The organism is Bacillus sp. AR2-1, assembly GCF_008368755.1.
Classification (GTDB): domain Bacteria; phylum Bacillota; class Bacilli; order Bacillales; family Bacillaceae_G; genus Bacillus_A; species Bacillus_A wiedmannii.
The window spans coordinates 1-461,373 of the sequence record NZ_QORY01000008.1 but is presented as its reverse complement, the minus strand read 5'-3'; the positions used below and the strand labels follow the sequence as shown (position 1 = coordinate 461,373).

At 35.9% G+C, this 461,373-nt stretch carries 510 protein-coding genes, 1 tRNA gene, 8 pseudogenes, 6 riboswitches and 5 other annotated features (1 of these 530 only partly in view); of the genes and pseudogenes, 134 read left to right on the top strand and 385 right to left on the bottom strand.

Translation table 11 applies throughout. The features are described from left to right. From DT250_RS12220 to panE, 6 genes are all read right to left on the bottom strand, one after another. Positions 1 to 652, bottom strand: partial view of a stage V sporulation protein D gene (locus DT250_RS12220; protein ID WP_001266227.1) — the 5' end (the start) only. The gene continues 1,265 nt to the left of window position 1, outside the view; 652 of the gene's 1,917 nt are visible here — the first part of the coding sequence; the start codon lies at positions 650 to 652; its stop codon lies beyond the left edge, outside the window. 81 nt (positions 653 to 733) lie between these two features. Further along, positions 734 to 2,881 (bottom strand): penicillin-binding protein, encoded by a 2,148-nt coding sequence (locus DT250_RS12215; protein WP_079998456.1) that lies wholly within the window; start codon positions 2,879 to 2,881, stop codon positions 734 to 736. Between the two features lie 21 nt (positions 2,882 to 2,902). Next, positions 2,903 to 3,265, bottom strand: a complete 363-nt coding sequence (ftsL, locus tag DT250_RS12210; RefSeq protein ID WP_000067078.1) for a cell division protein FtsL — start codon at positions 3,263 to 3,265, stop codon at positions 2,903 to 2,905. A gap of 15 nt (positions 3,266 to 3,280) precedes the next feature. Further along, a complete protein-coding gene (rsmH, locus tag DT250_RS12205; RefSeq protein ID WP_000472512.1) occupies positions 3,281 to 4,213 on the bottom strand; it encodes a 16S rRNA (cytosine(1402)-N(4))-methyltransferase RsmH in 933 nt (310 codons plus the stop codon). 368 nt (positions 4,214 to 4,581) lie between these two features. Further along, complete coding sequence (gene bshC, locus DT250_RS12200) at positions 4,582 to 6,198, bottom strand: bacillithiol biosynthesis cysteine-adding enzyme BshC (RefSeq protein WP_088064311.1); 1,617 nt, start codon at positions 6,196 to 6,198, stop codon at positions 4,582 to 4,584. Between the two features lie 79 nt (positions 6,199 to 6,277). Then, a complete protein-coding gene (gene panE, locus DT250_RS12195; protein WP_149213084.1) occupies positions 6,278 to 7,168 on the bottom strand; it encodes a 2-dehydropantoate 2-reductase in 891 nt (296 codons plus the stop codon). Between the two features lie 375 nt (positions 7,169 to 7,543). Between panE and DT250_RS12190 the strand changes: the two genes are divergently transcribed. Next, positions 7,544 to 8,017 (top strand): N-acetyltransferase, encoded by a 474-nt coding sequence (locus tag DT250_RS12190; RefSeq protein WP_000506704.1) that lies wholly within the window; start codon positions 7,544 to 7,546, stop codon positions 8,015 to 8,017. Between the two features lie 34 nt (positions 8,018 to 8,051). Here DT250_RS12190 and DT250_RS12185 read toward each other — a convergent pair whose 3' ends face one another. From DT250_RS12185 to DT250_RS12175, 3 genes are all read right to left on the bottom strand, one after another. Further along, complete coding sequence (locus DT250_RS12185) at positions 8,052 to 8,558, bottom strand: RsfA family transcriptional regulator (RefSeq protein ID WP_000246481.1); 507 nt, start codon at positions 8,556 to 8,558, stop codon at positions 8,052 to 8,054. A 129-nt stretch (positions 8,559 to 8,687) separates the two neighbouring features. Then, positions 8,688 to 8,861: a 50S ribosomal protein L32 gene (gene rpmF / locus DT250_RS12180; RefSeq protein ID WP_001984764.1), complete on the bottom strand. Its 174-nt coding sequence runs from the start codon at positions 8,859 to 8,861 to the stop codon at positions 8,688 to 8,690. Positions 8,862 to 8,922: 61 nt separating this feature from the next. Further along, positions 8,923 to 9,423, bottom strand: coding sequence for a YceD family protein (locus DT250_RS12175; RefSeq protein WP_000872150.1), 501 nt, complete (start codon positions 9,421 to 9,423; stop codon positions 8,923 to 8,925). Positions 9,424 to 9,576: 153 nt separating this feature from the next. Here DT250_RS12175 and DT250_RS12170 point away from each other — a divergent pair, with 153 nt between their 5' ends. Beyond that, a complete protein-coding gene (locus DT250_RS12170; protein WP_176546123.1) occupies positions 9,577 to 10,818 on the top strand; it encodes a nucleotidyltransferase in 1,242 nt (413 codons plus the stop codon). Positions 10,819 to 10,842: 24 nt separating this feature from the next. Here DT250_RS12170 and DT250_RS12165 read toward each other — a convergent pair whose 3' ends face one another. Both DT250_RS12165 and DT250_RS12160 read right to left on the bottom strand, forming a co-directional pair. Continuing rightward, complete coding sequence (locus tag DT250_RS12165; RefSeq protein ID WP_000476311.1) at positions 10,843 to 11,868, bottom strand: SepM family pheromone-processing serine protease; 1,026 nt, start codon at positions 11,866 to 11,868, stop codon at positions 10,843 to 10,845. After that, positions 11,861 to 12,652 (bottom strand): patatin-like phospholipase family protein, encoded by a 792-nt coding sequence (locus tag DT250_RS12160; RefSeq protein WP_000662602.1) that lies wholly within the window; start codon positions 12,650 to 12,652, stop codon positions 11,861 to 11,863. The genes DT250_RS12165 and DT250_RS12160 overlap by 8 nt, the downstream gene beginning before the upstream one ends. A 113-nt stretch (positions 12,653 to 12,765) precedes the next feature. Between DT250_RS12160 and ylbJ the strand changes: the two genes are divergently transcribed. After that, the gene (gene ylbJ, locus DT250_RS12155) at positions 12,766 to 13,995 is read left to right on the top strand and encodes a sporulation integral membrane protein YlbJ (protein WP_088064314.1); all 1,230 of its coding nucleotides are present in this window, start codon (positions 12,766 to 12,768) and stop codon (positions 13,993 to 13,995) included. Here the strand turns inward: ylbJ and coaD are convergent. Both coaD and rsmD read right to left on the bottom strand, forming a co-directional pair. After that, the gene (gene coaD / locus DT250_RS12150) at positions 13,987 to 14,478 is read right to left on the bottom strand and encodes a pantetheine-phosphate adenylyltransferase (RefSeq protein WP_000200598.1); all 492 of its coding nucleotides are present in this window, start codon (positions 14,476 to 14,478) and stop codon (positions 13,987 to 13,989) included. The two genes, ylbJ and coaD, sit on opposite strands and share 9 nt — an antisense overlap. After that, positions 14,475 to 15,041 (bottom strand): 16S rRNA (guanine(966)-N(2))-methyltransferase RsmD, encoded by a 567-nt coding sequence (rsmD, locus tag DT250_RS12145; RefSeq protein WP_001266975.1) that lies wholly within the window; start codon positions 15,039 to 15,041, stop codon positions 14,475 to 14,477. Before rsmD ends, coaD begins: the two co-directional genes overlap by 4 nt. 530 nt (positions 15,042 to 15,571) lie before the next feature. Between rsmD and DT250_RS12140 the strand changes: the two genes are divergently transcribed. Continuing rightward, a complete protein-coding gene (locus tag DT250_RS12140; RefSeq protein ID WP_000616012.1) occupies positions 15,572 to 15,961 on the top strand; it encodes a DUF7147 family protein in 390 nt (129 codons plus the stop codon). A 55-nt stretch (positions 15,962 to 16,016) separates the two neighbouring features. Here DT250_RS12140 and DT250_RS12135 read toward each other — a convergent pair whose 3' ends face one another. The 6 genes from DT250_RS12135 to DT250_RS12110 form a co-directional block, all read right to left on the bottom strand. Further along, positions 16,017 to 16,283: a YlbG family protein gene (locus tag DT250_RS12135; RefSeq protein ID WP_002080814.1), complete on the bottom strand. Its 267-nt coding sequence runs from the start codon at positions 16,281 to 16,283 to the stop codon at positions 16,017 to 16,019. Between the two features lie 126 nt (positions 16,284 to 16,409). Further along, positions 16,410 to 16,859, bottom strand: coding sequence for a YlbF/YmcA family competence regulator (locus tag DT250_RS12130; RefSeq protein ID WP_000634355.1), 450 nt, complete (start codon positions 16,857 to 16,859; stop codon positions 16,410 to 16,412). A 116-nt stretch (positions 16,860 to 16,975) separates the two neighbouring features. Next, positions 16,976 to 17,548, bottom strand: coding sequence for a histidine phosphatase family protein (locus tag DT250_RS12125; RefSeq protein ID WP_033657734.1), 573 nt, complete (start codon positions 17,546 to 17,548; stop codon positions 16,976 to 16,978). An 82-nt stretch (positions 17,549 to 17,630) separates the two neighbouring features. Then, positions 17,631 to 17,876, bottom strand: coding sequence for a YlbE-like family protein (locus tag DT250_RS12120; protein WP_001200991.1), 246 nt, complete (start codon positions 17,874 to 17,876; stop codon positions 17,631 to 17,633). 11 nt (positions 17,877 to 17,887) lie between these two features. Continuing rightward, on the bottom strand, positions 17,888 to 18,349 hold the full coding sequence (gene ylbD, locus DT250_RS12115) for a YlbD family protein (protein WP_098115132.1): 462 nt from the start codon (positions 18,347 to 18,349) through the stop codon (positions 17,888 to 17,890). A 186-nt stretch (positions 18,350 to 18,535) separates the two neighbouring features. Beyond that, positions 18,536 to 19,570 carry a CAP domain-containing protein gene (locus tag DT250_RS12110; RefSeq protein WP_000735384.1) on the bottom strand — a complete coding sequence of 345 codons (1,035 nt, stop codon included), beginning with the start codon at positions 19,568 to 19,570 and terminating at the stop codon, positions 18,536 to 18,538. Between the two features lie 206 nt (positions 19,571 to 19,776). Between DT250_RS12110 and DT250_RS12105 the strand changes: the two genes are divergently transcribed. Then, positions 19,777 to 20,142 (top strand): YugN family protein, encoded by a 366-nt coding sequence (locus DT250_RS12105; protein ID WP_001160938.1) that lies wholly within the window; start codon positions 19,777 to 19,779, stop codon positions 20,140 to 20,142. Positions 20,143 to 20,188: 46 nt separating this feature from the next. On the opposite strand, the gene DT250_RS12100 is transcribed toward DT250_RS12105, so the two are convergent. The 7 genes from DT250_RS12100 to ctaB all read right to left on the bottom strand — a co-directional run bounded on the left by DT250_RS12100 (position 20,189) and on the right by ctaB (position 27,327). Continuing rightward, positions 20,189 to 21,187: a formamidase gene (locus DT250_RS12100; RefSeq protein WP_000535797.1), complete on the bottom strand. Its 999-nt coding sequence runs from the start codon at positions 21,185 to 21,187 to the stop codon at positions 20,189 to 20,191. Between the two features lie 227 nt (positions 21,188 to 21,414). Further along, complete coding sequence (gene ctaG, locus DT250_RS12095) at positions 21,415 to 22,320, bottom strand: cytochrome c oxidase assembly factor CtaG (protein ID WP_000069010.1); 906 nt, start codon at positions 22,318 to 22,320, stop codon at positions 21,415 to 21,417. 85 nt (positions 22,321 to 22,405) lie between these two features. Beyond that, complete coding sequence (ctaF, locus tag DT250_RS12090; RefSeq protein WP_000985692.1) at positions 22,406 to 22,738, bottom strand: cytochrome c oxidase subunit IVB; 333 nt, start codon at positions 22,736 to 22,738, stop codon at positions 22,406 to 22,408. A 3-nt stretch (positions 22,739 to 22,741) separates the two neighbouring features. Continuing rightward, positions 22,742 to 23,365 carry a cytochrome c oxidase subunit III gene (ctaE, locus tag DT250_RS12085; RefSeq protein ID WP_000557858.1) on the bottom strand — a complete coding sequence of 208 codons (624 nt, stop codon included), beginning with the start codon at positions 23,363 to 23,365 and terminating at the stop codon, positions 22,742 to 22,744. Then, positions 23,365 to 25,200 (bottom strand): cytochrome c oxidase subunit I, encoded by a 1,836-nt coding sequence (gene ctaD, locus DT250_RS12080; RefSeq protein WP_170956742.1) that lies wholly within the window; start codon positions 25,198 to 25,200, stop codon positions 23,365 to 23,367. Before ctaD ends, ctaE begins: the two co-directional genes overlap by 1 nt. Positions 25,201 to 25,260: 60 nt before the next feature. Beyond that, the gene (gene coxB, locus DT250_RS12075) at positions 25,261 to 26,310 is read right to left on the bottom strand and encodes a cytochrome c oxidase subunit II (protein WP_149213083.1); all 1,050 of its coding nucleotides are present in this window, start codon (positions 26,308 to 26,310) and stop codon (positions 25,261 to 25,263) included. 93 nt (positions 26,311 to 26,403) lie between these two features. Next, positions 26,404 to 27,327, bottom strand: a complete 924-nt coding sequence (gene ctaB / locus DT250_RS12070) for a protoheme IX farnesyltransferase (protein ID WP_000017546.1) — start codon at positions 27,325 to 27,327, stop codon at positions 26,404 to 26,406. A 496-nt stretch (positions 27,328 to 27,823) separates the two neighbouring features. Between ctaB and ctaA the strand changes: the two genes are divergently transcribed. Further along, positions 27,824 to 28,759, top strand: a complete 936-nt coding sequence (ctaA, locus tag DT250_RS12065; protein WP_001188735.1) for a heme A synthase — start codon at positions 27,824 to 27,826, stop codon at positions 28,757 to 28,759. A 238-nt stretch (positions 28,760 to 28,997) separates the two neighbouring features. On the opposite strand, the gene pyc is transcribed toward ctaA, so the two are convergent. From pyc to DT250_RS12045, 3 genes are all read right to left on the bottom strand, one after another. Beyond that, positions 28,998 to 32,444, bottom strand: a complete 3,447-nt coding sequence (gene pyc / locus DT250_RS12060; RefSeq protein WP_149213082.1) for a pyruvate carboxylase — start codon at positions 32,442 to 32,444, stop codon at positions 28,998 to 29,000. Positions 32,445 to 32,777: 333 nt separating this feature from the next. Continuing rightward, positions 32,778 to 33,956 carry an FtsW/RodA/SpoVE family cell cycle protein gene (locus DT250_RS12050; protein ID WP_088064316.1) on the bottom strand — a complete coding sequence of 393 codons (1,179 nt, stop codon included), beginning with the start codon at positions 33,954 to 33,956 and terminating at the stop codon, positions 32,778 to 32,780. 125 nt (positions 33,957 to 34,081) lie between these two features. Continuing rightward, positions 34,082 to 34,369 (bottom strand): Fpa/YlaN family protein, encoded by a 288-nt coding sequence (locus tag DT250_RS12045; RefSeq protein ID WP_000135698.1) that lies wholly within the window; start codon positions 34,367 to 34,369, stop codon positions 34,082 to 34,084. A gap of 150 nt (positions 34,370 to 34,519) precedes the next feature. Here DT250_RS12045 and DT250_RS12040 point away from each other — a divergent pair, with 150 nt between their 5' ends. Further along, entirely contained in the window at positions 34,520 to 35,017 is a 498-nt protein-coding gene (locus DT250_RS12040; RefSeq protein WP_088123318.1) for a molybdopterin-binding protein, read from the top strand. A gap of 45 nt (positions 35,018 to 35,062) precedes the next feature. Here DT250_RS12040 and DT250_RS12035 read toward each other — a convergent pair whose 3' ends face one another. Continuing rightward, a complete protein-coding gene (locus DT250_RS12035; RefSeq protein WP_000358079.1) occupies positions 35,063 to 36,391 on the bottom strand; it encodes a PhoH family protein in 1,329 nt (442 codons plus the stop codon). A 246-nt stretch (positions 36,392 to 36,637) separates the two neighbouring features. Then, complete coding sequence (locus DT250_RS12030) at positions 36,638 to 37,093, bottom strand: PNPOx family protein (protein WP_000024571.1); 456 nt, start codon at positions 37,091 to 37,093, stop codon at positions 36,638 to 36,640. Between the two features lie 145 nt (positions 37,094 to 37,238). Here DT250_RS12030 and DT250_RS12025 point away from each other — a divergent pair, with 145 nt between their 5' ends. Next, positions 37,239 to 37,439: a YlaI family protein gene (locus tag DT250_RS12025; RefSeq protein WP_002093346.1), complete on the top strand. Its 201-nt coding sequence runs from the start codon at positions 37,239 to 37,241 to the stop codon at positions 37,437 to 37,439. Between the two features lie 35 nt (positions 37,440 to 37,474). Here the strand turns inward: DT250_RS12025 and DT250_RS12020 are convergent, their stop codons facing one another. The 3 genes from DT250_RS12020 to typA all read right to left on the bottom strand — a co-directional run bounded on the left by DT250_RS12020 (position 37,475) and on the right by typA (position 40,067). After that, complete coding sequence (locus tag DT250_RS12020; protein ID WP_088064318.1) at positions 37,475 to 37,750, bottom strand: hypothetical protein; 276 nt, start codon at positions 37,748 to 37,750, stop codon at positions 37,475 to 37,477. A gap of 14 nt (positions 37,751 to 37,764) precedes the next feature. After that, the gene (locus DT250_RS12015) at positions 37,765 to 38,067 is read right to left on the bottom strand and encodes a YlaH-like family protein (RefSeq protein WP_000893656.1); all 303 of its coding nucleotides are present in this window, start codon (positions 38,065 to 38,067) and stop codon (positions 37,765 to 37,767) included. A gap of 155 nt (positions 38,068 to 38,222) precedes the next feature. Beyond that, positions 38,223 to 40,067, bottom strand: coding sequence for a translational GTPase TypA (typA, locus tag DT250_RS12010; protein ID WP_000914755.1), 1,845 nt, complete (start codon positions 40,065 to 40,067; stop codon positions 38,223 to 38,225). 140 nt (positions 40,068 to 40,207) lie between these two features. Between typA and DT250_RS12005 the strand changes: the two genes are divergently transcribed. Next, a complete protein-coding gene (locus DT250_RS12005; RefSeq protein ID WP_000400128.1) occupies positions 40,208 to 40,387 on the top strand; it encodes a DUF5325 family protein in 180 nt (59 codons plus the stop codon). 44 nt (positions 40,388 to 40,431) lie between these two features. Here DT250_RS12005 and DT250_RS12000 read toward each other — a convergent pair whose 3' ends face one another. Next, entirely contained in the window at positions 40,432 to 41,223 is a 792-nt protein-coding gene (locus DT250_RS12000) for an inositol monophosphatase family protein (RefSeq protein ID WP_048546124.1), read from the bottom strand. 88 nt (positions 41,224 to 41,311) lie between these two features. Then, positions 41,312 to 41,500, bottom strand: coding sequence for a hypothetical protein (locus tag DT250_RS11995; RefSeq protein ID WP_001250166.1), 189 nt, complete (start codon positions 41,498 to 41,500; stop codon positions 41,312 to 41,314). Between the two features lie 206 nt (positions 41,501 to 41,706). Between DT250_RS11995 and DT250_RS11990 the strand changes: the two genes are divergently transcribed. Then, positions 41,707 to 42,333: a YktB family protein gene (locus tag DT250_RS11990; protein ID WP_000175087.1), complete on the top strand. Its 627-nt coding sequence runs from the start codon at positions 41,707 to 41,709 to the stop codon at positions 42,331 to 42,333. A gap of 80 nt (positions 42,334 to 42,413) precedes the next feature. On the opposite strand, the gene DT250_RS11985 is transcribed toward DT250_RS11990, so the two are convergent. Beyond that, positions 42,414 to 42,683: a UPF0223 family protein gene (locus DT250_RS11985; protein WP_000456567.1), complete on the bottom strand. Its 270-nt coding sequence runs from the start codon at positions 42,681 to 42,683 to the stop codon at positions 42,414 to 42,416. A gap of 367 nt (positions 42,684 to 43,050) precedes the next feature. Here DT250_RS11985 and speA point away from each other — a divergent pair, with 367 nt between their 5' ends. Further along, the gene (speA, locus tag DT250_RS11980) at positions 43,051 to 44,523 is read left to right on the top strand and encodes an arginine decarboxylase (protein ID WP_000084901.1); all 1,473 of its coding nucleotides are present in this window, start codon (positions 43,051 to 43,053) and stop codon (positions 44,521 to 44,523) included. Positions 44,524 to 44,598: 75 nt separating this feature from the next. Continuing rightward, a complete protein-coding gene (locus DT250_RS11975; RefSeq protein WP_000635322.1) occupies positions 44,599 to 45,429 on the top strand; it encodes a protein-glutamine gamma-glutamyltransferase in 831 nt (276 codons plus the stop codon). 35 nt (positions 45,430 to 45,464) lie between these two features. Here DT250_RS11975 and DT250_RS11970 read toward each other — a convergent pair whose 3' ends face one another. The 4 genes from DT250_RS11970 to DT250_RS11955 form a co-directional block, all read right to left on the bottom strand. Further along, positions 45,465 to 45,593, bottom strand: a complete 129-nt coding sequence (locus tag DT250_RS11970; RefSeq protein WP_000536796.1) for a GapA-binding peptide SR1P — start codon at positions 45,591 to 45,593, stop codon at positions 45,465 to 45,467. A gap of 45 nt (positions 45,594 to 45,638) precedes the next feature. After that, complete coding sequence (locus tag DT250_RS11965) at positions 45,639 to 45,767, bottom strand: GapA-binding peptide SR1P (protein WP_000536801.1); 129 nt, start codon at positions 45,765 to 45,767, stop codon at positions 45,639 to 45,641. Between the two features lie 59 nt (positions 45,768 to 45,826). Next, positions 45,827 to 45,955, bottom strand: a complete 129-nt coding sequence (locus DT250_RS11960; protein ID WP_000536778.1) for a GapA-binding peptide SR1P — start codon at positions 45,953 to 45,955, stop codon at positions 45,827 to 45,829. A 194-nt stretch (positions 45,956 to 46,149) separates the two neighbouring features. Then, entirely contained in the window at positions 46,150 to 46,446 is a 297-nt protein-coding gene (locus DT250_RS11955) for a DUF3055 domain-containing protein (protein WP_088064496.1), read from the bottom strand. 127 nt (positions 46,447 to 46,573) lie between these two features. Here DT250_RS11955 and DT250_RS11950 point away from each other — a divergent pair, with 127 nt between their 5' ends. Then, complete coding sequence (locus tag DT250_RS11950; RefSeq protein ID WP_149213081.1) at positions 46,574 to 46,966, top strand: DUF1885 family protein; 393 nt, start codon at positions 46,574 to 46,576, stop codon at positions 46,964 to 46,966. A 1-nt stretch (position 46,967) separates the two neighbouring features. Here DT250_RS11950 and DT250_RS11945 read toward each other — a convergent pair whose 3' ends face one another. Then, entirely contained in the window at positions 46,968 to 47,195 is a 228-nt protein-coding gene (locus DT250_RS11945; protein ID WP_048546134.1) for a hypothetical protein, read from the bottom strand. Positions 47,196 to 47,441: 246 nt separating this feature from the next. Between DT250_RS11945 and DT250_RS11940 the strand changes: the two are divergent. Then, positions 47,442 to 48,836 (top strand): annotated as a pseudogene (locus DT250_RS11940) (MBOAT family O-acyltransferase). Between the two features lie 29 nt (positions 48,837 to 48,865). After that, a pseudogene (locus tag DT250_RS11935) lies at positions 48,866 to 49,521 on the top strand (DHHW family protein); the annotation flags it as partial. 39 nt (positions 49,522 to 49,560) lie between these two features. Here DT250_RS11935 and lpdA (DT250_RS11930) read toward each other — a convergent pair. The 4 genes from lpdA (DT250_RS11930) to pdhA form a co-directional block, all read right to left on the bottom strand. Continuing rightward, positions 49,561 to 50,973 carry a dihydrolipoyl dehydrogenase gene (gene lpdA / locus DT250_RS11930; RefSeq protein ID WP_000260106.1) on the bottom strand — a complete coding sequence of 471 codons (1,413 nt, stop codon included), beginning with the start codon at positions 50,971 to 50,973 and terminating at the stop codon, positions 49,561 to 49,563. A gap of 5 nt (positions 50,974 to 50,978) precedes the next feature. Then, on the bottom strand, positions 50,979 to 52,268 hold the full coding sequence (pdhC, locus tag DT250_RS11925; RefSeq protein WP_000863412.1) for a pyruvate dehydrogenase complex dihydrolipoyllysine-residue acetyltransferase: 1,290 nt from the start codon (positions 52,266 to 52,268) through the stop codon (positions 50,979 to 50,981). Positions 52,269 to 52,361: 93 nt separating this feature from the next. Then, positions 52,362 to 53,339 carry a pyruvate dehydrogenase complex E1 component subunit beta gene (pdhB, locus tag DT250_RS11920; protein ID WP_000068162.1) on the bottom strand — a complete coding sequence of 326 codons (978 nt, stop codon included), beginning with the start codon at positions 53,337 to 53,339 and terminating at the stop codon, positions 52,362 to 52,364. A 3-nt stretch (positions 53,340 to 53,342) separates the two neighbouring features. Further along, positions 53,343 to 54,458: a pyruvate dehydrogenase E1 component subunit alpha gene (gene pdhA, locus DT250_RS11915; protein ID WP_000536893.1), complete on the bottom strand. Its 1,116-nt coding sequence runs from the start codon at positions 54,456 to 54,458 to the stop codon at positions 53,343 to 53,345. A 513-nt stretch (positions 54,459 to 54,971) separates the two neighbouring features. Here pdhA and DT250_RS11910 point away from each other — a divergent pair. Together DT250_RS11910 and def are read left to right on the top strand one after the other, a co-directional pair. Continuing rightward, on the top strand, positions 54,972 to 55,118 hold the full coding sequence (locus DT250_RS11910) for a YjcZ family sporulation protein (RefSeq protein WP_000274561.1): 147 nt from the start codon (positions 54,972 to 54,974) through the stop codon (positions 55,116 to 55,118). A gap of 165 nt (positions 55,119 to 55,283) precedes the next feature. Further along, positions 55,284 to 55,838 (top strand): peptide deformylase, encoded by a 555-nt coding sequence (gene def, locus DT250_RS11905; protein WP_149213080.1) that lies wholly within the window; start codon positions 55,284 to 55,286, stop codon positions 55,836 to 55,838. 60 nt (positions 55,839 to 55,898) lie between these two features. Here def and DT250_RS11900 read toward each other — a convergent pair whose 3' ends face one another. After that, complete coding sequence (locus DT250_RS11900) at positions 55,899 to 56,672, bottom strand: Cof-type HAD-IIB family hydrolase (RefSeq protein ID WP_000998280.1); 774 nt, start codon at positions 56,670 to 56,672, stop codon at positions 55,899 to 55,901. A gap of 547 nt (positions 56,673 to 57,219) precedes the next feature. On the opposite strand from DT250_RS11900, the gene DT250_RS11890 reads away from it, so the two are divergent. Both DT250_RS11890 and rnjA read left to right on the top strand, forming a co-directional pair. After that, entirely contained in the window at positions 57,220 to 57,432 is a 213-nt protein-coding gene (locus tag DT250_RS11890; protein WP_048546139.1) for a DNA-dependent RNA polymerase subunit epsilon, read from the top strand. Positions 57,433 to 57,436: 4 nt separating this feature from the next. Next, entirely contained in the window at positions 57,437 to 59,104 is a 1,668-nt protein-coding gene (gene rnjA / locus DT250_RS11885; RefSeq protein ID WP_000670370.1) for a ribonuclease J1, read from the top strand. A gap of 38 nt (positions 59,105 to 59,142) precedes the next feature. Here the strand turns inward: rnjA and DT250_RS11880 are convergent, their stop codons facing one another. The 10 genes from DT250_RS11880 to DT250_RS11840 form a co-directional block, all read right to left on the bottom strand. Continuing rightward, positions 59,143 to 59,808, bottom strand: coding sequence for a potassium channel family protein (locus DT250_RS11880; RefSeq protein ID WP_000504032.1), 666 nt, complete (start codon positions 59,806 to 59,808; stop codon positions 59,143 to 59,145). A gap of 83 nt (positions 59,809 to 59,891) precedes the next feature. After that, positions 59,892 to 60,758 (bottom strand): hypothetical protein, encoded by an 867-nt coding sequence (locus tag DT250_RS11875; protein ID WP_046956446.1) that lies wholly within the window; start codon positions 60,756 to 60,758, stop codon positions 59,892 to 59,894. A gap of 254 nt (positions 60,759 to 61,012) precedes the next feature. Further along, on the bottom strand, positions 61,013 to 62,143 hold the full coding sequence (locus DT250_RS11870) for an N-acetyldiaminopimelate deacetylase (RefSeq protein ID WP_000301171.1): 1,131 nt from the start codon (positions 62,141 to 62,143) through the stop codon (positions 61,013 to 61,015). A gap of 61 nt (positions 62,144 to 62,204) precedes the next feature. Further along, positions 62,205 to 62,927, bottom strand: a complete 723-nt coding sequence (dapD, locus tag DT250_RS11865) for a 2,3,4,5-tetrahydropyridine-2,6-dicarboxylate N-acetyltransferase (protein WP_000783245.1) — start codon at positions 62,925 to 62,927, stop codon at positions 62,205 to 62,207. Between the two features lie 71 nt (positions 62,928 to 62,998). Then, positions 62,999 to 63,883 (bottom strand): LysR family transcriptional regulator, encoded by an 885-nt coding sequence (locus DT250_RS11860; RefSeq protein WP_002008407.1) that lies wholly within the window; start codon positions 63,881 to 63,883, stop codon positions 62,999 to 63,001. A 141-nt stretch (positions 63,884 to 64,024) separates the two neighbouring features. Beyond that, the gene (gene cbpB / locus DT250_RS11855; protein WP_000623572.1) at positions 64,025 to 64,468 is read right to left on the bottom strand and encodes a cyclic-di-AMP-binding protein CbpB; all 444 of its coding nucleotides are present in this window, start codon (positions 64,466 to 64,468) and stop codon (positions 64,025 to 64,027) included. 161 nt (positions 64,469 to 64,629) lie between these two features. Beyond that, positions 64,630 to 64,821 carry an antirepressor AbbA gene (abbA, locus tag DT250_RS11850; protein WP_048546142.1) on the bottom strand — a complete coding sequence of 64 codons (192 nt, stop codon included), beginning with the start codon at positions 64,819 to 64,821 and terminating at the stop codon, positions 64,630 to 64,632. A 108-nt stretch (positions 64,822 to 64,929) separates the two neighbouring features. Continuing rightward, positions 64,930 to 65,448: a ribonuclease H-like YkuK family protein gene (locus DT250_RS11845; protein ID WP_000896655.1), complete on the bottom strand. Its 519-nt coding sequence runs from the start codon at positions 65,446 to 65,448 to the stop codon at positions 64,930 to 64,932. Positions 65,449 to 65,522: 74 nt separating this feature from the next. Beyond that, on the bottom strand, positions 65,523 to 65,672 hold the full coding sequence (locus DT250_RS31645) for a hypothetical protein (RefSeq protein ID WP_087985092.1): 150 nt from the start codon (positions 65,670 to 65,672) through the stop codon (positions 65,523 to 65,525). A gap of 215 nt (positions 65,673 to 65,887) precedes the next feature. Further along, a complete protein-coding gene (locus DT250_RS11840) occupies positions 65,888 to 66,124 on the bottom strand; it encodes a YkuJ family protein (RefSeq protein ID WP_000055151.1) in 237 nt (78 codons plus the stop codon). A gap of 233 nt (positions 66,125 to 66,357) precedes the next feature. Here DT250_RS11840 and DT250_RS11835 point away from each other — a divergent pair, with 233 nt between their 5' ends. Continuing rightward, complete coding sequence (locus DT250_RS11835; protein ID WP_001225788.1) at positions 66,358 to 66,594, top strand: glutaredoxin family protein; 237 nt, start codon at positions 66,358 to 66,360, stop codon at positions 66,592 to 66,594. Positions 66,595 to 66,711: 117 nt separating this feature from the next. Here the strand turns inward: DT250_RS11835 and DT250_RS11830 are convergent, their stop codons facing one another. The 3 genes from DT250_RS11830 to fadH form a co-directional block, all read right to left on the bottom strand. Then, positions 66,712 to 67,200, bottom strand: a complete 489-nt coding sequence (locus DT250_RS11830; RefSeq protein WP_001233813.1) for a DUF3993 domain-containing protein — start codon at positions 67,198 to 67,200, stop codon at positions 66,712 to 66,714. Positions 67,201 to 67,382: 182 nt separating this feature from the next. Then, positions 67,383 to 68,600 (bottom strand): EAL domain-containing protein, encoded by a 1,218-nt coding sequence (locus DT250_RS11825; RefSeq protein WP_000564300.1) that lies wholly within the window; start codon positions 68,598 to 68,600, stop codon positions 67,383 to 67,385. Between the two features lie 255 nt (positions 68,601 to 68,855). Next, positions 68,856 to 69,620: a 2,4-dienoyl-CoA reductase gene (gene fadH / locus DT250_RS11820; protein ID WP_000660912.1), complete on the bottom strand. Its 765-nt coding sequence runs from the start codon at positions 69,618 to 69,620 to the stop codon at positions 68,856 to 68,858. A 244-nt stretch (positions 69,621 to 69,864) separates the two neighbouring features. Between fadH and DT250_RS11815 the strand changes: the two genes are divergently transcribed. Next, positions 69,865 to 70,722: a metallophosphoesterase gene (locus DT250_RS11815; RefSeq protein ID WP_048546146.1), complete on the top strand. Its 858-nt coding sequence runs from the start codon at positions 69,865 to 69,867 to the stop codon at positions 70,720 to 70,722. Between the two features lie 97 nt (positions 70,723 to 70,819). Beyond that, the gene (locus DT250_RS11805; RefSeq protein WP_149213079.1) at positions 70,820 to 71,044 is read left to right on the top strand and encodes a hypothetical protein; all 225 of its coding nucleotides are present in this window, start codon (positions 70,820 to 70,822) and stop codon (positions 71,042 to 71,044) included. 316 nt (positions 71,045 to 71,360) lie between these two features. Here the strand turns inward: DT250_RS11805 and DT250_RS11795 are convergent, their stop codons facing one another. Next, positions 71,361 to 73,469: a polyphosphate kinase gene (locus tag DT250_RS11795; RefSeq protein WP_000425559.1), complete on the bottom strand. Its 2,109-nt coding sequence runs from the start codon at positions 73,467 to 73,469 to the stop codon at positions 71,361 to 71,363. 107 nt (positions 73,470 to 73,576) lie between these two features. Continuing rightward, positions 73,577 to 75,115, bottom strand: coding sequence for an exopolyphosphatase (gene ppx, locus DT250_RS11790; RefSeq protein WP_149213078.1), 1,539 nt, complete (start codon positions 75,113 to 75,115; stop codon positions 73,577 to 73,579). A gap of 177 nt (positions 75,116 to 75,292) precedes the next feature. Here ppx and DT250_RS11785 point away from each other — a divergent pair, with 177 nt between their 5' ends. After that, positions 75,293 to 75,751, top strand: a complete 459-nt coding sequence (locus tag DT250_RS11785; RefSeq protein WP_000804864.1) for a YkyB family protein — start codon at positions 75,293 to 75,295, stop codon at positions 75,749 to 75,751. A gap of 31 nt (positions 75,752 to 75,782) precedes the next feature. Here the strand turns inward: DT250_RS11785 and DT250_RS11780 are convergent, their stop codons facing one another. Further along, positions 75,783 to 76,445, bottom strand: coding sequence for a YkyA family protein (locus DT250_RS11780; protein ID WP_088608085.1), 663 nt, complete (start codon positions 76,443 to 76,445; stop codon positions 75,783 to 75,785). A 659-nt stretch (positions 76,446 to 77,104) separates the two neighbouring features. After that, the gene (locus tag DT250_RS11775; RefSeq protein WP_087985096.1) at positions 77,105 to 77,746 is read right to left on the bottom strand and encodes a diguanylate cyclase domain-containing protein; all 642 of its coding nucleotides are present in this window, start codon (positions 77,744 to 77,746) and stop codon (positions 77,105 to 77,107) included. Positions 77,747 to 77,909: 163 nt separating this feature from the next. Here DT250_RS11775 and DT250_RS11770 point away from each other — a divergent pair, with 163 nt between their 5' ends. Then, the gene (locus tag DT250_RS11770) at positions 77,910 to 78,143 is read left to right on the top strand and encodes an SPP1 phage holin family protein (RefSeq protein WP_000939452.1); all 234 of its coding nucleotides are present in this window, start codon (positions 77,910 to 77,912) and stop codon (positions 78,141 to 78,143) included. A 31-nt stretch (positions 78,144 to 78,174) separates the two neighbouring features. Here the strand turns inward: DT250_RS11770 and DT250_RS11765 are convergent, their stop codons facing one another. Then, the gene (locus tag DT250_RS11765; RefSeq protein ID WP_000708184.1) at positions 78,175 to 78,675 is read right to left on the bottom strand and encodes a hypothetical protein; all 501 of its coding nucleotides are present in this window, start codon (positions 78,673 to 78,675) and stop codon (positions 78,175 to 78,177) included. Between the two features lie 425 nt (positions 78,676 to 79,100). On the opposite strand from DT250_RS11765, the gene DT250_RS11760 reads away from it, so the two are divergent. Together DT250_RS11760 and DT250_RS11755 are read left to right on the top strand one after the other, a co-directional pair. Next, the gene (locus DT250_RS11760; protein WP_088064325.1) at positions 79,101 to 80,642 is read left to right on the top strand and encodes an MDR family MFS transporter; all 1,542 of its coding nucleotides are present in this window, start codon (positions 79,101 to 79,103) and stop codon (positions 80,640 to 80,642) included. A 91-nt stretch (positions 80,643 to 80,733) separates the two neighbouring features. Then, complete coding sequence (locus tag DT250_RS11755) at positions 80,734 to 81,291, top strand: PadR family transcriptional regulator (protein WP_060488391.1); 558 nt, start codon at positions 80,734 to 80,736, stop codon at positions 81,289 to 81,291. A 190-nt stretch (positions 81,292 to 81,481) separates the two neighbouring features. On the opposite strand, the gene DT250_RS11750 is transcribed toward DT250_RS11755, so the two are convergent. Further along, on the bottom strand, positions 81,482 to 81,913 hold the full coding sequence (locus DT250_RS11750; RefSeq protein WP_046957439.1) for an NUDIX hydrolase: 432 nt from the start codon (positions 81,911 to 81,913) through the stop codon (positions 81,482 to 81,484). A gap of 354 nt (positions 81,914 to 82,267) precedes the next feature. Next, positions 82,268 to 82,455: riboswitch (cobalamin riboswitch) on the top strand. Between the two features lie 128 nt (positions 82,456 to 82,583). On the opposite strand from DT250_RS11750, the gene metE reads away from it, so the two are divergent. Beyond that, complete coding sequence (gene metE / locus DT250_RS11745) at positions 82,584 to 84,872, top strand: 5-methyltetrahydropteroyltriglutamate--homocysteine S-methyltransferase (RefSeq protein ID WP_088064326.1); 2,289 nt, start codon at positions 82,584 to 82,586, stop codon at positions 84,870 to 84,872. A 37-nt stretch (positions 84,873 to 84,909) separates the two neighbouring features. On the opposite strand, the gene comJ is transcribed toward metE, so the two are convergent. Further along, complete coding sequence (gene comJ / locus DT250_RS11740) at positions 84,910 to 85,299, bottom strand: competence protein ComJ (RefSeq protein ID WP_149213077.1); 390 nt, start codon at positions 85,297 to 85,299, stop codon at positions 84,910 to 84,912. A gap of 36 nt (positions 85,300 to 85,335) precedes the next feature. After that, entirely contained in the window at positions 85,336 to 85,770 is a 435-nt protein-coding gene (gene nucA, locus DT250_RS11735; RefSeq protein WP_000811502.1) for a DNA-entry nuclease, read from the bottom strand. 236 nt (positions 85,771 to 86,006) lie between these two features. On the opposite strand from nucA, the gene DT250_RS11730 reads away from it, so the two are divergent. Next, positions 86,007 to 86,756 (top strand): DUF3967 domain-containing protein, encoded by a 750-nt coding sequence (locus DT250_RS11730; protein WP_000387495.1) that lies wholly within the window; start codon positions 86,007 to 86,009, stop codon positions 86,754 to 86,756. 52 nt (positions 86,757 to 86,808) lie between these two features. On the opposite strand, the gene kinB is transcribed toward DT250_RS11730, so the two are convergent. After that, positions 86,809 to 88,083, bottom strand: a complete 1,275-nt coding sequence (kinB, locus tag DT250_RS11725; protein ID WP_000420378.1) for a sporulation sensor histidine kinase KinB — start codon at positions 88,081 to 88,083, stop codon at positions 86,809 to 86,811. Positions 88,084 to 88,392: 309 nt separating this feature from the next. Between kinB and DT250_RS11720 the strand changes: the two genes are divergently transcribed. Both DT250_RS11720 and DT250_RS11715 read left to right on the top strand, forming a co-directional pair. Beyond that, positions 88,393 to 88,593 (top strand): hypothetical protein, encoded by a 201-nt coding sequence (locus DT250_RS11720; RefSeq protein WP_000929285.1) that lies wholly within the window; start codon positions 88,393 to 88,395, stop codon positions 88,591 to 88,593. A gap of 123 nt (positions 88,594 to 88,716) precedes the next feature. Then, positions 88,717 to 89,880, top strand: coding sequence for an aminotransferase A (locus DT250_RS11715; protein WP_088608087.1), 1,164 nt, complete (start codon positions 88,717 to 88,719; stop codon positions 89,878 to 89,880). A 4-nt stretch (positions 89,881 to 89,884) separates the two neighbouring features. Here DT250_RS11715 and malR read toward each other — a convergent pair whose 3' ends face one another. From malR to DT250_RS11695, 4 genes are all read right to left on the bottom strand, one after another. Then, the gene (gene malR, locus DT250_RS11710; protein ID WP_048546170.1) at positions 89,885 to 90,916 is read right to left on the bottom strand and encodes a maltose operon transcriptional repressor MalR; all 1,032 of its coding nucleotides are present in this window, start codon (positions 90,914 to 90,916) and stop codon (positions 89,885 to 89,887) included. Positions 90,917 to 91,199: 283 nt separating this feature from the next. Beyond that, on the bottom strand, positions 91,200 to 92,042 hold the full coding sequence (gene malD, locus DT250_RS11705; protein ID WP_001022607.1) for a maltosaccharide ABC transporter permease MalD: 843 nt from the start codon (positions 92,040 to 92,042) through the stop codon (positions 91,200 to 91,202). Then, complete coding sequence (gene malC, locus DT250_RS11700) at positions 92,043 to 93,344, bottom strand: maltosaccharide ABC transporter permease MalC (protein ID WP_001194989.1); 1,302 nt, start codon at positions 93,342 to 93,344, stop codon at positions 92,043 to 92,045. Positions 93,345 to 93,408: 64 nt separating this feature from the next. Beyond that, positions 93,409 to 94,668, bottom strand: coding sequence for an extracellular solute-binding protein (locus DT250_RS11695; protein WP_000709925.1), 1,260 nt, complete (start codon positions 94,666 to 94,668; stop codon positions 93,409 to 93,411). Positions 94,669 to 94,991: 323 nt separating this feature from the next. Between DT250_RS11695 and DT250_RS11690 the strand changes: the two genes are divergently transcribed. Further along, the gene (locus tag DT250_RS11690; RefSeq protein ID WP_088064328.1) at positions 94,992 to 96,752 is read left to right on the top strand and encodes an alpha-glycosidase; all 1,761 of its coding nucleotides are present in this window, start codon (positions 94,992 to 94,994) and stop codon (positions 96,750 to 96,752) included. A gap of 40 nt (positions 96,753 to 96,792) precedes the next feature. Here DT250_RS11690 and malL read toward each other — a convergent pair whose 3' ends face one another. Continuing rightward, the gene (gene malL, locus DT250_RS11685; protein ID WP_149213076.1) at positions 96,793 to 98,469 is read right to left on the bottom strand and encodes an oligo-1,6-glucosidase; all 1,677 of its coding nucleotides are present in this window, start codon (positions 98,467 to 98,469) and stop codon (positions 96,793 to 96,795) included. A gap of 262 nt (positions 98,470 to 98,731) precedes the next feature. On the opposite strand from malL, the gene DT250_RS11680 reads away from it, so the two are divergent. Further along, the gene (locus DT250_RS11680; RefSeq protein WP_000818929.1) at positions 98,732 to 99,832 is read left to right on the top strand and encodes an ABC transporter ATP-binding protein; all 1,101 of its coding nucleotides are present in this window, start codon (positions 98,732 to 98,734) and stop codon (positions 99,830 to 99,832) included. Between the two features lie 66 nt (positions 99,833 to 99,898). Here the strand turns inward: DT250_RS11680 and DT250_RS11675 are convergent, their stop codons facing one another. The 3 genes from DT250_RS11675 to DT250_RS11665 form a co-directional block, all read right to left on the bottom strand. Next, positions 99,899 to 100,408, bottom strand: coding sequence for an SDR family NAD(P)-dependent oxidoreductase (locus tag DT250_RS11675; RefSeq protein ID WP_000218424.1), 510 nt, complete (start codon positions 100,406 to 100,408; stop codon positions 99,899 to 99,901). Between the two features lie 64 nt (positions 100,409 to 100,472). Next, the gene (locus tag DT250_RS11670; protein WP_000145657.1) at positions 100,473 to 100,571 is read right to left on the bottom strand and encodes a hypothetical protein; all 99 of its coding nucleotides are present in this window, start codon (positions 100,569 to 100,571) and stop codon (positions 100,473 to 100,475) included. Between the two features lie 181 nt (positions 100,572 to 100,752). Then, on the bottom strand, positions 100,753 to 101,208 hold the full coding sequence (locus DT250_RS11665; RefSeq protein ID WP_000769076.1) for an RDD family protein: 456 nt from the start codon (positions 101,206 to 101,208) through the stop codon (positions 100,753 to 100,755). Between the two features lie 131 nt (positions 101,209 to 101,339). On the opposite strand from DT250_RS11665, the gene DT250_RS11660 reads away from it, so the two are divergent. Further along, positions 101,340 to 101,771, top strand: coding sequence for a DUF3997 domain-containing protein (locus DT250_RS11660; protein ID WP_000758773.1), 432 nt, complete (start codon positions 101,340 to 101,342; stop codon positions 101,769 to 101,771). Positions 101,772 to 101,817: 46 nt separating this feature from the next. Here the strand turns inward: DT250_RS11660 and DT250_RS11655 are convergent, their stop codons facing one another. Next, the gene (locus DT250_RS11655) at positions 101,818 to 102,582 is read right to left on the bottom strand and encodes a CREC-EF hand family protein (protein WP_048546181.1); all 765 of its coding nucleotides are present in this window, start codon (positions 102,580 to 102,582) and stop codon (positions 101,818 to 101,820) included. A 36-nt stretch (positions 102,583 to 102,618) separates the two neighbouring features. After that, positions 102,619 to 103,347 (bottom strand): DUF4184 family protein, encoded by a 729-nt coding sequence (locus DT250_RS11650; protein ID WP_149213075.1) that lies wholly within the window; start codon positions 103,345 to 103,347, stop codon positions 102,619 to 102,621. 148 nt (positions 103,348 to 103,495) lie between these two features. Here DT250_RS11650 and DT250_RS11645 point away from each other — a divergent pair, with 148 nt between their 5' ends. Together DT250_RS11645 and DT250_RS11640 are read left to right on the top strand one after the other, a co-directional pair. After that, on the top strand, positions 103,496 to 103,765 hold the full coding sequence (locus DT250_RS11645) for a hypothetical protein (protein WP_000059857.1): 270 nt from the start codon (positions 103,496 to 103,498) through the stop codon (positions 103,763 to 103,765). 10 nt (positions 103,766 to 103,775) lie between these two features. Then, positions 103,776 to 104,501, top strand: coding sequence for an AAA family ATPase (locus tag DT250_RS11640; RefSeq protein ID WP_000567976.1), 726 nt, complete (start codon positions 103,776 to 103,778; stop codon positions 104,499 to 104,501). A 31-nt stretch (positions 104,502 to 104,532) separates the two neighbouring features. Here DT250_RS11640 and DT250_RS11635 read toward each other — a convergent pair whose 3' ends face one another. From DT250_RS11635 to DT250_RS11625, 3 genes are all read right to left on the bottom strand, one after another. After that, positions 104,533 to 105,708, bottom strand: coding sequence for an acetyl-CoA C-acetyltransferase (locus DT250_RS11635; RefSeq protein ID WP_000552069.1), 1,176 nt, complete (start codon positions 105,706 to 105,708; stop codon positions 104,533 to 104,535). 139 nt (positions 105,709 to 105,847) lie between these two features. After that, positions 105,848 to 106,297: an NUDIX hydrolase gene (locus tag DT250_RS11630; protein WP_000540530.1), complete on the bottom strand. Its 450-nt coding sequence runs from the start codon at positions 106,295 to 106,297 to the stop codon at positions 105,848 to 105,850. A 110-nt stretch (positions 106,298 to 106,407) separates the two neighbouring features. Continuing rightward, positions 106,408 to 106,701: a DUF3928 family protein gene (locus DT250_RS11625; RefSeq protein ID WP_000288327.1), complete on the bottom strand. Its 294-nt coding sequence runs from the start codon at positions 106,699 to 106,701 to the stop codon at positions 106,408 to 106,410. 160 nt (positions 106,702 to 106,861) lie between these two features. Between DT250_RS11625 and DT250_RS11620 the strand changes: the two genes are divergently transcribed. Further along, the gene (locus tag DT250_RS11620) at positions 106,862 to 107,479 is read left to right on the top strand and encodes a DUF955 domain-containing protein (RefSeq protein WP_087985107.1); all 618 of its coding nucleotides are present in this window, start codon (positions 106,862 to 106,864) and stop codon (positions 107,477 to 107,479) included. Between the two features lie 15 nt (positions 107,480 to 107,494). On the opposite strand, the pseudogene DT250_RS32675 reads toward DT250_RS11620, so the two are convergent. From DT250_RS32675 to DT250_RS11600, 4 genes and pseudogenes are all read right to left on the bottom strand, one after another. Next, positions 107,495 to 107,699, bottom strand: a pseudogene (locus tag DT250_RS32675) (DNA-binding protein). Positions 107,700 to 107,773: 74 nt separating this feature from the next. Next, a complete protein-coding gene (locus DT250_RS11610; protein WP_149213074.1) occupies positions 107,774 to 108,532 on the bottom strand; it encodes a DUF1129 domain-containing protein in 759 nt (252 codons plus the stop codon). Positions 108,533 to 108,545: 13 nt separating this feature from the next. Further along, positions 108,546 to 109,313 (bottom strand): DUF1129 domain-containing protein, encoded by a 768-nt coding sequence (locus DT250_RS11605; RefSeq protein ID WP_149213073.1) that lies wholly within the window; start codon positions 109,311 to 109,313, stop codon positions 108,546 to 108,548. Continuing rightward, the gene (locus DT250_RS11600) at positions 109,313 to 109,645 is read right to left on the bottom strand and encodes a PadR family transcriptional regulator (RefSeq protein ID WP_149213072.1); all 333 of its coding nucleotides are present in this window, start codon (positions 109,643 to 109,645) and stop codon (positions 109,313 to 109,315) included. Before DT250_RS11600 ends, DT250_RS11605 begins: the two co-directional genes overlap by 1 nt. 195 nt (positions 109,646 to 109,840) lie before the next feature. Between DT250_RS11600 and DT250_RS11595 the strand changes: the two genes are divergently transcribed. After that, on the top strand, positions 109,841 to 110,617 hold the full coding sequence (locus DT250_RS11595) for a 3-hydroxybutyrate dehydrogenase (protein ID WP_149213071.1): 777 nt from the start codon (positions 109,841 to 109,843) through the stop codon (positions 110,615 to 110,617). 94 nt (positions 110,618 to 110,711) lie between these two features. On the opposite strand, the gene DT250_RS11590 is transcribed toward DT250_RS11595, so the two are convergent. From DT250_RS11590 to DT250_RS11575, 4 genes are all read right to left on the bottom strand, one after another. Further along, positions 110,712 to 110,849: a YvrJ family protein gene (locus DT250_RS11590; RefSeq protein WP_000393345.1), complete on the bottom strand. Its 138-nt coding sequence runs from the start codon at positions 110,847 to 110,849 to the stop codon at positions 110,712 to 110,714. 68 nt (positions 110,850 to 110,917) lie between these two features. After that, entirely contained in the window at positions 110,918 to 111,979 is a 1,062-nt protein-coding gene (gene mtnA / locus DT250_RS11585) for an S-methyl-5-thioribose-1-phosphate isomerase (RefSeq protein WP_097889644.1), read from the bottom strand. Then, entirely contained in the window at positions 111,976 to 113,157 is a 1,182-nt protein-coding gene (mtnK, locus tag DT250_RS11580) for an S-methyl-5-thioribose kinase (RefSeq protein WP_149213070.1), read from the bottom strand. The genes mtnA and mtnK overlap by 4 nt, the downstream gene beginning before the upstream one ends. Before the next feature lie 90 nt (positions 113,158 to 113,247). Next, a riboswitch (SAM riboswitch) is annotated at positions 113,248 to 113,390 on the bottom strand. 71 nt (positions 113,391 to 113,461) lie between these two features. Next, positions 113,462 to 114,325 (bottom strand): carbon-nitrogen family hydrolase, encoded by an 864-nt coding sequence (locus DT250_RS11575; RefSeq protein WP_002107779.1) that lies wholly within the window; start codon positions 114,323 to 114,325, stop codon positions 113,462 to 113,464. 14 nt (positions 114,326 to 114,339) lie between these two features. Here DT250_RS11575 and DT250_RS11570 point away from each other — a divergent pair, with 14 nt between their 5' ends. The 6 genes from DT250_RS11570 to DT250_RS11545 all read left to right on the top strand — a co-directional run bounded on the left by DT250_RS11570 (position 114,340) and on the right by DT250_RS11545 (position 119,364). Next, the gene (locus DT250_RS11570) at positions 114,340 to 115,518 is read left to right on the top strand and encodes a pyridoxal phosphate-dependent aminotransferase (RefSeq protein WP_149213069.1); all 1,179 of its coding nucleotides are present in this window, start codon (positions 114,340 to 114,342) and stop codon (positions 115,516 to 115,518) included. A 64-nt stretch (positions 115,519 to 115,582) separates the two neighbouring features. Further along, positions 115,583 to 115,688: riboswitch (SAM riboswitch) on the top strand. Positions 115,689 to 115,752: 64 nt separating this feature from the next. Then, positions 115,753 to 116,997: a 2,3-diketo-5-methylthiopentyl-1-phosphate enolase gene (gene mtnW / locus DT250_RS11565; RefSeq protein ID WP_087985114.1), complete on the top strand. Its 1,245-nt coding sequence runs from the start codon at positions 115,753 to 115,755 to the stop codon at positions 116,995 to 116,997. After that, the gene (locus DT250_RS11560; RefSeq protein WP_088064336.1) at positions 116,994 to 117,653 is read left to right on the top strand and encodes a 2-hydroxy-3-keto-5-methylthiopentenyl-1-phosphate phosphatase; all 660 of its coding nucleotides are present in this window, start codon (positions 116,994 to 116,996) and stop codon (positions 117,651 to 117,653) included. Before mtnW ends, DT250_RS11560 begins: the two co-directional genes overlap by 4 nt. Then, complete coding sequence (locus DT250_RS11555) at positions 117,650 to 118,288, top strand: methylthioribulose 1-phosphate dehydratase (protein WP_000811328.1); 639 nt, start codon at positions 117,650 to 117,652, stop codon at positions 118,286 to 118,288. Before DT250_RS11560 ends, DT250_RS11555 begins: the two co-directional genes overlap by 4 nt. Beyond that, positions 118,266 to 118,778 (top strand): 1,2-dihydroxy-3-keto-5-methylthiopentene dioxygenase, encoded by a 513-nt coding sequence (locus tag DT250_RS11550; RefSeq protein ID WP_000057324.1) that lies wholly within the window; start codon positions 118,266 to 118,268, stop codon positions 118,776 to 118,778. The genes DT250_RS11555 and DT250_RS11550 overlap by 23 nt, the downstream gene beginning before the upstream one ends. A gap of 310 nt (positions 118,779 to 119,088) precedes the next feature. Next, positions 119,089 to 119,364 carry a hypothetical protein gene (locus DT250_RS11545; RefSeq protein ID WP_000054671.1) on the top strand — a complete coding sequence of 92 codons (276 nt, stop codon included), beginning with the start codon at positions 119,089 to 119,091 and terminating at the stop codon, positions 119,362 to 119,364. 51 nt (positions 119,365 to 119,415) lie between these two features. Here DT250_RS11545 and DT250_RS11540 read toward each other — a convergent pair whose 3' ends face one another. From DT250_RS11540 to DT250_RS11525, 4 genes are all read right to left on the bottom strand, one after another. Continuing rightward, entirely contained in the window at positions 119,416 to 119,748 is a 333-nt protein-coding gene (locus tag DT250_RS11540; RefSeq protein WP_087985115.1) for a DUF3909 family protein, read from the bottom strand. Positions 119,749 to 119,754: 6 nt separating this feature from the next. Further along, entirely contained in the window at positions 119,755 to 120,633 is an 879-nt protein-coding gene (locus DT250_RS11535) for an NAD(P)-dependent oxidoreductase (protein ID WP_149213068.1), read from the bottom strand. Positions 120,634 to 120,637: 4 nt separating this feature from the next. Continuing rightward, entirely contained in the window at positions 120,638 to 121,774 is a 1,137-nt protein-coding gene (locus DT250_RS11530) for a serine hydrolase domain-containing protein (RefSeq protein ID WP_141522803.1), read from the bottom strand. Positions 121,775 to 121,864: 90 nt separating this feature from the next. After that, on the bottom strand, positions 121,865 to 123,157 hold the full coding sequence (locus DT250_RS11525; protein ID WP_149213067.1) for a GGDEF domain-containing protein: 1,293 nt from the start codon (positions 123,155 to 123,157) through the stop codon (positions 121,865 to 121,867). 330 nt (positions 123,158 to 123,487) lie between these two features. Between DT250_RS11525 and DT250_RS11520 the strand changes: the two genes are divergently transcribed. From DT250_RS11520 to DT250_RS11510, 3 genes are all read left to right on the top strand, one after another. After that, positions 123,488 to 124,105, top strand: coding sequence for a nitroreductase family protein (locus DT250_RS11520; protein ID WP_000180385.1), 618 nt, complete (start codon positions 123,488 to 123,490; stop codon positions 124,103 to 124,105). Positions 124,106 to 124,450: 345 nt separating this feature from the next. Beyond that, a complete protein-coding gene (locus DT250_RS11515; protein ID WP_098857187.1) occupies positions 124,451 to 124,669 on the top strand; it encodes a hypothetical protein in 219 nt (72 codons plus the stop codon). A gap of 196 nt (positions 124,670 to 124,865) precedes the next feature. Continuing rightward, entirely contained in the window at positions 124,866 to 125,234 is a 369-nt protein-coding gene (locus DT250_RS11510) for a DUF3915 domain-containing protein (RefSeq protein WP_088064341.1), read from the top strand. A gap of 97 nt (positions 125,235 to 125,331) precedes the next feature. Here the strand turns inward: DT250_RS11510 and ptsP are convergent, their stop codons facing one another. From ptsP to glcT, 4 genes are all read right to left on the bottom strand, one after another. Further along, positions 125,332 to 127,044 (bottom strand): phosphoenolpyruvate--protein phosphotransferase, encoded by a 1,713-nt coding sequence (ptsP, locus tag DT250_RS11505; protein ID WP_000174214.1) that lies wholly within the window; start codon positions 127,042 to 127,044, stop codon positions 125,332 to 125,334. Further along, positions 127,044 to 127,307 (bottom strand): phosphocarrier protein HPr, encoded by a 264-nt coding sequence (ptsH, locus tag DT250_RS11500; protein WP_000411080.1) that lies wholly within the window; start codon positions 127,305 to 127,307, stop codon positions 127,044 to 127,046. Before ptsH ends, ptsP begins: the two co-directional genes overlap by 1 nt. Positions 127,308 to 127,443: 136 nt before the next feature. After that, positions 127,444 to 129,507, bottom strand: coding sequence for a PTS glucose transporter subunit IIABC (ptsG, locus tag DT250_RS11495; RefSeq protein ID WP_000473194.1), 2,064 nt, complete (start codon positions 129,505 to 129,507; stop codon positions 127,444 to 127,446). A gap of 339 nt (positions 129,508 to 129,846) precedes the next feature. Beyond that, on the bottom strand, positions 129,847 to 130,695 hold the full coding sequence (gene glcT, locus DT250_RS11490) for a glucose PTS transporter transcription antiterminator GlcT (RefSeq protein WP_001067321.1): 849 nt from the start codon (positions 130,693 to 130,695) through the stop codon (positions 129,847 to 129,849). Positions 130,696 to 130,860: 165 nt separating this feature from the next. Here glcT and DT250_RS11485 point away from each other — a divergent pair, with 165 nt between their 5' ends. Continuing rightward, positions 130,861 to 131,667 carry a Cof-type HAD-IIB family hydrolase gene (locus tag DT250_RS11485; RefSeq protein ID WP_046956417.1) on the top strand — a complete coding sequence of 269 codons (807 nt, stop codon included), beginning with the start codon at positions 130,861 to 130,863 and terminating at the stop codon, positions 131,665 to 131,667. A 70-nt stretch (positions 131,668 to 131,737) separates the two neighbouring features. Here DT250_RS11485 and phnF read toward each other — a convergent pair whose 3' ends face one another. The 6 genes from phnF to scpA form a co-directional block, all read right to left on the bottom strand. Beyond that, complete coding sequence (gene phnF, locus DT250_RS11480) at positions 131,738 to 132,469, bottom strand: phosphonate metabolism transcriptional regulator PhnF (RefSeq protein WP_002194085.1); 732 nt, start codon at positions 132,467 to 132,469, stop codon at positions 131,738 to 131,740. Next, positions 132,399 to 133,187, bottom strand: coding sequence for a glucosamine-6-phosphate deaminase (gene nagB, locus DT250_RS11475; RefSeq protein WP_001024205.1), 789 nt, complete (start codon positions 133,185 to 133,187; stop codon positions 132,399 to 132,401). Before nagB ends, phnF begins: the two co-directional genes overlap by 71 nt. Positions 133,188 to 133,191: 4 nt before the next feature. Continuing rightward, the gene (gene nagA, locus DT250_RS11470) at positions 133,192 to 134,334 is read right to left on the bottom strand and encodes an N-acetylglucosamine-6-phosphate deacetylase (protein WP_002107769.1); all 1,143 of its coding nucleotides are present in this window, start codon (positions 134,332 to 134,334) and stop codon (positions 133,192 to 133,194) included. A gap of 207 nt (positions 134,335 to 134,541) precedes the next feature. Further along, positions 134,542 to 135,444 (bottom strand): ComEC/Rec2 family competence protein, encoded by a 903-nt coding sequence (locus DT250_RS11465; RefSeq protein WP_001257286.1) that lies wholly within the window; start codon positions 135,442 to 135,444, stop codon positions 134,542 to 134,544. A 78-nt stretch (positions 135,445 to 135,522) separates the two neighbouring features. After that, positions 135,523 to 136,095 carry a segregation/condensation protein ScpB gene (gene scpB / locus DT250_RS11460; protein WP_149213066.1) on the bottom strand — a complete coding sequence of 191 codons (573 nt, stop codon included), beginning with the start codon at positions 136,093 to 136,095 and terminating at the stop codon, positions 135,523 to 135,525. Positions 136,096 to 136,253: 158 nt separating this feature from the next. Then, complete coding sequence (gene scpA / locus DT250_RS11450; protein ID WP_001199757.1) at positions 136,254 to 136,997, bottom strand: segregation/condensation protein A; 744 nt, start codon at positions 136,995 to 136,997, stop codon at positions 136,254 to 136,256. 169 nt (positions 136,998 to 137,166) lie between these two features. Here scpA and DT250_RS11445 point away from each other — a divergent pair, with 169 nt between their 5' ends. Both DT250_RS11445 and DT250_RS11440 read left to right on the top strand, forming a co-directional pair. Further along, a complete protein-coding gene (locus tag DT250_RS11445) occupies positions 137,167 to 137,262 on the top strand; it encodes a YjcZ family sporulation protein (RefSeq protein ID WP_000510194.1) in 96 nt (31 codons plus the stop codon). A 97-nt stretch (positions 137,263 to 137,359) separates the two neighbouring features. After that, positions 137,360 to 137,878, top strand: coding sequence for a DUF309 domain-containing protein (locus DT250_RS11440; protein WP_088064344.1), 519 nt, complete (start codon positions 137,360 to 137,362; stop codon positions 137,876 to 137,878). A 20-nt stretch (positions 137,879 to 137,898) separates the two neighbouring features. On the opposite strand, the gene ribT is transcribed toward DT250_RS11440, so the two are convergent. The 3 genes from ribT to DT250_RS11425 all read right to left on the bottom strand — a co-directional run bounded on the left by ribT (position 137,899) and on the right by DT250_RS11425 (position 139,173). Further along, positions 137,899 to 138,267, bottom strand: a complete 369-nt coding sequence (gene ribT / locus DT250_RS11435; RefSeq protein WP_149213065.1) for a GNAT family N-acetyltransferase RibT — start codon at positions 138,265 to 138,267, stop codon at positions 137,899 to 137,901. Positions 138,268 to 138,334: 67 nt separating this feature from the next. Further along, positions 138,335 to 138,517 (bottom strand): hypothetical protein, encoded by a 183-nt coding sequence (locus tag DT250_RS32225; RefSeq protein WP_002008447.1) that lies wholly within the window; start codon positions 138,515 to 138,517, stop codon positions 138,335 to 138,337. 218 nt (positions 138,518 to 138,735) lie between these two features. Beyond that, entirely contained in the window at positions 138,736 to 139,173 is a 438-nt protein-coding gene (locus DT250_RS11425; protein ID WP_000853789.1) for a peptidylprolyl isomerase, read from the bottom strand. Positions 139,174 to 139,360: 187 nt separating this feature from the next. Here DT250_RS11425 and DT250_RS11420 point away from each other — a divergent pair, with 187 nt between their 5' ends. Then, a complete protein-coding gene (locus DT250_RS11420; protein WP_000850509.1) occupies positions 139,361 to 140,227 on the top strand; it encodes a DUF1002 domain-containing protein in 867 nt (288 codons plus the stop codon). Between the two features lie 31 nt (positions 140,228 to 140,258). Here DT250_RS11420 and DT250_RS11415 read toward each other — a convergent pair whose 3' ends face one another. The 14 genes from DT250_RS11415 to dacF all read right to left on the bottom strand — a co-directional run bounded on the left by DT250_RS11415 (position 140,259) and on the right by dacF (position 150,881). Next, entirely contained in the window at positions 140,259 to 141,062 is an 804-nt protein-coding gene (locus tag DT250_RS11415) for a Cof-type HAD-IIB family hydrolase (RefSeq protein WP_002008448.1), read from the bottom strand. A gap of 96 nt (positions 141,063 to 141,158) precedes the next feature. After that, positions 141,159 to 142,631, bottom strand: a complete 1,473-nt coding sequence (spoVAF, locus tag DT250_RS11410; protein ID WP_048546238.1) for a spore germination protein SpoVAF — start codon at positions 142,629 to 142,631, stop codon at positions 141,159 to 141,161. Beyond that, positions 142,618 to 143,187 (bottom strand): stage V sporulation protein SpoVABEA, encoded by a 570-nt coding sequence (spoVAEA, locus tag DT250_RS11405; RefSeq protein WP_001254416.1) that lies wholly within the window; start codon positions 143,185 to 143,187, stop codon positions 142,618 to 142,620. The genes spoVAF and spoVAEA overlap by 14 nt, the downstream gene beginning before the upstream one ends. Positions 143,188 to 143,192: 5 nt before the next feature. Then, positions 143,193 to 143,543 (bottom strand): stage V sporulation protein AE, encoded by a 351-nt coding sequence (gene spoVAE / locus DT250_RS11400; protein ID WP_000345909.1) that lies wholly within the window; start codon positions 143,541 to 143,543, stop codon positions 143,193 to 143,195. Between the two features lie 3 nt (positions 143,544 to 143,546). After that, complete coding sequence (gene spoVAD / locus DT250_RS11395; RefSeq protein WP_088123347.1) at positions 143,547 to 144,563, bottom strand: stage V sporulation protein AD; 1,017 nt, start codon at positions 144,561 to 144,563, stop codon at positions 143,547 to 143,549. Positions 144,564 to 144,576: 13 nt separating this feature from the next. Beyond that, positions 144,577 to 145,035 carry a stage V sporulation protein AC gene (spoVAC, locus tag DT250_RS11390; RefSeq protein WP_000147730.1) on the bottom strand — a complete coding sequence of 153 codons (459 nt, stop codon included), beginning with the start codon at positions 145,033 to 145,035 and terminating at the stop codon, positions 144,577 to 144,579. Between the two features lie 14 nt (positions 145,036 to 145,049). Then, entirely contained in the window at positions 145,050 to 145,466 is a 417-nt protein-coding gene (gene spoVAB, locus DT250_RS11385) for a stage V sporulation protein SpoVAB (RefSeq protein ID WP_000572948.1), read from the bottom strand. After that, positions 145,459 to 146,079 (bottom strand): stage V sporulation protein SpoVAA, encoded by a 621-nt coding sequence (spoVAA, locus tag DT250_RS11380; protein ID WP_087985124.1) that lies wholly within the window; start codon positions 146,077 to 146,079, stop codon positions 145,459 to 145,461. The genes spoVAB and spoVAA overlap by 8 nt, the downstream gene beginning before the upstream one ends. A gap of 116 nt (positions 146,080 to 146,195) precedes the next feature. Next, positions 146,196 to 146,294, bottom strand: coding sequence for a methionine/alanine import family NSS transporter small subunit (locus DT250_RS11375; RefSeq protein WP_000016829.1), 99 nt, complete (start codon positions 146,292 to 146,294; stop codon positions 146,196 to 146,198). Beyond that, positions 146,294 to 147,820, bottom strand: a complete 1,527-nt coding sequence (locus DT250_RS11370; protein ID WP_000450092.1) for a sodium-dependent transporter — start codon at positions 147,818 to 147,820, stop codon at positions 146,294 to 146,296. Before DT250_RS11370 ends, DT250_RS11375 begins: the two co-directional genes overlap by 1 nt. A gap of 137 nt (positions 147,821 to 147,957) precedes the next feature. Next, a complete protein-coding gene (gene sigF, locus DT250_RS11365; RefSeq protein WP_000350733.1) occupies positions 147,958 to 148,716 on the bottom strand; it encodes an RNA polymerase sporulation sigma factor SigF in 759 nt (252 codons plus the stop codon). 12 nt (positions 148,717 to 148,728) lie between these two features. Then, positions 148,729 to 149,169 carry an anti-sigma F factor gene (gene spoIIAB / locus DT250_RS11360; protein WP_048546248.1) on the bottom strand — a complete coding sequence of 147 codons (441 nt, stop codon included), beginning with the start codon at positions 149,167 to 149,169 and terminating at the stop codon, positions 148,729 to 148,731. Next, on the bottom strand, positions 149,170 to 149,520 hold the full coding sequence (gene spoIIAA, locus DT250_RS11355; protein ID WP_000059133.1) for an anti-sigma F factor antagonist: 351 nt from the start codon (positions 149,518 to 149,520) through the stop codon (positions 149,170 to 149,172). Between the two features lie 170 nt (positions 149,521 to 149,690). Further along, entirely contained in the window at positions 149,691 to 150,881 is a 1,191-nt protein-coding gene (dacF, locus tag DT250_RS11350) for a serine-type D-Ala-D-Ala carboxypeptidase DacF (protein WP_000831992.1), read from the bottom strand. Between the two features lie 166 nt (positions 150,882 to 151,047). On the opposite strand from dacF, the gene DT250_RS11340 reads away from it, so the two are divergent. The 4 genes from DT250_RS11340 to DT250_RS11325 are packed head-to-tail and all read left to right on the top strand — an operon-like array spanning position 151,048 to position 154,430. Further along, a complete protein-coding gene (locus tag DT250_RS11340; RefSeq protein ID WP_149213064.1) occupies positions 151,048 to 151,467 on the top strand; it encodes a GntR family transcriptional regulator in 420 nt (139 codons plus the stop codon). Next, positions 151,433 to 152,314, top strand: coding sequence for an ABC transporter ATP-binding protein (locus tag DT250_RS11335; RefSeq protein ID WP_149213063.1), 882 nt, complete (start codon positions 151,433 to 151,435; stop codon positions 152,312 to 152,314). The genes DT250_RS11340 and DT250_RS11335 overlap by 35 nt, the downstream gene beginning before the upstream one ends. Beyond that, the gene (locus tag DT250_RS11330; RefSeq protein WP_149213062.1) at positions 152,304 to 153,353 is read left to right on the top strand and encodes an ABC transporter permease; all 1,050 of its coding nucleotides are present in this window, start codon (positions 152,304 to 152,306) and stop codon (positions 153,351 to 153,353) included. The genes DT250_RS11335 and DT250_RS11330 overlap by 11 nt, the downstream gene beginning before the upstream one ends. Before the next feature lie 12 nt (positions 153,354 to 153,365). After that, the gene (locus DT250_RS11325; protein WP_149213061.1) at positions 153,366 to 154,430 is read left to right on the top strand and encodes an ABC transporter permease subunit; all 1,065 of its coding nucleotides are present in this window, start codon (positions 153,366 to 153,368) and stop codon (positions 154,428 to 154,430) included. 24 nt (positions 154,431 to 154,454) lie between these two features. Here the strand turns inward: DT250_RS11325 and DT250_RS11320 are convergent, their stop codons facing one another. Then, complete coding sequence (locus DT250_RS11320) at positions 154,455 to 155,000, bottom strand: hypothetical protein (RefSeq protein WP_000820916.1); 546 nt, start codon at positions 154,998 to 155,000, stop codon at positions 154,455 to 154,457. 102 nt (positions 155,001 to 155,102) lie between these two features. Further along, positions 155,103 to 155,522 (bottom strand): MarR family winged helix-turn-helix transcriptional regulator, encoded by a 420-nt coding sequence (locus DT250_RS11315; protein ID WP_001003308.1) that lies wholly within the window; start codon positions 155,520 to 155,522, stop codon positions 155,103 to 155,105. 159 nt (positions 155,523 to 155,681) lie between these two features. On the opposite strand from DT250_RS11315, the gene DT250_RS11310 reads away from it, so the two are divergent. Both DT250_RS11310 and DT250_RS11305 read left to right on the top strand, forming a co-directional pair. Continuing rightward, on the top strand, positions 155,682 to 156,353 hold the full coding sequence (locus DT250_RS11310) for an SIMPL domain-containing protein (RefSeq protein WP_001161447.1): 672 nt from the start codon (positions 155,682 to 155,684) through the stop codon (positions 156,351 to 156,353). 134 nt (positions 156,354 to 156,487) lie between these two features. Beyond that, the gene (locus tag DT250_RS11305) at positions 156,488 to 157,777 is read left to right on the top strand and encodes an NCS2 family permease (protein WP_060488352.1); all 1,290 of its coding nucleotides are present in this window, start codon (positions 156,488 to 156,490) and stop codon (positions 157,775 to 157,777) included. Between the two features lie 34 nt (positions 157,778 to 157,811). On the opposite strand, the gene corA is transcribed toward DT250_RS11305, so the two are convergent. From corA to spoIIM, 9 genes are all read right to left on the bottom strand, one after another. Beyond that, complete coding sequence (corA, locus tag DT250_RS11300) at positions 157,812 to 158,774, bottom strand: magnesium/cobalt transporter CorA (RefSeq protein WP_060488448.1); 963 nt, start codon at positions 158,772 to 158,774, stop codon at positions 157,812 to 157,814. A 62-nt stretch (positions 158,775 to 158,836) separates the two neighbouring features. Beyond that, on the bottom strand, positions 158,837 to 160,141 hold the full coding sequence (locus DT250_RS11295) for a pyrimidine-nucleoside phosphorylase (RefSeq protein WP_149213060.1): 1,305 nt from the start codon (positions 160,139 to 160,141) through the stop codon (positions 158,837 to 158,839). Positions 160,142 to 160,148: 7 nt separating this feature from the next. Further along, complete coding sequence (locus DT250_RS11290) at positions 160,149 to 160,970, bottom strand: purine-nucleoside phosphorylase (protein WP_001078444.1); 822 nt, start codon at positions 160,968 to 160,970, stop codon at positions 160,149 to 160,151. A gap of 12 nt (positions 160,971 to 160,982) precedes the next feature. Next, positions 160,983 to 162,167, bottom strand: coding sequence for a phosphopentomutase (gene deoB, locus DT250_RS11285; protein WP_048546267.1), 1,185 nt, complete (start codon positions 162,165 to 162,167; stop codon positions 160,983 to 160,985). Between the two features lie 442 nt (positions 162,168 to 162,609). Continuing rightward, positions 162,610 to 163,353, bottom strand: coding sequence for a FixH family protein (locus DT250_RS11280; RefSeq protein WP_137013664.1), 744 nt, complete (start codon positions 163,351 to 163,353; stop codon positions 162,610 to 162,612). Between the two features lie 143 nt (positions 163,354 to 163,496). Continuing rightward, the gene (xerD, locus tag DT250_RS11275; RefSeq protein ID WP_000390083.1) at positions 163,497 to 164,387 is read right to left on the bottom strand and encodes a site-specific tyrosine recombinase XerD; all 891 of its coding nucleotides are present in this window, start codon (positions 164,385 to 164,387) and stop codon (positions 163,497 to 163,499) included. Between the two features lie 6 nt (positions 164,388 to 164,393). After that, a complete protein-coding gene (locus DT250_RS11270) occupies positions 164,394 to 164,624 on the bottom strand; it encodes a YqzK family protein (protein ID WP_001250432.1) in 231 nt (76 codons plus the stop codon). Positions 164,625 to 164,727: 103 nt separating this feature from the next. Beyond that, positions 164,728 to 165,183, bottom strand: coding sequence for a ferric iron uptake transcriptional regulator (fur, locus tag DT250_RS11265; RefSeq protein ID WP_000392655.1), 456 nt, complete (start codon positions 165,181 to 165,183; stop codon positions 164,728 to 164,730). Positions 165,184 to 165,289: 106 nt separating this feature from the next. Beyond that, positions 165,290 to 165,907, bottom strand: coding sequence for a stage II sporulation protein M (spoIIM, locus tag DT250_RS11260; RefSeq protein WP_223261357.1), 618 nt, complete (start codon positions 165,905 to 165,907; stop codon positions 165,290 to 165,292). A 155-nt stretch (positions 165,908 to 166,062) separates the two neighbouring features. Between spoIIM and DT250_RS11255 the strand changes: the two genes are divergently transcribed. Next, positions 166,063 to 166,614, top strand: coding sequence for a GNAT family N-acetyltransferase (locus DT250_RS11255; RefSeq protein WP_000803489.1), 552 nt, complete (start codon positions 166,063 to 166,065; stop codon positions 166,612 to 166,614). 24 nt (positions 166,615 to 166,638) lie between these two features. Here DT250_RS11255 and DT250_RS11250 read toward each other — a convergent pair whose 3' ends face one another. Beyond that, positions 166,639 to 167,178: an NUDIX domain-containing protein gene (locus tag DT250_RS11250; RefSeq protein ID WP_000067040.1), complete on the bottom strand. Its 540-nt coding sequence runs from the start codon at positions 167,176 to 167,178 to the stop codon at positions 166,639 to 166,641. A 74-nt stretch (positions 167,179 to 167,252) separates the two neighbouring features. Here DT250_RS11250 and mciZ point away from each other — a divergent pair, with 74 nt between their 5' ends. Further along, on the top strand, positions 167,253 to 167,381 hold the full coding sequence (gene mciZ / locus DT250_RS11245) for a Z-ring formation inhibitor MciZ (RefSeq protein ID WP_000870295.1): 129 nt from the start codon (positions 167,253 to 167,255) through the stop codon (positions 167,379 to 167,381). Positions 167,382 to 167,434: 53 nt separating this feature from the next. Then, complete coding sequence (lolS, locus tag DT250_RS11240; RefSeq protein ID WP_149213059.1) at positions 167,435 to 168,349, top strand: aldo/keto reductase; 915 nt, start codon at positions 167,435 to 167,437, stop codon at positions 168,347 to 168,349. Positions 168,350 to 168,378: 29 nt separating this feature from the next. On the opposite strand, the gene DT250_RS11235 is transcribed toward lolS, so the two are convergent. The 3 genes from DT250_RS11235 to DT250_RS11225 all read right to left on the bottom strand — a co-directional run bounded on the left by DT250_RS11235 (position 168,379) and on the right by DT250_RS11225 (position 170,184). Continuing rightward, the gene (locus DT250_RS11235; RefSeq protein WP_048546278.1) at positions 168,379 to 169,206 is read right to left on the bottom strand and encodes an aldo/keto reductase; all 828 of its coding nucleotides are present in this window, start codon (positions 169,204 to 169,206) and stop codon (positions 168,379 to 168,381) included. A gap of 121 nt (positions 169,207 to 169,327) precedes the next feature. Then, positions 169,328 to 169,852, bottom strand: a complete 525-nt coding sequence (locus DT250_RS11230) for a GrpB family protein (RefSeq protein WP_088064353.1) — start codon at positions 169,850 to 169,852, stop codon at positions 169,328 to 169,330. A gap of 68 nt (positions 169,853 to 169,920) precedes the next feature. Further along, complete coding sequence (locus DT250_RS11225) at positions 169,921 to 170,184, bottom strand: YqkE family protein (RefSeq protein ID WP_000727564.1); 264 nt, start codon at positions 170,182 to 170,184, stop codon at positions 169,921 to 169,923. Positions 170,185 to 170,384: 200 nt separating this feature from the next. Between DT250_RS11225 and DT250_RS11220 the strand changes: the two genes are divergently transcribed. After that, positions 170,385 to 171,974 (top strand): bifunctional metallophosphatase/5'-nucleotidase, encoded by a 1,590-nt coding sequence (locus DT250_RS11220; RefSeq protein ID WP_149213058.1) that lies wholly within the window; start codon positions 170,385 to 170,387, stop codon positions 171,972 to 171,974. Positions 171,975 to 172,096: 122 nt separating this feature from the next. Here the strand turns inward: DT250_RS11220 and DT250_RS11215 are convergent, their stop codons facing one another. Next, positions 172,097 to 172,573 (bottom strand): ribbon-helix-helix domain-containing protein, encoded by a 477-nt coding sequence (locus DT250_RS11215; RefSeq protein WP_088123357.1) that lies wholly within the window; start codon positions 172,571 to 172,573, stop codon positions 172,097 to 172,099. A 121-nt stretch (positions 172,574 to 172,694) separates the two neighbouring features. Between DT250_RS11215 and DT250_RS11210 the strand changes: the two genes are divergently transcribed. Both DT250_RS11210 and DT250_RS11205 read left to right on the top strand, forming a co-directional pair. Continuing rightward, positions 172,695 to 173,693 carry an alpha/beta fold hydrolase gene (locus tag DT250_RS11210; RefSeq protein WP_048546285.1) on the top strand — a complete coding sequence of 333 codons (999 nt, stop codon included), beginning with the start codon at positions 172,695 to 172,697 and terminating at the stop codon, positions 173,691 to 173,693. 131 nt (positions 173,694 to 173,824) lie between these two features. Beyond that, the gene (locus DT250_RS11205; protein ID WP_098091977.1) at positions 173,825 to 175,144 is read left to right on the top strand and encodes a Na+/H+ antiporter family protein; all 1,320 of its coding nucleotides are present in this window, start codon (positions 173,825 to 173,827) and stop codon (positions 175,142 to 175,144) included. Between the two features lie 23 nt (positions 175,145 to 175,167). Here the strand turns inward: DT250_RS11205 and DT250_RS11200 are convergent, their stop codons facing one another. Both DT250_RS11200 and DT250_RS11195 read right to left on the bottom strand, forming a co-directional pair. After that, a complete protein-coding gene (locus DT250_RS11200) occupies positions 175,168 to 176,031 on the bottom strand; it encodes a LacI family DNA-binding transcriptional regulator (protein WP_149213057.1) in 864 nt (287 codons plus the stop codon). A gap of 99 nt (positions 176,032 to 176,130) precedes the next feature. Further along, complete coding sequence (locus DT250_RS11195; RefSeq protein WP_060488342.1) at positions 176,131 to 176,613, bottom strand: GNAT family N-acetyltransferase; 483 nt, start codon at positions 176,611 to 176,613, stop codon at positions 176,131 to 176,133. 81 nt (positions 176,614 to 176,694) lie between these two features. On the opposite strand from DT250_RS11195, the gene DT250_RS11190 reads away from it, so the two are divergent. Further along, positions 176,695 to 177,618 carry an alpha/beta hydrolase gene (locus DT250_RS11190; RefSeq protein ID WP_000819238.1) on the top strand — a complete coding sequence of 308 codons (924 nt, stop codon included), beginning with the start codon at positions 176,695 to 176,697 and terminating at the stop codon, positions 177,616 to 177,618. A 10-nt stretch (positions 177,619 to 177,628) separates the two neighbouring features. On the opposite strand, the gene DT250_RS11185 is transcribed toward DT250_RS11190, so the two are convergent. Beyond that, positions 177,629 to 177,874: a DUF2552 family protein gene (locus DT250_RS11185; protein WP_000360794.1), complete on the bottom strand. Its 246-nt coding sequence runs from the start codon at positions 177,872 to 177,874 to the stop codon at positions 177,629 to 177,631. 139 nt (positions 177,875 to 178,013) lie between these two features. Between DT250_RS11185 and DT250_RS11180 the strand changes: the two genes are divergently transcribed. The 5 genes from DT250_RS11180 to ribH all read left to right on the top strand — a co-directional run bounded on the left by DT250_RS11180 (position 178,014) and on the right by ribH (position 182,287). After that, complete coding sequence (locus tag DT250_RS11180) at positions 178,014 to 178,220, top strand: CDGSH iron-sulfur domain-containing protein (RefSeq protein WP_001151582.1); 207 nt, start codon at positions 178,014 to 178,016, stop codon at positions 178,218 to 178,220. A 188-nt stretch (positions 178,221 to 178,408) separates the two neighbouring features. Next, a riboswitch (FMN riboswitch) is annotated at positions 178,409 to 178,552 on the top strand. A gap of 310 nt (positions 178,553 to 178,862) precedes the next feature. Next, positions 178,863 to 179,975: a bifunctional diaminohydroxyphosphoribosylaminopyrimidine deaminase/5-amino-6-(5-phosphoribosylamino)uracil reductase RibD gene (ribD, locus tag DT250_RS11175; protein ID WP_000131998.1), complete on the top strand. Its 1,113-nt coding sequence runs from the start codon at positions 178,863 to 178,865 to the stop codon at positions 179,973 to 179,975. Further along, positions 179,957 to 180,601 carry a riboflavin synthase gene (ribE, locus tag DT250_RS11170; RefSeq protein WP_149213056.1) on the top strand — a complete coding sequence of 215 codons (645 nt, stop codon included), beginning with the start codon at positions 179,957 to 179,959 and terminating at the stop codon, positions 180,599 to 180,601. Before ribD ends, ribE begins: the two co-directional genes overlap by 19 nt. Positions 180,602 to 180,613: 12 nt before the next feature. Next, the gene (ribBA, locus tag DT250_RS11165) at positions 180,614 to 181,807 is read left to right on the top strand and encodes a bifunctional 3,4-dihydroxy-2-butanone 4-phosphate synthase/GTP cyclohydrolase II (protein ID WP_060488339.1); all 1,194 of its coding nucleotides are present in this window, start codon (positions 180,614 to 180,616) and stop codon (positions 181,805 to 181,807) included. An 18-nt stretch (positions 181,808 to 181,825) separates the two neighbouring features. Then, positions 181,826 to 182,287: a 6,7-dimethyl-8-ribityllumazine synthase gene (gene ribH, locus DT250_RS11160; protein WP_000230900.1), complete on the top strand. Its 462-nt coding sequence runs from the start codon at positions 181,826 to 181,828 to the stop codon at positions 182,285 to 182,287. Positions 182,288 to 182,316: 29 nt separating this feature from the next. Here ribH and DT250_RS11155 read toward each other — a convergent pair whose 3' ends face one another. From DT250_RS11155 to DT250_RS11120, 8 genes are all read right to left on the bottom strand, one after another. Beyond that, positions 182,317 to 182,637: a hypothetical protein gene (locus DT250_RS11155; protein WP_000549778.1), complete on the bottom strand. Its 321-nt coding sequence runs from the start codon at positions 182,635 to 182,637 to the stop codon at positions 182,317 to 182,319. Between the two features lie 182 nt (positions 182,638 to 182,819). After that, a complete protein-coding gene (gene bioB / locus DT250_RS11150; RefSeq protein ID WP_000815838.1) occupies positions 182,820 to 183,818 on the bottom strand; it encodes a biotin synthase in 999 nt (332 codons plus the stop codon). 1 nt (position 183,819) lies between these two features. Next, entirely contained in the window at positions 183,820 to 184,629 is an 810-nt protein-coding gene (gene bioC / locus DT250_RS11145; RefSeq protein ID WP_149213055.1) for a malonyl-ACP O-methyltransferase BioC, read from the bottom strand. Beyond that, the gene (locus DT250_RS11140) at positions 184,595 to 185,335 is read right to left on the bottom strand and encodes an alpha/beta fold hydrolase (RefSeq protein ID WP_087985143.1); all 741 of its coding nucleotides are present in this window, start codon (positions 185,333 to 185,335) and stop codon (positions 184,595 to 184,597) included. The genes bioC and DT250_RS11140 overlap by 35 nt, the downstream gene beginning before the upstream one ends. Further along, complete coding sequence (gene bioF, locus DT250_RS11135) at positions 185,332 to 186,519, bottom strand: 8-amino-7-oxononanoate synthase (RefSeq protein ID WP_149213054.1); 1,188 nt, start codon at positions 186,517 to 186,519, stop codon at positions 185,332 to 185,334. Before bioF ends, DT250_RS11140 begins: the two co-directional genes overlap by 4 nt. After that, positions 186,485 to 187,213, bottom strand: coding sequence for an ATP-dependent dethiobiotin synthetase BioD (bioD, locus tag DT250_RS11130; RefSeq protein WP_097889632.1), 729 nt, complete (start codon positions 187,211 to 187,213; stop codon positions 186,485 to 186,487). Before bioD ends, bioF begins: the two co-directional genes overlap by 35 nt. Continuing rightward, positions 187,213 to 188,601: an adenosylmethionine--8-amino-7-oxononanoate transaminase gene (gene bioA / locus DT250_RS11125; protein WP_000217828.1), complete on the bottom strand. Its 1,389-nt coding sequence runs from the start codon at positions 188,599 to 188,601 to the stop codon at positions 187,213 to 187,215. The genes bioD and bioA overlap by 1 nt, the downstream gene beginning before the upstream one ends. Before the next feature lie 122 nt (positions 188,602 to 188,723). After that, complete coding sequence (locus tag DT250_RS11120) at positions 188,724 to 189,080, bottom strand: hypothetical protein (protein ID WP_137011333.1); 357 nt, start codon at positions 189,078 to 189,080, stop codon at positions 188,724 to 188,726. A 142-nt stretch (positions 189,081 to 189,222) separates the two neighbouring features. Next, positions 189,223 to 189,443 (top strand) — a binding site (T-box leader). 277 nt (positions 189,444 to 189,720) lie between these two features. Between DT250_RS11120 and nhaC the strand changes: the two genes are divergently transcribed. Next, positions 189,721 to 191,094, top strand: coding sequence for a Na+/H+ antiporter NhaC (gene nhaC, locus DT250_RS11115; RefSeq protein ID WP_000253742.1), 1,374 nt, complete (start codon positions 189,721 to 189,723; stop codon positions 191,092 to 191,094). 49 nt (positions 191,095 to 191,143) lie between these two features. Here the strand turns inward: nhaC and cpdB are convergent, their stop codons facing one another. Then, positions 191,144 to 193,528 (bottom strand): bifunctional 2',3'-cyclic-nucleotide 2'-phosphodiesterase/3'-nucleotidase, encoded by a 2,385-nt coding sequence (gene cpdB / locus DT250_RS11110; RefSeq protein ID WP_149213053.1) that lies wholly within the window; start codon positions 193,526 to 193,528, stop codon positions 191,144 to 191,146. A gap of 362 nt (positions 193,529 to 193,890) precedes the next feature. On the opposite strand from cpdB, the gene DT250_RS11105 reads away from it, so the two are divergent. Both DT250_RS11105 and DT250_RS11100 read left to right on the top strand, forming a co-directional pair. Further along, the gene (locus DT250_RS11105; RefSeq protein WP_147786700.1) at positions 193,891 to 194,670 is read left to right on the top strand and encodes a GDSL-type esterase/lipase family protein; all 780 of its coding nucleotides are present in this window, start codon (positions 193,891 to 193,893) and stop codon (positions 194,668 to 194,670) included. A 72-nt stretch (positions 194,671 to 194,742) separates the two neighbouring features. Further along, positions 194,743 to 195,189 carry a MarR family winged helix-turn-helix transcriptional regulator gene (locus DT250_RS11100; protein ID WP_000445817.1) on the top strand — a complete coding sequence of 149 codons (447 nt, stop codon included), beginning with the start codon at positions 194,743 to 194,745 and terminating at the stop codon, positions 195,187 to 195,189. Positions 195,190 to 195,213: 24 nt separating this feature from the next. On the opposite strand, the gene DT250_RS11095 is transcribed toward DT250_RS11100, so the two are convergent. From DT250_RS11095 to argC, 7 genes are all read right to left on the bottom strand, one after another. Then, positions 195,214 to 195,417, bottom strand: a complete 204-nt coding sequence (locus tag DT250_RS11095; RefSeq protein WP_149213052.1) for a hypothetical protein — start codon at positions 195,415 to 195,417, stop codon at positions 195,214 to 195,216. A gap of 58 nt (positions 195,418 to 195,475) precedes the next feature. Beyond that, complete coding sequence (locus DT250_RS11090; RefSeq protein WP_149213110.1) at positions 195,476 to 196,036, bottom strand: DUF2062 domain-containing protein; 561 nt, start codon at positions 196,034 to 196,036, stop codon at positions 195,476 to 195,478. Between the two features lie 180 nt (positions 196,037 to 196,216). Continuing rightward, positions 196,217 to 197,167: an ornithine carbamoyltransferase gene (gene argF / locus DT250_RS11085; RefSeq protein ID WP_097857875.1), complete on the bottom strand. Its 951-nt coding sequence runs from the start codon at positions 197,165 to 197,167 to the stop codon at positions 196,217 to 196,219. 12 nt (positions 197,168 to 197,179) lie between these two features. Continuing rightward, positions 197,180 to 198,340 (bottom strand): acetylornithine transaminase, encoded by a 1,161-nt coding sequence (locus tag DT250_RS11080; RefSeq protein WP_149213051.1) that lies wholly within the window; start codon positions 198,338 to 198,340, stop codon positions 197,180 to 197,182. Then, positions 198,337 to 199,104, bottom strand: a complete 768-nt coding sequence (argB, locus tag DT250_RS11075; protein ID WP_088064373.1) for an acetylglutamate kinase — start codon at positions 199,102 to 199,104, stop codon at positions 198,337 to 198,339. Before argB ends, DT250_RS11080 begins: the two co-directional genes overlap by 4 nt. A gap of 11 nt (positions 199,105 to 199,115) precedes the next feature. Next, positions 199,116 to 200,339, bottom strand: a complete 1,224-nt coding sequence (argJ, locus tag DT250_RS11070; RefSeq protein ID WP_149213050.1) for a bifunctional glutamate N-acetyltransferase/amino-acid acetyltransferase ArgJ — start codon at positions 200,337 to 200,339, stop codon at positions 199,116 to 199,118. 10 nt (positions 200,340 to 200,349) lie between these two features. Beyond that, the gene (gene argC / locus DT250_RS11065; protein ID WP_149213049.1) at positions 200,350 to 201,387 is read right to left on the bottom strand and encodes an N-acetyl-gamma-glutamyl-phosphate reductase; all 1,038 of its coding nucleotides are present in this window, start codon (positions 201,385 to 201,387) and stop codon (positions 200,350 to 200,352) included. A gap of 375 nt (positions 201,388 to 201,762) precedes the next feature. Between argC and DT250_RS11060 the strand changes: the two genes are divergently transcribed. Beyond that, positions 201,763 to 201,948: a YqzH family protein gene (locus DT250_RS11060; protein ID WP_001003210.1), complete on the top strand. Its 186-nt coding sequence runs from the start codon at positions 201,763 to 201,765 to the stop codon at positions 201,946 to 201,948. Positions 201,949 to 201,977: 29 nt separating this feature from the next. Here the strand turns inward: DT250_RS11060 and DT250_RS11055 are convergent, their stop codons facing one another. After that, positions 201,978 to 202,772: an SDR family oxidoreductase gene (locus tag DT250_RS11055; protein WP_075308096.1), complete on the bottom strand. Its 795-nt coding sequence runs from the start codon at positions 202,770 to 202,772 to the stop codon at positions 201,978 to 201,980. A gap of 9 nt (positions 202,773 to 202,781) precedes the next feature. Continuing rightward, the gene (locus DT250_RS11050; protein WP_064474854.1) at positions 202,782 to 203,735 is read right to left on the bottom strand and encodes an MBL fold metallo-hydrolase; all 954 of its coding nucleotides are present in this window, start codon (positions 203,733 to 203,735) and stop codon (positions 202,782 to 202,784) included. Positions 203,736 to 203,900: 165 nt separating this feature from the next. Between DT250_RS11050 and proI the strand changes: the two genes are divergently transcribed. Continuing rightward, positions 203,901 to 204,740, top strand: a complete 840-nt coding sequence (gene proI / locus DT250_RS11045) for a pyrroline-5-carboxylate reductase ProI (RefSeq protein ID WP_000027261.1) — start codon at positions 203,901 to 203,903, stop codon at positions 204,738 to 204,740. A 51-nt stretch (positions 204,741 to 204,791) separates the two neighbouring features. Here proI and sdaAA read toward each other — a convergent pair whose 3' ends face one another. From sdaAA to rnz, 4 genes are all read right to left on the bottom strand, one after another. Next, positions 204,792 to 205,670 (bottom strand): L-serine ammonia-lyase, iron-sulfur-dependent, subunit alpha, encoded by an 879-nt coding sequence (gene sdaAA / locus DT250_RS11040; RefSeq protein ID WP_000489470.1) that lies wholly within the window; start codon positions 205,668 to 205,670, stop codon positions 204,792 to 204,794. 18 nt (positions 205,671 to 205,688) lie between these two features. After that, the gene (sdaAB, locus tag DT250_RS11035; protein WP_000877441.1) at positions 205,689 to 206,348 is read right to left on the bottom strand and encodes an L-serine ammonia-lyase, iron-sulfur-dependent subunit beta; all 660 of its coding nucleotides are present in this window, start codon (positions 206,346 to 206,348) and stop codon (positions 205,689 to 205,691) included. A gap of 45 nt (positions 206,349 to 206,393) precedes the next feature. Continuing rightward, a complete protein-coding gene (locus tag DT250_RS32220) occupies positions 206,394 to 206,540 on the bottom strand; it encodes a hypothetical protein (RefSeq protein WP_179194447.1) in 147 nt (48 codons plus the stop codon). 553 nt (positions 206,541 to 207,093) lie between these two features. After that, positions 207,094 to 208,017 (bottom strand): ribonuclease Z, encoded by a 924-nt coding sequence (gene rnz, locus DT250_RS11025; protein WP_088064377.1) that lies wholly within the window; start codon positions 208,015 to 208,017, stop codon positions 207,094 to 207,096. 189 nt (positions 208,018 to 208,206) lie between these two features. On the opposite strand from rnz, the gene DT250_RS11020 reads away from it, so the two are divergent. Further along, the gene (locus DT250_RS11020) at positions 208,207 to 208,458 is read left to right on the top strand and encodes a DUF3932 family protein (RefSeq protein ID WP_000656495.1); all 252 of its coding nucleotides are present in this window, start codon (positions 208,207 to 208,209) and stop codon (positions 208,456 to 208,458) included. A 34-nt stretch (positions 208,459 to 208,492) separates the two neighbouring features. On the opposite strand, the pseudogene DT250_RS11015 reads toward DT250_RS11020, so the two are convergent. Continuing rightward, positions 208,493 to 208,627, bottom strand: a pseudogene (locus tag DT250_RS11015) (DNA polymerase IV); the annotation flags it as partial. 90 nt (positions 208,628 to 208,717) lie between these two features. Then, complete coding sequence (locus DT250_RS11010) at positions 208,718 to 209,956, bottom strand: DNA polymerase IV (protein WP_149213048.1); 1,239 nt, start codon at positions 209,954 to 209,956, stop codon at positions 208,718 to 208,720. 144 nt (positions 209,957 to 210,100) lie between these two features. Between DT250_RS11010 and DT250_RS11005 the strand changes: the two genes are divergently transcribed. Next, positions 210,101 to 210,301, top strand: coding sequence for a hypothetical protein (locus tag DT250_RS11005; RefSeq protein WP_046956380.1), 201 nt, complete (start codon positions 210,101 to 210,103; stop codon positions 210,299 to 210,301). Between the two features lie 44 nt (positions 210,302 to 210,345). Here the strand turns inward: DT250_RS11005 and DT250_RS11000 are convergent, their stop codons facing one another. Both DT250_RS11000 and DT250_RS10995 read right to left on the bottom strand, forming a co-directional pair. Further along, complete coding sequence (locus DT250_RS11000; RefSeq protein WP_048546358.1) at positions 210,346 to 211,464, bottom strand: tripeptidase T; 1,119 nt, start codon at positions 211,462 to 211,464, stop codon at positions 210,346 to 210,348. 127 nt (positions 211,465 to 211,591) lie between these two features. Then, positions 211,592 to 212,137 (bottom strand): GNAT family N-acetyltransferase, encoded by a 546-nt coding sequence (locus tag DT250_RS10995; protein WP_002008488.1) that lies wholly within the window; start codon positions 212,135 to 212,137, stop codon positions 211,592 to 211,594. 190 nt (positions 212,138 to 212,327) lie between these two features. Here DT250_RS10995 and prli42 point away from each other — a divergent pair, with 190 nt between their 5' ends. Further along, a complete protein-coding gene (gene prli42, locus DT250_RS10990) occupies positions 212,328 to 212,420 on the top strand; it encodes a stressosome-associated protein Prli42 (RefSeq protein ID WP_000549038.1) in 93 nt (30 codons plus the stop codon). Between the two features lie 77 nt (positions 212,421 to 212,497). Here the strand turns inward: prli42 and DT250_RS10985 are convergent, their stop codons facing one another. The 19 genes from DT250_RS10985 to DT250_RS10880 form a co-directional block, all read right to left on the bottom strand. Further along, entirely contained in the window at positions 212,498 to 212,737 is a 240-nt protein-coding gene (locus DT250_RS10985) for a DUF3894 domain-containing protein (RefSeq protein WP_000281162.1), read from the bottom strand. A gap of 147 nt (positions 212,738 to 212,884) precedes the next feature. Next, positions 212,885 to 213,430 carry a L,D-transpeptidase gene (locus DT250_RS10980; protein WP_106382652.1) on the bottom strand — a complete coding sequence of 182 codons (546 nt, stop codon included), beginning with the start codon at positions 213,428 to 213,430 and terminating at the stop codon, positions 212,885 to 212,887. A gap of 15 nt (positions 213,431 to 213,445) precedes the next feature. Beyond that, positions 213,446 to 214,414: an aromatic acid exporter family protein gene (locus tag DT250_RS10975; RefSeq protein WP_000472675.1), complete on the bottom strand. Its 969-nt coding sequence runs from the start codon at positions 214,412 to 214,414 to the stop codon at positions 213,446 to 213,448. 100 nt (positions 214,415 to 214,514) lie between these two features. After that, a complete protein-coding gene (locus tag DT250_RS10970; protein WP_087985156.1) occupies positions 214,515 to 215,237 on the bottom strand; it encodes an amino acid ABC transporter ATP-binding protein in 723 nt (240 codons plus the stop codon). After that, positions 215,230 to 215,889: an amino acid ABC transporter permease gene (locus DT250_RS10965; RefSeq protein ID WP_001046922.1), complete on the bottom strand. Its 660-nt coding sequence runs from the start codon at positions 215,887 to 215,889 to the stop codon at positions 215,230 to 215,232. Before DT250_RS10965 ends, DT250_RS10970 begins: the two co-directional genes overlap by 8 nt. Positions 215,890 to 215,925: 36 nt before the next feature. After that, positions 215,926 to 216,705, bottom strand: coding sequence for a transporter substrate-binding domain-containing protein (locus DT250_RS10960; RefSeq protein WP_149213047.1), 780 nt, complete (start codon positions 216,703 to 216,705; stop codon positions 215,926 to 215,928). A gap of 252 nt (positions 216,706 to 216,957) precedes the next feature. Beyond that, positions 216,958 to 217,371 (bottom strand): BrxA/BrxB family bacilliredoxin, encoded by a 414-nt coding sequence (locus DT250_RS10950; protein ID WP_162862814.1) that lies wholly within the window; start codon positions 217,369 to 217,371, stop codon positions 216,958 to 216,960. 144 nt (positions 217,372 to 217,515) lie between these two features. Further along, positions 217,516 to 217,923, bottom strand: coding sequence for a YjdF family protein (locus tag DT250_RS10945; protein WP_073516449.1), 408 nt, complete (start codon positions 217,921 to 217,923; stop codon positions 217,516 to 217,518). A gap of 122 nt (positions 217,924 to 218,045) precedes the next feature. Next, positions 218,046 to 218,510 carry an NUDIX hydrolase gene (locus DT250_RS10940; RefSeq protein WP_087985159.1) on the bottom strand — a complete coding sequence of 155 codons (465 nt, stop codon included), beginning with the start codon at positions 218,508 to 218,510 and terminating at the stop codon, positions 218,046 to 218,048. Between the two features lie 70 nt (positions 218,511 to 218,580). Next, positions 218,581 to 219,285: a DUF421 domain-containing protein gene (locus tag DT250_RS10935; RefSeq protein ID WP_149213046.1), complete on the bottom strand. Its 705-nt coding sequence runs from the start codon at positions 219,283 to 219,285 to the stop codon at positions 218,581 to 218,583. Positions 219,286 to 219,391: 106 nt separating this feature from the next. After that, on the bottom strand, positions 219,392 to 220,570 hold the full coding sequence (locus DT250_RS10930) for an FtsW/RodA/SpoVE family cell cycle protein (protein ID WP_088123370.1): 1,179 nt from the start codon (positions 220,568 to 220,570) through the stop codon (positions 219,392 to 219,394). A 340-nt stretch (positions 220,571 to 220,910) separates the two neighbouring features. Then, positions 220,911 to 222,227 (bottom strand): dihydrolipoamide acetyltransferase family protein, encoded by a 1,317-nt coding sequence (locus tag DT250_RS10920; RefSeq protein ID WP_149213045.1) that lies wholly within the window; start codon positions 222,225 to 222,227, stop codon positions 220,911 to 220,913. Positions 222,228 to 222,242: 15 nt separating this feature from the next. Beyond that, on the bottom strand, positions 222,243 to 223,226 hold the full coding sequence (bfmBAB, locus tag DT250_RS10915; RefSeq protein ID WP_000290073.1) for a 3-methyl-2-oxobutanoate dehydrogenase subunit beta: 984 nt from the start codon (positions 223,224 to 223,226) through the stop codon (positions 222,243 to 222,245). A gap of 13 nt (positions 223,227 to 223,239) precedes the next feature. Continuing rightward, positions 223,240 to 224,241 (bottom strand): 3-methyl-2-oxobutanoate dehydrogenase subunit alpha, encoded by a 1,002-nt coding sequence (bfmBAA, locus tag DT250_RS10910; protein ID WP_000852549.1) that lies wholly within the window; start codon positions 224,239 to 224,241, stop codon positions 223,240 to 223,242. Positions 224,242 to 224,268: 27 nt separating this feature from the next. Then, positions 224,269 to 225,690 carry a dihydrolipoyl dehydrogenase gene (lpdA, locus tag DT250_RS10905; RefSeq protein ID WP_149213044.1) on the bottom strand — a complete coding sequence of 474 codons (1,422 nt, stop codon included), beginning with the start codon at positions 225,688 to 225,690 and terminating at the stop codon, positions 224,269 to 224,271. Between the two features lie 4 nt (positions 225,691 to 225,694). Then, a complete protein-coding gene (gene buk, locus DT250_RS10900) occupies positions 225,695 to 226,798 on the bottom strand; it encodes a butyrate kinase (protein ID WP_000056197.1) in 1,104 nt (367 codons plus the stop codon). 87 nt (positions 226,799 to 226,885) lie between these two features. After that, positions 226,886 to 227,986 carry a leucine dehydrogenase gene (locus DT250_RS10895; protein ID WP_000171359.1) on the bottom strand — a complete coding sequence of 367 codons (1,101 nt, stop codon included), beginning with the start codon at positions 227,984 to 227,986 and terminating at the stop codon, positions 226,886 to 226,888. Positions 227,987 to 228,020: 34 nt separating this feature from the next. Then, positions 228,021 to 228,920, bottom strand: a complete 900-nt coding sequence (yqiS, locus tag DT250_RS10890) for a phosphate butyryltransferase (RefSeq protein WP_000763066.1) — start codon at positions 228,918 to 228,920, stop codon at positions 228,021 to 228,023. Positions 228,921 to 229,115: 195 nt separating this feature from the next. Further along, positions 229,116 to 231,188 (bottom strand): sigma-54 interaction domain-containing protein, encoded by a 2,073-nt coding sequence (locus DT250_RS10880; protein ID WP_048546377.1) that lies wholly within the window; start codon positions 231,186 to 231,188, stop codon positions 229,116 to 229,118. Positions 231,189 to 231,324: 136 nt separating this feature from the next. Between DT250_RS10880 and DT250_RS10875 the strand changes: the two genes are divergently transcribed. Further along, a complete protein-coding gene (locus DT250_RS10875) occupies positions 231,325 to 231,558 on the top strand; it encodes a DUF2627 domain-containing protein (protein ID WP_001190198.1) in 234 nt (77 codons plus the stop codon). A gap of 48 nt (positions 231,559 to 231,606) precedes the next feature. On the opposite strand, the gene DT250_RS10870 is transcribed toward DT250_RS10875, so the two are convergent. Next, a complete protein-coding gene (locus DT250_RS10870; protein ID WP_048546379.1) occupies positions 231,607 to 232,335 on the bottom strand; it encodes a glycerophosphodiester phosphodiesterase in 729 nt (242 codons plus the stop codon). Positions 232,336 to 232,385: 50 nt separating this feature from the next. Here DT250_RS10870 and DT250_RS10865 point away from each other — a divergent pair, with 50 nt between their 5' ends. After that, positions 232,386 to 232,532, top strand: coding sequence for a YycC family protein (locus DT250_RS10865; RefSeq protein WP_001247671.1), 147 nt, complete (start codon positions 232,386 to 232,388; stop codon positions 232,530 to 232,532). A gap of 186 nt (positions 232,533 to 232,718) precedes the next feature. Here DT250_RS10865 and DT250_RS10860 read toward each other — a convergent pair whose 3' ends face one another. The 16 genes from DT250_RS10860 to accB all read right to left on the bottom strand — a co-directional run bounded on the left by DT250_RS10860 (position 232,719) and on the right by accB (position 249,882). After that, entirely contained in the window at positions 232,719 to 234,245 is a 1,527-nt protein-coding gene (locus DT250_RS10860; RefSeq protein ID WP_149213043.1) for a glycosyltransferase family protein, read from the bottom strand. A gap of 292 nt (positions 234,246 to 234,537) precedes the next feature. Continuing rightward, positions 234,538 to 235,101, bottom strand: coding sequence for a PRK06770 family protein (locus DT250_RS10855; protein ID WP_149213042.1), 564 nt, complete (start codon positions 235,099 to 235,101; stop codon positions 234,538 to 234,540). 253 nt (positions 235,102 to 235,354) lie between these two features. Continuing rightward, entirely contained in the window at positions 235,355 to 236,149 is a 795-nt protein-coding gene (gene spo0A, locus DT250_RS10850; protein ID WP_033658812.1) for a sporulation transcription factor Spo0A, read from the bottom strand. A gap of 287 nt (positions 236,150 to 236,436) precedes the next feature. After that, the gene (gene spoIVB / locus DT250_RS10840) at positions 236,437 to 237,735 is read right to left on the bottom strand and encodes a SpoIVB peptidase (RefSeq protein WP_048546381.1); all 1,299 of its coding nucleotides are present in this window, start codon (positions 237,733 to 237,735) and stop codon (positions 236,437 to 236,439) included. 118 nt (positions 237,736 to 237,853) lie between these two features. After that, a complete protein-coding gene (recN, locus tag DT250_RS10835; RefSeq protein ID WP_000947743.1) occupies positions 237,854 to 239,593 on the bottom strand; it encodes a DNA repair protein RecN in 1,740 nt (579 codons plus the stop codon). A gap of 266 nt (positions 239,594 to 239,859) precedes the next feature. Beyond that, positions 239,860 to 240,309 carry an arginine repressor ArgR gene (gene argR, locus DT250_RS10830; protein WP_001032581.1) on the bottom strand — a complete coding sequence of 150 codons (450 nt, stop codon included), beginning with the start codon at positions 240,307 to 240,309 and terminating at the stop codon, positions 239,860 to 239,862. A 142-nt stretch (positions 240,310 to 240,451) separates the two neighbouring features. Then, positions 240,452 to 241,291: a TlyA family RNA methyltransferase gene (locus DT250_RS10825; protein ID WP_149213041.1), complete on the bottom strand. Its 840-nt coding sequence runs from the start codon at positions 241,289 to 241,291 to the stop codon at positions 240,452 to 240,454. A 3-nt stretch (positions 241,292 to 241,294) separates the two neighbouring features. Next, the gene (gene dxs / locus DT250_RS10820; protein WP_046956368.1) at positions 241,295 to 243,187 is read right to left on the bottom strand and encodes a 1-deoxy-D-xylulose-5-phosphate synthase; all 1,893 of its coding nucleotides are present in this window, start codon (positions 243,185 to 243,187) and stop codon (positions 241,295 to 241,297) included. Positions 243,188 to 243,489: 302 nt separating this feature from the next. After that, a complete protein-coding gene (ispA, locus tag DT250_RS10815) occupies positions 243,490 to 244,380 on the bottom strand; it encodes a (2E,6E)-farnesyl diphosphate synthase (protein ID WP_000150365.1) in 891 nt (296 codons plus the stop codon). After that, entirely contained in the window at positions 244,380 to 244,610 is a 231-nt protein-coding gene (gene xseB, locus DT250_RS10810; RefSeq protein ID WP_000428423.1) for an exodeoxyribonuclease VII small subunit, read from the bottom strand. The genes ispA and xseB overlap by 1 nt, the downstream gene beginning before the upstream one ends. Continuing rightward, positions 244,600 to 245,958, bottom strand: coding sequence for an exodeoxyribonuclease VII large subunit (gene xseA, locus DT250_RS10805; protein WP_078182749.1), 1,359 nt, complete (start codon positions 245,956 to 245,958; stop codon positions 244,600 to 244,602). Before xseA ends, xseB begins: the two co-directional genes overlap by 11 nt. Before the next feature lie 26 nt (positions 245,959 to 245,984). Beyond that, complete coding sequence (gene folD / locus DT250_RS10800; RefSeq protein WP_000226735.1) at positions 245,985 to 246,845, bottom strand: bifunctional methylenetetrahydrofolate dehydrogenase/methenyltetrahydrofolate cyclohydrolase FolD; 861 nt, start codon at positions 246,843 to 246,845, stop codon at positions 245,985 to 245,987. Positions 246,846 to 246,868: 23 nt separating this feature from the next. Next, on the bottom strand, positions 246,869 to 247,261 hold the full coding sequence (nusB, locus tag DT250_RS10795; RefSeq protein ID WP_000830244.1) for a N utilization substance protein NusB: 393 nt from the start codon (positions 247,259 to 247,261) through the stop codon (positions 246,869 to 246,871). A 347-nt stretch (positions 247,262 to 247,608) separates the two neighbouring features. Beyond that, positions 247,609 to 248,001, bottom strand: coding sequence for an Asp23/Gls24 family envelope stress response protein (locus DT250_RS10790; protein ID WP_000807630.1), 393 nt, complete (start codon positions 247,999 to 248,001; stop codon positions 247,609 to 247,611). Between the two features lie 23 nt (positions 248,002 to 248,024). Then, on the bottom strand, positions 248,025 to 249,377 hold the full coding sequence (gene accC, locus DT250_RS10785) for an acetyl-CoA carboxylase biotin carboxylase subunit (protein WP_000592872.1): 1,353 nt from the start codon (positions 249,375 to 249,377) through the stop codon (positions 248,025 to 248,027). 16 nt (positions 249,378 to 249,393) lie between these two features. Continuing rightward, complete coding sequence (gene accB / locus DT250_RS10780; protein WP_000472875.1) at positions 249,394 to 249,882, bottom strand: acetyl-CoA carboxylase biotin carboxyl carrier protein; 489 nt, start codon at positions 249,880 to 249,882, stop codon at positions 249,394 to 249,396. Positions 249,883 to 250,352: 470 nt separating this feature from the next. On the opposite strand from accB, the gene DT250_RS10775 reads away from it, so the two are divergent. Then, positions 250,353 to 250,547, top strand: coding sequence for a hypothetical protein (locus DT250_RS10775; protein WP_002107729.1), 195 nt, complete (start codon positions 250,353 to 250,355; stop codon positions 250,545 to 250,547). A gap of 86 nt (positions 250,548 to 250,633) precedes the next feature. Here DT250_RS10775 and DT250_RS10770 read toward each other — a convergent pair whose 3' ends face one another. From DT250_RS10770 to DT250_RS10730, 9 genes are read right to left on the bottom strand one after another with little or no spacing between them, the layout of a single operon-like run. Next, the gene (locus DT250_RS10770; protein WP_088064389.1) at positions 250,634 to 251,290 is read right to left on the bottom strand and encodes a SpoIIIAH-like family protein; all 657 of its coding nucleotides are present in this window, start codon (positions 251,288 to 251,290) and stop codon (positions 250,634 to 250,636) included. Between the two features lie 15 nt (positions 251,291 to 251,305). Further along, positions 251,306 to 251,968: a stage III sporulation protein AG gene (spoIIIAG, locus tag DT250_RS10765; RefSeq protein ID WP_087985167.1), complete on the bottom strand. Its 663-nt coding sequence runs from the start codon at positions 251,966 to 251,968 to the stop codon at positions 251,306 to 251,308. Beyond that, a complete protein-coding gene (gene spoIIIAF / locus DT250_RS10760; RefSeq protein ID WP_001161039.1) occupies positions 251,958 to 252,590 on the bottom strand; it encodes a stage III sporulation protein AF in 633 nt (210 codons plus the stop codon). The genes spoIIIAG and spoIIIAF overlap by 11 nt, the downstream gene beginning before the upstream one ends. A gap of 12 nt (positions 252,591 to 252,602) precedes the next feature. Further along, positions 252,603 to 253,775 (bottom strand): stage III sporulation protein AE, encoded by a 1,173-nt coding sequence (gene spoIIIAE / locus DT250_RS10755; protein WP_000943696.1) that lies wholly within the window; start codon positions 253,773 to 253,775, stop codon positions 252,603 to 252,605. 10 nt (positions 253,776 to 253,785) lie between these two features. Continuing rightward, positions 253,786 to 254,169 (bottom strand): stage III sporulation protein AD, encoded by a 384-nt coding sequence (gene spoIIIAD / locus DT250_RS10750; RefSeq protein WP_079998460.1) that lies wholly within the window; start codon positions 254,167 to 254,169, stop codon positions 253,786 to 253,788. Between the two features lie 23 nt (positions 254,170 to 254,192). Next, positions 254,193 to 254,396 (bottom strand): stage III sporulation protein AC, encoded by a 204-nt coding sequence (gene spoIIIAC / locus DT250_RS10745; protein WP_000020914.1) that lies wholly within the window; start codon positions 254,394 to 254,396, stop codon positions 254,193 to 254,195. Positions 254,397 to 254,410: 14 nt separating this feature from the next. After that, complete coding sequence (spoIIIAB, locus tag DT250_RS10740; RefSeq protein ID WP_000238693.1) at positions 254,411 to 254,926, bottom strand: stage III sporulation protein SpoIIIAB; 516 nt, start codon at positions 254,924 to 254,926, stop codon at positions 254,411 to 254,413. Continuing rightward, on the bottom strand, positions 254,920 to 255,846 hold the full coding sequence (spoIIIAA, locus tag DT250_RS10735; RefSeq protein WP_088064391.1) for a stage III sporulation protein AA: 927 nt from the start codon (positions 255,844 to 255,846) through the stop codon (positions 254,920 to 254,922). Before spoIIIAA ends, spoIIIAB begins: the two co-directional genes overlap by 7 nt. Before the next feature lie 27 nt (positions 255,847 to 255,873). Continuing rightward, positions 255,874 to 256,155, bottom strand: coding sequence for a YqhV family protein (locus DT250_RS10730; RefSeq protein WP_000816054.1), 282 nt, complete (start codon positions 256,153 to 256,155; stop codon positions 255,874 to 255,876). A gap of 180 nt (positions 256,156 to 256,335) precedes the next feature. Between DT250_RS10730 and DT250_RS10725 the strand changes: the two genes are divergently transcribed. Further along, complete coding sequence (locus DT250_RS10725; RefSeq protein ID WP_147786714.1) at positions 256,336 to 256,914, top strand: GNAT family N-acetyltransferase; 579 nt, start codon at positions 256,336 to 256,338, stop codon at positions 256,912 to 256,914. Further along, positions 256,895 to 257,216, top strand: a pseudogene (locus DT250_RS32215) (hypothetical protein). Before DT250_RS10725 ends, DT250_RS32215 begins: the two are co-directional and overlap by 20 nt. A 20-nt stretch (positions 257,217 to 257,236) precedes the next feature. Here the strand turns inward: DT250_RS32215 and efp are convergent. The 4 genes from efp to DT250_RS10700 are packed head-to-tail and all read right to left on the bottom strand — an operon-like array spanning position 257,237 to position 259,863. Then, positions 257,237 to 257,794, bottom strand: a complete 558-nt coding sequence (gene efp, locus DT250_RS10715) for an elongation factor P (protein ID WP_000626521.1) — start codon at positions 257,792 to 257,794, stop codon at positions 257,237 to 257,239. Positions 257,795 to 257,815: 21 nt separating this feature from the next. After that, positions 257,816 to 258,877, bottom strand: coding sequence for a Xaa-Pro dipeptidase (gene pepQ / locus DT250_RS10710; protein ID WP_149213039.1), 1,062 nt, complete (start codon positions 258,875 to 258,877; stop codon positions 257,816 to 257,818). A gap of 4 nt (positions 258,878 to 258,881) precedes the next feature. Next, positions 258,882 to 259,322, bottom strand: a complete 441-nt coding sequence (aroQ, locus tag DT250_RS10705) for a type II 3-dehydroquinate dehydratase (protein WP_000757087.1) — start codon at positions 259,320 to 259,322, stop codon at positions 258,882 to 258,884. A 52-nt stretch (positions 259,323 to 259,374) separates the two neighbouring features. Next, entirely contained in the window at positions 259,375 to 259,863 is a 489-nt protein-coding gene (locus DT250_RS10700) for a YqhR family membrane protein (protein ID WP_000076890.1), read from the bottom strand. A gap of 244 nt (positions 259,864 to 260,107) precedes the next feature. On the opposite strand from DT250_RS10700, the gene DT250_RS10695 reads away from it, so the two are divergent. Then, positions 260,108 to 261,028: a DUF1385 domain-containing protein gene (locus DT250_RS10695; protein WP_000807116.1), complete on the top strand. Its 921-nt coding sequence runs from the start codon at positions 260,108 to 260,110 to the stop codon at positions 261,026 to 261,028. 78 nt (positions 261,029 to 261,106) lie between these two features. Further along, entirely contained in the window at positions 261,107 to 261,508 is a 402-nt protein-coding gene (locus DT250_RS10690; protein WP_001014467.1) for an SA1362 family protein, read from the top strand. Here DT250_RS10690 and DT250_RS10685 read toward each other — a convergent pair. The 3 genes from DT250_RS10685 to splB all read right to left on the bottom strand — a co-directional run bounded on the left by DT250_RS10685 (position 261,505) and on the right by splB (position 263,820). After that, positions 261,505 to 262,167: an HAD family hydrolase gene (locus DT250_RS10685; protein ID WP_048546402.1), complete on the bottom strand. Its 663-nt coding sequence runs from the start codon at positions 262,165 to 262,167 to the stop codon at positions 261,505 to 261,507. The two genes, DT250_RS10690 and DT250_RS10685, sit on opposite strands and share 4 nt — an antisense overlap. 54 nt (positions 262,168 to 262,221) lie before the next feature. Then, positions 262,222 to 262,650 carry a transcriptional regulator MntR gene (mntR, locus tag DT250_RS10680; protein ID WP_001143070.1) on the bottom strand — a complete coding sequence of 143 codons (429 nt, stop codon included), beginning with the start codon at positions 262,648 to 262,650 and terminating at the stop codon, positions 262,222 to 262,224. A gap of 144 nt (positions 262,651 to 262,794) precedes the next feature. Beyond that, positions 262,795 to 263,820, bottom strand: coding sequence for a spore photoproduct lyase (gene splB, locus DT250_RS10675; RefSeq protein WP_000802100.1), 1,026 nt, complete (start codon positions 263,818 to 263,820; stop codon positions 262,795 to 262,797). 156 nt (positions 263,821 to 263,976) lie between these two features. Between splB and DT250_RS10670 the strand changes: the two genes are divergently transcribed. From DT250_RS10670 to DT250_RS10660, 3 genes are all read left to right on the top strand, one after another. Continuing rightward, on the top strand, positions 263,977 to 264,294 hold the full coding sequence (locus DT250_RS10670; protein WP_000556083.1) for a PadR family transcriptional regulator: 318 nt from the start codon (positions 263,977 to 263,979) through the stop codon (positions 264,292 to 264,294). A gap of 5 nt (positions 264,295 to 264,299) precedes the next feature. Continuing rightward, positions 264,300 to 264,971 (top strand): DUF1129 domain-containing protein, encoded by a 672-nt coding sequence (locus tag DT250_RS10665; protein WP_149213038.1) that lies wholly within the window; start codon positions 264,300 to 264,302, stop codon positions 264,969 to 264,971. A gap of 200 nt (positions 264,972 to 265,171) precedes the next feature. Further along, the gene (locus tag DT250_RS10660; protein ID WP_000111931.1) at positions 265,172 to 266,011 is read left to right on the top strand and encodes a hypothetical protein; all 840 of its coding nucleotides are present in this window, start codon (positions 265,172 to 265,174) and stop codon (positions 266,009 to 266,011) included. Positions 266,012 to 266,039: 28 nt separating this feature from the next. On the opposite strand, the gene DT250_RS10655 is transcribed toward DT250_RS10660, so the two are convergent. Next, a complete protein-coding gene (locus DT250_RS10655; protein ID WP_000514071.1) occupies positions 266,040 to 266,876 on the bottom strand; it encodes a lipoate--protein ligase family protein in 837 nt (278 codons plus the stop codon). Between the two features lie 170 nt (positions 266,877 to 267,046). Between DT250_RS10655 and DT250_RS10650 the strand changes: the two genes are divergently transcribed. Beyond that, positions 267,047 to 267,430, top strand: coding sequence for a rhodanese-like domain-containing protein (locus DT250_RS10650; protein ID WP_000108656.1), 384 nt, complete (start codon positions 267,047 to 267,049; stop codon positions 267,428 to 267,430). Between the two features lie 39 nt (positions 267,431 to 267,469). On the opposite strand, the gene DT250_RS10645 is transcribed toward DT250_RS10650, so the two are convergent. Continuing rightward, on the bottom strand, positions 267,470 to 268,006 hold the full coding sequence (locus DT250_RS10645; RefSeq protein ID WP_149213109.1) for a DNA polymerase III subunit delta: 537 nt from the start codon (positions 268,004 to 268,006) through the stop codon (positions 267,470 to 267,472). A 314-nt stretch (positions 268,007 to 268,320) separates the two neighbouring features. Between DT250_RS10645 and DT250_RS10640 the strand changes: the two genes are divergently transcribed. The 5 genes from DT250_RS10640 to DT250_RS10620 all read left to right on the top strand — a co-directional run bounded on the left by DT250_RS10640 (position 268,321) and on the right by DT250_RS10620 (position 270,971). Then, positions 268,321 to 269,298, top strand: a complete 978-nt coding sequence (locus DT250_RS10640; protein ID WP_001273975.1) for a LacI family DNA-binding transcriptional regulator — start codon at positions 268,321 to 268,323, stop codon at positions 269,296 to 269,298. A 98-nt stretch (positions 269,299 to 269,396) separates the two neighbouring features. Beyond that, the gene (locus DT250_RS10635; protein WP_141474868.1) at positions 269,397 to 269,978 is read left to right on the top strand and encodes a TetR/AcrR family transcriptional regulator; all 582 of its coding nucleotides are present in this window, start codon (positions 269,397 to 269,399) and stop codon (positions 269,976 to 269,978) included. A gap of 71 nt (positions 269,979 to 270,049) precedes the next feature. Continuing rightward, positions 270,050 to 270,382, top strand: a complete 333-nt coding sequence (locus DT250_RS10630) for a DMT family transporter (RefSeq protein WP_000312344.1) — start codon at positions 270,050 to 270,052, stop codon at positions 270,380 to 270,382. Position 270,383: 1 nt separating this feature from the next. Further along, entirely contained in the window at positions 270,384 to 270,698 is a 315-nt protein-coding gene (locus DT250_RS10625) for a DMT family transporter (RefSeq protein WP_000312623.1), read from the top strand. A gap of 15 nt (positions 270,699 to 270,713) precedes the next feature. Next, positions 270,714 to 270,971 (top strand): DUF3975 family protein, encoded by a 258-nt coding sequence (locus tag DT250_RS10620; RefSeq protein ID WP_087985176.1) that lies wholly within the window; start codon positions 270,714 to 270,716, stop codon positions 270,969 to 270,971. A gap of 16 nt (positions 270,972 to 270,987) precedes the next feature. Here the strand turns inward: DT250_RS10620 and DT250_RS10615 are convergent, their stop codons facing one another. The 12 genes and pseudogenes from DT250_RS10615 to gcvT form a co-directional block, all read right to left on the bottom strand. Next, positions 270,988 to 271,173, bottom strand: a complete 186-nt coding sequence (locus DT250_RS10615) for a hypothetical protein (protein WP_141542702.1) — start codon at positions 271,171 to 271,173, stop codon at positions 270,988 to 270,990. Positions 271,174 to 271,422: 249 nt separating this feature from the next. Beyond that, on the bottom strand, positions 271,423 to 272,016 hold the full coding sequence (locus DT250_RS10610) for an ABC-2 transporter permease (protein WP_000811455.1): 594 nt from the start codon (positions 272,014 to 272,016) through the stop codon (positions 271,423 to 271,425). Positions 272,017 to 272,028: 12 nt separating this feature from the next. Then, positions 272,029 to 272,652: an ABC-2 transporter permease gene (locus DT250_RS10605; protein ID WP_000595368.1), complete on the bottom strand. Its 624-nt coding sequence runs from the start codon at positions 272,650 to 272,652 to the stop codon at positions 272,029 to 272,031. Between the two features lie 31 nt (positions 272,653 to 272,683). Beyond that, on the bottom strand, positions 272,684 to 273,316 hold the full coding sequence (locus DT250_RS10600; RefSeq protein WP_149213037.1) for an ABC-2 transporter permease: 633 nt from the start codon (positions 273,314 to 273,316) through the stop codon (positions 272,684 to 272,686). 14 nt (positions 273,317 to 273,330) lie between these two features. Next, positions 273,331 to 274,000: pseudogene (locus tag DT250_RS10595) on the bottom strand (ABC-2 transporter permease). After that, the gene (locus DT250_RS10590; protein WP_149213035.1) at positions 273,981 to 274,853 is read right to left on the bottom strand and encodes an ABC transporter ATP-binding protein; all 873 of its coding nucleotides are present in this window, start codon (positions 274,851 to 274,853) and stop codon (positions 273,981 to 273,983) included. The pseudogene DT250_RS10595 and the gene DT250_RS10590 overlap by 20 nt, the downstream one beginning before the upstream one ends. Positions 274,854 to 274,856: 3 nt before the next feature. After that, positions 274,857 to 275,231: a GntR family transcriptional regulator gene (locus DT250_RS10585; RefSeq protein ID WP_001021351.1), complete on the bottom strand. Its 375-nt coding sequence runs from the start codon at positions 275,229 to 275,231 to the stop codon at positions 274,857 to 274,859. Between the two features lie 116 nt (positions 275,232 to 275,347). Continuing rightward, complete coding sequence (locus DT250_RS10580; protein ID WP_000535935.1) at positions 275,348 to 275,539, bottom strand: hypothetical protein; 192 nt, start codon at positions 275,537 to 275,539, stop codon at positions 275,348 to 275,350. A gap of 70 nt (positions 275,540 to 275,609) precedes the next feature. Then, the gene (locus DT250_RS10575) at positions 275,610 to 275,813 is read right to left on the bottom strand and encodes a DUF3929 family protein (protein ID WP_000639158.1); all 204 of its coding nucleotides are present in this window, start codon (positions 275,811 to 275,813) and stop codon (positions 275,610 to 275,612) included. 362 nt (positions 275,814 to 276,175) lie between these two features. Beyond that, positions 276,176 to 277,651 (bottom strand): aminomethyl-transferring glycine dehydrogenase subunit 2, encoded by a 1,476-nt coding sequence (gene gcvPB, locus DT250_RS10570; protein ID WP_000795689.1) that lies wholly within the window; start codon positions 277,649 to 277,651, stop codon positions 276,176 to 276,178. After that, positions 277,648 to 278,991, bottom strand: a complete 1,344-nt coding sequence (gene gcvPA, locus DT250_RS10565; RefSeq protein WP_000903246.1) for an aminomethyl-transferring glycine dehydrogenase subunit 1 — start codon at positions 278,989 to 278,991, stop codon at positions 277,648 to 277,650. The genes gcvPB and gcvPA overlap by 4 nt, the downstream gene beginning before the upstream one ends. Positions 278,992 to 279,011: 20 nt before the next feature. Next, a complete protein-coding gene (gene gcvT, locus DT250_RS10560; protein WP_046956348.1) occupies positions 279,012 to 280,112 on the bottom strand; it encodes a glycine cleavage system aminomethyltransferase GcvT in 1,101 nt (366 codons plus the stop codon). 392 nt (positions 280,113 to 280,504) lie between these two features. Between gcvT and DT250_RS10555 the strand changes: the two genes are divergently transcribed. Together DT250_RS10555 and DT250_RS10550 are read left to right on the top strand one after the other, a co-directional pair. Next, the gene (locus tag DT250_RS10555) at positions 280,505 to 282,187 is read left to right on the top strand and encodes a DEAD/DEAH box helicase (RefSeq protein ID WP_046956347.1); all 1,683 of its coding nucleotides are present in this window, start codon (positions 280,505 to 280,507) and stop codon (positions 282,185 to 282,187) included. Next, positions 282,174 to 282,968 (top strand): YqhG family protein, encoded by a 795-nt coding sequence (locus DT250_RS10550; protein ID WP_001183978.1) that lies wholly within the window; start codon positions 282,174 to 282,176, stop codon positions 282,966 to 282,968. Before DT250_RS10555 ends, DT250_RS10550 begins: the two co-directional genes overlap by 14 nt. 36 nt (positions 282,969 to 283,004) lie before the next feature. Here the strand turns inward: DT250_RS10550 and DT250_RS32210 are convergent, their stop codons facing one another. Further along, positions 283,005 to 283,136 carry a hypothetical protein gene (locus DT250_RS32210; protein WP_000064661.1) on the bottom strand — a complete coding sequence of 44 codons (132 nt, stop codon included), beginning with the start codon at positions 283,134 to 283,136 and terminating at the stop codon, positions 283,005 to 283,007. A gap of 97 nt (positions 283,137 to 283,233) precedes the next feature. Further along, positions 283,234 to 283,461 (bottom strand): hypothetical protein, encoded by a 228-nt coding sequence (locus DT250_RS10545; protein WP_000032702.1) that lies wholly within the window; start codon positions 283,459 to 283,461, stop codon positions 283,234 to 283,236. A 73-nt stretch (positions 283,462 to 283,534) separates the two neighbouring features. Here DT250_RS10545 and DT250_RS10540 point away from each other — a divergent pair. Both DT250_RS10540 and DT250_RS10535 read left to right on the top strand, forming a co-directional pair. Further along, a pseudogene (locus DT250_RS10540) lies at positions 283,535 to 283,652 on the top strand (GTP pyrophosphokinase). A gap of 140 nt (positions 283,653 to 283,792) precedes the next feature. Continuing rightward, positions 283,793 to 284,425: a VC0807 family protein gene (locus DT250_RS10535; RefSeq protein ID WP_088064402.1), complete on the top strand. Its 633-nt coding sequence runs from the start codon at positions 283,793 to 283,795 to the stop codon at positions 284,423 to 284,425. A gap of 67 nt (positions 284,426 to 284,492) precedes the next feature. Here DT250_RS10535 and DT250_RS10530 read toward each other — a convergent pair whose 3' ends face one another. The 10 genes from DT250_RS10530 to comGA all read right to left on the bottom strand — a co-directional run bounded on the left by DT250_RS10530 (position 284,493) and on the right by comGA (position 290,106). After that, the gene (locus DT250_RS10530) at positions 284,493 to 284,693 is read right to left on the bottom strand and encodes a YqzE family protein (protein WP_000106081.1); all 201 of its coding nucleotides are present in this window, start codon (positions 284,691 to 284,693) and stop codon (positions 284,493 to 284,495) included. Between the two features lie 38 nt (positions 284,694 to 284,731). Beyond that, the gene (locus DT250_RS10525) at positions 284,732 to 285,229 is read right to left on the bottom strand and encodes a shikimate kinase (RefSeq protein WP_149213034.1); all 498 of its coding nucleotides are present in this window, start codon (positions 285,227 to 285,229) and stop codon (positions 284,732 to 284,734) included. 118 nt (positions 285,230 to 285,347) lie between these two features. Continuing rightward, positions 285,348 to 285,998 (bottom strand): 2OG-Fe(II) oxygenase, encoded by a 651-nt coding sequence (locus DT250_RS10520; protein ID WP_046957539.1) that lies wholly within the window; start codon positions 285,996 to 285,998, stop codon positions 285,348 to 285,350. A gap of 174 nt (positions 285,999 to 286,172) precedes the next feature. After that, positions 286,173 to 286,544: a competence type IV pilus minor pilin ComGG gene (gene comGG, locus DT250_RS10515; protein ID WP_046956345.1), complete on the bottom strand. Its 372-nt coding sequence runs from the start codon at positions 286,542 to 286,544 to the stop codon at positions 286,173 to 286,175. Continuing rightward, a complete protein-coding gene (gene comGF, locus DT250_RS10510; RefSeq protein ID WP_097907746.1) occupies positions 286,541 to 287,011 on the bottom strand; it encodes a competence type IV pilus minor pilin ComGF in 471 nt (156 codons plus the stop codon). Before comGF ends, comGG begins: the two co-directional genes overlap by 4 nt. Further along, complete coding sequence (locus tag DT250_RS10505) at positions 286,981 to 287,283, bottom strand: competence protein ComG (protein WP_149213108.1); 303 nt, start codon at positions 287,281 to 287,283, stop codon at positions 286,981 to 286,983. The genes comGF and DT250_RS10505 overlap by 31 nt, the downstream gene beginning before the upstream one ends. Next, complete coding sequence (gene comGD, locus DT250_RS10500) at positions 287,276 to 287,731, bottom strand: comG operon protein ComGD (protein WP_000810391.1); 456 nt, start codon at positions 287,729 to 287,731, stop codon at positions 287,276 to 287,278. Before comGD ends, DT250_RS10505 begins: the two co-directional genes overlap by 8 nt. Continuing rightward, a complete protein-coding gene (comGC, locus tag DT250_RS10495; protein ID WP_088064405.1) occupies positions 287,728 to 288,027 on the bottom strand; it encodes a competence type IV pilus major pilin ComGC in 300 nt (99 codons plus the stop codon). The genes comGD and comGC overlap by 4 nt, the downstream gene beginning before the upstream one ends. Before the next feature lie 11 nt (positions 288,028 to 288,038). Next, positions 288,039 to 289,070 (bottom strand): competence type IV pilus assembly protein ComGB, encoded by a 1,032-nt coding sequence (gene comGB / locus DT250_RS10490; RefSeq protein ID WP_137010973.1) that lies wholly within the window; start codon positions 289,068 to 289,070, stop codon positions 288,039 to 288,041. Continuing rightward, entirely contained in the window at positions 289,063 to 290,106 is a 1,044-nt protein-coding gene (comGA, locus tag DT250_RS10485) for a competence protein ComGA (RefSeq protein WP_149213033.1), read from the bottom strand. The genes comGB and comGA overlap by 8 nt, the downstream gene beginning before the upstream one ends. A gap of 205 nt (positions 290,107 to 290,311) precedes the next feature. Between comGA and DT250_RS10480 the strand changes: the two genes are divergently transcribed. The 3 genes from DT250_RS10480 to DT250_RS10470 all read left to right on the top strand — a co-directional run bounded on the left by DT250_RS10480 (position 290,312) and on the right by DT250_RS10470 (position 292,876). Next, positions 290,312 to 291,007, top strand: a complete 696-nt coding sequence (locus DT250_RS10480) for a helix-turn-helix transcriptional regulator (protein WP_000434122.1) — start codon at positions 290,312 to 290,314, stop codon at positions 291,005 to 291,007. Between the two features lie 125 nt (positions 291,008 to 291,132). Further along, positions 291,133 to 291,375, top strand: a complete 243-nt coding sequence (locus DT250_RS10475; protein WP_149213032.1) for a DUF2626 domain-containing protein — start codon at positions 291,133 to 291,135, stop codon at positions 291,373 to 291,375. Positions 291,376 to 291,481: 106 nt separating this feature from the next. Beyond that, the gene (locus DT250_RS10470; protein WP_048562307.1) at positions 291,482 to 292,876 is read left to right on the top strand and encodes an L-cystine transporter; all 1,395 of its coding nucleotides are present in this window, start codon (positions 291,482 to 291,484) and stop codon (positions 292,874 to 292,876) included. Positions 292,877 to 293,092: 216 nt separating this feature from the next. Here DT250_RS10470 and DT250_RS10465 read toward each other — a convergent pair whose 3' ends face one another. After that, on the bottom strand, positions 293,093 to 293,308 hold the full coding sequence (locus tag DT250_RS10465; protein ID WP_001008334.1) for a DUF3912 family protein: 216 nt from the start codon (positions 293,306 to 293,308) through the stop codon (positions 293,093 to 293,095). Positions 293,309 to 293,561: 253 nt separating this feature from the next. Here DT250_RS10465 and DT250_RS10460 point away from each other — a divergent pair, with 253 nt between their 5' ends. Next, complete coding sequence (locus tag DT250_RS10460) at positions 293,562 to 293,873, top strand: hypothetical protein (protein WP_001093232.1); 312 nt, start codon at positions 293,562 to 293,564, stop codon at positions 293,871 to 293,873. A 98-nt stretch (positions 293,874 to 293,971) separates the two neighbouring features. Here the strand turns inward: DT250_RS10460 and DT250_RS10455 are convergent, their stop codons facing one another. The 6 genes from DT250_RS10455 to DT250_RS10430 form a co-directional block, all read right to left on the bottom strand. Then, entirely contained in the window at positions 293,972 to 294,460 is a 489-nt protein-coding gene (locus DT250_RS10455) for a hypothetical protein (protein ID WP_000764275.1), read from the bottom strand. A 79-nt stretch (positions 294,461 to 294,539) separates the two neighbouring features. Next, entirely contained in the window at positions 294,540 to 294,914 is a 375-nt protein-coding gene (locus DT250_RS10450) for a nucleoside 2-deoxyribosyltransferase (RefSeq protein WP_001012499.1), read from the bottom strand. Positions 294,915 to 295,008: 94 nt separating this feature from the next. Then, positions 295,009 to 295,269: a DUF3966 domain-containing protein gene (locus DT250_RS10445; RefSeq protein ID WP_000817963.1), complete on the bottom strand. Its 261-nt coding sequence runs from the start codon at positions 295,267 to 295,269 to the stop codon at positions 295,009 to 295,011. A gap of 96 nt (positions 295,270 to 295,365) precedes the next feature. Further along, positions 295,366 to 296,424 (bottom strand): undecaprenyldiphospho-muramoylpentapeptide beta-N-acetylglucosaminyltransferase, encoded by a 1,059-nt coding sequence (gene murG / locus DT250_RS10440; RefSeq protein WP_088064408.1) that lies wholly within the window; start codon positions 296,422 to 296,424, stop codon positions 295,366 to 295,368. An 18-nt stretch (positions 296,425 to 296,442) separates the two neighbouring features. After that, positions 296,443 to 299,841 carry a methionine synthase gene (gene metH / locus DT250_RS10435; protein WP_149213031.1) on the bottom strand — a complete coding sequence of 1,133 codons (3,399 nt, stop codon included), beginning with the start codon at positions 299,839 to 299,841 and terminating at the stop codon, positions 296,443 to 296,445. Next, complete coding sequence (locus DT250_RS10430) at positions 299,841 to 301,673, bottom strand: bifunctional homocysteine S-methyltransferase/methylenetetrahydrofolate reductase (RefSeq protein WP_149213030.1); 1,833 nt, start codon at positions 301,671 to 301,673, stop codon at positions 299,841 to 299,843. The genes metH and DT250_RS10430 overlap by 1 nt, the downstream gene beginning before the upstream one ends. Positions 301,674 to 301,743: 70 nt before the next feature. After that, positions 301,744 to 301,853: riboswitch (SAM riboswitch) on the bottom strand. Between the two features lie 204 nt (positions 301,854 to 302,057). After that, positions 302,058 to 302,167, top strand: a riboswitch (SAM riboswitch). A gap of 243 nt (positions 302,168 to 302,410) precedes the next feature. On the opposite strand from DT250_RS10430, the gene metI reads away from it, so the two are divergent. The 4 genes from metI (at position 302,411) to DT250_RS10410 (ending at position 306,081) form a co-directional block, all read left to right on the top strand. Next, the gene (metI, locus tag DT250_RS10425) at positions 302,411 to 303,523 is read left to right on the top strand and encodes a cystathionine gamma-synthase/O-acetylhomoserine thiolyase (protein WP_088064411.1); all 1,113 of its coding nucleotides are present in this window, start codon (positions 302,411 to 302,413) and stop codon (positions 303,521 to 303,523) included. Then, positions 303,520 to 304,683, top strand: coding sequence for a cystathionine beta-lyase (gene metC / locus DT250_RS10420; RefSeq protein ID WP_149213029.1), 1,164 nt, complete (start codon positions 303,520 to 303,522; stop codon positions 304,681 to 304,683). The genes metI and metC overlap by 4 nt, the downstream gene beginning before the upstream one ends. Positions 304,684 to 304,844: 161 nt before the next feature. Continuing rightward, the gene (locus DT250_RS10415) at positions 304,845 to 305,357 is read left to right on the top strand and encodes a cysteine hydrolase family protein (RefSeq protein WP_149213028.1); all 513 of its coding nucleotides are present in this window, start codon (positions 304,845 to 304,847) and stop codon (positions 305,355 to 305,357) included. A 433-nt stretch (positions 305,358 to 305,790) separates the two neighbouring features. Further along, positions 305,791 to 306,081, top strand: coding sequence for an ArsR/SmtB family transcription factor (locus tag DT250_RS10410; protein WP_000894375.1), 291 nt, complete (start codon positions 305,791 to 305,793; stop codon positions 306,079 to 306,081). A 151-nt stretch (positions 306,082 to 306,232) separates the two neighbouring features. Here the strand turns inward: DT250_RS10410 and DT250_RS10405 are convergent, their stop codons facing one another. Continuing rightward, positions 306,233 to 307,345 (bottom strand): class I SAM-dependent methyltransferase, encoded by a 1,113-nt coding sequence (locus tag DT250_RS10405; protein ID WP_149213027.1) that lies wholly within the window; start codon positions 307,343 to 307,345, stop codon positions 306,233 to 306,235. 9 nt (positions 307,346 to 307,354) lie between these two features. Next, positions 307,355 to 307,984: an MBL fold metallo-hydrolase gene (locus DT250_RS10400; RefSeq protein WP_000871244.1), complete on the bottom strand. Its 630-nt coding sequence runs from the start codon at positions 307,982 to 307,984 to the stop codon at positions 307,355 to 307,357. 170 nt (positions 307,985 to 308,154) lie between these two features. Here DT250_RS10400 and DT250_RS10395 point away from each other — a divergent pair, with 170 nt between their 5' ends. Further along, entirely contained in the window at positions 308,155 to 308,328 is a 174-nt protein-coding gene (locus tag DT250_RS10395; protein WP_000524847.1) for a DUF2759 domain-containing protein, read from the top strand. 80 nt (positions 308,329 to 308,408) lie between these two features. On the opposite strand, the gene glcK is transcribed toward DT250_RS10395, so the two are convergent. The 14 genes from glcK to DT250_RS10325 all read right to left on the bottom strand — a co-directional run bounded on the left by glcK (position 308,409) and on the right by DT250_RS10325 (position 322,656). Continuing rightward, positions 308,409 to 309,392 (bottom strand): glucokinase, encoded by a 984-nt coding sequence (gene glcK, locus DT250_RS10390; protein WP_000391711.1) that lies wholly within the window; start codon positions 309,390 to 309,392, stop codon positions 308,409 to 308,411. A 19-nt stretch (positions 309,393 to 309,411) separates the two neighbouring features. Beyond that, positions 309,412 to 309,612: a YqgQ family protein gene (locus DT250_RS10385; protein ID WP_000253699.1), complete on the bottom strand. Its 201-nt coding sequence runs from the start codon at positions 309,610 to 309,612 to the stop codon at positions 309,412 to 309,414. A 103-nt stretch (positions 309,613 to 309,715) separates the two neighbouring features. Next, on the bottom strand, positions 309,716 to 310,294 hold the full coding sequence (locus tag DT250_RS10380) for a 5-formyltetrahydrofolate cyclo-ligase (RefSeq protein ID WP_088064416.1): 579 nt from the start codon (positions 310,292 to 310,294) through the stop codon (positions 309,716 to 309,718). 104 nt (positions 310,295 to 310,398) lie between these two features. After that, positions 310,399 to 310,548 (bottom strand): 50S ribosomal protein L33, encoded by a 150-nt coding sequence (rpmG, locus tag DT250_RS10375; RefSeq protein ID WP_001265616.1) that lies wholly within the window; start codon positions 310,546 to 310,548, stop codon positions 310,399 to 310,401. Between the two features lie 68 nt (positions 310,549 to 310,616). Continuing rightward, on the bottom strand, positions 310,617 to 312,971 hold the full coding sequence (locus DT250_RS10370) for a sugar phosphate nucleotidyltransferase (RefSeq protein WP_087985250.1): 2,355 nt from the start codon (positions 312,969 to 312,971) through the stop codon (positions 310,617 to 310,619). 384 nt (positions 312,972 to 313,355) lie between these two features. Continuing rightward, the gene (phoU, locus tag DT250_RS10365) at positions 313,356 to 314,012 is read right to left on the bottom strand and encodes a phosphate signaling complex protein PhoU (protein WP_033657724.1); all 657 of its coding nucleotides are present in this window, start codon (positions 314,010 to 314,012) and stop codon (positions 313,356 to 313,358) included. A gap of 165 nt (positions 314,013 to 314,177) precedes the next feature. Beyond that, positions 314,178 to 314,993, bottom strand: a complete 816-nt coding sequence (gene pstB / locus DT250_RS10360) for a phosphate ABC transporter ATP-binding protein (RefSeq protein ID WP_000226689.1) — start codon at positions 314,991 to 314,993, stop codon at positions 314,178 to 314,180. Between the two features lie 28 nt (positions 314,994 to 315,021). Then, a complete protein-coding gene (gene pstA / locus DT250_RS10355; protein ID WP_001242549.1) occupies positions 315,022 to 315,888 on the bottom strand; it encodes a phosphate ABC transporter permease PstA in 867 nt (288 codons plus the stop codon). 1 nt (position 315,889) lies between these two features. After that, entirely contained in the window at positions 315,890 to 316,840 is a 951-nt protein-coding gene (pstC, locus tag DT250_RS10350) for a phosphate ABC transporter permease subunit PstC (protein WP_088064418.1), read from the bottom strand. A gap of 27 nt (positions 316,841 to 316,867) precedes the next feature. Beyond that, complete coding sequence (phoX, locus tag DT250_RS10345) at positions 316,868 to 317,785, bottom strand: phosphate ABC transporter substrate-binding protein PhoX (protein WP_088064419.1); 918 nt, start codon at positions 317,783 to 317,785, stop codon at positions 316,868 to 316,870. Positions 317,786 to 318,116: 331 nt separating this feature from the next. Further along, positions 318,117 to 320,246: a peptidoglycan D,D-transpeptidase FtsI family protein gene (locus DT250_RS10340; protein WP_149213026.1), complete on the bottom strand. Its 2,130-nt coding sequence runs from the start codon at positions 320,244 to 320,246 to the stop codon at positions 318,117 to 318,119. Between the two features lie 109 nt (positions 320,247 to 320,355). Then, on the bottom strand, positions 320,356 to 321,633 hold the full coding sequence (locus DT250_RS10335) for an MFS transporter (RefSeq protein WP_149213025.1): 1,278 nt from the start codon (positions 321,631 to 321,633) through the stop codon (positions 320,356 to 320,358). Positions 321,634 to 321,749: 116 nt separating this feature from the next. After that, positions 321,750 to 322,361 (bottom strand): superoxide dismutase [Mn], encoded by a 612-nt coding sequence (gene sodA, locus DT250_RS10330; RefSeq protein ID WP_001052034.1) that lies wholly within the window; start codon positions 322,359 to 322,361, stop codon positions 321,750 to 321,752. Positions 322,362 to 322,582: 221 nt separating this feature from the next. Then, positions 322,583 to 322,656: transfer RNA gene (locus DT250_RS10325), tRNA-Ile, on the bottom strand. A 242-nt stretch (positions 322,657 to 322,898) separates the two neighbouring features. Here DT250_RS10325 and DT250_RS10320 point away from each other — a divergent pair. The 3 genes from DT250_RS10320 (at position 322,899) to ispG (ending at position 325,362) form a co-directional block, all read left to right on the top strand. Beyond that, positions 322,899 to 323,657, top strand: a complete 759-nt coding sequence (locus DT250_RS10320) for a DUF1189 domain-containing protein (RefSeq protein ID WP_149213024.1) — start codon at positions 322,899 to 322,901, stop codon at positions 323,655 to 323,657. Between the two features lie 71 nt (positions 323,658 to 323,728). Beyond that, positions 323,729 to 324,094: a protein YqfZ gene (yqfZ, locus tag DT250_RS10315; protein ID WP_048541536.1), complete on the top strand. Its 366-nt coding sequence runs from the start codon at positions 323,729 to 323,731 to the stop codon at positions 324,092 to 324,094. A gap of 164 nt (positions 324,095 to 324,258) precedes the next feature. Then, entirely contained in the window at positions 324,259 to 325,362 is a 1,104-nt protein-coding gene (ispG, locus tag DT250_RS10310; RefSeq protein WP_075308387.1) for a flavodoxin-dependent (E)-4-hydroxy-3-methylbut-2-enyl-diphosphate synthase, read from the top strand. 79 nt (positions 325,363 to 325,441) lie between these two features. Here ispG and DT250_RS10305 read toward each other — a convergent pair whose 3' ends face one another. The 4 genes from DT250_RS10305 to DT250_RS10290 form a co-directional block, all read right to left on the bottom strand. Further along, the gene (locus tag DT250_RS10305; RefSeq protein WP_001054512.1) at positions 325,442 to 325,855 is read right to left on the bottom strand and encodes a Fur family transcriptional regulator; all 414 of its coding nucleotides are present in this window, start codon (positions 325,853 to 325,855) and stop codon (positions 325,442 to 325,444) included. Positions 325,856 to 325,868: 13 nt separating this feature from the next. After that, positions 325,869 to 326,702 carry a metal ABC transporter permease gene (locus DT250_RS10300; protein WP_000613823.1) on the bottom strand — a complete coding sequence of 278 codons (834 nt, stop codon included), beginning with the start codon at positions 326,700 to 326,702 and terminating at the stop codon, positions 325,869 to 325,871. Then, a complete protein-coding gene (locus tag DT250_RS10295) occupies positions 326,702 to 327,472 on the bottom strand; it encodes a metal ABC transporter ATP-binding protein (protein ID WP_001059648.1) in 771 nt (256 codons plus the stop codon). Before DT250_RS10295 ends, DT250_RS10300 begins: the two co-directional genes overlap by 1 nt. Before the next feature lie 241 nt (positions 327,473 to 327,713). Continuing rightward, positions 327,714 to 328,592 (bottom strand): YitT family protein, encoded by an 879-nt coding sequence (locus DT250_RS10290; RefSeq protein ID WP_000435955.1) that lies wholly within the window; start codon positions 328,590 to 328,592, stop codon positions 327,714 to 327,716. A gap of 149 nt (positions 328,593 to 328,741) precedes the next feature. Between DT250_RS10290 and DT250_RS10285 the strand changes: the two genes are divergently transcribed. Beyond that, positions 328,742 to 328,996 (top strand): DUF2624 domain-containing protein, encoded by a 255-nt coding sequence (locus DT250_RS10285; RefSeq protein WP_001048965.1) that lies wholly within the window; start codon positions 328,742 to 328,744, stop codon positions 328,994 to 328,996. Positions 328,997 to 329,022: 26 nt separating this feature from the next. Here the strand turns inward: DT250_RS10285 and DT250_RS10280 are convergent, their stop codons facing one another. Then, on the bottom strand, positions 329,023 to 329,919 hold the full coding sequence (locus DT250_RS10280) for a deoxyribonuclease IV (RefSeq protein ID WP_149213023.1): 897 nt from the start codon (positions 329,917 to 329,919) through the stop codon (positions 329,023 to 329,025). Between the two features lie 190 nt (positions 329,920 to 330,109). Next, positions 330,110 to 331,420, bottom strand: a complete 1,311-nt coding sequence (locus DT250_RS10275; protein WP_000194012.1) for a DEAD/DEAH box helicase — start codon at positions 331,418 to 331,420, stop codon at positions 330,110 to 330,112. A gap of 180 nt (positions 331,421 to 331,600) precedes the next feature. Between DT250_RS10275 and vrrA the strand changes: the two genes are divergently transcribed. Together vrrA and DT250_RS10265 are read left to right on the top strand one after the other, a co-directional pair. Next, on the top strand, positions 331,601 to 332,329 hold the full coding sequence (gene vrrA / locus DT250_RS10270) for a VrrA/YqfQ family protein (RefSeq protein WP_149213022.1): 729 nt from the start codon (positions 331,601 to 331,603) through the stop codon (positions 332,327 to 332,329). A gap of 89 nt (positions 332,330 to 332,418) precedes the next feature. Further along, positions 332,419 to 333,369, top strand: coding sequence for a 4-hydroxy-3-methylbut-2-enyl diphosphate reductase (locus DT250_RS10265; RefSeq protein ID WP_087985254.1), 951 nt, complete (start codon positions 332,419 to 332,421; stop codon positions 333,367 to 333,369). 38 nt (positions 333,370 to 333,407) lie between these two features. Here DT250_RS10265 and DT250_RS10260 read toward each other — a convergent pair whose 3' ends face one another. The 32 genes from DT250_RS10260 to gpr form a co-directional block, all read right to left on the bottom strand. Continuing rightward, entirely contained in the window at positions 333,408 to 334,529 is a 1,122-nt protein-coding gene (locus DT250_RS10260; protein WP_149213021.1) for a Nif3-like dinuclear metal center hexameric protein, read from the bottom strand. Then, entirely contained in the window at positions 334,526 to 335,233 is a 708-nt protein-coding gene (locus tag DT250_RS10255) for a tRNA (adenine(22)-N(1))-methyltransferase (RefSeq protein ID WP_098199630.1), read from the bottom strand. The genes DT250_RS10260 and DT250_RS10255 overlap by 4 nt, the downstream gene beginning before the upstream one ends. A gap of 165 nt (positions 335,234 to 335,398) precedes the next feature. After that, positions 335,399 to 335,755: a cytochrome c550 gene (cccA, locus tag DT250_RS10250; protein WP_000828145.1), complete on the bottom strand. Its 357-nt coding sequence runs from the start codon at positions 335,753 to 335,755 to the stop codon at positions 335,399 to 335,401. Positions 335,756 to 336,140: 385 nt separating this feature from the next. Then, entirely contained in the window at positions 336,141 to 337,268 is a 1,128-nt protein-coding gene (gene rpoD, locus DT250_RS10245; protein ID WP_000764061.1) for an RNA polymerase sigma factor RpoD, read from the bottom strand. 59 nt (positions 337,269 to 337,327) lie between these two features. Further along, on the bottom strand, positions 337,328 to 339,124 hold the full coding sequence (gene dnaG, locus DT250_RS10240) for a DNA primase (RefSeq protein WP_000528234.1): 1,797 nt from the start codon (positions 339,122 to 339,124) through the stop codon (positions 337,328 to 337,330). Between the two features lie 82 nt (positions 339,125 to 339,206). Continuing rightward, positions 339,207 to 339,377, bottom strand: coding sequence for a DUF188 domain-containing protein (locus DT250_RS32205; protein ID WP_179862445.1), 171 nt, complete (start codon positions 339,375 to 339,377; stop codon positions 339,207 to 339,209). A 600-nt stretch (positions 339,378 to 339,977) separates the two neighbouring features. Continuing rightward, positions 339,978 to 340,790: a pyruvate, water dikinase regulatory protein gene (locus tag DT250_RS10235; protein WP_000368941.1), complete on the bottom strand. Its 813-nt coding sequence runs from the start codon at positions 340,788 to 340,790 to the stop codon at positions 339,978 to 339,980. Between the two features lie 29 nt (positions 340,791 to 340,819). After that, positions 340,820 to 341,452, bottom strand: coding sequence for a transcriptional regulator CcpN (locus DT250_RS10230; protein ID WP_000583754.1), 633 nt, complete (start codon positions 341,450 to 341,452; stop codon positions 340,820 to 340,822). A 107-nt stretch (positions 341,453 to 341,559) separates the two neighbouring features. After that, positions 341,560 to 342,306 carry a DNA repair protein RecO gene (gene recO, locus DT250_RS10225; protein WP_000487012.1) on the bottom strand — a complete coding sequence of 249 codons (747 nt, stop codon included), beginning with the start codon at positions 342,304 to 342,306 and terminating at the stop codon, positions 341,560 to 341,562. A gap of 33 nt (positions 342,307 to 342,339) precedes the next feature. Next, positions 342,340 to 342,483: a YqzL family protein gene (locus DT250_RS10220; protein WP_000883924.1), complete on the bottom strand. Its 144-nt coding sequence runs from the start codon at positions 342,481 to 342,483 to the stop codon at positions 342,340 to 342,342. A 176-nt stretch (positions 342,484 to 342,659) separates the two neighbouring features. Then, positions 342,660 to 343,565: a GTPase Era gene (gene era, locus DT250_RS10215; RefSeq protein ID WP_001080239.1), complete on the bottom strand. Its 906-nt coding sequence runs from the start codon at positions 343,563 to 343,565 to the stop codon at positions 342,660 to 342,662. Then, on the bottom strand, positions 343,558 to 343,956 hold the full coding sequence (locus DT250_RS10210) for a cytidine deaminase (RefSeq protein ID WP_001086294.1): 399 nt from the start codon (positions 343,954 to 343,956) through the stop codon (positions 343,558 to 343,560). The genes era and DT250_RS10210 overlap by 8 nt, the downstream gene beginning before the upstream one ends. 99 nt (positions 343,957 to 344,055) lie before the next feature. Further along, complete coding sequence (locus DT250_RS10205) at positions 344,056 to 344,409, bottom strand: diacylglycerol kinase family protein (protein WP_149213020.1); 354 nt, start codon at positions 344,407 to 344,409, stop codon at positions 344,056 to 344,058. Then, positions 344,406 to 344,876 carry an rRNA maturation RNase YbeY gene (gene ybeY, locus DT250_RS10200; protein WP_000054689.1) on the bottom strand — a complete coding sequence of 157 codons (471 nt, stop codon included), beginning with the start codon at positions 344,874 to 344,876 and terminating at the stop codon, positions 344,406 to 344,408. Before ybeY ends, DT250_RS10205 begins: the two co-directional genes overlap by 4 nt. Continuing rightward, the gene (locus DT250_RS10195; protein WP_149213019.1) at positions 344,873 to 347,017 is read right to left on the bottom strand and encodes an HD family phosphohydrolase; all 2,145 of its coding nucleotides are present in this window, start codon (positions 347,015 to 347,017) and stop codon (positions 344,873 to 344,875) included. Before DT250_RS10195 ends, ybeY begins: the two co-directional genes overlap by 4 nt. A gap of 193 nt (positions 347,018 to 347,210) precedes the next feature. After that, positions 347,211 to 348,170: a PhoH family protein gene (locus tag DT250_RS10190; RefSeq protein ID WP_000840500.1), complete on the bottom strand. Its 960-nt coding sequence runs from the start codon at positions 348,168 to 348,170 to the stop codon at positions 347,211 to 347,213. A 3-nt stretch (positions 348,171 to 348,173) separates the two neighbouring features. Continuing rightward, a complete protein-coding gene (gene yqfD / locus DT250_RS10185; protein WP_000792473.1) occupies positions 348,174 to 349,373 on the bottom strand; it encodes a sporulation protein YqfD in 1,200 nt (399 codons plus the stop codon). Between the two features lie 178 nt (positions 349,374 to 349,551). Continuing rightward, positions 349,552 to 349,845, bottom strand: a complete 294-nt coding sequence (gene yqfC / locus DT250_RS10180) for a sporulation protein YqfC (RefSeq protein ID WP_000732264.1) — start codon at positions 349,843 to 349,845, stop codon at positions 349,552 to 349,554. 108 nt (positions 349,846 to 349,953) lie between these two features. Further along, a complete protein-coding gene (locus DT250_RS10175) occupies positions 349,954 to 350,397 on the bottom strand; it encodes a GatB/YqeY domain-containing protein (protein ID WP_000054579.1) in 444 nt (147 codons plus the stop codon). Positions 350,398 to 350,412: 15 nt separating this feature from the next. Beyond that, positions 350,413 to 350,586, bottom strand: a complete 174-nt coding sequence (rpsU, locus tag DT250_RS10170; protein WP_000048061.1) for a 30S ribosomal protein S21 — start codon at positions 350,584 to 350,586, stop codon at positions 350,413 to 350,415. 466 nt (positions 350,587 to 351,052) lie between these two features. Beyond that, positions 351,053 to 352,405: a tRNA (N(6)-L-threonylcarbamoyladenosine(37)-C(2))-methylthiotransferase MtaB gene (mtaB, locus tag DT250_RS10165; RefSeq protein ID WP_000108688.1), complete on the bottom strand. Its 1,353-nt coding sequence runs from the start codon at positions 352,403 to 352,405 to the stop codon at positions 351,053 to 351,055. Between the two features lie 6 nt (positions 352,406 to 352,411). Continuing rightward, positions 352,412 to 353,161: a 16S rRNA (uracil(1498)-N(3))-methyltransferase gene (locus tag DT250_RS10160; protein ID WP_064474770.1), complete on the bottom strand. Its 750-nt coding sequence runs from the start codon at positions 353,159 to 353,161 to the stop codon at positions 352,412 to 352,414. 145 nt (positions 353,162 to 353,306) lie between these two features. After that, positions 353,307 to 354,245: a 50S ribosomal protein L11 methyltransferase gene (gene prmA, locus DT250_RS10155; protein ID WP_000872122.1), complete on the bottom strand. Its 939-nt coding sequence runs from the start codon at positions 354,243 to 354,245 to the stop codon at positions 353,307 to 353,309. Positions 354,246 to 354,273: 28 nt separating this feature from the next. Further along, on the bottom strand, positions 354,274 to 355,389 hold the full coding sequence (gene dnaJ / locus DT250_RS10150) for a chaperone protein DnaJ (RefSeq protein ID WP_000043954.1): 1,116 nt from the start codon (positions 355,387 to 355,389) through the stop codon (positions 354,274 to 354,276). Positions 355,390 to 355,582: 193 nt separating this feature from the next. Beyond that, positions 355,583 to 357,418: a chaperone protein DnaK gene (gene dnaK / locus DT250_RS10145; protein ID WP_000034697.1), complete on the bottom strand. Its 1,836-nt coding sequence runs from the start codon at positions 357,416 to 357,418 to the stop codon at positions 355,583 to 355,585. Between the two features lie 26 nt (positions 357,419 to 357,444). After that, complete coding sequence (gene grpE / locus DT250_RS10140; protein ID WP_000392716.1) at positions 357,445 to 358,011, bottom strand: nucleotide exchange factor GrpE; 567 nt, start codon at positions 358,009 to 358,011, stop codon at positions 357,445 to 357,447. A 114-nt stretch (positions 358,012 to 358,125) separates the two neighbouring features. Further along, positions 358,126 to 359,142: a heat-inducible transcriptional repressor HrcA gene (hrcA, locus tag DT250_RS10135; RefSeq protein WP_000954947.1), complete on the bottom strand. Its 1,017-nt coding sequence runs from the start codon at positions 359,140 to 359,142 to the stop codon at positions 358,126 to 358,128. A gap of 133 nt (positions 359,143 to 359,275) precedes the next feature. After that, positions 359,276 to 360,415, bottom strand: coding sequence for a radical SAM family heme chaperone HemW (gene hemW, locus DT250_RS10130; protein ID WP_000249446.1), 1,140 nt, complete (start codon positions 360,413 to 360,415; stop codon positions 359,276 to 359,278). Between the two features lie 51 nt (positions 360,416 to 360,466). After that, positions 360,467 to 360,841 carry a winged helix-turn-helix transcriptional regulator gene (locus tag DT250_RS10125; RefSeq protein WP_001293536.1) on the bottom strand — a complete coding sequence of 125 codons (375 nt, stop codon included), beginning with the start codon at positions 360,839 to 360,841 and terminating at the stop codon, positions 360,467 to 360,469. A gap of 160 nt (positions 360,842 to 361,001) precedes the next feature. Continuing rightward, the gene (gene lepA / locus DT250_RS10120; RefSeq protein ID WP_001030960.1) at positions 361,002 to 362,825 is read right to left on the bottom strand and encodes an elongation factor 4; all 1,824 of its coding nucleotides are present in this window, start codon (positions 362,823 to 362,825) and stop codon (positions 361,002 to 361,004) included. Between the two features lie 210 nt (positions 362,826 to 363,035). Further along, on the bottom strand, positions 363,036 to 363,401 hold the full coding sequence (locus tag DT250_RS10115) for a YqxA family protein (protein WP_149213018.1): 366 nt from the start codon (positions 363,399 to 363,401) through the stop codon (positions 363,036 to 363,038). Next, a complete protein-coding gene (gene gpr, locus DT250_RS10110) occupies positions 363,398 to 364,501 on the bottom strand; it encodes a GPR endopeptidase (RefSeq protein WP_000662625.1) in 1,104 nt (367 codons plus the stop codon). The genes DT250_RS10115 and gpr overlap by 4 nt, the downstream gene beginning before the upstream one ends. Positions 364,502 to 364,682: 181 nt before the next feature. On the opposite strand from gpr, the gene rpsT reads away from it, so the two are divergent. Further along, a complete protein-coding gene (rpsT, locus tag DT250_RS10105; RefSeq protein WP_001274014.1) occupies positions 364,683 to 364,940 on the top strand; it encodes a 30S ribosomal protein S20 in 258 nt (85 codons plus the stop codon). An 81-nt stretch (positions 364,941 to 365,021) separates the two neighbouring features. Here rpsT and holA read toward each other — a convergent pair whose 3' ends face one another. Beyond that, a complete protein-coding gene (gene holA / locus DT250_RS10100) occupies positions 365,022 to 366,032 on the bottom strand; it encodes a DNA polymerase III subunit delta (RefSeq protein WP_001279932.1) in 1,011 nt (336 codons plus the stop codon). Between the two features lie 345 nt (positions 366,033 to 366,377). Between holA and DT250_RS10095 the strand changes: the two genes are divergently transcribed. Next, on the top strand, positions 366,378 to 366,512 hold the full coding sequence (locus DT250_RS10095) for a YqzM family protein (RefSeq protein ID WP_000997609.1): 135 nt from the start codon (positions 366,378 to 366,380) through the stop codon (positions 366,510 to 366,512). Between the two features lie 29 nt (positions 366,513 to 366,541). Here DT250_RS10095 and DT250_RS10090 read toward each other — a convergent pair whose 3' ends face one another. The 3 genes from DT250_RS10090 to DT250_RS10080 all read right to left on the bottom strand — a co-directional run bounded on the left by DT250_RS10090 (position 366,542) and on the right by DT250_RS10080 (position 370,097). Then, the gene (locus DT250_RS10090; RefSeq protein ID WP_149213017.1) at positions 366,542 to 368,863 is read right to left on the bottom strand and encodes a DNA internalization-related competence protein ComEC/Rec2; all 2,322 of its coding nucleotides are present in this window, start codon (positions 368,861 to 368,863) and stop codon (positions 366,542 to 366,544) included. Positions 368,864 to 368,876: 13 nt separating this feature from the next. Beyond that, a complete protein-coding gene (locus tag DT250_RS10085; protein ID WP_000439786.1) occupies positions 368,877 to 369,434 on the bottom strand; it encodes a ComE operon protein 2 in 558 nt (185 codons plus the stop codon). Positions 369,435 to 369,497: 63 nt separating this feature from the next. Next, complete coding sequence (locus tag DT250_RS10080) at positions 369,498 to 370,097, bottom strand: helix-hairpin-helix domain-containing protein (RefSeq protein WP_060488256.1); 600 nt, start codon at positions 370,095 to 370,097, stop codon at positions 369,498 to 369,500. Between the two features lie 77 nt (positions 370,098 to 370,174). Here DT250_RS10080 and comER point away from each other — a divergent pair, with 77 nt between their 5' ends. Then, entirely contained in the window at positions 370,175 to 371,002 is an 828-nt protein-coding gene (gene comER / locus DT250_RS10075) for a late competence protein ComER (RefSeq protein ID WP_087985265.1), read from the top strand. A 171-nt stretch (positions 371,003 to 371,173) separates the two neighbouring features. Here the strand turns inward: comER and DT250_RS10070 are convergent, their stop codons facing one another. From DT250_RS10070 to DT250_RS10035, 8 genes are all read right to left on the bottom strand, one after another. Further along, positions 371,174 to 371,923 carry a class I SAM-dependent methyltransferase gene (locus tag DT250_RS10070; protein WP_000873069.1) on the bottom strand — a complete coding sequence of 250 codons (750 nt, stop codon included), beginning with the start codon at positions 371,921 to 371,923 and terminating at the stop codon, positions 371,174 to 371,176. After that, the gene (gene rsfS, locus DT250_RS10065) at positions 371,920 to 372,276 is read right to left on the bottom strand and encodes a ribosome silencing factor (protein WP_149213016.1); all 357 of its coding nucleotides are present in this window, start codon (positions 372,274 to 372,276) and stop codon (positions 371,920 to 371,922) included. Before rsfS ends, DT250_RS10070 begins: the two co-directional genes overlap by 4 nt. Next, positions 372,273 to 372,842 (bottom strand): bis(5'-nucleosyl)-tetraphosphatase (symmetrical) YqeK, encoded by a 570-nt coding sequence (gene yqeK / locus DT250_RS10060; protein ID WP_001078363.1) that lies wholly within the window; start codon positions 372,840 to 372,842, stop codon positions 372,273 to 372,275. Before yqeK ends, rsfS begins: the two co-directional genes overlap by 4 nt. Next, complete coding sequence (gene nadD / locus DT250_RS10055; protein WP_149213015.1) at positions 372,832 to 373,401, bottom strand: nicotinate-nucleotide adenylyltransferase; 570 nt, start codon at positions 373,399 to 373,401, stop codon at positions 372,832 to 372,834. The genes yqeK and nadD overlap by 11 nt, the downstream gene beginning before the upstream one ends. Positions 373,402 to 373,531: 130 nt before the next feature. Continuing rightward, the gene (gene yhbY / locus DT250_RS10050) at positions 373,532 to 373,834 is read right to left on the bottom strand and encodes a ribosome assembly RNA-binding protein YhbY (RefSeq protein ID WP_000955225.1); all 303 of its coding nucleotides are present in this window, start codon (positions 373,832 to 373,834) and stop codon (positions 373,532 to 373,534) included. Positions 373,835 to 373,839: 5 nt separating this feature from the next. Continuing rightward, the gene (gene aroE, locus DT250_RS10045; protein ID WP_087985266.1) at positions 373,840 to 374,673 is read right to left on the bottom strand and encodes a shikimate dehydrogenase; all 834 of its coding nucleotides are present in this window, start codon (positions 374,671 to 374,673) and stop codon (positions 373,840 to 373,842) included. A 15-nt stretch (positions 374,674 to 374,688) separates the two neighbouring features. Then, positions 374,689 to 375,795, bottom strand: coding sequence for a ribosome biogenesis GTPase YqeH (yqeH, locus tag DT250_RS10040; protein ID WP_087985267.1), 1,107 nt, complete (start codon positions 375,793 to 375,795; stop codon positions 374,689 to 374,691). A 3-nt stretch (positions 375,796 to 375,798) separates the two neighbouring features. Beyond that, positions 375,799 to 376,311 (bottom strand): YqeG family HAD IIIA-type phosphatase, encoded by a 513-nt coding sequence (locus DT250_RS10035; protein ID WP_000765310.1) that lies wholly within the window; start codon positions 376,309 to 376,311, stop codon positions 375,799 to 375,801. Between the two features lie 247 nt (positions 376,312 to 376,558). Between DT250_RS10035 and sda the strand changes: the two genes are divergently transcribed. Continuing rightward, complete coding sequence (gene sda, locus DT250_RS10030; protein WP_000853283.1) at positions 376,559 to 376,714, top strand: sporulation histidine kinase inhibitor Sda; 156 nt, start codon at positions 376,559 to 376,561, stop codon at positions 376,712 to 376,714. Between the two features lie 148 nt (positions 376,715 to 376,862). On the opposite strand, the gene DT250_RS10025 is transcribed toward sda, so the two are convergent. Then, positions 376,863 to 377,651, bottom strand: coding sequence for a phosphatidylserine decarboxylase (locus DT250_RS10025; RefSeq protein ID WP_001255007.1), 789 nt, complete (start codon positions 377,649 to 377,651; stop codon positions 376,863 to 376,865). Between the two features lie 290 nt (positions 377,652 to 377,941). Further along, positions 377,942 to 378,655, bottom strand: coding sequence for an RNA polymerase sporulation sigma factor SigK (gene sigK / locus DT250_RS10020; RefSeq protein ID WP_000051382.1), 714 nt, complete (start codon positions 378,653 to 378,655; stop codon positions 377,942 to 377,944). A 185-nt stretch (positions 378,656 to 378,840) separates the two neighbouring features. Between sigK and DT250_RS10015 the strand changes: the two genes are divergently transcribed. After that, complete coding sequence (locus tag DT250_RS10015; RefSeq protein WP_149213014.1) at positions 378,841 to 379,707, top strand: hypothetical protein; 867 nt, start codon at positions 378,841 to 378,843, stop codon at positions 379,705 to 379,707. A gap of 58 nt (positions 379,708 to 379,765) precedes the next feature. Here DT250_RS10015 and DT250_RS10010 read toward each other — a convergent pair whose 3' ends face one another. Both DT250_RS10010 and rpmG (DT250_RS10005) read right to left on the bottom strand, forming a co-directional pair. Then, positions 379,766 to 381,265, bottom strand: a complete 1,500-nt coding sequence (locus DT250_RS10010) for a YcdB/YcdC domain-containing protein (protein ID WP_149213013.1) — start codon at positions 381,263 to 381,265, stop codon at positions 379,766 to 379,768. 90 nt (positions 381,266 to 381,355) lie between these two features. Beyond that, on the bottom strand, positions 381,356 to 381,505 hold the full coding sequence (rpmG, locus tag DT250_RS10005) for a 50S ribosomal protein L33 (RefSeq protein ID WP_001265617.1): 150 nt from the start codon (positions 381,503 to 381,505) through the stop codon (positions 381,356 to 381,358). Between the two features lie 337 nt (positions 381,506 to 381,842). On the opposite strand from rpmG (DT250_RS10005), the gene DT250_RS10000 reads away from it, so the two are divergent. After that, positions 381,843 to 382,493: a GTP pyrophosphokinase gene (locus DT250_RS10000; protein ID WP_000456212.1), complete on the top strand. Its 651-nt coding sequence runs from the start codon at positions 381,843 to 381,845 to the stop codon at positions 382,491 to 382,493. Between the two features lie 75 nt (positions 382,494 to 382,568). On the opposite strand, the gene DT250_RS09995 is transcribed toward DT250_RS10000, so the two are convergent. Together DT250_RS09995 and DT250_RS09990 are read right to left on the bottom strand one after the other, a co-directional pair. After that, on the bottom strand, positions 382,569 to 383,036 hold the full coding sequence (locus DT250_RS09995; protein WP_088123422.1) for a hypothetical protein: 468 nt from the start codon (positions 383,034 to 383,036) through the stop codon (positions 382,569 to 382,571). A 55-nt stretch (positions 383,037 to 383,091) separates the two neighbouring features. Further along, the gene (locus DT250_RS09990) at positions 383,092 to 384,477 is read right to left on the bottom strand and encodes an alkaline phosphatase (protein ID WP_088123423.1); all 1,386 of its coding nucleotides are present in this window, start codon (positions 384,475 to 384,477) and stop codon (positions 383,092 to 383,094) included. Positions 384,478 to 384,738: 261 nt separating this feature from the next. Between DT250_RS09990 and DT250_RS09985 the strand changes: the two genes are divergently transcribed. Together DT250_RS09985 and DT250_RS09980 are read left to right on the top strand one after the other, a co-directional pair. Next, positions 384,739 to 385,572, top strand: coding sequence for a GNAT family N-acetyltransferase (locus DT250_RS09985; RefSeq protein WP_087985273.1), 834 nt, complete (start codon positions 384,739 to 384,741; stop codon positions 385,570 to 385,572). Between the two features lie 15 nt (positions 385,573 to 385,587). Beyond that, positions 385,588 to 386,466: an alpha/beta fold hydrolase gene (locus DT250_RS09980; RefSeq protein WP_088064441.1), complete on the top strand. Its 879-nt coding sequence runs from the start codon at positions 385,588 to 385,590 to the stop codon at positions 386,464 to 386,466. A 41-nt stretch (positions 386,467 to 386,507) separates the two neighbouring features. Here DT250_RS09980 and DT250_RS09975 read toward each other — a convergent pair whose 3' ends face one another. The 3 genes from DT250_RS09975 to DT250_RS09965 all read right to left on the bottom strand — a co-directional run bounded on the left by DT250_RS09975 (position 386,508) and on the right by DT250_RS09965 (position 388,425). Next, positions 386,508 to 387,008: a DoxX family protein gene (locus DT250_RS09975; RefSeq protein ID WP_000236605.1), complete on the bottom strand. Its 501-nt coding sequence runs from the start codon at positions 387,006 to 387,008 to the stop codon at positions 386,508 to 386,510. Between the two features lie 259 nt (positions 387,009 to 387,267). Next, entirely contained in the window at positions 387,268 to 387,804 is a 537-nt protein-coding gene (locus tag DT250_RS09970) for a delta-aminolevulinic acid dehydratase (RefSeq protein WP_088608163.1), read from the bottom strand. Positions 387,805 to 387,822: 18 nt separating this feature from the next. Further along, positions 387,823 to 388,425, bottom strand: coding sequence for a histidine phosphatase family protein (locus DT250_RS09965; RefSeq protein ID WP_088123427.1), 603 nt, complete (start codon positions 388,423 to 388,425; stop codon positions 387,823 to 387,825). A gap of 198 nt (positions 388,426 to 388,623) precedes the next feature. Between DT250_RS09965 and DT250_RS09960 the strand changes: the two genes are divergently transcribed. Both DT250_RS09960 and DT250_RS09955 read left to right on the top strand, forming a co-directional pair. Beyond that, positions 388,624 to 388,935, top strand: a complete 312-nt coding sequence (locus DT250_RS09960) for a phosphoglycerate mutase (RefSeq protein WP_088608164.1) — start codon at positions 388,624 to 388,626, stop codon at positions 388,933 to 388,935. A gap of 69 nt (positions 388,936 to 389,004) precedes the next feature. After that, positions 389,005 to 389,127, top strand: a complete 123-nt coding sequence (locus tag DT250_RS09955) for a DUF4023 domain-containing protein (protein ID WP_000071861.1) — start codon at positions 389,005 to 389,007, stop codon at positions 389,125 to 389,127. A 42-nt stretch (positions 389,128 to 389,169) separates the two neighbouring features. On the opposite strand, the gene DT250_RS09950 is transcribed toward DT250_RS09955, so the two are convergent. Continuing rightward, the gene (locus DT250_RS09950; RefSeq protein ID WP_149213012.1) at positions 389,170 to 390,408 is read right to left on the bottom strand and encodes a TolB family protein; all 1,239 of its coding nucleotides are present in this window, start codon (positions 390,406 to 390,408) and stop codon (positions 389,170 to 389,172) included. Positions 390,409 to 390,706: 298 nt separating this feature from the next. Between DT250_RS09950 and DT250_RS09945 the strand changes: the two genes are divergently transcribed. From DT250_RS09945 to DT250_RS09935, 3 genes are all read left to right on the top strand, one after another. Beyond that, positions 390,707 to 393,454 carry a S8 family serine peptidase gene (locus tag DT250_RS09945; protein WP_149213011.1) on the top strand — a complete coding sequence of 916 codons (2,748 nt, stop codon included), beginning with the start codon at positions 390,707 to 390,709 and terminating at the stop codon, positions 393,452 to 393,454. 188 nt (positions 393,455 to 393,642) lie between these two features. Continuing rightward, positions 393,643 to 393,872 (top strand) — a binding site (T-box leader). Positions 393,873 to 393,923: 51 nt separating this feature from the next. Then, positions 393,924 to 394,151, top strand: a binding site (T-box leader). 162 nt (positions 394,152 to 394,313) lie between these two features. Continuing rightward, positions 394,314 to 396,068, top strand: coding sequence for an aromatic amino acid hydroxylase (locus DT250_RS09940; RefSeq protein ID WP_088064447.1), 1,755 nt, complete (start codon positions 394,314 to 394,316; stop codon positions 396,066 to 396,068). Further along, a complete protein-coding gene (locus DT250_RS09935; RefSeq protein ID WP_087985280.1) occupies positions 396,049 to 396,363 on the top strand; it encodes a 4a-hydroxytetrahydrobiopterin dehydratase in 315 nt (104 codons plus the stop codon). Before DT250_RS09940 ends, DT250_RS09935 begins: the two co-directional genes overlap by 20 nt. Positions 396,364 to 396,381: 18 nt before the next feature. Here the strand turns inward: DT250_RS09935 and DT250_RS09930 are convergent, their stop codons facing one another. Then, the gene (locus tag DT250_RS09930; RefSeq protein ID WP_149213010.1) at positions 396,382 to 397,239 is read right to left on the bottom strand and encodes a VOC family protein; all 858 of its coding nucleotides are present in this window, start codon (positions 397,237 to 397,239) and stop codon (positions 396,382 to 396,384) included. A gap of 21 nt (positions 397,240 to 397,260) precedes the next feature. Next, positions 397,261 to 397,665: a DoxX family protein gene (locus DT250_RS09925; RefSeq protein ID WP_001071550.1), complete on the bottom strand. Its 405-nt coding sequence runs from the start codon at positions 397,663 to 397,665 to the stop codon at positions 397,261 to 397,263. Between the two features lie 156 nt (positions 397,666 to 397,821). On the opposite strand from DT250_RS09925, the gene DT250_RS09920 reads away from it, so the two are divergent. Further along, a complete protein-coding gene (locus DT250_RS09920; RefSeq protein WP_001020697.1) occupies positions 397,822 to 398,367 on the top strand; it encodes a helix-turn-helix domain-containing protein in 546 nt (181 codons plus the stop codon). A 33-nt stretch (positions 398,368 to 398,400) separates the two neighbouring features. Here DT250_RS09920 and DT250_RS09915 read toward each other — a convergent pair whose 3' ends face one another. From DT250_RS09915 to DT250_RS09850, 13 genes are all read right to left on the bottom strand, one after another. Continuing rightward, a complete protein-coding gene (locus DT250_RS09915) occupies positions 398,401 to 398,778 on the bottom strand; it encodes a hotdog family protein (RefSeq protein ID WP_001101451.1) in 378 nt (125 codons plus the stop codon). A gap of 107 nt (positions 398,779 to 398,885) precedes the next feature. Continuing rightward, the gene (locus DT250_RS09910; RefSeq protein ID WP_087985282.1) at positions 398,886 to 399,344 is read right to left on the bottom strand and encodes a GNAT family N-acetyltransferase; all 459 of its coding nucleotides are present in this window, start codon (positions 399,342 to 399,344) and stop codon (positions 398,886 to 398,888) included. Between the two features lie 56 nt (positions 399,345 to 399,400). Then, positions 399,401 to 399,979, bottom strand: a complete 579-nt coding sequence (locus DT250_RS09905) for a GNAT family N-acetyltransferase (RefSeq protein WP_223270625.1) — start codon at positions 399,977 to 399,979, stop codon at positions 399,401 to 399,403. Positions 399,980 to 400,216: 237 nt separating this feature from the next. Beyond that, complete coding sequence (locus tag DT250_RS09900) at positions 400,217 to 400,612, bottom strand: ankyrin repeat domain-containing protein (protein WP_087985284.1); 396 nt, start codon at positions 400,610 to 400,612, stop codon at positions 400,217 to 400,219. Next, positions 400,579 to 401,397, bottom strand: coding sequence for an ABC transporter ATP-binding protein (locus DT250_RS09895; RefSeq protein ID WP_088064451.1), 819 nt, complete (start codon positions 401,395 to 401,397; stop codon positions 400,579 to 400,581). Before DT250_RS09895 ends, DT250_RS09900 begins: the two co-directional genes overlap by 34 nt. Next, the gene (locus DT250_RS09890; RefSeq protein ID WP_137034970.1) at positions 401,384 to 402,412 is read right to left on the bottom strand and encodes a FecCD family ABC transporter permease; all 1,029 of its coding nucleotides are present in this window, start codon (positions 402,410 to 402,412) and stop codon (positions 401,384 to 401,386) included. The genes DT250_RS09895 and DT250_RS09890 overlap by 14 nt, the downstream gene beginning before the upstream one ends. Positions 402,413 to 402,417: 5 nt before the next feature. Next, a complete protein-coding gene (locus DT250_RS09885; RefSeq protein WP_048541454.1) occupies positions 402,418 to 403,365 on the bottom strand; it encodes an ABC transporter substrate-binding protein in 948 nt (315 codons plus the stop codon). Positions 403,366 to 403,520: 155 nt separating this feature from the next. Then, a complete protein-coding gene (locus DT250_RS09875) occupies positions 403,521 to 403,748 on the bottom strand; it encodes a YrhC family protein (RefSeq protein ID WP_048541451.1) in 228 nt (75 codons plus the stop codon). Positions 403,749 to 403,874: 126 nt separating this feature from the next. Further along, complete coding sequence (gene adhE, locus DT250_RS09870) at positions 403,875 to 406,478, bottom strand: bifunctional acetaldehyde-CoA/alcohol dehydrogenase (protein WP_088064453.1); 2,604 nt, start codon at positions 406,476 to 406,478, stop codon at positions 403,875 to 403,877. Between the two features lie 259 nt (positions 406,479 to 406,737). Further along, positions 406,738 to 407,871, bottom strand: coding sequence for a bifunctional cystathionine gamma-lyase/homocysteine desulfhydrase (locus DT250_RS09865; RefSeq protein WP_046956311.1), 1,134 nt, complete (start codon positions 407,869 to 407,871; stop codon positions 406,738 to 406,740). Positions 407,872 to 407,874: 3 nt separating this feature from the next. After that, positions 407,875 to 408,798 (bottom strand): O-acetylserine dependent cystathionine beta-synthase, encoded by a 924-nt coding sequence (locus DT250_RS09860; protein ID WP_088608170.1) that lies wholly within the window; start codon positions 408,796 to 408,798, stop codon positions 407,875 to 407,877. Positions 408,799 to 408,880: 82 nt separating this feature from the next. Beyond that, a complete protein-coding gene (gene mtnN / locus DT250_RS09855; RefSeq protein WP_048531328.1) occupies positions 408,881 to 409,576 on the bottom strand; it encodes a 5'-methylthioadenosine/S-adenosylhomocysteine nucleosidase in 696 nt (231 codons plus the stop codon). Positions 409,577 to 409,590: 14 nt separating this feature from the next. After that, positions 409,591 to 410,229, bottom strand: coding sequence for a class I SAM-dependent DNA methyltransferase (locus DT250_RS09850; RefSeq protein WP_088064455.1), 639 nt, complete (start codon positions 410,227 to 410,229; stop codon positions 409,591 to 409,593). A 136-nt stretch (positions 410,230 to 410,365) separates the two neighbouring features. On the opposite strand from DT250_RS09850, the gene DT250_RS09845 reads away from it, so the two are divergent. Beyond that, on the top strand, positions 410,366 to 410,581 hold the full coding sequence (locus DT250_RS09845; RefSeq protein ID WP_000010984.1) for a YrzA family protein: 216 nt from the start codon (positions 410,366 to 410,368) through the stop codon (positions 410,579 to 410,581). Positions 410,582 to 410,615: 34 nt separating this feature from the next. Here the strand turns inward: DT250_RS09845 and DT250_RS09840 are convergent, their stop codons facing one another. From DT250_RS09840 to alaS, 12 genes are all read right to left on the bottom strand, one after another. Beyond that, a complete protein-coding gene (locus tag DT250_RS09840; protein WP_060488236.1) occupies positions 410,616 to 411,263 on the bottom strand; it encodes a YrrS family protein in 648 nt (215 codons plus the stop codon). A 116-nt stretch (positions 411,264 to 411,379) separates the two neighbouring features. Then, positions 411,380 to 413,134, bottom strand: a complete 1,755-nt coding sequence (locus tag DT250_RS09835; RefSeq protein WP_088064456.1) for a peptidoglycan D,D-transpeptidase FtsI family protein — start codon at positions 413,132 to 413,134, stop codon at positions 411,380 to 411,382. A gap of 92 nt (positions 413,135 to 413,226) precedes the next feature. Then, positions 413,227 to 413,703 (bottom strand): transcription elongation factor GreA, encoded by a 477-nt coding sequence (gene greA / locus DT250_RS09830; protein ID WP_000179964.1) that lies wholly within the window; start codon positions 413,701 to 413,703, stop codon positions 413,227 to 413,229. A 279-nt stretch (positions 413,704 to 413,982) separates the two neighbouring features. Continuing rightward, entirely contained in the window at positions 413,983 to 414,621 is a 639-nt protein-coding gene (gene udk, locus DT250_RS09825; RefSeq protein WP_000537082.1) for a uridine kinase, read from the bottom strand. An 18-nt stretch (positions 414,622 to 414,639) separates the two neighbouring features. Beyond that, positions 414,640 to 415,920 (bottom strand): peptidase U32 family protein, encoded by a 1,281-nt coding sequence (locus DT250_RS09820; protein ID WP_000217969.1) that lies wholly within the window; start codon positions 415,918 to 415,920, stop codon positions 414,640 to 414,642. Positions 415,921 to 415,938: 18 nt separating this feature from the next. After that, positions 415,939 to 416,868, bottom strand: a complete 930-nt coding sequence (locus DT250_RS09815) for a peptidase U32 family protein (protein ID WP_149213009.1) — start codon at positions 416,866 to 416,868, stop codon at positions 415,939 to 415,941. A 7-nt stretch (positions 416,869 to 416,875) separates the two neighbouring features. Beyond that, positions 416,876 to 417,517, bottom strand: coding sequence for an O-methyltransferase (locus tag DT250_RS09810; RefSeq protein WP_046956307.1), 642 nt, complete (start codon positions 417,515 to 417,517; stop codon positions 416,876 to 416,878). A 202-nt stretch (positions 417,518 to 417,719) separates the two neighbouring features. Continuing rightward, positions 417,720 to 418,790, bottom strand: coding sequence for an endolytic transglycosylase MltG (mltG, locus tag DT250_RS09805; protein WP_087985288.1), 1,071 nt, complete (start codon positions 418,788 to 418,790; stop codon positions 417,720 to 417,722). Between the two features lie 220 nt (positions 418,791 to 419,010). Next, on the bottom strand, positions 419,011 to 419,289 hold the full coding sequence (locus tag DT250_RS09800) for a DUF1292 domain-containing protein (RefSeq protein WP_000392245.1): 279 nt from the start codon (positions 419,287 to 419,289) through the stop codon (positions 419,011 to 419,013). Positions 419,290 to 419,301: 12 nt separating this feature from the next. After that, a complete protein-coding gene (gene ruvX / locus DT250_RS09795) occupies positions 419,302 to 419,715 on the bottom strand; it encodes a Holliday junction resolvase RuvX (protein ID WP_001221204.1) in 414 nt (137 codons plus the stop codon). Between the two features lie 3 nt (positions 419,716 to 419,718). After that, on the bottom strand, positions 419,719 to 419,985 hold the full coding sequence (locus tag DT250_RS09790; RefSeq protein ID WP_000348590.1) for an IreB family regulatory phosphoprotein: 267 nt from the start codon (positions 419,983 to 419,985) through the stop codon (positions 419,719 to 419,721). Between the two features lie 76 nt (positions 419,986 to 420,061). Then, complete coding sequence (alaS, locus tag DT250_RS09785; RefSeq protein ID WP_000811817.1) at positions 420,062 to 422,704, bottom strand: alanine--tRNA ligase; 2,643 nt, start codon at positions 422,702 to 422,704, stop codon at positions 420,062 to 420,064. 40 nt (positions 422,705 to 422,744) lie between these two features. Further along, positions 422,745 to 422,964 (bottom strand) — a binding site (T-box leader). A gap of 211 nt (positions 422,965 to 423,175) precedes the next feature. Here alaS and DT250_RS09780 point away from each other — a divergent pair. Continuing rightward, positions 423,176 to 423,520 carry a PH domain-containing protein gene (locus DT250_RS09780; RefSeq protein ID WP_060488234.1) on the top strand — a complete coding sequence of 115 codons (345 nt, stop codon included), beginning with the start codon at positions 423,176 to 423,178 and terminating at the stop codon, positions 423,518 to 423,520. 38 nt (positions 423,521 to 423,558) lie between these two features. Here the strand turns inward: DT250_RS09780 and DT250_RS09775 are convergent, their stop codons facing one another. Continuing rightward, on the bottom strand, positions 423,559 to 424,626 hold the full coding sequence (locus DT250_RS09775; protein ID WP_048541428.1) for an AI-2E family transporter: 1,068 nt from the start codon (positions 424,624 to 424,626) through the stop codon (positions 423,559 to 423,561). 176 nt (positions 424,627 to 424,802) lie between these two features. Here DT250_RS09775 and DT250_RS09770 point away from each other — a divergent pair, with 176 nt between their 5' ends. After that, positions 424,803 to 425,015, top strand: coding sequence for a hypothetical protein (locus DT250_RS09770; RefSeq protein ID WP_000242555.1), 213 nt, complete (start codon positions 424,803 to 424,805; stop codon positions 425,013 to 425,015). Positions 425,016 to 425,050: 35 nt separating this feature from the next. On the opposite strand, the gene DT250_RS09765 is transcribed toward DT250_RS09770, so the two are convergent. The 7 genes from DT250_RS09765 to cymR form a co-directional block, all read right to left on the bottom strand. After that, positions 425,051 to 425,179 (bottom strand): YrzQ family protein, encoded by a 129-nt coding sequence (locus DT250_RS09765; RefSeq protein ID WP_001053553.1) that lies wholly within the window; start codon positions 425,177 to 425,179, stop codon positions 425,051 to 425,053. A gap of 18 nt (positions 425,180 to 425,197) precedes the next feature. Beyond that, a complete protein-coding gene (locus DT250_RS09760; RefSeq protein ID WP_000469281.1) occupies positions 425,198 to 425,386 on the bottom strand; it encodes a hypothetical protein in 189 nt (62 codons plus the stop codon). A 127-nt stretch (positions 425,387 to 425,513) separates the two neighbouring features. Continuing rightward, complete coding sequence (recD2, locus tag DT250_RS09755) at positions 425,514 to 427,850, bottom strand: SF1B family DNA helicase RecD2 (protein WP_046958828.1); 2,337 nt, start codon at positions 427,848 to 427,850, stop codon at positions 425,514 to 425,516. A 96-nt stretch (positions 427,851 to 427,946) separates the two neighbouring features. Then, the gene (locus tag DT250_RS09750) at positions 427,947 to 428,606 is read right to left on the bottom strand and encodes a tetratricopeptide repeat protein (RefSeq protein ID WP_000066396.1); all 660 of its coding nucleotides are present in this window, start codon (positions 428,604 to 428,606) and stop codon (positions 427,947 to 427,949) included. A 110-nt stretch (positions 428,607 to 428,716) separates the two neighbouring features. After that, entirely contained in the window at positions 428,717 to 429,832 is a 1,116-nt protein-coding gene (mnmA, locus tag DT250_RS09745; RefSeq protein ID WP_088093515.1) for a tRNA 2-thiouridine(34) synthase MnmA, read from the bottom strand. A gap of 16 nt (positions 429,833 to 429,848) precedes the next feature. Beyond that, a complete protein-coding gene (locus DT250_RS09740) occupies positions 429,849 to 430,994 on the bottom strand; it encodes a cysteine desulfurase family protein (RefSeq protein WP_000439914.1) in 1,146 nt (381 codons plus the stop codon). A 35-nt stretch (positions 430,995 to 431,029) separates the two neighbouring features. Next, positions 431,030 to 431,446: a cysteine metabolism transcriptional regulator CymR gene (cymR, locus tag DT250_RS09735; RefSeq protein WP_000704116.1), complete on the bottom strand. Its 417-nt coding sequence runs from the start codon at positions 431,444 to 431,446 to the stop codon at positions 431,030 to 431,032. A 292-nt stretch (positions 431,447 to 431,738) separates the two neighbouring features. Between cymR and DT250_RS09730 the strand changes: the two genes are divergently transcribed. Both DT250_RS09730 and DT250_RS09725 read left to right on the top strand, forming a co-directional pair. After that, positions 431,739 to 433,025, top strand: coding sequence for a replication-associated recombination protein A (locus DT250_RS09730; protein ID WP_000812941.1), 1,287 nt, complete (start codon positions 431,739 to 431,741; stop codon positions 433,023 to 433,025). 37 nt (positions 433,026 to 433,062) lie between these two features. Beyond that, on the top strand, positions 433,063 to 433,704 hold the full coding sequence (locus DT250_RS09725; protein ID WP_149213008.1) for an RsfA family transcriptional regulator: 642 nt from the start codon (positions 433,063 to 433,065) through the stop codon (positions 433,702 to 433,704). 429 nt (positions 433,705 to 434,133) lie between these two features. Here DT250_RS09725 and DT250_RS09715 read toward each other — a convergent pair whose 3' ends face one another. From DT250_RS09715 to DT250_RS09670, 11 genes are all read right to left on the bottom strand, one after another. Further along, positions 434,134 to 434,901, bottom strand: a complete 768-nt coding sequence (locus tag DT250_RS09715) for a tRNA threonylcarbamoyladenosine dehydratase (RefSeq protein ID WP_000903181.1) — start codon at positions 434,899 to 434,901, stop codon at positions 434,134 to 434,136. A 350-nt stretch (positions 434,902 to 435,251) separates the two neighbouring features. Beyond that, positions 435,252 to 437,027: an aspartate--tRNA ligase gene (gene aspS, locus DT250_RS09710; protein ID WP_046958824.1), complete on the bottom strand. Its 1,776-nt coding sequence runs from the start codon at positions 437,025 to 437,027 to the stop codon at positions 435,252 to 435,254. Between the two features lie 12 nt (positions 437,028 to 437,039). Next, on the bottom strand, positions 437,040 to 438,311 hold the full coding sequence (gene hisS / locus DT250_RS09705) for a histidine--tRNA ligase (RefSeq protein ID WP_000027073.1): 1,272 nt from the start codon (positions 438,309 to 438,311) through the stop codon (positions 437,040 to 437,042). A 69-nt stretch (positions 438,312 to 438,380) separates the two neighbouring features. Next, positions 438,381 to 438,611, bottom strand: a binding site (T-box leader). Positions 438,612 to 438,665: 54 nt separating this feature from the next. Further along, a complete protein-coding gene (locus DT250_RS31640; RefSeq protein ID WP_001242605.1) occupies positions 438,666 to 438,842 on the bottom strand; it encodes a hypothetical protein in 177 nt (58 codons plus the stop codon). Between the two features lie 269 nt (positions 438,843 to 439,111). Next, the gene (locus tag DT250_RS09700) at positions 439,112 to 439,552 is read right to left on the bottom strand and encodes a D-tyrosyl-tRNA(Tyr) deacylase (protein ID WP_001266955.1); all 441 of its coding nucleotides are present in this window, start codon (positions 439,550 to 439,552) and stop codon (positions 439,112 to 439,114) included. A 17-nt stretch (positions 439,553 to 439,569) separates the two neighbouring features. Next, on the bottom strand, positions 439,570 to 441,753 hold the full coding sequence (relA, locus tag DT250_RS09695) for a GTP diphosphokinase (RefSeq protein ID WP_001262796.1): 2,184 nt from the start codon (positions 441,751 to 441,753) through the stop codon (positions 439,570 to 439,572). A gap of 210 nt (positions 441,754 to 441,963) precedes the next feature. After that, a complete protein-coding gene (locus tag DT250_RS09690; RefSeq protein WP_000346221.1) occupies positions 441,964 to 442,476 on the bottom strand; it encodes an adenine phosphoribosyltransferase in 513 nt (170 codons plus the stop codon). 47 nt (positions 442,477 to 442,523) lie between these two features. Beyond that, entirely contained in the window at positions 442,524 to 444,863 is a 2,340-nt protein-coding gene (recJ, locus tag DT250_RS09685; protein ID WP_149213007.1) for a single-stranded-DNA-specific exonuclease RecJ, read from the bottom strand. A 101-nt stretch (positions 444,864 to 444,964) separates the two neighbouring features. Next, a complete protein-coding gene (locus DT250_RS09680) occupies positions 444,965 to 445,858 on the bottom strand; it encodes a cation diffusion facilitator family transporter (protein ID WP_000409733.1) in 894 nt (297 codons plus the stop codon). Positions 445,859 to 446,014: 156 nt separating this feature from the next. Then, entirely contained in the window at positions 446,015 to 448,279 is a 2,265-nt protein-coding gene (gene secDF / locus DT250_RS09675) for a protein translocase subunit SecDF (protein ID WP_088064462.1), read from the bottom strand. 270 nt (positions 448,280 to 448,549) lie between these two features. Continuing rightward, positions 448,550 to 448,834, bottom strand: coding sequence for a post-transcriptional regulator (locus DT250_RS09670; protein ID WP_000890214.1), 285 nt, complete (start codon positions 448,832 to 448,834; stop codon positions 448,550 to 448,552). Positions 448,835 to 449,020: 186 nt separating this feature from the next. On the opposite strand from DT250_RS09670, the gene spoVB reads away from it, so the two are divergent. Further along, complete coding sequence (gene spoVB / locus DT250_RS09665; RefSeq protein WP_149213006.1) at positions 449,021 to 450,580, top strand: stage V sporulation protein B; 1,560 nt, start codon at positions 449,021 to 449,023, stop codon at positions 450,578 to 450,580. 29 nt (positions 450,581 to 450,609) lie between these two features. Here spoVB and DT250_RS09660 read toward each other — a convergent pair whose 3' ends face one another. Beyond that, entirely contained in the window at positions 450,610 to 451,257 is a 648-nt protein-coding gene (locus DT250_RS09660) for a DUF421 domain-containing protein (RefSeq protein ID WP_000455380.1), read from the bottom strand. 103 nt (positions 451,258 to 451,360) lie between these two features. On the opposite strand from DT250_RS09660, the gene DT250_RS09655 reads away from it, so the two are divergent. Further along, positions 451,361 to 451,744, top strand: a complete 384-nt coding sequence (locus DT250_RS09655) for a TIGR04086 family membrane protein (protein WP_000349129.1) — start codon at positions 451,361 to 451,363, stop codon at positions 451,742 to 451,744. A gap of 36 nt (positions 451,745 to 451,780) precedes the next feature. Here the strand turns inward: DT250_RS09655 and yajC are convergent, their stop codons facing one another. From yajC to ruvA, 6 genes are read right to left on the bottom strand one after another with little or no spacing between them, the layout of a single operon-like run. Next, the gene (yajC, locus tag DT250_RS09650; RefSeq protein ID WP_001068064.1) at positions 451,781 to 452,041 is read right to left on the bottom strand and encodes a preprotein translocase subunit YajC; all 261 of its coding nucleotides are present in this window, start codon (positions 452,039 to 452,041) and stop codon (positions 451,781 to 451,783) included. 27 nt (positions 452,042 to 452,068) lie between these two features. Next, the gene (tgt, locus tag DT250_RS09645; RefSeq protein WP_000125362.1) at positions 452,069 to 453,208 is read right to left on the bottom strand and encodes a tRNA guanosine(34) transglycosylase Tgt; all 1,140 of its coding nucleotides are present in this window, start codon (positions 453,206 to 453,208) and stop codon (positions 452,069 to 452,071) included. 12 nt (positions 453,209 to 453,220) lie between these two features. After that, positions 453,221 to 454,273 (bottom strand): tRNA preQ1(34) S-adenosylmethionine ribosyltransferase-isomerase QueA, encoded by a 1,053-nt coding sequence (gene queA / locus DT250_RS09640; protein WP_048541404.1) that lies wholly within the window; start codon positions 454,271 to 454,273, stop codon positions 453,221 to 453,223. 19 nt (positions 454,274 to 454,292) lie between these two features. Further along, positions 454,293 to 454,493: a DUF2905 domain-containing protein gene (locus DT250_RS09635; protein WP_000138162.1), complete on the bottom strand. Its 201-nt coding sequence runs from the start codon at positions 454,491 to 454,493 to the stop codon at positions 454,293 to 454,295. Beyond that, positions 454,490 to 455,491: a Holliday junction branch migration DNA helicase RuvB gene (ruvB, locus tag DT250_RS09630; protein WP_149213005.1), complete on the bottom strand. Its 1,002-nt coding sequence runs from the start codon at positions 455,489 to 455,491 to the stop codon at positions 454,490 to 454,492. Before ruvB ends, DT250_RS09635 begins: the two co-directional genes overlap by 4 nt. Before the next feature lie 5 nt (positions 455,492 to 455,496). Continuing rightward, positions 455,497 to 456,114, bottom strand: coding sequence for a Holliday junction DNA helicase RuvA (gene ruvA / locus DT250_RS09625; RefSeq protein WP_088064464.1), 618 nt, complete (start codon positions 456,112 to 456,114; stop codon positions 455,497 to 455,499). Between the two features lie 188 nt (positions 456,115 to 456,302). On the opposite strand from ruvA, the gene DT250_RS09620 reads away from it, so the two are divergent. Continuing rightward, positions 456,303 to 457,247 (top strand): iron-hydroxamate ABC transporter substrate-binding protein, encoded by a 945-nt coding sequence (locus tag DT250_RS09620; RefSeq protein WP_149213004.1) that lies wholly within the window; start codon positions 456,303 to 456,305, stop codon positions 457,245 to 457,247. 10 nt (positions 457,248 to 457,257) lie between these two features. Here the strand turns inward: DT250_RS09620 and DT250_RS09615 are convergent, their stop codons facing one another. The 3 genes from DT250_RS09615 to DT250_RS09605 all read right to left on the bottom strand — a co-directional run bounded on the left by DT250_RS09615 (position 457,258) and on the right by DT250_RS09605 (position 459,226). Next, entirely contained in the window at positions 457,258 to 457,788 is a 531-nt protein-coding gene (locus tag DT250_RS09615) for a BofC C-terminal domain-containing protein (protein ID WP_087985316.1), read from the bottom strand. A gap of 120 nt (positions 457,789 to 457,908) precedes the next feature. Continuing rightward, entirely contained in the window at positions 457,909 to 458,838 is a 930-nt protein-coding gene (locus DT250_RS09610) for a DMT family transporter (protein ID WP_149213003.1), read from the bottom strand. Positions 458,839 to 458,905: 67 nt separating this feature from the next. Next, positions 458,906 to 459,226, bottom strand: a complete 321-nt coding sequence (locus DT250_RS09605) for an ArsR/SmtB family transcription factor (protein ID WP_149213002.1) — start codon at positions 459,224 to 459,226, stop codon at positions 458,906 to 458,908. A 436-nt stretch (positions 459,227 to 459,662) separates the two neighbouring features. Between DT250_RS09605 and DT250_RS09600 the strand changes: the two genes are divergently transcribed. After that, positions 459,663 to 460,106, top strand: a complete 444-nt coding sequence (locus DT250_RS09600) for a branched-chain amino acid ABC transporter substrate-binding protein (protein WP_149213001.1) — start codon at positions 459,663 to 459,665, stop codon at positions 460,104 to 460,106. Between the two features lie 33 nt (positions 460,107 to 460,139). Here the strand turns inward: DT250_RS09600 and DT250_RS09595 are convergent, their stop codons facing one another. After that, positions 460,140 to 460,787 carry a YhcN/YlaJ family sporulation lipoprotein gene (locus tag DT250_RS09595; protein WP_001093539.1) on the bottom strand — a complete coding sequence of 216 codons (648 nt, stop codon included), beginning with the start codon at positions 460,785 to 460,787 and terminating at the stop codon, positions 460,140 to 460,142. 179 nt (positions 460,788 to 460,966) lie between these two features. After that, positions 460,967 to 461,373 (bottom strand): annotated as a pseudogene (locus DT250_RS09590) (peptigoglycan-binding protein LysM); the annotation flags it as partial.

Sequence of the window (461,373 nt, the reverse complement as noted above, 5' to 3'; positions counted from 1 at the left end):
AATTCAAACCAGCTTCTGGTTTTTTGAAATCATCGCCAACATTAGGCATCCTTTGTCCTTTTGCATCTGCAAAAAAACGCACATGACCTTCATCACCATTTAGCTCTTTATCATAATATTTTTCCAGTCCCATAAGACCTTGGTTATCACTACCTGCAAACCCTAATACGTGTGATAAAAAGTTGCCAAATGGATAGTACCGGATAGAGTCCTCTGCGATATAAACACCTTTCAAACTTAATCCTCGTACCTCTTTCGCTTTATCATGTGATATTTTCCTTCCGCCTTTATCTAACCTTACAATTGATTCTTTTTTTGTAATTCTCTTATAAATCTCATCTTTTTCCACACCTAATACTGCAGCTAACTTCTCTGCAGTCTCTGCTGGTTTTTCAATTTGCCTCGGTACAACAAAGACAGTTGGGGCACTTTTATTCGTAGCAAGTTCCACACCATTCCGGTCTAAAATTTTCCCACGTTCAGGTTCAAAAGTAATATTTCGACTCCATGAATCCTTCGCACGATCCGTTAACATATTGCCAAGAAAAAATTGCACATATCCAAGACGAATATCGATGATAGTGAAAATAAGTATACCTGATATGAGTATAAAAATAAGTCGTTTTCTAACCGTTACATTTGATACACGCATATTGGAACAAGCCTCCCTTACGCCTAGCTTGTTCCAATATATGCTTGTACTTATTTAATTAGAACTTCTTCTCTTTTACCATTACTGTTCTTCTGCTTCTTGTTGTGGTTCAAGTGGCGGTACAAGCGTTACACCTAACTCTGTACCAGGTTGTAACAATGTTCCTTCTGCCACACTTTGTTCGGTTACGTATCCGGTACCAGTAGGTTTTAGGTTAAGCTTTAATGTTTTTGCTAAATTCATAACATCACGAAGCGCCCAGCCTTGTATATTTGGCATTGTAGGTTTATCTCCCACTAAGAAGACTCGGTCACCCTTCAATGTTTGTTCAGTCGCTTTCGGTACTTGCTGCTGTACTTTCCCTTCACCTAATACGATTGGACGAAGTTTTGCTTTATCAATAGCTTTTTTCGCTTCTTCCATCGTTTTTCCGGTTACATCTGGAACAGCAGTTTGCTGCTCTTTCACATATTTCTTCGGATCTTTCACTTCATTAGGCTTAATCTTTAAATACTCTAAACTATTCTTCGTTACATATTTAAAAATATCAGCTAAAGGTTGTGCGCCACTCTCATCATCTTTCAATTTCGGTTGTTTAACAGCTACATATACAACAAGTTGCGGATCATCCATAGGTGCCATACCTAAGAACGAGAATATATAATTCTCTCTCCCTGTCATATAGCCACCTTTTCCATCCGGAATTTGGGCTGTTCCTGTTTTACCACCAACTGAATAACCATCGACTTTATAAGCGGTTCCTGTTCCTTTCGGCGATGTAACAACACGTTCTAATAACTGTCTTACTTGCGCTGCTGTTTCTTTTGTAACAGGTTTTCCCACTTCTTCTGGCTTATGTTCTAATTTTACTTCCCCTGTTATTGGATTTACAATTTTATCAACTGTATAAGGCTTCATCATTTTTCCGTCATTTGCAATAGCAGTTGCAGCTTGCACAAGCTGAATTGGTGTTACAGTAGAACCTTGTCCAAAAGCTGTTGTTACTTGCTGTATTTGCTGATCGAATATAATTGTATTTGAACCTTCACCAGGTAAATCAATCTTCGTTTTTTCATCTAATCCAAAACTATGAATATATTTTCGGAATCGTTCTGGTCCAAGTTTTTGATCCCCTAAAATTGCAAACGCTACGTTGGAAGAGCGCTCTACCCCTTCATCAAATGTGATAGATCCCCATCCAGCGCCACCGTTATGATCTTTTATTTTTCGGTTTCCGACTTGATATGTACCAGACTGATAATAATCTTGTCCTTTGTACACACCTTCATTAATAGCTGCTGCTAGCGTGAAAATTTTCATTGTTGATCCAGGTTCAAATGCATTTGCAATTGCGTCATTATAAAAATATTTAATATCCTCTCGGTTCGGATCATAACTAGGTTTAGTAGACATTCCTAATATTTTCCCTGTTTTTGGATCCGCAACAATCCCTATTAAGCTTTCTGGTTCATAATGTTTACTCGCTTCTTTCATTGCGTCTTCTAAAAAACTTTGAATACGCTGGTCAAGCGTTAAATATACATTATCTCCATTTTTAGGTGCCTTTACATTCACTTTTCCGCCGTCAAGAGATACGCCTCTACGATCGCCTGTATAAGCTACTTCTCCGTTAGAAGCTCCTAAATACTTATCCAAACTCTTTTCTAAACCAAATTGTCCTATAGCAATCCCCTTATCATCAGGTCTCGCATGACCTACGACATAAGATGCGAAATCACCGTTTGGATATACTCTGGCATTTTCAGTAATAAAAGATATACCTGGCAATTTTAATGCTTCTATTTGATCTTTCTGTTCTTTCGTCAAGCCCTTACCTAATTTCCCGAATTCCACTTGACTTTTATCTTTATTTAACGCAGCTAAAATATCCTCTTCGCCTTTTCCAAGTACTCCTGCAATTTTCTTTGCAGTGTCCTCTTTATTCTCAACCGGCTTCGCACCTTTTAATTCCGCTACAAGTTTATAAGAGTTTGCATCTTGCGCTAATACATGACCATTTTGGTCATAAATCGTTCCTCGATTTGCTTCGAGAACTCCTGCTTTACTATGTTTTTGCTGAGCGAGTTTATCCAAATCTTGATTATGCACTGTTCCTGTTGCTTGTATGTAAAAAAATCGGGCTAATAATAGCAAAAAGAGCAGGAGGAATAAAATCATAAAATACCCTGCTCCCTTATTGGTATGAAATTTAGTCATATTTCTCTTCATTTTCCCTTCACACCTATTGCCTTATTTGAGGCCCTTCACATTATTCGCATTAATTTCTAGCCCGTGTTTTTTTGCAACTTCAGCGATTCGTTCATAGCGACTTAACTTCTCTACTTCAGCCTGTAACTCTTGATTTTCTTTTTGCTTCTGTACAATTTTTTGTTCTATCGTCGCTGCTTCTACATTAACTTGATAAAGGCCTGCTTTATTTCCAATAAACGCTACACAGGCATACAATAAAAAGCCAATAAATGCTACATACAACAGTTTTTCGATTCTTGTAATCTTCGCTTTAGCTTTTGGCTGAACCATCTGCTGTGGGGGCGTTTGAATCTGTATCTCTTCTTGCGCTTGTTGTTTGTACTTTACAGCTAAGTTACTCATACCTCTCTCCCCTTTTTATCGTTTTTCAGCGATTCTCAATTTCGCAGAACGCGCTCGATTATTTTCTTCTAACTCTATATCAGAAGGTAAAATCGGTTTTCTCGTAATAAGCTTTAATTTTGGCTTAAATTCATCAGGAATAATCGGTAATCCTGGTGGCAATTGTGGCGTTGTGCTATTTCGTTTAAACGTCGTTTTACAAATACGGTCTTCTAAAGAATGGAATGTTATAACACTAACTCTTCCGCCCGGCTTGACCATCTCAATTGCAGATTCCAACGCTTCTTCAAATACTTTCAATTCATCATTTACCGCAATACGGATTGCTTGGAACACTCGCTTCGCAGGGTGTCCACCCGTTCTACGAGCAGGAGCTGGAATACCCTCTTTAATTAGTTCTACTAATTCTCCTGTCGTTTCAATAGCTTTATTCTCACGATACGCTTCAATTTTCCTTACTATTTGTTTTGAAAATTTCTCTTCACCATACTGGAAGAAAATTCTTACAAGTTGCTCATATGACCAGCTATTTACAACATCATATGCTGTTAATGGGGCATCTTGATCCATCCGCATATCTAACGGTGCATCATGATGATAACTAAAGCCACGCTCTGGTGTATCTAATTGTGGGGATGAAACACCTAAATCAAATAAAATACCATCTACTTCTGTTATACCTAATTCCTGTAGTTTTTCAGATAAATAACGGAAATTACTTTTTACTGTTATGAACTGCTCACCGTATGAAGAGAATCTTTCTTTCGCATTTTGAATCGCTATCTCATCTTGATCAAACGCGATTAATCTTCCACCTTCAGTTAATTGGGATAATAAATAAGAACTATGTCCTCCTCCCCCCAGTGTACAATCTACATATGTACCACCTGGCTTTATATCTAAGCCGTCTACTGTTTCCTTCAAAAGCACTGTTACGTGTTTAAACATTGTTGCACCTACTCTTTTTCCAATTAATTATGTTGAATGCATCTCCTCCTCCAAACGCATATTTCACGATTAGAGAACGAAATACTATGAAAGAACGACTCATTTAACTTGCCTACAAAGGCAGCATACTATACAAATCGCTATTTTCTTTTATTATATACTAAATTTTATCATCTTTTGCGGGAATTTAAATAAAAAACTGTCGAAAAAGATGATAATACGTTTACATTTTGTGCTATTTTGTCATATATTTAAGTATCCTGCATAATTACGATATTCACTTTTTTAAAATTGATAATTCAGAAAAATTTCACTTCACAGTAAATTCAACAAGACAAAAATAAAATCCTGCTCCTAAGAGCAAGATTCTATAGTTTTATGACATGATGTTTTCCGTCCCAAGAAAACGATTTTTCCATTACACGATCAACGAAATCCAAACCAAACTGATTTAAATAGTAACATACATTCCACACACGCTCTTGCGGCGCCCCTAATGGACGAAGTGCAAATTGTATACGACGGAATTTATTTAGCTGTACTTCATGTTTTTTCTCAACATTTCTTTTCAACATTCTTTCCAACAGTTCAATTTGTTCATTAATTTTGAATTCATTTTTCCCTGCAAACGCACTTAATCCAGGATCTATTTTCTTCACAAACTGTTGTAATGACGTATGGATATCAATTATTTCTTTTTTCGCCTCTACAAATCGATCATCTATCGGTTCCTCTATTTGATTAGATAACCAGTTTTCACGCAACTTATCTACGTTATTTAAAAAAGGATCACTGTCTTGCAATTGCAAATCGTATAAATCTGTCGCTATATCCCTCTCTACATAAGTGATTGTAATACGCGGAACGACAGGCGGCATTTGGAAACCAATCGTATGGAAAACTTGTTGCAATTCACTCCAGTAAGCTAATTCCCCTGGTCCTCCAATAAACGCGAGCGTAGGAAATAGATACTCTTGCATAAGAGGGCGCGTTACAACATTATTACTAAAGCGTTCCGGACTTCTTTCCATCTCTTCCATCAATTCCTCATATGAAAAGGAATACGCTCCATCCTTCCCTACAAACTTCCCTTGATCGTCTTCAAGTAATACTCGCTCATTATCAATTTCCATGAATATATGTACTGCATTATACTTTGTTTCAATAATCGGTTTATATCCTAATTCTTTAATTATTTCCTGTTGGTTATGAAGCCCCTCTTGCACTTCTTTATACTTACCTATAATTTGCTTAAAAAACGGCACTTCTAATTTTCTTAATTCAGGATGATGCGAATCAACAAGAATTAAACCAGAATTAACGAACATTTTCATAATAAGATGGGCAAAGAAATCTACATACGTATTCGATTTCCCCAAAGAATCATCAATAAATTGCAGTACATCCTTTGTAAAATTCGTTTCAGGGTATGTTTTGAAAATTTCTTCAATCCACTTTCTACAGTCTTCCAAAGAAAGCTCGGACTCTGAAGCACTCGCCACTTTCGGATTACGGTCATGAAAAATAGTCTTTTTTATTTTTTTATTCTTCGTTACAAAAGTATGATTAATTTCATCCATATCATGGTCTTCACCAGCAATCCAGAAAACAGGAACGACTTTAACACCTAAACTTTCTTCCTTTTCCCTCGCAAGCTGTAAAACTGAAATAATTTTATGAATTGTATAAAGTGGTCCAGTTAATAACCCAGCTTGTTGTCCAGCTATAACAACATATGTATTTTCATCTCCAAGCGCTTTTACATTTTGAATCGTAGCTTCTCCCGCTTGTAATTTTGTATTATATTCTAATAAATGCGCTACTAAACCTTGGCGGAAAAACTCCCTCTCACGCAAATCATGTACACGCTGTTTAAAAGCATCTTCTGTTAACATATAGTCAAAACACGACTGTATCTCTTTTTTACCGTTCATATAGTCCGCTACAACACCTTGTTGCGGAACAGAGATTTCTTTTATCTCCATATAATTCTTCCTTTCGTATCCTGTTCTCTCACCAATCCACATTGTAGTCAATGTTGCACGTAAAAGCAAAGAATTACACTTATTCTTTTACTTCTAATCCTTTTATTGCATCGAACAAAAATTGCAGTGTCGGAACAGATCGTTGCTGTTTCTTAGCTTCTTCTAATACATATCCAACAATCGCACCGATTTCCGTTTGTCTATTTGCCCTTACATCTGCCAGCATAGATGATGTATTACGAGACGTTCTTTCACATACGTGACGTACCATTTTCCATACCATTTCTTTTTCTTCTTTAACAAGAAAAACGACTTCCTGAAAAACTCGCTCCATCAATCGATAAAAAAACGGGTTCGTAATCAACTCTCCGTTCTGGACTTGTAATAATGCTGTCAATGGATTGATACATACATTAACTACTAATTTTTTGTGCATGACATCCTTCCAATCATCTTCTATTTGAATCGGAAAATGAGGAAATGGAAAGCAATTAAATATTTTTTCAAAATGTATAGACTGGCCGTGCACGATTCCAAACTTCGTTACACCTATCCCCGTATGATAAACGATATGTCTTTCTTCTTTTTTTGCACCATGCTCTACAATCCCAACCGCAATATTTTCATTCCTTATTTGCTGCATAGCATGAAGGTGCGACATTCCGTTTTGCAAAAAGATTAATGAGGATTCCCCTCGCACAAAAGGTAGTATGTCAGTTATATGATATTGCTTAACAGCAATAAATATATAGTCTAGCTTCTGGTCTAGCATACTTTCTATTGGTAAAGCAGGTGGGAATACGGTTTCACGTTTTTCCTCCCTCATACAAGTTACACCCGTTCTATTCAATTCCTCAGCCTGTTTAGCTGTCCTTGTAAACAACGTAACATCTTGATTACTTTTTTGTAAATAAAATGCATATAACAGACCGATAGCTCCTGGTCCCACAACTCCGATTTTCATTTTCACACAAGGAACTCATATAAATACGTTACACAAGTCCCTTTTCCCTCCCCCTTTTTATCCTGCAAACGCCTGATTGGTGCGGAATCATAATTAACTAAAGGTGAACAAATCCCACTGATTACAGTTTCACTTTACCTTTCTCAATTCCATGAACATAGTTTACAATTTCATTACTCTTTAACAAACAAATGCAACCTCTACTTTCAATATGTATATACTACCTATTAATATGTTTCTACTCTTAGTTTAGCAAATCCTCAAAAAAATAATAAAAGAAATATACTATCTTCTTCATAAAAATAAAGAAATGAGTTATAATATTATTGTAAATATTTTTACTTTTCTGCATTCAACGAGACAAGAAAAGGATGTGATGTTATGGGATTCCCAAAAGTTGAGCGCTTGCTCATCAATTATAAAACATTAGACGAATTTAAAAAATTTAAAGGTTGCGGAGCTCAAGAACTATCCATGTTAGAAGAATTACAGGCAAACATTATTGAAAACGATAGTGAATCTCCATTTTACGGTATTTATTATGGCGGATCACTAATTGCACGTATGAGTCTATATATGAAAAGGAACGGCGGAGAACCATTCGAAATTACAGGTACTTACCTAGAACTCTATAAACTTGAAGTGTTACCAACTTTCCAAAAACAAGGATTCGGAGAAATGCTTGTAAATTATGCGAAGGGGCTACAGTTCCCAATTAAAACGATCGCACGTATCCATTCAGCTGGTTTTTGGGATAAATTAAATTTCCAGCCTGTATCAGTACCTGATGGTGATTTTTATGTTTGGAACCCAGAAACAAATTTGAATACGGTTACAAACGAAGAGTCTGCATAAGAAATAAAAAAACAGCTACATAGCAGCTGTTTTTTTATTTCTTTAACTTTTCTAATTTCCCATTCGAACGAGCGCTATTTCTTTCCGCTACCATTACACTTCTTTTTTGATCGATATAATCAAGCAATGTTCTATACTCTTCCTCATATACTGATAATCGCTCCAAAAGACTCTCTCTCTCTGTTTGTAACGATTCAATTTGCTGTTGCAACACCATTAAAGAGTTTTCATCTTTATAATTTTGCAAGAAATCAATAACATCATTCAATGTAATTGACGTAGGCTCTACTACCTTTGTCTCTTTTACTTCATAATTTTCTACTTTACGTAGTTGCTTCGCTTCTTCAATACGTTCTTTGTATTGCTTTCTAACGTAAGAATTCCATCTAAAGCCACATGCTGCTGGTGTACGAGATAAATGTCTTCCCACTTCTTTAAAGGCAGATAATTGCGTTCCACCTTCTCGAATATGCCGGAGTACTACTTCTGCCAGAAGCAAATCTTCATCATCAGTCCAAGCATCTTGTCTTGTTGTCGCCATCTCTCTAGTCCTCCCTATGCATTTTTTATTAAGCATATGCAGTTACTAGAAAAGATAGAATACAACAAATAAAGAATAAGACAAAAAAAATAAACGCAGAAGATATCTTCTACGTTTATTTTCCCGCAATTACTTGCTGATTACTTCTTTACCTTTGTAAGTACCGCATGCTTTACATACACGGTGAGCTAATTTCGCTTCACCACAGCTTGGGCACTCTACCATACCAGGTACTGATAATTTGAAATGCGTACGACGCTTTCTTTTTACTGTTTTAGAAGTTCTTCTAAAAGGTACAGCCATTCTTCCCACCTCCTTAAAAGAAATAGTTATTTTCATATGAAGGCCTAAACCAGTCTTCCGATTATTTGTCAAAAAACTTTGCAAGTCCTGCTAATCGTGGATCAACAGTCTTTTCTTTGTTTTCTTCCGAAATCACTTGCCAGTCTTGACCTTGCATCGGTGCTCCACCAGAAACATCATCACTGAAAATTTGCATTGGAATCTCCAAAAGTATATTTTCCTTGATTACGGGCAGTAAGTCAAGTACTTCTCCTTCTAAACAATGAATTTCAGCTTCAGTTTCAAATTCTTCTTGTGAAGTTTGGAACACCTCAGTTGTTTTAATGTCAAATGGTAATGTCACATCTACTAAAGAGCGAGAACATGGTAAAACCATGCTTCCAGTTATATGTAGATGGAACGTAAACTTACCGGAGCCAAAATCAACTCTTCCTGTTACATGAGCAGGATTAATTTCACGAATATCTTTCTCGACCTCTTGTAGCTCACTTACATCTACCATCTCATCCAATGTCAATCCTTTATTTCTCAATTTATTCAATTGATGGATGGACCATTTCATATCATATCACCTCAAGGCAACAAACAAAATTATAGCTAGCCATTTTATATTTGTCAATGTTTTTTCTTTACACTATAATGAAGTCATCATAGTAAATAATATATAGAGTATCACGTTTTTGAAAAAGATGCTACATCGAAAGGAGAGATTACCATAAAAGCCAGTGGTATTGTTGTTGAATATAACCCTTTTCATAACGGTCATGATTATCATGTGCAACAAACAAAAAAGTTAACACACGCCGATATTACAATCGCTGTTATGAGTGGCCCTTTTTTACAGCGTGGTGAGCCAGCACTCATATCCAAATGGTATCGTACCAAAATGGCCTTATCATGCGGTGTAGACCTTGTTGTAGAGCTTCCATACGCCTTCTCAACACAAAAGGCTGAAACCTTTGCAAATGGCGCTATTTCTATTTTAAACGCCCTGCGTGTTTCTGAAATTTGTTTCGGTAGTGAAGATGGGCAGATTGAAAATTTTCATAACACCATCTCTGTGCAAAAAAATGAAGAAGATACTTTTAATCGTCTTGTAAAGCAATTTATGAATGCAGGTAACAGTTACGCAAAAGCTACATCTGAAGCCTTCCTACACATTTTACCATCCGAAAAAAACATAGACATGTCACAACCGAATAACATATTAGGATTCCAATACATGAAATCAATTTTCTTACAAAATAGTTCTATGCAAGCACAAACGATAAAAAGATTCGCATCTCATTATCATGATGAAACATTTAGCGACCAACATATTGCAAGCGCAACTAGTATTCGTAAAAAACTTTTTAGCGAAAATAGTTCTTTTACAGAAATTGAGCCTTTTATCCCAAAAGCGACTGCTTCTCTTTTAGCAAGTTACAAACAAAACTACGGGATATTACATAATTGGGAACAATACTTTTCATTTTTCAAATACAAACTCATGACGATGTCTCCAGAAGACTTACGACATATATATGAAATAGAAGAAGGTTTAGAGCATCGTATTTTATCAAAAATACAAAACAGTTCCTCCTTCCATTCATTCATGGAAGCATTAAAAACGAAGCGTTATACATGGACTAGATTACAAAGAGCTTGTACACACATTTTAACAAATACAACAAAACAAGAAATACATAGCGCAAATATAGAGCAGCATGCACCGTACATTCGTCTACTAGGCATGTCACAAAAAGGACAAACTTACCTTTCAAAAAACAAGAAAAAAATAGAGCTTCCCATCCTTACCCATACAAAAACATTTGACCATCCTACTTTACATATAGAGCGAAAAGCCAATTCTGTATATTTCTCCATCATGCAAGAACCATTACGAACACAACTACTAAAACAAGATGCAACACACCATCCAATTCGTTATGATGAAACAACTGCAAAATTTCTATAAAAAACCTCTCTTTTTCAGAGAGGTTTATTTTTTCTCGCCCATTTTTTCCAAATACAGCAATGCATCATCCAGCGTATCAACTGGTACAACTTTCATTTTTGTTTTAATATCTTTCGCAGCCTCAAGCGCATCTTTATAATTCGATTTCTCCGCACCTTTTTCATTTGGCGCAAAGAACACTTCAGCACCAGCATCACTTGCAGCAACCACTTTTTGCTGAATACCACCAATCGGACCAATTTCTCCCTTTTCATTTATCGTCCCTGTTCCAGCTATTTCATGCCCTCTTGTTAAATCATCTTCCACAAGTTGATTATATATTTCTAATGTAAACATTAGGCCTGCCGATGGTCCGCCTATTTCATGAGAATCAATTTTCACTTTCGGATCTACCATTAATTCTCTTTCAGTAACGATAGAAACCCCTATACCAACACGCCCATTTCCATTCGGAATGGTCTTTACATTTAAATTTTCTTTTAACTGTTTTCCATTTCTCTTGTACTCAATATTTACTGCTTCCCCTTCTTTTTTCCCTGTCATATATTCAATAAATTGCTCCGTCTTTTCAAATGTTTTTCCGTCGACAGCTATGATGACATCTCCAAGCTTAAGCTTTCCTTCTGACGGCATCCCTTTCGCTACTCCTGCAACCAATACACCTTTATTTTCAAAAGAAACAGTACGGTTTGCACGTTTATACGCATTATAGATTGCTGCATTTTGCGAATCTTTCATCGCATAATTTTGGCGAAATTGATATTCTTCATCACTCTCACCTTTTTGCAATATTTCTTCCGCTTTCGAAATATGTGTATATTTATTAAACTGTGCCGCTATTAAATTCACCACATTTGCTGGTCCCATTGAAACCGTAACAAGCATAAAATCACCGGATTCTTTCGTTCCACCCTCAACTTGAACGTAAGGCTCTAATTTGGCCGCCATTCCTGGTTTTGTTACATAATACGGTAAACGTACGTAAACAAGTAACATCGCCAATATAACCCCTATTAAAATTGCATATATAAACCGAAAACGCTTAAACATTATGTTTCTCCTTCCACTGCTCAATTAATAAATAAATATTTGCAACATGTTTTTCCGCCTCTACTTCTCCAACTCGAATAATGTCTTCAATGTTTGTAAAAGCACGTGAACTAAATTGTTCTACAGCTGGTCGCATCATTAAATCCGATGCAATTTGTCGATTCATCACCAGCTCATGTTGCATAATTTCAATACTCTGCATAATTACATCATAAATAGACGTAACCTCTCCATTCACTTTAATCGGCGATACATCAACAGCAATAACAATATCGGCACCTAACTCTTTCACAACCGATACTGGAATGCGATCAATCACTCCGCCATCCACCAATAATCGTCCATCTATCTTTTCTGGTACAAACACTCCAGGTACAGATATGCTAGCTCTCACAGCCTCTGCAACAGGACCACTTGTAAAAACTACTTTTTCCCCCTTCAAGATGTCAGTAGCCACAACAGCCGTCGGGATATCTAACTCTTCTAAATTTTTATTATATGTAAACATTTTAATCATATCTTTGACACGTTTTCCAGCAATAAATCCCATTTTCGGAACTGTAAAATCTAAATAATATTTCCTCTTAAAAACATTTGCCAGTTTATACAACCTTTCAACGTTTGAGCTAGCTGCATAAAACGTACCTACTAAAGCCCCCATACTACTTCCTGCAATCATATGAATCGGTATACCATTTTCTCTTAAAACTTTTATAACACCAATATGCGCAAACCCTTTTGCGCCCCCAGATCCAAGAGCTAAACCAATTTTCGGTTCTTTCATTTTTCTCACCCTTTAATTTTTTTCATTCCTTTTTCATACTTATGGTCTAAATGCACTACGTATCCACGTATACTGAAATGAACGTTTTTTGGGACAAAGGGGGATTTACTTACATGTATGAAAAATGGAAAACGGCTTTTCTTACCCTATCAACACTATTTTTAACCTTTTCTCTTGTACTTCACCCCCAAGCTGCTTTGCAAGCTTCCATTCGAGGGTTAAATATATGGTGGGAAGTTGTATTCCCTTCACTTTTACCGTTTTTCATCATTGCGGAACTTCTAATTAGTATTGGTGTTGTAAAATTTATAGGTGTTATATTAGAACCACTCATGCGACCACTTTTTCGCGTTCCAGGGATAGGCGGATTTGTTTGGGCAATGGGAATGGCTTCTGGATTCCCTGCTGGCGCCAAATTAAGCGCTAGACTACGTAAAAGTAATCAGCTAACACAAATCGAAGCAGAACGCCTCGTATCTTTTACAAACTCATCTAATCCACTTTTTATTTTTGGAGCTGTTTCTATCGGTTTTTTCAATAATCCGAAATTAGGAATCGTATTAGCTGCTGCACATTATTTAAGTAACTTTGCCGTCGGGTTATTGATGCGTTTTTACGGCAATAACAATATTTCCACGAAGGATCAACATCCTACTAAAAAACGTCCTTTTCAAAACCCTTTTTCAGTCCTACACGAGACGCGCATGCAAGAAAAAAGACCATTAGGAAAATTACTTGGGGACGCTATCGTTTCTTCTATTCAAACGTTACTTATGATTGGTGGATTTATTATTTTATTCTCTGTTTTAAATAAAATGATTACTGTATTTCATATTACAGCAGCACTTTCTTTTATTATGCAACATATTTTATCATTCTTCCAACTAACTACAGAATTTAGTATTCCAATCTTATCAGGCATTTTTGAAATGACACTCGGTAGCCAAATGATTAGTCAAATAAATGAAACACCCCTCCTGCAGCAAGCTATGGTAACAAGCTTTATTTTAGCGTTTAGCGGCCTTTCTATTCAGGCACAAGTTGCTAGCATATTAGCTGAAACAGACATCCGATTTAAGCCCTATTTTTTCGCACGAATTATCCAAAGTATTCTGGCTCCTATTTTTACTTTTATATTTTGGAAACCATTTTATGAAAAAGTAAGCTCTTTTTCACCTATGCAAAAAGATATCCCCGTATTTTTATCGAATCATTCTTCTATACTGCAAGAAATTTGGACATCTTTTGTACACTATGGACCGATCTTTACTTTATTTTGTTTATATGTATATGTTATCTTATTATTTTTTCGTAGCAACAAAGAAAAACCCCGTTCACTTTAACGGGGTTTGAAACTTTTCTTTTAAAGCACGTTCTACAACAGGAGGTACAAGATCTACTACGCTTCCTCCATATCTCGCAACTTCTTTTACAATGCTCGAGCTTAAAAATGAATATTGGTTATTTGTCATAATAAAAAAGGTTTCAATATTTTCATCTAATTTTCGATTCATAGAAGTAATTTGCATCTCATATTCAAAATCAGAAACCGCTCGTAACCCACGCAAAATCGCGTTTGCATTACGCATTTTCGCATACTCCACTAGTAGTCCACTATGTGAATCTACTTTTACATTCGGGATATCCTTTGTTGCTTCTCGAATTAAATCTAAGCGCTCTTCAACTGAAAAGAACGGTTTTTTTGACGAGTTGTTTAAAACTACTACGTATACCTCATCAAATACTTTTGCTCCCCTTTTAATAATATCCAGATGCCCAAGGGTAATTGGATCAAAACTTCCCGAAGAAATAGCTATACTAGTCATTCCGTCCCCTCACCTTCATACTTATAAATCGATATTGCTGTAATCCCATAATTTTCAGCTCTTACTTTTACAAGACTCCCTATAGAATCAGGTAAAACCACATCATTACCATGCTCTGACATAATTAATCCATCTCTATGTAGCAATCCATGTTGATCCATCACACTAATTAAAGATACAATTTTTTGATCTTTATATGGAGGATCAATTAATATAAGATCGAATGATATTTCACGTTTTATAAGAGCCTTTACCGCACGTTCTGCATCATTTCGATATACTTCAGCTTGTTCCTGTATTCGACAACTTTCTAAATTTTGATGGATTACTTTTATCGCTTTATTATCTCGATCAACAAAAATTGCTTTATCAATCCCTCTACTTATAGCCTCGATTCCAAGACCACCACTACCGCCAAATAAATCAAGAGCGATACCACCATCAAAATAAGGACCTATCATATTAAAGATTGATTCTTTTACTTTATCTGTCGTTGGACGTGTTGTATTACCTGGCACCGCTTTTAGTGGATGCCCTTTACATTTTCCTGAAACTACTCTCATCTGTTGTCACTACCTTTATTTCAATCTATCGAGCAATTATAGAAAACCTTTCTCCATTCGGTAACCGCTACCAAACTATACTATTCCATGAAATTTTCCATTCATTTCTCAACGAACAATAGGAGAACTTTGGCTTAAAATAACCGCTCTGCATTTTTATGTATTCATCTCACCATGCGCTAACACGAACCCAATATGTATATTCGTTTCACTTTATCTTTTTTATCCTATCATAAAATAAAAAAAAGAAAAATAAAAAGCCAAACATAAAATTTAATTTCATGATGTATATCTTCATTTAGATTGGACATAAATAATTATAACAACATCACCTTCGATGTTGTTGCCAACCGCGGAGAAGACTTACGTTTCCCCATAAGTTCTTCCTCCGGTTTCTCCTCTCCCTTTGCCTTCTTACTAGTACATGCTAGTATAAGAAGGGCCCTGCTTTGCAGGGTTTTTTTTCTTTGTCTACTTTTCATTTAAAAAGTGAGATGGTACAGTAAGTAAAAGAAAGAGGAGGAAAAAATATGATTCAACGCTTTATAGAACTCGGAGAAGGCTACTCTGATTTATATGAATTACTTGAAATTGCCAAAGCAAATCAAGAACGTATAACACATATGTTACAATTTGAAACGATTAAAAATGAAAAAAAAGTGTGCTCACTTGTTGTAATATTAAAACCAACTACTACTGGTGATTTCCAACCATTATACATATGTCGTGAAGGCATTCCTGTACTTGAAAATAAAAAAAGTAAACGCGTCATTTTATTTGAAGAAACGGCAGAACAACTAGGAAGAAAAGTGACTACCTTTACGGTAAAACCATCCACAACTTTCCCAGAAAAAGAACTGTTTTTCAATCATTTAATTGGTATTTTACGAATGAATAATTTCATTCCTCCAATGAAATAAAGTGTTATTTCAAGTAAAAAAATCCCCTACTAAAATTAGCAGGGGATTTTTTCTATTAACTATAATCGTATTCTTTTGCCCGATCAGGACGTGAATTTTCAAATTCCGTTTTTAAATACGGGCGGTACGACTGTTCTATCTTCTTCACAAAAGGAAGTTTGTTCAACTTTTGCATCATATGCTCAATTTGTTCCATATCACAATATACTACTGCGTATTTTAAGCGTTTTGATATGTAATGTATGTTACCATATTTCCTTAAAATCTTGGCATGTTTCAATGAATGTAAATAAACAATCATACTTTGTCGTTGCCCGAACATAATCTTCTCCATCTTCTCCTTTTAAAAACATATATTTTATATTTTATGAAAACCAATCAGAAATTTATGACATTACAGGACAAACTCTGTATACGTTTTCTTCTATCTTCTAAAAAACGGGGTAATTTACCCCGTTTTACAGCCACAACCTCCGCCGGTACCACAACCGCCACCACAGCCACCAGCATCAAAAAATGGATTTCCTGTTGGAACTTTGATGGAAGAAGACACCTCAGAACCGATTGCTACACTAACTTCATCTAACAACTTTTGCAAAGCTGTTTCTACTCGTTTAAAAGCTGCAACCTTATCATGTAAGTCTACAGAACGCTTTAACTCCCTCATTTTCGTCGAAACGAAAGTATAATCAGGATGGTATTTACCGAAACGTTGCACTTCTTCATATCGTTCTTTCATCGCTGTAAATTGCTGAATTAACGTCTGAACTTCCATATCTTCATGCAATTCTTTATAACACTTACGATAGTCTTCTGCTATATCTGAACAGATAATCGCTTTTGCAAGCTGCTCTGCCTTATCTAATATCAATACGCTTTCCAGCGTCGCTACAATCATGAGAGACACCTCCGAGTATTCATCATACCACATTTAGAATAGAACTACTAATTGAAGTGTCTCACTAAACAGAAAGATATCACTCTAACTATTTTCCGTATAATCCCAGCACATACTTATACATTAATATGTTCCGCAATATTATATTTCAGAACATCCCATTTCCCACTATTTTCTTTCACATAACTAATACATGCATTTTTTAATGGTGTCTTAAACGAAATATCTTCCGGTGCAATTGCATGTAAAATTGCTTTTATCGCATGTGAATGAGCTACAATGATAATACGTTTGCCAGAATGGGTTTCTGCAACATCTTTTATAGCAGCAAAGCAACGGGTTACAATCTCTTCATCTTGCTCCATACCTTCTACTTTACCTTCTGCAATTAGCTCCCTAACAGTCGCAACCGGCTTCCCAGAAGCTTCACCAAAATTACGTTCAACAAATCGCTCATCTAATAAAATCGATTGCAATCCTGCAGCCCCTGCAATTTCCTTAGCTGTTTCGTGCGCTCTAATTAATGGGCTACTTATAATTACATCCCATGCTTCCGCTTGCAAAGCAACTGCACTTTGACTTGCTTGCTTCTTTCCCACTTCATTAAGTGGAATATCTTCACGTCCCTGAATAATCTCTTGAAAATTCCAATCAGTTTGTCCATGTCGTACTAAACAAATTTCCGTCATGCTCATGCTGCAACTCCTTTTTAAATAATCCGCTTCTATTGTATCAAAAGTTCTGCATGACGGACATAGTTTTCCCTTCCAATTATGTTGTATTTTGCTGCTTCATATACTGAAACATATCGATCATAATGGAGGCAACTGCCAATTGGTTTTGAAATTTCTCAACTTTATCTGGTATCGTTTTTTTGAAATGCTGCATAGCCGCTAACTCAAATGCCTCTTTTTCTTCAGGGTTTCGCGTTAGTTTTCTATACCAGTACGGTTGCTCCCTAATATAGCGAGATAAATCCTCATCAGCCTTTATAAACTCCATAATTTCTGCTCTCATCCGCTTTCCCCCTAATCCTTCTGAAAGAAAAATGGATTATTTTCGGAAGTACTTTCTTCTTGCCGCGCGGGCTTCCCTTGAAATTGTTGAAAAACTTGTTGCACACTACCAATAGCACTCGTCACATTAGCTAAATGGTGTTGCATCTGTTCCACATCTAGCTTTTTAAAGAAAGAAAGCATTTGTCCCATCACATCAGCAGTTTTTTCCTCTTCAGTTCGATTATCTTTTTCTTTTTCTTTTTCTTTTTCTTTTTCTTGTTTATTTTCTTTTACCGAAGAAAAAGCTGGCGCTCCATCAGGCCTAAAAGTTGCCCATATCGGATCTTCTTCACCAAGTAAGTACCATTCTTCATAAAACTGTTGCCAAGTTTTGTGACCACTTCTAACCTCATGAACCATTTTAGGGTGATGGTTTACAAACTCTTTAAACTGTTGAACCGATGGATGTAACGGTCCTTTTGTTGTTGGCATAATCCTCACCTCTTCATGTATATCTACTATATAGTAAGAAAAAAAAGGCACATGGTTCGCCTATTTTTAGACGATTCATGCACCTTTTTATCCTGCTATTTGCATACGGTAAGATTCCGACCTACACTTCAGTGAATACGAAGTACTTAAACGTGAGGTTTCCCCTACACAACTTAAAATTTCACTTTATTTTCGAATAAAGTTTTGTGTATAAAACTTATCGTATACCCCAACACCTAATCCTGTAAATTGTTCATTTAATACATTCTTTCTATGCCCTTCACTATTTAACCAACCTTGCACCGCCGCAATTCCATCACTATGTTGCGCCGCTATGTTCTCACCAGCAAGTTGAAACCCTACTTTCCCGCGCTGTAAACGATCTCCTAACGTACCTAGTGTAGGTGAATCGTGTGAAAAGTAATTATTATCCTTCATATCTTTACTATGCCCTATAGCCACCTCTGCTGTTTGTTGATCCCAAGCTAACAGCGGTAACTTATGGCGACTTCGAATAATATTTGTTAAATCAAAAATTTGTTGCATATTCCCATTCTCTATTTGTTTCATTTTATCTGGAGTCAATGGTTGTTCAGCTAGTAATTCACCCGAATAAACAAGCTGATACGGTCTTTGGCGTAATAACGTTTCATCATCCATATAACGAACACCAACAAGCTCATGTGTAAAATGATCAAAATATAATTGTGCCCAGCCATCTTCTACAGGTATTAATGGTTGTTCCATCACTTCCGTGTCAGATAACTCAAATTGATAACTATTTTTCCCTCTTTTTAACGAAATCTCATGCGAGAGTGGATTCTTTTTATACACTTCTTCATACTTTTCATTTATATAATAAGGCGGCACCTTAACCTGCTCACCAGCAACATACGCCGTTACAACTTTTCGTTCTGCAACTCCAAATTGAACATACTTAGTTAAATCTTGATTATATACCCACCATTCATATCCGTAAGCAGATGGCTCTATTCGAGATGGTTCGCCCCATTTTGCTAATAAATTTTCAGAGTCCCCACCAATCATATTTAAAACAGTATCGGAAGAGTCTTCATTTACTTGTTTTTTCTTTTTCACAATTTTATTTTCTTGCTTTGATTGAGATGGGGTTAATATATATTGTGAAACGAGTAATTTCCCGTATAAATCAACAGCTAAAATTAAAAATGTAATCATTACGATACGCAATAATTTCTTCAATCGATATACCTCCTGCACAAAACATAAAATTGAGATATACACAAATCCTTTTCTTTCCTTTTTTGTGTGTACCGTACTCTTTTCACTATATCATATTTTCGCAAAAAAAGTCTGGATTCTACCTTTTCTCTCAATATGAATTGCACTTTCTTATTATTCATACTATTATAAAAATAATGATGTAACATGAAAAGAGGAGGTATTATATGCAATTTACAAATACGAAATTTAATGGGGCAGTCGTTGATTTAACACTATTAACAGAGATTATGGAAAAGAACCATTTTGTACTTGCTGGACAGTGGGATTATGAACGAGTTACATACGATTATAAATTTGAAATATTAAATGATATTTATTATTTGCGCGTACAAGGTTTGGCTGTTGAAGGTGATGTTGGTAGCAGACACGCTGAAATAAAGCTACTTCCTCCCTTATTAGGAAAACATTATTATCCTCACGGCGTTGAATATGGTGATGGTGAAACTTTCCCAACGAATGTACTTCAAAAAAGCGAACAACTCCTACAAAATATCGAAAAAGAGTTAAAAGAGTTCCAAATCATTGAGTAAATAGAAAAAGCGCATCATATTGATGCGCTTTTTCTATTTATCTTACTTAAGAATGAATCGTCTTTTTGACTGGATACCCATAAATAGTTCCATCCTTTACTTTAATCTCATCTTCCCAAGGAACCTTATATTTACCTTCAGCTAAATCTTTTACAAACGTATACGGGTTTTCTTTCACCCCTCCAGGAGTCGCTACATATCCCCTTGAACCTAAATTATATATATTATTTTCGAGACCCCATCCTAATCTAGCCTGATCTGCTAGCTCTGGATATACTTCGGCAGTAACAATCTCCCAAGGATTTCGGTGTCCCTGCACTAAAGTAGTCCCATCAAAATTACAAACTTGTCCTTCACCAAAGTAATAAAATACCCCATCATAACCCGCTAAGTTCACTGACAATGTATACATTAAGTTTTGCCATGCATTCGAACGATTAGTTAACATCCATTGTTCACTAACTTGTGTGCTATATCCAGAAATACGAATCAAGACATTTGCACCTTTATAAGCTGCTTCACGAGCTACTTCAGGAAACATACCATCATGACAAATACAAACAGCTAATTTACTTCCTCCAGGTCCATCACAAACAGGTAAGCCTAAATCTCCAGCTTTCCAAGGTTCGACTGGCACCCAAGGATTTAGCTTACGATACTTCAAAATCATTTCACCTTGTGGATCAATAATTATTGCTGTATTATACGGTTCTCCACCATCAGGGTTTCTTTCCATTATAGAAAAAACACCATATACCTCAGACTCTTTACATGCCTCAGCAAACAAGTCTGTTTCTGGCCCAGGAACTGTACATAAAAACTCTTCTGTAGTCCATTTTTTTGTATTAAGCCCTTGTGTACTATATTCTGGAAATACTATCAATTCCAATCCAGGATACCCTGATTTAGTTGAATGAATTGTTTTTATGATCTGTTTAATTTGTTTATCAATGTCTGCACGTGACTCTACTACCGGTACTGGATATTGTATTAATGCTGTTAAAAAACCACTAATTGGCTTTACCATACTTCCACTACTACCCATTTAAATTCCCCCTTAAAATAGTTCTTGTTTATTAAAGATAACAATATAAATTTGTAACTCTCTAAAAAACTTGCACTACACATGGAATCATTACGTATTAAAGCTAGTAGTAAATCTTATATCCACTTTTAGTACATGCCTACACTAACTTAACATGAATAAATTGAAAATTCAATCTTTTATAGTTTACTAAAACTATAAAAGTGTATGGAAACCCATACACTTTTTTACTTAGTCTGTAAATATGGCGGTAATTGTTGCAACTGCTCTTTATCTTTTTCACGCTCTCTACGTGCCCACCTAAAAAATACATAACCAATAATCGTACCGTACACTATTTCCTGGACAATTTTCATAATGATGCCACCTGTTTGTTGATCTTGTACGACTGGCATCCAGTGTAAAAATTCTGGTCCAGTTATATTTAAATCCGATAAAGTTCCCGCTGGTACACATAGTTCCATCGCCTTCATCCAAGCAGCCGGATCCGTATACGTTGCAAATAATGGCGCCGTCGCAAAAATGATTAACGCGCAAGCTGGCGTTAATAATATACCGTTAGCAAACATATAACCCAGTTTCTTTATATCACTTAACGTTTGATATTCTGGTAATGGATTTAGCATCGGCCACCACATCATGATTGCCGTAAAGAACAATATAGCGAGACAAATAGGATGAGCAATTTGACTTTGTTTTACTGTATCAAAAACAACTGGTAAATGATAAAAAGAAAACAGGCCATTAAATACAAACAATGCAATAAGTGGCTTAGCAAATATCTTCAATATAATTTGAACGAACTTAAAAGAAGTAATATAACGATATAACCAAACTGGTATACCAAGCAACAATAACGGTGGAACTGCAATATACATAACTGCCATTTCAAACATATGTGCACTAAATATAATATGACCGATTAAATCAATAGGCCCTCCCTTTACAAAATACAAAAGAACAATCCCGGTCGTAAAATAAAAAACTTGCTTCTTACTTACCTTTTTCGCATGTTCAAATCGCATTCTATATGGCCCAATAATTAAAAAGTACCCGATAAGGATCGAAAGCATAAATAGTAAAAAGATTGGACTCCATAGAGCTTGAAAACCAAATATCCACAAGTTACTCATTGTCACACCTACCTTCTTAAGGTTATCCTTTCACATAACATGAAGAGGGAGCTGTGACGACACAAGCTCCCTTATTCTTCACTTTTCAAATCCACACAATTGTCATAAAAGCTAAAATTGTAATTAACCCGATCAACAGACCAGAATAAAGAAAGAAACTTGCCGCTTCATGTCCTTTATGACTCATATGCATAAAATAATACAATTGAAAAATTACTTGTACCACTGCTAATAGTAAAATAAATGGTACTGAGAAAGTCGGACTAAAAGTTTTCGGATATGCGACTGCTGCAAATGCAACTAATGTTAAAAAAATCATTAATGCAAATGTAATAACTTGATGCTTCATTTCCTCCGCACTTTTTCTCTTCCGATAAACAAGATCAACTTTAGGATTATTCATTTGCTTTATCGCCATTGTTTATCCCACCATTCCCATCAAATATACTACAGTGAAAATAAACACCCAAACTACGTCAATAAAGTGCCAATAAATCGATGCAACATAAAACTTCGGTGCATTGTATAAATTTAGACCTCTCTTCGCATTTCTAAAGATTAATGTTAAAATCCAACATAATCCAAACAATACGTGGAGACCATGTGTACCAACAAGAGCATAAAACGCGGAACCAAATGCACTACTTCTCATAGTATGCTTAAATTCATGCGTATAATGATAAAACTCATATATCTCAAATGCTAAAAACCCTAAACCTAGCAACACTGTTACTAATAGCCAAAGTTGCATTTTCTTAAAGTTAAAGTTTTTCATATGATACATCGCATATACGCTCGTTAAGCTACTCGTTAATAAAAGCATCGTCATAATGAAAACGAGTGGCATCTGGAACATCTCTTGAGATGTTGGTCCACCATTTGTAGAATTCTTTAACGCTAAATATGTGCCAAACAAGGAAGCGAACAATACTGTTTCGCCTCCAAGAAATAACCAAAAACCGACGAACTTATTTTTTCCCTCAAGGGTTGCTTTTTCAGGCTCTGCTGGAAATGTTTCATTCGTTAATTTTTCATCTACATGCATTATGCCTTGCCCCCCTTATCTTCTAAATCTTCCTTATGAATATGATATCCATGATCATCGATTACTGAACGTAGGAACATTGTACCAAATGTAATGATTAAACCGATAATTGCTACTAATAACCAAAACTTATCTTTTCCACCCTGCATATACATTGCACCGAATGCCGCTATAAACAATCCTAAAGAAATGATAAATGGTGAAAACGATGGATTTGGCATATGAATATCACCAATTGGTTCCGCCGCTGTCATCTCTTTATTCCCTTCACGTTTTTCAATCCAAAACGGATCTAACCCGCGAACAAATGGTAATTGTTTAAAGTTATATTCTGGTGTTGGTGCTGGCATTGTCCATTCTAATGTACGTGCATCCCATGGATCACGACCAGCCTTTTCTTTTGAAACTGTCGTTTTAATTACATTGAATAGAAGAACAATCGTTCCAAGAGCCATAAATACCGCTCCAATAGAACTAATCATATTCCCCATTTCCAACCCTTGGCCTTCAAGATATGTGTAGTAACGACGTGGCATACCAATTAAACCAAGGAAATGCTGTATGAAGAACGTTAAATGGAAACCGATAAAGAATAGCCAAAATGTTATCTTTCCTAACGTTTCATTCAATACTTTATTAAACATCAGTGGCCAATAATAATGAGCTCCTGCAAGTAAACCAAATACAACACCGCCGACAATTACATAATGAAAGTGAGCTACTACGAAATAGTTATCATGAAATTGATAATCCGCTGGTGCAGATGCTAGCATAACACCTGTAACTCCACCCATTACGAATGATGGAATGAAAGCTACTGCCCACATCATCGGTGTCGTAAAACGAATACTTCCTCCCCACATCGTAAAGAGCCAGTTGAATATTTTAATACCGGTCGGTACTGCAATCGCCATTGTTGCAACTGAGAAAATAGCATTTGCAACTGGACCAAGTCCAACAGTAAACATATGATGCGCCCATACCATAAATCCTAAGAATCCAATTAATACTGTCGCGAACACCATCGACGAATAACCAAATAATCGTTTTTTCGAAAATGTCGCGAAGATTTCTGAGAATATTCCGAAAGCTGGGAGTATAAGAATGTATACTTCTGGATGACCGAAAATCCAGAATAAATGCTCCCATATAATCGTATTCCCGCCCAATGCTGGATTAAAGAAACTTGTTCCAAATAAACGATCTAACATTAAAAGTCCTAATCCTACAGTTAACGGCGGAAAAGCGAATAATATTAGAGAAGATGTTACAAATGTCGTCCATGTAAACATCGGCATACGCATATACGTCATTCCTGGCGCACGCATATTAATAATGGTTACAAGGAAGTTAATACCTCCAATTAATGTACCAATACCGGAGATTTGCAAGCCGAGTACATAAAAATCAACACCATGGCCTTTAGAGGCTAAAGCTAAAGATGCATAAGATGTCCAGCCTGCATCAGGTGCTCCACCTAAAAACCAACTTAAATTTAAAAATACTCCACCAAAGAAAAACAACCAAAATCCGAGTGAATTCAAAAACGGGAACGCTACATCACGTGCACCAATTTGAAGTGGTACAGCGGCGTTCATAAATGCAAACACGAGTGGCATAGCTGCGAGGAAAATCATTGTTGTACCGTGCATCGTTAATACTTGATTATAAGCATCCCCAACAAGAAAAGCGTTGTTAGGAATCGCTAATTGAAGGCGAATAAATAGAGCTTCTATTCCGCCTATTATAAAAAACAATCCACCTGCAATTAAATAGAGAATGGCAATCTTTTTATGGTCTACTGTCGTTAAATAATCCCATATGACAGCACCCATCCCCTGTTTTTTTGCTACAGAACTCACGTTTTCAACCTCCCCTTCGCGAATAATCCCTCTTTACTTTTCAACTTTTAACGTTTGTAAGTATGCATTTAATGCATTAATTTGATCATCCGTTAAGTTGCCATATTTACCAGTCATTTTATTTCCTGGTTTCATATTTTCAGGATCTTTCAGCCATTTTTTTAAGTTTTCTTCATTGTTTTCGGCAATACCGGCAACCATATCGCGATCCGCAAAGTTTGCTAAGTTTGGTGCGATACGAGCGGAAGGTGGTCTACTATCATTAGATCCAACTGCGTGACAACCAATACAGCTTTTATTAAATATTTCTTGGCCCTCTTGCGCCTTTGTTGAAGCTACTTCTTTCTTCCCATCAATCTTCTTCATATCAGCAAGCCACTTTTTGTACTCGCTTTCATCTAAAGCTTTCACTTTGAATTGCATTAAAGAATGTGATGGGCCGCAAAATTCTGTACAAAAACCATTATAAGTGCCCGATTTATCTGCCTTTAACCACATTTTGTTCACATTGTCTGTATTTGTATCCATTTTCCCAGCTAAAGATGGAACCCAAAACGAATGTTTAATATCGGCACCCTTCAAATTCAAATACACTTTCTTACCTGTGGGGATGACTAAATCTTGAGAAGTTACTATTTTTTCTGATTTATAAGAAAATTCCCACCAATAAAGATTCGCTGTTACATCAACAACGATAGTATCTTTATCAATATTCTTTTTCTCCATCGCACTTACATCAGCAAGTTTGAATGTATATGTAACCGTCGGAACAGCTAAGATTAACAAAAGAATAATCGGAATAACTGTCCAAATAATTTCTAGTTTGTGATTCCCTTCAACTTGCTCTGGAATATAATCTTCCTGGCCTTTCTTTTGTCGGAAACGCACAATTACATATAAGAAAATAATAGTAACTACTAGTACTACTCCTACCATAATCGCAGTTGCTAGTAAGAGCAAATCATATTGCATTTTTGCTACTTCTCCTTGCGGAATTAAAGTAGATTGAAAGGCTTTACCGCATCCCCCTAACAGTAAAGCCAGCAGTGAAACGAACGAAAGCAGTCGCCACTGTTTCTTCATACAAACAACCCCCACTTTCCTTGTGAATTAGATTGTACTTTATAGTTAAGTAAAGTAAATCTCAACGTAAAGAAATCCAATTATGTCGTTGTCTTAGAAGAATGTAACTACAATCATTGATACAAATAAGATTGTTAAATAATTTAGGGAATAAACAAACATTTGTACGGACCATTTGATGTCATCTTGCTTACGGAAGCCATAAAATCCTAAAACGATCCATCCGATGTTTAACAATGTTGCAATTACCATAAATGTTATCCCTAGTCCACTCATATAAAATGGTAGTGGTAATAAACATACTGTCCAAATCATAATTTGGCGTTTCGTAATTTCAAATCCATGAACTACAGGAAGCATTGGAATTCCTGCATTTCGATATTCATCAACACGTTTCATCGCTAATGCGAGGAAATGTGGGATTTGCCAAATAAACATAATTAAAAATAACATCCAAGCAATTGGATGGCCTAAAGATGGATCGATTGCTGCCCATCCAATTAAAGGTGGAACTGCTCCAGATATACTACCTACAACAGTATTTAGTGTATACTTTCTCTTTGTCCATAACGTATATAAGACAACATATGTGAAAGCACCAATAAATCCCATTAATACTGCCATTGGTGTTGTTAATAATAAAAATACAAATCCAAGAAGTAATATAACTAGTCCAAATGTAAGTGCAAATCCCGGTTTATACTTCCCAGTAACTGTTGGACGGGTTTTTGTTCTTTCCATTAACGGGTCGATGTCTCGATCAATGTAGTTATTTAAACAACATACCCCTGCCATAATTAATCCAGAACCAACGATTGTAAAGAATAACTTATCCAGATTGTCCATCACACTTAATCCATTAAAATGTAATGCCAACCAAAATCCTGTAAATACAGTAAGTGTATTTGAGTTTACAATCCCCATTTTAACGAGCGCTGATAAATCTTGTAGCCGAGTTGTTTCCGGTACACTTGTAACAGCTGACTCATCATGCAGCTCACTTGTTGCATGGCTCATCACTTTAACCCCCTCTTAAAACTTTCATCTTTCTTTTTGCGCCTATTTCGAATGAAATATTTCGCTTCTATATAGCAATATTATTACAGTAGAAATATTGTTAATCCATTCTACTACTAATCTACGCCCATACTCCAATATATTAAATCATATTTCCCGAACATTTTGTGAAGAAAACATGAACTTTTTGTGTCGAATATAAAAACTTAATTCTTACTTGTCCTTATCATAACATGATGTTACCTTCTATAATAAACTTTTTTGTCATATTTAACACGTATTCTCCCCATATCTTTTCAAAATAGCCTGTTTTTCACCTAAAAATTCCCTTATATATCCTATTTCCACACCCATTTTCTCTCCCCTGTCTGCCCCCGCCATTTCTTTGCTATTTTATTATTTTTTATATATCATAGGAACTAGCGCTTTTTATTCTATACATAATGGAATGAAAATATTTCGCAATAACTTCATAGCAGAAAGATGGTGAAATAGATTGCAACGCTTTATTAAATGGTTAGCAGTCATTACGAGTCTTGATTTATTAATAGTTTTACTAGGAGGCGCCTTAGTTACAAAAACAGGTTCTGGCCAAGGGTGCGGTAAATCATGGCCACTTTGTAACGGTGAATTTGTTCCATCTAATTTATCAATGGAAACTATTATTGAACTAAGTCACCGCCTTACATCAGGATCAGCAGGAATTCTTGTCACTCTCCTTTGTATTTTGTCCTGGAAATATTATAAACATGTGCGCGAAACAAAAACGTTAGCAATTTTATCCTTCGTATTTTTAGTTGCGCAAGCATTAATGGGAGCGGCAGCAGTTGTTTGGGGACAAATGCCAGCTGTACTTGCTATCCATTTCGGTATTTCCTTAATTTCATTTGCTTCTGTCATTTTATTAACGTGTCTTATCTTTGAAATTGATCAGAAATTTGATGCACGTTCACTTATTATGGACAAAAAAATGAAATTTCATATTTATGGTGTAACAATTTACAGTTATATTGTCGTCTACACAGGTGCTTTAGTACGTCACGAACGAGCTAGCTTAGCCTGTCCAGACTTTCCTTTATGTAGCAAAAATAGACCTATGCCAACTCAACTACATGAATGGGTTCAAATGGGACATAGAGTTGCAGCGATGTTAATTTTCGCTTGGATACTATACGCGATGATTCTCGCTATTCGCCATTACAAGCAGCAGCCTGTCGTATACTGGGGATGGATCATTTCATTTATCCTTGTTACACTTCAAGCTATCGTAGGAATTTTAGTCGTATTTACAAATGCTAATTTAGTAATGGCATTATTACATTCACTATTCATTTCTTGCTTGTTTGCTGTACTATGCTATTTAGTTATGTTAGGTACACGAAGTAAAGTGAATGCAAAAGAAGCTGAATCAACTTCTAAACAAACAAAATAAATTTAAATTAAAATACCTTGCTGAATTGGCAAGGTATTTTTTGCAATAAAGTGAAACTTTAATCAGTGGGGGTCTTCATCCCCCCACTGATTATTAGCCCGCACCAATCAAGCTTTTATGGGCAGTTGATCCCCCATCTAACTTCTTTGTTTTCGCTGAATTTTGAGGCGGGTGTCTTACTGCCCGGCGAATAGCGGGATAAAAAAAAGAGCTGCATTTACACAGCTCTTTTTCTTTTTTAGTGATCTAATTCAATGAGTAAGTCACCCGTCTGAATTGCATCTCCATCGCTAACATATACTTTTTTCACTTTCCCATTGAACGGCGCTTGAACTGTCGTTTCCATTTTCATCGCTTCTGTAATTGCCATAGAATCGCCTTTTTTCACTTCATCGCCTTCTTTAACAACTACTTTAATAACCGTTCCTGGCATTGTTGCACTAATGTGGTTTGGGTTTTCACGGTTTCCTTTCACACGTTGTGCCACTGTTGCTTTCACACTTTCGTCTTTCACAACTATCTCACGTGGTTGACCGTTAAACTCCAAGTAAAGAACACGATTTCCATCTGGCTGAGGCTCTCCGATTGATACTAGTTTAACCATCAATGTTTTACCTTGTTCGATTTCCACATTGATTTCTTCACCAAGTCTCATACCATAGAAGAATGTCGGTGTATCAAGCACAGATACACTTCCATAAAGCTCAGCAACTTTTTCGTAATCCATAAATACTTTTGGATATAATGCATATGCAACTACATCAAAAATCGTCACTTCGCGTCCAAGCTTATGGAATAGCTCTTCTTTTAACGCATCGAAATCTACTGGCTCTAATAATTCACCCGGTCTTACTGTTAATGGCTCTTTCCCTTTTAAAATAATTTCTTGCAACTTTTTCGGGAAACCACCATATGGCTGTCCTAAATCTCCTGAGAACATTTCAACAACAGATCCTGGGAAGTCCATAGAATGCCCACGCTCTAAAACATCTTGTTCTGTTAAGTGATTTTGAACCATAAATAATGCCATATCACCGACAACTTTAGATGATGGCGTTACTTTAACAATATCGCCAAACATGTCATTCACACGGCGGTACATTACTTTCACTTCATCGAAGCGATCTCCTAAACCAACCGCTTTCGCTTGTTGTTGTAGATTACTATACTGTCCGCCTGGCATTTCGTGCATATATACCTCTGTATGAGGTGCATTCATACCACTTTCAAACGGTGCGTAGTATTTACGCACATCTTCCCAATAATGAGATAGTTTTTCTAATGAATCTATATTAACGTCTGGCTGTCTTTCGTTTCCACCTAATGCATAGTATAGCGTGTTCGCACTTGGTTGTGACGTTTGACCAGCCATAGAACTTACTGCTACATCGACAATGTCAACACCTGCTTCAATTGCCTTTGTATACGTTAATATACCATTTCCACTCGTATCGTGTGTATGCAAGTGAATCGGAATCGATACCGTCTCTTTTAATGCAGAAACTAAATCATATGCCGCATTAGGTTTTAATAAGCCTGCCATATCTTTAATTCCTAATATATGTGCTCCTGATGCTTCTAACTCTTTTGCTAAGTTTTTATAGTAATTTAAATCATATTTACTACGTAACGGATCATGAATATCTCCTGTGTAGCACATTGTTGCTTCTGCAATTTTACCAGTATCTCGTACAGCATCAATCGCAACTCTCATACCTTCTACCCAGTTTAAGCTATCAAAAATACGGAACACATCAATTCCAGCTTGAGCAGAACATTCCACAAATTTTTGAATTAAATTATCCGGATAGTTTTTGTAACCAACTGCGTTTGAAGAACGAAGTAACATTTGGAATAAAACGTTTGGCATTTTTTCACGAAGATCTAGTAATCGTTCCCATGGATCTTCCTTTAAGAAACGATATGCAACATCAAACGTTGCACCACCCCACATTTCCGCTGAGAATAGGTTCGGTAACATTCTCGCTGTCGGCTCTGCAATTTGATGTAAATCTTTTGTACGAATACGCGTCGCCAGTAATGACTGATGCGCATCACGGAATGTTGTATCCGTTAAAAGTACACGCTTTTGATCTTGTACCCATTTTACTAATCCGTCCGCTCCACGCTCATCCAAAATTTGTTTCGTTCCATTTTGAACCGGCTCTGAGTGTAATACATTCGGTATACGAGCATCCGGGAAAATTGGTTTCTCTTTTTTCCCTACTCCTGGGAAGCCATTTACTGTTACTGACCCAATGTAATTTAACATTTTTGTTCCGCGGTCTTTACGTTTCGGGAACAGGAATAGTTCAGGTGACGCATCAATAAATGAAGTGTCATATTCTCCTGATAAGAAGTTTTTATGTTTTACTACATTCTCTAGGAATGGAATATTTGTTTTAATACCACGAATACGGAATTCTTTTAAGTTACGTTCCATTTTCGCAGCAGCTTGTTCAAAAGTAAGTGCCCATGTTGTAACTTTTACGAGTAAAGAATCATAGTACGGTGTAATAACAGCACCTTGGAAACTATTACCTGTATCAAGACGAACACCGAAACCACCGCCTGATCGGTATGCCATAATTTTCCCTGTATCCGGCATGAAATTATTTAGTGGGTCCTCAGTCGTTACACGAGATTGGATCGCAAATCCATGAACAACTACTTCCTCTTGCTTCGGAACACCTACCATTTTACTATGTAATGCATGTCCATCAGCTATTAAAATTTGCGATTGAACGATATCTACCCCTGTGATCATTTCTGTAATTGTATGTTCAACTTGAACACGCGGATTTACTTCAATAAAGTAAAACTCATCACCTTTTACAAGAAATTCTACTGTTCCTGCGTTTAAATAATTTACATTTTTCGTTAATTTCACAGCAGCATCACAAATACGCTGACGCAAATCATCTGAAAGCGACACACTAGGTGCGATTTCTACCACTTTTTGGTGACGACGTTGTACAGAACAGTCACGCTCGTATAAATGAACAACATTGCCCTCTTCATCTGCTAAAATTTGAACTTCTATATGTTTAGGTTTTTCAACGAATTTTTCAACGTATACTTCATCATTACCAAAGGCTGCTTTCGCTTCTGACTTCGCTCGATTATACGATTCTCTTAATTCTTCACTACTACGTACAATACGCATACCACGACCACCACCGCCAAGGGAAGCTTTAATAATAATCGGGTAATCATACTTTTCAGCAAATTCTCCAACTTCTTCTACTGAATTTACCGGCCCATCACTACCAGGAATAACTGGAATTTGTGCTAGCTGCGCTTGTGTTCTTGCTTTCACTTTATCTCCAAACATATCTAAATGCTTACTCTTTGGACCAATAAAGATAATCCCTTCTTCTTCACAACGTTTTGCGAATTGAATATTTTCTGACAAGAAACCATATCCAGGGTGGATTGCATCTACATGATTACTTTTCGCAATCTCAATAATGCCCTCAATATCTAGATAAGCATCAATTGGCTTTTTCCCTTCCCCAACTAAATAGGACTCATCGGCTTTATAACGATGATAAGAACCACTATCCTCTTTAGAATAGATTGCAACTGTTTTTAATCCAAGTTCCGAACAAGCTCGAAACACACGAATTGCAATCTCTCCACGGTTAGCTACCAATACTTTTTGAATACGTTGCAGCTTTGTCATGATTTTCCCCCTCTACTTTCCTACCACTCTAGAGATAAAATATATACACACCTTAAAAAGCGTGAAGTTCTTCACTTTCCACATTATATTATACTTAGAAAGCTTCACTTTATTTTTATCCATCATACCTTATTTTTTAACAAATGATAAGTTTTCTGTGCAATTTGTTTCACAAAAATAGTATAGCATACCTCTTCCTTTTCTAACAACTTAATTGTATATCACATTTGAGTTAATGTGATATATCTTTTAACTGAAAGAGAAATTAATACATCCTATTTAAAACAACTAAAAAATAAAAAAACACATCATGCTCTAAAGCATAATGTGTTTTTATTTTACAACTACAAGATGTGGTCCATTTTGTTCTCTTTCTTTCATTAGACCATTCTGTTGTTTCTCTTGTCGTTTCACGTGACTAGCAATATTGAGTAGTATTCCCATTGCAAGTAGATTAGCTAATAAAGAACTTCCGCCGTAACTAACAAACGGTAATGGTACCCCTGTTAGCGGTATTACTCCAGACATACCACCGACATTGATAAACGTTTGAACTCCAAACAAGCTTGCAATTCCGATAGCTATTAAACTTCCAAATGGATCTGTACACTTTTGTGCAACTCTAAATGACCGAATAATAATAAGTAATAAACAGATTAAAATGATAGCTACACCTATAAAACCAAGTTCTTCAGATATAATTGCCATTATAAAATCCGTTTGCGGTTCTGGTAAATAACCATATTTTTGTACACTATTCCCTAAACCTCTACCATTAAGCCCTCCAGAAGCAATTCCAATAAATGAATTCACTAATTGAAATCCATCCTTTTGAGGATCATTAAACGGATCAAGGAAAACAGAAAAACGTGCCTTTTGATATGGATTTAATGCATAATTACCAAGAAGATATAGTGCCGGAATCCATACTATAGAAGTTAAACCAATTCGTTTAATCCATAAGTTAACCTGTACTCCCGAACAAAGAAACATAATTCCTACTGTTCCTGCAATTAACAAATCAGTACCTAAATCATTTTGCTTTAATATTAAAAACATGATTATACCAACACCAATAAGTACTGGACCTGACCCTTTAAAAACAGGTGTATTCGTTTCTTGTCTTTTCGCAAAAAAATGAGCTAAGACGAGGATAACCGTTATCTTTACAAATTCCGCAGGCTGTATTCCAAATATCCATCCGTTTGCACCATTTACTGACTTAGTGAAAAAGGCAGCTGCAGCTAATAAGGCAACACTAGCACCGTAACTCCCCAACAAAAAAATTCGTTTTCTCCAAACTTTATATGGGATAGTAGCAATAATTATTAATACTATTGTCCCAACAACTAAAGTAATTAATTGTCTTTTAAAAAAGAAATTTGCTGGTTTATCAAATCGTGAAATCGCGACAATGGAACTAGAACTATATACCATTATAACTCCCAACACACATAAGATAACAAGAGGAAGTAATAATGAATAATCCATTGATTTCCATACTCTTTTCATTTCATTTCCTCTTTCTGTTTCAATTTAATTATTGTTGTATTCCATATGTACATTGATTCTTCCTGCTTTATTATACAAATAAAAAGCCCAAACTATTTCAGTTTGAGCCCCCCTATTTGAACCCGTTATTGTTGTTTGTTCGTAAATGCTTCATGAAGTGCAGATAACTCACGTTCAAGCTCTCCTAACATTGCTTTCCCTTGTTCTTCTGCAATAAGACCAAGGCGAACTGCAAAATCGACCTCGCGGGATAGTCCAAACATTTGTGTGTCTAACACTTCTTCATATAATGGACATTGCGGCATTGTAAGATTGTCCATTTGCACCTTAATAAGTCTTAAAATCTTCTCCGCATCCGCTTGTAGAAGGGCTAGTGCCTTTTCCTGATGATTTGATACTGTCTCAGACGCCAAATTGATTCCCTCCGTTTCCGTCCTACTCTCTCCTATCTATTAATATTAGCGATAGTTTTAGTAAATTGCAATAGAAACATTTTTTGTGACAACCGTGTCTAATGCTATTATACTGAAAAGTGGGAGTATAACACAAATGGGGGAACAACAATGAGCGAAATTTTATTTATCAATGGAAAAGTTCGTTTTCCAATCACTATCGATCCAACTGTTTGGATCTTTGATGATCGAAAAGTAGATTTGACAACTTACTTTGATGAAACAAGAGAAAACACTTCAGAACTAGAAGCTTATTTAAAAAACACTTCAGAGCATTGGGATCGCGAAATCCGTGATGGTGCTGCGTTTCCACCGATACAACAAAGTGTAAAGAAATATAAAAAAGAACAACTAATTACTGGAACGTTCGGTATACCATTTCATCCATTTCTTGCTAACGCCGAAATTTCAGAGGACGCTACGCAAGTCGAAATTGAAACAGTAGATCAAACAATAATACTTCCATTAGAAACTGTAGAAAATGCTATTCTTGGTTTTTCAAAAGAAGGAAAGCCATTAAAAGAGGATGGACCTGTTCATCTATATTACAATGATGGATCTAATAGACAAAATCCAATCCGTAACATCCGTAAATTTACAATTATTTAAAGTGTATACTTGGAAGAAAAAGGAGTGAGCCTCAGCTCACTCCTTTTATAATAAATCCGCTGCAAGTTGAGCTAAATTAGACCGCTCCCCTTTAACAAACTTTACATGACCACTAATACGTTGCTCTTTAAACTTCTCTACAACATATGTTAAACCATTATTATATTCATCCAAATACGGGTGATCAATTTGCTGAGGATCCCCCATTAATACAATTTTACTTTTTTCTCCTACCCTTGTTAATATCGTTTTCACTTCATGCTTCGTTAAATTTTGTGCTTCATCAATTATAATGAACTGATCTGGAATACTTCTCCCACGTATATAGGTAAGGGCCTCTACTTCAATCGAACCCATTCCAGCTAAAATAGCATCTAACTCTCCTGGCTTTTTCGTATTAAATAAGTACTCTAGATTATCAAAAATCGGTTGCATCCATGGTCTTAACTTTTCTTCTTTTTCTCCTGGTAAATAACCGATATCTTTTCCGACTGGAACAATTGGCCTTGCAACGAGTAGTTTTTTATATAGTCCTAAATCTTCCGTTTGCATGAGTCCTGAAGCCAACGCGAGTAATGTTTTTCCTGTACCAGCTTTCCCCGTTAACGTTACTAGCGGAATATCTTCACGAAGCAACAATTCTAACCCCATAATTTGCTGCACATTTCGTGGTCGTATCCCCCATACTTGTTCATTGTGAAAAATAAGTTTCTTTACCTTCTTACCTAAATGATCCACAATGCCAAGTGCTGAACTAGATCCCCCTAATGCATCTTTCATTACTACAAACTGATTTGGATAAAAAGGGTGATTTGCAATTTCGGATAAAGGCAATTCACCTTTTTCATAAAAATAATCTAATTGCTCTTTTGATATATACCCTTCTAAAAATCCTGAATATATATTATCTACTTCAATTACACGATCACTTAAATAATCTTCCGCCTTCAAACCAATTGCATCAGCTTTTACCCTTACGAGCACGTCTTTACTTACTAAAATAACAGACTTCCCGTCCTCTTTTTCTTGTTCTTCTAAAGATAGATTTTTTGCTACAGCTAAAATTCGATTATCATTTGTTTTTTCTACAAAAATATCTTGTAGTTGAACAAATGAACGATGATTTAATTCAATACGAAATGTACCGCCGTTTTCTAACGGAATACTTTCATGCAGCTTTCCTATTTCACGAAATTTGTCTATTAACTTAGATACATAACGAGCGTTTCGTCCTACTTCATCCATATAACGTTTTTTCGAATCAACCTCTTCTAATACAACTGCTGGAATCACTACTTCATTTGTTTCAAATGAAAAAATAGATAAAGGATCCTGCAAAAGTACATTCGTATCTAACACATAAATTTTATCCAACCTGTTACCCCCTGACTCCACTTTTAAATTTGTAGAACAAGGGTTTCATCCATAAAATATGGACGAACCATTGTTATAATTATATGTACCGTATAAACGAGGTAGAATCGAAATTCATAACCATGAAACCTTTTATTTATTTTTTATTCATTTCTATTCAATATATTACTTTTAATTATAATTATTAACATAAAATCACAATAACTGATTACAAAAGTTAATAACTTATTTTCTTATTTATCACATTTATAATTCTTTTATTCCTACTAACACTTGGTTATCCAGCTTTTTCGCTGCGCGAATATCATATGTTTTTTCATAGGTTGGCTCAGTTGCAAGCTTCGCTCCATAAAACATAACATCACGTACTTCTTGTACATTTACTTCTATTACAGTTAATTTTAGAGGAATGCCTTCCATTCTATCAGTCAAAATTTCACCTGCACCACTTATGGAAAATACGGATTCATTCGCCATTATAGTCAATACTAGCCCAGTACTATGCCGTATATTTTCCACAATACGTGAACGTTGATCTACTGCAAATCGAATACTAGTTTTACTCACTGCATACACCCAAGAAATAGCACTTACGTTAGGAACTTGTTTTTCGAAGTCTGTTGTTGCTACCATAACAATACATTCTTTACGTAACGTTTGTACTAAATCATCTGTTAATGTAGGATCTACTACATTCGCCATATTTCCACCTCCAAATATACTTACTATATCCTTATCATAACTTATTTTTCGAATTGCGAAAATATTATTTTTTCCCGCTATTATTCAAAAATATTACACTTCCATGATATACTTATACTGATAGAATTCGTATTGAGGTGACGAAATGAGAGTCAAGTGTATGATTTGTGATAAAAAAGATATGTTAGATGATGAAAATCCTACGGCAAAAAAACTACGTAACCGCCCTATTCATACATATATGTGCATGGAATGTTCGGAACGAATTGCAGAACGTACGATGGAACGTCATGCAAGTGGTAATTTCCGATTATACCGTGATAAAAAAGTCGAAGACGATTGGTAAAATGTAAATAAGTCCTTAATCATATAGATAAGGACTTATTTATATTTTTCAGGTTCACGATTCATTTGATCCACAAAACAATCAATAGCTTCTAACGGAAACCTTGCAGATTTTCTTTCTCCATTCATTTCATATGTAATCAAATACATTTCTTCATTCTTTTTAACTTCCACATTCTTTAATTTATGTTCTTCATATATCATATTTTCAAATAACAAATACGTTTCTTGTGCAGCACGATCATCTGGACGTGCTTCGGCAACTGTTTTAATTGTTAACCAATTATATAACGCATCTTGTACTGAACGCATAAAAATTTGCCCCCTCACCCTGCTTTTTGTTGTCTCGCTTGACGTAAACGCAACCTATAAATCCCAAGTACAATTGCCGCTACAACAAGGCCCTCTCCAACAGGTAAAAAAACTGCAAAGAAAGTTAAAACTGTACATCCAATCGCTAACGATATATATATCACTATATTTTTTATTATTGATAGTTTTCTTGCAAAACCTAAATTATACACAAGTGCACTTAATATAATAATGATGCCATACAGCAACCACATCCCTAGTTCCGGATTTTCATCAACTTTACATAATTTCGCAAAAAACGACATTCTTTCTAACATCATTCATCCCCCTTTCTCACAAGAAACAAATTTTATTTATGTACTTAATACAAGAGTAACCCGCAAAAAAAATACTGTCCACAAAAAAGAGTAAATATTCCAAAAATAAATACAATAAAAAACAGCCACCCCTCAAAGGTAGCTGTTCTATTATTTTACGCTTCTACAGATTTCTTTTTCTTAGCAGCTCTTTCGCGCTCGCTCTTATCAAGAATCTTTTTACGTAGACGAATTGATTCTGGAGTTACTTCACAGAACTCGTCATCGTTTAAGTACTCTAATGACTCTTCTAAAGTCATTAAGCGTGGTTTTTTCATTGTTGAAGTTTGATCTTTCGTCGCAGAACGAATATTAGTTTGTTGTTTCATTTTTACAACGTTAACTGTTAAGTCATTCTCACGAGTATGTTCTCCAACAATCATACCAGCATATACTTCTGTACCTGGTTCAACGAAGATTACACCACGGTCTTCAACTTGCATAATACCGTATTGTGATGCTTTTCCTGTTTCAAGTGAAACTAGAACACCTTGGCGACGTCCACCAACTTGTCCAGCGTGTACTGGTTGGTAGCAATCGAATGTATGGTTTAAAATACCGTAACCACGAGTTAATGTTAAGAATTCTGTTGTGTAACCAATTAAACCACGTGCTGGAACCATGAAAGTAAGGCGAACTTGACCGTTTCCGTTATTCACCATATCTAACATTTCACCTTTACGTGCACCCATAGATTCCATAATAGAACCAGTGTATTCTTCAGGTACATCGATTTGCACGCGCTCTACAGGCTCACATCTTACGCCATCAACTTCTTTAATAATTACTTCAGGCTTAGATACTTGTAGTTCATAACCTTCACGACGCATGTTTTCAATTAGGATAGATAAATGTAATTCCCCGCGTCCAGATACGATCCACGCATCAGGAGAATCTGTATTATCTACACGTAAACTTACATCTGTTTCTAATTGTGAACGAAGACGCTCTTCAATTTTACGAGATGTAATGAATTTACCTTCACGACCTGCAAATGGGCTGTTATTTACAAGGAATGTCATTTGTAGTGTTGGCTCATCAATACGTAATAATGGTAAAGCCTCTTCATGCTCAACCGGACATACCGTTTCACCTACGTTAATGTCTTCCATACCCGAAACAGCTACTAAATCTCCAGCTTTTGCTTCTTCAATTTCTTGACGTTTTAATCCAATGTAACCAAATAATTTCGTTACACGGAATTGTTTTACAGTTCCATCAACTTTCATTAATGCAACTTGTTGTCCTACTTTCATTGTACCACGGAATACGCGTCCAACCCCGATACGACCAACATAGTCATTGTAATCAAGAAGTGCTACTTGGAATTGAAGTGGCTCTTCGCTGTTATCAACTGGTGCTGGAATATGTTCAATAATTGTGTCAAACAATGATTTCATATTCTCTTCTTGATTTGCTGGATTTGAATCTAAGCTTGCTGTTCCGTTCATTGCTGATGCAAATACAACTGGGAACTCTAATTGATCTTCGTTTGCACCAAGTTCGATGAATAAGTCAACTACTTCATCAACTACTTCATCAGGGCGAGCGAAGTCACGGTCAATTTTGTTTACAACAACGATTGGAGTTAAGTTTTGCTCAAGAGCTTTCTTTAAAACAAATCGTGTTTGTGGCATACAACCTTCATATGCATCAACAACAAGTAGAACACCATCAACCATTTTCATGATACGTTCTACTTCTCCACCGAAGTCAGCGTGACCAGGTGTATCTAAAATGTTAATTCTTTTATCTTCATAGTGAATCGCAGTATTCTTCGCTAAAATTGTAATACCACGTTCTCTTTCTAGATCGTTTGAGTCCATTGCGCGTTCTTCAATATGTTCATTCGCACGGAACGTCCCCGCTTGACGTAATAACTGGTCAACAAGTGTTGTTTTACCATGGTCAACGTGGGCAATAATTGCTATATTTCGTAAATCTTGTCGTTTTTTCAACATGTCCAACTCCTAATGTCTTTTTAATCCTTCTCTATTATAAGAGCGAAGGGGATACAATGGCAATCAAAATAAAATCAAGAATGAAAATATAGTTGTATTCTTACTTTTGTGAAAGTAAAATGAGATTGGAGGGTGAAGAAATGGAACACATTCAATATCGCTTTTTATTAACTGCAATTATCGGTGTTATTTTCTTAATCGGTATCGGCATTATGGTTGCTGAAAATAGTCCCATCGGTATTATTATTTGCATTATCGGCACATTTGTTACAGTTGGATACGGTTTTGTAACAAAAAGAAAAATGCGTAAATCGAAATAACGTCAAAAAGTAAGAAGCGCTTATACAGCCTCTTACTTTTTTTGTTACTCCGCTATAAATCGTAACAACTCTTCATACACTCCTGGTTTTGCAACTAATACGCTGCTCTTCTCTACGATAGAAAGCGGGGATCCAGAAAAAGTTGTCACCTTGCCTCCAACTTCCTCTACAATTATCTGTCCCCCACCAAAATCCCATGGTGATAATCTCGGCGTTACATATGCATCTATTCTTCCTGTTGCAACGTATACCATCTCTAACGCTGCACAGCCATATGATCTCGTGCCTCTTGCTTTCTTAACCAGTGCCATCATACTTTCCTTATTAAGCATTGGATTGTCGGTAAGCCATATCGCATTTAAAGCTACAATACCTTGCTCTACAGTTCCTTTTTCCAATAAAGGTATTGGTACTTCATTACAAAATGCTCCAGCTCCCTTTACCGCATGGTATAATTCATCATGAACTGGATCATAAATGAGTCCAACCTTTCCGATACCGTTCTCATAAATTCCAATTGAAATTGCGAAATTTCTTTTTTGATGAACAAAGTTCATCGTGCCATCAATTGGATCAATTAACCAAACAACCCCATCAGAAGAAGTTACCTCATCTCCATAACCTTCTTCTCCTAAAATATTATGGTTCGGGAATGTTTCTTTAATTTTCCCAATTAAAAACTGTTCTATTTCTCGGTCCATATTTGTTACTAAATCAGCTGCATTGGATTTCGTTTCTATAATAAGTGCTTTTTCCATTGATGCCATTAAAAACTCTCCTGCATCTCGAATCCACTGTTTGGCGTGTGCATCGATGTCTTTCCATACTTCTTGCATGTTTAAACACTCCGATCTATACTGTTCACAGAAAAAACGAACCCTTTATAAGGTTCGCACCAACTAATTTTTTATACATATACTATTATTACGCTTCTAAACGAATCATTTCAAGTCTTAACACTTCTAACTTTTGTACACACTCTTCTTTTTTCAGTTTATCATTTTCCATCATCGCATCATATAAAGTTGCTAATTCATAATCTAGCTCCAAACGTAGCACCGGTATTCTCTTTTCAGCATCTGTTCTCTTTAACGCATTAATCACCTGTCTCATATTATTTGCCTCCTCCCAATATTCGTCTGCCCTCGGACTAGAATTGATTCAATTTTCTGATTTTTTGTTTTATACTATACTATGTTGGATAAATCATCTATGCAACAAAATTATATTTTTTTATTTAAATTTTTTTGTGCTGTTTTTTTTATGAATAGTACAAGCTATGCTAAAATAAAAGCAAAATAGGAGTTGGAGGAACAATCATGACACTACAAACATTCAAGTCAACTGATTTTGAGGTCTTTACAGTTGATGGTCTCGAAGAACGAATGAGTGCAATTAAAACGAACATTCATCCTAAGCTTGAAGCTTTAGGGGAACAGTTTGCAACGTATTTATCCAAACAAACTGATGAGAACTTTTTTTATCATGTAGCAAAACATGCACGCCGCAAAGTCAATCCACCAAACGATACTTGGGTTGCTTTTTCAACAAATAAACGCGGTTATAAAATGCTGCCACATTTCCAAATTGGATTATGGGGTACTCATGCCTTCATATACTTTGGTTTAATCTATGAGTGTCCACAAAAAGTGGAGACGGCTCACGCCTTCTTAGAACATTTAAATGATTTAAAAACAAATATTCCAAATGACTTCGTTTGGTCCATTGACCATACTAAACCAAGTGTAAAATTACATAAAACACTTGAAACAGAAGACTTACAAAAGATGATTGAACGTCTAGCTACTGTGAAAAAAGCAGAATTATTAGTTGGTATTCATATATCACCAGAGGAGTTTTCAGCAATGACCAACGAACAATTCCTTGCTAAGATTGAATCTACGATGCAATCACTCCTTCCTTTATATGCACTTTGTAATCGATAGTAGAAAACGGACAATTTATATTGTCCGTTTTTAGTTGTTATCACATTATATCACTTCAGTTTTCATTTTTCAAAATTTTTTTACATTTTCACAAGCTTTTGTTCTTCAGTTTCTTTCGCCCTTTGAATCGCACGGTATATAGAATATCCACTTACTTCTTGAAACTCTTTATCAATTTTCTTCTCTTCTGCTTTAGATGGAACAATCTCTTTAAAACGACGATATAATCCCATTAATTCTTCTCTTATAATTCCTTTTTCATATGCTTTCTCAATTGCTTCATAAAACTTCACAATTACAACCATTTCCTCATTTGACCAATTATAATCTAACGGATATTGATATTCCATTTCGCACCTCATTTATCATTTCTTCTTATTTCAATATGCTATCTTAAAGGGATTTTTTTCTTCTTCACTATAGCCACTTTGCATTATACACTATTTATTCATTGTGATGGAATTGTCTTCCTCTATAAGTTAATTGGAAATAACTATTTAACATACTCACTGTAAAAATATTTTTTTCTATACATCTATAATTATTGGTGATATAATGCTTTTGTTTTATAGAAAATAAAGTGAACCTACCATCTCAAAAATGCTTTTGTGATTGGCAGAAAAACAAGTCTCATTCTAAAAAGCACTTAACTTTTTTAGAACAAGATTATATAAAACAAACTCTAATAAATATTATGAAAAAGAAGGGGTGTATAGATTGTCCCAATACGAAACACCATTGTTTACCGCTTTAGTTGAGCACAGTAAGCGAAATCCAATTCAATTCCATATTCCTGGTCACAAAAAAGGACAGGGCATGGATCCTACATTTCGCGAATTTATTGGGCATAATGCATTAGCAATTGATTTAATTAATATTGCGCCGCTCGATGATTTACATCATCCAAAAGGTATGATTAAAGAAGCACAAGATTTAGCAGCCGCTGCATTTGGTGCAGATCATACTTTCTTTTCTATTCAAGGTACAAGTGGTGCAATAATGACAATGGTGATGAGCGTGTGCGGTCCTGGTGACAAAATCCTAGTGCCACGAAACGTGCATAAATCAGTAATGTCAGCTATTATTTTCTCAGGTGCAAAACCGATTTTCATGCATCCTGAAATCGATCCAAAACTTGGTATTTCACACGGAATCACAATTCAATCTGTCAAAAAGGCACTTGAAGAGCATTCAGATGCGAAAGGCTTACTTGTTATTAATCCAACATACTTTGGCTTTGCTGCGGACTTAGAACAGATTGTCCAATTAGCCCATTCTTATGATATCCCTGTACTAGTTGATGAGGCTCATGGTGTTCATATTCATTTTCACGATGAATTGCCGATGTCAGCGATGCAAGCCGGTGCAGATATGGCAGCAACAAGTGTTCACAAATTAGGAGGATCTTTAACGCAAAGTTCTATTCTTAACGTGAAGGAAGGCCTTGTGAACGTTAAACATGTTCAATCTATTATTAGCATGCTTACGACTACATCAACTTCTTACATCTTGTTAGCATCCCTAGATGTTGCTAGAAAACGTCTTGCTACAGAAGGAACAGCACTCATAGAACAAACAATTCAATTAGCGGAACAAGTTCGTGATGCTATTAATGCTGTTGAGGATCTTTACTGTCCTGGGAAAGAAATGCTAGGTACAGATGCTACTTTTAACTACGATCCTACAAAGATAATTGTATCTGTAAAAGATTTAGGTATTACAGGCCATCAGGCTGAAGTATGGCTTAGAGAGCAATATAACATTGAAGTAGAACTCTCGGATTTATACAACATACTATGTCTTGTCACTTTTGGGGATACAGAAAGTGAGACAAATACACTTATTGCAGCATTACAAGATTTAGCAGCAACATTTAGAAATAAAGCCGATAAAGGTGTTCAAATACAAGTAGAAATTCCAGAAATACCAGTGCTAGCACTTTCTCCTCGAGATGCTTTTTATTCGGAAACAGAAGTCATTCCGTTTGAAAATGCAGCAGGTCGTATTATAGCTGATTTCGTTATGGTTTATCCGCCAGGGATTCCAATCTTTACTCCGGGGGAAATTATTACACAAGATAACTTAGAGTATATTCGTAAAAACTTAGAAGCGGGTTTACCTGTACAAGGTCCTGAAGATATGACATTACAAACATTACGTGTGATTAAAGAGTACAAGCCTATCAGTTGATAGGCTTTTCTTTCACCTTTTTTCTCTTTTCCCATACGATATTAAGTAATGTAACGTATAGGTGGGGATACTATTATGATTGTAATAGGCCGTTCTATTGTACATCCTTATATCACAAATGAATATGAGCCATTTGCAGCTGAGAAACAACAAATTTTATCGATAATGGCAGGAAATCAAGAAATTTATTCCTTCCGAACATCTGATGAACTCAGCTTTGATCTAAATTTGCGAGTGAATATTATTACTTCTGCATTAGAACTTTTTCAAAGTGGATTTCAGTTTCGCACATTTCAACAATCCTTTTGCAACCCCCAGTATTGGAAAAGAACACCACTTGGAGGATTCGAGCTACTACCAAACATACCCCCTTCCATTGCCATACAAGATATTTTCAAAAACGGAAAACTATATGGAACTGAATGCGCCACCGCTATGATCATTATTTTTTACAAAGCTTTACTATCATTATATGAGGAAGAAACTTTCAACCGTCTCTTTGCAAACCTTTTACTTTATACGTGGGACTACGATCAAGATTTAAAGCTCATAACAAAAACGGGTGGCGATCTTGTTCCAGGTGATCTCGTTTATTTTAAAAATCCACAAGTGAATCCAGCTACGATCGAGTGGCAAGGAGAAAATACAATCTATCTAGGAAATTTCTTTTTTTACGGACATGGCGTAGGTGTAAAAACAAAAGAGGAAATTATATACTCATTAAATGAACGACGAGTCCCTTACGCTTTTATTTCAGCTTTCTTGACCGATACTATTACCCGTATTGATAGCCGTCTCATGAGCCACTACGCCTCTCCTAGCACTCCACAGACATCGATAGGATTTATTCCGATTAGAGATGATGCAATCGTTGCAACAGTTGGCCATACAACTACAATTTATTAAAAAAAGCGCCTACATATGTAGGCGCTTCTTCTTATTTAAGCTTTTGTATGTTCTTTATGGTCACATTCGCAATGAGATCCACATTTTCCGTATAGTACTGTTGATTTTTCATCTTCAAAATGTCCGATTGTTCCTTCACATACTTGGCATACGATTGTTCCCACTTTTCATTTCCCCCTGAGTTTTAATAATAATCTACTTATTTATAATTAAGCTTTCGCCTTGTCTCTATTAGCACAGTCACAATTTGTACCACATTTTCCGTAAAGCACTGTCGTTTTTTCATCTTCAAAATGTCCGATTGTTCCTTCACATACTTGGCATACGATTGTTCCCATTTTTCATTTCCCCCTAAGTTTATGGTCCTAAAAACTTTTAGCTGTCCATTTCCTATCAATTATTGGGCTTTTGTATGCTCTGTGTGATCACATCCGCAAGATCCACATTTCCCGTAAAGTACCGTTACTTTCTCATCCTCGAAGTGTGCAATTGTACCTTCACAATCTTGACATACGATCGTTCCCATTTTTCATTTCCCCCTAAGTTTATAATCCCAAAAACTTTTGTAACCGCTTAACTTTCTGTCTTTATTTTAATATGTTATACTTTTTACGTCAATAGGTTTTTAGTATAACACATTAAATATTTTTAATTTAAATTAGTATGCGATATTCGAACAAAAAAACAGCCATATTTATACGTACGACTGTTTTACATTAATTATTCTTCATATTCCGCATGCAAAGAAGTAGATGGGACTAAAAATTTAAAAAACTGAGCTAACTCTGCTGCTTCCTCTTCTGACCCTAATTTAAAAACTTCCTGTATATGTTGCACATTCTCTACATCATCTCTTCCAAGTAAAGTAGACCTTCCTGTTTGCATACAAACAATGAGCAGCTTTCCAAAAAACATATTTGTATAAATAACACCAAAATCATAACGAGTATCATGTGTCATAAACCCCAAAAATCGTACCTTCACACTTTCATGCTCATCATACAATTTTTCAAACATCGGTTTCCACCTTTCTACATCACCTTTCATTAGTATATTAAACAAAAAAAGGAATACTCCTTTTAATTGTCAAAAAATTCAGTAGGATGTAGAATGATAGTATTCTACTAAGTTAGGAGGAACTTATATGCAACATGCCTTTATTACGCTTGTACCTAAATCCAATCAACAAACTGTTTCAACAGATGATATAAAACAACTTTTTCAGTACTATAAAACAGTTACTTCCAAAACTGGTGTTCAAATTAATTACGCTTATACAAATACCGCTTTTCCTTATGAAATTTTAGATACATCAGCAACAACATTAAAACTACAAGCTACTCACGATCGATATGACTCCATATATGTTGGTGTTGGTATAGAAAAGGAACAATATTTTATTCAGATTTCTTTACCACCTAATGCAACATTCGGTGATAAAGGAAAAGCAAATGAATTTTGCCGTTTTCTAGCGAAGAAATTAGAAGGAGAATTACAATTATTTAATGGAAGAACAATGTATTTCTATAAACGTTAATTTAAAAACAAAAATAAATGATTAGAAAGATCATACTATTTGTGCAAGTAAGAAGCATCGCTTTTCTCCTTGCACTTAGTATGACATACGCTATTACATACGCTAAGTACAAAAATATAAGAAAAAGAAAAATTTTATAATGAAGTTTATCACGACTTGACAATAATAACACTACTGAAAATCCACTCCATAAAACTAGATGAAAAAATGAAGCTAGTGTAATTTTCATAGCGTTACCTCCTTTTTCTTCCTATTATATGCTTCAGCTCTTCCCTCTTAACATTTTGAAGGTAGAATTTTCCAAATCCCACCTAATTCATCGTTGTATTTTTCTTTTTCAAATTCTCCAACTATTCTAATGCGAATATTCCTCGTTTTTAACAATACATTCTCTCATATCTCCTATAAGATAGATTATTCATTCATCGCATGGCATACTCCTTAAAGAGAAAAGATAGAAAGGATTTAATGATACATGTTATTTAGCAATTTGTTTTTCTTATGCCTTTTTTTACCTGCAATTCTTTTCGTGTACTACTCAGTACGGAAAGAATTACAAAACATAGTTCTTCTATTATTTAGTTTATTATTTTATGCTTGGGGAGAACCAATATATGTCTTCCTAATGCTTTTTTCTATTTTCATCAACTATTGGTTCGAAATATGGCTTAATAAAGACCGACTGTCTAGTACAAATAGAACAGTTATTCTGACTATAGCAATCGTTGTCAATACTGCTATACTCGGATATTTTAAATACGCTAATTTCTTAGTAGATAATATAAATGACATTTTTCATACAAACATTGTACTAGAAAAAATCCCCTTACAATTGGGATTTCATTTTTCACTTTCCATGCAATAAGTTATATTATTGACATATATAAGAAAAAAGTAGAAGCTCAGCGAAATCTATTTGACCTTGCACTATACTTTACTATTTTCCCACAATTAGTAGCAGGACCCATTGTTCGATATAATACAATCGCTTTTCAATTACATGTTAGAACAGTTACTGCTGATAAGTTTTCAGAAGGAATTCGTCATTTTATCATTGGATTAGGAAAGAAGGTTTTAATTGCGAATCAATTAGGAGCTATTGCCGATGAAATATTTGCGATGGATCCAGCAACAATGAGCGTATCTACCGCTTGGATTGGTGCGATCGCTTACACATTACAAATTTATTTCGATTTTTCAGATTACAGTGATATAGCAATCGGATTAGGAAAAATGTTCGGATTTGATTTCTTAAAAAATTTCAATTACCCATATATTTCAAAATCCATCTCTGAATTTTGGTGTCATTGGCACATTTCACTTCGTTCTTGGTTCCGTGATTATGTTTATATTCCATTAGGTTGGAATCGCGTATCCACTTGGAAAATCTATCGTAATCTCTTCATTGTATGGGCGTTAACCGGATTTTGGCATGGAGCTAGTTGGACATTTATGATTTGGGGTATTTATTACGGATGTTTAATCGCTTTAGAAAAGGCTGGTTTCGAAAAATTATTACAAAAATTATGTTGGCCGATTCAACACGTATACGTTATGTTTTTAGTGATTATTGGTTGGATGTTCTTCCACGCTGATAATTTTAGCTACTGTTCTAAATTTTCACAAGCAATGTTCGGATTAAATAGATCGTTGACTGACATTACGAGTTATTTCTATGTGATGAATTATTGGGGAATCTTTAATACTTGCTATTATTACATCCGCTCCATTTTTCTCTTGGATCAAGAATCAATTAGCAAATAAAAAGGTAGTCATTTTATCTCCACTTTATTACTTGAGTGTCTTAATCATAACTATGATGTATTTAACGAATGCAACTTACAATCCATTTATTTACTTCCGCTTCTAAAGGAGGGCTAACTATGAAAAATTTCACTAAAGGAATTTACTCATGAACAATTAGAAGATCTATACTTTAAGACCGATCATCATTGGAATATGAAAGGTGCATTTTATGCATACGAGCAAACAATGAAGCACATTGCTAATGAATCTAAAACATTTAAAGGTAATGCTGTTAATCGAGATGATTATAAAATAACTATAGAAAAACCGAATGGACACTTTATCGGTAGTTGGAATAAACAACTGTATAATTTAATAGAAACACCTGAAACAATCCCATATGTACAATTAAAGCAAAACCCAAATATGTGGGATAATTACACTGTATATCTCGGTCCAAAATCAGAAGAATCGATGAAAATGCCGATGAAGGAATTCTTTGCAGTGGACAAAAATAAGCTTTCACCAGACTATAGTTCCGTTTACAAAACAGACTATGCACAGATAAATATTTTAAATCCAGATGCAAAAACCAAACTACATGCTGTCATTATTAAAGATTCTTATGCAGATGCAACTTATCCTTTATTTGCACAAGAGTTTGAACAAACAACATTTATTGATCCACGATTTGCGGCAAGCAAAAATGTAAAACAAAAACTCGAAAAACTAAATGCTGATATCGTGTTATTCCTTTATAATGACACTAGTACAAATAAAAAATGTATCAATTTGAAAATAAAGAATAAAAAAAACGTCTTCTAAATTTAGAAGACGTTTTTTTATAATTATTTTACAATGTGAATTGGCATTCCAAGAGCAACTTCAGCTGCTTCCATTGTGATCTCACCTAATGTTGGGTGAGCGTGGATTGTTTGAGCGATATCTTCTGCTGTCATTCCAGCTTCGATAGCTAAACCAATCTCAGAGATAATATCAGAAGCGCCTGCACCTGCAACTTGAGCACCTACAAGAAGACCATCTTCTTTACGTGTTACAAGTTGTAGGAAACCGTCAGTGCTGTTTAATGATAATGCACGACCGTTAGCAGCGAATGGGAACTTAGATACAGCTACTGTCATTCCTGCTTCTTCAGCTTGTTTCTTAGTGTAACCAACAGATGCTAATTCAGGATCAGTGAAGCATACTGCAGGAATTCCGATATAATCGATTGCTGATGCATGGCCACTAATTGCTTCAACAGCTACTTTACCTTCGTAAGAAGCTTTGTGAGCTAATGGTGGTCCAGGAACGATATCACCGATTGCATAGATGTTTGATACGTTTGTACGACATTGCTCATCGATTTCGATGATGCCGCGGTCAGTCATTTTAACTCCAACTTGCTCAAGACCAATTTCTTGAGTGTTTGGACGACGACCTACAGTTACTAATACGTAATCTGCTTCTACAGTTTGGATTTCACCTTTAACTTCAAAGCTAACTTTTACGCCAGTTTCTGTTTCTTCAACGCCTTTAGCCATAGCTTTTGTATGGATATTTACGTTACCTTTCTTTTGAAGAGCACGTTTAACAACAGAGCTCATAGCTTTTTCGAAACCAGCTAAGATTTCGTCGCCAGCTTCTACTACAGTAACTTCTGTACCGAAGTTAGCATATGCAGTTCCTAATTCCATACCGATGTAACCGCCGCCGATTACAACAAGTTTTTTAGGAATTTCAGGTAAGCTTAAAGCACCTGTAGAGTTGATAACACGTTTAGAGTATTTGAATCCTGGAATTTCGATTGGTGTAGAACCAGTTGCAAGAACAGCATTTTTAAACGTATACGTTTGTGCTGCATCTTCAGTCATTACGCGTAATGTGTTAGCATCTACGAAGTAAGCTTCACCGCGAATGATTTCAACTTTGTTACCTTTAAGAAGGCCTTCAACACCGCCAGTTAATTTCTTAACTACGCCGTTTTTCCATTCTTGAACTTTTGTAAAGTCAACTTTTACGTTCTCTGCAGTGATACCCATGTCATCAGAATGCATTGCATTCTCATAACGATGACCTGCATTGATTAACGCTTTTGAAGGAATACATCCAACGTTTAAGCATACGCCACCAAGGTTAGCTTTTTCGATAATTGCTACCTTTTGACCTAATTGTGCTGCACGAATTGCCGCAACGTATCCACCAGGACCTGCACCAACAACGACTGTATCTAATTCAATTGGGAAATCTCCTACTACCATTGTTATTACGCCTCCATTACTAATAATTGTGGGTCATTCAATAGACGTTTAATTTGGTTTAATGCTTTTTGAGCAGTTGCGCCGTCAATTAAACGATGGTCAAAGCTTAGAGATAATGCTAATACTGGAGCTGCAACGATTTCACCGTTTTTCACAACTGGCTTCTCAGCGATACGGCCGATACCAAGGATTGCTACTTCTGGGTGATTGATAACTGGAGTGAACCATTGTCCACCTGCAGAACCAATGTTTGTGATTGTGCAAGAAGCACCTTTCATTTCAGCCGGAGCTAAACGACCATCACGTGCTTTACCAGCAAGATCATTGATCTCGTTAGAAATAGTGAAGATAGACTTGCGATCTGTATCTTTAACAACTGGTACTAATAGACCTTTGTCTGTATCAGCTGCGATACCGATGTTGAAGTAATGTTTATGAACTACTTCTTGAGAAGCATCATCTAAAGAAGTGTTTAACATTGGGTATTCACGTAATGCAGATGTTAAAGCTTTAACAACGTATGGAAGGTAAGTTAATTTAATACCTTTGTCAGCTGCAACAGCTTTGAACTTCTTACGGTGAGCAACAAGTTCTGTTACATCTACTTCATCCATTAATGTTACGTGAGGAGCTGTATGCTTAGAGTTAACCATTGCTTTAGCAATCGCTTTACGGATACCACTCATTTTCTCACGAGTTTCTGGATATTCACCAGCTGGGATTGGTTGTGCTTTTGGTGCTTCTTCTTTCGCTGCTGCTGGAGTAGCTTCTACTGCTGCTGGAGCCTCAGTTGCTGCTACTGCTTGTCCACCATTTGCAAATGCATCGATGTCAGCTTTTACGATACGGCCGTTCTTACCAGAACCAGCTACTTTATGAATGTCTACGCCGTTCTCACGAGCATATTTACGAACAGATGGCATAGCGATTACGCGCTCATTTACTACTTCTGCAGTTGCTGCTGGAGTAGCTTCCGCTGCTGGAGCTTCTACTGCTGCTTCTTCAGCTTTTGGAGCTGCATCATGATCGTCACCTTTAAATTTAAGGTTTTCGTATCCAGGAGCATCAAATTTAATTAATGTATCTCCTACAATTGCAACTGTTCCTTCTTCTACAAGTACTTCAAGTACTTTACCTTTAACAGGAGAAGGGATTTCTACTACTGCTTTATCATTTTGTACTTCAAGAAGTACATCGTCTTCGTTTACTTCATCGCCTGGTTTAATAAACCATTTTACGATTTCACCTTCGTGGATACCTTCACCGATATCTGGTAGTTTAAATTCAAATGCCACGGAATTCAGCCCCCTGATTCATTTCATTATTATGGAATATGTACAAAAGAAACCAGCATGTGCTGATTTCTTTTGCACATGAAAAGCTAAAAATTAGAAGTTCATTACTTTGTTAACAGCTTCAACAATATCTTTATGGTTTGGTAACCATACGCTCTCAGCTTGAGAGAATGGGAATACTGTATCAGCAGCTGCAACACGTACAACTGGAGCTTCTAAGTTTAAGATTGCACGGTCGTTAATTTCCGCTACAACGTTAGCTGCAATACCAGCTTGTTTTTGTGCTTCTTGAACTACAACTACGCGGCCTGTTTTTTCAACAGAAGCGATGATTGTTTCGATATCTAATGGTTGAACTGTACGTAAGTCAACTACCTCTAAAGAGATACCTTCTTTTTCAAGTTCTTCAGCAGCTTTTAATGCAGCATGAACCATAGCACCGTAAGCGATAACAGATACATCTGTACCTTCACGTTTGATATCAGCTTTACCTAAATCAATTGTGTAATCGCCTTCTGGTACATCTTGACGGAATGAACGGTACAATTTCATATGCTCTAAGTAGATAACTGGATCGTTGTCACGAATCGCAGAGATTAAAAGACCTTTTGCATCGTATGGAGTAGATGGAATAACAACTTTTAGACCAGGTTGTTGAGCCACTAATCCTTCTAAGCTATCAGCATGTAGTTCAGGAGTATGAACACCGCCACCGAATGGAGAACGAATTGTTACTGGAGCAGTCCAACGTCCACCAGAACGGTAACGCATACGAGCTAATTGACCAGAAACTGAATCCATTACTTCATAAATGAAACCGAAGAATTGGATTTCTGGAACTGGACGGAAGCCTTCTAATGCAAGTCCAACTGCAAGTCCACCAATACCAGACTCTGCAAGTGGAGTATCCATTACACGATCTTCACCGAATTCAGCTTGTAAACCTTCAGTAGCACGGAATACACCGCCGTTTACACCAACGTCTTCACCAAACACAAGTACGTTAGGGTCATTTTTCATTTCAACGCGTAAAGCATCAGTGATTGCTTGAATCATTGTCATTTGAGCCATGGCTTACTTCGACTCCTTTTCTTTGTAAATTTCATATTGTTCAGCTAAGTTGTAAGGCATTTTTTCGTACATGATTTCCATTAAATCAGTAACTTTTTGTTTTGGAGCTTGGTCAGCCTTAGCAATTGCTTGTTTGATATCTTCTTTTGCTTCTTCGATTACTTTCTCTTCAACTTCTTGAGACCATAGGCCTTTGTTTTCTAAGAATGCACGGAAGCGTACGATTGGATCTTTTTGTTCCCATTCGTTCTCGATATCTTTTGTACGGTAACGAGTTGGGTCATCACCAGCCATTGTATGTGGACCGTAACGGAATGTTAAAGTCTCGATTAAAGTAGGGCCTTCTCCGTTTACTGCACGCTCACGAGCGAAAGCAGTTGCTGCGTATACAGCTAATGGATCCATACCGTCTACTTGAATTCCGTAAATACCTGCTGCTACTGCTTTTTGTGCTACAGTTTTAGCTGCAGATTGCTTTTCTACTGGAGTAGAGATTGCATAACGGTTGTTTTGTACAACGAAGATTGCTGGAGCTTTGAATGCACCCGCAAAGTTCATACCTTCGTAGAAGTCACCTTGTGAAGCACCACCGTCACCAGTGTAAGTAATTGCAACAGATTTTTTCCCACGTAGTTTCATACCTAACGCAACACCAGCAGTTTGGATGATTTGCGCACCGATAATGATTTGTGGAGCAAGTGCATTTACATTCTCAGGCATTTGGTTACCCATGAAATGTCCACGAGAGAATAAGAATGCTTGGTATAATGGTAAACCGTGCCATACTAATTGTGGCACATCACGATATCCTGGTAAGATGAAATCTTCTGCTTCAAGTGCGAAATGACTTGCTAATTGAGAAGCCTCTTGTCCAGCTGTTGGTGCGTAGAAACCTAAACGTCCTTGACGGTTTAAAGAAATAGAACGTTGATCTAGTACGCGAGTATACACCATACGGCGCATTAATTCTTTTAATTGATCATCAGATAATTCAGGCATAGCCGCTTCATTCACAACTTCGCCTTTTTCATTTAAAATTTGTAATGTCTCAAATTGAGCTGCGATAGCTTTCATTTGCTCATCAACATTAAATAGGGTCTTTTTTGTTTTAGTACCCATTCCGTTCACCTCTTCCTCTCTTGAACCATATTCTGAAACGCTTTCACTATCTATTAGCTAGACTGAAAACGCAACAATGTAAACCAACAAATTTATCTGTCGGTTGAGAATAATTTTGTGTACCTAACAATCTGTACTAATGTTTTTTCAGAAACATATTAATACAATCTTGATCACGTTTTTTAGTTTACAACTATTCTAATTACGATGTCAATTACTTTGGATACGTTTTTTTATAAATAATCTGCAGGTTTCTTCTACACAAACGTGTTTTTATTTTTCACATCTGTATTAGTAAGCATTAACCTACTGTTATATTATTCCCTTTTCAACTTATTTTTTCTCTTAGAATAATATGTAAACGATTTAATTCTCTTTAGTTTTTCTCTCTTCTTAGCAAAAATATACAAACTCTTCTTCCTTTTATAGGTAATTACCCATACATTTCTATCCTTCCCTCCATACATTATAGTAACCGCAGTGTTAGCGGGAAATGATAAAGGAGGTCATCTCATGTACGGATACTCATATTGCTATCCAACTTGTTCAAATCCATCCTACGGTTATGGCGGTTCTTGTGGCGGGTCTGGACGCGGCTTCGCCTTAATCGTTGTGTTGTTTATTCTTTTAATTATCGTTGGTGCTGCTTGCATTCGCTAATGTAAAATGAAACAACTATGGAAAGAAACAGACGGCTTTGCCGTCTTTTCTTTTTATTACATACATAAATATTCTATAGTAAAACACTTTCCAAAGTGCTTCCCTACTTGTCGATGACTTTTTCCACCTCCTTTGGTAGACTAAAGAAGAAAGGAGAGATTACATATGCTTACAATGAAAGATGTAATTCGCGAAGGAGATTCTATTTTGCGAAACGTTGCAGAAGAGGTATCAATGCCGGCGAGCGAAGAAGATACAACTACCCTTAAAGAAATGATTGAATTTGTAATAAATAGCCAAGATCCTGAAATGGCTGAAAAATATAGTTTGCGCCCTGGAATCGGATTAGCGGCTCCACAAATCGGTATTTCGAAGAAAATGATTGCGGTTCATGTAACTGATACGAACGGTACGTTATATAGTCATGCATTATTCAACCCAAAAATCATTAGTCATTCTGTTGAACGTACATATTTACAAAGCGGAGAAGGCTGTCTATCAGTAGACCGCGAAGTACCTGGTTATGTCCCTCGTTACACAAGAATTACAGTGAAAGCAACATCTATCAACGGCGAAGAAGTAAAATTACGTTTAAAAGGTTTACCAGCAATCGTATTTCAGCATGAGATTGACCATTTAAATGGTGTTATGTTCTATGATCACATTAATAAAGAAAATCCATTTGCTGCTCCTGACGATTCAAAACCTTTAGAGCGATAATAAAAAAAGGCGGAAGTTAATCTTCCGCCTTTTTTTATATGAAATGGGTTCCATATTCACTTATAGCAATCCAGCCCATTTTAATCCATGATATATGCCGTCTTCACTAACATCCTTTGTCACGTGATTTGCAAGTTTTTTCAAGTCTTCATGACCATTACCCATCACAATACCTGTCCCAACTGCTTCGATCATTTCTAAATCATTTAAACCATCTCCAAATGCATACACTTGTTCACGGTTAAATCCTAATTTTTCAATGAATTTCTCAATTCCTTTTGCCTTCGAACCACCATTCGGAATAATATCCATTGAATATGCATGCCAGCGAATAAAATGAAAGTCTGGATAATGATTAATAAACTTTTCTTCTTCATTCACTTCACAGAAAAGAAGTGTTTGATAAATATTACGTTTCTCATAGAAATCAGGTTCATATGCCGGATGCTCAAAATTTAAGCTTCCAAAACCTTCCTTCACATAATCATGATATTCCACCGATGCTCTCATTTCTTGATGATCAAGATATACAAGTGGATATCCTTCTTGTTTTGCAAACTGAGTAAACTTATGTAAGGCAGCTGGATGTAACGGGTTATTAAATATTACCTCATCTTCAAATACAACGTACTGTCCATTAAAGCTAACATAATTATGTATATTGAGTTCCTCACGAATATCTTCAAACATAAATGGCGCACGTCCTGTCGCAATTGCTACATGCACACCTTTCTCTTGTAAATGTCTTACTGCATCTCGTGTAGATTGCGGAATCTTCTTATCATGATCTAATAATGTTCCATCAATATCAAAAAAGACAATTTTATCATTCATTTGTCAAAATCCTTTCTGTTACTCTATATTCCTATTTTGATTATCGCTTTTCAAATTCTAAAAAAAAGTATAACATATTAAACATCTGTGAAGAAAGCGTTCACTTTCTGACCTTATTTATGAAACCTGCATATATATATTAGTAAAAAATGTGGATACTTGTTCGTATGAATTTTCTTTTCTATTCTTTCTCATACTATACCTATAACTAACGGCTACTAATCGTTACTATAGAATAACTTTCCCTGTATGAGAAAGGACAAGATTCAACATTCACTTTTGTCTTCTTTCTTATATCAGAGACGGAGTTTTCACTAGTAATATGCATGTTTTAAATAAGGAAAGGAAGGAGTAATCATGCTGAAGAAGCTGAAGAAAAAGCTCAAGCGTTATTTAAAAGATCTAGTCCGTAAAAAGACAATCGCTTAAATTGTGCCCATTTCGGGCTTTTTCTTCATTCTCATTCGAAAAAACATGAAAATCGTGACTGTTTGCTTTATAATAAGTAACAGATAATGCAAAACATAGACAAGGAGAGGTTTTCCAAATGATTTTTAAAGTATTTTATCAAGTAAAATTGACTGAGGTTCCAGTACGTGAAAATACAAAAGTTTTATATTTAGAGGCTACGTCTGAAAAGGATGTTCGTAAGAAATTAAATAAGTTCGCATATAATATCGAGTTCGTTCAGTCTGTTACTGGTGCTCATCTTGAATATGAAAAAGAAAACGCTGATTTAATATTAGCGGAAATCGTATAGTCATATGAAATTTCTAAAGAATGATCAAGCTGCCGTTTTTGCTTTAGGTGGACTTGGTGAAATCGGTAAAAATACATATGCTGTTCAATTTCAAGATGAAATTATTATTATTGATGCTGGAATTAAATTTCCAGAAGACGAACTCCTCGGAATCGATTATGTAATACCAGATTACACTTATTTTGTGCGAAACGAAGATAAAATTAAAGGATTATTCATTACACATGGTCACGAAGATCATATCGGTGGAATTCCTTACTTATTACGTCAAGTAAACATCCCGATTTATGGCGGAAAATTAGCAATTGCACTAATCAAAAACAAATTAGAAGAGCACGGATTACTTCGTAAAGCAAAACTTTATGAAATTCAAGAAGATGATGTTATTAAATTTAAAAAGACATCTGTTTCCTTCTTCCGTACAACTCACAGTATCCCAGATTCATACGGAGTTGTTGTGAAAACACCTCAAGGACAAGTTGTTCATACTGGCGATTTCAAATTTGATTTCACACCAGTCGGTGAACCAGCGGACTTAACAAAAATGGCTGAAATCGGAAAAGACGGCGTACTTTGTCTCTTATCTGACAGTACAAACAGTGAAGTTCCAAACTTTACAATGTCTGAGCGCCGTGTTGGTGATAGTATTCAAGATATTTTCCGCAAAGTAGAAGGTCGTATTATCTTTGCAACCTTTGCATCAAATATCCATCGTCTACAACAAGTTGTTGAAGCGGCTGTTGAAAACAATCGTAAAGTGGCTGTGTTCGGTCGCAGTATGGAAGCGGCGATTGAAATCGGACAAAACCTTGGTTATATTCGCTGTCCGAAGGATACATTCATAGATACAGCTCAACTAAACCGCCTACCGGCTAATAAAGTTGTTATTTTATGTACAGGTAGTCAAGGTGAGCCAATGGCAGCACTTTCACGTATTGCTAATGGTACTCATCGTCAAATTCAAATCATTCCTGGCGACACAGTTGTTTTCTCTTCTTCACCAATCCCTGGTAATACAATTAGTGTAAGCCGTACAATTAACATGTTGTATCGTGCTGGTGCTGATGTAATCCACGGAAAACTGTCAAACATTCATACGAGTGGACACGGTGGACAAGAAGAACAAAAACTAATGCTTCGTCTAATTAAACCGAAGTATTTCATGCCAATTCATGGTGAATACCGCATGCAACGTATGCATATGAAGTTAGCAAACGATTGTGGTATTCCAGAAGAAAACTGTTTCATCATGGATAATGGAGATGTTCTTGCTCTTCGTTCTGATGAAGCAAGCGTAGCTGGTAAAATACCATCTGGATCTGTCTATATTGACGGAAATGGTATTGGAGATATCGGTAATATCGTGTTACGCGATCGTCGTATTCTTTCTGAAGAAGGACTTGTTATTGTAGTTGTAAGCATTGATATGAAAGAATTTAAAGTTGCAGCAGGACCTGATATTATCTCACGTGGTTTTGTGTATATGCGCGAAAGTAGTGATTTAATTAATGATGCTCAAACATTAATTACAACTCATTTAGAAAAAGTAATGGAGCGTAAAACAACACAATGGTCTGAAATTAAAAATGAAATTACAGACACATTAGCACCATTCCTATATGAGAAAACGAAACGTCGCCCAATGATTTTACCAATCATTATGGAAATATAAGAAAAAGGACAATACCTTCATGGTATTGTCCTTTTCTCTTATCTTAAAAAGTGTTTAAAACGATCTACTTCATCGTCATGACCAATTACAATTAATATATCTCCCGCTTGAATATTTTCCGTAGCTCGAGGAGATACAATAACTTCTTTACCACGTTTAATCGCTACAATATTCAATCCAAACTTCGCACGAATATCTAATTCGATTAAAGAATGACCATCAATTTTTTTATTTGCAATAATCTCTACAATACTATGCTCATCTGAAAGCTCAAGATAGTCTAATACATTACTTGATGCAATATTATTAGCAATCCTTTTTCCCATATCACGCTCGGGGTGCACAATGTGATCTGCCCCTATTTTACTTAACACTTTTTCATGGTAATCATTTTGAGCTTTTACAGTAATATTTTTTACACCTAACTCTTTTAAAATTAATGTTGTTAAAATACTTGAATTTAAATTGTCTCCAATAGCAACGACTACATGATCAAAATTACGAATACCAAGACTTTTTAATACCATCTCATCTGTTGAATCTGCAATTACAGCATGTGAAGCTATATTTGCAAACTCATTAATTTTATCTTCATCTGAATCAATTGCCATTACTTCCATACCTAATTGAGCGAGTTCTCGGCAAATGCTTCCACCAAAACGTCCAAGGCCAATGACAGCAAATTCTTTCTCTTTTTCACCCACAGGAATTCCTCCAATAACATCGAATACTATGTATTTTTATTGTAACATACTTTAGATTTGCTACAAAAACCTGTATATCATTCTTATTTTTGTTTTTGCATATAAAAATACTGTTGTAAATAAAATGCGATACTGAAAATTAACATACCAAATACAAATATATTTCCAAATGAACTAAATGTTTCAAAAACGAATAATAACGTTTCTTGTCCGAAGAAAGCAAATAATAGTTGTGTAAATGCGAATAGCAATGCCAATATATAATGATGTTGATGGAATAAATAATGTGTTGCACCTAAAAAAGCGATAAACGAAATAATGAAAATCCACCAATTTTCTAAAAACAGTTGCCAATTAGTAAATTGATATCCATTTACTAATATCGCAATAATTCCTATAACAGCCATCGTTGGCACACTCCAAAATAATGCTCGCCCTCTAAAGAAGCGTGTTCCTTTAACATCACCTTTTTCATGTGCAATGTATGTGAGTACTACCGTACTTATGTACAAAACTGAAAGAATTGTTAAAACGATAATAAGCCAAAAATGTAATTGATAATACTCATGCTCTATGTTTGTCACGATAGCCGCTAACATACACGGGATTAACATTCCAGTCCAACCATCTACTTTTCTTTCATTCCAAAACACTGTGTTACCAATCCGTATCCCTAACAACATAAAAATAATGATACCTAGTACAAATAATGTCGTTTTATTCCCTACTAAACTCGTCGAGAAAGCAATTAATCCAATAAATAAAAAGAGCACAAACCCATTCATAATTTCTAATACAGGTGATAAATATCTTTTCACCCATTTATATGTTTCGTCATATTCGTGATTATCTACTAAACGGTAGGCATAAAAACTTATCCCAAAATACACCGCCGCAATAATAACATACGCATATAAGACGAAACACAACATTGCACTGCTAATTTGCACGTAATTCCCCACCCTTTTTTCTATGTTTCACCTTGATTTTACACACTTTCTACACGAAATGTAAACATATATAAGCTAGTTAACTAATCATCTTCTCAATAAGCGATAATGAATAATGAGCAGCGGCTCAAAACCGCTGCTCATTACTTTATCCATTTGTATGCCCATGTGTATCCAAAACAAATATGAAAGATGTTTTCGTCTTGGAACTAACAAGTACCCACTGTAAGTTTTTTCAAAGTTGGCGAGCGAGTTTACTTTCTAGTTCCTTTCCACTTTACATATTGATCTAAAAATGCGATAGCTTTCTCAATAACCTCTTCATCTGGTTTTAATTTTGCATGGTGTAAACCATATTCTGAATTTACCCCAAGCCAAAACATAAATCCAGGAATCTCTTGAAGCATATAACCAAAATCTTCCCCTGTCATTGCCTCAGTACATGTAATTACATTCATATCAGTTTGTTCACTTACAAACTGCATAAACTCTCTCGTTAATACTTCATGGTTATATACTTGATGATACATCGCCCCATAGTCAATAACAGCTTCACATTGGAAGGAAGCTTCTATACCTGCAACAATTGCCTCAATCCTACTTTTAACACGCCTCATTGATTCCACTGATAAAGTTCGAATCGTTCCTTCTAACCGAGACTTTTCTGCTATGATATTTTGAACTGTACCACCTGTTATTTTTCCGATTGTAATCACTGCACTATCAAGAGGATTCACATTACGACTAATAACGGATTGAAGTTGTGTAACAAGGTGACTTGCCGCTACAATCATATCATTTGCAGTATGCGGGTAGGCTGCATGTCCACCTTTCCCTTTCAAATCAACATATAACTCTGATGTATTTGCAAATAATAGCCCCTCTTTTGTGGCAATTGTTCCTACAGCGTATTCAGGTGCAATATGAAGACCAAGAATTATATTCGGCTTCCATTCTTTTAACTCTTCACTCTCTAACATAGGAAGAGCCCCTCCTGGCCCTTCTTCAGCTGGTTGGAATAGAAACACAAGGTCATCATCTATTCTTTCTGTTACAGCTGCTGTTAGAAGGCCTAAACCGATTGTTGTATGCAAATCGTGTCCACATGCATGCATCATTCCTTCATGAATAGAAGCAAACTCATATCCAGTTTCTTCGGTAATTGGTAAACCGTCTATATCTGCGCGATAACCGATAATTTTTTCTGGATTTTTTCCATTTACTTTAACAATGACACCCGTTTTCCATACTTTCACTTCCACATATTCATTCGAAAGCGTTCCTATGTAATCTAAAATATACTGTTGTGTTTTCCACTCTTTAAATCCAATTTCCGGTATTTTGTGTAAGTCTCTACGAATTTGAACGAATTTGCTTACTGCCATTTTTGCACCTCTATCTATAAAAAGCGCAAGAGCCTGTTATGCTCTTACGCTTTTTTTGTGTTTATTTCTCTGGGTTTAATTGACGAAGCTCTTGTTTAATTTCAGTTTTTGCTTTTGTCTTCTCATCAATCTCTTTAATTACACGTGCTGGAGTACCGGCAACAACTGTATATGGAGGTACATCTTCTGTTACAACAGCTCCTGCTGCTACAACTGCACCCTTACCTACTGTAACTCCCTCTAACACAACTACGTTTGCACCAATTACAACATCATCTTCAACGATAACTGGTTTTGCTGAAGGCGGCTCAATAACACCTGCAAGTACTGCACCTGCACCTACGTGACAGTTCTTACCAACAGTTGCACGTCCACCAAGTACCGCGTTCATGTCAATCATAGTACCTTCACCAATTACAGCACCGATATTAATTGTTGCATTCATCATAATAACAGCGTTGTCGCCGATTTCAACGTGATCACGAATAATCGCGCCTGGCTCAATACGAGCTTTAATACCTTTTAAATCAAGCATTGGAATTGCAGAATTACGACGGTCATTTTCAACAACGTAATCAACGATGTGCTTGCTATTTTCATCAAGAATTGTCTTAATTTCAGACCATTCTCCAAATAATACACCAGACTTTTTATTTACAAATGCTTGTACCGTTTCAGGGAATGTTACTTCTTTTAAATCCCCTTTTATGTATACCTTTACAGGAGTTTTCTTTTCACTTTTTTGAATAAACGAAATAATTTCGTTAGCGTCCATCATTTTCATTCTTGTTGCCTCCTAAATCCATTTATAATGTTACTCTACCAAACGATAGAGCGAGTAGCAAGATAATAATCCTATTTTTCCATTTGAATTTCTTCTATAATTTCTAAAAATGCCCTTACTTGCTTCAATTGTCTGGCCGATTCACTCGTCAATAACCATGTTTCTCTCGTTAATTGAACAGGTGTTTTATACATATTTTCCTGTACTTCTTTTAAAACAGTAGAAGGTAAAAGAGCATAACCTATACCATTTAAAACGAGTTGTTTGCAAGTCTCAATTTGATCAACCACAATTGTTCTCTTAGGTGGATTAGAAAATAAACCATACCACCAATTTTGTATTTGTCCATAATAAGTCGAATCACTTTTAAATTGAATAAATGGTCTATTTGTTTCTTTTAACATCGTAATATCTTTTATTTCTTTATCCACTAAATAAAGTTCATCTTCAAATAATTGTTGCTTCTGACCTTTATATTCTTGTGTTCCTCTCAATATAGCAACATGAACGTCCCCTTCATAAAATTGCTTTTGTACTTCACTACTCCAGCCAGTAAACAGCGATATTTTCACAGAAGGGTATTTATGTACAAACTTCTTCAAAACAGGAGGAAGCCAATATTGACCAATAACTGATGCAACAGCTATTTTTAACGTTCCGTGAGTTTCTGTTCTAAAAACAGCTAGCTCACTTTTAATATCCTCTTCCTTTTGCAGCATTTCTTTTGCATAATTTGCGACTTTTTCCCCTTCAGGTGTAATTGTCAATCCTTTTTGTGAGCGAATAAAAAACTTCATTCCCCATTGTTTCTCCATAGATTGTAATCGTTGACTAAGCGCAGGTTGTGAAACAAATAAACGTTCCGCCGCTTTTCTCATATTTGATTCCTGAGCTAACACAACCATCATTTGAAAATCATCAATTTGCAACTTTCTCCCTCTTTCCTTAGCTTCCATACACCTTATCTCAATAAGCTTTTCATCCTTAATTTAACTATATACTCTTATATTTTTTATCTTTTTAAATATAATACATACACAACTGATATGCACGAAAAAAAGTGACTTCTCCGCTTCTATGAAGTCACTTTTCTCACATTATCGATTATGTTGCCTTACTTTTTTATTCAACAATTTTAAAATAGCCCGACGTGTTAAAATCCCCTCAAAATACCCATCTTCATTGACAGCGCAAATAAAAGGATGATCAATTGTCATTTCTAAAGCTTTTGCAAACGAATCTTCTAACTTAAGAACCGGAATGTCTTCCTTCATCACCTGTTCTACTTTCATTTCGTCAAGTCTTTCAAACTCAATACGTTCTAACCCTAACATACCATCTAAAATCATAGCAGTACTAATTAACCCATGCAATTTATACATCGGGTCCAAAACAGGTATCGCCGAATATCCAGATTTCACAAGAACGAGTAAAGCATGCTCTAAACCATTCCCCATTTGGACATGTGCTACTTTTTCTGATGAAATCATTAAATCTTTCACAAAAATTTGTTGAAACTCGTCTTTCGGAATACTAATCATATTACATCCCCCATTTTCCTACTTTTAATCACCGAATCTATTCATATTTTATGACAGCGTTTTCATATTATTATTTTGTCCTTACTTTATTTCAATAAAAACAAAATTACACAGCTATTTTAGCATACAACACAAAAAAAAGACTACCATCCCGGTAGCGCTTAATACCCCTTATTTTTTAATCTGTAAAATAACCTTGTGATTTTTTTATATTGTGTCACATCTGTCTGTTTTAAACCATTCTCAATATCTGTAATTTCCACAGCTAAAATTTCACTCGCATAATTTTGCTGAAATAGAATATCTAGTAACAAACTCTCTTCTTCTTCTGTTAAAACAAATTCCCTTTTCATATACCCCTCTCCTTATACTCGCATCGTTACTCTTATTATATATAATTTCCAACCCATTTAATAGATGTAATATTCAGTTTTTAGCAAAGGATATATAAAAATTGTTTTTTATTTCGTATATCGATTTGCATAACTAAACGCCGCATAAGCATCTGGCTTAATTTTTGCAGTTAATCCCATCGCTTGAATTTTCGCTGTCATATCTAGAATAAATTCTTTTGTTAAACCATCATTTCCGATATCCAAGTGAATTTCCATTATAAATCCAGCTCCCTCTTGAGCATATGGATGCAATAAATCCCATATTGTTTGTATATGATTTGGAGTAAATAGGCATGCGATCTCTTGGCTAAACTGCGTTTCTAAATATATTTTCTCACGTAAAGTTGCTGGCTTATCTTTCACTGATTTATGGTGTAAACACCCCCAGGCACCTTTTCCAACGCGATGAATATGAATTGCCGTAATAAACCTCGTATCCTTTTGATGTGCTTGTGAGTCTGTCCCAATGGATAAGCGATATAAATTTCGTGGATCCTTTTCAATGAAACTACAAATACGGCTAAAGACCATATCAAAATTTAAATGTCTCTCTGAAACATTATAAAATGTATGTTCACCGGCCACATAGTCACGTCCTTTCAATTAGACAGACTTTTCGTATTCTCATTGTATGGGACAAAAATAAAAATTATAACTTCCTATCCTTTATTCGTTTCAATATTTCGAATTACATAATGGCAAACTTGGCACGTATAAATTACATTTTGATTCGATTGAGCTGTTAATACATGAATAATCTCAGCAGAATTGTGACATTTAGGACAAAGCACAACTGGTAAACGTTCCATACAACACACCTCCTCGTTATTTTTATCTCGCTTTTGCTATCTGTAAACAACCAATTGGTGATGACTAATATTCAGTATAGGACGAAGAAGCCCCACTGATTACAATTTCACTTTATTACCATTGTAGGAAAAATGAAAACTCCCTATACATATATGCTAAAAAGTAATAGAACTAAAAAAGGTGTTGCCATATGGCAACACCTTTTTTATATGTATCAAGAAATGATATCGTAAATCTCAATTGCAACCATATCGATATTATCGAATTGATACACTTGAGGTTTTTCACCTTGTTGATACACTTCTAACTCATACATTTCACTTTTATCGAAAAATTTCACGCTACATTTGCGCTCACCGTTCACTTCAAAATAGCGTTGTGCTACTTCACCGCTTTCAGCTTGTTCTTGTAGACTAACAAGTCGAGTTAAAATTCCTTGGAGTAGAGACATGAAATCTCTCCTTTCTCTGATCTTCCTACCAATAGGTTTTACAGCTATACTCATTCTATCCGTCATAACAGAAAAAATGTTCCACAGTCTAGGATAAAGGTTATTGGCCAGAAACTCAACTAAAAATTTGTCGAAATGCGAAGGAAAAAACAGAAAGAACATCTTTTCCCTTCTTTATTGCGATTTTTATACTGGAAGAATATAATAAAAAACAGAAAAAAGGAGGAATTACAATGAGAAAAATTGAGGTTTACACACAACCTGATTGTCCGCCATGTGTCATTGTGAAAGAATTTTTAAAGCATAATAACGTTGTATATGAAGAATTTGACGTAAAAAAAGACGCTGCTGCACGCAATCGTCTTTTATACGACTATGATTCGTATTCAACTCCAACAGTTGTAATTGATGGAGAAGTTGTTGCTGGTTTTCAAATTGAAAAATTACAACAGCTACTCAATATTGAATAAGAATAGGTAAAGACCTATTCTTATTTTTATCCCACTATTTGTGGGCAGTAATAGCCCGATTGGTGCGAGCTATTACTCAGTGAGAGATGAACATCCCCCACCAATTACAGTTTCACTTTATAATTGTTGTAATCGTTTTATTTCAGTTAAAAGTTCTTGGCTTTCATGATATCCGGCCAATTTCCATTTCCCTTGATCTCTTTGCAATGTTACAATTTGATATTGTCCACTTTTCGCCCGCTCATATACATATAAAATTTTATGCTCTTCATCATATGACATTTTCGTTTCTGAATGAAAAGAAAACGGCGCTTCTTTTGCTGGAAGTAAATATTCACCACTTTGTTTATCACTTCTACTATTTTCATCTGTAAATACTTGAAGGAAATTCTCTGTAAAATATGGTGATAACGTTTCTATCATCTTATTCATCGGCAAATGCTTCCCACGAATTGAAAATTGGGTTTCATAGCCCTTTTGTATCGTTGTAAACACTTCTTCCCGATCGACTTTCACTTCCTCTTTTCCTAAAACAGTTGTGACACTATAACCAACTAGAAAGGCAACGCATACAAATAGAACTAACCATATTCCATATTTCCTCATTTTTTCACCTTCCTTTTAAGAAAACTTGTCTTTGTAGTATTCATTGTAACAATGATTATGCAAAGACAGGGGTGGTTTCGTTCGTAAAATCTTTACAACGATAGACAGCATTTTCATCACCATTTTCACTATTACCAATTTATGATAAAAACAAACAAAAAATGCACGAATCTCTTCGTGCATTAAAATAAAACATCTTCTTCATATAAATATTCATACGATAAATCTATAAATAAAAAGTTTTCATCATCAATTGGGAAGGAAAATGTTCGTACCATCTCACCGGTTTCAATATCAGCATATAAATCTGAAAGTCTTGCCTTATTCTCAAAACGCATTTTCATAATATTTTCTAGAAAATACGGACGCCAACTCCAGTTCTTCATATAATACTCAGGCATCACAATCCATTCCCCATCTTTTTTCATAACGTTTCCTGATTGTTGGAAACCATCTTCGTTACAAATAAATATGCGGAAACTACACTGTGATACACTTTGGCTAAATTGTAATAACCAATCATTTATATCTTCATTCTTTTTCTGTTTGGCTAGAACATCACCAATTCGATCACGTAACATTTCTGTTAAATTATAAATTTTTTGTAATTTCTTCTTCTCATGTTGAATAAATTGATGACACTCATTACCAAGTCGTTCTTTCAAAACATTCGTTTCAATAAAATCAGGTAAGCACTCTTTCAAATAATTCCCTTGATAATATCTACCACCGTTTTTCCAAGCATATTGTAGTTGATAAAAAGCATCTATTTCTTCATATAACAATGTTGCACCAATTCTTCTAGCAAGTAATGATAAAGAATATAAAATATCTTGATAAGATTGTAAAAGTGCAGTTTGCCTTAAGTTTGTTAAATCTACTTTTAAAATATCCGGTGCTAACACGCTAATACGTTCTAAATTACTTGTACCCGTTCCGACTTTATTAATCGAAATTTGAATACCATATGTACGATAATACATAAGCAAATGATTAAATTGCTCTATATCTTCTTTACATTCATGTTCTGTAATTTCTAAAACAATGTGTTTCAAATTTAAACCTTGCTCTTCATACATCAATAAAAGTTGAAGTAAACTTTCATCATCATCGTTCATTAATACGTTAGCATTCCGATGTATAAATAATAATAGTTTTTGATCACTTTCTAAATAACGATTTAAAGCTTTTTCTACTATAATGTTATCCGCTTCCAGTTGAAACTCACTCGGAATAGAATCATCATGAAAGAAAGAAGCTAAACTTTGTATGCCCTCTTCTGTTTGAATACGTCCTACTACCTCATATCCAATTACAGTATGCTCATCAGCACTAAAAATAGCTTGATAATAAGGAAGGACTTTATCCAAGTTACTCATTACATCTAATGCATCTATCAATGTGCTTCCCTCCCTTTACTTTTCAAAAATTATAACATGATATTTACGGAAAAATAATAAAAAATCCCTTCAGTTTTCCTGAAGGGATTAGAGGGGTAAAATGCTAAGGGGAATTAGCAATTCTACTATGAAGAAAAAAGAGGTCTTAAATATAACGTATATATGACCTCTTGTAAACACTTTTCTTTCACATGTCACAATTCCGTCACATTTAACCGTGAGAATATGAATCAAACATTCATTTTCTTATCCCTTTTAAAATGGATATTGATGTAAATGTTGTCCTCCATCCATTGTCATGCAAGTTCCATTTATGTACGCAGCTTCATCTGAACATAAATAATAAGCTAGACCTGCAATTTCTTCTGGCGTGCCCAGTCTTCCAAGCGGAACACTTTGTATCGTACGCTTAGCCATTTCTTCTGAAATCCATAATTTATCAGCACCGCCCGTACGTTCAATTGGTCCTGGCGCGATAGCGTTAACTCGTATTCCATATTTACGGCCCCACTCAACAGCGAGTGTCTTCGTCATTGCTAATACTCCAGCCTTCGCAGCAGCCGAATGAATAACTCCCGGACCTGCATCCCATGCATATGTTGCTACCATGTTAATGATATTCCCTTTTATGCCTTTTTCAATCCAATATTTTCCGACAGCATGGCTGCAGTAAAATGTACCGTTTAATACAATATTAATGACTGAATTCCAGCCATTCACGGATAAATCTTCTGCTGGACAAATAAAGTTTCCAGCTGCATTGTTTATTAAAACATCAATTCGACCAAACTTCTCATCAATCTCTTCAATCATTTTCTGAATGTCATCAGTATTTCTTACATCCATTTGTACGGGTAATACTTGCCCCGGAAATTGTTCAATTTCCAACTTTGTTTCCTCTAGTTTTTCCTTTGTACGTCCTGTAATAACAACTCGTGCCCCTTCTTTTGCAAAACGGGTCGCCATTCCTTTCCCCATTCCGCTCGATCCACCTGTTATAATAACTACCTTTTCTTTCACATACATCCCCTCCCAAAAATGAATACACATTCATTTTATCATTTTATTTAATAGAAATCTTTATATTTTTAAACTTTTCTGATATTTTAACGTAAAGAGGTTTCTTTTTATTCGTTTTTTTCGTAATCTATACTACTTTTTTATTATTTAAAATATATTTTAAATAAACTGAAAGGAGATTTGAGTAACCTATAAATGTAACGAAAACATGTGATATAAGTTAAATAGGTATACTCATATTTTTATGAAGAAAATTACAAGAAGAGATTTTTTTAAAGCTGGAATGCGCACTTGTCTATATTCATTTATAACCACTAGCATCGGATACTATTACGCTAAATATATTGAGCCTCATTTACTCTCTTTTACAGAGCATACACTTAAATCACAACTCATACCCAAAAGTTTTCATGGTATGAAGATTCTTCAATTTAGCGATTTACATCTCGGATACTATTTCTCTCTCCAACATTTATCTCAAATCGTTTCTAAAATTAATGCTGTAAAACCTGACATTGTTCTTTTCACTGGTGATCTCATTGATAATTATCAAACATATACTGACACTCCTTTCGTTCCATCTATTTTAAAAAATATACAAGCACCCTTCGGTAAATTTTCTATTTATGGTAACCATGATCACGGCGGATATGGAACGGAATACTACGAGCACATCATGCGTGAATCTGGATTTGAACTACTACTAAATAGCGAAAAGAGAATTCGTCTACTGGATAATAGTGAAATTTCAATTTTCGGTCTTGATGATATACTACTAGGCAAACCCAAAATAGAGAAAACACTACAGCACGCGAGGCAAAACACTTATAACATTGTTCTTGTTCACGAGCCAGATATTGCACCACAAATCGCTAAATATCCAGTTAACTTACAACTTTCTGGTCATAGCCATGGCGGACAAGTACAAATTCCCTTTTTAGGTGCTATTATTACCCCATCACTTGCTAAAAACTATGTTGAAGGTTTCTATACGATTCAAGATTTAGCTCTCTATGTCAATCGAGGTCTTGGCAGAACACGCGTCCCATTCCGATTTATGGCAAAACCTGAAATTACAATTTTTACGCTCCAACATTCGTAATAATTCGCCTATTTTCTTATATATCCTTTCTTGTACGCGCTCATCCACGTTTCATTTACCATATGATAAAAATGAGTCCAATAAAGGAGGTTTGTTCATGTATCCATATTATCAACCAATCCCAGTCCGTTCAGCACCTATTGGTCCAGTAGGCGACTCACGCTTCTTTCCGTTTTTTGGTGTTCCATTTCTAGCTGGGATTGCTGGTGGACTGCTCGGTGGAGCATTAGCTTTCGGTCCTAGACCGTATTACCCACCATATCCACCACCAACACCTTATCCTTGTTATGGCGGACCTTGTCAACAACCATTCTATTATTAATGTACTCCAACAATTCTACCAATGTTATTCCCTCTCTTAACTGATCCATTAACATGCTTACAATAAAAACTATTCTCTCTACGCATCCTTCTATTTAGAGAATGTATAATAAGTAGAGAACAAAGTAAAAAAACCTCTTAAAAAAAGAGGTTTTTTTACTTTGTTCTCATTATTCAGCATCCGTGTTTTGATACGCCATCTTAAACAACTTCACTTGGCTATCAATTTCTCTCTACGCATCCTTCTATTTAGAGAATGTATAATAAGTAGAGAACAAAGTAAAAAAACCTCTTAAAAATTTTTTACTTTGTTCTCATTATTCAGCATCCGTGTTTTGATACGCCATCTTAAACAACTTCACTTGGCTATCAATTTCTTCTGTACTACTATTAATAACATAGTAGTACTCACCAGATTTATTCTGTTCACGTGTTTTCACATTATCAGCTAATATAAGTTGTAAAATCGCCTTAATTCTCGCCTTCATTTCAATATCTAATATCGGGAAAGATATTTCTACTCTCTTCTCCATATTCCGCGTCATCCAGTCAGCTGAAGATAAGTATATTTTCTCTTCTCCATTATGATGGAAATAATAAATTCGGCTATGTTCTAAATATCTCCCGACAACACTAACTACCCGAATATTTTCACTTACATTTGGAATACCAGGCCTTAAACAACACGTTCCTCGAACGATGAGCTCTACCTTTACTCCAGCTTGTGATGCTTCATACATTTTTTTGATTAATGGTTTATCTGTTAATGAATTCATCTTAGCGATAATATATCCATTTCCATATTGCCTATGATAACGGATTTCTTCATCTATTAAATCCATAAATTGCTCTCTTATATCAAATGGTGCAACCGATAAATGATGAAAATGTGGCTTGGTTGTATAACCACTCAAATAATTAAAGAAATTTGTTGCATCGACCCCAAAGTCTTTTCGTGATGTAATATACCCAAAATCAGTATATAACTTTGCTGTTGCGTCATTATAATTTCCAGTCCCAAGATGTACGAACCTTTCGATTTTTCCGTTTTTTCTTCTTACAACTAGCGTAATTTTACTATGTGTTTTCAAATGACTTACACCGTAAATAACGTGACAGCCTGCCTTTTCTAATTCTTTAGCCCAATGCACATTATTTTCTTCATCAAATCTTGCCTTCAATTCAACTAATACCGTAACTTGCTTCCCTTTTTCAGCTGCTACCTTTAGCGCCTGAATAATCGGCGAATCCCCACTTACTCGATATAATGTTTGTTTGATTGCAAGTACATTCGGATCGTCTGCCGCATCACGGACAAAATCAACTACTGGCTGAAATGATTCAAAAGGATGATGTAATAAAATATCATGCTCAATTGCTTTTTCGAATACATCTTCCGCATCCCCCAAGTCTTGAGGCCGTTGCGGAATAAGAGCCGGATATACTAGATGTTCATATAAAGGAGCTAGTTTTTTATATAAAGAAAATAGACATGTTAAATCTAATGGTCCATCCATTATATACACATCTTCATCTTTTACTTCCAACACCTCATATAATAATGCTAATACTCTTTCATCAATATGCTCTTTGCCAACTTCTAAACGTACAGCAGCTCCCCACTTACGCTTTTTTAATTCTTTTTCAATTACCTTTAATAAATCCCTCGCACCTTCTTCATGAATCGTTAAATCCGCATTGCGTGTAATACGGAAACGAGTAACAGACGATACTTTATATCCTGTAAATAATTTATGAGTAAAACCACTAATTACATCTTCTAATAAAATAAATTTATGCTTTTGCCCCTCACTCGGTAAAAATATGAAACGTTCAAGTAATGAAGGAACTTGTACAATTCCTAACTTCGTGCGGTTTTCTTCCTCCACTTGTTTCTCATCATATAAAAGAGTAGCTAAATTCAAACTTTTATTTAATAACATCGGAAATGGACGATATGCATCAATAGCTACAGGTGTTAAGACTGGAAAAATCTGCTCATCAAAATACTCTTCTATAAATTCCCTCTGTTCTTTCGTCAAATCGTGGAATGTTAAACGTTCAATCCCCTCTAACTCCAGCGCTGGCAACACATAATTTTTAAACGTATCATATTGTACAGTCATTAATTCATGGGCCTTTATCGCAATTTTATTTAATTGCTTTTTTGGTGTTAAGCCAGCCTTATTTTCTGGTTGGTTAAACCCAGCACTCACTTGATCCTTCAATCCTGCTACGCGTACCATAAAGAATTCATCTAAATTGGAACTGAAAATGCTAATAAACTTTAATCTTTCCAAGAGCGGATTTGTTTCATCCTGCGCTTCTTGTAGTACACGTTCATTAAATGCTAACCAACTTAATTCTCGATTATTGTAATAAGCTGTATCATTTAAATTCACTATATTCCCCATCAACATTTCCATCCTCTTCACACTTCCCCTGAAACTTTTTTACTATAATTTAGTTACTTTTATTTTAGCAAATTACAATATTCCAAGGTGTTAATTTTTTGTAAAGACATCCGTACAACTTAACGTTTTGATTCGAAGGATAAATTAATAGTCGTTTTCAACACTCTTTCCAGCTGCTTTTTTTGTTTTTCAGCTTGCACTTTTTCCGCTAATGCCGATTGCTCACATACAATTTTAAATGTTAAACCTTCTTTACTTTCTGTTATAGATATCGATTCAACAAGTGATCTTTGTCTTATATTCAGAGCTGCTGAAAACTGTAAAACAGCCCCTAATAGGCGGATTTTTTTTTGTTCATTTTTATCAAACCATCCTTCAAATGGGGACAAATGTTGTTTGAATAACATTTTTGATTTATAAGACGCAATAAGCGCTAATCTAACTCGCTCTTTATGCATCATCCCATCAATTGTTTTATTCGCTAATAAATAAAACGTATGTAAGCGGCTCGCTTCTTCGTCTATATATTTACCTATATTAAATACTTTCGCTGCTTGATGAAATACTTCCCAGTCTTTTACTGACATAGAAATCAGCCCTGTTTCTTCAAGTTGTTGACAAATGAGTCTTCCATGTTTAATAAGCTGCATTACAAATTCCATATCCATTTCATATTCATGTGATAATAAATACAAACTTTCTTCGACTACGTTCGGATAATATGAAATCCCCAAATCTTTTGTCAACTCTTCATAGAAAACACCTTCTCGTAACCCTTTTCTACTTAACACAAATGCTGGTGCCTCTATAACATTAACAAGCGTATGAAAAACTTCGACTGCTGGAATAATTGTATCTGCTCGATCTTTTGCCAATCCTTCCAATTTTTGAAGTTCTATGAACGACAATGCTTCCAATTCTTCTTTCACATTTTTAATATCTTCTTCTTTCATTTTATATAAATGTACCCCTGCTATAGGATAACAAATTAAATTTTGATGGATTTTCACTAAGTTCCTCGCACTACCACCAATTGCAATAAGAGGCAATTTATTATCAATTAACCATGGTAATGTTCGAAATTGATATTCTAAGTACGTTTGAATCTTTTCCAACTCGTCTTCAGTAGGTATATCCTCTTTAATAAATTGTTGCTTTAAAGAAAGTGCTCCAAAGGGAAAGCTATGGTACTCTAGAATCTCTCTATTTCGAAAATATGTAACTTCTGTACTTCCTCCACCAATATCTACTGTAATTCCTTCAGAGAACGAAGTTGAATTCATAACCGCTAAATAGCCGTAACGTGCTTCTTCATATTCTGATAAGACTCTAAGAGTAAAGTCTGTTTGTCCTTCAACCAGTTTTTTAATTGCCTCTTGATTCTCAGCCTGTCTAATTGTTGCTGTTGCAACACAAAGTACATGATGCAACTGGTGGAATCGTGTACTTTCTTGAAATTGAAATAACGTTTGTAACAATACCTCTATTCCTTCTTCATTTAACACACCATCAATTAAGTAATTCCTTAGCCGAGCAACCACTTTCGTATTTTCAATCTCCTTATAAAAACCTCCGTTTTGCTTTTCATAAATAACTAAACGCATTGTATTAGATCCAATATCTATAATGGCATATTGCTGTTTTAATATTTCTTTCAAACTTCTCACTCTTTCATTATCAAATTTCTAAAACACGTTCTATTACTATTATACAAAATAGTTGTTTTTTGTAACAATATTGCTTTAATATTGAAAATATATACAATCACTTTTTGCATATAATAAAAACCTCTTTTATTTATGTTATAATAATGAAAAATTGAAAGGAGATTCAATATGAAGCCTTCACAACCACAATCTCAATTACAAAACCAACATTCTATTAATCGACTAGCTCAATCTATTTTCGTTGTGAATCGTCATGCTAAAGCTGCAACTAATCCGAAGTATTTATACTGGTTAAAAAAGACGGCTTTAGAACGCTTAATTGCTGAGAAAAAAGCTATTAAAGAAGGATTACATTTTTCTAGAAATCCACGTTTTAGCCAACAACAATCTGATGTTCTTATACGTTTAGGTGATTATTTTTTCCATATTCCTCCTACCAAAGAAGATTTTCGAATCCTACCACATCTTGGTCATCTTGAATCCTCCTATCGAAATCCGAAAACAACCTTATCTTTAACAGTAGCAAAAAAAACACTTCAAGATTATATTGGTCCTGAAGCATTGAAACAAGAAAAAAAATTAAGTGAACCTGTTCCATGGTATAGTCGTACTTATACAAAAAAATAAAACAGTTTGGCCAATTGTAGGCCAAACTGTTTTATTTTTTCTCTTCTTTAATTTTAATATTTGCTTGTTTATAAAAAGCTATTTTTTCTGTATTATAAGATTTCGTAAATTCATTAAACTTGTCTTTTTCTGATTCAATATCCTTATAAGATTGATTTACTACTTTTACCTTTTCACTAATATCTTTTAATTTTGTACCTTTATCTTGTAACATTGTATATAATTCTTTTTCTTGTTTTAACGATTTATTATAGCTATCATACATCTTGTTAAATGAATCTTGTCGTTTCTCATATGTGCTTTTCACTTTACCTGCTTGATCTTTCAATTTCTTATCTTCAATTTTCTTCACATATTTATCTACTGATTTCACTTCTTCTTGTGCCTTATTTAAAGATTCTTTTTCTTTTTTTAGCACTTTTTCTCGTTCATCTGTATTTTTCACTGCTTGGTTCAGTTTTTCCTTAACAGTTTGATTATTATCTTTTCCTTCTTGAACAATCTGGTTATATAATTCTTGTCCTTCTTTCTCTAAAGTTTCAAGTTTCTTTGCATCTTCAAACATTGTTTTTTCTTGCTTTGCAGCATTTTCAAACGCAACATATAATTCCTCTTCTGGTTTCGGCCCGAAACAACCGGCTAATAAAGTCATTGATAATGCAGTTACAATTGCTAATTTACTATACTTCAACATCTTTTTCCTCCTACTTATATACGATCATCGTGTAAAAAGCTATGAAAATTATATACCCTTCTATAAACTCCACACTCGCACCTTTTTTACGAAAATCATTGATATTATTTATTATACTTGTCAAATTGTATTACTTGAAATTACATTTTACGTCTTTGAACTCAATAGCAGTTTCGTATCCATCTTTACATATACTTTTACTTGGTACTTTTTAAAACTTGTTCATACTATGTATTACATAAAAGTACAACGGAATTCATCACAGCCATAATAATTTGAAGAACAACAGTAATAATTCACCTGATAAAGGATGTTCGTTGTTCTCTCACGTCTATCATTCTATCATTCCCTTTCCGCTTTCCATCAAATAATTTCTTTGTTCATTTTACACAGTTTAAATGCTAACTTGCAACAACTTACAATTATTCTTGTCATTCCCTAAAAAGGAAAAGTGTAGAGCATGCTTCCCTCTACACTTTTAAAATGAAACACATTGTGCAAAATGCATTGACACATCCATCATAATTATATGCTTATTCCATATATTTTTAAAGACTTTTATTACAATAAAAGTTCTTTTTGTAATAAAAGTCAAAAAAATGTTACATTAAAAACTTCTTCATATCATATTTCTTTAAATCAAAGTTTCACTCATTTTCTTACAAATCCCTATGCTGGTACAATTGATTTTGTGCCTTTCTTAACAATTCTTCAAAAGTTTTTCCTCCTATTGGATAACTAGCAGCTCCAAATAATAGCGTCATACTTAACAAACCATTTTCTATTTCACTTTCAATATTTTTCATTAATCGATTTGTTATTGTCGACTTTTCATGTCCGTTATCAATCGCCACAATAACATACTTATTTTCATCCCACCTAGTAACGACATCTCCTTTACGAATTGTCTTTACAATCGTACTCTCCAATTTTTGTACTAACACCTCCAATTTTTTTTCTTGCACTGTTTCTTTTAGTTCTTTCCATTCTTTCACAGAAAGAATGTACACTGTAATATTATGAGAATCCCGTTCTGACAAAGCAGCTACTTTCTCAAAGAAATCAACTACAAAATCATTACTTGCCATTCCCCCTACTTCCGTATCCATACGCCCACTCGCTCTTTTATCATACCAATGTCCAAAATAATAGCTGAGTATCATTTGCAATATATAAATAATAAAGACGGTATAAAATGATCGCGAATCCAGTTTTGTAATTACATCCTGAAGCGCAATCCATTCTGTAACTGCCACTGTATTCCCAAGTAATAACCCACTAATTTTCCCTTTATGTTTCATACTTCTCCTCCTTTCTATACCAATATATGTTTCTATAACAATTATGTTTTTCTACAAAATAAAAAATGTACATATTGAGTGTACATTTCCGCTTAAGCTTGTCTACCATTTCTATTCTATTTCATATATATACTATATATCGTTTTAGAAAGAGGTGACTTATATGCTACAAAAAGAGAATCTATCAGATATTATACGTTTACTAGCAGGTTTTCTATTATCATTAAAATTACTGTTTAATTCTTTCGGAGTGAACTTTATTACAAACGATCAAATTGATGCTATTGTAAATGTTGCTTCCTTTCTTTTCATTTTATATTTTGGTTATAAAAATAATTATGTAGGAAAAAAAGGAATCGAGCAAAAAAAAGTACTCAAAAAACACAATCTTCATTAAAAAAGGAACCTTTCTTACAGGTTCCTTTTTATCATTGCCGCACAACAACTTCATTTGTTTGCAGTGGACCATATGATACTCCTTTATATTGAAATGTATATGTAGCCTGAAATAATGCGTTTTTAAGTGCTTTATCTTTATTTGCTTTTATTTTACAAATTAGTTCTACCTTCTCATTCGGTAATAAATTATCAATCCGCCACCTTACAAGCTGGAACAGGAACTCACTCATCCCCTTATCAGCCTTTAATGAGTTTGGAATATAGGCAAAATAATCTCGAATCATATGACTTACTACAACTCGTGAAATCATTTCCATTCCTTTATTTTCAACTTCAATTCGAATAATAAGTATGTCATTTACATCATAGGTCAGTTCATATGAAAATTTTTCTTTATACATACTACGGATTTGCAATGTAACTGCTACATTAGGACATTCATTTTCTTTTTTTGAGCCATCAATCCATAACACCGGTTGTAGCGGCATTGAACGCCTACCTTGATCTGAAATTCGTTTCCATATTTTCATAATAATATTCACCCCATTTCAGATGCATCATATCCATACGACCTTATTCTGCCTCTCCACACAATATTAATAAAGCTTGTTACAAACGATATATAGTTATTACTCTTTCTTTTATCCTATTCGACAATATAAAGAAAAAACCATTTTTCCTCTGTTAACAGAAGGTATTCTTACTGAAATATTTTTTTACAATTTCCTTCATTGACTTTACACCAATACTAAGTATTGCTCACTCTTTCTCTGTCCATACAACAGAATATTTTGGCGGAAGAAAAAGTTTGCCTTTTAGTCAAATTTGACTATAATATTCTTTATGGCTTTGTCAGTGCACTTATGTAAATTAATTTAAAAAACTATATTTCAAATTTTTATGCGCTGCACTCAAAACTTCATATAATTTACTTATTATTAAAGGAGGGTTATATTTGGAATCTCAATTATCAAAAAAAGACTCCAACAATACAAAATTTGTTGTTGCAGGTTTATTACTTGGTATTTTAATGGCGGCAATGGATAATACAATCGTTGCAACAGCAATGGCAACGATTGTTGGAGACCTAGGAGGATTTGACAAGTTTGTTTGGGTCACGTCTGCATATATGGTAGCAACAATGGCAGGGATGCCTATCTTCGGAAAACTTTCTGATATGTACGGACGGAAACGCTTTTATATTGGTGGTCTCATTCTTTTCTTATTCGGTTCTGCACTTTGCGGGACAGCATCTAGTATTGAGCAACTAAGTATTTATAGAGCAATTCAAGGGATCGGTGGCGGTGCTCTTATGCCTATCGCCTTCACGATTATGTACGATATATTCCCACCAGAAAAGCGAGGAAAAATGACAGGGCTATTTGGTGCGGTTTTCGGGACATCTAGTGTATTTGGCCCTTTATTAGGTGCTTATATTACAGACTATATAAGTTGGCATTGGGTCTTCTATATTAATATTCCATTAGGAATTATCTCCTTCTTCTTCATTACTAAATACTACAGTGAATCTCTAGAATTTAGAAAACAAAAAATTGATTGGGCTGGCGCTATTACACTTGTTATTAGTATCGTTTGCTTAATGTTCGCCTTAGAACTTGGTGGTAAAGAATACGCATGGAATTCCACTGTAATTATCGGTTTATTTACAACAGTTGTTATTATGCTTATTATTTTCTTCTTCGTAGAACGAAAAGCAACTGAGCCTATCATTTCTTTCCATCTATTTAAAAAACCTTTATTCGCAGCTAGCCAAGGCGTTGCCTTTTTCTATGGTGCCGCTTTTATTATCTGTACAGTTTATATCCCAATCTTCGTTCAAGGTGTTCTCGGTGGTTCAGCCTCCAATGCTGGATTAATTTTAACACCTATGATGGTTGGCTCTGTAATTGGAAGTCAAACAGGTGGACAGTTAGCTTCTCGAACAAGCTATCGTAACATCATGATGGTATCTGGCATTTTCTTCGTAATTGGTATTTATTTACTAAGCACTTTAACAATGGATACACCTCGTCTACTTGTAACGCTATTTATGGTTCTCACTGGACTTGGAGTTGGTTTCTCGTTCTCAGTTTTAAGTATGTCTTCTATCCACAAGTTAGAAATGCGAGACCGTGGTTCTGCTACATCAACAAACTCATTCTTCCGTTCACTCGGTATGACTCTTGGTGTAACGATTTTTGGTACAATTCAAAACCATATTTTTACTACTAAATTAAACACTGTGTTCCCTCCAGAACTAGCTAAATTAGCTCCAAAAGGCGGAGACACAAGTTTCTTATTATCACAAGGTGCTACCGAGAAGATTCCAGCTGAAATATTAACTGGTATTAAAGATGCTCTCGCTACCTCTATTGCCAGTACATTCTTCTGGGCACTGATCCCGGCTGTACTAAGTGTTATTTGTATTTTACTTATGGGAAATGAACGCCTCTTTACAGGTCCAAAAACGAAACAAAAACAAAAGCAAGTAAGTTAATATAGAGAAAAGAAACGGCATATCCCTTTATGAAAACGGATATGCCGTTTATACTATGTATAAAGTTTTTATTTATAGGAGTTGAGACAGCATGAGCATGAAACTAGTCATTCTCGGCTTGCTACTCGAAGGGGATAAACATCCATATGAAGTGCAGCACATCATGAAAGAACGACAAATGGATTGTTATATTAAATATGCAAAAGGATCACTTTACTACGCCTTCGAGCAATTAGAAAAGCAGGGTGCAATTCGTATTACCACGATTGTTCGAGATACGAATAGACCCGATAAAACAATCTTTCATATAACAGAAGAAGGTAAACGGTTATTTCACACGTTACTATTAAAACAATTCGAGGCAAAAAATCAAATATATAAACCAATTTATTCAGCACTCTCTTTCGCTCATTTTGGTGATGATCAAGAGTTAATTCCTATTTTAGAAAAAAAGAAAAATGATACCGTTCAATATTTACATAAAATGCAAACTATATATGATTGTAGTAAAGGACAAATTCCACGTGCACAACTATATATTTTACAAAGCGTTATTGAACATATTACAGTTGAATTGCAATGGTTAAACACCCTCCTTACAGATGCAGTTGCAGGGCGACTGTCGGAAATTGATATAGATACAAATTAAACTTATAAAGAAGAAACTGTAAAAAGACAATAAAGTTATTTCTTTTTACACCCTAAAACAAGCATAGCCCCGTTCTAATTTAGGACGGGGATGCTTGTTTTATTTTCGCTATAAGATACTTATTTCACTGCACTCAAAAATATAACAAAGATTTATTTATCACCGGCATCCCATAATAGAAGATTATTTCTTAAAATTCTATATAAAAAGGTTGTTGATTTTCATCCAAACTGTATTCAATTCTTTGTCTGAAATTCATAAAATTCACCATCTCTAACGCCTGCTCAATAGGATAGAACCCTACTTCCAAACTTTCTGGTGTAGTCGTTAATTTACCTCCAACTGGTCTAGCTAAAAACAACGTATTACATATTGAATGGTTTACATTTTGGAATACTCCACAAAATTTTAAAACTTCAATATCAACACCTGTCTCCTCTTTAGTCTCCCTTATTGCAGCATCCTTCAAAGACTCTCCTTCTTCAACTTGTCCACCTGGCATTTCCCATCCTCTTCTAGGTCCCTTAATTAATAAGATTTCTTTTTGTTCATTAATTACAATTGTCGCTGCTGAAACTATATGTTTTGGTGGTGAATAAATATTTTGTGTACTTTGTTCCAATTGAAATTCCCCATTTCTATAAACTTAGTATATGTATCTTTATACAGAAACCTTTTTCTTTCTTGTGATAACTTACTATTTCAAAATGAACCATTCAATCCCCTTCCTCATTCCAGAATATGGATTAATTTTCAAATAACATAACTAGCATCTTAGCTCTGTACAAGTACATACTTTTTTGTATGTTTAATCGTACTTACTTTCAATTCCTCTTACTTTTCTTCGCCTTATAAAAACCAGAATAATCCGAATAATAAAAATAAAAAACTTTAGAATTTTCTTATTTTAAAACAGTAGACAAAATTCCAAAAATTGTGTTAGAATTTGTTTCAATATCATATCGCTTGTTAACTTCCTTTCAAAAGGAAAATAGGTACACGAAAATTTCTTTTCGTGTTTAAAAGGGAAGCTTGGTGAAACTCCAACACGGTCCCGCCACTGTAAATGCTGAGATTTCTTTTCTATGCCACTGTGAAAACGGGAAGGTAAAAGAGATTATATGAAGCATAAGTCAGGAGACCTGCCTGTTTTAACAACACTGATAGATTCACGGATGATGATGAGGTGTTAAAACAAAAAGGAAGGCTTATTTTCTATGCCTTTATGCTTTTTGTTATAGGTATTTCCTAGTAAACGGAAATGCTTACTTTCAATTAGGGAGGAATTTAAAATGGCAATTCAAACAAGTAACTTAGGTTATCCACGTATCGGACTACAACGAGAGTGGAAAAAGACATTGGAAGCTTTTTGGTCCAATAAAATCGATGAAGAACAATTTTTAACAAAGATGAAAACAATTCGCCTTCAACACGTAAAAGTACAGCAAGAAAAAGGGATTGAACTCATTCCAATTGGCGACTTTACATATTATGATCACGTTTTGGATACTGCTTATATGCTAGGATTTATCCCATCACGTTTTTCTGAGTTTACATCTTACCTTGATGTATATTTCGCAATGGCGCGTGGCTCTAAAGATCACGTAGCTTCTGAAATGACAAAATGGTTTAACACAAACTATCATTATATCGTTCCTGAATATGAAGAGGGATTACAAATCTCTTTAAAAGATAATCGTCCACTTCGCTTATACGAAGAGGCAAAACAAGAATTAGGAGTAGATGGAAAACCTGTTATTTTAGGACCATATACTTTCTTAAAATTAGCTAAAGGCTACACACAAGAGCAATTTGCTACGATTTTAAAACAGTTAGTTGCACCTTACGTACAACTGATTTCAGAACTACATGCAGCTGGTGCACAAGTCATTCAAGTTGATGAACCGATTTTTGCTTCTTTAACGAAAGAAGAAGTTCAACAAGCAAAAGAAATTTATGAAGCTATTCGTAAAGAAGTTCCAAATGCGAATCTTCTTTTACAAACATATTTTGATAGTGTAGAAGAAAACTATGAAGAAATTATTACATTCCCTGTATCCGGTATTGGATTAGATTTCGTTCATGGTAAAGAAGGTAATCTAAATGCTATTTCAAAATATGGATTCCCAGCTGATAAAACTTTAGCTGTCGGTTGTATAGATGGCCGTAACATTTGGAGAGCTGACCTTGATGAAGTTCTTACGTTATTTACAACGTTACAAAAACAAGTCCAAACGAAAGATTTCATCGTTCAGCCTTCTTGTAGCTTATTGCATACGCCAATTGATAAAACAGAAGAAACTCACTTATCAACTGAGCTATTCGATGCGTTAGCATTTGCAAATCAAAAATTAGAAGAGTTAGTTCTTATTCATTCCGCTCTTACTCAAGGTACAGAAAGCATTAGTAATGAGCTGGAAACATACCGAAATGTACATCATACAATTCGTTCATCTGCTGCACGTAACCGAGAAGATGTTAAAGCAGCACGAACAGCACTAAAAGAAGAAGATTTTTCACGTCCTCTTCCATTTGAAAAACGATACGAATTACAACAAGTTGCCCTGGAGTTACCGTTATTACCAACAACGACTATTGGTAGCTTCCCGCAAACAACTGAAGTTCGTCAAACTCGAAAAGAATGGCGTAACGGTGTTATTTCAAATGAACAATATGAACAATTTATTGAAAAAGAGACAGAAAAATGGATTCGTTACCAAGAAGAAATTGGTCTTGATGTTCTTGTACATGGTGAATTCGAAAGAACTGACATGGTCGAATATTTTGGTGAGCGCCTTGCTGGTTTCTCATTCACTAAAAACGGTTGGGTACAATCATACGGTTCTCGCTGCGTAAAACCACCTGTTATTTATGGCGATGTTGCCTTTATTAACGGAATGACTATTAAGGAAACAGTTTATGCACAAAGCTTAACAGAGAAAGTTGTAAAAGGAATGTTAACTGGACCTGTTACGATTTTAAATTGGTCCTTCGTTCGAAATGACATTCCAAGAAAAGAAGTTTCGTATCAAATTGCATTAGCTCTTCGTCACGAAATTGAACTACTTGAATCTTCCGGAATTCGAGTAATCCAAGTCGATGAGCCAGCACTTCGTGAAGGAATGCCACTAAAAGAAAAAGATTGGGATGCTTATATTACATGGGCAGTACAATCCTTCCTTTTAGCAACTTCTTCTGTAGCAAATGAAACACAAATTCATACGCATATGTGTTACAGTAACTTCGAAGATATTGTTGATGCGATTCGCGCATTAGATGCAGATGTGATTTCTATCGAAACATCAAGAAGTCACGGTGAATTTATTGACACATTAAAACATACAACATACGAAAAAGGCATCGGTCTAGGTGTATATGATATTCATAGCCCACGTGTACCGAGTAAAGATGAAATGTATAAAATCGTAGAACAATCTTTAGAAGTATGTGATCCTAAATATTTCTGGATTAATCCTGATTGTGGTTTAAAAACGAGAAGAACGGAAGAAGTTATCCCGGCTTTAGAACACATGGTGCAAGCAGCAAAAGATGCTCGTTCCCTGCTAAAAACAAACGCATAACAAAAATGGGTTATCCTTTTTGAGGATAACCCATTTTTTATTCTTTACTTTCAAAAAAGAATTCGTATTGTATTTTATATAATTCATCATCCGTTGGTTCTTCAAGAGGAGTTGCCTGTAATACAACCGTATACTCACCATTCGGAATAGGGATTTGGAATTTATTCGAAAGAATACTTGTTACAACGATACATTCATTTTTAACTGTAAAAGGAACTGTAACCGTTCTAATCACCTCTTCTTTCTCAATATGTTTCCCAGGGGTCACTTTTACTTCACAAGTATAATCAGAGAGTGCTTCAAAAATAACAGTTCCATCCACCTTCGCATAACCTCTTTCAAAATCTTCATCCGTCCAGTCTACGTAAGGATGATCACCGTCATAGTTCATCAACATTAATTGCGAATAAGAAATTGTTAACTCCATCGTTCCCCTTCTCCTTCATTATGAAATATGCAACTACTACTTTACGTCAAATTTCACACGCGTACCATCTGGGTATTTATCTAACTTATTTCCTACCCAAGACCCTGCTCCGCGGTTATCTGCTGGACTTATATATTCAATATGTGCTCCTTTTCCGCCTTCTTTACACATCGCCATTGGCCATTCATCACGATCATACCCTTTTTTTGATGGGTATGGAGCTAACGATAATTTTCTTCTATCCGCAGCACCACCACGGTCGATTGTACAAACTTCTGAATGTCCTTCTTTTATAGCATCCGTAATATGTTTCCCTGTCTCTGGATATCGCTCTTTCGGAAATTCTAGAACTTGATCATATGCATTCGTTTTTTTGATACTTGTTTCCTCTGGAACAAGTACTTCATAAACCGCTACTACAATAGAAAGAATTGCAATAATTGAAATGATAATACCTTTTAATTGCTTCATGTATACCTCCATGCTTCTACCAGTTTCTTTTCCTCAGTTATTATAACAAACTTCTCCTGTATATGTTTTCAGACATTATTTTAGCTCTTCTTCGCCATTCCGCCAAAAACTCTCATTTTTCTTCATCTTTTCACTAATGCTGTAGAAAACTAATAACCTTCCGACATTCTTTTTTAAAGGAAGTCCTCATAAAAGATTGAAATGATATATACGATACTTTTTGGGGAGGAAATAACATGGAAGCTATCTATAAAACGAAAGATGTCACGAATAAAACAGGCATCCCAAAACATATAGTCCGTAAATATAGCCAACTGTTAGAGGAACATGGTTATATCATTTCAAAAACAGCTGATGCTCGTATTTATAAACTGGATGATTTAAAACTATTGAAATCTATACATGAAAGAGCTGCTAAACTGCAAGAAGATATTTCAGAAACGATACCTATTATTTTAAAAGAAAAAGAGGCCCCGCCTGTACCCGCTATACAAGATAAGCAAGAAATACAAACGAAAGAAAAAGAAGATGGGCGTAACTTTGAGGAGTTCATGTTAAAACTTGAAATGCTCGCTCAATTAAATGAAGCAATTATTCATCAAAATTCTACCCTTATTACCCAAAATCGTTTAAAAGATGAAAAGCTAGATGAATTGATGCAACAAGTTTATGTAAAAGAAGGCTCTCAAGAAAAAATGCTACAAGAGTTAGTAGATCATGCCGCTCAAACAGATGCCCTGCAAAAAGAAAAGATGGACTTATTAATGAATCATATGTATAAACGAGAATCCAAGCAAGAGGAAAAAATGAATAAACTCGTAAATCAAATTTATAATAAAGACAGCAACCGGGATGCACAACTTATGCAAGTGATTCGCGAAATTCAAGAAACAAAAAGATTAGTCGCAGCTTCGAAAGAACAAAGTTTTTTTCAATCATTTAGAAGTTTATTTAGCCGATCAAAACAAGAAAAAACATCTGAATAAAATAATATTTTTTTCCTATATAAAATAAAAAGTTACCTTCCATCGGTAACTTTTATTCCTTATTTCTTACAGCTGGCAATATAATAATCGCTTCAGTTCCTTTCCCACTTTCGCTTTTATATTCCAGCGTACCATTATGCGCTTGTAAAATACTAAATGTTACCATAAGTCCTAATCCTGTCCCTTTTTCTTTTAAAGAATAATACGGTTGTCCCAGTCTTACTAACTGTTCTTTCGTCATTCCAACACCACTATCTTTAACTCTTATTACTATCGTTTCATCTTTTTGCATAGCCGTTACTTTTAAATATCCTTTATTTCCTTGGATTGCTTCAATACCATTTTTAACAACATTCATAATAGCTTGCTTCAATTTCGTCTTATCACCGATCGTATAAAGACTTTCAGAAATCTCAACTTGCAAATATACACCTTGCATCGCTGCAAATGATGACATAAGAGTTGTCATTTCAATTAATTGAGCGGATAAGCAAATGTGTTCTTTTTTCTCAATTTGCGGCCTTGCTAAATTCAAATAATCTGAAATAATTTGTTCTGCCCGATCCAATTCGGCTAATACGAGACGCATATAATCCTTATTCTTCACATCTTCCGTACTTTCTAACAATTGAATAAAACCACGAACAACAGTGAGCGGATTTCGAACCTCATGTGCAACACTTGCTGCCAACTCACTTACAATATTAAGCTTTTCTGACTTTTGCATCTCTGTACGTAATATTGCATTTTCGTTTAAATATTCTGTTAAGTACACTTGAAATACCATAGTCATAACCATAATAAGCGAAGCAAATATATATCCGCTATATAAGTGTGAAATGTGTGGTGTAAACCCCGTTTCTAACAGAACGTTAATCATACCAATCACTAAAGAAACAAGTACGTACAATGATGAAATCATAAATGCTAAAATTAGCTTCTTATCCCTTGAAAATAGAGACCATTTCTTTGATAAAAATAATGGAACTATCAATAGAAATATTACTTCTATGACCGGAAGAAGGCTCATTCCCTTTAGCGCCCATTCATATGCAACAAAAATAACGGCCGGGATTAAACCAACAATCCCACCATATAAAAAACCACTAACAATCGGGATTGGGTGAAAATTATACCCACAAATGTCACCAAAACAAATAGAGTATGTCATGGAGAGAATGAGTGTAATGCTGGATAAAAACATAATAAAGTAGCGGTTCGGCTTCGGAGGCATTTCTTGATAACGATTTAAACGAATCGCTTCATATAAAAATAGTGGCAAAATAATGATGGCAATTTGGATCATTAAATCACGGATCAGCTCCATAGCCTCTCATCCCCTATATGTATTTTGATATGATTATATCATTTTACGGGTTTATTTGTTTTAAAATTTTGATTTTTCTTAACATATTTGTTAATTCTTTGTTAACAGCACATAATAATTGTTACAGATTTTCGAAATGAATGTAAACCCTGTACCAAATTTCTGCCTGACAGTATACAATGAATACGGATTACAAAGAAAATAAAAAATACTTCATGAGACGGACAACTATAGCAAAATACAGCATATAATCCATACTATCTATGTTTACAAATAAGTGATCATTATTTTAGTAGGAGGAAGATAAATATGGCGGGTACTACGCTTGTTTTAAAAGAAGAAAATTTGGTCGTTCTAGAAAATGTTGAAAAATCAGTATATGAAGAGTTACAGCATAAAACCGGAGAAGAAAATTGCACATGTGCTGTGAATGAATCAGTTGTTCACCTTGGCAAAGTATCCTCTGTACTTTGGAATGAAGATGAAATAGATTGGGAGTACGGATATTAAAAAGTCGCTTACAGCGGCTTTTTTTCTATTATCCCTCTCTTTCTACATAACATATACGCAAGCGAAATCATAGAAAATATGTTAAAATGAACTTAATTTTCAAACGGAAGAAAGGGAGATACAATGGAACAATTCATTAATCCTAGAGTGAAAGACATCCAAATTTCTGGAATCCGTCAATTCTCTAACATGATTCAAAACTATGATAATCTTATCTCTTTAACAATTGGACAACCCGATTTCCCTACGCCTTCTCTCGTAAAAGAAGCGGCAAAACGGGCTATTACAGAAAATTATACAAGCTATACACATAACGCTGGTTTACTAGAATTACGCAAGGCAGCTTGTAACTTTGTAAAAGATAACTACGATTTACAGTATTCACCTGAAAACGAAACCATCGTTACAATCGGTGCTAGTGAAGCAATTGATATTGCATTCCGAACGATTTTAGAGCCAGGAACAGAAGTTATTTTACCTGCCCCTATTTATCCAGGATACGAACCAATTATTCGATTATGCGGTGCTACACCTATTTTTATCGATGTTCGTGAAACTGGCTTCCGTTTAACAGCCGAAGCGCTAGAAAATGCTATTACAGAAAAAACAAGATGCGTCGTACTGCCATATCCTTCTAATCCAACTGGTGTAACTTTATCAAAAGAAGAATTACAGGGTATTGTAACTGTTTTAAAAGATAAAAATATTTTCGTCCTTTCTGATGAAATTTATAGCGAACTTGTATATGAACAAAAGCATACATCTATCGCTCATTTCCCAGAAATGCGTGAAAAGACTATCGTCATTAACGGTTTATCAAAATCTCATTCTATGACTGGCTGGCGTATCGGTCTATTATTCGCACCAAGCTATTTAGCAGGACATATACTAAAAGTTCATCAATACAACGTAACGTGTGCTACTTCAATCGCTCAATATGCTGCAATTGAAGCATTAACAGCTGCTAAAGATGCACCAAAAATGATGCGTCATCAATACAAGAAACGCCGCGATTATGTATATAATCGACTCATTCAAATGGGCTTAACAGTTGAAAAGCCAACAGGTGCATTTTACTTATTCCCATATGTTGGTCATTTAACATCTTCATCATTTGATTTTGCACTTGACCTTGTCAAAGAAGCTGGACTAGCTGTCGTTCCTGGAACTGCATTTTCTGAATATGGTGAAGGCTATCTTCGCTTGTCCTATGCGTATAGTATTGAAACTTTAAAAGAAGGCTGTGATCGATTAGAGGCCTTTCTACAACAAAAAGCTAAGAGTTAAACTCTCAGCTTTTTGTTGCATAATGATCGCAAGTTTGGCGCTTTAGTAATTTATGAGGAATAATAATACACTTTGCAGTAGACTCTGCATTCTCTACTTTATCCACTAAAGCTTTTGCTGCCTCATATCCTAGTTGATAAATATTCACATCAACTGTCGAAAGTGGCGGACTCGCAATTTCTGATAATAAAGCATTGTTAAAGCTTATAATGGAAACATCCTTTGGTACAACGAATCCTTTTTTAGAAAGAGCACTTAACACACCAAGTCCAATTAAATCATCCGTTGCCACAATTGCTGTCGGTGGTTGCTGTAGTCCCATTAACTCCTCAACGGCTTGTTGACCACTTTCCCTCGAAAAATCAAAATGTAAAATATACTCTTTTGGTAATACAATGTCCGCTAATTTTAAAGCATCACTCATACCAGCCAAACGATCTCTCGTTACAAGTAAATCTGATCCACCGCCGATGAACGCGATTTGTTTATGACCTAATGAAATCAAATATTCTGCTACTTCTCTTGCAGCTGTATAATTGTCATTATCTACATATGTAATTTCATCTTTTCGATCATACGGTTTCCCAATTAAAACAAACGGGAAATTTTGTTTATGCAAATATTGAATAATCCGATCATTCTCTCTTGAATATAAAAGAATAATGCCACCAATTTGGCGCCCCTGTACCATCTTTACAACACCATTAAAAATTTCATCTTCCGTCTCACCTGTCGACATATAAAGCGCATACCCTTCCACATGTGCAAATGAACTAATCCCTCTTATAACTTCTGGGAAAAACGGATTTTGAAAAGCTTTACTTGCAGAACTTGGCATAACAAGACCAAGTGTTTTTGTTGTTTGGTTAGCTAGGTTTCTTGCGTTTAAATTGGGATGATACCCTAGTTCACTCATTACTTTCCGAACACGACGCTTTGTTTTTTCACTTATACTTGGATTATCAGCAATTACACGAGAAACGGTAGATGGTGCTACATTCGCCTTCTTCGCCACATCTTTAATTGTAACTGTCATAAAAATCCCCCTCCTCTCACTTCTCTGCCATTTTGTTATATATTTTAATCTTGCACCCGTTGCAAGTAATAGGAGCAATCATAAACTTTCATTGATTCTATCTTGTAATACCTATCATATTCTCCCTCTCCATGTATTGTAAGGGATATAGCTCTTTTTTCCTATACTATAATATACTATTTATTTCACTTCTTTTCATATGTGATGTCAAATCTCTTTTCATCTCCCTATAAAGCTTTTTATAGGGAGATGAAAAGAGAAATGGGACATAATGTCCCATTTTTCATCCTTTCGTACCTCCAGCAGTTAAACCAGAGATAAAGTATTTTTGTAGTGATAGGAATAAAATTGAAATTGGGATTGCAATCAATACTGAACCCGCTGCGAACGTTGTGAATTCATTACCAAATTTCTTCGCTACCATTTCATATAACCCAACTGCTAACGTATAATTTTCTGGTGTGCGCAAAATAACACTCGCTAAAATGAAATCTGTAAATGGACCGATGAAAGTGAATAACGCCACAACCGCTACGATTGGCTTTGCAAGTGGCATAATGATTTGCCAAAAAATACGGAAATGTCCTGCCCCATCCATACGAGCTGACTCATCCAATTCTTTCGGAATCGTATCAAAATATCCTTTCATAAGCCATGTATTCATTGGAATTGCTCCGCCTACATAAATTAAAATTAATGCAAGGTGCGTATCGATTAACCCTGTTAACTGTGCTAATACGTATAGAGCGATTAGCGCCGCAAAGTTTGGAATCATTTGCAGAATTAAAAATGTTAATAAACCATTTTTTCTTCCAACAAAACGGTATCTTGAAAATGCATAAGCAGTAAAACTAATTGCTAACACTGAGAAAATCATTGTTATAACACTTACTTTTAATGTGTTTTTATACCATAGTAAATAATTACTATTCTCTAAATCTAATAACTTACGATAATGATCTAACGTTGCATTTTGCGGAATAATACTTGATCCAGATAAACTATCACCCGGATTAAACGATGAGCCAATAATCCATAATAATGGATAGAAAATGATGGCACACATTACGAAAATAACGAGATAACTTAATGAGAGACGTAACATCTTTTGTCTTTTAATATTCATTTACATCATATCCTCTTCTTGGAATGATTTTGTTCTCTTAAATTGCCATAACGCAACTGTAATAACGATTAACGATAAGATCATTGTAAGAGCTGCCGCTTTCCCGTACTGCGCCGAAGTCATCGTTAACTTATAAATCCATGAAATTAAAATATCTGTTCCACCTGCGTCTTGTCCAGCTACAGCAGGACCTCCGCCGTTAAATAGATAGATGATACTAAAGTTATTAAAGTTAAACGTATATTGCGTAATTAATATTGGTGCTGTTGCATATAGAACAAGTGGCAATGTAATTTTACGAAACTGTTGCCAAGCTGTAGCTCCATCTACTGTAGCAGCTTCATATAACTCCCCTGGAATCGATTGCAGTATACCTGTTGTCATTGCAAAGACGAACGGGAATCCAAGCCACGTTTGAATCATAATTAAAGCAATTTTTGCCCAAAATGGATCTGTCATCCAAGCAATCTTTTCGATTCCAAATAAAGCTAATACTTGATTGTTAATTGCTCCAAATGTCTCATTAAACATACCAGAGAAAACAAGAATAGATACGAATGCTGGAACCGCCCACGGTAAAATGAAGATTGTTCGAATAATTGCCTTCCCTTTAATACCAGGCTGATTTACGATAATCGCTAAGAAAATACCAAGCGCAACTTGTAATGTCGTTGCAACGAATGTCCAAATGACAGTCCAAGAAAATACGCTTAAAAATGTCTCTCTCCACATCGGTAATGTAAAGATATCAATAAAGTTTTTGAAGCCCACCCAATCTACTAATTTAGCTGGAGGAGAGTGGTATAAATCATAATTCGTAAATCCAATTAAAATTACGAAGATGATTGGAAATACAACTACAAAGATAAGTAATAGAAAACCTGGTGAAACCATTAAATATGGAAAACCTTGATCTAGTAAATTACGGTATTGCTCTTTTACAGAGTTTAAAGGTGTTCCTATATCACGTTTCTTCCCGTTTTGGTATGCATCATATAAATTAAATGCATATATTCCGAGTCCAAAAACGATGACGATGAGTGCCAAGATTCCTTCTACTAATAGAAAGACAGAATGATCACGTGGAACTTCTGTACCTAGCGTTACAATTCCCCATAATCCCATATTTAATAAATCAGCAAAGGCTACAATAAATGAACCTGTTAATACTAGAAAAATAAGCCCTTTTACAAATTGCTTATTATACATTTGGCCCACGCCTGGAATGATAGATAACATGGTTGCCATTTTCCTATGCTTTGAACCGTTTAAACCGTTTGCTGGTTCCATAGATGTTTGCATGTTCCTTCCCCCTTTTTTCTGGGAGAGAATTCATGCCCCTCATATGAGAGGCACGAATTTCACCTTATTTTTTCTTACTATGATTTGCCTCAATATTACCTTTAATTTGCTTCACTGCATTGTCAAGTGCTGCTTTTGGTGCCTCTTTTTCCGTAACAACTAATTGAAGCGCATCTCCAGCTGGTTTCCATACTTCTTGCATTTCTGGAATGTTCGGCATTGGAATTCCATTTTCAGATTGTGTTGCAACTGCTTTTGCAGCTTCATTATCTTTAATGATTGGATCTTCCATTACTGCTTTTACTGGAGGAATTTCTTTTGTTTTCTCAAATCGAATTTTTGCGTTCTCTTCATTTGTTACCCATTCAGTGAACTTTGTAGCTAAATCATTTTGTTTAGAGAAACTTGTTACATGCCACCCTTTAACCCCAACAAATGTTTTCATTGGTTGACCGTTTGGTAATTTCGGCATTGGAGCAACGCCATAATCAATTCCGTTCTTTTCCATTGCTTGGAACGCCCATGGACCATTCATGATAGATGCTGCTTTTCCTTCGTTAAATAGTCCATCAGCAGCAGGTCCACCAGATTCACCGATAATACCTTTCGGGAATAACTTTTCTTTGTACCATTTTTGAAGATATTCAGCACCTTGTACTGCCCCACTATTATTTAATCCAACATCACTTGCATTTGGCTTTCCATCTTTTTCACCAAACACATAACCACCCATACCTGCCATGAATGCATTAGCAAAGTAGAAGTTATCTCCTAGTGTTAAAAACCCATACTTGCCATCCTTCGTAAATTCTTTTGAGAAGTTAAACAGCTCGTCCATCGTTTCTGGTGCTTTTGGCATTAATTTTTTATTATAAATAAAGACTGGTGTCTCAATTGCTTTTGGTAAACCATATAATTTCCCGTTATATGTCTGTGCTTCTATTGATGATTCAGTAAATCTACTCTTCACAGCATCATCAGCTTTCACTTCAGAAAGTAAACCTTCTGTTACTGCATTTCCAATTTGATCATGTGGCAATGTTACAACATCTGGTCCCGTCCCCGCTGGTCCATCAAGGCGTAACTTCTTCACTTGATCTGTCATTTGCATTTCAACGACTTTTACTTTTACTTTATATTTTTCCTCAAAACTTTTCACTGCTGGTTCTAAACCAACACCTTTTTTATCATCTTCCCAAACGAGAAGATCGTAATCTTTCTTCGCTTTACTTTCTTCTTTCTTCCCTGAATCTTTCGGTCCACATGCAGATAACATACCAATTGATAATGCTGAAACCGTTAATAATGATAATGCTTTCTTCATCCCAAAAACCTCCCTAAATTGTATATGTACCTTACTAATTGAAAACGTTTGCATTAAATGGTTTAATAGAAGCACAAACAATATCTCAATCTATGAAAACGTTTGCGCTATTTGTCTCTCATTATACATTCTTTTATTCATTTTGCAAATATTAATTTTAAAATATTATTACCACACTCCTTATACATTGACTTTATATGAAATGAATACTACTCTTATAAGCAATATTAAAGCTATGCAAAAAGCAATCGTTTGCAACATATACTTTATTATTATACTTAAGGGAACAATATGCATGGAGATATTAAAGGGGGATTTTCTATATGCTTAAAGAAGCTATTTATCATAGGCCAAAAGATAATTACGCATACGCTTATGATGAAAAAACGATTCATATCCGAATACGTACTAAAAGAGAAGATGTTCAAAGCGCCACTCTTATTTACGGTGATCCTTATGAATGGAAAGACGGGAAATGGATTACATCAAGCACACCGATGAAAAAAACTGGTTCTACTGCATTGTTTGATTATTGGTCCATTTCCATCGAGCCTAAATTTAAGCGCTTACGTTATGGATTCGAATTAAAAAATGATACAGAAACGCTTATTTATGCAGAGCGAGGATTTTTTTCCAGTATTCCAAATGATGACGTTGGTAACTTTTTCTGTTTGCCATTTATTCATGCAAATGATGTGTTTCAAGCACCTTCTTGGATTAAAGACACCGTTTGGTATCAAATTTTCCCAGAACGGTTCGCTAATGGAGATCGTGCACTAAATCCAGAAAACACTCTTCCTTGGGGAAGCGCTGAGCCAACTCCAACTAATTTTTTCGGCGGAGATTTTGCTGGTATTATTCAAAACCTCGATTACCTTGTTAAGCTTGGAATTTCGGGAATATACTTCACACCTATTTTCAAAGCACATTCAAACCATAAATATGACACAATTGACTACATGGAAATCGATCCGCAATTCGGGACGAAAGAAACGTTCAAAGAACTCGTTCAGGCATGTCATACACACGGTATAAAAGTAATGCTCGATGCCGTGTTTAATCATAGTGGATACTTTTTCGATAAATTCCAAGACGTACTAGAAAACGGTGAGAAGTCTGCTTATAAAGAGTGGTTCCATATTCATGAATTTCCAATTGTAACGGAGCCACTCCCGAATTATGATACTTTCGCGTTTACACCGTATATGCCTAAATTAAATACAGCACACCCAGATGTAAAAGAATACTTACTTGAAGTAGGGCGTTATTGGGTAAGAGAATTCAATATAGACGGTTGGCGCCTTGATGTAGCAAATGAAGTAGACCACAGCTTTTGGAGAGAATTCCGAAGTGAGATAAAGGCATTAAATCCTGAAGTATATATTTTAGGAGAAATTTGGCACGATGCACTTCCATGGCTACAAGGAGATCAATTTGATGCTGTAATGAGCTACCCTGTTACAAACGCTCTACTGTCTTACTTTGCTAATGATTCCATTAAAGCAAATGAATTTATGAAACAAATTACAGAATCTCTACATTCCTACTCTATGAATGTAAATGAAGCAGCGTTTCATTTATTAGACAGTCATGATACACCAAGAATATTGACAACATGTAACGGAGATAAAAATAAGTTACAGTTACTTTATGTATTCCATCTTTCCTTCATCGGCTCTCCTTGTATTTATTATGGAGACGAAATTGGTATGGACGGTGGTATGGACCCAGATTGTCGCAAATGTATGGTTTGGGATACGAAAGAACAAGATCATCTATTATTTACACATATACAAACATTAATTTCATTACGAAAGCAATATAAAGCATTTGGAGGACATGGTACTTTCCAATTCATCGAAGCAAATGATGAACATAATTATATTTCTTATACGAAAACATATGAAGATGAAACTATCTTTTTCGTTTTAAATCCGACTAATAGTGATGTTACAGCTTCACTCCCTCTCCATGTTACTGGAAAGAAAATTATTAACATTTATACAAACGAAGAATTTTCAGCGGAAGCAAGTGTATTACAAGTTACACTTCCTCCATACGGATTCTCAATCTTAAAATGGTAATAAAAAATCCTTATGCCAAGGTGTGGCATAAGGATTTTTCTTATTTTAATTTAAATACCATCGCTTCATATGGACGTAATACAATGTTATCTATCGATCCACTCTCTACGTCGTAATTGTGTATTAATAACTCTGATTCACTATAACTAATGTCCTTAGGCAATTCAAATACACATTCTTCCGCCGTAAAGTTTGCAATAACAAGAAGTTTTTCTTCTTCATATGTTCTTACGTATGCAAAAATAGAAGGATTATTATCTAATATTAAATCATATGATCCGTACACAACTATTTCATTATTTTTGCGTAGGTCAATTAATTTTTTATAGTAATAAAAAATTGAATCTTTATTTTGGATCGCTTGTTTCACATTGATTTCTTTGTAGTTAGGGTTTACCGTAATCCAAGGCTCACCTGTTGTGAATCCAGCATGATCTTTATCATTCCACTGCATCGGTGTTCTAGCATTATCTCGGCCTTTTACATAGATAGACTGCATCACTTTATCTATATCTTCACCGCACTCTATCACTTTTTCCTTATACATATTTAACGTTTCAATATCTCGATATTCATCAATCGACTCAAATCGAACGTTCGTCATTCCGATTTCTTCTCCTTGATAAATATACGGTGTTCCTTTCATCATATGAAGCACCGTCGCTAACATTTTCGCAGATTCAATGCGATACATTCCATCATTACCAAAACGAGATACAACGCGTGGCTGATCATGGTTATTCCAATACAGGCTATTCCACCCTGTATGCTCTAATGCTTTTTGCCACTTCGTTAAATTCTCTTTTAAAGTAAGAAGTGAGCATGGTTTTACATCCCATTTTCCGCCTTCTCCCGAATCTAAATCCATATGTTCAAATTGGAATACCATCTGCAGTTCTTTTCGTTCTTCTCCAGTATACATTTTCGCTTCTTCTGTCGTTACACCAGGCATTTCACCAACCGTCATAATATCATAATGAGACAATACTTCTTCATTCATTTCATGTAAATATTTATGAATGTTTGGACCGTTCATAAAATGCTTATGACCTGAAACATACCCCTCTTCTTCGGTTTCAACAGCTGGTAATCCCTCTTCTTTAGAAATAAAATTAATAACATCCATACGGAAGCCATCAATTCCTTTTTCTAACCAAAACTTCATCATTTCATAAACATCTTGTCTTACCTTTTCATTATCCCAATTTAAATCCGGCTGTTTTTTAGAAAACAGATGTAAATAATATTCATCTGTCATTTCATCATACTTCCATGCAGATCCACTAAAAGCTGCTCCCCAGTTGTTCGGCTCTTTTCCTTCTTTTCCAGGACGCCATATATAGTAGTCTCTATATTTATTATCTTTTGATTTACGTGATTCAATAAACCAATTATGTTCATCAGAAGTATGGTTAACAACTAAGTCCATCATAAGTTTCATATTACGTTCATGCATTTCATGTAATAGCTCATCCCAATCTTCCATTGTTCCGAACTCATTCATAATTTTACAATAATCACTTATATCATAACCATTATCATCATTTGGAGATTCATAGACCGGTGATAACCAAATGACATCAATCCCTAATTCTTTTAAGTAATCTAGCTTTGAAATAATCCCACGAAGATCCCCAATACCATCACCGTTACTATCCATAAAGCTACGAGGATAAATTTGATATACTACACTTTCTTTCCACCACTGTTTTTCCATTATGCTACCCCATTTCATTAATAATTCGATTTTCTCTATTTTAAGGCGCAAACGTTTTCATTAATGAATGATAACAGATTCTATCTTAATTTAAAATAGCGCTTACAACTTTTATTCTTATTTTTCTAAGAAAACATACGCAAATTACTAATATTCCTCTAATAAATGAAAACGTTTTATTTTTTTGTTTATTTTTTGAATCTATTAGTTTATAATGAACTCAAAGAAAACGTTTGCATAATTTTTTCTAGGGGGCAATACCATGGCAGAATTGAAATTAGAAAACATTTATAAAATATATGATAATAATGTAACAGCTGTAACAGATTTTAATTTACACATTCAAGATAAAGAGTTTATCGTATTTGTCGGTCCTTCTGGATGCGGAAAATCTACAACATTACGAATGGTCGCTGGACTTGAAGATATTTCAAAAGGAGAGTTTTCAATTGATGGTAAGCTAATGAATGATGTCCCTCCAAAAGATCGCGATATCGCAATGGTCTTCCAAAACTATGCTTTATATCCACATATGAGCGTGTATGATAATATGGCATTTGGATTAAAACTTAGAAAAATACCAAAAGATGAAATCGATCGTCGTGTGAAAGATGCAGCAAAAATTTTAGGACTGGAACAATATTTAGATAGAAAACCGAAAGCGTTATCTGGTGGACAACGTCAACGTGTTGCGTTAGGGAGAGCGATTGTTCGAGACGCGAAAGTATTCTTAATGGATGAGCCTTTATCCAACTTAGACGCTAAATTACGTGTTGCAATGCGCTCAGAAATTTCTAAATTACATCACCGTCTTGGAACGACAACAATTTACGTAACACATGATCAAACAGAAGCAATGACAATGGCTTCACGTCTCGTTGTTATGAAAGACGGAAAGATTCAACAAATCGGAACTCCAAAAGAAGTATATGAAACACCTGAAAATATTTTCGTTGGTGGATTTATTGGCTCTCCAGCAATGAATTTCTTCCGTGGTAAATTGACTGAAACCGATTTCGTTATAGATAATTCATTAAAAGTCAAAGTAACTGAAGGAAAAATGAAGATGTTACGTGAACAAGGCTATGTAAATAAGGAAATTGTTTTAGGTATTCGTCCTGAAGACATTCATGATGAACTATTATTTTTAGAAGCTTCACAATCTACTGCCTTCACAACAAAAATCGAAGTTGCTGAGTTACTAGGTGCTGAATCTATTTTATATATGAAACTTGGAGATCAAGATTTTGCAGCACGTGTTGATGCAAGACATACATTTTCACCTGGAGATCAAATTAAACTAGCATTTGATATGAATAAAGCGCATTTCTTTGATAGTCAAACTGAACAACGTATTCGTTAAAAAATAATTTTCCTCTGTATAACATACAAAAAAACCGTCCACATACTTTGAGGGCGGTTTTCATTATTATACGAGGGCTTCTACTGTATGAAATGATTGTCCTTTCGTGCCAATAATACCGAAAATCGGTAAGTCACTCAGCACCACTTCTTCTTGCTGTTTCATAAAAGATGACGTTAATTGTTTTATCTCTATCCAAACGTCATTAATACAAAGTACATTGGAATCGTTCTCTTGTTGGCGAGAAAAAATAGAATCTATTTTATATAAACCAGCATTTTGAAAAAGCATATCAATGCGACTAAATGCATTCAAAGTAATACTGATAACGCGTTGCCAATCTCCTTGCTTTCCCATATCATAGGATACAAAAAGTGCTTCTCCGCCTAGATTCGTAATTTCCTCCACTGTTGCTTGTCCACTTTCTTGATCAATGTCCGTCACAATTACTTTTGCGCCTTGTTTAGCCAACAAAAGAGCTGTATTACGTCCAATACCGATGCCACCGCCAGTTACGATAGCAACTTTTCCTGCAAGCTTCATTTTCATTACCCCTTCTATAAGTCTTACCGTCATTCAGTATACTCCTTTATGAGATTAGTCTGCAAGCAAGAAAAGTTGCTTATTAATTTGTAAGCGATTACTTTTTTACTCCTTCTTTTTTCTTACTATTACGCTGATCGAAAACTAAACCGATGAAAATTAAAATCCCCCAAAAGATTACGCTACCCCCAGTCATTTCAATTTCCCCCTTATTATATAAAGATATTATTTTAATCATTATAACATTTTCTTAATTTTCAATCTATTGAAATCAAAAATGATATGGATTAACTTTTTCTTATTATATATCCTTTAAAATATATTTATATAATTAAAAAAGACCTTCTTATTTTATGTATAAAAAGGTCTCTGTTTTATTATACAAGACTTATCACTTTTGTTTTTGTAATTAAATCTTGAAAACCACAATTATCTTTGCGGAATAACATCATATATACGTTACATAATATCGGAATTCCAAGTAGCAATATGTTCGGTAATAACAATACAAAAAATCTTATAATTAATGTTTGTAATGTTAACTTTTCACTCTTCAATGAAATTAATTTTATTCTCGTTACCTTTTTACCAAGTGTAACACCGTTCCAAATAAAGGGTACCAAAATAAAATATATCGCCATTAATATAAAAACTACTGCGAGATCATATCTATAATCACCAAAACTAATATTAAAGCGATTAAAAATAGCACTATAATTTCCGGTCATAATAGCTACTACTGCACCATACATAACCGAGATTAAAAACATGTCAATTAGGGAAGCACCTATGCGATTCATTACAAGCGCTGGACGATGCATCTTTAACTTCATTTTATGTCGACTCCTTCATATCCTTCTTTACCCGTCTCATCGTACCACTTCTAAAAAACATTGTAAACTAGCGTTTCTCTTACTTTTCTTGTACAATGTGTTACAACAGCATTGTAAAGGAGGTTCCCATATTGAAAAAATGGATAATCCTATTCGTCGCATTCCTATTAGCCGGTTGTGCTGGAAATACAAATCATATAACTTATACGATTAACGATGAATACGAACTCATACGTACTTCTGGGAATGCATTTGAACTTTTCCCATCGCAAGATGCTGTATATGCCACACAATACATTCCTGCAAAAATTACAGACATAGCTTGGGATGATAAATACATTATTGCAAAACAAATTGAGGAAAAGTCAGATCCGAATAACCCTGACGGAGCAATTGCAAATAAAAAAAGTGAGCATTATTGGATTATTGACGTAAAGCATAATAAACGTTTTGGTCCTTATAATGAAAAGCAATTTAATGAACAAAAAGATGCATTTAAAATTAAGGTACCTTTTCAAAATGTAGATTCATACATAAAAGAAAAGAAAAAACAGTCAGCATAATATTTTTAACGCTGACTGTTTTTTCTTTTATGTTTTTAAAAATCCCCTACTCAGAAAGTGAGATATTAAAAGTTTGTGCCTCTTTTACAACATCTTGCGTTTCTGTATCTGCTGCGACTACATTATCTGTTGTAAACTTAATATCCTTTACCTTTTCTTTTCCATCATCAAGTATTAAGCCGATAATACCATCTCTTGTTTCACCAGGCTTATAGTCTTCCCTTGATACATTTTTTGTACCAACGAGCGTATCTTCATCATATAAAAAGTTTTGAGTTGCTACTTTAAAATGTTGCTTATCATTAATCGTAACATCATTCATAGAGAAAAATTGCATATTTTTATTCCCGCTATTTTCCACCTTATATGTAATTTCAACGTAACGAATCGTATCACTAATCTCTGTACCACTTATCGATGCATATAACTCCGCATCTTCTTGACTTACTTTATCTCCTAATCTACGCTTTACTTCTTCAGGAGTTAATGCCGTAAATACTTTTAATGCATTTTTTGCATCTTTACTCATCTGCGATAAAGAGATTACTTTTACATCTTGTATGTGAATTTTCATTGGTGCTACTTCAAATGTTTGATTTACAGATTGAATCTGTTCTAACTTAAAAGTACCCCACCCTGTTTCTTTCACTTTTTGTCCTACTTTTTTCAGCTCACGCCCACCATATTCTTTTGTTTCAGGAATAGATTCTTTCTTCTTCGGTTCAACTTTCTTTTCTTCTTGATGGAAGCAACCACTTAACATAAGAAGAAAACTACATAAAACAAAAATATTTTTCCATGCTTTCATCATATAATTTCTCCTAACACTATCATTCATTAATATAAATTAGTCCTTTGCTTTGTAGACTATAGAAACAATGAGAATTCCACAAAAGGAACTTGTCAGTCCAGATACTATTATACCCCCTATTTGGAAAATATGAAAATAGGGATCTACTAATGCGTGAACGATAAATACTAGAGCTGCGAAAATGATTGCCGAAACCCAATACTTCCTTTTTTCTGAAGCTATCATAACATCTTTCCCTGTTTCATCTTTATACTTCCATAGTACGTATAATAGTAATAAGAAACCAACACATGTACTCCCGTGTTGCATATATTTATACACCGGGATACTATGTAATCCTCTTTGTAACAATGGTATCTTCGTAACAAAATAGCCTGTATTATGAGTAAATGCATCCCAAACGACATGCGTGAGCATACCAAATAAAGCAGAATAGCAAAATACAAAAAAATCCTTCCATGTATGAAGCCCCCACCTCTCATCTACTCCATATGCAAAATAGCCAGCAAATGGTTTAGGTAAATGTGTTATAAACGGCTTTTTTAAAATGTAATGATACATATATGCTAACAGAAATACAAGTGGTAAATTTAAATATAAGAATCCAAGCCATGTATGACCAATAACACCATACGGTCTAAAGTGTAAAAAATATTCAAAATCAGGCGCCATACTGCCTAATATAAGAGCCGTTACTGAAATATATTGAGAACGCTTTTTCACAAAAGGAAGAACTGCTGCTGGATGCGCAAATGTAAACGGCATGTTTTAACTCCTTTTCATATCTTCAATAGAATACCATCTATCATAACGAGAGAATTGATCTTGATGCAATATTTATTTTCACATTGGAATATGATAGTTTACATGTTATAATCCACATAAAATATTCAGAAAATAAGGAGAGGTTCACGTGTCATTAACACTTGCCTTTTTTCTCATTCTGCTTATCTTCTTTGTACTTACATACATCGGCTTTTTTCTGTGGAAGCACTTAAAAATTATAAAATATATGCCTGCTCTCGTTGGTTTTATAAGCGTTCTTTTTATTTTCATATGGAAGAGAATGACTTTAGGCTGGGAAGGTCTTGGCTTTGGCGCACTTCAATATACAATACTATTTGCAAGCTGTCTTACCCTTGTATTTGCTGCTTTTTTAGAATCAAAATCCGTTATGAATTGAGGTTTATATATTGATTGACGTACCCTTTTTAAAAAATGTCACATTAAAAAAAGAAAATATCCCTAGTTTTTCCGCATATCCTTACTGTCTACCCGCTATCCGAACTTTACAATCACTTGCCTTCCATCCAAATGTAACATTCATTATTGGAGAAAACGGAACGGGAAAATCAACATTACTCGAAGCAATTGCAATCGCTTTAGGATTTAATGCAGAAGGTGGAACGAAGAATTTCCGCTTTAGCACAAACGATTCACATTCATCTTTACATGAATACCTTCGAATTTCTAAAAGTTTCAATACACCAAACGACGGTTTCTTTCTTCGTGCTGAATCATTTTATAACGTTGCTTCTTATATTGATGAGATAGACGCTATAAAATCTTATGGCGGTGTTTCACTTCACGAACAATCCCATGGTGAATCATTCTTTTCCTTATTTATGAACCGTTTTTCAGGACAAGGTTTATACATTTTAGATGAGCCTGAGGCCGCTCTATCACCAATGAGGCAACTTTCCATGCTTATTCGAATGCACGAACTAGCGGAACAAGGTTCACAATTTGTTATCGCGACGCACTCTCCTATTTTAATGGCTTATCCTGAATCCACTATATATTCTTTAACACAAGAAGGGATTCATGAATCCACATTAGAAGAAACCGAGCATTACCAAACGACAAAACTTTTCTTTGAAAATCGTGATCGATTATTTCATCATTTATTTGATTCTTAATAAAAAAGAAGCAGCGATTGCTGCTTCTTTTTTATAGTGCTTCTATAAATAATGCTACCCCAATACCGCCACCGACGCATAGAGAAGCAATTCCTTTTTCTAAACCGCGTCTCTTCAATTCATGAATTAAACTTACAGTAATACGAGCTCCTGTACAACCGATTGGATGTCCAAGTCCTACACCGCTACCGTTTACATTCACTTTTTCACGGTCTAAACCTAATTCTTTCTCTACAGCTAGGTATTGAGCCGCGAAAGCTTCATTAATTTCCAGTAAATCAGCATCTTCTAATGACCAATCTACTTTTTCTAACCCTTTACGAATTGCTGGTGCTGGTCCAATACCCATAATTTTCGGATCTACTCCAGCTACTGAATATCCAACAATTCTAGCTAACGGTTGTAAGCCTTTTTCTTTCGCTTTTTCTTCGCTCATTAATACTAGAACCGCACTTCCATCATTAAGGCCAGATGCATTCCCTGCCGTTACAGATCCATCTTTACGGAAAGCTGGTTTTAATCCTGCTAATTTTTCCGCTGTAATATCTGCACGTGGATGTTCATCCTTCGAAAATACTATTTCTTTTCTACGTTCTTTTATCGTAATAGGAACAATTTGCTCGTCAAAATATCCAGACTCGATGGCTTGCAGTGCCAATGTATGACTACGAAGCGCAACTTCATCTTGTTCCTCTCTTGTAATTTCATATTGGTCAACTAAATTTTCAGCCGTTTCACCCATCATAATATGATGAATCGGATCTTCTAGTACTTCCCACACCGTATCACGAATTTCTCCGTGCTGTAGACGTTGTCCCCAGCGGTGCTGTTTTAATGCATAAGGGCTTGAACTCATTGCTTCTACTCCACCTGCAATAACAACATCACTTACACCTAATTGAATTTGCATTGCAGCTGACATAATTGCTTGCATACCTGAAGAACATTGGCGTTGGATTGTATAACCCGTAACTGTGTCAGGAAATCCTGCCGCTAATGCAGCTGTTCTTGCAGTATTTGCTTCATCAGTTCTTTGAATACAATGACCTAAAATTACTTCATCAACTTCGTGTGGTTCTACCCCGCCTCGTTTTACAGCTTCCTGAAGTACAGGAACCGCTAATTCTACTGGCGTTACATTTTTTAGCGCTCCTCCAAAAGTTCCAATTGGCGAACGAACTGCAGCTGTAATAACAACATTATGCATTTTGCACTTGCCCCTCTCTTATGTACCCTAGTCAGTTTTTAGGTGAAATTCCATAAGATGTATGTCTACATCTATCATACTATAAACATACTAAAAAATCAAAATATTTAATATAATAAAAATAGAAGGAATTAACCTTCTATTCTGTTAATGCATATAAAAATTTTTGTAAAATTTTCTCTGTCGTTTCATTCAATTTTGGTAACTTATCTACCGGAAAATATTGAAGCTTCAATCCCTCATGATCAAGCCTTAATTCTCCACTCACATGATGCCCCTGATACAGATGAATAACATTAAAGATTTCATCCCCATTAGGATAACGGAAATATACTTCTTTTCCTGATAAGACACCTAGAAATTGCATTATTTTTGCAGTTAATCCCGTCTCCTCGAATAATTCTCGGCGAGCAGTTTCTTCCGTCGTTTCTCCTAGTTCCATCGCGCCGCCAGGTACCCCCCAATCATATGTATCTGAACGATATTGAAGCAATACTTCCTGATTATCATTTAGTATAATTATTGCTGATCCAACGAGAATAAGTGGTCTTGTCCCAACAACTTTGCGTAACTCTTCAATATACCCCATTATGTAAATTCTCCTTTCCTCACCCTCCCTTATCATAACAAAATTCTTCTCCTTTTGTTGATGTAATTTCCAAGAAAAAAAAGGAAGCTTTCGCTTCCTTTTTTCCATTTTTATTTCTTAAAACTTTCATATTTTACAGCTTCAAAAGCTTCTTCAATTTCATCATTACGATAATGAACGTATGTAAAACGCCCTAATTCTACTAATCTTGCTATTTCTTGTAACGCTTTATGTTGCTCATATGTTTCCTCCAGCTTAATATGTACATAAAACTTCATTAATGGATGTTCATATAAAGGTTCTCCCACCTCTACATATACATCTTCAACCCCTTGTACAACTCTTACATAACTCGCAAATTGATAAAGTGCTTCTCTGTCTGAAACGATTTTTAATGTATACATATATTCTCCCCCTTTTCTTTACTATATCAAAAAGATGACCACACCATGTTGTAGAACTATGAAATTTTTTCGACTTGTAATAAACAAGGCTTTTATCCATACATAGGGTCTTTTCCCAACATATATTATAGAAAGAATTTTTTCAGTTGAGGTGTTCCTTATGGATCCATACGTCAATATATGTATTTGCATTACTCCAGGCGCCGATATTTCTGATGACCGTATTGCAAAAGATTTAGCAGTTGCAGAATCAATTTGGCACCCCATTACATTTCAAATTAAAGACGTAATTATTTTAAATGAACTTTTTCGTTTTTCTGACCGTGAAATTAGTTATAAAAATTCTATTCAAAGTCAGGAAAAATTAGCATCCTTTTTCCAAACATGTGTAAATGAAGCTCCTGAATGCGACCTTTACATTTGTTATATTGGCAGTGATTATTTCAAAGAAACAGCCGTAATTGCCTGCGCGTACTCTTTAGCCAAACAACAGCAACTTACTGGTTATATCGTTTTAACAAATTCGGCTGCTCCCATGAAAAATATATATACGCTCGCTCACGAAGTCGGTCATATTTTATTTACAAGACGTGTTCATGGAAAACTTACTCACGCAGATCCTCATTCCCCAACTGGCTCGGAGCACCATCCTTCTCCAACAAATCTTATGTACCCTATCGTACCTCGTCCTGAAAACGTCCATATTCAATCCCTATTAACAAACGAACAAAAAGCACTCTCTTTACAAAGTTCTTTATTACAAAGAAAAAAACAGTAACTGTCATGTTACTGTTTAAAACAATTTATTCCAATTAATAAACGATATACCGGCTGCAAAGGATACACTATACACCTAAAACGAATCCCTCTAAAAATCAAAATATAGTATTTCTTTGGAAATAATTTTTTGTATATCCAGAGCAGCCACTCTCCTATTAATTTTAAAAGATACATTCAGACTTATCCCCTAATAAAATATTAAAATAGTCATCATGTATTTTTTCCTGAAAACAGTATAGTTGATCCTAGAAATCAAATCCCTCATATACATATAAATAACTGTCCCTCTTGTTTATTCGTATACTTCTTTTTTTTCTAATTTTATATGAATTTTTAAAAGCATATAAATAACAATGAAAAGAATTATTTGTTGTACATACATTCCAATAATACTCGATAGATCTATCATTACAAATACATATTCTAATACAATTGGAACTAGTAAATACGACAAAGTAAACCAACCACCAAATTTTATATTTGTAACAGCCGCTAAAAGAACTACTATACCAACCAGAATGAAGCTTTCTGTACTAGTAAACTTAATAAATGTTGTACCATAAAACTTATTTAATAATGCAATACTAAAAATTAATAAAAACCATATCGCACCGCTTATATACATAATTAAAAATTCAGTTCTTTTACGCTTAAATGATGCTGTTCTCATCCCCCATATTAATACAGTAATTCCTGCAAAAATCATAATCGGATAGCCAATTAACTCAATTAAAGAATAAGACAAACGATGGTCGGCTGCACTAAAGAATACGCTCTTCATCATCGTGAAAGCCAATAAATTTACAATAAAGTAAAGTAATAATTTATAATTACCTTTTCTATCTATATCCATCTCTTTCGCAAGTTGATTAGCATATTCTTTTGGAGCATGACCGAATATATCACTCACCGTCTTACCTTTCTTCTCACCTTCTATTAGGTGTAGTTTCGCATCTTCTATAAAGGAAATAATATCAGTTTCTCTAATGCCCTTGATTCGTAAATAGCCTTGGGTATCATCTAAAAATTTTTGTCCTTCATTCGATAACACTTTTATCCCTCCCTTATTTAACCACTTCTCTTCTATTCGTCTTCATCATAATTTCAAGGAAAATTAAAATAAACAAACTTCCGTATAAACATATAACTTGAAATAACATTGGCACGAGATCTTCTGATGTAAATGTTTTAAACAGTAACATAATCGAAAATGGAATAATTAAATATAAGTTTTTAAACCATCCTTCAAAATATATATTTATCGCTACTGTGATCATAAAAATAGCTCCAGCTAATATATAACTTTGCGTTTGGGTGAATGTAAACGTTTTGGTAGGATAGATTACATCTAATATCGTAACAGCCCCCATTAAAAACATTGGCGCTACCATAACTAAAAACCACATAGAAAACCACGTTTTTGTAAAGCTTGTTACGAAGGTCATTTTGCGAAGTAAAAAATTAGGACCTATAACAACTAAAATCAATGACAAACTATACCCAACGCACTGAATAAGTGAGATCTGTAATAATCCGTTATTCACTATTAGGATAGAAGCAATAATCCAAAACGATACGATATTCATTACTGTAAAACCAATTTGTCTCCACGTTTCCTGTTTATCTCTTTCCATTACTTTTACAAGTTCATTTGCATATTCTTTCGGTGAGCTTCCGAAAATATCTTCTACACTTTTCCCATCACTCTCACCCTCGATTAAATGAAGTTCTGCATCTTCTATAAAATTTTCAATATCGCTTTCTTTCACACCCTTTGCTACTAAAAATAATCTCATATCTAATAAAAACTTTCGTGCTTCACTTGATAACATTATTTTTTTCTCCCCTTCCCCTCAAGTAGACGCTCTACACTACTTTGCATCGTTTCCCAGCGATCCATAAATTCATTAAGTGCTTTCTCGCCTTTTTCTGTTAATGTATAATATTTCCGCTTTGGACCAGATGGAGATTCCTTCATTACACTTGTTATTAATCCTTCCTTTTGCATTCGTATTAATAGCGGATAAATACTTCCCTCACTCGCCATAGTAAAGCCATACTTCGCTAGCTTTTCACTCATTTCATAACCGTATATTTCACCTTCAGAAATAATAGCAAGTAAGCATCCTTCTAAAATCCCTTTCAGCATTTGACTTGTCGACATAATTCAAATCCTCCCACTATCTTGTTTTACAAGATAGATAAGCGTAAGTATCTTGCTTTACAAAATAGTATAGCAGAGGCTATTTTGCAAAACAAGATAGCTAACAATATTTTTCCAAATCTTTGCAGGATTTTTATTATCTACTCTCTAAATAGAGCAATATGAGAATTTTATTACGAAGGGATGTTTTTCACCATGGTTACAAATCGAGTTGTCTTTTTAACAGGTGCTGCAAGCGGTATTGGTTATGAAATGGGAAACGCTTTCGCAAAAGAAGGTGCAAAAGTTGTGATTACCGATCGTCTTGAAAAACGTGCAAAAGAAGCTGCTGAACAATTACAAAAAGAAGGCTATCAAGCTATCGGTTTAAAATGTGATGTTACATCTGAAGAAGAAATTACCGCTGCAATTTCTCAAACCGTTACTCATTTCGGTTCATTACATATATTAATTAACAACGCAGGAATGCAGCACGTTTCACCAATTGAAGATTTTCCAACTGAAAAGTTTGAACTACTTATTAAAATTATGCAAATCGCTCCTTTTATCGCAATTAAGCATGCCTTCCCAATCATGAAAAAACAAAAGTATGGCCGAATTATTAATGTAGCCTCCATTAATGGCCTCGTTGGATTTGCAGGAAAATCCGCCTACAATAGCGCGAAGCATGGCGTAATCGGATTAACAAAAGTTGCCGCTTTAGAAGGCGCTACTCACGGAATTACCGTTAATGCGCTTTGTCCTGGTTATGTCGATACCCCACTTGTACGTAATCAACTACAAGATTTAGCTACTACACGAAATGTACCACTTGAAAATGTTTTAGAAGATGTTATTTATCCACTTGTACCACAAAAACGCTTATTGCAAGTACAAGAAATCTCTGATTATGCTATGTTTTTAGCGAGTGAAAAAGCAAGAGGTATAACTGGACAAGCCGTTGTTATCGATGGTGGTTATACTGCTCAATAAAGTGAAGGCTTTTACTGCCCATTAATGCGGGGTAAAAAATAAAGTTTGCTCACGAAGAGCAAACTTTATTTTACTTTCTATCGCGAGGACCTTCCTACTTTAGTAATTGTTTAGGGAGTTTCTCGATTGCAACAATTACCCCATCTAATTTACTTTCAATACGATGGAGTAAATATAATGTTACAACAATCGGAAACCCTACATTACCTACCATCCTGATCCACTCTTCCATCTTTTCCGCCTCCTTCCATTATATAAATAAGAGAAAAGAAAACATTTAGGCATAAAAAAAACAAGCTATTATGTATTAGCTTGTCTTTCAAATAATGATGCAATTTCCCGTTTATAATCTCCGTATATGATGCCTTTTTCAGTAATAATACCTGTAATTAATTCATTCGGTGTTACGTCAAATGCAGGATTATAAACATCAGTTCCAATTGGCGCCACTTGTTTTCCAAAAATTTTCGTAACTTCGGTTTCATCTCTTTCTTCAATAACAATTTCTGTACCTGTTTGTTTCGTAATATCAAACGTAGATAACGGAGCTGCAACGTAAAATGGAATATCGAAATAATTTGCTAATATAGCTAAATTCATTGTTCCGATTTTATTTGCTGTATCTCCATTTGCGACAATTCGGTCCGCTCCTACAATAATCGCGTTTATTTCTTTCGTTTGAATAGCATGAGCTGCCGTATTATCGGTAATAAGTGTTACATCAATATTTGCCTGTTTTAATTCCCAGGTCGTTAAACGCCCGCCTTGTAAAACCGGTCTCGTTTCACACGCATACGCATGTAAACGTACACCTTTTTCTTTCCCAATATAAAACGGTGCTAATGCAGTACCATATCTAGCAGTTGCAATGCTTCCAGCGTTACAAATTGTTAAAATGTGATCACCATCTTTAAAACATGTTAATGCATGTTCTCCAATACTCCGGCATACTGCTTCATCTTCTTGCTGAATGAGAAGCGCTTCTTCTTCTAATTTTTTTTGTGCTTCTTTTATTGTAGTAATTTCTCGAATTGATTCTCTCATATGATCGATTGCCCAAAATAAATTGACTGCTGTTGGGCGTGACGTTCCTAAATAATTACAATCTCTATTAAACTTCTTTTGAAATTCTTCCATATGTACAGTATTATATTTTTTTGATGCAAGTGCCAAGCCAAATGCAGCTACAATTCCAATTGCAGGTGCTCCTCGTACTTCTAGCATGACAATACTTTTCCATACCTCTTCAATCGTCGTTAATGTTTTGTATTCTGTACTATGCGGCAACTTTGTTTGATTTAATACTGCAATGGCATCACCTTTCCAACTGACAGATCTCGGAACAGTAACAATTGTACTCATGCTTTTATCCCTCCAGAAACTGTCTGTTGAAATAATGTTCGGAACAGTTGAATATCAGCACTCTTAGATTCATATTTTATTAGTTCTTTACCTAAGGATAACGCTTGTTTCTTAGCTTGAATTCTCGTTTCTTTATTTGCTATTCCATCTAAATCAGCTACATGCGCTAAGCCAATTGTTCTACGGATAAGCTCACATCCGGCAAATCCAACGGCATCTGTAAAAATATTTTGCAAAATAATTGGCAACCATTGTTTCTCTTTCGTATATGCTTCTACACCTTCTCCAATCCATAACTTCGTAAAAGCTTCTACAAAATAACTCCATGTTTTCTCAATATGGAAAAATAGCACACTTCTTTTTTCCTCTTCACGGGATAGTGCATTTAATAATAAATTTGCAATAAATTGGCCAAGATCAAATCCACATGGACCATATGTTGCAAATTCTGGATCAATTACTTTCGTTTCAGCAGGAGATGAAAAAATACTACCAGTATGTAAATCACCATGAATAAGCGCTTCTTTTCTCGTTAAAAATTTATATTTATACTGTGCTACTTTTAATTTTAAATTTTTGTCACTCCATAGTTCATCCACCGCTAGTTGTAACTCTGGTTCATAATCATTCGTATCATAATGACTAAACGGATCTGTAAACACTAAATCTTCCGTGATTTTACTAAGATCTGGGTTTACAAATGTACCTTCTAGTACCCTTTTCTCTTCTGATTGTAAACCGAAATCTGAAGTATAAAACAACACATGTGCTAGAAAGCGACCAATATGTTGGGATAAAAGCGGGTACTCCTCTCCATCTATTAATCCTTTTCTTGCAATTGTTAGCCTTGATAGATCTTCTATGACTGTTACTGCTAACTCTTCATCATGACTGTACACTACCGGCACATATTCCGGCACATACTTCGCAAAAATTTGTAATGCTTTACTTTCAATCGTCGCTCTTTTTATAGACAGTGGCCAGCTCTCACCAACTACTTTCGCATATGGCAGTGCTTGTTTTATTATAATAGACTTCTCTCCATCATCTAATTTGAACACGTAATTTAAATTTCCATCTCCAATTTCATGACAAACTACATTTGCTTTCTTTTCAAAATAACCGTGTTCTTTCGCATATTGTATAGCTGTCGTTTCAGTTAATGAATAATATCCCATCGTCTTCTCCCCCTTTTTTAATTCAGAGGTTTTTCTGACGTAGAAAAACCTCTTTCCACAAAGAAAGAGGTTTGAAGTTTATCTTCTCCCCTCTTATCTGCCAGAAAGGTTTACTTTCTGCTGGAATTAGCACCGTGCCTTTTGGCGTAAATAAACGCCCCATTTCACAATGGTATTACGGTCGGTTGCTGGGCTTCATCGGGCCAAATCCCTCCACCTGCTCTTGATAAGAGTTGTATAATTTTTTGAATTTTTAACTTTATGTTGAAGACTATACCAAGAATAAAAATCACTTGTCAACATTTTATTTGTATAATTCTGGACGACGATCTGCAAAAACTGGAATTCCTTTGCGTACTTCTTTAATTTTCTCAAAATGAAGCTCTCCAAATAAAATTGATTCTTCTTCATTCGCTTCTACAACAACTTCGCCCCAAGGATCGACAATTAAAGAATGACCGGCAAACTCATTATTCGGATCCTTTCCTGCCCTATTACATGCAACAACATAACACTGATTTTCAACTGCTCTTGCTTGCAATAACAAACGCCAATGCGCTAAACGAACCAATGGCCATTCTGCTACAACAAATAAAACTTTTGCACCTTTCGCAGTATGAACGCGCATCCACTCTGGAAAACGAATATCATAACAAATTGTGCCGGCGCACTCTACATCATCTAGCCTAAATTCACCTGTACTATTTCCAGCGATTAAATATTTATGTTCATCCATAAGCTGAAATAAGTGCACTTTACTATATTCATTGACTAGTTCTCCTTCCTTGTTTACCACATACATTGTATTTGTAACACCTTGTTCTGTTTGCTTCGCTATAGACCCACCGACAATATGTACACCATATTGCTTCGACCATTCTTTCAGCTTTTCTTTCGTTTGCAATCCATCCCTATCTGCAATTTCAGTAAGCCTCGTTAAATCATATCCCGTTGTCCATAGTTCTGGTAAGACAATCACATCTGGTCTTTCCTTCATCGCTTCGCTTATTTTATTTTTAGCATTCTCAATATTTTTTTCTACATCTCCAAAGACAATATCCATTTGAATACATGCGACTTTCATTTTGTCAGCCCCATTCTTAATTTTTTCTTTACAAAATACTGGAAAGATTATATCATTTGTCACTAGAATTGTAACAACTTTCAAAAGAGGTGGAAAGTATGAAATTATTTCAACCTTCTGAGATAGTAACATCATTGCCTACACAATTTTTTGCTTCACTTGTTGCAAAAGTTAACAAAGTCGTTGCAGATGGTCACGATGTTATTAATCTAGGTCAAGGTAATCCAGATCAACCAACACCGCAGCATATCGTAAAAGCTTTACAAGATGCTGCTGAAAAGACCATTCATCATAAATACCCACCATTTCGCGGACACGAAAGTTTAAAAGAAGCCGTGGCAACATTCTATCAACGCGAATATGATGTAGTAGTAAATCCAAAAACAGAAGTTGCTATTTTGTTTGGTGGAAAAGCTGGATTAGTAGAATTATCACTTTGTTTTACAAACCCTGGTGATACTATTCTCGTTCCAGATCCAGGCTATCCAGATTATTTATCAGGAGTTGCTTTAGCAAAAGCACAATTTGAAACAATGCCGCTTATTGCAGAAAATAATTTTTTACCAGATTATACAAAAATTGATGCCGCTACCGCTAAGCGTGCAAAGTTAATGTTTTTAAACTATCCAAATAATCCTACCGGTGCTACTGCATCAAAAGGTTTCTTTGATGAAACCATTCATTTTGCTAATGAACATAATATATTAGTCGTTCATGATTTTGCTTACGGTGCTATTGGATTCGATGGTCAAAAACCTGTTAGTTTCTTGCAAGCAGACGGTGCTAAAAATACAGGTATTGAAATTTACACTCTATCGAAAACTTTCAATATGGCTGGATGGCGCATCGCTTTTGCTGTGGGGAATGAAAGTGTGATTGAGACAATTAACTTATTACAAGATCATATGTATGTTAGTATTTTTGGTGCAGTTCAAGATGCTGCCCGCGAAGCACTATTAAGTTCACAGTCTTGCGTAATAGACCTTGTAAATAGTTACGAATCTCGAAGAAACGCTCTTGTTTCAGCTTGTCACTCAATTGGTTGGAATGTAGACATTCCAACAGGCTCATTCTTTGCATGGCTTCCTGTTCCGAAAGGATATACATCTGAGCAATTTTCTAATATTTTACTAGAAAAAGCACACGTTGCAGTTGCTCCTGGTGTTGGATTTGGTGAACATGGCGAAGGGTATGTCCGTGTTGGTCTCTTGCATACAGAAGATAGATTAAGAGAAGCCATTAATCGAATTGATAAATTAAATTTTTTCAAAAAGTAATTGACAACATGAAAAATATCTGACAAAATTCAGTTATCTTAAAAATTTAAACATTTCTAAATACTTCTTATCAAGAGCAGGTGGAGGGACGAGCCCGACGAAACCCGGCAACCGATCTACAATTGTAGACACGGTGCTAATTCTCGCAGCATTATGCTGACAGATAAGGAGCTGGTTGTAAAAAAACCTCTCCTTAGCTGAGAGGTTTTTTTATTTAACTAGGAGGTTTTAACAATGAGCGGAATTATAGCAACGTATTTAATCCATGATGATTCACATAACTTAGAAAAAAAAGCCGAGCAAATTGCACTCGGTTTAACAATTGGCTCTTGGACTCATTTGCCACACTTATTGCAAGAACAATTAAAACAGCATAAAGGCAACGTCATTCATGTTGAGGAACTAGCTGAACAAGAACATACCAATTCGTATTTACGTAAAAAAGTTAAACGCGGGATTATTAAAATCGAATATCCGTTATTAAACTTCAGTCCGGACTTACCAGCAATTTTAACAACTACATTCGGAAAGCTATCACTTGATGGTGAAGTGAAATTAATCGACTTAACATTTTCAGACGAGTTAAAACAATATTTCCCTGGTCCAAAATTCGGGATAGATGGTATTCGAAATCTTTTACAAGTGCATGAGCGTCCCCTTTTAATGAGTATTTTTAAAGGAATGATTGGACGAAATATTGGGTATTTAAAAACGCAATTACGCGATCAAGCAATTGGTGGTGTAGATATAGTAAAAGATGATGAAATATTATTTGAGAATACATTAACACCACTTACGAAACGCATTGTATCTGGAAAAGAAGTTTTACAATCCGTATATGAAACATACGGACATAAAACGTTATATGCCGTAAATTTAACAGGACGAACTTTTGATTTAAAAGAAAATGCGAAACGCGCAGTGCAAGCTGGGGCAGATATTCTATTATTTAATGTATTTGCTTACGGACTAGATGTACTACAATCACTTGCAGAAGATGATGAAATCCCAGTTCCTATTATGGCACACCCTGCTGTAAGTGGTGCTTATTCATCATCCAAGTTATATGGAGTTTCCTCTCCATTATTACTAGGAAAGCTACTACGTTATGCTGGGGCTGACTTTTCATTATTCCCATCTCCATACGGAAGTGTTGCACTAGAAAAAGAGGAGGCTCTTGCCATCTCAAAACATTTAACTGAAGACGATGCATTTTTCAAGAAGAGTTTTTCTGTTCCGTCTGCTGGTATTCACCCTGGTTTCGTTCCCTTTATTGTACGAGATTTCGGTAAAGATGTTGTTATTAATGCTGGCGGCGGGATACATGGACATCCGAGTGGGGCGCAAGGGGGCGGTAAAGCTTTCCGTACTGCAATTAATGCTACTTTGCAAAATACACCACTCCATGAAGTAGATGACATAAATTTGCATAGTGCACTACAAATATGGGGAAATCCCTCTCATGGGGTGAAATTATGAGTATTCAAGTATTTTGTGATTTCGATGGCACGATTACAAATAATGATAACATTATGTCCATTATGGAAAAATTCGCACCACCAGAAGCCGAAGGAGTAAAGAATAAAATTTTATCACAAGAGCTGTCTATTCAAGAAGGTGTTTCTCAATTATTTCAATTAATACCTACTAGTCTACACGATGATATGATTCAATTTTTAATAAAAACTGCTGAAATCCGTAGTGGTTTTTATGAATTTATACAATTTGTAAATGAAAATAACATTTCTTTTTACGTTATATCAGGTGGAATGGATTTCTTCGTCTATCCACTCTTACAAGGAATCATTCCAAAAGAGCAAATTTACTGTAATGAAACAGACTTTTCAAGTGAATTCATTACAGTTAAGTGGCCTCATCCTTGTGATCATCATTGTCAAAATCATTGCGGATTATGCAAATCATCTTTAATCCGTAAATTAAGTGATACGAATGACTTCCATATTGTGATTGGAGATTCAATTACTGATTTACAAGCTGCGAAACAAGCAGATAAAGTATTCGCTCGTGACTTCCTTATTACAAAGTGTGAAGAGAATTATATTGCTTATACACCGTTTGAAACATTTCACGATGTTCAAACCCAATTAAAACATTTGTTGGAGGTGAAATCATGAAACAACTTTTTCGTCAATGGTATGACTTAAGCGAGATAAAAAAAGAATTAACAACACGAAATTGGTTTCCAGCAACGAGTGGTAATATTTCTATAAAGGTTAGTCATGAGCCACTTACTTTTCTTATTACAGCAAGTGGTAAAGATAAAACAAAAACTACTCCAGATGATTTTCTATTAGTAGATCATCTAGGGGTTCCCGTATTAGAGACTGAATTACGCCCTTCAGCAGAAACAATATTGCATACACATATTTATAACAATACGAATGCTGGGTGCGTACTTCATGTTCATACAACTGATAATAATGTCATCACAAATTTATATAGTGATGCAGTCACCCTTCAAAATCAAGAAATTATTAAAGCTCTCGATATTTGGGAAGAAGGTGCAACAATTCACATTCCTATTATCGAAAACCATGCCCATATCCCAACGCTTGGAGAAAACTTCCGAAAGCACATACAAGGAGATTCGGGAGCAGTATTAATTCGTAACCACGGTATTACCGTATGGGGCCGAGATAGCTTTGATGCAAAGAAAAGATTAGAAGCTTATGAGTTTTTATTCCAATTTCATATAAAACTATTATCAATTCAAGGAGGCGTTTCTAATGGCGCAAATTCGTATTCATGAAGTAAATACTCGCATAGAAAATGAAGTAGAAGTATCTAAATTTCTACAAGAGGAAGGCGTTTTATATGAGAAATGGAACATCTCTAAACTTCCTACTTATTTAAATGAAAATTATTCGTTAACAGATGAAAACAAGGCTGAAATATTAGCTGTGTTTTCAAAAGAAATCGCTGATGTTTCAGCGCGCCGAGGTTATAAAGCACATGATGTAATTTCACTTTCAAATAGCACACCTAACCTTGACGAATTATTAATTAATTTCCAAAAAGAACACCATCATACCGATGATGAAGTTCGCTTTATTGTTAGTGGACATGGCATCTTTGCCATTGAAGGAAAAGATGGCAAATTCTTTGACGTTGAACTTGAGCCAGGCGATCTCATATCTGTTCCAGAAAATGCAAGACACTATTTTACCTTGCAAGATGATCGTCAAGTTGTAGCTATTCGTATTTTTGTTACAACTGAAGGCTGGGTTCCAATTTATTAAGGTAGTTAGTTGAATAAAAGGACTTGGATCCCCTTTTCCAACCTTTTATTCACTCTACATATATACATCCTCCTATGGAACAGGCTTATTTCAAAAAATGAAATAAGCCTGATTTTTTATGTACCTAACCATACGATTCCTTTCGTTCAAAAAAAACAACCTCCCCCTTCTATTTTTTAAGTGTATTTCTGAACACTTTTTGAACATTTATTGAACTTTTTTTGAATTTTTTCTGAAAATTCTGTTTTACGTATGGTATACTACTATTAAACAAAAAGGAACAGAATATCGCAAACAGAGGGGGATAATCATGAGTTTACTTATCGCACTTATACTAGGGGTTACGTGTGGAGCACTTCCTGTTATTCTAGGAGCTATTATGGAAGAGTTAGAAGTTGGTGTTTTAGGTTTTGTCGCATCTTGTGTAAGCGCTTTATTTTTCGGTTTATTCGGCGCTATTCCTGTTTCAATTCTGTGTGCATTTTATATAGTACGCCATGCTCGTGCAAAACAATTTGGTCCTAATCACATCGCGCAAGTTATTCCATTCCCAATTGAACGATGCCGCCGAGCTTCTAGCTTATAATTATAAAAATTAAATATACCTAAATAAATAAAAGTCCTCAAATGAGGACTTTTATTTATTTTCTTCTAGAAATTGAAACAATTCTTGTAAATGTAGGACATCTTCACTATAGCTAACAGATACGTGACATATACCGTCAATCTCTGCTTGCATATAAAGATCAACCCCATCTCGATCATATTTCAATGCCAAATAAAAATCCATTTCTTCTAACATCTTTTTTGAAGCTCGAATAACATAATGCCCCTTCTCATCTCTTCCATATTCGAATTCCGGCTCAAAATCATATTTTTGTTTAAAAGCTTCTTTTTGTTTTGCACTAATTTGTATACAAGTTGTTCGCTGAACAGTATCAATCATCTCATCAAATTTTTGAAGATCCATCTCATTTTACCCCCTTATGTATTTTTTGTATAAAACTTGTGTTCCACTATTCTCTTCCCCATCTTTCATTAACTCTTCATACAATTCCTTCGCCAAACTTAAACCTGGCACTGGCAATTGCAATTTTTCAGCCTCATCTAAAGCTATCTTCATATCTTTCATAAAATGCTTTACATAAAACCCTGGTTCAAAATCTCCCTTTAACATTCGGGGAGCTAAGTTACTCAATGACCAGCTACCTGCTGCTCCCGTTGAAATACTCTCTAATACTTTATCTGGGTCTAGTCCAGCTTTTTTCGCATAAGCAACAGCTTCACATACTCCAATCATGTTAGAAGCAATCGCAATTTGATTGCACATTTTTGTATGTTGTCCACTTCCAGCTGGTCCTTGCAACTGAATATTTGTCCCTAGTTTTTCAAATAACGGTAAACATTTTTCATATATTTCTTTTTCGCCACCGACCATAATTGCTAGCCTTGCTTCTTTCGCACCAACGTCTCCTCCAGATACAGGCGCATCTAACGTATATACATCCTTACTTTTACCGGTTTCGTTAATACGTTTTGCCAATGTTGGTGTAGATGTCGTGAAATCAATTGCTATCGTACCTTCATTTGCATTCTCCAAAATTCCATCTATCCCAAAATACACTTCTTCTACATCATGTGGATATCCAACCATAGTCATTACAACATCAACTTGCTTCACTAACTCTTTCGGTGTATCACACCAATTCGCACCATCTTGCACTAAAGAGTCTGTCTTCGTTTTCGTTCTATTATATACATATACTTTATAGCCGTCTTGCATTAAATGACGCACCATACTTTTTCCCATTACACCAATACCGATGAAACCTATTGATACATTTTTACGTTCCATTTTCTCATCCCCTTTGTTCTAATAAATCACTTACCATCTTTCGAAACTCATTATTAAAATCATCATCTATACTATTTTTCACATTTGAAAATAATATAACAAAAGTGCCTTTTTCTTTATTAAAATTATTGAAAGTGTTCCAACCAGATAGTACACCATGATTATGAAAATAATCCGGATATATGTAAAAACTATATGCATATTTTCGTTCTGTTGAAGGTGAAAACATCGCTTGTCTACTTTGTTCAGAAAGAAGTTTCCCATTTATAATCGCTTCGTCTAACTTCTTCATATCACCAACTGTCGTATACATCTCACCGCACCCGTATAACCACTCCATTAACAATTTTTGTGCAGGTTCAAGTACATTCTCTTTCTTTACATATCCTTTAGTAAAATGCTGATCTCCCTGAACCATATTTCCCATACCAGATTCATGCATTTCTGCTTTAGTAAATATATTTTCTTTTATGTAATCTCCTAAAGGTTTTTTTGATATACTTTCTATAATATAGGCAAGCACCATATAATTATAATCTGTATATCTCCAACCTGAGCCTGGTGGAAATTCTAATTTTTGACTTCCAATCCAATTTACTAAATTTATACGAGAAGCGGCATTCACTTTCCCTTTTCCACTTTCCGGTAAACCTGATGTATGTGTTAACAAATGATATAAAGTAATATTTTTATCTACTGGAAAAGAGGGAATATATTTATTTACATTATCTTGAATATTTAACTTCCCTTGTTCCTGCAGCTGTAAAATAGATGTTGCCACAACGGTTTTCGTAATAGAACCGACACGATATTTTGTTTGAGGCGTATTCTCTATCTTATATTGAACATCAGCATATCCATATCCTTTATTCAATATAACATGCTCTTTATCTGTTACTAAAACTGTCCCATTAAATTGCTTTCCTATTAAATATTGATCTAACTTTTGAGATATACTAGCATAATCAATTTGTTGTTCTTTTTTTTCCTCTATATTCTCCTGTACTTCTGATTCAATAGTAGGATTTACCTTAGTTGTCAATACAGTGCTTCCCTTTATATTGGGGTTATAGAAAAAATAGTATACTCCACCACAAACTACAGCAGACAGCGAAGCCATCGTCATTATTTTTTTTATCATGTTGTTCCTCCATAGTTCCTTCGTTCAAAATCCCCCCTACATTCTATTATCAAACAATAAAAAAAAATCGCAACAATTTGTTGCGAAAAATCACTTTTTTTCTTTTCTATATACACACACTTGATTTTTTCCATTTTTTTTCGCTTCATATAATGCAATATCCGCTCGTTGCATTAATTCTTCTCTTGTAATCCCTTGTTCATATAACGCGACTCCAAAACTCGCTGTTAATTTCGAAATTCCGGAGAACTGCTTTGTTTCAATGAAAAATCGTAATGATTCCGCAACCTGAAATGCTTCTTTTTCTACTGTGTTAGTTACTAATATAATAAATTCTTCTCCTCCCCACCTTGCAAATACATGTTCGTGCTCCACTTTAGATTTCATAAGCTCTGCAAGCTGAATTAATGCTAAGTCACCAAAATCATGGCCATACGTGTCATTTACTGTTTTAAAATTATCTATGTCAAATAAAATAAGTGCTATTTTTTCATCGTTACGCATTGCATTATCCCATTCTGCCTCTAGTATTTGTTGGAACTTCAAACGATTATAAATCTCTGTTAACGAATCTATCATAGCAAGCCTTTCTTGTTCTTGATAGATTTCATCTAATTCTGTAATCTCTGTACACTTCACAATAAATCTTGATAAATCTTCTGGCAGTGGTGTCGCGCGCAATAAAAAAGTTGACACTTCCCCTTCATAATTGGACATCTTAATTCTTCTATCATATGATAATGTATCATCTAACCATGTTATATCGTGAGTTGTTGAATAGTATCCGTTTTCTCTAATAAAATGTTCAGCAAATACTAAATGTTGCTCACGATAGGCAAATAAATTTTCATATCCGAAAAACTCTAAAAAATTTGTATTACAATCAACAATCTCATCGTCTTCTACTATAAATAATAGATCATTTTGAAAATCAAACATCGTTTGAAGTAATTCTTGTTGCAAACTTACTTGCCGCACTAAAGAAAGCTGATACAAACTCTTATTCACTTCCTCTAACACCATTTGTGGAGTCACAGGAGCTATCACAATATTACGTATTCCTAACGTAAGCACCTCTGCAAACTCGCTTGTTATCTGTTGATCCCAAATGACAATAAATGTACTCTGTGGATTATACATATTCTTTATATATTTTATTTGAGAAAAATCTGTTACATACATAATTACAATATGTGGTTTTGTTCTCTGAAACAATAATTCTCCTTCTTCAAAACTATTTGCTATAAACATACATTTTGGATGAATATTTTCTATCGTTTGTTGATGTGTACATCCATTTTCTATATAAAGGACATTTAACTGAAGATCTTGTAATACATTTTGGAAAACCGTATTCTCTAATAAAAAATGTAGTATGTTCATCACTAGTCTTCACTCACTTCATATATCTTGTTCTACTGCATTCCTCACAAACATTTTATAAAAAGACTGTTCTCTATATACTTTAATGAGTGAGGGATACATATTAACAAGCTAATTGAGAATGCTCTCTTCGCTTTTTCTCTATAAATTCCTTTTCTAGTGTATGATTATAGGAATTGTATCGTTTGTATGAATGCCCTAGCTTCCTCTTTAAAACTTGACAATTAAAATAAAGATATTATATTCTTAAATTCGACAACTTACAAAATGTAAGTAGAATATATTACATGTATTTTTTTATAATTTGATATGTTACTTGGAGGATATATAATGACAAACGACAACTTTTTTAATGTTCTATACGAACGCACATCTACACGTGCATTCAACCCAGAGAAAGAAATTTCATCTACAGAGTTACACGAGATTTTAAAGGGAGCTGCTCAAGCACCTTCTGCTTGGAACTTGCAGCACTGGAAATTCCTTGTATTCCAAGGTGAAGATGTACAGAAACGATTGCATCCAATTGCTTATAACCAGCAACAAATACTTGATGCTTCTGCTGTAGTCGCTATTTTAGGTGATTTAGAAGCTTATAAAAACGTTGAACCAGTTTATGGTCCAATTGTAGAACAAGGATTTATGAAAGAAGAAGCAAAAGAACGCTTAGCTAAAAATATTGAGTCTGCATATGCTCGTGAGCAATTTCCAAGAGATGCAGCCTTTTCAAATGCATCTTTAGCAGCAATGCAACTTATGCTTGCGGCTAAAGCAACTGGCTGGGATACTTGTGCTATTGGTGGTTTCAACCCACAAGCACTTACAGAAGAATTCAATGTTTCATCTCGTTACGTACCAATTATGCTTATTACAATTGGTGAATCAACTTTAAAAGGTCATCCTGCACCACGAATGAGCGTAGAACAAGTGAGTGAATGGGCAAAATAATAAAGTGAAACTATAATCGGTTTTTATGGACAGTTAATCCTCCGCCTAACTTCTTTGCTTTCGCTGAATTTTGAGGTGGGGGGCTTACTGCTCTTTAATACAGAATAAAAAAGAAACGAAGGTAATTTCATTACCTTCGTTTCTTTTTTATTCTGTCACACATCCGTAATATTACAATGTATTATTCGACATCTATACATAAAAAAACAGTAAACTTCATGCTATTCCCATACACATAAATGGCGTTTTGTGTCGAATTTTGTTAAAGTATCGAAATATAACCGTGTGTTTTTGTTACAATTATGATACAATGATAACAAATAGATAACAAGAGAGGGATTTTCATTGAGTTCATACGGAAGCTTTATCGCACTTTTAAGTTACATAGTAACTGTACTGCTGTTATATTTTATTGGCGATGCTACAAACATATCAGTGTTACAATTCCCAAAAGAAGAAGCGTTCAAATTAGACGCAGAAAAATATACTGCAAGATCCATTGCACCACTACTCTTAGCTCTCCCTGTATATATCATCGTTTTATATAAAAGTAAAAAAGTGTAAAGCCTACCTATTTCATTCATTTCGGTGGTCTTTACACTTTTTTGTGATATTTCCCCTATTTTAAACATCATTCCGTACTAAACACCCAGCTAGTCTTTTAAAATGAGAAAATCCCCCAGAAAAAATTCCACTCTCTGTCCAGTCACTCACTACCGAACTTACATAGATTATAAGTGTGAAGGGGGTGATGAGGATTATGTTTGGATCATTTGGATGCTGTGATAACTTTAGAGACTGTCATCATCGTGAAAGAGAGTGCGACCATCGTGACCATCGCGAGAAAGAGAGAGAGGAAGTTAGACCACAACGACCTGCTGTATGTAACGTGCTTGCTAACATTTCAGTTGGAACAGAACTTTCTCTTTTAAGCATTAGAGGTAACGGAACATTCAACAATGTAATTTTTGAAGGTTTCGCTAACGGCGTTGCTCTTTTCTCTGCTTTAGCTCGTAATAACAAAGACGATAAAGATAATAATAAAGACGATAAGAACAATCAAAATCGAAATACTTTTACTGGTATTTTACGTGTATGCCCAACTGATATCGTTGCTATCGCTATCTAATTCCGTTCCTTATCCTCTATAGTAAGAAAATAAGATTTACTTTTCTCATAGAAAAAACCTGAGACCGATTTCAAATCGACTCAGGTTTTTTTATTGATTATATGCTTTTAACTAGTTCAACAACTTCTTCTGCAGTTGACATCATTAATGCTTTTTCTGCTAATGTTTCCATTTCTGCTTTTGACAACTTGCTTAGTTGTGTTCTTGCAGGAAGAATAGATGTTGCACTCATACTGAACTCATCTAAACCTAATCCTAATAATAATGGGATAGCAAGTGAATCTCCCGCCATCTCACCACACATACCAGCCCATTTGCCTTCTTTATGAGCCGCATCGATAACCATTTTTACAAGACGTAAAATAGATGGGTTATATGGTTGGTATAAGTAAGCTACTTGTTCGTTCATACGGTCTGCAGCCATTGTGTATTGGATTAAGTCATTTGTTCCGATAGAGAAGAAATCAACTTCTTTTGCGAATTGATCTGCTAATACTGCTGAAGCTGGGATTTCAACCATCATACCGACTTCAATAGAATCAGAAACAGTTGTACCCGCTTCTACAAGTTTCGCTTTCTCTTCTAATAAGATTGCTTTCGCTTGACGGAACTCATCAAGAGTTGCAATCATTGGGAACATAATTTTTAAGTTACCGTATACGCTAGCACGAAGTAATGCACGAAGTTGTGTGCGGAACACATCTTGCTCATCAAGACATAAGCGAATTGCACGGTATCCTAAGAATGGGTTCATTTCTTTTGGTAAATGTAAGTATGGAAGCTCTTTATCTCCACCGATGTCAAGTGTACGAACAACAACAGGTTGACCTTCTTTTACACCTTCAAGAACTGCTTTATACGCTTCGAACTGCTCTTCTTCTGTTGGAAGATTGTCACGGCCCATGTATAAGAATTCTGTACGGTATAAACCAACGCCTTCTCCGCCATTATCGATAATACCTTGTACATCATTTGGTGTTCCGATATTTGCAACAAGCTCAACGTGATGTCCATCACTTGTTACAGTAGCTTGGTCTTTTAATTTTGCCCATTCAGTTTTTTGCTCTTCAAATTTCGCTTTCTTTTCTTCAAAAGAACGAAGAGTTTCTTCTGATGGATTTACAATTACTTCTCCATCTAAACCGTCGATGATTACGATATCGCCGTTTTGGATTTTCTCCATAACAACTTTCGTACCAACAACTGCAGGAATTTCCATAGAACGAGCCATAATTGCAGAGTGAGATGTACGTCCACCGATATCAGTTGTAAAACCTTTTGCATACTTACGGTTTAACTGAGCTGTATCAGATGGTGTTAAATCTTCAGCAATGATGATTACTTCTTCAGAAATTGTACCAGGGTTTGAGAAGTTAATTCCTAGTAAATGTGCAAGAACGCGTTTTGTTACGTCACGAATGTCCGCAGCACGTTCTTTCATATATTCGTTATCCATGTTTTCAAACATAGAAATAAACATTGATGCAACTTCATCCATTGCAAATTCAGCATTTACTTTTTCACTATTTACTTTATCTTTTACTGGGTTTACTAGTTCTGGATCATTTAACACTAATAAATGTGCTTCAAAGATCGCAGCTTTATCGGCACCCAGCTCAGCAAAAGCATGGTCCTTAATTGCTTCTAATTCAGTTTTTGCTTTCTCAAGCGCAGCGTCTAAGCGTGCAATTTCAGCAGCTTCGTTTGTAATTGATTTCTTTTCGATGTTAAATTCAGGATTCTCAAGTCTGAAAGCCTTTGCAATAGCAATCCCACTTGATGCAGCGATCCCTTGAATGTTAAGAGTCATTATTCTCCTAATCCTTCGTTTTTCATAGTTTCTTCGATAGCTGCTAGTGCTTGAGCTGCATCATCACCATTTGCAGTGATTTTAATTTCTGCGTTTTGTTGAATGCCTAAAGACATAACGCCCATGATTGATTTTAAGTTAACGTTTTTTCCGTTATACTCTAAGTTAATGTCAGAACCAAATTTGCTTGCAGTGTTTACAAGTAGAGTTGCTGGACGAGCATGAATTCCTGAGTCGCTAGTTACTTTAAAGATTTTTTCCATGATAATTTATCTCCTTTAAATTACAGTATTTTTTTAGTTGTATAGACGTGAGTACTACATCATCTATTGTATATAATAGGCGATGTTCGGTCAACCACATCGCCTATTATAATTATAAACATTTTGCGTCAAATTCCTACTGAATGTCAATAATAGCGTTTTCGCCCTTCTTAACATTTCCATCTTTTTTCAATTCGACTTGTTGTCCTTGTTGTAAATTCGTAAAGACAATTGGTGTAATGATAGATGGTGCATTTTCTTTTACAAATGCAAGATCTACTTTTAATAATGGTTGTCCTTGTTTCACTTTGTCGCCTTGTGCTACAAGTGCTTCAAAACCTTCACCATTTAATTTTACAGTATCAATACCGAAGTGGATTAAAATTTCTTTTCCGCCTTCAGATTGAATACCAATCGCATGCTTTGTAGGGAATACGTTGACGATTTCACCGTTAACTGGAGAAACTACTGTTCCTTCTGTTGGCTCGATTGCAAATCCGTCTCCCATCATTTTTCCTGAGAATACTTGATCAGGTACTTCTGTAATCGGTAAGATTTTCCCTTCAATTGGTGATACGATTGTTTCGTTTTCATCAACTTGTTTAGGAGTTTCTTCTACCTTTACAGGCTCTTCTTTTTCAACATGAGGTGTACGACCTGACATAATATCATGAATTTGTGATTTTAATGTGTCAGATTTCGGTCCAAAAATAGCTTGAATGTTATTTCCAACTTCAAGTACACCAGCTGCTCCAAGCTCTTTTAAGCGATCTTTGTTTACATTCTTTTGTTCGTTAACTTGAACACGTAAACGAGTAATACAAGCGTCTAAAGAAGCAATGTTTTCTTTACCACCAAGTGCTACTAATACTTCACGTGGAAGTTCTCCTGCTTCTGTTTTACCTGCGCCGTCATTTGCATTTGCTACTTCACGACCAGGTGTTTTTAAATCCCATTTACGGATTGCAAAGCGGAATCCGAAGTAGTAAATAACTGCTAGTACAAGACCAACAATAATTACCCACCACCATGCTGTACGGCCTGGCAGTACACCGAATAACATAAAGTCGATTAAACCACCAGAGAATGTCATACCAATTTTAACACCTAAAATTTGCATTGTCATAAATGATAGACCAGCGAATACTGCGTGAATTCCGAATAGTACTGGTGCTACGAATAAGAATGAAAATTCAAGTGGTTCTGTAATACCTGTTAAGAAAGATGTTAATGCAGCAGAACCTAAAATACCAGCTGCTAATTTTTTATTTTCTGGACGTGCTTCATGGTACATTGCTAATGCTGCTGCTGGAAGACCGAACATCATGAACGGATACTTACCAGTTGTAAATGTACCTGCTGTTAATTCTACACCGTCTTTTAACTGTGCCATAAAGATTTTTTGGTCACCACGGATTAATTCGCCAGCTGCATTTGTATACTGACCGAATTCGAACCAGAACGGTGAATAGAAAATATGATGTAATCCAAATGGAATTAATGAACGTTCAATTAAACCGAATATGAATGCTGCTAATGTTCTATTTGCATCAATCATTTGATGTGAGAACGTATTTAAGCCACCTTGAATGTATGGCCAAATGAAACACATGATTATACCTACTACTAAAGAGAATGTTGCAGTTGCGATCGGTACGAAACGCTTACCTGCGAAGAAACCTAAGTATGATGGTAATTCAATGTTGAAATATTTATTGTAGCAATATGCCGCTACTATACCGACGATAATACCACCAAACACTCCCGTTTGTAGCGTTGGAATTCCTAATACATTTGCATATGCTGGATCTGTAAATCCAATTTTTACTGGGTCTGCTCCAGAACTTGTTACTTTCACTAGCTTATCTACTTCTAAGAACACACTCATCGTTTTGTTCATAATTAAGTAGCCGACGAACGCTGCTAATCCAGCTACTCCGTCTCCACCAGCTAAACCAATTGCTACCCCAACTGCGAATAATAATGCAAGGTTAGCGAAAATAATATCACCAGATTGTTCCATAATTTTTGCTACCATTACGAACCAATCTGCTTTTAAAGCAGGAATAACATTTGTTAACTGTGGATTTTGAAATGCATTACCAAATCCAAGTAAAATACCTGCTGCCGGTAAAATCGCTACTGGAAGCATTAACGCTTTTCCGACTTTTTGAAGAACACCAAAGATCTTCTTAAACATGGAAACCCTTCCTCTCTTATCTATATTGATACCTTCCGACAAACGCCAAAAAGACATGAGGAAAAAAAGATAGAACGATAGCTATACAAAGGGTAGTATATCCCTTTCTCAAGCTTACATTCCTTGCTTTTCTCCACTCATGCCTGATCGAATCAGTAACACGTGTCAAAAATAGGTTTACGTATAAGTTCACTATAATTAAGGCAAACGTTTTCGTTACTTACCTTAATGTGTTTGTCGAAATTTGTATAACTTTGCAATAGTTATTATACATAACTATTGTAAGCGATTCAATGATTTTTTTTAACGTTTTCATTTTAGACAAAAATATATGTCTTTTTACACATGCTCTGCTTTCACTAAGCGCTGCAGGTGCATCGTTAAATATATGCTCTCTGCTTCATACACAGGAAGTTGCAATTCTTTTTGCATGACCTTAACTAGCTTCCAAGCTAAATTATAACAGACAGGATATTCTGCCTTTAATAAATCAGCAAAACTTTGTGATTCCTCTACTTTTTCCCCTTTTTTTACCCGTTCAATTGCGTATTGTAAATGGCGGATAAGGCGTAAATAGTGGATACTTTCTTGGTCTAATGTAATTTGTAAGTTTGTCTCAATTAAAGATACGAGCTGTGCAATGAGACGGGAGTTTTGATTAACTGAAGATAAATCTGAATTTGTAAGCGAACTGTAAATATGGAGTGCAATAAAACCAATTTCTCCTTCTGGCAATGTAATTTGTAAACGAGAATTTAAAAGGTCTACAACACCTTCAGCAATTTCATATTCCTCTGGATAGAGCATTTTCGTTTCAACTAAAAAAGGATTATCAATTGTAAGTCCTTGTTTTAAACGCTTAATCGCAAAAGAAATATGATCTGTTAAAGCGATATGAATATGTTCATTCAATGGTGATTTTGCTTTTTCTTGAATGTAGAACATAATATCATTCATTAATTCAATTAGTTTTTCACTCACATGCGGCACTAACAGTTTGTATTGTTCACGATCACGTTCATTTTTTAAAACAAACATTTTTTCAATTTGTTCTTGCTCCAATACATCTTTCGCTTTTTTCCCAAATCCAATCCCTTTACCAATCACTACTACTTCCTCATGTTCAGGATGGCTAGCAATGATGACATTATTATTTAAAACTTTTTTAATTTCTAGATAATTATTCATATAACACCACCCTCGTACTTAAATAGCCTGCTTTTATGTTACAGAACATTCTTCTTTGTCGTCAATGTAAAACATCTACCATTTCATAAAAATTCATTTTTTAGACATGTTTATATATGATGCGTATAATGTAAGAGCAACTGTACATAGAAAGGAGATAACAACATGATTAAAATGTTTGTAAGTGATATCGATGGTACAATGATGCAACACGGAGGGCTAATTGACGAACAAGATATTGTAGCACTTCGTAGTCTTGCTGAGCAAAATGTTATTCTTTGTTTCGCTTCTGGCCGATTGGATAATGAAATTGCAGACTTAATGAAAGCTGTAAATACAAATTTCCATCGTATTAGTGTAAATGGTGTTTTCGTGTACACACATGAAAACAAGCAACTATTATCCGCAACATTTGATTCGAGTATTCTACCTGATCTGTTAGCAATGACAAATGAAGATCCTTATTTTCGTTATGTAAGTGATGAGCATAATTATTACATTGAAGAGAAAACACCGTTCATTCATGAGCTTGAACAACAAGTAACGATGACTTCTGTTGAAGAACCGCATCTATTACAGAAAATTGATGATACAATTTTCCCAAATAAAATCTCTGTCGGTGGAACAAAGGAAAGCTTACAACTCCTTCAGAAAAAAATTGATGAAAAATTCCACGGAAAAGTTAGTACATTCATTTCAGCAGAACAATGTTTAGATGTAATGCCACCTAATATTAGTAAAGGGGCTGCTATTTCTGTTTTATTAAAAGAGTTTCAACTACAACCAGAGGAAGTTGCTTGCATAGGGGATTCTTATAATGATATCCCGATGTTTTCTTTAACTCCTCACAGTTTTGCTATGTCTCAAGCAGATGAAGCAGTAAAAGAACACGCTCACTATGTAGTAAATACAGTTAAAGATGCTGTTAACCACGTAATTACTCATAATAAAAATACGACTCACTCCTTGTAAGGATGAGTCGTATTTTTTCTTTACATGTTAAACAATTTGACATTAACTGTACTTCACGAACTGAAATATATTATTTGTTACGTGCGATGTTTGTAATAAACTTATAACGATCCCCACGATAAATACATTTCACATACTCTAACGGTACTTCACCTTCTGAATATGACCATTGACGCATTACAAGCACTGGCGCCTTTTTAGGAATATGCAGATGTTCAGCTTCATTATCCGTTGCAATTGAAGCTTCAATTGATTGAGTAGCGCTAACAAGTTTAAAGCCCAGTTTTTTCTCTAAATGTTCATATAAAGATTGTTGCAATATTTCTTCGTTAATATCTTTTACAAGAGCTGGCGACAAATATGTCGTCTCAAAAGCAATCGGTTCATCATCAGCTAAACGTATACGCCTCACTTCATAAACCGACTCTCCCTCCTGTATTCTCAACCGGTCTGCTATTTTCGCAGTAGCTGGAACTAGGCGGAAACTAAGTAATTGACTACTTGGGTTCATCCCACGAGAAATCATATCTTCTGTGAATCCCGTCATTCCTTGCAATTTTTGTTCCACTTTCGGAAGTTGGACAAACGTACCGATTCCACGTTTCCGATATAAATAACCTTGTTCCACTAAATTATTAATCGCCTGTCTGATTGTCATACGACTCACTTCGAACTTATCGCAAAGTTCATTCTCAGATGGGATTTTATCTCCCGGCTTCCATTCGCCGTCCTCAATTAGCTGTTTCACCCACTCTTGAATCTGATAATAGATCGGAAATGGTGAATACTTGTCGATGTTCATCAGCAATCGCCTCACTGCATAAAGATAGAGCTTCTTGATCAGCGATTACGGTTACATTCGGATGACGTTGTAAAACTGTAGCAGGACACGCTTCGCTATATTCACCTTGCAATAATTCTTTCACAGCTTCCGCCTTTTTAGAACCCATAGCAACCAGTAGAATTTGTTTCGCTTTCATAATGCTTCCAATTCCCATTGTAATCGCATGCGTTGGCACATCTTCTTCTTTTTCGAAGAAGCGAAGGTTTGCTTGGCGTGTAGATTCTGTTAATTCAACAATGTTTGTTGGAGAATTAAACAGTGTTCCTGGTTCGTTAAATCCGATGTGACCGTTTTCACCGATTCCAAGAATCTGTAGGTCAACTGGGTTAGCAGCTAGAATGCCCTCGTAACGTTTGCACTCTTCCTCTAAATCACTTGCCATCCCGTTTGGTACATAAGTTTGTTTAAATGGAAGATGATCAAACAACTGTTCTTGCATGAAATAGTGATAGCTGTTTTTATCTTCATGTGGTAAATTTACGTACTCATCTAAGTTTACAGTGGTTACACGGCTTGTATCAAGTTTATTTTTTCGCATTTCTGCATAAATACCTAATGGAGAGCTTCCTGTAGCCATTCCTAATGTTGGATTTTCTTTTGTTTTTACAACTTCTTCAATTAATTTATATCCTGCTTCTGCTAGTTCTTCTGGAGTTTTTACAACAAGAATATTCATTTAATTACTTCCCTTCCTTCATATGAATTCCTAAACGAACCGTATCATATACATGTAAATCTTCATTCATCACAACAAAGTCTGCATCTTTTCCTACCGCTAATGCACCTTTATGATTTAATCCAAACTCTTCTGCTTGGTTAACTGATGTCATCAGTACTGCATCTTCGATTGAACAACCTGTAAATTCAATTACATTTCGGAAAGCTTGATCCATTTTTAGAATACTACCAGCTAACGTTCCATCTTCTAATCGAGCACTACCATCTTTTACATGTACTGGCTGTCCGCCAAGCTCATATAATCCATCTTCAAGACCTTTTGCACGCATTGCGTCAGTAATAACACTTACTTTTTTCGGTCCTTTTAATTTATATGCTAATTTCACCATATCAGGGTGAATATGAATACCATCTGTAATTACTTCAACCATTACATCTGGATTTAATAACACATGACCAACAACTCCTGGTTCTCGGTGATGTAATCCACGCATTTGATTGTATAAATGCGTTGCATGTGTAATGTTTCTATTTTTTAGTTGCGCATCAATTGCATCTGTATGCCCCATTGTGCCAACAACACCAGTTTCAGCAAGATACTGCTCAAACTCTAATGCACCTTCTTCTTCAGGTGCATATGTTACTAATTTAATTAGATTCCCGCTTGCTTCCTGCCATTGTTTAAATTGTTCAATATTCGCAGGAACAATATGTTCAAGTGGTTGTGCACCTGCACGTTTTTTTGAAACATACGGTCCTTCTAAGTGAATATATTCGAAATGTGCTCCTTTTTCTTTCGCTTCCTTCGCAGCATGTAGTGCCGCTTCGATTGCTTCTGGAGCTTGTGTCATTGTTGTTGGAAAGTAAGTTGTAACTCCTTCTTTTAACATTTCTTTACCTAGAGTTACTAATCCATCGCTATTTGCATCCATCGCATCAATATCGTATCCACCATGAATATGAACATCAATCATACCTGGAATCACAATCTTCCCTGCTGCATCTAAAACCGCTTCATTTTCTTGTGATACATATTGAGCCATCAAACCAATTTCTTTAATTGTTTCTGCGTAACGAATAAATCCGTTTTCCACTACTTCTTGACCTGTATAAATTTTGGCATTGATGACAACTTGCGTTTTCATTTTCATCGATCCTTTCCCATGAAATACCTACTTGTTATTATTACCTTATTCGCCTAATTCCATCTTAATATATGCACGAGTAGTTGTCTAGACATTCGAATGAAATTTCCTCTTTGTTTAACAAAAAGGAAACTTAGTACGTCTCTTGCAATTATAATATATGTTATTCAGTTTTCCAAAAAGGGAGAATATCCCCTATCATATTACTCACTTAAGTAATGGCATTAATCCACTAGAGCCTATTGTAATATGCTCGCCGTCTGTTTCCATTTCTACTGTACGTTTATTTGTTCCATATATCATTATACCATGCTGTTTTAAGCGTCTCACTACACTTTGATGCGGATGTCCATACGGATTTCTGCTTCCATATGAAAGAATCGCAAACTGTGGTTCTACTTTTTTTATAAACATTTCACTTGTTGAAGTATAGGAGCCATGATGTCCCACCTTTAACACATCTGCATGTACATCAAATTGCTTTAATATTTCAGTTTCCGTCCGCACATCAGCATCACCCATTAGTAAAAAATCCGCTTTTCCGTATCGTACCTTCAACACAATTGAAGATTCATTATTTTCATCTTTTGATTTCCCATTGTTTAATACTTGTATGGAAACATGCGGATCTAGCGGTATGTATTGTCCCTCTTTTACTGAAACGAAAGGAATTCCTCTTTTTTTAATATGATTCCGGTATGTGTGATACGTAAAAGAACTATATGTTTTTCCACTATCTAATATAAGCGATACCGGCATTTGCTCTACAATCGGAATAAGTCCTCCAATGTGATCCATATCAGGATGAGTACTGACGATAGCATCTAAATGGTTAATCCCTTTTTCGATTAGTTTTTGAATGATAACCTCTCCGGCTTCATAAGGTCCCCCGTCAATTAACATCGTTTGTCCATTTGGCAATGTGATAAGTGTCGCATCACCTTGTCCAACTTTTAAAAAACTCACTTTCATTTTACCAAAATGTTGCCGCTGCATATGTAAAGGAGACGCGGTATGAATAGACATCATATATCTTTTAGCCGATGCACTATTTAAAGAAAAGCATAACAAAACAGAAACTAACAATAAAATACCTCGCATACTTCTCATAACTCGTCTCCTTTTTTCAATTAGTATGGCACGGTATATAATTGATATACAAAAAAAGCTTAGCAAAATGCTAAGCTTTTATTTCGATATCTCCTGTAAAGAACCAAAGAATAAATCTGCTTCATTCATTTGTTCATTCTCTTCAGAAAGTGCCGGTAAATCATCTAATGTTTTCAATCCAAATGTATCCAAAAATTCTTTCGTTGTTCCATATAAAATAGGACGCCCTGGCCCTTCTGCTCTTCCCATTTCTTTTATAAGTAAGTGTGAAACTAACGTTTGTAACGCCTTATCGGTTTTCACCCCTCTAATCTCTTCCATTTCAGTCCTTGTAATAGGTTGACGATATGCCACAATCGCTAACGTTTCTAAAGCAGCCTGAGAAAGTGAAGCAGCTGTTGGGATATCTATTAATTTTTGATAGTACGAAGCATGTTCTTTCTTTGTAGCAAAACGATATACTTTTGCATACTGTACAATTTGCAAACCGCGGTGTGCACCTTCACATTCTTTTTGCATTTCTTCTAAAATATCGATTACTTCATTTCCTTCAATCTCAAGCACTTTCGCTATTTGTTCTGGATAAATCCCTTCATCACCAGAAACAAATAAAAGCCCTTCAATGACTGATTTCTGTTCTTTTCTATCCATTTTACGAGCTCCTTCCTCCAATTTTCTCCATAAAAATACACATCAAAAAACCGAATCACAATCAATGCGTTCGGTTCAATATTTTTTCTCTTGTTCCAAACGATACATTCAAACCTAGCATGAGATATATTATTCCCATCCCATTTTCCATACTAAATCTATGCAGATTTAGTAGAGCTTGATACGAAAATTTCATCAAAATTATGTTCTTGTTCAATTATGATTTGTTGATTTTTCATAAGCTCAAGAACCGCTAAAAATGTTACAACCATTATTTCCCGTTCATCATCAACAAACAAATCATAAAAACTTTGACGACCACCTTGTATTTCTAACTGTTTTAAAATATCAATCATGCGCTTTTCAATTGGTATTTCTTGACGAGTAATACGTGTTGTTACAGGTTTCTTTGCTTTTTTACGGCGCATTAATTTTTGAAATGCCGCTAGCATATCATATAACGTAACATCAAGAGGCAAGTTTGTCTCCTCTTCTTGTTGTAACGATGTAAAATCAATTGGCGGACGTGTATATAGCTGTGCTCTTTCTTGTTCTCTTTCTTTTAGCTCAGTAGCAACTTGCTTATATTTCTTATATTCAATTAACCTCTCCATCAATTCTTGACGAGGATCATCTATAAAGTCATCACCGTTATCAAGTACATCTTCTTCATGTTTCGGCAACAACATTTTACTTTTAATTTGTAATAAAGTCGCAGCCATTACTAAATACTCACTTGCAACATCTAACTGTAGTTCTTTCATCGTATGAACATAAGATAAATATTGCTCTGTAATTTCCGCTACAGGAATATTATATATGTCAATTTCATAACGATGTATTAAATGTAACAATAAATCTAAAGGCCCTTCAAAAGCCTCTACTTTAAAATTATACTGCACAAAGCATCCCACCACATTTTTTCTATAACAACATAAGTATAGAGCATACTCATGTTCTATCCAACCTTTTTAAGAAATTTAATTAAAAATAGACCTATGCCTATATCATCATGCCCACCGCTTCATATGATAACAGTGTAGTAAGAACAATGTAGGAGGTCAAAAAACTATGGGGCACGTTGATTGCGGTTTTAGCGGTGGGTTCGCATTACTTGTTGTATTGTTTATTTTACTAATTATTGTAGGGGCAGCTTGCTTCTGCTAATATGAACAATAACGACTAGGGACAATTCCCTAGTCGTTTATTGTTTATATTTCTATGATACACTTGTATTTATAACCGTTAAACAGGGGTGAAGAAAATGTATCCTACCGAATACATACAATTTTTAATTCATTTTCACGGAGATTATGATTATTTTGAATGCCACGAAACACTGGAAGAATATTGGAAAACAAAACCGAGAGGAAATCGTGATAATTATTTAGTCGGTCTTATTCAAATTGCAGTTTCTTTATACCATCAAAGACGCTCTAACTGGAATGGCTCAGAAAAGATGATGAAAAGCGCCATAACGATTTTAGAAAAAAACAGTGCACCTTTACTACGTTTAGGAATAAATCAGACACAACTTCTATGCTTACTCCAGGATAGATTGCAATCTATACAGAAAGAAGAGAGTTTTACACCGTTATTTTTACCGTTATCGGATACAGCATTAGAAAAGCACTGCATGGAATTATGTCAGAAACAAAACCTTCCTTGGAAAGACGTGAATGCTACTTCTAATGAATATATAATACATAAGCACACATTACGTGATCGAACAGAGGTCATCGCTGAACGAAACGAACAATTACAAAAAAGAAAGCAGAGATAATAAACCACTTATCTCTGCTTTTACGAATGTATATTTTGTTCTAGCCCTTTACACTTTTTGCAAAAACTTGCTGTTTGCTCATTTCCGCAAATTGTAAACTCAAGAAATTTACTCTTTAACTCTTGAACCATCTTCGTCCCAAAACCCATATGACGATGAGACGGGTTCACACTCAAATGCTGAATTTCCAACACTTGATTCTCTTTTTTTACAATCCCCATTATCCCAACAAAATCTTCGTTTTGTTTCCACAAATACAATTGCCAATCATCCTTTGCTTCATAATCTTTCATAGTCAATTGTAATGTTTTCACATCTTTTTCAGTTGGCATAAATGAAAGAAGCCCCATTGCAATCTTTTCATAACTTTTTTTAAAACGAATTAACATAACCCTTATCCCTTCTTACAAAAGTTACAAACTATTAATCCCCTCAACCACTCTTTTCATATCACATTCATTTTACAATATTTTCAACAGAGTGAGAAGGGCCTAAAACAACTTGATAATCATACAAAGCGAAAAGAAGAAAGTCAAATATATGTTTCAGTACTATTTTTTCTAAGTAGATTAACAAAGAAACGCTGTTATATGAAAGTAAAAAGAAACATCCACCGCTCATTACCACTTCAATATTCATCACCTGAGAGCAAATGAATTCTAGCAAAATTAATGTAATAAAAATATTTATTGAAACATGAAATCTAATGTATTCTATGTAATTTGTCAAAATTTTGTTCTTATAAGCGCCATATTTTCGCTACAATAACAGTACTACTTGTATCATGTACTGCAAACGAAATACCCATTCCTATTAAAAAACAAAAAAGAGAGCAATAGCTCTCTTTTCCCATTAACTTATTCTTCCCAAACTTTAACTTCTTTCATTACATCGCCTTGACGCATGTTTAATACTGTTTCAATACCGCTTGTTGCTTTACCGAATACAGTATGTACACCATCTAAATGCGGTTGTGGCTCATGAACAACAAAGAATTGGCTACCGCCTGTATTACGGCCAGCATGAGCCATAGAAAGTGAACCTACAAGGTGTCTATGAGGATTTCCATCAGTTTCACATGGGATAGAGTAACCTGGGCCACCTGCACCTGTTCCTGTTGGATCTCCACCTTGGCTTACGAAGCCAGGAATAACGCGGTGGAATGTCACACCATCATAAAATCCTTGCTCTGCTAGTTTTTTAAAGTTTTCTACTGTTTTTGGTGCCTCTTCTGGGAAAAATTCTAACTCGATTTTTTCACCATTTTCCATTAATATGTATCCTAAAGTTTTCATACGTATATGTCTCCTTTCAACTATCTCAGCACTATATTACCACATTCATGACTAGAAACAAAAAGAATCCGACAATCTAGATACTTCTTTTTCGAAATGTGGAAAAAGCTAGGTGACAAATAAGAAATATATACTATAATAACTGTGTTGCCCGAAAATTTTAGAAAGAGAAAGGGAGCGATTTTTCGTGAAAACGAAATTACTAGCTCTGCTATTGGCTGTAACGGTATTTATGATGCCAACAGCTTCGTTTGCAGACATCATCGAAGGAGAATCAATTGTTACACTAGGAGAAAACTTGTCTGAACAACAAAAACAAGATCTGTTAAAAGAAATGAAAGCACCAAAAGATGCTACAATCATTACTGTGTCTAATGCGGAAGAACATAAATTTCTAGAAGGGATTGTTCCAAAAGCCCAAATTGGTACGAGAGCAATTTCCTCTTCTATGATTACATACACAAAGCCAGGTTCTGGTCTCATTGTACGTTCAAAAAACATTAATTCGATAACAGATGCAATGTACACAAACGCACTTATTACAGCAGGTGTGAAAGATGCAGAAATTCAAATTACTGCACCATTTAAAGTTTCAGGAACTGCTGCTTTAACCGGTTTAATGAAAGCCTATGAAACAACATCGAACAAAGCAATTCCTGAGGAAGTAAAAAAAGTAGCCAATGAAGAAATGGTGCAAACAGCCCAGCTCGGCGATAAAATTGGTGAAGAAAAAGCAGTTCAACTTGTTGCAAAAATTAAAGAAGAAATTGCCAAAGAACAGCCAAAAACGACTGAAGATTTACGTTCATTAATTAAAAAAATTGCGGATCAACTTGGTATTACATTAACGGATGAACAGTTAGATAACTTAGTTGCGCTATTTGATAAAATGAAAAATCTTAATATCGATTGGAATCAAGTTGGCAGTCAGTTAAATAAAGCAAAAGAACACGTTTCTGCCTTTTTAGGATCTGAAGAAGGGCAAGGTTTCCTAGATAAAGTTAAAGATTTCTTCTCAAGTATCATTGATTTTGTTAAATCGTTATTCAAGTAAAAAGAAGCTCGTCAGTGACGAGCTTCTTTTTTTATACAAGTAATGGCAATTTCATAACAGCTTCTTCGACCGAACGAACAATATGATTTGCCTTATTCTTCACATATGGATGAGCATGATGTAGAGTAAATGAATGCGGAGTTACTTCAAACATAGAAATATCATTGAAAGAATCTCCAATGCATGCAACTTCATTTGCTTCAATTTGTAAATGTTCCATTAGTCGCCTTAAAGCACTCCCTTTACTTACTCCCCTTGGCATAATGTCAACATAGCGTTTACCAGACATAAAAACTTCCGCTTCGCTCTGAAATGTATCTCGTAACTCTTGATCTAATGCTGCAATTGTCTCTTCTTCCCCAAAAACAAACAATTTCGCAGGATGTACAGTCTTACCAAATTCCTCTTCTAATGCTTCTATCTCAGCAATATGCACGCCCATATACGTTTCAAAAGTATGATGATGTTCATTCTTTCTTTTTGTATACCGTTGCTCATTTGCACAAACAATATCTGCTAGTCCCTTTTTATGGATATATCGATATATTTCCTGGGCAATCCCATCTTCAAAACTTGATTCATGAAATATTTTTCCATCCGGCAGTAACATCGTTGCTCCATTTAAACTAGTTGTGTAATACGGGAATGCAAACCTATTTACGACTTCATCAATTCGATGAGTAAAGCGGCCAGAGGCAAAACAAATATTTGTCCCTTTTTCAGCTAACCAACAAAGTGCACGTTCATCTTCTTTTTGCATATGATTCACATTGTAAACGAGCGTATCATCTAAATCACTTACAAATAATTTAATCATGTCCTCTTCCCCTTCCATACACAATATCTACTCTAAGTGTACACAAAAAATGTTTGATTTTTGTTAAAAAACAATAAATTTTTGCTAAAAAAATAAACGGGTGTATAATCCCGTTTATTTTTGTCTTTTTACATTTTGAGGTCTTACAATACTTGGTCGTACTTTTAAACTAGACATCGTCGGGCGAAGTAGAATTTTTGTTAATGCACCCCAATCAAATGGTAAAAACGGCCATAAATAAGGTGTTTGTAAACTTTTTATAGACGTTAAAAATAAAATCAATATCGTCATACCAATTACAAATCCCATCTCATGGAAGAGACCTGTTAAAATAATAACAAACAATTTTCCAACTTTATTTCCTAATCCTAATTCATAACTCGGTGTTGCATATGCACCGATCATAGAAACTGCTACATACAAAATAACTTCTGGTACAAACAAACCTACATCGATTGCTATTTGACCAATTAATATGGCGGAAATTAACCCTGCTGCAGAAGATAACGGCGTTGGCGTATGAATGGCTGCCATCCTTAAAAACTCAAGTCCGATTTCGGCCATCAACACCTGTAATAGAATTGGTAAATGTGTCATCTTAGTCGGTCCAATGAATGCAAGGTTTTCTGGTAAAAGAGTTGGATCAAATACAAACACTAACCAAAATGGTAGTAAAAATAAGGAGAATAAGACACCTAAAAAGCGTACCCAACGTAAAAATGTACCGACAGCTGGATTTTGTCTAAACTCTTCCGCATGCTGTAAATGGTGGAAATATGTTGTTGGAGTAATCATAGCACTCGGTGATGTATCAACTAGTACTAACACATGTCCTTCTAATAAATGATTCGCCGCTACATCCGGTCTTTCTGTATATCGAATAAGCGGGAATGGATTATAGCTTTGCTTTACAACAAATTCTTCCACTGTTTTATCCGCCATCGTAATTCCATCGACATCAATGTTATTTAATTCTTGCTTTATAATCTTTACTAAATCTGGATTTGCAACATCTTGAACATATGTAATACAAATATCAGTTTGGGATCTATCTCCTACTCGAATCATTTCATTTCGGAGACGTGGATCTCGAATTCTCCTACGAATTAACGCTGTATTTACAACGATATTTTCAACAAATCCATCCCTCGCACCGCGTACTACTTTTTCAGTATCAGGTTCTGTCGGTGTTCGTCCTGGATAGCTGCGAACATCTATTGCGAACGCTTCCGTTTCACCTTCCACAAATATAACGATAAGTCCTGATAATACTTGGAGCATTACCTCATCCATCGTTTTCACTTTGCTTACTTGTTGATGGATTAAACGATTCTCTAAAAGCTTCACTGTATCTTCTTCTACATCCCTTATCTCATTTGTATCCACCGCTTCTTCTAAAATAGGGATAATATAATTTGTATCACAAAGTCCGTTTACAAATAACACACCAATTTCTTTATTTAAAATTTGAAATTTACGAATGCCAACGTCGTATGTAACACCCAGTCCAGCTGTTTGCTTTAAGTAATTTTCATTATCACTTATGAAAGATGAAATAGGGATATCCACTTTTTTAGGCTTCGTCATAAAAACCACTCCTTTCCAAAATTAATTGAATCGCTTTTCTAGTAATAGGTGATCCTCTCTCCCATTCATCGTTTCCACACATCTTACCAATATCACCAACTCCCACAATGACAGGAACATTCAGATCATCTAGACAATAAATTGTATCTCCGCTAATTCTGCCAATTTCACCATCTGGAAGTCCAAATTTATCAACACCGTATTCGGTTAAATTCCCGTTTCGATCTACACTGACATCTACACGTGCCCATTCCCAATGATGTGTATTAGACGCTACTGCCAAAATCCCCAGTACATCAATTTGTTTATGTGTGGCTACATATTTTAAAGCCTTTTCACCAGATCCTTCTCCAATAAATCCACTGTCATCAAACATGACAAATACAGGGTCATATGGCGTTTGCATAATAAGCTCAACAACTTTCTTCCCTGTCAATTTGGTTGGATTACTTTGTGATGCTGAAATACACCTTCCCCCAAATTCCTTCGTTAAAAGCTCAATCGTTCGCTTTGCATATTCATCTCCATCTGTGACCAAAACAACCCTTCGTCTCATTTGATTTATCCTTTCGGTTTACATATAAGTGCTACAAAAAATGAAAATAATATCGCTGCAGAAATGCCTGCAGACGTTAAACTAAACATACCCATACCAATCCCAATATATCCGTGTTTTTCTGCCGCATGCATTGCCCCATGTAATAGTGAATGTCCAAAACTTGTAATAGGAACTGTCGCCCCAGCACCAGCAAACTTTATAAGCTTATCGTACAATCCGAATCCATCTAAAACTGCTCCTATAACTACAAAGGTAGCCATTAAATGGGCTGGTGTTAACTTTGCGAAATCTAACAATACCTGTCCAATTACACAAATGGCGCCTCCTACAAGAAATGCATATATAAAATCCACAATTCACTCTCCCTTCACTCTCTCAAATACGACACCATGTGCAATTGTTGGAATGGTTTCTTTCTGCTGCATCATCATCGGACTTAATAACGCACCAGTAGCAACGACAAAAATTCGTTGTAAATTCCCTTTTTGCATCTCGCTTAATAAATGACCATATGTGACAACAGCTGAACAAGCACAACCACTACCACCGGCAAATACTTCTTCTTGACCGGGATCATAAATCATTAATCCGCAATCATTATATATATGCCCAAGATCATAACCTTCTTCCAGTAACAGTTGTTTTGCTATTGGTGTCCCAATAGCTGATAAATCACCGGTAACAATCAAATCATAATCTGCTGCACTTCTCTTCAAATCTTCAAAGTGTTGTTGAATTGTATGAGCAGCAGCAGGTGCCATCGCCGACCCCATATCTAAAGGATTCGCAATCCCTAAATCTTGCACTTTTCCAATCGTAGCTGCCGTAATTTTAATAGCACTTTTTTCTTTACTAATTAATATGGATCCCGCACCTGTAACAGTGGAATTTGCTGTTCCTGGTTTTTGTCCCCCATACTCTGTTGGATAACGGAACTGTCTTTCAGCCGTTGCATTATGACTACTTACCGTCGCTAAAACACGATTTGCGAATCCACCATCTATAAAGGCTGATCCAACCGCTAAAGTCTCCATCGAGGTTGCACAAGCGCTAAACATCCCTAAAAAGGGAATCCCCCACTTACGCGCAACATAATTTGCTGTCACTGTTTGATTTAATAAATCACCCGCTAAAAAGAAATCAATTTGTGATGTTTTTACATTTCCTTTTTGCAAGACTTGTTGAATTGAATCTGACATTAACCTTCGTTCAGCAAGTTCCCAGTTTTCCTCTCCGCAATGTAAATCATCATATGAAATATCAAAATCCTTCCAAAGAGGGCCCTCAGCTTCTTTTGGACCGACAGCAGTACCGGTTGCATTCACATAAATATCATTTTGAAATACCCACGTTTGTTTTCCGGTCAACCTCATACTAGCCCCTCCTTTAAGACATAAAAATGTTAAAAGTATATCTTATTAATCCAATAACGTATGCACCAACGACCCCAAAAACGATAACACTTCCCGCTAGCTTAAACATATTTGTAGCAACCCCAAGCACAATTCCTTCACTCTTATGTTCTAGCGCAGCGCTCGCCATAGAATTCGCAAATCCCGTAACAGGTACGGCCGATCCCGCTCCAGCAAATTGACCGATTTTATCATATACACCACAACCTGTTAAAATCGCCGATAATAATACAAGCGTTGCAACTGTCGGATTTCCTGCCTCTTGTTCACTGAAATGAAAATAATGTATATAAAATTTCATCAATACTTCTCCGACAGTACAAATGAATCCACCTACAAGAAATGCCTTGACACAATTTAGGAAATAGTTTGGTTTTGGATGGTACTCCTTCACTTTATTTATGTAATCATCCTTTAGTTTTCGCCCTGTCATTTATATACTGCCTCCTACTTTACGAAATAAATCCAGTGAAACAATGAGCCTATTACTTTGCCAAGTACAAGAGCAACGAGTAAAACAACGATTTTCCCTTCTACCCCTACTCGTTTCGCTAAAATAGGTAAAACATTTAACACTTCTGTTAATGCGGCTGCAAGCATTCCAATGAATGTGCCACAAAATATTCCTAATATAACAAGCCAATATTGCGACGTTTGAAATGTAATGTTTTTCAAACTACACCAAGCTCCTGTTAACGTACCTGCAATAACTGCCCACTCAAAATATTGAATGTGCTTTCCACTTCTCGTTAATTGAGCTAGACGGGGGATTATACCAAGTACAGCTAAAAATGCGACATATCCGCTACCCACTGCAATTCCTCCCGCTAAACCAATTAAAATAACAAGCCCAGACTCAATCATCGGCAAGTTGTTTCATATTGTCCTTGTTTTCATGAACAATTACATATTGGTCAAGTGACTGCTGATATTGGAACATCTCCACTTCTAACGGACTCGGTTCTTCATTAATTCGCTTTTGAAATACATGATTAAAAAATAAGACCATACCTAACCCAAGACCTACTGAATAAGGAATTTGAAATAGCAGTGGCTGCGCCTTAAATTCTCCCGTAATCATGTAATATAACCGCTGGTGCACTTGTTGCATGCTTACATCTTCATGGAAATAAATGATCGCAAGAGCAGCTCCAATAAAAAGTAACAACCATACAAGTCCGAAGAAAACCGGATGTACTTTCTTTTTTTCATATATAATTTCAACAAGAGTTTGTCCAGAACCGAGTAAATTAATTTGTATATGAGCCGCTTTTCGCCTAATAATCTCAATAATTTTCATAACATCAATTACAACATGTGTCTTATCATGCGCTGTTATTTTGTAAACTACCTCATCCTGTAACGACTCAACTACCTCAGTATCTCCGGCAAGTTGAGCGACATCACGTAGTTTCACTTCATACGTAGGAGAAACTTTTAATCGATTACGCATTTTAATATAAATTGTTTGTTCCAATTTCTATTCACCTCTTCACTCTTCCTCGTAGTTGTAGTATGGTTATTGAATTTTTTTCTAATACAATTTTTTCATAAAAAAACATCTGTACCGTTTCGGTACAGATGTTTTTTAGTTTATGCCTTTTTCTTAAATAAATTTGCAATACTTAATGCGAGTCCTCCCCAAATGACTACCATACCAATCACCATCATCATAATCGCTGATCCGCTCATTATGAAACACCCCGATCTTTCCATTCTTTTTCAAGCTTAGCAGAATCTGAATGTATTTGTGCATTCCATTTCTTTATACTAATGATTAGTGCAACGATAAGGAAGGCTGCTGCAATTGACCAACCATATGTTACGACAAACTCCGTTGGATAATCTCCGTAGTTCTTTTTAATATTTTGGATTGTGCCATCAATTAACATGTACCCTAACATAAGCGGGGTAATAACGAGTAAACTTACTCTCCAAAACGTCCCTAACTTAATATCAGATACGAAGTTTGCATGATTTTGGTAAACTGGTAAACGACGTAGAATGAGCCCTATCGTAACCACTTCCGCTAATGCAATTGAAATTAATCCGAAGTTATTAGCGAAATAATCAACAACATCTAGGAACATAAGCCCGCCACGTGTTGCAAAAACAAGAGAAACTAGTACGAGAAGCGTCCCCATAATTCCAATTGTTTTTTGGCGACTTAAGCTGAACTTTTCAGATACGGCAGCAAAACATACTTCCGCAAGTGAAATGAGGGATGTAATTCCAGCAACCGTTAATGATAAGAAAAATAATACGCCAAATAACGGTGACATCGGTAACTCATTAATGATTTGCGGGAATACTACGAACGCAAGTCCTACACCAGCACTTGCTACTTTATCAACTGGTACTCCCATATTATTTGCCATAAATCCAAGAGCTGCAAAGACCCCAATCCCAGCTAACAATTCAAATCCTGAGTTTGCAAAGCCAGTAATAAAGGCATTATTTGTTGTATCTGAGTTTTTCGGTAAATAACTAGAATACGTAATCATAATTCCAAATGCTAAAGATAAGCTAAAGAAAATTTGACCATAAGCAGCAAGCCATACTTTCCCATCAAAAATACGACTCCAATCTGGTTTGAAGAATGCATCCAACCCTTGCATTGCACCTTCCATCGTCACTGCACGAACTACGATAATAAGGAACATAACAACTAATAAAGGGATGAAAATACGATTAACAACTTCGATTCCTTTTTTAACTCCTTTGAATGCTACACCGAGCACGATAATCCAAACGAGAGCTAATGGAATTAATACTTCCGGTACGAGCCCTCCAAACTGTCCAGGCTTATCTGCAACATGCAAATACTCTTTAAATAAAAATGATTGCGTGTCTTTCCCCCACGCTCCAGTAATTGCAAAGTACGTATAGGAAATAGACCAAGCAATAATTACTGCATAATATGTTGAAACGATAAACGTTACACACATTTGCCACCATCCGATAAATTCAGCACGGGGACTAATACGGAAGAACGTAAGTGGCGCTGAACCACGATGACGATGCCCAAGAGCAAATTCAAACGCCAATAATGAAATACCAGTCGTTAATAATGCGAATAAGTACGGTAAAAAGAATGCGCCTCCCCCATTTTCATACGCTGTATAAGGAAAACGCCATATGTTTCCTAATCCAACGGCAGAGCCGACCGCTGCGAAAATGAATCCGGCCCTCGTTCCCCATTGTTGCCTCGTTTCCATATTCCCTTCCCCCTTTGTGACAAGTTCATACTTGGATTATATTTTAAATTTACTAAATTATCAATAAATTCTGTTAATTTTTACGAAAGTTTACAATCCCTACTAAATTAAAGTCATAAAAAAAATCGAATAGATAGCTACTCATCTATTCGATCTTTCATCTGTTTTAATATTTTCTTTTCAAGTCTTGAAACTTGTACTTGCGAAATACCTATGCGCTCCGCTACTTCAGATTGGGTTTGGTCTTTATAGTAGCGTAAATATACAATTAAACGTTCTCGATCATCTAATTCTCTAATTGCTTCTTTTAAAGCAATTTTATCAAACCATTTCGTTTCAGATTGATCAGCAATTTGATCTAAAATAGTGATTGGATCTCCATCGTTTTCATACACCGTTTCATGTATGGATGAAGGAGCACGACTCGCTTCTTGCGCCAGAACCACTTCTTCTGGCGTTAGTTCTAACGCTTCGGCTACTTCGTTAATCGTTGGTGCCCTTCCGAATTCTTTCGAAAGCTCGTCTCTCATCTTTCGAATTTTATTTCCTGTTTCTTTTAAAGATCTACTTACTTTCACTGATCCATCATCACGTAAAAATCGTTGTATTTCTCCAATAATCATTGGAACTGCATATGTTGAAAATTTCACGTCGAAAGATAAATCAAATTTATCTACCGATTTTAAGAGCCCAATACATCCAATTTGAAATAAATCGTCTGGTTCGTATCCTCGATTAAGAAAACGCTGCACAACCGACCATACGAGACGCATATTACTTTGAACGATTGTATCTCTCGCTTGTTGATCTCCATCTTGACTTTGTTGAATTAACGCTTTTAGCTCGTGGTCCTTTAACTGAGGTTTCTTCTTCTCATTTTTGACCTCTATGTCCATAGGCTATTCTCCTTAATTGCATAGAGCGTTACTATTTGATAAGTATTTTGTCAAATGGATTGTTGTCCCGAAAGATTCGTTTGAAATAACTTCTACTTCATCCATAAAATTTTCCATGATAGTAAATCCCATTCCGGAACGCTCTAATTCAGGTTTAGTTGTAAAAAGGGGTTGTCTTGCTTCATCTAAATCAAAGATGCCAATCCCTTCATCTCGAATCGTGAGTTTCACCATTGCTTCTTCCAAAATTACAGAAATATAAACAACACCTTCTGCATTTCCATCGTATCCATGAATAATTGCATTCGTAACTGCTTCTGACACAACTGTTTTAATCTCCGTAAGTTCTTCCATCGTTGGATCTAGTTGCGCAATGAAAGCAGCTACTGTAACGCGAGCGAATGATTCATTTTGACTTAATGCTGAAAATTGAAGGTTCATCTCATTTCTCATTTATGCCACCCCCAACGTCGCGAGCGCATGCGCTTCACTTTCTTCTAAGCGAACAATTTTAAATAAGCCCGACATTTCAAATAAACGCTTAACAGGCGGTGAAATTGCACAAACAACCATTTCTCCACCTAATCCCTTTACATGCTTATATCGGCCTAATATAACACCTAAACCAGAACTATCCATAAACGATAAGTTCTCTAGGCTCAAAACAATATGATGAACACCATGTGTCTCAATCATATCTGTTACTTTCGTTCGCAACTCTTCAGCAGTATGATGATCTAATTCACCCGCTAGTCTCACACATAGGACGTCACGCTTTACTTCTAATTGCATGGAAAGACTCACACGATTTCCTCCTTATGCTCAAACTTTACTCATTTACATACATAAAGATTTTCGTGATACAACATAAGAATCCTTCCTGCTGACAAAAGAAGAACTATTTCGCCATAAAGTGAAAACATTCGGCAATTATTTACTTTCATACGAATAGAAAAGCGGCAAAATGTTTGCCGCTATTTTGATGTTGAAAACATCCCAAAACTTCTTTTAAATAACTCCCACCAGCTCGCTGCAGCAACATCTTCTTTTGCTACAATTGTTTGTTTTAATAAAACATCTTTATCTTTTTTAATAACAAGTGTACCAAGCGCGTCACCTTTTTTAATCGGCGCTTTCACTTTCTTTTCAGCAATTACTTCTTGCTTTACTTTGTCCATATTTTCGCCCTTCTTCATAAGAAGAGACACATTGTCTGACGCAACTAAATCTACTTTTTCTTTTTTCCCTTTTCCTACTTGTACAGTCTTAATTTTTTCGCCACGTGTATACAATTTCTTTGTCATATATTGTCCAAATGCATAGTCAAGAAGCTTTGTTACTTGATTATTCCGTTCTTTCGATGTAGGTGCTCCCATAACAACTGAAATAACACGCATGCCATTTTTTTCAGCCGATGCTGTTAAACAATATTTTGCTTCTGTCGTAAAGCCCGTTTTCACACCATCTACTCCAGGATAAAAACGTACTAACTTATTCGTATTCACGAGCCAAAACTTCTTATCCGTATCTTCTCGTAAATAGTCTTCGTATTTACCTGTATATTTGCGAATAAGTGGGTATTTCATCAATTCTTTTGCCATTATAGCCATATCATTTGCTGTGGAATAATGGTCTTTAGCCGGAAGACCTGTTGGATTTTGAAAATGAGTATTTTTCAGTCCTAAATCTTTCGCTTTTTTGTTCATCATATTTACAAAACCTTCTTCTGAACCCGCGATATGCTCCGCTACTGCAACAGACGCATCATTTCCAGATGCAATAGCAATACCTTTTAGCATTTCATTTACAGTCATCTCTTCTCCAGGCTCTAAAAAGATTTGTGATCCACCCATTGAAGCTGCATGCTCACTTGCTCTAACTTTATCGGTCAGTTTTAGTTTTCCTTTTTCAACTTGTTCCATAATTAATAGCATTGTCATAATCTTCGTCATACTAGCAGGTGGTAACTTCTCATTTGGATTTTTATCAAACAAAACTTTACCTGTATCTTGTTCAATTACAATTGCTGATGACGCTTGTTCCGCTAACTTCGGCGTTGTTTCTTCTGTTTTTTCCTGCTTCGTCTTCTCAGATTGTGCGAAACTAACTGAAGTACCAGAAAGCAATAACATGAAACAAACAAGTATTCCAAAAACTCGCTTCATGACTAACCCTCCATTCTATATCAAACCTATTTTTTCCAATTTATTATTTTTTAATACCATATTTTTCTAATATTTTCAGTTGACAAATATATTCATCACCTATATTGTATTAAGTGTATTACATGCAGTAGTACACTTAATACAAGTCAGAAAGGAGACATTGCTCTTGCATATTCAACTTGATCCAAGAAGCAACACTCCGATATGGGAACAAATTGTTCAAAATATAAAAGAACTCGTATTGAAAAACATGTTAGCTCCAAGTGATAAACTTCCTTCTGTACGCGAACTCGCTTCTTTACTCGTTATAAATCCAAATACAGTAAGTAAAGCGTATCAAGAGTTAGAGCGACAAGGAATTATTGAAACATTACGAGGAAAAGGAACATTTGTATCCCAATCGATTACCCCAACATTAGACGAAAGGAAAATCGCTATGGTTCAAAAGCAATTTCATCAATTACTATTAGAAGCCTCTTATCTTGGTGTTACGAAAGATAAAATTCATGATTGGATAGATTCATACTATAAAGAGATTGGAGGAAATGCGGATGCTGAGAGTGACAAGCCTCAAGAAAACAATTGATAATCAAACAATTTTAGACGATGTTTCTTTCACATTACAAAAAGGAAGTATCATCGGATTACTTGGAAGAAACGGTGCGGGGAAAACAACTTTATTACGAACGATGGTCGGCATTTTAGACCCTGATGCAGGGACTGTTACATATGAGGATACAAACATTCATCAGTGTCCTGAAATAAAGCAAAAAATCGTATATGTTCCGGATTCTACTAACATACTGAACGGATATACGGTAAAAGAAATTGTAAAGTTTTATAAAGAAGTTTATACCGCATTCGATGAAGCATATTTCTATGAACTGTTAGAACGTTTTAACTTACCAAACAAACGAATTCGTAGTTATTCAAAAGGGATGAAAGCATTACTTGCCATCATTTTAGCCGTTTCTACAAAAGCAGAATATATCATTTTGGATGAACCGACAAACGGACTTGATCCTATCGTTAAAAGGCAGATTTTGCAGTTTCTCGTTGGAGAAGTTGCAGAAAAAGAGATTACCATTTTCATCTCAACTCACCATTTAGATGAAGTGGAACAAATTGCAGATACAATTATTATATTAAAAGGCCATACTATATCTTCTATTACATCACTAGACGATGCCAAATCACGATTTGCAAAAATACAAGTAGCTTACGAACGTTCATTACCTCAAAAACTAGAAAACTTAAGCAATATTAAAATATTAAATCAAACAGGAAAAGTATATACAATCTTAATTGAGGGAAATGTGGCTGCAACACTGGAGAAGTTTTATAAAGAACAACCTATACTCATTGAAGAATTAACAATGTCACTTGAAGATGTCTTCGTTACGACACTAGAGGAGGATGGGTATGTTTCATAAGGCGTTGTGGATGTGGAATTGGAAGCGCGGGAAATATGCTGTGTTGCTATTCTTCTTTAGTTCGCTTTACCTTTTATCTTTCGGATACTATAGAAGCGCTCAGATGGAACTCGATAAATATTACGAATTACAAGAAAAAGGGAAACAGTATTATTATTTTTATACCTTTTCTTCAGGAGAAGGTAATAGTTTTTGGTTAACTGTTCTTATCATTGCTTTAGCCTGCTTATTGATAGGATGGGAACGTAGCAACCAATCTAATACACTACTTATGACGATACCGATTAAAAGAAAACATGTTTTCTTATCTAAATGGGCTTTCGGTTCCTTTTGTATTGTAAGCTCGTTACTTATAAATTGGATTCTTATGTATGTTATTTATAGAACAACCATTCATTTTGATTACCAATCATTCAGTCCGTTTCATCGATACTTTCTTTATGCAATTGTTTCTTATGTTGCAGTCTATACAGCTGCACTATGCATCGGTACTTTTACTGGAAGCATTGTTTCGCAGGTCATTTTTTGTATTCCATGGCTACTAATGGGACTTACATTTATTCCACTAGTGTACACTTTTACGCTAAATCATTTAGAGGCTACCAATACTAAAAGTAATAAATTAGGTCAACAACTTTATGAATTCAATCAAAAAACAAATATAGTTGCACCAATATATCGTTTTTCTATTGATTATAACTATCATCCAGACAACGATTCAACTACTTTAAGAAATCCAGTATCTCATAAATATTATTCAGCCAAATCAATGTTAGTCCCTATTTTCTATACAATATTTTATTTACTACTTGGGACATATTTATATATGCGTTCACCAAATGAAAATAGTCAAAAGATATTTATTTTCCAAAAACATTTAAAAATATGTATATGGGGGACAACCATCTACTTTTCATTACTAGGTGGCTATAAAATGAATCAATTTTATTTCTTACCTAACTACTATATCAGTTTGTTTCTCGCTGGAATCATTACTTATGTTGTATTATCACGCCTAACAAATTATAAAGTTTTTTAAAGGAGAGATCCTATGTTTCAAAAAGCACTATGGCTAAGAACATATCAACAAAGTAAATATGTTGTATGGTTATTTTGGCTCGTCAGCTTCTATACTTTGTCATATAAATACTATATGACTTCTATTCAACAGCAACACTTTCTAAATGACAATAAAAAATGGAACTATGTATATCATTATCACTTTGATTTAAAACTTCTAGATTCTGTCATGCTGTTAGGTAGCGTACTGATCGTTCTAGCTTGTACGTTAATTGGATGGGAAAGACAAAATAACGCTAGCGACTTGTTATGGTCTATGCCCTTTAAACGTTCACAACTTTATATAACAAAGTGGTTGTTTGGAATCTGTAATATCGCCGCTGTTGTCGTTTTAAACTGGGGGCTATTTGCTATTATGAAAAAGTTAACTTTTCATAATAAATATCAAGTATTTTCCCCTTTTCATAGTTACTTTATATACATGTTAATTGTATTAATCGCTATTTATACACTTACCTTATGTGTAGGTACAATTGCAGGGAATATTATATCGCAAGGATTTCTTACTGCAGCTATATTAATCTTCCCAGTGTTACTTCCATCTCTAATATCAGGAGTCATTGCTGTTCACTCGAATGCCGACTTTCATGAGAACAATGGCAGTATACATGATATTATGGAAAACATACGTATTTCTGGTCCAGCAGAAGAGTTTACTATTAGCTTTAATTACGATCCTCAAAACGCTTATACTGATAAGGATGGAGTACGTCATAATGAACCAAACTTTACAACAATCCCGCCGGCAAAAACATTGATTGCACCTATTGCACATATTATTATTTTATTATCACTCGGTATATATTTATATGCCCGTTCAGTCAATGAGCGAAATGGTAACTACTTATTGTATCCGAAACTACAAAAAGTAGTTATGGCTTGTGCGATTTTCTTTGGTGGAATCGTTGGAGGCTTAATGCTAAGTCGCGCGCATTCATTGCCTAGCTTTTACATCGGATTTTTAGTTACTAGTTTCATTACGTATTTCTTCCTGCCTAAAATATTAAAATGGAAAGTCTCTTGGAATTTTAAATAAAATAACCTCCTCTTCATGAGGAGGTTATTTCACATTCTCTCTTCTTTTCCCATACTCTTTTTCTTGCTTCGTTCCAAAGCCGTCACCATTTGCCACGATTTGATCTGTTGGAGCAACTATGCTTTCAGCAATTCTCCATTCTCCTCCTTGTTGGATAAACACTTGCATAAAATAATTCATGCCATTTAACTGATACGGATTTTCTTTTTTCACTTCATAACGAGCTGCAACATAATACACTTGCACATTCTCAGCTTCAAACTTAGAAATATATTGCGATAATCTCGGGATGTACTGTGATGCTTTCTGAAGTGGAAGTTGTTTTACTTTTATAAGAGAAGACTTTGTCACATTGCTTATCGTATCTTCATGCCGAATGTTATCACTATGATGAAATAAAATAGCATTCTGCATAGAACGAATCCATAGTTTTGAATATAAAACAGGTTGCTTATTTGAAATATGTTGTAATTCTTTCTGAACGACCTGAAGAGGCGTTGCAGCGTCCACGAATTGATTAAAGCAGAAAAAACTTCCAATCATAATGAAAAGCATACAAATACGTTTCATAATTTTTCACTCCGATTCTTTTTAATTAAAGTATTGGAGTTTCAAAATGTTTTTATTCAAAAGAAAAAGGATAGGAAAGCTTTCGCTTCCTATCCTCATTTATTATAATACGCGGCCAAATAGCTCTAACACCATTTCGATTTCTTGGTCGCTCCAACCTTTAAATTTCTCTTTATAATATTCTTTACGCACAGCTTCAAGTTTTTCAGTTACTTCTCTTCCGTGTTCTGTAATTTCTAGGTACACGATACGACGGTCTGAATTTGAACGCTTTCTTTCTACAAACCCTTTTCGTACGAGACGATCAGTAACAGCTGTAATATGACTAGAGGTTACGTTTACTTCACTCGCAATTTGCGAAGCCATCTGTGGACTCTTTAAAAATAACGCGCGTAATACAGAAAATTCATTGTATGGCATATGTTCTGCAAAACGTGTATTAATATCATTTTGTAATAAACGTATCATCTTTCGAAATGATCCGGATAACTCTAAAATCAGTGTTTCTCTTTTTTCGTTCACTAGCCTCGTCCCTTTTTTATCATATTTACACATATTATAATCTATAAATACCCTTATTGTATATGCTTTCTTCCTTTAACATTCTCATTTATGTAACTTTTTCATACAAATTTCTTTTTTGTTCACACATATACATATAAATAAGGATGGTGATGGAAGATGCAAGGTGGAATGAATCCTTATTTACACAACGTACGTACAGCTAATACTGGTAAAGAAGCTACCATTACGGTGCAAGGTGAAGGCGTTGTAAAAGCAAAACCAAATGTTGTTATATTAACGATTGGTATTCGTACAGATCATAAAAATGTAAAACAGGCACAAGAAGAGAATGCAGTGCAATCAAAACAATTATTGGATGCACTAAAACAACTAGGTATTGCCGAAAAAAATATAGAAACCATTTCATATACGATTACGCCCCAGTACGAATATGTAAATGATAAAGCATTACTACAAGGATATCGTGTGGAACATTTGTATGAAATTACCGTTTTAAATGTACAAAAAGCAGGGGAAGTATATGATATAGCCGTTTCAAATGGAGCAAACTTAGCAAAAGGGTTACGTTTTCGAATATCTCATCCAAATAAATATTATGAGCAAGCTCTTATTCAAGCTCTGCAACAAGCGGTAGAAAAAGCTCGTGCTATTGCGAGTACATACAATTTAAACATTAATCCAGTTCCACTCTCATTCGTTGAAGAATCCGCCCAATTACCACGGGAAGTGACGTCCTATGCTACTTTACATGCGCAAGCAGCTCCGCCCATTCAATCAGGAGAATTAGAAATCATTTCAACAATACGAGCCATTTTTACGTATTTATAAATAATTTCTTTTATAAGTAAACGTTATCATTTTCCTTGTTGTAAAAACATGATGTTCTGATATAATAAAGGACGGTGAGCTCTTACAAAAGAGATATCACGGGTGGGAGAGGGATATGAAAAAGAAGGTTTAACATGAAAGGAATACTTGAAAGAACATTTAAATTAGGTTTACACGAAACATCACCAAAACAAGAAGTTTTAGCTGGAGTTACGTCATTTTTCACAATCGTATATATTATGATTGTAAATGCATCAATTTTATCGGATGCTGGCATTCCTCTTGAAGCTGGAATTTTAGCAACTGTTTTCAGTTCATTTGTCGGATGTCTGCTCATGGCATTTTGGGCAAATGCACCTGCTATTCTTGTCCCTGGTATGGGCGTAAATGCATTCTTCACGTACACTGCTGTGCATACGCTCGGATTAGCTTGGCAGGAAGCATTAGCAGCTGTCTTCATCTCTGGTATTATTTTTGCAATTGCTGCGTTTACACCAATCGCTCGCTTGCTTTCAGTATCGATTCCAAAGTCATTAAAGGAAGCTATTACTGTCGGCATCGGATTATTTTTAGCATTTATCGGATTGCAAAAAGGTGGTTTAGTCGTTTCGAATCCAAATACTGCTGTTGCAATGGGTAAATTAAGTAACCCTGTCGTTCTTGCGACACTACTTACTCTTATCGTTGCACTTGTACTATTTATTCGTAACGTACGTGGAAGCTTTTTATGGACGATTGCAATAGGAACTGGTATTGCATGGCTATTTGGTCTTGTTGATACAAGTCAAATCGGAAATAGTTCATTCTCATTCGCTAATTACGGCGATGTGTTTGGAGCTATGTCATTTGGCAAACTTTCTTCCTTACCGTTTTGGATTGCAACATTCTCCTTAAGCATGGTGCTTATTTTTGAGAACATGGGACTTCTGCACGGTTTATTAGAAGATGACCGTAAATTCCCACGTGCTTACCAAGCCAATGCAATTTCAGCAATGACATGTGGTCTATTTGGCACAAGCCCTACCGTATCAACAGTAGAGAGTGCTGCAGGTATTACTGCAGGCGGAAAGACAGGTCTGACGTCTATCGTTACAGGGTTGTTATTCTTCGCATCACTGTTTGCACTTCCGTTTGTGAAACTAATTCCTGATAGTGCCATTGCACCAATCTTAATTATTATTGGCGGCCTGATGATTACAAGCATTCAGCAAATTCCTCTGAACGATTTTTCAGAAGGATTTCCAGCGTTCTTAATTATCGTCATGATCCCGCTCACATATAGTATCGCTGATGGCATTGCGTTCGGATTTATTGCTTATCCTATCTTAAAAGTTGCTCTTGGAAAGCGTAAAGAAGTCGCACCGTCTATGTATATCGTTACATGCTTATTCTTAGCCATGTTCGTATTACATGCTATTGGTTAAGTAAAAACACCGAGGAATTTTCCTCGGTGTTTTTTTACTTAAACCATCCTTTTTTATAAAACCAAGCCATCATCCCACCGCCAATTAGCGCCATTAGAAGTAGACAAATAAAATAACTATATTGTCCACCAAGCTCTGGCATATGCGTAAAGTTCATTCCGTATACTCCCGCAATAAATGTTAATGGCATGAAAATAGTCGAGAATACAGTTAATGTTTTCATAATGTTATTCATATGATGTGAGTTTAATGAAAAATAGCTATCCCGAATATCTGCCGTTAACTCGCGGCTTGCTTCAATCATTTCTGTCAGTTTAAGCAAATGGTCATGTATATCTTTAAAATAAATCTCATGATCACTTATACCGTAAAAACGAGTCGAATTTAAAATACGATACAATAAATCACGCATCGGAATGATTGTGCGCCTTAGCTTCGATAAATCTGTACGTATATCAAATACTTCTTCTAATACACTTCCTGCTGTCTCACCCGTTAAATTATCATCAATTGCATTTAAATGATCCTCAATGTAATATACAGGCGCAAAATAGTCATCTACAATTTGGTCGATAATTGTATGCGCTACGTGTAAAGGACTATTTTTAATACGCTTCTTTTCTCCAAGTGTTTTCCATACTCTTTCGATTGCATTGTTATGAGAAAAGTGGAAAGAAACAATAAAACGATCACTAATAAATAAATCAATCTCGTGCGGTTCTAATCCATCCTCACCAAATGCATGAAGAACTAAAAAGTTATATCCATCATAAAAATCAACTTTTGGTCTCTGTACATATTCTATACAGTCTTCAATTGCAAGGGGATGGAACTTAAAATGATCTTGCAAAATGTATGTATACTCTTCTTTCGTTGGCTTATATAAATCTAGCCAATACCATACAATATGGTCTTTCGTTGTTTCTTCTAGCGAAACATCATATAATACTTCATCTGTTTTTGTTATTGCACAAATTCTAATCATAATTTCACCCATTATTATTATAAACAAAAAATAGCAAAAAAAGCCAAGGAGAAATACTCCTTGGCCCTTTTTTATTATTCGGTAACGATGCCGTGCACTAACGTTGGTGCATCTACATGTTCGTTAGCAATCTTCATGTTCTCATAAATTTTTACTTTTACATCGTCCACATTTTCACGGTTTGCGTAAATTGTAACGAGGGATTCACCTTTTTTCACGCTGTCCCCTACTTTTTTGCGAAGCATTAAGCCAACTGCTAAATCAATTTCAGATTCCTTCGTCGCACGTCCTGCTCCTAAAAGCATTGCTGCTGTTCCGATTTCATCTGCAACGATTTCTGATACATAACCGTCTTCCTTCGCTTCTACTTCAATTTTAAATTGTGCTTGTGGTAATTTAGAAGGATCATCAACAACAGAAGCATCGCCGCCTTGCGCTGATAAGAACGTTTTAAATGATTCTAGCGCTTTACCGTTGTTCATTACTTCAATTAATTTCTCACGTGCATCTTCTAAAGATGAAGCTTGTCCAGCAAGGTATACCATTTGACTTCCAAGCGTTAAACATAACTCTTCTAAATCTTTCGGTCCTTTACCTTGTAATGTATCAATTGCTTCTTGTACTTCAAGTGCGTTACCAATCGCCTCACCAAGTGGTTGACTCATATCAGAAATAACAGCCATCGTATTACGACCAACGTTATTACCAATGCGCACCATTGCTTCTGCTAAACGTTTTGCATCTTCATCTGTTTTCATAAATGCACCTGCTCCAGTTTTTACATCAAGAACAATTGCATCTGCACCAGCAGCAATTTTTTTACTCATAATCGAACTTGCAATAAGCGGAATTGAGTTTACTGTTGCCGTTACATCACGAAGTGCATATAACTTTTTATCCGCAGGTGTTAAGTTTCCACTTTGACCAATAACTGCGATTTTGTTTTCATTTACAAGTCGCATGAATTCATCATTTTCGATTTCAACATGGAATCCTGGAACTGCTTCTAATTTATCAATTGTACCACCAGTATGTCCTAACCCACGTCCAGACATTTTTGCAACCGGTACACCTAAAGCGGCTACTAATGGACCTAACACAAGTGTTGTTGTATCACCAACACCACCTGTTGAGTGCTTATCTACTTTTACCCCTTCAATAGCTGATAAGTCGATTGTATCACCGCTATTTACCATTGCCATAGTTAAATCAGCACGTTCTTGATCGTTCATATCTTGGAAGAAAATTGCCATTGCAAGTGAACTTACTTGGTAATCAGGAATATCACCATTCGTATATCCTTCAACAATAAAGTTAATTTCTTCTGTCGTTAATGCATGTCCGTCACGTTTTTTTGCAATTAGGTCCACCATTCTCATTGTGAGGTCACCCCTTCATTTGTTTTACGATTGCTTTTACTAATGCTAAGAAGTTAGCTTTAACACGTTCTGTCGTTTCGATTACTTCATCGTGATGAAGTGGCTGATCTAAAATACCAGCTGCCATATTTGAAATACAAGAAATACCAAGTACTTTCATACCAGCATGACGCGCTACAATTACTTCAGGTACTGTTGACATACCAACTGCATCTCCGCCAAGTGTACGAAGCATACGAATTTCAGCAGGTGTTTCATATACAGGACCTGTCATTCCAACGTATACACCTTCTTGTACTTTAATATTTAAGTCCGCTGCAACTTGTTTCGCCATTTCACGAAGTTCTGTCGTATATGATGTAGACATATCAGGGAAACGTACGCCCATTTCAGAATCATTCGGTCCGATTAATGGATTTGTACCCATGAAGTTAATGTGGTCTGAAATTAACATAAGATCGCCTGGCTCAAATGATGTATTTACACCACCAGCTGCATTTGTTACAACAACTGTTTCTACACCTAGTTCTTTCATAACACGAACTGGGAATGTTACTTTTTGCATGTCGTATCCTTCATAGAAGTGGAAACGTCCTTGCATTGCTACTACTGTTACACCTTGAAGTGTACCGAATACTAGTTGACCTGCATGACCTTCTACAGTTGATACTGGGAATTCAGGGATTTCACTGTAAGGTACTGTTACTGCGTTCTCGATTTCATCTGCTAATACACCTAGTCCAGATCCAAGGATTAGTCCTACTTGTGGCGTTTCTTGAAATTTCTCTTTTAAGTATGAAGCTGATTTTGTAATAAGTTCACGATTCATTTGTTTATCCCCCTATTTCTTTAGCTCGTTTAAGAAGCTTGTTCCGTGTTCTGGCATTTTCACGCCGAAGTTTTCTGCTACCGTTGCACCAATATCAGCAAATGTTTGACGAATTGATAATTCTTGTCCGCCATCTTTCATGCTTGGGCTATATGCTAATAACGGTACATATTCACGTGTATGATCAGTACCGTGGTGAACTGGATCATTACCGTGGTCTGCTGTAATTAATAATAAATCATCTTCTTTTAGTTTTTCGAATACTTCTGGAAGACGAGCATCATACTCTTGCAGAGCTTCTCCGTATCCCTGTGGATCACGGCGGTGTCCAAATAATGCATCAAAGTCAACTAAGTTCAAGAAGCTAAGACCTGTAAAATCCATATTTAATGTATCTACAAGCTTATCCATTCCATCCATATTAGACTTCGTACGAAGTGACTCAGTTACACCTTCACCATCATATATGTCAGAGATTTTACCGATAGCAATAACATCGTAGTCACTATCTTTTAATTCATTCATTACCGTACGGCCGAATGGTTTTAATGCATAATCATGACGGTTTGGTGTACGTGTAAAGTTTCCAGGCTCACCAACGAATGGTCGAGCGATAACGCGACCTACCATGTACTTCTCATCTAACGTTAATTCACGTGCAATTTTACAAATTTTATATAACTCATCAAGCGGCACTACCTCTTCGTGTGCTGCGATTTGTAATACGCTATCAGCAGAAGTGTAAACGATTAAAGATCCTGTTTCCATTTGCTCTTGACCAAGCTCATCAAGAATCTCAGTTCCAGAAGCTGGTTTATTACCGATGATTTTACGACCTGTTTTTTCTTCTAATTCATCAAGTAATTCTTTCGGGAAGCCTTCAGGGAAAACTTGGAATGGTGTATCAATGTAAAGGCCCATAATTTCCCAGTGGCCTGTCATTGTATCTTTACCAGTAGATTTCTCTTCCATTTTTGTATAATATCCAAGTGGTTTTTCTACTTTAGAGATACCTTTCATTTCACGAATGTTACCAAGACCTAATTTCACCATGTTAGGCATTTGTAACCCATTCATATGTTCAGCAATGTGACCAATTGTGTCAGATCCTAAATCACCAAATTGCTCAGCATCTGGTGCTTCACCGATTCCAACAGAATCCATTACGACTAGGAATATACGTTTATATTTATTCATAACTGCGACCTCCTATAAGTTCAGTTCTACTTCTTGTAGTATGTTCAAAACGCTATAAAGTGAAACTGTTCTCCATAAGAATTCTCTTTCGTTCTCATTGTCAAACAGTACTTCTTTAATTGATTCTCTAACCTATTTCGTTTACTTCGAAACGACTCAAAAACATTTCTAGTTTTTTCTAAGTCAGATGTCAGACATCTGATACAGATATCATAACATGTTTACGCTTTCTTTTTAATACATTTTCGTAGAATTTCTCATTTTCTTCACACTTCTATTGTAATCCATTATGCAAATAAGTGCTAATTATTTTATGATTTATTTCTTCATATAAAGTGAAACTTTGATTAGTGGGAGTTTAGTTCTTCTCCACTGATTATAAGCCCTCATCAATTGGACGTTTACGGAATAAAAATAAAAAGCAGCTCTAAAGAGCTGCTTTTTATTTTACTTCTACTGTTTCTTCTTTATGTTCATGTAGTTCGCCTTTTTTAACATGAACTTTCACTTTGTAAGAACCATTTTCTTTGAAAGTATGTTTCGTTTCATACTCTCCTTTATTTCCTTCTTTCGCTGGAATAAATTCGTGTTTTTCAACACCATCTTTCCAAATCTCAAGTTGTACTTCAGCACCAGTTAACGCTTCTTCTTTTTGTTTTAAATGAACTTTCATAGTCGATTCAGCATTTGCTTTTATATCACCAGCCATAAGATGGATCATTGTATCGCTTTTATGATCGCCATGCCCTGCACCGTGATGACTATTTTCTTTTTTCGCATCTTCTACTTTCGCATTTCCTACAGCCACTTTTACTTCTGGCATAACATGCATTTCACGTGCATTTGTGTGAGCGATAATATGGTATACTCCATCCGTCTCGAACGTTTTCTCTACTGCATAAACACCTTTTCCTTTATGCTTACCATCTAACATCTCGTGCTTTTCGTCGCCAGCTTTCCAAATTTCAAACTTTACATCATCAGCATCTGTTACTTTTTCTTTTCCTTGTGTAACAAGTGCTTGTACTTCTGTTTTTTCACCAGGTTTAATTTCTTTCGGATTTGTTTGAACTGCTACTTTTACAGCTTCTAGTTTCTGTTCTTTTTTCGGTTCTTCTTTGTTTGTATTACAGCCAGCCAATGCTAGCATCGCGATAAATAAAGTCATAATAAGTTTTTTCATCATCATTTCCTCCTTCATACCTTATTTAGTATAGAGGAAATACATTGTAATATTCTAGTCTTCTGCTGAAAACAATGTACGAAATGTTTGTGAAGTTTTTGTGAAGTACTGTAGCCTTTTGAATCTATGAAAAAAGAGCATAGTAACTATGCTCTCGGATGAAACTGTTTATATACATCTTTTAATCTAGCTTTTGAAACATGCGTATAAATTTGCGTCGTTGAAATATCTGCATGTCCAAGCATTTCTTGCACAGCACGCAAGTCTGCTCCATTTTCTAATAAATGCGTAGCAAAAGAATGGCGCAACGTATGCGGTGTAAGCTCTTTTTCAATATTTGCTTCTTTCGCCAATCGTTTTAAAATTTTCCAAAATCCTTGTCTTGATAATCGATTCCCATGATGGTTTAAAAAGAGTGCATCTACTACTTTTTTACCCATCAATTCTCTTCTTCCCTTTTCAATATACTTTTGAATCGCTTCCGTCGCTAAACTTCCTAGTGGAATAATTCTTTCTTTATTCCCTTTCCCTATGCAACGAACAAATCCCATCGTTAAATGTACATCTTCTAAATTTAAGGCAATTAATTCCGAAACACGAAGTCCTGTTGCATACAATAACTCTAGCATCGCTTTGTCACGAACCCCAAAAGCACTCGTCATTTTCGGTGTCTGAAGTAACGCCTCTACTTCATCGATTGATAGTACTTTCGGTAATTTCCGTTCTCCTTGCGGCGTTTCAATATGTACGGATGGGTCGTGCTCTACCGCCCGTTCACGAAGTAAAAATTGGTGAAACGAACGAATCGATGCAATATGACGTGCTAATGTTTTCGAAGATTTTCCGTTTTCTTTTAAGTGCTGCAGAAAATTAACAATGTGCAAGCGTGTTACTTCATGAAAGCTTTTCGCCTGTTCTACATTTTGCAAATACTTTACATAACTTTTTAAATCACGTTCATAAGATACTACTGTATTTTTCGCTAGCCCTTTTTCGACAACCATATAATGAATAAAATCTTTTAATTGATCTTCCAATCTACACTACTCCCCATTTTCATAGAAAAACATCATTCTATTTACGAAAGCATCCTTTGCCGGCTCTTCATTCCCTGATACTTTTTCTACAGTCTCTTCTTTTGGCTTTTCATAACGATGATAGCTTTCATATTCTTCATTTATCCATAGTATAGCGAAATAAAACAAAATCGTACAACTTGTAAATAATAAAAATACTTTTATCCCATCAAAAGTTAATTTTAAAGCTCGGCGCATTGTAAATTCCTCCAAAATATAAGTTATTACAACATATGCCAAGCTTTCACCAATTTATACCTTATTCAAATAAAAAACCTCTTCCTAGTTAAATAGGAAAAGGTTATTTTTCATCCGTTTCATTTTCTTGACAATTTTTACAAATCCCATGGAATGTTAAACGATGATCCTTCACCTTAAAGCTCCAGTCATGTTCTACTTTCCTTTCCACTTCACCAAGTAAATCTTCTTGTATTTCTTGTACAGCACCACATTGTGTACAAATCAAATGATGGTGGAAACGCTGCGCACCTTCTTGGCGTAAGTCATAGCGTGAAACACCGTCTCCGAAGTTAATCTTATCGACAACTTTTAACTCAGATAATAGTTCTAAAGTTCGATAGACGGTTGCTAATCCGATCTCTGGCGACTTTTCTTTTACAAGGAGGTAAACATCTTCTGCGCTTAAATGATCTTCTTCATTTTCTAGCAGCACACGAACTGTTGCTTCACGTTGCGGTGTTAATTTGTAGCTCGCTGCATGTAATTGCTTCTTAATTCGTTCAATTCTTTCTTCCATTCGGTACTACTCCCTCCTCGCCACTCTTACACCATTATATCAGAAGAAGGGCTTCTGTCAAAAGAAAAACAATAAAAACAAATTGATAATTATTCTCAAAAAGTATTTATTGTTTATTAATAGCCTCAACGACTTCTTTCATTAAAACTGGTGATGCATAAGCTTCTACACTAGAAGCAAGAGCTAACACTACTCCGATTACAAGAAAGAAGCATGTATAACGAATTAATAATGGTAATAGCGGTTCGGTTATTTTCCGAATAAATTGATGTCTAATCATGCGTAAGGAAAAGCTTGCAGCAATTGTTGTCATAACGAGAAATACTGGAATAATAATGAGATTTTGTGGCAATACAGAAACGAATGCTAATAATAATCCATTCCATCCATGCTGGCTTACTAAAAAACCTACTGTAAATCCGACAACTACTCCTTTTACAAATAATAAAATAAAAATAAGTGGCAATCCAATAATTGAAATCCCCAAAATCCAAATAAATCCAATGTATTTTAATTGCGAAAAGTAACTTTCTCGAAACATTTCGCTCGCAACAGCAAATTCTCCTTTAGAAACTTGTCCAAAAAAACGTTGTAAATAAAATGATAAATCTTGTTTTTGATTTAATTGTAAACTATTTACAAGAATGGCCCCAAATATTACTCCCATCAATAATAAAACAGCGTTAAATATATATAATGAAGAGTTTTCCTGTATGTGAGACATTACACGGTCTTGCCAAGTTTTTCTCCACATTTTTCTTCCCTCCGTTCACACTCTTATTAAAAATGTATGAAAGAAAGAAAAAAGTATGACGAATTAACATTGAAATTCCGCTCTACTTTGCTAAACTAAAAAGTAGAGAATAGGAGGGATTTCTCTTGAAACCATTATTATTAGATTTTCCAACATTATTTCAAACTGAACGCTTACAAGTTCGTAAGCCATTTCCAGGTGATGGTGCAGAAGTGTATGAAGCAATCCAAGCTTCTCTAGAAGACTTAGTACCGTGGATGCCAATTAACGCTGAAACAGAAGAAAGTGCTGAAGAAATCGTTCGTAACGCTCACGGGCAGTTTTTACTTCGTGAAACACTTGATTTTCACTTATACGATAAAGTATCTGGTACATTCATCGGAGCTATAACGCTCAAGCCTGAAAACTGGGATATTCCAAAGTTTTCACTTCACTTCTGGCTGCATAGTGCTTATACAAAACAAGGCTATATGACTGAAGCCATTAAAGGTGCCATTCAATTTGCCTTTGATAAGCTAAGTGCTAGAAGAATTGAAATTCGTACTGATGCAACAAATGCAAATGCATGTAACCTAGCAGAACGTTTAGAATTTATTCTAGAAGGTACAATGGAAAATGATTTCATAGCACCAGATGGTAGCTTACGTGATGCACGCGTATACGCAAAAATCAATTAAAAAACACTCGCCTTTGGCGAGTGTTTATTTTTGTAGTTGTAAATATTGTACTGCAAACATCGTCTTCGCATCATGAATACGAAGATCTTTCATAAGAATAATCGCTTCTTCTAACGATACTTCCATCAATTCCACGAATTCATCTTCATCTAACTCGGCTTTATTTTCTTTTTTCGTCAAACCTGTCGCTTTATATACATATAAAATTTCATCTGCAAATCCTGGAGATGTATAGAAAGAAGTAATAAGCTCCATATTTTCACATACATATCCTGTTTCCTCTTCTAATTCACGAACTGCTGTCACCTCAGGTTTTTCACCAGGTTCTAACTTGCCGGCCGGAATTTCTATAATCGCCTTTTCAAGCGCTTTACGATACTGCTCGACAAGCACAATTTTCCCCTCATCAGTAATAGCAATAATAGCAACTGCACCAGGGTGATTTACAATTTCACGTTTACTCATTGCTCCATTTGGTAATACTACATCATCAACACGAACTTTTATAACTCTACCATCAAAAATCGGTTCAGTTTTTACTGTTCTCTCTGCAAGATTACTCATACTACTTCATCTCCCTGTTCTATTTCCTATTCTTTCCTCATACATTTTACCACATTGAAAGGAGCGTGATAGAAATGAAAGTTTATATTTTACCAAATCGCGTCACTTTAGTCGGAAAAGCATGGCAAATTCGCCATAAACTAAAACAATATGGAAAAGAGTATACAACTGTACAAGAGTGGATTACAGCAAATAAAAAGTAAACGTTTGTCAACCTCTTTTCCCTTGCGTACAATAAAGGTAAGGAGGTTGACCTATGAAAAAACGTCAATTAGGAAACTCAGATTTGTTTGTGACAGAAATGGGACTTGGCTGTATGTCTCTCGGTACATCTGAAACAGAAGCTATGCGTATTATCGATGAAGCAATCGATTTAGGAATCAATTTTTTTGATACAGCGGATTTATATGATTATGGATTAAACGAAGAATTTGTTGGAAAAGCCTTAAAAGGGAAACGAGACCAAATTGTTCTTACAACAAAAGTTGGAAATCGATGGACAGAAGAAAAAAACGGGTGGTCTTGGGATCCTTCTAAAAATTACATAAAGGCTGAAGTGAAAGAAAGTTTACGTAGACTTCAAACTGATTATATTGATCTTTATCAACTTCACGGCGGGACGATTGAAGATCCGATAGATGAAACAATTGAAGCCTTTGAAGAATTAAAAAAAGAAGGTATTATTCGTCATTACGGTATTTCTTCTATACGTCCAAATGTTATCCGTGAATATGCTAAACGTTCCAATATCGTTAGTGTGCTAATGGAATATAGCCTTTTAAATCGTCGCCCTGAAGAATGGTTCCCACTTCTAAGTGAACATCAAATTAGCATTATTGCTCGTGGGCCACTTGCAAAAGGAATTTTAACTGATAATAATGCAAGAAAGATAGAAAGAGTAAAAGAAAAGAATTATCTTTCTTATTCTTACGATGAATTATATGCGACACTTGCGAATGTAAAAGAAATAATCGGAGAAAGCTCTTTAACAGGAACAGCTATTCAATATTGCTTACATAACGAAACTGTTGCAGCTGTTATACCTGGCGCAAGCTCTATTGGGCAATTGAGAGAAAATGGCCAGGCTAGTAAACAAACAAAGTTAACAACAGCTCAATATATACAACTTCAGCAAATTGCTAAATGTGATACTTACGCTTTACATCGTTAAAAAGACGCTACCATACTGGTAGCGTCTTTTTATAGCGTATCATATTTATCCGGATTCGTTCCTACATGTAAATTACGATTTAACGTATTAATTTGAGTCATCTCTTCTTCCGTTAATGAAAAATCAAAGATAGAAAAATTCTCCTTAATGCGAGATGGTGTAACAGATTTAGGAATCGTCACTACCCCGCTCTGAATATCCCATCTTAATATAACTTGCGCAGGTGTTTTTTCATATTTCGTAGCAATGGCCTGAATAATCGGGTTCTCGAATACTTCCCCGCCTCTCATTAATGGGCTCCATGCTTCCATTTGAATTTGCTCACCTTGACAGAAATTACGCAATTCAAATTGCGCTAACATCGGATGAAGTTCCACTTGGTTGACCATCGGCTTCACTTTACAATTTGGTAATAACAGTTCTAAATGATGTTTATGAAAATTTGAAACACCAATTGCGCGCACTTTACCTTCTTCATACAGTTTTTCTAGCGCTCGGTACGTATCGACATACTTCCCTCTTATTGGCCAATGTATTAAATATAAATCTACATAGTCCATTTGTAATTTCTTTAAGCTTTTTTCAAACGCCTCAAGTGTTTCCTCGTATCCTTGATCGTCGTTCCAAACTTTTGTTGTAATAAATATGTCTTCTCTCGGAATCCCTGATTCACGAACCGCTTCTCCGACACCGCTTTCATTTTCATATACAGTTGCTGTATCAATCGAACGATATCCAACTTCTAACGCTGTTTTTACTGCTTGTTTTACTTCATCGCCTTCTTTCGCTTTATAAACGCCTAGACCAATCATCGGCATTTTTACGCCATTATGAAGTGTAGTTGTTGGAATGTGCACAGTCGTCTCCCTTTCATTCTTACATTTTTTATAAGCTACCACTTTATTTCAACAAGATTCAACCAAAAAGTCAAAACATATGTACAGTTTACATAATAATTTTATACACTAAAACGCAAACTCAATTATTCATATTTCCTTCTCTCCATTCTTTCGCTTTTTCATCAACACTACGCACAAACTCATTTTTTCCTTCCGTATATAACGTGCCATCATATGTATATTTTTCGGCTAATTCTTTCTTTAAGGTTGCATATGCCTCTGCTTCTTCACAATGAGCCATCATATAATCACGAAACGCTAAATGCCTTACTATCTCAGGATTTCCTTTTTCAAAAACGTGTAAGTGATACGAGCGTTTTTCCTCAGTTCCATGAATAAAATAACGACGTCTTGAAATACCATTTTCCCCTTTTACGATATAACCAAGCTCTTCAAAACGTTCATTCCAATGATCTACTCTGTCGATACACTCTACTTCCATAATCATATCTATAATTGGTTTAGCTGCCAGTCCTGGCACTGATGTACTTCCAATATGATGGACTTTCACCCTTTCTGGCATCGCCGATTTTAATCGTTCGGCCTCTATTTGAAATTTTTCATTCCAATGATTTTCATGCGGAACGACTACAATTTTTCTCATTAAAACTCCCCTTTTCTTACAAGCTCGTCAAAAAAATGATCAGCGGTATGCACTGATCATTTTTTATATTATTTAAAGTCTTTCCAAGTAAGGCTACTTTCACTTAACAGTTCTTCAAATGATTTATTTTTTTCACGTTCTTTTTGTTCTCGGCGCTTTCTTTCCAGTTCAGCTGCCTCTTTTTCTTCTTCTCTCACTTGCAATTCTTTCTTCTTATTCTTTAATTGCTGCATGAGTGAATCATTTAATTGATCGCCTAATGTAAGCGACTCTTTCTCTGGTCTATTCACTTGCGATTGTCTTTGCATTTGTCTTTGTTTCTTTTTCTTCATGCTACTCACCTTTTACTTTTTTCTCCATTATAGTAGATACACAATGAACTCGACAATAAAAAAGGTTCGTTACTCTATTATTCACTTTTTGTAAATATGTTAATTTTTCGAAAAAACTAAATTTTTATATAGATATAATCCTATGAATCTATTAAAATTATGTCGTATGATGTCAGATTATAAAAAAGGAGAATTAAATTATGTGGAAAAAAATCATTCCTGCTGTTGCCGTTTTAAGCACCATTACTTTTTCAAGCGTATTTGCCGCTCCCCCATCCCAGACTCCAGCTGAACAAAACCGCTACGTAGACGTACAAATGCTTGGTATTAATGATTTCCATGGACAACTAGATACTGTTAAAAAAATTAATAACAAAGAAGCTGGTGGCGCTGAGTACTTAGCTACTTATTTAAAAGAACGTAAAAAACAAAACCCTAATACACTTCTCGTACATGCTGGAGATATCGTCGGAGCTAGTCCACCAGTTTCAGCGTTGTTACAAGATGAACCAACAATTGAATTTTTAAATGACTTAAAATTCGATGTTGGTACAATCGGAAACCATGAATTTGATGAAGGTATCGATGAAATGAAACGCCTCATTTACGGTGGATATCACGAGAAAACAGGTAATTTCAAAGGTGCTAACTTCCCTTATGTCGCTGCTAACTTCTATAACAAATCAACTGGTCGCTTATTTTTACCACCATTTACTGTAAAAATGGTAGATGGTGTTCCTGTAGGATTCATTGGCGTTGTTACAACCGATACGCCAAATGTCGTGATGCCTACTATGCTTAAAAATGTACAGATCACTGACGAAGTAGAAGCAATTAATAAATCAGCGCAACAATTAAAGCGTCTCGGTGTTAAATCCATCGTCGTCCTTGCCCATGTCGGCGGAACAACTGATGAGTCTGGCGTGACAAATGGAGACCTTACTCGAATTGCAAATGAAACAGACTCGGAAGTTGATGTTATTTTCGGTGGACATAGTCACACGTATGTAAATGGTACTGTAAATAATAAACTAATCGTCCAAGCGAACTCTTATGGAACAGCTTTCTCAGACGTAGATGTAACAATTGATCGTAAAACAAAAGATATTGTAAAGAAAAAAGCTGAAGTGATTACAACATATCATGAAGGTGTGGAACCTGATAAACAAGTAAAACAAAAAATAGATCAATATAAAGAAACAATCGCACCACTTGTAAATGAAGTTGTAGGAAAATCTACAGCACCTATCGACCGTAAACAAAATGATGCTGGTGAATCTACTCTTGGGAATGTAATTGCCGACGCACAGCGTCAAACGATGCAAGCTCAAATCGCACTTATGAATCCTGGTGGCATTCGTAATGACTTAGATGCTGGCGATATTACTTGGGGCGAATTATATGGCATTCAGCCTTTTGGAAACCAATTGATTAAAGTAGATTTAACAGGTCAAGATATTCACGACATTTTAAATCAACAATGGCAAAAAGGAACAACAAGAATGCTTCAAATTTCAGGTATTCAATATACGTGGGATGCAAATAAACCAAGCGGTGAAAAGGTTACGAATATACGCTTAACAAATGGCGAAGAGTTATCTCCATCTAAAACGTATAACGTAGTTGCGAATGCTTTCTTAGCTTCTGGCGGTGACGGATTCGTATCATTTAAAAATGGGAAGAATTCAGAAACTGGTCCAAACGACTTTGAAGCGCTAGTCGATTATGTAAAACAATTGAAAGAACCAATTCAGCCAGTTATTGATGGAAGAATTCAAAAGATAAATTAAGTATTTCCCTCATATGCGATCCAGATTTTTATTGTAAAGGATACGCACTTATACTTAATCCACAATATTAGTAAAACCTAAAAAGGATACTCGTTCTTACAATGAACATAGTATCCTTTTCTTTAGTTATCAAAATGTGATGTTTTGTTAAAATCATATTGTTGTAAAAATTGTTGTAACGCCTCTTCTACAAGTTTAGATTTTTGAATTCCTTTCGCTTCTGATATAACGTCTAGTTTTGCTAATATTTCTTTATTAATAGTAAAGGTACGTTTCTTTTTCTCTGTACTTATACTCATAATGGGCACAATTACTTCTTCTCTCTTTCTTAATAAATCATAAATACTTTGTAATTGCTCATAAATTAATAATTGATAATCCGTTTTCGCATATTGAAGGGCTGTCGCTTCTTGGAGTTGTAAGTGACGCGGTTCTTCTCCATCTCCTACAAAAATACGTTTCTTCTGTTCTCCATCATATTCGTATCCAATCAATCTTAATTTCTTTGATAATGTATATGGGCTTATTTCAAGACGTTTTGCTATAATAGCGATGGATTCACGTCTATTTAAGCAATCTATAATTTCTCCAATCGTCACAATTTCCCTCCTCCCGTGTTGAAATAACACTAGTATGGTATGTTACAATGATTTTCTAACAGTATATGCAAAACGAATAGCCTGTGCGATTCATACGATTTCAGAAAAGGAGGATTTCCATATGCTTTTTCGTAGCTATACCCCACAGTTTTATAATGAAAATAAACAACTCATTCCTAATAGTATTGCTACAATGGAAAGCGTTATGATTCATAATCGAAAACAAACTCTCCTTATGCGCGGGCAAAACATAGAGCAGCCAATTTTATTATGTTGTCATGGCGGACCTGGCATGGCACAAATTGGATTTATTCGTCATTTTCAAAAAGAATTGGAGAAACACTTCATCGTTATTAATTGGGATCAGCGCGGGGCAGGTAAATCCTTTTCAATGAAAGATTTCGGAGCAAATTTTACAATCGAACAATTCGTTTCCGATGCAAAAGAAGTGATTCAATATGTACTTAAAAAGTTCAATAAACAGAAACTATTTCTCGCTGGTCATTCTTGGGGAAGCATTATTGGGCTTAACATAGCACATCAATATCCACAGTATATCGAGGCTTACATCGGTATTGGGCAGATTGTACATATGAAACAAAACGAAGAATTGCTATATCAGCATTTAATTCGTTCTGCAAAAAAACATGATCATAAAAAAGCATTAGCGTCCCTTTTGAAATTAGGCAAACCACCATTTTTAGATACGAGACGCCTTATTATTCAAAGAAAGTGGCTTGGCACATTCGGCGGAGCAATCCAAAACGGATCTTCCTTTTCTTTCATACGAAAAGGCTTCTTTTCCCCTGAATATACGCTATTAGATTGGTTCAAGTTTCTCGCAGGAAATTTAAAATCTGGCGTTTTATGGGAAGAAATGTTGACAATCGATTTCTTTTCTTCTATTTCAAGCTTATCTATTCCGGTTTATTTTTGTTCTGGTCGCTATGATTATCAAACTCCTTATGCTCTCGTTCAGGAATATTGTGATGTGATAGAAGCCCCCATAAAAAAAATGATTTGGTTCCCAAATTCAGCACATTCTCCTGATTTAGAAGAACCAGAATTATTCGCCAATTCTTTACAATCAATTAAACAAGAGCTAGCTTTTCAACATTAGTAACAAAAGGCTCTTTTACATTTCATAGAAAACAATTTATAATAATATGTCGCAACTATGTATAAATCTAGCAAAGTGCTTCATATTTACTTGCCTTAACACAATAAAATTTTAGGGAGATTACATTTATTATGAATGCTGTACTCGTCGCAGTAGCAGTTATGCTATTGCTTAGTTTGTTACGTGTCCAGGTCATTGTCGCCATCATTGTTGGAGCTTTAACAGGCGGAATTATCGGTGGACTCGGTATTTCAGAAACTATTAACACTTTTACAACTGGCCTTGGAAACAGTGCTCCAATCGCTTTAAGTTATGCAATGCTTGGCGGTTTCGCTATTTCCCTTTCCAAAACAGGACTTCCAGATGCCATGATTCAAACTGCACTAAAATGGATTGGCAATGAACAAGACACGAAAAAACAAGTTTATTCTAAAATACTTATTTTATTCATCATTTTAACGATGGCTTGTTTCTCACAAAATGTGATTCCTGTTCATATCGCTTTCATCCCTATCTTAATTCCAGCACTTTTAAAAGTATTAAATGAGCTGAAAGTGGATCGCCGACTTGTTACATGTATTATTACATTCGGATTGATTACTCCTTATATGTGGATTCCAGCAGGGTTCGGAAAAATTTATCATGACGTATTGCAAACAAATGCTGCGCAAAGTGGTCTTACATTTGATGTCGCACTTATTCCAAAAGCAATGACTATTCCAGCAATCGGTATGATTATTGGATTATGTGTAGCGGTATTCATTACGTACCGGAAACCTCGTACGTATGAAACAGAACAAGTTCATACTACCGCAAATGAAATCGTTCCCTATACAAAACGTAGCATTATTTTCGGATTGTTATCTATCATAGCCACATTAACTGTTCAATTAGCAACGGAATCAATGATTTTCGGTGCTTTAGCGGGGATTATCGTCTTATCAGTAAGTGGTAGTCTACCTCTTAAAGAAGCAGATGCGATATTAACAAGCGGAATGCGCATGATGTCCTTTATCGGTTTTGTTATGATCGCTGCCGCTGGATTTGGCGCTGTTCTTCGAAAAACAGGACATGTTGAATCTCTTGTGCAAACGAGTGCACATATAATTGGAAATAACAAACCACTCGCTGCATTTCTTATGCTTGTGATTGGACTTCTCGTTACGATGGGAATTGGTTCATCCTTTTCAACCATCCCTATTTTAACAACAATTTTTGTGCCTCTTTGCATGCAGCTTGGATTTAGTCCAATGGCCACAATTGCAATTATCGGTACAGCTGGAGCGCTAGGCGATGCGGGATCTCCAGCATCAGATAGTACACTTGGGCCAACATCCGGTTTAAATGCTGATGGTCAACACCATCATATATGGGATACATGTGTACCAACTTTTCTGCATTATAATATACCGTTACTTATATTCGGCTTTATTGCCGCAATTACATTATAAAAGGTGCGTTTTATACGCACCTTTTACTTTTTTATTTTTTCTTTTAATTGTTGTAAAGCTATTTTCCCATTTTCTTCGGCGCAACTTTCAATTTTCATGAGTGACGGGCCTATCCATTCACTGTCTATGCTCCCGTTCGGTCCAATAATTTTCAACTTATCCGGTATACGGATATTGAAATTTTTCGCTGCTTGAATTAACTCAAAAGTAACCTTTTCACTTGAAGTTACAATTCCATCTATATACGGGTAAGTTTGTAAGAATGTAATAAACTGTTTATTCGTATACCCTTGTACACATACTTCTCGATAAGAGATCCCTTCCTCCCAAACAGCGTCTAAAAATCCTGATATGCGCTCTTCCATTTCTTCACTATCTTCTCCCTCATCGAAATAAGCAAGAAATTGACAGCCTTTTTCTTTTAATAAAGAAACCGTTCTTTGTCCACTTTCATAATAATTTGCATGGGATTTTTGTTCATCAATCACAACAAACGGAAGTGGAATTTCTCCTATACTTTTAAAAACGGATCTTGTTAAAATAACACCTGCAACGTTATTTTCCTTCAACATATATATGTATCTATCTTTATTCTCTATATTACAAACAATGATTTGATATCCTTCTTTATATGCTATTTCCTCAATACAATGTAGCAAAGGGATGTTTGATAGGTCATATAGATTATCTACAAGTAATGCAATTATCGTTGAATTCTCTTTAAATAATGGCTTTGCTGCATTATTTGGCCTATAACGTAATTCCCCAATTGCTTCCTTTACTTGTTTTACTGTGTCCTCATGAACGTATCCTTTTTCATTAATAACTCGTGAAACGGTTGCGACTGAAACACCTGCCAATTTTGCAACATCACGTATAGTTGCCACATCGTCACCCCTTAATATGGTAATAGATTACAATTTTACGGTAACCTAAATTACAATATTCGTCAAGGTTAATAACTTATATTTCTGAAAATTGTTACATCAATTTATTAAACGATACTCCAACTGTATTTCATGTAAAATTGGGATGTTATCATATCCGATACGCGGAATTTCTTTCTTTATTTTTCGTGCCTCTTCCACTGCATTCACATATAAATTAGTCATCACAAAATTACGTTTTTGGTAAAAACGTAACGCATTCATATTATCATTTGTTGTTATGAGCCAAACCCGCCCGCACCGTTCTTCTTCTGCAAATTGTAATACACAATCTACAAGTTTCGTCCCTATTCCTTTTCTTTCTTCAAAGCTATCTAACGATACAATTTCACAAATATTTCCGGTCACTTCATACGTTATAATTCCGATTATTCTGTCATCCAAGAGCGCAACAAATCCTGGCAACTCTTCTAACTGATGCCCCTTACCACGTGAAACCATCAATGAACTCCCCCAGTTCTCACACATGAACATTCGGATTGTTTCTTTCATCGCTGGCGTAATTTTTTGTATATACACCATTTCCTATTTCTCCCCTTTTCTATCATTGTGATACAATGTAAGTGTATCACATGTAACGGTATTTGGAGGATGAGGTAAAGTATGAAACGTTTTTTTGCAGCATTGTTTACTATACTAGGTGCGATAACTGCCCTTGGGATTTTCTTTACAAATAAAGTGATGTACTTAAAGAAAAAAACAGAGGAAGAAGTACTCGAAAGAGAAACGAAAAAACATTTTCGTTTAGAGGATTTTGATGCTCTTCATAAAGAAGAAATTCATATTCCTTCGCAATTCGGATATGATCTTCACGGATATTACATTCCTGCTGGTCATTCCAATAAGTTTATGATTTTTTGTCACGGCGTAACTGTAAATAAAATGAACTCTGTAAAATATGCAAGGTTATTTTTAAACAGAGGGTATAATGTCGTTATTTATGACCATCGTCGTCATGGTAAAACTGGCGGAAAAACAACAAGCTATGGATACTATGAAAAACATGATTTAAAATCTGTAGTTGACTGGCTAAAAAGTCGCTTTGGAACAAATATAACACTCGGTATTCATGGTGAATCTATGGGAGCTGCAACACTTCTTCAATACGCAGGACTTGTAGAAGATGGTGCTGATTTCTATATTGCAGATTGTCCTTTTTCTGATTTCTACGGGCAATTACAACACCGTTTAAAGGTTGAATTCCATTTACCTAAATGGCCTTTATTACCTTTAGCAAATGCTTTTTTAAAAGTACGTGACGGTTATACGATTCGCGAAGTTTCACCAATCGATTGTATAAAAAATATTAATAATCCCGTCCTCTTTATTCATAGTAAAGATGATGATTATATTTTAGCTGATATGACGAAATCACTATATGAAGCAAAAGAAAACAATAAACAACTTTATATTGCAGAACGCGGTGCACACGCTTGCTCTTATAACGAAAATAAAGAAGAGTATGAAGCAGCCGTTGATCAATTTTTAAACTCATATGTAAAAGAAACAAAAAACAGGCTTGCATAAGCCTGTTTTTTTATTGCGCTAAAACGTCTGTAACTTGTTCCATATTTACAGAAATCCATTGCATTGCATCATCTAACGTTGGAAATTCTGTCGTTTGAAATGTTACTTCATCTTGAAGTAACCAAACATCCTTTGCCTCTTGCCCTACACCTGCAATGGACCAATGTAACAAACTATATGGATGATTATCATTCAAAAATGATGCCCACGTGCGCTCATTTGCAATGTTTCGTAATGTATGTAATTGTTTATCCATCTCTCGTCACCTTACTCTAGTCAGTTATAAAAAACATTATAACACTCTCTTCTCTCCCAAAGAAAGTGCTCATTTTATATTGTCAAGTACTTCTCTTAATTATATGATGAAATTAAGCGTTTGGGAAGGAGGGATAGCGTTGGCGAAAGTACAAATTAAAGTAAATGATAATGGCTCTTTTCGCGTTACAGGGGACGTGGAATTAGTCGATTCACAAGGGAATGTATTCCCAGCAAAACCGGCATTTTCTTTATGCCGTTGTGGTTTATCAAAAAATATGCCTTATTGCGATGCTTCGCATAAAGGGAAATTCGAGTCTGTCGTTAGAGCACCAGAGGCAGAATAATTTCACATGTGACATGCACATTTTTTTGTGCATGTTTTTTCTTTTCATTAACTCTCGTCCCCCTTTTCCTTACAACATTCCTCGTACTTTTGTCCTCATTCCAACTTACATATATTTTCACACAATTCTTCACATTCGAATATTTTTTTCTAGCCTTTTATTTTTTTTGTGCTATAATTTGAGCAAACAACATCCTTCGGGGTCGGGTGAAATTCCCAACCGGCGGTGATGAAGTGCAAACTTCTAAGTCCGTGACCCGTTTTCAACTCGAAAACGGTGGATCTAGTGAAACTCTAGGGCCGACAGTATAGTCTGGATGGGAGAAGGATATGTTTTCTAGTAATTTTATATAGCGAATACACTTTTATTTCAGTATGCATATTTTTAAAGTTTCGTTTTGAATCTTTATATATGTTTTATTTTGTATACTTATGTTTCTATACTGAAATAAAAAGATACGACTAGCGTTTGAAAAATTCGATATTTTTGCTAGGTTTTTTCCTTATGCAAAAATACCAATCATCGTTAGGTTTCTTTCCTGTACTTTCGTATTCGAACTATATTTCTAGAAATCACGTCTCCCAAACCCCAAGGATATAAAATCCTTGGGGTTTTTTGATTTTTTCAGGAGAGGTGAAGAGAATGACAGATCAAGAATATATGAGGATTGCCCTACAGTTAGCAGAAGGGACATCTGGACAAACAAGTCCAAACCCTATGGTTGGTGCTGTTGTTGTAAAAGAAGGAAACATCGTCGGTATTGGCGCTCATTTACGTGCTGGTGAAGAACACGCAGAAGTTCACGCGCTTCATATGGCTGGTGAAAAAGCAAAAGGAGCTACCGTTTATGTAACACTTGAACCGTGTAGCCATTTTGGAAAAACACCACCTTGCTGTGAATTGCTCATCAAAAAAGGAGTCAAACGGGTTGTAATTGCTACTCTTGATTGCAATCCTCTCGTTTCTGGTACTGGAAAAAGGAGATTAGAAGAAGCTGGCATCGAAGTAGCTACCGGTGTTCTTGAAACAGAAGCCACCTTATTAAATCGTTTCTTTTTTCACTACATGAAAACGAAGCGTCCATTTGTAACAATAAAAACAGCGATGAGCTTAGATGGAAAAACAGCAACTGTCACGGGGGAAAGTAAGTGGATTACAGGTGAAGAAGCACGAGCTGATGTTCACCAATATCGTCATACACATGATGCGATTCTCGTTGGAGTGAATACAGTTATAGCTGATAATCCGCATTTAACGACAAGAATTCCTAACGGGGGTAAAAATCCTATTCGTGTTATTTTAGATACCCATTTACGAACGCCACCATCTTCTCATGTCATAACAGATGGTTTAGCACCGACATGGATTATTGTCGGTAAGGATGTAAATAAAGAGAAAATAGCTTCTTATGAATCTGAAAATATAGCTATATTCCAAATGAAAACAAAACATATAGAAATCAAGGACCTCCTTTTCTTTCTTGGAGAGAAGCAAATTCTTTCTCTATTCGTTGAAGGTGGTCAAACAGTTCACGCAAGCTTCTTACAAACAAAGCATCTCAATGAAATTGTAACTTATATAAGCCCCAAATTAATTGGCGGGAAAGATGCCCCTACTTTATTTGGGGGAAATGGTTTCGCAGCATTACATGATGCACTTTCCTTGGAAATTCAAGAGATGAAACAAGTTGGTGATGATATAAAAATCGTTGCGAATGCCCGAAGTGAGGTGACGGAATGTTTACAGGAATTGTAGAAGAATTAGGAACGATTGCAAACATGCAACAAAGCGGAGAAGCGATGAAGTTAACGATCCATGCAAATAATATTTTATCAGATGTTCACTTAGGTGATAGTATCGCGGTTAACGGTATTTGCTTAACTGTAACGAGTTTCACAACAACTTCATTCACAGTGGACGCAATGCCTGAAACGATGCAATCAACATCACTTCGCATGCTTAAACAAAACTCTAAAGTAAATTTAGAGCGGGCGATAGCTGCAAACGGACGATTCGGTGGACATTTCGTTTCAGGACATATTGATGGCATCGGAACGATATTAAACAAAAAACAACACTATAATGCCGTCTATTACAAAATAGCTATTGCTGATGAATTGCTACGCTATTGTTTGCATAAAGGTTCCGTTGCTATTGATGGAACGAGTTTAACGATATTTGATATAGATGAATCTTCCATTACAATCTCACTCATCCCGCACACAGTAAGTGAATCTGTTATCGGAGAAAAGAATGCCGGTGACATCGTAAACATCGAGTGTGACATGATCGGTAAATATATCGAACGCTTTATTTCTAAACCTGTAAAACGAACAGGTTCAATGAGCGAAAACTTTTTACAAGAAAACGGATTTCTATAAGGGGGAAGCATTATGTTTCATCGTATTGAAGAAGCTCTAGAAGATTTAAAACAAGGAAAAGTCGTTATCGTATGCGATGATGAAAACCGTGAAAATGAAGGCGACTTTATCGCTTTAGCAGAGTATATTACGCCAGAAACGATTAACTTTATGATTACACATGGGCGTGGTCTCGTTTGTGTACCGATTACGGAAGAATACGCAGAACGTCTACAATTAGAACCAATGGTAGCTCATAATACAGATTCGCATCATACTGCATTTACAGTGAGTATTGATCATGTTTCTACAACAACAGGGATTAGCGCTCACGAACGGGCAACTACGATACAAGAATTATTAAACCCTGCATCAAAAGGTGCTGATTTCAATCGTCCTGGACATATCTTTCCATTAATCGCGAAAGAAGGCGGTGTCCTACGCCGAGCTGGTCATACAGAAGCTGCTGTCGATTTAGCCAGACTTTGCGGAGCAGAACCAGCTGGAGTCATTTGCGAGATTATTAATGAGGACGGTACGATGGCACGCGTACCTGATTTATTACAGTGTGCAAAACAATTTGATATAAAAATGATTACAATAGAAGATTTAATTGCTTACCGCCGCCACCATGAAACACTAGTGACGCGAGAAGTGGAAATTACATTACCTACAGATTTCGGTACTTTCCATGCAATTGGCTATTCTAATTCATTAGATACGAAAGAACATATCGCACTCGTAAAAGGTGATATTTCAACAGGAGAGCCTGTACTTGTACGCGTTCATTCAGAGTGCTTAACAGGAGATGTATTTGGCTCGTGCCGCTGTGATTGCGGACCACAACTCCATGCTGCACTTGCTCAAATTGAGCGTGAAGGAAAAGGCGTTCTTCTCTATATGAGACAAGAAGGACGAGGCATTGGCCTTCTTAATAAGCTTCGCGCTTATAAGTTACAAGAAGAAGGATTCGATACTGTAGAAGCAAACGAAAAACTTGGGTTCCCAGCTGATTTGCGTGATTACGGTATTGGCGCTCAAATTTTAAAAGATTTAGGTTTACAACATTTACGATTATTAACGAATAATCCACGAAAAATTGCTGGCTTACAAGGTTACGATTTAGAAGTAATCGAGCGTGTACCATTGCAAATGCCAACAAAAGAAGAGAATAAAACGTATTTACAAACGAAAGTAAACAAATTAGGACATTTACTAAACTTATAATTAAGGGAGAGGTTTATTATGGTATTCGAAGGTCATTTAGTTGGTACAGGATTAAAAGTTGGGGTTGTTGTTGGACGTTTTAATGAATTTATTACAAGTAAGTTACTCGGCGGAGCTTTAGATGGATTAAAGCGTCACGGTGTAGAAGAAACTGATATCGATGTTGCTTGGGTTCCTGGCGCATTCGAAATTCCTTTAATCGCTAAAAAGATGGCTAATAGCGGAAAGTATGATGCTGTAATTACGTTAGGTACTGTAATTCGTGGTGCTACAACACATTACGATTACGTTTGTAATGAAGTAGCAAAAGGAGTTGCATCTTTATCACTACAAACAGACATCCCAGTTATTTTCGGTGTATTAACGACTGAAACGATCGAGCAAGCGATTGAACGCGCGGGCACGAAAGCAGGTAATAAAGGCTATGAATCCGCCGTTGCTGCGATTGAAATGGCTCATTTATCAAAACAATGGGCATAAAAAATAAAAAAGAGGCTGCGGCCTCTTTTTTATTTTTTTACTTTTTTCCGTACATCTTTTATTAATTCATCCATTGTTTTTCCTTCTGTTTGTATACGAAGCGTTTGTGCTGTTCTCCATACATTCTCTCTTTTCTTCGCTTCTTCTATAATAGTAATTTCTTTTCGCACTTCCTTTAAATCTTTCCCTTCTGTTTTCAATCCAAAATGTTCAGCTTTCGTTCGAAAATGTTGTTCAATTCGTTGTTGCATTTCTTTTTGTTCAGGATTTTCGGCAGCCTTAACTGGATCAGCACTTATTGCTTTTAGTAAAATTAGACAAGTCATAATCGCTAATATATATTTGTGCATGTAAAATCCTCCAACCCAATATAAATTACATATTTACTATGTACAATTGGGGCTTGGAAAATTCGTCCACCAAAATTCTTTTTTCCGCTCAAAAACCAATAGTATCAAGCTTTCACAACTATTTATTACATTTTATTTACAAAAAAAAGCAAACTCTTTTACTAGTTTGCTTTTTATCTATCTTATAATGCACATTCTTCAATCTCAAACCCTAAATCTTCAATCATACCCCAGTCTGCAGTCGGTTCTTGTCCAGCTGTCGTTAAGTAATCTCCAACAAAAATAGAATTTGCTGCAAATAAACCGATTGGCTGCACAGAGCGTAAATTGATTTCACGTCCTCCTGAAATACGAATTTCTTTCGTTGGGTTTACAAAACGCATCATCGCCAGTACTTTTAAACATTCTATCGGCGTTAATTCTTTTTGTCCTTCAAGCGGCGTACCCTTTACAGCAACAAGGAAATTACATGGAATTGAATCTGCATCTATACGTTGTAATTCAAATGCAATTTCAGCACGTTCTTCTATTGTCTCCCCCATTCCAAAAATTGCCCCAGAGCATGGTGAAATGCCTGCTTGTTTCGCTTTTTGAACTGTATCAACACGATCGTCATACGTATGAGTGGAGCAAATACTTTCGTAATTATTTGCATGTGTATTTAAGTTGTGGTTATAACGATGTACACCCGCTTCTGCTAAACGTCCTGCTTGATCTTCGTTTAAGAAACCTAAACAACAACAAATCTTCAAATCTGTCGTTTCACGAATCTCCTTAACTGCTCCAATTACGTGATTCACCTCTTTATCCGTCGGGCGACGACCAGATGCTACAATACAATATGTACCCGCTTTACGGCGAATTGCTTCGTGTGCTCCTTCTACAATCTTTTCCTGCGTTAGCCATGCATATTTATCAATCGGCGCCTCTGAAATAATAGACTGTGAACAATATCCGCAATCTTCAGGACATAATCCAGATTTCGTATTAATAATCATATTCAATTTTACTTTCTTACCAAAGTGATGATGGCGAATGATGTAAGCTGCATTCATAATTTCTAACACTTCTGTATCATCAGCTTCTAATATTGCAATTGCATCCTCTTTCGTAATCATTTTCTCTTCTACTACGTCATGTGCAAGTTTTTTCCAATCCCTTTTTGTTTGTACTTGTTTCATTTCATCTCTTCCCCTCTTTTGTTATATGCATAAATAAAGCATGATACGTCGCCATTATCCCTTCATTTTCCGTGAAGTCTCTTTCGTATATGCGAAGCATCGCACGAAAGAGTGAGGGACTTTGACAATATGATTCTTCATTACTATTGGTCGCTCCTACTTTTCGAATAGAGTGTAGAAACTCCCTAACTTCTATAAATCTCTCTATGTAACATGTTTCAGAAACATGCACATCCCCTGTTTCTATTTCACACATATGGCGCAACTGATTTTTCGAATAAAAAAGTTGCCCAATCGATGTTTCATTTTGTATATTTTTTTCTTCTTTCGCCCGCTGGAACGAAGCATGCAATTCTTGAAATGTTTCATGTCCAAACGTTGAAAAGAGTAATATCCCATCTATAGACAAATGATGAAATAAATTTCTTATCACTTGTTTTAAATCATTTAGCCATTGAAATGTGGCATTTGAAATAATGACATCATATGTTTCTTCTAGTCGTAATCTTTCGATATCCTCACAGTAAAACGTTACATTTTTCACATTTTGCCTAGTTTTCGCAACTGCAATCATACTTTCAGCAAAATCAATGGCTGTAATATGTGCTTTCGGAAATAAGTTTGATAATTGCTCTGTAACATATCCTGTTCCGCATCCAAGTTCTAAAATACGTATCGATGAATTTGCACTATATCGCCGATTCAATGTAGAAAGTAATGAATGTGCCATCTTTTTTTGTACATTTGCATATTGATCGTAGGATACAGATGCCGCGTTAAACCGTTTTTGAAGTAACGTTTTGTTGATCATGTCGTATCCCCTCTACAAATTGAATTATCTCATTTCCGCAATATTCGAAATTCGTTACGCATAATGCGTGTCCAGCCTCACTTACTACCTTGAGCGTGGCAGTCTCATTCTCAGCCATACTACGCGCTGCAGACAATGGACAAATTACATCCTGCTCTCCGTGAATAAGTAGTATAGGGACTTTAATTTCTTTCAGTTCTTCTCTCATATCTGCTTCTATTAAATACTCCAAACCTAATTGCAAAGACTGAATAGAATCACCTTTAAAGCGTTTTATCATATCTTCAAACCTTTTATTCTCTTTCAGCTCATCTTTTGTAAACATATTTTCATAAAACCGCTTGAGCGTATCTTCTTTCTTTCTCGCTAAATTCTTTTTCAGCCGTTCTACATGCAGAGTATTCCATCCACTCGTATAATCGCTCGTATTTGTAAATTTGGCAGTACCACCAATTAGTACGATACCTTTTGCCTTAACCTTTTTATGAGCTTGAACTGCTGCTAACGCTCCTAGTGACCATCCAACTAAAATTACATTTTCATCTTTTGCTACATCTATTATTCGCCCCGCAAATTCACTTTGTTCTTTCACATTACGCCAATTGATACATTGAACAGAATATCCTTTAAAATACGGCAGAACTAAAGTCCAAACACCTTCTTCCATTCCCCATCCAGGAATAAAAATAACCTTTAGCTCTTTCATACGAAAAACCCCTCTTCTTTACCAATGCGTATAATATGCTGAATAGCCCATTTCAAATCAGCTATTGTATGTTGGGACGTAACTGCAAAACGGACCCGTGAACTATTAACTGGAACCGTTGGTGGACGAATTGCAATTGCTGCAATACCTACCTCTTGCAGCCTTCTACTAAACCGTAAAGCTGCTTCATTTGAACCGACTACAATCGGTACAATATGAGTTGAGCTATTCCCAATATCAAAACCAGCTTCTTGCAAATGTGTCCTAAAATATGCTCCATTCTCTATAAGCCTCTCTCTTCTTTCATTATCTTCTTTCACAATTTCAATTGCTTTTTGCACTGCTCCTAACGTTCCTGGTGGTAAAGCTGTTGTAAAAATAAAGCTTCTCATCATATTTTGTAAATACTCTATATACATTGCATCACCTGTCAAATACGCGCCATAACACCCTAGAGCTTTGCTAAACGTCCCCATATGTATATCAATTTTTTGAGCAATATCTTTTTCTATATGAGACAACCCTGCTCCATCAATTCCATATATTCCACTCGCATGTGCTTCATCGACTATAATGATTGCCCCGTATTTCTCTTTCAGCTCCACTAACTCTCTCAAATACGCAGTATCACCATCCATACTAAAAACAGTATCCGTTATGATTAATTTCTTCTTTTTGGGCGGCGCTACTTGCAGCAGCTTCTCTAAATGATCTAAATCATTATGACGATATCTTTTATGCTCTGCTCCGCTTAATATAATCCCATCAACGATGCTTGCGTGATTTAATTTGTCACTAAACACAATATCGTGACGACAGGCTAATGAAGAAATCACTCCAACATTTGCGGTATATCCACTATTTACAACTAAGGCTTTTTCAGTGCCTTTCCATTCGCATATACTTCTCTCAACCTCTTCATACAGTGAATAATTTCCTACAACGAGCCTTGATGCTGTCGCTCCAGTTCCATATTTTCTTGTGCATGCAATAGCAGCTTCTTTTAACCTCTCATCTCCAGCTAACCCTAAATAATTATTTGACGCTAAATTTAGCATCCTTTTTTCATCTCGAATAAGCCATGTCTCTTCTGCTTGTTCTGTTACATGCAAATTGCGATACTGTCCTTGTTCATTTAATTGTTGCAATTTAGATTGAAGATGTGTGCGCCACGTTTGATTCATTTCGGATGAACTCCTCTAATTTTGAAATCATTATATACTCTTTTGCAGATTCCAAGACTTCTTCTTTTGTAAACGCACCTTCAAAGAATGGTAATAAACCTAAAACCGGTACCCCACTTAGCTCTTCAATCATTTCTTTATTTTCTTGTACTCTTTCCATTTCACATTCTTTGCAGCCGGATAAAATTACACCTGCTACTGTTAAGCCCTGTGCCTTTGCATAAGCAATTGTTAAAACTGTATGATTTACTGTTCCTAATGTAGGGCGTGCGACTATAATAAGAGGAAGCTGTAATTCCTTTGCGAAATCAATTACTAAAGCGTCTTCTGTATATGGAACAGCCAGTCCACCTGCCCCTTCTACAAATAGGCTATTAAACTCTTTCAATCGTTCATTATAATGATCCATAATGTCTTTTAAATGTACTACTCTTCCAGCTCTTTTCATGGCAAGTCTCGGAGCAAGAGGTTCTTCAATAGAATAAGGGCAAATTTCATCTTCTTTTGTTGGTACACCCGATAATGCTTTTAACCTTGCTGCATCTCCCTCTGGATTTGATGCAACATGTCCACTTTGCAACGGTTTATATACCCCGATGTTATATCCCAATTCTCTAAATACACCTGCTAATGCACCCGCAACTACAGTTTTCCCCACTTCAGTATCCGTTGCTGTAACAAAAAAACCGCCCATTATTCTCCCTCCGTAACATCCGAGATTGCTTTATACAAAATACGTAACATATCATCAATCTCATCAATTGTAGAAGCAAGAGGAGGCATAAATACAATCGTATTACCGAGTGGTCGCAAAATCATGCCCAGCTCTCTTGAACGTTTACATACTTGAACACCGACTCTCTCTGTCCATTCAAACGCTTCTTTCGTTTCTTTATTCTTCACAAGTTCAATTCCAACCATTAACCCGCACTGACGAATATCCCCTACATGTTTATACGCAAAGAGCGATTCTAATTGCGTCGCTACATATTCTGTCTTACTTGCCACTTCTTCTATTAAATTTGTTTTCTCGTATAGCTCTAGATTCGCAATGGCTACCGCACACCCTAACGGATTCCCTGTATAACTATGACCGTGGAAAAATGTTTTTTGTTCTTCATAGTCTCCTAAAAAGGCATTATAAATTTCATCTGTCGTTACGGTGATTGCAACTGGTAAATATCCACCTGTTAAACCTTTTCCGGCTGTTAAAATGTCCGGCGTTACATTTTCATGTTCACATGCAAACATTTTCCCGGTACGCCCAAATCCAGTCGCTACCTCATCTGTAATAAATAAAACATTATATTTTGTACATAAATTACGGAGCCCTCTTAAGTATCCTTTTGGCATTGTAATCATACCGCCAGCACCTTGCATTAAAGGCTCTACAATAATCGCCGCAATTTCTTCATGCTTTTCTTTCAGCAGCTCTTCCATTTCTTCTAAATGTTTTTTCACAATTTCCTCCTTATTATTTCCATAAGGAGAACGATATGTATATGGATACGGCATTTTAATTGCCTCAAATAAAAGTGAACTATACACTTGGTGAAACAAGTCTATCGCTCCTACTGAAACAGCTCCAATTGTATCACCATGATACGCTTCTTTTAATGTAACAAATCTTTGTTTCTTCGGTTTTCCTTTATGCTGCCAATATTGAAAGGCCATCTTAATTGCAATTTCAACGGCGCTAGAACCGGAGTCTGAATAGAATACTTTCTTCAAACCTTCTGGCACAACTTCAATTATTTTTTCTGCTAATAAAATAGATGGAACGTTAGCAAGTCCTAACATAGTAGAATGGGCAATTTTATTTAATTGCTCACGAATTGCTTCATCTAATTCTGGTACTTGATGTCCGTGAACATTTAACCAAATAGATGAAACACCATCCCAATATTCATTTCCATTTACATCGTATAGCTTTCTTCCCTCTCCACGTTCAATAATGACAGGGTCTTCTTCTAAATAATCTTTCATTTGTGTAAACGGATGCCATACATAAGCTTTATTTTTCTCCGATAATTCTTCATATGTATAAGACGATTTTTCAGTCGTATTACTATTAACAGTCACAATTGTCACCCCTAATGTTAACTAATTTATAAATAAAGTTAACATTAAATTTAAATGACTGTCAATTATTTTTAAATCAAATAGTTCTTAAAAAAGAACAACTTATCATACGATAAGTTGTTCTACTTTCCGTGTTGTACCTTTCCGATTTCTAAAATAATCTCTTCATCTTTTTTTCCTTCTGTATCAATTCCAAGTTGTTTTGCATGTTCAATTAATAAATCATGGCGCTTCTCAAATCTTGCGGTATTTACTTCTTTCGTAACCTCTTCTTTTGTTTTCCCTTCAGTAGAAACTCCTAGTTTCTCAGCTGCTTTTTCCATCGACTTCTTCTCTTCCGTTTCTTTCGCTTTCTTCACTTCTAACTGCTGTATTTGCTTTTGTTTCGCCTGCTCTGATTCAGCTGCAAAAGCTGTGTAAATTCCAGCACTTCCGCCAATGACTAGTAAGGTGGTAAAAAGAATTATTTTTTTCTTCACTCTTTCCTCCCCTTTCAAATTCATTATAACGTACAAATTTAGAACATTAAAAACATTTAACCCTTATTTCCCTAAAAAAATATTGAACATTTTTATTGACATATAAGATGAAAATGTGATAAAAATTTAACTAACATCATATGAATCGGCATTGATAGGATTTAGTAGTATTTCGATTTCTGATTTCAGAGAGCTGGTGGTCGGTGCGAACCAGTACAGAGCGAATTATGAATTACCCCCTGGAGCTTCTTTTGCGAAACGTAAGGAGTAGTGAAAGACGGTTATAGACCGTTATATCTAAAGAGTGGTGAAACGAAACTGTTTCACAATTTAGGGTGGTACCGCGAATTTTTCGTCCCTGCATATATTGCAGGGGCGTTTTTATTTTATTAGCGCATATCATACGACCCTTTATTTTGTGATACATTCATTTCACAAGCTAGGGTGGTACCGCGATATCTTCGTCCCTGCATAATTATATGCAGGGACGTTTTTTTATCCAATCATTTCCGTATCATATTGAAGGACCAACAATTACCGATAATTTGTCACAAAATTCTAAATTTTAGAAGGAAATACACAATATTGGCGAATTTTATATAAAAAAGAGCTATTTTAAATTACTTAGGAGGGGAAAACAATGGTTTCAAAAATTGAATCTGTTCTTTTAACATTATTTATCTTTTTCTGTATTGGCTTTAGTGTTATTCAATTAGAAGTTTCACCACACATCCCAATTTTATTTGGTATCGTTCTTTTATTAGCATTTGGATTTATGAAAAAAATCTCTTGGTCTACTATGGAAAAAGGGATGATCAGTAGTATTTCAGCTGGTATTCCATCTATTTTTATTTTCTTGCTTGTAGGCGTATTAATTAGTGTTTGGATCGCTGCTGGAACAATTCCAACTTTAATGGTATACGGCTTCCAGCTTGTATCTCCAAAGATTTTCGTTCCAACTGTTTTTGTTGTTTGTGCAATTGTTGGAACAAGTATCGGTAGTGCCTTTACAACTGCCGCAACTGTAGGACTTGCCTTTATGGGTATGGGTAGTGCTCTCGGATACGATCCAGCTTTAATCGCTGGTGCAATTATTTCTGGTGCATTCTTTGGAGATAAAATGTCTCCTTTATCTGATACAACAAACTTAGCTCCTGCTGTAACGGGTGTAGATTTATTTGAGCATATTCGTAACATGCTTTGGACAACAGTTCCAGCTTTCATTATTGCTTTTATCGCATTTTTCATTTTAGGAGGCGGTACTAGCGGAGACGTTGACTTCACAAACTTTATTAGCACTTTAGAGAAAAATACGACGATTTCTATCGTTACACTAATTCCAATTTTATTACTGTTCCTATTCGCATTTAAAAAAGTTCCAGCAGTTCCAACATTACTTGCAGGAATTGTGGTAGGAATTATTATTCTCTTTATTTTTAAACCTAGCACTTCTTTAGCTGATTTAATGAAAATTATGCAAGACGGATACGTTTCTAAAACTGGTATTAAAGACATTGATAGCTTACTATCTCGCGGTGGTCTACAAAGTATGATGATGTCGATTGCACTTATTTTCCTGGCTCTTTGTATGGGAGGATTATTACAAGGAATGGGTATTATTACGCAGCTCATGAATATCATCTCTAGCTTCGTAAAAAATAGCACACGTTTAATTATTTCTACTGCTTCAACTGCAATTGGTGTAAACTTCTTACTTGGTGAGCAGTACTTATCCATCGTTTTAACAGGACAAGCATTTGCTAATAAATACGATGAAGTCGGTTTAGAACGTCGGAATTTATCACGAGTACTAGAAGATGCAGGTACAGTTATTAACCCTCTCGTACCATGGGGAGTAAGTGGTGTATTCTTATCGAACGTCCTTGGCGTTCCGACATTTGATTACCTTCCATTCGCAATTTTCTGTTTAGCTTGCCCAGTCTTAACAATTATTGTTGGTTTCACTGGATTTGGCCTTTCATGGAAGAAAGAAAAAGCTGTAACACTTTCATAATATATTAAAAAGGATTACCTGAATCGGTAATCCTTTTTATATTTCTCCACTATCTATTTGCTTTCTTTCTTCTAAATAACAGAAGTAATCCCGCTCCAACAAACGCCAAGCCTGCTCCAATTGTAGAAGCAACACTTGTACCTGTTTTCGGTAAATCACGGTCTTCTTTATTTTCACTTACAGTTGTTGTTTCTTTTGAGTTTTGATTATCCGTTGTAGTTTGTCCAGATCCTGCATTATTTGCTTCATTTGTTGGTGGTGTCGTTGGATTTTTTCCATTACTACCTTCATCTGTTTGTGGTGTCGTTGGATTTCCTCCATTATTTCCTTCACCTGTTGGTGGTGTCGTTGGATTTCCTCCATTATTCCCTTCACCTGTTGGTGGTGTCGTTGGATTTCCTCCATTATTCCCTTCACCTGTTGGCGGTGTCGTTGGATTCTCTCCACCAGTTTCCTTATCATCATCGTTCTTCTTCGTTATATCAATTGCATATTTAGCAAATTCATTTTCAGATGGTCCAACATATGATATTTTCCCATCTTTCTTTATATACTTTTGTGCATTTGGTGAAGAATCGAATGTTGTATGTAATTTATCTGCAACAATCGGTTTAAACGTCCAATTTTTATCTGCTGCTGGATTAATAACTGGTGTTTCTTGCATATACTTCACAATGATTTGACGTGTTTCATCTTGTGATTGGTATACAACTTCGCCTTTACTTACACCTGGGAACGTTTGGCTACTTCCGCGATAGTTATTTGTAGCGACGATGAACTCTTGATTGTCAGCTACTGGCTTACCTTCATATGTCATATTTATAATACGATTCGTATTTGCATTTACAACTTTTCCATCTTTATCGTATTTCGTTGGTTGTGTTACATCAATTTCGTATTTTAAGCCATCTAAAATATCGAAGTTATATGTAGGATAGCTTATATTTACTAACGGCTGTTCTTCTGTTTTCTTTGGATCAATTTGGTTAAACTGACCTGCAGACATTTCAAGCCATTCTTTCACTTGTGCCCCATTTACTTTTACAGCATATAACGTATTTGGATATACGTATAAATCTGCAACGTTTTTAATCGCTAACGTTCCAGCTGGAATATCCGTATAATATGTAGCACCGTTTCGGCCACCTGCTTTAAATGGTGCGCCTGCAGATAAAACTGGAATTCCTTTATATTTGCTATACTGTCCATTTTCAGCAAATAACTTTTCTACATACCATTTTTGTGCATTTGTCACAAGTTGTACAGAAGGATCATCTTGTACTAATGAGAAATAACTATTAATTGGCGCTGTCGTTTTTCCTACAGCTGTATTCACATAATCAATTGTCGCTTGATGATCATCTTTAATTTCATTAACTAATTCTTGATCAGATTGTACTAATGGGTTCCCTTTACTATCAGCAATCGGACGAAGTTGCGGCTTCGATTGCTCTTTTTGTATTTCCCATTTTCCGTTTACCTTTTTCAATTGCATATCAATAATACCTAAGTTACTTCCAAAGACACCAGGCATTACAACTGGAACACCATTAAATACATCCTTCACTTCAGTATGTGAATGTCCCATTAATACTGCATCTACACCAGGAACTTCTGTTAAATAATACGAAGCGTTTTCCATACCAACGTTGTATCCACTCTTATCAACGCCCGAATGCGCTAGTGCAACGATAACATCTGCACCTTCTGCTTTCATTTTTGGCACCATTTTCTTCGCTGTTTCAACTATATCTTTCGCTTTCACTTTTCCTTCTAAATTTGCTTTATCCCAGTTCATAACTTGAGGTGGAACAAATCCCATTACGCCAATTTTCACTTTTTGTTTTTGTCCTGATTCATCTTCTACTTCTTTTTCAAAAACATGATATGGTTTAAAGTAATTTTGGTCGTTCTCTTCATTAGTATCTTTATCATCTTTATAGACGTTGGAGTTAATAACCGGGAACTCTGTTTTACTAATTACTTTGTTTAAATAGTCTAAACCGTAGTTAAATTCATGATTCCCAAGAGAGATGACGTCATACTTCATTAAATTCATTAAACGATATAATGGATGTGTATAACTAGGATCCACAGGCTTCTTCGGATCATTTATTTTATTCGCTACATAATCTCCAAGTGGTGTCCCTTGCAATGCATCCCCATCATCAAATAGGACAGAGTTCTTCGCTTCTTCACGTGCTTTATTAACAAGTGTTGCCGTTTGCACGAGACCTACTTTATTATCTGTTTTCGTTTGATAATAATCGTAATTCATTAAGTTAACGTGAATATCTGATGTTTCTAGAATTCGTAAGTTAACCGTACTCTCCCCGTTGTTCTCATCCGCATGAGCTGTTGCTGGCAATACTTGAGGCGCTATTACACCTATAGCAAGAGTTGCTCCAGCTAGCATTTTTTTTGACTTTTTCACAAAAAATCCCCCTTATACAATTACCAAAAATAATGAAATAAACTTCTATTTGCCTCTAACCACATACCTTTTTTCTTCTATTAGAGACAAGATTTTCATTTCATCCTGCGCTAATGAGTAGTCCCCTTAAACGCCTGATTAGTGAAACTTTAATTAGTGGGAAATAAAGCCCTACTCATTAAAATTTCACCTTATCTGACATTATCATATATAATGTACTTTCATATCGTCAATATTTTTTGACATACTTCTACAAATTTTCTGTAAAGTTGTTGTAAACTTTTCATAAACATATAATATGCCCTTACATTGTTAATACTGCTGAATATGATACAATTACCAATTACAAGGAGGATGAATATATGAAAAAAGTCATCTTAACAATTGTTTGTCTCCTCCTTCTAATCATTTCTTATTCTTATTTTGAAAAGAACGATGAGACAAAACAAAATGGACCGGAAGAAAACACAGAAAAAACATCTACTCCAAGTTGGATTGATAAGCAAACAAACGATTCCTTTTATCATCTCGTACTAGGTGATTCACTCGCCAAAGGATATGGCTCGACACAAGGGGGATTTGCTGAATTAGCTTCTAGACAAATAGAAGCACAAATTCATAAACCAATTACAGTAGAAAACCTTGGGATAAACGGTCTTACAACAGATCGTCTCGCTAAAAAAGTGCAATCAGAAGATGTAAAGCAAAAAGTTAGAGCAGCAAATATCATTACAATTAATATTGGAGGAAATAATTTATTCCGTTTAAATCGTGATGTCGGTGTTATAGATGGTATTAAAATGTTAAATAAAGAAAAAGCTCATTTTGAAGCGGATATAAAAAATATTGTAAAGACAGTTCGAGATCAAAATCCGAACGCTTTACTCATTCTCTCAGAACTCTATAATCCGTTACAACTCGATGACTCCATCGCCAGTTATGCAGATATGTTTTTAGATGGATGGAATGAATCCGTTTATTCCATTTCAAAAGCAAATCAACCATCTATCGTTTTACCAATTCGTAAATTAATATCAAATGATAAAAAAGATTTACTCTTTGACCAAGTGCATCCAAATGATAATGGCTACGCGATTATTGCCGATTCATTTACAAAAAAAGTGTTGGCCTACAAATATTAAAATTTCCATGAAACAATTCTATTTTTATAACATGTCTTTTTTGTTACAATGATAGTGGAAGGGGGCCTTTATATGGAATCACGCGAGTGGGAACGTATTGTTGATCATCTTCTTTCGCTAGTGCCTCTTTTTTATCGCAAATTTATGCTTCCTGGAGAATTTTCTTCTCAAAGACATATGCCGCCATCACATACACAAGTATTGCTACTTCTGCATGAAAATGGTACATTAGCAGTTTCCGAAATCGGCAAGCGGCTAGCGATTTCACGGCCTAACATGACACCTCTATTAAACAAACTGATTCAAGAAGAACTAATAGAGCGTCATTATAGCGAAAAAGATCGACGGGTCATTTTAATTTCCCTAACAGCTGAAGGGAAATTGTTAGTAAATCAGTATCAACAATTCATTTTAGACAAATTAAAAGAAAATTTCCAAACATTATCTGAGGAAGAGCGCGAAAAGCTCATTCACTCTCTTCAAACCATTCAAAATTTAATTTTGAAAACAAACGCATAAAGCTGCTTCTACATAGAAGCAGCTTTATGATTCGTAATAATTACCATAGTATACATTTGAATATGGCCATGTCGTTAAATATGGTTTTTGTTCTTGCGTAGGCTGTTGTTGTGGTATTTGTGGTATTTGTGGTAATTGCTGCTGATACACTCCAAATTGCTGCCTCATATCATTTACCGGATAATAATTTACATATGGATATACTTGCGGTACGTAATAATAATACATTCATTCTCTCCTCCTTTTTCTTAAACATATTCCAAGGAGAAAATGAATGTGACACTCTTTATATTTGCACGAGTGGTTCTCTCACTCGTTTCTTTCTGTTCTTCAAACGTAGCTTACGGTTCTTTTCATATAAATAATGCACAACGAAATATGAAACTCCCCCAAACACCACTCCTAAAATCGTCATTCCAATTAATACATAAACTTCACTCTGCACTAAACCCTTTAATATCGTAAAAATATGACTCGAAAACAAGTCAGATATCGTAAATGGTTCATGATGTATTTTTTGTACATGAAATGGGTATATCATTTTTCCTAACGCATAAGCAAATGGAAATAAAAATATCGGTAGAAACGATATTTTCCCAATAATATTGCCAATAACCGCAGCAGGAAAAGATCCCTTTGCTAATCGGACGATCGGATAAAATATTACGTATACGAGCGATGCCGTATATATAACCAACATCTCTAAACCAAAACCAATCGCAAAACCTAATGATACTTTCTTTGCTCCTTCTGGTGATCGAAGCAACTTATAATATTGAAACTTTAATATTCTCCACATCCGCTGAAAAAACGAATATGTTTTCTTAGTTGTTTTCAAATTCATCATCTCTTTAACTATATTTTTTCTATCTAGTATGTCCTTACATGATATGAAAAATAAATGTAGTTTACTCCTTTTATTATAAATGATATAGAGATGATTAACCAAATATACATACGACATTTCAACATAAAAAAGTACACCTCCAATTGTTATTCATGTCTAACAACTGGAGATGCACATCATTTAGGAAAGTTCTTCTACATTTTTAAATAAACTTACTAATAATGCTTTTTGCGCGTGCAATCGATTACCAGCTTGCTCAAAGACGATAGACTGTGGTCCATCTATAATTTCTCCTGTTACTTCTTCTTCACGATGGGCAGGTAAACAGTGTAAGAAACGATATGTTTGCTTCGCATGCATAACAAGTTCTTTATTGATTTGGTAAGGTTGAAATAAAGTATATTTCTCTTCTTCTCCTTCTTGCCCCATGCTCATCCAAACGTCAGTATAAATGAAATTTGCTTCACTCGCCGCTAATTCAGGATTATGCAAAATTTCAATTACAGCCCCTGTTTCTTCAGCAATCATTAACGCTTTTTTTACAATTTCCTCATTCGGTTCATATCCTACAGGCGTCGCAACAGTCATATTCATTCCAACTTTCGCACTCGCTAACAACAATGAATGACATACGTTATTCCCATCACCTACATAAGCTAATTTAATTCCTTTAAATGTCTTTACTTCTTCATAAATCGTCATTAAATCTGCCAACGCTTGACAAGGGTGGTGATCGTCCGTTAATCCATTAATAACAGGTATGCTCGATTCTTTTGCAAGCTCTTCTACATCGGCATGTGAGAATGTACGTATCATAATCCCGTCAATATAATGAGATAATACTTTCGCAGTATCTGAAACGCTCTCCCCTCTTCCAATTTGCATCTCTTTCCCACTTAAAAACATGCCATGTCCTCCGAGCTGTACCATTCCCGCTTCAAAAGATACGCGAGTACGAGTCGAATGTTTATCAAAGATAAGCCCTAATATTTTTCCTTGTAATAAAGGCTCTTGCTTATTCTTTTTTAAATATATAGCGAACTCAATTAAAGAAATGATTTCTTCTTGTGTCAGTTCTTCTAATGTTAAAAAATCTTTCGTATTTAATTTCGGTACTTGTACAGTTGACATGGAATTTCCCCCTTATATGATTGATACGTTTTTTGTACAAACTACTTTTTTTATCATATATACTGCCTGTTCTAACTCTTCATTCGTTACAATAAGTGGTGGTAATAGTCTTATCACATTAGATCCTGCTTGTAATACGAGAAGACCCTCTTTCTCTAGTTGTTCTATAAAACTTGCAACTTCATGCTTACACTCAACCCCAATCATAAGCCCCTTACCACGTATATTTTGAATACAGTCGACATGTCGTAATTCCTCTCGCAACTTCTCTAATACGTATTCGCCCTTTTCCTTTACTTCTTTTAAAAACGATGGTTTCTTACTTACTTGCAATACTTCTTTCGCTGCAGCCATCGCAATATAATTCCCGCCAAACGTTGAACCGTGTGATCCTGCAGTGAACGACGTTCCGAGTTCCTTACGGCCGATCATCGCTCCAACAGGAATACCATTTCCTAGTGCCTTTGCAACGGTAACGATATCAGGTTTTATTCCCATTTGTTCGTAAGCAAATAGTGTTCCTGTTCTTCCTATCCCCGTTTGTACTTCGTCTATAATAAATAAGGAGCCGAACTTATTACATAATGTTTCAATCTCTTCCAAAAAAGATCGATTAGCAGGTATGACTCCTCCCTCTCCTTGAACAACTTCTACCATTACTGCCGCAACTTCTTCATTCATTACCTCTTTCAATGCCTTAATATCATTAAAAGGAATATGTAAAAAAGATGGAAGTAATGGACCAAATCCTTCTTTCACTTTATTTTGCCCCGTCGCACTCATCGTTCCGAATGTTCTACCGTGAAAAGACTGCTTGCATGTTACGACGAGAGACTTTTCAGTATGCTTACGGGCTAACTTCAAAGCTGCTTCATTCGCCTCTGCCCCGCTATTACAGAAGAACACATAATCTAATGCAATATTTTCTGTTAATAATGACGCGACTTCTTCTTGTAAGCTGTTTGTAAACAGGTTAGATATATGCCATATATCATGAAGTTGCTCTTGTACAGCTTTCATAACAGTAGGGTGACAATGTCCTAAATTACATACGCCAATTCCTGATGTGAAATCTAAATATTGCTTACCATTTTCATCAACGACTTTCGTTCCACTTCCCTTTACAAGCTCAATATTTCTTCTCCCATACGTTTGAAAAAGATGACTTGTCATACGATACTTACTCCTTTCGTTACCGTCGTTCCAATACACTCTCCCGTAACTTCAGTAAAATCTTTTGTACCGTTCACAATACTTATCTTTTGCACTCCCATTTTTAATGACGCTAGTGCCGCCTGTACTTTCGGAATCATCCCGCCTGTAATAACTCCTTTTTCTATTAAATTCACAATTTCAAATTCATCCGTTTTCTTTAGTAACTTTCCTTCATGTAATACCCCATCTACATCTGTAATAAAAATGAGTTCTTTTGCAGATAATGCAGCCGCAATTCCAGCTGCGGCGGTATCCGCATTTATGTTATAAATCTCATTATCATTTATGCCGACCGGAGCAATAACAGGAATATAATTCATATTTATTAATCCTTTTAGTAAGGCCGTTTCGACATAACTTACTTCTCCCACATATCCTATCTCCTCACTGACAGGTTGAACTTGAAGTAACTTGCCATCACACCCTGAGCAACCTACCGCAAGTAAATTATGCCTTTGCAACTTCATTACAAACTTTTTATTCGTACTTCCGCATAGCACCATTTGAACAATATCCATAACTTCTTTTGGTGTTACTCGTAATCCATCTCTTTTTTCTACTTTGATGTTACAATCTTTTAATTGGGCATCAATTTCTGGGCCACCGCCATGGACAATCACTACTTTATACTTCTGTTGCAATTTCTTTATGCAATCAAAAAACACATCATTTAATTGATCCAACATACTACCGCCGCATTTCACTACAATATAATCGCTCATCTTCCCTCTCCTCATGTACGATAACAAGCGTTTATTTTCACATATTCATAGCTTAAGTCACAGCCCCAAGCTGATCCTGTCTCTTCTCCTAAATGTAAATACACATCAATCATAATTTCATGTTCTTTTAATTTCTTTTTCATTTCCTCTTCAGAAAACATTTGAGGTTCACTATTTTTCAGCACCGTAATAGATTGAAGAGTAATATCAATTGTATTTGGGTTAATCGTGACTTCACTTTGTCCAATACTGCTAATAATTCGCCCCCAGTTTGGATCTTCACCATGTATTGCTGTTTTCACAAGACTCGAACCGACTATTTGCTTTGCAATTTTCTTTGCCTCTTCATTCGTTCGAGCTCCTAACACATTTACTTCTATTAACTTCGTAGCGCCCTCACCATCTTGTGCGATTTTTTTCGCTAAATCTTCACATACCTTCTGTAAAGCAAATACGAAAGTTTCCCAATCTGCATGTTCCATATTGATTGGTTTCGTTTCTGATAATCCACTTGCCATAACGATGACCATATCATTCGTAGAAGTATCTCCATCTACCGTAATTTGATTAAATGTACGATTCGTTATTTGTGATAATACTGTTTGTAATACGTCATGCTCTATATGAGCGTCTGTCGTAATAAAACTTAGCATCGTCGCCATATTTGGATGAATCATCCCTGAACCTTTCGCAACACCAGCAATCGTCACTTTCTTCCCATCAATCATCATTTCATAGCAAGTTTCTTTCGTTATAAGATCCGTCGTTAAGATTGCTTCAAAAAAAGAATGAGCTTCACTTTCTTCCTTCGTCGGGATAAGAGTTGCAATTCCCTTTCGGATTATATCCATCGGTAAAGGGACACCAATTACACCTGTTGAAGCTACTGCAACGTAATTTTCTTTCAATCCAAAATGTTCCGCTCCTAATGCACGCATCTCGTAAGCATCTTGTAACCCTTTCATTCCTGTACAAGCATTTGCATTTCCACTATTGACGATAATTGCCTGCAATTTCCCCTCAGCTGTTATACTGTCTTTCGTTACTTGCAGGGGAGCTGCTTGTATTTGATTCGTTGTATAAACGGCAGCACATGATGCTGGCACTTCACAAATGATTACACCTAAATCCTTTTTGTCTTTTTTCAAACCATTTGCAGTACCGACTGCCGAAAAGCCTTTTGGCGTTACAATTGAACCATTATCTAATTTTGTAATAGACTCTACTTTAATCATCATGTCCCCCTTATAAATAAAGCGGCATATGCTGTAAACCTGTTGTTTCTTCTAGTCCCGCTACTATATTTGCATTTTGAATCGCTTGCCCAGCCGCACCTTTCATCATATTGTCTATAACAGAAACGACTGTCACTCTTCCGGTTCTTTCATCGTAAGCTATCCCCATATCACAATAATTTGAGCCCCTCACTTCTTTCGGACTTGGAAACTCTCCTTGCGTACGAATTCGAATGAAAGGCGATTGTTCATACGTTTCTTCATATAATTTTTGAAGTTTCCCTATTTCCATTTCTCGTTTTACTTTCGCATAAAGTGTAACCATAATTCCCCGTGATATCGGTATTAAATGTGTACTAAACGTGATTGGCTTCGTTTCCCTATTCCACTCCGCGAGCATTTGCTCAATCTCAGGAACATGTTGATGCTCATTTACTTTATAAATACGCAGGTTATCGTATAACTCAGGAAAGTGAGTCATTGTCGTTGGCGTTTTGCCTGCTCCAGATACTCCTGATTTCGCATCAATAATAATGGAATCTTCTTCAATTATGTCGCTACGAACTAACGGCAATACCGCTAATAATGCAGCTGTAGCAAAGCATCCTGGGTTTGCAATTAAATTTGCATTTTGAATCTCGGACCTTTTCCATTCACTTAACCCATATACAGCTTTACTAAGAACTGCTTCTTTTGCAGCTGCCCTTTTATACCACTGTTCATATATGAAAGGATCTTTCATACGAAAGTCTCCAGATAGGTCAATTACTTTTAAACCTACTGCTAATAATTTTGGAGTTAACTCTGCTGATACTCCTGCTGGGGTTGCTAAAAATACAATTTCCGCTTTCTTCTTTATTTCCTCCGCATTAATTTCTTGTAACGTATGAACAAGAACATTTTGAAAATGCGGATATACATTTGTTATAGACTCGCCAACTTGCGAAAAAGAATGAAGAGATGCTATCGAAAAATATGGATGTTGCTCTAATAACCGAATTAACTCAATACCTCCATACCCAGTTGCTCCAATAATCGCGACTTTCATATGCTCCTCCTCATATCAATTCTTTAAATTAAGTATGATTATAATATTGTATATTTATAGAGTCAATTAAATATTTATAAATTTTACAAACTTAAAAAACTTAATTTTACTAGAAAAACAATATACACAACCGAATTTTTATACAAAAACAATGTATAGTAGTTTTTTCATTTCACTTCAAGTACAATAAAGTGAAACTATAATCAGTGGGGTTTTGTTCATCCTCACTGATTATTAGCCCACACCAATCGGGCGTTTAGGGGCAGTCGATCTCCCACCTAACTTCTTTGCTCTAGCCGAATTTTAAGGTGGGAGTTTTACTGCCCGTTAATGCCGGGTAAAACAATACATGTATACATACAGGCGGGGAAAAACATGAATGAGAAATTAATTGAGAAAATGATTATAAAAAGTTTTCAGCAATATCAATGTAATCCTATGTCAAATGAGGATCAGGAAATGCTTATTAAACATATTCAAACGATAATTCATTCAAATACTGAAATTGATGTATACGAGGCAGTTGAGGATATCGTTTACGATTATGTGACTGGAAAATAAAAAATAGGAGATTTCCATATGGAAATCTCCTATTTTTTATTTAATGATTTACCTGCAACACGCTCAAATAAACCTGGGAATAGTGCATAAAGTTTCGGACCAATGCCCATCCACTTCGGTAAGTTTACTTCACGCTTTTTCGTTTGCATCGATTTTACGATCTGCTCTGCTACATATGTTGGTTTTAACATGTACCGTCCCATATTTTTCACATATGTACCGGATTGATCCGCTATTTCAAAAAAGTTTGTATCTATCGGACCTGGATTAATCGCTGTTACGAAAATATTTGTACTAGACAACTCCATGCGTAAACTATTCGTAAATCCTAATACTGCATGTTTCGTCGCTGCATACGCACTCGATTTTGGAGTTGCAATTTTCCCAGCAAGTGAAGCAATATTAATAATATGTCCTTCGTTCCTTTTCACCATATAGGGTAGTACCGCTTTCGTACAAGCTACTAATCCAAATACATTTACTTGGAACATATCTTTCACTTCATCCATTGACGCATCTTCAAATGTTTTAAAAATACCAAATCCCGCATTGTTTACTAATATATCAATACGTCCCACTTCTTGTAATACCTTTGAAAAAACAGATTGTACTTCCATCTCTTCACTTACATCTAATACATAATAATAGCAAGGCGTATTATAAGTTTCTTTAATTTTCTCTGCTAACGCTTTTAATTTCTCTTCTGTTCTAGCCATTAATACTGGAGTCGCCCCCTGCTCTGCAACTTGCATTGCAACTTGCTCTCCAATTCCACTAGAAGCACCTGTAATGACGATTACTTTATCTTGTAAACGTCCCGTCATTGCTGTCACCTACTTTGCATAATAAATCAATTGTTGCGAAGATTCATCAATCATCACTTGTTGATTATATGCTAAAAAGTCTAATTGTCCAACAGTTTCTGAAATAGTAAGCGGCAATTGCTCCTTATATAATACCGGAAATAGTTTTACACATACTTCAAATGCTGTCATTGGTTTTTCCTTTAATAACTCAAGCACTTTAAACGCACGTGTTTCTTGCTTTTGTAATCTCGTTTCAATAAGTTGTTTCACATTTAGAACATCTTCTCCATGTCCTGATAAAATGCGCGAAATATTCATTTCACTTAAACGCTTTAATGTTTGATTATATTGTAATAACGGGCGCGCCCTTTCTGTTTGTCCTTCATATGGTGGTTCTAATATGGGATTCGAAGAAATATGGCTAATGAGAGCATCCCCGCCAATTAATATTCCATCAGATTCTCTATATAATGAAATATGAGTGGAAGCATGACCTGGTGTTTCGATTACTGTAAACCCAGGTAAAGAATCAATACGATCTCCCTCTCTCACAGTATGCGTTAACGATCTATTACAAGAATATTTAAGTGTCTTCGTCGTCAATAACGCCTCGTCTTTCAAAAATGCCGCTGGAACACCAAATTGCAAAGCTGTCTCTCTAAAAAACTCATGATACCACTTTAAAAATTCTGGATTTTGCGTGATCCAAGGCTCATTCCAAGGATGTCCAATAATGTTCGTTTTCTCAGAAAATATATTTAAAAGCCCACAATGATCCGCATGATGATGCGTAATGACTACTGTTTTAATATCTTCTATCGCATATCCTAATGTACCTAATTGCCTTTCTAAAGCACTTCTTGCCTCTTCTGTATTCGTCCCTGTATCAATTAATGTTAATGTCTCCCCCTCAACTAAAAACACATTCACAGTTTCAACTGCAAATGGCACAGGAATCTCCATTCGGTGAATCGCCGTCATGCTTAGCCCCCCTGTCTCTTTCCGGTTCAAAAATGAATACTTCTTCAGTTTACAACTTCTATATATATTTGTCATTATTTTCAGATAAAAAGAGGTGTTTCCTGTAAAAAAACGAATGTATGTACATTTATAAGAATTTCTAACCAAATTTAAAGGAGGAACATCATGTCTATTCAAAACATTTCCTTTCTCGGTGCAGGCTCTATTGCTGAAGCTATTATTGGTGGCTTGTTACATGCAAATGTTGTGAAAGGCGAACAAATTACCGTAAGTAATCGTTCTAACGAGACAAGATTGCAGGAGCTACATAAAAAATATGGCGTAAAAGGTACGCATAATAAAAAAGAGCTACTTACTGATACAACTATTCTTTTTCTAGCAATGAAACCAAAGGATGTTGCAGAAGCGCTTACTCCTTTTAAAGAAGATATACATAATAACCTGCTTATTATTTCCTTATTAGCAGGTGTTTCTACTCACTCGATTAGAAACCTACTTCAAAAAGATGTTCCGATTATTCGTGCGATGCCAAATACATCTGCAGCTATTTTAAAATCAGCTACTGCTATCTCGCCTTCAAAACATGCAACAGCGGAACATATTCAGACTGCCATAGCTTTATTTGAAACGATCGGTCTCGTCTCTGTTGTAGAGGAAGAAGATATGCATGCTGTCACTGCATTATCTGGAAGTGGGCCTGCTTATATTTATTACGTAGTGGAAGCGATGGAAGAAGCCGCAAAAACAATTGGCTTAAAAGAAGATGTTGCAAAGTCACTTATTCTTCAGACGATGATTGGTGCTGCTGAAATGCTAAAAGCAAGTGAAAAACACCCTTCTGTTTTGCGAAAGGAAATTACTTCTCCTGGCGGAACGACCGAAGCAGGCATTGAAGTATTACAAGAACATAAATTTCAACAAGCACTTATTTCTTGTATTACACAGGCTACACAACGATCACATAATCTTGGGAAAACATTAGAACAACTAACAAAAGAAAAATAAAAATGGAGCTCAATCTTACTTGAGCTCCATTTTTTTATTAACATATATTGTTTAGTTATTAGTCTTCCCAAAAATCTCTTCTTGCAGACGGCGACCAGTTGGTGTTGCTGCAAGTCCACCTTCAGCTGTTTCACGAAGTGCTACTGGCATCGTTTGTCCGATTCTAAACATCGCCTCAATCACTTCATCACATGGAATTGTACTCGTTACGCCAGCTAATGCTAAATCAGCTGAAATCATCGCATTCGCAGCTCCTGCTGCATTACGTTTTACACAAGGTACTTCTACAAGCCCTGCAACAGGATCACATACTAAACCAAGCATATTCTTTAATGAAATCGCCATCGCTGTAGCTGCTTGATCTTGTGTTCCACCAGCCATCTCAACTGCTGCTGCTGCTGCCATTCCACTTGCTGAACCTACTTCAGCTTGGCAACCTCCTGCCGCGCCGGAAATACAAGCATTATTCGCAACAACCATACCGAAAGCTCCTGCTGTAAATAAAAATTCGATCATCTCTTCGCGTGTCGGCTGTAATTTTTCTTGCAGTGCAAACAGTACACCTGGCACTGTTCCAGCAGACCCTGCTGTTGGTGTTGCACAAATAATTCCCATCGCTGCGTTTACTTCATTTGTTGCAACAGCTTTACTCACCGCGTCCAAAATCGTATCTCCAGATAAGCCTTTTCCGCTATTCATATACGCCTGAACTTTTACAGCATCTCCGCCAGTTAAACCAGTTGGTGATTTCACTCCGCGAATACCACGTTCTACTGCTTGCTCCATCACGACTAAGTTCTTTTCCATACCAGCAATTACTTCTTCACGTGAAATACTTCTTGTTTTCATTTCACATTGAATCATAATTTCTGCGATTTTTACATTTTGTTCTTTAGCTTGCGCCACTAGTTCCGCTGCGTTCCGAAACATGGTGTGTCCCCCCTGCAATTATTCCATAATAGTTACTTGACAAATATTTTGTTGCGCGTTTATTTCTTCAATCACTTCATCTGCTAATAATTCATCTGTTTCGATAACCATAAGCGCTCTTCTTCCTTTTTCTTTACGAGAAACACTCATTGTACTAATGTTAATTTCATGTTTCGCAAGGATTGAAGCTACTGCTGCAATAGCACCGAAGCGATCGTTATTTACAATAAGTAGTGCTGGACTCGTGCCTGTTAATTGAAGATCGAATCCGTTTAATTCTACAACTTCAATTTTACCGCCACCAATTGAGCAAGCAACAACTTCAATTTCTTCTTCACCTTTATACAAACGAATTCTCGCTGTATTTGGGTGAGGTGCATTTGCATCTTCTTCAATAAATTCTACTTCGATTTTGCGCTCTTTTGCTATGTCTAGCGCTTCTGGAATACGTAAGTCATCTGTTTCAAACCCTAATATCCCACCTATTAACGCTACATCTGTACCATGCCCACGATACGTCTTTGCAAATGATCCATATAATGAAATGCTTACTCTTTCTGGTTCATGACGAAACAGCTGGCGAGCAACTTGCCCCATTCTTGCTGCGCCTGCTGTATGTGAACTTGATGGACCAATCATAACTGGACCAATAATATCAAATACTGAGCGATACTTCATCATAACTCCCCCTAAACCTCTGTGCAAAAATTTTTTACTATTCTATTAAGCTACCGAATCGGTTGCTTTTCCAGTTGTACGACGAATTTGTTCCGCTATACGAATTGGATAGTTTTTGAATAACAGTGAAACAATATATCCTGAAATAATACCAATTATCATAATAAATAAGAAACTTAGCATTACCTTCATTTACTAATCATATAAGCTAATCCACAATAAAGTCTTGTAGCAATCCAAAGTTTAACACAGAACCCCTTACAAGCATAGCATAAACAAGTGAAACTCCCATTGCTTTCATACCTTTTAGTGCTTTAAAGCTAAAAAATGAAAAAAGACTTAGTACAAATAATAGTAATATCCTTCTTATTTATAATTCTCATGTTTCCCTCTCACGATTTAGTCAACTCCACTTGTTACGACAAATGGCTAAAACGCATGTAGCCTACAATAAATTATAATCTGCCCTCATTATATCTTGTTTTTAATAAAACGCTTACTTTTAATAAATTTTAAAAGTTCTGAATAACGATCTGTTTTTGCTATTTGTACCACTCGTATGTCGTCTGACTTATATAACAGTTTCTCTAAACAATCGGTACTATGTATTTTTATCCTATTTCTTCACATCATTAAAACTTTCTGTTTCATCCAATATAAACATAAAATGATAACAGTTTTATTTTAAATTTTTTTTAGAAATAAAAAAATGGCAACCTTTCGTCACCATTTTTTCACACCATTATTATCTATCTACTGGAAATGATTTCAAATCCGTAGCTATTTCTGTATTAGAAAATAGCTCTCTTGCCTCTTTCCATAATTCCTTATATGTATCTCCTTGATAACGAGAACTAATATGAGTCAATATTAATCGTTTTGCATTTGCCTGAAGTGCAATACTCGCAGCTTGCTTAGATGTAGAATGAAAATAATCATATGCTTGTTGTTCATCCTCTGCTGCAAAAGTGGCTTCATGAACAAGTACGTCAGCGTCTTGTGCCAGCTCTCTACTCGCTTCACAATATCTTGTATCACCTAAAATGGTAATAATTCTTCCCTTTTGAGGTGGACCAATAAAGTCTTTTCCATTTAGTATCGTACCATTTTCTAATTCAACTACTTCTCCATCTTTTAAACGTTTAAAGAGCGGGCCAGGTTTCACACCCATCTCCAGTAATTTATCGACTAAAAGAGCACCTTGTATATCTTTCTCTACAATACGATACCCAAAACATTCAATACCATGTGACAATCTTTTCGTTTCCACGTGAAATTCATTATCTTCAAATACAGTACCTTCTTCTATTATCTCCACAATTTCAAGTGGGTATTTTACATGTGTCGTACTTACTGATAATGCCACTTCAATAAATTGTTTAATTCCTTTTGGTCCATACACTGTTAAAGGTGTAGTCCCTCCTTGAAATGAACGGCTTCCTAATAAACCAGGCAAGCCAAAAATATGATCACCATGTAAATGCGTAATAAATATTTTTTCAATGCGGCGTGGGCGTACTGATGTATGTAATATTTGATGTTGCGTCGCCTCGCCACAATCAAATAACCAAGTCTGTCCTCGTTCTTCTAACAATTGCAAAGCAATTGCCGAAACGTTCCTTCCTTTCGAAGGAACACCTGCACCAGTTCCTAAAAATACAAATTCCACTTTCTTTCCTCCAGCTCTTTATATAATCTACCTTTCATCTTACGGAATGTTATTTCAAATGGCAAATCGAATTTACATAACCGATCATCTAGACAACTATATATCACGAACGTTATACTCAAAAAACTTAGTAATCGTTCGTGTTTTATGTTAAAATGATTATACTACATTTTAAGGGAGCGTTTTATTATGAAAGAAGCATTTCGTTTACAAACTGATTTTTCATCTTCATTTGATCGCTGGGTAAGTTCTTTCGTTTCTGATCACCCAGCACAATTAGAATGGACGACTTTGAAAGAATTAATCCATGAATATACAACAACACATACAAATGATTCATTACCAACATATATTTCTTCAGCTTTAACATATTACGCACAACGCGTTTCAACAACAAACAGTTCAGAAATTGTTATTTTTGAAAATGCTACAATCTCATAATCTATAATAAAAAGCACTGGTTACAGTGCTTTTTTTATTTATACTTATTTAGCAAATCGTCATATTCCGTCAAAAAATTTGTATACATACTTTGATCAAACTCATCTAAATTTATCCTTTCACTTGATTTATTAAATAATTCTTTTGCTTGTAGTGCAAAAGAAACAATTTATTTTCTATAAAAACTTTATAGTAAAAAATTTCATAGTTAATTGTAAAAATAAAAGGTGTCATGATATTTACAGCTTCATGACACCTTCTACATAAACTTATTTTCTAATTTTTGCTGAAAAGACTTTTCTTGCTTACGTAATAATTGACTACCTCGTTGTAAAATCGGCATTCCATACTTATCATTAATTTGATCGATGACAGCAAGTAGCGGCTCTTCTTTCGCATCTTCTTCAAATGAAAACAAATCTAATTGTTTCACCGATTCTGTCTTCCACTCTATTTCAGTGGCTGTAACACCTAGTAAACGAACAGAATCACCGTCCCAATGTTGCTTCCATAAACGAGATGCTGCCTGAAAAATATCTCGTTCTTCCCAAATCGCATTTTTCAATTGCTTACTCCGTGTTACTGTCCGCCTATCATGATATTTAATCATAATTTGAATATTATAGCTGACAAGAGTTCGCTTTTGTAATCTTTTACTCACTGATTTTGATAGCCGTTCTAACATATCAAGTAATTCTTTCTCTTCATCCATATCCTTTGAAAAAGTCATCGAATTACCGACACTTTTATGTTGTCCCATTTGACTCGGGTCAACTTCCCTATCATCCATACCTTTTGCCCGCCTTTGTAAATCAACGCCATGCTTTCCAATTTTAGCGCGAATGATATGTTCGTTTCCTTTTGCTAACTGCTCAATTGTTTGTATATGAATATCATTTAATTTTTCAGCTGTTTTTTCTCCAATTCCATGCATTGCTTCAACTGGAAGTGGCCAAATCATTTCTGGAATATCTCGTTTTCGAAGCACGGTAATACCGCGAGGCTTTTTCATATCAGAAGCTGTTTTTGCTAGGAAAAGGTTAGGAGCAATTCCGATGCTACACGGAAGCTGTAACTCTGTTAATAACGCCTGCTGAATCATCTTTGCTATTTCAAGAGGTGAACCGAGTGCGTAGCAATCTGTAATATCTAAATACCCCTCATCTATAGAGACTGGTTGTATTTTTTCCGTAAAACGTGAAAGAATTTGAAACATTTGAAATGAAGCTTCACGATATAATGTAAAATTAGGACGCATTACAACTAATTGCGGGCATAACCTTTTTGCTTCCCAAAGAGGCATCGTTGTACGTATTCCATAGTCTCTTGCCTCATAACTACATGTTATAATAATTCCTTTTCTTTCTTTTTCATTTCCAGCAACTGCTAACGGCTTCCCTTGTAATGATGGGTCATGAGCAATTTCAACAGATGCGAAAAAACAATTCATATCTACATGCAAAATAACACGACCATTTTTCGGATACATTTCTCGCATAGTACTCACTCCCTAATCAGAACGTTCGTTCTTTCATTATATCAAATTTTGCATAATAGTTATAATAATTACTTGTTCTTTTCCTTTCATACATTTGATACAATTTACATAAAATGTATCAAATTACAAAAAGGGGTGATTATGATGAAATCAACTAATAAACTCAACTATACGTTCCTTGTGATTATATTAATCATAGCCATTAATTATTTACTGCTTCCTATTTTCAACTTTAATACATTTGGATTCTTCCCTCGTCTAGTACATATAGCAACAACTTATATATTGCCATGGATTTTCTTGTATTGGCTGATCCGCCTTGTAAAAGCAATCGAATCAAAATAAAAAGCGTGTAAATCAATTGTGATTTACACGCTTTTTCTATTACATTACTTCGCTACTTCTTCAATAATTGCTATAACTAATTCTGCTGTTTTCGCTAATTCTTCAACAGGAATCTTTTCGTTTGTTGTATGAATTTCTTCATAACCAACCGCTAAGTTAACTGTTGGAATACCGTGTCCTGCAATTACGTTTGCATCACTTCCGCCACCACTTTGGTGAAGAGAAGGTGTACGACCAATGTTTTCAGCTGCACGTTTTGCAACTTCTACAACGTGATCGCCCTCAGCAAATTTAAATCCTGGGTACATAACGTTTACTTCAACGTCTGCATGACCACCCATTTCTTTTGCAGTTGTTTCAAATGCTTCTTTCATTTTCGCAACTTGTGCTTCCATTTTTTCATTGATTAAAGAACGCGCTTCTGCAAAGATTTGTACATGATCGCAAACGATATTAGTTTGTGTACCACCTTCAAAACGTCCAATATTTGCAGTTGTTTCAGAATCAATACGACCAAGTGGCATCTTCGCAATTGCTTTCGCTGCGATAGTAATTGCAGATACACCTTTTTCTGGTGCTACACCAGCATGAGCTGTTTTCCCACGAATAATTGCATTCACTTTCGCTTGTGTTGGAGCTGCAACAACGATTTCACCAACTTTTCCATCGCTATCTAATGCGTAACCGTATTTCGCTGTAATGCGCTCACGATCTAATGCTTTTGCACCAACAAGACCAGATTCTTCTCCAACTGTAATAATAAATTCAATTTTACCATGAGGGATGTTTTTCTCTTTTAAAACACGAATTGCTTCGAACATTGATGCTAATCCAGCTTTATCATCCGCACCTAAAATCGTAGTACCATCTGATACGATATATCCATCTTTAATAGAAGGCTTAATTCCATTACCAGGAACTACTGTATCCATATGAGAAGTAAAGTAAATTGTATCAACACCATCTTTTGTTGCTGGTAAAGTACAAATTAAATTACCTGCACCATGCCCAGTAACAGCCATTGTGTCATCTTCAAATACTTCTACACCTAAATCTGTAAACTTCTTTGTTAATACTTTACAAATTTCTGCTTCAAATTTCGTTTCAGAATCTACTTGTACTAATTCCATAAATTCATTTACTAAACGTTCTTGATTAATCATAAGACTGCGCCTCCTGCACTACCATTATGTATGTAACACTATTAATTATAACAGAATTTCGCAAAAGTTTCGAAATACAAGACAAAAAACAGACGGTTTATATGTCTAGATAACCATCTGCTTTCTATTACTCATTTAACAATACCCAGCGCATATGATCTTCCCATACTCCATTAACCATTAACATTTTCCTAGACACGCCCTCATATTGAAAGCCTATCTTCGTCACTACTTGTATAGATGCTAAATTTCGTGGCATAATCGGTGCTTCTATACGATGTAACTGAAATTCCTCAAAAGCAACTTGAATCGCTTTTCTAAGCGCTTCTGTCGTATAACCTTTGTTTAACTCTGCCTTATCTAATTTATAGCCGAGTACACAAGATTGATAAATTCCGCGAACAATTAAATTAAATGAAATACATCCAATTATTTTCGTATCATCACCCTTTTTAAAAATCCAAAGCCTGATGATTTTACCTTCTGCAAACTCTTTTCTATCCTTTTGTAACTTTTTCTTCTGATAATCTAACGTAAAAAAATCATCCGGTCTATACTCTTCCCAAGCTTTTAAAAATTCACGATTTCTGTCGTAATATTGAAGAACTTTTTCAGCATACGACTCATCAATTTCCCTTAAATGTAAACGATTTGTTTCATATATTTTCATCATCGTATCTCCATTCTTCAGCTTGCATAACAAAAAACTTATACTCTATCATTAATTATATATTCTCTACATACATACAAATTTCCTGTTATACTTTACACGCACTTCTCGAATTTTGTCACTTCTCTCCCCTTGTCCACAATATCATTTCTCGTTACAATAATATTGTACTGATTTGCAAGGAGGCTTAACGATGCATAAAAAAGCTCAAAAAGTTATGATTTATGTAATGCTAATTTCTATGCTTGTAACAACATTACTTGCTGGCGCAAGTATGTTTTGGTAAAAAGGACGATGTGTTCGTCCTTTTTTTACTTTTTACACATAACATAATAAAATAAACCATCTCGATATCGAGATGGTTTATTTTATATAAAGCACAATCGCTACAATACTAAAGGAGAATGACATTACAAGTGCTGTTATAAAACTTGTATATTGTTTCTGCTGAAATGCTCCAATAACAAAAGTAAGATTGAGTAATGCCATACATACAATTGCTACAAGATAAGAACATATATTAAAAGTTGCCAATATGAATGTAATAACAAATAGAAATCCCATAAAAAATTGCATATACGAAATTTTTGGATTCAAGTACATATGAGCAACCCCTTTATCTAATTTTTTTATCCTGATCGGTGAGGGCTGATAATCCGCGGGTAAAAAACATCCCACTGATTAAAGTTTCACTTTATCTTTCTATACTCTCATTAACTCATGGTTATGTACACATGTCAAGACAACTTATTACAATAGAAAAAGCCAACCTTTGTTGGCTTTTTCATATGCAATGGCTCCTTTTTGTTTTGCCAATTGCTGAAATGATTTTTTCGACTTCACAATCCATACTTTCGTTCCAATTGGAATGCGATCAAATAAATACTCCACATCGTTTTTCTTCATTCTTATACATCCTTGTGAAATATACTTTCCAATTGAACTAGGTTGGTTTGTTCCATGTATTCCATATTTACTTCCATCAGTTCCTCTTGCATTAAATCCAATCCACCTTGACCCAAGTGGATTTTTCGGTGACCCACCTGGAATATCCTTCGCAATATAATACGGATCCTTCGCTTTCATTACAACATCAAAAGTTCCCTCTGGAGTTAATTCATTTGTTTTCCCTGTCGCTACTGGAAAAACCTTTTGGATCTTTCCATCGTCAATATAAGCTAGTTTATTCGTCGCTTTATTTACAATAATAAAAGGATCTCCGGCACGTGGATTATCACCAAGAGGCCAAATAGGCGATAAAGAAAGACATAATATGAAAGAGAGAAGATACGGCATAATAATTCCTACCTTCTATATAAGTTCTTTTATATTATCCTTTCCCTTAAAACGGCTTTTAATGAGTAAATATTGTTCCATTTCATACACAAGTTGAACAAGCTTCGCACGTATCTCAAATTCTTCACGTGTAACGGGCAATGGCATGTCTCTAAATAATTCTCTCATTTCTTGAAGCTGTCTTAAGGAAATAACCCCAGTACTCTCAGGGCTAATAGCATTTCCAATGTTTTCAACCACATCCGCAATCATATCAGCTTGTTCATATGTCCATGATAAAGAAGCTGCTAATGGTATCATCCGTTCTAAAATTTCGAATTGTTGCATGCGCATATTAAAATAACGATAGTAATAGCCATCTTCTCGCATAAATGCATTCTCAAGTTTCTTAAACGATAAATCCCTTGCTTCATTTAGCATATTTTCAGTTTCAATAAGTTCTGCCCCGCTCCAGCTACTTTCTCTGTTTCGTAAATACACGACCATTTCAAACAAAATTGTTTTAAAGTTACTTTCTATTGTATCCTGATACTCTTTTAGCTTATTTTCACTACTTGGCATATACATATTCACTAATAAAGCCACGCTAATTCCTATCGTTAATATCGCAATTTCATTCCCAACAATAAGCCATGTAATTTGTTTCAATGAATATAGATGCATCACAATAACTGAACTCGTGACAATACCTTCTTGAATTTTGAGCATAACTGCAGTCGGAATAAATGTAAGTAATAATATACTAATTGCAAGTGGTGTATATCCAATTGTTTCAAAAATACAAAAAGCGAATACCATTGATAATACACAAGCTAAAAAACGATGTAACGACACTTGAAGTGATTTACGTTTCGTATTTTGTACACATAATATAACTAAAATGCCCGCTGAACTATAAAATTCTAATCCTAATAACTGCGCAATAAAAACGGCTGCGCCTGTCCCTATTGCTGTTTTTACTGTACGGTATCCAATTTTGAACATAGCACTGCTCCTATATGTATAAACGTATTTACAGTTAGTATAAAAAAAGGATGACACAATGTCATCCTTTTCTACTTATTATTCACGCAACCTTTACATATTACAATATTTTTTGTAAAAATTGTTGCGCACGTTCACTTTTCGGTGCTACAAAAAATTCTGTTGGCGCGCTATCTTCTACAAGCTTTCCACCATCTAAAAAGAGAACACGATCTGCTACTTCTTTTGCAAATCCCATTTCATGTGTAACAATCACCATTGTCATTCCTGTCGTAACTAATGATTTCATAACTTCTAACACTTCTTTTACCATCTCTGGATCTAGTGCTGATGTTGGTTCATCAAATAACATCACTTCTGGTTCCATCGCTAACGCTCTCGCAATTGCTACACGTTGCTTTTGTCCCCCCGAAAGACGATTCGGATACGTATCTTTTTTATCTAATAAACCGACCTTTTCTAAAAGTTTCTCGGCTTTCTTGTCAGCTTCTTGTTTCGTTACTCCTTTTACATTGATAGGAGCATACGTAATATTTTCTAATACAGTCATATGAGGAAATAGGTGAAAATGCTGAAATACCATTCCGACATTTTCACGAACGTGCATAATATTCGTTTTCGGATTCGTTACTTCTTCCGTTCCAATCCAAATGTGACCATTTGTCGGTGCTTCTAGCACATTCATACAACGTAAAAATGTTGATTTCCCTGATCCAGACGGTCCAATAATTGCTACTACTTCCCCTTTTTCAATCGTTGTTGTAATCCCTTTTAATACTTCGTTTTTTCCAAATGATTTATGAAGGTTTTCAATTTTAATCACTTTTCTTCATTCTCCCTTCAATTGCCTTCCCGACTAATGTAAGAATAATGACTAGCATATAATAAATGAGTCCAACAAAAAGTAATGGTTCAAGATATTTAAACGTTTCACCGCCTACAATGTAAGCACGGCGCATTAAATCGGTCGCTCCTATTACTGTTACTACAGCCGATTCTTTCGTAAGTGTCGCAAACTCGTTCACAAGCGCTGGTAATATATTTTTTAATGCTTGAGGGAAAATGATATTTCGCATCATTTTCCCGTAAGGAATTCCTAAAGCCATCGCTGCTTCTGTTTGTCCTTTATCAACCGCTTGAATGCCGGCACGAATTACCTCTGACATATATGCACCTGAATTTAAGCTAAATGCTAATACAGCTGCTACGAATGCTGGTATTTCATAACCAATTATTTGCGGGACACCGAAATAAATAATCATTAATTGCAATACAAGTGGTGTACCACGGAAAATTGATGTATAAAAATCTGCCGCTATATTTAATGCTCGTATTCTAGCAATTTTGCAAAGCGCTAATAACGTTCCTAAAATAAACCCAACTAACGCTGATACTGCTACAATTTTTAAAGTAACTTCTAGGCCTTTTAGTATATATGGTATCGAAGGCGTAATCGCCGAAAAATCTAAGTTCATTCTTTTCATTCCCCTCACAGAAAAGTGAAAGGCAGCTTATTTTTCGCTGCCAAACCATTTCTTCACTAATTTATCCATTTCTCCATTTTCTTGCATTTTTTTAATTACTTTATTAAATTCTGCTGTTTTATCACTGTTTTTCGGAAGGGCAATTGCTGCTCCTACTTCTTCTGGTGCTTCTTTAATTTCAATTCCTTGTAATTCTTTCATTTTTTCTAAATAATTTTTAGCAACTGTGTCTTCTATAATTGCAGCGTCAAAACGACCAGCTTTAATTTCTTGTACAATTTCTGGTATACGGTCACGTCCCTCAACTTTGAAATCTACTTGTTTTTTAAATTCTGCTGCTTTCTCTTCTTGGATAGATCCTGTTTGTACCCCTACTTTTTTCCCTTTTAAATCCTCTACAGATTGAATATCAGAATCCTTTTTAGAAACGACCATGTTTTTCGCAACAAAATATATATCTGTGAAATCAACATTATTTTTACGCTCTGACGTTGGCGTCATACCTGCCATTACGAAATCAACTTTTCCTGAGCTAAGGGATGCTAATAAACCACCAAAATCCATATCTTTCACTTTCACTTCATAACCAAGTTCTTTTCCGATATATTTAGCAACATCAACATCAAAGCCGATAATTTCATCACTTTTTGAAGCTTCTACGTATTCATATGGTTTATAATCTGCTGAAGTCCCCATAACCAGTACTTTCTTATTTTTTCCAGTAGCCTTTTCTTCCCCATTACTACAAGCACTGAACATACTTACAATTAAAATAAGTGCAAACGATATTGATAATAACTTCTTCATCTTTCTTCCCCCTAATAATGTATATTTAAAAGTTTAATAGAATATTTATTCGATGTTTGTATTGTATCAGCACTTTAATTTTTATGCAATATATAAAATAAAAATAAATAAAATATCAATACAAACACCGTTTTGAATGTATAAAATATTGCATAAAACAACAAAAATATGCATGTCCCATAAATTTTAATACTAAATAAAAAAAGGCGGTACATCCACTTCATTGTGGACGTACCGCCTTTTCGCTTATATTTATAGTTCTTCACAATTTTCTTCGAAATAAGATTGTAGTTTTGCAATAACTTGCATTGGTTCATGACCTTCAATTTCATGACGTTCTACCATCGTTACAATTTTTCCATCTTTTAATAAAGCGAATGATGGAGAAGAAGGTGGATATCCTTCGAAATATTCACGAGCTGTTGCTGTCGCTTCTTTATCTTGACCTGCAAACACCGTTACAAGATGGTTAGGACGTTTATCATAATGTACGGAATGCGCAGCAGCAGGACGAGCAATACCACCTGCACAACCACATACAGAGTTTATCATTACAAGTGTTGTTCCATTTCTTTTAAACGCTTCTTCTACTGCTTCCGGCGTCGTCAATTCTGTATATCCAGCAGAGACAATCTCTTCACGCGCTTGGCGGACAACATCATTCATAAAAAAGTTAAAATTAATCAATCTTTTCCCTCCTCTAAAACTATCTATTTGTATCTTACCAGTTAATGTTTATGAAATACAAGTAAGTTTACTTGTATTTAGGCATAGAAAAGGTGTTAGAGCCCTTGCTCTAACACCTTTTTTTTAATGGCCACGATGCTTTTGCTTTGCTTTTTGTACTTTAATTAAACGTCTTCTTTGTTTTTCAGCTTCTCGCTTCTCTTTAGACTGCACTTTCTTTTCTTGTTTATACAATTCATAAGATAAACTAATCGCTTCTTGTGCCTTAGTAAAACGCTTTACATTTACTTCTTTTGCCGCTTGTCGTATGATACGTTTTATATTTTTTGGACGCTGTTTTTCTTCCACTTCCACACCGCATTTTGCAACATGCTGGAAATATGCTAACATTGGACCATTCACAAATATAAGTACTTCTTCATCTGAAGGTTCCATTCCAAAAATATACCTTGCTCCATACAATTTTCCTTTTTCTTTATGCGTAATAATTCCTACGAAAAATTGACCATCGTGATATACTGTCAAATCCATTGACAGCCCCTCCTTTAAAAAAATTAGAAATACTGGACATCCCGGAGGGGAAGGTTACTGACATGAAATCATGCGTCTGGACTACCGACCAGAACTGTGTTTTTGTATTTCTTTCACTATTATTATATCTCTTTTTCCATAATCTTCATATATTCACCAATCATTTTTTTATGCGATCCTACAATATAGTCAGGTAGTTCTGTTAGTGGGAAGAATGTAAGCTGAACCGCTTCTTCTTTATTCATAACAAACTCCCCTTCATATTCATCCGTATAATAGGCTGTCGTTACGGATTGAAATTCATCACCATTTGCTAGTTTTGTAAAATAATTCGCTCCCGAAAATACATTAATTAATCGCAAGTTCTTCACTTCTATTCCTGTCTCTTCATATACTTCACGGCAAGCTGTTTCTTCTGGTGATTCGCCAAGCTCCATTAATCCGCCAGGCAATCCCCATTTTCCGTAAGGCTCTGTTCTTTGCTGTAATAAAACATCCCCATTTTCATTTATAACGAGTACAACAGCACCAACTAAAATTAAAGGGCGATGACCAACTATTTTTCGTAATTCTTCTACATATCCCATCGTATCGCCTCCTTTTTCGTTGTCCACACTATTGTATCATATGTATGAAACGACAAAATGCGTATATTTTTCATTTTTTTAACAAAATATTTATTTTATGTGCTTCATCTACTGTAGCTAACATAATGGATTCAACTTCTGCGTTTTTCTCTAGAAATTCTCTCGCCCATTCTTCTGTTTTCCCTAATAAAGCAAGAACATCTTTCTGAATGCTCCCATCCTTTACTAATACAAATGAAACTGGAGATTTTTTTCCCGCCACTTTCAGATCAAACCGCGAAACTGCTTCATATTCTGGATACTGAAATATAGAAACGACACCGTTCGCTTCCCATAATGCTAATTTAATCTTTTGAATATCACTCACATTTCGCATACGAAGTTCCGAAAATAAATATTCCACCGTAATTCTCGCTTTTTTCAAATTGCTAAAATCAATGGAACCATTGTGTATAAGAATAATAGGTGCTGGCTCTAAAAAGCGTCTCCATCTATCCCATTTCAACATTAAGACTGAGCTTATAATGTGAAGTACAACGAGTATGAACGTTGTAATCATTGATCCGAGTAATCCTACTTTTTCATCAGATAATGCGTTAGAAATATTTCCACCAAGCAATAATACTAATACGACATCTAAAAAACGAAGTTGCGCGATGGATCTTTGTCCCATCGCTTTCGCAACTAATATTAAAAATATGTATGCTATAATAGCCCGAATAACCCATTCACTATTGGAAAGATGCCGTGCCCCTTCAAAAATATGCATATGCATCACTTTGCACTCCTTACCCGTCTCAAACTGCTACTTTGTTTTAGTTTGCAACGTTTAAGAGCATATATGTAAAAAAGCTGGTTCGTATTTACACGAACCAGCTTTTTTACTTAACAGAAAACATATACTTTTTATACGTTTTCCGTACCGATAATATGAGACCCATCATAATCATATTCGAGAACAAGGAACTTCCCCCATACGATAAGAACGGTAATGCAATCCCTTTTACAGGCATTAATCCAACGATCATACCGATGTTTTGGAATATTTGAACCGTTAATATTCCGATTGATCCAGCACATAATAATGTACCGAATAAATTATCAGCAGAATAACCGATAATAATTGTTCGATATAGTAGTAATAGGAACAAGAATACAACTAACGCTGCTACGATAAATCCACCTTCTTCGGCAATTGTAGCAAAAATAAAGTCAGTATGCTTCTCAGGGATATAGACGTTCCCTTCGCCAAATCCTTTCCCTTCCATACCGCCACTACCTACAGCTAAGATCGATTGCTGTGTTTGATAACCTTGATCTGTATGTTCAAATGGATCTAACCAACCTAAAATACGTGATTGTTGGTGAGGTTTTAGTAAAGTAACTAAATTATTAAAGAAGAAATCCTCATACCTTACGTAAATAAATATTAACGCCGATACTATGGTCACCGGAATAATTGTACATAACGCTATCAATTTCTTCTGAATACCTGACATAAATAAAATACATGCAATTGCAGCAGCATATAAGAACACCATACCTGTATCCGGTTGGCTATATACAACAGCCGTAGGAGGAATAGCTACTAACATTACCTTTCCTATTAATATTAGGTCTGTTTTAAATGTTCGAACCATATACTGTGCATTATGTTTTACTGCTAAATTTGCTACTAACATAACCAGTGCAATTTTGAAAAACTCCGACGGTTGAATAGATCCAATTACCGGAAACCTAAACCATCTTTTCGCCCCAAGTATTTCAGGTGTAAAGTTTGAAACTGGTAATATCTTCAACAAAATAATCGAAGCAAATGTAGCAATATACAATGGCCAAGATAGTTTTTGTAGCTGATCTGAATCAACACTTGCAACAAGAAGTAACATTACAATCCCAATTATGTAGTTAACACCTTGTTTCAGAGCAAAATTCTCAGCCCCATATTGTCCAGTTTGCTGACTGCTATATATAGCAGCTATACTCGTAACACATAATGCTAACAAAATTAATATTAATTTTACATCTAAACTTTTTAGAAACTCGGTACTTCTTTTCATGACATCCTCCTGAAACATTGTTACAGCAAAATAAAAAACCAGGAGTCAACATTCTTCATGTTTTGACGACTGATTACACATTATCTATAAAACACTTATATAGAATAACTCTCTTTTTCATACAATACAATATATTATACTACAGTTTCGTCAGTAAGATTTGCCAAAAAAATTATTCTTTTCTTATTTTATATCCATATACCATATATCAGCAATGTATTTTCATAAATTCCTAATACATAATCGTTCATTGTAAGATTACTGGGGAAGATATTATACATATAGTAGGATGTAGATGAAGAAATAAGATGATAAAAAGCTCGCATAAGCGAGCTTTTTATTAATATACAGATGTATTATTTTCTGACGTATTTTCTAAAATTTCTTTTACACGTCCTAAGAACTTACCACAAATTAAGCCATCTAGTACACGGTGATCAAGTGATAAACATAAGTTAACCATGTCGCGAGCACCGAACATACCATTATCCATAATTACTGGGCGTTTTACAATTGATTCAACTTGTAAAATAGCCGCTTGTGGATAATTAATAATACCCATAGATTGAACAGAACCAAATGATCCTGTGTTATTAATTGTAAATGTTCCACCTTGCATTTCGTCCGCTTTTAACGATTTCGTACGTACTTTTCCTGCAAGCTCTGTAATTTCACGAGCAATACCTTTAATCGTCTTCTCATCCGCGTGTTTAATTACTGGTACAAATAGTTCGTCCTCTGTTGCAACAGCGATAGAAAGGTTAATATCTTTCTTCTGAACGATCTTATCGCCAGCCCACATTGAATTGATTTGAGGATACTCTTTTAACGCTTGCGCTACTGCTTTTACGAAGAAAGCAAAGAACGTTAAATTAAAGCCTTCGCGCTTTTTGAAATCACCTTTAATTGAATTACGGTATGACACAAGGTTTGTCACATCTACTTCAATCATCATCCAAGCATGTGGCGCTTCGTGTTTACTACGTAACATGTTCGCTGCAATTGCTTTACGCACACCTGTTACTGGAATTTCGATATCGCCAGGCATTGTTGATACAGAAACTGGTTTTGCAGTTTCTACTTTTTGTGCTACTGGCGCTGCTTTTGGTGCTTCTGGACGCGCTTCTACTACTGCTGCTACCGCTTCCTCTTTCTTCGCACCTGCTTGCGGAATATTTCCAGATTCCACTAGCTTTAAAATATCTTTACGAGTGATACGGCCATTTGCTCCCGTACCTTCTACTAAATCTAAATCAACATTATGCTCACCTGCAAGTTTTAAAACAGCTGGTGAAAAACGTGGTTTTCCATCAGTTGGTTGTTTTGCTTTCGGTGCTTTTTCAGACGTAGCTACTTCTGACTTTGGTTCTTCTTTAGTTTTTTCCTCAACAGCTGTCGCTGCTACTTCATCTGCGCCTTCTACTTGAATAACACAAACTACTTCACCTACAGCTAACGTCTCACCTTCACCAGCAATTAATTCTTTCACAATACCAGTGAAAGAAGATGGTACTTCAGCATTTACTTTATCAGTCATTACTTCTGCAAGTGGATCATACTTGTTTACATGATCGCCAACATTAACGAGCCATTTACTAATTGTACCCTCTGTAACGCTCTCCCCGAGCTGAGGCATTGTGATATTTTCTACAGCCATGTATAGTCCCCCCGATTAAAATTCCGCAAGTTCACGCATTGCTTTTTCAACTTTATCTGGATTTACCATAAAGAATTTTTCCATTGTTGGTGCATATGGCATTGCTGGAACGTCTGGACCTGCAAGACGTGCGATTGGCGCATCTAAATCAAACAGACAGTTTTCAGCAATAATTGCTGCCACTTCACTTATAATACTTCCTTCTTTATTGTCCTCTGTTACAAGAAGAACTTTACCTGTTTTAGAAGCTGCTTCAATGATTGCTTCTTTATCTAATGGATATACAGTACGTAAATCAAGAACATGTGCAGAGATGCCATCTTGCGCTAACTTTTCAGCTGCTTGAAGAGCAAAGTGAACACATAATCCGTACGTGATAACAGTAATATCATCACCTTCGCGTTTTACATCTGCTTTTCCGATTGGTAATACGTAATCATCCTCTGGCACTTCACCTTTAATTAAGCGATATGCACGCTTATGCTCAAAGAATAATACTGGATCTTCATCACGAATTGCGGCTTTTAATAAACCTTTTGCATCATACGGTGTAGAAGGAATGACAATTTTTAAACCTGGTTGGTTCGCAAACATCGCTTCCACAGATTGTGAATGATACAATGCACCGTGAACACCGCCGCCAAATGGCGCACGAATTGTAACTGGACAAGTCCAATCGTTATTAGAACGATAACGAATTTTTGCTGCCTCAGAAACAATTTGGTTTACTGCTGGCATGATGAAATCAGCAAACTGCATTTCAGCGATTGGACGCATACCATACATTGCCGCACCAATTGCTACCCCAGCAATTGCAGATTCTGCAAGCGGTGCATCAAGCGCACGATCTTCACCAAATTGATCATATAATCCGTGTGTCGCTTTAAATACGCCACCTTTTTTACCAACATCTTCACCTAAAACAAATACTTTCTCATCGCGTTCCATTTCTTCGCGCATTGCTAATGTAATAGCATCAATATAAGACATTACAGCCATGAAACGTTCCCCCCTATTCTGCGTATACGTGCTTCAATGCATCTTCAGGTGCTGCATACGGAGCATTTTCTGCATATTCTGTTGCTTCATTTACGATATGCATAATTTCGTCTAACATTTGTTTTTCAAATTCCTCAGTTAACACGCCAGCTTCTTTTAAATAAGCTGCAAATGTTATGATTGAATCTTTTTTCTTTGCTTCTTCTACTTCTTCTTTATCACGATAAACACGATCATCGTCGTCACTAGAATGTGCTGTTAAACGATATGATACTGTTTCAATTAAAGTTGGGCCTTCACCACGACGGCCGCGGTCTGCTGCCTCTTTTACAGCTTTATATACTGCAAGTGGATCGTTTCCGTCTATTGTATATCCAGGCATACCGTAACCAATTGCACGGTCTGATACGTTTTTACATGCTAATTGTTTTTCAACTGGAATAGAGATTGCGTATTTATTATTTTCACACATGAAAATAACAGGTAGTTTGTGTACACCAGCAAAGTTTGCCCCTTCATGGAAGTCACCTTGGTTTGAAGAACCTTCTCCAAATGTAACAAACGTTACTAAATCTTTCTTTTCCATTTTTCCAGCTAATGCAATACCAACTGCATGTGGTACTTGCGTTGTTACTGGAGATGATCCTGTCACAATACGATTTTTCTTTTGACCGAAGTGACCAGGCATTTGACGACCACCAGAGTTTGGATCTCCAGCTTTCGCGAAAGCAGACAACATAAGCTCTTTAGCTGTCATACCGAACGCTAGTACAACACCCATATCACGGTAGTATGGTAATGCATAATCTTTCTCTCTATCAAGAGCGAATGCTGCTCCAACTTGTGCAGCCTCTTGTCCTTGACAAGAAATTACGAATGGAATTTTACCCGCACGGTTTAATAACCACATACGTTCGTCGATTTTACGTGCAAGTAACATCGTACGGAACATTTCTAATACTTGCTCATCACTTAAGCCAAGCTCTTCATGGCGCTTTTCTTTTACTTCTGCCATTTTTCATAACCTCCTAAATCCACATTTTTATGCGTGTAACGCTTTTCCATCTACAGCTAATGCTGCTTCACCAATCGCCTCAGATAATGATGGATGCGGATGAATTGTATGTGCTACTTCCCACGGTGTTGCATCAAGTACTCTTGCAAGACCAGCTTCAGAAATCATATCTGTTACATGTGGTCCAATCATATGAACACCAAGAATGTCATTTGTTTCTTCATCAACTACAAGTTTTACGAAACCATCTGATTCGCCGTATACAAGTGCTTTTCCGATTGCACGGAATGAGAACTTACCTACTTTTAACTTATAGCCTTTTTCTTTCGCTTCTTGTTCTGTTAAACCGACAGAAGCAACTTCTGGACTGCTATATACGCATTTTGATACCATAGAGTAATCAATTGGTGTAACTTCTTTACCAGCAATATGTTCTACTGCAACAATTCCTTCATGAGAAGCAACGTGAGCAAGTTGTAAGCCGCCGATTACATCTCCGATTGCGTAAATATGAGATTCTTTCGTTTGATAAAACTCATTTGTTTGAATGTATCCTTTTTCCACAACGATATCCGTATTCTCTAAACCAATATTTTGCGTATTGGCTTGTCTTCCTACAGATACAAGCATTTTTTCTGCTTTAAATTCTTTATTCTCACCGTTATGTTCAGCTTGAATTGTTACTCCGTTATCTTTTACCAATGTTTCTGGTAATACTTTTGCACCAGTTACCACTTTAATACCTTTTTTCTTGAATAGACGTTGCATTTCTTTTGAAACGTCCTGATCTTCTAGTGGTAATATCGTTTTCGCATACTCTAATACTGTAACTTCTACACCGAAGTCAGCAAGCATAGATGCCCACTCAATACCGATTACACCGCCACCAACGATAATAATTGAGCTAGGAAGCGTTTCCATTTTTAGGGCATGATCGGAAGACATTACATACTCTCCGTCTAATTCTAAACCTGGTAACGAATTCGGACGAGAACCTGTTGCAACAAGTACATTTTTTGGAATTAACATTTCATTCTCTTCTCCACTTGCAAGTTCAACTGAAATTGTCCCTGGCATTGGAGAGAAAATAGATGGGCCAAGAATACGGCCGATACCTTCAAACACATCAATTTTACCTTGTTTCATTAAGTGTTGAACACCTTTATGAAGTTGCGTTACAATCTTCTCTTTACGCTCTTGCACTTTCGCAAAGTTTAGTTCTACATTACTTGCAATAACTCCGAACTCTTCGCTTTTTTTAGCAGTTGTGTATACTTCCGCACTACGTAAAAGAGCTTTACTAGGAATACATCCTTTGTGCAAACAAGTACCACCAAGATTTTCTTTTTCAACAAGTGCAGTTTTTAAACCTAGTTGTGATGCTCGAATAGCAGCAACATATCCACCAGTACCGCCGCCAACGATGACTAAATCATATTCTCTTGCCATTATCTCAACCCCTAGCTACTGTTTGTTTTTCTCGTACAACATACTCTTTCGGCGCTTCTTCTTCACGTAATACACGAAGTGCTCCTTCTGCTAATGCTTGTAATTCATCTTCCCCTGGATGTACGATAACATCTGCAATCCAGTCAACACGTTCTTTTATTTCATCAACAAGAATTTTACTGTACGCAAGTCCACCAGTTAAAACGATTGCATCAATTTTCCCGTGAAGTACAGCGCTAGCTCCGCCAATCTCTTTTGCAACTTGATATGCCATTGCTTTATAAATAAGAGTTGCTTCCGGATCACCTTTTTCAACCATTTGTTCTACTTTGATCGCATCATTTGTACCGATTAGGCTTACAAGTCCACCTTGTCCAACAAGTTTTTTAACCATTTCGTCACGGTAATACTCACCAGAGAAACACATCTCCACTAATTGCCCTACCGGTACTGTACCCGCACGCTCTGGACTAAATGGGCCTTCTCCGTTTAAGCCGTTATTCACATCAATAACTTTTCCTTTTTTATGAGCACCAACTGTAATACCGCCACCCATATGTGTAACTAATAAATTTAAATCCTCGTATTTGTGATTTAATTCTTCAGCCACTTTACGAGCAACTGCTTTTTGGTTTAATGCATGGAAAATACTTTTACGTTCCATACCAGCAATACCACTTATACGAGCAACCGGCTCCATTTCATCTACAACGACAGGATCTACTATGAATGCCGGAATATTTAATCCAGAAGCGATTTCATATGCCAAAATGCCTCCAAGGTTTGAAGCATGATGACCGCTAAACCCATTTTTCAAATCTTCTAACATCGAATCGTTTACTGTGTATGTTCCGCCTTCGATTGGACGAAGTAATCCCCCACGCCCACAAACTGCGTTTAACTTCGAAATGTTAATACCGTGAGAATGTAGAACTTCTAAAATCGTTTCTTTGCGAAACTCATATTGATCGATAATTCTCTTATATTTTCCAATTTGTTCTTCGTCATGACGAATAGTTTCTTCTAAAACGGGCCTTTCATTATCAAAAACACCAATTTTTGTGGATGTACTACCCGGATTAATAACAAGAATTCGATTTAAAGACACTGTTGCTACCTCCACTAATAAATTCAAAAGGAGGTGGAAACCTCATAAGAGGTAACCACACCTTTTGTAAAAGTAATATATGAATGATTAGCGACGGCTAATAATGTCGTGACCGTTGCGTAAGTATGTGCTACGAGAGTTTTTCAAGCTTGCAATGCGCTCTTCAGCTAAACGATCTGCTGCTACATAAGTTGCAATGCCATCACGTTTTGAAATTTCGATTACTTTTGCAATTGTGTCATAAATAGACTCAACACGTTTTAGTGCACGTTCTCTATTGTATCCATATAATTCGTCTGCTACGTTAATTACACCACCAGCATTAATAACATAGTCTGGTGCGTATACAATACCCATTTCATGAATCATGTCGCCGTGACGATTTTCTTTTAATTGGTTATTTGCAGAACCTGCGATTACTTTTGCTTTAAGTTGTGGAATAGTTTCGTCATTAACTGTTGCGCCTAATGCACATGGTGCGTAAATATCACATTCAACACCGTAAATTTCATTTGGCTCAACTGCTGATGCACCGAATTCTTCTACCGCGCGTTGTACAGCTTCTTTATTAATATCTGTAACGATTAATTTTGCTCCTTCAGCATGTAAATGTTTGCATAGGTGATACGCTACGTTACCAACACCTTGAACAGCAATTACTTTTCCTTCTAAATTATCAGTACCGAAAGCCTCTTTCGCAGCTGCTTTCATACCACGATAAACACCGTATGCAGTTACTGGAGATGGGTTACCAGAAGAACCGAATGATGGTGAAATACCTGTTACAAAATCAGTTTCTTCGTGAATAATATCCATATCATCTACTGTTGTACCAACATCTTCAGCTGTAATGTAACGTCCGTTTAGTCCTTGAATGTATCGTCCTAACGCACGGAACATCGCTTCGCTCTTATCTTTACGTGGATCACCGATAATTACTGTTTTCGCACCACCTAAGTTTAAGCCAGCTGCTGCGTTTTTGTATGTCATCCCTTTTGCAAGACGCAATGCATCTTCAATCGCCGCTTCTTCAGAATCATATGTCCACATTCTTGTTCCACCAAGAGCTGGTCCAAGTGTTGTATCATGAATTGCGATGATTGCTTTTAAACCAGATTCTTTATCTTGACAAAATACTACTTGCTCATAATCATATTTTTCTAAGTATTCGAAGATTTCTAATGTCATTGTCGTTTCCCCCTAGTGTTTTACCCTGTTTGGTTTATTTTGAAGCAGTCGTAACTGCCAATGCTAATGAATATACTTTTGTTTCTGCTGAATCAGCACGAGATGTTAAAACAATCGGTGCTTTTGCGCCAGCAATCATAGCTCCTACTTTTGCATCCGCAAAGTATACGAGTGATTTGTACAGCACATTTCCAGCTTCAATCGTTGGGACGAGTAAAATGTCTGCTTTACCTGCTACATCACTTACTATGCCTTTATGTTCTGCTGCAATTTGTGATACTGCATTATCTAAAGCAAGTGGTCCATCAACGACACAATTTTTAATTTGTCCGCGGCGATTCATTTGAGTTAACATCGCGGCATCAATTGTCGCTTGCATCGCAGGATTCACAACCTCTACTGCTGCAATTGGTGCTACCTTTGGCAAATCTATTCCTATTGCCTGGGCAACTTCTACAGTATTCTGTATAATAGCAGCTTTTTGTGTTACATCAGGTGCAATGTTCATCGCTGCATCTGTAACAAAGATAAGACGATCGTAATTTGGAACTTCAAATGCTGCAACGTGTGAAAGTGCGCTACCTTTACGAAGTCCCCACTCTTTATTTAATACAGCTTTCAAAATATTTGCTGTTGGGATGTTTCCCTTCATAAGCACATCTGCTTCGCCATTTCTTACAGCTTTAACAGAAAGTTCTGCAGCCTCAGCACTTGACGCTGCTGCAATCACTTCAATGTGTTCTGAAGTTTGTAAACCATGTTCTTGTAGCATCCCCATTATTTTTTCTTGATTTCCATATAGACGAAATTGAGCTAGCTGTAATTTAATTGCTTTCGCTACAGCTTCAATTACTTCATGATCTTCTGCTACTGCTACAGCCACAGTTTTTTTAGGCTGTCCTGCTGCTTGATCAATTAAGTGTTCTAACTTCATATTTTGTAATCAACCCTTTCCGTCGTCCCTCGTCTATTTATAAAGCAAATACCGTGCCAACTTTCAAAAGTGGTCTTACCAATAATGAAAACGCATTCAAAATGCAGTAAAATCAATACTTTGGAAAATAACGAAACATTCTGTCTTGTTTTGTCGCTTTTTGTATACCATGCAATAAATTGCACGGTACGCAATTTATTGCATGCTATTTTTTGCACACTCATATTTTTCTAGCTTGTAATATAAATTTCGAACCGAAATTCCTAATGCTCTTGCAGTTTTTGTTTTATTTCCATCAAACCTCTCTAAACATTCATGAATGATATGCCCTTCAAACTCTGTCACTAATTGTTCAAGTGGCTTTTCTTCTAATTCAGGTAATAAGTTATTTTGTTTTACCTCAGTCTGCTCCTCTGTATGTAAAGGTGGTAAATGATGGACATCAATATATATTTCGTTATAATTCATAAAGATAATAGCTCGTCCTAAAATGTTTTCAAGCTCCCTCACATTTCCTGGCCATTCATATGATTGTAAATATGAAATAGCCGAATCAGTGAGCCCCTCTACATTCCGACCATAATCTTGGTTAATTTTTTGAATCAATCTGTCTGCAATTGCCGGTATATCTCCTTTTCGCTGACGAAGAGACGGAATTTGAATTGGAATTTTATTTAATCGATAATATAAATCCTCTCTAAACTCTCCTTCTAGAATGCCCTTTTCTAAATTCACATGTGTTGCTGCAATTACCCGGACATTTATAGGTATCGCTTTCGTTCCACCAACTTTTACAATTTCTTTTTCTTGCAACACGCGAAGGAGTTTCGCTTGCGTATTTGCAGACAATTCTCCTATTTCATCTAAAAAGATACTACCGTTATTCGCTTCCTCAAAAAAACCTCGTTTTCCGCCTCTTTTTGCTCCTGAGAATGCACCTTCCTCATAACCGAATAATTCACTTTCTAATAAAGTCTCGGAAATAGCAGCACAGTTTACCCTGACGAATTTATTATATTTTCGATTACTTCCATTATGAATTGCATGTGCAAACAATTCTTTACCCGTTCCAGATTCTCCGCGTAGTAATACTGTTGCTGGTGTATTCGCTCCAAGTTTCGCCTGTTCAATAGCGGCCGTTGTTTCATCTGAATTTCCGACAATGTCATCAAATGAATATTTCGCTTCTAACGTTCGAATAATTTGCCTTGCTCTATTCAATTCATTTGTTAACTTTTGAATTTCTGATACGTCACGAATTACACCAACGCTTCCTTTCAATATCCCATCCACTATAACTGGCGCTACGTTTACAATTACATCACGCTTCTTTTGTCCAATCTTCATATGTATTCCGCGTACCGCCCTACGCGTTCGAAGTACTTTCATATGCATACTTTCACCTTCTACAATATCAGTTGTAGCCGGTTTCCCAATAATGTCCTCTTCTGTTAAACCTGTTAATTTCGTATACGCAGGGTTAATTACTAATCCTCTTCCCTTTTCATCCACGACCGAAATTGCTTCCTCAGACGAGTTGATAATCGCCTCAAGTAACGTTTGAATCTCCTTTAAATCTGTAACTTCTTCCGCAAGATCTACAACCTCTGTTATATCTTTAAAAATCGCAAATGCCCCTTGTACCTCTCCTCCCTCTTTTAATATTGGAATACGGGTTGTAATAATTTTCTTTTCATTCTCTAATGTCAGTTCATAATTTACTTCTATTTGTTTCGTACGTATAATACGAAGCAACTTACTAGTCGGAATAACTTCTAAAATATATTTCCCTACCGCATCTTCTTTTTTATATCCGATAATACGCTCTGCACTTTTATTAAATAGGCGTACTTGTCCCTCTCGATCAATCACAATCATACCGTCATGCGTAGAATTTAAAATTAAATCCCCTTGCTGCGTCTGTTCTTCTAACTTTCCAATTAAACTTTCCTTCTCATGTGCTAATCTCGTAACAATTTTCGCAATATCACCTGGTATAAGAAGAGTATCTTTATGCTTTTTCTTTATTAAATCTTTATGTAAATCATCGTCACCCGTCATATCAAACATTACATCAATATGCATAGAAAGAAACGGCGTTACACTCTCTCCAATTGTAACCCCATATTCCTTAGCCATTTGTAATCCCTTTGCTATCGGATTTATATCAATAATCCCTATAATTTGAAATATATTTGAACTTTGTAACAGATTCAGCAGTGTACTACCACCTTCACCTGCACCAACAATTAAAACTTTTTGTTTCATATATTACACTTCCTCTCGAAGTATCTCTGCAAAATTTTTCACACCCTTATATTACTCGTTCAGCCCCCTCTTGACAAACCCCCTTTTCATATAACATCATTGAAATAAACAAAACAATCTGAAAAGGGGCGTTTATATGCAGCGTTACCTTGCTCTATCATTAGCACTCATCCCTATTTCATTAGCTGTGTTTGGCATTAAGTTAATGAGAGATACTGTATTCGGGATTCTATTTCCTCCACTCTCTATACTATGGTTACAATTTTTAATCGGCGCTCTCTGCTTCGGGCTCGGGTTTTATATCTTCGGAGGCTTCGTCTTACACCGAGACCGTAAACGAAATAAAGTACAAGCTCGCTTTAGAAGGTAGGAAGGCCCCACTATTTATAAATAAAAAATGAGACCGTTACACGCGGTCTCATTTTTTTATTGGCAATAACATTCTTGCTGTTTCGGGGTAATCAGTAATAATCGCCGAAATATTCATATCAAAATATTTACGCATAAGCGTTTCTTCATTTATTGTATAGGGCCGAACCTCTACACCACTTTCCATCGTTAATTCAGCAACAGCATCTTGAAGATAACGATAATTAGGGTGCACTGCTGTAGCGCCCATTTTTTTCGCATACGCCCACGGACTATGCAAACCTTCGCGATATAAAATCGCTGTTTGAATATCAGGAGCCATCATATGACACCTTTTCATACTGTAGTGATTAAATGAAGAAAATATAACACGATCTTCTAGATTACATTTCCGTACAAGCGTTATAACTTCTTCCTCTAAACCTCTGTATGGAATTTTATTATTTTTCAGTTCAATATTAAGTAGCAGCTCTGTTTTATCAATCCATTCTAACACCTCTTCTAAAAGGGGTATTTTACAAAAGCCTACTTTATCACCGAATTTATAGCTCGCATCTAATTTACATAAATCCTCATATAAATAATTACGAACCGCACCTTTTCCATTTGTTGTCCGGTCCACTGTTTCATCATGAATGACGACAACTTTTCCATCTTTCGTTAATTGAACATCAAGCTCAATTCCATCTGCTCTAAAAGATTCAGCTGCTTCAAATGAAATCATTGTATTTTCTGGGTACGTTCCCGCTGCACCACGATGTGCAAATATAAGAGTCATCCTCACTCCCCCAATCTTATGCTATACTATACGAAAAAGGAGGTACTTCTATGAGACCATTACAAATTTCTCCAGACACTGCAGTCCGCCTATCAAAAGCATTAGGTGTTCCACTTGAACAACTTATGCATATGCCGCAGCACATTCTAATTCAAAAGTTAGTTGAATTAGAAAAACAAAATAAAGACGAAGAATAATACAGTCCTGTTTTGCAGGGCTTTTTATTATTTTCTATTATATCACGGATGACTTCCCTACTAAAATCCTTTAACAGATATACTATGATTCCATTTAATCTTTTCTTCAAACATTTATAATCAATAAATTAAAACCCCTCTTTTAATAAAAGAGGGGTTTCTTACTACTCATTTCAGTTACTCAAATTATGCATGTTTCTTTTCTTTATTAAAAATCATAAACAATTTATACAACCCTAAAGAAGCTGGAATATTCATAAATGCAAATGCTTCATAAGTATAATGAGGAGCTGTTTCCCATAGTAATAAGAAAGTAAACACCCCTAACGTACTAATCATCGCAATTCGTATAACTTCCGATTCATTTTCATCTTTCTTTTTATAAAGTATAACAGCCGCCAGAACAGCTACATAAACAAATAATTTGATAACATACGAATATACAGTAACGATTTTATACTTCGTTGTACTATAGTTCGATACGTAATTAGTTATCGTGTCGTTCTTCTGCTCAAACCACTGTCCAATACGGTACATGGAGAACTGACTTGATACCCATTCTCTAGTTATTTTTTCATTTAAATGGTGTACATAACCCGTTACACCAAGTTCACTGAAACGCTGCACTATAACTGTTTTATTGTGTTCATTTAAATCCTTCGTATTCTTTATGTTTTCATCATCAATATAATCTGCATCTGCCTGATTCCACACACCGTACGTATCTTTGTTCAACCCCATTTTCACCCAATGAGTGAATGGAATTTTTTCAATTTCATTATCGGTACTGAGATTTAGCTTTGTCGTTATACCTTTAAAACTTACAATAAGGATTAAACAAAATAAAACACTACTTAACACCTTTACAGAATACTCCTTACGAAATTTAAAAATATTTTCAATTAAAATCGCTAACGCTACCGCCAATGCTGTCGGTCTTATAATATAAGTACAAGCCGCAAAAACTCCTAATAAAATCCATAAAATAGTCTTCAGCCTTTTTGTTTCCGCTGTTTTCAAACATAAATATGTATACATCGTTGCTGAAATAAAAAATATTACTAATGTATGCGTATAGAAAACTGGCGCCTGCCAATATATAAAAATGTTTAGCACAGATAACACGATCGATATGTGAGCAACTTTAAAGTTTGTAATTTTCCTTACAATCAATACATTTAAAATAATACTACCCGTTATACATACTATTGGTAATATTTTTATCGCCACATCTACGCTTCCTACCAATTTAGCAAAATATCCTCCTAATAATACAATATGTGTATTATATGGATAAAATAGAAGCTGTCCCATTTCTAAAAATTGATTATCTCCATTAAACACAGAGACAATTCCTTGTTTAAGGATGGCATAATCTCCTACAACAGGGTTAAATGCGATAGAAGTAATCATTATTTCCGTCGTCAAAATGATTACGATACCTAAAGCAATCATAATATTTGTGTACGTTCTTTTCATTTTATTAATAACCCATTTATAATACATAAAGAAGAGCGCAAATAAAAGCAACGTCGCCGCTAGAACAGCACCGACTTTTTTGGGAGTGTACTCCTCAGTCGGATAAGGAAATTCACCACTCATCAAAATTGTTTTGGGGATAAAAAATTTACTTACTATCATTGAAAATATAGATAAAAACACCGTCATAACAATGATTGGGTAAGCTCGATTCACTATTTTTTTTAAAGTCATTCATCCATTCTCCTATATCTCTAACTTTTCCCAATCAATGATACGTTATAGAGATTATGATGTCAAACCCACGTATTTCCTGTACATATCCTTCTTTTCACTACATTTTTTCACATAAATTTATATATTCCCTCAAACCCCTTAAATCGAAGGAAATAAAAAAACTCCCTAAAAGGAAGCTTCTTCGTAATCTATAGTTTATCTCACTATTTACAGGCAGTAAGAATCCCGGCACACAATTTGACAATGGCGTTAGGTGCGGGATGGGAGCCCTACTAATTAAAGGTTCATTTTATTGCACATGTGGCGCATCTCCTGAATCGTATAGTTCTTTCGCTTTTTCCTCCCCGAATGTAGTTAAAATATAATGTTGCTCTTCTACCGCATCCATCGCTCTAGTGGCTTTACAAGTGCTACCTTCTTGGGCATCCGAGAAATAATTGTGATCTTCTACAATTTGACTAAAATCTTTTTTCGCCCATCTATCAGCAATCTCTAAAAGCTCATTTTTTTTCGCAAAGCCACTCTTATTTATGATATTTTTTAATTTTTCAGCATTTTTTCGAATCATTGGACTGGATTCTGATTTTCGTTCTGCCACTACTTTTTGATGAGTCATGTGATGCATCACTGTAATGACTTCGCTTTCAGTAGAATTTTCAGTAACATACACATCAACAAAGACTCCATCTACCTCTCTACCTACTATCGTTGGATCTTCTTTTTTATCTATTTGAGCATTCACTTCTTTATCTACTGGATTATCGGCAAGTTGTAACATTCCAAATGTAACTGCAACAGCAAGAACTCCCATAGCTGCTACTATTCCTAGCCAAGTTAATATTTTATTTTTCATTCCCCTTCTCCCTATCTATACCTATTTAATTATCTTATAAAAAAACTCACTTATATGTAATATTACTAAAAACAGGATTTATCTTCCATGATATCAAATGATCTCTTGTTCTCAATAAAATAAAAAGACCAACGAATTCTAAAATTCATTGGTCATTAAATAAAAAGTTCATTGGTTTTACATTTAATATCGGGTATAAATTTAAAGAATGATTAAGCTTTACTAAAACTTAAATCCCTTACTATCTTTACTCTCAGCTAGCCTTATGTTCAAGTCTCAGCTTATCCGCAACCATTGCGATGAACTCGGAATTCGTAGGTTTTGCTTTTGACATGGATACTGTATAACCGAATAAGGACGAAATAGAATCAATATTCCCACGACTCCATGCTACTTCAATTGCGTGACGGATTGCACGCTCGACGCGGCTTGCTGTTGTATTATATTTCTTCGCGATATCTGGATACAATACTTTCGTAATAGATCCAAGTAATTCGATATCATTGTACACCATAGAGATTGCTTCCCTTAAGTACATATACCCTTTAATATGAGCAGGCACACCGATTTCATGAATGATACTCGTAATGCTCGCGTCTAAGTTTTTCGGTTTTCCATCTATTGTAGTTGCTGAACGGAAAGATGGAAGTGGACGTTTAATGGTAGCGTTCGCCTTACCGCTCACTTGACGAATATGACTCGTTAAATTCTCCATATCAAATGGTTTTAATATGAAATATGAAGCACCTAAGTCAACAGCTTTTGTCGTCACATCTTCTTGTCCAAATGCTGTCAACATAATTACGCTAGGCTGTCTTAGCCTTTCAATATTTCGCATTTTCTCTAGTACAGCTAAACCATCTAAATGTGGCATAATAATGTCTAAAACAAGTACATCCGGCTGCTTATCATTTAATAAATTTAAACACTCTTGACCATTATAAGCAGTACCGATTACTTCCATATCATCTTGAGCAGCTACGTAACTCTCTAGCATTGATACTAATTCTTTATTATCATCTACAAGACAGACTTTAATTTTCTCCACAGCTTTTCCTCCCTTACCGAATCGATTCTCCGACATGTGTATCCTTCTAGGCTACATGAATTGTTCGACAATTGTGTGAAAATTCCCTTTTAAAGTTTGTTACTTTCCGATAAAATCACAAAAAAATATGTTTATCGTTCATTTATTCCCTTTCGCAACACATTCCATCATAGAAATACAACGAAACGTTCAACCCTTTTCTTTTATTTTACAACAAAAAACACCTCTTGCGGAGCTTTTACAAAATTTCAACGAATTTTTCAAAAGAAAAGCGAGCTAATTAATAATTAGCTCGCTTTTCTTTCTTGTTCATAAATGTTAATTCCAGCCTCATGTAACATCCATTCAATATGAACACCATATCCTGACGTTGGATCATTTACAAATACATGTGTAACAGCACCAATTACTTTCCCGTTTTGTACAATTGGACTTCCGCTCATGCCTTGTACGATACCACCCGTTTTCGCTAATAAACGTTTGTCTGTTACTTTTATTACCATGCCTTTTGTAGCTGGAAACTTTTGCGGTACTGTACTTACAACTTCAATATCAAACGCTTCCACTTTATCTTTATCAATAACTGTTAATATTTTTGCCGGTCCCTCTTTTACTTGATGAGATAGTGCAATAGGCATCGCTTTATCCATTACGCCATTTGGTATATTTGTATTCAATTTCCCGAATATACCAAATGGACTATTTATTGTAATATTACCAATCACTTCACGATCTGGTGAGAACCTCGCTAATTTCTCTCCTGGATTCCCATGACTACCTCTTTCAATTGATGTAACTGTCGAACGCATAATTTGTCCATCTTCGACTTGAATCGGCTTTTTCGTATCGTTATCAGAAATGACATGACCAAGTGCCCCATATTTCATAGAATCAGGATGAACAAATGTCATTGTTCCGATTCCAGCTGCCGAATCACGAATATATAAACCAATACGATAAGACGATTCTCCACTGTCTTTTTGTGGTGTTAACTTAGTGCGGATATGTTTTCCATCTCTTAACAAAACAAGATTAAGCGGTTCACCTGTTTCACCACTATTATGAATAAATGGTGCTACATCACTCATTCTTTCAATTGTTTTACCATTAATTTCAGTAATCATATCTCCAATTTGCACACCAGCTGTTTCACCAGGAGATACTTTCCCTTTTTCAGTTTGAATTAAATGATGGCCTACAACAAGTACCCCTTTTGTATTTAACTTCACACCAATTGATTGTCCACCTGGAATAACTTTAAAATCTTTCAATACTTTCACATTTACTTTTTTCACTGGAAAACCAGCAAGCTGAAACACCATATCTGCTTCACCATTTTGATGAGGATTTACCATAAGTCCTTGTTTTTGTTCATTGGAACTTACTGTAAACACATGACGATCTGTAGATGAAGCGTGAAAAACTGGTAATGAAGCTATTTCTGATTGTTGCCCTTCAAAAACAACAAGTTGCTTCGGGGATGAAATAAACGTCCGAAGCGGTTTAAAACACCCAATAAAAACTAAAGAAACAAGGAGACAAAGACCTATTATTTTGCGAAATCTTTCTAATCTCAATTTGTTCACTCTCCTCGCTCCTACCCCACATTCAGCCTCTTGGCTTCACTTTTTAATCTCTCCTTGCAGTGCTTTATTTATAACCGGAAGAATTAAGAAATCATTATTTGAGAAAAAAAGCTATCCATTACTGGATAGCCTCTGCTGTCTGTTTAAAATGATGCGCTTGCGTAAGTAATTCTTTCGCATGTTCTGTCGTTAAATCTGTAATTTCCACACCAGAAATCATTCGAGCTATTTCTGTTACTTTATCCTCCATAGTTAAAACGGTAACTGATGTAATTGTCCGATCATTCGCTACTTGTTTTCGAATAAATAAATGTGAATCCGCCATTGAAGCTACTTGAGGTAAGTGCGTAATACAAAGTACTTGCGAGTTTACTGATACTCGATAAATTTTTTCCGCAATAGCCTGTGCAACCCGACCACTTACACCAGTATCCACTTCATCAAAAATAACAGATGCAACACCTTGATGCTTAGAAAAAATGCTTTTTAAAGCTAAAATAATACGAGATAGCTCTCCGCCAGAAGCGACCTTTGAAAGTGGTTTTAGCGGCTCACCTGGATTTGTTGAAATATAAAATTCCACATGATCGTAGCCATCCGCCGTAAGTCTTACCGGGGCACCCTCAACAAGAGGCTCTTCAGCATTTCCTTCTCTCTTCATGATTCTCACTTCAAATTTTGTTTTCTCCATATATAATTCTTTTAATTCCTGATGAATGGCATTTGTAAGATGCTCTGCAAGCTCATGACGCATATTACTTAACGACGTTGCTTCTTGCAGAATAACACTTTCTAATTCCTTTAATTGCTTCTTCGTCGTTTCAATATGAACGTCTTTATTTTCAATCGTAAAAATTTCTTGTTCAATTTTATCAGCATACGCTAAAATCTCTTCTACAGTATTTCCATATTTTCTCTTTAGCATACGAATTTCATTTAAACGCGTTTCAATTTCGTCTAAACGCTTCGGATCATATTCCATCATATCGAGCTTTTCTCTAAGTTGATATGCAACTTCTTCTAATAAGTAGTAGCTATTTGCAATTGAATCATGATTTTCTTGATAAACTTCATCTAAATGTGTAATACTCTCCATTTGTCCCATTGCGCTTCGTACATTATCTAACCCTTGTCCGTCAGCGCTTAATGAGCGATATGCATCGCCTAATGCTTTGTAAATTTTTTCGAAATTAGAAATTTGCAATCGTTCTTCAGTTAATTCAATTTCTTCATCCATCTTTAAATCCGCCTTACTGATTTCTTCATGCTGGAATTGAATTAAATCTAAGCGATGCGCCATTTGTTGTTCATTTTCACTTAACGATTTTAACTGTTTTTTTAATTTCTCATAGTCAGCGTATACATTTTGATATATACCCAATTGTTTAACAATGCGATCTCCATCAAAATGATCAAGCATAAACATATGACGCTCTTCATTCATTAAATCTTGTGTTTCGTGCTGCCCATGAATATCAACAAGTGTTTTTCCAATTTCCTTTAATATACTAAGGGTGACCAGTTTCCCATTTACACGACATACACTTTTTCCGTTTGCAGCGATATCACGCTTCAAAATAATCATGCCGTCTTCTATTTCTATATCCAACTCTTCTGCCTTTTCAATACACGGATGCTTATCATCTTCTACATAAAATAGCCCTTCTATCTCAGCTTTTTCTGTTCCGTATCGAACAAATTCCGCTGAACCACGGCCACCTACAAGTAAACTAATCGCATCAATAATAATCGATTTTCCGGCCCCTGTTTCACCACTTAAAACCGTTAACCCTTTTTGAAAAGAAATATTTAATGCCTCAATAATAGCAAAGTTTCTAATCGATAATTCCGATAACAATGCCCCATTCACCTCGTTATAAACTAATCCCCTATTAAGGGCTTTTCTCAGTTCTTCATTCAAATAGTCAAACTATATGTTTGTATGTATAAGTTACTTTTCTAACCGCTCCATTGTACCAAACATTTGTTTTACGGGTCAATCCACCTATTTTCTAATTTTATTCAAAGAAAATATTATATTACAATTAAGAATTCACATTTTTAACCAATAAAAAAATCCTGTTCACTTTCCACTTTACAGAGGAAAGCAAACAAGATTTTTTTTTACAACATATTTAAGAAACGATCAGAGACAACACCTGTATCTTCAGGTGTACGGCAAATAATTAAGCAAGTATCATCACCACAGATGGTTCCGATGATCTCATCCCACTCTAAATGATCAATAAGTGCTCCAAGTGAATGAGCGTTACCAGGCAATGTTTTTAGCACAAGCATATGTCCTGCCGTGTCTAATTTTACAAATGAATCCACTAGATTGCGTTTTAATTTTTGTAACGGGTTAAATCGTTGATCTGCTGGCAAGCTATATTTATAGCGCCCATCATGTAATGGCACTTTCACTAAGTGCAGTTCTTTAATATCGCGCGATACTGTTGCTTGCGTTACATTAAATCCCTCATTACGTAAAATATCAACTAATTCATCTTGTGTTTCAATTTCTTTGTTCGCAATAATTTCCCTGATTTTAATATGGCGCTGACCTTTATTCATACATTTGCACCTCACACTATCTCTTACCATAGTTTAAACATTGGTATACTTCACTTATTTATGTTAACTTATTATTCGTTGCTTGTACACAATTGTTTTTACAATCATTATACAATTACAACAAAAAGAGGAACAACATATGTTATTCCCCTTTTCCTTTTTGCTTTAGGACATCATGCGCCTCTGTAACTACTTGCTCAATAGAAACTGGAGAATGATTTTCGCCATTCTCACGTTCACCATGCCATTTCAGATGAATTAAAAATTCAATATTACCATCCCCGCCCGTAATTGGTGAGAATGTTAAACCTTCTACGTCGTATCCTTCTTTTATAGCAAAGTCGACAATCATTTCTACGACAGCCTCATGTACTTTTCGATCACGAACGATACCTTTTTTCCCAACTTGCTCTCTTCCAGCTTCAAACTGTGGTTTAATTAACGCTGCTACATCCCCATTAGGCATAAGCATTGTTTTTAAAACCGGCAGTATAAGCTTTAATGATATAAATGAAACATCGATACTAGCAAATTGCGGTAAACCACGTTCTAAGTCTGCTGGTGTCACGTAACGGAAGTTTGTCCGTTCCATTACGACAACACGCTCATCTTGACGCAATTTCCACGCAAGTTGATTGTATCCTACATCTAATGCATAAGATAATTTCGCTCCGTTTTGAAGCGCACAATCTGTAAAGCCACCAGTTGATGAACCAATATCTATCATAACTTTATCTTGTAAATCCAGGTGAAATGTCTCCAATGCCTTTTCAAGTTTATAACCACCACGGCTTACATACGGCATAACTTGTCCCTTCACCGTAATCTCTGTATCTTGTGGGATCTTCTCTCCTGGCTTATCAAGTCTCATCTCATTCGCATATACAAGTCCGGCCATAACGGCGCGTTTTGCTTTCTCACGTGTTTCTATAAGTCCTCGCTCTACTAATAGTACATCTACTCTTTCTTTTTTTGCACTCATTTGTTACGCCCTTTTTTGTTTTGATGGAATCATTGTATGAATACGGTCTACAACAGCATCTGTCGTTAAACCAATTTCTTCTAATAATTTTGTTACACTACCGTGCTCTATGAAACGGTCTGGAATACCCATTCGTTCAATTAACGCACTATGGTACCCGTTCTCAGATGCAAATTCAACTACTCCCGTTCCAAAACCACCAATTAAGCAAGCTTCTTCAATCGTTAAAATCGGTATATTTTTCCCTAAGAGATCATGTAAATATGCTTCATCCATCGGTTTAATAAAGCGAGCGTTCACTACTTTCACTGAAACTCCAGCCTTTTCAAGACGCTCAGCTGCTTCCATTGCCATTGGTATTGTCGTACCAAATGTTAAAATAGCCGCTTGTGTACCTTCTTTTAACGTTTCCCAAGTACCGATTGGAATCGCCTTTAGTTCTTCATCCATATGAACACCAAGTCCATTACCGCGCGCATAACGTAATGCGATTGGTCCATCTTCATATTGCATCGCCGTATATACTAAATGTTGCCCTTCATTTTCATCTTTCGGCATCATAAGTACCATATTCGGCAAATGACGTAAGAATGAGATGTCAAATACACCTTGATGCGTTTCACCATCTGCTCCTACTAAACCAGAGCGATCGATTCCGATGAAGACGTTTAAATTTTGGCGACATATATCATGAACAACTTGATCATATGCTCTTTGTAAAAATGTTGAATAAATCGCTAAGAATGGCTTCATTCCTTGCGTTGCCATACCCGCCGCCATTGTTGTAGCATGCTGTTCTGCAATACCTACATCAATCATACGATCCGGGAATTCTTTTTGGAATTTCTCAAGTTTCGATCCAACAGGCATTGCAGGTGTAATTGCAACGATACGCTCATCCGTTCTCGCTAGCTTAAGTACTGTATCACTAACAACAGCACTCCATGCTGGTGCAACTTCTTTCGGTTTAACGAAGTCACCTGATTCAATTTTATAAGGTCCTGTTCCATGCCAAGTTCCAATAACATCACTCTCAGCTGGTTTATAACCTTTTCCTTTTTTCGTAATAACATGAACAAGCACTGGGCCTTTTGTTTTCTTTGCATATTGCAACGTTTCGAATAACTTTTCATAATCGTGCCCATCAACTGGACCTAAATATGTAAAGCCTAATTCTTCGAAAAAGACACCGGATACTAGTAAATATTTAAGACTATCTTTTATTTTCTCTGCTGTCGCAGCAACTTTCCCACCGACTGCTGGGATTTTCTTTAATATATACTCTAGTTCATCTTTTACCCAATGGTATTTCCCTGCGGTACGTAGACGTCCAAGTACATTATGAAGCGCACCAACGTTTGGTGCAATTGACATTTCATTATCATTCAAAATAACAATCATGTCTGTTTTTTCATGTCCAATATGGTTCAATGCCTCTAAAGCCATTCCGCCGGTTAGAGCACCATCTCCAATGATTGGTATAACATATTCTTTCGTTTTCTTTAAATCACGTGCTAGAGCCATTCCCATTGCAGCAGATAAAGATGTTGAGCTATGGCCAGTTTCCCATACATCATGCTCACTCTCGCAACGTTTTGGGAAACCACATAGACCTTGATATTGCCTTAATGTACCGAATTCCTTTGCACGTCCTGTTAAAATTTTATGTACATAGGATTGATGTCCTACGTCCCATAAAAATTTATCTTTCGGACTATCAAATAATTTATGCAGAGCAATTGTGAGTTCTACTACACCTAAATTAGGTGCAATATGTCCACCTGTTTGAGAGAGCTCTTCAATTAAAAACTTACGAATATCCTCACTCAATCCCTCTAGTTCACCGATAGACATATCTTTCAAAAAACTAGGGTTTTGAATTTGCGTTAGATCCACATGGATCACTCACTTTCATTTCATAATCTGTCAACATGTCAAATATTATAAAAAACATTTACACAAAACAAGAAATTATCTTTTTTTATTTTTCACCTTGTCCTGCAATTAACCAGTCTATTGCGCCCTAATCCTATTATAAACCATATTTCTTTAGGCGATGAAAAAAATAGCCGCTAACACGAAGTGATAACGGCAATGTAATCTACATATATTTTTGCCAATAACAAGAAAAGAAAAACCTTTTCCTACATTTATATCATAAAATGATGAATGACTCAACAAATGGAAACGCTGTTATATTAGTTATTACGTTTTGCAATCAAATCACAAATAGATAGTAAATATTCATCTTGTAATTGCAAGGAACCAATAGCACCTTTTGCTTTTGCAATTGTTTCTTCTAAAATATCCTTCGCTCTATCTACAGTAAATAACGTCGTATATGTGCTCTTTTCGTTGGAAACATCACTACCAATCGGTTTTCCAATCTCTTCTTCGGTTCCTTCCACATCTAAAATATCATCTCGAATTTGGAAAGCTAGGCCGATATATTTTGCAAACGCAAGTAACTTTTCTTCTTGTTCTTCTGTGGCATCAGAAAGTATCGATCCTGCAAGTACAGCGAATTCAAGTAGTTTCCCAGTCTTATGCTTATGAATATACTCCAACTCATCAATCGTAAGCTGTTTCCCTTCAGCTTCCATATCTGCCACTTGTCCGCCAACCATTCCTTCTGGTCCTGCCGCTTTTGCAAGCTCAAGTACAAGTCTTACTTTTTTTTCAGCAGAGATTTCCTTTTGTTCATATGCCATAATAACTTGAAAAGCATACGTCAACAAACCATCGCCTGCTAAAACTGCCATCGCTTCACCAAATACTTTATGATTTGTGGGCTTACCTCTTCTTAAATCATCATCATCCATACAAGGTAAATCATCATGAACTAACGAGTATGTATGTATCATTTCAAGAGCACAAGCTGCACCTATTCCAAGATTTCTTTCTTTACCAAACGCTTGTAATGTCGCAAATAAAAGTAACGGGCGGAGACGCTTTCCACCCGCTTCCAAAGAATATGCCATCGCTTCACGAAGTACATTTGGACATTGTAATTCATTTGCATAGCTTACAAGCTTCTCTTCTACGAAAGTTTTACTTTCTTTCAAAAAAGTATCAAAAGCAATAGTCACTATGCTTCATCTCCTAAAGCAGTAAACGGTTCAAGCTCTCCATCTTCCCCAAGAATAACTGCCATTTGTTCTTGTACGTTCTTCAACTTCTCATCACAAAGCTTAGATAATTCCATACCCTCTTTAAAATAAGAAATTGCTTCTTCTAAAGGTACGTCACCTTGCTCTAGCTTAGAAACGAGGTGCTCAAGTTGCGAAATTGCCTCTTCAAAGCTTAATTTATTTTCCATTATTCAATTCACGCTCCTCTATGCCTGATACGCTACAATCTAGTATTCCATCTTGTAATTGAACTGAAACAGCATCTCCAAGGCTGACATCTTTCACACTTTTTAACACTTGCTTCTCTTCATCATATACAAGCCCGTACCCTCTCATCATTACTTTAAGCGGACTTAACGCTTCAAGTTTTTGGGCAGCTCTTACAAAGGCAAATTCTTTCGTTTGAAGTAATGTTTGCATTTCACGTTGCAATTGCTTTTGCAATGTTTCAACCGCTACCTTCGTTTGCATAATTTTTTGAGCTGGGTGGTGCTTCTCTAAATAAAATGAAAGCTGTTTTAACTGATTTACCTTTTTATCAATATAGCGCTCTTTCGCTAAAACAAGCTGTTCTAACGCTCTATCTAATTGCTCTTCTTTTTGCTCATATACTTGTCTTGGATAACGGAACGCATAAGATTTTTGCAATACTTGTAGTTTTTCTTCTTTTTTATGTACTAACTCTCTCATTGCTCTTTGCAATCTTAGAGTTCTTTGTAATACCTTTTCTTGTAACTCTATAATGTTAGGCACTGCCAGCTCAGCTGCTGCAGTCGGTGTTGGCGCACGTAAATCGGCAACAAAATCCGCAATTGTAAAGTCCGTTTCATGGCCTACTGCCGAAATAATAGGGATCTCACTCTTAAAGATTGCCCTTGCTACCATTTCTTCATTGAAAGCCCATAACTCTTCAATAGAGCCTCCCCCTCGCCCAACGATTAGGACATCTATCTCTCCCATTTCATTCGCTGTACGAATCGCTTGTACAATTGAGGGAGCTGCTGACTCCCCCTGTACAAGTACCGGAAACACAATAACATTTCCAATTGGATAACGACGTTTAATCGTTGTTATAACATCACGAATCGCTGCCCCTGTTGGCGACGTAATCACACCTATTGTTTTAGCGTAAGGAGGAATTGTTTTTTTATAAACTTGAGAAAACAAACCTTCTTCCTCTAAACGAACCTTTAATTGTTCGTAAGCTAAATGCAGGTTTCCGACTCCGTCAGGCTGCATGTCTTGAATATAAATTTGATAAGAACCACTCGCCTCGTAAACGGAAATTTTCCCTTTCACAAGTACCTTCATCCCATTTTCAGGTCTGAATTTAATATTACGATTATGACCCGCAAACATAACCGCTGCGATTCTTGCATTTTCATCTTTCAATGTAAAGTACATGTGGCCACGACTATGATTTTTAAAGTTGGAAATTTCACCTTTTAACCAAACAGACTGCAAATGCGGATCATATTCTATTTTTGTTTTTATATAGCGTGTTAACGCTGTAACGGTTAAATATTGTTTTTCCATTTCTCTCTCCTCATAGCCGACTCAAATTATTTACAAACGACACCTGCACGCTTAGCAGATTCAACAGTATTATGAAGAAGCATTGTGATCGTCATTGGACCAACACCCTTTGGCACAGGTGTAATGTAACCTGCAACATCTAACACGTTGTCAAAGTCAACATCACCACAAAGTTTACCTGTTTCTAAACGGTTCACACCAACGTCGATTACAACCGCTCCTTCTTTAATATAATCAGCTGTTACCATTTTAGGTCGTCCAACAGCTACGATTAAAATATCAGCTAACTTCGTTAACTCTTTCATATTTTGCGTTTTAGAATGACAATATGTGACAGTTGCATTTTCATTTAAGAACAATTGCCCCACTGGCTTGCCGACAATATTACTTCTTCCAATTACTACAACATGTTTTCCTGAGATATCAAGATTTGTTTCTTTTACTAATTCTACGATACCGTGCGGTGTACATGGAAGGAATGTATCTTGTCCCGTCATCATACGTCCCACGCTGATTGGGTGAAATCCATCTACATCTTTTTCTGGTGAAATTCTTTCAATGATAGCTTTTTCTTCAATATGTTTTGGTAAAGGTAATTGCACTAAAATGCCATTAATACGGTCATCGCCATTTAAGCGATCGATTTCAGCAAGCAAACGCTCCTCAGTAATTGTTTCAGGAAGTTCAATTAGCTCTGAATAGATTCCTACTTGTTCACAGCCCTTTTCTTTTCCTTTTACATAAGAACGAGATGCTGGATCTTCTCCAACTAGAATAACTGCTAATCCTGGTACAATCCCTTGCTCTTTCAACTTCACAACTTCTTCTGTTAATTGTGCTCGTTTTTTCTCCGCAACTTCATTTCCTTTGATGATTACTGCTACCATTTTAAGATTCCCCCTTAAAGAAATTACAGTGTATCTTTTATATTAGATAAAACGCCGTTAATAAAACGACGAGATTCCTCATCCCCAAATGTTTTAGCAATTTCAATCGCTTCGTTAATTGTTACGTTGTGTGGAATTTCTTCCATGTATTTCATTTCATACACAGCTACACGTAAAATACTGCGATCAACAATACTAATACGCTCCAGCTTCCATTTTTTTAAGTTTTGACGAATCGCTTCATCAATTACTTCTTTATTTTCTACAAAACCTACTACAAGTGATTCTAGAAAATCATTTGTTTCTTCACCTTCATCTAGCGTGTTTTCCACCGCTACTTTCGGTTCTAATTCACCTGTAATATCCATTTGGTATAATGCTTGCATAGCTCTTTCTCTAGCCGTCCTACGTTTCATTGTAACTCTCCTTTATGCTTCAAGTCTTTCCTTATGCTTTGTTATATTATTATAATTTATAAGCCGTCAATTCACTTACTCTTACAGTTTTCATTGATTTTCCAACCTTATAATACAATGATAATAACACAATTTATCGTTTCATACACGGGTTACAAGGCTGAAAAATAATAAAAAGATTAACTTCAAGTTCCATATCTTATCACAATGTACGTTTTTTGGAAAAACGAAACATCTTCTTTTTGATTTCTTATTTTTTGAAATAGTATAATAATTAGAGGGTTTTAATTTGTGAAGAAATGAAACGATAAAAAAGATGCCTATGTTACTAGGCACCTTTTTCATTCTTACACTGGTTCAATTTCTGTTTTTTGTGTTTCGAATGTTACGCCAACGATGTGAACATTCACTTCTTTTGGCTCAAGCCCTGTCATTGTAAAGAGTGCCTGGCGAATGTTGTCTTGAATCTTTTGTGCAACAACTGGAATTGCTACGCCAAAATACATTACAACATAAAGGTCAACGATAATATCTTCGTTTGCTAATTCAACCTTTACACCTTTACCATGATTTTTCTTACCTAACTTCTCAACAACATCTGTAGCAAAATTACCACGCATTGCCGCTACACCTTCTACTTCAGCAGCTGCAATACCTGCGATTACTTCAATTACTTCTGGTGCAATTTCTACTTTACCAAGAGTTGTATCTTGACCCATATCTAACATATGTTCAGCCATGAAAAAAAACCTCCTTTAATGTATCACTGCGTCACAAGTTCATGCTCTTCCAAAAACTTCGTATTAAACTCACCTTTTACAAAATCAGGATGATCTAGCAATTGCAAATGGAACGGGATTGTTGTATGTACGCCTTCAATGACAAACTCACTGAGTGCACGCTTCATTTTTGCAATTGCCTCTTCACGTGTTTTTCCGTGAACAATTAATTTAGCAACCATCGAATCATAGAAAGGTGGGATTGAATATCCCGGATATACAGCTGAATCGACGCGAATACCAAATCCGCCTGGTGGCAAGTACATTTCTACTTTACCTGGGGATGGCATAAATTTTTTGGCAGGGTTTTCCGCATTAATTCGGCATTCAATTGCCCAACCATTAAATTGTACTTCTTCTTGCTGTAACGATAACTTTTCTCCAGAAGCAACACGAATTTGTTCTTTAATTAAATCCATCCCTGTTACCATTTCAGTAACTGGATGCTCAACTTGAATTCTCGTATTCATCTCCATGAAATAAAAGCTTTTCGTTCTATATTCATAAATAAACTCAACCGTACCAGCACCTGTATAATCAACCGCTACCGCCGCTTTAACTGCCGCATCACCCATCTGCTTGCGAACATTTTCATCAAGTGCAGGTGATGGACTTTCTTCTAGTAGTTTTTGCAAGCGGCGCTGAATTGTACAATCACGCTCTCCTAAATGAATGGCATTTCCATGTGTATCTGCCATTATTTGAATCTCAACATGGCGGAAATCTTCAACGTACTTTTCTAAGTATACACCAGGGTTCCCAAAAGCGGTACTAGCTTCTTGCTGTGTAATTTGAATTCCTTTTACAAGCTCTTCTTCATGGCGTGCAACACGAATACCTTTTCCGCCGCCACCTGCAGTTGCTTTAATAATAACTGGATATCCAATTTGATTAGCAAGCTCGATCGCTTCTTCGGTATTTTTAATAATCCCTTGTGAACCTGGTACAATCGGAACCCCTGCTTCTTTCATTGTATCACGAGCAACGTCTTTTGTGCCCATCTTTGAAATAGCTTCTGGACTTGGACCGATAAAAATCAAGTTACATTCACGGCATAGCTCTGCAAAATCTGCATTCTCTGCTAAAAATCCGTATCCTGGATGAATAGCATCGCAGCCTGTTAACTTCGCAACACTAATAATGTTCGTCAAATTTAAATAGCTTTCTTTCGAAATCGTTGGTCCTACACAATACGCCTCATCAGCAATTTGTACGTGAAGTGACTCTTTATCTGCTTCTGAATAAATTGCGACTGTTTCAATATCCATTTCTTTACAAGCACGAATAATTCGTACAGCAATTTCCCCACGATTGGCTATTAATACTTTTTTTATCATCACAAAGACTCCCTTATTACGCTTTTACAAGAAATAGCGGTTGTCCATACTCAACAAGCTGTCCATTATTAACAAGAATCTCAACAATTTCCCCATCTACATCTGCATCGATTTCATTAAATAACTTCATAGCCTCAACAATGCATACGATAGAATCTTTTGATACTCTGTCTCCTACACTTACATATGCAGGTGTATCAGGCGAAGATGAAGAATAGAATGTACCTACCATCGGTGATGTAATTTTATGTAGGTTTTCATTTTGAACCACTTTTTGCTCTTCTTGTTTTGGTACTTCCACTTGTGCTGCCGCTACTGTTGTTTCAACTTCAACAGGTGCTACTGGTTGCACGACTTGTTTTGCTACAGGTGCTTGCACCGCAACAACTTCATTACCACGCTTTTTCATTTTGATTGTCGTACCATCTTTTTTGTATTCAAATTCATCAATATTAGAGCTATCAATTAATTTAATTAATTCACGAACTTCTTGAATTTTAAACATGTAAAATCCACTCCCATACTCTTGTTTGTCCCGTTTTTACAGATTATCGTCACTAAAACTAGATTGACTGTAAAAATACGATGTACTCTATTAGAAAATGCATTTCATTTACTAATAGAAATAATTGCTATTTCCATCTTACGATAAATTTTTTAAACATTCCAATTTATATTTCTTTATAATAAATCGAAACTCCTGTAAAAATATTATTCCAATAAAAATTTATTACCTAGTAATAATACCAAGTTTCACACAAAATTGGCAAGACCACTTCTAAAAAAACATTCCTTACTTTTTTCACAATGCTACACAATAAACAAATCATTACCGCTCCACTCTTCACCTCATCTATAGTCAACAACATATTTTTACCAAATATTATTTTTTTGTTTACACACCGTTCATCATTCCTTCATATAAGAATAGTATGTTCAAAGTGTAGAAAATATATCGTATCGAGGTGTGGACATATGATATGGCTCATTCTCTTCTTACCTGCCGTAATGGTCTGGGCATTCGTTCTCTTCATCCACGTCAAATCCGGAAAAAGTAATCATCATTACCATGAACCGCTAATCTTTTACTCACAGCGTATTTCTCCGTTCCGAGTTGAACATAATAAAAACAACTACAAAGACGAAACAGAAAAAAGCTATCGAAAATGATAGCTTTTTGTCTATAACTATTTTCAAACAATCCGATTCGTAAAAACTAATAATCCGCGAGGGATTCCCCCGCGGATTATTAGTTTTTATTTTGTTGGTGGATCAAATTTCACACCTACATCTTTTGATCCGCCTTCACTTCTTACAAGCTGTATAATTTTATTCGCTTCTTTTTGTGAATGCTTTGCTGCTTTCACAGTTACTTTAATGTCAGTTCCATCAGCTCTTACAAGGGCATCTTTATATCCTCCTTGAGACTTAATCACTGTCTCAAGTAATTCTTGCTTCGTTTCCATTGTAGTAATTGCATCAAAATTATCTTTCGCTTTACTCTTTTCTGTTGCTGAAGATTTTGCTGAATTCATCACTTCTTGTAATCTTGATTTTTGTTCACTTAGCTGATCTTCCATTTGCATACGTAACGCTGTGAAATTTTCATCACTTGATTGAACTGTTACGTTAGCATCTTTTTTACTTGTTTCTTTGTTAGCATTCTCTTTTTTGTCTGTTTCTTTATTTGTTTCTTTATTTGATGTTTCCTTGCTTGTATTTTCTTTTTTTGGCGTTTCTTTAGGTGCTTCATTTGTTACTGCTTTGTCAGTACCTTGTTTTTCTTGTCCAATCTTTTCACCTGTTGCTGGCGATGCTGTATTCATTTTGTCAGGAGTTGTTACGTAATAAACAGATAGTACAACAACTAAACTTAACATCGTTAATAGCCAAACCGTTTGTTTTTTTAACACTTTATTTCCTCCCTATCAATTTTTCGGTGAAACTGAAACGCGATGGGCTGGTACATCTAGCAGCCGTATGACAGCTTCTTTTACCATCGCTTTAACTTGTATATTATCCACTCCCTTTGCTACGACAAGAACACCTCGCACTTTCGGTTTCTCTGTTCGTAAAACAACGGGAGTTTCTTTATCCCCTTCACGTATAATGACGGTCTTTTCATCAAGGGACTCATCTTCTACTTTCCTCTGACCGCCTGTTTTATCTGTTTCACCTGTTGTTTGTGAACGTTTCACTGTATTTTTTTCTAATATTTTTTCTTCAGATGAATCTAAATTTACTTTAATCGTTACATTTTTTACTCCCGCTATTTCTTCTAAAGCTGCTTTTAATTCTTGTTCATACGCTTTTTCATACTTTTCTACATTTGACATACTATCATTATTTTTTTGTCCAAAAGTTGGTACGTCTTTTTCTTGGTTTTGCGTTTTTTGTTCTTTAAATACAGGTACTTCTTCTTTTTTACTTGAAAAAAGACTACTAGAAAACATAAGCAAAATCCCAAGTATGAGTAGGACAAGTAAAAACTTAGGTGTTATCTTTTTTCCCTTCTCATTGCTTTCTTTTTCATCCCCATTCAATAAGTTTCGAAAAAATGAGAACTTCGAATTTTTATCTTTATTGTCCATTTACTCTACCTGTCCTCCCTTCCATTTGAACTTGGATTTGTTTATTCTCTAGTTGCCATCTGCTTGAAAAGAAATCTTTCATTTCCACATTCGTTTCTTCTACCTTTTTCGGAGGTTCCTTCGTGTTAATTTCAACTGGTTTTACTGTTTCGATTGCATCATTTTTACTACGTTCTTTTTCTTTCAACGTCACAACAACAGTTTGAATATCTTTTGCTGACTTTACTTCCGCTGTACTTTCCGCTGCGACTATTTGTATTTCAGAGACTGTCATACCATACTTTTTCTCGAATTCTTTTCCTACTTCTTTTTTCATTTTGGTAGCCATCTCTTCTAAACTATATGCACGTGTTAGAGCTTGTATTTCTTTTTTCTTCGAATCTATTGAATTTTTTACAGATCCTTCTGCTACGTACTTCTCTTCATTAAAATTTGCGATTACTTCATTCACATCTGTTTGCAGTAGTTTAAAAAGAGGCGTTAAGATTAAAACAACTAATAATAGACTTACAACGAATTTAACATACTTTTGCAAATTTGAATTTGGAAGAATAAGATGAAGCATTGTCGCTAAGAGTAAAAAAACGATAATATTTCTAATCCACTCTGTAACAAATTGCATACCCTTCACCTCCTACCGCATCATAAGTGTAATGTTCCCCGCAGCAATAATAATTGTGATACTTAAAAAGAACATAAATGATACGATAGCTAAGCAAGCAAATACATAAATGATGCTTCGCCCGATAATATCTAAACATTGAATAATTGCTCCGCTGCCAACTGGCTGTAATACTGCTGCTGCGAATTTATAAATAAACGCGATACAAAAAATTTGAATCGCTGGAAAAGCAACAATTAAGCATAGAATGACGAGCCCGATAATTCCGACTGTGTTTTTTAATAATCCCGATGCACTAATAACAGTATCCGCCGCCTCTGTAAACATTCTTCCTACTACGGGAATAAAGTTCCCTGTTACAAATTTAGCAGTTTTCACAGCTATTCCATCAGCAACAGCTGTCGCTGTTCCTTGTACAGATAATACCCCTAAAAAAATCGTTAAAAAAATACCGATAATCCCAACGCTAACATTTTGCAGAAGCTTGGACAATTTCGTAACTTTATATTGATCACTCATCGTACTTACAATACTTAATATCGTTGCAAGTAATAAAAGTGGTAGAACGATATAATTCATCAAAAGCCCGCTCGTGTTCATTAAAAAGATGATAATCGGATGAAAAAACGATACAGATACAACACCACCTCCAGTTGCTATGAGTGCAAGCAAGATTGGCAATAGCGCTAATATGAAATCTACCATTGTTTGTATCGTTTCTCTTGCATATGTCATGACGACATAAAAACTATTTAAAGCGAAAATAATAAGTACCATATATACAACTGCATCCGCAATTTTACTTACACTACTCTTTGAAAATGCAGATTGCAGTGATTGCAACAATGCACTAAAAATTGTAAGCATAATGAGCGTTCCCAGCAGCTTCCCATTTGCAACAAGCTCGTGAAATAAATACTTTAATAAACCTAGCATCCACTCTTTTATAGAAATTTCTTTTTCTCCCTTTACAAACTCCATAAAACTACCTTTTTGACTCTCTGGTAAATAACCTCCATATTTTGTAACAAGCCCGTCCCAAAATTGCTTCACATCTTCAATTCCGAGCTTATCCAATTGTTGATCAACGACGTTTGTTTCTACAGGAGAAGCTTGTACAACAACCGGTAAAGAAAAGAAAAGGAAGCAAGCAAATAGCAGCTTAGCTCCAAACCCCCTCAACATTCACTCCCCCTTATCCCGTCGGTAAAAATCCGAGAATAGTTTCAATGACAACCGTCAAAATAGGAATCGCCATTACTAAAATCAAGATTTTTCCAGCTAATTCAATTTTCGAAGCGATTGCCCCCTGCCCTGCATCTTTTGTAATTTGTGCTCCAAACTCAGCAATATAAGCAATTCCAATAATTTTTAGCAACGTTTCTACATATACGTTGCTAACTTTTGCTTCACTCGCTACTCTCTCAATCATTTGTAAAATAGAGTGAATTTGATCAATTAAAAGAAGAAACATCACGCTACCTACGAACACAATAAATAACGACGTAATGCTAGATTTATGCTGATTCAATACAGCTGCTAAAAACGTAGCAACGAGGCCTAATCCGACAATTTGTATAATTTCGATTCGAACCGCCTCCTTTACTGGAAGAGAAAGACACTCTTAATCTTGTCGAATAGCGTATTAATTAAAAATGCCACATGAAATAAAATAACGACAAAACCGACAAGGATAACCCAATTTGCAATATCCTCTCGCTTTAATTCTTTTAGTACGGTATGAATAAAAGCTAAAACAATGCCGATTCCGGCGATTTGAAATATTAATCCAACATCAATGGACATCGCCTTTCTCCCTCCTATAGCAGTAAAATTACGATAAGTAGACCCGCTAGTACCCCTAAGCTCTTGATCATTTTTTCGTATTGCAGTTGTAATGCTTTCGCTTCCTCTTCTTCTCTCTCTAAATGTGTAATACATAAGCGAATATGTTTTTGTTGTGATTCTCGATCATGTTGTCCGAGCGTTTCGCCAAATTGCTGCAAAATTTCGTACTCAGTTTGTTGAAATGCTGTTAGCTTCCAATTTTCTTTCAAACTATCTATCCAAGCTTCTCTTACTGTTTGTTCTCCGCCTTCTAGCCTTCTAGCAAAACTTTGAAATATCCAATTTAACGGCTTAGGCATTTGTTTCACTAATCGCTCGGCAGCTTCAGACAAAGGTGTGTGCCCATACATAATTTCTGCCTCTAATGATTGAAGTGCCGCTTTTAATAATCTAAGTTGCCTTGGTCTCTCACTGTATCTTTTAGCGTATGAAAATCCGAAAAAGGTGCTGACCGCAACGATTAACACTGCACCAAATATTTTTACCATACGCCCTCAGCCTTTCTATGAGGTAATACCGATTTTCCATATTTATCTTTTACTTGCATAACTGTTCCTGGCCCTCTTGCTTTTGATAGCTCCACAAACCTATCAAATATACCGAGCTCCAGCACCGCTTTTAGTGATGGACGTTTCACAACATCATCATAAGAAAATCCATGTGCGCTTATAAAAAGCTGAACCCCAGCATGCACCGCCTCCATAATTGCTTCACTATCTTCTTTACGTCCAATTTCATCTACAATCAAAACATCTGGACTCATAGAACGAATCATCATCATCATTCCTTCAGCTTTTGGACATGCGTCTAACACATCTACTCGTGTGCCAAAGTCATATTGCGGAATACCTTTCACGCAGCCTGCAATTTCTGACCGCTCATCAACAATCCCCACTTTACAAGAAGGAATTTTCGAAGCACTTACACCTTGACTCATGCAACGTGCTACATCTCTTAAAAGTGTTGTTTTCCCCGTTTGCGGTGGGCCAATTACCATCGTGTTTAACCATCGTGATTCATACAAATACGGCAAAAGTGGTTCAGCAATTCCTATTTTTTGACGAGCGATACGAATATTAAAGGAAGAGACATCTCGAATCATTTTCACTGCGCTTTTTTCTGTAATGACTTTTCCAGCTAAGCCGATTCTATGTCCTCCTCGAAGTGTCACATACCCACGTTTTAATTCCTCTTCCATCGTATAAATTGAGAATTGACTTAACTTATTCAATAAGTAAATGGCATCCTCTGCTGTAACGATATAGTCATAAAAAAACACTTCGCCATGAGCAATACACTCTAGCGGTCTTCCAATTCGAACACGAATTTCCTCTAGAGCATCGTATTGCTTACAACTTTCCACTAGCTGCTTCATCGTTTTCGGTAAAACTTCTAATACTTCTTTCATCAGCTTCTCCCCACTATACTCGACTTACTATTTCAACAACGCGATAAAAATGCAGCCAATTCCAAGCGCTAGAAAAAAGAGTTTCAAGAAAGAAATCTCACTTGCCACACTCGCTATGCCTATTGTCATTGTTAAAATTAATACGGTCGGTCCAACAAACGCCAACATACCATTTATAAACAATGCTTTCTTCGCATCATTCACATAAAGCATAAGCAAAGCGGCGAATATTTCCGCGCTACCTGAAAACAACCGAAGTAACCCCATTACAAGCACGGATGTTTCCATTGCCGCTAGCCACTGTTTCATTCTCCCACCTTCTCCCATAACGGTTACTATTGCTACATTCCAAAAAAGAATATATTTGTACAACCATATGCAGGGGTTGTCTATTTCAGAATTAAAAACATAACTTTTCTCTAACACTTTTATTAAATCTGAATATTCATATTATTTTATGGTATATTTAATTTAAAAGGGGTATAGACGATGCAACACGTTACTTTAGTACCACTCGATTTACGCTATGCAAATGTGATTTTCAAGCTATCAAGTGATCCACACATAAAAAATGCATTAGGAATAAAAGTAGAAAAGATCGAAGACACGAAAGCATTTCTTCTTTTCGCAATAGAAGAAGAGCGCCAAAAGAGGTCTTTATCGAGAATGATTGTAAATGAAGAAAACGAAATAATTGGTCTCACCACACTTAAACATATTAATTATGAGAAGAAACAATCTCACATTGGTAGTTGGCTCGGCTATCCATACTGGGGAAAAGGATATAATGAGGCTGCTAAAAAAGAAATCTTTAAAATTGCTTTTTGGGACTTACAACTTTCCTATGTATTTGCTGGAGCTAAAACGAATAATGTCCGCTCGTTAAAAGCACAAGAAAAACTGCCTTATATTTCATTGCATGTGGAAGATAGATTCCCTGGTGAACATTCTGCCTTAGAGAATGAAGTAAAATCTTCTTGTGTACTACATGTCGTGTCACGTGAAAAATTTCTAAATTGGCTAGACCTACAAAAGGAGAAGGAAAAATATGAAGGTAGTAAAAATTAGTTTAACAGTCGTAGTAGAATTAGCTCTTATTTATCTTTTTTCAAAATTGGTCGGTTGGTCATTTATGGAGACCCTTTTTCCTTGGTAGTTTAGCGATATTTGCAATTATGTGGTTAATTATTATGAATACTCATAGAAACAACATTACGGATCACGCAATAAGTAAAACACTGACTGGCGTTGAGACTGGCGAAATAAAACCATTTCAAATTGTTTTCACTCCATATATGGCGGGTACTCTTTCACTTGTTTTAGTTAGTTTTATTATCACTGCTATTTACTATAAAAAAAAGCACTCGTGATGATCACGAGTGCTTTTCTACTATGCACGAGAAACGTATTTACCTTCACCAGTGTTGATGATAAGCATTTCGCCTTCGTTAATGAAGATTGGTACTTGTACAACAAGACCAGTTTCTAATGTAGCTGGTTTTGTTACGTTAGAAGCTGTATCGCCTTTAATACCAGGCTCTGTTTCTGACACTTTTAATTCAACTGTGTTCGGAAGTTCAACACCAAGTACTTCATCTTGGTATGTCATAATAGATACTTCCATGTTTTCTTTTAGGAATTTAAGTTCGCGCTCGATTTGGTTTTCACCAAGTTCGATTTGCTCGTAAGTTCCGTTATCCATAAATACGTGAGACTCACCGCTCGCGTATAAGTATTGCATACGACGGTTTTCGATGTGTGCTTTTTCTACTTTTTCACCTGCACGGAATGTTTTCTCTTGAACAGATCCTGTGCGAAGGTTACGTAGTTTAGAGCGAACGAATGCAGCACCTTTACCTGGCTTTACGTGTTGGAAATCCATTACTTGCCAAAGGGCATTGTCCACTGAAATTGTTAAACCTGTACGAAAATCGTTTACTGAAATCATGTAAAAAAATCCTCCTGTATATTACAAAATAATAAGTTCTTTTGGTGATTTCGTAATTACTTTATTACCTTCACTTGTTACAATGATATCATCTTCAATACGTACGCCGCCAATACCTGGAATATAAATACCTGGTTCTACTGTTACAGCCATTCCTGGTTCAAGTACTGTATCAGAACGGAACGCTAAACCTGGTGCTTCATGGATTTCAAGACCAATTCCATGACCAGTAGAGTGTCCAAAGTATTCACCATATCCTTTTTCCGTTATGTAATCGCGCGTTAACGCATCCGCTTCACGGCCTGTTAAACCAGCTTTAATACCGTTCACACCACGTAATTGTGCTTCTAAAACGATATTATAAATTTCTTTCAATTTATCAGATGGTTCACCAACTGCAATCGTACGAGTAATATCAGAACAATATCCTTTGTAATAAGCGCCGAAGTCTAATGTAACGAAATCTCCTGTTTCTATCACTTTTTCAGATGCCACGCCGTGCGGTAATGCCGAACGAAGACCTGAAGCAACGATAATATCAAACGAAGAAGATGTTGCTCCTTGTTTTCTCATGAAAAATTCAAGTTCATTTGACACTTCAATTTCAGATACTCCCGGGCGAATGAATGATAGAATATGTTCAAAGGCAGCATCTGCAATCTGTGCAGCTTCCTTTAATATCTTAATCTCTGAATCAGTCTTTATCAAGCGTAACTTTTCTACAAGCCCAGAAGTTGGGATAAATTCAGCATCGATTACTTCTTTATGCGCTGAATAAGAACTATATGTAAGAGTATCTTGCTCAAAGCCAAGCTTTTGAATTCCCAGTTCCTTCACTTGCTTTGCAACTTCATCAATGATTAATCCTGCATGCTGTACAATCTCGTATCCAACCGCTTGTTTACTAGCCTGCTCTACATAACGGAAATCTGTAATAAATTGAGCACGATTTTTCGAAATCAGTACAACACCAGCTGTTCCTGTGAAGTTAGCCATATATCTACGACTATGTTCATTTGTTAACAAAATACCGTCAATACCAGCCTCATCAAATGCACTTCTTACTCTTTCGATTTTCTCCATTACTTTATGCCTCCCTCAATTTCTCCATTAATGCAAATAACGCTAACTTATAGCCATAAAAACCAAATCCAACAATTTGTCCCGCACAAACAGCTGCCGTCACAGATTCGTGACGGAACGACTCACGCTGGTGAATGTTAGAAATATGTACTTCAATAACAGGAATCGAAATGCTCGCAATTGCATCTCGAATCGCATAGCTATAATGCGTAAATGCTCCAGGATTTAAAATGATCCCTTCATATATATCTTCCGCCTCATGAATACGATCGATAATCGCACCTTCATGATTCGATTGGAAACATTCTAACTCCACTCCCATTGTTTCTGCTTCTTGCTTCATATCTGCTTCAAGTGTCGCTAGCGTGCCCTTTCCATATACATTTACCTCCCTGACACCGAGGCGATTTAGGTTAGGACCGTTTACGAGGAGTACCTTTTTCATATGTTTAAAACTCCTTAATATTAAATATCTATACAACATTTTAACATAGGAGTCACTTATTTGAATAGTTTGTCTTCTCTTCCCCTTCTCGCTCAGCTTTATTGGTATTTACTGCGTAGGAAACAGAGTATGCTATAAACACACCATACAATATAAAAATACATATCGTCGTCACAATTGTTTCTTTCGGTAAATGGAGTGCACTTTTAATGGCAGGCGCTATTAATCCCATTCCGAAAAATAGTAACGCCCACCAAAATAGCCCATAAATCATCCCTGGAATAATTCCTTCAAACTTTGCCAAAAACGCTTTATACAAAAAGGCAATTAAAATCGAAAGTAGTCCCATACAAACAATTCCTGACACATTGCCCCATACCCCTTCTTTCCAGCTTCCAAAGGCAAATGGTAAAAGTAAATAGTTCGGTCCTGCTTCCGTAAATGAAAATATATGAAGGAAATACCATATCCCCCCCCAAAAGATTCCACCAAATAAACCAATTTGTACAAAATTCCTTGTTCCTAATTGTTCTTGACTCACATCGACACCTCCGCTCAATAGTATGCCCGAAACTATTTTGAACCATGTTTAAATACTGCGAAATTTGTCTATAAAAAGAATAAGAAATGTCCGACTCTCGTAACATTTTTCCTTGTCATATACTTGTATTTGTCGATAAAATAAAGGAAACTCGGTGATTGTCTTATTTCAAAATGACAGAACCCAGTATGACAATTGCCTCTTTTTCTACATAAGAGAGAAACAAATACAGGTTGGTGTTAACATGGCAGAAGAGTCAAAACAAATATATGGCGGGCAAGCAGTCATAGAAGGAGTTATGTTTGGCGGTAGAGAATATACTGTTACAGCGGTTCGTCGTAAAGACAAATCGATTGAATTTTATCGATTACCACGCGTTCGTAATAAAGCATTATCTATCCTGAAAAAAATTCCATTTTTACGAGGGATTGCCGCTATTGTGGATGCAAGTGCGAATGGAGCAAAACATTTAAACTTTGCTTCAGAACGATTTGATGTTCACCCAGAAGAAGACGAACAAATTGCAAATAACAAAGAAGAACAATCGAAATTAACGATGGTATTAGGAGTTGCAGCAGTTGGCGTTTTATCTTTCATATTCGGTAAAGTCATTTTCACAGCAGTTCCTGCACTACTAGCTGAATTAACGAGACCGATTTTCCCTTCTCATACAGGGCAAATCATTGTCGAAAGTGTCATTAAGCTCATGCTATTATTGAGCTATATATACTTTATTTCTTTAACCCCACTTATTAAGCGGGTATTTCAGTACCATGGTGCGGAGCATAAAGTAATTAATGCCTATGAGAATAATCTTCCAATGACTGTAGAAAATGTTCAAAAACAAACTCGCCTTCATTATCGCTGTGGCAGTAGCTTTATTATATTTACAGTCATTATTGGAATGTTTGTTTATTTCCTTGTCCCTACAGATCCACTTTGGGCCAGAGTCGTAAACCGAATTTTATTAATTCCAGTCGTTCTCGGCATTTCTTTTGAAGTGTTACAATTTACAAATCGATTACGCGATATTCCAGTATTACGCATACTTGGATATCCCGGATTATGGCTGCAACTATTAACAACGAAAGAACCAACAGATGATCAAGTGGAAGTAGCCATTGCATCGTTTGAAGAATTATTACGTTTAGAAAACAAACAATAATTATTTAAAATTGGTGTTCAACTCCTTTCCTCATCGTTAATATACTAATTTAATATATGTTTTTAGGAGGTGTCCCTTATGAACGGTCGTTCGTTTACATTCGCTATAGTTATGCTTATTATCGGATTAGCAATATTCGGCCTTGTCTCATCTGTCATTACAAATCCAATGGGTGTATTAAGAAATATTGGGTACATGTTACTTGTTGTCGGTATCTTTTATTTGCTATACAAGATGTTTACAAATTCTAGTGGTTCTGCAAATTCGCAAAGCTCTTATAAGCGTGCAGCGAAACAATCGAACCGCAAACATGGGAAACAAAATGTAGCACCCCTAAGCAATTCTTTCTTGAAATCAAACGCTTCTAATGACAAAGGTAAGAAAGGCGCTCCTTCCACTTTGAAGCGAAAAAGAAAACAATCTCATTTAACTGTCATTGAAGGTAAAAAAAACAAAAAGAAAGACCGTGCTTCCTTTTAGGAAATACGGTCTTTTTTTATATTTTGTAGTACTTCTTTCAAACTTTTATCTTTCATACTTTCAATTCGAAGATGATGATTTTCAAATGGTAAATTCCGTGTCACATCATTAGGTACAACAACGCACTTTAATCCTGCTGCAATCGCTGCTTTTAATCCGTTTAACGAGTCTTCAAATACAACAGCTTCAGACGGATCAATCCCTAAATCTTCTATCGCAATTCGATAAAGTGCTGGATCCGGTTTTACCTTCTCAACATCTTCCCTTGTTTTAATGACTTCAAAATAATCTCGAATTTGTAACTCTTCCAAAAAAGAAGTAACCCATTCTCTAGATGAACTGGAAGCTAATGCGATTTTCAATCCCATTTCTTTCGCTTCCTCTAAATATTCTTTTACCCCGTCACGAGCTTCTGGTATTTTCATTTTCTCTTTATGTAAAGTTTTCACTTTTTCTTTTAATGCATCCTTGTTAAACTTCTCTTTTAATTGCTCATTTAAATATGCATATAGTACATCATCTGTCGTTCCAATACATTTTGCAAATTCCTCTAAAGGTAACTCCCCACCGTACTCACGAACGGCGTCTCTGAAAGAGTGAAACCATATTGTTTCTGTGTCCACAATTAATCCATCAAAATCAAAAATAATTGCTTTCATAATTTCCCCATCCTTTTCGGTTGAAATAAAAAAGGAAACGACATACGTTCCCCCTTAATTACTTTTCTCTTCATTTGCTTTTTGAACGCCACGAAGTGTTTCCACTCGAATCTCATCTTGTTCAAAATATTGCACTAGATCACCAATGCGGTCAATTGCTTCCCAACTTAAATGATGTTCAATTCCTTCTACATCATTGTAAATTTTACTTTCATCCAAACCGATAATACGCATAAATTGCTCTAGCAAGTCATGACGGTATACGAGACGCTCTCCGATTTTTTTACCTTTTGATGTTAATACAAGCCCTCTATATTTTTCATAAATTAGATATTCATCTTTGTCTAATTTTTGCACCATTTTTGTTACAGAGGATGGATGTACACTCAGCGCTTCAGCAATATCAGATACGCGGGCATAACCCTTTTCATCAATCAACAAATAAATTTGTTCAATATAATCTTCCATACTAGGGGTAGGCATCGGTTTCCTCCATCCAATTTCATTTTGCTCATTCCGTACGAAGCAATCAATAAAATGATACACCAGAAAGAATAACGTGACAAGTTGAAAACAAGCCTAAATATTTAAAAGAAAAAAGAACTTGCATTCCAATACAAGTTCTTTTCATGTAAAATATTGAATTTCTGCGTTAGGAAAAAAGTGATGAATATATCCTCTAATCGTTTCTTCCAATACTTCTGCATCATCTTTTTTATATACGTATTTCCCGATGCCATATCGTCCCCATTTATATTTGCGCTTCTCTTCATCCATTTCAAGCTTCGTATTCGGATAACGCTCTTGAATGACCTTTTTTGCTGGTTTTGTAAAGCGATGTTGAATTAATTCAAATGTTAAATTCGGTATCGACAAATCTTTTAGCGCATTGTACAGTCGCTCAAATAGTTCACGGTATCCTTCTTCCCATCCTTCATGCATATAAAGTGGCGCAACTATAAACCCAAGTGGATAACCCGCACCTGCTACTTTACGAGCTGCTTCAATTCGTTCTTCAAAAGGTGATGTCCCCGGCTCAAAATTTTTGATTACATACCGTGAATTAATACTAAATCGAAAACGAGTTTTCCCATTATGTTTTGCATCTAATAAATGATCAACGTGCGAATATTTCGTAACGAAACGTAAACGCCCATGCTCACTTTCTCCAATGAATTCAATCGCCCGCTTTAATGCATGTGTTAAATGATCAATTCCAACAATATCTGATGTACAAGCCGCTTCAAACCTTGTTATTTCTGGTGCTCTTTCATCCATATACTGCTTTGCCTTCTCAAATATTTCATCAAGATTGACATACACGCGAACGTAAGGCTTACTCCCAAGTGTTGTTTGCAAATAGCAATAATGACAATGTCCCATACACCCCGTTGCGAGCGGGATTGCATATTCAGCTGACGGTTTTGACGTATCAAACTTTAATGTTTTCCTCACCCCAACGACAAGTGTTGCCTTTGCATTACGATACTTTTGCAAGTCATTTTCACCTGGCAAATTTCTAATTTGATTATGGGATGTCGTTTCACGAATTTCTAATCCCATCTTCGTAAACTTCTCATACAGCTCTTTTCCAAGCGGATATTCGAGTGCCTTCGGTTCAAAGTAAACGAGTTTTGGCATAAATGGTTTCATATACTTCCCTCCTCTCGTTAGTATGGGAAACGATGAAAAATTAACACTCATTAAAGTTTTCCACTTCAGTAACTTGCGTTGCAAGTTACTGAATGTTATAATTTGGATAACAGCTACCTTGCAACGCAAGTTACCTGAGTAAAAGGTGGTGAAATCATGCACAGCCAAATGTTAAAAGGTGTGCTCGAAGGTTGCATCCTATACATCATTTCACAAGAAGAAGTGTACGGATATGAACTGAGTACAAAATTAAATAAACACGGATTTACATTCGTAAGCGAAGGAAGCATATATCCGTTATTGTTACGTATGCAAAAAGAAAAATTGATTGAAGGAACATTAAAAGCCTCCTCACTCGGTCCAAAACGTAAATATTATCACGTAACCGATAAAGGATTAGAACAGCTTGAAGAATTTAAACAAAGCTGGGGAATGGTTTCAACAACGGTGAACAATTTATTACAGGGAGAGTGATGAGGATGAATGCGCAAGACATGATTAAATTGAACAACAAAAAACGCGAACTTCTAACACCTGAAAATGAAGTTGTTTATAGCGATATGTTAGTTTATCTTCGTTTATCTAACGTGCCAGAACAACAAGTAGAAGAACTATTACTAGAAATATTAGACCATCTCATCCAAGCACAAACAGAAAATAAAAATGCTTATGACATTTTTGGTGATGACTTACAATCTTATTGTGATGAACTCATATCGGCTTTGCCGGTTCAAACAATGTTAGAAAAAACTTCTTTAATCGGCTTTGTTATTAGCTTACTTCTCGCTATACAGTTTGGAATGGACACCATTGCTTCTCTTTTCATTTTCTTTTTTGAAAAGAACACCGAAATAATAAGTCCACCTTTTAGTATCCTTGGAACTACTTTGTCGGTTTCAATAATTATACTAGGTATACTATTCATTTTATATTTATTAAAGCGGTACTCCTTTGATCAGAAAATGAATTGGAAAAGAAGAATTCTATTTGGATTCGCATTTGCTATCCCATTTTGTTCCGCTATATTCTTAAATATTTATTTTAAAAAACAACCTTATCTCATTTATCATCTAACCTTTTGGCAAAACGCCTTAATCGCTATCTTATTTTTTGTTTTATATAAATTACTATATAAAAAATCAAATTTTTAACAGCCTTTCAAAAGGCTGTTTTTCTTCTGTCTAATTTTACAAATTGAAAAATTTCATAAAGAAAATAAGAAAAATGCAAAATAATTAAAGTTAATTGTTGACGTGATGCTTTTATTATCGGTATCATAAATCTTCGTGAGCAATTATTTTTCGTTATACGATTTTTTTATTATTACTGAATTTTTGAGAGGAGAAATTAAATGTCAGTTAAGAAGAAAACGCAAGTACGCACCGGCAAAATGGTACGTGAACTAATGTTAGCAGACGAAGATGTAAATGCTTCGCTAATTATGGTATATAGTGAAAACGGTGTAAACGCAGAAATTAAAATCGAGGGCTTAACGCCGAAATGTAACGAAGAATTATTTTTGAGCGGAAACGTGGATTGGAACAAGAGTGTTATTTATAAAATTGTTGATTTCACTGGGAACGCAGAGGTTGGTAAAGTTACATTAACAGCGATGAACAAAAATAATGTTTCTCTAGAAGTTGAACGCGTTATGTGGAGCAAAGAAAATAAAGAAGCTGCTGAGCAAGAAGAAACTGTTGTAGAAGCTACTCCGAAAAAAGAAGTAGTTGTAGAAGCTCCAAAAGCAGTTACACCTGCTCCAAAACCTGTTACGCGAGTAGAAACACCTGCAGCATCTAAACCTACTCCGGTACCGACACCGAAGCCAGTAAGTGTAGAAGCAGCTGTGGAATTATCTACTCCAGCACCTGTGAAAAAAGCAGCACCAACTCCAGTTACAAAGCAAGAGACAGCACCGGTCGCTCCTGCAAAACCGAAGCAACCTGCTTTGACTGAAACAAATACAAAACTACAAGAAAATTATGTGAAACTTGTGAAAAAGACAATTGAAGTTTGTCAAGATTACGAGCTTGGCATCGACATAGATGATTCTATTGAAAGCTTAAAAAAAGAACTACAAAGCCAAGGTATTAGCGTTACATTTGACAAAGAAATTATGGACGTTGTAAATCGCCTTCGTTCTTTACAAGATAAAGGAATCAAAGTAGAAAAAGTACTTAATTTACTATAAAATAATAAGAGGTGGCAATTGCCACCTCTTATTTTTTATAATTCCATTCCTTACTCTCATACTTCTCTTTTGCTAATGTTTGCACTTCATGTAACTGTTCTTCTGTTAATTCATACGGAACAAGCTCTACATCTAATCCTTTTTCAAACCCAACCTCAAACGCTTTAATTAACTGTTCAATTGTAAACGTACGGTCTGTTAATTCATTAATTGCTACCGCTTTAGAAGAGAACATACTCTTCATACGCTCTTTTACACGTTCATTCGGGAATAAAAACAGATCGTATAATTCATCTAAATCTATTTCTAACGGAATCGATCCGTGCTGTAAAATCACACCTTTTTGACGTGTTTGAGCACTACCTGCGATTTTTCTTCCCTCTACTACAATTTCATACCAAGATGGTGCATCAAAGCATACTCCTGAACGTGGATTTTTTAAATTTTCACGGTCTGCTTCTGTTTTTGGAACTGCATAATATGCTTCTAATCCTAATGCCTTAAAACCGTCTAATAAACCTTGCGAAATAATACGATACGCTTCTGTAACTGTTTTTGGCATATTTGGATGATCTTCAGACACAATAACACTGTACGTTAATTCTTTATCATGTAGTACACCCCTGCCGCCTGTTTGACGACGAACGAATCCATATTTCTTTTCGTTAACTACATCCATATTAATATCTTTTTCAACACGCTGGAAATACCCAACTGTTAATGTTGGTACTTCCCATTCATAAAAACGAATGGTTGGTGGCATTTTCTTTTCACTTTGCCAATTTAATAAACATTCATCTAACGCCATATTAAATGCCGGTGAACATTGACCAGAGTTAATATAACACCATTTTTCTTTTCCCATCCTGCACCTCATATAACCAATTATTTTTCACATTCTCTAGTCTACCAAATTCGACAAAATTTGTGAAAGAATACGAAATTTCTTCTTATATGCAAATGAATCTGTTGCATAAATACATACGGGCATTATAATATTGAAAGTAGGATAAGAAAAAAGGGAGCGATAGAACCGTGTCAACAACTTGGATTATTTTATTAGCCGTAATCGTAGCGTTCATCGGCTACACTGTATGGATGTATTTCTATCAGAGAAAATTAATTAAAACACTTTCAGAAGAAGAGTTTCGCGCTGGCTACCGTAAAGCACAGCTTATCGATATTCGCGAAGCAGACGAATATACTGCAGGACATATTTTAGGCGCACGTAACATTCCGTTATCACAAATTCGCCTTCGTCATAAAGAACTTCGCAAAGATCAACCAGTTTACTTATACTGCCAAAGCGGATTCCGTACTGGTCGTGCAGCTCAATACTTAAAAAAACAAGGCTACAAAGATTTCTACCAATTACAAGGTGGATTCAAAACGTGGACTGGAAAAATTAAAAAGAAATAATAACATACAAAAACTAGCTGAATCATTCAGCTAGTTTTTTCATTCCATATTATTTGCAATGTATAATAAATTTTGCTTAATCACATCTTTATCATTCTCTTGTGCATTACGATACAGCAGCTGATATTCAAGTCCTTTCTCTTTCCAAATAAGCATAGCGAATTCATCTCCTCGCCCAGAGTCATCTTTATTTTTAAAATAAGCGAATGCTCCACTATTCAATTTCATTTGTTCTTGAAATCGTTTCTCTTCCACGAGATCCGGAAAACTATAAGGAAAGTTCGCAACATTTAACTCAATATACTCATTTCTACCTGGCTCCCGCTGTTTATATTTAATCATTAAAACAGTGTTCTTTTTCCCAATCGTTCTGACTTCCCCCTTCACATCACTCGTAATTTCATACGGTAAAAACTCCGGAACTTTAAATTTCACCGGAAAATATTTCGGAAGCTCCTTTAGCGGAATAGGATCCGTAACACGATCCATCACTCCCCCTGTTGTTCCCACAAAGTTTTTTTCTTCTTGCATCGTTTGCTGAAACGAACATGAACTTAGCACTAGACTAGAAAACACGAAACAAATGATTCTTTTTTTCAATTTGTTTCCGCCCTTTCATACCGCCCTCTTAACGAACGAAGCGTTTATATGCTCTTCATATTCGCTTCGCTACCAAACTCCACCTTTGAAAACTTTCCACGTTATTCTCACACATTTTGACAAAACTATTTTGCAAACAAAAAGACCCCTATCATTCTTACGCCCAAGTGAAAAGGTTACGCGAATAAAAAGAAGCCTTATTCATACCATAGTTTGTGAAAAGCTTTTCAGGTCAAGATTTTTTCATTCTTATTATTTTCCCCTTATAATAAGGGAGAGAGGTGATACATATGGCCAATATAAAACAAATTGCAAAAACCGCTGGTGTATCCATATCAACTGTTTCCCGCGTCCTTAATAATCACCCTTACGTAAAAGAAGAAAAACGTAAGCGTGTTCTAGATGCTGTTGAAGAATTGAACTATGCAAAAAATATAAATGCTATTCATTTAATAAAGGGAAAAACATATACAATCGGGGTTATGCTCCCTTTCATTAATCTTCCATACTTCAGTACAATTATTGAAGGAATCGGAAACGAAGCGTTAACAGCTGGATATCACATTAATTTATGTCAAACAAATTACGATAGCCTCGAAGAGATTCGTGTTCTTGAAATGATGAAAATGAAACAATTCGACGGAATGATTATTTGCTCTCGAACGAGTTCTTGGGAACAAATTGAACCTTTCGCAAAATTTGCCCCTATTATTTCATGTGAAAAGATAAAGCATCCCCTCATTTCATCCGTCTACGTAGATCACTATGAAGGCTTCCGTCTCGGCACTGCCTATTTACTCAGTAAAGGCCATGAAAAAATCGGAATCTGTTTAGCAAGAAAAACGAGTGCAAATTCTATGGAGCGCGAAAAAGCATTTGCTGATACGCTGCATAACGAAGGTAAAACGGTACATCCAGATTGGATTTTTCATCAATGCTATACGATGCAGGATGGTGCAAAAATACTTCATCGCATTTTAAACATGAAAAATCGCCCAACCGCTATTTTTACAGCGAACGATCAAGTTGCAGCTGGTTTATTAACAGAGGCGCGAAAACATGGCATTCGGGTCCCTGAAGAACTTGCTATCCTTGGATTTGATAATCATGAAATTTCAAAGGCGTTAGAAATTTCCACAATTGAACACCCCGGTCTCGCAATGGGCTCACATGCTTTTTCTTTATTCCATAAACAAATCCAAAGCGAGCAAATTGCCGGGAAGGCAGAAGAGCTTTCATTCCATTTAATTGAGCGAGATACTGTCTAAAAAAAGAGCGTTACCTGTAGCGCTCTTTTTCAGCTCTTCACCTATTGACTTTATATTTTCCATCTCATATAATGAACCTAACGAACGGTAGGTAGGGGATGAAAATGACAGCAAACCGCATTAAAGCTGTAGCACTTTCTCATTTCGCACGCTACGGCTACGAAGGAACTTCATTGGCAAATATTGCTCAAGAAGTTGGGATTAAAAAACCATCGATTTACGCACACTTTAAAGGAAAAGAAGAGCTATATTTTATATGTTTAGAATCTGCTCTTCAAAAAGATTTACAGAGCTTCACAGACGATATCGAAAAATTTTCAAATTCGTCTACTGAAGAATTGCTCTTACAGTTACTAAAGGGCTACGCAAAACGATTTGGTGAAAGTGAAGAATCAATGTTTTGGTTACGAACTTCTTATTTTCCGCCTGATGCATTCCGCGTACAAATTATCAAAAAAGCGAATGCACACATTGAAAACGTCGGAAAACTTTTATTCCCTATATTTAAACAGGCAAACGAGCAAAGTGAACTGCATAACATTGAAGTAAAAGACGCTCTAGAAGCTTTTCTATGCTTACTGGACGGACTTATGGTGGAACTACTATTCGCAGGTTTAAATCGCTTTGAGACTCGTTTAAACGCCTCTTGGCAAGTATTTTGGCGAGGTCTTTCAAACTGACGGATTGCTCCTTTGCAATGCGTCGTTTTTAAGCCCTTTACCTAACGACTGGTAGGAAGGAGAAATGACATATGGCATGGATTTATGTAATCATAGCTGGTATTATTGAAATCTTTTGGGTTATTGGACTTAAAAAAGCGGAGGCACCACTTGAATGGGCTGGTGTTGCGTTATTAATTACAATTAGTTTCGTCTTATTATTTAGAGCTTATAAAGATTTACCTGTCGGCACTGTATATGCAGTCTTTACAGGAATTGGAGCTGGTGGGATCGTTCTTACAGAGATTTTCGTCTTCGGAGAACCTTTCTCTATTGTAAAAGTTTTATTAATCGGTTTAATCTTCTTCGGAGTAATTGGGCTAAAACGAGTAACAGAAGAAAAAGAAGCGAAGGAGGCCGCATAAAATGGCTTGGGTATTTTTAATTCTAGCTGGTATTTGTGAAATTATTGGTGTACTCTTTATGAAAGTAGCCACTGAAAAGAAAGGCTGGGCACCAAAAGTTATTTTAATCGCTAACTTCGGCGTAAGTTTCTTCTTCTTATCCCTTGCGATGAACACGTTACCGATGGGAACTGCTTACGCGATTTGGACTGGAATCGGAACTGCGGGAAGTGCACTTCTAGGTATTCTTATTTTCCGCGAATCAGCGGATTGGCGTCGTCTTGCCTTCTTAAGTTGCATTCTATGCGGCGCTGTTGGCTTAAAACTATTAAGCTAACGTGAGGTGAATGTCATGTGGAAAGAAAAAGGAAAACAAATGTTAGCATGGATTACACTCGGGAGTGTCATTCTATTGCAAATCAGTTTTCATATAATAGAATGGTTGTTTCATAAAATAGTATCCATTCTTACCTTCCTTCCTAGCATGGCACTTGAAATTGCATCTATTGCTTGGTCAGTTATTGCCTCCATTGCAATCGTCATTATATGGAGTATCGCCAAACTATGGAATAAATTATTTAAAAAGGACAGTACTTCTGAAAAAGAGTAACTGTCCTTTTTTACATTCATTCAGACTTTCTGTAGAAGTTTGATGTGATAAGACAAAGAAGACCAACTATGACAATACTTATACCAATTCCTTTATGTAAATTAGGAATTGGTGATGGTATATCTGAATAGAAATTTGCTAATATGAGACCGATTGAAAATAAAAGTACCCCTATTCTATATAACCATTTTCTTTTGTTCATCATTCTCCCCCTAACATTTTTCATACACTCCTTTCTTTTGGACATACTACCTAAAAAAGGAGTGGATAATATGCAAAATTCTATACATAAGCAGATCCTATTTTTATTTTTCTTCTTTCTCATTCTCGTTATCATTTTCAGCTTTATATTACATACTCCAAAAGATGTTGTACCGAATAGCCTCTCTGTTTATAAACTTTTACTTTCATATTGTCGTTATTGAAGAAGGTGCCTTATATAAGGCACCTTTTAAAATTCTCTTTTCTCATACAATTTGACTGAAACGAAGATAGATATTATGAACATGCATATTGAACTAACGAATAACATGCTGTTATATAGTTGAATTTGTTCTAGGTTGATTCCAAAGAAAATAGAGGAAACAGCCATAGGTGCTATCAATATAAAAATCGCAATAAAAATAGTTTTTTTATACGCTAACCAAAACGATATTGGTAAAACAAAACTTAAATACATTAAAATAAAGCTAATACTAGCAACCATTGTCGTTTCAATAAATTCAAATAGGTTAACCCCACTCTTCATTCCCATCGTGAAACAACCGACCGTTGCGCTTATAAAAAGAATAATCATTGCTACTATATATTTTGCATACACAATTTGTTTTCTCCATATTGGTAAGCTATTTACTATAACTTCACTCTCATTTTTACTATCTGCTTCAAATGTTTTTACTGTTGCCCCAATTGTAAAAATTACTGACATAATTATGAACAGATTTTTCGTATCTGTTAAGGCCATATAAAAGAAAACAGGATACAGTATGTACCAAATTAAAAATTTCCATTGAATGATGAAATCTTTTAAAATTAGTTGTTTCAATGCTATTCCCCCTCACAGATCACGCTCATTATAAAAATGAATTGAGAAAAACATGGACATAACATATAAAAGAAGCAGCCCTGCTATAAAACAAATATTTACGACTAAACTCGTGTTCCAAGCATTTTCTACATCTAACCAGACGTTACTTACAATCAGTCCACTTAAATACCCCAACGCAAGTCCGGCGAACGGAGCAATTTGTTTTGCACTGCTATATCCTACTAAAAATTCAATTGGGAGTACGATTATGCTACAAACCAATCCTCCCGTTATTCCGCCAAGAACAGCTCCCCACAGCATAAGTCCAGTTATATATTCATTTTGTAACTGAATTAAACCAATCACTAGCGAGAAACCTCCACCTAAAGCAACTAAAATACTTACAAATATGTATTTCCCTATGACAATATCTTTCCGCTCAAACGGTAAACTATTTACTATTATTTCACTTTTATTTTTCCCCTCATAGCTCATTGACAGTACCATACCAAGAAAAGGTATAGATACGCTAATCGTCATAAGGAAACTATCACTATGAAAATCAACAATAGCAAGGAAAAACAAACATATAAGATAAACAAATCCTAACTTTCTTTGCAACATCATATCTTTTAAGACTAATTGCTTGATCATGTTTTACCCTCCTAATATGAAAATGCCCTTTCTATAACTCTGCCTCCTGAAACATTTTCATTGAGAGCAACATTGATACGACTATACTTACTAACACTCCGATACCAACAACACTCATTGCTAGTGTAGCCTCTTGAGAGTGGAGTACTTTTAACATGATTATTTCATCACCAAAAATATTGCACATAAGGCCAATCATACCCATTAAAGGAAAAATCATAATCACATTCAAGACAGTAATAGCTTTATATCCCCCAATGTAATTAGTAGGTATCGTTACTACACAATAAATCAAGGTTGCTACTATTGCTGAAAATATTGCATATCCAGGCATAACTATATCTCTGTTCAACAAAATATTTCCTAATATTACGACTATAGAGGTTATACTCAAACCGACTATAATAAATAATGTGGTTGAAATATATTTAGCTATAACTATCTCTTTTCTCATTATAGGCAAACTCACTAATACTTTTTCTGTTTTACTTTTTTCTTCATAATAAAAAGAAATATATATAATCGTACTACATGTTATAAATAATCCTATTGCAATCCCCATTGGTTCTACAGAATTTCTAAAAACAGATAAAATAGGTATTAAAAAATAGAAAGGAAACATCTTCTTCTGTAAGAAAAACTCCTTCAAAATCAACTGTTTCATATGAATTCTCCTCTCTACAAATCACGTGCTTCATAAATTTTAATTGTAAGAAACATAGAAGCGATATAAATACTGACTAATGCAATGAATCCAACTATAAATACACCAATATGCATAGGATTCATAATCCACTCCATGAATGAAGGTGTTGTTTCATTCAGCCCATCACTAATAAATATCCAAAGTATCCCCCCGACTCCTATTGATGCTGCTGATACTAGACTTCTTACTACATTCGATTTTATAGCATAATAACTAGGGAAAAAGGTGACAACTAAAAATACGGCGTAAACAAGCCCATTTACTACTTCATACCATGGAATTTCAATGTATAGATTAGGATGATATGCACCGATATCACCAATAACAGCGATACCTCTTATAAGGAAAATAAGCAACAACGTAGAGAACATGCCACCTACAATAAATATTGCGCTAGATATATATCTAGCAATCACGATATCCTTTCTACTTAACGGTAAACTATTCATAACAATGTCGCTTGTATTCCGTTCATCTATTACAATTAATATCGTAACTGAGGAAAGAGTTATAAATAAACAACTCATAGGAAACAGCATTTCACCACCGTTTTCAAACAAAAAGAATACAAAGGGTATAGTAAGATACACTGACCATATCCCCCGAAAAAAAGAACAAATCTTTATAGATGAGCTGACGCACAGGCACCTCTCCCTTTTGCGGTGTAAACGATAATATCATCTAATGTAGGCTTTTCTAGTACAACCTCATTTCCAAACCAATCGATAATTGCTTGTTTATCCTTCGCTAAACCTTCGAAACCAAATTTATTTTTTCGTAATCCAATAAATAATTCTTTTCCTTCTCGGTCTAATAAATCATTACTTCCTTTTACGATTACGTAGTTCTCCATTAGTTCATCTTTCTCACCAGTAAATATAATTTCTCCATCATTGATGAACGTGATATAATCTGCGATGCGCTCTAAATCTGTTGTAATGTGCGTTGAGAATAATACAGATACTTCATCCTCCATTACAATTTCTTGCAAAATATCAAGTAATTCACTTCGAACAACTGGATCTAATCCTGCTGTCGGTTCATCCATAATGATAAACTCTGCGTGATGTGAAAGTGCGATAGCAATCGCAAATTTCATTTTCATCCCTTTTGATAGTTCTTTAATTTTTTTATACTTCGGAACTTGTAATCTGTGCATATACGATTGATACTGCTCTTCGTCCCACTTTTTATATAATGGTGCAATAATACGTTTCATTTGTTCACACGTTAAATCTTCGTAGTAATGATTTTCATCATATACAAAACCAATATTTTGTTTTATTTCCTTTTCAGCTTTCTTATTGTCTTTGCCAAAAATTTTTATATCGCCGCTATCTTTTCGAATTAAATTCATAATCATTTTGATTGTCGTACTTTTCCCTGCGCCATTCGGTCCGACAAATCCCATAATATATCCGCGTGGTAACGTAAAACTTATATTTTTCACTGCAAAATCTTGATAACTTTTACAAACATTTTTTAGCTCTAACATCTCTTATTCCCCCTCATATAAACACGCAATCATCTGCTGTAAATCTTCAAGTGAAAGCTGCAACGCTTTACTTTCATTTACAATCTCTTCCGCTTTACTTTCCAATAGACGAAGCCTTTGTTCTTTTAGTAGTTCATTATTTTTACGTGAAACATAAGTCCCCTTCCCAGCAACAGTTTCTATATATCCTTCTTTTTCAAGCTCCTCGTACGCACGCTTCGTTGTAATTACACTAATTTGTAATTCCTTCGCTAAGCTACGAATAGACGGTAATTGGTCTCCACCCTTTAAACCACCATTTAAAATAAGCTGGCTTAATTGTTTTCTTATTTGTACATAAATAGGGTCTTGGGAAGAATTCGAAATAATAATATTCATGTTTTCCTCCAGTGTGTATATACTGTATATACCTTATATACACAGTATATACACACCATCCTATTTTTGGCAAGAAAAAAAGACCAACATTTTCCTGTTGGTCTTTCGTATATGTATCACTTTTCAAAGCGATCTAACATCTCATCTCTCATTCCGAAACTCACTACCGCAATTCCTACATACATAAACAGAAGGAACGCCGGATGAACTGTGTTGTACCAAGTGCTATCAACAATTAAATAAATCGTTAATGCTACAACAAGAACAAACGCTAAGATAAACATATAAAAGTGTCTTGTACTACCCATAATAAACTCCTCTCTTCTCTCGTCACCATTCAACAGTATATTGTATCGAATAATTCGATATGACTCAAGGTTAACTTTCTGTTATGTAATCAAGTTCCACCTTTACAATGTCCTCACATGCTATTGAAATGATTGTTCCTTTCTTATCAATTGCCGTCACTTCTCTATTATCCATTACACGATGTGCTACTCTTTCTAATACTTTTCCTTGATCTCGATAACAAAATTCTTTTACATCTTTAATCGTTTTTCCGTTTTCTAAATGGTATATCATTCTATAACACCGATATCCCACATTTTCACCCCCAACTTGCTCGTTTTTTCACATATACATAAAAATGAGTCATTCCTATCTCATTGCATCTTCTTAATTTCAATAAAATTCTAACAAAAATAAATACTTTTATCAAACTGACTTTTTCAACAAAATCACCTATGAAACTACTTCTTTACACCATTATGAAACAAAAAATATAAAATTTTAACATTTTCTTCACTAGTTCTGCATAAAGTGAAACTTTAATCAGCGGGGGATTTTTGTTCATCCCCATTGATTATCCGCCCACAAATCGCGGGACAAATTCTCCATACAAAAAAAGAACCCGCATATAGCGAGTTCTTCCTTTTTTATTCTAATTAAACTTGTACAGGAGCTAGCTTTTCATAACGTAAAACTGGTTTACGAGCAGCCAATGTTTCATCCAAACGTTTAATTACCGTTGTATGTGGCGCTTCTTGTACAACTTCTGGATTTTCTTCTACTTCTTTAGCAATTTGAATCATCTTATCAATGAAACCATCTAATGTTTCTTTTGATTCTGTTTCTGTCGGCTCAATCATAATACATTCTTCCACATTTAATGGGAAGTAAATTGTCGGTGGATGGTAACCGAAATCAAGCAGGCGCTTTGCGATATCTAATGTACGTACGCCAAGTTTCTTTTGGCGACGACCTGATAATACAAACTCATGCTTACAATGTCTATCGAACGGAAGATCATAGAATGGTGCTAATCTTCTCATCATATAGTTCGCATTTAATACCGCATACTCCGTTACTGCACGTAGTCCATCTGGACCCATAGAACGAATGTATGTGTATGCACGAACGTTAATTCCGAAGTTACCATAGAATGGTTTTACGCGCCCAATTGCTTCTGGACGATCATAATTAAAGTGATAGCCATTTTCCGTTTTCTCTAAAATTGGTTTTGGTAAGTACGGAATTAAATCAGCTTTCACACCTACTGGACCCGAACCTGGGCCACCGCCGCCGTGAGGACCTGTAAATGTTTTATGAAGGTTTAAATGCACAACGTCAAATCCCATATCTCCTGGGCGCGCTTGGCTTAATACCGCATTTAAGTTTGCACCATCATAGTATAATTTACCGCCTGCGTTATGGACGATTTCTGCCATTTCTAAAATATTTTCTTCGAATAGACCTAATGTATTAGGATTTGTTAACATAAGTGCTGCTGTTTCTTCGTTTACAACACGTTTTAAATCTTCTAAGTCAACAAGACCATGTTCATTTGATTTTACTGTAATTGTTTCAAAACCAGCTACAGTTGCAGATGCTGGATTCGTTCCGTGAGCAGAGTCAGGAACAATTACTTTCGTACGGTTAAAGTCACCATTTGCTTCATGGTATGCACGAATTAACATTAAACCTGTCCATTCTCCGTGTGCACCCGCTGCTGGTTGCAATGTAACAGTATCCATACCTGTAATCTCAATTAAGTGCTCTTGTAAGTCGTACATTAATTCCATTGCACCTTGTACTGTCTTTTCATCTTGTAATGGATGAATATTTGCAAATCCTGCGAAACGAGCTACATTCTCATTAATTTTCGGATTATATTTCATCGTACAAGATCCAAGTGGATAGAATCCAGAATCTACACCGTGGTTACGGTTTGAAAGTGCTGTATAGTGGCGCATAATGTCAAGTTCAGATACTTCTGGTAGCTCTGCATCTTCTACTCGAATATAATCGCTCTCAAACACATCTTCTAGTTTCACTTCTTCTACATCTAATTTTGGTAGGCTATATCCTATGCGTCCTTCTTTACTCACTTCAAAGATAAGTGCTTGGTCTTGGTTCTTCATTGGATAGCCCCCATTTCGTTTACAAGTGTGTCAATTTCCTCTTTTGTACGAAGCTCAGTTACTGCTACAAGCATATGGTTCTCATGCTCTTTATAATCACGGCCTAGGTCGTAACCGCCGATAATATTCTTTTGTAATAATGCATCGTTTACTTCTTTCACTGGACGCTTGCAATCTACAACAAACTCATTGAAGAATGGTCCAGCAAATGTTACAGTGAAGCCTTTCGCTTCAAATTGACGTTTTGCATATTGTGCTTTAGAAATGTTTTGACGTGCCATTTCTTTCACACCTTGTTTACCAAGTGCCGTCATTGCAACTGATGCTGCTAATGCATTTAACGCTTGGTTTGAACAAATGTTAGACGTCGCTTTATCACGGCGAATATGCTGTTCACGTGCTTGTAACGTTAATACAAATCCACGTTTACCATCTGAATCTACAGTTTGTCCAACAAGACGTCCTGGAATTTTACGCATAAATGCTTTCGTTGTTGCAAAGTAACCACAGTGTGGTCCACCAAACTGCGTTGGAATACCAAATGGTTGTGCATCACCGATTACAACATCAGCACCAAATTTTCCTGGTGGTGTTAATGCGCCTAATGATAATGGATTTGAAGAAACGATAAATAATGATTTTTGTTGATGAACGATTTTTTCAATATCAGCTAATTTTTCAACTTGTCCGAAGAAGTTTGGATATTGAACGATTACACAAGCAACTGTATCATCTACTTCACTTTGTAATACGTCTAAATCTGTTACACCATCTTTATGATTAATTTCAACAACTTCAAGATGTTGACCTTTTGCATACGTTTCAAGTACTGCTCTTGATTCTGGATGAACTGCACTAGATACAAGGATTTTCTTTTTGCGAGTATGGCCAGCTGCTAGCATTGCCGCTTCAGCTAAAGCTGTACCTCCGTCGTACATAGAAGAGTTTGCTACATCCATTCCTGTTAATTCACAAATCATTGTTTGGAATTCAAAGATCGCTTGTAATTCCCCTTGTGAAATTTCTGGTTGGTATGGCGTGTAAGCTGTATAAAATTCTGAGCGAGAGATAACGTGATCTACAATTACTGGAGCGTAATGATCGTATACACCTGCTCCTAAGAAAGAAGCGTATTCTTTTAAGTTAGCATTTTTACTAGCCATTTGAGTTAACTCTTTTAAAAGCTCCGGCTCTGATTTTGCTTCTTTAATTTTTAAATCCCCTTTAAAACGAACACTCTCTGGAATATCAGAGAATAACTCATCGATCGTTTGAACGCCGATCGTTTGTAACATTTCTTTTTTGTCTTCTTCTGTCATTGGAAGATAACGATGCAACATGAAATCTACCCCTCTCCCCGTTACTTTGAACGTTTATAAAATGGTGTTGGAACAACTACTGCTTTGACGCGTTTATTACGAATTTCAATTTCTACTTCTGTATCAACTGCTGCGTATTTTACATCAATTAGTGCTAAACCAATGCTTTTCTTTAACGTTGGAGATTGTGTACCACTCGTTACTTCCCCGATTTTTTCTTCTCCAATAAATACAGGGTAATGTGTACGAGGAATTCCACGTTCGATTACTTCAATGCCGACTAACTTACGAGACGCACCGTTTTCTTTTTGCTCTTTTAACGTTTCTTTTCCATAGAAGTCTGCTTCTTTATTTGGTTTTACCGCAAAGCCAATGCCAGCTTCAATCGGTGTAATATCTTTTGATAATTCTTGACCATAAAGTGGTAATGTTGCTTCGAAGCGAAGTGTATCGCGAGCACCTAAACCACATGCTTTTAAGCCTTCTTCTGCTCCAACTTCAAGAAGTTTCTCCCAAAGTTTTGCAGCATCTTCACTCTTACAGTAAATTTCAAATCCATCTTCACCTGTGTAACCTGTACGAGATACAAGTGCTGGAATTCCATCTACAAGAATATCGTTTTTAAATTTAAAGAACTTAATTTCTTTCAAATCTTCTGACACAACTTTTTGTAAAATGCCTTCTGCTTTTGGACCTTGAATTGCAAGCTGTGCAACTTCACTAGAAACATTGACTACTGTCGCATCGCCAATTACATGGCTAGCTAACCATTCGTAATCTTTCTCGATATTTGATGCATTGATTACTAATAAATAGTCTTCTTCACCACGTTTGTAGATTAATAAATCATCTACTGTACCACCATTTTCGTAGCACATAGCTGTATATTGTGCGCCTCCTACCTTTAAGGTAGAAACGTCATTTGTAACAACACGTTGTAAAAATGCTAAACTATCTACACCTTTTACCTCAACTTCTCCCATATGAGACACATCGAACAAACCTGCAGCCGTACGTACAGCTTCATGTTCTTCTTTAATGCTTGAAAATTGAACTGGTAATTCCCAACCACCGAAGTCGATTGTTTTTCCACCATACTTCGCGTATACATCAAATAACGGTGTACGTTGTAATGTAATCATGCTCTCTCCCCCTTATGCTTTGACAAATCAATAAAAGTTGCTCGCCATATCTAAACATTTTCACTCTGAAAAGATAGGATATACGGAATCTCATTATATTTTTTTATGAAAGCGTAAATAAAAAATCACTTTCTTGGATAAAATACGAAAGATTCCACACATTTCACACCATTATCCTAACATTATTCGCTATATTTCATCAATATTCTAGCATAAAAAATAATTTAGAATTTTTCATTCTTAATCTTATTAAATACAATTTTCAAAATTTAGCCCTTTATCTTTGCCTATTCTTTAACTTTCAGCAAGTGTAATAGAGCCTTATTACAAGGCTTATATAATAAAGATTTTTTTAATAATTACTTTAGTTTATAAAAGGTGGGAGAGTCGTAATGAATGTCGATATTTCCGTAGATCGAACGTGGCAAAACAATTTTTTAAATAGAATTAACGAAGATGGTCCTTGGACAAATTGGGATTTATATCATTTAGCTTATAAAACAGAAAAATCGTTACTTGTTCCTACTTTCGATGGATTACAAGCACCGAAGCATTTATCTCATTTCACACCACTTCCTCATCAATTAGAAGTCGCTCAAAATGTCATTGAACAAATGAATGGTAAAGCGATACTAGCAGATGAAGTGGGACTTGGGAAAACGATTGAAGCTGGGCTGATTTTAAAAGAATATATGGTCCGCGGCCTTGTGAAAAAAGTACTTATACTCGTCCCTGCCTCTCTCGTATCACAATGGGCATACGAATTAAATACAAAGTTTTTTATTCCAGCTGTAGCCCAAAAGAAAAGCTACTCGTGGGAACAAGCCGATGTGATTGTATCATCAATTGATACTGCAAAACGTTCACCGCATCGCGATATCGTTTTGAATTTAGAATATGACCTTATTATTATCGATGAAGCACATAAACTTAAAAATAATAAAACAAAAAACTATGAATTTGCACAACGATTAAAAAAGAAATTTTGCTTATTATTAACCGCTACGCCTGTTCAAAATAAGATTGATGAAATTTTCAACCTCGTTTCTTTATTAAAGCCAGGACATTTAGGCAATCAATCCAACTTTGAAGAATATTATGCTTCAAAAAATCGTTCCGCCGAATCTGATGAAGATTTAAAATCTCTTATTAACAAAGTGATGGTCCGAAATCGACGTCATAATACCGGAATTGATTGGCCAAAGAGACATGTACGTACAATTTTTGTTGAGTTTAATGAAGAAGAGCAAGCTTTGTATAATGGTATTGAAAATTGGCGAGGACAAGATGCCTTCACATCTGCTTTCTCATCGTTAACTTTAAAACGGGAAGCGTGTAGTAGTCGTGAAGCTGTTTACTATTCATTAAAAAAACATGTGGAAAAAAGGCAGAAAGAAAATGAGCATTACATAAAAGACCCGCATATTGATGTGCTAATGGACAAAATTAATCATATTCCTTTCAACTCAAAAGCGAATAAAGCACTAGAACTTATAAAAGAAATTGACGATAAAGTCATTATTTTCACTGAATATAGAGCTTCACAAATGTATTTACAATGGTTTTTACAACAACACGGTATTTCTTCCGTTCCATTCCGCGGCGGGTTTAAACGTGGGAAGAAAGATTGGATGAAGGAGCTTTTCCAAAACCACGCACAAGTATTAATTGCAACCGAAGCTGGTGGTGAAGGGATTAACTTACAGTTTTGTAGCCATATGATTAATTATGACTTACCGTGGAATCCAATGCGTCTTGAACAAAGAATCGGACGTATTCACCGTCTTGGTCAAAAGAATGATGTTCATATTTATAACTTAGCTACAAAACATACTGTTGAAGAACATATTTTGAAACTGTTATATGAAAAAATCAATTTATTTGAGCGTGTTATCGGTGAACTTGATGAAATTTTAACGAGAATTAATATGAAAAACATCGACGCACATATTCAAGAAATATTTGCGCAATCAAAAAGCGAAGGAGAAATCCGAATTAAGATGGAAAACTTAACATCTATTATCGACTTCGCGAAACGAAATGAAGCTGAGGTGCAAGGCTATGCAGCAACATGAAATTCATAATTACTTATACAATTTTTTTGAGGCGAATAACTGCGAAATTTTAAAGCGCTCCCCTCATCTATTAGATGTGCAGTTAACAATTGAGATGGATAAATTATTAATGAACCGTCCTTTTTATTGGCACTATCTTGAGAAAACAGGAGGCGTACCGAATCCGATGCGCCTTACTCTTCTTACAAATCCAGAAAGTGAAGAAAGCGATGGTGAGCTTATTCACTACGGTTCACCACGTCTTCATCAAATTTTCCAAACGACAAAAGAATTAGGCTCTTACATACGTTTATATGAGGAAGTACGGCATAGCGGAGCGACACATACACCACTCCATCCTTGGCTCGGTGTAAATATTAAAGTTTCCTATCAATGTGATCGAAAAAAAGACATCCTTCACTCCATTGGGATTCATCTCATTTCTGGCACAATGATTGCAAACTTTCATGAAACATTAGCTAAAATTAAACTTACACCGAAAATACCTGACTTTTGCTTTACGCTCTCGCCTATCATTAAACCGCAAAGCGGTTTACAACGTATAGAGGATGCTTTAAAAAATATTATTGCAGAAGATGACCATACGTGGGCGAAAGAAGCAAGAGTGCGCTGGAATCACGATTTAGATCTTTTAAATCGTTTTTATGAAGAAAGTGATGAACTCCCCGAAAGCTATGAAATTGAAAAACAAGCCTTGCAAGAGCAATATGAACCACGCATTACAGTACAAATTATTAACGGCGGACTCTTTTATGTTACCGCGAATCATTTTCTTTCTTAAAAAGCCCCTTCTGTTTTAGAAGGAGCTTTTTTTGAGTTATCCTCTATCGCCATTACGCTCTTGTTGTTTTTGCTTTGCCATACGTTTTTGATGCGCACGATCCTTTGCGCTCACATGATTAGCATCAGTTGGAAGATTTTCTTTTGAACGACCAATTCCATTACTCATCTTTATCACTCCTTTTTATATCTTTCAAAATACATCCTTATTTTCAGCTAGAGATACAATCCTTATACAAAAAAATAAGAGCAGCCATTGGCTACTCTTACTCACTCACATATTTTTGAAACATATCATGGATGCCTTTATTTACGAGGTTCGATATCTGCTCGTCAGATTTATTCGGATAACGATCACGCAATCTGATAGATGCCTTCACCATTAAATTTTCTAATACAGAACGGCCACCTTCTCCATAAATAATTTCAGCATACTTAACAAGCCTTCCATCCTCTACTGTTGCTGGATTATGATTGAAGAAAAATTTACTCATTGTCTCCACCTCTCTATTTTGATAACGTTTACATTTATATAGATTATTTATGTTATTTATTTCACAATATTGTATGCATGTATATTTAATTAGTTTCATTATAAAGCAACATATCGATAGTAAATATGTGATTTTCCGTCCATTTTGTGAACAAACCAAAAAATGAAAGCGTTTCCTATATTATATACTAAAAAAACTTACTACGCTAGGGGCAATTTTTTCAATCTACTAATCCCTCAAAAAGTGATATATTTTTTCTTTTCCCATTAAACATTATACAATTTTCAGAAATTATATTATAAAATATATGTATGACTTAAGGAGGATTTATATGAATCAAAATAAAAAAGCTATATTAGATCTTGTCTTTTATCTCGTAATCCCATTCCTCATTTGGAAATTTGCAAAACCTTATATCGATCCTTATTACGCGATGTTACTTTCCTCTGTTCCGGGGATTATTTATACACTGTATACCTTTAAAAAAGAAAAACAGTTTAACGTAACAGGATTCTTTATTTTAATTACACTCATTTCTAATACAACGGTAGACCTATTATCTGGATCAGCTGAACGAATGTTATGGAACGATGCGTATTATCACATCGTGCTCGGTATTATCGTTATATGTACCATTTTTATAAAAAAACCACTTATGTTATATTTCGCAGCAGATATTGCCGCATTGCAAGGCCATGACCGTGATAAAAGTCGTGAACTGTATCGTGATAGTCGTATCTATCCAGCACTAAAATATTTAACGCTATTTTTCGGGCTACAATTCATATTAAAAAGCTTCTTAAAAATTTATTTCATCTCTGTTTTCGGTGTAGATGGCTATGGTGAAATGAGAGCGATTATGACCGCTGTTGGATGGGGCATTTCCATTTGTATCGGAATTGGATTTGTTTGGGTAAACAACAAAATACATGCTGTTACAGAAGAAAAAGAATCTGTACAGTAAATGAAAATCCCCTAGTAGCATCATACTACTAGGGGATTTTCATTTTACTACACATATTAAGAAATCGTTAACTTGATTTTTTTCTTTTATTTTTTACGTTTCGATAAAACAAAGCAGCACTAAGCGGCATAACACCAAACCACTTATTCATAAATGGCTCTTTTTCAGCACGGCGTTGTTCTTTCTTTTGTTTACGATCTTCTTTTGGAGCATCCATATACGACACAAACTGCTGTGTCACAAAGCGAACATAATCATTAGTAGACATATTATCATCACCTCTACTTGATTAGTATGTCCACTTTTTTATTCATTAATCTTTTCTTTTAATTCATTCATGATTTGTTTTACCGATTTATTCGTCGTATCGATATGAATATGAGCCTCTTCATATTGAGCTCGGCGCGATTCAAATTTTGCCACAAATGCCTCTATATCTTTCTTCAGAAATAGTGGACGTGTCGTATCTTCACGAAGCCTTTCTGCAATTACATGTGGATCACAATATAAATACACGACAGTTCCATTTTCCTTCATCCACTTTCGGTTTTCCTCTCGCTCAATGATTCCACCACCAGTTGTAATAATTACATTACAACTGGGTAGTGAACGTAACATTTCACTTTCATATTCCCGAAAAGCGATTTCCCCTTCTTCGGCAAAAATATCACGAATTGCCTTCTCTTGCTTCTCTTCAATCTTTTGGTCGGTATCGACAACATCCATATGAAGTTCTTTACTTAATTCTTTTCCAATTGTTGTTTTCCCAGCTCCCATATAACCGGTTATGTATATAGTTTTCATGTTCGTTCCTCTCAATCATCCGTTATTATTTGTTATTATAACGAAAGATTACATTATTTAATAAAAAAACGTTTTGTTCTCCTTGTACAATGAAGAACAAAACGTCACATACACGTTTTTACTTATAAGTGCCTCTTCTCACCCACTGCGTTGCAATCCATTTCTCACCTTTCGTTACAGGTGCCCCTCCATGTAACGTAAGCTCATTTAGCGATTGATCTTGATAAAAATACTCAAAGTATACTGCCATTCCCTTTCTAGGGTGCACAGAAAGATTTAATTTCGGGAAGAACGTTTCTCCGCCTTCTTCTACATCATTTAAGTACATGATAAGCGTACTGATACGATTATTAGCAGCTGATCTACTATGTTCCGCAAAATAATCATAGTGCGCTTTATATTGTTGATCCACTTCATAATTTAAAATGTGCAATCCTTCTCCATGCGCTACAGGAACATTCATGATAGATGAAATTCGTTTTTCAATCTTTACAGTAAGCTCATTGTCTTCCAAAAATGCACCGCTACTCGTTCGAATATCATTTACATCACGTGATGAACCAACTTTAGAACGTTTCATTTTACTTTTAGACAATTCAATCAATTCGTCGCATTCTTCATCACTTAATACATTTCCTAACACGACAATAAGAGGTTCTTCGAATTTTGAAATAATGTGTATTTCCCTATCTTCCGTCATAATTGCATTTCCTTTATGATCAAAAATAGTTTGTTCCTTATTTTCACCTATTTGATTGTTATTTGTCATTTCCCTATTCTCCCTAAAAAATATGTTTGGATAGCTTGAATATATCATATTCTTTCTACCTTTCTCTTTTTTGAGAAAATTTAAACTTTCAATTGTTTTATTTATCCATTTCCTATAAAAAAATAACCTATTTTAAAATAAGAAATTATGGTTTTCATCCGTATATTTTACATACTATCCTTCTATCCAATCGAATATTTTCTCATCCTTTTTTCTATACCGGAAACTAACCTTGTAGAAAACTTCTTGTTTTATTTTGCACTGCAACGAAACGAGTATAACATCGTTTTCAAAGACGTAATTCCCACTTGCTTCGCCCTTTTCATATTGAAAGAAAAAAGTATCTTCCTTTTCTTTTTGCTGTAAGTCTTTTTTTATATTTGTAATAGATCGATTTAGTAGTTCCTCCAGTACAAACTTTTGCTCTATTTCAATATAAAATTTTTTATCTATAAGCAACATATTCGTTTCGTATACAAAGAACGAAGTTAATAATACAAGAAAAATGATTGTTCCTGGCATCGTAAATCCATCTTGTTTTCTCATATATTTATTTCCATTTCGCTATACCTGACAGCTACACCTTCATATATTTTCCCACTCATATCTTTCACATTTATAAAGAGCAAATGAGGTGTTACTTCATACGAAACCATTTCAACATTTTGCAATATAACTTCTCTTCCGCGCATATTCACTTTTCTTATAAGATGATTATTCAATTTTTCATACGTCACTTCATCTCCAGTGCGAAGACGGAAGCGCAAAAGATTATCTTTATTTTCAGGGACTATTTTTTCTACAAAAGATACTTTACGAAACTCTAACTGTACTTGTCCTATAAACACATCCCATTCCCAATTATTTAATCCTTTTGATTGGTTGTTTTCTATTCCAATAAAATTTAAACGTGGCAAGAGTAAAAAGAACAGTGATAACAGAAAAAAACATACGATCATTTCTATTAATGTAAACCCAACTTCTAATTTATTTTTTCTCCTGCATAAAAGCATTGTTCCATCATTCTTCCTTTCACATCTTTCCACATAGCACAAACTTCATTTCCTCCCCAATATGTGTAATATACATTTCCGTTTACGACTTTTTCTTGCGGTCGTTTCGCCCCATTCTCATACATATATAAAGCTGCTTCCCTTTTTAATAATACAAATGCTTTATAACGAATTTGTATGTTTTTTCGTTCTTGCATAACGAATACTGTTTGCGGAAGTAGTATAGATACTGCCATCATTACTATACTTAATGCTACAAGCATCTCAGCCATCACTGACCCTTTTTGACATTTCACGATACGTAAATCTCCCTCTCCCAAGCTGAAATACAATCTCATATTTATAACTTCGATACGAAAGTAAAATAGTGCCACCTCTATTAATATTTCCACTCGGATTATATGTCATCGGATTTGGAAAAGTATTCAAATCAATTTGTATATCGCTATCATATTCTCTTTTAATGATAGTAAGATTCTCACTTAGCTCCCCTATATAATACGTATGTCTATCTTTATACCATCGTAATGTATAGTGTTTTTGACGGTTTATCGCTAATTGTTGCATATACAAAATATCGTTTGAAAACTGTCTTAAAAATTGTTCCACTTTTTGTTTTTCATGTAATGAATGTACGTTAAAATACGTGACCATACTTAGTACAGAAATTGCAAATAGAACGAGTAGCATTTCTAACAGAGTAAAACCTTTTTGTTTCACAGTTTCCCAGTTGTTACTGTGCCATCATTTGAAATATGAATGGCTTCACCATTCGGACACTCATCAGCTGTAATATATTTTTCATCCCTTAGCTCTTTTAGCGAGGGAATTTTATTATGTTGTAAATGGTATGCTTGTATTTGAGCTTCTATAGATTTCACATAGGCTTTACATCCTTTTCCTTCGACGGATGAACGCTGTGTAACTACATTCGGAATAATTAATAGTAATAGTACAGTTATGACGACCATAACTAATAACATTTCTAAAAGGGTAAACCCTTCTTCATTCTGCATGTAAATGCCTCCTAAATAGAATTCATCATTTGAAACATTGGCATAATCATCGCTAAATACATAAGAACGACTATTCCTCCAATACACGTAAATAAAATTGGTTGAATGATCACTAACATACGTTTAACTTTTTGCTCCATCTTTTCCATAATAAGATCGCTATAGTCACCTAATTCAAGCGCCAAATTACCGTTTGCTTGTCCATGCGTAATAATATAAGAAAGTTCTTCCTCATAATATCCGCTTTTAGCAATAATAGATTGCAACGGTTCTCCTGCAATTAATTGGCGTTCAATTCGACCCGCTTCATATTGAAAGAACGGATGATAATTTTGCTCCATCATTATTGTTAGGGCCTCAAGTACTGATAGTCCACCTTGTAATAAACCGCTCAATTGAGTGGCGAAATAATGTGAATGCTTTAAAATAAGAAATGTTTTTACGAGGGGGATACGAAGCATAATTTTTACCTGCTTCATATGCGGGAGTTTCCGAAAGTAAAACATATATACACTACATCCAATCATAATGATAAAAATAGTGCTAAAAATAAGGCTGGGTAGCAGCTTAATTGCACTTAATATTTGTTCTGTAAGTAACGGTGCTGTAGAACCGAATGAACTATATACCATGTCAACCTGCGGTAATAAAATGCGGTTAAAAACAAAAATCATGATTATTAAAAAGAACGCCAAAAACATAGGATACTGCATTATTTTCATCATATCTTTCCTATACTTATCCTTTTTATAAAGAAGTGCGCTCCCTTGTTGCAACGCAAAAGAAATATCACCATGTTGCTCAGCATAAAATAAATAACTTAACACCTCCTGATGAAACATTAATTGATGAAAAGAATCATGTAGACTTTTTCCATCTTTTAATCCATCAATCATGCGCTGCAATTGTACTTTCTTTTCTAAAGGTAATTGAAACTGTAAAAATTCTAATGCCTGCAAAAGGGAGTATCCTTTTTCTAATAGTTCTCCTAATCGTTTCAGCAATACTACTTGATCACTTAAACTCCATATTTTCTTAAACATACACATCCTCTTCTAAAAATCCTAAAGCGTATCCTTTTCGTATCGAAGATTCTAATGTTTCGTGCTTGTACGTGACACATTCCCCGTTTGCTTCTTTAATTGCTTGTTTTAACTCATATCCATATAACAACTCATAAATACTCGCTTGTCTTACCTGCCTCATTGATTTACATAAAGTTGAGCACTTTCTTTGGCAAAACGGACATTTCAATTCGACAAGTCGCTGTGCAGCTATAGCCAATAAAGATTGTTCAATCTCTTGCCTCGTTATACCGAAATCCATAAATCGGTGTATCGCCCCTTTCGCATCACTAGTATGCAGTGTCGTCATTACTAAATGTCCAGTCAAACTTGCTCTTATAGCGATTTTCGCTGTTTCTTCATCACGAATTTCACCGACTAAAATAATATCTGGATCATGACGTAAAATGGCCTTTAGTCCCGCCTCATATGTGATACCTGCTTTTTCATTTATTTGAATTTGTAATACATCGTCATTTCTTTTTTCAACTGGATCTTCAAGTGTAACGATGCGACGTGTTTTCTTTTTTTTAATTACCTCTAATAATGCATACATTGTTGTTGTCTTCCCCGAACCAGTCGGTCCAGTAAATACGAGTAACCCATGTGAATAGTGTAAAAAAGAGAGTAGTTTTTTCACTGTACTTGGAAATAACGAAAGATGAGATAACGGCTGAATAGATGCTTGTAAATGAAGACGAATAACGAGACTTTCTTGGTATACGGTTGGAAGCGTGGAAAGGCGTAAATACACTTCTTGTCCATCCATTTGTAAATACAGTGAACCATTTTGTGGCTTCCGTCTCTCCCCTATATCCATGGATGCTAAAAATTTAAAGTGTGAAACAAGTTTTTCTCCAAATTCCTTTTCGATACAGTGTTTCGTCATTAAATCTTTTCCTATACGCAGTTGAACCGCTACATCCTTCTTCCGGGGCACAATATGTAAATCCGAAGCTTGTACCCTGCACGCCTCTTTCAAAATCGTATTCGCAAAAATTTCAATTCCATTCATCATTTTTCCCTCCCCACTATGTATATAGCATGAAAAAATTCATAAGAAAAATCGGTATTTTTGTATTTTCAATAGAGGAAAAAGGAAAAATATGTTTGTGAAATTATGAACAATTTCCGAATTATTGTCTGAAATTACCTATACTTATGTTTATCTGTATTATAATGTTATTATCTTGGATAAAGTGATAAAGGTGGAGATCCTCATGGAACAAGCTTTAAAAATTACAGGTGTATTATCTGACCCAACTCGTTATTACATTTATAAATATATTTCTCAAAAACATAGTTACGTAACTGTACAAGAAATTGCAGATGAGTTTGACATTCATCCAAACGTAGCACGTTTACATTTATCTAAATTAGAAGATGTTCATATGCTGAAATCGGAAACGAAGAAAACTGGAAAAGGCGGAAGACCAAGTAGATTATATGTATTATCTGAAGATGTGATTCAATTACAATTTCCATTCCGCGATTATCAATTGTTAGCAAGAATAGCATTTAATTCTTTACTTAGCCTTGGCGCCGCTGGTGAAAAAGCGCTATACGAAACGGGAAAACAATTCGGGGCCGAGTTAATGCAACAACATATGCAGCGTTTACATGTGAACGAAGATGCTTTAACAGTAGAGCAAAAAGTCCAAATTGCAAAAGAAGCTTTCTCAACAGCTGGTTTATCACCTGCATTTGAATTAAGTGCAGATGGAACGAAAATTTTCTATGATGTGCACAATTGTCCATTTAAAGAAGTTGCTGTTCATCACCCAACTGAAATTTGTAATATGCACGGAGATATGATGAAAGGGATTTTTGAAATCCTATTCCCTAACACGGAATTAACTCGAAACGATAGTCTACTAGATGGATGTAAATCTTGTAATTATAAACTAACAATTTAATTTCTCATATAAAAAGAAGCCAATTATAATTGGCTTCTTTTTATATGAATGAATATTTACAATAGTAAGAAAAATAAACTATAATGAGGAGAGGTTTACTTTTTTTAGAAAAGGAGGGAGATGGCATGGAGCGCATGTTTCGCGTTCTCAGCTTTTGGACTGGAATTTTCTCGGTTATGTTTTACGTAGGGGATATGCAACAGGCCGCACTACTATTTTTAGGACAAACAGGTTTCTTCGTACTTTTAAGCTATTTAAATTTAACAGAGCGTATGTATATATACGTATTCGGGGCATATTTAACTGTTTTCTTCATAGGATTTACATACTACACGACGTTTTTACTTGTCCCTGGAGCTGGACATTAAAGATGGCATTTTGCCATCTTTTTTTTAATTCCGCAATTCCCTAGTTGACTTATAGGTTTTATTACCTTATATTCTATATAACAGATTGGAATTAGGGGGAATCAACATGAATACACTGCTTGTCGGAATTAACGTTGCAGTCATGCTCATCTTAGTTGGCGTATTATATTATATGCAACGTAAGCATGTATCTTTTAATAAACGTGTATTTACTGCTTTAGGAGTCGGAATTATATTCGGTCTTATATTACAATTTATTTATGAGCCAACTTCTAAAGTAATTATTGAATCAAATACTTGGTTTAGCTTGATCGGTAACGGTTATGTGAAATTACTTCAAATGATCGTTATGCCACTTATTTTAGTATCTATTATTTCAGCCTTTACAAAATTACAGTTAACGAAAAACCTTGGTAAAATTAGTGGTCTTATTATCGGAATTTTAATTCTTACTACAGGAATCGCTGCAGCTGTCGGTATCGCCGCAAGTGCAGGATTTGATGTATCTGCAACAGGCCTGCAACAAGGTGATGCAGAATCTGCTCGTCTGAAACTAGTTGAAGAAAGATTTACTTCTATTGAAAAAACAACAATTCCAGATAAATTATTAGAGCTGTTACCTACAAATCCGTTTCTTGATTTAACAGGAGCTCGTCCAACATCAACAATTTCTGTTGTAATATTTGCAGCCTTTATCGGTATCGCCTTTATAGGTGTAAAACGAAAATATCCAGAACAAGCAGAACTATTTAAGAAAATGCTTGATGCTGTATATGCAATCGTAATGCGTATGGTAACATTAATTTTACGTCTTACTCCATACGGCGTATTAGCTCTTATGGCAAAAACAGTTGCTGGTAGCGACATTAATGCTATTTTAAAACTTGGTAACTTCGTGTTAGCGTCTTACGTGGCACTTATCGTAATGTTCGTTATCCACTTATTATTAATTGCTCTATCTGGTTTAAATCCAATTCAATATTTAAAAAAGGTGTTCCCTGTATTAACATTTGCATTCACATCTCGCTCTAGTGCTGGTGCAATGCCATTAAATATTGAAGCGCAAAAAGAAAAGCTTGGTATTTCCGAAGGGATTGCAAACTTCGCAGCATCATTTGGAGTATCTATCGGACAAAACGGTTGCGCAGGTATTTATCCAGCAATGCTTGCAATGATGGTCGCTCCAACTGTAGGAATCGATCCATTACAACCACAATTTATTTTAACTTTAATCGCTGTCGTTGCGATTAGCTCATTCGGTGTTGCCGGTGTTGGTGGTGGTGCAACATTCGCAGCGTTAATCGTACTATCTACAATGAACTTACCAATCGGTATTGTCGCTCTTGTTATCTCAGTTGAACCATTAATCGATATGGGTCGTACAGCTCTTAACGTAAGTGGTTCTATGACAGCAGGTCTTATTTCTAGTAAATGGCTTGGTGAATTAGATCAAGATACGTACAATCAAGATGATACAAAAACTGGTGAAATTGCTTCATAATAAAAAGGACGCTAACAAAAACTGTTAGCGTCCTTTTTTAGTTCTTTTCATCTTCCTCTTTGTCTTTTATACATAAGGCATAACATATTGTTTCAAACACTATGTAAAATCTCGTTCTTTATACTTCATTTCTATCTCCTTACACATAGAAAAAGAGAATACAATAACATATTCTCTTTTCTCAAATATACTTCATTATCTCACAGCCCGTCCTTTTCACAAATAACCATTTTGTTCGCACCATTTATGAAATTGTCCTACGTCTACTCCAACTAACACGATATCCTTTAGCTCTACATCAATGATTTGTTCTCCAATTACAATAGCAAACTGCGATTCTAATTTTGTCTCGCTGTTCTTTACAATTCCAATTCGGTTCCGATGCGGTCCATCTTTTATATATGCTTTTTGTCCTACAATATCAAAGTTCAAGTCTCTCACCTCTTTTATTGCGCTTAAATTTGAAATACGAACTCAAATTCGGAAATTTTCCTTTCCTTGCACTATTTCTCTATATATATGACGAAACAATAAAAGAGTCCTCCCTTCTTTACAATTATTTTTTCTTTGTTTCATTTTTGTGATTGAAACGTAAAGTTTATAATAAAATACACTTGGAAGCGCTTTCTATGTAATTTTTTATGTTATAATATATAAGTAGAACTTCGCAAAGAGGGTTAAAAAAATGAATACAAAAATGATTAAAAAAGTAATTGACGCATTAAAAGTATATGGCTTTCAGAATGTATCATTCTGTGACAAAACGAAACAATTTTTATTTCATAACGAAATGGATATTATGAGCGGCTATGCAGAAATAACATATAGTAGTCAATTTGAAAAATTCAACGTACAAATTCATCCGATTGAAACACATCACCAAGCAGAGTTACAAGAGGTTGAAAGACATATACAGGCCTGTATAAGAAAAGTGGAATATTTAAACGCACTTCTTAGCGGACAAACAAAACTAGATGACAAAATTATTATAATGTAAAAAAAAGAACGTGAGAATATCACGTTCTTTTTTTTACATTATACGTTCATCTTTTCCTTCAATTGAAAAAAAAGAACGTGAGCGTTCTTTTTTTTACATTATACGTTCATCTTTTCCTTCAGTTGTAATCCTGTAATGGATTCTAATACATCCATTGCTTCTCCAAATGTCATATCAAATATCGTCTTATCCTCTATGTATGGAAATTGTCTAAAGCGCTTTTCTAACATTTTCACGGCGTCCGACGTAAAGTGTACACTATCAATGCCAAATTCTGTTTCAAGAAGAACGATCCAATCTAACACATGAAAACCTAATCCGTTTACGAATGAAATAAGTTTTTCTTCTGGCTGTGAAGATAAGAATACGTGTCGTTCCATCTCATCGAAAAGTTCTTCACCTAAAACTTCTGCTAATTCATCATCATGTTCGCGTTCAATAATCTCTTCATATCCGTAATCATCCACAAGCTCTTCTACTTCTTCACTATCCTCACAAAGCAATTGACTAAGAACGGCCTCTTTCTTAAATTCACTATTTTGTACAACTTCTAAAAAGCTCGTTTCCCATCCATTTTCTAATTTCATATTATATACTCCTTTATATACGTTTCTTATCATCACTGTTCCCAAAAGATCACTTTTATAACCTTTTAGGTCGTTACTATTATTTCACATGATTCATAACATAAGATGCAAATTCAGTTGCATCTCCTTCAAAAATATTTATTTCTGGCAAATGATAGAACGTTGTTTGAAGCGGGTTTCTTTCATGATATACATATATCTTTTTCTCTAGCGCAATCGCCATTCCAAACTCTGTATGGCTCCCGTTTCCGCCATCTAATATAAGTAAAAAGACATCCGCTTCTTTAATAGCATTCTTTTCTGCCTGCCCAATTTCTCTTAATTGATCTTGATTCACTGCTCTTTCGTTTCTTGTCCAATCATATGTATGGTGCCATCCTGCATGTTTCAGTTCATTTGCTATAGAACGTACAAGATGTTTATTTTGGAATCCTGAGGCGACATAAAAATTCATTTATATACACTCCTTCATTATGTACGGGAAACTCCTTTTAGCGTTACTTGCTATAAACATAATAAAGAACGACTTCAAAAAAAAATCCCCATCTTTAAAACTTATTTGCGTTTAAATGATGGGATTCTTCATGCTCTTCTTTTATTTTCTTCTTTTTATAACTTTCATCAGCTAACATTTCTAGTTCAGCTGTTATTTCTGATTTTTCAAGCTCTCTTTCTTGCGAAAATTTCCTTGAAATATAAACAATAACACTACCAACGTACAACACAAAGCATATAATAAGTGCAGTATTTTCATAGAGACTTAGCTCCAACACAGTCACTCCTAATCCATTCGTATTTTCACGCTTCATTAATTGGAATTTCCCTACTAATCCATTTGTTATTGTAACATAAAAATATCAATCCTTGGAATCTTTCATCCTACTAAAAAAGACATGATTGTTTCATCATGCCTCTGAAATATGTTGAATGATTGTTTGAATTGCTTCTTTTCCATTATATTTTTTTAGTGCTGTTTTATACATCTCATTATTTTGATTTAATTCTTCGACATGCTTTATAAGTGATTTCACAGTCACATCTTCCTCATACAATACGGAAGCATATCCTTGTCTTTCAAAAGACTCTGCATTTAGTATTTGATCTCCACGACTTGCAAATTTCGATAGCGGAATTAAAACCATCGGCTTTTGCAATGTTAAAAACTCAAAAATGGCATTAGAGCCCGCACGTGAAATAACAAAATCTGTTATCGCTAATATGTCTGGCAGTTCCCCATGTATATATTCAAATTGTTTATATCCTTCTTTATTTTGTAAGCTTTCATCAAGATTACCTTTTCCGCAAAGATGAACAATTTGATATTTTTTCAGAAGTTCTGGTAACGCTTCTCGAACCGTTTCATTAATTTTCTTTGCGCCCAAACTTCCTCCCATAATTGTAATAACTGGCTTTTTACGTGAAAAACCTAAAAACACTAAACCTTTTTCACGATTTCCCTTTAGCACTTCTTCACGTACAGGAGATCCTGTATAGATTACTTTTTCTTTCGGTAAATGTTTCGCAGCTTCTTCAAATGTAACAAATATTTTCGAAGCAAAACGGAGCGCAATTTTGTTTGCTAGTCCTGGCGTCATATCAGATTCATGTAATAAAACAGGGACTCTATTTAGCCAGCCTCCAATTACGACTGGTACAGATACGAAACCACCTTTTGAAAAAATCACATCCGGTTTTAGTTTTCGAATCCTTACATACGCATCCATAACACCCTTCATTACAAGAAAAGGATCTTTTATATTTTTTAAATCAAAATAACGACGTAGCTTTCCACTTGAAATACTATAGTACGGAATGCCTTCCTTTTCTATAATCGTTTTCTCAATCCCTTGATGAGAACCAATATACGAGATATCCCAATTCTGTTCTTGTAAATGTGGAATGATGGCTAAATTAGGTGTTACATGCCCTGCCGAACCGCCACCTGTAAAGACTATTTTCTTCATACGTCTCCCCCTTCTACACTATAATACACTAAAATATCTTGCCTCAGGGTGAGAAAATACCATAGCCGTCACAGATGCTTCTGGCTCCATCATAAATCCTTCTGTTAATGAAATACCTATTTCTTCTGGATGAATAAGGCGAAATAACTTTTCTTGATCCGCAAGTTCTGGACATGCTGGATAACCGAAAGACACTCGTATCCCTCTATATTTCGTACGGAAACGTTCTTCCATCGTCAGTTCTAATGAATCTGGAATACCCCAGCGATCACGAATGAGCATATGTGTTTTTTCAGCAAGACCTTCTGCTAGTTCAAGCGCTAACGATTGGATCGCATGGCTGCGTAAATAATCACCCTTCGCCTTCCACTCTTCAGCAATGTCCCGAACGCCTTCCCCAACCGTAACAGATAGGAAAGCAACATAGTCCATCTCATCTCCAACTGGTCGTAAATAATCACCTAAAGTACGATATGGTGCTTTTCCTTGTCTTGGGAATGTGAAACGCTCTATAACACGCGTATGATCTTCTGGATCATATATTACAATGTTTTGTCCGTCACTTTGCGCTGGGAAAAATTGATACACCGCTTTCGGTTTTAACCAAGATTGTCCTTCCTGCAATAATTCATCTATTAAATCATTTAATTCGTGTGCTCTCTTATCTCCCTCTCGCAAAAGCTTCTTCACATTTCCTTTTAATCCAAGGTGATGTCCAAGTAGCATTTGTCTATTTAAAAATGGAGCGAGATGTGCAACTGGAATATCACGTAATACAATTCGTTTTGTTGAATCAGGTATCATAACCTCTGCCTTCGGTAATGGCTCAATTACTGCTGGAATTTCTACTTTCTTCTCCTCTTTTTTTACGATATGAAGATGACGCTCTTTTTTATCTTGTTTCATCTTCTCACGCTCTTCTTCTTTTTGAAGCTTATTAATAATATCAAGACCAGTCATCGCATCACTCGCATAACATACGAGCCCTTTATATGATGGTGAAATACGATTTTCTGTAAATTTTCTCGTTAACGCTGCCCCGCCTACAACGATTGGAACATCAATATTTGCAGCTTTTAAATCTTCAGCAGTCGTTACCATTTGTTGCGCTGATTTTACTAATAAACCAGAAAGACCAATAATGTCAGGCTTCTTTTCTTGTACTTCTTGAACAATTCGATCCGAACGAACATTGATTCCTAAATTAATAATCTCATATCCGTTATTCGATAAAATAATTTCAACGAGGTTTTTCCCAATATCATGTACGTCACCTTTAACAGTTGCTAATAATACTTTCCCCTTTTTCGCACTCTCGCTAGATTCCATATGTGGCTCTAAATAGCTTACGGCAGCTTTCATACTTTCAGCACTTTGCAATACTTCGGCAACGATAAGCTCATTATTATTAAATAATCGTCCCACCTCATCCATTCCTGTCATAAGTGGGCCATTAATAATATCCAAAGGTTTTCTTCCTTCTGTAAGTGCAAGGCTTAAATCTTCTTGTAGTCCTTGTTTCGTACCTTCTACAATGTAATTTGCCAGCCTTTCATCAAGAGTTAATGTTTCTTGGGTAACGACATCTTTCTTTTTTGCCGCGCGATAAAAATTTGTAAATTCTTCTAACGTCTCTTGCGTCGTTTCAAAAAGTAGTGCATCAGCAAGACGTTTTTCTTCCTCTGGAATTGACGCATACCGTTCTAATTTTTCCGTATTCACAATTGCGTAATCTAATCCTGCTTTCGTTGCATGGTATAAAAAGACGGAATTTAATACTTCTCGGCCAGCTGGTGGTAAACCAAAAGATATGTTACTTACACCTAAAATCGTTAAACACTCTGGCAAGGCTTCTTTAATAAGGCGAATTCCTTCTATCGTCGCTGCCGCTGAACCAATATATTCTTCATCACCTGTACCTACAGGAAATACAAGTGCATCAAAAATAATATCTGACGGGCGTATACCATATTTCGTCGTCAATAACTCATAACTTCTTTTCGCGATTTCGAGTTTTCGTTCTGCACTAACCGCCATACCATCTTCATCAATTGTTCCTACAACAATAGCAGCACCATATTTCCGAAGAAGCGGCGTCACTTTTTTAAATCGTTCTTCTCCATCTTCTAAATTAATTGAATTAATAACAGCTTTTCCTTGAATATAAGTAAGAGCTCGCTCCATCACATTTTCATCTGTTGAATCAATCATAATCGGTACTTTTAACACTTTCGTAACTTCTGCCAAGAAGTTTTCCATATCTTCTATTTCATCGCGATCAGGGTCTGCCATACAAATATCAATAATATGAGCATTTTTCTTCACTTGCGCTCTTGCGACTTCAGCAGCCTCTTCAAATTTCCCTTCTGCTACTAATCGTTTAAATTTACGTGACCCAATAACGTTTGTTCTTTCACCAACAAATAATGGTCTCATAGAGTCATCATATTGAAGTGCCTCTAATCCACTAACCCCGTGTCCAGCTCTTTCGTGGTGTTCACGTGGATTAAGAGAAGCTAACGCGGATTTTATTGCTTTTATATGGTCTGGTGTTGTGCCACAACAACCACCGATAATATTAACCCATCCTTCTTCAGCAAATCGCTTCACTTTTTCAGCGAGAGAAGATGGAGATTCATGATAATGTCCATCTTCATCAGGAAGACCTGCATTTGGATAACAAGAAATGTAACACTCCGACAAATCAGATAGTGAACGAATATGGTCTCTCATAAACTCCGGACCGGTCGCACAGTTTAATCCAACAGATAATGGCTTCATATGTTCTACTGATAAGTAAAAAGCCTCAATTGTTTGCCCGGCCAGAGTCGTTCCCATCGGTTCAATCGTTCCTGAAATCATAATAGGTACAATTTTATTTAGCTCATCAAAAGCTGCTTGAATTCCAATATAAGCAGCCTTCACGTTACGCATATCTTGACTCGTCTCAACGAGTAATACATCTACGTCGCCATTCAATAAGCCTCTAGCCTGCCGTGTATAGGCTTCAATTAATTCTTCAAACGTCACACCACCTGTAACACTAATCGCTTTCGTTGTTGGTCCCATTGCTCCCGCAACATATACTTCCTTCCCGCTTGCTTTGACCGCTTGCTTCGCTAAACGTGCTGCCTTCTCATTTAATTCCTCATCTAAATGAGACAACTCATAATCACTTAATACAATGTTTGTCGCCCCAAATGTATTTGTTTCAATAATATCTGCTCCAGCTTCAATATAAGCTTTATGAATCTTTAAAATGACATCAGGCCTTGTTTCTACTAAATATTCATTACAACCTTCGTACTCTTCTCCTCCGAAATCTTCCGCAGTTAAGTCCTCTTGCTGGATCATTGTTCCCATTGCACCATCTAATATTAAGATGTTATTTTGTAATTTTTCTTCTATACATTTCATCAATTAATACCTTCTTTCACTTCTTGCTTTTCTCTCACATATTTAACAAGATGTTCTGTAATTTCATATTTTAGAAATGGTGTAATAAGATAAATGCCGTTAAAATATTTCATCGCCGCATCGATCAATTCTTGTGAAATGCGAATCCCTTCTTCAATTGCTGCCTCTTTCGTTTCATGTCCATCCATTCTCTCCCTTATTTCTTCAGGTAGAGTAATACCCGGTACCTCAAAATGAAGGAAATCTGCATTCCTTTTACTTATTAATGGCATAATCCCAATAAAAATAGGTTGTTCCAAATGCTTTGTCGCTTCATACACTTCTTCAATTAACGCGATATCATAAATTGGCTGAGTTAAGAAATATTCCGCTCCAGCATCTATTTTCCGTTCCATTCGCTTAACCGCTGCTTTTAAATGTCTTACATGCGGATTAAACGCACCTCCCACTGAAAACCTTGTTGCTGGACCAATTGATTTCCCTAAAATCGAGCGCCCGTCGTTCATTTCTTTAATCATTTTAATGAGCTCAATAGAGGACAAATCATATACAGAAGTGGCACCTGGAAAATCACCAACGCGTGCTGGATCCCCAGTTAAAGCTAACACCTCTTCCATACCTAACGCTGATAGGCCTAGTAAATGAGATTGTAGTCCGATGACGTTATGGTCTCTACACGTTAAGTGCGTCAATACCGGAATATCGTGCTTCGTTAATAATGCCCCCATTGCCATATTCGAGATGCGAGGCGATGCTAATGAATTATCTGCTAGAGTAATAGCATCTGCCCCAGCTCTTTTCAATGCTCTTGCGCCTTCAAAAAATCGCTGCGTATCTAACGTTTTCGGTGGATCTAATTCCACTACTACTGTCGTTTGTTTTTTTGCTTTCTCTGCTAATGTGACATGAGCTTTTGAACGTTTCTCGTGTGTATGAACTACTTTCGGTCTTTGAATCGTATCCTTTTCTATTACAGGTGTAACATTTGCAATTGCACGTTTCATACTTTCAATATGTTCTGGAGTCGTGCCACAACAACCACCTAATAACCGAATACCTTGCTCAATAAATTTCGGTGTCATCGCTTCGAAATAAGCTGGACTTCCCTCATATACGTAACGTCCCTCCACATAATTTGGGAGACCTGCATTCGGATATGCTGACAAGTAGCCATTTTGCGGAATCGATATCATTTTAAAAGCTTCCGTCATGTGAAGTGGCCCTAGTTGACAGTTCAATCCAACGACATTTGCACCGTAATCTAAAAGCTGTTTTAATATTTCATTTACATCATTTCCATTTTGAGTTGTATCTGCCTCATGCAATGCTAATTGAGCTACAATTGGAATATTCGTTTGTTTTCGTAACACCTGAACAGCATGAAGTAATTCAAACTCATCATAGAAAGTTTCTAATAGCAGTCCATCAACCTGTTCTTCTAGTAATGCACTTGCCTGTTCCAGTAACATAAATTCTCTTTCCATATCAGTTGTCGTAACAGCTCCGATATGTTTCATACCACCAATTGTTCCTAAAATTGCATTTCTGTCTATAACAGATGCTTTCGCCAGTTTTACTGCGGCTCTATTAATTTCAGTAACTTGATTTTCTAAACCATACATACGTAATTTCGCTTCATTTGCTCCGTACGTATTTGTTTGAATCACATCAGCCCCAGCAGCTACATATTGCTTATGAATCGATATAATTAAATCTGGATCAGATATATTCAATTCTTCAAAACTACTTTGCAAACCATGTGAATGTAATAACGTCCCAACCGCACCATCACTTATTACAATTCCTTTTGATAATAAATCTAGTAATTTCACAAATCTCCCTCATTTCTATCAATATAAAAACCCCCTCTTCACTTTGAAGAGGGGGACATAATTGTTCCTCCTCTTATTATGCAAAACATTCGTTTTGCAGGTATTAGCACCGTTTCAAACATTTCGTTTGAAGGTTGCTGGGTTTCACAGGGCCTTTCCCTCCACCGCTCTCAATAAGAGTTTGTCTTTATTATTTTATTTATGTAGCTAAAAGGAAATACGTTCCCCTTTTAACAATGTTTGTTAATTTTTTAATAAATTTAGCATGCACAAATGCAAAAGTCAATGACACTTGCGGAAAAATAAAAATTATTTAAAATAAAGTTGCAATTCAATTATCTTTTGTTGTAAAGTTAAAAACATAATAAAAATTTCATACGAACATTCTTATCTAGAGAGGTAGAGGGACTGGCCCTATGACGCCTCAGCAACCATTAACATTTGTTAATAAGGTGCTAATTCCAGCAAATTGTGAAAGATTTGACAGATGAGAAGAAGACTCTATTCAAACCGAAAGCCTTCTTCTTTAGAAGGCTTTTTTTATTTTACCCCGCTATTTGAGGGCAGTAAGATTCCCAACTCAAAATTCAGCTAGAACAAAGAAGTTAGGTGGGAATCGACTGCCCGTAAAAGCCCGATTGGTGAGAGCTAATAATCAGTGGGGGATGCCCCCCTCACTGATTAAAGTTTCACTTTACATTCACTTAATTGTTAATTTAAAAAGGAGGAATTTTCACATGTCAACTATTGAAACAAAACTAGCACAAATCGGAAACCGGAGCGAAACTACAACAGGAACTGTTAACCCACCTGTTTATTTTTCAACTGCTTATCGTCATGAAGGAATTGGTAACTCTACTGGCTTTGACTATTCACGAACTGGCAATCCAACTCGTGGTCTTTTAGAGCAGGCAATCGCAGACTTAGAATATGGTGAACAAGGTTATGCCTGTAGTTCAGGGATGGCAGCTGTTCTCCTCGTCCTCTCCCTATTCCGTTCTGGAGATGAACTTATTGTATCCGAAGATTTATACGGGGGCACTTATCGATTATTTTCTGAGCACGAAAAAAAGTGGAATGTTCGATGTAGATACGTAAATACACAATCTATTAAACAAATTGAGCAAGCTATCACAACTGAAACGAAAGCTATTTTCATAGAAACTCCAACTAATCCGTTAATGCAAGTTACTGATATTGCCGCTGTCGCAACTGTAGCGAAAAGACACGGACTACTTCTTATTGTAGACAACACATTCTATACGCCTTATATACAGCAGCCATTAACAGAAGGTGCCAACATTGTACTTCATAGCGCAACGAAATATTTAGGTGGACATAACGATGTCCTAAGCGGACTTGTCGTTGCAAAAGGAAAGGAACTTTGTGAGGAAATCGCTCATTATCATAATGCCTCTGGTGCGGTCTTAAGTCCATTTGACTCATGGCTATTAATTCGTGGTATGAAAACGTTAGCGCTTCGCATGAGACAACATGAAGAAAATGCAAAAGCAGTTGTTGCTTATTTAAATGATGAAGACGGGGTGACAGATGTATTTTATCCTGGAAGAGGTGGCATGATCTCATTTCGTCTGAAAGATGAAACATGGATTAATCCATTCTTACAATCTTTATCCTTAATTACATTTGCTGAAAGTCTTGGTGGTGTTGAAAGTTTAATGACGTATCCAGCAACGCAAACACACGCTGATATTCCTGAAGAAATCAGAACAGCAAACGGTGTATGTAATCGTCTTCTGCGATTTTCCGTTGGCATTGAAAATAGTAACGATTTAATTCAAGACTTAAAGCAAGCCATTAAACTTGTAAAAGAAGGTGTAAGAATATGAGTTATTCTATAGATACACTCTTACTGCACAACCAATATAAACATGACTCACAAACAGGAGCTGTTAACGTTCCCATCTATAATACATCAACATTCCACCAGTTTGATGTAGATACGTTCGGAAAATATGACTATAGTCGCTCTGGTAATCCAACTCGTGAAGCTCTTGAAGATATCATTGCTTTATTAGAAGGAGGAACAAAGGGATTTGCCTTCGCATCAGGAATTGCAGCGATTTCTACTGCATTCCTCCTTCTTTCACAAGGCGATCACGTACTCATTTCAGAAGACGTATATGGAGGAACTTACCGAATTATAACTGAAGTGCTCTCCCGTTACGGTGTGTCACATACATTTGTTGATATGACAAATGTAGAAGAAATAAAGCAAAACATTAAGCCAAACACAAAACTCTTTTATGTGGAAACACCCTCTAATCCACTTTTAAAAGTGACAGATATTTGTGCTGTTTCTAAACTTGCAAAATCTATTGACGCCCTTACTTTTGTTGATAATACATTTTTGACACCACTATTCCAGAAACCACTTGATCTTGGTGCCGATGTCGTTCTTCATAGTGCCACAAAATTCATTGCCGGTCATAGTGATGTTACTGCCGGATTAGCGGTTGTAAAAAATGCCGAACTCGCTCAAAAACTTGGATTTTTACAAAATGCATTCGGCGCTATTTTAGGTCCTCAAGATTGTTCTCTCGTACTTCGCGGTCTAAAAACATTGCATGTACGTCTTGAGCATTCAGCTGCAAACGCCAATAAAATTGCACATTATTTACAAGAGCACACTAAAGTTAAAAATGTCTATTATCCTGGCTTACAAACACATCTTGGATTTGATATTCAACAATCTCAAGCTACATCAGCCGGAGCTGTCCTATCTTTCACTTTACAATCAGAAGACGCACTCCGCCAATTTTTATCAAAAGTAAAATTACCGGTCTTTGCAGTTAGTTTAGGAGCTGTCGAATCGATTCTTTCCTACCCAGCTAAAATGTCACATGCAGCACTGTCGCAAGAAGCTCGTGATGAAAGAGGGATTTCTAATTCATTACTTCGGTTATCTGTCGGCCTTGAAAATGTTGACGATTTAATATCCGATTTTGAAAATGCCCTTTCTTATGTAGAAGAACCTGTCAATGCATAGAACGAACAGAAGATATGAAATTAATTTTTCATATCTTCTGTTTTATGCCATTAAGTATATTTTTTACTTTTCGTATAGTTCATAAAAAAACGAAAGAGCACCATCTATTTCTAAATAATGAATTAATTGATATATTAAGAAGTAAAACAGGGGCAAAAATAATGGATACTTGTGCAGATGTTTTAATCGTTATCGATTTACAAAATGGAGTATGTTATAGCGAAGAGCATTTATTCGATTTACAAAATTTACTTACAAAAGTAAATAAAAGAATTCCTTCATACAGAAAATCAAATAAACCAATCATTTTTATTCAACATTGTGATGATGATTTAGTACCCGAAAAAGAACTTTGGGCTATTCATGCTGATCTAGATGTTCAGGAACAAGATTTTTTTGTAAGAAAAACACATGCCAATTCATTTTATAAAACAAACTTGAAAGAGATTTTAGAACAATTATCTGTACACCGTATTGAATTTTGTGGTGCCCAAACAGAGTACTGTATGGATGCTACGATTAAATTTTCCCATGGACTAGAATACGAAAACTTCATGGTACAGAAAGCAACCTCTACGTTAAATAATCCATTTATGTCCGCAAAAGAGACAATTGATTTTTATGAAAATATATGGAACCGCAGATTTTTAAAGCTGATAAAAGATGAAATCTAGAATATATAACTAATGTCTTGGTAATTCTAAAATTTATCAGCTATACTCAAATATTTTGTTATCACCATAAAGAAGCTGACTACATTCAACTTCTTTTCTTTTAACCTGTTTTATATTCTATATATAACATTATAATTCCTTTTTCTTATTATTTTAAAAATTTTGTATATTCATTTGAAAGAATAAGAAAATCATGATAAAATTGTGTTACAAATATATCTATATCTTTCAATTTTTAAAACGCATTGAAATTTTCACCCAAAAATGTCATTTTACAAAACCATGCAAATTTATCTACTTTATTTACATCAGGGTCTCTTTTCTTACAATTTCTTTACTTTAGGACTTTTTTTCTGCAACAACTGTTTTCTTTTCTTTAATTTTTTGGTATGTATAGTATGGTATAACAGCTCACACGGAGGTGGAAAAGAACATGTTAGAAACCTTTCAAAAAGAAATAGAACTATATGAAAGCAATGCAGAATTATTGAAAGTACTTGCTCATCCTGTTCGCTTATGTATTGTAAAAGGATTAATTGAACGTGGTCCAAGCAACGTTTCTACAATGTACACTGGCTTAAATATGCCACAATCTACAATTTCACAGCATTTAGCAAAATTAAAAAGTGCTAAAATCGTTTCCAGTGAAAGAAAAGGATTAGAAATTTATTACAAAGTAGAAAACGAGACAATCATTCAACTCGTTCGCGTATTATTAGGTTAAGAGCTCATAAACAGAGAAAAAGGGCGTATTTTATATTTTTTATCTCATATCTTTAATATAAATATATATCATGAGAGAAAATATATGATGCTACATAATTAAAAAGTCGTATTAAAAAACAAGACACAGAAATATGCTGTGTCTTGTTTTTTTATATTTTCAAATACTGATTCAAGTGTAACTGTTGCATATGTTTCGTATGTATCACAACATCAAATGCACTCCCTAATCCTCCGCTCAAAATCATAGAACGAACTGCACGATTTTGTTTTTGAGTTTCAGAAAAAGGATTTCGATCTTGGTGACCCGTAAGCTGATCTAATATTCCTGCTGCTAACAAAAACTCAGATTGCTTCTTATGCCATACTATATTCATGCCTTGCAGGCTAAACATCTCTTTCAGCTCGTCCCAATGAATATGAGTAGTAAGATCCATTTCACCTGGATGCGCTAAAGGATTACGGATTAACTTATGCTCGTAATATCCTCGTAAACTTCCTTCTTGATGTGCAGGATGCATCCATTCTTCTTTTGTGTATCCATAATCAACGGTAATACATACACCTCGTTGAAACCATTTCGCAATTTCTTCTATATATTCTTCCATCACAAGTGGCACTTCAAAACGCTGACCTTCAGCAAGATGAATATTATATTTCAATAAGTATCGACCAATACTTTTCTGTAGCGGTCTACATACTTCTGCGAGTTTCCCTTCCTCTGTGTACGTAACACGTACTTCATACAATATTCCATTTCTCTTCTCAATTACTTCAACAGGAAATGCATCAAATAACTCATTCGAAAAAAGAATCCCTTCGAACGATTCTCCCATTTCACTATGCGACGTATAATACGACACATTAGAAAACGAACAAAGATTTTTCTGCTGTAAGTTTCTATGAAAAGGGCTCATTTCAATCATTGAATAGTTTAAATCAATAAAGGTTTCTGGAGATACTTGCTTCCACTCTTGTAAAACATCATAGGCAAACCTTCCTGTTCCCCCACCAATCTCACAAATATTCGGAGCAACTTCACCATTTTCAACAAGACGAATAAAAAATTTAGCAAATGTTTTTGCAAAAACAGAGGATACGTTGCTACTTGTAAAAAAATCCCCTTGTCTTCCAATTTTTTCACGTTCCTTCATATAATAGCCATGTCCCTCTGTGTACAATACGAGGTTCATATACGTACTATATGAAATTGAATAATCCTTCTCTTTCTCCATCCATTCTTTTAAAATGAGCTCCATCTCCATACTAGCTCCTTACTGTAAAAATGGATTATTTTCTTTTTCAAAACCAATGCTTGTTTCTGGACCATGTCCACATAGCACCGCTGTTTCATCTGGTAATACAAATAATTTTTCTTCAATACTTCCAATCAATTCAGCAAAACTTCCACCGGGTAAATCTGTTCTTCCGATGCTCATTTGGAACAATACATCACCAGAAAATACAGCATTCGCCTCTTTACAATAATAAGAAATACTGCCTGGAGAATGTCCTGGCGTCTCAAAAATCTCAAAATTAAATGAACCAATTGCTAATGCACCTTCTGCATCAATAATATGATCTGCTGGTTTTGCTGTAATACTGCGATTCATCATAAAAATTTGAGAGCCATTTACAGTTGCATCGCCTAACCAATCTGCTTCTTCTTTATGTACGTACACAGGAATATGAAAAGCGTCTCTTACCGCGTCAACAGCACCAATATGATCAAAGTGAGCATGTGTTAATAAAACAGCAAGTGGCTTTAATTGTTCTTCTTGTAAATATGTAACGAGCTTCTCTCCTTCGTGACCAGGATCAAAGATAATACACTCATTTTGATCATTCGTTAAAATATAAGCATTCGTTTGTAATGGGCCTAACGGCATTTGTATCCATTTCATATGAAAATCTCCTCCAATTATTAAACTTACTTTCAATGATACAACATTTTTTTCTCTTAGGAAAAGAAAGGATGCTATCTCGACAATCATTTTTAAAACATGTACAATATAAAAGAGTTAATATTCTAAAAACTCATATTAAGGAATGGGTAGACAGAGGAGGATATTGTATGGGCCTTGTTATTATTTTTGCGCTAGTCACTCTGTTAGCTGTATTCGCTACGCTTAGAACTCTTCGCGAAAAAAACTTATTCGCGGGCGGCTTTGCAATTGCAACTGTACTCGTTTTCGGATGGTTTACAATCATGACTGTTCTATATAACGGGTACCCACCAGCAGCTTAATTCATTTACATGTTATTCTTCATCAAGATTTCACACAAAAAGAGGAAGGGTTTCCCCTTCCTCTTTTCATATTTCACAACTTATACCATCTTCGCTTCGTATTTGTGCTTTTTTACAAGCCAAGCTCCTCCGATAACACCTGCATCATTACCAAGTATTGCAATCGCTAACTTTGTGCTCTTTACAGCACGTGAGAAAGCATATTGCTCGAAATAACGTTGAATTGGCTCTAATAGTGCATCTCCAGCTTTAGACACGCCCCCGCCAATAACAATTTTCTCTGGGTTCAACGTACTAGCAAGGTTCGCTACAGCTAACCCTAAATAAGAAGCTACTTTTTCTACTACTTCGCCTGCTAGCTCGTCACCTTGTCCAAGTGCTTCAAACACATCTTTTGATGTAATACGCCCTTCTTCTGCTAACATAGAACGTAGAACACTCTCTTTATTAGTCTCTTGTATTTTTTGCATAGCAACACGCACAATACCCGTCGCAGATGCTACAGTTTCTAAACAACCAGACTTCCCGCAATTACATGGGAAAGCATTCTCTGTAACTACTGTAATATGTCCAATCTCACCAGCAGCTCCGCTTACGCCGTGTACAATCTCACCATTGGCGATTACACCACCACCAACACCAGTGCCAAGTGTCATACAGATTAAATCTTTTGCTCCTTCACCAGCACCTTTCCACATTTCACCAAGTGCTGCTAAGTTTGCATCATTATCAATAACAACAGGTAATCCTGTTTCTACTTCTAATAAATCTTTTAACGGATAGTTTTTCCATCCTAAATTGACCGCTTCATAAATCATTCCAGACGCCACGTGTACAGGACCAGGAGCTCCCATACCAATACCGATTAACTTGCTTTTCAATTCACCTAACTCTTCTAACTTTTTATCAATAGCTTTCGCTACATCAAGCGTAATATGTTTTCCTTGCTCATTTGTATTCGTAGGGATTTCCCACTTATGTAAAATTTCACCGTACACATTAATAAATGCTAATTTAATTGTTGTACCACCAAGGTCAACCCCAACTAACCATTTCTCTTCCATGTTGCTTACCTACCTTTATCTAATTCTTATTTAGCTCTTTTTGAATTTCTTGCTTCAATAAAAATAAAGCTGTTTGATAGTCTTGTGGATCGATTAACTGTGATTGATTTAATTCACGCAATTCATCTTGCATTAATTGTAAATCTGCAATTCGATCACCCGTATAAATAATCGTACCAAATTTCTTTAGCAATTGCTGAATATCATAAATAGATACCATTTTATCACCCTCTATGCTCACTTACTATAAAAAATTATAATAAGAAAACGTTCACATATTTTATTATAATCAAGAAGAAAAAGTCTCGTCAATTTTTATTTGTCTATACAAGCCCATTTTTAACCACTGTTCCTTTTTCTGTAATAATTTTTTCTACGTTTTTATCAAACGGCTCTACTGGAATATGTTCTACTATTTGAAAACTATAAGCTAATGATAGCGTTTTCCCTTTATAATGCACGAGATAACGATCATAATACCCACCGCCATATCCAATCCGTTCTCCTCGCTCTGTATAAGCTACGCCTGGCACGATTTGAAGATCAATGTCATCTGCATTCACTTCTTCCGTACGCGCTGGAATTGGTTCACGTAAATTCATATACACTATTTCTAATTGATCAAAATTACTAATTTGCCGGAAAGACATTGTTCGTGTTCCTTTGTTACACTTTGGAACAACAACTTTCTTTCCTTCTTCCCAAGCTTTTTCGATAATAGCATATGTATTCACTTCATTTTCCATTGAGAGAGTGATTCCAATTGTTTTAGCTTCAGCCCACTCTTTTTGCGCATACAACGAAAATGCAATTTGCTCTGATAAAGTTGTATACCGTTCTTCTGATAAAGAATTCATGTGCTCTATTATTTGTTTACGTAAACGTACTTTCTCTTCTCTCACACACTTTCCCCCTCACAGTGATACTTTGCTCTACGATGATAGTGTATCACTTTTAACAGAGGAATCGAATAAAAAAAGAAACAGTAGGAAAATATTCCTACTGCTTACTTTGTTTCACGGTGTAACGTAGACTTCTTGTCACGCTTGCAATACTTTTTAAGCTCGATACGCTCAGCGTTGTTACGTTTGTTTTTCTTTGAGATATAGTTACGATCTCCGCATTCTGTACATGCTAGAGTAATATTCACACGCATTCTTATTCCCTCCAGTACTAATAACTTAAATCAGACTATACTATAATACCACTTTTAAAATAAAAATTCTACACCTTTTGATATTGTCTAATTTTTTCTATAAGATTTTTCATGTTTTCCCTTGCTATTACTGGGTTTCTGGCATGCGAATACACTAAAAATTTCGGTTGTTTTGTGTCAGAAACGATATAAGACCACTCTTTTTCGGTATATTTGAACTGTACTCCTTCAAATATACCTTCTTCCTTTCTTTCCATATCAGCCAATAATTTCCTCATTACTTTTCCTTTTTCATTCCATGAACATACAACTTCATCACAAAGTAGATAGAGCGGCGGTGATTGCTCTACTATGCTGAGAAATGTTTTCCCCTGCAATGCTATTAACTCGAATAATTTTCCAATTCGATATAAAATATCTCGCTTCCATCTCGCTTGAAACGACTTTTTTTCATCCTGCGTATAAAATAGAAGGTAACATTCTCCTAATTTCAAAGACATCGGGTAAATATTTCCTGCCGATTCAAGTAATAAATCTGGAATATCCACCTCTTCAAAATCTGTTCCTTGGTAAATATTACTATGATTATCATATAACTCGAAATAATTTCCTTGCTCTGAAAACATAAGTGCCATATTTGCTTTACTTGATTTCATCAAAGCTTTCACATGATCCTTTTGTTCGCCCGCATAAATCCATGTAACTGTGCATCCGAGCCTTTGTAAAAAGAGCATCAATAAATGTTGTAACATATCATTCCTCTTATTAATAAGAAGATGAAACTTTTGTTTTTGTATTTTCTCAATATCAACGCGCTCTAATACAGCCTCTATATAATCATGTAAAGAAACGTGGACTAGCTTATTCCGTCCCATTTCTTTCTCACATACGTAATAAAACGACTCAGACATATATACTTGTTCTATCGCTTTTTGCTGCTTATACGTTAATTGTACCCCATCCTTACCATATAACTTTATAACAACCTCTTTTTCATTTTCTACTTGAATGAAAACCCCACCAGCACATTGTAAATCCTGAATGCTATACTGAAAAAGCGATTCGTTCATTTCTTTGCATTCCATCGTATGAACCCCGATACCATGAATCGCATGAAGAAAGAGATTTTTATAAGAAGTCGTTTCTATATGTTCTTGACTCCCAATTAATATACTTTCTCCTTTGGCAAAAAGAGATCCATACGCCATCGCAACCTTCACAATAAATTGAGGAGTGATTTCAACATTACCTCTTCCTACAATGCGGCTTTTTTGCAACCATCCTGCACTCTTTTCACTTTCTTGAACACCAGCCGATCCTACTACTGAATAGCTGTCAATTGCCTTATATGGCCATAGTTTTCCCTTTTGCTTAATTACCGTACTTTTCCCTATATGACAATGATCCGCTACAATGCTTTTTTGAAACAGTGTAACGTCATCTTCCACCATTGTATGCTCTCCTATGGTCGTTTCTAATAGCTCGCAATACTGACCAATGTGCGCATTTGCAAAAACAATACTTTTTTGAAGATGAGAATAACTTGAAACAACACTATTTTTCCCGATAATAGAGTATGGCTCAATTACAGCTCCAACACCAATCTTTGCTCCTTCTCCAATAAAAGATGGACCGTGAATTTTCGTTCCTTTTCCAATCGTCACACCTTCCCCCATCCATACCATCGGCAATACTTCCGTGTAAGGAATAGGTACTTGCAATTTTTTCGTTAACAAATCAAATTGTGCTTGTCGATATTGATCAAATGTACCGATATCTAACCAATAACCTTCTGACAAATATGCAAATAACGCGTTCTTATTTGCCAAGAGCGGAAACACATCTTGACTGAAATCAAAAAACTCTCGGGGCGGTATGTAAGAAAAAATTTCTGGCTCCATAATATATATACCTGTATTCACAATATTAGAGACTACTTCATTCCAGCTCGGTTTTTCTATATATCGTGTAACCTCTTGTTCTTTGTTCATTACAACTAAACCGAATGAGAGTGGGTTTTCTACTTCCTTTACAAACATAGTTACCATTCTTTTCTTTTGTTCATGAAACGTAATTCCTTCTGATAATTGAAAATCAGTTAACGCATCCCCGCTTATCACAACAAACGTTTCATCTAAAAATGTTTCCGCTTGTTTAATACTCCCTGCGGTTCCAAGCGGGGGAGAATCTTCAAAGTAGTACAAGTTAACTCCCCATTTGCTACCGTCTCCAAAATATTGCTTAATGGCCGTACTCATATACTGAACAGTAATTGCAATTTCACGAATCCCATGCTGACGTAATAATTCAATATTGTATTCCAAAACTGGCTTTTCTAATAACGGTAACATCGGCTTTGGAGTATTACATGTTAATGGTCTAAGGCGTCGTCCTTTTCCTCCAGCTAAAATAACCCCCTTCATATACTTCAGCCTCCACTTATATAATGATCAGTAACTTCATATACGATATGTATATTATCTCCCCCGCATTAACTAGCAGTATAAAATGAAACTTTAATTAGTAGGGATTTTGTGCATCTCCCACTGATTATTAGCCTTGACCACTCGACTCGGGCTTTTACAGGCAGTAAAACTCCCTATATACATGTACCTTTTCAACACCACAAAAGAAAGCGCTTACCATTAACTTAGTAAAATATCCCTTAATAAGTGAACAACATATATGTCCTATTTTTTCCATTATATTATGATACATCTTATCATCATAAACTAAAGGAAACAACGAGCTTTTTTTGTCATGTTTTGACTAAAAAAAGCAGGTGATGTTTCACCTGCCTTTTTTCTTTATTCATTTAATAAGTAATGCTTTCCTTTTACTAAATAAAAAACATTTTCAGCAATATTTGTAATATGATCTGCTACACGCTCGATATATCTCGCCACAAAGGATAATTGTGTAATTTGTGTAATTGCTTCTGGTTGTTCTGGAACTGAAGATATAAATTCACGAATCGCTTTCCCATATATTTCATCAACTGAATCATCCATTTCGGCAATTTGTTTCGCAAAAGTTAAATTTTCTTGCTCATATGCTTCTAGCGCTAACTGTAGCATCTTATTTGCAATTGCAAACATTTCATCAAGATTGTGCAAACTAACAACCACCTCTTTTTCCCCAAGACGAATTGTTGATTTCGCAATATTAACAGCATGATCTGCAATACGCTCTAAATCTGTCGCTGTTTTAATTGAAATGAAAATCCTTCTTAAATCACTTGCTACAGGTTGCTGCTTCGTAATAAGCATAAGCGCAAGATCATTTATTTCCTCTTCTAAATTATCCATACGATAATCACCATCTATTACCTCTAACGCTTTCTCTACATCCCTTTTATGAAGACCTTCCATAGCAAGCAATAAAGCTTCCCTCGCTAGCTCTCCAAGCTCAATCACCTTTTGCTGTAACATTTTTAAATCACATTGAAACTGTTCTCTTACCATCGTTTCTTCCCCCTCAATATTATGTGCCATTATATATAGATCTCCTACCTAGCCTACTTGTAATAAGCCTTAAGATAGGAGAAGTATTACTTCTCTAATTAAATGAGGTAAAAATAAGAAATACCCTCTGTTAAGAGGGTATTTGCTCTTAGCCTTGCAACGATATCAACCGAATCGTCCTGTAATATAATCTTCTGTACGCTTATCTGAAGGTGTCGTAAATAATTTATTTGTATCTGTATACTCCACAACTTCTCCACTTAAGAAGAAAGCAGTTTTATCTGAAATACGTGCCGCTTGTTGCATGTTATGCGTTACGATCACAATACTAAAGTCTTTCTTTAACTCTTGAATTAATTCTTCTACTTTTAATGTTGAAATTGGATCTAGTGCCGATGTTGGCTCATCCATTAAAATAACGTCTGGTTCAATTGCTAAACAACGTGCGATACATAGACGCTGTTGCTGTCCACCAGATAAACCGTATGCATTATCATGCAAACGATCTTTTAACTCATCCCAAATCGCTGCTCCACGTAAACTTTTTTCAACAATTTCATCCAATGTTTTTTTATCACGAATACCATGGATTTTCGGGCCATATGCTACATTTTCATAAATAGATTTCGGAAATGGGTTTGGCTTTTGGAACACCATTCCCACATGAGTTCTTAATTCTTCAACTGGGTATGATTTTTCAAATATATTGCGCTCTCTATATTCAATTACACCTGTAGTTCGCACGATTGGTACTAACTCTACCATACGATTTAATGTTTTTAAGTACGTTGATTTACCACAACCACTTGGCCCGATAATTGCTGTAACTTCATTCTCATGAATGCTTAAGTTAATATCTTTTAAAGCATGGTCTTCTCCGTACCATAAATTTAAGTTTTTCGTATCAAATACTACTTTCTTTGGTGCAGTCTCGATTTTCTCCTCGTTTTTCACCTGTACATTTACTACTGTTGCTACCATTTGAATTCCCCTTTCATCCATTTCCAACTTATTTTCGATTTCGTAACCATAAGACAAATATATTGATAAAGAGTAATAAACCTAACAAAACAATCATCCCAGCAGCTGCTACATACTGAAATTCTTCTTGCGGTCTACTCATCCAATTAAAAATTTGAATTGGTAAAACTGTAAATCTATCAAACATACTAAATGGAACATAATTTGCAAATGCAAGTGCCCCGATAACTAATAGCGGTGCCGCTTCTCCAATCGCCCTTGATATCGCTAACGTACAACCCGTTATAATTCCTGGGAAAGCAGATGGCAATACAATTTGATACATCGTTTGCCACTTCGTAGCACCTAATCCGTAAGAGGCTTCTAATAATGAACTTGGTACAGATCGTATCGCTTCTTGACTCGCTACAACAACTGTCGGTAAAACGAGTAAACTCATCGTCAGTGCCGCCGCAATAATACTCTCTCCTAAATGAAGAGCATATACAAAAATAGTTAAGCCGAGTAATCCAAATACAACGGAAGGTACTCCTGCTAACGTTTGATTATTAATTTCTATTACCTTTTTAAATATAGATTCCTTCGCATATTGCTCCAAATAAAGAGCAGTTCCAACTCCAAATATAAAGGAGACTGGTATAACAATACTCATAAATAATATTGTTCCTGACAAAGCTGCAGCAATCCCAGCTTCTTTCGGATTACGCGAAGCGAAGTTTGTAAAGAAATCTAACGAAAGGTAACTTATACCTTTTTCAAAAATTTGAAAAAGCAAAATAAGCAGTATTACTATTGAAAACAAAATTGCTATATAAAATAACAACTTGTAAACTCGGTCTTTTAAAAAACGTGATGCCATATTTTCTTGTATTTTTTTATGATTCAACATTCGCATATTATGTCACCCTCCTAAAGCGGCGCATAATAGAGTGTGAAATGATGTTCATTATAAGAGTAAACAAGAATAACGTTGCGCCTACAGCATACATGCTGTAATACGTAATTGTTCCATGCGGAGCATCACCTAAGCTCACTTGCACAATATAGGCTGTTAGCGTTTGAATAGAGTGTGTCGGATCGAGCGATACATTCGGCGTGGATCCCGCTGCAATTACAACTATCATCGTTTCGCCAATTGCTCTGGAAGCAGCTAATAGGATTGCTGCCATAATCCCTGTAAAAGCCGAAGGAAACACGACTTGTTTTACCATCTCAAACCGAGTTGCTCCAAGTGCTAACGAAGCTTCTTTCGTTCCTTTCGCTACAGCTCTCATCGCGTCTTCAGATAGAGATGCAATTGTCGGTATCATCATAAAGCCAATAACAATACCTGGACTAATCGCATTAAAAAACTGTAAATCTGGTATAATCCGTTGTAAAAGTGGTGTGACAACTGTTAATGCAAAAAAACCATATACAATTGTCGGGATACCTGCTAATAGTTCTAACATCGGTTTTAATACTTTCCTTGCACTGCTTGAAGCATATTCGCTTAAAAATACGGCACACGCTAAACCGATAGGAATTGCTACGAACATGGCAATTGCTGTTACAAGGAACGTTCCACATATAAGTGGTAATATACCGAATTTAGGATTTTCAAAAAAAGGTAACCATTCTTTTCCCGTCAAAAAGGAGTGTAATGGTATTTTTTGAAAAAACATCATTGTTTCATTTGCCAATGTAAAAATAATTCCAAGTGTCGTTACAATAGACACGCTAGCAATTATTTTTAGTAATAACGGAACTATTCGATTGATTCGCTGCGTTTTTTTTCTTTGTTTTGTATTTCTTTCAATCAAATTTTGTACAGAAAATGTAATTTGACTTTTGTCATTATGAGCCAAAGATGAAAACCCCTTTCCACCCTGACATTACCTTTTTATTTCTGTTAACATCCGCAGCTGTTCATTATATTTTTCTTTTGGTAATTTTACATATCCAACCTCTTCAGCGAGATTACCAACATGCTGAATCATAAACTCAATATAATTTGCTACATTCATTTTATTTCGGATAGATGCATCATTCACATAAGCAAATAGTGGCCTAGATAATGGCTTATACTTACCTGATTGAATGGTATCTTTCGTCGGAAGTACACCATTCACTTTTATTGCTCTCACCTTATCTCGATTGGCCATATAATAAGCATATCCTACAAAAGCAATGGCATTTTTATCATTCATTACCCCTTGCATAATAACTTGATCATCTTCAGACAAAGAGACTTTTTTTACAATGCGACTATTTTGTAAGATGACATTTTGAAAATAATCATACGTACCAGAGTCTACACCTGGCGCATAAAACTTCACCTGTTCACGTGGCCATGAAGAATGAATTTGTGACCATCGCTTTTCGTTTCCATCTTCACTCCATAATAGACGTAACTCGTCTACCTTCATATTGTTTACCCAAGTATTTTGGCGACTCACAACGATCGTAAGACCATCGTAAGCGACTTCAAACGGTGTAAACTGAATAGAGTTTTTCTTCATTTCATTTTCTTCCACTTGTTTCATTGCTCTCGAAGCATTATTTATATCTACTTCTCCTTTACTGAAACGATTAAATCCTCCTCCTGTTCCAGAAACACTGATAGAAATTTTCACGTTTGGATGCGCCTTTGTATATTCCTCCGCTACTGCTTCTATAATAGGGAAAACTGTTGAGGATCCATCAACTCTCACTTCTCCCATTTCATTCACAGCAAATACAGTAGACGTGCCAACATAAAGAAAACATGTCGACAGCATGAAAACTTTAATCGATGCACTTATCCATTTCACGTGTTCTTCCTCCTAGAAGTAACCGGAAATAACAGGATTACAGATATAAGAATACTGCTAAACTATTAATTCGGTTTTAATTGTTTGTAAAAGTTTTGTAAAGTTCCACAAGAATCAACATTAAGTAAAACTTTAATCCGTAGCCATCGTTCATCTTCACTAATGATTGGTCCATAAAACCGTTATCCTCCAGAGGGGGGGCATAAATATCATTTGTGAGGCCTCTTAATTTTCCGATATGATATGCTTGTCCACTTTATTAAAACGTATGCATGAACCATAAAAAAAAGCACACTATCTTTTCAGATAGTGTGCTTTTTTTACAACTTTTTTATTCGTCATCTTGATCTCTATTTTTCTTTTTATTATCTATTTCATCTTTTGAAACTTCGCCATTTTCTACTTTTTTCAAATCAAAGTACGCGTCCATAATGTCACGGCTAATATATCCGTTAATACCTGATTTATCATCTACCCAAGGTACAACAACAGAAAATGCTACTTCAGGATCTTCAAGTGGCGCATAACCTACTAACGTTAAGTTATATGTTTCTTTACGCTCACCGTTTGCCTGTCTACCAATCTCTTTATCTCCGCCATACACAGTTTGAGCTGTACCTGTTTTACCAGCAGCTTTATATTGTGCGCCTGTAAAGTATTTCGCAGCTGTACCACCAGAATCGTTAAATACTTGTCTAAATCCTTCCTGAACACGTTTAATTTGTGATTCAGGCATATCAATACGATTTAACACTTTCGGTTCCATTGAATGAACCACTTTTCCAACTTCGTCTGGTTTCGCTGCCGGTTGACGAATTTCTTTCACAACTTGCGGCTGCATACGATAACCACCATTTGCAATTGTTGAAACATATTGTGCTAATTGAAGTGGTGTATACGTATCATACTGTCCAATTGATAAATCCAATAAGAAACCTGGCTGATTTCCTCTACCGGTTTGACCCGCAGATTCATTCGGTAAATCAATACCTGTTTTTACGCCAAGTCCAAACTGTCCGAAATAATAACGCATCGTATCAAATGCTTTTTGTGGTATATCTAACGTACCACCTCTCACATATTGAACGCCTGCGAGATTCATCGCTGTTTTAAACATATATACGTTAGAAGACATTTTTAATGCTGTTAAATCATTAATATATCCCATCGTCTTCCACGAAGCTTTTTGTTTCGTTCCCTTTAATTTGATTGGTTCATCAAGCTGAACTGAACCTGGTTGAATCGCACCTGTTTGATACCCTGTAAGTACTGTCGCACCTTTGACAGTCGATCCCATCGGATAAGAACTTGTCATCGTTCCTAATGCGAAATCTTGCACTTTCGTTTCGCCATTTTCATTCACTAACTGTTTCCCAGCCATAGATAAAACTTCACCATTTTTCGGATTCATCATTACAACGAACGCACGATCTAAAAGAGGTTGTCCGCCTTTATATCTCAATAAATTTTTAGTGATAATTTCTTCTACACGCTTTTGTAATTCCATATCGATTGTTAAATTCAGGTCATTACCACTTTGCCCTTTTGATACATTAATCGTTTCTAAAATATTACCGTTTTTATCTGTAATATTTTTCACTTCCGCTTTCGTACCATGTAGGCTATCTTCATATTGCTGTTCAAGATAACTTTTTCCTACTCGTTCATTTCGATTATAATCACGAACAAGATAGTAATCTAGTCTTTCTCTCGGTAAACCTTCATCAGACGTTGACACCCCGCCAAGTACACTTCGGAATAAATCACCATCATATGCATATTTTCGTTCCCAATCGACACTCGTATCTACTCCTGGCAATTCCGCTAATTTTTCACTAATAATCGCATATTCTTTTTCTGTGGCATCCTTCTTAATGACTTGTGGTGTCATTGCATATCCGCCGTCCATTTTGCTTTTAATTGCTAGTATTTCTAAATCTTTTGCAGATAATTGATTCACTTCTTCTTCCGTCACGCGACTTCGTTGACGCTCGTCTAATTCTTTATCGTCAATTTTTTTATCTTTAAACTCTTGACGATCTTTATTCGTAATTTTTTCTTTCGCTTCCTCTTTATGAATAGCAAGCCAATAATCTTTTTTATCACGATCTGTTAATTTATCTGTCGGTACTTCAATCAAATCTGCCAGCTTTTTCGCTGTTTCTAAGCGAGCCTCTGCAGTTGATCCTTTCATTTTTGTAAATGTAATCGTACGTACAGCTGCATTATCTACTACAGCTCGCCCATAACGGTCAAATATTTTCCCACGTGGTACAGGATTACTTATCGTCGAGTTCTCTTTCCTCTCCACTTCATTCTTATATTCCTCACCGCGAACAATTTGTACATATCCAAGCCTTACAATAACCGCGGAGAACATTAAAAACACGCAGAAAAACAGCACGTTTAACCGAAAAGGAACGTGAGTCTTTTTCTTTTGTTGTTTCTGCTTCTTGCTCATACAAACCCCCTCTACCAACAGCTATGTAATGTGAAAGGGACACCTTCATACAGGTGTCCTCACTGCTGTCTTACATCTTTTTCTATTCTAGCATAAAACAACCGAGAAGTTAACCTTCTGGTTCTGTTTGATTCTGCGCAGTCCCTTGCCTTACAACACTTGTTTTACTTGCATTTCCCTCATCATATTTGACATTTTTAACTGCAAAATAAATAAGGAAATGTCCTGCACCTAAAATACATAATAAGTAAGGTAAACTTTTTTCAGGCGGAAAGAATAATACAGCACATAAAAAACTTAAAATCGAGCAAATTCTTCCTGCATTTAACCATAATTCTCGGACAACTACATACTCTACACGCCACTCTCTCGCATTTTTCGCTCTGCCAATTACATCATATGTCATGGACCCGTACGGAACGAGCAAAATAGGGTATGCAACCGCAATACACGCTGCATAAATAAGTAATTTTGCGTATGTAACGTTGAATATAACTAAAAATACGACAGCATATAAAATAATGCCTCCAAGCAAAATTGCTTTTTTCCGCCACTCTTTCTTTAACATACGAGTGACTAAGTAGTAACATACAAATGATACAGCAGAATTTACTAAGCTATATTTCCCTAAGGCGAGTTCGCTATCCGTCGCTAAATACACGTACACGGAAATCACAAAAATAAACGTTCCCTCTCTCAACCCTTGGAAAAAATGAGCACGTGTAATTCTTCCCCAATTTTTATCAATCTGCCGCTCTTTCAATACTTGTACAATTTCATACCGTCCTTCACATTCTCTCTTAGATACAAAAAAGCTTAAAATAACAGCAATTGCAAATAACACTAACGAAAGAAAGAATATGACCGTATAGCCACTCCATTTTTCCATACGTGAAATTGTGTATCCAGCTGCTATCGGTCCAATCATGCCAGAGAAGGATGTAAGAAGTCCAAGAAACCCATTAAAGAAATCTCTTGTTTCTGGTTCTGTAATCTCAAATGTTAATAAGTTAAACGCGAGCCAGTAAAAACCATATCCGACTCCTAAAAGAGCCCCCATTAATAAAATATAGTGAGAAGCGCTTTTTCCCGCTACTAAAACAACGATAAAAAAAATGGCTAACGTGCCTACGCCTATTCGTAACAAGATTGAGCGATCAATACGCTTCGCTAATTTCCCACCTATAAGAAATGTGAGAGGCTGCAATACAACGCTGGCCAAATTATACAAGCCAAGATTCACATAATTTTGTGTTTGTTTCCATAAATAAATGTTAACAAACGTATTCGATAAAGAAATTGCGAGCGTGTATAAACCTCCAATAAGGAGCAACAACACTAAATCCCGATTCACTTCAACGTCACCAATTATATGTTTCCACTTCATACACAACTCTCCTTTACTTCATGTTCTAGTCTTCCAAAGACAAGCCCAATTATGTAAAAGGAAAGCATAGAAAAAAGCTAGGAGCATTCTCCTAGCTTTTTCTATCGTTATTACAATTATTTTGCTTCTTGGTAACGTTTTTCAGCAGCGTTCCAATCTACAACGTTCCAGAATGCACCAATGTAGTCAGGACGACGGTTTTGGTAATTTAGGTAGTAAGCATGTTCCCAAACATCTAAACCTACAACTGGAGTTTTACCTTCAGTTAGAGGAGAATCTTGGTTTGGCGTGCTTGTTACTTCTAACTCACCATTGTTTACTACTAACCAAGCCCAACCAGAACCGAAACGAGTTGCGCCAGCTTTTGCGAATTCTTCTTTGAATGCATCGAAGCTACCGAATTTCGCTTCAATTGCAGTTGCAAGTTCGCCTACTGGTTGTCCGCCGCCGTTTGGAGATAAGATTGTCCAGAAGAATGTATGGTTAGCATGTCCGCCACCATTGTTACGTACTGCTGTACGGATTGCTTCTGGTACTTCGTTTAAGTTTGCAACTAATTCTTCTACGCTTTTGTCAGCTAATTCTGCATGACCTTCTAAAGCAGCGTTTAAGTTTGTAATGTAAGTGTTATGATGTTTTGTATGATGGATGTTCATTGTTTCTTTGTCAAAGTGAGGCTCTAAAGCATCATACGCATAAGGTAAATTTGGTAATTCGTGTTTTGCCATTGTTATATTCCTCCCAGTTTATGTATTGCCACTTAAGTGACATACAACTTCATTCTACCCTAATTGCCATAGGGTGCAAACAAATAAATCACATTGTCTTGCTATCATTAACGTAGCAAAAATCCCACTTCTTTTCAATTAAAATGCTCATATATTCCGTAAAAAAAGCTCCCTTCTACAAGGAAGCTTCCTGCTGACATAATAAACATGTGAAATGGATATGGACCCTGTAGGACTCGAACCTACGACCGGACGGTTATGAGCCGTCTGCTCTAACCAGCTGAGCTAAGGGTCCACAATTATGTATGTAACAATATATCAAATATAGGAATTCCTATCGGATATATCCTTTAAGAAAGGTAAGATAAATTTACCATATAGAAAAGAAAAGTGTCAATTGTATTTTTCTCTTTTAAAAGAAGAAAAATAATAAAAAGAAATTTAGTTATCTCCACTATATGTAAATATAATATATCTTGAGATTCCCTAGATTCCTACGTTACAATGATTTTATACATACATAAAGGAAGTGAATCTATGTCCATATTTACCCAATTAGCAAAAAGCGTATATTCGCCTAAAGATATGGCGCTATTCCGTTTTCAAAAAATCGGAAAAACCATTTTGTATATTATGCTACTTTGTCTAATCACTACTATCCCAAGAACGTTCTTTTACGGTAGCTTTATCCAAGATAGTGTTACTATGGTAAATCAAGCAATTGAAAAAGATTTACCTGATTTTAAAATCGAAAATGGTGAACTAAAAGCAGATATTGAACAACCTATTCAAAAGGAAGAAGGAGATGCTCTTTTCGTATTTGATCCCAATACAACAGATATAGAAACATATCAAAACAAAACTGGTTTATTTATTTTAAAAGATAAAGTAGTTTCTATAGGAAATGGTCAAACACAAACATACTCCTATAATGATTTATTAGGGACATCTCTTGAGAAGAAAGATTTACAAGATTTCATTTCTGTATTCGATAGTATTTATCCAATTTTACTAGCCGTTATCGGCGTATTAGTATACCTATTCCAATTGTTTATTACTTTCTTAGGAATTACTTTACTTGCGTTTATAGGTTCTGCTATGAGCGGTCAACGTAAATTATCTTATAAGCAAGTATGGACGTTAACTGCATACAGCTACACAATTCCAACAATCTTCTTTATGATTATGGATCTATTCAAAATTGTTGTACCTGGTTCAACATTCATTTATATCGCAGTTGTTTTAATTGTTCTTTACTTAACGATTAAAGAAGTTCCAAAACCGAAAGAAAAATAAAAACGAAAAAATGCCTAAATAGGCATTTTTTTTTTGGACAAGCATATATTCCTAGCAAAGGAGTGAAGAATATGAAAAGATTAGGTATATTCTTATTCGTGCTTGTTCTTGGTTATATATTTTATTACGATATAAAAATCGGCACTTTACCGATGTTAAGTTCATATAAAAAAACAACCGCTGCCCAAACGATAAAGCAAGAAAATACAGATACAAAACAAAAGAAAGAGAACAAAGCAGAAAAAGAAACAGATGTAACTTATAAAACAATCGAAGTCAAAACAGGTGAGACAGTTCTTTCTATTACCGAACAAATCAATAAGAAAAAAATCCCTTCCATTGAAAAGGTAATTGATGACTTTAAACAACTAAACAAAAGTACATCTGCTACAAAAATACAAATTGGAAAGTCTTATAAATTCCCGTTATATCAATGAGCAATCACTTAATCCTTGTCAATTACATAAAGGCGCTGATACAATAGTAAAAGTGAAACCGAGCACTTCGGTTTCTATAGCCCTGTATCACGTATACTTTCATTGATATGAGGGACTAAATAAGAAACTTCTTTTATAAGGAGAGCGATCTATTCGTGAATGAAATGACTCATCGTACAAAAACACGTCCAGTTAAAGTCGGTAATTTAACAATTGGCGGTAATAATGAATTAATTATACAAAGTATGACAACAACAAAAACACATGATGTTGAAGCAACAGTTGCTGAAATTAAACGTTTAGAAGAAGCTGGCTGTCAAGTCGTCCGTGTTGCTGTTCCAGACGAACGCGCAGCAAATGCTATTGCTGATATTAAAAAACAAATCAACATTCCACTTGTTGCTGATATTCATTTTGATTATCGTCTTGCTTTAAAAGCAATTGAAGGTGGCATTGATAAAGTACGTATCAATCCAGGTAACATTGGTCGTCGCCATAAAGTAGAAGCTGTTGTAAATGCAGCAAAAGAACGCGGTATTCCAATCCGTATCGGTGTAAACGCAGGTTCATTAGAACGTCACATTTTAGAAAAGTACGGATACCCAACTGCAGATGGTATGGTCGAGAGCGCCCTACATCACATTAAAATTTTAGAGGATTTAGATTTCCACGATATTATCGTATCTATGAAAGCCTCTGATGTTAACTTAGCAATTGAAGCATATGAAAAAGCTGCTCGTGCTTTTGATTACCCATTACATTTAGGTATTACAGAATCCGGAACATTATTTGCCGGAACTGTAAAAAGTGCCGCTGGTCTTGGCGCAATCTTAAATAAAGGTATCGGAAATACACTACGCATTTCATTAAGTGCTGACCCAGTTGAAGAAGTAAAAGTTGCGCGTGAACTATTAAAGTCATTCGGTCTTGCATCTAATGCAGCAACACTTATTTCTTGTCCAACTTGTGGTCGTATTGAAATTGATTTAATTAGCATCGCTAACGAGGTGGAAGAATACATCTCTACACTAAAAGTACCAATTAAAGTTGCAGTACTTGGTTGCGCTGTAAACGGTCCTGGTGAAGCTCGTGAAGCTGATATCGGTATTGCCGGTGCACGTGGAGAAGGATTATTATTCCGTAAAGGGCAAGTTGTTCGTAAAGTACCAGAAGAAATAATGGTAGAAGAACTGAAAAAAGAAATTGATGTAATTGCTGCTGAAATGGCTGCTGAACGAGAAAAAGAAAAAGAAACACAAGAACAATAAAAAGAAGGTTGCCACAATATTTGTGGGCAACCTTCTTTTTTACGTAAAAAAGCTCGTCAGTTATGTAACCGACGAGTTCTTATTTTGCACATTTTGGACAACGGCCATATATTTCAAACTTATGACCGGTTACTTCATAACCGTTAAAATCTTTATTCATAAAATCCATCGGGCAGGAAGTAATCTCTTTCGTTCCCCCGCAATCTAAACAAATAAAATGATGATGATGTTCCATAATAGAACATGTAAAACGAAAATGTTTTTCACCATTTAATTCCGTTTGTTCTAAAACACCGATTTCAGCAAACACCGTTAAGTTACGATAAATCGTATCAAAGCTAAGACCTGGATAATCATCCTTCATATGCTCTAAAACGTCTTTCGCCGTTAAATAACGATTGTGAGCTGCAAATAACCTGAGCATTTCTTCCCTTTTCCCCGTATGTTTGTATCCTTTATCTTTCATTAGGCGTAAAGCTTCTGTTAGATTCATATCTATCCCTACTTTATGCAGTTTTTTTCTTTTTCCATAAAATCGCACCAATTAAAATAAGAACTGCTATCATAACAATTGTACCACCTGGTGCTAGATCAAGTTGATATGAAGCAAACATTCCACCAATTACTGCAATTTCACCAAATAAAATGGAAAAGAAAATTGTTTGTTTAAATCCATTCGCAATACGAATACTTGCTGCAACTGGTAACGTCATTAATGATGATACGAGAAGAACCCCTACTACGCGCATTGATACTGCAATAACAAGAGCAACCAATATAATGAAAATAAAGTGAATCCACTTTGCACTCAAACCGGTTGATACAGCATATTCTTCATCAAACGATAGTAAAAATAACTCTTTGTATAATAAAGTGATCGTTACAATAACAACAATTGCTACAATGCCGATGATTATTAAATCCGTACTTGTTACAGCACTTACACTCCCAAATAAATAACTAAATAAATCAGTGTTAAATCCATTTGCAAGTGATATAAAAATAACCCCAATCCCCATTCCTGCTGAAAGAATAATCGGAATTGCTAATTCTTGATAATGTTTATATACAGTACGTAATTTTTCAATTAGTAACGCCCCACCAATAGAAAAAATCATTCCCATATATAACGGATTTAAAAATCCTCCTGTGAAAATTGTTTTTTCTAGTAGTAAACTTGCAGCAATACCCGATAATGTCACGTGACTTAAAGCATCCGCAATAAGCGACATTCGGCGAATGACAACAAATACACCGATAAGCGGCGCAACAAGTCCTATTAAAATCCCTGCATATAAAGAGTTCCGTAAAAAGTCATATTGTAAAAAATCTTGTATCATTATATCCTCCCGTGATGCTCATGCTCGTGTTCTAAACGATGAACATGATGTCCATATAAGACGGACATTTCTGCATCTTCTAACTCTCGGAACTTCTCTACATTTCCATGGAAATGTAGATGTTGGTTTAAGCATGCAACATGTGTTACCTTCTCTGTAACAGCTCCCATATCATGAGTAACGAGAATTAATGTGATTCCTAACCTTTTGTTTAAATCCTCTAATATCTCATAAAAACTTTCTACATTCTTCACATCGATTCCAACAGTGGGCTCGTCCAAAATAAGTAATTCAGGATCACTAACGAGCGCACGAGCAATAAATACACGCTGTTGTTGTCCACCAGAAAGTTCTCCGATATTGCGCCCTTGAAACGCACTCATCCCTACATCAGCAATCGCTTTTTCTACCTTTTCCTTATCGTTTTTCGTGAAAAAGCGAAACAGCCCTTTTTTCGAAACGAGTCCCATTGATACAACTTCAAAAACAGTGGCCGGAAAACCAGAATTAAAGCTATTTGCCTTTTGCGACACATAACCAACTTTGTTCCATTCTTTAAACTTCTTACTGTCAACACCAAACAAACGAATACTTCCCTGTTTTGGCTTTAAAACGCCTAATAAACATTTTAGCAAAGTAGATTTCCCAGAACCATTTGGCCCAACTAAACCTAAAAAAGCTCCCTTCGGAACTTGCAAATTAATATCTTCTAACACATTTCGATCTTCATATCGAAATGACAATCCTTCTATTTCTAATATATTATTCATAGCATCTCACCTATTTTAATTCAGAATGATTCCGATTTATATCTATTTGAATTATAGTACAGCTTATTATAGTTGTAAACCAATCTGCCTAAAATATATCAATTTTTTCAAGAAACCTTACTATTATAACAAAAAGCAGAGAAAAATTCTCTGCTTCCGAAAAATATTCCTATAAAATGAAACCTTAATCAGATGAGGCCATCCCCTAACGATTGGCGAGGGTTTTTACTGGATAAATTTACTAGTGGATAGCCGATTTAAACTTGCCACCATTTGTCTCTTGTGTATTCATAATCGTAACAAACGCATTCGCATCAATTTCATACACAATTGATTTTAACTTCGTCACTTCCAGACGCGTTACAACTGCATAAATAACTTCTTTTTCTTTATCCGTGTAACCGCCTTTCGCTACAAGCTTTGTAGTTCCACGACCAAGACGATGCAAAATCGCATTTGATACTTCCTCATATTGATCTGATACAATTAAAACTGCTTTCGTTTCATCTAAACCTTGAATGACTGTATCAATTGTTTTGAATGCGATATAGTACGTCATAACAGAATACATAGCTTGTTCAACACCAAATACAAATGCTGCCCATGCAAAAATGAATAAGTTCACAAACATTACAAATTCGCCAACAGAGAAAGGTAATTTCTTCGTTAATAAAATACCCATAATTTCTGTTCCGTCCATTGATCCACCATGGCGAATAACGAGCCCTACACCAATACCTAAAATAAGACCACCAAACACTGTTGCTAAAATCGGCTCTGTTGTAAATGGCGGAACAGCATGTAACGTTGATTCAATAAACGCTAAAGCTACAATACCGAACGCCGAAGATAACATGAACGTTTTCCCGATTTGCTTATAACCTGAATACATAAATGGGATATTGAGAATAACGACTAAAGTAGAGAAACTTAACCACCAAATATTAGGAGTAAGATAATCTAATATAAGAGAAATACCAATAATTCCACCATCAATAATTTTATTTGGCATTAAAAATAGTTCAATCGCTACCGCTGCGCATGCTGCCCCAAAAATAATCATAACTAAACGATAAATAAGATGGATAACACTTTCTTTTCGATGTTGCTTTTGTTCCATAGGTCCTCCTTATACTCTTTTTCTATAGTTTTGTCCTTATATTATAACATACGCTTCTTTTTCTCATGGAAAAAGAAACTCTATACGAATATGTACAAGCTACGTACTCATATATTTCGATAGAAGAACGTGTGAAGGAGGATAACTCGATGAACCTCATTAAACAACTTGTAAATAAAAAATTAAATCATATTTCTACAAAAGAGTTATTGAAATATAGTAAAGAATATGAAGTTTCTATTACGACTGCACAAGCGGATCAAATTGTTTTACTTATGAAAGGAAAGAATATTAACATTTACGATAATGACGAACGGCTAGAGCTCTTAAAACAAATAGCAAAAGTAACCTCCCCTGCTACTGCCCAACAAGTAAATACTTTATTTCAGCAACTACTAAAATAAGGAGGGGAAAATCCCCTCCTTATTGCTTATTGCGCTTTAATTTTCTCAAGAATTCCTTCATCAAAAGTACCATTTTTCAGCATTTCGATTTCTAATTTATATGGTGGCTTCTTATCTTTTTTATCTTCACCTACATATGGCGTTTCAAGAATTTTTGGTACGTGCATTAACTGCGGATGATGCACAATATGATGTAACGCTTTATAACCGATATGACCGAAGCCGATATTTTCATGACGGTCCTTTCCTGCGCCGCATACATTTTTACTATCATTAATATGAAGTACTTGCAAACGATCCATACCAACAATCTTATCAAATTCATTTAATACGCCGTCAAAATCATTTACAATATCATATCCTGCATCGTGCGTATGACACGTATCAAAGCATACTGATAATTTTTCATTATATTTTACACCATCAATAATCTTTGCAATTTCTTCAAAGCTACGACCGCATTCTGTTCCTTTTCCTGCCATCGTTTCTAACGCAATGTTAACCGTCTGCTCTGGCATTAATACTTCATTAAGCCCTTTAATAATTTGTTGAATACCAGCATCCGCTCCTGCACCAACGTGCGCACCTGGGTGAAGAACGATTTGTTTCGCTACACCTAATGCCGATGTTCTTTCAATTTCCATGCGAAGGAAGTCTACACCTAATTGGAATGTTTCTGGCTTCGTCGTATTCCCAAGATTAATAATATATGGCGCATGTACGATAATTTCCTCAATACCGTTTAGTTCCATATGTTTTCTTCCTGCTTCTATGTTCAATTCTTCAATTGGTTTTCTTCGTGTATTTTGCGGTGCACCTGTATAAATCATAAACGTCGTTGCACTGTATGAAACAGCCTCTTCACTTGCTGCTAATAACATTTTCTTACCACTCATAGAAACATGAGATCCAATCTTTAACATACAATCACCTCTTCAATATACAATAGATATAATGATAGCATAATTTGTAGAAATATGTAGCGAATTGTTTGTTCCTAAAACACTACGCAAATAGTAACTAGCTACACCGAAACTTTAATCAGTGTTTTTTCATTCCCCACCGATTATTATCCCGCAAATATCCGGATAAAAAAAGATAAGGGGGCTCCCCTTATCTTTTTTTATTGCTATATTTTTTCTTCACTTTATCACGTTCTGTTGCAAGTTTACGTTTATAGTTTGGTTTTACTTTTTTCGGCTTTTTAATAACTTTCGTTGCCATAACATCAAGTTCATCATTTGGTTTTTTACGGCTCTTACGACGACGACGTTCACCTAAATCCGCCCACTCATCTCCGCGTAACTCTACATGCTTGAACTCAATATGACGTTGTTTTTCTAAACTATCTAACGCTTCTTCGTTTGCTGGATCATAAATCGTCACTGCAATACCTGAATGCCCCGCACGTGCTGTTCTTCCAACGCGGTGAACGAAGAAATCTAAATCTGATGGAAGTTCGTAGTTAATAACATGACTAATTCCTTCAATATCAATACCACGTGCTGCTAAATCAGTTGCAACAATATATTGGAATTCAAGATCACGAATTTGTTTCATCATTTTTTTACGATCACGCGGTGATAAATCTCCGTGAATTCGTCCAACTTTTAAGCCACGTTCCATTAATCCGTCAGCAACCTGATCCGCCATCTTCTTCGTATTCGTGAAAACAACTGCTAAATACGGTTTAAATTGTAGCAACATTTTGTTCACTAAATCGATTTTGTTACGATGTTTAGAAGGTACTAAATAATGCTCAATATTCCCAGCCGCAACTTGTTTTGGATTGATATGAATATGCTCTGGATTCTCCATATATTTCTTCAGAAACGGTTTTAGTTTTTGAGGAATTGTTGCAGAGAAAACTAGCATTTGCAGGTTTCTAGGCATGCGTGATGCAATTTTGTCTACATCATGAATGAATCCCATATCAAGCATTAAGTCTGCTTCATCGACAATAATAGTATTTGCTTTATGAACAAATAATGCTTGTGCTTCCACTAAATCTTTAATACGTCCTGGTGTTCCAACTACAATATGAGGTTGTTTTTTCAACTTTTCAATTGATCGTTGTTTATCAGTTCCACCAATTAAACAACGTGCTGTAATCATTTGATCTTCCGCACAAAACTTTGTTAATTTCACGATTTCTTCGTAAATTTGTTGTGCTAACTCACGAGTAGGCGCTGTAATAACAAGTTGTACTTCTTCACGACTTGCATTAATTCTGTTCAATGTAGGAAGTAAGTATGCATGTGTTTTCCCAGAACCTGTTTGGGATTGTCCAATTACACTTACACCTTTTTTCACGACCGGGAAAATTTTCTTTTGAATTCCTGTCGGCTCTGTAAAGCGTAGTTCACGAACTGCATCTATTAAAAATGGTTTAAAATCATACTGTGTAAAAGTTTGTTGTGTCATAAGTTACACCTTCTTTCTAAATTTCTACTGCGCGCACAAATCAGCCAAGTCTACATTATATCGAAATCTACAAGTAAAATCCATCTTTAGTTTAGGTTTTTACTTCAAAAACTAACCTTCTTCCCTCTTATTGCATATTGTATGTGTATATACCTAACTGAAGAAAGGAGGATTTCTCACATGTTTCCAAAATCCCACACAAGGCAAATGTATCCGAATCAAGGACAGCAACCTTATACACCATATCCAATTCCACAACTACCACCGATGGCACAAAAAAAGAAAGGGTTCCTTGCTAAACTCTTTAAAAAACACGATCCAACCGAGCCTTTCATGCAAATGGTTCCACCTTATCGACAAATGGATGGACCGCCGCCAATGATGCACCAGCAACCGCCGCCCCAATATCAACAACAATACCAATACCAATACCAACAACAATACCCGCAGCAATACTCACAACAATATCAACCATACATGCAGCAACATCCAGAGCAAATGATTCCCCCTCAAATGTATGAATCAAATGAAACGCGCGGCGGTGCAGCAACTACAGCAGCATCAAGTAGCGGCATCGGCAGTTTTTTTGCAAATTTAATTTCGAATCCAACTAATATGATAAACAATATTGAAAAAGTATCCCAAGTCGTTCAATCTGTAAGCCCTGTCGTCGAACAGTACGGTCCTATTATGCGTAACCTACCAAGCATTGTTAAAATCCTCACCTCTGGAAAAAGTACGGAAGAAAATCCAACTGAAGACATAACAGAAAAGGTTGAGGTAGCAACTCCGCCTCCTCCACAAAAAAAAAGAAAAAGAAAAAAAATAGTGATTGAGCCTGTCATAGAAAAAGAATTACGAGAGGAGCCTGTTCAAAAAATAGCAACAAAACCAAAACTATATGTGTAACAATTCTTTGTTTTCTATCCATTCCTCCTTTATAATGTAAAAGACTATGCACAAAAGTATCCCTTGTTTAGAAGGAGAGGATTACTCATATGAAAATTGTTAAAATTTCCCCTCGTGGTTATTGCTACGGTGTTGTGGACGCGATGGTTATTGCACGTAACGCCGCATTAGATACATCATTACCAAGACCTATTTATATTTTAGGTATGATTGTTCACAACAAACATGTAACAGATGCATTCGAAGAAGATGGCATCATTACATTAGACGGTCCAAGTCGATTAGAAATTTTAGATAAAATCGATTCTGGTACTGTTATTTTCACTGCACACGGTGTTTCTCCAGAAGTTAAACAACGTGCAAAAGAAAAAGGTTTAACGACAATCGATGCCACTTGTCCAGATGTTACAAAAACACATGACCTTATTGAAGCAAAGAAAGCTGAAGGTTACCATGTCATTTATATCGGCAAAAAAAATCATCCAGAACCAGAAGGCGCAGTTGGTATTGCACCTGACATCGTTCACCTTATCGAAAGAGCTGATGATTTAAAAACATTAGAAATTCCAACAGATAAAATTTTAGTTACAAATCAAACAACGATGAGCCAATGGGATGTTCAACATTTAATGGAGGACATTCAGAAGAAATTCCCAACAGCAGAATTCCATAAGGAAATTTGTTTAGCAACTCAAGTTCGCCAAGAAGCTGTCGCTAAACAAGCTGATGTTGCAGACTTAACAATTGTTGTCGGTGATCCGAAAAGTAACAACTCAAACCGTTTAGCACAAGTATCACAAGAAATCGCTGGTACGAAAGCATACCGCGTTGCAGACGTAAGTGAGATTAAATTAGAGTGGCTACAAGGTGTAGAAAACGTAGCTGTTACAGCAGGTGCTTCTACTCCAACTCCAATTACAAAAGAAGTTATCGCTTTCTTAGATCAATATGATCCAATGAATCCCGCTACATGGGAGAGAGTTCGAAAAGTACCATTACAAAAAATATTACCTCGTGTAAAAGTGAAAAAAGAACAATAATAAAAACCGTTGCCTGTAAGCAACGGTTTTTATTTTTCTTATACAAATGTAAATGGATCTGTATGTAATTGCGAAGCATGAATGTGTACATTGAGTTTCTTTTCATCCAATTTTTCTTGTAATTGCTTTTGTACACCTTGCTTCATTACTTTTTCAACGTTATGTCCTGGGTCAACTATATTTAAACCGAGCATCATCGCATCATGAGCAACATGATAATACATGTCACCTGTTACATATACATCCGCTCCTTTAAATTTAGCTTGATTGATGTATTTGTTACCATCGCCACCAAGTACAGCTACTTTGCGCACTTTATCATTTAAATCCCCAACAACTCGTGCACCCTTTACATCTAATGATTTCTTTACATGTTCCGCAAACTGTCCAAGTGTCATTTCTTCTTGTAAATATCCTATTTTTCCAAGCCCTAATGTTTCACCTTTGTTATCAAGTGGATACACATCATATGCTACTTCTTCATATGGATGTGCCGTTACCATTGCTTTAATCACTTTTCGCTGTAGTGAAGCTGGAATTATCGTTTCGATTCGTACTTCTTCTATGCGTTCTAACTGCCCAGTTTCCCCGACATAAGGATTTGTTCCCTCTTGAGGTACAAACGTACCTGTACCCTCGCTATTAAACGTACAGTGGCTATAATTGCCGATATGACCAGCACCTGCGTCTCCTAATGCTTTTCGTACTTCTTCTGCATGAGTTACTGGCACAAACACAACAACTTTTTTCATTTCTTCTGCATATGTCGGTGCCAAAACTTCTGTATTTTGCAATCCTAACGCCTCAGCAAGTAAATCATTTACCCCACCCTTAGCAACATCCACATTTGTATGTGCTGCATAAATGGCAATATCATTTTTAATACACGTTTCAATAATTCTTCCGTACGCTTTATCTGTATGAATCGCTTTTAACGGATTAAAAATTAAAGGGTGATGCGCAATAATGACATTCGCCCCTAATTGAATTGCTTCATCCACAACTTCCTCCGTTACATCTAACGCAATCAATACGTGTTGTACGGGTTTATTAAGCGCTCCAATTTGCAGGCCAATCTTATCTCCTTCCATCGCCAAATGCTTCGGATACATACTTTCAAATAAAGAAATAATTTCATGGCCATTTGGAATTTTACTCATGATAAAACCTCCCGTATCATTTTCATTTTCGCTTCTACTTCCGCACGCTTCGCTTTTGTTTCTTCAGAATCAGCCGCACGTTCTAACTGCTTTAAAATATTTTGGAAGTTTTTCAATTCCCCTTCCCATTTTTCAACGAAAGCTTCACCTTTTTCTTTTATTAAAAATGGTCCCATAAATAATTCCGCTTGTTTATTTTCAGAATAAGGCACCGCAATGTCTCCTCGCTCGCCTACTAAAATCTCGTAAATTTTCCCATCTTCTTTTACGATTTTTTCATGGATAAGCTCCCATCCATTCTCAATAAACCATTCACGAATGTGATGCGCTGCAATATTCGGCTGTAAAATTAAACGAGTTACCCCTTCTAATTTTTCTTTACCACTTTCTAAAATGTCACGAATTAACGCTCCGCCCATTCCAGCAACCGTAATTACATCTACTTCTCCTGGCGCGATAACAGCTAATCCATTCCCTTTACGCACATCTACTTTATCTTGTAAGCCACTTTCAGCTACAGTTGCTTGTGCAGAGCGAAATGGTCCATCTACAACCTCTCCAGCAACTGCTTTTGTAGCAATATTATTTATAATTGTATAACACGGTAAATACGCATGATCCGATCCAATATCAGCTACTGTAGATCCTACTGGTATTTCACGCACTACTTCTTCTAATCGTTTTGAAAGCTTTACTTCATTCATGTATTTCCATTACTCCTTCTCTTGTCAGTCTGTCTCCATGATAATGAATTTATAGTAGTTGTTGCAAGCCTATAAAAACAATTCACTTCTCTATCACTCATCGTATTTTAGAAAATATAGAAAAACAAGCCCTTTGCATAAGCAAAAGGCTTGTCATACGGAACTTTATTTTTTCTTCGATAACCAATCAGCTACTTTAGCGGCTTGATCAGCTGGAACTATATTTGGTGGCATATTTCCTTTTCCTTTCGAAAGAATTTCTTTAATTTCATCTTTTGAAAGTTTTCCACCAATTTTTTGTAAATTAGGTCCTACTGCCCCTTGTAACTGATCACCGTGGCAGCTCGTACAGCTTTGCTTCACAATATCCTCTGGTTTTGATGCTGTTTGTGCTGGCTTCCCGCCATTTTTTGCATCAGCTAACTCTTTAGATTTATTTAGCCCCTGAAATGAAAATACAAACATAACGATAATACCTAATGCTGCAATAAGAGCGAACGGAATCAGCGGATTACGTTTCATATCTCTTCTCCCCCCTCTATACCCCTAAATAGTTAGATGATTCAGTCATTTCCATTGTACTTGAAAACGCTCTATCAGAAAAGAGTAAACTACTAATCGTTAAAAATATTCCATAAATTCAGTTTATTGTTTTTTATTGTTATATCGCTTATTATTTCGATAATTATTAACGTTTCTCATCATATTTTTCACTTTTCTACATATATTTTTGTATAGAATACACAAAATTAATCGAAAAATCGAAAAATGAGCATTTGCAAATCAAAAGACAATTCTGTAAAATAAATTACAAGAAATTGTAATCGTTGCTGATAGCTAAAGTTTAACAAAAGTTAACAAAATAAAAAAGTTTACTTCACAAAGGTGAAGTAAACTTAAAGGTAGCCTATTCTAAGAAATCCTTAAGACGCTTACTACGGCTTGGATGTCTTAATTTACGAAGTGCTTTTGCTTCAATTTGACGGATACGTTCTCTCGTTACGCCGAATACTTTCCCAACTTCTTCAAGCGTACGAGTTCGTCCATCATCTAAACCAAAACGAAGACGTAGAACATTTTCTTCACGATCTGTTAGTGTATCTAACACATCTTCTAATTGTTCTTTTAGCAATTCATACGCTGCATGGTCCGCAGGCGATGTTGCTTCTTGGTCTTCAATAAAATCACCTAAATGGGAGTCATCTTCTTCACCGATCGGTGTTTCAAGAGAAACTGGCTCCTGTGCAATTTTTAAGATTTCGCGTACTTTTTCTGGAGCAAGATCCATTTCTTCACCAATCTCTTCAGGAGATGGTTCGCGTCCTAAATCTTGTAGTAATTGACGTTGTACACGAATTAACTTATTAATCGTTTCAACCATATGAACTGGGATACGAATTGTTCGTGCTTGGTCTGCAATCGCACGTGTAATCGCTTGGCGAATCCACCAAGTTGCATACGTACTAAATTTGAAACCTTTACGATAATCGAACTTTTCAACCGCTTTAATTAGACCCATATTCCCTTCTTGGATTAAGTCTAAGAAAAGCATACCACGGCCCACGTAGCGCTTTGCAATACTTACTACAAGACGTAAGTTTGCTTCTGCAAGACGACGTTTCGCTTCTTCATCGCCTTCTTCAATACGCGTTGCAAGTCGAATTTCTTCTTCTGCAGATAGTAAATCTACACGACCAATTTCTTTTAAATACATACGAACGGGATCATTGATTTTAACCCCAGGTGGTACACTTAAATCATTAAGGTCAAATTCTTCTTCCGCTTTTGTAATTTGGCGATTATTAGGACCTTCGTCGTTATCATTGTCACCAACTAAGTCAATCCCTTGTTCACCTAAATATTCATAGTATTCATCCATTTGATCGGATTCAATTTCAAATCCATTCATGCGTTCTGCAATCTCTTCATATGTAAGAACGCCACGTTTTTTTCCGAGCTCAGTGAGTTGTTCTTTCACTTGCTCAAGGGTCATTTCAGTTTCAATTTGTTTAGAACGAGCTGGTTTGTCAGCCATCTGTTCCCCTCCTTACGCGAGATACAAACATTCATTATACTAAAAATTTATCAAAAAAGCTATTTTCTCGCTTTTTGATTTTGTAAATATGCTACATAATATTTAGCAGCCTCTACAGGATCTGTTTTTTCCATTTGTTTTACCTTAAAGATGATTTCCATCTTTTCAAGTTTTTCTTGATGACGGCTGAGCGTCTCCAAATGGCCTTGTAACACTTCTTCTGTGTATTCTGGATTAATAAATTCATCCGTCGAAATATCAGTGATAATATTTTTCAACTTCTCATCAGAGAGCCAACTTAAAAATGTTCCGACTGAAGGTTCATTTCCCTTTTCATAATATGCGTATAGTTCATATAAAATCCCTTTATGTTCTTCTGTATGAAAATCTTCTATGTGGGATTCCATACGAACAGCCACTTCTGGACTTTGCAACATATGATAAATAATTTCTCTTTCTGCCCTTTCAAAACCTGTTAACTTCGGTTTTGTTTGAACAATTTGAGACGGCTTAGAAACCTGCTTTACTTGTTTTTGCTGTACCTTTTGTTCTTTGCGATATTGGTGCAATTGATTCAAAAGAGTTTCCATTGAATACGAAAATTCTTGCGATAATGACTTCAAATATGATTCTGCCTGCATCGCATCCTGTAGCAACGATAACTCTTTTAAAACACTTTTCACATATTCTTCTTTGCCAGACTCATCTTGCAAATTTTTCCCTAAACGCAAATAATTTATTTTAAAACCAACAAAACTTATACTTGATTTCACAAGATTTTCAAAAGCAGTTGTCCCATATTGTTGCACATATTCATCAGGATCAAGCTTATCTGGCAAGGATGTAACTTTCACTTGGCAACCAACTTTTAGCAATAATTGCCCTGCTTTCATCGTTGCTTCTCGCCCTGCTTTATCACCATCATAGCAAAGAACAACAGTTTCAACGTTACGTCGCAGAAGTTTTGCTTGTTCTTCAGTTAAAGCTGTTCCCATTGTCGCGACAGCTTCTTCCACACCACTTTTTACCGCAGCCATTACGTCGGCATACCCTTCAAAAAGGACCACTTGCCCACGCTTTCTAATAAACGGCCTCGCTTGGTGGAAGTTATACAACAATTTACTTTTATGAAAAATCGGTGTTTCAGGGCTATTTAAATATTTTGGAGTGTCATCTCCTAATGCCCTTCCACTAAACGCTATCACTTTACCTTGTAACGTATAGATTGGAAACATAACTCTTCCACGGAAGCGATCATAATGACTACCATCCTTCTCGCTTCTTATGAGAAGACCAGCTTGTTCCATACTAGACAGCGATAAACCTCTTTTTTGTAAAATTTTCGTTGCTGCATCCCAAGCAGGTGACGCATAACCAATTTCAAACTTCTCAATCATCTCTTTCGTAATACCACGTTTTAACAAATACGAAAGTGCTTCATTTCCTTCTTCTGTATTTACTAATAAATGATGATAGTACTTTTTCAAAAGTTCATGAGCCTGTTGCATGATGACAGTGTCATCAGATATGTCTTCTTGTTGTCCTTGCCCTGATGTATACTCTGCAACCGCCATTCCATTTCTTTCACCTAGCTTTTGAACAGCCTCGGTAAAAGCCAATCCTTCCATTTTCATTAGAAAGGAAAATACATTTCCACCTTCTCCACATCCGAAGCAATGAAAAATTTGCTTATCAGATGAAACAGAGAATGAAGGAGAATTCTCACCATGAAATGGACAAAGGCCAAAATAGTTACGCCCCTGTTTTCTAAGTTGAACGTATTCACCAATCACTTCTACAATATCCGATGACGTCCGAATCTGTTCAACAACTTCTTCGGGAATTCTGTTCCCCATAAATCCATCTCCGTGTCGTATTTTGTATTCGATAAAAATTAAAAAATTCCTTTATAATTCGACAATATTTTTTCTAAACTTATTAGAAAGTGTTGTCGATCACGTTATCAAACGATTTTGTAGGCCCTTTTCTGCGTAATTTCGCAGATACGTACCTACTATATAAAATTGTATCCATTTGCTCACCTGTTACAAATGTACCTCCTGGAGACAATACATATACACTTTTTACAAGAAGACTAGCAAGCACCATATCCTATGTGATCACGAGATCTGTTTTTTTTTTGCATGTTGATACATATAAAAAATCAACTGTAGCTTATTCAGTATCTACGTAGATCCAATTTCCCTTGCTACTTCCTTAAACGATGAGCATACGATGTGACAAACAAAATTTCGACATGAACTTTCGTTCCAACTTGCACAATTTTCAGCATTCACAGGCTATGCATCTGCATCAACTAATACGATATTGATGTTTTGCATATTTCTGTATTCTACATCCCTTCTGCGAATCCTTCCATAATGTGCGTTTTCTTGTATAGATTTTGTCGATTTAACGTAATTACATGTCTTTTCGTAAATCCTATCCCTAGTTTATTCTGAAAAATTAAAGTCTAAACGTAAAATATAGGTTTTTATCACAATTTTTTATTATAATATATTTTCTTCAACTACGCTACATATCCCTTTATTTTTTCATCTTCTATTTCAGGATAACGAAACCCTGCCTTTAGCATAATAAAAAGACAGAAGAATATAAGTATAACCACTCCGCTATAATCTATTACGAAATTAACAGGTATTGTGTTTCTCACGAGCGAAAAAAGCACATTCACCTTTGGTAAATGTGCTAAAACAATTTTTGGTTTTGCACTGCATTCACAATAATGTTGGCTGTTTCTTCAATCGCTTTATTCGATACATCAATTACTTGACAATTTATTTTACCAACTACATTCTCAAAGTGATCAATTTCTTCTTTAATACGATTAATATTGGCATATGTTGCACCATCACTTAGTCCAAGTGATTTCAATCGCTCTTTTCGAATATGATTCAACTTCTCTGGCGTAATTTTCAAACCGAAGCATTTTTCTTTAGCCACTTGATATAACTCTTCAGGCGGATCTACTTCTGGTACGAGCGGTACATTAGCAACTTTCAAACGTTTGTTATGAGCTAAATATTGAGAAAGTGGTGTTTTTGATGTGCGCGAAATCCCAATCAACACGATATCTGCTTTTAAAATACCACGCGCGTCTCTACCATCATCATACTTTACAGCAAACTCAATCGCTTCAATCTTTTTAAAGTATTCTTCATCTAATCTACGAACAACACCCGGCTCATATCTTGGTACTTGCCCTGTAATTTCTTCAATTTGATCGATAAGAGGCCCGATAATATCATATGCCTCTACGCCTTCTTTCGCAGCCTCTGTCACTAAATACTGACGCATGTCAGGCTTTACTAACGTAAAACAAATAAGCGCTTGATTGCTCTTAGCAATCGAAATCACTTCTTTTAATGTCCCTGTATCTTCTACATACGGTACACGTCTAATATCAGGAGCAAATGGGAATTGCCCCATCGCTGCTCGAACAACCAAATCAGCCGTTTCTCCAACAGAGTCAGATACGACATATACGATTTTATTATCCATTATATTACCTCACTTTAAACAAATTACACTTATTCGTTATTTACTAAGTTTACAAACGCACGTGTAATATTTGTTTTTGTAATTCGTCCAATCACTTCTAAACCTTGCTTCGTATCTTTCACAACCGGCATCGCATCAATCTGTCTTTCTATTAATTCCATCGCAATATCATATAAAGAATCCTCTCTACGACACATCGTAATGTTTGGCATCCTTGTCATGATAATATTAACCGGAAGAGAGGTTAAATCCTGCTTTCCAAGGCTAGCTCTTAATAAATCTTTACGAGACACAACACCAACTAATAGAATCGCCTGATCTACAACAAATAAGGTACCTACGTCCTCTAAAAACATTGTACAAATCGCATCGTATACTGATACATTTTTATCAATTACAGCTGGTCTAGATTGATAATCTTGTACTTTAATTTTCTTAACAGCCTCAGATAATAGCTGCCCCCCGGTTTTACCCGTATAAAAATAACCTACGCGTGGACGCGCTTCTAAATAACCAGCCATCGTTAAAATTGCTAAGTCTGGTCTTAGTGTTGCACGTGTTAATCCTAATTGCGCAGCAATTGACTCCCCTGTAATAGGACCGTGATCTTTTACAATCTGAATGATATGTTCTTGCCGTTTATTCAGCTCTATGATAATCACCACCTTTAATGCACAACGAAAAAAGTTATACTATCTCTTAAATATTATATACTAAATATGCTATTTGAAAAAGATAGGATGTAAAAAGGACCGTATACGGCCCCAAATTATATTTGAAACTTATCAAGTTGTTCTAAGAAACGTCTTGACTTCAAATAAATCCCGCAATATTCATCATAATATGTATTCAATACTAAACGCATTTGTTTTTTTGTGCTATCCTTCACCGATACATTGCCAAGTCTATGTAAATCGAAGTGGTAGAAAAGACGTAATAATTTATGAACAGCTTCCCCCACTGGTATACGATACTGGTCTTGCTCAGCATGACGCGAGCACAGAAAACCGCCTTCCCGGACAGAGAAGGCGACAAAATCTGTTTCTTGATGACAAATCGCACATGTATCAAAGTACGGGCGCATCCCTAATACCGGAAGCATTTTCGTTTGATAAATTAATGATAATACTTCTGAATCAACACCCTCACACATATAATGCAACGTTTGATATAACATTTCAAATAAATATGGATTATGTTTTTTATCTTCTGTTGCTTTATCAGTTAACTCAACAATAAATGATGCATAAGCAGTTAAAAATATATCCTCGCGAATTTCTTTCATAGTTGAAATAATCTCGCCTTGTTGCAAAGTTCCAAGTCCAGATCCCATTTGAATAAGAAAATTACCATGGGTCATAAGTTGCGAAACAGATGCTAACCGGCTTTTCGGTTTTTTCGCTCCTCTTGCCATTGCACTTACCTTACCCAATTCTCTTGAGAATATTGTAACAATCTTGTTCGTTTCTCCGTAATCTGTCGTACGGATAACGATGCCCTCAACTTTTTGAAACATGTTCGTCACCATCCAAGGTTTGAACAAAACGGGTCAAGAAATTGGAGAGTCTAGATGCGCTAGCTCCTCTTCATGTTGATCCATCTCATCGTTTACGTCTTTTTCCATTTCTTTCAAAAGCAAGTACGTTTCAATGCTTCCTGTTTTGGAGAAAAACTTCCAGGTAAAATCTAGCATAAGAATCCACCTTTCTCAATAAGCGTAGCCTATAAACCAATTTCCTTTGTTGTTATTAAATTGACCCATTTTGTCCATTTTCATGTGAGAAAAATTTTTCCTAATTTATCAAAACTCATAAAAACCAATAATCAGCGGATGAACAAAACATCCGCTGATTACAGATTTACTCTATTTTAGTACTCGTCTTCGCGGAAACCAAGGTCACGAAGCTGAGACATTTTATTACGCCAATCTTTTTGCACTTTTACCCATACTTCTAAAAATACTTTAGAACCAAGTAATGCTTCAATGTCAAAACGAGCTCGCTTACCGACTTCTTTTAACATCTTTCCTTGCTTACCTATAATAATTCCTTTTTGTGATGCACGTTCAACAACAATCGTTGCGTTTATATAAACCGCTCCGCCCTCACGTTTTTGAATTGCATCAATAACAACCGCTACAGAGTGCGGCACTTCTTCACGTGTTAAATGTAATACTTTTTCACGAATAAGCTCTGAAATAATAAATCGCTCTGGATGATCCGTTACTTGATTATCTGGATAGTATTGCGGTCCTTCTGGTAAATACTTTTTAATTGTTCCAATTAAAGCATCCACATTATTGCCGTCTAATGCAGAAATTGGTACAATCTCTGCAAACTCATATAGTTTACGGTATTGATCAATTAACTCTAATAATTGCTCTGGATGAAGTTGGTCAATTTTATTAATTACTAAAAATACTGGTTGTTTCGTTTCTTTTAATTTCTCAATAATGAATTCCTCACCGCGACCAAATCCTTCAACTGCATTGACCATAAACAGAACAATATCAACTTCTTTTAATGTCGTTTGAGCCATCTTCACCATGAAGTCGCCTAATTTATGTTTAGGTTTATGTATTCCTGGTGTATCAATAAAAATTACTTGTGAATCATTTTCTGTATATACGCCTTGAATTTTATTACGAGTTGTTTGTGGCTTATCACTCATAATGGCAATTTTCTGGCCGATAATACGATTTAAAAATGTAGATTTCCCAACATTCGGTCTGCCAATAATAGAGACAAAACCTGATTTATAACCTTTTCTATTCATGTAAATCCTCCGCTAAAAATGCTCCTGGTAACAATTCTCCGACTGTCGTCTCTTGAACGTCACCATGTAAATTTGATAGGTATACTTTCGTATCCTGTTTACATAATTCTACCATAACTTGTCGACATGCTCCACAAGGAGGTACTGGACGCTTTGTATCCGCCACAATCGCGATAGCTACAAACTCTTTATCTCCTTCAGAAACCGCCTTAAATAAAGCTGTTCTTTCTGCACAGTTACATAAGCCATATGATGCATTCTCAACATTACATCCACGATATACTTTTCCATCCTGTGTTAATAATGCTGCACCTACTTGAAATTTAGAATATGGTACGTACGCTTGTTTACGCGCTTCGATTGCTTCTTGAATTAATTGTTTACTATTCATATTCCCGCATCCTTCCTGTCCACAGCTGTGAATAGATACACTCTCTCATTAAAGGCCTTTACGGCACTTTCAAAGCTTCATAAAAGCTTTGGAATGCAACTATACCACATACGGCAAAAAGATAATAGCACCAATTATAACGGCTATTATCGCAAACAATAAAACCGATCCGGCTGCGACATCCTTTGCAATTTTCGCAAACGGATGTATATCGGTAGTCGCTAAATCTACTGTTTTTTCCACAGCCGTATTTACCATCTCTAAACTCATTACAATTCCTATTACAATAAGTAATACTATCCACTCTACTTTCGTAATATGGAAATAAAAGCCGCAGCATATAACAATGACTGCGGCTACATAATGAATTTTCATATTGCGTTCATGACGAAGACAAAAGAATATACCTGCTATAGCATATCCAAAACTATTTATAAGTTTTCCTTTTTTCATCGACCTAATCCAAATGCCTCTAAAATTTCTTTTTGTCTTCCAAACATTTCTTTTTCATCCTCTTCTGTCATGTGGTCATAACCAAGTAAATGTAAAAAGCCATGTAACGCTAAAAAGCCAAGTTCACGATCAAAAGAATGTCCATACTCTTCAGCTTGTTCTTTCGCTCTCGGAATAGAAATAATAAGGTCACCTAACATACGAGGCATCTCTGCACCTACAATTTCCATTTCTCCTTCTCCCATTTCTTCCATAGCAAAGGAAATGACATCAGTAGGCTGATCCTTATCTCGGTAATCACGATTAATCTCGCGAATGCGTTCGTTATCTACAAATGTCACTGATAACTCCGCACCATCCTCTATTTTTTCCATTTGAGCTGCTTTTTCTAATATCTCACGAATTAAATTCACATATTCTTCTTTCACTTCTTCTGTTTCATCAATGAAATCAATTAATAAACTCATTCTTTCTCCTTCTCTTCCGGTGGTTCCGGATATGTAATACGCGAATGGAAAATACCATTTAACGTTTCACATAACGTTTTTCCAACGATTTGTAGTTCCTTAAACGTCAAATCACATTCACTAAATTGCCCATCTTGCAGGCGATCTTTAATAATACTTTGTACTAAATTATTAATTTGATCTGGCGTTGGGTGATTCATAGAACGTACTGCCGCCTCAACACTATCAGCAATACCAACAATTGCCGACTCTTTAGAAGTTGCTTTTGATCCTGGATAGCGAAACATCTCTTCTGTATATTTTTCTTTATCTTCTTTAATCGCCTTATAATAAAAATATTTAAGTAATGTTGTACCATGGTGTTGTCCAGCAATATCGATAATTTCTTGCGGAATATGGTATTCTTCGAGCATTCTGACTCCATCTGTTACATGAGCAATGATAATATCTTTACTCGTCACAGGATCTAATTTATCATGTGGATTTTCAATTCCCATCTGGTTTTCAATAAAGAATTGCGGTTGTACTGTTTTTCCTACATCATGATAATACGCCCCTACACGTGCTAATACACCATTTGCTCCAACCGCTTCACACGCTGCCTCAGAAAGATTCGCTACCATTACACTGTGGTGATACGTTCCTGGCGCTTCTAACAAAATTCTACGTAAAAGCGGATGATTCGGACTTGATAGTTCCATAAGCTTCATGCTTGATACAATTCCAAGTCCACTCTCTAAATATGGTAATATCCCCATAGCCAAAACGGATGAGATAATTCCTGAAACGGAAGCCATCAATAATTGCGTTCCAATTTCAAGAGGTGAAAAATTCCCATTACGTAATAATAATAACGCCGCTAAGACGACCACATTTAAGATAGAAACGAGTATACCAGCTTGCAAAATCATCGTACGACGATTTTTTTCTCTTAAGAAAATGCTTACTGATAATGAACTTAACAACACATAAATACCTACACTATAATTCAGTGTACTTGTTACCCCTTCATTAAACATAATACTTCCGCACACAGAAAAAATCATACTTGTTAAAAATACAAATCGGTCGCCAATCATTAGTTTTACAAGTATTGTTCCCATCGCAACCGGGACAACATACGCAATTCCTGCATATTCAAGCTTTTGAAACAAACTAATCGTTTTCATTAAAACAATCGTGATAGATAAAATTGTAATATACGCTAAAATATACGGTCTATCTTCTCTTTTACGCTGTAAAAATACTTCAAACTGCTTATGCATAAAGTACAGTAACACACCAATGAGCACTGCTAATCCAACATAAGGCTGAAAACTATTACCTTTCTCTAATAAACCGACTAATTTCAACTGATTATACATATCACTTGAAATTGTTTCACCTTCTCTAACAATAACTTGTCCTTGAAGAATATAAACAGGTGGAATTAAATCTTCTTCCGCTTTCTTCTTCTCTTTCGTTACAGCCGGATCATAAAAATAATTTGCTGTAATCGCATATGATCCTAGCGCGTTCACAGCTTCCTTCAATCCACTATTCACATTGAGGCTTTTCATTTCATTAACAAATCGCTCTTTTGCTGCTATTTCTTCGGACATTTTAATATTTCCACCCATAATAACACTAATAGACGTTAGAGCCGCGTTCTTTGCTAATTCTAATTGATCCGGTTCTGCATTAATAAAATATAATAAATTCTCATCAGATAATTCCTTTGTTAAATCAGATGGCAACTTCTTCTTCAATTTTTCTAATTTATTTGCATCGGTCATCTTTTTTTGCTCTTCAGGTCCAGCAGCTTTCATCTCTTGAATTGCTTCATTTACCTTAGCAAAAACATCATTTACAATATCTACTCTATTTTGTTTATATTCACTTCTATATGTATATTGATCTCCAACTTTTTGAGCGGCCTCTTGTTTTTTTCTGTCCGTTATAACCTTATCTTCAATTTTAATAGGAGAATGAATTGTTTTTTTTGCAATAGAATACATATCAACATCTAATTGCTCTGGTTTTACATTATTCATAAGTGCAAAAAACAGCACTGCTCCTAATAAAACGTAAGAAATCCAACTTAGTTTTTTCGAATGTTGTAAATTACGAAACCACTTAGAAATTTCTTCAGATCTTAACATGATTTCAATACCTTCTCCTCTCCAGAAATAAAGTGAAACTATTTATAGCTTTCATTTCTTCTAGCCAACAATACTTTTAAGTAACATTTTGATACACCAGCACCTATAGTTTATTTCTCTTATCTTTTATGATAGTAAAAAATATGCCGTTCGCCAACCTTAATACAAAAAGAAATGATCCTGACAAATAGGATCATTCCATTTTATCATATGCCTCAATAATACGTTGCACCAGCGGATGCCTCACAACGTCCGTTTGTTCTAATGTAATGAATGAAAGACCTGATACACCAGATAAAATGTTAGAAGCTAGCGAAAGCCCTGATTTTACCCCTTTTGGTAAGTCTACTTGTGAAGGGTCCCCCGTAATAACCATTTTAGAACTAAAACCTAATCTAGTTAAAAACATTTTTATTTGTGCACCCGTTGTATTTTGCGCTTCATCTAAAATAACAAATGAATCATCGAGCGTACGCCCTCTCATATAAGCAAGAGGTGCAATTTCAATTACCCCTCGCTCCATCATACGTTGCGTATATTCTTGTCCAAGAATATCGTGCAAAGCATCATACAATGGACGTAAATACGGATCTACCTTCTCTTTCAAATCTCCTGGTAAAAAACCTAAACTTTCTCCAGCTTCTACAGCCGGTCTCGTTAAAATAATTTTCTTTACATACCCTTGCTTTAAAGCTCTCACAGCCATTACTACAGCTAAGTATGTTTTCCCAGTCCCAGCAGGTCCCATTCCAAATACAATATCATTCTTCTTCATTGCATGAATATATCTTCTTTGCCCCATTGTTTTTACACGAATGGATTTACCTTTTGCCGTTTTAAAGATTTCTTCTTCATATAACTCTTCAAATTGAGCAATTTTCCCTTGTTGTGCGAGCTGAATTGCATACGCAACATCTCTTTCAGTAATTGATATACCTTTTCGAATAACAACAAGTAATTGCTGTAAGATTTTTTCTACGAGTGTCACAGTTTCAACTGCTCCAGATGCATGAACAGTTTCACCTCTAGTTACAATCGATACATTCAATTCCCGTTCAATTACTTTCAAATGAGCATCATTGACTCCAAAAAGAGCGATTGCTTCGTTAGCATTTTCCAATTGTTGGTTCATTTCTACTAATTGTTCTGCCATTACTCAGTCTCCTTGAATATCGGATTCGGATATTGGTTGTGGCTCTGCAATATTTTCGATCACAGTATAATGCAATGTGACTTTTAGTTGATCCGCCTCAACCTCTTTACTCAAAATCTTATCACTTACAATCATAGCATGTTCATCCAATTTTTTCTTTAGTTCTTTTTCAGCCATCTCTTTCGCTACTTTCATTGCCTGTTTTTCTGTATATTCCCGATTCGCTTCTTCCTCTTCTCGTACAATATCTTTTTCATACGCGATCGGCAGTGTAAAACCAAATAGTTTCACATCGTGTTTTACACTTTCAGTACGAGAGCGTTTATACTTATCATGTTGAAATCCCCATATTTTTATTTTCGCACTCCCAAATGTAAGGTAATGCTCATTATACGCATTGCCAGTATATACTTGAAATTGCGTCTTTAGTGGTACACTCACCTCAGATGTGTACCACGTTTCTCCATATACAATACCTTTCGCCGAAACAATCGTCGGACTCTCCTCATTACCGTATATCCCTGATACGAGAAGCTGTCCTTTTTCGACATGGTCATTTTTCAAGACAACTGGTTTTCCTACTTCAACAAATGTTTTTGTCACAATCGCTTCTTTTTTTGCAACTAAATTTTGCGGTCTTTGTTCCTTTTCTTTTTTCGGCTCGTTTTTTTCAACAATTTTAAAATGGTACGTCGTTCCTCTTATTTCTAATCCCGCCCAAGTAATCGCATTAATATTGTCTGTCAAATGACGTTGTACATCTTCTACATTAGGCATTTGGAATTGTAATTTTCCTTTTTTAATACCCATTTTGTCCAATTCTTTCATCAATATATATTCTGTTTCAGGTTTCGCTCCTGTAATTTCAATTTTCCAAACCATATTGGATAATGCAATCATGCCAAAAAAGAAAATTAAAAAACCAATTAAGAATCCACTATTTTTAATTAAACGCTTATTCAAAAAAGGAAAACCGTAACGCCCAATAAAATATAATTTACATTCATTTTTTCTATAAATTGGTTTTATTTTCTTCACATCTCGTAATAACATACAAAAAACTAACGTTTCATCAGCAATTTTCTTAACATCCCAAACTAATAATTTTCTACGTACACATTCGTTAACGAACCGTTCTGCACCTCTACCTTCAATTCGTACTTTTACATATCCAAGCCACTTTATAAACCATTTATTTTTCATCTACTATCTCCACTACCTTTCCAAAAGTATACACACTACTTTTTTCACTTTAATTAGCAAAATAGCTCGTACGAAAATGAAATAAAGAGTTCTACCACCCATAAATAGCGAGATAAACTGAATAGTAAGGTCGAATCACGAAAATAACGAAGAAAAACTTCACATATGGAAGTTTCCCTCACTCCTCTTTTTTTTCGTTTTCTAAAAATGTCACTTGCTCAATTATTCCTTCAAGCAAAAGTTCTTCTGGAAGGATTGTTTTAATAATAAAGGATTGCCCTTTAATTAATAATTGACCGTGCTTTAATAACAATCTTACTTCTTTATCTGAAAACACTAATAAACCCCGATGATTTTCTATATAGATATGCACTTGCCCAACAAGCGTGATCCGAGGTAGATCCATTAGCACATCCACTGGCAGGTCTATTTGCTTTGTTAACCAATTCTTCATTTGTTCTAATTTTTTCATCTCAAAAGACCCCCTCTCATCCCATATGTATGAAAAAAGAGCTTGTAATATCACGTCCAAACTGAAAAAAAGCATAAAAAAACGTCTCATACGAAATGAGACGTTTTTTTATGCTAATAGCTGGATAACCAACTTATTCACAAGTGATCCGTCTGTTTTACCTTTTACTTTCGGCATAACAGCAGTCATCACCTTACCCATATCTGCTTTAGAAGTTGCACCAACTTCAGAAATAACTTGCTTAATTACATTCGCTAGTTCTTCTTCTGTTAATTGCTCCGGCAAATATGCGCTTAAAATCTGAATTTCACTTTGCAGTTTATTAACAAGGTCTTCACGACCAGCTTTTTTAAATTCAAGGAGGGAGTCCTTATACTGTTTTACTTCACGAGCTAAAACTGTTAATTCCTCTTCTTCAGTAAGAGTATGTTGCAGTTTAATACCTTCATTTTGTAAAGCAGCCTTAACCATACGAATAACGGTTAATTTTTCTTTTTGTTTATTCTTCATCGCTTGTTTCATATCATCGTTTAAACGACCGAGAAGACTCATCACTTACACCCTCTCTTAGAATTTACGCTTTCTTGCCGCTTCAGATTTCTTCTTACGTTTTACACTTGGTTTTTCATAAAACTCGCGCTTTCTTGCTTCAGCAAGTGTACCAGTTTTAGAAACCGATCTTTTAAAACGGCGAAGTGCATCCTCCAAAGACTCGTTTTTACGAACGACTGTTTTTGACATTCTCTTTCCCTCCCTCCGAAACATCACACTTACATACTAATTTCAGCATGCAAAAAGAAACCCTTCTTCAGCATGTCTTTTACGATTATAATACATTTTATCACTTCAGGTCAACTATTTGGCAGAATAAAAGAAGAATAGATGCCCTTTCCTGTTCAAAAGCTACGTAGATAGCTATTATCCATTTCCCCTGAAGACAACTATATTTTTATCATTACATCTTTTTTAATGCAGGAATGTACGAAACAACTACTTATTCGACGTACCTGCCTTTTTCCGTACTTAACTTCTCCACGAAAAAAAGAAAGCATGCAAATCGTTTCCGTTTGCATGCTTTTTTTATTCCGCTATTTGCCGGGCAGTAAGCCCCCCCACCTCAAAATTCAGCACAAGCAAAGAACTTAGGTAGGAATCCGGCTGATAATTAGTGGTGAGGAACAAAAACCCCACTGATTAAAGTTTCATTTTATGCGCTTGCTGATTCTTTTTTTACATCATCTTCAAGAACACGAACAAATTGCGCTTCGTTATATGGATAACCAGCTTTCGTAATTTTCACTTTCACTAGCTTACCAATTAACTCTTCTGATCCTTCAAATACAATTTTTAAGTAGTTATCCGTATAGCCTACATATAACCCTTTACGGTCGCCCTCTTTAAATTGCTCTTCCGGAATGATCTCAAGCACTTCCCCTTCAAACTGTGACGCATACTCTTTCGCTAATTGGTTAGATAATTCAATTAAACGATGAACACGATCATTCTTCACATCTTCAGGAACTTGATCTTCCATACGCGCTGCAGGTGTTCCTGTACGCTTTGAGTAAGGGAATACGTGTAACTCAGAGAAGCGATTCTCTTTAATGAAATTGTATGTTTCCATGAATTCTTCTTCTGTTTCACCTGGGAAACCAACAATTACATCCGATGTAATCGCAAGGCCTGGTAACGCTTCTTTCAATCGATCTAAACGCTCTTGGAAAAATTCCATTGTATACTTACGACGCATACGCTTTAATACAGTATTAGATCCAGATTGCAATGGAATGTGCAAGTGACGTACAACTACTTCAGACTTATCTAACACTTCAATTACTTCATCTGAAATCTGACTCGCTTCAATAGAAGAAATACGAAGACGTTTTAATCCGCCTACTTCCGCTTCCATATCACGAAGTAATCCAGCTAAGTTATAATCTTTAATATCTTCACCGTACCCACCTGTATGGATACCTGTTAATACGATTTCTTTATAACCTGCATCTACTAATTGCTGCGCTTGTTTAATAACTTCTTTTCCATCACGAGAACGCATTAAACCACGTGCCCAAGGAATAATACAGAATGTACAGAAATTATTACAACCTTCTTGTATTTTTAAAGATGCACGTGTACGATCCGTGAAATAAGGTACATCCAGTTCTTCGTATACACGTGTTTTCATAATGTTGCGGACCGCATTAATTGGTTGACGTTCTTTGCGGAATTCTTCAATGTATCCTAACATCTTTTCACGATCCTGTGTACCAACTACAATATCTACACCTGGAATCGCCATAATTTCCGCTGGAGATGTTTGTGCATAACATCCCGTTACACAAATAACCGCATCCGGATTTTGACGAACAGCACGTCTAATAACTTGACGGCTTTTCTTATCCCCCGTATTCGTTACTGTACACGTATTAATAACATATACATCAGCTTTCTTTTCATATTCAGTTCTTTCATATCCACCTTGTTTAAACAATTGCCAAATGGCCTCTGTTTCATAGTGGTTTACTTTACAACCTAACGTATGGAACGCAACAGTTGACATTGATCATCACCCCATCAATTCAAAATGATACGAAGCAGCACTTAACGCATATAACGGCGCCGTTTCTGTTCTTAAAATTCTTGGTCCTAAACTACATGGTACAAATTTATGTTCACGAAGCGTAGTAATCTCTTCCTCCGCTAAACCACCTTCTGGTCCAAATACAATCAATAGTTTTTGGCCTGGTTTCATCGTCGTTAAAGCTTTAGCAAAATTGGATTTCTCACCTTGTTTTGCTTCCTCTTCGTACGCAACAAGACATACATCATACTCATTGCTCATTGAAAGCAATTGCTTAAATGATGCCGGAGCATGCACTTCTGGAATTTCGCTTCTATGCGATTGTTCCGCAGCTTCTTTCACAATTTTTCTTAAACGCTCAACTTTTTTATCAGCTTTTTTCGCATCCCATTTTACAATAGAGCGAGATGCTTGAAATGGTAAAAATGCGGCCGCCCCAAGCTCAGTTCCTTTTTGGAAAATTAACTCTAGCTTGTCTCCTTTTGGCAGTCCACTTGCAATCGTCACGAAAACAGGAAGTTCACTTGACGCCTCTACCCATTCTACAATAGCCGTATTAATAAATTCACTGGTAATTTCATCAATTGAACATACTGCTGTTTTTCCGTTTACACAGCAATAAATGTGATCACCAGCTGACATACGCATCACTCTTGCGATATGATGTACGTCATCACCTACAATGCGAATGCTTGTCTCATTTACATATTTCTCTTCTACAAAATAACGTTGCATATAATCACCTTAGTAGAGTTTCGTTCCTTTCGTAAGTCAACACTTACGAAAAGAACGAAACGTTATCATTTTTTCATATAACAAACGGCAAGTCCCTCACCTTATAGTGAGAGACTCCCCTTTTCATTATAAACTAAAATCTATATTACGCATTTCGTGCAATAATTGCTACCCAATCTTCCATTCGTAATACTTCTTCAATTGTAAATCCAGCTTTTTCTAGCGCTTCAGAAATTATCTTTTCCTTCGCTGCAATAATGCCCGATGTAATAAATAATCCGCCCGACTTCACAACTCTTGCTGCATCCTCAGGGAATAAAAGAATAATTTCTGCTAATAAGTTAGCTACGATTAAATCAACAGGACCTTCAATACCTTCTAAAAGACTATTTTGCCCAACAGACACGATATCATCTGTTTTATTTAAACGTACATTCATTTCTGCACTTTCCACTGCAACCGGATCTAAATCATACGCTTGAACAGAAGACGCACCTAATTTTGCCGCTGCAATACTAAGTACACCAGAACCTGTTCCTACATCAATGACAGTATCACCTGGCTGAACTGTTTTTTCTAAAGCACGAATACACATCGTTGTTGTCGGATGAGTTCCTGTCCCAAACGCCATACCTGGATCTAATTCAATAATTTTTTCTTCCGGAGAAGCTGGTGTATATTCTTCCCACGTCGGCACAATTGTGAATGTATCAGAAATTTGTACTGGATGGTAATATTTTTTCCAAGCAGTAGCCCAATCTTCTTCATTGACTTCGTTAACGGTAATATTTCCAGTACCAATTTCGATGTCGTAAGATGGAAGCATATCAATAGATGATTTTACACCCGCAATCGTTTCCTGTAAAGAATCCGTTTGTGGGAAATATGCTTTTATTAATACACCTTCCGCCGGATATTCATCTGGGTTCAATGCATAAATTTCACCATATTGTTGCTCGCGCTCTTTCGTCAACTCCGCTGGATCCTCAATCGCAACTCCACTAGCACCAGCTTCATGTAAAATATGAGAGACAGCTTCTACTGCTTCTTCTGTTGTATGAATACTAACTTCTGACCATTTCACAATTTACCAACTCCATTTTTTATTTCCATTATTCCCCTTTGAAAGCACGTTTAAGCTTTCCAAATAAACTATCATCCTGCTCTTCTTGTCCCGCAAATTCACGTAATAACTCTTTTTGATGTGAAGTTAATTTCGTCGGTACAACAACACGAACGACTACATATTGATCTCCTTGACCGTATCCACGTACGTTCGGAGCACCTTTTCCTTTTAAGCGGAATTCTGTTCCTGTTTGTGTTCCTGCTGGAATTTTTAGCTTCACTTTCCCATGAACAGTAGGAACTTCCACTTCAGCACCAAGTGCCATTTGCGCAAATGTTAATGGCATTTCACAAATAATGTGATCTCCTTCACGCTCAAAGAATTCATGATTTCTCACATGAACAACAACATATAAATCTCCTGCCGGTCCGCCATTTACGCCCGCTTCACCTTTTCCAGATACACGAATTTGTTGACCATTATCAATACCTGCTGGAATTTTAACATTGATTTTTTTACGTTTACGTACTTTACCAGAACCGTGACATGTCGTACATTTTTCTTTAATCATTTGACCAGTTCCTGAACAATGACCACAAGCTTGACGGTTTACGATACGACCAAATGGTGTATTTTGTTCTACACTTACTTGCCCTGATCCTGAACAATGTTTACATGTTTCTTTTGAAGTTCCTGGTTTCGCTCCGCTACCTTTACAAGTATCACATGGATCTTCTACCGGAATCTCAACATTTAATTCTTTACCAAAAATAGCTTCCTCAAACTCTAAAGTAACTTGATATTGTAAGTCAGCACCTTGACGCGGAGCATTTGGATCACGACGTCTACCGCCACCGCCGCCAAAGAACGAACTAAAGATATCTTCGAAACCGAAGCCACCGCCGAAGTCTCCTCCGCCGCCAAAGCCACCGAAACCTTGATTTGCACCAGCATGACCAAATTGATCATATTGCGCGCGCTTTTGATCGTCGCTTAATACTTCGTATGCTTCTTGTACTTCTTTAAACTTTTCAATTGCATTTTCTTCTTTACTTACGTCTGGATGGTATTTTTTAGCCAAACGACGATACGCTTTTTTTATTTCATCTTTTGAAGCACCCTGGCTAAGTCCAAGGACCTCATAATAGTCTCGTTTACTCATAAATTTACAACCCCCGAATCTTTCACATAAACGTAATTTTAACACCGAAAGAAAGTGCTTTGCAACAAAGTTTCCTCACTTACAGTATGCAAAGTAAAAAACTTAAGAACCTCACACTTTTCTTTTCATTCGTGAAAAAAGCCAAAGTCAAGGCACGCTTGACTTTGACTTTTTGTCATCTTACTTATTTATATTACTTATCTTCTTTTACTTCTTCGAACTCAGCGTCTACTACATTGTCTTTCTTCGCGCCAGCATCTTGTGCTCCTTGTGCACCTTCTGCTTGCCCTGCAGCTGCTTGAGCTTGCTCGTATAATTTAACAGTTAATTGTTGTACGATTTCTTGTAAAGCGTCTTTTTTCGCACGGATTTCCTCAAGCTCGTTCTTCTCGATCGCAGCTTGTAATGCTTCTTTCGCTTCTGTTGCTTTTGCAACTTCAGCCGCATCCACTTTACCTTCTAAATCTTTTACAACTTTATCCGTTTGGAATACAAGTTGGTCAGCTTCGTTACGAAGTTCAACTTCTTCCTTACGTTTTTGGTCAGCGTCAGCATTTGCTTCCGCTTCTTGTACCATACGATCTACTTCTTCATCAGAAAGACCTGAAGAAGATTGGATTGTAATAGTTTGCTCTTTGCTTGTTCCTAAGTCTTTTGCACGTACGTTAACGATACCGTTCGCATCAATATCGAATGTTACTTCGATTTGTGGAATACCACGTGGTGCTGGTGGAAGGTCTGTTAATTGGAAACGACCTAATGTTTTGTTGTCAGCTGACATTGGACGCTCACCTTGTAATACGTGAATGTCTACTGCCGGTTGGTTATCAGCAGCTGTTGAGAATACTTGTGACTTACTTGTTGGAATTGTAGTGTTACGCTCGATTAATTTCGTGAACACACCACCCATAGTTTCAATACCTAAAGAAAGTGGAGTTACGTCTAATAATAGTACGCCTTCTACATCACCAGTAAGTACGCCACCTTGAACTGCAGCACCTAATGCTACAACTTCATCAGGGTTTACACCTTTATATGGTTCTTTACCAGTTTCACGTTTAATAGCTTCTTGTACAGCTGGGATACGAGTAGATCCACCAACAAGGATAACTTTATCTAATTCGCTTGGAGCAAAACCAGCGTCTTTTAATGCACGACGAGTTGGCTCTAACGTTCTTTCAACAAGACCTGCTGAAATCTCTTCGAATTTCGCTCTTGTTAACGTTAATTCTAAGTGTAATGGACCAGCAGCTCCAGCACTAATGAATGGTAATGAAATTTGTGTTTGTGTTACGCCAGAAAGATCTTTTTTCGCTTTTTCAGCTGCATCTTTCAAACGTTGAAGTGCCATTTTATCTTGGCTTAAATCAATGTTATTTTCTTTTTTGAACTCAGCTACTAAGTGGTCAATAATAACTTGGTCAAAGTCATCTCCACCAAGACGGTTGTCACCAGCAGTTGAAATAACTTCGAATGTTCCATCTGCTAACTCAAGGATAGATACGTCAAATGTACCGCCACCTAAGTCATATACTAAGATTTTTTGCTCTTCATCTTGTTTTTCTAAACCGTAAGCAAGCGCTGCTGCTGTTGGTTCGTTAATGATACGCTCAACTTCTAAACCAGCGATACGACCAGCATCTTTTGTTGCTTGACGTTCTGCATCGTTGAAGTATGCAGGTACTGTAATAACAGCTTTCGTTACTGTTTCACCTAAGTATGCTTCAGCAGAAGCTTTTAAGTTTTGTAAAATGATTGCAGAAATTTCTTGAGGTGTATAATCTTTACCTTCAACTTCTACTTTGTAGTCTGTACCCATATGACGTTTAACAGACATGATTGTATTTGGGTTTGTAATTGCTTGACGCTTTGCAACTTCCCCAACTTGACGCTCTTCATTTTTGAAAGCTACAACAGAAGGTGTTGTACGGTTTCCTTCTGGATTTGGGATAACCTTTGGTTCTCCACCTTCCATAACAGCTACACAAGAGTTTGTTGTACCTAAGTCAATACCGATAATTTTACTCATGGCGAATCCTCCTACTTTTATGTAAATTATTGATTTACTTTTACCATTGATGGGCGAATCACACGGTCTTTTAGTTTATAACCTTTTTGGAATTCTTCAACTACCGCGTTTGATTCAAATTCACTATCTTCCACTTGCATAATAGCTTGGTGTTCATTAGGATCAAACTGTTTACCAACAGCTTCAATCGCTTCAACGCCTTCTTTAGTCAACGCTTCTAGCAATTGACGATGCACCATTTCCATACCTTGTAACAAGGATTTCGTTTGCTCATCAGTTGCTTCCACTTGCATCGCTCTTTCAAAATTATCAAGAGCTGGCAAAATATCTGAAACTAGACTTTGTGCTCTATATTTTTCAGCAGCCTGTTTATCCATTTGGACACGACGCTTATAATTTTCAAAATCAGCTTGTAGACGTAATGTGCGACCTTCCGTTTCCGTTAGCTTCGCTTGTAACTCATCTACTTTTTCTTGTAAAAGAGCAGCCTCACTTTTTTCTTCTACAGTTTTTTCACTGTTTTCTGTCGTGACAGCTTCTTCAACTTGCGCTTCTTTTACTTCTTCTACCACTTGTTCGTTACGCTCTTCCACAATATTCACCTCCTTAAAAGGTATTAGGTATTATGCTGAACACAATTCCTTAAGCATTATATATTACACACAGCAATGAAAATTTCATTACTTGAGCGAATGTATTACTCTCATTTACTTTTTAAGTCCATCAGTAAATTGTCTCGTAAATAACTGTAACAAACTAATTACCCGAGAGTATTGCATTCTTGTCGGACCTAAAATAGCAATTGTTCCAAGCTGTTCTTCTCCAATCGAATATGTTGCAGAAATTAAACTACAATCTTCCATGGCCGTCGCAGAGTTTTCCCTACCAATGTTCACTTGAATACCTACTTGTTTATGACGCAAAATGTCATAAAACTCGGCTTCATTATCAATCATCGTCAGCAAGGATCTTACTTTGTGAATGTCATGGAACTCTGGTTGCGAGAGCATATTTGCTTTGCCTCCAAAGTATATCTTTTCCGATAAAGGAACTTGAAATGTACCATCTAACATTTTTATTGCACTATCGTAATTATGAACATATCCACGTAAAACTGTAACAATCTCTTTAAAGATTTTGTTATGCAGTTCTGCCATTGGTACACCCGACAGCTTTTCATTTAAAATATTAACCATTTTTTCTAAATCTGATAAATCAACAGATTCCGGAACGGTAATCGTTTTGCTTTGTACATGCCCTGTATCAGTTACAATAATAGCGACTGCAGTTTGACGATCAAGCGGTACAATTTGTACGTTTTTAAGTTTATTTGTGCTTAACTTCGGTCCAAGAACAATGGCCGTATAATTCGTAAGCTCTGATAAAATTTGAGCCGATTGCTGTGCAATCTTTTCCGCTTCAAAAATTCTTTCAGCAAATAAATCTTTAATTTGTACAATTTCATCGTTCGGTAAGTTTTGCGGCGCTAAAAGATGGTCTACATAAAAACGATATCCTTTTTCAGAAGGAACACGTCCTGAAGAACTATGCGTTTTCTCAATAAATCCTAGTTCCTCTAAATCAGCCATTTCATTTCGAATAGTAGCTGAACTAAACGTAATTTCATCTTTCTTAGCCAACGTCCTCGACCCAACAGGTTGCGCTGATCCAATAAAGTCATCAATAATTGTTTGTAAAATTAAGAGCTGACGTTCCGTAAGCATCTCATCATCACCTCTGTTAGCACTCTTTGTCTTCGAGTGCTAAATCTATTAATAACTTACCAAAATTGACATTCAATTGTCAACGGAAACGTCACGAAATAATGAAACTTTTTCACGTTTATGGAACATTTAATTAGTCAATCAAAAATGATTGGAATACTTCATTCCCTAATAATTTTCCTTTTCGCGTTAAACGAACATATCCATCTTTCTCTTCAAGCAATCCTTGTTCTTGATTTTTTTGCAACTGCTTCGCGAAAACTTGATTCATCTCCATATTAAATTTCTTTTGAAACAATATTTTAGATACACCTTGTGTTTTTCGAAGTCCTAAGAACAACTCTTCTTCCATTCTTTCTTTCTCCGTCACCGCGTGAACATCTAAATACGGAAATCCAGTTTCATCGATTTTATTGAAATATTGCTTGAGCGGCCCTACATTTTGGATACGTTCTCCATTTACATAACTATGCGCTCCAGCTCCAAATCCATAATACTCCTCATTATTCCAGTATGTGAGATTGTGTCTACTTTCATTATCACCTTTTGAGAAATTGCTAATTTCATACTGGCTATAGCCGTGTTTCTCCATTTCATCCATTACCATTTCATACATTTTTGCTTCATGATCTTCACCTGGAAGTCTTAATTTCCCTTTATTCATTAAGTTATAAAACACAGTTTTCGGTTCCACAATTAATGAATATGCTGAGAAATGTTGTACACCAAGCGTAAAAGCAATGTCTAATGTTTCTTTTACATCTTCTATCGTCTGCCCTGGCAGAGCATAAATAATATCTACATTTATATTTTTAAAGCCCACTTCCTGCGCTTCTCTAATTGCTACAAATGCATCTTCCCTCGTATGCTTACGCCCAATTTTCTCAAGCAACTCATCCCGAAATGTTTGCACACCAAAACTAATTCGGTTCACTCCACCTTCTAGCAATACATTTAACTTCTCTTTTGGTAAATCACCTGGATTCGCTTCAAATGTTAATTCACAATTTGGAGCAAACGGACGTAAGCGACGGTTTATAATATCTAGTAACTTTTTTGTCTGTTCCATATTTAACGCTGTCGGAGTTCCTCCACCAACAAAAATCGTTTTCATACTATCAAACGGTACTTTTTGAACTGTATTTATTATTTCTTTCTCTAAATACTCTAAATATTGATCGACCGGTTGGCGTTCAATAAACACTTTATTAAAATCACAATAGTGACAAATATGCTGACAAAATGGAATATGAATATATGCAGCTTGAACCAAATATAACTCCTACCTTTCTAAAAAGAAAACCTCCGCACTCCGGAGGAATCTTCACTTCTCTAACGTATTACGAATTTGTTCCATTCGCATTTTTCCCCAATCATACATCATTTCAACGATCGGTAAAAGCGACATGCCTAATTCCGTCATATAATACTCTACTCGCGGAGGAATTTCTGGGTATACTGTTCGGTCAACAATCCCATCTTCCATTAACTCTTTTAATTGGTTCGACAAAACTTTATGAGAAATGCTTGGGAATAATCGTTGTAATTCACTAAAACGATGAGGCCCTTCCACACCAAGATGCCACAGTATCACAACTTTCCACTTCCCGCTAATAATAGAAAGCGTCAATTCCTTTTCACAATTAAAATTGCCATTTTGTATTTTTTCGTGAATATCTTTTCGAATATTTTCGGACATTAATAGTCTCCTAACTCTATATCAATCATTCATAAATATAGCCACCTCACTATTGTAAATGAGAGAAGCTACGTTGTCTAAAAAGTAATTATACATAAAAAAGAAGCCGTATAAACGACTTCTTTTTTTATCTCAATCCGCATGAAATAACAATCAATTATTAGTTGTCATCCATTTTCAGTACAGCCATGAATGCTTCTTGCGGTACTTCTACAGAACCAACAGACTTCATACGTTTTTTACCTTCTTTTTGCTTATCAAGAAGTTTACGCTTACGAGAAATGTCACCACCGTAACATTTCGCAAGTACGTTTTTACGCATCGCCTTAATTGTAGAACGTGCTACAACCTTGTTTCCGATAGTCGCCTGAATTGGTACTTCGAACTGTTGTCTTGGAATTAATTCTTTTAATTTCTCTACGATTACTTTACCACGATCATACGCTGAATCACGGTGTACGATAAATGATAGAGCATCGACTTGTTCGTTATTTAAAAGAATATCCATTTTCACAAGTTTCGATGGTTTGTAGCCAATTAACTCGTAGTCAAACGATGCATATCCTTTCGTATTTGATTTCAACTGATCGAAGAAGTCATATACGATTTCTGATAACGGGATTTCGTATGTTAGTGTAACACGTGTTTCATCTAAATATTGCATATCAATAAACGTTCCACGTTTACCTTGGCAAATTTCCATTACAGCTCCAACATAGTCATTCGGAACCATAATTGAAGCCTTCACAAACGGCTCTTCTACACGATCAATAGACTGTGGATCTGGCATATTAGATGGATTATCAACAATAACATCTTCACCGTTCGTTAAATAAACTTTATAAATAACGCTTGGTGCTGTTGTAATTAAATCGATTTTAAATTCACGTTCAATACGTTCTTGAATGATTTCCATGTGAAGAAGTCCTAAGAAACCACAACGGAAACCAAATCCTAGTGCTTGAGATGTTTCTGGTTCAAACTCAAGAGCAGAATCGTTTAACTCTAATTTTTCTAACGCATCACGTAAGTCGTTGTAACGTGCAGAATCGATTGGATATAAACCACAGAATACCATCGGGTTTAATTTACGATAACCTGCTAACGCCTCTGCAGCCGGACGTTTTGCATGTGTGATTGTATCACCTACGCGTGTATCACCTACGTTTTTAATAGATGCTGCTAAGAAACCTACATCACCTACTGTTAACTCGTCACGTTGCGTTGTTTTCGGTGTAAACACACCTACTTCTGTTACTTCAAATTCTTTTCCAGTTGCCATCATACGTACTTTATCGCCAACTTTTACCGTTCCATTTACAACACGGATATATGCAATTACACCGCGGTACGGGTCATATAAAGAATCGAAAATCATACATTGTAAAGGCTCTTCTGAATCCCCTGTTGGAGCTGGTACCTTTTCAACGATTTGTTCTAAAATATCTTCAATACCAATACCAGCTTTCGCTGAAGCAAGTACAGCTTCCGATGCATCTAAACCAATTACATCTTCTACCTCTTGACGTACACGTTCTGGGTCCGCACTTGGTAAGTCGATCTTATTAATAACTGGTAATATTTCTAAATTATTATCAAGCGCTAAATATACGTTCGCTAATGTTTGCGCCTCAATCCCTTGTGCTGCATCCACAACAAGAATCGCACCTTCACAAGCCGCTAAACTACGAGATACTTCGTACGTAAAGTCGACGTGTCCTGGAGTATCGATTAAGTGAAGAATATACTCTTCACCGTCTTTCGCTTTATACGTTAGTTGTACTGCATTTAATTTAATTGTAATACCGCGCTCACGCTCTAAATCCATAGAGTCAAGCAATTGAGCTTTCATTTCACGTTGTGTTAACGCGTTTGTTTTCTCTAAAATACGGTCTGCTAACGTTGATTTTCCGTGGTCAATATGAGCAATGATAGAGAAATTACGGATTTTGGACTGTCTTTTTGCTCTTTCTTCTTTGTTCATCTATGTTCTCAACTCCTAATAGTCTCGCCAATATACACTAGCACTGATTATATCAATAGAGCAGCAAAGATTCAATGAAAACTCGTGCTGCTTACAATACAAATCATTCTATCTATATCTTATGCGAACAAACCATAAGAGACAAACCTTTTTCAAATTTAAAAACGGCTGTCGTACAAAATGGTAAGACAACCGTTCTTCCTGCTACCCTTAACTAAAAATCTCTCTCACTTTCCCAACAACTATATCCGTTCCGAACTTTGTTACTTCATAAGTAGCACTTGCTATTGCCATACCAATTCTTTCTACAACATTAAAGCTTTTTAAGCTTTCTAATTGTTTTTGTTTTTCAGCAACGGAAAACGAACTTCCCAAAATTTCTGATTCAGCACCCGCACCCTCTGTTCCTGTCATATGAGCGATTTGTTCATACGACATTTGCTGATAACCTTTCATACTTTTCAAACCATGATTAGCAAGTGCCACCCCTGCTATTATCATAAGTAAACATAAGGCCGCACTACATATACATAAAAGCGAAAAACGGCTTAAACGATTATCGTCTCTTCCCATCAATGTGTATATGCTCCTGTATTATCTTGGTCAATTTGATGATGCAAGGCTGCATTTAAACCACTCGCTATTACATTCGCCATATCCTCTATGAAAGCATCCACTTCTTTCGGAGTCACCATTAAATTATGACCAAGAGGAGATAACACTTCATAAATTAATTTTCTCTTCTCTTCATCTTCCAGTGTACCTACAGCACCTAAAAACATATTCCGACTCTTTTCATCCGGCATATCTTCTTCTGTTAATTTTTTCTTTTCTCCAAATGTAAAACCGGCTGGCAACAAAGAACGGGAAGGTTTGTTTCCTTCTTTCATCTCCCGTCCAAAATGTTTCAAAATAAAATCAATTGTATCGCTTGTAATCGAAACTGCATCAACCACAGTCGGAACACCAATTGCGATAACAGGAATACCCAATGTCTCTTTACTAAGTTCCTTACGCTTATTCCCAACACCCGATCCAGGATGAATTCCCGTATCAGAAATTTGTATCGTACTATTTACTCGTTCAATAGAGCGGGCAGCTAATGCATCAATTGCAATGACAAAGTCTGGCTTCGTCTTCTCAATGATTCCATAAATGACATCGCTCGTTTCGATTCCTGTAATTCCCATTACCCCCGGCCGAATTGCACTAACAGGCCTAAACCCTTCTTCTACACTTTCAGGCTGCAATTGAAACAAATGTCTCGTTACTAATACATTTTCTACAACGATTGGTCCAAGCGCATCTGGCGTTACATTCCAATTCCCAAGACCAACAATTAAACAACTCGCTTCTTTCGTAACGCCAACCTCTTCTAAGAAATAAGAAAATTCTTTTGCAAAAATGCGCTCTACTTTTTGTTGCAGTTCCGTATCTTGTTGACGTATGCCTTGTACTTCAAGCGTTAAATAACTCCCAGGTTTTTTACCCATCGATTCAGAGGCAATTTCATCAATCGTTACTTTTGTAATGGTAATACCTTCTTCTTCCCTCTCTTTGACAATAACTCCTTGTATCCCTTTTTGCTCTTCTTGACTCTCTTGCAGCATTTCATGTGCCTCTACAGCAAGGTCCGTTCTAACACTATATTTACTTAAATCTAATGGTTCTTTCATCGTATCTCCTCCGTAATTCATAGTAAATATCGTTAGATTTCCCAAAGTTATATAAGGTCATTCTTTCCTTTACGTGAAATTTCATTGATATACTATTGCAATTCTCTTCACCGTTTGATAGAATATCACTTGTTCTATGTTAAGAATCGAGTCATTCGATTGCACCAGGGAGGTGAAAAGTATGGCAAACATCAAATCTGCTATCAAACGCGCTAAACTTAGCGAAGAGCGTCGTTCACATAACGCTTCTATCAAGTCTGACATGCGTTCTGCTGTTAAAACTGTAGAAGCTTTAGTTACTAATAACGATCTTGAAAATGCTAAAGAAGCTTTCAAAACTGCTTCTAAAAAACTTGACAAAGCAGCTCGTAAAGGTCTTATCCACCAAAACGCTGCAGCTCGTCAAAAATCTCGCTTAGCGAAACAAGTAAACGCGTAAGGCGTTTAAAAAACGATCCATTTGGATCGTTTTTTTATATACAAAAAGTTCACGTGCTAAGCACGTGAACTTTTTGTTTCATCACATATGATTTAACCGCATTAAGAAAAACTCAAGTACAAGTTTCTTATCCATTTTTCCAGTCTTCATACTATAATCAGCTTCCGCTAATTCTATAATCACTTTTTTTAATTCTTCAAAAGAGAAAAACTTCGTTTGATTCATCGCTAACTTTACACGATATGGATGCACACCAATATGAGACGCAATTTGATTTTGTCCATAACCACGTTGCTGTAACTCTTTCACTTGATAGAGCAAGCGGAATTGACTTACTAATAACGCAAGCAGTTTAATTGGCTCCTCTTGCTGCGTAAATAATCCATCCAAAATTTGCATCGCACCCGCGATATCTTTTTTTACCACTTTTTCTGTCAAAGCAAACACATTTTGTTCAACCGATTTTGGCACAAGCTCCCCAACGAGTTTCGGTGTAATCTCTCCGCCCATACCGACGTATAACGTTAACTTGTCCATTTCCTTCGCCAACATCGTTACATTACTTCCCACAAGCTCTAACAACAAACTAACAGCTGCATTATCTATATGCACATGCACTTCATCTGCACGAGCAACAATCCACTTCTGAACATCCTGCACTTGCATCGCATTCGCTTCTACTACATCCGCTGTTTTCTTTAATAGTTTTGTAATTTTTTTTCGTTCATCAAGTTTTTCGTAAGGCGCAACAAAAACAAGAATAGAAAATGGAGAAGGCTCCCCAATATATTCTTCTAAAATTTTTATATTTTGCTCTAATTTTTCTTTTTGTGAAGTTAAAAATAGTGGTGATTTTATTAATATCACTTTACGTTCCCCGAAAAAAGGAAGTGTACGTGCATCCTCAACCACATCTTCTAAATACGCTTCTTCTAAATCATATGTCACAACATTAAACTCGCGATCTTCCTCTTCAAGCGCTTCTGTTGTAATAAGCTTTATCGTTTCATTTATAAAAAACGCTTCCGTTCCATACAGTAAATACACTGGAGCAAACTGCTTCTTTTTAATCTTTTTATGTATATCACTCATACTTTTTCCTACTCCCTAACTTGGCAATATATATTTATACTAATGCCCTAGCTTTCGTTTTACAAGTACAAAGGAACAGGCTTTATGACCCGTTCCTTTATTTATATTAAACGCCACGCAATAAGCCCCGGGTTTCTTATTGGTGTGCGGTAATCACCTTCCCTTTATTATTCACAATAAAAATTCGAGTATAAGTGCCAACTGTTAACATGCTTGGAAACAAAAAACTCGCGTTCCTTAATGATCTAAAGTAGTAAAAACGCTCGATTTCTCTTCATATGGAAATTGTAGATTTTTTTCTGACAATATTTTATACTAAAGTGGAATGTTGGGGAGGGATTCTAAATGAATGATTTTGAACAGAACGTTCAAAGTAAACGCAATGACGCTATTGATTCAGGGGTAGGATTTATCGTCTCATTTGGTTTTTTCGCAACACTTTTCATCATTGCAACTGTTATTAAATTTATCGGTTCTTAAAGACTGCTGCTTACTGGCAGTCTTCTTTTTTATCTATCATGTGTTTCATCATATGTGATTTTGCTACGAAAGGTTCCGTGTTCCACTTTAAAAACATAGGAAATAGCGCCTTGCTTATCCGTACGCCATATTTCAATCCCCATCTTCTCCAAACGCTCTATCACTTCCTTATGAGGATGCCCATACCTATTACGCTCACCGACAGAAATAATCGCTACATCAGGCTGTACAGCGCTCAAAAAAGGCACTATAGATGACGTATTACTCCCATGATGAGCAACCTTTAAAACATCCGCCCGTAAATCTGGATACGTAGCTATTAAAAATTTCTCTCCTTCTTCTTCTAAATCACCTGTAAACAGCCACGTTGCCCCTCCTAATTTTGCCCATATTACAATTGAAGCATTATTTTCACTTCTTGCTTTTCCTGTTGGAGCTAACACAAAAAATTCCGCTTCATTTACGCTCCAACTCTCTCCTTCCCCCACTTCACTTATTTTCACTTCCTTTTCTAATGCCTGTTTCTTTAATACATTTTCTAATACCGCATCTTGTTCTTTTCGGCCAAATACAAATTCTTTTACGGTTATATTTGATAATAACTCTTGCGCAGCACCTATATGATCCGCATCTCCATGCGTTACAATTAATTTATCAATTGTTTTAATCCCTTCCTTTTGTAAATAAGGGATTAAAATATCATTTCCAACAGAAAATTCATGCTTTTTCCGTTGCCATTCTTCCTTATTTGCACGCATTGTGCCACCGGTATCAATGAGGTAAATCTCTTTATCGTACGGGAGGCGAATTAAAATTGCGTCTCCCTGTCCAACATCAAGAAATGTAACACTCCCACTTTCTCGAAAATACGGATATACATAATGACATGTACAAACGAAAAGAAATATACCCGAAGCTACGAACATAATTTTCTTCGACACCCGCCTTTCCCAAACCATCAATATACTAACAATACTCGCGTAATATAGAGCTACAAGAAGTATAGATGTTTGCCCGAAAACAAGGCGGATAAACGGTAAATTTTCACAATAACTTAGAAAATCATTAGAAAGATTCAAACCTATTGATAGTACATTCGCAAGTCCTTTCGCAAGAAACGGGACGATCGGTATACATACCAAAACGATAATACTACACGGCAATACAATAAGAGATAAAAACGGAACGTATAGGATATTAAGAAAAATACTATATGGAGAAAAATAACCGAAGTGATATAACAAAATCGGAGTACTAACGAGTTGTGAAATAAAAGAAATATAAATGGAATTTCGGATTACTCCATTGCTACTATCTAGTAAAAGCGGGGCTGACAAAAGCAAGGCGAAACTACCAACGAACGAAAACTGAAAGCCAATATTAAAGACAAGATACGGATCAAATATAAGCATACATATAGCTGTAACACTTAAAGCATCTAAGCTAGATAAACGAATAGAACATATGAAAGCAATCAACATCAACACTCCTGTTATAGAAGCTCTTATAACAGACGGTGATGCTCCTGCTAAAATCATATATAGAGGAATGCAAAAGATAAGACATACTGTTGCTATCTCCCTCGTCACACCACTTCTTAGCAAAATAAAATACACAATCACCATTAACAATACGATATGCGATCCTGAAATCGCCAACAAATGTACAAGACCAAATTGCTGATATTGCTCTTCAACTTCAAATGTCATTTGTTGTCTATCACCAAATACTAATGCATTCATAAAAGCACCTGATTGCTCCGGAAACATTTCTGTAACGCCCGAGATTGCTTGCTGTCTCAAAAGAAGAATCCATTGCACGAGTGACAACGATGTTTTTTGGCATTCAGAAATATATGTAGCCTCCAATATGAAATGAATATTTTGCTTATACAAATAATCACGATAATTAAAACCATGAAAGTTCCGAGCTATTGGTGGCTCTTTCCTCTCACCTTCGAATACACATGATACTCCTGCATGTAATTGTCGCAGTTGTTTCTTTTCCAAGGCCGATTTAATTTTGTAACTTAACTGCACTATATTTTTATTGTGATCTTCAACTTGAAATGTTAGGCGATCTCCGTTAATAAGAGGTGTATTTTGTATTAGCCCCCTTGTAACTTCGTAAGACTCTCCTAGAGGCTTGTTTTGCCCTTGAATATACGTAGTGTACATAGCGCCACTAAAACACGCTAACATACAAAAAAAGAAGGTTTTACGCGAAGTACGGTATAAACAATAGAAAACATACAAAACGAGACAACAAGTCAGCAGTAAAACTGAAGTGGAAAAGGCAATTGCAATCCCTATGATAAATGAGATTGCAACATAACCCCATTGTCCATACAACTATACTCACTCCTTATAGCATCATTTTTGCTTTCGTGAATACATGCTGTAATTCTTCCATGGATAAGTTTTCTTTTTCTAAAGATGCAAATAGTTCTTTTAACTCCATATGACGCTTTTGATCCTCTAATGCTGCAATATTATATTCTAGCGGAACGTGTTTCACTGTTACATTCGCTTTTTCAAATAACTCTACGGCATATGGATGATTTTTATAATCCTGCGCATAATAAACTGCTGTAATACCACTTTGAATAATCGCCTTACAGCATTGTAAACAAGGGAAATGCGTAACATAAATTTCCGCTTCCTCCGTTTTCACACCGAATTTTGCACACTGTAATAAAGCATTCATTTCTGCGTGAATTGTACGAACACAATGATTATCAATAACGTAGCATCCATCATCTATACAATGTACGCCACCTTTAATTGAACCATTATATCCACCAGCAATAATTCGTTTATCACGAACGATTGTCGCTCCTACTGCAAGCCTTGTACATGTACTACGTAAAGATAGCAGATGGCTTTGCGTCATAAAATATTGATCCCATGAAATTCGTTCCATATTTTTCACCTACTTTTTTGTCTACTTGTAGTGTAGCGAATGAAGAAAAACTTCGTCAATCTTTTACGGAATAATAATTTGATCTTTTATTTTTTCCAATGACTTCACACCGATCCCATCAATCTCTAACAAATCTTCTATTTTCTGAAAAGGACCATGTTCTTCTCGATATTTCAAAATACTTTCTGCTTTCCGAGAACCAATGCCTGTAATTTTTTCAAGTTGTTCTTTAGAAGCCGCATTTATTTGAACTTTCCCCTCCCCCTTTGAAATAGCAGCTACCTCTTGCACTTGTTCGTTTTCATTCGGTACATAAAGGATCATTTGGTCTTGTACCATTTGTGCTAAATTCACCTTCTTCCTATCTGCCTCGGGTAAAAAACCACCTGCCTTTTCAATAGCATCCTTGACCCGGTCCCCTTCTTTCATTTCATACACCCCCTCTTTAACAACAGCCCCTTTCATATCAATTACAATTATTTTTTTCTGCTGCTTTGCATCCGATATTTTTGGTTTACTTTTCTTCTCTAGCTCTTTCGCTTGAACATCCGTTGCAATGACCGTTCGCTCTGTATGCTGGTTCGTTTTCCAAAAAAGAAGAAAAAGTACAGTTCCAATAATAGCTACTAATCCTAACCATTTCTTTGGAAAATCCCACATCATTTTACACCTCTAATCATAAATTTATAACATCATTCATATTGTTTAGGAGAAAGCTGTTACGAAGGAGGGATGAAACATTGAACATAGGAATTATAGGGACAGGGAACATGGGGAATATACTAATCGACGCATTTTTAGAAACCCGTGCTGTCAAACCTTCGTGCCTTACAATGATTAATCGAACGCCCGCCAAAGCATATCATATAAAGGAAAAACACCCTTCTGTTCATATAGCCAAAACTATCGATGAGGTAATCGAACGATCACATCTTATTTTTATTTGCGTAAAGCCGATAGATATATACCCGATCCTACAAAAATACGCTGAATATTTTTCTGATGAAAAGTGCTTAGTTTCTATCACAAGTCCAATATCTCCGTCACAATTAGAGACGCTTGTACCTTGCCACATTGCACGTATCATTCCGAGCATTACAAACCGCGCCCTGTCTGGCGCATCACTATTTACATTTGGAAGTAAATGCTCTGAAGAGTGGCAACAAAAGCTATTTCGCCTATTCAAAAACATTTCTACTCCTCTTATGATAGAAGAAGATATAACGCGCGTTTCATCTGATATAGCAAGCTGCGGCCCTGCATTCTTTAGTTATTTATTACAATGTTTCATTAACGCTGCTGTAGATAAAACAAATATTACACATGAAGAAGCCACTACTTTAGTAAGTGAAATGGTCGTTGGAATGGGGAAACTACTTGAAAAAGAGATTTTCACATTGCCTACTTTACAAGAAAAAGTATGTGTTAAAGGCGGCGTTACAGGAGAAGGCATTCGTGTTTTAGAAGAACATGTTGGGGATATGTTTCATAAATTAATTGAGCGGACACACGAGAAATTTGATGAAGATTTAAAATGCGTCGATCAGCAATTCAATAAACACACATAATAAATACGTCATCGTCATTCCAAATCCTTTTTATAAATACTTACTTTTTTACATTACATTTTCACTTAAACTAGTATTTTCACACTTCACGTATATCATCTTCTTATTATGCTAGAACTAAAATTACAACTTCTTTACAAAACAAAAGCAACCTTCTCGGTTGCTTTTGTTTTACCCGTTTTTCTTCGCCATGAAGAAAATACGCTCTGTTTGTTCTGTAACTTCAAGTCGCTCAAAGTCACCAGTGACGCGAAGCACGGTAAAACCAGCTTCTTCAAGCCATTTCGTTAACTCTTCGACCTGATATGCACGTTGCACGTGACATTCGTCAAAACGATGGTACACATCTTCTTCTGGGTCTTGAACAAAGAATGTTAAATCATGTTCTACACTATTTGATTCTTCACCAGGGAAGCAATTCCAAATAAGAGATATTTCTTCTCCATTCACTGTGTATGTTTCATTTTGAAATACATGATGTATTTTATATAAAGAATGTACATCAAATAAAAACAAACCATCTTGACGTAAATGGTGAAACACTCTTCGAAATGTTTCTTGCACTCCATCTTCTTGCAATACATAGTTTAATGAATCACAAAAGATCGTTACACAGTCAAACTCACCTGGAACGTCAAGCTCTCGCATGTCTTGTTGGTAAAAAGGAATAAAGTATCCTTCTCCGCCTAGTTTTTGCTGAGCGACCGTTAACATCTCTTCTGAAAGATCGACACCGATTAAATCGTAACCCTTTTGTACAAGCGGAAGTGTTACATTACCAGTACCGCATGCTACATCAAGAATCTTCGCCTCTTTCATATCCGCTTGCTGTAAACTCTCCTCTGTAAATTCCACCCATTTATCATAAGGAACATCATTCATTAGTTCGTCATACAACAATGCAAATTGTTCGTATTTCATTGGTCTAGCTCGTCTGTAATATCCTCACGTGGCACATCGCCCCAAAGACGCTCTAAATTATAGTGATTACGCTCATCTTTATGGAATACATGAGCAACTACATCTCCAAGGTCAACTAGTACCCAGCGTGCTTCGTCAAAGCCTTCCATACGTTGTACGTCGATTTGGAACTCATGTGCTTTTGATTTAATTTCACGTGCAATTGCTTGCACTTGCTTATCTGAGCTACCGTGACAAATAATGAAATAATCTGCAATTGGTGAAATACCTTGCATATTTAGGACAACCATATCTTCTGCTCTCTTATCATCAGCTGCTTTTGCTGCTAATACTAATAACTCTTTATCTTTCATTTACTAATTTCCTCCTTGATAACTGCGTTGTATGTTTGGAATGTTAATGGATAAATCGTTTGATTTTTTTCCATTAAAAATTGAATTGTTCGCTTTAACGCAAATAATAAAGCTTGATTTATATCCGTATATGCGAGTTTACGAGCTTCCTCCACCCCTGGAAACTTTCGCCCAGGCTCAATGTAATCAGCTACATAAATTACTTTATCTAACATCGTCATTTTCTCATGACCACTTGTATGATATGTAATAGCTTGCAGGATTTCAGGATCCGTAATGCCTACTTCTTTTTCTACTAAGTATGCCCCAACAGGTGCATGCCATAACTCTTTGTTATAACAAAGTAAATCTTTCGGCAAATCTTCACTTTTAATAATCTCTTCCATCTCAGAAATCGCTCTACACTTCGCATAATCATGGAATATAGCTGCAACTTCAGCCTTTTTTTCATCCACACCGTATAACTTAGCAAGTTCAATTGCTGTCTCCATTACACCTATTGTGTGTATATAACGTTTTTCATGCATTTGTTGTTTGACAATATGAAGTGCTTTCTCACGATTCATACAACCCATTCCTCTCGATATACACCTGTACTTTTTCAGGAAGTAAATATTTACATGTTCGCTTCTCTTTATATCTCTCACGCAATAAAGATGAAGAAACTGCAAACTCCGGAATTTCCACAGTGGTGATAGGATAAAGCGTACGCAATGTATAACCAGGTCTTGCAACCCCAACAAACGTCACAAGATCGAGTAACGCTTCAATGTTATACCACTTCGGTAAATACTCAACCATATCTCCACCAATAATAAAGTGAAACTGCACATCCGGATACTTCTTCGTCAATTGTAACATAGTGTCATACGTATACGATGGGCCCTTCCTGCTTAGCTCTTCTAAACAAATAGAAAAATGTTCCTCTGCCTCAGTCGCAAACTCTAACATTTGTAAGCGATTTTCTACACTTGTAATATTCCGCCCTTGTTTATGCGGTGGAATTTGGTTCGGTAAGAACCATACTTCTTCTAAATTCAAAGCGTGATATACTTCATTTGCAATTAGCAAATGCCCATAATGTGGCGGATCAAATGTACCGCCAATGATGCCAATTTTTCTCAAAAGAAACGCCCCTTCCTTTTACCTACAGTAACTCTCTTCATTCCTATCCGAAGAGAGTTCACTGTTAATAAAAGTTCAATTGGTTTCGCTCTCTACATCATTACGCACTAACGATAAAAAATAGCATATGCTATTCTTTTGATCGCGGAAGTTTAATTTGTTTATTTTCTCTAGATTCTTTGTATAAAACGATTGTACTTCCAATTACTTGAACGATTTCAGCACGTGCGCCTTTTGCAAGTTCTTCTGCAACTTCACGACGATCGAATTCACAGTTTTGTAGCACACTTACTTTAAATAGTTCACGAACTTCTAAAGTATCTGCGATTTGTTTAATCATATTTTCATTTACTCCGCCTTTTCCTACTTGAAAAATTGGTGTTAAATGATGTGCTTGTGCACGTAAAAATCTTTTTTGTTTTCCTGTTAACATATATGTTAGCCTCCAAGCTTTCTTATAACTAATTGTTTCATTCTATCGATATTCGGTACACGCCCTGTCCACATTTCAAATGCAAGTGCACCTTGATAAACAAACATATCAATACCATTTTGAATCATTGCACCTTGCTCTTTTGCCTCACATAAAATTTTCGTTTCAAATGGATTATAAATTATATCTGATACAATCGTCCCTTTTTTTAACGAAGAAATTTGTAATGGCGTATATTCGACGCGTGGATGCATACCTATTGTTGTCGTCTGAATGATAATATCATAATTTCCTTGTTCTTCCGTTGCTTTTTCTAGCGATAAAGCAACAGAATTAACAGTAGCTGTACATGCAGCAATAAGTTCTTTCGCCTTATCTACTGTACGATTAGCTACATCAATCTCTTTCACACCTACATCAGCAAGAGAAAAATAAATAGCTCGACTAGCACCACCTGCGCCAAGCAATAAAATACGTTTCTCCTGAAGTGGTTCACTACTAATTGACTGCAGCGCTCGGACAAAACCAATTCCATCTGTATTGTAGCCAATCAATTTTCCATCCTTATGAACCACTGTATTTACTGCACCAATTTGTTTTGCTAGCGGGTCAATCTCATCCAAATAATCCATAATAGCAACTTTGTGCGGCGTTGTTACATTAAATCCTGAAATACCTAATGCTTTTAAACCTCTTACTGCTTCCCCTAGCACTTCCTCTTTAACAAGAAATGCATGATAATGGGCATCCATATTCAAGTGTTCAAATGCATCGTTATGCATAACAGGCGATAATGAATGTCCAATTGGATTTCCGATTACACCATATAATTGTTTCATAAATCCCTCTCCATATTAAATTAAAGATTTACGTAGCGAAACACTTACTCCTTTTGGTACGTGTGCAACAATTTTTGCTCCCGGTTCGTTCACAGTAACCCATCCTAATCCAGAGAATACAACATCCGTTTTTGGTTCACGAATATTAAATTCGTATTTCACTAGATCTGGCATATTTTCTAATTCTTCTGGTGTTGGCGGGCTTAGTAAATCCCCAGCATGATTTTTATACAATTCATCTGCTTTCTCAAGCTTTGTACGATGGATTGTTAAACGATTCGAGAAGTGACAAGTAAATGCACGACGACCACCACTTACATAATCAAAACGTGCCAATCCACTGAAGAATAATGTTTGTTCTTCATTTAATTGGAACACCATTGGCTTAATTTCTTTTGTTGGTGTAATAAGTTTTAAGCTTTCTTTTCCAACATAATGAGCCATTTGATGGTGGTTAATAATACCTGGCGTATCATATAAAGAAGATTCTTCGTCTAACGGAATATCAATTAAATCAAGTGTTGTTCCTGGGAAATGAGATGTTGTAATTACATTTTCAGTCTCATCACTAAATTCTTTAATCATACGATTAATAAATGTTGATTTTCCTACATTCGTACATCCAACAACGTAAACATCTTTTCCGCCGCGGTAATACTCAATAGCATCTGCCAACTCAGCAATCCCTTGCCCTTTCGCTGCACTAATTAAAAAGACATCTTCTGGCTTTAATCCTAGCTGCTTTGCACTATAGCGCATCCAATGCTTTACTTTATCATGTTTTACTGACTTAGGAATTAAATCAGTTTTATTTCCAACAAGTAATACTTTATTATTTCCCACGAAACGATGTAAACCAGGTAACCAGCTACCATTAAAATCAAAAATATCTACAATCTTAACTACTAATGCATCTGATTTTCCAATTCCGTTTAGAATACGTAGGAAGTCATCATCTGTTAATGATACATCTTGAATTTCGTTGTAATGCTTCAAGCGAAAACAGCGTTGACAAATTACTTGTTCTTTCTCTAAAGATGAGGTAGGAGCATATCCCACTTCGTTTTTATCTTCTGTTTGAATTTCTACACCGCAACCAATACATTTAATTGTTTCAGTCAAACTTTATTCCTCCCAGTTAATTAAACCTTTTTTCTTCATATTTCTCATAATTCTTCGTTCAATTTTCCGATTAAAGCGCGTTACTAATCCGTCGGTTTGTGCTACCGGTACAACTAAAATTGTATGAAGTCCCACTCGGTTTCCACCTAAAACATCCGTTAGTAACTGATCTCCAATTACTACAACTTCATCTGGTTGTAAACGCATCTCTTGTATCGCACGCTTAAACGCGCGAACAAATGGTTTACGCGCACTATGAATAAATGGAATACCTAATGGATCAGCAAAGTCTTTCACACGTTGCTCATTATTATTTGAAACGACCGTTACTTGAATACCTTGCTCTTTCATTTTCAAAAACCATTCTTCAAGTTGTGGCGTTGCATTTGGACGATCCCATTCAATTAACGTGTTATCTAAATCAGTAATGACACCTTTAATTCCACGTTTTTTCAAATCTTCTGGTTGAACATGATATACATTTTTCACATATTCATTTGGTAAAAATAGCTTCAATTTCTTTCACCTCTTTGAGGAGTTTTCATAAAAATTTTTCGACAACATATTTCGATATATGACCTGTGGATAAAATTGTACACATTTTCCACATTAATTTTTCAGCTAATTTGGAATTTACTAACAATCTATACACATTTTATCCACCTAGGTATGTGGATAACCACTCGTTTGTGACTGTCATATTTTTTTGGTACATTAAATGCAACAACGAATCAATCCTTAAATTATTAGGAGGTGACTCACCTTGAAAACAAAATATATGGAACAGTTGTCTACTGAGTTACTCACTGAGTCTTATTATAAAGCAAAAGAACTAAAATTAAATCCCGACTTCATTTTACTTATAAAACAAGAAATGATTAGACGCTCATTAGAGGACAAGCTTGTCAAATCGTCTTGATTACATATAAAGTGAAATTTTAATGAGCTAACTTGTAAAAAGAGCCATCCTGCGATGGCTCTCGAATAAACAAGTACTCCCACCTAGGGAATTTCATCATTAAGCATCTTTGTCCATAACTCTTGCTTACAGTTATAAAATGTTTTCTTTACTTATGAGCCGAACGAGTAGCAATTTTTTCACCAAGACGAAGCTCTTGTCCACTCTTCAATTCCTGCACTACTTCTATCATATCTTTTTCAAACAATAACACAACTGTTGAGCCAAATGTAAAGTATGCCATTTCTTCACCTTTTTGAACAGTGTCTCTTTCATGCAACAGCTCAATACTATTAACAAACATAGCTCCTACTTTTACAAGTGCCATATGTTCACCGTCACTATTTACTTCTGTAACAGAGCGATAATTTTTTGACAATGGCTCTTTCCCATATTCCATACCAGCTGCATTTACCGGATATGACTTTCTACCAAGTACAAACCTTTCAGTCACAGAACCAGAAAGCGGACTATGAATACGATGATAATGACTTGGGCTTAAATAAATAACCATGTATGTACCACCTGCATATCGCTTTGCACGTTCTTCATTACCTAGCATATCCACGATTGAATAACGCTTACCTTTAATATCAAATGTTTTTGTGTCCTCAATAGGACCGTGATCAGCAAAAACACCATCAACAGGACTAACGATACTCGATGCATCTGTATCAACACTACGCTTTCCTTCTTTTAGCTTACGCGTAAATAATTCATGCAATGTTCTATATTCCTTCAAACCCTTTTCCATCTCATCTTGGTTAATTTGAAAAACTTTCGCATACGATGGAATAATGATAGAGCTCAAACGAGATTGTGCAAATTTACGTAATATATAAGAAGTAAAACGACCATTTGTAAGTTCGATCATAAGTCGATATAATGTACGTCGCAAATTGCGAAACCTCCTAATCAGTCTATAACTTTAGCTTCCCCTTCTTTTCCTTCTATATCATATGTAAAATTGGTTCTTATTCCCACATATCATATAGAACTGTTTCATTATACATGCGGAAAACTAAATATGGTATTATTCTTAAATTGTTTAGCACCCTCTAATATTACAGATAGAATCCGTCATTTTCAACAGTGAACATAGATTTCTTCTGAACACAACTCTTTTTCTTTCCTTATTTACAAAAAGAAAAGCAGCCCATTTTAAAATATGGCTGCTTGCAATGTACATTATTCTTTCGCTTTTTTCTCTTTCTCAGCTCTTACAAATTCATGGAACATTTTCATTAAAGCGCGCTTTTCAATTCTTGATACGTAGCTTCTGGAAATACCAAGTGCCTTCGCAATCTCTCGTTGCGTTTTCTCCTTATCAAGCCCCAGTCCAAAACGCTTCACGATTACTTCTTTCTCTCGTTCGTCTAAAATATCGATATACTCTTTAATCTTTTCTAACTCCATACTAAGCTGAATCATATCAATTACATCTTCAGACTCTGATTTTAATATATCGATAAGCGATATTTCATTCCCCTCTTTATCTTGCCCGATTGGATCATGAAGTGAAACGTCTTTTTTCGTTTTTTTCAGTACACGTAAATGCATTAAAATTTCATTTTCAATACAGCGTGCTGCATACGTCGCAAGTTTTGTGCCTTTTCCTGCCGAATAGCTCTCGATCGCTTTAATGAGCCCAATTGTACCAATTGAAATTAAATCTTCTGCATCTTCCCCTGTGTTTTCAAATTTTTTAACGATATGAGCTACAAGCCGTAAATTATGTTCAATTAACAGATTTCTCGCTTGAGCATCACCTTGCTCCATTAACTCTAAGTACTTTCTCTCATCGTCTGATGATAACGGCTGCGGAAACGCATTATTCTTCACATAAGAAACAAAGACAAACACTTCTCGAACCATATATCCAATTGCGGCGAATAGACTCAAACCTTTCACCTCCGCCAAAATAGTGGTCTTTACTATGTGTATGTGGGCGTGAGGTTGTTTGTGTCTGTACTAAGCAAATATGGAACCCTTAACTTATTGGAGAACTAAATGAACCCTATCGCTTTAATTATATTTTCATTATATTATAATTTACAAAGTGCAAAAAATTAGAAAGAAGTGTTTTCATGCCATACTCCACTGTAAAAATCAGAAACTCTATCGTACTCATTTTATCACTCTTCCTACTTTCAGCCTGTGAACAACAAAATACAAATACACAAACTGATAACAACAAAAAGGAAACTGTGACAACAAAAGATAACACCAACACCGAAAACAAGAACAAACCCGAAGAACAGGAAAAAGCTAAAAATCAAACAAAAACTAAAAACCAAGCAATGCCTGAAGATCCAGTAAAACCTGAAGAACAGACAAAAATTAAAGAAAAACAAAACAACGCTGCAAATATAAACATAACAGCAAGCAAGGCTAAAGAAATCCTCATCCGAAAATTCGGAACATTAGATGAAAATGAAGTTACATACAATCTTCTACCTAGTGAAAGCTCGGCAAAAAATAAAATTAATAATAAACCGGGTACTGATTACTATACTTTCACGCCTCAATTTGATAATTATCGTGCTGATTTCACCTTTTCTGTTCATAAACAAACAGGAGAAATTATTGTTAATGGGAGTGACGGTAGCACATTAACTGAATCAGAATTTAAAAATACACAAGAAAATCAACAAGTTAATAAACAAACTGGGAAACAATCGAATGAACCAATAAACAAACCCGCCGATATTACTACATTCACAAGTGAGGATGCCATAAAAATCTTAGAAAAAACGATGGGACCTCAAACAGCTCAACTACACTATGGCGCCACAACTGAACCTATCGGAATAATCAACGGAATTAAACTATACGATGTTTTCTATGCACGTGGAGAGGGCGAGCGCCAACGCGTTTACAACTTTGCAGTAGGTTCGGATGGAAATATATATGATTGGTATGAAGCTCAAAAAGGCGTACTTAAAATCCACTAATATCTCTTATTCATATAACTAAAAGCCAATCGAGATTCTCGATTGGCTTTTCATAAAACTATTCACTCCAAATCTTTTCCCCCGTATGCGCATCAATATAACGAATTTCTCGACTACAATCGAAGGATTCTTTATAATTTTCATCCGTCGTTTGTTTATACAGTAGTTCGTAGTTCGTTTCCTCTACGTCATTTTCTAAAAACCAGTCTAAATTAACTCGCATGGCCCCTCTGTATATTGCTAACGCTTTTTCCTTTTTTACTTTTGGTGTTGTTTCGTATGTAAGCAATTCTTTTATAAGGTTGCTAGACTCTCCGGAATAATGCACCACAGCCCCATTTCCCGCATTGATATTAACCATAAATTGCTTATACTCTGCCGGAATGCCATTCACATATACGGAAAAGGTAAATCTTTCAATCCCATCTTCTACTTCTTCACGTTCTTCCCAAAGACGTAGATATTGTGTGACATCTGGAATAACTTGTTCCAAAAATTGAAGTGCTTTTTGTAAACATTCCTCTCTAGGAAATATTTGCTTTACTTCTTTATCGTCTGTCAGTTTTATAAAACCAGTTAATTCATTGGTAGATTTATCAACCGTAATGCCAATTAAATTATTATATTTTAACATCGGTAAATGCTTTTTAAAGAATTCATTCATTAAATATGGATTCTTTTCTTCTTTCTGTTTTTGTAATTCCTCTTTCGGAACAAATTTCATTCTTATTTCATCATCATTTTCCGTCTCAGCTACTTTTGTAAAATTTTCTTTATTCCATTCAAACAAATCGAATATATCGTCTGGCCGGCTACCTTTTTTCGGTTTTTCAACAGCTACAGTTGAAGGCAATTTATAATGATCGGGCCCAAATAAATCTTTACCTGTACTTGCATTAATAAACGCATGACTAGGTTCTGGTTCATATACAAGATGGTACCCGGTTCCTTCTTCTCCACTTTCATATTTACATGAAGAGAATGTCAAATCTACAAATACAAGTCTCATATCTTGTCTAGCTTTTAAATTCTCTAAAACGATGTTCTTCTCAACAATTTCATTTGGCCATAGCGGTTTTTCTTGTATAGCTTTTTGTCCATTATAACGAAAATGCACAACATTACCTGAAGGATGAACTCGCACAACACACCCTGTATTCGGCAATGGATAGCCATTTACTTCTTGCATATAATTTACTTCTTTCCGACCACGCCTGTCGTCCTTAACCGTTACATATATATAAAATTCATATCCTTCTTTTGTATATTTTTTTAAGAATGCATTTGCAATCTCTCTTGCTTTATTCTCTCCTATTGCTTCCTTACCACTCGAACTCGAAAAATATTTTTTATCATCTATACTAAATTCGATTAAATTACCAGTATGTCTATTCAGCGTAATTTGTATCGTTCTCTCCTCATCCTCTTTATGTTCCCACCATAATAGATGATATGGGTCATCCACACCTTCTTGATCATCTACGACAAGCCTATAATCATCTGGAATATCAATCATATGAGCCACTTGCTCTTTTCTTTCTTTATCTTTTTGATTCATCATACCTCTCCTTCATTACAATTTAAGGTAATTATAACAAATAAAACTAAATGACTATAAACAAAAAAGACTAGAGATATCTCTAGTCTTCTACTTCGTCTCACGATGTAGCGTTACTCGCTTTAATCGTGGACAATATTTTTTTAGTTCGATGCGCTCTGGATTGTTTCGTTTATTTTTTTTAGAAATATAATTACGATCACCGCACTCTGTACAAGCCAATGTAATATTTACACGCATATGTAATTCTCCTTTCTTTCAAAGATCGCAAACTAAAACGTAATGATTACGATTTATATGTTATATAAGTTTATTCTATTTGTCAATTACAAAAAAAGACAAAAATCTGAAACAATTAGTTCATACGAAATTCACACGAATCTATTACTATAAGAATTGTACATAGTGAATTTATTAACAATCACGTTTATTCATATAGAATCTTACTCGAAAGGAGTTGAAAGTATGAAAACTAAATATCGTTTTATGATTTCCTCATTTGCTGCTTGCGCTTATATGCTTTGGTATTTAGTATAATAACAACCTCACTTGTAAATAGGAAAAGGTGTGTATATAAATGGAATATAATCAATCAACAGTTAACTACTGGAAAGCTTTTGTACTACCATATACATTTGCTTTAGAAGAGTTAAAAACTAAATTTGAAATTATGAACCGGGAAGCTCAATTTTTAGAGGATTACAACCCGTTTGAACATATAAAAACAAGATTAAAACAACCTGAAAGTATTATTAAAAAACTTGAACGTAAAAATTTATTACCGACAGTTGAGAATGCGCAAACACATTTACAAGATATCATCGGCATTCGTATTACATGTTGCTTCGTAGAAGATATTTATCATTTAAAAGAAGTCATTCAAAAGCGTGAGGATATGGAAATCATAGAAGTAAAAGATTATATCGCTAATCCAAAGGGCAACGGATATAAAAGTTTACACATGATCATTAAGTATCCTTTATCACTGAATTCTGGTACAAAAGATGTATTTGCAGAAATCCAGTTACGTACACTTGCTATGGACTTTTGGGCAAGTTTAGAACATAAACTTTATTATAAATATGAGGGGAAAATACCTGAGTATTTAAAAGATGAACTACATGATGCAGCAATGAAAGCTGAAGATCTTGATAATAAAATGGCAACAATTCGCCAAGATATTGATGATATCGAAGCATGTTCAAATCAAATTCTATTACCACTATAAAAAGGTTCTCTCCAATGAGAACCTTTTTTATTTCGCTATTTACGGGCAGTAAGACTCCCTGATTAAAGTTTCACTTTATTTCTTCCCTATCGTGCGAACCTCTTCAATTTTCCAGCCATCTTCTTCTTTTCCAAGCGCATACTGTACATTTTTCTGAAGAGTGACCTCCCCATCTATTTCCTTTTCCTTTGTTTCAACTACAACATACCCTGCTTTACTAGCTTTCATGTCTATATGTTCCAATTCAATTTTCTTATTTCCCTTTTGAAAAGCGGCTTCTTTTTGTGTTTTTAAATCTTCAGCACTAGGCATCTTCTTTGAGAATAACTCCATATGTTCAGCAAGATTTTTTTCATTTGTCGTCCGTACAAATTTCTCCATAACATCTTGAATCGATTTCTCTTCTTCTTTCGTTATTTGTACCTTTTCCTCAGTTTTTATAATAGTAGATTTTTGTTCTATATGATTCTCCTTGGATTGACACCCGACTAGCAATACTACAACTATTAGAAGGGATCCTATTCCCATGAAAAAAGCCTTCATCTTTCCCATCTCCTAAAAAGAAAAGTGAGGCATTTCGCCTCACTTTCATTTATAATTAGCGTCTTCCTTTATTCGGATCGCCACCACCAACAATATCAAAGACACGTTTAGCGATATTTGTATTCTCTTGAACGCCAGAGAACAAGTATTTACCTGGGCCAAATGCATATACGTTTACATCTTCCCCTGTATGTCCACCTGTCGTCCATCCTGTAACCGAACGCTTATTGAAAATATCCTCAATCGCATTATCAATCTTTGTGACATCTTTTGAAGGAGCTATATCATTTACCGCTTTAATTTCTTCTGGTGTTAACTGTAAATCAATATATTTTTTCAATGTTTCTTCTACATTTGCACCTTTTGCAATCTCATTTGCCATGAAGTCTGGTGTGCGTTTTGCAGCTTTAATTGGATCTACTTTAAAGTTATACTCACCATTCGCACCTAAAGATAATCCGCCAGTAGCGTGGTCTGCCGTTGCAACGACTAACGTATTTTTATCTTTTTTCGCAAACTCAATCGCTGCTTTAAATGCTTTTTCAAAGTCTTCCATTTCACTCATTGCACCTACGATATCATTATCGTGTCCAGCCCAGTCGATTTGACTTCCTTCAACCATTAAGAAGAAACCATTTTTATTTTTGTTCAAACGCTCAATTGCTGCATTTGTCATTTCTTCTAATGAAGGTGTTTTATCGGTACGGTCAATCATTTTATCTAAACCGCCTGATGCAAATAAACCTAGAATTTGATCGTTTTTATCATTTAACAATTGATTTCGATCTGTTACGTAGCTATAACCAGATTTCTTGAATTCTTCTGTAAGATTGCGATCTTTTCTAACAAAGTTATTTACACCGCCGCCAAGCATAACGTCTACTTTATGCTTCCCTTTAATTTTCTCATCAAAATAATCATTTGCAATTGCGTCCATATTTTTACGACTAATGTCATGCGCACCGAAAGCCGCTGGTGTTGCATGTGTAATTTCAGAAGTAGCAACGAGTCCCGTTGATTTCCCTTTTTCTTTCGCTTGTTCAAGAACAGTTTTCACTTCTGCTTTATCATTATCAACTGCAATTGCTGCATTATATGTTTTAACTCCTGCTGACATAGCTGTTGCTGCAGATGCAGAGTCTGTAATATTTTCATGTTCATCTTCCGGATATGTCTTTTGCGTTCCTACAAGATGCTTATCAAATTCTGTAGATTCCATCTCAAAAGTTTTTGGATTATCTTTCATATAACGGTGAGCCGTCATATATGAAGGTCCCATACCATCCCCAATTAATACAATGACATTTTTAATCTTTGCATTGCTTCCGCTCTCATCTGCATTTACTTCACTAGAACGTGTAAAATTCCATGTTGCCACCGAAGTAACTGCTAACGACGCCACAACTGCAAATGGCCATGCTTTTTTCACAAACTTTTTCACTGTCTTGTCCCCCTAATTAGGTTATTCATTTCCCACTATCAAATTTAATAGAAGACTATTAAGAGAAAATTAGTTATATGTAAATTTTTTGTTAACTTATGTAAATATCAGTTATAATTTGTATAAGTTTGCCCTTTCATAGCAACCTCCTTCCCCTTTACAATTAAAATATAAACAAGTTGGATTTCATGTAACGTAAATCTCTTATTTAACATTTTCAATCTACTTTTATGAAAATTAATAGAAATGTGGGGCGTATTTATGAAAACAATAAAGCTAGATGAATCTTTTATTTTTGATTTACTCGACCTTTGTAAAGCTATTGGATGGTTACAAGATAAAGAATTTATGAAAAAACAATTCGAAATGTATCTTTCTCTCGGCACACTTATCGGTTATATGCATGAAAATAAACTGATTGCAGCTGGAGGAGTATTTCCTTTTAAAGACAGTTTTTCTACTATTGGCATGTTAATCGTCCATCCTAATTTTCAAGGCCAAGGCATCGGACGTATTTTGCTAAATTGTTGCTTAGAGCACACTCATCCAAAACAACCAATTGCACTTATTGCAACAAAAGCTGGCGAGCCTCTTTATACATCATGCGAATTTCAAACAGTAACGACGATTCATCGTTTTGAAAAACAAACTACTAAGACACATATTGCTCATACACAACAAGTAAAAGAACCAGATCTTATATCACTTATTTTTCTCGATCAAATTACAACTGGAGCTAATCGTTCCTTACTTTACTCATCGCTATTACCAAGAGCCATACACTCTTTTAAAATTGAGAGAAATAACTGTATAGAAGCTTTTTCCTTATGTATACAAAAAGGTAATATATTATGCGTCACTCCACTTATCGCAAAACAAGAGAAGGATGCTATTCAATTATTCAAGAGAATCTGTGAATGTTGGAATGGCACAGTAAGGATTGATGTCCCACATTCACAATTTTCATTTCGTAAATTTCTTCAAACAGAAAATTTCCAAGAAACGCTCCTTTCACCTCTTATGATGAAAAATGGTAGCCAACTTCCTGGAAATCGTAATATGCTATTTGCTATGATAGACACAGCGTTATGTTAGAAAGGGGACACCTAATTGAAGCGATTTAGCTATTTTATGGTAGGTTGTCTTACTCTTACACTATTAGTAGGATGTAGTGCAGCAGAAAAGCCAGTAGAGCAAGTAAAACAAGTGAAAAATACACTTACAGCGAAACTAGCTACCGAGGAAAAAATGGTAGAAATAGATGGTCAAACCATTTACTTTAAAAAGATTGGTAATGAAAAACCACCTTTACTTATGATCCATGGATTTGGAGGATCGTCAGATGGTTTTCAAAAGATTTACTCAGACTTAGCAAAAGATCATACAATTATTTCTGTAGATGCTTTAGGATTCGGGCGCTCATCTAAGCCAATGGATTTTTACTATTCTTTCCCAACCCATGCAAATTTGTATTATAAATTAATGAAAAAACTAGGTTATGATTCGTTTGCAATACTAGGACACTCAATGGGCGGAGAAATTTCTCTTAATTTAACCTATTTATATCCTGAAGCCGTTACCCACCTTATTTTAACTGATGCTACAGGCGGTCCTCATACATTCGTTAATAAACAAGGTTCACCAAAACCACAGTTGTCGACTGATTTAAATACTGTTTCTACTATTGCAGATTATGATGAAAACAAAGTTAAATCCAAGCGTAATGATGAAGAGCATTACAATAAAATGAAATTATGGCCTAGACGTCTTCAAATCAATGCAAATGAAATTAAACAACCAACCTTAATTATATGGGGAAGAAATGATAGTAGCGTTTCTTGGAAAGAAGGAGAAACGTATCATCAATTCTTAAAAAATAGTACTTTCCATATTATCGAAAAAGGTTATCATGCACCATTTCGTCAAGAGCCACAAGAATTTGTAGGTTATGTAAAAGAATTCTTTAAGAACAATAAAGTTGAAAAATAACATAAGCGGGTATCTCATTTTGAGATACCCGCTTTCATATATTAAGCAGCTTGCTTTTGGCGCTTTTGAGTTTTTGATCCTAATACTTTCGGAATAACGAAACCATCTATTCCAAATTTACCAGCATTCATACCAGAGACTAGAACGAACATTGATAGGATAACCATTTCAGGATTTACACCAATTGACCCACTAAGCATATAGGAAAAGTTCATTACAAGACCGAAAAAGACCGCTGTTTTTGTTAAACAGCCTACAATTAAACCAATTCCGACTAAAATTTCTCCCCACGTTACAAGTGTATTAAATAGATCAACGTTTGGAATTGCGAAATCTTGTAAAAATGATGCCCACCAAGATTGAACAGCCGGTTGTGCTCCTTTAGATTTTTCAATTGCACCTTGTAAATAACCAGTTGCATCGAACCCTTTTCCTTGTAGTTTACCGATTCCAGCCATTAACCATGTATAACCAAGATACACTCGAATTACTGCCAACACAAAAGAAACTGCTTTGTTTTCTCTTAAAAATTGAATAACCATATCTTCCTCCTAAAGTTGTAATTAAGTTAGTTACAGATAATATAATATCATTAGTTACTTATTTTTAAAATGTTAATCATGAATAATTTGTGACATACATAAAAAACATTAAATACTAATATATAGTAACTTCTATTACCTGTAAAAACTTGAACATATCATACCATAGGTGATAATCATTTTCATTGAAGAAAATGTAAAAAAAATGTGAGTTAAGTGTGAAACGCATTTATTCAAATATAGAATAAATGCGTTTTCACTATTTATAGAATTGAAATGTACGTGTCTCCTCATCGATTAATTTCGCCTCTTGAAAAGCATCTTCTAACGTTTTTTCATGGCTAATAAGCCCATAAAATAAGCGTATTGTAAACATAAGTGCTGCATTCCCATCTACATAATCTATCGATCCAATATACGATTTCGCCCCACTATGTAAGAAAGATTCTGCTAGTTTTCGCTCCCCTAACGTACACCCGCTATTTACAATATGTGTATTATGCAATTTTGCATATTTATAAATTTCTGCTGCACCAAAGTATCCCCTCGGTTCATCTTGCTCATATATATCTTCACCTAACTCTTCCATGACAAACTTTCCTTCCTCACCATGAAAGCAAAAAATAACATACTTGATATCATTATATAAACCTTTTCCAGAAAGAATATTAATGAACTCTCTCGGTCTACCAATCCAGTATGTTACAACTTTTGCCCCAAAATATTCAAGCGATGCTCGGATTGATTGCGCCTCTAAATCCGAATTGAAACCAACTACTAATGCAACATTCAACATACACCCTCCATCCTATAATTAGATCTCATCAATCAGACTTTTAAAAGATACATCCATTTCATATATACCTGTTTCTTGCAAAAAATCAGATCTAGTTAAAACGACTTTCTGTACATATTGCCTATACGCTGTAATTGTCCCGTCGTGAGATACAATGCAAATTCTTTCAGCGCCTAGCTCATAGCACCAAAGAAGAAAATCATCTACTATTTGCTGAAAACGATTCTCTGAAATAGTATTTATACCTTCCGTCCATAACTGCTTATTTGTACTTTTCTCTATCGAAAAATGTGGAAATAAATTTGCTATCATTTCCTGATCTACTATGTCATCACATGGTAATGTTTTCGCTCCTTCTCGATAAGGAAAAATACGTGGGGATACATATGGATGGACGATTTTTTGACAAGCTACTTTCGCACTCCATATTGCCGCTGTTTGTAAAGTTCTACGTGTAGGACTAACAATTAATATATCCGTTTCTTGTAATGGCACATTGCATTGAAGTAATTTAGCCTGATTCTTTCCCTCATCCGTTAATGGCGGATGAAGCACTTGTAAACTTGACGGCAAATCCTTTGTATGTTCACCTTCTCCGTGCCGAACAAAGACAAGCTTCATATCCAGCCTCCTCTCTCTATGAAATCCTCTTACATATTTCTTCCCTATCTCATTCTTTATTCCTGCTATATGAAAAACTGGTATGTAAAAAACATTTGACACAATTAATTAAAAAACATTACAATTATAATATGTAAAATACTTTTTACAAGAGAGAGGTGAATCACAAATATGAAATGAATTATCGCCTTTATCGGAATGATCATATGGGGATACATAAATGGATTTTTTAATAGTGATAAAACTGCTAATCCTTGGATTACAGATGATGAACGTGAAACAAAAATTAAACAGAAAGCAATTATTGCAAGCTGGTCTGGTGTTTTCATGTTTTGTATCATTAACCTCTTAAACAAATGGTTAGGTTTAGGAACGAGTAATACATCACCTTACTTACCATCTTCTGTCGCAACTATTTTAAAAGAAAATGTAGAGTTACAAGTTTTACTTATGCTATTTATTACGTATGGCATATTTTACGTATACTATCGAAGAAAATTAAGCGCTTAACTTTTATCTCATGATTATCCTCCTAAATGGTTATAGTAATTAGGACGAAATGAAAGGAGCGATATAAAAATGAGTAACTCGAATGACTTTTTAGATACACTACATGAAAAACAAGCAAAAGATGAACAAAATAGAAAGCGTCAGGGAAACGGAAACCCCGCGAAAAAAAAGCCAAATAAAACACATAAATAACAATAAAAAACGTGCCTAAAATTATCTTTTAGGCAGTTTTTTTTATTCTTCTTTCACCGAGATAACATTTTCCCAGTTCCATTTCTCATAATACCATTCTGGTACATCTATATTTTCAATCCACTTCTTTTCCTGTTTTTCATCACTACTGGAAAGCCATACATTGGCTTTCTTACGGTCTGAACGTATCCATATTAATTGATTGTTCTTCTTCATAAAGATGGGATGATAGTCACCTTGCTTATGGGGTGGCTTTGTGATTTGATGTTGTTCGTCGCTTGTACTATCGATCTCATATAAGGATGGCAGTGGCCTTTTTTCTGGCGGAGTTTCTATCCCTGCCTCTTTTGCTCGTGAAACGATCATTACTTTATCGTTCTTCCATACAAAATCCCAATCGACATATCCTTTCGGCGTAAAGGTGTTCTGCTGAAGTGCCGGCAGCTCTTTTACTTTTAAATGTTTATTCTCTAACGCAACTCTTCCGCTTCCTTCAATATAAGCTAAAATATTCTTGGATGGCGCCCATTTGAACCATTGTGTGTTTAATAACATTTGATCTACTTTTTCAAATCGACTGCCATCTGCTCGAACTAAGCAAAGCGTATTACTATCAGCTGACCATGAAGCTGTCGGTACCGCTAAAAATGAAATCCACCTTTGATCTGGCGACCACTCAAACCCACTTGCAACTAGTGCTAAAAAATCATCATGTTCATTTGGTAATGCATACAAATGCTTCATTTTATGAGGATTCATATGTGCATCTTTTTGCACTTCATATAGCTGAGCTCCTGTCCATCCTGTTGGAAGTAAGTGTGCCTCAGAAGATACAAGAAACTTCTTTCCATCAGGATACCATGCATAATCACCTACACCAGCCGATACATTTTCAAAATCTGTATTCTTATTTTTGACATCAAACGTATTTAATGTATTCATAAATACAAATGCAATTATATTCTCTTTCGGTGACCATTGATAATTCGATACTTCAGATTGCAATGGCCTAACTTTCTTTCCATCTTCCAGTTGGTACAACTCCAAGGTGTTTTGCTTCTTTCCTTTAGCATAGGCAAGCCATTCTCCATCATGGGACCATTTTGGCCCTGTTATGTACTCACCTTTTGTTATTTGTTTTTCTTTCCCATCAATTTTCATCCAAAGGTCATGATGACGAATAAAAGCAACCTTCACCCCATTATGTTCCGCACTAGTACTAAAAATTGAAGATAAAAAAATAAACAAAACCACACTACTACTCACGATAATTTTTTTCATACGTCCCTCCATTTTTCTTATAGCATTCCTCATATTCCGCTTACTATATGCTAATTTCGCTCCATATTAATTGCACAATTGTTGTGGATTTATACTCAGTAAGGATGTGCTTCCCCCCCACTGTGTATGAGCCATTCGACATAATTCCAAAAAATTTCCCAAGAAATTTTTAATTCAAAGAGGATTGGTATGAATTATGTCGAAAGTATAGTTTAGCCAACATTCGATTTCATATTTCAGAACAAAAATGTAAGATAATTTTTCGGAATATTGGCACTTTTTACTAGGGGGAGTTTCAATGAAAAAAACTACATCTGCACTATTAAGTATGGCGCTTGTCTTTTCTAGTTTTGGAGCTTTAAGCGCGCATGCTGAATCGCTGCAAAAGGAGAAGCAATTTAGTCCACAGTTAAAAGCGAATATTGAGCAATGGGGAGAAAACAAAATCGCGCAAAATGTTGAAACAAAAACATCAAAAGAAATTTCAGTCATTGTAGAATTGCAACATGCTCCGCTCGCTTCACAAAGTAACATTCAGCATGCTCCAGATTTAAAAAATGGAAATGTGCAATCATACCATGCACAACTAAAAAAGGCGCAAGAGGATACAACAAAGAAAATTAAAGAAAAAGCACCAAAAGCAAAGATAAAAGAAACGTATAGCACGTTATTTTCTGGATTCTCTATTTCTATCCCAGGAGATCAAGTTGCTGCTTTAGCTTCTTTACCCGAAGTAAAAGCTGTTTATCCGAACTTAACATATAAATTGCATGAAACAGCAAAAAGCGCTACTAAAGAAGAAGCGCCAAATATTGGCGGACCGACAATCGGTGCACCTGAAGCATGGAATTTAAAAGATCCATCTGGCAAACCGCTTGATGGAAAAGGTATGAAAGTCGCTATTATTGATTCTGGCGTAGACTATACACACCCCGACTTACAAGCAAACTATATCGGTGGATACGATACAGTCGATGAGGATAACGATCCGATGGATGGTAACGTACACGGTACTCATGTAGCTGGTATTATTGCTGGTAATGGAAAAATTAAAGGCGTTGCTCCGAATGCTTCTATACTCGCTTACCGTGTCATGAACGATGGTGGAACTGGTACGACCGATGATATTATTCAAGGTATTGAGCGCGCTATTCAAGATGGTGCTGACGTTTTAAATTTATCTCTCGGTCAAGATTTGAATGTCCCTGATCAACCTGTAACAATGACGTTAGAACGCGCAGCAAAACTTGGTGTTACTGCAGTCGTTTCAAATGGAAATGATGGACCAAAACCTTGGTCTGTTGATGCTCCTGGTAACGCAAGTAGTGTCATCTCTGTTGGCGCATCGACTGTTTCTATTCCATTCCCAACATTCCAAGTAGCTGGTTCTAATAAATCTTACCAAGGATTACCGTTATCAAAAGCAGATTTCCAAGTAGGAAACGATGCTCAGCTTGTCTATGTTGGCTACGGTAATTCAAGTGATTACGCTAAACAAGATGTGAAAGGGAAGTTCGCCCTTGTTTTACAAGGAACTTCGAGCACGTTAGTAAAGGCAGAACAAGCGAAACAAGCTGGAGCTATCGGAGTGCTACTAATTTCTAATGAAAAAGAAATTAATATTATGCCTGAATATTTTGGCCGTGAAGAGATAGCTCTTCCAGTTATGCAACTATCAAGTACAAATGGCGAAGAATTGAAAAATTTAATTACAAAAAGAAAGAAAAATATAAAGATTGGACAACCGAACAAAACAGAACTTATTGGTAACTTCAGCTCAAGAGGACCATCACAAGGAAGTTGGCTCATAAAACCTGATGTTGTTGCACCTGGCGTACAAATTACTAGTACGGTACCAAGGGGTGGCTATGAATCTCACAACGGAACAAGTATGGCTGCGCCACAAGTAGCAGGAGCTGTTGCCTTACTACGTCAAATGCATCCTGATTGGACGACAGAACAATTGAAATCTGCTCTTGCCAACACTGCAAAAACATTAAAAGATGTCAATGAAAATACATATCCTGTTATGGCACAAGGATCAGGTTTAATTAACATTCCGAAAGCAGCTCAAACGGATGCGTTAGTAAAACCGAACAATATAAGTTTCGGTCTTATTAAACCGAATAGAGGCAAAGTGAAACTAACACAAAATATTACGTTACAAAATCTTTCTAACAAAAAGAAAAACTTTTCAACTCGTATTGAATTACTAGATACAAAAACAAAAATCCAAACTTCTTTCCCTTCTTCTATTAGTATGAAACCGAATAGTAATATTGAAAAACCTTTTACTATTACTGTAGATAGCTCCTTACCGCAAGGCGTATATACAGGGAATCTGTATGTAAAAGAGCAAGGGAAAACTGAAGAAATGCGTATTCCATTTACATTTAGTATCGATCCGAAAGAATACAAGCGTATTGATGGCCTTGAAATCGTTAATTCTACTTTCAGTCCAAATAATGACAAAATATTAGATGACAACCTAATCAATTACTATTTAGTTACACCAGTTGAAGATATAGCGTTTCATGCCAATTTAATCACGAAAGACCGTGTGACATATCAAGGTACGGTATATCAAGGTAAAAACGAAACACCAGGTTATAAATCTTTCAAATGGAATGGTACAAAAACTGATGGATCTCCTCTACCTGATGGCTTATACCAAATCGAAGCTGTCGCTTCTACCTCGGGTGGAGAAACAAAGCAAACAGGAGCTGTATTTATCGACCGAACAGCCCCTAAGTTAACACACGAAATTGATCAAGAAAATCTTGTTATTAGAGGGAAAGTTGACGATATCCTACTAGATTGGATGACAGAATCTGGTTGGGTTGCACCTGGTATTCCAGTGAGAATGCAATATGAAATTAACGGCAATGGTGTGTGGGAAAGTGCGTTCCTGAATCCTTGGGAGAAAAGTTACGACATTTATTTCGATCGTAACCAATTACAAGAAGGAAAAAATACTATTCATATTGTAGCAACTGATGCAGCTGGAAATACATCTAATTTAAATGTTGATTTAGAAGTGAAATAAAGTGAAACTTTAATCAGCCCTCACTAATCGGACGTTTACGGACAGTAAAACTTCCATCTAACTTCTTTGCTCCGGCCGAATTTTGAGGTAGGAGTTTTACTGCCCACAAATAGCGAGATAAAATTATTGTTGACAATCTTTTAAAAATAGTTTTATAATACGAAACATAGTTTAGTTGAACGAATTATATATCGGCTTTGAAGGAATACTAGTAGCGACTTATATCCCTGTCTCAGAGAACTGATGGTTGGTGCGAATCAGTACATATACAAGCGTGAATTACAATTCTGGAGCTTCTTTCCCGTAGTGCACATAATGCATGAAGAGAAAGACGGATCTTTCCGTTATCTTAAAGTGAGTGGTAAACAATTTTTCTGTTTACAATTAGGGTGGTACCGCGGTTTTTATCGTCCCTATCGGATTTTCCGATAGGGGCTTTTTTGCGTCCTTCCCTTTTGCACAATTTCATATATACGCGTTGAAAGAATCGCAGTAATATCTTATATCCCTGTTACAGAGAGCTAATGGTCGGTGGAAATTAGCACATATATAAATATGAATTACAATTCTGGAGCTTCTTTTTCGTAGTGCTTGTACGCATGAAGGAAAAGACGGAGTTTTTCCGTTATCATTAATTGAGATGTAAGTATTTTTTCACTTACAAATAGGGTGGTACCGCGATTCTTTCGCCCCTATCGGATTTTCCGATAGGGGCTTTTTCTATTTCTCACAGAAACAAATGTTAAATAATTCCGAATCTTATGATAAAATTTTATAAGCGCTTACAATTTTGAAAGGTGGTGGTTTCAGCTATACCCAACCAATATTCAATTTTATAGAAAACAAGGAGGATGTCTAAATGACAAAGAAAACAGAAATTCCATCGCATTTAAAACCATTCGTATCCACGCAGCATTATGATCAATATACACCGGTGAATCACGCTGTTTGGCGTTACATTATGAGACAAAATCATAGTTTCTTAAAAGACGTTGCTCATCCAGCCTATGTGAACGGACTACAATCATCTGGTATAAATATAGATGCAATTCCAAAGGTAGAAGAAATGAATGACTGTTTAGCACCAAGCGGATGGGGAGCTGTAACAATTGATGGACTTATTCCCGGCGTAGCATTCTTTGATTTCCAAGGACACGGATTACTACCAATCGCAACAGATATTCGCAAAGTAGAAAATATCGAGTATACACCAGCTCCAGATATCGTACACGAAGCAGCAGGACACGCACCTATTTTACTGGATCCTACATATGCGAAGTATGTGAAACGCTTTGGACAAATTGGTGCGAAAGCTTTCTCCACAAAAGAAGAACATGATGCTTTTGAAGCTGTTCGTACATTAACAATCGTAAAAGAAAGCCCTACTTCTACTCCTGACGAAGTTGCCGCTGCTGAAAATACTGTAATTGAAAAACAAAAATTAGTTTCTGGTTTATCAGAAGCTGAACAAATTTCACGTCTTTTCTGGTGGACAGTAGAATATGGGTTAATCGGAAATATAGATGCTCCAAAAATATATGGTGCTGGTCTCCTTTCTTCTGTTGGCGAAAGCAAACATTGCTTAACGGACGCTGTAGAAAAGGTTCCATTCTCTATCGAGGCATGTACAGGTACAACTTATGACGTAACAAAAATGCAACCACAACTATTTGTTTGTGAATCATTTGAAGAGCTGACTGAAGCACTTGAGACATTTGCTGAAACGATGGCCTTTAAAACAGGTGGAAAGGAAGGTTTAGAAAAAGCGATTCGCTCTGAAAACTATGCAACTGCTGAACTAACTAGTGGATTACAGATTACAGGTACATTCAGCGAGACAATTGAAAACGATGCAGGTAAAGTGATTTACATGCGAACAAATTCACCAACTGCATTAGCAATTCATAATAAACAACTAGCGAATCATTCTACATCTATACACAGTGACGGCTTTGGAACACCAATTGGATTACTCACTGAAAATATTGCATTAGAAAATTGTACAGATGAACAACTACAATCATTAGGAATTACAATTGGAAATATTGCTGAGTTTACTTTTGCAAGTGGTATTCATGTAAAAGGAAAAGTAACAGATATTATAAAAAACGATAAGAAAATTGCTCTTATTTCCTTTATCGATTGCACAGTTACTTATAACGCCCGCGTATTATTTGATGCTTCATGGGGCGCATTTGATATGGCTGTTGGCTCACAAATCATTTCAGTATTCCCAGGAGCAGCAGATGCAGCATCATTTTTCCCAATTGATGAAGAAACAGAGGAAACTCCAGCACCTCTTGCATTAACTGAGCTGGATCGTATGTATCAAACAGTTCGTGATATTCGAGGTGGAGGTATTTTACACGACGCACATGTCGATCAATTAGTAGCAATTCAAGAGGTATTAAATAAATTTTATCTGAAAGAATGGCTGCTTCGCCTTGAAATATTAGAATTACTTTTAGAGCATAACAAAGGACACGAAACATCAGCAGCATTATTACAACAACTTTCTACTTTCACAACTGACGAAGCTGTAACACGCCTTATTAACAATGGTCTTGCACTACTGCATGTAAAGGATGTGAAAAATGATGCTACGATTAACTGAAGAAGAAGTTCAAGGGGAATTATTAAAGGTGGATAAATGGATGATAAAAGATGAAAAATGGATTGAACGAAAATATATGTTTTCCGACTACTTAAAAGGAGTCGAATTTGTCTCTGAAGCCGCCAAACTATCAGAAGAACGTAATCACCATCCATTTATCCTTATCCAGTATAAAGCAGTCATTATTACTTTGTCATCTTGGAATGCAAAAGGTTTAACGAAACTAGATTTTGAGCTTGCAAAGCAGTTTAATGAACTATTTTTACAAAACGAAAAAGCAATTATAAGAAAGTAAAAAAAAGAGAAGCCTTTTTTAGGCTTCTCCTTTAATTTTGAAATGGATACAATGTCCAAATGGATCTTGGGCTTGTAATATTCCATCTTTGTACGTAGCAATCTTGCCAATATTTTTTAAGCTTTCACATACTTGCTCTTTTTGTTTTTCATCTGCTAGTACAATTGTGAAATATTTCAAGCCAACAGAATTTGGCATTTGCGGCGGTATTCCTTCACCTTGCCACGTATTTAAACCGATATGGTGATGATAGCCACCTGCCGATACGAACAACGCGCCATTACGAGCTGGGATTGTTACTTCAAAACCAAGACCATCCACATAGAAACGTTTCGCTTCTTCCAAATCAGCTACATGGAAATGAATATGCCCCATCACAGTACCAGCTGGAAAACCATTCCACGCAATTCCTTGCTGCAATAATTCTTCACCAGCTAACGGGTTACTAACAAATGGTAGTTCTCCATTCTCATCATGCCAAACTTCTTTTTGGCGATCATGATAAATTTCAATCCCGTTTCCATCTGGATCAGCTAAATAGAGGGCCTCACTAAAGTAATGGTCGGCTCCGCCGTGCAGTGGATATACCATTTCTACAAGATGACGAAGAATATTCGCTAAATCCTGTCTACGTGGTAGTAAAATTGCGTAATGATATAACCCCGTTCTCCCTCTTTGCCTTGGTAAAGCTTCTTTCTTTTCTTCAATGATAAGGAGTGGTTCGTTATTTTCATTCCCAAATGTAACGACCATTTCATCTTCTTTTAGTACTTTCATACTTAGTACTTCTGTATAAAACTCTAGTGATTTCTTTATATTTGATACATATAAATGAACAACATCAAGTGTTGTATCGGGATGAAGTTGAAAACTCATCTTGTTAGCCCCCCATTTAATTTAGTTCTTCTTTGACATTTTCTCTTTTAAGAAATTATCTACAAAACCGTCTGCTTTCGCAACAAATAAGTACGCACCCATTGCTAACAATGCAAGTTCTAATTCGAAGCCAGGATTTTTTCCATCCCCTAATAAACCAGCTGACCATTTTACTTTTACAATTGCTCCAACCATTACAAGTGCAAATAATAATCCAATATATCTTACACCTAAACCTAGAATTAACAATATACCACCAACTACTTCCGCTGTTGCTACACCGTATGCAAGACCTCCTGGTAAACCAATGCTTGTAAACCACCCTGCAATATTGTCAATCCCCGATTGGAATTTTGTTAAACCGTGCATAAAGAATGTTACCCCTAACACGATACGAATAATTAAGTTACCGATATGTTGATTCATTTCATTCTCTCCTTTATAGTTTTATTATACAAAACTTTTATTTACATTACAAAACATACACTAATTTTTTTTATTCGTCAATTCATTTTCACTGGGAAAAAATATATTTTTTTTGCTATGATACAAATAGTTGTTTACAAAAAGGAGCTTGATTTTATGAATATTGGTTCTGCAATACGTGAAATTCGTCAACGTAGAGGCATAACAATCGCACAAATTTGTGAGGGAACAGGTCTTTCTAAAGGATTTATGAGTCAGGTTGAAAATAATAAAACATCACCATCTATCTCAACTTTAGAAACAATCTCCAATTTTTTAAACGTTCCCCTTCCCTATTTATTATTAGAACAAAAAGATCGGTTGAAAGTTGTCAAAAAGGTAGAGCGTAAATACAGTGTATACGGAAAAGATGAACAAAGAATTGAACATGTTGCAGAGCAAGGTGGCCTCCGCCTAAACCTCGTGGAAATTCCTGCTGGGTTTCCGAAAGAAAATATACCAAATGCCCATGAAGGGGAAGAATGTCACCTTGTATTACGCGGAAAACTAGAAGTTCAACATGGAGAAGATATTGCAATAGTAGAAGAAGGTGATTCTTTCTCCTGGAATGCATGTGTTCCTCATATCGTTCGTAATATAGGGGAAGAAACTGCATTATTACTCATCTCTAGTCATGCAGAAAATCGAAAACGTGTTTATTAAATAAAAAAGAAGCCTGTAAATCAGGCTTCTTTTTTATCCCCTTATAACGCCATAACTTGTTCCAACTAGTACAGTCTTTTCATGTTGATTGCGATAAACTGACTCGATTGAAACCTTTTTATATCCTTCCATCTGTTCAATATTTGTTAAAGTTAATTCACAAGTGATCGTATCTCCTGTAAAAACCGGTCTAATAAACTCACTTACTAATTCTCTTGCTATGTAATGTAATTCTTCTCCTACTTTCGTTCCAATACTAGCAGTTAATAAACCATGAACCATTAAACGTCCTTTTTCATCATATTCCATATGATGCCTACCTTTATCTCCTGTAATATTTGCAAATTCAAAAACCTCTTCCTCAGTAAATCTTCTTTCGTATTTAAATACATCCCCAACTTTTACATTCATTTTTATCCTCCGTTTAATAAACAGAATTTTCTTTTATTTTATCATAAAATGAGTCTCAGTTCAGTTTATATTATTAAATAGCATCCTTTTTCTACACTATCTTACTTTTATCGGTGCCCATCTTTTTTTGCTACTTGATACCCGTAGTACGCACATGTTCCATTTCTCGATAATTCTCTCACCTCAAAACCACAACTTCTATAAAAATCAAAATTACTCGCAGATGTATGTGCAAACCAGTCTCCATGTGGCAACTTTTGCAAACAAAGAGCGACAAGTTTCTTACCTAATCCCTTCCCTCTATATTCACATTTCACAACTAAATTTACTATGTTCGCGATCATGATTCCATCAGAAATGACTCTAACCATCGCAATCATCTCTTCTTCATCCCAAATTGTGAATGCCCATGTTGAATTTTCAAATGCTATCGTGAATTTTTCAATTTGCCAAGAAGGGATATCATCATTACTCCAACCAGCATCTTCGAATAAAGTTTTAATTGCATATGCTGGCACACCATTCGTTCCCTCACGAATAATAAGGCCATTATGATAAATATACATGTAATCCCCCCTTTATTTTTATATACCATTCTTCAAAAGATGCAATTTACCTTTTTTCATCCAACGCGTTTAATGGAATAAACAAGAACGTCCATCCCATGAAATGAAGTTGTTTTCTCATAACTAAGCCCTGTTTTTCTAGCAACAAAGATTGAGGCGGGGTGATCCGGATTAATAAGAGAAATTAATTTATTCATTCGTAACGCTTGGAAACCATAGTCTCGAAATGCTGCCGCTGCTTCTTTCGCATACCCTTTTTCCCAATACTGAGGTAATAACCAATAACCAATTTCAATTTCTTCTTTTCCATCTATCTGCTGCTTTACTAACCCTGCATGACCAATTCGTATTCCCGTTTCCTTTTCAATCAATACAAATAAACCAAGACCGTTTTTATAGCTAGGAATCACCCACTCCTCCAAACTTTTTTTACATTGCATATATGTTTTTAACGTCCCATTTCCAATATAGCGCATCACCTTCTCATTTCCCCATAGCGAAGCATAGAACTGCAAATCATCCATTGTATATTTGCGAATTTGTAAACGATCTGTATGAAACATCTCTGCACTCCTTCCCACGAATTTGTACTTAACTACACGATCATGTTTTGTATGTATACTAAATGTTACTATCTATTATAAATGAACCAAGAATAAAATACAGAATATTCAATCCCTCAAGAATCTAAAAAAGACAGTAGACAAATGTTGTCTACTGCATCCATATCATAACTAGCATAAAGAAAACTACAATTGAGGGGGGTGTAGGATTTTCAAATATACTAGATACTTATCCCGTTCTAACGGGCGGTAAACTTTTCAATTATATGAAAGTGAAAAGTTTACCGCACATAAGAACCTTTGCGGTCATTAAGAGATCACCGTTAAGTACTCAAATACACGCTGTGCCTGTTCTCCACCCATTCGTGCATGTTGAAGAAGGGAAATACCATGTGGACCCGATGCACGCAATGCCTCTGGTTGTGCTACTAAAATAGCTTGTACAACTTCTAATTCTCCAAGCATCGCGGCCGCGAAAATGTCCATTCGAGCACCCTTTTCTAGTAAATAGAGAGCAATATCTTTACGACCTACATGTGCCGCCGCTCCTAACGCACTTTCCCAATCTGATCCGCCCCAATTGTAAGAGGCATGAAGTAAGCTTGGCGATTCAGCCAACAGTTCTTGTACTTTTTCTAAATCTCCGTGAGCTGCCATAACAAATTCTCTTACTAACTCAGTGGTAATACATTCTTCTGTTCGCATCTTGCTCCTCCTTTTTTAGAAATTCGTTTTGGTGTAAAAAATGGCTTGTCACTTCCTTGAAAAATATCTACCTCTATACCGAACACACGTTGAAACATTTCATGACATAACACTTCTTCTGGTATACCGTCATACTGAAGCTGCCCTCGCTTTAATACGAGTAAACGATCACTATATTGAGCCGCTTGGTTAATATCATGTAAAACCATTACAATTGTCATGCCAAACTCCTCGTTTAACCGTTTCACAAGTTCCATTACTTCCAACTGATGAACGATATCTAAAAAGGTTGTTGGCTCATCTAATAATAAGACATTTGTACGTTGTGCTAGCGTCATTGCAATCCAGGCACGTTGTCTTTCTCCTCCTGATAAAGATTGCAAAAGGCGATATTCGTACCCTTCAAGATTTGTAACAGACAATGCCCAATCAACAATTTTTTCATCGTCTTTATTTAAGCGACCTCTCCATGATTTATGAGGTCCTCTTCCAAATTCGATTAATTCTTTCACTGTTAAATCTAATTGATGATCATGCATTTGTGGTAACATCGCTAATTGCTTCGCTACATCGGCACTTTTCATCGTATGAATACTTTTTCCATCTAAAATGATATCCCCTTCGCTTTGTTTAAGTAGTCTTGCCATTAAACGAAGCAAAGTAGATTTCCCCGATCCATTTGGCCCAATTAAACTAACGACCTCTCCAGCTTTAATATGTACATTCATATTTTGCATTTGAAACCTTTCAGAATGTGCATAAAACACTTTGTTAACGGAAATCACTCTGTTTCCCTCCTCTATGAATTAAATATAAGAAGAATGGACCGCCTAAGAAGGATAATAGAATACCAACAGGCAATTCAATTGGATCGAACCAACTTCGAGCTATCGCATCCGCGAAAACAAGTAATATCCCTCCGCCAAGACATGATAATGGCAGTAAATATTTATAGTCATTTCCAACTAATAAACGTAACATATGTGGTACGACAAGACCGACAAATCCAATAAGACCAGAAACACTAACTGCAATTCCAGCTAGTAACGTACTTACTACTATTAAATAAAACCGGCTTCTCTCCACGTTATGACCTAATAATTTCGCCATTTCATCTCCAAGCATTAATACTCGAATATGTTTTATACCAAAGAAGGCTAATATAATAGCGAATATTGCATAATAAATAATCATGTTTAAATGTGCCCAACTTACACCACCAATGCCACCTGCTAACCAAGGTAACACCGATTGTACTTTGTCACTATGTAATAACATTAACGCTGACGTCGCTGCACCAATTAATGCATTGATTGATACACCTACTAAGACAATCCTTGAAGGCGGTGCCCCTTTTTGCCACGATAAAGCATAAATGACCATCGCCGTTATGAAAGCTCCTATAAACGCCCCGAGCGGTAAAAATGCCATATGCTGAGGGAATAAAATCATAATTACAATTGCTACAAGGCCTGCTCCAGATGAAACCCCGATAATACCAGGGTCTGCAAGAGGATTTCTCATAACCCCTTGCAGCAGTGCACCAGATGCTGCTAAACATGTTCCTACTATAAATCCAACGAGCACTCTCGGTATACGAAGGTCCCATACAATTCGATGAACCGTCGAACCTTCATCTTGTATCCCTGTTAGAATTTCTCGTAAAGAAAAGGATAGGCTTCCTGCGAAAAGACCGTAAAAAAGACCTAGAATCGTTAATACAACTAAAGTAACTGCTATTATCCATCTTTTTTTCGCAAAAGGATGTTCCTTTTCCCTTACTACTTCACTACTTTCCATACGTATCATTTCCTTACATCTTGTATACTTTTATACATAAAGTCCATTGCTTCTGTAACTTTTGTTCCAGGATTTGATCCAAATAAGTCTGGTGGCAAAATAACTACACGATTTTGTTTTACTGCATCTAAATTTTTCCACGCTTCATTTTTCATCATTTCGCCTTCAAATGCTTTTTTAACGCTATTTGGATCTCCATGTGTAATTAAATAAATCACATCTGGATTTGCCTCAATAATACGTTCTACACTTAGCTGCGCATATTGCGGATATTCCTTCATTTCCGGAAAATCAGCTGCAATATTTTTTCCGCCTGTTTTTTCTAAAATATTACCTGATAAAGATGTTGGTAATGCTGCTAAATAAGTACCTGGTGCTCCGTATACTAACAGTGCTTTCACATCACTCTTTTTCTCATATGTCTTCATTTGATCATTAATTTTTTGATTAAGTTCTTTTGCTTTATCTTCTTTCTTCATTATCGTTCCATATAGTTCAATATTCTTTTGAATATCTTGTACAGAATTCGCAGAAGAAATCATTACTTTCGTTCCTTGTCCTTCAACCGTTGGAACATTCTTTTGAAACCCATTGTTAGCAATAAGTACATCCGGTTTTAAACTAGCGATTTGCTCAAAATTCGGTTGATGTGCATTCCCGATTACTTGTACTTTCTTTACATCCTCTGGAAGAGTTATTTTTGCATCCGGACGACCTACTATTTTTCCGCCTAAAGCATGAATAATATTCATGTCCCCCATACTTAATGTTGCAAAACTCTCTGGCACTTTATCGAATGTTACCTTTCTTCCTGATAGGTCGGTAACTTCGATTTTCTCTTTTCCTTTTTCTGTTTTTGTTGCAGATGCTTTTTCGTCTCCCTTTGCATTGCAACCTATTAACAAGAAAAAAATAGATAAAATCGCTGTGAATAGCGTAATAGATTTTTTCATTCTTTCACCTCTAAATGATAATGATAATCATTAACTACTATTCTACTTTAATTGATAAAGATTATCATTGTCAATATAAACCGCATACATTTTTTACAAAAACAAAAAGCACTACAAAAAGATTCGTTCTTTTCGTAGTGCTCTATTTCATAATATTACTCACATTCGTTTCCCTCTAACTGTTCTCGCATCACTTTCACACGCTGAAAGAAAAAGAATGATAAACTTAAAAATATAACGGTACTCCCCATCATAACAAAAGATTGTATTGCTTCTTTTGCTCCATTCGGAATCAATAAGCCAACCATTAACAATGTACTTACAGCGAGAAGGATTTGTCCGAACCGAGTATAATCTTCTATTTTCCCTTGTAATTCTTTCATTATATTCTCACTCCTCTATTTCACTGTATCATATTCCATTAAACTTAAAGACCAGTAAATACAGCCATTCTGGGAGATGTTTTCCAAATGAAAAAGAGCCGCTTTATTGCGACTCTTTCATACCCATTACTCCCCTTTATATGCTTCCATATAAATTTCTTTCAACTCTGAAATGAGAGGTAATTTCGGATTAGCTGTTGTACATTGATCTTCAAAAGCTCTTTCTGCTAATAATCCAACAACCTCTTCAAATTGGTCTTTAGCAACTCCTTGTCCTGCAATACTCATATTTATATTTAAGCTTTTTCCAAGCTCAATAATTGCTTGGACGAGGGATTCCACACCTTCTGCTGTCGAGCCTGCTGGAAGCCCGAGCATTCTCGCAATATGTGCATAGCGTTCATCAGCCACAAAGTGCTCATATTTTGGGAACAATGCGTGTTTTCTTGGCTTAATAGCATTATAGCGAACTACGTGCGGCATAAGAATTGCATTCGCACGCCCATGCGGAATATGAAATTCCGGTCCAATTTTATGTGCTAAGCTGTGATTAATACCTAAGAAAGCATTTGCAAATGCCATCCCTGCGATTGCAGAAGCATTATGCATTTTTTCTCGTGCTTCTTCGTCATTTCCATCTTTAAATGCTCTTGGTAAATATTTAAATACGAGATCAATGGCCTTTAATGCTAATCCATCTGTATAGTCATTTGCTAGAACAGACACATACGCCTCGATTGCATGCGTTAATACGTCCATACCAGTGTCTGCTGTTACATGTGGTGGTACTGTCATTACAAACTGTGGATCAACAATTGCTACATCTGGTGTTAATTCATAATCCGCGAGCGGATACTTTATATTATTTTTCTTATCTGTAATAACCGCAAATGGTGTTACTTCTGATCCTGTTCCTGATGTTGTTGGAATGGCAACAAACTGCGCCTTACTTCCTAATTCCGGATATTTACATGTACGTTTTCTTATATCTAAAAACTTCTGTTTAATTCCATAGAATGTTGTTTCTGGTTGCTCATAGAAAAGCCACATCCCTTTCGCTGCATCCATAGCTGAACCACCACCAAGTGCGATAATTACATCTGGCTTAAAACTTCTCATCATTTCCGCACCTTTAAACACAGTTTCATCTGATGGATCTGGCTCGACCTCAAAGAAAACTTCGACTTTTACATCATTTGCATGTTTACGTAAATAATGCGTAACCGTATCTACATATCCGTGCTCAACCATTCCTGGATCCGTTACAATAAATGCACGTGAAATGTTAGGCATATTTGCTAAATATGCTGTCGCATGTTTTTCAAAATAAATTTTTGGTGGTAATTTGAACCACTGCATATTCTTTTTTCTATTTGCCAACCTTTTTATATTTAATAAATGCGTCGCTGTTACGTTTTGAGAAACTGAGTTTTTCCCATACGAGCCGCAACCAAGCGTAAGTGATGGAATAAATCCATTATATATATCACCGATTCCACCTTGTGATGAAGGAGCGTTTACAATAAGACGGCAAGCTTTCATACGTAATCCAAATTGTTTTTGTACTTCTTTATTTGTAGAATGAATGACTGCTGAATGTCCTAAACCACCAAGGTCTAACATGTCTTCGCAATATGTAAGTCCCTCTTCTAGTGAATTTGCTTTTACACAAGCTAATACTGGACTCAGTTTCTCACGAGATAGTGGATATGCTCCTCCGATACCTTGTATTTCAGCTACAAGCATTTTTGTATTTTCAGGCACAGTAATTCCAACTAATGCGGCAATGTACTGTGCTGATTTCCCTACAATATCACTATTTACTGCACATGTATTTTCATTAATAACAAGCTTTTCTAATTTTCTTCTCTCTTCTTCTGTTACAAAGTAACAATTGTTTGCAATCATTTCTTTTTTCACATCATCATAAATTTCCTTGTCTACAATGATTGCTTGTTCTGATGCACAAATCATACCGTTATCAAATGTTTTTGATAAAATTAAATCATTAACAGCTCGTTTTATATGCGCTGATTTCTCTATATAGCATGGTACATTACCAGGACCTACACCTAGCGCTGGTTTTCCAGTAGAATAAGCTGATTTCACCATACCTGCTCCTCCAGTTGCCAAAACAAGCGCAACACCTTCATGGTTCATTAATTGTTTCGTTGCTTCGACAGAAGGTCTTTCAATCCACTGAATACAATGTTTTGGTGCCCCGGCCTTCACCGCTGCATCATATACTGTTTTCGCCGCTGCAATGGAACAGTTTTGTGCTGAAGGATGAAATGCGAAAATAATTGGATTTCTCGTTTTCATCGCGATTAATGCTTTAAACATTGTTGTCGACGTTGGATTCGTTACTGGCGTTACCCCAGCTACTACACCGACAGGTTCCGCAATTTCTATTATTTCTTCATGAGGATCTTCGTGAATAATCCCTACTGTTTTATCTTTTTTTATGCTATGCCAAATATATTCAGTAGCAAAAATATTTTTAATACATTTATCTTCATATACACCACGACCTGTTTCTTCAACAGCCAACTTCGCAAGCGGCATATGTTGATCAACACCTGCTAATGCCATTTCATGAACAATGTTGTCAATTTGCTCTTGTGTAAAACTTTCTAATGCTTGTAAAGCCTTTCGACCGTTATTCACTAACGTATCAATCATCTCTTTTACTTCCTGCATTTCATTTACAACTTTCTCTTTGACTACCATGTAAATTCCTCCTATTCTGCTATCATGGACTAAATAAGACCCTATAGGTCATAATGAGTCCCGATTAGCGCAAAAAAAATAGAGTTGCTTTCCTACATGAACCTCATTGTTTGTGAAATATTTCACAAGTTTGTTCGTGAGTAACACTTCATGAACTTAATATACATGAAATGATTTCATTTGTGTATGTCTATTTTGTGAAGTTTTTCACAAAAAGATGTAATAAAAATGCACTGCCTATATGAGCAGTGCATTTTTACTATGCTAACGCTTGTGCTAGATCTTCAATTAAATCTTCACCGTCTTCAATACCGACAGAAATACGAATTAATGTATCTGTAATTCCTAGCTCTTTACGACGATCTGCTGGGATTGATGCATGTGTCATTTGAGATGGGATAGAAATTAAACTTTCTACTGCCCCTAAACTTTCAGCAAGTGTAAAGTATTGTAAGTTCTCTAGTACTTTATTTAATGTTTCTTCACTATCTACATCAAATGAGATAATAGCACCAAATCCATTTGCTTGTTCTGTCGCTAGTTCATGGTTTTGATGTGATGCAAGACCTGGGTAATATACTTTATTTACTTTTGGATGGTTATTTAAAAACTCAGCAATTGCACGTGAATTCGTTTCATGCTCTTCCATTCGAATTCCTAATGTTTTTAAACCACGAAGTAGTAAGAAGCTATCTTGTGGGCCAAGAATGCCTCCTGTTGAGTTTTGTACAAAGTGAAGGTCTTCTGCTAATTGCGGGCTATTTACAACTACTAGGCCTGCAACTACGTCACTATGACCTCCTAAATATTTCGTTGCACTATGAAGTACAATGTCTGCTCCTAAAGTAATCGGCGACTGCCAATATGGCGTCATGAATGTGTTATCGATAATTGTTAATAAATCTTTCTCTTTAGCAAGAGTAGATATTTTCTTAATATCAGTAATTTTCAGTAATGGGTTCGTTGGTGTTTCCACATAAATCGCTTTCGTATTTGGACGAATCGCTTCTACAACTTCCTCTAGGTTTGTTGTATCTACAAATGTATGCTCAATGCCGAAGCGATTTAATACTTTCGTGATAACGCGGTACGTTCCACCATACACATCATCTGTTAAAATAACGTGGTCACCTTTTGAGAACAACATAATTGTAGCTGTAATAGCAGCCATTCCTGAACCAAATGCAAAACCAGCATGACCGTTTTCTAATACTGCAATCATTTCTTCTAAAGCTGCACGTGTTGGGTTGCCTGTACGTGAATATTCATATCCTTGATGCTTACCAACTGCTTCTTGTTTGTACGTACTTGTTTGATAAATCGGTACATTTACAGATCCAGTTGAAGGTTCTCCTATGCGAATACCATGAATTAACTTTGTCTTTGCTCTCATTTTTTATTCCCATCCTTTGTATATGTCTTTACTTAAATAACGCTCACTACTATCAGGAAAAATCGTTACAATATTTGTACCTGGCGCCGCTTTCTCTGCTTCAAGTAAACTTGCATGAAATGCTGCTCCGGAAGAGCTCCCAACGAGCAGTCCTTCTTTTTGCGCTAATTCCTTCACTCGTAAAAATGCATTTCGATCAGAAATTGTATGAATTTCATCAAAATAAGATGTTTTCAAAAATGGCGGGATAAATTCAAGGCCAATCCCTTCTGTTTCATGCGAACCAGCTTTACCACCATTTAAAATAGATCCTTCTGGTTCGACAATAACCGTTTTTATATCTATATTTTTTTCTTTCAAATAAGATGCAGTTCCCATGAATGTACCACCAGTTCCTGCTCCTGCAACAAATATGTTAATCTCTCCGTTCAGTGCATCCCACAGTTCAGGACCTAGTGTTTTGAAATAAGCACGCGGGTTTGCTTCATTCGCAAACTGACTTGGAGAGTATGAATTCGGTATTTCATTTACTAATTCTTTTGCTTTTGCAATTGCGCCGGTCATTCCTTGCTCAGTCGGTGTATGCACGACCATTGCGCCTAGTGCTTTCATTAATTCTTGTTTTTCAATACTAAATTTCTCTGGTACACAAACAATAACGCGTAAATCATGTTGTAACGCTGCAAGTGCCAGTCCAATACCAGTATTTCCTGCAGTTGGTTCAATAATTGTTCCACCCTGGGTAACAAGCCCTTTTTCTAGCGCATCTTCGATTAATTCTCTTCCTAAACGGTCCTTAACGCTTCCACCTGGGTTATAAAATTCAAGCTTTGCAAATAAACGGACCCCTTCTGGAAGTGAAAAACGAGTAATTTCTACAATTGGTGTATGACCAATCAACTCATGAACTCCACGATATACATTCATCGTGTTCTCCCCCTTATTTGCCAATAAAGAAAAGGCAACTGTATGTATTTTCTTTATATGAGACAGTTGCCTTTTTGTTACATTACTTTAACTCTTCTAGTACTTTTACGATAAAGTTTGTAGAATGAAGAGCTGCTTGATCTAAAAATTGATCAAATGAAACATTTGATTCTTTACCTGCAATATCAGAAAGCGCACGAATAATAACAAACGGAACTTCATATTGGTGGCATACTTGTGCAACAGCTGCTGCTTCCATTTCTACTGCATAAAGGTCTTCAAATTTATCACGAATTGCTGCAACGCGGTTCGGATCACTCATAAATGAATCACCTGTTGCAATCATACCTTTTACAACTTGAATATTTTCTTCTGCCTGCATACATTTCTCAGCTAATGTAACTAATGCTTCATCAGCCTTGAATCCAGGCGGCATTCCTGGTACTTGACCATACTCATAGTTAAATGCTGTTACATCTACGTCATGATGACGAACTTCTGTTGAAATAACTACATCTCCAACGTTTAGAGAATGATGGAAGCCACCAGCTGAACCAGTATTAATTACTTTTTCAGGCTTATATCTTTCTAATAAAATTGTCGTTGACATCGCTGCATTTACTTTACCAATACCAGACTTTAACAAGATTACTTCGTGTCCTGCTAATTGTCCTTTCGTAAATTCACAACCCGCAACCGTTTCTGTTTCTGCTTGTTCTAATTTGTCACGTAAAATACGTACTTCTTCTTCCATTGCTCCAATTACAGCAATTCTCAATCTAATCCCTCTTTCTATTGCTTAGTTGCCTCCATTACCCAAACGAAATGATTTGATCTCGTAAACGTTACATGGAAGCCATTGTTTTCAAAAATAGACTGCATGACTGGAATACGTGTATAGTATTCCGTTTGCAAATCGTTTGCTAACTGATGGAAACCTCTTTGTTTTGCTGTTTCAACAGTTTTATCATATGCATCTTGATCTGCAAATATCGTATCAGCAAACACTATTTTACCACCTTTGTTTAGCAATTGACTATACTTCGCAATCGCTACATTTTTTTCATCATCTGTTAAATGATGAAATGCGTAGGTGCTTACTATGGTATCAATTGAATTTGGGACTTCAAACGAAAGAAAATCACCTTCTGTAATGGACAATTCTTTTGGCAATTTCTCTTTTGCAATCATGCGCATTTCACGTGACGGTTCTATACCGTAAACTGTGCGTCCAGCAAACAATAATTTATTTGTTAAATTGCCAGTACCAACACCAAATTCTAATACATTACCAAATGACTTGTTAACTACATCCTCTAGAATGTCCTCATAATGGGCGAAAACTTCTTTATATTGTATATCTTCGCCTTGTACAAATGAGTCGTACGTATGAGCCCACTCATCAAATAAACCATTAAATTCTGTACCCATAAAAATTCCCCTTTTTCTTATCGGTTTTATCAGTATAATATGCCCTCTTTCTAAAAATGTCAATTGAAATGTACATGGTATTTCCTTCTTTTCTTTGTTACACTATAGTTGATTAAACAGGAGAGGGGCCGTCTTCATGTCATTTACCTTTGAAATGTTAGAAGATAAAGTAGAATTTTTTGAAGCGGGAGACTTAGCTTCTTTAGAACGAAAAATTAGTGAACAAATTGATAATAATAAAGCACTTATGCTTGAAGTTCATCACATCTCACATCAAATGGTTATGGATCCTGAAAGCAAAAGACCGTATTATAGCGCGGTTGTTCATTTTAAATTAAAAAAATTGCGTTAACAAAAAAGAGAAGCTCCTAAGGAGCCTCTCTTTTTTAGTTTAGAGTTTGAACAAGTACTGGTTTCCAGCCCTCATTCTCTACCCAATCAATATTTACATAATATTTTTTACCTGATTGTTTATCTTGTACGTTACCGTAAGCTTTATTTTTACCGTTATTTCCGATTCGATGAATAACTAATTGCTCTACTGGAACGTCAATTGCAGCTGAAATTGCTTGGTTCATCTCATTCCAATCTGCTGTACCTTTTTTAAACGTCATCGCAGGTGTTGCACCTTGCTCTGTACCTACTGGCTTCCAAGAAGACTTCGTATAAGCGTCAGTTGCCTTTGGCTGTGTTTTTTCAGCTGGTACTTTCTCGTTAGCTTTCGCTTCTTCTTCAGCTTTTTTCTGTTCTTCTTCAGCCTTTTGCTTCTCTTCTTCCTTATTCTTAGCCTCTGCCTTATCTTGCTCGTTCTTCTTCGTCTCTTCTTTGCCTTTAGCTTTCTCAGACTTATTCTCTTTTGTTGTTTGCTGAGCTACTTTTTTATCACTAGAAGACGCTTGTTCTTTTCTTTCAGGAACAAACAATTGATATGATACAATAGCTACTAATATTAATACAATTGCAATTGCAATATTTAAAACACCGTTTTGACGACGTTTTTGTTGTTTCTGTTGGAATCTAGATCCTCCTGCCATTCTTCAAACCTCCATGCAGTTTTTCATACTTGCTATTGTAACATTAAATCTAGAAAGGTTGAACATTTACAATAATATTTTCACGAAATGAAAACATTTCACTATGAATTGCAAGATTACTTTTCATTCTCTAATCGATAGATTGATTCTACGATAGCTTTGAAAATAGGTGTAACTTTATTTACATTGCTATTCGTTTCTATATCCACGACAACTAAAGCATATCTTGGATTTTCATATGGAAAATAACCCGCAAACCAACGATTCACTTTCATCCCTTTTCCTGTTTGCGCTGTCCCAGATTTTCCGGCAACACTTAGTGGTAACGACCTGAATGCTGCTCCTGTTCCTTTCTCCGTTGTTACAACACCCCTTAATAACTCTTGTAATGTTTTCACCGTTTCATAGGAAAGCTGTTTTCCACCTAATGTATGGTCTTCAAATGTATAGAAGTCCGTTCCATTTTTATACATTATTTTTTCCACAGCTTTCACTTCCATCTTTTCTCCACCTCTAGCAATCGTCGCCATCATATTTGCAATCGCTAGAGGTGACATACGTACATCTTTTTGTCCAATTGCTGTTTGCGCTACCGCCTTTTTACTATTCTTATTTCCTTCACTACCCCAAATCGTAACCCTCTTCTCCTCTGGCATTTGCTCAAAATGAGTTGTATGAAATACAGAACCTTTCCATCCAACCTTACTAGCGGCTCCTAACGCTGCTACGTAAGTTTCTAACACCATCTTATCCTTTTGTATTAGCTCATTACCTAACTCTGAAAATGTCCTGTTACAGCTTCTAGCAAAGCTCTCTTTAAAACTAAGTGTACCCATCATAACTTGTGGGTGGTCTTCACCATATAAATCTTGATTACAATTAAATGTACGATTAAACACATTTTCATTTTGATCAATCACTGCCGCTGCAACTATTGTTTTAAAAACAGAACCGGGAAAATGTGGTGTCAACATTTGATTTTCAAGTGTAGTTGTATATAAACGCTCATCCTTCACCTGCACAGATGGTTTACTGACCATCGCTAAAATTTCATTTGTCTTTACATCAAGTAATACTAATCCCCCCTTCTTTATTTCGCTTGCTTCAACCACTTCTTCTGCTTTTTGCTGTAACCTGTTATGTAAAGTTGTTTGAATCGTCACTGGATAAAACGGATTTCCAGGCGCAGTATATTTCGCTTGTTTTCCAAAAATCGGTTCCCCTTGTCGGTCCACTTGATACAATACTTTTGCCTCTCCATCGGTCAAAAGAAATTCATCAAATGATTGCTGCAATCCTGAAATACCAATTGGCGTTTGCCTTGAAATTTTTCTTACTTCTCCGTATCGTTTTTGAAATTCTCGTTCATTCTCCCCCACATCGCCAATTAAATGATTCACCCTGCCAGTTTGCCGTAAACGAACTTCAGCTGCTACAATACCTAATACATTTAATTGATTTACCTTCTCCATCTGCTCTCGTGCCAAGCGAAATGGACCATTTCCCCTTTGCATGATAAATGCACTTTTCTTGTCTTTCATTTGACTTTCAATCTCTTGTCTCGACACACCAATGATATGCGCAATTTTCTCTAACATGTCATTTTTTATTTGTAGAAATGGAAAAACAATTAAAACAGGATACTTTTTCTCACCTATTCCCTTACCGTTCCGATCTATAAAATGGCCTCGTCCATCATCTACCGTAATGGACTGCGTCCGTTGTGTAACACTTTTTTCAATTAAATTTATCTTACGATCTGTAAATGATTCTGTATCTATAATTTGTATTTGAATTAAACGACAAAGTAAAATAAACATGATACATATAAAAAAAATTAAAACAATTGTAATTCTCCGTTTTATTTTCATAAAAAAACACCTCGTCTATTATAGTTTGGACGGAGTGTTTCATCTTTTATACAAATAAAAAAATCACTCGCTTTTACACGAGTGATTTTTTATTATTTTACAGAGATAATCTCTACTTGCATTTCTCCACCTGGAGTTTGGATTGCTACCTTCTCACCAATTTGCTTACCTAATAAGCTTTTTGCAATTGGAGAATCGTTAGAAATTCTTCCTTCAAATGGATCTGCTTCTGCGCTACCTACGATTGTGTAAGATTCTTCATCTCCACCTGGTAACTCTTTAAATGTTACTGTTTTACCTAATGTAACAACTGTAGACTCTTCGCCGTTATCTGTGATGATAACTGCGTTACGAATCATGTTTTCTAATTGTGTAATACGTCCTTCTACGAACGCTTGCTCATCTTTCGCTGCATCATACTCAGAGTTCTCAGAAAGATCTCCGAAGCTACGTGCAATCTTAATTCGCTCTACAACCTCTTTACGTTTTACCGTTTTTAAATCTTCAAGTTCGTTCTCTAGCTTTTGCTTACCCTCTTGCGTCATAGGGTATGTTTTTTCTGTTGCCATATTTTCCACTCCTTTTATATACCAATCCCCCGAAAAAAAAGAGGAGTTCCATATGAAAACTCCCCCACTTATATGTATAGCGGAGGTTTCTAGCACGCCTGTACTAGCGGAGTTGTCACATACAACCCCGTATTCCCAATTCCTCTTTATATAAAGAAGATATGTATGGAAAGTTGATATAAATATGCCCTCACCTATATATAGATGAGGTTGCATGTTTCATTGTATTCGATAGGAAGGGAAAAAATCCCTTCCTATCGTATATCTTTTACTATGCTATTACAAATTTACTTTTTGTTCAAGAATTGTTGCAATTTTTGTCACCATAATATCAATTGCAACATGGTTTTGTCCACCTTCAGGGATAATAATATCCGCAAATTTCTTAGAAGGCTCAATAAATTGATTGTGCATTGGACGTACAACACTTACGTATTGATCAATAACTGAATCCATCGTACGGCCGCGTTCCTTAATATCACGCTGCATGCGGCGTAAAATACGAAGATCTGCATCTGTATCAACGAATAGCTTAATGTCCATTAACTCACAAAGACGTGGGTCTTCTAAAATAAGAATTCCTTCTAAAATGATTACATCTTTCGGCTCAACTGGAATAACTTCTTCTGAACGCGTATGCAATGTATAGTCATATACAGGCTTATCAATTTGCTCATATGCAAGTAACTGCTGCAAATGTTCAATTAACAGATCATTATCAAACGCAAGCGGATGATCATAATTTGTTTTTAAACGCTCTTCCATTGGTAAATGGCTTTGATCTTTGTAATAATAATCTTGCTCTAAGATTAAAATAGAATGACCTTTAAAATGGTCAAAAATCGCTTTCGTTACACTCGTTTTACCTGATCCCGAACCACCAGCAATTCCAATTACAACAGGCTTATTCGTCCCCATTCGACTATCAACTCTTTCTTATTGAAGTATGCTTTTGCGCATCATATTATTCACATACACTGGTTGATCCACTTTGAATTTCACGATTTGCAGCGGATGTCTCGCTGCATCTAATTCGTTTCCATCCTCATCCCAAATTTTCTCCACCGTCTGCGTAAAGTTTTCTATTTCTGGCCCAAAGAACTCCACTTCATGTCCTGGTTTGAAATGATTACGTTGCTCAATCGTTACGATGCCTGTTTCTTCATTATAATCTAACACTAAACCAGCGAAATCATACGTTGTTTTCTTACTATGATTTCCAAACATTTGCTCTTGATGTCCTGGAACCCCTTCAAAGAATGCGGGAGCTGTATCACGATTTGCACATTTATCAAGCTCATCTAACCATTCTTGTTTAAACTCAAAATTATCCGGATCCGCACAATACGCATCAATTACTTTACGGTATACCGTTGCTACAGTTGCTACGTAATGGATTGATTTCATACGTCCTTCAACTTTTAAGCTATCAATTCCAATTTCAATCATTTTGGGAATTGATAAAATTAAATTTAAGTCTTTTGGACTCATTGCAAAGTGAGCATCTTCTTCTTGGAATAGAGGAAGCTCTTTTGCATCTTTATGTTGTGATACTGTTTGAACTAAATCATAGTCCCAACGGCAAGATTGACAACAACCACCACGGTTAGAGTCACGTGCTGTCATATGGTTACTTAACGTACATCTGCCTGAATATGCGATACACATTGCACCATGGACGAACGCTTCAATTTCAATATCCACTTTTTCTTTAATTTCTTTCATTTCTTCATAGCTTGCTTCACGAGCTAATACAAGACGATGTAAACCTTCTTCTTTCCAATACTGTGCTGCTTTCCAGTTGGATAGTGATTGTTGTGTACTTAAATGCACTTCAACAGAAGGCGCTACACGTTTACAAGTCTCAATAATAAGCGGATCAGCAACGATAATTCCCGTTACGCCAGCTTTTTCAATCCCTTTTAAATATTCCTCTAGCCCGTCCATATTTTCATTATGTGCAAAGATATTTGTTGTTACATATATTTTTGCTCCATATTTCTTTGCAAATTCAACACCTTCTGCCATTTCTTCCAGTGTAAAGTTACCTGCATTCGAACGAAGACCAAATTCTTGTCCACCTAAATATACAGCATCTGCCCCATAATGGATAGCTACTTTTAATTTTTCTAAGTTACCCGCAGGGATTAACAGTTCAGGTTTCTTCACAATAACGCGTTTGCCATCGATTACTCGTGAAATTTCTTGTACAGTCATTTCCTACACCCTCCTCGTTTAGTAAACCGTCTCTTTAAAGAAGAATCCTGTATCTAACGGACGATTTACTGGTTGCATTTCTTCTATCTCTTTATATAAATCGTCTTTCACGTCATAATACGCATCACGATCTTCTACACATAAATCAATTGCTTTACGATATTTCTTCGTTACCTCAATAATGTATGCAGAGCTTTTTAGTACACCATCAACTTTTAAGCTAGCGACTTCAGCGTCAATTAGTTCTTCTAACTCATCGATGAAACAAATATCGTTTGGACTCATAATGTGAGTACCATTATCATCTTCATAAATTGGATATTTATTGTTACGCTCTGGGTCATATAAGAACATATTCTCTTCATATTTTTTCTTTTCAATGTCAAGATTACGTCCTTGATACTCAAAGTAGTTTCCTACTAAGGAACGCTTCGATTGGAACATACAAGTCATACCGTGAATTTGTACTTCAAGTTCCACTTCAGCATTTTCTTTTAATTCAACAATTTCATCTAAGCTAAGCTCACGAGCTAATACAGCGCGTTTTGCTCCTCTTTGTCCCCAGTAGTTACAAGTAAACCAGTTTGTTGCTGTTGTTTCTGTATTCCAGTGCAATTGCATATTTGGCGCTACTTCTCGGACCGCCATTAATACTGCTGGGTCTCCGAAAACAATTGCATCTACACTTACTTCGTTTAAAAATGCAACATAATCTGTTAATTCGTCTACTTTATCATTGTGGAACATAGCGTTCATTGCTACGTATACTTTCACACCATTTTCATGCGCAATCTTCACAGCTTGTTTCACATCTTCACGTGAAAATTCCCCTGCTAAACGTAAACCGAACTTTTGCTCACCGATCATTACCGCATCTGCTCCTGCTTTCGCAAGAGGTTCGATATCCACTACTGCTTTTGGCGTTACTAACAATTCAGGTTTCTTCATACCTTGGTCACCCTCTCTTTTTACTAACAGCTACTCCATCACCAATTGGGAAAATCGTTGTATCATATCCTTCATGGTTCATAAGCCATTCATTGTACGTCTTAATACGACGGATTAAACCACGTGTACGTCTGTTTTCAATTTTCTCTTTTGTCGTTACAAGACCATGGTACATAACATTATCTGAAATAATTACCCCACCAGGGTTTAATAACGGTTCATATAAGTCAAAAAAGCGACGATATTGTCCTTTTGCTGCATCAATAAAAATAACGTCAAACGTTCCATGTTCTTCTACTTGCTCACCTGTTTCTAACGCATCACCGTAAATAACAGAAATACGCTCTTTAACTGATGAACGTTCTATATATTCAAGTGCTTTTTCATATCGCTCACGATTGCGTTCAACTGTCACAATGCGAGAATTTGGAATAGCTTGCATCATACGAATACTAGAATAACCAATTGCTGTACCAAGCTCTAAAATGCTTTTTGGTCCAATTAAACGTAAAAATTGCAACATAAATTCCATTCCAAGTCGATCCATAATCGGCACATGATTTTCTTTCGCATAATCTTCCATTTCAAGAATTAATTTATCTTTCGGATCAATAAATGATAATAGGTACTCGTTAACTGCATCCTCCATAATGGTCCTCCTTATTTACATGGAGAAGTGCCTCTATGACGTCTTTTCACACATAGAATGCAATAAAAATACAAGCCAGCTTCATCCTTAGCTTGTACGTCCCGTTTTGATATTAAAAACGATTCTTCTGCCAGTTTTTAACCCGATATATTTTACCACAAAAAAGAGGGATGTGCGACATTTTTCGCTATCCCTCCCCATTTCACTGTTTTTTCGTAATATATTTTTGCTTTAATGCATTATGCTCTTCCAATGTTTTCGCATAGTACACTTCACCAGTTGGTGCAGCTAAGAAATAATAATAATCTGTTTGTGCAGGCTCTAACGCCGCTTCCACTGAATGTTTACCAGAGTTTGCAATCGGACCAACCGGCAATCCTTTCACAACATACGTATTGTACGGTGAGTTTACCTTTAAATCTTCGTATAATACACGTTGTTTATGCTTTCCAAGTGCATATAATACCGTTGGATCAGTTTGCAGGGGCATACCTTTTTCCAAACGATTATAAAAGACACTAGAGATTTTTTGACGATCTGTAAAGCCTGTTGCCTCTTCTTCAATAAGTGAAGACAATGTTAAAAGCTGATGAACATCCCAGTTTTTCGCTTTCATTTTTGCCTCGTTTTGAACAATGATTGCATTCGTTTTCTCAAGCATTGGAATTACAATTTCTTCTAACGTCGTATCTTTTTTATAGAAAGAGTACGTCGCAGGATATAAATAACCTTCTAATGGATATTTAATATTGCTATCAAAGATTTTATCCGTTAACAACTTCGGATACTTTTGCTGCATTTTTTGAATAAATGCTTTATCGTTTAATTGACGTACGACATCATCTTTATTCCACTTTAATTCGTTTGCAACCGTTTCTGCAATTTCAGTTACTTGTGCACCTTCTTTTATCGTCACTTTATAAAGAGCTGGACGATGTACATTACCAGATGACATTTGTTCAATAACATCTGAGGCACTCATTGAAGGATTTAATAAATATGTACCCGCTTGTAAATTTTTAGATTTAGCCTTTGTATAAAAACTAAAAACTGTACCGTTTTTCACAGCACCTTTTTCTTCTAAAATCTCACCAATTTTACTAGTAGATGATCCTTTTGGAATTTCTACTTCAATCTCTTTTTTATTCCCGCTATCAACTGGTCCTAATGCGGATGAAATATACGCATAGACTGAACCACAAACTAAAAGCAGTGCAATAATCGAAAATAAAAAAAGACGTCTACGCTTTTTTTTCACTTGATTCTCTATCAACACTCTTCCTCCTTAATTAAATTGTAGACCGTATGTATATCTTTCTATACAACACGATATAAAAACACAATAAATTTATTTATCTTTTTTTAGATAGACATTTTATTTTTCTACAATCCGTCTCATTATACTACAAAGGATTACACGGTTTCGACAAAAAATCTTTCATTTTACATATAAAAAAAGGTGGACTATATGTCGTCCACCTTTTCAGTACTTATTATTCAGCTTCTTGCTCATCAGCTAGAGTGTTGAACATTTCTTGTACCATTTCCCACTCTTCTTCAGATTCGATTGGAAGTAAACTTCCGCCCTCTTCTTCATTTTGCTCATAAGCCATTGCATCATAAATTGGGTCTCCATCTTCGTCTACTTCACCGATTGGAGAGAAGACTACGTATGATTTTTTGCCAAATTTTTCAGCATCAAAAGTGAAAATAATTTCACATAAATGTTCGTTACCTTTTTCGTCTACAATTGTAATTTGATTTTCTTCCATTTTGGTCACCTCTTATTTACTATCTAAAAATCCTTGTAAGATTACGACTGCAGCCATCTTATCGATTACCTGTTTTCGCTTCTTACGACTCACATCAGCTGAAATGAGCAGACGTTCCGCTGCCATCGTTGACAAACGCTCGTCCCACATTACAACTTCTAATTGTAACAGATTTCGCAGGTTTTCTGCAAATTGCTGGCACGCTTCACCACGTGGGCCAATTGTACCATTCATATTTTTAGGTAAACCTACTACTATTTTGTCCACATTGTACTGCTTTACTAACTCAGAAATACGGTCAAAACCAAAGTGGCCTCGTTCTTCGTTAATCCTGATTGTTTCCAGCCCTTGCGCTGTCCAGCCCATTTCGTCGCTCATTGCAACTCCGACTGTTTTTGTACCTACATCTAAACCTAATATCCGCATAAACTACTCCTCACGATGATGTTTCAAGTACGACTTCACAAGCTCTTCAATTAACTCATCACGTTCAAGCTTGCGAATGATGCTTCGTGCATCTTTATGGCGAGGTATGTATGCTGGGTCTCCACTTAATAAATAACCGACGATTTGGTTAATCGGATTATAGCCTTTTTCTTGAAGTGCATCATACACAGTTAAAAGTACATCATTTACATGGACACTCTGTTTTTCATCTTGAATGCTAAACTTCATTGTTTTATCAAAACCGTCCATTTCAAGCACCTCACTTATATAGTAAGTATAGGGAGAAGAACTTCTCCTCTCCCTACCATTGTACACTACTATCTCTTTATTTTGAAACAGATTTAACGTACTCTTGTACAAATGCTAAAGCTTCCTCAACTTGCGCTGGGTTTTTACCGCCTGCTTGAGCCATGTCAGGACGGCCACCACCACCGCCGCCACAACGAGAAGCTACTTCTTTCACAAGTTTACCAGCATGGTAACCTTGGCTAATTAAATCTTTCGTTACGCCAGCTAAGATGTTTACTTTATCATCATTTACAGACGCTAATACGACAACTGCAGACTCTAATTTATTTTTCAGGTCATCCATCATCGTACGTAAGTTGTTCATATCTGCAACGTTTACTTTCGCTGCTAATACGTTTACGCCATCAACTGTCATTACTGAATCAGTTAAGTTTCCAGCTTCAATATTGCTTAATTTTGCAGCAAGAGATTCGTTTTCTTTTTGAAGTTGTTTTACTTCAGCAAATAAACCATCCACTCTTGTTAAAATATCTTTCGGGTTTGTTTTCATTTTTCCTGCTGCTTCTTTTAATAAACCTACTTGATCGTTCATTAATTCGTATGCAGATTTACCAGTTACTGCTTCAATACGACGCGTTCCTGCACCGATACCAGACTCAGCAACGATTTTGAAAATACCAATTGAAGCTGTGTTATCAACGTGACAACCACCGCAAAGCTCTAAGCTATAATCGCCTACTTGTACAACGCGTACAACATCACCGTATTTTTCACCGAATAATGCCATTGCGCCCATTTCTTTCGCTTCTTCAATTGCTTTTTGAGAAATCTCAACATCAATACTTTCCCAAATTTTCTCGTTTACCATACGCTCAATTTTTTCTAATTCGTCAGCTTGTACTTGACCGAAGTGAGAGAAATCAAAGCGTAAACGTTCAGAAGTTACAAGAGAACCTGCTTGGTTAACATGCGTTCCAAGTACGTCTTTTAATGCTTGGTGTAGTAAGTGAGTTGCTGTATGGTTTTTCACAACGCTACTACGGTTTTTCGTGTCGATAATAGCTTTCACAGCCGCATCTTTCGTTAATGTACCTTCTTCAACAACAACTTTGTGTAAGTTTTGACCATTTGGTGCTTTTTGTACGTCTTTTACAAGTACTTTCACGCCATCAGCAAGAAGGTAACCACGGTCTGCAATTTGTCCACCGCTCTCAGCATAGAATGGTGTTACATCAAGCATTAATTGCCCTTCTTCACCAGCTTGTAAGCTATCTGTGTATTCGCCGTTTTTCACAAGTGCAACAACGTTACTTTCTGTTGCAACTGTACCGTAACCAACGAACTCGCTCGCTACTTTCACTTCTCCAAGGACACCGCCTTGAACTTGCATAGAATCAACGTCTTGACGAGCAGCACGTGCGCGCTCACGTTGTTTTTCCATTTCACTTTCAAAGCCTTCCTGATCAACTGTCATACCAGCTTCTTCTGCATATTCTTCTGTTAATTCAATCGGGAAACCATATGTGTCATATAGACGGAACGCATCTACTCCAGAAATAACAGTTGTTTTTTCTTCTTTTGCTTTTGTGATAACTTCAGCTAAAATTGCTTCCCCATCATGAAGTGTTTCATGGAAACGCTCTTCTTCATTTTTCACAACTTTTGCTATGAAATCTTTCTTTTCAAGTACTTCTGGGTAGAAGTCTTTCATTACCTCTCCAACAACCGGCACTAATTCAAACATGAATGGACGGTTGATGTTTAATTTCTTCGAATAACGAACCGCGCGGCGTAATAAACGACGTAATACATAACCACGGCCTTCGTTAGATGGAAGAGCACCGTCACCTACAGCAAATGTTACTGTACGGATATGGTCAGCAATTACTTTAAACGCCATATCTTTTTCTAAGTCACCATTACGATACTTCTCACCAGAAATTGATTCTGTTGCGCCAATCATCGGCATGAATAAGTCTGTATCAAAGTTTGTAGGTACATCTTGAACGATAGATGTCATACGCTCTAGACCCATCCCTGTATCGATATTTTTCTTAGGAAGCGGTGTATATGAACCGTCTGGATTATGGTTAAATTGAGAGAATACAAGGTTCCATACTTCTAAGTAACGCTCGTTTTCTCCGCCTGGATATAATTCTGGGTCACTAAAGTCATTACCATAAGCTTCTCCGCGGTCATAGAAAATCTCTGTATTCGGTCCGCTTGGTCCTTCACCGATATCCCAGAAGTTTTCTTCTAAACGGATGATGCGCTCTTTTGGAACACCCATTTTTTCATTCCAAATTGTGAATGCTTCTTCATCTTCTGGATGGATTGTAACTGATAGTAATTCTTTATCGAATCCGATCCATTTGTCGCTCGTTAAGAATTCCCAAGCCCAAGTAATTGCTTCTTCTTTAAAGTAATCACCGATTGAGAAGTTTCCTAACATTTCAAAGAATGTATGGTGGCGAGCTGTTTTCCCTACGTTTTCAATATCGTTTGTACGAATTGATTTTTGGGCATTTGTAATACGTGGATTTTGCGGGATTACACGTCCATCAAAATATTTTTTTAATGTCGCTACACCACTGTTAATCCATAACAGAGATGGATCTTCATGCGGAACTAGTGATGCACTAGGTTCTACTGCATGTCCTTTTTCTTGGAAAAAGTCTAAAAACATTTGACGAATTTGTGCGCCTGTTAGTTGTTTCATTGTATTTTCCTCCTTAAATATAAAAAACTCCCGCCCCTATAAAAGGGACGAGAGTTAACTCGCGATACCACCCTAATTATGAATTGATTATTATAACAATCAATTCATCACCTCATGGTGCCGTAACGTGGCAAGACGGCAGTGATTAGCTGCTCTCAGGATTAGCTTTCTGTTACCCTTCATTTAAAGCTTCTTTCAGCCATATGGAAGCTTCTCTCTATAAATGGACTGTAACGTACTTTTTCCGTCATTGATTTAATGTATTATATGACTAAATATAATAGAATTCTCTTAAGTTTGTCAATGTAGATAATCATTTATATTGCATTAACCATAGTTATTCTACTATTCATTCTTAACAGCCTTTCAATATATTATGCATTTATTAATAAATTGTACTACCTCTATATTTTTTTCAGAATATTATTTTTTTGTTATAATTAAATTATCAATAATAAAGGAGTGAGCAAAATGACAACTTTATTGAACAAGGCTAAAAACATATTAACGACTGACGAAACGATATTATTTTACACTGCATGTTCATTAGATATATTTATTTATCGTTCCGTTGCAAGACCAGGACTGTTAATTTTAACGAACAAACGGCTCTTCTTTTATGGACCAGATGTAAGTAAGAACCCAATATTTGAAGAGTACTCTTTTGCAAACATTTCTAATCTAAAAGAGCAAAAGCGGCTTTTCAGCAATCAAATTATATTTATGTACGATAATGAATGGAAAAAAATAAAGCATATTCAAACAAATGATGTAAGCTCTCTCGTTCAACAAATACACGAGCAACTCTCTAAATAATGAAAGCCCTCTACTTTTATAAGTAGAGGGCTTTCATATTACACATCTTCTTTTTTCCAAAGAGGTCTTACATGAACAATCACTGTACGAATAACCGCTAAAATTGGAACTGATATTAGTAATCCTACAATCCCAGCTATCTCTCCTCCAACTAGTAATGCAAGCATAATAATAACAGGATGCATACGAAGTGACTTACCAACGATGTAAGGTGATAAAATGTTACTTTCCAAAAACTGCAAAATAGCAATCGTAATTCCCGCCTTAATGAGTAAACTCGTTGATACCGTTGCCGCAATCATCAATGTCGGAATCGCCCCTAAAATAGGACCGAAGTACGGGATTATATCCGTTACCCCAATAATAATGCCGAGTAATAGTGGATATTTCATACCGATAAACCAAAAGGAAAGAACAGATACTCCCCCTAATACTAAGCAAACAAATAACTGTCCTCGAATATAACTTCCGAGTGACTTATCAATTTCTTTCGCCAGCATTTGCCCTGTACTACGCCACTTACTTGGGACTAGTTTCCAAAAGATGTGATAAAATTCACCGTAATCTTTTAATATGTAAAATACAATGAACGGTATTAAGAAAATAATAAGCAACGAATCCAGTACGCCACGAGCCGTACTCATCACTTTATTTAAAAGTGATTGTATCTTCGTTTCTACACCAACAAAAATTTGTTTCACCTTTTCATGAATAAATGATGGGAAATTTGCTGTTTGTTCTGTGACGCCATCCATCCAAGAATCATACATTTTTGTAAACTGCGGAAATTGTTCATTAATCTCTTGTAACTGTTTAATAACAACTGGCGTTCCTTTATAAATCCCATAACCAATTCCGCCAAAGAAAAGGATGTAAATAAGCAAGATAGCAAGTGTACGTGGCATCCCCTCTTTATGAATTTTTTCAATTAAAGGATGCAATAAATACGCAATAAAGCATGCAATAAGAAACGGTGTAATTGCCACTTTAAATACAAAAATAATCGGTGCCCATAGCGGCTTAATTTTTAAAAAGACAAGTAAACAAAGAAATACAAGTAACAATAACCCTAAACGATATATCCAAATGATTTTAAGATTCTTCACACGAAAAACCTCCTCCACCTTTATTTTGAAAATAAACAGGGTAGGTTATGTGCAAAAGTTTTAAAATCTTTTCGTGCAGACCATACTGTTTTGTAAAGACATACATATACATAACATAACAAGGACAACCACCCCTGAGAATGCAGCATGAAACAATATAATCAGGAGGGCTAATAATGGTTTTATTTATGCTCGTATTATCAGCACTTTTTATGATTCTTGAATGGGTTTGTATCGGGTTTGGGATTTGGAAAGGTTTCTTTATTCGTTCCTCCCGAAAAGAAAGGGCGAAGCAGTTATTTCATTACGGAATGCTTGGCGTTGGATGTTACGGCCTATCGTATCTCTTCTCTGAAATTGGACTTTTATATTTACATACAAGTGCATAAAAAAACTCCCTTATTATGAAGGGAGTTTTTTGCGCTTATAAATAAGATTTAATCATCTTACGTGCTTTTTTCATATTGCGTTTTGAAAATACATCTTGCTTGCGAGCATATTGATATGCTGCCGCTCCAACACCTAATGCGATTAATGAATTGCGTAGATTCAAAGTAAATCCCCCTTTTCGTTATCCGATCGTTCTTTCGTTCTCATCAAATAAATCATCAAGAGAGCTTAATGAACCATCTTCCTCTACTTGATGCGTATGGATTTTCCCTTTTGAAACCGATAATTCGATATAACAATTCCAGCAATAAAATTGGTTGACACCTATTTTTCCAATGTCTTTCCCTTTGCAATTTGGACAAATGAACATATGGCTTTCATCTCCTTACAGTCTCCCAGATTCTATTCGCCATTATGTCCAAACCGCATTCATTTATACATTACTGGAGCCTTTCAACGATATACGTTTGAAAGTTTCACTATATAATTTCACCTTGTTACATGAAATCATACGGTGAAATGTTTTCCACGTCCATTTCTTCGCCATTAACTGTTACCATCTGTACTTCTCCTTGTGATTCTTGCAAACGATTCGCTAAAGTCGTTTGACGCATTGCATCATCAAGGCGATTTACACCAGATTGGAAAGCTGCTTCCTCCCCGCAAATAATGAGGAACTTTTTACTTCTTGTAATACCAGTGTAAATTAAATTACGACGTAACATACGATTGTAACTTTTCACTATCGGCATAATCACAATCGGAAACTCACTACCTTGCGATTTATGAATCGAACAGCAATAGGCATGTGTAATTTGATTTAAGTCTGGCTTTGTATACGTTACCTCAATTCCATCAAATGAAACGATAATCATATCTTGTTGTTCAACGTTCTCTTTCGCATAAAACACCGAAACAATTTCTCCGATATCACCATTAAACACTTGGCTCTCCGGTTGATTAACGAGTTGCAGTACTTTATCGCCTCTTCGGTATACAACATCACCGTAAGCAATTTCTTTACTCTTTTCCCTTTTCGGATTAAACACTTCTTGCAACGCTTCGTTTAGTACATTAATACCGGCAGGGCCACGATACATCGGGGCCAGTACTTGTACATCTCTTGCGCTAAACCCTTTTGTCTTAGCATTTTCACAAACCTTCTTAACAACCTCAACAATTTGAGCTCCTGTACAGCCGATAAATGAACGATCTTTTTGATTTTGCGCTAAATCTGGTGGAAGCGTTCCATTTTTTATCGCATGGGCGAGTTGAATAACAGATGAGCCTTCAGCTTGACGATAAATTTCAGTAAGCTTCACTGTTGGAACTGCACCTGCATTCAATAAATCTTTCAACACTTGTCCAGGTCCTACAGATGGTAATTGATCTTCATCACCTACAACGATAACTTGAATGTTAGTCGGCAATGATTTAAACAGCTGATTTGCAAGCCAAATATCAACCATTGAAAATTCATCAATAATAAGCAATTTCCCTTGTACCGGATCCGTTTCATTACGCTGGAAAGACCCTTCTGGGGTCCAGCCAAGTAAACGGTGAATTGTACAAGCTGGAAGCCCTGTTGATTCACTCATTCGCTTCGCTGCTCTTCCTGTTGGGGCCGTTAATAATATCGGAAATGGATTATCGTCACTGTATTCATTCGGATTTAACGATAGCCCGTGAAGTGACGCATACATTTCAACAATTCCTTTAATAACTGTTGTTTTCCCTGTTCCTGGTCCACCTGTCAATAACATCATCGGTTTATGAAGTGCCGTTTGAATCGCTTCTTGTTGAAACGGTGCATACTGTACATTCAGTTGTTCTTCAATTTGACCTAACGTCTTTAACACTTCTGCTTCAGGAAATGAGGGTGTTTCCTCCTGATTCATAAGCCTGCGAATAGACTTTACAACACCTTTTTCTGAGTAGAATAACGATGCTAAATACACTCGTTCTTCTTCTATGATAACTTTCCCTTCACTTTGCATCATTTCAACGCAAGCTACAATGTCTTCCTCGGTCACTCTTCCTTCTTGATTATTTAAAAGTGACATCGTTTCTCTTACAAGTTGATTTTTCCCCATATAAACATGACCAAGTTGCAATGAAACATTCTCTAACGTATAAAAACAACCCGCACGTACACGGTCATCATGATTACCCGATATACCTAACGCACGTCCTATATCATCCGCTCTTCCAAATCCAATCCCGTCCACTTCTTCAATAAGCTTATACGGATTATTACGAATCACTTCTAATGTCATCTCTTTATATTGCTGGTAAATCTTAATAGAAAGCTTCGTTCCAAAACCGTAACCATTTAAAAAACTCATTACTTTCTCTAGTCCTTGATGTTCAACAATTGTCTCATATATTTCTTGAGCTTTTTGCTTATTGACAACACCGTTTAACGCATCTGGATCATCCATAATTTTAGAGATGGCATGTTCCCCAAGATGATCCACAATTTTTTCAGCTGTACGCTTTCCTATCCCTTTAAATAAATCACTCGCTAAATATTGCACCATACCAGCTTTTGTTTGCGGCAATTCTTTCTTAAATGTTTCAACTAAATATTGTTTCCCATACTTCGGATGGTCTTTAAAATGCCCTGTCAATGTAAACACTTCATCTTCATGCATGCGGGGAAAATGACCGTTTATCATCACTTTTTTTTCGTCGTACGTTTCATTCGTCTCAATGACTTTCATACTGACAACGGAATAGAGGTTTTCTTCGTTGTGGAAAATGGTGTGAAGAACTTGCGCTTTTATAAACTTTTTATCTTCCTCAAACAAATCCATTGCATGTTGATTTCCCATCTTTCCTCTCCTTTCCGGTTCGTTTCACTTTAATGAGCAGTACATCCCCCACCTATTTAGATGAGGGATAACTACCCATTAAACTATATTTTCATCTTATTCAGCTTCTTGCTCCAATAAACGAACACCATTACCAGCTAAAAAGTGATCTGGCTGAATTTCAGTTGCTTTCTTAAATAAAGTAAGAGCCTTCTCGTTATTTTCTTCAAATACGTACGCAACACCTAAATTATAATACGCATCTGCATGCTCTTCATCCATTTCTAATACCTTTTCAAAATAAGGTTTCGCCTCTTGAATATGTTCTAAACGTGCAAAGCAAAGTCCGCACTGGAACACAGCCTCTACATCGTTTTCATCTAATTCTGTTGCTCTTTGTAAAAATGGAAGTGCAAGACGATCATTTCCAAGCTGCACATGTGTAATACCTAACATAAATGTTACATCAGCTGATTGTAATCCCGCTTGCATCGCTTGTTCAAATACAGCCTTTGCCTCTGCAAATTGCTCTTGACCGTAATATACATTTCCTAATCCATAATAAGCAGCCGCAGATTTATCATCTAATTCTAATGCACGTTTATAAAATAAAATTGCTCTTTCACTATCACCTAGTACATCTAATAAGTTCGCAAAATTAATGTATCCAAGCGCATCTTTCGGATTTTCTTCGATTGCTTCTGTGAAATTTTTAGCAGCTTCTTCCCAGTTTCCTTCTTGCATATATTGAATACCTGTTTCAAGTTTGTTTGACATGTCCTTCACCTCTACAACAAATTATAACAAAGAATGTATTTTCCAAGCGAACGAAAATTCGCTTTATGTAAAAGAAACCTCTAACCGCTAATCGGCAGAGGCTTCTCATTTTATCCTAAATAATCCAATTTCTTACCACTACGATATACTTCATCAATTGTAGCACCGCCTAAGCACTCATCTCCATCATAGAAAACAACTGCTTGTCCTGGTGTAATTGCACGAATTGGCTCATCACAAAGAATACGAACTGTATTTTCATCAACGATTTGAACCGTTACTTTATTGTCTTCTTGACGATAACGGAATTTCGCTGTGCACTTAAATTCTTTTTCTTTCGCTTCATTACTTACCCAGCCGATATTCGTAGCAATAACTTCATCACCATATAGAAGCTCGTTATGGAATCCTTGATCAACATATAAAATGTTTTCTTTCAAGTCTTTCCCAACAGCAAACCACGGATCACCGTTACCACCAATACCAAGGCCATGACGTTGTCCAATTGTATAGTACATTAAACCGTCATGCTTCCCTTTCACTTCACCAGATAATGTTTGCATCACACCTGGTTGCGCTGGTAAATAGTTGCTTAAGAAATCTTTAAAGTTACGCTCACCGATAAAGCAAATACCAGTACTATCTTTCTTCGCCGCTGTCGCTAAACCAGCTTCTGTCGCCATTTCACGAATTTGCGGTTTCTTTAATTCACCTAATGGGAACATTGTTTTTGATAATTGCTCTTGGCTTAATTGATTCAAGAAATACGTTTGGTCTTTATTATCATCAACGCCGCGAAGCATTTTATATTCGCCGTCCATATAAGCAACGCGTGCATAATGACCTGTCGCTACATAATCAGCACCAAGCGCAATCGCATGCTCTAAAAATGCTTTAAATTTAATTTCTTTGTTACACATTACATCTGGGTTTGGTGTACGACCAGCTCGGTACTCATCTAAGAAGTACGTAAATACTTTATCCCAGTATTGTTTTTCAAAGTTTACTGCATAATATGGAATGCCAATTTGGTTACACACTTCAATTACATCATTGTAATCTTCTGTTGCTGTGCAGACACCATTCTCATCTGTATCATCCCAGTTTTTCATAAAAATTCCGATTACATCATAACCTTGCTCTTTTAATAAAAGAGCTGCTACAGATGAATCGACGCCACCGGACATCCCGATGACAACGCGTGTTTCTTGAGGTAGTTTGTTCATCATGTCACCTCCCATGCTAATTTTGTGTTAATCGCTTCACGATTTTCACTGTTTCGTACGCCGCTTTCTCAATTTGCTCTTTCGTATTTCCAAGTCCGAAACTAAAGCGTACGGATGAACGTATTTGATCGGAGTCTTTTCCGAACATCGCTACTAATACATGTGATGGATCAATCGAACCAGCTGTACACGCCGAGCCACTTGACACTGCAATGCCAGCTATATCTAAGTTCACAAGGAACGGTTCAATGTTCATTCCTGTAAAACTGATATTAAGCACATGTGGTAAGCGATATTCTAAGTTTCCGTTTACCTCGAAAGTAATGTCTTCATTTTTGAAGACAGATACCATTATATCTTTAAACTCTTCATATTGGGCATTTTTTTGCTCACGAGTTTTTTCAGCTAACAAAATTGCATGTTGCAAACCAACGATACTCGGTACATTTTCAGTACCAGCACGGCGTTTTCTTTCTTGCTCCCCGCCTATTAATAACGGTTCAAATTTCACATTTGCACCAGCATATAGGAACCCTACACCTTTTGGTCCATTAATTTTATGAGCTGAAATCGATAATAAATCAATGCCGAACTCTTTCACATCTATTTCTACTAATCCGTAAGCTTGTACCGCATCTGTATGAAAATAAGCTTGATGCTCTTTTAGCAACTTCCCTATTTCCGCGATTGGTTGCATCGTCCCGACTTCATTATTCCCAAACATAACGGATACGAGAATCGTCTCTTCTGTTAATGCATTTTGTATGTCAGAAACTTGAACGCGTCCTGTTTCATCAACAGGTAAATATGTCACTTCAAACCCTTCGCGCTCTAACAATTCACACGTATGCAAAATTGCATGATGTTCAATTCGCGTCGTTATAATATGGTTACCTTTATGACGATTCGCACGTGCTACACCTATAAGCGCTAAATTATCAGCTTCTGTACCACCGCTCGTAAATATAATTTCATTCGGATTCGCATGAATGCTACGTGCTCCCGCGCGTCTCGCCTCATCTACTGCATGGCGCGTTTGACGTCCATAAAAGTGAATACTAGACGGGTTCCCGAATGTTTCTGTCATATATGGAATCATCTTTTCGACCACTTCTGGGTGAGTCGGAGATGTCGCAGCATGATCTAAGTAAATGCGTTCCATTAAATCTCCTTCTTTCCAAATCGTTTCACAAGGAATTAAATGTAAAACATATAGCCCCCGTGATTTTCTTCCTCATAACGTACTAAATCTTCTAACGTTGTACTATCTAACACTTCTTGCACCGCATCACGAACACGCATCCATAATTGGCGTTGTGCCGGTTCCTCTTCTTCTATCATTTCTACAACACTAATCGGACCCTCTAATACACGGATTACATCCCCAGCTGTAATGTTAGCTGGCTGATCAGACAATACATATCCGCCATATGCCCCGCGCGTACTCTTTACTAGACGAGCGTTACGAAGTGGTGAAATTAATTGCTCTAAGTAATGTTCCGATAAATCATGTGCCTGCGCAATTGATTTTAAGGAAATTGGACCTTCACCAAACTTTTTTGCAAGATCGATCATAATTGTTAAGCCGTAGCGGCCTTTCGTTGAAATCTTCATCTATTTTGCACCTCTTTTCAAATTTTCACTTCTATTGGTTATATCTTATTTATAAAAGAACACAATTTAAAATCCTATGAAATTATAGCATAATATAGTATTATAAGAAATTTCAACTTGTGTATCAAAATGATAACATAAAATCACATTGAAAAACTCGGAAATTATTACAATTGAAAGAAAAATGAAAATATTTATATTCATTTTTCCCACAAAACAGCATCCTATTTCAAATTCCACTAAAAAAAATGATACGATAGAAAGAGATTATACATTAAGGGAGACGGTAAAAATGAAACAGCCACTCGCACATCGAATGCGCCCTACAAATATTCAAGAAATTATCGGACAACAACATTTAGTTGGTGAAGGAAAAATTTTATGGCGAATGGTCCAAGCAAATCATTTTCAATCTATGATTTTATACGGCCCTCCAGGCACAGGAAAAACATCCATTGCGAGCGCAATTGCAGGAAGTACTGGAACCCCTTTTCGCCTATTAAACGCTGTTACTCATAATAAAAAAGATATGGAAGTTGTTGTACAAGAAGCAAAGATGCATCGACACCTCGTTTTAATTTTAGATGAAGTACACCGTCTAGATAAAGCAAAACAGGATTTTCTATTACCTCATTTAGAAAGCGGACTCCTTACCTTAATCGGTGCAACAACGAGTAATCCGTTCCATGCTATTAATTCTGCTATTCGAAGTCGTTGTCAAATCTTCGAATTACACGCATTAACAGAAGATGATCTTTTAATTGGCTTAAAACGAGCACTTGAAGATAAAGAAAAAGGTCTTGGGGAATATGATGTAACGGTTACGCCGGAAGCATTACATCACTTTGCAAATGCATCTGGTGGAGATATGCGTTCTGCTTATAATGCACTTGAACTAGCTGTTTTATCTAGCTTTACAACGGACGAAAAAGCTGCGGTAATTACGCTAGAAATTGCAGAAGAATGCTTGCAAAAAAAGAGCTTCGTTCACGACAAAGGTGGAGATGCTCATTATGACGTATTATCGGCATTTCAAAAATCGGTGCGCGGAAGTGATGTAAATGCAGCACTTCATTATTTAGCACGTCTTATTGAAGCTGGTGATTTACAAAGCATTGGTAGACGTCTTCTTATTATGGCATATGAAGATATCGGACTTGCTAGCCCACAAGCCGGACCGCGTACACTAGCAGCTATAGAATCAGCGGAACGAGTTGGATTCCCGGAGGCACGCATACCACTTGCAAATGCTGTTATCGAGCTTTGCTTATCACCAAAATCAAACTCAGCTTACAAAGCACTTGATACTGCATTACACGATTTACGTAACGGTCAAACAGGCGACATTCCAAGTCATTTAAAAGATAGTCATTACAAAGGCGCAGAATCACTTGGAAGAGGCATTGGATACTTGTATCCACACGACCATCCAAATGGATGGGTACAACAACAATACTTACCTGATAAAATAAAAAACAAACAATATTATAAACCGAAAACGACAGGGAAATTTGAGCAAGCACTTTCTACTGTATATGAAAGATTACAAAGTTCGAATAAAACGAAAAATAAAGGGTAACCTAAGCGAAAACGTCACCATTATGGAGGCTTCGCTTATGAAAACACGTCAAGATGCATGGACAAAAGAAGACGATCTCCTTTTAGCAGAAACTGTTTTACGACATATTCGCAGCGGTAGCACACAAATAAAAGCATTCGATGAAGTCGGCGATACATTGAACCGCACTTCCGCAGCTTGCGGATTTAGATGGAATGCTGAAGTAAGACCGAATTACGAAGATGCGGTGCAACTTGCAAAAAAACAACGTAAAGAATTAAAACGCTCTGAAGCTAAAATAGAAAAAGAGCATTTCACGCAAACGAAACAACTCGTAATTGATGCCGAGTTTTCAGAAGATATTATGCCAAACAAACAGAATCTTACAATGCAACATGTCATCTCGTTTTTGCAAAACTTAGAGCATACCAACCCTTCACTCACAAAGTTACAAACTGAAAATGAAGTATTACAAGCTCAGCTCACGACTTTGAAAAAAACGAATCATGAACTGGAAGCAAAATTAGCGGTACTCTCAAAAAAACAACAAGCAATCGAAGAAGATTATGCAATGCTTGTTAGAATTATGGACCGTGCTCGAAAACTCGTTTCGGTTGAAGAACAAGAGGAACAGATCGCTCCAATTTTCAAAACAGATCAAAATGGAAATTTAGATATTATTTATTCTGCAGAAAATTAAAAAGGATGTCACCTAGTCGGGGTTTCTGACTGTGTGGCATCTTTTTTTCTTCGGTAAAAATAATATTTGTGAATATAATTATATAGATTTATAGAAAAAATTGACAACAATAGACCTCAAGTTCACACAAGGAAACACCAGGGAATAATTGGATATTACTTACTTAAATGTTACTATAAAGATATATGTTTGAAAGGAGATGGTTGCTATTTCATTAATAGTCTTCAAAATAACACTCGGTATTCTCGTTCTAATATTAGGTCTTTTTACCATTAAGAGTTTAAAAAAGACTTCCGCCTATAAGTCGGATAAATACGATTATTCTTTATTAGGATTACTTACATTCGAATTATTAGTATTGCAAATATATGCAATTCTTTAAAACATAATAGAAAAAGCATATACCCTTGACGGATATATGCTTTCTTTTTATTCTTGCCCTACACGCTTCACTTCAACGTTTTTAATACGTTCACGTACAACGTGACTTGCCATGATTAGGCCTGCCACAGATGGTACGAATGCATTTGATGAAGGTGGTAATTTCGCTTTACGAATTTTTGCATTTTCGTCTGGTACGATTTCTTTACGTACTTCTTCACGAATTACGATTGGGTTTTCGTCAGAGAAGACAACTTTTACACCTTTTTTAATACCATCTTTACGAAGCTTCGTACGAATTACTTTCGCAATTGGATCTGTATGTGTTTTAGAGATGTCCGCAATACGGAAACGAGTTGGGTCCATTTTATTTGCTGCACCCATGCATGAGATAATTTTAATTTTTCGACGTAAGCATTGTTTAATTAAATGAATTTTGAACGTAATCGTATCAGATGCATCTACTACGAAATCCAATCCATGTTTGAAGAACTCTTCATATGTTTCATCAGTATAAAACATTTCTAGTCCAATTACTTCACACTCTGGATTAATGTCTGCGATACGCTCTTTCATTAATTCTACTTTTGAACGTCCTACAGTAGATACTAACGCGTGAATTTGACGGTTTACGTTTGTAATATCTACAACGTCTTTATCGACTAATACGAGACGTCCTACGCCAGAACGTGCTAACGCCTCTGCCGAAAATGACCCTACGCCGCCAATTCCTAAAATACCGACTGTACTATTTTTTAATATTTCAAGTCCTTCTTTACCAAAGGCTAATTCATTACGTGAAAATTGATGTAACATTCAGCTCTACACTCCTATTACAAAAATGGTCTATCATGTATTCTAGCGTTTTTCCGACTATTTGTATAGAAAAAGTTATAGAATTCCTAAAAATACATATTTCGAGAATAAAAACATAGTGTAAACTGGACTTTTTAAACAACCCTTTCAATATACCCTTAAAAAGGAGGATTTAGAGAACCAAGCAGATCGAGGCACGTATGCTAGGAGGAGCGCAGTGTAGGAGTACTACTCGAGCACCGGACTAGCATACGTAACGATGAGATGCGACAGTTATCTAAACCGGACTTTTTAAACAACCTCTCAAAAAAAGTCTAGACGGCTATAGTATAACCATCTAGACTTTATTCTTACTTTTCTTCTTTTAAGCTTAATTTTAAGTTTAACTCTTCAAGCTGTGCTTCTGCTACTGGGCTTGGAGCTTCTGTTAATAAGCAGCTTGCGCTTGCTGTTTTCGGAAATGCAATTGTATCACGAAGGTTCGTACGGCCTGCAAGTAACATAACAAGACGGTCTAAACCTAATGCGATACCACCGTGTGGTGGAGTACCGTATTCGAATGCTTCTAATAAGAATCCGAATTGCTCTTGTGCTTCTTCTTGTGAGAATCCAAGTGCTTTGAACATTTTTTCTTGTACGTCACGCTCGTAAATACGAAGTGATCCACCGCCAAGCTCATAACCATTTAATACAAGGTCATATGCTTGTGCACGTGCTTTTTCTGGTGCCGTTTCTAATAACTCAACATCTTCACGGAATGGCATTGTGAATGGGTGGTGAGCTGCGAAGTAACGATCTGCATCTTCATCGTACTCAAGAAGTGGCCAATCCGTTACCCATAGGAAGTTAAATTTACTTTCGTCAATTAACTCAAGCTCTTTACCTAGACGTAAACGAAGTGCACCTAAGCTATCTGCAACAACGCTCTTCTTATCTGCTACGAATAGTAATAAGTCGCCAGCAGTAGCTTCTAATGTAGCCATTAACGCGTTTGCTTCTTCTTCACCGAAGAATTTCGCAATCGGTCCTTTTAAGCCGTCCTCTTCCACTTTAAGCCAAGCTAGACCTTTTGCACCGTATACTTTTACGAATTCAGTTAATGCATCGATATCTTTACGAGAGTATTTGCTCGCAGCACCTTTTGCATTAATTGCTTTTACTTGTCCGCCGCTTTCTACAGCACTTGTAAATACTTTAAAACCACAACCTACTGCAAATTCAGATAGGTCTGTTAATTCCATTTCAAAGCGTGTATCTGGCTTATCAGAACCGTAACGAGCCATTGCATCAGCATATTTCATACGAGGGAATGGTGCACTCACTTCTACACCTTTTGCATCCTTCATAACTTTCGTCATCATGCGCTCCATCATATCTAAAATTTCATCTTGTGTTAAGAATGAAGCTTCGATATCGATTTGCGTGAATTCTGGTTGACGGTCTGCACGTAAATCTTCGTCACGGAAACAACGTGCTACTTGATAGTAACGCTCAAATCCGCCGACCATAAGAAGCTGTTTAAATAATTGTGGAGACTGTGGTAACGCATAGAATTCACCATCATGTACACGACTTGGTACTAAATAGTCACGAGCTCCTTCTGGTGTACTCTTCGTTAAAATTGGTGTTTCCACTTCTAAGAACTCTTCTGTGTCTAAGAAGTTACGAATTGTTTTCGTTACGTCGTGACGCATTTTGAATGTGTTAAACATTGCAGGACGACGTAAGTCTAAATAACGATATTTTAAACGCACATCTTCTGATGCATCTGTATCATCAGCAATAATGATTGGCGTTGTTTTTGCTGCATTTAATACGTTTACTTTCGTTGCTTGTACTTCAATACGACCCGTTGCCATATTGTCATTAATTGCGCCTTCACCACGCTCAACAACTGTACCTTCTACGTGCAATACGTATTCACTACGAATAGTTTCTGCTATTTCTAACGCTTCTTTTGATGTTTCTGGGTTAAATACAACTTGCACGATACCTGTACGGTCACGTAAGTCGATAAAGATTAATCCACCTAAATCACGGCGTTTTTGTACCCAACCTTTTAATTGAACTGTTTGTCCAACTGCTTCTACTGTTACTTTTCCACATGCATGTGTTCTTTCAGCCACTGTAAGTTCCCCCTATATTAATTTCTCTGCTACGTATGAAGCAAATACATCTAATGCTACTTCTTCTTGTTCCCCTGTTGCCATATCTTTTAAGTTAATGATGCCTTTATCTAGCTCATCTTCCCCTAATACAGCTACAAATTTCGCCTTTAGACGATCTGCTGATTTAAATTGTGCTTTCATTTTACGGTCTAAATAATCTTTTTCAACTGATAATCCAGCTTTACGAAGATCAAACGCAACTTTCGCAGCATGGTCTTTCGCTTTTTCACCAAGCGCTACAACGTAGCAATCAATACTATGTTCAATTGGTAATTCGATGTTTTCAGCTTTTAGCGCCATAATTAAACGTTCGATACTCATCGCAAAACCGATACCTGGCATTTCTGGTCCACCGATTTCTTGTACAAGCCCGTTATAACGTCCACCACCGCTTAATGTAGTGATAGCACCGAAACCTTCTGCCTCACTCATAATTTCAAAAACAGTGTGTTGGTAGTAGTCTAAACCACGTACTAAGTTCGGATCTTTTTCAAATGGAACATCCATCATCGTTAATAGTTCTTGAACTTTGTCGTAGTATACTGCTGAATCTTCGTTTAAGTATTCTGTAATAGATGGTGCTGTTCCCATTAATTCATGGTTACGGTCCTTCTTACAATCTAAAATACGAAGAGGATTCTTTTCTAAACGAGATTGGCAGTCAGAACAGAACTCACCGATACGTGGCTCGAAGTGTGCGATTAACGCATCACGGTGCGCTTGACGGCTCGCCGCATCACCTAAGCTGTTTAATACAACTTTAATATTTTTTAAGCCCATGCCGCGGTAAAACTCTACAGCAAGTGCAATTACTTCTGCATCAATCGCAGGATCGTTACTACCGATTGCTTCAATACCGAATTGTACGAATTGACGATAGCGACCTGCTTGTGGTCTTTCGTAACGGAACATTTGACCAATATAGTATAATTTCGTTGGTTGTGTTGCATCACCGAACATTTTGTTTTCAACGTAAGAACGTACAACAGGTGCAGTACCTTCTGGACGTAATGTTAAACTGCGCTCTCCACGATCTTGGAATGAGTACATTTCTTTTTGTACGATATCTGTCGTATCACCAACACCACGTAAAAATAGCTCAGTGTGTTCAAAAATTGGTGTACGAATTTCTTTATAGTTGTAACGACGGCAAATTTCGCGTGCTTGCCCTTCGATATACTGCCATAACTCAACGCTACCTGGAAGAATATCTTGCGTTCCGCGTGGAATTTGAATAGACATATTCAGTTCCTCCTCAAATTGTTTTAATCTTAATAAAAATAAAAAAACTCCCGCCTCTACTGTTTGAACAGTAGGGACGAGAGTATTATACCCGTGGTGCCACCCTAATTGAAGCACGTATGCTTCCACTTTTTTAATAACGCTTAAATGTGCGTTCATCCCTACTAAGCATATATGCCGTTCAAGTTGAAACCTCTAGAGTGTCATTCAATAAGTCATCATGCAGAAATGTTTTCAGCCTAAGACATTTCTTCTCTTTCCATGTGTGTCTCATTTACTCTTCTCTATCAACGGTTATATTCATATGTAAATATAAAATTACTATACGTTTGTTGAGTAGGATTGTCAAGTACTCTAAGAGCGTTCAATCTGCTTCTTTAGACGCTTTACATCTTGAAGAGAAATCCCAAACTCAGAAGCAAGTTCCATTGAAGTATTGTTTTGCTCTTTTGAAATAAAATCATGAAAATTTACGTTAAACAGTTGATTTGCACCATTTGTAACAGAATGCCCTTTTTCGTTCATACGCATACGTATATCCCTCACATTCAATATAGATGTTTTACTTTTTATTGTTCCATATTGATGAAAGAGTTATACATAACTGAAATAGCTATTAATTCCAAATAAAGTAAAACTTTAATGAATAAGGGTTTTGTCCATCGCCACTCATTATTAGCCCTCACTAATCAGGCTTCGACGGGCAGTGGATCTCCCACAAATAGCGAGATAAATGAACAAAACATACAACAATGTATAAAAAAGAAGGGATTATATAATCCCCTCTTTTTTAAGCAACACTATTTACTATCCACAATTAAGGTCACCGGACCATCATTGATTAAAGAAACATCCATCATTGCTCCGAACTTCCCTGTTTCTACATGCAATCCTTGCTTACGAACTTCCTCATTAAAGAAATCATATAAACGCTCTGCATAATCAGGTTTGGCAGCATCCATAAAGTTGGGACGTCTTCCCTTGCGACAATCTCCGTATAATGTGAATTGCGAAATTGATAGAACTTGTCCTTCTACATCAAGTACAGAATGGTTCATCTTTCCACTCTCATCTTCAAAAATACGTAAGTTCGCAATTTTTTCTGCAATGTAAGTTGCATCTTTTTCTGTATCTTCATGCGTAATGCCAACTAGTAATGTTAAACCGAACGGAATTTGTCCTACGATCTCACCGTCTACTGTGACAGACGCTTCTTTTGATCGTTGTAAAACAACTCTCATCTTTTCTACACTCCCTATTAATGCATCATGCGTCGTACTGCATAAATTTCTGGAACACGTTTAATGCGTTCTACTACTTTTTTCAAGTGCTGTAAGTTACGAATAGAGATTGACATATTAATTGTCGCCATCTTATTACGGTCACTTCTACCAGAAACTGCCGAAATATACGTTTTCGTCTCTGTAACAGCTTGTAATACTTCATTTAATAAGCCACGGCGATCGTAACCTGAAATTTCAATATCAACGTTATACTCAATTTCTTTTTCAGGACTACCTTCCCACTCTACTTCCAATAAACGTTCTATAGCTTCTTCTGTATGAACATTTACACAATCACGGCGGTGAATCGATACACCTCGGCCTTTCGTAATATACCCAACGATATCATCACCTGGTACTGGGTTACAGCATTTTGATAAACGAATTAATAAATTATCCGCACCACTTACTTTAACGCCAGAATCCCATTTTCGAATTTTCATCGGTTTACGAACTTCTTTAACTTCAACGATTTCTTCTTCTTCACGTTGCTTACGGAATTTGTCCGTTAGTCGCGTAACAATTTGCGACGCTGTAATCCCGCTATATCCAACTGCTGCAAACATATCTTCTTCATTTGCAAAATTGAACTTCTCGGCAACACGTTTTAAATTGTCAGGAGCTAACACTTCTTTCATCTCATACTCTAGGCTACGCACTTCTTTTTCAACAAGTTCACGGCCTTTTTCAATATTTTCATCTCTACGTTGCTTCTTAAAGAATTGACGTATTTTGTTTTTCGCATGAGATGTTTGAGCAAGTTTCACCCAGTCTTGACTTGGCCCATACGAATGTTTCGATGTTAAAATTTCAATGATGTCACCAGTTTTTAATTTATAATCAAGCGTCACCATTTTGCCGTTTACTTTTGCACCAATTGTTTTATTTCCAATCTCCGAATGGACACGATACGAAAAGTCAATCGGAACAGATCCAAGTGGCAATTCCATTACGTCGCCTTTCGGTGTAAAGACGAATACCATGTCAGAGAATAAATCAATTTTTAATGACTCCATAAACTCTTCTGCATTAGAAGCTTCATTTTGCCATTCTAATATTTGACGGAACCATGTAAGTTTCTTCTCTAATGTACCTGTTGTTTCTGCTGTTTTTCCTTCTTTATACGCCCAGTGCGCCGCGATCCCGAATTCTGCAATCTCATGCATTTCTTTCGTACGAATTTGCACTTCAAGCGGATCACCTTTCGGCCCAATTACAGTCGTATGAAGAGATTGATATAGATTTGCTTTCGGCATCGCAATATAATCTTTAAAACGACCTGGCATCGGCTTCCAGCACGTATGAATAATTCCAAGTACCGCATAACAATCTTTAATACTATTTACAACGACACGTACAGCTAATAAATCGTAAATTTCATTGAACTGTTTATTTTGCAGTGCCATTTTACGATAAATACTGTAAATATGCTTTGGTCTTCCAGAAATCTCAGGTTGAATTGCAACTTCTTTTAACTTCTCACGAATACCAGTCATTACTTCGTCTAAATATTCTTCACGCTCTGCACGTTTACGCTTCATTAAATTTACAATACGATAGTATTGCTGTGGATTTAAATAGCGAAGTGACGTATCCTCTAGCTCCCATTTAATAGTACTAATTCCGAGTCTATGTGCTAAAGGTGCAAAGATTTCTAACGTTTCATTTGCAATGCGACGCTGCTTCTCTTGAGGCAAATGTTTCAATGTACGCATGTTATGAAGACGATCAGCTAGTTTAATTAAAATAACTCGAATATCTTGAGCCATTGCAATAAACATTTTGCGATGGTTTTCTGCTTGTTGTTGCTCATGAGATTTATATTTAATCTTTCCGAGCTTTGTTACACCATCGACAAGCATAGCAATTTCTTTATTAAATTCCCGTTCAATATCTTCTAATGTAATTTCTGTATCTTCCACTACATCATGTAAGAAACCTGCTGATACTGTAGCTGGATCCATGTGTAAATCAACTAAAATACCTGCAACTTGAATTGGATGAATAATGTACGGTTCACCCGATTTTCTGTATTGTTCGCTATGCGCATCACGTGCATATTCATAGGCACGTGCCACTAGCTCAATATCTTCATCTGCTAAATATTGACTTGCTTTCTCGAGTACCTGTTCAGCTGTTAGTACCTGCTCATTTGCCATCGAATCACCTTTTATTGAAAATTGACTTTATCTTAATTAAGTAGAATAAATTATATTCTATCATTATAACCTAATGATTGTGAATTGTGAAAAGGAAAAGATTTTACTGACATTTTACCTTATTTTTTTGTGCAATTATACAAAAGTACCCGCTCCTCTCCAAGAGATTCACGGGTACTTTTTATCACCGTAGTTTTACCTATATAGTGATTAGTATTTTTCTAATACTAATACATCGTAACCATCTAACATTTTACGACCATCTAAGTAAGTAAGCTCTACCAAGAATGCAATTCCTGCTACAACTCCGCCAAGTTCTTCAACTAGCTTAATTGTCGCTTCAATTGTTCCACCTGTAGCTAATAGATCATCTGTAATTAATACGCGTTGACCTGGCTTAATTGCATCTTTATGGATTGTTAAAACATCTTTACCATATTCTTTACCGTAATCAACTGTAATTACTTCACGTGGTAATTTCCCTAATTTACGAACTGGTGCAAAACCTACTTCTAACGCATAAGAAACTGGGCAACCGATAATAAAGCCACGTGCTTCTGGCCCTACTACAACGTCAATGTCTCTTTTCTTTGCATACTCAACGATTGCATCTGTTGCTGCTTTGTATGCTTTACCATCGTTCATTAACGGTGTAATGTCTTTAAATACAATACCTTCTTTTGGATAATCCGGTACAATTGCGATATGTTGCTTGAAATCCATATTTCTGAATCCTCCTCAGATCTAAAAGGTTTGTAAATACAAATCCTTTACCCTAACTGTTCTACTTCTTTATGATTACGAATCGTTTCAAACCATGTATATAGTTGCTGATATGTGCTATAAACCAATTCTTTTTCTAATTGTAAGTGGTTCATTTTCTCACGATATGTGTTCGATTCAATTAAATCACGCTTTTGTTTTTTGTCTGCCATAAAAATGACGCCATCTTTTATTGTAACAAATTCTAACTCAAAAAACACCTGTGTCATGAAATTTACTGTATCTTTTGACCAACCTTTATGTCGACATAGTTGTTCTCCATATTGTCTTAAAGAAAATGGTGCTTTTTGGCTCAAGAAAGAATAGTACCATTTAAAATGTTCCCTCGTTGGAACAGTACTAAATAAATGATTATTCTCTTGATAAAATAGCGTATAAATTCGCGACGGGAACCCCACTTTAAATAAATCTCGTAATTCATCTGTTCCTTTTGGCAAATCAAGTAACACGATGTATTGATCGTCTAAATGAGTTACTTCTGATGCATGCATCATATGCTCTTTAAAGTCTTCTAAAGAAAATTTATTCAATACCTCTTCAGAAAAATACACCATCGTTATTTTTTCTTTCGGAAGTTCTGATACATTCGCTTCTACGTTACGCATACTACGCCAATCAAATAATTGCCACGCCTCTACAGCAATATCTTGTACCATTAATTGCGGCTTCTTAAAATTATTCCATTCATTGATAGATGCTTCTCCTATTACAGATACCTTTGCAACTGGAGAAATTTCTTTCGCATACGCACCAAATCCAAATCCGATTGTATCCAGTGTCGCTTGTCCATCGCGAAGAGCCATTTTCAAATGAGAGCCATCTGATCCGATTGCACGAATACTTTCTAACTCTGCATCCTTCACTGCAATACGCGGTTTTGGATTTCCAACACCAAATGGCGCTAACTTTTGCATGTCTTCAATTGCTGCCAGTGTTACATCCTCCACTTTACAAAAGACATCAACAGCTGTAATTGGAATAAAATCTTCTTCTGTTAAAATTACCTCTGCTTGTTCATTTAAGCGGCGGCGCAATTCATCTACATCATTCATATGTAGCGTCATTCCCGCTGCCATCGGATGCCCTCCGAAGTGTGGCAATAACTCTCTACAATCTGACAAGTTTGCAAACAAATCAAATCCTGCAATACTACGTGCTGAACCTTTTGCTGTTTCTTTTACAGGATCAATGCATAATACAATCGTTGGACGATAAAAACGTTCCACTAATTTAGATGCGACAATTCCAATTACACCTGGATTCCAGCCTTCTTTTGCCAGTACTAGTACTTTATTGTCTTCTGGGGGGAAATTATTTTCCACTTCAGCGATAGCTTCTTCTGTAATTTGCTTTACAATATCTTTTCGCAGTTTATTCAGCTCATCAATTTCTTCAGCTAGCTCTTTCGCTTCTTCTGGATCATCTGATAATAAAAGATGTACAGCCGGCGTAGCATCTTCTAAACGGCCAACTGCATTAATACGCGGTGCGAGTGAGAATCCAATGCTCTCTTCTGTAATTTCACTTTGCGAAACGTTAGCAACTTTAAATAGCGCCTTTAGTCCGATATTTTTCGTCATGCGCATATGTTTTAAACCGCGCTTCACTAGCAATCTATTCTCACCATGAAGTGACACTAAATCGGCTACTGTACCAATTACTGCAATTTCTAATAAATGTTCTGGTACACGACCTAGTAGTGCATGTGCAACTTTAAATGCAACACCTACACCAGCTAAATAGTGAAACGGATATACACCGCCATCTAATTTCGGATGAATAATCGCAAGTGCTTCTGGCAATTCTGGTGGTGGCTCATGGTGATCTGTAATAATAAGATCTATTCCAAGCTCCTTCGCTACCTTCGCTTCATGTACTGCTGCGATACCAGTATCGACAGTAATAATTAGTGAGAATCCTGCGCTATGCGCCCAACGAAATGCTTCTTCGTTTGGTCCATAACCTTCTGTGAAACGGTTTGGGATATAAAATTCTACATTTGCACCTAATTCTTGCAAAGCAAGATATAACACAGTCGTACTACTTACTCCGTCCGCATCGTAGTCACCAAATATTAATATTTGCTCTCCATTTTGAATCGCCTTATTGACACGTTCTACCGTTCTATCCATTCCTTCTAATAAAAATGGATCATGAAATTCTTGATTTTCTGTATTTAAAAAATCTAAAATCTTATCTTCTGTATCTAGTCCTCTACCGAGGAATAACGAAACGACAAGTGATGATAATTTTAATTTACTTGCTAATTCACTCACTCGCTCGTCATTATATTCTTTTTCTTTCCAACGCGTCTTCGGTTGTAACACGAAATCACCCCTTAACCTGTTCATTATACAAGACAGATTAAGGGGTGACAATATAATGCAAACTACGCTGCAATATCTATATACTAAAATGTTAATAATGTTTAATTTGGAGAATACGGATTTATATGTACAAACACATTTTGTACGTTATCTTGTTCCATAAGCGTTTCTTTCACATGCTTTCCAATGCGGTGCCCTTCTTCTACAGTAATGTATGGATCTACAGAAACTTTAATATCGACAATAACGTAATGACCATGCTCCCTTGCATATAAAGAACCGATTTTTTTCACACCGTCTATTTGAAGTACTGCTTCTCTAAGCGGAACAACATCTTCCTCATGAAGAACATGATCAAGCGTTGCATGAATTGCTTCTGCCCCAATACTCCATGCCATTTTTGCAACAAGAAGTGAAACAAATAATCCTGCAATTGGATCGGCATATACAAGCCAATCTAACCCGAACTTACCACCAATAATCGCTGCACAAATACCGATTAAAGCTGCAATTGAAGAAAATACATCCGAACGATGTTCATATGCATTTGCAATAATTGCATCACTATTTACCCTCTTCCCTAATCGGAATTTATATTGAAACATTCCTTCTTTCACGATAATTGAAAGAACAACAGCAAAAATCGTAATTCCCTTCGGTGGTTCTAGTTCCTGCGAAAAAGCTTTTATAGACGAAATCGCTATCTCGATTCCCACAATAAATAATAATACTGCAACAATAATTGCTGAAATCGATTCCGCTTTACCATGACCGTACGGATGATCTTCATCGGGCGGTTGCTTCGCTGCTCGCAATCCAAACAATACAGCTAGCGAACCAATTACATCTGATGCAGAATGCACGGCATCCGCTAATAGCGCTTTACTGTTCCCAATATAACCAATTACCGCCTTTACAATCGCTAATATAATATTACCAACGATCCCGACAATAGCACCAAACTCGGCCTGTTTAAAACGTTCATCTTTTTCCATAATTAAAATCCCTTCTTTTCTTAACCTATCTTTTTATTGTAACAAAAACAGTGATAACAACACCAATTTTTTCCATATCCCTTCTATTAAAAAGTTGCTATCTTATTGTATCCACAAACGAAAAAAGAGATGCCTCATAAAGAGACATCATCTTTTTTATACTTGCGGTTCAGATTCTACTTTCTCAACCTTTTTCTTGTTTTTACCCTTTTTCAAACGACGGTTTTCAAGCATTAACCAAATTTGAGAAGCAACGAAAACAGAAGAGTACGTACCTACAACTAATCCAACAAGTAACGCAAACGAGAAGTTACGTAGTGACTCACTACCGAAGATAAGTAACGCAATTACTGGGAATAACACTGTTAATACGGTGTTAATTGAACGACCAAGCGTTTGGCGAATACTTGCATTTACGATTTCTTCTAAGTCTTTTATATCGCGAACTCGTTTTTTCTGTTTGTATAATTCACGGTTTCTATCAAATGTAACAATCGAGTCATTAATAGAATAACCGATGATTGTTAATACCGCAGCGATAAACGTTAAGTCTACCTCTAATTGGAAAATACTAAATATAACAATCATAACGAACGCATCATGTAATAATGCAAGCACTGCAGATAATGCGTACGTAAATCGGAATCGAATACTTACGTATAAAATGATAACCGCAGAAGCAATTAATACTGCGATAAATGCATTTCGTGCAATCTCTTTACCGATTGTCGGTGAAACTGTACTTACGTTTGGATCTGTACCGTATTTATCATGGAAGAATGTTTTTGTTTTCGCAATTTCATCTTTTGATAGAACACCTAAAGTACGAACGGCGAAACCTTTATTGTCATCTCCAGTAGGTACAATATTTTCTTCCTTCACATCAATGTTCAATTCTTTAAAATCTTTATGAACATCTGATACAGTAACTGATTGTTTTGATTGCAAGTCGATACGTGTACCACTCGCAAAATCAATACCAAGATTCAATTTGAAAATTGGTAAAATAATTGCACCTGCAATTACAACTACAATCGAGAAAACAAGGAATTTATGACCGATATTTACGAAGTTAATACGATCAAATCTTGTCGGTGGATGTACTACACCTTTTGTTAATGGAATAATATCCTTTTGTTTCACACCAAAGTATGCTGGTTTTTTATCGAAGTAACGGCTCTTTACAAGTAATCCTAGTAAGAAACGAGTACCGAATACGTTCGTAACGAAACCAACTAAAATACTTACGATTAAACTTGTTGCGAATCCTTTTACAGAGCTATTACCATAAACAAATAACACACCAGCTGCTGCAAGTGTCGTAATGTTCGCATCTAGAATTGTTGCTAATGAACGATGGTTACCCGCACGAAATGCTGACATCATTGACTTACCAATTTTCAGCTCTTCTTTCAGTCTCTCGTACGTAATAATATTCGCATCAACTGCGATACCTACCCCGAGCACTAACGCCGCAATACCTGGCAACGTAAGAACTGCATGCATCCAGTTAAAGACAAGTAATGTAACGAAAATGTATAAACCTAACATAATAACCGCTACAATTCCTGGTAAACGGTAGAATACAAGCATAAATAAGAAAATAAGAGCGATACCAATCGCACTAGCGAAAATTGTTTGCTCTAACGCTTGTTGACCAAACTTCGCTCCAACAGATGTTGAATACATTTCTTTTAAATCAACAGGAAGTGCACCTGCATTTAATAAAGATGAAAGTTGTTTCGCACTTTCAACTGTGAAGTTTCCACCTACGATAGATACTTCAGCTTGGTTAAATACTTGGTCTACTGTTGCTGCTGATAAGAACTTTGGATTCGGTTTTGCAGATTCTGCTTTGTACGAATCTTTTCCTTCTTCAAAATCAAGCCAAATTACCATTAAATTCGTTGGTGGTGGCATTTTTGAAATTTTTTCAGTTACTTCACGGAATTTTTCAGCGCTCTTTAGTGTAAGACCTACGCTCGCACGGCCTTGGTCATCAAATGTTTGCTTCGCTCCGCCGCCTTTTAAATCCGTTCCGTCCATAAGAAGGTTGTCATCTACATCACGGAATGTTAATTTCGCTTGTGTTGATAACATTTCACGTGCTTTTTGCTGATCTTGTACACCAGCAAGCTGTACGCGAATTCGATCTTGCCCTTCGATTTGAATGTTCGGCTCACTTACACCGAGAACATTGACACGATTTTCAAGAGCGCCTACTGTACTTACAAGTACGTCTCGATCGATTTTATCACCTTTTTTGGCTGGTTTTACTTCATATAGAATTTCAAAACCACCGCGAAGGTCTAGTCCTAGACTAATTCCTTTTGCTATGTCTTTTCCTGCCGCACCAATTACTCCACCGATTAATAAAACGATGAGGAAAAAGGCGGCAATTCTCGTACCACGCTTTGCCATATGTACCCTCTTTCTGCTACTAACACTTTAAATAAATCTCTTACGATTTACTTTTACACGTGTGCATACGCCTAGTTAGTAGACTTCCTTTCTATAATTTTGCTAGTTCATCACTAGCTGTGTCGGTAAGTTTTTCACAATACCTACACTTTCATTATTTATTTTTTCTCTTCACTACCCCCTTTATATATAATCTTAGACATAATTATTTCCTCATTATCAATACCTATCATTATACTGCAAAAGGAAGAACAAACCAATTGCAGTCGGTTATTTATTTTCATATTCATCAAATGACCAAAGTGGCGCTTGATATGCTTCAACAGTTAAATAATTCATATATTCATTAGTACTTACTCTTAATACATCATTTACTAATTCATATAATCTAACATCACCGTTTATTTTTTTCCACTTCTTCACTTTAAGAAACTTCCAAATATCATCATCTGTTACTCGGTCATAACCGAACATGTGAAACTCTTCTACTTTGCTTTCTAAAACGACTTGTAACTGTCCGCGGTATGATTCTACCAAAGCCTCTTTTTCTAACATACATAAACATCTCCTTCTTATTTCAGCACGAAAAGTCGCTTTTAATCCCGCTCTAATGGACAGCAATAACTACTTTCAAGAGCACTCTCATACTTCACTCTCTTAAATGCTTGTCATTCTTGTCTCATACGTGCATATAAATTATTGTAAATCATTCCACTGATTTTGAGAAGGTAGGAGAAGACCATGACGAGACAAAGCTTTTTAAAAGGCGCATTTATTTTAATGATAGCCGGATTTATTACCAAAATCCTTGGATTTATTAACCGGATTGTAATGGCACGTATTTTAGGGGAAGAAGGTGTTGGCCTTTATATGATGGCCGTTCCTACATTCATTCTAGCAATTACATTAACACAAATCGGCCTTCCTGTCGCAATCGCAAAATTTGTAGCAGAAGCGGAAGCTGTGAACGATAAACAAAGAGTTAAAAAAATATTAACAGTATCATTAGCTGTTACATCCGTTATTAGTATCATTTTAACAATTGGAATTATGCTCCTCACACCTATTTTAGCAAAAACATTATTAACTGATGAACGAACGTACTATCCATTAATGGCCATTTTACCTGTCGTTCCTGTTATTGCTGTTTCTTCTGTTTTACGCGGTTATTTCCAAGGGAAACAAAATATGAAACCTAGCGCTTATGCTCAAGTTATAGAACAAGTTGTCCGCATTACAATTATCGCTATATGCATTCAGTTATTTTTACCTTACGGTGTAGAATATGCTGCAGCTGGCGCTATGTTATCAGCCGTTCTCGGTGAAGTTGCATCGTTATTATTTTTACTCACTTTATTCCAGCGCGAAAAACATTTATCTATACGCTCTGGATTTTTCACTACTGTAAAGGAGAGCAAGGGTACATTTTATTCTCTTATGGATATTGCTCTTCCAACTACAGGAAGTCGTTTAATCGGTTCCGTTTCATATTTTTTTGAACCTATCGTTGTTATGCAAAGCTTAGCGATTGCCGGAGTTGCTGCCTCTGTCGCAACCCAGCAATACGGTATATTAAACGGTTATGCATTCCCACTTCTATCACTGCCAGCCTTTATTACATACGCTCTTTCTACAGCACTCGTTCCATCTATTAGTGAAGCGATGGCTAAAAGACAGCATAAATTAGTGGAACACCGCCTCCAACAAGCTCTTCGGATCTCATTAATTACTGGTGGGTGGTCAGTCGTTATATTATACGTATTCGCTTCTCCTATTTTAACTCTTATGTATGGATCGGATAGTGCAACAGCATTTATCCAGCTTCTTGCACCTTGCTTTTTATTTCATTACTTTCAAAGTCCACTTACCTCTGTTTTACAAGCTTTAAACTTAGCAAGAGCTGCAATGATGAATACATTTATTGGCGCCATCGTGAAATTAATCGTTATTTTTGTACTAGCTTCAAGGCCAGATTTTCAAATGATGGGGGTTGCCCTTGCAATTGCAGCAAATATAGTGACGGTAACATTCCTTCATTACGCTACTGTTTTAAAGAAAATTACATTTACCATTTACGCAAAAGACTACATTTTCGGCGGACTTGCTATCGGTATTGCAGGCGCTTTCGGTTTTTACCTTCATAAATATATAGTTTTCTCTCATTCACTCGGCGTACAAACATTATGGGAAATCACTTTAACAACAATCGTTTATATTATCCTCCTCTTCACTTTCAAACTCATTCGAAAAGAAGAGTTAAGTCGACTTCCAATCATTCGAAAACTTTCATTTTTGAAGTAAACGAGCTTACTATTTCATATAGTAAGCCTCTAGTTTTCTTTCAAATCAACAAAAAATTGTCCGTTTTGAAAGCTGCAGTATAAAATTTGTGTGATATCGTTATAACCTAAGTTTTTTAATTTTCCAATGAGCCATTCGTCTGTATGTTCAATCATTTGTAAATGATTCAATTGAATTTCTCCATCAATAATAAGAGGAAGAGTAAACTGCAATGTATCCTGTTTACCTTTTTGTTTTTGAAAGACAGATAACTTCCCAGATGGTTCTAAAATAGCGTATTCTACATCTCGGATATCTCCAACTCCTTGCTCCCTTAATTGCATCAATAAATCATCTATATTATAACGCTGCTTTCTCATCTTCTTTTCATCAATTTTCCCCGCATTTACAAGAATAGCCGGCTCACCTTCTATTAAATGCCGAAATCGTTGAAACTTTAATGAAATGACTGACAAAATAATCTGTATACACATAAGAAAAGTCATCGGAACTAATTGGTGCCAAAGTGATTTATCGGTATTTTCAATTGCGACTACAGCCATTTCCCCAAGCATAATGAATACGACTAAATCTAATACACTTAACTCTCCAATTTCACGTTTACCCATAAGACGAAAAATAATTAATATGATGATATACAAAAGCATCGTCCGGCCAATGATTGATACCCATTCCATTTCTACATCTCCTTTTTTACGTATAGACTCCCCTATAAAAAATAAACTAGTCTAACTTGGGCAAAAAGAAAATATGCTTGTATTAAAAAGGGGGAATGTATAAATGGATGGAACGAAAAAATTATCAACCGCAATCGGCTTTGGTATCATTACCTTATTAATTTTCGCATCAATTATTAGCATGGTTATGGCTCTTTTATTAAAGTTTACAGATATGACTGAAGAGACATTAGCCGTTACTATTTTTATACTAGCTCTTTTATCTATGCTTATATCCGGATTTACTGCCGGCAAAAAAGCACAAGGGAAAGGTTGGCTAGTAGGTTTCACAACAGGTCTTACATTCGCTATACTTGTTTTTCTAGTTAACTATTTAGGCTTCTCTCAAACTTTATCGAACTCCCAGTTACTTTATCAACTAGCATTAATGGGCGCGAGTACACTCGGTGGTATTTTCGGGGTAAATATGTCAAAACAAAACAACTAAAAAAGGCCCTGCACATTTCATGCAGGGCCTTTCTCATTAGTTTTTCACAACTTCACGAATCGCATTACGATCGAAAGTTAAGTGTGAACCACCAGATTTAATAACGATTTTCGTCTCATCTACTGATTCGATTGTACCGTGTAAACCACCGATTGTTACGATAGCATCACCTTTTGCTAACTCATTTTGCATTTGAGCAACTGCTTTTTGACGCTTTTGTTGCGGGCGAATTAATAAGAAATAGAAAATCGCAAACATCGCAACGATCATAACGATATTCATCATACCTGGATTCATCTTTTGTTCCTCCTTTTAAATTATGTATTAGAAGTTTTTAGCATTCGGTTTATTAAAGCCATACTGTTCAAAGAATTCTTCGCGGAAATCGCCAAGACGGTCTTCACGAATAGCTTGTCTCACCTGCTCCATTAAGTTTAACAGAAAATGAAGGTTGTGATAAGACGTTAAACGAATTCCAAACGTTTCATCACATTTCATTAAGTGACGAATGTACGCACGAGAGTAATTTTTACATGTATAGCAATCACAATTTGGATCAAGCGGACCGAAGTCTCTTGCAAATTTCGCATTTTTTACAACTAGACGGCCTTCACTTGTCATACATGTACCATTTCGAGCGATACGAGTTGGAAGTACGCAGTCAAACATATCAATACCACGAATTGCACCATCGATTAACGAGTCAGGAGAACCTACTCCCATTAAGTAACGTGGCTTATTATCTGGAAGAAGTGGTGTTGTAAACTCAAGTACACGGTTCATAATATCTTTCGGTTCACCTACAGATAAACCACCTACAGCGTAACCAGGGAAGTCCATTGAAACAAGGTCTTTTGCACTTTGACGACGAAGCTCTTCGAACTCTCCGCCTTGTACAATACCGAATAAACCTTGATCTTGTGGACGTTCATGCGCTTTTAAACAACGTTCTGCCCAGCGGCTTGTACGTTCTACAGATTTCTTCATATATTCAAAAGTAGCCGGGAAAGGTGGACACTCATCAAATGCCATCATAATATCCGATCCTAATGCATTTTGAATTTCCATCGCTTTTTCTGGTGATAAGAATAATTTATCTCCATTTAAGTGGTTACGGAAGTGAACGCCTTCCTCTTCAATACGACGGAAGTCACTTAAACTGAATACTTGGAAACCACCAGAGTCCGTTAAGATCGCACGATCCCAGTTCATAAATTTATGTAAACCACCTGCTTCACGAATAATTTCGTGACCTGGGCGTAGCCATAAATGATACGTATTACTTAAAATAATGCCAGAATCCATTGCTTTTAATTCTTCTGGTGACATTGTCTTAACTGTTGCAAGTGTACCAACTGGCATAAATGTTGGTGTATCAAATGAACCGTGCGGCGTATGTACACGTCCTAAACGGGCACCTGTTTGTTTACAAGTTTTAATAAATTCATAACGAATTGCTGTCATAATTTACTCCTTTTATTTGTTTCCCATTTTAGCGTGAGATGCAACGAACATTGCATCACCGAAGCTAAAGAAACGATATTTTTCTTTTACTGCTTCATTATAAGCATGAAGTACATTATCTCTATTTGCAAATGCACTTACAAGCATAATTAATGTTGATTTCGGTAAATGGAAGTTTGTAATTAAACCATCAATTGCTTTAAATTCATAACCTGGGTACATAAAAATGTCTGTCCATCCAGAAGCAGCACAAAGCTTACCGTTATGATCTGTCGCAATTGTTTCTAACGTACGAGTTGAAGTCGTACCTACCGTAATAATACGTCCACCATTCTCTTTCACGCGATTTAATAACGCAGCTGTCTCTTCAGACATATGGTAATATTCTGCGTGCATATGGTGTTCTTCAATCGTATCTGCAGAAACTGGTCTAAATGTTCCAAGTCCTACGTGAAGTGTAATGAAAGCTAACCCGACGCCTTTTTGTTTTAACTTCTCCAGTAACTCTTCTGTAAAGTGAAGTCCCGCAGTCGGCGCTGCTGCTGAACCGATTTCTTTCGCATATACTGTTTGATAGCGATCGCGATCTTCTAGCGTCTCTTTAATATATGGAGGAAGTGGCATTTCCCCAAGTTCATCTAAAATTTCATAGAAGATGCCGTCATATGAAAATTCAAGATGACGTCCACCTTGATCTGCAGTTCCTATGCAAGTTGCTTTTAATTTCCCTTCGCCAAAAGAGATAACAGTTCCTTCTTTTACACGTTTCGCTGGCTTAACAAGCGTTTCCCACTTATCGCCTTCTTCTTGTTTTAGAAGAAGTACTTCAATGTGCGCGCCTGTATCTTCTTTCACACCGTGCAAACGAGCAGGCATAACTTTCGTTTCATTTAAAACTAAGCAATCCCCCTCATGTAAGTAAGAAAGAATGTCTGTAAAATGTTTATGCTCAATATCGCCTGTTTCACGATCTAACACCATTAATCTTGATGTTTCACGATCTTCTAATGGGATTTGTGCAATAAGTTCTTCTGGTAAATGAAAATCAAACAGATTAATATCCATAACTATATCCACCTATTTCTTATTTAAATCGATTTATTATATACATAATAAAAGATAATACAATACTTAACACAATACATGTAATGATAGGAAAATAAAAGGTAACGTTACCTTTTTTCACAAAAATATCGCCTGGAAGCCTTCCTATGAACTTCCAAGCTAATCCAACAACAATGAGCAAAATACCAGCTGTAATAAGCAGCTTTGGCATCTCCGTCATACTTTTGGCATCTCCATTCCGAAATGCTCATATGCAAGCGGCGTTACGATTCGGCCTCTTGGCGTTCGTTGTAAAAAGCCAATTTGTAATAAATATGGCTCATATACATCTTCAATCGTATGAGATTCTTCTCCAATCGTTGCCGAAACCGTTTCTAACCCGACTGGGCCACCACGGAATTTCTCAATAATACCAAGCAGTAATTTATGATCGATATGATCTAGACCTAATTTATCTACTTGCAGTAGTTCTAACGCCATTTGTGTAATTTCCATCGTAACCGTTCCGTTACCACGAACTTGTGCGAAATCTCGTACACGTCGTAATAAACGATTCGCAATACGAGGTGTACCACGAGCACGTCTTGCAATTTCTAGTGCGGCTAACGAATCAATTTCAACTTCGAATACTTCTGCTGTACGTTCAACAATCTCAGAAAGCTGATTTACTGTGTAATACTCTAATCTTGAAAGTACACCGAAACGGTCACGAAGCGGCGCTGATAATGCCCCCGCACGGGTCGTTGCTCCAACTAATGTAAATGGCGGTAAATCTAAACGTACAGACCGTGCTGATGGCCCTTTTCCAATTACGATATCAAGGCAAAAATCTTCCATCGCAGGATATAACACTTCTTCAATTGACCTATGCAAACGATGAATTTCATCAATAAATAATACATCACCCGGCTGAAGTGCTGTTAATACAGCTGCTAAATCTCCCGGCCTTTCAATTGCTGGACCTGAAGTTGTTCTAACATTTACGCACATTTCATTGGCAATAATATTGGCAAGCGTCGTTTTACCAAGTCCTGGTGGTCCATATAGAAGCACATGATCTAACGTTTCTTCACGCATTTTCGCTGCTTCAATAAACACTTCTAAATTATGTTTCGCTTTATCTTGGCCAATATACTGACGGAGCGTCTGTGGCCGTAATGAATATTCTAAATCCGAATCTTCATATGCAGATTCCCCTGAAAGGAGACGTTCGTCCATTATACTCACCTCTTACCATTTAGTAAAAGACTAAGTGCCTTTTTAATATACTGATCCGTCGTTAATGATTCTTTTAATAACTCTGGTACAACGCGAGAAACTTCTCGTTCTGCGTATCCAAGTGCGCGCAGAGCTTCCAGCGCCTCATCAAGCTCAACTGATGAACCTTTCTTCTCATCAAAACGTTCTGTGTCTGAGAATAAATCAACAAATGCATCTGGCACGACATCAGCTAGTTTTCCTTTTAAATCTAAAATCATTTGGCGTGCTGTTTTCTTTCCGACGCCCGGGAACTTCACTAAAAACTTCTCGTCTTCGTGTTCAATCGCTTGAACGACCTGTCCTGTTTGACCAGACGCTAAAATTGCAAGAGCGCCTTTTGGTCCAATACCAGACACACCTAACAACTTTGTAAATAATAAACGCTCTTCACGTGTTTTAAACCCGTAAAGTGCCATAATATCTTCTCTCACATAATGATATGTATAGACACGGATTTCTTGCTTATTTCTTTGAAATACATACGGATTTGGTGTGAAAATTTGATAACCAATTCCATTATGGTCAATTACGACATATTCCGGTCCTACATACTCCACGTAACCTGTAACATATTCAAACAAAATACAATCTCTCCCTCTTAAATCATGTATTCCATTTTAACATATTTAATGATAGAAAAGCGAGACTACCCCAACAAATGTTCCCTATTTGAAACTTCTGTTATTTTCCATTGACAGAAAGTATGAAGCACCTTAATATACAGAAGTCGATAATGATTATCAATATTAATTAAAGGGGTTACATCAGGATGAAACAAAAGCTATTTATTTTATTTACTATTATGCTAGTTGTTCTTTCTATCGTTGGCTGTTCTTCTCAAAAAGAAGAATCGAAAGCGAAAGAACAACTGAAAACAAAAGTTGTAAAACACGCTAAAGGGGGAGCTACAATTCCAGTAAATCCAAAGAGAATTGTTGACCTGTCTGGATCAACAGAAGAATTATTACTTCTTGGACACAAACCTGTTGGTACAGCAAACACATATAAAGATAAAATCCAAAATCATTTAACAGAAAAATTAGACGGAGTAAAAGCAGTAGGGTGGTACTGGGCACCTAAAGTTGATCTAGAAGCTGTTACTGCATTAAAACCAGACTTAATTATTTTAAATAATCGTCAATTGAAGATCTATGATCAATTAGAAAAGGTTGCACCAACAGTTGTTTTAGAAACAAACTTAGAAGACTGGCGCGGTAAGTTTAAAGAAGTAGGTAAACTATTTGACGAAGAAAAGAAAGCAGACAAATGGATTGCAGACTACGATAAAAAAGCAGACTCTTTATCTAAAAAAATTAAAGAAAAAACAAAAGATGAGAACTTTATGTTCGTCGCAGTTACACCACAAAACTTCCGTGTATACGGTAGCTTCGGATACGGTGACATCATCTTTAATGACTTAAAACTTCCAGCAACAAAAGGTACAGATTTAAAACAAACGATGGCACAAGTATCGTTAGAAGGTCTTGTTGCATTCCAACCTGATCAAATGTTTATTGTAAACTTTGGCGGCGAAGCTGATAAAGTTTACGAAGACTACAAAAACAGTGCCGTTTGGAAAGACAATAAAGCAGTTAAAAACAATCACGTATATGAAGTATCAAATGAACTCTTCAATACGAAAGCTTTCAATCCAATCGGAAAAGATATGCTAATTGATGAAATCGCAAAACAAATTTTAGATAAAAACAAGTAAAAAAAGCAGCTCACCATGAGCTGCTTTTTTTCTTATTTTGCACTGCGTATTGCTTCATTTTTTCAATCGTCTTCACAAAACCTTCTTTTGATTTAATACGAATACCACGCTTCAACTTCGCACGCTCATAGCTCTCAAGCTTTTTCATATCAATTTGAAAGAAGGAATGAATCGCATTATCACTTTTCGGTACACCTTTGAAAATTTGTAATATCCCTTCCTCTGACACACCAAAATAACCGCTCGTCTTTAATAACGGAGAAATATCATCAACTTTCTTTTGTAATACAATTTGTACATCATCACGATCAACGAGCTGCCATTCTTTATACTGCTGTAAAAACTTTTCTAAGTCCGCTACTTTTTCTGTAAAGATTTCCTCACTTACTTCTCCATCAACATACATTCGCTCTAATAAAATTGTAACTTCAGGCTCTTTTTCTGTTACTTCTGGTACTGGCCCTTCCGCCTTCACATTCGTTTCATAAACGAAACAAAACATCATAACGAAAGCTTGCATCGTAATCAGTATCCATTTCATTTCCGTTCACCTCTTTTAGGCAAGATCAAACTTTCATTAGTAGTTTTTCCGGAAATGGAGGTTTTATCCCTAATTCATAGATTACTCTCATTAAGACTTATAGAGTCCAATGATTTCTACCTATTTCGAAACGTATTGATTACGTGAAAACTTTTTTATACCTTTATTTGATTGTACCGTTGCTATATAAACTCCAATTAATACGATTATCATCCCAACTATTTGTTGCCACGTAACAACTGCTCCATATACTATAACTGCTATGCCAGTAGCTACGATGGGGGTTAAATTCAAATACATACTCGCTTTACTTGCACCTAACTCTTCTACTCCTTTATTAAACACGATATACCCAATTAACGTCCCACATATGACCATATACAACATTTCTAGCCATCCTTGTAAAGAAAGCGTTAAAACCTTTCCCCACCCATCTTCATATAGAGAAAATCCTGCTAAAAAAACGGTTCCTAATACGGTCATACTCATTGTAGTTAACAAAGGTGATACACCACTCATAACTTTTTTCCCTGTTAAGCTATATAACACCCCACAGATTAAAGCAGCTATAAATAAAAGATCTCCCTTATTAAATGACAAAGACATAAGTATATTCATTGAACCACTCGTAATAACAACTATTACACCTATAAGGGACAACATTAAACTTATTCCCACTTTTATACTCCAAGACTCTTTAAAAAATAATATTGCTCCCAATGTTACAAAAACGGGCATTGTAGCAATAATAAGCGAGCCATTCAGGCTGGAAGTATAGTTAAGTCCCATAAAGAAAAAAACATTATAACCAAAAATACCTGTTAGCGATACAAATAACAGCCCTTTCCAATTCTTTAATAACAAACTTGTATTCCACTCAGATTTCATAAAAATTATGCCTATTAAAATAAAACTAGCTAAACCAAAACGAATTGTTGCTGCAGTAATCGGTGGAATTTCAGTAATAACATGCTCTGCTGTTGCAAAAGATCCACCCCAAAACAAAGGAACAAGTAACATAATTACATACATACGGTTTATTCTTTTCATTTTTATTACCCCTTTTAAGCAAATAGGTTTAAAGGTTTAAACTCGTTTACTTGTTATTTAAAAAAAATTAATAATTTGACTCTATTGCTTGAAGTAAATCCTTCACCTGTTTTAAAAATTCTCCTGCTATTATAGAATAAAAAATTTCTTTTCCATTTCGATCCGCTACAATTAATTCTGCTTGTTTTAAAATTTTCAAATGGTGTGAAACAGCCGGTCTAGAAATCCCCATTTTATCTGTTATTTGTGTTACATTCATCTGCTTGTTTTCTAATAGAAACATAATAATTTGCTGACGATTCTCATCTCCTAACGCCTGAAATATAGGTGTTACGACCTTAAATTTCTCTAATACAACTTCTGTATTTCTACATTCAAAATTCTCCATATCCTATTCATCCCAACCTTTTATATCTAAAAAACATGTAATATATTACCATTAAATAGTAACTCTTTCATATACACTTGTAAATAACTTTATTTTCCGACTTTCATTTCAATAAAAAAGGGAAGATTGGATTCCTCCATTCTTCCCTTTACATTCATATAAAATGAAAGACGCCTGCAAAGCAGGCGTCTTGATGCGTTTACGGCGAGAGACCAGGCGACCACATTCGCGTGTTTAGCACTTAAGCATATCTCTCGTCTTACGTAAATTAGCTCATCGCTTTGCTAATATAACATTAATAAAGTATAAGTGCAACATGTTTATAAAAATATTTTATTTCCTCTTTTACTCAAACGAAATTCGTGTAAATTATAAATTGATAAATGCAATATATATGTTACAATTAATATAATAGCGAAATCATAATAAACAGGAGATGGATATTGTGAAAAAAATAAAGGATGAACGTCTCATTCTGAAAACATTAAAAAACATACGTATTGCCTTTCTTTTTCAATCGCTTGGTATAATTGGCATTTTAGGATATATCGGATTCACTGAAGGAATGGATCAAGCTACGAAATCTCCATTATGGTTATTATTTATCCTTACAAGTATCGTACTTAGTTATTTACAGTTAAGCGTTTCTATCGATGTAGAAGAAGGCGAAAAGGATATAAAGTTAACTCCTTATTACAAAATTATTTTACGCTCTCTTATTGCAGGAACTATTATAGCCATTATTTATATCATTTTCAGTCCAAAAAGACCTCTCTTTGAGGCTATTCTAACAGGTAGTATTTTCTTTATATGCTTTTTAATTTCTTATTCCATTAGTTATTTCATTAAAAAACGTCGTTTACACGACAACGATGAATAAAGAGGAAGGGCTACCCCTTCCTCTTTTGTTTTGCTATCGCATAGTACCAGTTAAACCGTAACGAATGTCTCGGAACATATTCCCTATATCACGATTAAAATCGTTTGTAACTGTACCATTACGTAGGCGTGTACTCATTGCATCGACACGAGTAAACATATCATTTCTTACAGAAACATATACGTTTCTGTTTCCAACTTCATTTGAAACCGCTTGACGAATTTCGTTCGCCATCGCCGTTTCATTTGTCACTGTATTACGTGGTTTTACTGCAATCGCTACATCGTTTCCATATACAACTGTAGACACGCGGTCTACGTTATTCATACGTTTCACACGATTCGTTATTCTTTCAGCTGTTTTACCATCATTGTTAATGTATGAATTGTTCATTGTAATATTACGAGTTGGATGCGGATTAGCAATTTGTCCGTTGTAATTTACATCGCGGTAATAATTGTTATATCCTGTATCGTTACGACCATTTCTATATGTTACATAATCTGTATAGCGATCATTACGCGCTACATTATCACGATACTGGTGTGTATCATTATAAGATGTATGCTTATAGTTGTAGTTACGTCCATCCATTGCATTGTTATCTTTTGGTGTACCACATGCAGCTAATGCACTGGTAACTAACAAAGAAGCAGCAATCACTTTTACTTTCGTATTCAATACAAAAACCCCCTCTGTTAGAATGAACTTCTCTTCTGAAAAGCTCCCTCTTATGATGAGTAACAGAGAAGGTTTTTACACTGTTAATATTTCACTGGGGATTTTCTAACATTTGATGTAAATCTTCCATTTTCAGAACGACTCTACATACAAAAAAGGCGGGAATAATCCCGCCTTTTTTAAACTTCCTCTTCGTCCTCTTCTTCTGAAACCGGCTCCCCAAATACATTTGGTGGATCTGGTTGATAATACATCGTTCCTGGCTGTGGCGCATATGCCGATTGAGTTGGTTGATAATATAAAGGATTCGCGTATTGTGGTCCTCCAGGTTGCGGACTATATAGCCTACTCTCTCCTCCGCATCCACAATCTTCCTCTCCTTGCACGAGCGGTGGCATATTATTATCCATTGGCATCATATTTAGATTTGGCATAGACGTATATTGCGGTCCAAACGGTGCCCCTTGCTGATATGGCATTTGATATGGATTTTGTTGTTGATAATACGGATTTGGCGGCATCATAGGCTGTTGGTATGGTATTTGATATGGCATCATATTCGGTGGTTGATTATTATCCATTATCG

Coding starts and splice junctions, on each gene's coding strand:
- DT250_RS11675 (WP_000218424.1), bottom strand. CDS start 100,408: ATGACGGTAAGACTTATAGAAGGGGTAATGAAAATGAAGCTTGCAGGA.
- DT250_RS09930 (WP_149213010.1), bottom strand. CDS start 397,239: ATGAGTTTTCAACTTCATCCCGATACAACACTTGATGTTGTTCATTTA.
- lpdA (WP_000260106.1), bottom strand. CDS start 50,973: ATGGTAGTAGGAGATTTCCCAATTGAATTAGATACAGTCGTTGTTGGT.
- DT250_RS09605 (WP_149213002.1), bottom strand. CDS start 459,226: ATGGAGAATTTTGAATGTAGAAATACAGAAGTTGTATTAGAGAAATTT.
- fur (WP_000392655.1), bottom strand. CDS start 165,183: ATGGAAGAAAGAATTGAACGAATTAAGAAGCAATTACATGCAGCGAGC.
- ctaD (WP_170956742.1), bottom strand. CDS start 25,200: ATGGGTGCTGTCATATGGGATTATTTAACGACAGTAGACCATAAAAAG.
- adhE (WP_088064453.1), bottom strand. CDS start 406,478: ATGGTAGTCAAAGAGAAAGTTGTAAATGAAATGCAGGAAGTAAAAGAG.
- DT250_RS11530 (WP_141522803.1), bottom strand. CDS start 121,774: ATGATAAAAAAAATAATGACGATGGCTTCGCTGTCTGCTGTAGTTTGT.
- DT250_RS09970 (WP_088608163.1), bottom strand. CDS start 387,804: ATGTTGAATGTTGCATTAGTAGTTGGTTTCAATTCGGATTTAGAGGCG.
- DT250_RS10370 (WP_087985250.1), bottom strand. CDS start 312,971: ATGAAGGGGGTTATTTTAGCTGGAGGAAAAGGACGACGCCTTAGACCA.
- DT250_RS10875 (WP_001190198.1), top strand. CDS start 231,325: ATGCAGCGTTACCTTGCTCTATCATTAGCACTCATCCCTATTTCATTA.
- nucA (WP_000811502.1), bottom strand. CDS start 85,770: ATGAAGCAATTAAAAGGTATTATCATTTCAATTATTGCAATTCTTTCT.
- DT250_RS09725 (WP_149213008.1), top strand. CDS start 433,063: ATGAAAACACGTCAAGATGCATGGACAAAAGAAGACGATCTCCTTTTA.
- DT250_RS11305 (WP_060488352.1), top strand. CDS start 156,488: ATGAAAGGAATACTTGAAAGAACATTTAAATTAGGTTTACACGAAACA.
- DT250_RS10255 (WP_098199630.1), bottom strand. CDS start 335,233: ATGAATGAAGTAAAGCTTTCAAAACGATTAGAAGAAGTAGTGCGTGAA.
- ptsG (WP_000473194.1), bottom strand. CDS start 129,507: ATGTTTAAGAAGATCTTTGGTGTTCTTCAAAAAGTCGGAAAAGCGTTA.
- DT250_RS10085 (WP_000439786.1), bottom strand. CDS start 369,434: ATGGAACGAATTTCATGGGATCAATATTTTATGACGCAAAGCCATCTG.
- gcvPA (WP_000903246.1), bottom strand. CDS start 278,991: ATGTTGCATCGTTATCTTCCAATGACAGAAGAAGACAAAAAAGAAATG.
- DT250_RS09620 (WP_149213004.1), top strand. CDS start 456,303: ATGAAACAAAAGCTATTTATTTTATTTACTATTATGCTAGTTGTTCTT.
- DT250_RS12175 (WP_000872150.1), bottom strand. CDS start 9,423: ATGAAATGGTCCATCCATCAATTGAATAAATTGAGAAATAAAGGATTG.
- DT250_RS11220 (WP_149213058.1), top strand. CDS start 170,385: ATGTGGAAAAAAATCATTCCTGCTGTTGCCGTTTTAAGCACCATTACT.
- DT250_RS09780 (WP_060488234.1), top strand. CDS start 423,176: ATGACAACTTTATTGAACAAGGCTAAAAACATATTAACGACTGACGAA.
- ctaE (WP_000557858.1), bottom strand. CDS start 23,365: ATGCATGTAGATGAAAAATTAACGAATGAAACATTTCCAGCAGAGCCT.
- DT250_RS11335 (WP_149213063.1), top strand. CDS start 151,433: ATGCTGAGAGTGACAAGCCTCAAGAAAACAATTGATAATCAAACAATT.
- DT250_RS09915 (WP_001101451.1), bottom strand. CDS start 398,778: ATGAATGTAAAAGTTGGGGATGTATTTAAATACGAAAGAAGATTTACT.
- comGG (WP_046956345.1), bottom strand. CDS start 286,544: ATGAGAAAACAAGATGGATTTACGATGCCAGGAACAATCATTTTTCTT.
- DT250_RS09820 (WP_000217969.1), bottom strand. CDS start 415,920: ATGACTGTACAAGAAATTTCACGAGTAATCGATGGCAAACGCGTTATT.
- dnaJ (WP_000043954.1), bottom strand. CDS start 355,389: ATGAGTAAACGAGACTATTATGAGGTCCTTGGACTTAGCCAGGGTGCT.
- DT250_RS11540 (WP_087985115.1), bottom strand. CDS start 119,748: ATGGATCTTCAAAAATTTGATGAGATGATTGATACTGTTCAGCGAACA.
- abbA (WP_048546142.1), bottom strand. CDS start 64,821: ATGAAAAGGGAATTTGTTTTAACAGAAGAAGAAGAGAGTTTGTTACTA.
- mtnK (WP_149213070.1), bottom strand. CDS start 113,157: ATGGGATATTATTCATTAACTGAAACGACAGCTATACAATATGCGAAA.
- DT250_RS09770 (WP_000242555.1), top strand. CDS start 424,803: ATGGTTTTATTTATGCTCGTATTATCAGCACTTTTTATGATTCTTGAA.
- DT250_RS10555 (WP_046956347.1), top strand. CDS start 280,505: ATGAATGTCGATATTTCCGTAGATCGAACGTGGCAAAACAATTTTTTA.
- DT250_RS10070 (WP_000873069.1), bottom strand. CDS start 371,923: ATGAAATACGAACAATTTGCATTGTTGTATGACGAACTAATGAATGAT.
- DT250_RS10285 (WP_001048965.1), top strand. CDS start 328,742: ATGAACCTCATTAAACAACTTGTAAATAAAAAATTAAATCATATTTCT.
- yqfC (WP_000732264.1), bottom strand. CDS start 349,845: ATGAAAAAATTAGAACAAATGAAGAATTGGTTAACAAAGCAAATAGAC.
- DT250_RS09700 (WP_001266955.1), bottom strand. CDS start 439,552: ATGAGAGTTGTTTTACAACGATCAAAAGAAGCGTCTGTCACAGTAGAC.
- nagA (WP_002107769.1), bottom strand. CDS start 134,334: ATGAAAACGCAAGTTGTCATCAATGCCAAAATTTATACAGGTCAAGAA.
- bfmBAA (WP_000852549.1), bottom strand. CDS start 224,241: ATGGCAGAAGTAAAAGAAAAGCGCCATGAAGAGCTTGGCTTAAGTGAT.
- spoIIIAA (WP_088064391.1), bottom strand. CDS start 255,846: ATGAAAGAAGTATTAGAAGTTTTACCGAAAACGATGAAGCAGCTAGTG.
- DT250_RS11900 (WP_000998280.1), bottom strand. CDS start 56,672: ATGAATGATAAAATTGTCTTTTTTGATATTGATGGAACATTATTAGAT.
- kinB (WP_000420378.1), bottom strand. CDS start 88,083: ATGGAGCTGATCCGTGATTTAATGATCCAAATTGCCATCATTATTTTG.
- spoIIIAE (WP_000943696.1), bottom strand. CDS start 253,775: ATGTTGAGGGGGTTTGGAGCTAAGCTGCTATTTGCTTGCTTCCTTTTC.
- spoIIIAC (WP_000020914.1), bottom strand. CDS start 254,396: ATGTCCATTGATGTTGGATTAATATTTCAAATCGCCGGAATCGGCATT.
- DT250_RS11210 (WP_048546285.1), top strand. CDS start 172,695: ATGCTTTTTCGTAGCTATACCCCACAGTTTTATAATGAAAATAAACAA.
- DT250_RS11835 (WP_001225788.1), top strand. CDS start 66,358: ATGAGAAAAATTGAGGTTTACACACAACCTGATTGTCCGCCATGTGTC.
- DT250_RS11990 (WP_000175087.1), top strand. CDS start 41,707: ATGACACTACAAACATTCAAGTCAACTGATTTTGAGGTCTTTACAGTT.
- DT250_RS09760 (WP_000469281.1), bottom strand. CDS start 425,386: ATGTTCATTTGTCCAAATTGCAAAGGGAAAGACATTGGAAAAATAGGT.
- DT250_RS09715 (WP_000903181.1), bottom strand. CDS start 434,901: ATGTTACATCAATTTTCACGTAATGAATTAGCCTTTGGTAAAGAAGGA.
- DT250_RS11985 (WP_000456567.1), bottom strand. CDS start 42,683: ATGGAATATCAATATCCGTTAGATTATAATTGGTCAAATGAGGAAATG.
- nagB (WP_001024205.1), bottom strand. CDS start 133,187: ATGAATATTCTTGTTGTAAAAACTCCAGAAGAACTAGCAGAAGCAGGA.
- ribD (WP_000131998.1), top strand. CDS start 178,863: ATGACAGATCAAGAATATATGAGGATTGCCCTACAGTTAGCAGAAGGG.
- comJ (WP_149213077.1), bottom strand. CDS start 85,299: ATGGAGTTAACAATTTCTTATTCGCAATTAATGTTGATGAACTATGAC.
- DT250_RS32205 (WP_179862445.1), bottom strand. CDS start 339,377: ATGGTGCTTGCTAGTCTTCTTGTAAAAAGTGTATATGTATTGTCTCCA.
- spoIIIAF (WP_001161039.1), bottom strand. CDS start 252,590: ATGCAATTTGTTACAGAGTGGATTAGAAATATTATCGTTTTTTTACTC.
- ctaF (WP_000985692.1), bottom strand. CDS start 22,738: ATGGCGATAAAGCAAATGAATAATCCTAAAGTTGATCTTGTTTATCGG.
- DT250_RS11630 (WP_000540530.1), bottom strand. CDS start 106,297: ATGGGGTATATTGAAGAGTTACGCAAAGTTGTTGGGACAAGACCACTT.
- DT250_RS09875 (WP_048541451.1), bottom strand. CDS start 403,748: ATGAAAGAATTACAAGGGAAAATAGAAGATTATACTCGGTTCGGACAA.
- tgt (WP_000125362.1), bottom strand. CDS start 453,208: ATGACAGCAATTCGTTATGAATTTATTAAAACTTGTAAACAAACAGGT.
- DT250_RS10860 (WP_149213043.1), bottom strand. CDS start 234,245: ATGACTTTAAAAAAAATAGTGAATCGAGCTTACCCAATCATTGTTATG.
- spoVAB (WP_000572948.1), bottom strand. CDS start 145,466: ATGATTGAGTCTGGGCTTGTTATTTTAATTGGTTTAGCGGGAGGAATT.
- hrcA (WP_000954947.1), bottom strand. CDS start 359,142: ATGCTTACGGAACGTCAGCTCTTAATTTTACAAACAATTATTGATGAC.
- DT250_RS10630 (WP_000312344.1), top strand. CDS start 270,050: ATGGCATGGATTTATGTAATCATAGCTGGTATTATTGAAATCTTTTGG.
- DT250_RS09940 (WP_088064447.1), top strand. CDS start 394,314: ATGACAAAGAAAACAGAAATTCCATCGCATTTAAAACCATTCGTATCC.
- DT250_RS11310 (WP_001161447.1), top strand. CDS start 155,682: ATGCAAGGTGGAATGAATCCTTATTTACACAACGTACGTACAGCTAAT.
- DT250_RS10405 (WP_149213027.1), bottom strand. CDS start 307,345: ATGGAGATGGAGCTCATTTTAAAAGAATGGATGGAGAAAGAGAAGGAT.
- spoIIM (WP_223261357.1), bottom strand. CDS start 165,907: ATGTCTCACATACAGGAAAACTCTTCATTATATATATTTAACGCTGTT.
- DT250_RS11620 (WP_087985107.1), top strand. CDS start 106,862: ATGGATCCATACGTCAATATATGTATTTGCATTACTCCAGGCGCCGAT.
- DT250_RS09925 (WP_001071550.1), bottom strand. CDS start 397,665: ATGAATCAACATATCGGTAACTTAATTATTCGTATCGTGTTAGGGGTA.
- spoVAF (WP_048546238.1), bottom strand. CDS start 142,631: ATGACGAAGCCTAAAAAAGTGGATATCCCTATTTCATCTTTCATAAGT.
- DT250_RS11000 (WP_048546358.1), bottom strand. CDS start 211,464: ATGATTAATCAAGAACGTTTAGTAAATGAATTTATGGAATTAGTACAA.
- DT250_RS10535 (WP_088064402.1), top strand. CDS start 283,793: ATGAATCAAAATAAAAAAGCTATATTAGATCTTGTCTTTTATCTCGTA.
- DT250_RS10575 (WP_000639158.1), bottom strand. CDS start 275,813: ATGATATACCATTTAGAAAACGGAAAAACGATTAAAGATGTAAAAGAA.
- DT250_RS09955 (WP_000071861.1), top strand. CDS start 389,005: ATGAGTAACTCGAATGACTTTTTAGATACACTACATGAAAAACAAGCA.
- DT250_RS11520 (WP_000180385.1), top strand. CDS start 123,488: ATGACAAACGACAACTTTTTTAATGTTCTATACGAACGCACATCTACA.
- coxB (WP_149213083.1), bottom strand. CDS start 26,310: ATGAAGAAACAGTGGCGACTGCTTTCGTTCGTTTCACTGCTGGCTTTA.
- DT250_RS11095 (WP_149213052.1), bottom strand. CDS start 195,417: ATGTATTATTATTACGTACCGCAAGTATATCCATATGTAAATTATTAT.
- DT250_RS10160 (WP_064474770.1), bottom strand. CDS start 353,161: ATGCAACGTTATTTTGTAGAAGAGAAATATGTAAATGAGACAAGCATT.
- nusB (WP_000830244.1), bottom strand. CDS start 247,261: ATGAAACGTAGGACGGCTAGAGAAAGAGCTATGCAAGCATTATACCAA.
- DT250_RS11090 (WP_149213110.1), bottom strand. CDS start 196,036: ATGATGAATTTGAAAACAACTAAGAAAACATATTCGTTTTTTCAGCGG.
- DT250_RS09865 (WP_046956311.1), bottom strand. CDS start 407,871: ATGAGAGCAAAGACAAAGTTAATTCATGGTATTCGCATAGGAGAACCT.
- DT250_RS09750 (WP_000066396.1), bottom strand. CDS start 428,606: ATGTCAAACAAACTTGAAACAGGTATTCAATATATGCAAGAAGGAAAC.
- DT250_RS10415 (WP_149213028.1), top strand. CDS start 304,845: ATGGATACTTGTGCAGATGTTTTAATCGTTATCGATTTACAAAATGGA.
- DT250_RS11695 (WP_000709925.1), bottom strand. CDS start 94,668: ATGAAGAAAGCATTATCATTATTAACGGTTTCAGCATTATCAATTGGT.
- DT250_RS11560 (WP_088064336.1), top strand. CDS start 116,994: ATGAGTATTCAAGTATTTTGTGATTTCGATGGCACGATTACAAATAAT.
- accC (WP_000592872.1), bottom strand. CDS start 249,377: ATGATAAAAAAAGTATTAATAGCCAATCGTGGGGAAATTGCTGTACGA.
- DT250_RS09885 (WP_048541454.1), bottom strand. CDS start 403,365: ATGAAAAAATCTATTACGCTATTCACAGCGATTTTATCTATTTTTTTC.
- DT250_RS11140 (WP_087985143.1), bottom strand. CDS start 185,335: ATGAAAGAGCTAAAGGTTATTTTTATTCCTGGATGGGGAATGGAAGAA.
- DT250_RS10670 (WP_000556083.1), top strand. CDS start 263,977: ATGCACAGCCAAATGTTAAAAGGTGTGCTCGAAGGTTGCATCCTATAC.
- DT250_RS12215 (WP_079998456.1), bottom strand. CDS start 2,881: ATGAAGAGAAATATGACTAAATTTCATACCAATAAGGGAGCAGGGTAT.
- DT250_RS09600 (WP_149213001.1), top strand. CDS start 459,663: ATGGATATTGTGAAAAAAATAAAGGATGAACGTCTCATTCTGAAAACA.
- DT250_RS11975 (WP_000635322.1), top strand. CDS start 44,599: ATGATTGTAATAGGCCGTTCTATTGTACATCCTTATATCACAAATGAA.
- DT250_RS10335 (WP_149213025.1), bottom strand. CDS start 321,633: ATGAAGTGGAAACATATAATTGGTGACGTTGAAGTGAATCGGGATTTA.
- DT250_RS10895 (WP_000171359.1), bottom strand. CDS start 227,986: ATGACATTAGAAATCTTCGAATACTTAGAAAAATATGATTATGAGCAA.
- DT250_RS10985 (WP_000281162.1), bottom strand. CDS start 212,737: ATGTACTTGAATCCAAAAATTTCGTATATGCAATTTTTTATGGGATTT.
- pdhB (WP_000068162.1), bottom strand. CDS start 53,339: ATGGCTCAAATGACAATGATTCAAGCAATCACTGATGCTTTACGCGTT.
- glcT (WP_001067321.1), bottom strand. CDS start 130,695: ATGAATAATTATCTAGAAATTAAAAAAGTTTTAAATAATAATGTCATC.
- bfmBAB (WP_000290073.1), bottom strand. CDS start 223,226: ATGGCTGTAATGTCTTATATTGATGCTATTACATTAGCAATGCGCGAA.
- gcvT (WP_046956348.1), bottom strand. CDS start 280,112: ATGATTACATTACAACGTACACCGTTATTTGATGTATACGCGAAGTAT.
- DT250_RS11290 (WP_001078444.1), bottom strand. CDS start 160,970: ATGAATCGTGAACTTATTACAAAATCAGCTTCATACTTAAAAGAGAAA.
- DT250_RS11375 (WP_000016829.1), bottom strand. CDS start 146,294: ATGAGCGGATCAGCGATTATGATGATGGTGATTGGTATGGTAGTCATT.
- spoIIIAG (WP_087985167.1), bottom strand. CDS start 251,968: ATGGACAATAAAGATAAAAATTCGAAGTTCTCATTTTTTCGAAACTTA.
- ctaB (WP_000017546.1), bottom strand. CDS start 27,327: ATGAGCCATGCAACAAGTGAGCTGCATGATGAGTCAGCTGTTACAAGT.
- DT250_RS11415 (WP_002008448.1), bottom strand. CDS start 141,062: ATGGAAGGGGAAGAGGACATGATTAAATTATTTGTAAGTGATTTAGAT.
- DT250_RS10080 (WP_060488256.1), bottom strand. CDS start 370,097: ATGATGTGGGATTTTCCAAAGAAATGGTTAGGATTAGTAGCTATTATT.
- DT250_RS11670 (WP_000145657.1), bottom strand. CDS start 100,571: ATGACTGGGGGTAGCGTAATCTTTTGGGGGATTTTAATTTTCATCGGT.
- DT250_RS11055 (WP_075308096.1), bottom strand. CDS start 202,772: ATGACGGGACGTTTACAAGATAAAGTAATCGTCATTACAGGTGCTTCT.
- DT250_RS09975 (WP_000236605.1), bottom strand. CDS start 387,008: ATGGTTATTCAATTTTTAAGAGAAAACAAAGCAGTTTCTTTTGTGTTG.
- DT250_RS10385 (WP_000253699.1), bottom strand. CDS start 309,612: ATGGTATCTATTTATGATATTCAGCAATTGCTAAAGAAATTTGGTACG.
- dnaK (WP_000034697.1), bottom strand. CDS start 357,418: ATGAGTAAAATTATCGGTATTGACTTAGGTACAACAAACTCTTGTGTA.
- relA (WP_001262796.1), bottom strand. CDS start 441,753: ATGGCAAATGAGCAGGTACTAACAGCTGAACAGGTACTCGAGAAAGCA.
- DT250_RS11590 (WP_000393345.1), bottom strand. CDS start 110,849: ATGGAAGAGTGGATCAGGATGGTAGGTAATGTAGGGTTTCCGATTGTT.
- DT250_RS10530 (WP_000106081.1), bottom strand. CDS start 284,693: ATGTCTACTAATGATTATGTTCGCTTTGTGACACAGCAGTTTGTGTCG.
- DT250_RS12020 (WP_088064318.1), bottom strand. CDS start 37,750: ATGCGTTCAGTACAAGATGCGTTATATAATTGGTTAACAATTAAAACA.
- DT250_RS11080 (WP_149213051.1), bottom strand. CDS start 198,340: ATGACAAGTCATCTTTTTCAAACGTATGGGAGAAGAAATATTGAGCTT.
- rpsT (WP_001274014.1), top strand. CDS start 364,683: ATGGCAAACATCAAATCTGCTATCAAACGCGCTAAACTTAGCGAAGAG.
- spoVAD (WP_088123347.1), bottom strand. CDS start 144,563: ATGAGGTTGACCGGAAAACAAACGTGGGTATTTCAAAATGATATTTAT.
- ribBA (WP_060488339.1), top strand. CDS start 180,614: ATGTTTCATCGTATTGAAGAAGCTCTAGAAGATTTAAAACAAGGAAAA.
- DT250_RS12100 (WP_000535797.1), bottom strand. CDS start 21,187: ATGGGTAGTAGTGGAAGTATGGTAAAGCCAATTAGTGGTTTTTTAACA.
- argF (WP_097857875.1), bottom strand. CDS start 197,167: ATGTCAACTGTACAAGTACCGAAATTAAATACGAAAGATTTTTTAACA.
- DT250_RS10790 (WP_000807630.1), bottom strand. CDS start 248,001: ATGGCTGAACATATGTTAGATATGGGTCAAGATACAACTCTTGGTAAA.
- cymR (WP_000704116.1), bottom strand. CDS start 431,446: ATGAAGATTTCAACGAAAGGCCGCTACGGCTTAACAATTATGATCGAT.
- DT250_RS11955 (WP_088064496.1), bottom strand. CDS start 46,446: ATGTTTGAAAAATTGTATGATGAGCATGAAAGTGTGAAGGTACGATTT.
- DT250_RS11910 (WP_000274561.1), top strand. CDS start 54,972: ATGTACGGATACTCATATTGCTATCCAACTTGTTCAAATCCATCCTAC.
- DT250_RS10980 (WP_106382652.1), bottom strand. CDS start 213,430: ATGCCGTATCTTCTCTCTTTCATATTATGTCTTTCTTTATCGCCTATT.
- DT250_RS10475 (WP_149213032.1), top strand. CDS start 291,133: ATGGAGCGCATGTTTCGCGTTCTCAGCTTTTGGACTGGAATTTTCTCG.
- pstA (WP_001242549.1), bottom strand. CDS start 315,888: ATGCGAATGTTGAATCATAAAAAAATACAAGAAAATATGGCATCACGT.
- DT250_RS09950 (WP_149213012.1), bottom strand. CDS start 390,408: ATGAAAAAAATTATCGTGAGTAGTAGTGTGGTTTTGTTTATTTTTTTA.
- DT250_RS10655 (WP_000514071.1), bottom strand. CDS start 266,876: ATGGGAAAAGAAAAATGGTGTTATATTAACTCTGGTCAATGTTCACCG.
- DT250_RS10730 (WP_000816054.1), bottom strand. CDS start 256,155: ATGAAACAGTGGCTAGCGGCAATGGAAACATCCGTGCTTGTAATGGGG.
- DT250_RS12050 (WP_088064316.1), bottom strand. CDS start 33,956: ATGAAAAGAGTATGGAAATCAATGGATTATTCATTATTACTTCCTCTT.
- comGB (WP_137010973.1), bottom strand. CDS start 289,070: ATGTTTAAGAAAATATGGAGTTTAAGTGATCAAGTAGTATTGCTGAAA.
- DT250_RS11965 (WP_000536801.1), bottom strand. CDS start 45,767: ATGGGAACAATCGTATGCCAAGTATGTGAAGGAACAATCGGACATTTT.
- DT250_RS11625 (WP_000288327.1), bottom strand. CDS start 106,701: ATGTATACATTAAAAATCGTTTCAGACAGAGAAGCACTTTATCAATTT.
- DT250_RS11770 (WP_000939452.1), top strand. CDS start 77,910: ATGCTACAAAAAGAGAATCTATCAGATATTATACGTTTACTAGCAGGT.
- ptsH (WP_000411080.1), bottom strand. CDS start 127,307: ATGGAAAAAATCTTTAAAGTAACTAGCGACTCAGGAATTCATGCTCGT.
- DT250_RS11225 (WP_000727564.1), bottom strand. CDS start 170,184: ATGAAGAAAAAGAAACAAAGACAAATGCAAAGACAATCGCAAGTGAAT.
- DT250_RS10175 (WP_000054579.1), bottom strand. CDS start 350,397: ATGAGTCTTCTCGGTCGTTTAAACGATGATATGAAACAAGCGATGAAG.
- DT250_RS11815 (WP_048546146.1), top strand. CDS start 69,865: ATGAAGAAAATTACAAGAAGAGATTTTTTTAAAGCTGGAATGCGCACT.
- DT250_RS12165 (WP_000476311.1), bottom strand. CDS start 11,868: ATGTTTAAGCGTTTTCGGTTTATATATGCAATTTTAATAGGGGTTATA.
- DT250_RS11465 (WP_001257286.1), bottom strand. CDS start 135,444: ATGAGAAGTATGCGAGGTATTTTATTGTTAGTTTCTGTTTTGTTATGC.
- DT250_RS10480 (WP_000434122.1), top strand. CDS start 290,312: ATGGAACAAGCTTTAAAAATTACAGGTGTATTATCTGACCCAACTCGT.
- DT250_RS10775 (WP_002107729.1), top strand. CDS start 250,353: ATGATATGGCTCATTCTCTTCTTACCTGCCGTAATGGTCTGGGCATTC.
- corA (WP_060488448.1), bottom strand. CDS start 158,774: ATGGGTGAAATTATGATTAGAATTTGTGCAATAACAAAAACAGATGAA.
- DT250_RS12125 (WP_033657734.1), bottom strand. CDS start 17,548: ATGACGGAAATTTGTTTAGTACGACATGGACAAACTGATTGGAATTTT.
- ylbJ (WP_088064314.1), top strand. CDS start 12,766: ATGTATGAAAAATGGAAAACGGCTTTTCTTACCCTATCAACACTATTT.
- DT250_RS11950 (WP_149213081.1), top strand. CDS start 46,574: ATGCAACATGCCTTTATTACGCTTGTACCTAAATCCAATCAACAAACT.
- udk (WP_000537082.1), bottom strand. CDS start 414,621: ATGGGGACGAATAAGCCTGTTGTAATTGGAATTGCTGGTGGTTCGGGA.
- DT250_RS11535 (WP_149213068.1), bottom strand. CDS start 120,633: ATGGAACGTAAAAATGTATCAATAGGTTTCATCGGTATTGGTGTAATG.
- DT250_RS11330 (WP_149213062.1), top strand. CDS start 152,304: ATGTTTCATAAGGCGTTGTGGATGTGGAATTGGAAGCGCGGGAAATAT.
- DT250_RS09670 (WP_000890214.1), bottom strand. CDS start 448,834: ATGTTAGAAAAAGAGGCTTTGGTAGAATCATACCGCGGACAGTTACAA.
- DT250_RS09840 (WP_060488236.1), bottom strand. CDS start 411,263: ATGGCAGGAGGATCTAGATTCCAACAGAAACAACAAAAACGTCGTCAA.
- DT250_RS09790 (WP_000348590.1), bottom strand. CDS start 419,985: ATGGACGGTTTTGATAAAACAATGAAGTTTAGCATTCAAGATGAAAAA.
- DT250_RS10455 (WP_000764275.1), bottom strand. CDS start 294,460: ATGAAATTAGAAAATGGATGGGAAACGAGCTTTTTAGAAGTTGTACAA.
- comGC (WP_088064405.1), bottom strand. CDS start 288,027: ATGCAGAATGAAGAAGGGTTTACCCTTTTAGAAATGTTATTAGTTATG.
- DT250_RS10280 (WP_149213023.1), bottom strand. CDS start 329,919: ATGTTAAAGATTGGATCTCATGTTTCTATGAGTGGTAAGAAAATGTTA.
- bioD (WP_097889632.1), bottom strand. CDS start 187,213: ATGGGCGGTTTTTTTGTTACAGCAACGGATACTGAAGTGGGGAAAACT.
- DT250_RS11805 (WP_149213079.1), top strand. CDS start 70,820: ATGTATCCATATTATCAACCAATCCCAGTCCGTTCAGCACCTATTGGT.
- vrrA (WP_149213022.1), top strand. CDS start 331,601: ATGTTTCCAAAATCCCACACAAGGCAAATGTATCCGAATCAAGGACAG.
- DT250_RS09960 (WP_088608164.1), top strand. CDS start 388,624: ATGATCATATGGGGATACATAAATGGATTTTTTAATAGTGATAAAACT.
- DT250_RS09730 (WP_000812941.1), top strand. CDS start 431,739: ATGAAACAGCCACTCGCACATCGAATGCGCCCTACAAATATTCAAGAA.
- DT250_RS09610 (WP_149213003.1), bottom strand. CDS start 458,838: ATGAAAAGAATAAACCGTATGTATGTAATTATGTTACTTGTTCCTTTG.
- DT250_RS11205 (WP_098091977.1), top strand. CDS start 173,825: ATGAATGCTGTACTCGTCGCAGTAGCAGTTATGCTATTGCTTAGTTTG.
- DT250_RS11320 (WP_000820916.1), bottom strand. CDS start 155,000: ATGAAACGTATTTGTATGCTTTTCATTATGATTGGAAGTTTTTTCTGC.
- metI (WP_088064411.1), top strand. CDS start 302,411: ATGTCAACTATTGAAACAAAACTAGCACAAATCGGAAACCGGAGCGAA.
- argB (WP_088064373.1), bottom strand. CDS start 199,104: ATGAGCGATTATATTGTAGTGAAATGCGGCGGTAGTATGTTGGATCAA.
- DT250_RS10410 (WP_000894375.1), top strand. CDS start 305,791: ATGTTAGAAACCTTTCAAAAAGAAATAGAACTATATGAAAGCAATGCA.
- DT250_RS10625 (WP_000312623.1), top strand. CDS start 270,384: ATGGCTTGGGTATTTTTAATTCTAGCTGGTATTTGTGAAATTATTGGT.
- DT250_RS10220 (WP_000883924.1), bottom strand. CDS start 342,483: ATGCTAGATTTTACCTGGAAGTTTTTCTCCAAAACAGGAAGCATTGAA.
- DT250_RS12025 (WP_002093346.1), top strand. CDS start 37,239: ATGAGAGTCAAGTGTATGATTTGTGATAAAAAAGATATGTTAGATGAT.
- sdaAA (WP_000489470.1), bottom strand. CDS start 205,670: ATGTTTCGGAACGCAGCGGAACTAGTGGCGCAAGCTAAAGAACAAAAT.
- mnmA (WP_088093515.1), bottom strand. CDS start 429,832: ATGAACAAACTACCTCAAGAAACACGCGTTGTCATCGGGATGTCCGGT.
- DT250_RS10095 (WP_000997609.1), top strand. CDS start 366,378: ATGAATGATTTTGAACAGAACGTTCAAAGTAAACGCAATGACGCTATT.
- DT250_RS10395 (WP_000524847.1), top strand. CDS start 308,155: ATGGGCCTTGTTATTATTTTTGCGCTAGTCACTCTGTTAGCTGTATTC.
- DT250_RS09965 (WP_088123427.1), bottom strand. CDS start 388,425: ATGAAGCTTGTCTTTGTTCGGCACGGAGAAGGTGAACATACAAAGGAT.
- DT250_RS11690 (WP_088064328.1), top strand. CDS start 94,992: ATGCTTAAAGAAGCTATTTATCATAGGCCAAAAGATAATTACGCATAC.
- DT250_RS10870 (WP_048546379.1), bottom strand. CDS start 232,335: ATGACTCTTATATTTGCACATCGTGGTGCAGCGGGAACGTACCCAGAA.
- DT250_RS10520 (WP_046957539.1), bottom strand. CDS start 285,998: ATGACAAATAACAATCAAATAGGTGAAAATAAGGAACAAACTATTTTT.
- DT250_RS11605 (WP_149213073.1), bottom strand. CDS start 109,313: ATGTTATCAAGTGAAGCACGAAAGTTTTTATTAGATATGAGATTATTT.
- DT250_RS11665 (WP_000769076.1), bottom strand. CDS start 101,208: ATGAAGTTAAAGATGCATCGTCCAGCGCTTGTAATGAATCGCATAGGT.
- DT250_RS09935 (WP_087985280.1), top strand. CDS start 396,049: ATGATGCTACGATTAACTGAAGAAGAAGTTCAAGGGGAATTATTAAAG.
- DT250_RS11020 (WP_000656495.1), top strand. CDS start 208,207: ATGAAAGAAGCATTTCGTTTACAAACTGATTTTTCATCTTCATTTGAT.
- DT250_RS10825 (WP_149213041.1), bottom strand. CDS start 241,291: ATGAGTGCAAAAAAAGAAAGAGTAGATGTACTATTAGTAGAGCGAGGA.
- rpmF (WP_001984764.1), bottom strand. CDS start 8,861: ATGGCTGTACCTTTTAGAAGAACTTCTAAAACAGTAAAAAGAAAGCGT.
- DT250_RS12160 (WP_000662602.1), bottom strand. CDS start 12,652: ATGAAAGAACCGAAAATTGGTTTAGCTCTTGGATCTGGGGGCGCAAAA.
- DT250_RS10340 (WP_149213026.1), bottom strand. CDS start 320,246: ATGAGCAAGAAGCAGAAACAACAAAAGAAAAAGACTCACGTTCCTTTT.
- DT250_RS11785 (WP_000804864.1), top strand. CDS start 75,293: ATGAAGCCTTCACAACCACAATCTCAATTACAAAACCAACATTCTATT.
- DT250_RS11755 (WP_060488391.1), top strand. CDS start 80,734: ATGAGCATGAAACTAGTCATTCTCGGCTTGCTACTCGAAGGGGATAAA.
- argJ (WP_149213050.1), bottom strand. CDS start 200,339: ATGATTAAAGTAGAGTCTATTACAAAATTAGATAATGGTTCAATTGTA.
- DT250_RS11190 (WP_000819238.1), top strand. CDS start 176,695: ATGAAACGTTTTTTTGCAGCATTGTTTACTATACTAGGTGCGATAACT.
- DT250_RS10690 (WP_001014467.1), top strand. CDS start 261,107: ATGAACGGTCGTTCGTTTACATTCGCTATAGTTATGCTTATTATCGGA.
- DT250_RS11730 (WP_000387495.1), top strand. CDS start 86,007: ATGGAAGCTATCTATAAAACGAAAGATGTCACGAATAAAACAGGCATC.
- argR (WP_001032581.1), bottom strand. CDS start 240,309: ATGAATAAAGGTCAGCGCCATATTAAAATCAGGGAAATTATTGCGAAC.
- DT250_RS09740 (WP_000439914.1), bottom strand. CDS start 430,994: ATGGAACGCATTTACTTAGATCATGCTGCGACATCTCCGACTCACCCA.
- DT250_RS11960 (WP_000536778.1), bottom strand. CDS start 45,955: ATGGGAACGATCGTATGTCAAGATTGTGAAGGTACAATTGCACACTTC.
- DT250_RS10125 (WP_001293536.1), bottom strand. CDS start 360,841: ATGTCCGAAAATATTCGAAAAGATATTCACGAAAAAATACAAAATGGC.
- DT250_RS11270 (WP_001250432.1), bottom strand. CDS start 164,624: ATGCGCCGAGCTTTAAAATTAACTTTTGATGGGATAAAAGTATTTTTA.
- DT250_RS10725 (WP_147786714.1), top strand. CDS start 256,336: ATGCAACACGTTACTTTAGTACCACTCGATTTACGCTATGCAAATGTG.
- DT250_RS09635 (WP_000138162.1), bottom strand. CDS start 454,493: ATGACGGAGATGCCAAAGCTGCTTATTACAGCTGGTATTTTGCTCATT.
- yajC (WP_001068064.1), bottom strand. CDS start 452,041: ATGAATCCAGGTATGATGAATATCGTTATGATCGTTGCGATGTTTGCG.
- rnjA (WP_000670370.1), top strand. CDS start 57,437: ATGAAATTTCTAAAGAATGATCAAGCTGCCGTTTTTGCTTTAGGTGGA.
- DT250_RS11995 (WP_001250166.1), bottom strand. CDS start 41,500: ATGAGACAGGTGATTAATGCGTTAAAGAGAACAGATGCTGAAAAGAGA.
- DT250_RS11780 (WP_088608085.1), bottom strand. CDS start 76,445: ATGTTGAAGTATAGTAAATTAGCAATTGTAACTGCATTATCAATGACT.
- accB (WP_000472875.1), bottom strand. CDS start 249,882: ATGTTTAAAATTCAAGAAGTTCGTGAATTAATTAAATTAATTGATAGC.
- DT250_RS10695 (WP_000807116.1), top strand. CDS start 260,108: ATGGCAGAAGAGTCAAAACAAATATATGGCGGGCAAGCAGTCATAGAA.
- DT250_RS11720 (WP_000929285.1), top strand. CDS start 88,393: ATGGCGGGTACTACGCTTGTTTTAAAAGAAGAAAATTTGGTCGTTCTA.
- ftsL (WP_000067078.1), bottom strand. CDS start 3,265: ATGAGTAACTTAGCTGTAAAGTACAAACAACAAGCGCAAGAAGAGATA.
- efp (WP_000626521.1), bottom strand. CDS start 257,794: ATGATTTCAGTAAACGATTTTCGTACAGGTTTAACAATTTCAGTGGAC.
- DT250_RS10195 (WP_149213019.1), bottom strand. CDS start 347,017: ATGTTAAGATCTGAAGAAATTTCTAAGTGGTTTCGTAATTTACAACAT.
- metH (WP_149213031.1), bottom strand. CDS start 299,841: ATGAAATGTATAGAAGAAAAATTACAAAATAACATCTTAATATTAGAT.
- spoVB (WP_149213006.1), top strand. CDS start 449,021: ATGACGAGACAAAGCTTTTTAAAAGGCGCATTTATTTTAATGATAGCC.
- DT250_RS11060 (WP_001003210.1), top strand. CDS start 201,763: ATGAATGAGAAATTAATTGAGAAAATGATTATAAAAAGTTTTCAGCAA.
- DT250_RS12130 (WP_000634355.1), bottom strand. CDS start 16,859: ATGATTGTAGCGACGCTGGAAAGCGTATTGATATTAGATAAGGCAGAG.
- DT250_RS12120 (WP_001200991.1), bottom strand. CDS start 17,876: ATGAGAGCAGAAATTATGGAGTTTATAAAGGCTGATGAGGATTTATCT.
- DT250_RS10685 (WP_048546402.1), bottom strand. CDS start 262,167: ATGAAAGCAATTATTTTTGATTTTGATGGATTAATTGTGGACACAGAA.
- DT250_RS11230 (WP_088064353.1), bottom strand. CDS start 169,852: ATGAGAAAAATTGTAGTCGTTCCGCATGAAAATCATTGGAATGAAAAA.
- ptsP (WP_000174214.1), bottom strand. CDS start 127,044: ATGACTCTTAACATTCAAGGGATCGCTGCATCAAGTGGGATTGCTATT.
- DT250_RS11545 (WP_000054671.1), top strand. CDS start 119,089: ATGAGTTTACTTATCGCACTTATACTAGGGGTTACGTGTGGAGCACTT.
- DT250_RS10260 (WP_149213021.1), bottom strand. CDS start 334,529: ATGAGTAAAATTCCAAATGGCCATGAAATTATTTCTTTATTTGAAAGT.
- DT250_RS10605 (WP_000595368.1), bottom strand. CDS start 272,652: ATGATCAAGCAATTAGTCTTAAAAGATATGATGTTGCAAAGAAAGTTA.
- DT250_RS12135 (WP_002080814.1), bottom strand. CDS start 16,283: ATGTTCGGGCAACGACAAAGTATGATTGTTTATTTACATTCATTGAAA.
- queA (WP_048541404.1), bottom strand. CDS start 454,273: ATGGATATTAATCTGTTTGATTTTCATTTACCAGAAGAACTTATTGCA.
- dnaG (WP_000528234.1), bottom strand. CDS start 339,124: ATGGGGAACAGAATTCCCGAAGAAGTTGTTGAACAGATTCGGACGTCA.
- rsfS (WP_149213016.1), bottom strand. CDS start 372,276: ATGAAAGATAAAGAGTTATTAGTATTAGCAGCAAAAGCAGCTGATGAT.
- DT250_RS11860 (WP_002008407.1), bottom strand. CDS start 63,883: ATGGAAGCTAAGGAAAGAGGGAGAAAGTTGCAAATTGATGATTTTCAA.
- xseA (WP_078182749.1), bottom strand. CDS start 245,958: ATGGAAAAACAATATTTAACCGTTACAGCGTTAACACGCTATATAAAA.
- DT250_RS11765 (WP_000708184.1), bottom strand. CDS start 78,675: ATGAAAATATGGAAACGAATTTCAGATCAAGGTAGGCGTTCAATGCCG.
- DT250_RS11280 (WP_137013664.1), bottom strand. CDS start 163,353: ATGATGAAAAAACTTATTATGACTTTATTTATCGCGATGCTAGCATTG.
- DT250_RS10590 (WP_149213035.1), bottom strand. CDS start 274,853: ATGTTAGAGCTAAAAAATGTTTGTAAAAGTTATCAAGATTTTGCAGTG.
- DT250_RS10965 (WP_001046922.1), bottom strand. CDS start 215,889: ATGAACTTAGATTTTTCGGCGATTACGCCTTCGATACCATATATACTA.
- DT250_RS10935 (WP_149213046.1), bottom strand. CDS start 219,285: ATGCATATGCATATTTTTGAAGGGGCACGGCATCTTTCCAATAGTGAA.
- DT250_RS09655 (WP_000349129.1), top strand. CDS start 451,361: ATGGATGGAACGAAAAAATTATCAACCGCAATCGGCTTTGGTATCATT.
- DT250_RS10920 (WP_149213045.1), bottom strand. CDS start 222,227: ATGGCTGTAGAAAATATCACAATGCCTCAGCTCGGGGAGAGCGTTACA.
- mciZ (WP_000870295.1), top strand. CDS start 167,253: ATGAAAGTTTATATTTTACCAAATCGCGTCACTTTAGTCGGAAAAGCA.
- deoB (WP_048546267.1), bottom strand. CDS start 162,167: ATGAATAAATATAAACGTATATTCCTAGTCGTAATGGATTCTGTTGGA.
- DT250_RS10400 (WP_000871244.1), bottom strand. CDS start 307,984: ATGAAATGGATACAAATGCCGTTAGGCCCATTACAAACGAATGCTTAT.
- argC (WP_149213049.1), bottom strand. CDS start 201,387: ATGAAAGTCGCGATTATTGGAGCAACTGGGTATGGAGGTATTGAGTTA.
- DT250_RS12190 (WP_000506704.1), top strand. CDS start 7,544: ATGGGATTCCCAAAAGTTGAGCGCTTGCTCATCAATTATAAAACATTA.
- DT250_RS10000 (WP_000456212.1), top strand. CDS start 381,843: ATGGAATATAATCAATCAACAGTTAACTACTGGAAAGCTTTTGTACTA.
- spoIIIAB (WP_000238693.1), bottom strand. CDS start 254,926: ATGGTAAAAATATTTGGTGCAGTGTTAATCGTTGCGGTCAGCACCTTT.
- DT250_RS09985 (WP_087985273.1), top strand. CDS start 384,739: ATGAAAACAATAAAGCTAGATGAATCTTTTATTTTTGATTTACTCGAC.
- DT250_RS11485 (WP_046956417.1), top strand. CDS start 130,861: ATGATTAAAATGTTTGTAAGTGATATCGATGGTACAATGATGCAACAC.
- comGF (WP_097907746.1), bottom strand. CDS start 287,011: ATGCTTTTATGCAGGAGAAAAAATAAATTAGAAGTTGGGTTTACATTA.
- recD2 (WP_046958828.1), bottom strand. CDS start 427,850: ATGGGAAATCAACATGCAATGGATTTGTTTGAGGAAGATAAAAAGTTT.
- DT250_RS10290 (WP_000435955.1), bottom strand. CDS start 328,592: ATGGAACAAAAGCAACATCGAAAAGAAAGTGTTATCCATCTTATTTAT.
- DT250_RS10550 (WP_001183978.1), top strand. CDS start 282,174: ATGCAGCAACATGAAATTCATAATTACTTATACAATTTTTTTGAGGCG.
- lepA (WP_001030960.1), bottom strand. CDS start 362,825: ATGAACAAAGAAGAAAGAGCAAAAAGACAGTCCAAAATCCGTAATTTC.
- DT250_RS32220 (WP_179194447.1), bottom strand. CDS start 206,540: ATGAAGGTAATGCTAAGTTTCTTATTTATTATGATAATTGGTATTATT.
- DT250_RS11655 (WP_048546181.1), bottom strand. CDS start 102,582: ATGATGAAAGCATGGAAAAATATTTTTGTTTTATGTAGTTTTCTTCTT.
- yqfD (WP_000792473.1), bottom strand. CDS start 349,373: ATGAAAAATAAATGGTTTATAAAGTGGCTTGGATATGTAAAAGTACGA.
- DT250_RS12105 (WP_001160938.1), top strand. CDS start 19,777: ATGCAATTTACAAATACGAAATTTAATGGGGCAGTCGTTGATTTAACA.
- DT250_RS11195 (WP_060488342.1), bottom strand. CDS start 176,613: ATGGTGTATATACAAAAAATTACGCCAGCGATGAAAGAAACAATCCGA.
- DT250_RS10190 (WP_000840500.1), bottom strand. CDS start 348,170: ATGGCAGAACAATTAGTAGAAATGAACCAACAATTGGAAAATGCTAAC.
- spoIIAB (WP_048546248.1), bottom strand. CDS start 149,169: ATGAGAAATGAGATGAACCTTCAATTTTCAGCATTAAGTCAAAATGAA.
- DT250_RS11105 (WP_147786700.1), top strand. CDS start 193,891: ATGAAAAAAGTCATCTTAACAATTGTTTGTCTCCTCCTTCTAATCATT.
- DT250_RS09845 (WP_000010984.1), top strand. CDS start 410,366: ATGTCATTTACCTTTGAAATGTTAGAAGATAAAGTAGAATTTTTTGAA.
- DT250_RS10460 (WP_001093232.1), top strand. CDS start 293,562: ATGAATACAAAAATGATTAAAAAAGTAATTGACGCATTAAAAGTATAT.
- xseB (WP_000428423.1), bottom strand. CDS start 244,610: ATGGAAAATAAATTAAGCTTTGAAGAGGCAATTTCGCAACTTGAGCAC.
- pdhA (WP_000536893.1), bottom strand. CDS start 54,458: ATGGGTACTAAAACAAAAAAGACCCTATTTAATGTTGATGAGCAAATG.
- DT250_RS10855 (WP_149213042.1), bottom strand. CDS start 235,101: ATGAAAAATAAAATATTAACTTGGCTAGGAATAGTAGCAGCTATGGGA.
- DT250_RS11050 (WP_064474854.1), bottom strand. CDS start 203,735: ATGACGGCGATTCACCGAATGGAGATTCCTGTGCCATTTGCAGTTGAA.
- alaS (WP_000811817.1), bottom strand. CDS start 422,704: ATGAAACAACTAACAGGCGCACAAATTCGTCAAATGTTTTTAGACTTT.
- DT250_RS10545 (WP_000032702.1), bottom strand. CDS start 283,461: ATGAGTAAATTTTTCTTCAATCATAATCCAGCAACAGTAGAGGATGGA.
- prli42 (WP_000549038.1), top strand. CDS start 212,328: ATGCATAAAAAAGCTCAAAAAGTTATGATTTATGTAATGCTAATTTCT.
- DT250_RS10940 (WP_087985159.1), bottom strand. CDS start 218,510: ATGGGATATGTAGAAGAATTACGAAAAATAGTTGGTCATCGCCCTTTA.
- DT250_RS12015 (WP_000893656.1), bottom strand. CDS start 38,067: ATGTTAGAAAGAATGTCGTTTTTTGCGAAATTATGTAAAGTTGATGAA.
- DT250_RS10445 (WP_000817963.1), bottom strand. CDS start 295,269: ATGAAGCGTGAAAATACGAATGGATTAGGAGTGACTGTGTTGGAGCTA.
- lolS (WP_149213059.1), top strand. CDS start 167,435: ATGAAAAAACGTCAATTAGGAAACTCAGATTTGTTTGTGACAGAAATG.
- rpmG (WP_001265617.1), bottom strand. CDS start 381,505: ATGCGTGTAAATATTACATTGGCTTGTACAGAGTGCGGTGATCGTAAT.
- DT250_RS11600 (WP_149213072.1), bottom strand. CDS start 109,645: ATGTCGACAAGTCAAATGCTGAAAGGGATTTTAGAAGGATGCTTACTT.
- DT250_RS10305 (WP_001054512.1), bottom strand. CDS start 325,855: ATGAATCTAACAGAAGCTTTACGCCTAATGAAAGATAAAGGATACAAA.
- DT250_RS11555 (WP_000811328.1), top strand. CDS start 117,650: ATGAAACAACTTTTTCGTCAATGGTATGACTTAAGCGAGATAAAAAAA.
- mtnA (WP_097889644.1), bottom strand. CDS start 111,979: ATGAGTACAATTGTTACTGTTCCGAGATCTGTCAGTTGGAAAGGTGAT.
- sdaAB (WP_000877441.1), bottom strand. CDS start 206,348: ATGAAGTATCGCTCAGTATTTGATATTATTGGTCCAGTTATGATTGGT.
- DT250_RS09920 (WP_001020697.1), top strand. CDS start 397,822: ATGAATATTGGTTCTGCAATACGTGAAATTCGTCAACGTAGAGGCATA.
- DT250_RS10580 (WP_000535935.1), bottom strand. CDS start 275,539: ATGGGTAGTACAAGACACTTTTATATGTTTATCTTAGCGTTTGTTCTT.
- DT250_RS09860 (WP_088608170.1), bottom strand. CDS start 408,798: ATGAATGTATATCGTGGAGTTCATGAGTTGATTGGTCATACACCAATT.
- DT250_RS10585 (WP_001021351.1), bottom strand. CDS start 275,231: ATGAATATTATTATTTCGAATTCTTCCCAAGACCCTATTTATGTACAA.
- DT250_RS12040 (WP_088123318.1), top strand. CDS start 34,520: ATGAGCGAAATTTTATTTATCAATGGAAAAGTTCGTTTTCCAATCACT.
- recO (WP_000487012.1), bottom strand. CDS start 342,306: ATGTTTCAAAAAGTTGAGGGCATCGTTATCCGTACGACAGATTACGGA.
- DT250_RS11440 (WP_088064344.1), top strand. CDS start 137,360: ATGTATCCTACCGAATACATACAATTTTTAATTCATTTTCACGGAGAT.
- DT250_RS12005 (WP_000400128.1), top strand. CDS start 40,208: ATGGAACACATTCAATATCGCTTTTTATTAACTGCAATTATCGGTGTT.
- DT250_RS09890 (WP_137034970.1), bottom strand. CDS start 402,412: ATGGAAAGTAGTGAAGTAGTAAGGGAAAAGGAACATCCTTTTGCGAAA.
- hisS (WP_000027073.1), bottom strand. CDS start 438,311: ATGTCTATTCAAATTCCACGCGGAACGCAAGATATTCTTCCAGGTAGC.
- DT250_RS11775 (WP_087985096.1), bottom strand. CDS start 77,746: ATGAAACATAAAGGGAAAATTAGTGGGTTATTACTTGGGAATACAGTG.
- DT250_RS32225 (WP_002008447.1), bottom strand. CDS start 138,517: ATGAATATTGAAGTGGTAATGAGCGGTGGATGTTTCTTTTTACTTTCA.
- DT250_RS11635 (WP_000552069.1), bottom strand. CDS start 105,708: ATGCATAATGTTGTTATTACAGCTGCAGTTCGTTCGCCAATTGGAACT.
- dapD (WP_000783245.1), bottom strand. CDS start 62,927: ATGAAAATGATGGACGCTAACGAAATTATTTCGTTTATTCAAAAAAGT.
- aroQ (WP_000757087.1), bottom strand. CDS start 259,322: ATGAAAAAGGTACTCCTCGTAAACGGTCCTAACCTAAATCGCCTCGGT.
- malC (WP_001194989.1), bottom strand. CDS start 93,344: ATGCAAACATCTATGGAACCAGCAAACGGTTTAAACGGTTCAAAGCAT.
- DT250_RS11830 (WP_001233813.1), bottom strand. CDS start 67,200: ATGAGGAAATATGGAATATGGTTAGTTCTATTTGTATGCGTTGCCTTT.
- bioC (WP_149213055.1), bottom strand. CDS start 184,629: ATGATCAACAAAACGTTACTTCAAAAACGGTTTAACGCGGCATCTGTA.
- bioB (WP_000815838.1), bottom strand. CDS start 183,818: ATGAAACAAGTACAAACAAAAAGGGATTGGAAAAAACTTGCACATGAC.
- rpsU (WP_000048061.1), bottom strand. CDS start 350,586: ATGTCAAAAACAGTCGTTCGTAAAAACGAGTCTTTGGAGGATGCACTT.
- bioF (WP_149213054.1), bottom strand. CDS start 186,519: ATGAATCAAACGTGGCGCACACATCTTCAATCTAAATTGCAACAATTA.
- DT250_RS10945 (WP_073516449.1), bottom strand. CDS start 217,923: ATGGATTTGACAGTATATCACGATGGTCAATTTTTCGTAGGAATTATT.
- cbpB (WP_000623572.1), bottom strand. CDS start 64,468: ATGATTAGTATTCCGAAAGACGAGTTTCAACAAATTTTTGTGAAAGAT.
- bshC (WP_088064311.1), bottom strand. CDS start 6,198: ATGGAGATAAAAGAAATCTCTGTTCCGCAACAAGGTGTTGTAGCGGAC.
- def (WP_149213080.1), top strand. CDS start 55,284: ATGCTTACAATGAAAGATGTAATTCGCGAAGGAGATTCTATTTTGCGA.
- DT250_RS10880 (WP_048546377.1), bottom strand. CDS start 231,188: ATGAAACAAAAAGTTTTAATTGTTGGTGCAGGTGAAGGTGGTAGTACA.
- DT250_RS09815 (WP_149213009.1), bottom strand. CDS start 416,868: ATGAAGAAACCTGAATTGTTAGTAACGCCAAAAGCAGTAGTGGATATC.
- DT250_RS10660 (WP_000111931.1), top strand. CDS start 265,172: ATGTCAGTTAAGAAGAAAACGCAAGTACGCACCGGCAAAATGGTACGT.
- DT250_RS11005 (WP_046956380.1), top strand. CDS start 210,101: ATGAAATCAACTAATAAACTCAACTATACGTTCCTTGTGATTATATTA.
- DT250_RS10665 (WP_149213038.1), top strand. CDS start 264,300: ATGAATGCGCAAGACATGATTAAATTGAACAACAAAAAACGCGAACTT.
- DT250_RS32210 (WP_000064661.1), bottom strand. CDS start 283,136: ATGAGTAATGGAATTGGTCGTTCAAAAGAAAATCTTCCAACTGATGCT.
- DT250_RS09900 (WP_087985284.1), bottom strand. CDS start 400,612: ATGCGAACAGAAGAATGTATTACCACTGAGTTAGTAAGAGAATTTGTT.
- DT250_RS09995 (WP_088123422.1), bottom strand. CDS start 383,036: ATGAAGGCTTTTTTCATGGGAATAGGATCCCTTCTAATAGTTGTAGTA.
- greA (WP_000179964.1), bottom strand. CDS start 413,703: ATGGCAACAGAAAAAACATACCCTATGACGCAAGAGGGTAAGCAAAAG.
- DT250_RS11100 (WP_000445817.1), top strand. CDS start 194,743: ATGGAATCACGCGAGTGGGAACGTATTGTTGATCATCTTCTTTCGCTA.
- malR (WP_048546170.1), bottom strand. CDS start 90,916: ATGACAGTTACAATTAAAGATGTGGCGAAGAAGGCGAATGTAGCACCA.
- ribT (WP_149213065.1), bottom strand. CDS start 138,267: ATGTTAATTCGTTTTAAAAAAAGTTATGAAAAGATTGCAATGGGGCTT.
- DT250_RS09850 (WP_088064455.1), bottom strand. CDS start 410,229: ATGGGTACAGAATTTAATGGTTTATTTGATGAGTGGGCTCATACGTAC.
- DT250_RS12140 (WP_000616012.1), top strand. CDS start 15,572: ATGATTCAACGCTTTATAGAACTCGGAGAAGGCTACTCTGATTTATAT.
- DT250_RS11840 (WP_000055151.1), bottom strand. CDS start 66,124: ATGTCTCTACTCCAAGGAATTTTAACTCGACTTGTTAGTCTACAAGAA.
- malL (WP_149213076.1), bottom strand. CDS start 98,469: ATGGAAAAACAGTGGTGGAAAGAAAGTGTAGTATATCAAATTTATCCT.
- yqiS (WP_000763066.1), bottom strand. CDS start 228,920: ATGAAGTTAGAACACTTAATTGATCAAGCAGCAGGACAGCCTAAAAAA.
- DT250_RS12030 (WP_000024571.1), bottom strand. CDS start 37,093: ATGGCGAATGTAGTAGATCCTACATTAACAGATGATTTAGTACAAACG.
- ylbD (WP_098115132.1), bottom strand. CDS start 18,349: ATGCCAACAACAAAAGGACCGTTACATCCATCGGTTCAACAGTTTAAA.
- gpr (WP_000662625.1), bottom strand. CDS start 364,501: ATGAAAGAACCATTAGATTTAAGTAAATATAGTGTTAGAACGGACCTT.
- yqfZ (WP_048541536.1), top strand. CDS start 323,729: ATGAAAAGATTAGGTATATTCTTATTCGTGCTTGTTCTTGGTTATATA.
- lpdA (WP_149213044.1), bottom strand. CDS start 225,690: ATGGCAAGAGAATATGATTTAGTCATCGTTGGCGGCGGTACTGGTGGA.
- DT250_RS10015 (WP_149213014.1), top strand. CDS start 378,841: ATGCCATACTCCACTGTAAAAATCAGAAACTCTATCGTACTCATTTTA.
- rpoD (WP_000764061.1), bottom strand. CDS start 337,268: ATGGCTGACAAACCAGCTCGTTCTAAACAAATTGAAACTGAAATGACC.
- DT250_RS10470 (WP_048562307.1), top strand. CDS start 291,482: ATGAATACACTGCTTGTCGGAATTAACGTTGCAGTCATGCTCATCTTA.
- DT250_RS10995 (WP_002008488.1), bottom strand. CDS start 212,137: ATGATGAAAATATATGAAACAAATCGTTTACATTTAAGGGAAATTGAT.
- ruvB (WP_149213005.1), bottom strand. CDS start 455,491: ATGGACGAACGTCTCCTTTCAGGGGAATCTGCATATGAAGATTCGGAT.
- DT250_RS11295 (WP_149213060.1), bottom strand. CDS start 160,141: ATGAGAATGGTGGACCTAATTGCAAAAAAACGTGACGGACATGCATTA.
- rpmG (WP_001265616.1), bottom strand. CDS start 310,548: ATGCGTGTGAATATTACTCTAGCATGTACAGAATGCGGAGATCGTAAC.
- secDF (WP_088064462.1), bottom strand. CDS start 448,279: ATGGCAAAGCGTGGTACGAGAATTGCCGCCTTTTTCCTCATCGTTTTA.
- coaD (WP_000200598.1), bottom strand. CDS start 14,478: ATGACTAGTATAGCTATTTCTTCGGGAAGTTTTGATCCAATTACCCTT.
- scpB (WP_149213066.1), bottom strand. CDS start 136,095: ATGGATAGAAAAGAACAGAAATCAGTCATTGAAGGGCTTTTATTTGTT.
- holA (WP_001279932.1), bottom strand. CDS start 366,032: ATGAGTGATATACATAAAAAGATTAAAAAGAAGCAGTTTGCTCCAGTG.
- DT250_RS10635 (WP_141474868.1), top strand. CDS start 269,397: ATGAAAATGACAGCAAACCGCATTAAAGCTGTAGCACTTTCTCATTTC.
- DT250_RS11890 (WP_048546139.1), top strand. CDS start 57,220: ATGATTTTTAAAGTATTTTATCAAGTAAAATTGACTGAGGTTCCAGTA.
- dacF (WP_000831992.1), bottom strand. CDS start 150,881: ATGAAGCGAGTTTTTGGAATACTTGTTTGTTTCATGTTATTGCTTTCT.
- DT250_RS11425 (WP_000853789.1), bottom strand. CDS start 139,173: ATGAAAACTTTAGGATACATATTAATGGAAAATGGTGAAAAAATCGAG.
- DT250_RS09810 (WP_046956307.1), bottom strand. CDS start 417,517: ATGGAGGATGCAGTTAACGAGTACCTATTATCATTTATTGATCCGAAA.
- typA (WP_000914755.1), bottom strand. CDS start 40,067: ATGTTGAAAAAACGACAAGATTTACGAAATATAGCAATTATTGCCCAC.
- DT250_RS11680 (WP_000818929.1), top strand. CDS start 98,732: ATGGCAGAATTGAAATTAGAAAACATTTATAAAATATATGATAATAAT.
- DT250_RS11155 (WP_000549778.1), bottom strand. CDS start 182,637: ATGCACAAATATATATTAGCGATTATGACTTGTCTAATTTTACTAAAA.
- DT250_RS10525 (WP_149213034.1), bottom strand. CDS start 285,229: ATGAAAACTATATACATAACCGGTTATATGGGAGCTGGGAAAACAACA.
- rsmD (WP_001266975.1), bottom strand. CDS start 15,041: ATGAGAGTAGTTTCAGGAAAATGTAAAGGGCATCCACTAAAAGCGGTG.
- DT250_RS11550 (WP_000057324.1), top strand. CDS start 118,266: ATGGCGCAAATTCGTATTCATGAAGTAAATACTCGCATAGAAAATGAA.
- pstB (WP_000226689.1), bottom strand. CDS start 314,993: ATGGTAGCAACAGTAGTAAATGTACAGGTGAAAAACGAGGAGAAAATC.
- DT250_RS10930 (WP_088123370.1), bottom strand. CDS start 220,570: ATGAAAAGAAGTACCGAGTTTCTAAAAAGTTTAGATGTAAAATTAATA.
- DT250_RS10975 (WP_000472675.1), bottom strand. CDS start 214,414: ATGTTCAAAATTGGATACCGTACAGTAAAAACAGCAATAGGGACAGGC.
- murG (WP_088064408.1), bottom strand. CDS start 296,424: ATGAAGAAAATAGTCTTTACAGGTGGCGGTTCGGCAGGGCATGTAACA.
- DT250_RS12000 (WP_048546124.1), bottom strand. CDS start 41,223: ATGCAAGAAGTATGGAAAGACATCGATGCACACGCCAAACAGTGGATT.
- DT250_RS09660 (WP_000455380.1), bottom strand. CDS start 451,257: ATGGAATGGGTATCAATCATTGGCCGGACGATGCTTTTGTATATCATC.
- mntR (WP_001143070.1), bottom strand. CDS start 262,650: ATGCCTACCCCTAGTATGGAAGATTATATTGAACAAATTTATTTGTTG.
- DT250_RS09835 (WP_088064456.1), bottom strand. CDS start 413,134: ATGAAAATAAAACGGAGAATTACAATTGTTTTAATTTTTTTTATATGT.
- DT250_RS11510 (WP_088064341.1), top strand. CDS start 124,866: ATGTTTGGATCATTTGGATGCTGTGATAACTTTAGAGACTGTCATCAT.
- DT250_RS09800 (WP_000392245.1), bottom strand. CDS start 419,289: ATGGAAGAAAATCAAATTACAATTGTAGACGAAAAAGGTAACGAACAT.
- DT250_RS31640 (WP_001242605.1), bottom strand. CDS start 438,842: ATGCGTATGAACGAAAAAGGGCATTCTGTTACAAATGGTGCAAATCAA.
- malD (WP_001022607.1), bottom strand. CDS start 92,042: ATGAATATTAAAAGACAAAAGATGTTACGTCTCTCATTAAGTTATCTC.
- pepQ (WP_149213039.1), bottom strand. CDS start 258,877: ATGGAGAAAATCGAAAGAGTAAGAAGTGCATTTGATGAGGCTGGTATT.
- DT250_RS11650 (WP_149213075.1), bottom strand. CDS start 103,347: ATGCCGTTTACATTTGCGCATCCAGCAGCAGTTCTTCCTTTTGTGAAA.
- gcvPB (WP_000795689.1), bottom strand. CDS start 277,651: ATGAAGAACCAAGACCAAGCACTTATCTTTGAAGTGAGTAAAGAAGGA.
- DT250_RS10450 (WP_001012499.1), bottom strand. CDS start 294,914: ATGAATTTTTATGTCGCCTCAGGATTCCAAAATAAACATCTTGTACGT.
- glcK (WP_000391711.1), bottom strand. CDS start 309,392: ATGGAAGAGAAATGGTTAGTTGGGGTTGACCTTGGTGGTACAACAATT.
- DT250_RS10295 (WP_001059648.1), bottom strand. CDS start 327,472: ATGAATAATATATTAGAAATAGAAGGATTGTCATTTCGATATGAAGAT.
- phnF (WP_002194085.1), bottom strand. CDS start 132,469: ATGAACATCGACAAGTATTCACCATTTCCGATCTATTATCAGATTCAA.
- DT250_RS11595 (WP_149213071.1), top strand. CDS start 109,841: ATGGTTACAAATCGAGTTGTCTTTTTAACAGGTGCTGCAAGCGGTATT.
- era (WP_001080239.1), bottom strand. CDS start 343,565: ATGAATAGAAAAGGTTATAAATCAGGTTTTGTCTCTATTATTGGCAGA.
- DT250_RS11250 (WP_000067040.1), bottom strand. CDS start 167,178: ATGAGTAATCTTGCAGAGAGAACAGTAAAAACTGAACCGATTTTTGAT.
- proI (WP_000027261.1), top strand. CDS start 203,901: ATGTCTATTCAAAACATTTCCTTTCTCGGTGCAGGCTCTATTGCTGAA.
- yqeK (WP_001078363.1), bottom strand. CDS start 372,842: ATGAATCGTGAGAAAGCACTTCATATTGTCAAACAACAAATGCATGAA.
- ruvX (WP_001221204.1), bottom strand. CDS start 419,715: ATGCGGATATTAGGTTTAGATGTAGGTACAAAAACAGTCGGAGTTGCA.
- splB (WP_000802100.1), bottom strand. CDS start 263,820: ATGAAACCATTTATGCCAAAACTCGTTTACTTTGAACCGAAGGCACTC.
- ribH (WP_000230900.1), top strand. CDS start 181,826: ATGGTATTCGAAGGTCATTTAGTTGGTACAGGATTAAAAGTTGGGGTT.
- ribE (WP_149213056.1), top strand. CDS start 179,957: ATGTTTACAGGAATTGTAGAAGAATTAGGAACGATTGCAAACATGCAA.
- DT250_RS11525 (WP_149213067.1), bottom strand. CDS start 123,157: ATGAACATACTACATTTTTTATTAGAGAATACGGTTTTCCAAAATGTA.
- sigF (WP_000350733.1), bottom strand. CDS start 148,716: ATGGACATAGAGGTCAAAAATGAGAAGAAGAAACCTCAGTTAAAGGAC.
- metE (WP_088064326.1), top strand. CDS start 82,584: ATGGCAATTCAAACAAGTAACTTAGGTTATCCACGTATCGGACTACAA.
- sodA (WP_001052034.1), bottom strand. CDS start 322,361: ATGGCAAAACACGAATTACCAAATTTACCTTATGCGTATGATGCTTTA.
- DT250_RS09615 (WP_087985316.1), bottom strand. CDS start 457,788: ATGAAATGGATACTGATTACGATGCAAGCTTTCGTTATGATGTTTTGT.
- nhaC (WP_000253742.1), top strand. CDS start 189,721: ATGGTTTCAAAAATTGAATCTGTTCTTTTAACATTATTTATCTTTTTC.
- DT250_RS10205 (WP_149213020.1), bottom strand. CDS start 344,409: ATGAAAAAAGGAAAACTTATAAATAGTTTTGGATATGCTATAGCAGGT.
- DT250_RS10620 (WP_087985176.1), top strand. CDS start 270,714: ATGTGGAAAGAAAAAGGAAAACAAATGTTAGCATGGATTACACTCGGG.
- DT250_RS10320 (WP_149213024.1), top strand. CDS start 322,899: ATGTCCATATTTACCCAATTAGCAAAAAGCGTATATTCGCCTAAAGAT.
- spoVAC (WP_000147730.1), bottom strand. CDS start 145,035: ATGACAGGGCGAAAACTAAAGGATGATTACATAAATAAAGTGAAGGAG.
- DT250_RS10505 (WP_149213108.1), bottom strand. CDS start 287,283: ATGGCTGAGATGCTTGTAGCATTAAGTATAGTAATGATGGCAGTATCT.
- aroE (WP_087985266.1), bottom strand. CDS start 374,673: ATGAAACAATTATATGGTGTAATCGGAAATCCAATTGGACATTCATTA.
- mtaB (WP_000108688.1), bottom strand. CDS start 352,405: ATGTCAACTGTTGCGTTCCATACGTTAGGTTGTAAAGTAAACCACTAT.
- folD (WP_000226735.1), bottom strand. CDS start 246,845: ATGGTAGCAGTAATCATCAAAGGAAATGAAGTTGCGGAGAAAAAACGA.
- cccA (WP_000828145.1), bottom strand. CDS start 335,755: ATGAAACGTAATCCGCTGATTCCGTTCGCTCTTATTGCAGCATTAGGT.
- DT250_RS09680 (WP_000409733.1), bottom strand. CDS start 445,858: ATGGAAAAAGATGAACGTTTTAAACAGGCCGAGTTTGGTGCTATTGTC.
- rsmH (WP_000472512.1), bottom strand. CDS start 4,213: ATGTTTAAACACGTAACAGTGCTTTTGAAGGAAACAGTAGACGGCTTA.
- DT250_RS11445 (WP_000510194.1), top strand. CDS start 137,167: ATGGGGCACGTTGATTGCGGTTTTAGCGGTGGGTTCGCATTACTTGTT.
- DT250_RS31645 (WP_087985092.1), bottom strand. CDS start 65,672: ATGGAACGTTTACCAGTTGTGCTTTGTCCTAAATGTCACAATTCTGCT.
- mtnW (WP_087985114.1), top strand. CDS start 115,753: ATGAGCGGAATTATAGCAACGTATTTAATCCATGATGATTCACATAAC.
- DT250_RS10265 (WP_087985254.1), top strand. CDS start 332,419: ATGAAAATTGTTAAAATTTCCCCTCGTGGTTATTGCTACGGTGTTGTG.
- spoVAEA (WP_001254416.1), bottom strand. CDS start 143,187: ATGAGACGAAGGGTTGTTTTGGTCACAGATGGAGATGAATATGCAAAG.
- DT250_RS11370 (WP_000450092.1), bottom strand. CDS start 147,820: ATGGAAACGAGGCAACAATGGGGAACGAGGGCCGGATTCATTTTCGCA.
- ispG (WP_075308387.1), top strand. CDS start 324,259: ATGACTCATCGTACAAAAACACGTCCAGTTAAAGTCGGTAATTTAACA.
- DT250_RS09690 (WP_000346221.1), bottom strand. CDS start 442,476: ATGGATTTCAAGCAACATATCGCAATTGTACCGGATTATCCAAAAGAA.
- pyc (WP_149213082.1), bottom strand. CDS start 32,444: ATGACAAAGCTGCAACGTATTCAAAAAGTATTGGTAGCTAACCGTGGA.
- DT250_RS09945 (WP_149213011.1), top strand. CDS start 390,707: ATGAAAAAAACTACATCTGCACTATTAAGTATGGCGCTTGTCTTTTCT.
- DT250_RS11570 (WP_149213069.1), top strand. CDS start 114,340: ATGAAATTATTTCAACCTTCTGAGATAGTAACATCATTGCCTACACAA.
- DT250_RS10960 (WP_149213047.1), bottom strand. CDS start 216,705: ATGAAGAAGTTATTATCAATATCGTTTGCACTTATTTTAATTGTAAGT.
- DT250_RS10210 (WP_001086294.1), bottom strand. CDS start 343,956: ATGAATAGTAAACAATTAATTCAAGAAGCAATCGAAGCGCGTAAACAA.
- DT250_RS10300 (WP_000613823.1), bottom strand. CDS start 326,702: ATGATACAAGATTTTTTACAATATGACTTTTTACGGAACTCTTTATAT.
- phoU (WP_033657724.1), bottom strand. CDS start 314,012: ATGGTAAGAGAACAGTTTCAATGTGATTTAAAAATGTTACAGCAAAAG.
- DT250_RS11185 (WP_000360794.1), bottom strand. CDS start 177,874: ATGGATAAACAATTACATACATTACGAAACATTGCAAATGAGCGCACG.
- DT250_RS09910 (WP_087985282.1), bottom strand. CDS start 399,344: ATGTATATTTATCATAATGGCCTTATTATTCGTGAGGGAACGAATGGT.
- DT250_RS11325 (WP_149213061.1), top strand. CDS start 153,366: ATGTTTCAAAAAGCACTATGGCTAAGAACATATCAACAAAGTAAATAT.
- DT250_RS11945 (WP_048546134.1), bottom strand. CDS start 47,195: ATGAAAATTACACTAGCTTCATTTTTTCATCTAGTTTTATGGAGTGGA.
- DT250_RS12185 (WP_000246481.1), bottom strand. CDS start 8,558: ATGGCGACAACAAGACAAGATGCTTGGACTGATGATGAAGATTTGCTT.
- ctaG (WP_000069010.1), bottom strand. CDS start 22,320: ATGAGTAACTTGTGGATATTTGGTTTTCAAGCTCTATGGAGTCCAATC.
- DT250_RS10275 (WP_000194012.1), bottom strand. CDS start 331,420: ATGACACAACAAACTTTTACACAGTATGATTTTAAACCATTTTTAATA.
- DT250_RS11010 (WP_149213048.1), bottom strand. CDS start 209,956: ATGCGAGAAATGTATCCGAAAAATGGTCGTGTTATTTTGCATGTAGAT.
- ybeY (WP_000054689.1), bottom strand. CDS start 344,876: ATGAGTTTATTAATTGATTTCATTGATGAAACAGAAGAAGTGAAAGAA.
- DT250_RS10600 (WP_149213037.1), bottom strand. CDS start 273,316: ATGAAACAGTTGATTTTGAAGGAGTTTTTCTTACAGAAGAAGATGTTT.
- DT250_RS11795 (WP_000425559.1), bottom strand. CDS start 73,469: ATGGAAATGTTGATGGGGAATATAGTGAATTTAAATGATACAGCTTAT.
- DT250_RS10010 (WP_149213013.1), bottom strand. CDS start 381,265: ATGAATCAAAAAGATAAAGAAAGAAAAGAGCAAGTGGCTCATATGATT.
- DT250_RS11715 (WP_088608087.1), top strand. CDS start 88,717: ATGGAACAATTCATTAATCCTAGAGTGAAAGACATCCAAATTTCTGGA.
- DT250_RS10640 (WP_001273975.1), top strand. CDS start 268,321: ATGGCCAATATAAAACAAATTGCAAAAACCGCTGGTGTATCCATATCA.
- DT250_RS10950 (WP_162862814.1), bottom strand. CDS start 217,371: ATGAATGATGTTGTCCGCCAAGCGCGTGAAGAGATTGTCTCTGCTGGA.
- yhbY (WP_000955225.1), bottom strand. CDS start 373,834: ATGTTAACAGGAAAACAAAAAAGATTTTTACGTGCACAAGCACATCAT.
- DT250_RS10235 (WP_000368941.1), bottom strand. CDS start 340,790: ATGGATAATAAAATCGTATATGTCGTATCTGACTCTGTTGGAGAAACG.
- comGA (WP_149213033.1), bottom strand. CDS start 290,106: ATGAATGGAATTGAAATTTTTGCGAATACGATTTTGAAAGAGGCGTGC.
- DT250_RS10615 (WP_141542702.1), bottom strand. CDS start 271,173: ATGAACAAAAGAAAATGGTTATATAGAATAGGGGTACTTTTATTTTCA.
- DT250_RS10865 (WP_001247671.1), top strand. CDS start 232,386: ATGAGACCATTACAAATTTCTCCAGACACTGCAGTCCGCCTATCAAAA.
- DT250_RS11870 (WP_000301171.1), bottom strand. CDS start 62,143: ATGGCAGTAAGCAAATTCGTTCAAATTCGTAGAGACTTACACAAAATA.
- metC (WP_149213029.1), top strand. CDS start 303,520: ATGAGTTATTCTATAGATACACTCTTACTGCACAACCAATATAAACAT.